Origin of the sequence: Catenuloplanes indicus (assembly GCF_030813715.1) — a bacterium.
In the GTDB taxonomy this organism is placed as follows: Bacteria; Actinomycetota; Actinomycetes; order Mycobacteriales; family Micromonosporaceae; genus Catenuloplanes; species Catenuloplanes indicus.
Window position 1 is genome coordinate 7,361,508 of record NZ_JAUSUZ010000001.1, and the last position, 365,993, is coordinate 7,727,500.

A 365,993-nucleotide genomic window follows, 5' to 3' on the forward strand; every position below is an offset into this window, starting at 1 on the left:
AACCAGCAGCTCAGGGCGGTCGTAGAAGTGGTTTCCGCCAGTCCGCGTACGCCAGGGAGACGCCGTGCCGAGCCCGAGTGCCTTTCTCCAGATCTGCGCGGACGGTCGGTTCATTCCGATTCCATCGGGCGTTTTCTTTCACGACGGCCCGATGTCGCAACCGGTTGAGCTCGGTCCGCTGACCCGGGCGATGAACGCGTCCCGGCTCACCGGCGGCACCGCGGTATTCCTCACCGACCGTGCGCTCACCGACGTGCACGCGGTGGAACGCGTCAAGCGGGCGCTGGACGAGATGCCGGACCCGGCCCGCGCCGGCCTGGTGATCGGCGCCTACGACGGCGAGACGGCCGACCTGACCACCTGGATGAAGCACGCGGACACGTTCCAGCTGCAGAAACACCTGTCGTACCGGCAGGGCGCCGCGCTGGACGAGCGCGTGGCACGGCGGCTGAGCGGCAGCCTGACGGACGCGCGCCTGGTGCCGGTGGACGCGCAGGGCCTGGAGACCACCGGCGTCCCGCAGGGCATCCGGGTGCTGCCGAGCGCGCAGGCCGCCGCGCGCGAGACGCTGAAGAGCGCCGCCGCGCTCGCGGTGGACACCACGCTGACGCCGTTCGAGCGGTTGCGGTCGCTGCTGACCGAGGCCCGGCGGCTGCGGGACACGAACGGCGTGCGCTGGTCGTCCCAGGCCGGTGAGGTGCCGACGACGGCGACTCCCGCCTATCAGATGGCGCTCGGTCTCGCGCTGCTCGGCGTGCCGACCGTCCCCGGCCCGCCCGGCCGGACCGGGCTGCCGACCGTCGGCGACGAGGATCTGCGTGCCGGCCGGCCGACCGCGGCCGACCCGGACCGGCTCCGCGGCGACTGGCAGGTCCTCGACCTGGACCCGCTCACCCGCTCCGTGCTGCCGGTCACCACCACGGAGGTGCTGGACGCGTTCACGCCGGTGGCCGGTGGCGAGCGAGTCGACCCGGACGCGCTCTACGACCGGATGAAGGCCGTGCCGGGCTCGGTCGCGATGGTCCGCACCGGCCGGCTCGGTCAGGGCGAGGACCGGGTCCGGTGGATGGTGTCGCTGGACAACGACGTGTTCTGGGTGGACGCCGAGGTGCACGTCGACCCGCTCACGCCGGTCAAGCCGGTGTTCGACATGGACAAGACGACCCCGGAGCAGCGCGCCGCCGGGCAACGCGCCGCGGACCTGCGGATGGCCGAGCTGCGGGCGGTCGGCACCACGGTCGTGGTGCGGGACGCGTCCGGCACGCCGGTGCCGCTGGCCGAGCTGGCGCCGGTCGCCGCGCCCGTGCCACCGGCCGAGCCCCGGCCGGTGCCGGACCCGGCGGTCACCGCGCTCGTCGACGGGCTCCGCCTGACCTCCGAGCCGGTCTTCGTCTTCGCCACCGGGATCGGTGATGGGCCGCTGGCCGGCCGGGAAGGGCCGGCGCTGGCCCCGGCCGTGCTGGAGAGCCTGGCGGACGGTCTGCGCCGGCAGTACCCGGACGGCCGGGTGCTTCTGGTCGGCCCGGAGCCCGCCGGTGACCTGCGCACCACGTCACCGGAGCTGTTCGCGCTGCAGGACGGCCTCACCGGCCCGGGGCAGCTGGACGCGGCGCTCACCGCGCTGAACACCGGCCGTACCGCCACGGTGATCGGCGTGTCCGGCGCGGTCGGCGAGGTCTCGGCCCGGCTGGGCATGCGATCGGTGCGGCTCGGCGCCGGCCCGGACTTCGAGGGCACCGGGCACACCGAACGCGCCCAGTTGCAGCGCCTGGACGTGCCGATCGACTGGCCGGAGCACCTGGACCGGGTCCGGGCCGCGGCCGGTGCGGGCGACCCCGCCGCGCTCACCGCGGCGATCGACGCCTGGGCCGCGTCGGTGGAGCGCTACCGGTCCGTCCTGGGCACCCGGGCCAGTACCCCGTCCGATGCGACGTCGCTGGCCGGCGCGACGATGTCCCCGGAGGTCTACGAGCCGAACGGCCACCGGCTGCAGAACGTGGACAGCCGGGTCGACCAGTTCCGGGCCAACTTCGCGGAGTGGCTGGCGGGCCGGCTGTCCTCCGGCCGCGGCCTGGACGCCGGCCGCGCCCGCGACTGGTGGGCCGGGGTCGCCGCCGAGCTGGACCTGGACGACATCCTCCGGGTCTTCACCACGGACGTGGACGAGCTGGTGCGGCGCGCGGTCGACCTGGACCGCGAGTACGGCGCGGCGCTCTGGTCGAAGAAGGTCAAGCCGGAGGAGCGGGACGTCTACGGCGTCACCGACGCGCTGCAGAACCGGCCGGCCTTCCCGGAGAAGGAGAAGGGCGAGGACCAGAAGCCGCCGAGCACGAACCCGATGCTCCAGCCGGCCGACCCGGAACTGCCGCGGAACGCGGTGGTGCTGGACAACGACCTGGTCCGGTTCGCGCTGCTGCGCAAGCCCGCGCTGTGGATGAGGCTGCGCGACTTCCAGCCGTACATGCTGGAGGACCACCCGGGCGGGGAGTGGCACTTCCTCACCACGGCCGACGGCGAGATGTGGATCGCCAGCGAGGTGCCGGTCAACAAGAACCTGCCGGCCGCGATGGAAGCGCTGGCCGACGCCGAGGCCGCGCTCGCGACGGCCACGCCGGAGCAGGCCGCCGCGCTGGCCGAGGCCGCGCGGAAGGCCGCCGCGGAGGTCAGTGCGCTGGAGGAGTCGTCGGTGATCGGCGCGACCCAGTTGCGGGCGCTGCACCAGGCGTGGCGGGCGCAGGGCCTGCACCCGGACGCCACCCTCGCCGACGTGGTGGAGGTGCTGAACACGGTCGGGCACCCGGCGATCGCGGGCCAGGACCACACGGACCCGACCTCACCAGCGACGATCACCGCACTGATCAAGGCGGCGCAGGCCCGGGTCAGCGGTGAGCTTCACCTGCTCTCGTCGCTCGGCGGTGTGGTCGACGCGAACACCAAGTCCGGGCGCTTCATGGCCATGCTGGTGCGCAACCAGACGCCCGAGCAGGAGGAGCACTGGGCGAGCAACGCCGCCCGCCGGGTCTCCGCCCAGCTCGGCATGCCGATCCGGCTCGGCGAGATGAAGTACGCCAAGCAGAAGCAGAAGGGCGCGGCCGACGACAACCCGATGCGGCAGCCGCCGCAGCCGATCGACGCCCTGGTGCCGGACGGGCTGGGCGGCTTCTGGGCCGGCAAGGACACCCACCTGCAGATCCGGCGGATCAGCGTCTCCGGCCGGGACGTGCTGCTGCTGGTCCCGGACGCGGAGTGGCAGCGGCTGCGCGGCCGCAACTGGCTGCCGAAGGCCCCGGACGGCGGCGAGAACCTGCCGGTCGTGGTGGTGCACAACCAGGACGGGTACGTGCGGGTGCCGGCGATCAAGGACGGCGTCGAGGGCGCGGTGCTGCTCACCCCGAACCAGCTGAAACAGGTCACCGAGGGCCTCGGCAAGCGCCAGGCGCTGATCTCCTGCGAGATCGCCGACCTGAACCCGGCGTTCGTCCGGGCATACACCACCGCGCTCGGTGGCGCGGTCCTGGCCTCGCGGACCAACGTGCTCGGCGGCACCGTCGACGCCCTCGGCCAGGGCCGACCGCTGCTCACCGACGGTGATGACGCCTGGCGGCTCTTCGAGGCCGGCCGGCGGGACGGTCAGCCGGTCGAACTCGACGGCTTCCGGTCCGTCGCGTTCCCGGAGGCCTTCACGGCCGATCTGCGATCACCGGACGGCGGCGTGGTGTTCAGCTCCGGCCGCACGCTGCCTCCCATCGCGGAGGAGACGACGGGCACCGAGCTACAGCCTCTCGGCGACCTGACGGTCCCCCCGCCGCCCGCCACGGTCGTCTCGGAGTCCAGCAGCACGGCGACGGTGCGGCCCGCGCCCACGACCACGACGCCGGCGCCCGCCGCGGCGGCCCAGCCCTCGCGGGCCGCCTCTGCTCTGCGGGCACGGCTGCCGCAGGCCGCACGGATCAAGTACACCGACGGTGACCTCAAGGAACTGGACCGGGTCCAGCGGGAGGCGTTCGGTGGTCGAGCCGGTACGGACGACGGCTACGCCGAGATGGTCCAGCGGCTGCTGTTGCGCAACGACGGTGTCACGGCGGCCAATCTCGACGCGCTGGCGGAGTTGGTGCGTGACGAGCGGGCGTTGAACCGGCGGATCCCGACGCGGGTGCGCAACACGGCCGCGAACGTCGGTGAGATGTTGCATCTGCGTGGTCTGGACAAGTCGTCGCGGCCGGGTCTGCTGGCGGCGGTGCGTGATCCCGGCCGGGCGACGGTGGACGGGCTGGTGCGGGCGGCGATGGCGAGGCACTGGCCGTCGGCGGACCGCCCGGCCGGTGGGCTGCCGCCGGGGGCGGCGGATGCGGCGTTCGAGCATGAGGTGCCGGGTCTGCAGTACGCGTACGACTTCACGAACGCGGAGGCGTTACGGGACTGGTTGTTGTCGTTGCTGCCGGTGCGGGGTGCGCAGATCGACCTCGAGTCGTTGAAGTTGCAGATGACGCGGTACTTCACGTCGTTGCCGGACGAGGGTGTGCCGTTGCGGGTGACGGCGGGCGGTGAGACGTACTCGATCCAGCTACTGGGCGACGTCACGGGTGCGCCGCGGAAGCTGGACGACAAGGCGATGTCGGCACGCCTGGAGACGCACGTCAACGTCACCGAGGAAATGCAGAACCTGATGTCGCGGACCTGGAACGCCGCGGCGGAGATCGGTTTCGCGAACCGTAACGGCCTGCGCCTCATCGCCGCGATGCTGGCCTACATCACCGCCGGTGTTACCGGCGGTGCCGGCCGCAGCGGTGCGCCCGCGGTTTCCACCACCGACTACACGACGTTCAAACCGAGCGAGGAGATCTACGCGGTCGGCGTCCCGCTCACGTTCTCGGCGATCGTCCGGCGGGAAGGGCAGGGCGACCAGCCGTATCGGCACGAGACCTGGCGCAATCCGGACGGCACGCCACGGCAGGAGGCGGCGCACCTGTACGTCGGCGAGACGCAGGTGCCGGACATCCCGAACCAGGCCTACGACGTGCCGCGCCACGACGCGGTGCCGCTGTGGCGGATGCACATCGGCATCGAACGGATCAAGGCCGCGCGCGCGTTGCGGAAGGCGGTCTACGACACGATCGGTGCGGCGGAGTACGCGTTCTGGCAGGTGCCGCTGGAACGGTTCCTCAGCCAGGACCCGCTCGCCGCCGTCGTGCTCAAGGCGTACCACCACGACGCGGGTTTCCAGGAACGGCCGCGGCTCATGCTGCGCGACGGCGACCGTCATCTGACGCTCACGCTCACCGCCACCGCGAACCGCGTCGTGGTGCCGGACAAGAAGACCGACAAGGTGGTCGTCGACCGGGACCGGGTCACCATCACCAAGCCGTCGCAGGCTCAGGACACCCGGAAGGGTGTGCGGGCCACGGCCGGTGGTGCGCTTCGATTCCTCGCGGGCCTGATCGCGCCGTCCGGGAAGTTCAGCCTGTCCCGGCTCAAGGGTTACCAGAAGGTGCTCGTCCAGCGCATCGAGTCGCGATCCGGGCGGCGCTCCGAGTCGCTGAAGCGACCGGACAAGGACTCGAACCGGGTGCACCGCGTGGAGAGCATGTTCCAGGCGCACATCGCCTGGGGCTCGGACCATCTCACGTACCGGGCGCAGACGGCACCGGTCAACGGGTACGTGCTCGGCCGGATCCGCGATGACGAGTGGAACGCGGTACACCAGCGGTTCACCGCCCCGGCGCCTGACCCCGCGCAGCCGCCGTCCCGGGTCGCGCCCTGGGCGAGCACGGACATCCCGAAGCTGAAGACCGGAGAGGTCCGGTCGGCGTGGTGGTCGCCGACCCAGGACGGACGGCACGGCATCGTCAACAGCGCGGCCGCGGCGGTGAACGGGATCGACGGCCTCTACGACTCGCTCGTGAGGTACCTCGTCTCCGCGAACTACCTGCCCGAGGCGGCGGCTCCGCAGAACGGCCGGACACCCTGGCAACACCTGCAGAGCCTCGCCTCGCCCGGCCACGACCTCAACCACCCGGGCGTGCGGTACGACAACTGGCGGCTGCTGATCGAACGGGTGTCCAGCGACTATCTGACGACCCGTAGCTACGACCTCACGTCCGGCAACCGGAACTCGCCCGGTATGGCGCTCACGTTCCGCGGCGAGGGCCTGCAGAAGAACCTGACCATCGGCCTGACCAGCCTGGTCGGCACGTCCAGCACGTACGTCGAGAGCGACAAGATCTGGAACCGCAACGGCCACATCGCCCAGGTCGGCGTCGGCGCCCGGCGGACGACGATCGCGACGCTGGAGCGGTCCCGGGACACCGTCGGCGTGATCGGCAACTCGGACTGGGTGCTGCCCGACCCCGGCCAGGCCGCCAACCCCGGCGCGGTGCACACCCGGTCGAAGACGCACCGGGAGACGCTGCGCGCCGGCGAGCTGGTGTACGCGAACGCGCAGACGCTGAACATCATCAAGGTCAACTCGTCGAAGTTCAACCTGGGCACGTCGTTCCGCTGGTGGGCCTATGAGGGCACGTCCAAGACGCCGAAGGCGGTCTCGACCTCGGCGCTGCCCGCGTCGATGGACGTGTGGCAGGCCGACAACTTCCTCCCGCCGTCGTGGCAGAAGGATGCCGCGGACGGCGACCCGGCCCGGCTGCTGCCGGAGCTGACGCCGCTGTCGGACCCGACCACACCGGCCGAGTCACCGCTGAACGGGTTCACCATGCTCGGCGCCGTTTCGGCCAGCGGCGTCGCCGACCTGCGGGACGCGGTGGCGAAGACGGTCGACGCGGGCTGGGGGCAGATCCTCGACTCGATGAACCTGACCTGGTACAAGTCGAGCCTCGCCCACTCGATGCAGGGCGGTGTGCCGGTGGCGCTCGGCACGGAGGAGGGCTTGCTGCGGGTGCAGCCGGTCGGCCGGCCGCAGATCGTGCACAAGTTCAAGATCTACAACGACTACACGCTGGAGGGCCAGACCGGCTCCACCCGCGACATCGACGTGACGAACACGCAGACGCACCGCATCGGTGCCGGCTGGCGGACCGGCATCGCGGGCGACTCCGGCGGCGCCACCTACGGCTGGGGTGACGCACAGGGTCAGCAGCGCCAGGCTGATTCGACCGCGGGCGCCTACCGGACCTACCACACCGCCAGCGAGCGGTACATGGTGCGGACGAGGGTGGAGAACGTCTACCGCACCGCCGACGGCCGCGAGGTGCGCACGTCCGGCGAGGCGATGGTGATGATCTCCCCGGAGGAGTTGCACTCCCGCCCCGACCTCTACGACCAGTTCGACAGGCCGGACGGTATCAAGCTGCCCGGCGCGTCGGACGCGGCCGGCGCGGACTGGGTGCTGCCGGTCAGCGTGCAGCACGGCCGCCCGTGGACCGGATCGTTCCTCGACCCGATCGGCATGGGCCAGCTCCGCACGGACATGGGCCGCGCCGCGAAGGAACTCGGTGGGAACGCGCTCGAGGTCCAGGTGATGACCCGGCTGGTCGGCCTGATGACGCACATGGGCGAGCTGACCGACGACGGCAAGTCGTGGGAGATCAAGATCGGCCGGCGTACGTTCACGATGACGGTCAGCCGGGTGCTTGGCGACGGCGCGTACGTGACCCGGGCCAAGGACGATCGGCTCAAGCAGTACACCCGGGTCAACGAGGCCGCGTCCGGTCAGCTCCGGAGAACCACGATCCGCACGTACGGCGTGACCGGCGGTGCCAGCACCTTCAACCGCGGCGTGGCCGACGAGGCCTCGATGCCGGTGAACGGGAACCTCTCCCGCGCGTCGAGCAAGGACGACGCGCAGGGCCGTACCGCGAACATGCTCAGCATGTCCGGCGCCCGGCCGAAGGACGTGGCGAAGTTCCGCCAGCAGATGACGACCGTCTGGGAGCTGCGCGAGGAGACGTCGCTCGTCTCGCCCCAGTCGTGGCGGGACAGGACCAGGAGCGGATCGGTCACGGAGACCCGGCCGTTCTGGGTCCCGTTCGAAGCGCTCCGGCACCGCGGTGAGACGCCGGTCGACCTCAGCGGTGTGCGGCTCGGCAACCTGCCGGACAGCGCGCGGATCCTCGGTGTCCAGGCAATGCGCGCCCTCGCGGACGCGGTCACCCTGGACCTGCCCGGCGACAAGCTGAGCTCACGGGACCGGGCCAAGCCGGTGCCGGTCGGCTCGCTGGACGCGCTGACGAACGCGAAGATCCTGAGCCAGTACCGGATGGACGGCGACTTCCGCGAGGCACAGCGGGCGACCGGCGGCATCGACGTGGCCGGCCTCAACACCGGCGCGCGACGACTGCGGCTGGCGGACGGCACCAAGGTCGCCGCGAGGTTCGGCACGGTCCGGGACGTGTTCCACATCAACAGCATCGAGCTGGAGATGTACGAGCACGGCATGCAGGGCATCAGCCAGAGCAGCATGGCGTCCGCGCGCTACGCCGGCGACGCCAGCGGCAACGCCCTCGTCCCGGTCAAGCCGATGGTGTACGTCGGCGGGCGGTTCGTGATCAGCGGCGACTACACCCGCGGCCGGGGCACAAACCGGGTCCAGGCGTCCGAGCACCGCTCCTGGGTACGGACGACCTATCCACAGAAGATCGAAGACGGTACGAAGGCCGGTGCCTACCAGGTCTTCGCGGACATCGACCTGACCGTCTCGCTGCCCAGCGGCAAGACCAGGACGGCCACGGGCTCGACCGAGTTCGTGGTCGGGCACCGGGAGGCGGTCACGCTCGGCCTCGATCCCACGCTGCTGGAGCGCATCCGCGCCGAGCGGATCGTCGTGCCGACCGGAGGCGACAGCAAGCGGTTCTTCCGCGTCGACGGCGGCAAACGGAACCTGTTCGAGGCCGTGCACCGCAGCCTCACGCAGCAGGGCGGGCCGGTGCCCAGCACCGTCACCGACGGCTCCGGCCTCCGGGAATGGGTCTCGGCGCAGATCGGTGCGGGCCCGCACGGCGCGGACCTGCCCGACCCGGCTCAGGTGCTGCTCACCGGCATGGACCCGGCGACGCTGCACGGCCTGGTGAACGCGCTCGACCGGCCGGCACCCGCGTTCAACGCCGACCTGGAGGCGCAGGTTCGTGCGCTGGCCGCCGAGGAGCAGATGGCCGCCGAGGCGCGAAACCGCGGCCTCGACGGCTGGCAGCCCGGCGACGCGCTCGACGGCTTCCACCTGGACGAGGCCCGCGTCGGGGAACGTCTGGACGAGGCCCGGCTGCTGCACCTGCTGGACCACGCGCAGACCGCGCTGCGGGAGAACCCGGCGGGCATGGCGCGGGGTGTGCAGTCGGTGCATCACGGCACGGGCGCCATGTCGGACCTGGCGCAGGTGTACATCGACGCCGGTCGGCTGCCGACGCCGGGCGAACTGCTGCACGCGTCGCTGGGCAACGAGCCGCTGTTCGGCACGCCCGCCGGCGACATCACCCTCGGACTGCTCGCCGAGCTGCTGCAGGTCCGCCTGCACCTGGTGGACGACGGGCGGGCCACCGTCTACGGCGACGCGGCCGCGCCGGAGGTCTACGTCCGCCGCGGCGCCGGGACGTTCCACGCGTTGGAGCCCGCCGGCGCGTTCCCCCTCGCCGCGCCGCCGGTGACGCCCCCGGTCGCCGTCCCGGCGGTCCCGCCGCTCGCCTCCGGCGCGCTTCCGCCGCCGGCGGCCGTGGACTCGGCGGCCGCGGGCACGCGGACGCCTGCCCCGGCCGGCACGCCGCGACCGCTCGGTGACGACGGTACGTACGTCGACGACAACAGCGAGTTCTGGCGGCGTGCCGGCGACGGGTGGCAGCCCGTCGCGCGGGTCGAGCAGCAGATCACGGTCGCGCCGGTATTCGGCGTGGAGTACGACCGGCCACTGTTCCCCGCGCTCGACCCGAAGAGCCTGGCGGTCGGCGAGTTCGACCTGACCAGCCTGCTGTGGGACGTCTGGCCGGTCCGGGAGGAACTGGAGAAACTGCGCGCGTTCACCCGGTCGGTGGTCCCGGTGGTCAGCGCGATCGCCACCAGTGGCCGGCCCGGTGCCCTGGACGCGGGCCGGTCGTGGAAGACGGCCGCCGACCAGATCGGCGCGCTGCACCGTGCGTACGCGAAGCTGCACAGTCCGATGCCGTGGCAGAAGCGGGCGTTCGCGCAGCGCGTGCTGGACGCCGCCGGTGCGATCGACGGCGCCGCCGCGCAGCTCACGAGGGTCAATCCGGCCGCGGCGGGTGCGTTCCGGGACGGCGGGGCCGTGCGGGACGTGACGGTCGCCGGTGACGGCACCGTTCTCGCGGACGGCTTCACCGTGCTGACCGAGGGGTGGGTCGAGCCGGACGGCCGTACCGTCGTCGGGTTCGTTCCGGAAGCGGACCTCATCCGGGCCACGCTGCCCGAGGGGACGCGCAACGTCGTGGCCGTGCGGACCGAGGGCGGCTTCGCGCACGTGCCGGTCCGGCGGGCCGACGGTACCGTGCACGACGTGCTGATGACCGGTCGGCAGATCGCGGCCGCTACCCGGCACCTGAGCGGGCCGCTCGACCTCGTGTTCATCGGCGCGGGTGGCCCGGACAGCGCGTTCACCCGCAGCTTCCGCCCGGCCGCCGGGACGGCTCCGGCACCGAGGCTGCTCGGTGCCTGGTCCGGCCCGCTCGCCACGCAGGCCGCCGATATTCGGAGGTTCGCCGAGGCCGCCGGCCGCCCGGTCGTCGCGGCCGACCTGAGCGGCCCGCCGCAGACGTCCGGGCCCGTCGTCGCGGAACTGCGGGAGGTGATGACCGGCTTCACCCGGATGGGCGTGTCCCCGATCGTGGTCACCACCGAGGCCACGAAGGCCTCCGGTGAGCTCTTCGAGAGCGTGCGCCGCGATTTCGGGCCGGTGCTCATCCAGCCCGCGATGGCCGGCTGGGACCGGGTCTGGCTGCTGCAGTCCGCCGACGGCGAGGGCCGGCAGATGGAGTCCCGGCTCGGCGCCGAGATCTTCGACGCGGCCGGGAAGCTGCCCGGCGACCCGCCGAAGCAGGACACCGGCACCGCGCTGCCCGAGGCGGTGGGCGAATGGACGATGATCCCGCTCTGGGCGGACGCGCTCACCTACCACCGGGCCCACCAGGCCGCGCTGCACACGCCCGCGTCCGCCGCCGCGCTGGCCGACGCGGTCGCGGCCGAGCCCGGCAACGCCCGGCTGGCCGCGTTCCGTACCGTGCTGGACGTCGCGCGCACCGCGGGCGGGCTGCCCGGCCCCGGCGACGCCCGGCTCACCCCGACCGCGACGTCCATCCTGGAGGTGGAGAAGACCCCGGTGGCCGGGCCTGGCGACCGGGCCACGGCCGGGTTCGTCTACGACTACCTCTCCACGATCGGGCCGCGCGCGGACCGGTTCGCCATGGACGGCCTGCTGTGGGCGATGATGATGTCCGGTGCGCTCACCGAGCAGCAGGGCCTGTCGCTGGTCCGGGCCACCGCGGTCACCCAGACCGACAAGGCCAACCTCCAGGTCTTCGAATCGATGCTGAAGCTGCGTAATCTGTCGCGGGCCGAACTTGACGGCGACCCGATGACACACCCGCCGCTCCGCGCGATCATGGACACGATCGGTGACGTCACCGCCGCCTACCAGCGAGGCCCCGGGGAGGTACGGAACCCGAAGTGCGTCGACCCGATCGACCGCACCGCGTGGATCGGCCGCCTGGACGCCCTGCGGGACGCGGCGCGGGTCACCAACCCGCCGCTCGCGGCCGCGGTGGAGGTCGCCACCCACATCCTGACGAACTGCTGAACGGGAGAACGCCGTGACCCTGCCGATCACCCCGGCCAACATGGACGCGATCTGCCTGGAGCACGTCCTGCCGACCAGCACCGGCAACCACGTCTTCAACGCGGCCTCGTCCAGCATGGCCCGGTCCGACCTGCTCGACGAGGCGCTGCACCTGCCGGGCGTGGACAAGTACACGTACGTCTCGTTCGGCCTCGGCATGCGGGACGCGCTCACCGACGCCAGCCCGGCCACCACGGTCTGGGAGGACGGCATCCCGCGGCCGACCGGCGCGCTCAGCCCGGACAAGGGCTCCGTGCGCACGCTCATGTACCAGTACTTCCGCGGCATCCCGGCCGAGGCGCTGGACCGGCTGGTCGAGCGCCCGCTGTTCGGCAAGGGTCAGGAGGACGTCCGGATGACGCTGGCCGACCTGGCCGCGCGCGCCGACATGATGGGCCTGCCGGTCGAGATCCCGCTGCACCGGTTCGCGCCCGGCGGGCAGACCGTCTCGCCCAGCCGGATCGTGTACTTCGACGCGGCCGGGCCGGTGACGCCGGGTGACGCGACGCTGATCCGGGTCGAGCCGTCGCGGGTCTGGGACGCGAACCCGTTCGCCACCGCCGGGCCGGACGTGCTTGCCGAGGCGCTCAAGGGCGGCTACCCGGGCGGCCGGGTGGTGCCGCTGCCGGGCGGCGGTTACCGGCTCGGGATGGCACCCGCGCTCGCCACCTTCGCGCACGCGGACCTGCTGACCGGCACGCGGGCGCTGACCACCGACGACCTCACCCGGGACGGTGTGCCGCCGCTGACCACCGTCGGCACCTACGGCGACCTGCTGGCCCACGTGGCCGCCGCGCCCGCCCGGTTCTCGCTGGTCGAGATCGACTCGTCACAGGTCTTCCTCGCCGTGCACGACCCGGCCGGTGACGCGTACCTGGACCTCGGCACCGGCACCACCGCGGTGTTCCCGGACACGCCGGAGCAGATCCGGGTGACCACGCTGCCCGCGGACGTCGCGCTCGCGGACCTGCTCACCGACCCGACGCCGGCCGGTGCGGTCCCGGCCCCGCTCGTCCCGCCGGCCGGCGTCACCCGGACGCACACGTTCGGCCCGGGCGGCAGCCGCTCCGTCGACCTGGTCACCGGCGGCCGGTCCGGCACCGGGAACGTGCCCCGGGAACTGGAGCCGCTGCTCGGCCAGCTCGCCACCGCGGCCGAGGCGATCGGCCAGTCCGTCGTGGTGATCGGCCCGCAGCCGCGGGACCCCTGGTCCCGGCGCGACCCGGCGCGGGCCGAGAAGCGTTTCCTGCTGCGCGCCGGTGCCATGGTGTTCCAGCACCTGCGCAACGGCGAGCCGGCGCCGATCATCTTCAACTACGGCGGCGCGAGCGCGGCGCTGGACGCGATGGCCGCGAAGCTCGGCACGCCGGTCATGCGGCAGTCGATGGGCGGCGGCCTGGACTTCGACCGCAAGTGGACCGCCACCGGACCGGACGGCGCCACCGTGGTGCCGCCGTTCAAGGACATCACGCGCGACACGCTGAAGTCCGTCGGCGACCTGCAGCGGGCGACCGCGGACACCCGGGTCGACCCGGCGCTCGGCACGTACCTGTCGATGGACCTGAGCGACCCGGTGGCGCTGCGCGAGAAGCTGCGGATCGACGGCAGCGCGCTGAAGGCGCTCCAGCCGACGATCGCCGCGCTGCCGTTCGACGCCGAGCAGTTCCGCGCGCACTCGAAGCTGCTGGACCTGCTGGACAAGGACACCGCCCGATTCGACACCGCGGTGCACTTCCTGGCCGCCACCAAGGGCGGCGACACGATGACGCTGCCCGACCTGCCGTCCGTGCTCCGGCAGGCACCGGAGACCCGGGCCGAGGCCCTCCAGGACCTCAAGGACGTCACCTACGGCCCGCACGACGCCGGCGCCGCGCGCGCCGTGCTCGACGCGGTCCAGAAGCGCCTCGCCGGTGCGAGCGACGACGAGGTCAAGAAGGCGATCTACGACAACTCGGTCTACCTGCCGGAAGGGCCCGGCGGCCGCGCCGACATCATCCGCGAGCTGCAGGTGTGGCGGGACAGGGCCACCGACCCGGCGGACCGGGCGCTGTTCGACGAGATGGCGGTCTGGGTCACCACCTGTCCGTGACACCGCACCGGTGCCGGCGCCCCACCCGGAGCGCCGGCACCGGCGACGTCACTGGCCCTCGACCTCTTCACCGCTGTCGTCGTGCACCCACTTGACCTTGACCTTGTCGTTCGGCTGGCCGGTCCAGGTCGCGCCGTCCTCCACCGTGATCTTCAGGTCGTACGGGCCGTCGCGCTCCTCGGTCCAGGTCCATTCGCCCTTGACGGTGTCGCCGTTCTCGAACCACAGGTCACCGTCCGTCGAGCTCTGGGACGACACCGGCGGTGAGTCCTGGTCGCGGTGACCGCCCTGCCTGTAGAAGTCCTCCTGCTCGTCCAGCGTCATGTCCTGGAAGTCCTCGCCCACCGTGGGCTTGTCCGGCAGGTCCCAGGTCGCACCCAGCGGCTTGTAGTTGTCCCACTCGCCCTGCGGCGGGCCCTGATCCAGCAACTGGTCGCCGAAGATCTCGAACGCCACCTTCAGGTTCGACTCGACCTGGGCGTACCCGTTCGCGGCCGCCTTCAGACCGCTCGCGAACTGGTTGACAACCCCGTTCTTGTCCGGTTCCGTCTCCTCGGTGTCCGGATCGTCCTCCGAGCCGAAGAACTCCCAGACCACAGCCGAGTACGCGTCCCCGAACTTCGTCTGCTCGTCCGCGGTCTTACCGGACCAGCCGAGCTTGAGTTCCTTCCAGGCGGCACCGATAGTCTCGAACGAGGCCATGATGTCCGCGCGCTGCTGCTGCACCTTCAACGCCACGTTGTAGAAGAGATCGACCGGGTCGATGCTCATCGTGACCGCCTTGGCGTCGTTGTACGTCGAGGCGGTGATGTTGTCGTAGTTGAACTCCTCGGCCACGGATGACCCCTTCTCCGGCGGACTGCACCACTTCTCCGGCGGACTACACCACGCCAGAGCGTGGCGCCGCACGGCGCGGTACGTCCACGTCCCCGAAACGGGGTCACACAATGCCGTTCCGGCGTCCGGTGCGGCGTCCCGGGGCCGTCACAACGAAGGTCTTGCCGCTGCCCCTGAAGTGCTCGCTAACCTCCACGCGCGTGTCATGTCGGTCGCGATGAATGGTGTGGACGATGAGCAGCTCCGACGAGTCAGATATCGGTTCCCGGGCCAGCTTCAGCGACGGCAGCACCGCGGAGTACGACGCGGGCGGCGAGCTCGTTCGCCGGACCACCCCGGACGGCGTCGTCTACGAGACGTTCGACGCACAGGCCCGGCCGACCGGCGGGCACACCGACGCGGCGCAGTTCACCATCAACTACCCGGAGGCGGGCAATGGTTCGGAATCGGGAACAGGTAGCGCAAGCGTTGAGTACACCGCCGCCGGCGACATTCTCCGCCAAAGAACCGCCGACGGTACCGTCCTTGAAGCTTTTGATGCCGACGGCCGACCGCACGAAGGAAGCACGAGCAGCGGCGTCCACTTCGACATCGAATACCGGGCGGACGGGCGCACCGTCCATTCCTTCGACGACGGCACTGTCGTCCAGTACGACCAGGGTGGACGTGTCACACGCCAGGAGACCCCCGACGGTACCGTCTACAGCCGGTTCGATTCTCAAGGCCGGCCCACAGCCGGGACCGCTCCCGACCGCGACGGCGGTGCGGATTCCACCGCTTTCACCATCGATTACCAGGCCGACGGCGATTCCGTCATCCGGTATACCGACGGTACGTCCGCCACGTTCGATTCCGCGGGGCGCGTCGTTGCTCAGGAGAGTGCCGACGGTACCGTCTATTCCGACTTTGACGACCGAGGACGACCGCTAGCCGGCACCACCGGCGACGGCCGCGACTTCAGCATCGACTACACGGCCGACGGCGGATCGGTCATGCGGTACGACGACGGCGCCTCGGTCGGCGTCGACAGCTCCGGCGACGTCACCCGCCAGCAGAGCCCCGACGGTACGGCCTACACCTCCTTCGACTCCGAAGGCCGGCCGACCGCCGGCGAGGCCGACGGCCGCGCGTTCACGATCAGCTACGACCAGAGCGGCAACAGCACCGCCCGCTACTCCGACGGCTCGTCCGTGCTCACCGACGCGGCCGGCACGACGCTGCGGCTGACCACGGCGGACGGCGGCGCGTACACATCGTTCGACGCGGACGGGCGGCCGCTGGCCGGCACGACCGCGGACGGCGAGCCAATCGAGATCTCGTACGAGGCGAACGGGAACTCGACGGCGCGTTACGGCGGTGCCGACGGCGGCACGACAGTTACCTCGAATGCCGATGGTGATCCGGTGCGGATGGTCACCGGCGACGCGTCGTATGACGCGTTTGATGGTGAGGGTCGTCCGACGCATGGTAAGACGGCGGATGGTCAGTCGATCGAGATTTCGTACGAGGCGAACGGGAATTCGACCGCGCGTTACGGCGGCGGTGCTGATGGCGGCACGACAGTTACCTCGAACGCTGACGGTGATCCGGTCCGGATGGTCACCGGCGACGCGTCGTATGACGCGTTCGATGGTGAGGGTCGTCCGACGCATGGTAAGACCGCGGATGGTCAGTCGATCGACATCTCGTACGAGGCGAACGGCAGTTCGACCGCGCGTTACGGTGGTGCCGATGGTGGTGTGACGGTCACGTCGAATGCTGACGGTGATCCGGTGCGGATGGTGTCGGCGGATGCGTCGTATGACGCGTTTGATGGTGAGGGTCGTCCGACGCATGGTAAGACCGCGGATGGTCAGTCGATCGACGTCGCCTATGAGGGCAACGGTAATTCGACGGCGCGTTATGGCGGTGCTGATGGTGGTGTGACGGTCACGTCGAATGCTGACGGTGATCCGGTGCGGATGGTGTCGGCGGACGCGACCTATGACGCGTTTGATGGTGAGGGCCGGCCGACGCACGGTAAGACCGCGGATGGTCAGTCGATCGACATCTCGTACGAGGCGAACGGTAACTCGACCGCGCGTTATGGTGGTGCTGATGGTGGTGTGACGGTCACGTCGAATGCTGACGGTGATCCGGTGCGGATGGTCACCGGCGACGCGACCTATGACGCGTTTGATGGTGAGGGTCGTCCGACGCACGGTAAGACCGCGGATGATCAGTCGATCGAGATTTCGTACGAGGCGAACGGGAATTCGACCGCGCGTTACGGCGGCGGTGCTGATGGCGGCACGACAGTTACCTCGAACGCTGACGGTGATCCGGTCCGGATGGTGTCGGCGGACGCGACCTATGACGCCTTTGATGGTGAGGGCCGGCCGACGCACGGTAAGACCGCGGACGGTCAGTCGATCGACATCTCGTATGAGAGTAACGGCAGTTCGACCGCGCGTTACAGCGGTGCTAGCGGCGGCACGACAGTTACCTCGAACGCTGACGGTGATCCGGTCCGGATGGTGTCGGCGGACGCGACCTATGACGCGTTCGATGGTGAGGGTCGTCCGACGCGCGGTAAGACCGCGGATGGTCAGTCGATCGACATCTCGTACGAGGCGAACGGTAACTCGACCGCGCGTTATGGTGGTGCTGATGGTGGTGTGACGGTCACGTCGAATGCTGACGGTGATCCGGTGCGGATGGTGTCGGCGGACGCGACCTATGACGCCTTTGATGGTGAGGGTCGTCCGACGCACGGTAAGACCGCGGACGGTCAGTCGATCGACATCGCCTATGAAGGCAACGGGAATTCGACCGCGCGTTACAGCGGTGCTAGCGGCGGCACGACAGTTACCTCGAACGCTGACGGTGATCCGGTCCGGATGGTGTCGGCGGACGCGACCTATGACGCCTTTGATGGTGAGGGCCGGCCGACGCACGGTAAGACCGCGGATGGCCAGTCGATCGATATCTCGTATGAGAGTAACGGTAATTCGACGGCGCGTTATGGCGGTGCTGATGGTGGTGTGACGGTCACGTCGAATGCTGACGGTGACCCGGTGCGGATGGTCACCGGCGACGCGACCTATGACGCGTTTGATGGTGAGGGTCGTCCGACGCACGGTAAGACCGCGGACGGCCAGTCGATCGACATCGCCTATGAAGGCAACGGGAATTCGACCGCGCGTTACGGCGGCGGTGCTGATGGCGGCACGACAGTTACCTCGAACGCTGACGGTGATCCGGTGCGGATGGTCACCGGCGACGCGTCGTATGACGCGTTTGATAGTGAGGGTCGTCCGACGCATGGTAAGACCGCGGATGGTCAGTCGATCGACATCGCCTATGAGAGTAACGGTAATTCGACGGCGCGTTATGGCGGTGCTGATGGTGGTGTGACGGTCACGTCGAATGCTGACGGTGACCCGGTGCGGATGGTGTCGGCGGACGCGACCTATGACGCGTTTGACGGTGAGGGTCGTCCGACGCACGGTAAGACCGCGGATGGTCAGTCGATCGACATCGCCTATGAGGGCAACGGTAATTCGACGGCGCGTTATGGCGGTGCTGATGGTGGTGTGACGGTCACGTCGAATGCTGACGGTGACCCGATTCGGATGGTGTCCGCGGACGCGACCTATGACGCCTTTGATGGTGAGGGCCGGCCGACGCACGGTAAGACCGCGGACGGCCAGTCGATCGACATCTCGTATGAGAGTAACGGCAGTTCGACCGCGCGTTACAGCGGTGCTAGCGGCGGCACGACAGTTACCTCGAACGCTGACGGTGATCCGGTCCGGATGGTGTCGGCGGACGCGTCGTATGACGCGTTTGATAGTGAGGGTCGTCCGACGCATGGTAAGACCGCGGATGGTCAGTCGATCGACATCGCCTATGAGAGCAACGGTAATTCGACGGCGCGTTATGGCGGTGCTGATGGTGGTGTGACGGTCACGTCGAATGCTGACGGTGACCCGGTGCGGATGGTGTCGGCGGACGCGACCTATGACGCCTTTGATGGTGAGGGTCGTCCGACGCACGGTAAGACCGCGGACGGTCAGTCGATCGACATCGCCTATGAGGGCAACGGTAATTCGACCGCGCGTTATGGTGGTGCTGATGGTGGTGTGACGGTCACGTCGAATGCTGACGGTGACCCGGTGCGGATGGTGTCGGCGGACGCGACCTATGACGCCTTTGATGGTGAGGGTCGTCCGACGCACGGTAAGACCGCGGACGGTCAGTCGATCGACATCGCCTATGAGGGCAACGGTAATTCGACGGCGCGTTATGGCGGTGCTGATGGTGGTGTGACGGTCACGTCGAATGCTGACGGTGACCCGATTCGGATGGTGTCCGCGGACGCGACCTATGACGCGTTTGACGGTGAGGGCCGTCCGACGCACGGTGTCACCAAGGACAACCAGTCGATCGACATCTCGTACGAGGGCAACGGTAACTCGACCGCCCGTTACGGTGGTGCTGATGGTGGTGTGACGGTCACGTCGAATGCTGACGGTGATCCGGTGCGGATGGTGTCCGCGGACGCGACCTATGACGCGTTTGACGGTGAGGGCCGTCCGACGCACGGTAAGACCGCGGACGGTCAGTCGATCGACATCTCGTACGAGGCGAACGGTAACTCGACCGCCCGTTACGGTGGTGCTGATGGTGGTGTGACGGTCACGTCGAATGCTGACGGTGACCCGATCCGGATGGTGTCCGCGGACGCGACCTATGACGCGTTTGACGGTGAGGGCCGTCCGACGCACGGTGTCACCAAGGACAACCAGTCGATCGACATCTCGTACGAGGCGAACGGTAACTCGACCGCCCGTTACGGTGGTGCTGATGGTGGTGTGACGGTCACGTCGAATGCTGACGGTGACCCGATCCGGATGGTGTCCGCGGACGCGACCTACGACCGTTTCGACGGCGAGGGCCGTCCGACGCACGGTGTCACCAAGGACAACCAGTCGATCGACATCTCGTACGAGGCGAACGGTAACTCGACCGCCCGTTACGGTGGTGCTGATGGTGGTGTGACGGTCACGTCGAATGCTGACGGTGACCCGATCCGGATGGTGTCCGCGGACGCGACCTATGACGCGTTTGACGGTGAGGGCCGTCCGACGCACGGTGTCACCAAGGACAACCAGTCGATCGACATCTCGTACGAGGCGAACGGTAACTCGACCGCCCGTTACGGTGGTGCTGATGGTGGTGTGACGGTCACGTCGAATGCTGACGGTGACCCGATCCGGATGGTGTCCGCGGACGCGACCTACGACCGTTTCGACGGCGAGGGCCGTCCGACGCACGGTAAGACCGCGGACGGCCAGTCGATCGACATCTCGTACCAGGGCGAGAACTCGGTCGCGCACTACGCGGGTCCGGACGGCGGCATCACCGTCACGTCGAACGCCGACGGCGACCCGATCCGCATGGTCTCCGGCGACACGACCTACGACCGTTTCGACGGTGAGGGCCGGCCGATTCACGGCACCACCCAGGACGGCCAGTCGGTCGACATCTCCTACCAGGGCGACAATTCGGTTGCCCGGTACGACGGCCCGGGCGGCGCCGTCACGGTGACCTCGAACGGCGACGGCGACCCGATCCGGATGCAGACGCCGGATGCCACCTACGACCGGTTCGACGGCGAGGGCCGCCCGACCCACGGCGTCACCAAGGACAACCAGACCGTCGACATCTCGTACCAGGGCGAGAACTCGGTCGCGCACTACTCGGACCCGGACGGCGACGTCACCATCACGTCGAACGCCGACGGCGACCCGATCCGCATGGTCACCGGCGACGCGACCTACGACCGTTTCGACGGTGAGGGCCGGCCGATCCACGGCAGTATGAAGGACGGCCAGTCGGTCGACATCTCGTACCAGGGTGAGAATTCGGTTGCCCGGTATTCCGGTCCGGACGGTACGACCACCGTGACGTCGAACGGTGCCGGTGACCCGGTCCGGATGGAGACCGCGGACGCGACCTACGACCGTTTCGACGGTGAGGGCCGGCCGATCCACGGCAGTATGAAGGACGGCCAGTCGGTCGACATCTCGTACCAGGGTGAGAATTCGGTTGCCCGGTATTCCGGTCCGGACGGTACGACCACCGTGACGTCGAACGGTGCCGGTGACCCGGTCCGGATGGAGACCGCGGACGCGACCTACGACCGTTTCGACGGTGAGGGCCGGCCGATCCACGGCACCACGAAGGACGGCCAGTCGGTCGACATCTCGTACCAGGGCGAGAATTCGGTTGCCCGGTATTCCGGTCCGGACGGCACGACCACCGTGACGTCGAACGGTGCCGGTGACCCGGTCCGGATGGAGACCGCGGACGCGACCTACGACCGTTTCGACGGTGAGGGCCGCCCGATCCACGGCACCACGAAGGACGGCCAGTCGGTCGACATCTCGTACCAGGGCGAGAATTCGGTTGCCCGGTATTCCGGTCCGGACGGCACGACCACCGTGACGTCGAACGGTGCCGGTGACCCGGTCCGGATGGAGACCGCGGACGCGACCTACGACCGTTTCGACGGTGAGGGCCGCCCGATCCACGGCACCACGAAGGACGGCCAGTCCGTCGACATCTCGTACCAGGGCGAGAACTCCACCGCGCACTACGCCGGTCCGGACGGCGGCGTGACGGTCACGTCGAACGGCAACGGCGATCCGATCCGCATGCAGACCGCGGACGCCACCTACGACCGTTTCGACGGTGAAGGCCGCCCGACCCACGGTGTGACCAAGGACGGCGACCCGGTCGACATCTCGTACCAGGGCGACAACTCGGTCGCGCGGTACGCGAGCCCGGACGGCGACGTGACGGTTACGTCGAACGGCGACGGCGATCCGGTGCGGATGGAGACGCCGGATGCGACGTATGACCGGTTCGACGGTGAGGGCCGGCCGATCCATGGTGTGACCAAGGACGGTCAGTCCATCGACATCGCGTATCAGGGCGAGAACTCGATCGCGAGTTACGCGGGTCCGGACGGTACGACCACGGTCACGTCGAACGGCGACGGCGATCCGGTGCGGATGGAGACGCCGGATGCGACGTACGACCGGTTCGACGGTGAGGGCCGGCCGATCCACGGCACCACCGAGGACGGTCAGTCCATCGACATCGCCTACCAGGGCGAGAACTCGATCGCGAGTTACGCGGGTCCGGACGGTACGACCACGGTCACGTCGAACGGCGACGGCGATCCGGTGCGGATGGAGACGCCGGATGCGACGTACGACCGGTTCGACGGTGAGGGCCGGCCGATCCACGGCACCACCGAGGACGGTCAGTCCATCGACATCGCCTACCAGGGCGAGAACTCGGTCGCCACGTACACCGGACCGGGCGGCACGACCACGGTCACGTCGAACGGCGACGGCGACCCGATCCGGATGACCACCGGCGACGGTGCCACGTTCACGCAGTTCGACGAGCGGGGCCGGCCGACCGGCGGCGCGACGTCGGCCAACGAGCCGATCACCATCTCGTACGACGACGTGGCGCACACGTCGACCGCGGTCTACGGCGGGGACACGACGGTTCTCTCGAACGCGGACGGCGATCCGATCGAGATGCGTACGCCGGATGCGACGTTCAACGGCTTCGATGCGCAGGGCCGGCCGGTCGCGGGTATGACGAAGCAGAACGAGTCGATCTCGATCTCCTACGACGACGTGGCGCACACGTCGACCGCGGTCTACGGCGGGGACACGACGGTTCTCTCGAACGCGGACGGCGATCCGATCGAGATGCGTACGCCGGATGCGACGTTCAACGGCTTCGATGCGCAGGGCCGGCCGGTCGCGGGTATGACGAAGCAGAACGAGTCGATCTCGATCACCTATGACGACGGCGCGAAGACCAGTACCGCGGTCTACGGCGGGGACACGACGGTTCTCTCGAACGCGGACGGCGATCCGATCGAGATGCGTACGCCGGATGCGACGTTCAACGGCTTCGATGCACAGGGCCGGCCGATCGCGGGTATGACGAAGCAGAACGAGTCGATCTCGATCACCTATGACGACGGCGCGAAGACCAGTACCGCGGTCTACGGCGGGGACACGACGGTTCTCTCGAACGCGGACGGCGATCCGATCGAGATGCGTACGCCGGATGCGACGTTCAACGGCTTCGATGCGCAGGGCCGGCCGGTCGCGGGTATGACGAAGCAGAACGAGTCGATCTCGATCTCCTACGACGACGTGGCGCACACGTCGACCGCGGTCTACGGCGGGGACACGACGGTTCTCTCGAACGCGGACGGCGATCCGATCGAGATGCGCACGCCGGACGCCACCTACAACGACTTCTACGAGGACGACCGGCCCCGCAGCGGCACCACCAAGGACGGGGACAGCATCGCCATCACGTACGACGATGCGGCCGGGACCTCGACCGCCACGTACGACGGCACAACCGAGGTGGTCTCCAGGGGCAACGTGACGCTGGAGATGCGTACGCCGGACGCGATCTACCGGGAGTTCTACCCGGACGGGCGGGTCAAGGCCGGCACGACGCGCAAGGACAACGAGAGCATCCTCGTCACGTACGACGACGCGGCCGGCACCACGAAGACGACGTACGGCGGCAAGACCGACGTCATCTCCAGGGGTGACGTCGTCCTGGAGATGCGCACGCCGGACGCGATCTACAGGACGTTCGACGGCCAGAACCGGCCGACCGGCGGGCACACCACCGATGACAACGACACCATCTCCATCACGTACGACGACGCTGCGAAGATCTCGACGACGACGTACGGCGACGGCACCCGGTACGTCGCGCAGTTCGACGGCACCCCGGTCAGCCTGCTCTCGGACGGGATCCTGTTCACCGAGTTCGACGAGAAGCGCCGCCCGGAGGCGGGCATCAACCAGGAGACCAGCGAGACCGTCTCGATCACCTATGACGACGAGGCGAAGACCTCCACGACCACGTTCGGCAACGGCGGCGAGCTGATCGCGGACCAGCTGGGCAACCCGATCAAGTTCACGGCCGCGGACGGGACGATCTTTTCGGAGTTCTACCTGGACAAGCGCCCGAAGGCCGGCACCGCGGACGGTGTGCCGTTCACGATCACCTATGACGACGTCGCGAAGACGTCCCGCATCGACTACCAGGGCGGCACGTACGTCCTGCTGAACGAGCACGACAAGCCGACGTACATGCAGACCGGCGACGGTTACAAGTTCGACCACTTCTATGACGACGGCCGGCCGAAGTCCGGGACCACCCCGAACGGCGACAAGATCACGTTCACCTACGACGACGCGAAGAAGACCACCACCGCGAGCATCAACGACGGCGAGCAGACGATCGTCTACGACGAGAACAACGATCCGCTGACGATGACGACCGACGAGGGCTGGATCTTCACGAACTACGACCCGGAGCTGGGCGAGTTCACCAAGGGCTGGGACCCGGACAAGAAGCAGTGGTTCGACATCACCTACGGCCCGCGCGGCGAGGTGACCTGGACGTACGGCAAGGACGAGTACATCAGGTTCGACGAGCAGGGCAACCCGATCTACCAGGTCACGCACGACAGCGACGGCAACGTGGTCGAAATCAACTACGAGGTGCAGATCGAGCTGCTGAAGACCACCGCGGAGCTGACCCAGACCGAGCGCGACAAGATCGAGGACCTGTTGGAGGATATGAAGAAGTCACTCAGCGACGGCGAGACGTACTGGGTCAGTCCGGCCGGTACCACCTACGCGACGTACCGCAAGGCGATCGAGATGGCCTCGAAGAACCTGCTCACGGTGCTCGACGCGTCGATCAAGAAGCTGAATCTGACATATCAGAACTACAAGGACGCGGAGCAGCAGAACGCGGAGAACTTCCGGCCGGACCGCTGACCGTTCGGCAAATTCCTCCTTCGTCTTGAACCGGACGCCGGGCGGCTCCGTAATCAGGGCGCCCGGGTCCCCGCCACCCGGGCGCACGCCCGGCACCGGCCGCCGGTGTGCGGGGACTGACCAGGAGGAACAGATGCTCACGATCGCGATCGTCGACGACCACCCGGTGAAACGGGCCGGTCTGGAGAAGTTCGTCGCCGAGACGTCCGGCCTCGAGGTCGCCACGTCCGTGCGCGCGGTCGAGGATCTCGCCGCCGACGTGTCGTTCGACGTGGCGATCCTGGACGTGCCGCTGCGGCCGGGCGGCCCGGCGCTGTCCGCGATCGAGAGTCTGGTCGGCCGCGCCCCCGTGGTGGTCAGCTCCACCTGGGAGCGGCCGCTGACGTTCGGCGCAGTGCTGCGGACCGGCGTGCGCGGCTTCACCGACAGCCGGGCGGACGGCCGGATCATCGTGTCCGCGCTGTTCACGGTGGGGGAGGGCGGCTTCTACGTGTGCCCGAGGCTCGCCGACCGGTTCCAGTCCGAGCTGGTCCGCAACGTCAACGAGGACCCGGCCGGCCTGGCGCCGCGCGAGGTGGAGACGCTGCGCTGGATCGCGCGCGGGCTCACCCACTCGCAGATCGCGGGCCGGATGGGGCTGACCGAGGCGACCGTGAACACGTACGCGAAGCGGATCCGGGCGAAGCTGAACGCCGGGAACAAGGCGGAGCTGACCCGGATGGCGATCGAGCTCGGTCACATGACCGACACCCGCCGTTTCCCGGCCGCGTAGGGCCCGGTCCGCACCCATGGAACAGCAGAAGGCGCCCGAGCCGATGCAGACGGCGACGCTGGCGAAGCAGGCCGGCGGGCGGCCACCGAAGCCGCCGTCGCCGCACGCGGAACGACTCGAGTTCGTGCGCGCGTTCATCGACCACGCGCGCGCCCAGCCCAGCCCGGACCGGCTCTACGCCCGGCCGCACACCGCCATGTTCGTCGCGTCCGGCTGCGCCATCTTCGCGCTGCTGTTCGGCCTGGTCTACAGCCTGTTCACGGACGGGCGCGGCGGCCGGGACGCGACCACGGCCAGCGCGACGCCGAGCCCTACCGGGCCGTCCACGTTCACGGCCGTGACCGGCTGGGACTGCCGGGGTGAGCCGGAACACGTCTTCGAGGCACGCGGCCGTACGCCGCAGTGGCAGATCCTGGCCGGCGGCGCCTGGTCCAAGGACGGCTGCCGCGGCAACTACGCCACCGTCCCGATCAGCGGCGACCAGGGATACGACGACCCGTCACAGGTCCTGGTCTGGGCGTTCACGCCCGGCCCGAGCGTGGACAAGTGCGACGTCGCGGTCTACACGCCCACAGTGGACAAGAACGCGGTGAAGCTCGCGCCGCGCGCCCGGTACTACATCACGGCCGGGCGGGATGGCGATGATCTGGGTACATTTGACCTGAATCAGGGTGCCAAGCCCGGCGAATGGCTGGAGGCCGGGTCGTTCCCGGTGGCGAACGGCAAGTTTACGATCCGCCTGGGGAACCGGGGAAAGTTGGAGGACGGCGGCGGCGATCGGCTGCTCGTCGCACAGCTGCGTGTCACGTGCGGAAAGGCCGACAGGTGACGCCCCGGTCAGGGACAACCAGGACGGAAGGGCCGCGCGCATGCGTACCGGGATAGCTGATGCCTCGTCATCGGCTCGCATCGAGCGGGTCGGCACCAAGGGCTGGGGCCGGCACCGGTCGATCGGTGAGGCGATCCGCGCCGCGCAGGAGGGCGGCATCGTCTCCGTCGCGGCCGGCCGCTACGGCGAATGCGTCGTGGTGGACCGGTCGGTGCGGATCGTCGCGGAGTCCGGCGGTGTGGAGATCGCACCGGCCGACGGTGCCGCGCTCGAGGTGCGGGCCGGCACCGCGCTGGTGCAGGGTGTGACGTTCGTCTCCGCGCAGCCGCACCGGCCCGCGGTCGTGGTCACCGGCGGGACGGCCACGCTGGACGGCTGCGAGGTGCGCGGTGGCCGCGCCGAGATCGCCGGTCAGGCGTCGGTCACGCTGGACGAGTGCACGCTCAGCGGCGCCGCCGGCGCCGGTGTCGACGTCGCCGACTCCGCGCGCGTGCGCCTGCACGGCGGCGCGGTACAGCAGGTGGACGGCAGCGGGCTGACGGTCCGCGGCGGCGCCCGGGTGACCGTCTCCGGCACCGCGATCCGGCACGTCACCGCGGCCGGGCTGCACCTGCGCGAGTCCGCGGTCGCGGAGGTGGAGCGCGCCGAGATCTCGCACGCCGCGGTCGCCGCGCTGCTGGTCGAGGACGAGGCCGGCGCGACCGTACGGGACAGCCAGTTCTTCGACAACGACGGTGACGTGCTGCGCGCCACCGGCAGCGCGCCGTTCACCGCGGACGGCTGGCCGGGTGCGCTGCCGGACCGCCCGCTGCTCGACCCGCCCGCGTTCGGCCCCGGCGAGCCGGGCGGCGTCCGGCTCGAACGCTGCACCATGGACCGCACCGGCGGCACCGCGATTCACCTCTCCGGCACCGCGCACGTGGGTGTGGCGGACACCCGGATCGACACCGTGACCGCGGCCGGCGTGGTGGCCACCGGCGACGCCAGACTGGTGATGACGGACAGCCACATCGTCCGGCCGCGCAGCACCGGCGTGGCGCTGCTCGGCCAGGCGCACGCGCGGATCGAGGGCTGCTCGGTCGCCGACTCCGGCGCGAACGGCCTGTTCCTCGCGGGTGACTCACGCGTGCTGTTGCGCCGGCTCGGCGTCAAGCAGACCAGGTACACGGCCGTGCATCTGGGCGGCACCGCGATCGTCACGCTGGCCGACTGCGAGATCAGCGACACCCCGGAGTGCGGCGTACGGGTCACCGGCCGGGCCATGGCCCGGATCGACGGCGGCCGGGTGGAACGCGCCCGGCAGTCCGGCGTGGCCGTGGAGGAGACCGGCGACGCACACCTGCGCGGCGTGACCGTCACCGAGGGCGAGGTCGGCGTGCGCGTCGACTCGCCGCACCGCGCGCTGGTGGAGAACTGCACGATCTCCGAGATCGCACAGACCGGCTTCGAGGCCGCCAAGGGCTCCGGCCCGATCCTGCGGAACACCACCATCGACGGGTGCGGCGGCGCCGGTGTGTTCGTGGACGCGGACGCCACACCGGTCGCGGACGGCCTGACCATCGACCGGATCGGCGGCACCGGCGTGGTCGTCTGGGGCGGCGCCGACCCGGTGATCCGCGCGTCGACCATCGCGAACTGCAAGAAGAACGGCCTCTACCTGGGCGCGGAGGCGCACGGCACGATCGAGGACCTGGACGTCACCGGCACCGGCTACCCGGCGCTGTACATCGGCGCGCAGGCGGACCCGGTGCTGCGCCGCGTGCACGTGCACGACGTGGACGAGGACCTCACGCTGGTGGACGGTGCGAACGCCACGTTCGAGCAGTGCACCGCGGACGCGGTCGGCACCTCCACGATGCCGGTCGAGGGTGCGAACCCGCTGGTCCGGCGTGCCGGTGCGGTGCCGGCCACGTCCGCGACGGCCGCCCGCAAGAACACCGCGACCGGTACGGCCGACCCGGACGCGGCCGAGACGCTGCCGGACCTGCTGGCCCAGCTGGACCGCCTGGTCGGCCTGGACAAGGTCAAGCACGACGTCGGCTCGCTGGTCAAACTCGTGCAGATGGTGCAGAAGCGCCGCGAGGCCGGGCTCAGCCCGCCGCCCATGTCCCGCCACCTGGTCTTCGCCGGCAACCCCGGCACCGGCAAGACCACGGTCGCCCGGCTGTACGGCCGCATCCTGCGCGCACTCGGCATGCTGGGCAGCGGCCACCTGGTCGAGGTGGACCGGTCCGCGCTGGTCGGCGAGTACGTCGGGCACACCGGGCCGAAGACGCAGGCCGCGTTCCGGCGGGCGCTGCACGGCGTGCTGTTCATCGACGAGGCGTACGCGCTGACGCCGGAGGGGCACGGCGCGGACTTCGGCCAGGAGGCGATCTCCACGCTGGTCAAGCTGATGGAGGACCACCGCGAGGAGGTGGTGGTCATCGTGGCCGGCTACCCGTACGAGATGGTCCGGTTCATCAGCACGAACCCGGGTCTGCAGTCCCGCTTCTCCCGCACGCTCACGTTCGACGACTACTCCACGGACGAGCTGGTCAGCATCGTCCAGTACCAGGCCGCCGACCACGAGTACCACCTCGGGCCGGCGACGATCGAGAAGCTGCGCCGCTACTTCGACTCGGTCGACCGCGGCGAGGGTTTCGGCAACGGCCGGTTCGCCCGGGGCGTGTTCCAGCACATGACGGAACAGCACGCCGCGCGCGTCGCGGAACTCGACTCACCCACCACCGAGCAGCTGACCGAGCTCGGGCCCGAAGACCTGCCCGACGTGCCCGAACCGCACTAGGAGAGCGCGTGTCCCGCATCTCGTTCCACCGCCCGGCACGGTTCCTGCCACCGCCGATCCCCCAGGACAAGGTGGTCCTGCCGTCGCCGCCGGAGCAGAAGCAGAGCAACGCGGGCTTCATCAGCCTGCTGCTGCCGCTGCTGTCCAGCCTCGGTATCGCGGCGTACATGGTGTCGTACGGCCGCCCGATGCTGATCGCCCTGGCGATCATCTTCGCGGTCGTGTCGTTCAGCGCCACCATCGCGTTCCGGGTGCAGAACAAGCACCTGGAACGTCGGACCGTGATGCGGCAGCGGGCGCGGTACCGCGCGCTGCTGATGGACGTGCGCACCAACGCCCGCCAGGTCGCGTCCACCCAGCGCATGCTGGGCGCGTGGGCGCACCCGGAGCCGGACCGGCTGCTGGCCATCGCGCACAGCGGCCGCCGGGTCTGGGAACGGCGGCAGGGTGACCCGGACTTCCTGCGGGTCCGGATCGGCATCGGCGACGCGGAACTCTCCACGCCGATCCAGATCGGCACCCGGCTGGACCCGCTGGCCGACTACGACTGGGAGTCGATGCGCGCGGCCCGCCGGCTGGTCGACTCGATGAGCAAGGTGGCGGCGCAGCCGATCGCGATCGACCTCGGCACCGCCGGCGTGATCAGCATCCTCGGCTCGCCGGACGCCACGGCCGCGATGACCCGGTCGATGCTGGCCCAGCTCGCGGTCATGCACGCGCCGGACGACGTGCTGATCGCGGTCGAGGCGCCGGACATCGAGGAGTGGGAGTGGGCGAAGTGGCTGCCGCACACGTTCGAGCCCGGTTCCCGGCGGCGGCCGCGCGCGGTGCCGCTGATCACCGGTGAGCACGGTGGCCTCGGCGACTTCCTGGAGCGGGAGGTGCGCCGGCGTAGCGAGTCGGCCAGCGCCCGGCGGCTGCAGGCGCAGTTCGACCGCGGCGCGGCCCCGCACCAGCAGCGGCTCGTGGTGCTGTTCACCGGCTTCGACCCGGTCTCCGAGTGGGGGCGCTCGGCGATGCTGCGCGCGCTGCTCGAGGCGGCCGGGCCGGCCATGGGCATCACGCTGATCTTCCTGGGCCGGCGGGAGACCGACGAGCCGGGCCGGGTGGACCTGCGCGTCACCGTGACGCCGTCCGGTGGGCTGTCACTGACCGGCCGGACCGGCACCGGCGCGGCCACCTCCGAGCTGTCCCAGGCCGACCAGGTCAGCCTGCCGATGGCGGAGCTGATCGCGCGGAAACTGACCCCGTTGACGCTCACCGACGAACACGAGCAGGTGCTCGCCCGTACCGTGTCGTTGATCGAGGCTCTGGTCGCCGGCCGCAGCCTGGACGTGGCGCTGGGTGGGCTGTGGGATCCGAACATGGGGCCGGACCGGCTGCTCAAGGTGCCGATCGGCACCGACGGTGACGGCCAGAGCGTGGTGCTGGACATCAAGGAGTCCGCTCAGGGCGGTTCCGGACCGCACGGCCTGATCGTCGGCGCGACCGGTTCCGGCAAGAGCGAGCTGCTGCGTACGCTGGTGGCCGGTCTCCTGGTCACCCACTCACCGGACCTGCTGAGCATGGTGGTGGTCGACTTCAAGGGTGGTGCCACGTTCGCGCCGGTGGCCGGCATGCCCCACGTGGCCGGCATGATCACCAACCTGGCCGACGACGCCGCGCTGGTCGAGCGGGTCCGGGTCGCGCTCTCCGGCGAGCAGCAGCGGCGTCAGCAACTGCTGCGCGCGGCCGGCAACGTCGACTCGATCAAGGAGTACCACCGCAAGCGGCAGGCCGGTGAGGCCGGCCTCGACGGGGCGCCGCTGGAGCCGATGCCGTACCTGCTGGTGATCATCGACGAGTTCGCCGAGCTGCTCACCGCGCACCCGGAGTTCACCGAGCTGTTCGTCCAGATCGGACGCGTCGGCCGAAGCCTCGGCATGCACCTGCTCTTCTCCACCCAGCGGCTGGAGGAGGGCCGGCTGCGCGGCCTGGACTCGCACCTGTCGTACCGGATCTGCCTGCGCACGTTCAGCGCGCAGGAGAGCCGCACCGTGATCGGCACGACCGACGCGTACCGGCTGCCGCCGATCCCCGGCTCCGCCTACCTCAAGGTCGACGAGACGATCTACCGCCGGTTCCGGGTCGCGCACGTCTCCGCGCCGTGGAGATCCCCGGAGGAGCGCGAGGCCGAGTCGATCTCGACCTCGATCCTGCCGTACGAGATGCGCGCGCTCACCACCGCCGACCTCTATGAGGAGGACGAGGAGGACGCGTTGCCGGTGGCGGCCGGGGACGGCCCGACCGAGCTGAGCGTCATCGTCGACCGGCTGTCCAGCCGCGGCACGCCGGTCCGGCAGGTGTGGCTGCCGCCGCTGCCGCGCGCGATCCCGCTGGACACGCTGCTCGGCCCGGTCGCGGTGCAGTCCGGCCGCGGCCTGTCCGCCACCATGTGGCCGATCGCCGGCGAGCTGCGCATCCCGCTCGGCGTCGTGGACCTCCCCGGCCAGCAGGCCCAGGAGCCGCTGCTGCTGGACTTCGGCGGCCCGCACGGCAACCTGGCGATCGTGGGCGCGCCCCGGTCCGGCCGGAGCACCATGCTGCGCACCCTGATGCTGGCCACGATCTTGACGCACACGCCGGCCGAGGCGCAGTTCTACTGCATCGACTACGGCGGTGAGACGCTGCACCCGTTCGCGACCGCACCGCACGTCGGCGACGTGGCCGGCCGGATGGACAAGGAGATGGTCGGCCGCATGCTGGCCGACACCCGCGCGCTGATCACCGGCCGGGAGAAGGTCTTCCGCGAGCTGGGCATCGACTCGGTGGCCGAGTTCCGCGCCCGGCGCGACTCCGGCCGGCTGCCGGAGGGCCTGCGCGCGGCGGACATCTTCCTGGTCGTCGACAACTGGGGTGCGCTGCGCACCGACATGGACCATCTGGAACCGGTCATGGTGGAGATCGCCTCGCGCGGTCTCGGCGTCGGCGTCCACCTGATCCTCACCACGAACCGGTGGATGGAGATCCGGCCGGCGCTGCGCGAGAGCATCGGTACCCGGGTGGAGCTGCGGCTCAACGACTACAACGAGTCGGACATCCACCGCCGGATGGCGCAGGCGATGCCGACGAACGTGCCCGGCCGGGCACTCTGCCCGCCCGGCGTCTACAGCCAGGTGGTGCTGCCCCGGGTCGACGGCCGGGACACCGACGAAGGGTTGCGCGACGCCCAGCAGGACATCCTCGCCAAGGTCGGCCCGTCCTGGTACGGCAAGCCCGCACCCGGCGTGCGCATGCTGCCGCGGCGGGTGGTGCGGGACGAGCTGGTGTCCGCGGACGCCACCCCGACGGCGGTCCCGATCGGCATCGGCGAGCCGGACATCTCCACGATCAGCCTGGACCTGGTCGCCGGCGACCCGCACTTCATCGTGTTCGGCGACACCGCGTCCGGCAAGAGCATGTTCCTGCGTACCTGGTTGCGCAACCTGATCGACCGGCAGACCGGCTGGGAGGCGCGCGTCGTCCTGATCGACTACCGGCGCTCGCTGCTCGGCATCGTCCCGGAGGGGCACCTCGGCGCCTACGCCGCGGACTCGCAGACCACCAAGACGTACGCGCAGCAGATCGCCGGGAAGCTGCGCGAGCGGATGCCCCCGTCCTCCATCACGCCGGAGGAGCTCAAGGCGCGCACCTGGTGGGAGGGGCCGGAGATCTACGTGGTGATCGACGACTACGACCTGGTCGGCGGCAGCATGCAGTCGCCGCTGGCGCCGCTGATGGAGTTCATCCCGCACGCCCGCGACATCGGCTTCCACATCGTGCTGACTCGCCGGGTGGCCGGTGCCGGCCGAGGCGCGGTCGGTGACGCGTTCTTCTCCCGCGTGCGCGAGCTGGGCGGCGGCGGCCTGCTCCTCTCCGGTGACCCACGGGAAGGGCAGCTGCTCGGCACCGAGAAGGCCGCGGTGCGGCCGGCGGGCCGGGGCGCGCTGATCTCTCGCGGCAAGCCGACCCGCCTGATCCAGATCGCGATGGACGAGGCGCCGGCCGACGACGAGCCGGACGCCGCGGCCGGTTCACCGTTCTCGGCGTCCTCCCGATGAGGGCCGGCGGGGGACACCCGAATCGGTCACTGTCGGCGTCCTGGGCCGGCCTGACATGCTGCCCCCACCGGTACGACCCGGGCGCCGTCCGGCTCTCGTCCACAGGTTTCCCGCCGGGTTCCCGACTCCCGGCATCGCACCGAGGAGGACAACGTGGCGTTTGAGGTAACCCCGGAATACGTGGCCGACGCGGCCGCGAACTGCACCACCAGCGCGACCGAGATCGAGGCACAGCTGCAGGTCACCAAGAACTACGTGATCAGCCTCCGAGACGAGTACCAGGGTGTCGCGGCGATGAACTTCGACGCGCTGATGGCCGACTTCGACGCGTTCGGCGTGATGCTGCACAACGCACTGATCAACATCGGTGACGGCCTGCGCGGCAACTTCAACAACTACACCAGCGTCGAGGAGTTCGCGACCACGAACCTGGTCGAGGTCAACGGCGAGATCCCCGGCGTCTACTTCTAGGTCTTTTCCCTCATCGGTACGTTACGAAGGAGCCATCCATGGCCGACGTGTACGGCACCCACCTCAAGGTCCCGGACAGCCTCGGGGACGCCGGTCCGTTCATCAACGGCATCTCCGAGGAGATCGTCAACAACCTCATGATGCTGGAGAGCAAGCTGCTGCCGCTGGCCGAGAGCTGGACCGGTGACACGTACGTCTACTTCGAGGACCAGCGCAAGGCGTGGAACGTGGCCGCGGACGGTCTGTTCGGTCCCGAGGGCATCATGGGCATGATCGCCCACGCGCTGAACGTCAACTACAACAACTACACCGAGGCCGAACTCACCAACACGGCCACCTGGAAGCACTAGATGGCCGATCAGCGCAGCCTCGTGACGGTCGTCGGCACGCGAAAGCGGGTCGACGTGGCGCTGCCCGCCGCCGCGCCGGTCGGCGAGTACGCGGGCCGGCTCGCCGACCTGTGCGGCCAGGACAGTCACGACGTCTTCCCGCCGGCCTGGTCGCTGATCCCGGCCGGCGGGGCGCCGCTGGCGCTGGAGGACACGCTCGCGGACGCGGGCGTCGCCGACGGCGCCGTGCTCTACCTGATCGACGTCGCCGGTGACCCGGGCGGCGAGCCCGCGATCGAGGACATCGAGGAACTCGTCGCGGACCAGACGGAGGACTACCGGTCCAAGGAGAGCCCGCGCGGCCTCGTGGTGATCGGGCTGTCGCTGGCCTGGCTGGCCGCGGCCGGCGTGGTCCTGCTGAGCCTGCACGGTGGGCTGGCGGCCGCGATCGGCATGACGCTCGCCGCGATGGTGCTGCTCGGCACGTCGTGGGGCCTGCAGCAGCGGCGCTCGGCCGTACCCCCGTCGCTCACGCTCGGCATGTCGCTGATCTCGGCCGTGTGCATGGCCACGGCCGGCGGGCTGCTCTTCGCGGAGTTGAGCGCCGACCTCTGGTGGGTCGGCGTGATCGCCGGTGCCAACCTCGGCATGATCATGGCCCTGGCCACCACGCCCGAGATCATCCTGTTCGCGGTCGAGCTGCAGATGCTGGTCGCGGGCCTGCTCGTGCCGCTGTTCCTGCCGCTTCGGGTCAACGCGGCGGAGGCGGCCGCGGCCGTGGTGGTCGCCGCGATCGCGCTGCTCGGCGGATCGAAGTGGATCTCGGCGAGCATCACCGCGTGGGCGTCGAAGCCGCCCAAGGCGAGTGCGCCGATGGCGCAGGCCGTAACCGTGATGCTGATCCGGGCGCGCGGCGTGCTGACGTTCGTGATCGCCGGCCCGGTGCTGGCACTGATCATCGCGCAGCCGGTGCTCGCGCTCTCCGGCAACTGGTGGGCGATCGCGCTGTCCGCGGTCGCCGGTGCCGCGCTGCTGGTCCGCACGAAGCAGGCCGGCTTCCGCAGCGAGGCGGTCGCGTTCGGCGTGGCCGGCCTGACCGGCGTCTTCTCCGCGGTCGGCGCGATCGCGGAGCGCTTCTTCGGCACCGGCGGGACCGCGGTGGCGCTGGTGATCGGCGGGTTCGTGGTACTCGGCATCGGCGTGCTGATCACGCTGGTCGAGTTGCCGATCACGGAGTCGACCACGGACGTGTCGCTGGCCGGTGCGGCCGCGGCCGGTCGACGGTCGGTGGCCGAGGTGGTCGGCCTGCTCTGCAACCTGGCGGTCGCGCCGCTGGCGATGGGCGTCTACGGCGTCTACGCGGAGCTGATGGAGATCGGTGCCGGCATCATCGGCTGATCGACGGCGAACGGCGGGGCGGGAGGCGAGTGCCTTCCGCCCCGCTCGTCTCAGGAGTCCGTGATGTTGCCGGTGGTGTTGTCCATGGTGACCTCGGTGATGGTCGGCGGGTCCGGGAACTGGCTGGTGAAGTCGATCTGGGCGTACGCCTGCGCGGCACCGTCCACGGCCAGCGTGAACTGGCTGACCAGCGTGATGATGTCGGCACAGGACGCGATCAGCCGGTTCTGGTACGTCGCCAGCTGCTCGACCATCTCCCGGCTCGCCCCGGCGTAGTTGTTGCTCTGCGTACCCGAGTTCCAGTACATGCCCGTACTGAAGTCGAAGGACTCGTTGTCCTCCATGTTGCTGAACGGGTCATTGTCCTCGCCGATGTAGTCCTTGGACTGGACCGAGAACACCCACAGGTTGTTCTTCACGTAGTCCTTGTGGGTGTTGTAGGCGGTGACCGCGGTGTTCAGGTCGGAGATGGCGAGCTTGACGTTGTCCACTACGTTGCCGGTGTTGATGGTGAACGGCTGCACGTAGGGGATCACGTCGGCCAGCGGTTCCTGGTCTTCCTTGGGGGCGCCCGGCTTCTCGACGGTGATCTCGGGCCCGGACTGCCAACGGAGTTCGGGGTCGTCCGTCCAGGTCGTGCTGACGGTGAGCGTGGGCGGCGCGACATTGGCTGCCGGCGCGTCCAGGCTGCCGACCTCGGGAAGATCCGGCACGGGTGGCTCCTTCACTTCTTCGTCGTCGTCACTGAGATCGATCGGCGACTGGGGGTGCGGGCCCGAACGGCGATCCGGTACGTCGGCCACGGCGGTGATCCCCGGCTCGGTGGCCGTCGGTTCGCGTCCCGGCAGTTGTCCGCAGCCTCACTGTGGAGCGGTTTCCCCGGGCCGGGCAACGTCCCTTTTCCGGGTACCCGGCCGTGGGTAAACGTGGGCCTGTCACGGGCCGACGCGCGCCCACTATCGTTGCGGTGCTCGGTCCGCTGCCATGGGGGCCGGCGCCGTGCGGCCCGGTCCTCCCGCGCGGAAGGCCCGGGAGGTAGGCACGTGGCAGACGACGAGGGCGCAGTTCGTCCGGATCCGGCCAATATCGAGCTGCTGGCCGACCAGTGGCGCCTGTTCGGCGACCAGATGGGGATGTTGACGAACACCGTCAACCGGTTGATCGGTGCGGACTTCCCCTCGCAGGAGGAGTTCAACCAGCACACCCCGGTCGGTGAAGAGCAGTACCAGTACGACTGGCGGAACGAGATCCCGGTCCACCCGTTCGTCGGCGTCACGTGGACCGGCGACGCGTTCAAGCAGGCCGACCGGACCGGCGAGATCATCATCGTACGGATCATGCGGATCCGGCAGGCCTGCATGGAGATGGCGGCCTCGCTCGACGAGGTGGCCGCGGAGATCCGTGCCGCGCTCAAGAAGCAGGAGGGCCAGGAGCTCCTCCAGCTGATCATGGACATCCTGATGGGTGTCGGCATGGCCCTGATGTTGATCATGCTGCCGCTGATGGCGGTCACGCTGCCGGCCCGGCTCGCCATGCTCTTCGCCGGTCTCGGCCGCGTGCTCAGCGTGGTCGGCGAGCTGATCGCCAACATCCTCAGCAAGATCCCGTTCATCTCGCAGAATGTGGCGCAGTACATCGGCGTCTTCGTCAACGGCGCGTTCTGGGCCGCCGCCGTCGACCTCTCGATCCAGGCCGCGGTCGGTCAGACGCACGGCATGCCGTTCCAGCCGGACCCGGTCGGCACGACGTTCAACATCCTGCTCGGCGGCGCGCTGGAGCTGGCCTTCTTCAAGATCTTCAAGCCGACCGGCGGGCTCGGCGGCGGTAGGATCACGTCCACCTTCGACAACGGGGCCCTCGGGCCGGACAAGATCGCCAACAACGCCACCGACATCAATAACATGATCTACAACGCCGGTAACCTGCCCGGCGGCGCCAACCTGAGCAGGGCCGGAACCTTCGAGGCACCCCCGGCCGGCAGCGGCGCGCCGACCGCGGTGCCGAACGGCGGTAACCCGATCACCGGGGTGAGCAGGGTCGACCTGAACGGGGTCAGCACCCGGCCGGGCGTGGACATCACGCAGCCGCCGCCCAGGATGAGCGGCGAGATCACCGCCTCGTCGACGGACGGCGCGATCATCCCGGCGGGTACGAGCAGTGCGCCGCCGCCCACCCGCCGGCCGTCGGTGGACACGGTCCGTACCGGCAACTCCACGTCGGCCGACGTCCCGCTGAGCCAGCGGCCGCCGACCGCACCGTCGCGGGTCGAGCTCGGCAACACCAACCTCACGCCGAGCAACCTGGACCCGCAGCCCACGATCACGGCGAAGGGGCCGGACCAGGCGGCACCGCCGAAGCTCGGCGGTCAGGGCTTCGATGCCGCGCCCACGCCCCGGCCGCCGACGGTCGAGGCCTCCAACGCGGCCAACAGCAACAACTCCACCGTGCCGAACAACATCGGCTCCGCCGGCGGGCCGCCGTCCCGGGTCGAGGCCGGCGACATCCCGCAGCGCCAGCCGCAGCTCGGGGACACCGTTGTCGGAGGCAACGGCCAGCTGCCGCCGAAGCGCACGCCGCTGCCGCCCGGTGACCAGTTCACCGGCGAGATGGCCGGGGCTGGGCCACTGCCGGGACGCCCGTCGGTCGAGACGCCCGGCGACCTGGTCTCCCGCCCGCCGAGCAGCGCGAGCAGCCCGGTCGACACGCCCGGCCTGCACCCGTCGGCGAACTCGCCGGGAAACACCGCAAAGGTGCCGGGCTCCGGCAGCCTGCCGGAGATGTCCGCCGTACCGCCGACCAAGCAGGTCGGGAACCCGGGCGGTGCGGTCAACAACCCGGCCGACGTGATCGGCTCGACGTCCCCCGCGCCGGAGGCGACCCGCGGGCGCCCGGCCGGGGTACCGGACTCCCTGGCCCCGTCCCGGTCCGCGTCTCCGGACGCCGTCCGCTCGCCGGAGTCGTTCCGCTCCCTCCCGGAGCCGCCGCGCCAGGCTGCGGCGGCCGGCAGCGAGTCGTTCCGCCAGCCGGACGCGTTCCGCAACCCGCCGCCGGAGTCGGCACGCACGGGCACGGCCGGCGGTGCCGAGTCGTTCCGGCAGCCGGACGCGTTCCGCAACCCGCCGGCGGAGTCCTCGCGTCCGGGCTCGATCGGTGGCGACTCGCTCAGCTCGCTTCCGCCGGGCCGTAAGGCCCCGGCCGCCGCCGACCCGAGCGTGGCCGAGGCCGGTTCGCTGCAGCGCAAGCCGTCGGTCGACGGGATCGAGGCGACGCGGGCGGGTGCGGACACGTCCGCCGTGTCCAGCCCGCCGATGGCGCCGGTCGAGCGGCTCCCCGCGTCGCCGGGCACCGGTGACGGCACGCCGATCCAGCGCGCGCCCGCACCGCCCGCCCGCCCGACCACGTCCTCGCCCACTCCGGACTCGATGCGCTCGATGCCGGGCCTCGACGGCTCGCCGACCCGCGACGTGAGCCCGCCGGTGAGCCGGCCCGGCGGCGGGCCCGACGACGTCACCCCGGCCTCGGGCCGTACCCCGGAGACGGAGCTCTCGGAGACCCCGTCGATCGCGCGGTCGGCCCGGTCCGGCCGGGACGACGCGATCGACCTGATGGAGGTCAACCGCCGCCTGGAGGCGTCCACCCTGGATTCCGCGGCCGGTGGCCGGGGCTCCGACGCGCTGCCACCGTCCCGGCCGGAGACGCCGGCTACGTCGGCGACCACGCGGCCGGACACGCCGACCGCCTCGCGGCCGGGGACGGCGAGCGGCGACACGTCCGCGACCACGCGGCCCCGCGTCACCGGCGGCACGGTGGAAGAGGTCGCGGCGAGCGCCCGCGCCGTCGCCGGCGGCGAGCCGGCACCGACGCCGAAGCCGGCCCGGAGCATCAGCGGGAACACGCCCGAGGAGATCGCGCAGAGCGCCCGGAGTTTCGTCCGCGACGAGCACGTCGCCACCGGCACGGAGAAGGGGTCCTGGCGGCTCAGCGAGGGCGGCCTGCGCCGCGTCGAGGCCGACGTGGTTCGCGACGCCCAGCTGGCCCCCGCCCGCCCCGCGGACGGCATCACCGACCCGATGCGCAACATCGAGGCGAACGTCGGCCGCCAGCTCCGCGCCGAGGCGAACTTCGAGCGCACCCACTTCCTCACCGGCCGGCACGCGGACCGGGCCGTCGACGCCTATCTGCGGGACAACCCCGGGCTGGAGAACTCCCGGTCCGCGATCCGGGCCACCGTCGTGGAGGACCTGCGCGTCTCCGTCCGCAACGCCGGGCCGGATGCCGACTCGAAGCACCTCGAGACGATCCGGCGGCAGTGGGAGAGCTCGCTGCCCACCCGGATCAGCGAACTCGGCGACCTGGCCAAGAGCAGCGGCAGATTCGACTCCCTCGCGGCCCGCGCGGGCGGTGACGGGCCGCCGAGCAACAGCGAGATCGTTCGCAGCTCCTACGAGGACGGCGTCCGCACCGACCTGGCCGACTGGCGCCGCTCGGCCGGCGGCGAGTCCCCGATGAGCCGTGGCGAGCTGTCCCAGCGGCTGGACGCGCGTGCCGCCGCCGCCGAGCGCGACCTGCGCGGCGCCGCGGCCACCGACCGGGCCGTGGCGACGGAGACCGCCTGGGCCCGGGAGCAGACGGTCACCGGCCCCAACGGGGAGCAGATCTCGCAGACCGCGATGTCGCGTGCCGTGGGCGACCACGCCGACGCGGTCCGGGCCGCCCACGTGGCGTCCCGCGGTGACGAGGGTGCGTTCAGCACCAGGGTGAACGAGCTGCAGGGCCGCTTCGAAGCCCGCGCCCGGCAGGAGCACGCCGTCGAGACGCGGTTCCGGCAGGACGTCGAGCCGCAGCTGCGGCAGGACCTGGACGCGCTGGCCGCGGACGGCGCCTCGCCGGGCCGGGTCGCGCGGATCCACGGCGAGGAGTTCAACGCCTTCCGGGCCGCGTCCGGCCGAACCGGCGACGACGGCACCCCGATCGCCTCGACGGCGAGCCGGGCCGACCGCGGCGAGGGCACCGGCAGCTACGGACGCGAGCTGGACGGCTACCTCCGGACCGAGGTCGACGGCCGGGTGCGCAGCGGCGCGGACGTGCCCGACTCGGTCCGCGGGGCCGAGCACGGCACGCTGCGCGACACCGCGGCCCGCCTGCACGAGGGAGCGTGGCTGGAGGCGGGACCGTATGCGCGCACCGCCGACGTGCACGCGACGACCACCCAGAGGCTCGCCGCCGCGGACGGCGGCCGGGCCGCGGCCGCGCTGGAGAAGGCCGGCGCCATCAACGGCGTCACCCGCCGGGCACAGGCCGCGGACCAGCACCACTTCGCGTCGAGCCCGAACGAGCTGAAGCTCACCAACCGTGAGACGACCGACATCCGTACCGGGACGGCGAACCGGCTGGACAAGGACTTCGCCGAGATCTGGGGCAAGGACCCCAGCCAGATCAACCGGCCGGCGGAGACGACCGGCGGCAAGCACCACCAGTGGCAGCAGAAGCTGGACGCGGCCGAGGCCGCGTTCGCGGAGGGCGCGTACCTCGCCCGCCACAACCGGCTCGGCGGCGACCTCGGTGACATCCGGGTGCGGACGGCCGACGCGGACGTCCCCCGGCCGCAGAAGGCGCCGCGCGACCCGCAGGAGGTCGCGGCCCGGCTGGAGGCCGCGAAGAACGACATCCGGGCGGACGCGCGCAACCGTGCCCGGTTCGAGCAGGAGCTGCGGCTGCGCGGCAACGACTCGGACACCGCGTTCGGGCGGGCCTACCGCGAGTGGGCGGACGCGAACCCGGAGCTGGCCGCGCGGCTGCGCCCGGAGGACATGGCGTCGATCCGCGGCGACTGGGACGCGCACGTCCAGACGCTGCGCGGGGACATGTGGGGCCGTCGCGGCCAGGGCGTGATGAACCCGGCCGAGGCCGGCACGGTGTTCAACCGGGCGGCCGGCGAGTTCAAGTCGCGGTTCACCCAGGCCGCCGCGAACCCGCGGCCGGCCGAGCCGGACACTCCGATGCCGAGGGACTGGCCCGGCGACGAGGCCTCCTGGCGCGCGCTGCAGCGGATCCCCGACCCGACCGCGCGCGACGCGGCCGCGAAGGTGTTCCGGGACGCCTCGGCGCACTACACCGGCGAGCGCGGGCCGGACAAGCGGGTGCTCGGCAAGGAATACTTCGACCAGGCCGGCGTGGAGTTCTTCCGTACCGTCCGGACGGTCAACGAGACGCCGCAGGTGTCCACCCCGGCGCCGGCCGCGGCCGGCAAGGGCAGCGGCAAGGGCGCCGACGCCGCGAAGCCGAAGACGGTCAAGGACCTGCTGGCCGAGGCACAGGGCCGGCTGCACGACGATCTGTCGCTCTCCCAGGTCGCCGACCACTCGTTCCACCGGGCGTTCGACGCGGCGATGTCGCCGCAGCAGAACAAGCTGGTCAAGCGCTCACTGGCGCACCAGGCAGAGATGCCGAAGCTCGACCCGGCCCAGCTCGCCCGGGTGGAGAAGGCGTGGCACGGCTCGCTCCGGCAGCTGCGGGCCGAGCTGTGGGACTCGGCCGGCGCCGGCACGTTCGCCCGGCGGCACATCGACCCGCAGCCGCAGGGACGGGCCTGGAGCAAACAGCTCGACGCGCTCGCCGACGGCATGCACCTCCGGATCAAGGCGGAGCCGCAGTTCAGCAAGCTGCCCGCGGCCGCGGCCGACGAGTTCGTCAAGATCATGGGTACCCGGACCGACCCGGTCCACTCGTCACTGTCGCCCGGTGCCTACGACGGACTCGCCGACCGGTTCCGCAGCGAGTGGGTCAGCGCCCACCGCGAGACGATCGGCAGCCGCGACTTCGAGAACCAGGCATGGCTGGCACAGGAGCGGGTACAGGGCGACGGCTTCGGCACGCGCCTCGACGCGCTCGGTGAGCAGGCGGCACCGGCCGTCCCGGCGAGCACCGCGATCAAGCCGGGTACGGCCGGTCACCTCGTGCCGGGCGACCCGACCCGGTTCGGCCGCCCGGACGTGGCCCCGGAGGACTTCCCCGGGCTGACGCACTCCGACCCGGGCGCGCTGCCCGGGCAGCGCACGGGCACGGCCCACCCGCTGCCGGACCCGAAGGCGATGACGCCGGCGGAGGTCAGCGCGCTCGACGCCAAAGTGCAGGCAATCGGCCAGAAGCTGCAGCCGCAGATCTCGACGGCCCGCAACGCCGAGGGCCTCCGCGGCGATCCGGGCCGCAACTTCGACGACGTGATCGAGTCCAGCCGGACCACGGCGCGGGCCGCGGACGCGCAGGGCGACTCACGGTTCAAGTTCGTGCACGACCTGCCCGAGTCCGAGCGCCCGGCCTGGCGCGGCCGGTACGAGCGGGAGCACAACCAGGCGTTCGAGGACACGTTCGGGCCGCTGGTACGGGACGGCGCGATGGTGGACACCCCGGCCTGGAACCGGGCGGTCGAGACCTGGCAACAGCTGTCGGCGGACCTGCAGGCGAAGCTGAAGCTCGACGTGTTCCAGCACCTCGAGATCGCCCGGCACCGGCCCATGGTGCAGCGGGCGGTGGACGAGGCCCGGGCAAACGGCGTCGCCGACGGTGACATCGCGCTCGGCGTGCGCGCGTTCACCCACGACGTGCAGATGTCCGCGGACACGCTGATCGGCCGGCACTCCGGCGACCAGGCGTTCGCCCCGGCGAACCGCGGCGCCTGGAACGACATGGACACGGCGCTCAGCACCCGGCTGCGCGACTACATGCAGCGGGCCCCCGAGCTGTCCGCTCGCGTGCGCACGCTGCTCGACTCGCGGGTCGACGGGCAGCTGAGCGCGTGGAACACCAAGCTCGGCACGGACGCACTGCCGTCCGGCCGGGTGGCCAAGCAGGCCGGTGACGTGCGCGCCTCGATCGCCGACGACGTGCGTACCCGCGTCGTCGAGTCGATGCTGTGGCAGCGCGAGGGGATCGGCTCGGCCAACGGCACGCGGTCGGTCGGCGACGACATGGACTCCATGGTCGGCCAGGCCGTGGCCGACCGGCTGCGGCCGTACGGCGACGCCTACAACGGCCCGGCCGCCCGCCGCCAGCTGGACTTCATGCAGCACCGAGCCGACCGGGTCAGCGCGCTCCTGGACGACCTGGCCGAGACCGTGCGCCAGCCCGGTGTCCGCCTCGACTCCGCGGGCGTCACCCGGCTGGCGACCGAGATCCACGGCCGGATGGCCGACGTCGACGCGGCGCTGCGGCCCGGCCTGGAGCAGAGCCGGTATTCGCCGGACGCGGTCCGGTCGGCCACCGAGCGGGTCGACGCCGAGGCGCGAGCGATTGTGGAGGAGATGCCGTCCCGGGTCCGGTACGAGGAGCGGCTGACGGAGCTGCAGCGGACCGCCGACTTCGCCTACGGCGAGCTGCTCGGCGCGGACGGCCCGCGGGCCAACCGCGCGCTCGCCCAGGTGCACGGCGGGGAGTTCTTCACCGGGGTCGACGACGTGCTCGGCATGCAGTCCGCCGGCCTGCGCGCCCCGCTGCCCGACCGCACCATCGCCGACCTCGCCGACACGGTCCGCGCGCCGGACCGCAGCAACCCGCACTTCCTCCAGGAGTCGGCCGGTGACCTGGTGCCGGTCGGCACGTCCCCGCTCGGCCGGGACGCCCCGCACCTGACGCCGGAGGACTTCCCCGGTCTGGCGCGTCCCGAGGCGGACCCGACGACCGGCCCCGGCACCGGCACGGCCCAGCCGCTGCCGGACCCGGACGTGTCCGCGCCGGACGTGGCCCGGACGGCGGAGTTCCAGGCGAAGGTGGTGCAGATCGGCGAGGCGTTCCAGGGGCGGATCGCCACCGCCAAGAACCTCGAGACGCTGCGGGCGAAGCCGGGCGAGGTCTTCGACGAGGTGCTGAGCACCGGCCGTACCCAGGCCGAATCGGCTTTCGGCAGGAACGACGCGCCGGCCGATACGGCCGCGCCGAAGTCGGCGCAGGACCGGCTCGACGAGCTGTTCAGCGAGCCGAAGGACCGGGCACCGGCCGCGGAGGGGCCGCGCTTCAAGTTCCTGCACGACCTGCCGCAGTCGGAGCAGGCCGCGTGGCGCAACCGGTTCACCGAGGAGTACAACACCGCGTTCGAGGACACGTTCGCGCACGTGCTGCGCGACGGCGCGGCCCCGGACTCGATGACGTTCAGGAGCGCGGTCGACGACTGGGCCCGGGTCTCCGCCGACCTGAAGACGCAGCTGAAGCTGGACGCGTTCCACCGCAACGAGATCGGCCGGCACCGGAACGCGGTCGACCAGGCGGTCCGGGACGCCCGTGGGAACGGCATCAGCGACGCCGACATCGCGCTCGGCGTGCGTGCGTTCACCCGCGATGTGCAGATGACCGCGGACTCCGTGGTCGCCGGCCGGTTCCCCGGCCGGGACGGGTTCGGCCGGGGCGATGCGTTCGACCCGGCGCACCGCGGCGCATGGGACGCCGCGGACACCGGGTTGCAGGGCCGGCTGCGGGAGTACCTGCAGAAGGCACCCGATCTGGCCGCCGAGATGCGCGGCCGGGTCGACCGCGGCATGAGCGATCAGCTCGGCCGGTGGAACGACAAGCTCGGCGACGCGGCGATGACCCCGGCCCAGGTCGCGCGCCAGCACGTGGAGATGCGGACGTCGATCGCGGACCGGGTGGACACCCGGATCGTCGAGTCGGTTCTGCAACGGCGCCAGTCGCTCGGCACCGGCGACGGCATGCGATCGGTCCGGCAGGACCTCGACGTGTCCGTCGACCGGATCGTGACCGAGCGGCTGCGGCAGTTCGGCGAGGCCTACAACGGCACGTCGCCGCGCCGTCAGCTCGACGTCGAGGAGCACCGGGACACGCTGATCGGTGCACTGCAGGACGACCTGCTCGCGACGGTCCGGCAGCCCGGCGTGCGGCTCGGCCCGGCGGACGTCTCCCAGCTCGGCGCCGAGATCCGCGGCCGGCTGTCCGACCTCAACGAGGCGTCCCGGCCCGGCCTGCAGCGTGACGGCTGGTCGGCGGAGTCGGTGCAGACGGTCAAGGACCGGCTCACCGCCGAGGCAGCGGCGATCAAGAACGAGATGCCCGCGCGGGTACGGTTCCAGGAGCGCCTGGCCGAGTCGGCTCGGACGGCCGACGACTGGTACGGCAGCATGCTCGGCCCGGACGGACCGCGTACGAACCGTACCCTCGCCCAGGTAGCCGGCAAGGACTGGTTCACCAACTTCGACGAGTTCTTCGGCGGTCAGCACGCCGGGCTGCGCGGGCCGTTGCCGGACCGCACGATCGCCGCACTCGCCGACGGCGTGCGCGCCCCCGACCTGGATGCCGTGTTCGTCCGGCAGAGCCTCGACGACCTGGTCCCGGTCGGCACGGCCCGGCTCGGCAAGGACGCGCCGCATCTGGTGCCGGACGACTTCCCCGGCTTGCCGAAGCCGGCCCGGCCCGAACCGGCCGCGACCACCGCGGCCGAGCCCGGCAAGCCGAAGGGCACCGCCTACCCGATGCCGCGGCAGCGGCTCGACACGCCCGAGCGGATCGTCGAGTTCGGTGATCGCACGGACGGGCTCGACGCGTCGTTCCGGTCCCGGATCGAGACGGCGAAGGTGATCGAGGCCCGCCGGGGCGACGCGGACAGCGAGTTCGACAGCGTGCTCAACGACGGCCGCGCCCAGTCGCCCGACTTCTCCGGCGCGCGCGGGACGAGCAACGGCCGGACCGGGTTCGACGCGCTCTTGGGCGGTGAGCAGTCGCGGTTCCGGTTCCTGCGCGACCTGCCGTCCGCGGAACAGACCGCGTGGCGCAGCCGGTTCTCCGAGCGGTACCACGAGAAGTTCGAGGAGTCGTTCGGCCCGGTGCTCCGCCAGGACGCCAAGGTCGGCTCGGTGGTCTGGCGGAACGCGGAGGCCAACTGGAACAGGTCACTGTCCGAGCTGCGCGCCGAGCTGCGCTACGACGCGTTCCACCGCAACGAGATCGGCCGGTACCGTCCTGCCGTCGTGCGTGAGGTGCACCTGGCCAAGCAGCGCGGCCTCAGCGACGCCGACATCGAGCTCGGCGTGCGCGCGTTCACCCGGGACGTGCAGATCACCGGCAACGAGGTGGTCGGCACCCACCGCGGTGACGCGTTCAGCCCGGCTAACCGGTCCAGCTGGGACGCCGCGGACGCCGGCCTGCGACAGCGGCTCAGCGAGTACCTGAAGGCCGCACCGGACCTCTCCCAGAACCTGAACACCACGGTTCGCCGGCAGACCAACGTCGAGACGAGCCGGTGGAGCCAGAAGGCCGGCGAGAGCGTGCTGCCCGGCGACCGGGCCATCGACATGGCCCGCGACCTGCGGGCATCGATGACCGGCGACCTCAACACCCGCCTGGTCGAGTCGATGCTGCACCACCGGGGCCGGCTGGGCACGGCGGACGGTCTGCGCGCGGCCCGCGCCGACCTGGGCGCCGACGCGAGCCGGCTGGTGTCCGAGCGGCTCAAGGTGGCCGGTGACGCGTACAACGGACCGGCCCCGCGCCGGCAGCTCGACCTGGAGCGGCACCGTGACAACCTGGTCGAGAGCCTGATCGACGATCTCGTGCTGACGTCCCGGCAGGCCGGCGTGAAGGTCGAGCCGGCGGGTATCTCGCGGATGGCCGCGGAGATCCACGACCGGATCTCCGGGCTGCACGACGACCTGCGGCCCGGCCTGAGCCGCGACGGTTACTCCCCGGAGTCGGTGCAGGCCGCGACGGATCGGCTGAACGCCGAGGTGCTCACGATCCGCCGGGAGATGCCGACCCGGGTCCGGATGGAGGAGCTGCTCGACGACTCGCTGTCGCAGGCCGGCCGCCACCTCAGCGACCTGCTCGGCCGGGGCGGGCCGATCGGCAACCGCACGCTCACCGAGGTGTACGGCGCGGAGTGGTTCAGGAACTGGGACGCGGTCTACGGCGGGAAGAACGCGCGGCTGAGCGCGCCGCTGCCGGATCGCACCGCCGACGACTTCGCCGGCCGGCTGCACGACAGCGTGGTCGACGCGCGCATGCGGTTCCGCGGTGCGCCGGAGACGATCTCCCGCGCCGACGTGCGCGCCGCGCTGGAGTCCCGGCTGACCGGGCTGAGCCCGTCGGACGGCCCCTCGGCCCAGGCGGTACGCAAGGCGGTGCTGGACGACTTCGACGCGCGCTTCCCGGAGGGCGCGGACATCCGTACCGCCGAACGCGCGGTCTGGGACCTCACCCACGGCGACGTCGAGCTGCGCGGCATGTTCGACGCGGCCACCCACCGCGAGACGTTCTCGGCCACGCTGCAGCGCCGGGTCGACGCGCAACTCGACGACCTGATGGCGGACCGGACCTGGACGGACGGCACCCGGGCCGCCGCGGACTCCTGGCGGTCCGACTTCCAGGCCATGGTGCGCCGGCAGTTCGACGCCGAGTTCCCGGCGGTCGGCCGCTTCGACGCCGGCACCGCGGACCGGTGGGTGGCCTCGCTGCGCGATATCGCCGACTCCTGGTACACGGTGAAGCTGACCGGCCGGCGGGCCGGTGAGGTGATCGACGGCACGGTCGCCGACCCCGCGGTCGCCGCGCACGTCAAGAGCCGGCTGAACGACGCGCTGTCCGCCCGGCTCTCTTTCGGCGAGGCGCGCGACCTGCCCAGGCTCGGCCGCCCGGACCAGGACGGCCGGGTGATGACCGAGCTGTTCGACGACCTCGACATCTCGGTGGGCGCGTGGCTGCGCAGCGCCCCGAACCGCGGCGCAGCCGCCCCGGACGCGGCCGCCACGCTGACCCGCGCCCTGCGCGAGGACGTGTCCGTCCCGACGCCACGCAAGCCCGCCGTCGACGCGGAGGTGGCCGCCTGGGAAGCGCGCTGGCAGCGCGAGGCCGCGCCGATCCTGGAGGGCCGGGGCACCTCCAAGCCGGTGCAGGAGACGTCCAAGCTGGTACACGACGCGGTGATGGCCGACCTGAGGGGCCGGCTGAACGGTGGCGGGCGATTCGACCGCGAGGCCTGGGAGGCGTCGTTCAAGCGCGGCCTCGACGTGCTGGACAGGCAGGTCAGGGCCGCGCAGAGCCGCCCACCGGAGCAGACCCGCCCGTCGGAGGCACCCGGCCAGACCGAGTTCGGCGCCGAGACCGGCCGGGCCCTGGACCGCGCCATGGAGCGGGTCCGGTTCGACGTGACCTGGGAGACCTCGGTCGCTCCGGTGCTGGACGGCTTCGGGACGACGGGAGCGGCCCGGACGGCGGCGAACAAGTTCGCCGAGGCGTTCCACGAACGGATGAAGGTCGACCTGGACAAGCGGCTGGCCGACCCGGACGGGTTCGACCGCGGCACCTGGGACAAGATGGTCGCCGGCGGCATCGACTCGTTCAACCGGCATGTCCACGACGTCGTGACCCGGCCGGATACCGCGACTGCGCCACGCCCGGACGTCCGTCTGGAGGCGATGCGGAGGCGGCTGGACGAGGTGCTCACCCGCCCGGTCGGCCGCGACACCACGGCGGACTTCGGCGCCGAGATGGGCCGGGCCTGGGAGCGGGCCCGGTTCGACGCGAGCTGGAACGCCTCGATCAACCCGGTACTCGAGAGCTTCGGGACGTCCGGAGCGGCGCGGACCGCGGCGAACGGCCTCGCCAAGAGGTTCCACGATCAGATGACAGCCGACCTGGAGAAGCGGCTCGCCGACCCGACCGGGTTCGACCGCGGCACCTGGGACCGGATGGTCCGTGGCGGCATCGACTCGTTCAGCAGGCGGGTCAGCGACGTTGTCACCCGGGAGACCGGACAGCCCGGCACGGTACCGCTACGGACGGACGCGACCCCCGCGGCCGGGACCACCCGCCCCGACACCGCACCCACGGTCACGGCGTCCCGCACGGACGCCCCCTCGACCGTACGGTTCCTCGACCCGGATACCGCCGTGACGGCCGTCCGGACGCGTCCGGATGCCGCCGTGACGGACGTCCGGACGCGCCCGGAGGCTGACCTCCAGCCCGGATCCCGCCCCGCGGCGCGGGACACCCGCGCCGGCGACCTGGGCATGGCACCGCAGACCCGCCGCGACGACGTGGGCACGCTCACGCTCGAGCCGCCGGCCCGGCCGTCCGGCAGCCGTACCCTGGAGCAGCTGGAGTTCGCGGCCGCCCGCGGCAACGCGCGGCGGGACCTGCAGGCGCGGCTGGAGCAGCACACGCCGGCCGACCTCCGGGACACCGACGCGGCGCGGGCCGTGCACCAGGAGGTGCTGGCCGAGTTCAACGACCGGTTCCCGCCGGGCGGCCGGTTCGACCTCACCGAGCGGATCTCGTACGAGCTGGGCGAGACACTGCACGGCGCGGACGCGCTGCGCGCGCGGTTCACCGCGGCCGCCGACCGGGCCCGGTTCGCGGAGACGCTGCCGGACCAGCTGGACCGGCACGTCGACGCGGTGCTCGGCGGTCGTGCCTGGACGGACGCGACCCGGGCGGCCGCACTGACGCTGCGCGCGGAGTTCCAGGCCACGGCGCGGGCCGAGTTCGACCGGGTCTTCCCGGCCGACGGCAGCGTGCTCGGGCAGTCCGACCGCCGGTTCGGCCAGCCGGCCGCGCGCCGCTGGGCGGACGGCCTGCGCGCGACGGCCGAGAACTTCTTCACGATCCGGGTCACGCAGCTGCGCGCGGAGCAGGTCGTCACCGACGCGATCCCGGACCCGGCACTCGCCGCACATGTGCGGGCGCAACTGGCCGAGCACCTGCCGCCGGAGGCCGCGTTCACCCGCGCCGGGCAGCTGCCGTCGCTCGGCGCGGGGGAGCAGGCCCGGTTGCTCGGCGGCTCCCGCGGCCTGCCGGCGCTGCTGACCGGCGCGCTGGCCGGCGGCACACCGGGCGGCACCGCCGACTCCGGCCAGGTCTGGACGCTGACCGAGCGGCTGCGGCAGGACACCGTGGTCCCGGTGCCGGCCGGCACCGGACAGGCCGCGGACCGCGACGCCTACGCCGGCCGCTGGGAGGAGGCGGTCAACCCGATCCTGGACCGGTACGAGGCCGGACCGCGGTTCGACGCGGCCCGGCAGGCCGCGGAGCAGCTCCGGCGACGGGTGATGGCGGACCTGGAGGACCGGCTGACCGGCCGGTCGGCCACGCCGCGGGACGTCTTCGAGGGCATGTTCACCGCCACGCTGGCCACGCTGGAGGAGCGCCTGGCCGAGGCCGCCGCGAACCCGGCACCGGTGGAACCGGTGCCGTCCACCTCGACGGAACCGCCGCCGGCCCCGCGTCCCACCGGCACCACACCGGCCGGCACCACACCGGCGGCGACGGCCGCCATGTCGCCGGCCGAGCAGGTGCAGGTGCGCACCGAGTACCTGCAGAAGTGGAACGAGGCGGTCCGCCCGGTCCTGGAGCGCTTCGCCCCCGGTGGCCCGGAGCGCACGTTCGCCGGGACGCGCCGGGCCACGGTCCTGTCCATCCTGAACACCCGGTTGAAGGCCGGCGAGTTCGACCGCGCCGCCTGGGACGTGCTGTTCGACGCGAACGTCGCCGCGATGCCGCGGCGACTCGATGAGGTCACCGCCCGGGAGGCGGACCGGGCCGCGCTCGTGACGCGGGTGCTGGACGCGGCCCCACCGGAGATCCGGGACGGCACCGCCGCGCTCGCGGTCCGCGACGCCGCGCTCGCCGAGTTCGATCTGATGCATCCGGTGGGCGGGCAGCACCCCGGCCGGATCGACCGGCTGATCTTCGACGCCCACCACACGGACGACCACCTCACCGCGATGCACCGCGCGGCGGCCGATCGCGAGCGGTTCGCGGCCACCTTGCCGGACCGGCTGGACGCGCACCTCGACGCGGTGCTGACCGGCCGTGCCGCCGCCGACGAGAGCGCGGCCGCGGCGGAGTCGCTGCGGACCACGTTCCGCACCATGGTGCTCGACGAGTTCGCCCGGGCGTTCCCGCCGCACGGCACCGCCCCGGACGGCCTGTTCACCACGGCCGCCGGCAGCCGGTGGGCGTACGACCTGCGGGCCGCGGCCGAGACCTGGCTCACCGTCGAGCTGACCCGGCGCCGCGCCGAGCGGATCATCGGCGAGACGGTCACCGACACCGCGCTCGCCGACCGGCTGCGGACCCGGCTCGACCTGTCGATGAGCCAGTGGCTGGACCTCGCCCGCGTACGCCGGATGGCGCCGCTGGGCACCGAGGAGCAGGCCACGCTGCTCGACACCGTGCTGGACGACCTGGACGGCCGGATCAAGGCCTGGATGCGCGGCCCGGACCGGGACGCGCCGGTCGATGCGGCCGTGCTGAGCACGCTCACGCAGCGGCTGCGCGAGGACATCGCGGTACCGGTGCCGGCGGGCGCGGGCCGTGCCGCGGAGCGCGACCGGTACGGCGCGCGGTGGGACGAGGAGGCCCGCCCGTTCCTGGCCGAGCACGCGGGCGACGAGGCGGTGCGCGTGGTCGCCGGTGTGCTCCGCACAGCGATGGACCGGGACCTCAACACGCGGCTGGAGGCCGGCGACTACGACCGGGCCACCTTCGACGAGGCGTTCACCACCCGGCTCAAGGTGCTGGGACGCATGGTGGCCGCGGCGGCCGCGGGCACGCTGGTGCCGGCCGTCCGCCCGGCGGACGAGCCGTCGGCCGCGCCGCAGACGGACGCGGCCGCGGAGAACCGCGTGATCACGGAGCTGGACCCGGACATGGGCTCGGCACCAGCATCGGAGCCGAGCACCACGCCCACGGACACGCCGCCCGGCACGCCCGAGAGCACGCCCGCGGGCACGCCGCCCCGCACGCCCACGGACACGCTGCCCGGCACGCCGGAGACCGATACCTATCCGGCCGCGGCGACCACCGGGGCCGGGACCCGGCCGGCCCGCCCGCAGGACCCGGCCACCCGCACCCGGCCGCGCCGCCCGGTCGCGCCCGTCCACCGCCTGCGTACCGTCGGTGATCAGTCGTTCCTGTCGCCGGCCGGGCAGCCGGAGCTGACCTCGGCCCACCTGCCCGCGCCCGCGCACCGCCGGCACCACATGACGCTGGCCCCGGGGGCGGCGACCGTCGCCGTGCTCACGGCCGGGATCGCGGAGCTGTCCGAGGACGGCCGGCAGAGCCTGACCGTGGACCTGCCCGCCGATCGCGTCTACACGCCCCGGGAGCTCCGCGCGCTGGCCGACAACGGCCTGACGCTGCCGGGCACGGACGGCCGCCCGGCGCCGATCAACGGTGACGTGGTGCTGCGCATCCCGGCCGGGCAGCTGTCCGGCCGGCCGGCCGCGAGTCCCTACGTCACGCCGCTGGACGCCGACGGCAACCCGGTCTTCGGCGCGTCCGCCGCGATGTACGAGTTCCGCGCCCGGTCCAACGCGAACCCGGCCACCCCGTACGGCCTGCCGGTCGCGCCGCGGAGCCGGCGCTTCGACGTCGGCGACGGCTGGGTGGCCGAGGAGGCGGAGGGCACGGTCCACATCGGCCGTGCCGACGACGGCTCCCCGGCCTCGCCGGACGCGGTGCTGGTGGACGCGCAGGGCCTCCCGGTCCGCGAGCGGGCCGCGGTGTCGCTGCCGCGCGACACCGAGGTTCCGGCCGCGGTCCAGAACCTGATCGACCGGATCACGGCCGACGGGGGCTCCGTCGTCCGTCGTCGCCCGGCCGGTGAGTTCCCGTCGCTGCCGGACCGCCGGCCCGGCCGGATGTACGCGTTCACGGAGCGCCCCGACACGCCGGTGAGCGAGTTCCTGACCGGCGCGCCGGCCGAACTCACCGCGGGTCTGCGGCCCGGCTGGGATCTGCGGTCGTCCGGCACCCGCCTCTACCTCACCCCGGCCCGGAGCACCCGTACGGACGCATTGCTGGCCCCGCCGGCCGGCGACCGGCGCAACGTGGTGGTCGCGGAGGACGGGTTCGACGTCGCGGTCGTGGCCGAGCTGGTCGACGGCCTGTCCGGCCAGATCGACGGCGGTCTCGTGGTGGATCTGCCGGCCGGCACCTACACGGCCGCGCGCGTCCAGGAGATCGCGAACCAGGTGCTGCGGCAGCGGCTCGTGCCGGACGCGACCATCCCGCTGGAGGGGGACGTGACCGTCCGGGTCGCGGCCGGCGACCTGGAGGAACGCCCGCCGGCCAGCCCGTTCGTGATCCCTCGGGACGAGAACGGCGAGCCGACGTTCGGCGCGACCGCGGCCACGTTCGAGTTCCGCAACAGCGAGTCGGGCTGGAGCCGGGACCGGAACAACCGGATCACGCCGCATCAGCTGGACCCGCAGCCGAGGTCCCGGCGGTTCCCGGTCGGGGACGGCTGGGTCGCCGAGGAGCACGACGGCACCGTCCACTTCGCACCGGACGGCCCCGCGCCGGTGGTCCAGGACGTGATTCTGGTGGACCGGGACGGCGCACCGCTCAGCCGCCGGGTCCGGGTGTCGCTGCCGTACGGCACGGAGAATCCACCGGCCGCGGTGCAGGCCATGTTCGACAAGCTCGGCGGTGGCGAGGTCGGCTACCGGCGTCAGGTGCGTGACCTGCCGCCGCTGCCGGACCGGCAGCCGCGCAGCGTGTACGCGTTCACCGACCGGCCCGGCCACGCTCGCAGCGAGGTGCTGCTGGGCGCGCCGGCTACGTACACGTCCGGTCTGCGCACTGGGTTCCAGCTGCGCGGCAGCGGCAACCAGTTCGTGCTCGCGCCGGTCGGGGCGGCGGTGCGCCGTCCGGCCACGCCGGCGCCCGCGGGTGCCGCGTTCCACCTCGTCGTGCAGTCGGAGATCACCGACTTCGGGGCGGTGGCCGAACTGATCGCCGGGCTGCCCGCGTCCGTTCGTACCGGCCTGGTGGTGGATCTGCCCTCCGGCCGCCGGTACACGCCGGCCGAGGCGCGCAGGCTCGCCGACTACGTGCTGGTGCAGCAGTCCGGCGACGACAACTGGGCGCCGATCGAGGGCGACGCCGAGGTGCGGGTGCCGGCGAGCGCGCTCACCGAATCGGTGCCGGCCAGCCGTTTCGTGGTGCCGCGCACGGCGGACGGCACCGTCACGTTCGGCGCGACCGCGACGACGATCGGGTTCCGGGCGCGCAAGTCGGCCTGGAGCCGCGACCCGGCCAACCAGGTCACGCCGCACGGCCTGCCGTTCCTGGAGGGCCGCCGGTTCGACGCGGGCGAGGGCTGGGCGGTCGAGGAGCGCGACGGGACGGTCAACTTCGGGCGCCCGGCGGACTGGCCGGAGCAGGAGGTGCTGGTCGACGCGGACCACAACCCGGTGCGCGAGCGGGTCCAGGTGTCGCTGCCGTTCGCGCGGACCGCGCCGGCCGCGGTGCAGACGCTCATCGACACGGTCCGTGGTGAGTCCGGCACGGTCGCCTACCGCCGGCCGGTGACCGACTTCCCGTCGCTGCCGGACCGGGCGGACGACAGCCTTTACGCGTTCACCGAGCAGCCGGCCAGTAAGTTCCTTGCCGGTGCGCCGGCCGGGTACACGGCCGGCCTGCGCGACGGCTTCCAGCTGCGCGGCTCCGGCAACCACTTCCTGCTGCGGCCGGCCACCGGCACGGTGCCGGACGGTGACCTGCTCCCGGACCCGCCGGAGGGGACGGTCCGGCTCACCGTGAGCCGCGAGGGCTTCGACGCCGATGCGGTCGCCGAGCTGATCGCCGCCCTGCCGGTGGACGTCCGCGGTCACCTCCAGGTGCACCTGCAGGGGGCGTGGAAGGTCGGCGAGCTGCGGTCGTACGCGGCGAAGTTCTTCCCGGACGACACCGGCGGCGCGAGCGTCGTCGTGGTCTCCACCGGCCAGCTCGCGGAGCGCCCGCCGGCCGGCCCGTACACCGTGCCGCGGGACGAGCAGGGCACGCCGACGTTCGGCGTTTTCGCCACCACCGTCGAGTTCCGGTCGCCGCGCACGGCATGGGCCCGCGACACCACCAACCACATCCGGCCGTACGGGCTGCCCGTGCAGCCCGGGACCCGGCTGTTCCAGTTCGGCGACTGGGTCGGCCAGGAGCACGGCGGCACGCTGTACCTCGGCCCGGCCGGCAGGTCACCGCTGCTCGCCGACGGCGAGGCGCTGGCCGACTCGGCGGGTACGACGCCCGCCCGCCGCCCGCTGGTGTCGGTGCCGCACCCGGACCAGGCCGAGATGCCGGAGAGCGTGCGCGAGGTCATCGAGCTGATCCAGTCGAGCCGGGGCGGTGTGTTCACCCGGTTCGAGGTCGGCCGCCGCGTGACCGGTCCGGTGCCGGCCGCGCCGGAGCTGGACCGCCTGACCAAGGGCCTGTCCCCGGGGTACGACCTGAACCGCCTGGGCCGGCAGCTGTTCCTGGCCCGCGCCGGGGCGCCGGTACCGGTGGACGACCTGCCGCCGCCGCCCGGCGACGCTTACCACCTCGCGGTCATGGCTGACGTGACCCAGCCCTGGGACATCACCCGACTGATCACGAAGCTGCCGGCCGAGATCCGGCGGGGCCTGGTCGTGGAGCTGATGTCGGCCCGGGACTGGACGGTCGCGCAGGCGCAGAGCCAGGCCGACCGCCTGCTGGTGTCGGACCTGACCGGCGGGAAGCCGACGCCGATCGACGGCCCGGCCGTGCTGCGCGTGCCGATCCAGGCTTTCCGCGAGCCGCCGGTGCTGAGCGGGACCGTCGTCCCGGTCGACGTGCACGGCGAGCCGGTGTTCGCCGCGGTCGCCTCGCACGTCCACGTCCGGGCGACCGCGAACCCGTGGGGGCGTGGCCGGCCGGTCCTGCCGTACGGGCTGCCCATGCGTCCCGGCACCCGGCAGCTGGACATCGGCGGCGGCTGGGTCGCCGAGGAGGGCGGCCGCACCGTCCACCTCGGGCCGGCGCCGGCCGGGTCACCGCTGCCCGGCGCGGAACACGAGATCGTCGGCCGCGACGGCGTGGTGCTCACCACGCCGCCGCTGGTCACGCTGCCGGACGGGCCGGACGACCTGGCCGAGATGACGGTGGTGGCGGACCTGCTCGACCGGATGAGCCTGAGCCTGGGCCTGGACGCGCTGCCGGAGGGCGCGATCGGCTACCGGCGGCTCAAGGGCGCGGTCCCGGCCGCGGCCGACGACTCCGGCCGGCCCGACGGCTCGGATCACTCCGACCACTCGGATCACTCGGACCACTCGGACACCGGTTCGGACTGGTCCACCTACACCGGCAGCAGCTCAGGGCGGTCCGGTCACCCGGACTTCACGCCGGACGCCTCGGACACCGGCTCGGGGCACTCCAGCGGCAGCGCCGCCGATACGCCGCCGCCGTCCGAACAGGACGGTGCGCCGGCCGAGACGCCCGCACCGCCGGTGCGGCCCACGGCGGCGGCCGGCCGGGCACCGCGTCTGCCGCGCGGCGTCCGGCCGGACAACGGCATCGTCGTCATCGGCGGCCGGGTCGACGAGCGGTTCCTGCACCGGCTCCGGGCCGAGCACGCCGCGCTCACCGGGGGCGGCCGCGAGGTCCCGCTGCTGGTGGTCGGGCCCGGCGAGCCGGTCGCGATCGAGCGCCGCCTCGGCGACGTCCTCGAGGCGTGGTTCGAGCTGGGTGTACGCCCGGTCGTGGTGCTCGACGACCGTACTGCCGCGGGGCCGTTCCAGGATCTGTTCGCCACCTACGGCGTGCCGGTGATGCAGCGCAGCGCGTCGTCCGGCGGTGGCCTGGACAACCTCAGCCGCAGCTGGGACGTGCGACTGCCGGGCAAGACCGTCAACGTGGCCGACGCGAAGGCCGCGCTGGCCCGTGCGGCCGATGAACCGGTGACCGGTGGTTACGGCGACGTGCTCTCCGACGAGCTGCACCGCTGGCTCGGCGCCGGCGGCTGGACGCTCAAGCGGGAGCTCTTCACCGCGCACCGCGACACGCTGGCCAGCCCGGTCAACCGTGCGGCGATCGAGCGGATCCTGGGCCGGCGGCCGGCCCGGGACATCGCGGCCGGCCACGGCCCGGTGAAGGAGCTGCCGTCGCCGGTGACCCGCGGTGACGAGGCCGGTGACCAGGCGATCTCCGCGCACCGGGCGATCCTGGAGATGGCCGCGGTGGACCAGGCGGACACCGCGTTCGACTACCTGACCGAGAAGGACCCGGTCCGTCGGGCCGAACTGCTGGTCAAGCCCGTGATCGACGGCACGGTGCCGCTCGCGACCCTGGCCGGGCTGGCCAACGGTGCGAACGACGACGTCACGCACGGTGCCAACGCGGCGGTGATGGAGGCGCTGCGGCTGACGCTGGACACACCGGCCGGGACCGGCGTGCCGGAGGCGGCGCAGATGTTGATCCGCAACAACCGGATGTACTTCGCCGCGCTGACCGACCGGGTCACCTGGGTGCGCGAGGTCGGACGGATCTCCACCGCGAAGCCGGACCGCGCGGCCGAACTGGCGGAGTTCGCCCAGCTCGTGCTGACCTGCGTGGATTGACCGGTGTGCCCGGGGCCGTCACCCCGGGCACACCGTGCCGCTCACATCTTGCGGAGCCGGTCCAGGCCCGCGTTGCCCAGGCCGGTCAGGTGGCTGATGGTGTCGGACACCGGGCGCATGTGCTCCTCGGCCAGCTGGTGCATCGACGAGCTGGCGTTGGTGAACGCCTCGGCCACCAGGTTCTCCAGCAGGTCCCGCTTCGACGGGTCCAGCAGGCTCGGGTCGATCGAGACGCTCTGCACCCGGCCCTGCGCGCCGAGCGAGACGGTGACCAGCCCTCCGCCGGCCTCCTCGGTCACCGACGCGGACTCCAGGCGCGACTGCATCTGCGCGACATGATCCTGCATCGCACGGGCCTGGGCGGCGAACTGCTCCAGGTTGAACGGCTGCATGCTGCGACTCCTGTCGTTGCTGTGCCGGCTCGTCACCGGCTCGGCCCTTCTACGAGCCCGCACCGTGGCTGGTTCAGAATCGGGAGCGGGGACACCCGAAGAAGGGCGGTGACGGCGTCCGGCCGGTCCTGCTTGACTGGGCCGATCACCGGCCCGCGCCGTACCCGCCGTCCGCGGCGACCCGGCACGGGCGGTAGTGCCCGAGACCCCCGCCCGGACCGTCCCTCGGTTCCGTGACACCACCCGGTGCGACGGCCCCGGAGCCGATCCCGCGTGCGGGACCGGCATGAACCGGCTCCGCCGCCGGGCTGTCGCGGACCGACACGGGACCGGGCGGGCCCCGGGCGGCCGGTGGCGGATTCCCGGGAGGTTCGACATGACGGCTCGGCTCGCGCTCGCGATCGCCGTGCTGATCGGTACGGTGTTCGCGCTGAGCGCGGCGCCCGCGCAGGCGGTACCGGCGGCCACCGGCAAGTACTACGTGGTCGGCGCCCCGGTGAACGGTCAGCGGGAATACCTGTACGCGATCGCGCTGAAGACGCTCGGCGACGGCAACCGCTTCCGGGAGATCGTCGCGCTGAACACCGGCCGTACCCAGCCGGACGGCGACGCGCTCGACAGCGACGGCGAGATCAAGCCGGGGTGGGTCCTCGTGCTGCCGGTGGACGCCGCCGGCGAGGGCGTCCAGGACGGCCCGCTGCCCGCGATCGCACCGGTCGCGGCCCCGTCCCTGGCCGCCTCCCCGCCACCGCAGGCCGCCGCGCCCGAGCCCGCCGGCACCACCAGCATCGCGATCCTCTGGCTGATCGGCTTCGTGCTGATGCTGATGCTGGTCGCCGCGATGATCAACATTCTGCACAGCGGTGCGCGGGCCGCCGCCACGGCCGGCGCCCGGGGCCGGTCCCCGGCACCGCCCGGCGCCGGCGATCCACCTCTGCCACCCGGTCCGCCCGGCACCACGGCGACGCCACCGCCCGCACCCGAGCCCTCGACGACGGAGGCCTCCGACGCCGGCCTGGACCTGGTCGCGTCCGCCGCCGGGACCCGCCCGGCCGACCCGCGGGAGGTCTGGGGCCCGCCCGGCGCGGACGGACCGGCCACCACCGGCCCCGCCCGCACGACCACCGACCCCGGCCAGCCGGTACGCCTGCCCCTCCCGCCCCGCGACGGCACCCCGGACGGCGACGACGAACTGCCGACCGTCGAGATGCCCGGCCGCGACCCGGGCCGGCCGGCCACCCGCGCCACGGACCCGGCCGCACCGGCCTCGTCCCGGGACCCGGCCTCGTCCCGGCCGCCGGCCGATGCTCGCCCCACCTCCACCCCGCCGTCGCGTCCCGCGGCGCCGGCGGCCTCGGGCCCGGCCGGTCCGGCGCCGTCACGTCCGGCGGATCCGGGGTCGCCGGCATCCGCCGTCGCGCCGCCGTCACGTTCCACGGAGCCCGCGCCGCCGTGGTCGGCCGCCCCCGGTCCGGCCGCGCCGGACCCGGTGCCGCGTCCCACCGAGCCGGTGTCGCCGTGGTCGGCCGCCTCCAGCTCATCCGGGCAGGCACCGCCGCGTCCGGCGGATCCGGCGCCGTCATGGCCGGCCGCCTCGGGCGCGGACACCTCCGCACCGGCGTCGTCGCGTCCCGCTGATCGGCCGCCGTCGTCGGCCGCCTCCGGCACCGCTTCGCCGGCACGACCGGCGGATCCGGCTCCGTCGTGGCCGCATCCGTCCGGTGTGGACAGCTCTACGCCGGCGTCGTCGCGTCCTGCGGATTCGTCGTCGCCGTGGTCGGCGGCTTCGCCGGCGCGTCCCGCGGATCCGGCGCCGTCGTGGCCGGCCGCAGCCGGTGTGGACAGCGGGGCGCCGTCGCCGTGGTCGGTGGCTTCCGGTGCGGCTTCGCCGGCGCGTCCCGCGGATCCGCCGCCGTCGTGGCCGGCTCTGCCGGCCCCCGCCGATCCCGTGCGACCGGCGGCGCCGGCCGCCGGATGGCCGGAGTCCCGGTCCCCGCGAGCGTCGGCGAGTGACGCGCAGACGCCGGCCATGGCGGGGGCGCGGGCGGGAGAGACCGCCGTGGTGCCGGAGCCCGCCACCCAGCCGTGGCGGAGTTCGGTGCTCACCGCCGCCTCCACCGCCGCGCCGGCCGTCGGGCCGGGCGGACGCTCGATGGTCGACGTACCGCTACCCGGCGATCCGGTCGGCTCGCCGCGCGTCGAGGAGCAGATCACCGCGGCCTCGACCCGGGCGGACGCCGGGCCGGCGCCCGCGCGCCCGTCCGGCGGGCGCCGGCCGACCGGTCCGCGCCCACCGCTGCCCGGCCCGGACGACCGGGACCCGGTGCTGCGCGAGACGGTGCTCGCGGACGAGGGCCCCGCCGGTGTCCATCTGGCCGGCGTGGCCACCGGCCGGGACACCCCGCCCTACGGCTGGCTGGCCGAGGACGACGTACCGCTCAGCGGTGCCGTACCACTGGTGCTCGGCCGCCGCAACGACTGGTGGCTGCACGTGGATCTCAGCCGTACCCCGGACTGCGTCGCGCTGGTGGGCGCGGCCGGCGCGGTCCGGCGGCAGGCCGAGGTGTTCGCCCGGCGGCTGCACACCAGCGGCGTCGGCGTCTACGCGGTCGGCCCGCTGCTGGGCGAGGAGTCCGTCCCCGGACTGGTGATCCTCGACCGGCTCCCGGATCCGCCGGCGCCCGGCGTGCCGCTGCCGGCCCCGCGCGTGGTCTTCTGCACCGGCGCGGACGTCACCGGCGCACCCGCCGCCCGCACGCTCGCGTCCGCGACCGCGGGACGGATCATCCCGATCCTGCTCGGCCCGGGGGAGTCCGCTGCCTGGACGATCCGCGTCCACTGATCGGCCGGTCAGTGCGGACGGCGGCGGAGCAGACGGAGCGGGATCTGGCAGGCGGCCACGAAGAGGATCAGGCCGGCGCCGGCCAACGCGATCTGGCCCAGCGCGGGAATGCCACCGGACGCCGCGGCGGGCGCCGGCACGGGCCGTGCGACGACGGCGGCGTGCACGGCCGCGGCCGGATCGATGAAACCGCGGCCGGTGGCCGGGTCCGGCGCGTCGGCACGGTCCGCGGTGTCCAGCACGATCTGGGTGGCCTCGGCGGCGGCCAGCTCCGGCGCGGCGGCCCGGACCAGCGCCAGCAGCCCGGCGGCGAACGACGCCGCGTAGTCCGGGCCGGAGCCCTGCAGCGCCGGCCGGCCGGCCGTACCGATGCTGGTCACGCCCACGCCGGGCGCGACCACGTCCACGGCGCCGTCCGGGTGCGGCCCGGCCGCTGTGCCGTCCGCGCCCACGCCGCCGACGCGCAGCAGGCCCGGCCGGGACGGCCGCCCCGGCCGGGTCGCGGCCGGCAGCACCACGGCCACGTCCCGCGCCACGGCCTCGTCGACGGCCGTGGCGACCTCATCGGCGGTGGTGTCGACCGGCACGGTCAACGCGACCACGCCGGCACCGGCGTCGACCGCGAGCCGGACCGCGTCCGCCGCGTCGCGCGGGTCCGCGCGGCCGTCCGCCGCGACCGGCACCCGTACCGGCAGGATCATCGCCTCCGGTGCCATCCCGCTGAACCCGTCCGCCCCGTCCGCGCGGGCGGCCACCACGCCGGCCATCGCGGTGCCGTGCCCGGTGCAGTCCACGGCCGGCGTGCCGGCGTTGCCGCTGCTCTCGCCGCCCAGGACGCGACCGGCCAGCGCCGGTGCGGTGACGTCCACGCCGGTGTCGACGACCGCCACCGTGGTTCCCGCGCCCCGGCCGCGCGCCCACGCGCCGGGCAGGTCGAAACGAAGCTGGGCCCACGGCAGCCCGGCCGGCGCGGCCCGGTCCGGCCCGCGTTCCGGACAGGACTCCGCGGCCGCCTCCGGTCTCGGCGCCGCCTCGGGCAGCAGGCCCCGTTCGACGCCGGGCCCGGCGGCGTCCCAGGGCAAGACGATGATCCATCCGGCGTGCAGCCGGTCCGGGTCGCTCAGCGTGGCACCGTCGGGCTGCGGACGGCCGCTGTTGAGCGCGACCAGCTCCCGGACCCGCGCCGGATCGCCGAGCAGCGCGGCGGCGATCTCGGTCAGCGTCTCGGGGTCGCCGTCGGCGGTCGTGGTCACCACGTGATACTTCCGGTACTCCGGCGCCGCCACCGCGGGCGTGGCCGCGAACAGCACCAGGACCAGCAGGAACACGGCCGGCCAGCGGCGGGCCGCTCGGTGAGCCACGACAACCTCCCGTTCGCACCCGGTCCGCCCGGCACCACACCGCCGGAGCGCTCCCGGCCACGGTAGGTCACCCGCGGCATCAGGGACGAGCCGTCCGCCCCGGGCGCGGTTCCCGGCCGGACATCATGGAGACTGTGCCCGCGGCCCCGGAGGCAGAATCCGCCGGCGGGGGCCGCGGCGCCGACATCGCAAAGTACTACATGAAGGGCGAACCGGTCGACGGCCAGGTGGATCGCCCGAGCCGGCCATGCCGCCCGGAGGCGAAATGAGCGACATCACATGGGTACGACTGAGCGCGCTGCTCCTTGCCGCAGTGCTGCTCATGCTCGCGCTGGAGATCGTCCGCGGCGGGCGGAGCCGCTCCCGGTCCCGCGCCGGCGGTCCTGACCGGCAGCGCCGGCGGCTCCGCGACCGCGCCGCGATCCCGCCCGGCGACGACGCCGACGACCCGACCGTGCCCGCGCCGATGCCGGTCCGTCCCGCGTCCGCGGATCCTTCACCGACGTTCGCGCCGACGGCACCGGCGGAGTTCTCGGCCGCGCCGCCGGAGGCCCGGATGACCTGGGCGGAACCGCCCGCCGACCGCGTTACGTCGCGCCCGGCGCCGGTCACCCGGGACGGCACACCGGCGATCCCACGGTCGCGATGGCAGGACGCGCCCGGCACGTGGGTCGACGCGCCATCCCCCGACGAGGACACCCACCCACAGACCTGGACCGAACCGCCGAACTGGTCCTCCACCGCCCTGTCGGCCCCGGCGTCACCCGAGCGCGTGGCACCGGCGTCACCCGCGCGTGTGGCCCCGGTGCGGCCCGAGCGCGCGGCCCCGGCCGGGCGTCCCGGCAACGCGGCCCGTGAGCAGGCCACGTCGGCCGGCGCCGCCACCGCTCCGGCCCCGGACCAGCGCACATCGGCCCGCCGGCCGGGCAACCCGGCCGGCCGGCGCACGACGCAGCCCGCCCGCCCCGGTCAGGCCACCCCTTACCCCACACCCGCCTGGCACCACGAGGCCCCGGTGCGGCCGCCGGCCGATCCGGGCCGGGATCGTGAGGCGCCCGTGAAGTCGCTGGATGATCCCGGCCGGGATCGTGAGGCGCCGGTGAAGTCGCTGGGCGATCCCGGCCGGGATCGTGAGGCGCCGGTGAAGTCGCTGGATGATCCCGGCCGGGATCGTGAGGCGCCGGTGAAGTCGCTGGATGATCCCGGCCGGGATCGTGAGGCGCCGGTGAAGTCGCTGGGCGATCCCGACCGGGATCGTGAGGCACCGGTCAAGGTGCTGTCCGATGCCGAGTCGCCGGAGCGGGGCCGGGGCGGCTCCGGTCCTGACGACCGAGCGACGGCCGCCTCTCCGGCGGCGGGGGAGCCGGACAGCCAGCCGGACCTGCCGCCTCCGGCCACGGGCATTCCGCACGTCGACCTTCCTGTTCCCGGTGATGCCCCGGTTCGTCTCGGCGGCAGCGGCCTGATCATCGGGATCAGTGCGGGAAGCCGCCCGCTGTCCCGGCCCGCCGAGGTCGCGGCCCCCGAGCGAACCGACCCGGCATCGGCGAGCCCGGCCTCGTCGGGAACCGCACCGATGGGAGGCGCATCCGCGGGTCCCGCGTCTGCCGGTCCCGCGTCTGCGGGTTCCGCATCCGCAGGCTGGGCATCCGCGGGCCCCGCGACGGGACGTGCGCCGACGGGACCCGTGCTGACGGGACCTGCGCCGACGGAACCCGTGTCGACGGAACCCGTGTCGACGGGATCCGTGCCGGCAGGACCTGCGCCAGCGGGATCCGCGTCTGTGGGATCCGCGTCTGCGGGTTTTGCGTCTGCGGGATTTGCGTCGCGGACCGCACCGGCGGAGAGGCCGGCTCCACAGCCGCCCGCGGCCGCGGCGCCCTCGGCCATCGGTGCGGCGGACCCCGCCGGGGAGCCGGATCCGGTGATCGAGATGGCGTCGCCGGCGGGTGCGGTGGCGCGGCCGGTGCTGCCCGGGCCCGGCGACGAGAGCCCCGAGGTGGCCGAGACGCTGGACACCCCGCTCGGTCCCGTCACGGTGCGGCTGTTCGGCGTCGCGTCCGGGGCCGTGCCGGCCTATGCCTGGCTGGCCGACGGTGAGGAGCCGCCGCCGGCCACGGTGCCGGTGGTGGTCGGGCGGCGAGGACGGTGGCGGCTGCACGTGGATCTCGCACGTACCCCCGATGTCCTGACGATCGTCGGTCCGGTGGACGCCGCCCGCCGCCAGGCGGCCGCGCTGATCGCCGGGCTGGACGAGGCCGGCGTGGGCGTGGCCGTGGTCCGGGACGCGATGGACGGCGTGCCGGTGCCCGGTGCCCGCCGGCTCAGCCGGTTCCCGGCACCACCGGCGCCGGGGCGGATGCTCGAGTCGACGTTCGTGGTGCTGGCCACGGACGCGCCGGCCGAGGCCCGGCACCTGGCCGCCGCGACCGACGGCCACGCCGTACCGGTGATCATGGGTGAGGTCCCGGGCGGTCGCTGGTCGATTCAGCTGCGCTGAGCGTGGGCGAGCACGTCGGCGAGCGGGCCCTGCGGTGCGTCGCGGCGGCGTCGCCACCGTGAACCGGCCGGTTCGAACACGCGCAACGCCGTGATCCGCTCGTAGTGGCGCGGCGGCACCACCAGGTCGATGCCGGCCCGATGCAGCCGCACCGCGCGGGAGTGGACGGACGGCAGCCGGCCGAGCAGTTCCGCGGCGGCCGGGAGGTCGATCGCCCGTCCCTCCGGCACCATCACCTCGATCAGCAGCCGCCCGGCGGTGACCGCCGGTGCCCGGCGCAGCAGCCGCATCCAGCCGGTCGGCAGCGTGCGGGCGTGCAGCGGGACCAGCGCGTACGCGGTGCGCGGTCCGGGCCAGCGGGGCGCGTCGTCCGGCAGGCCGGGCACGCCGTGCAGCGCGCCCGCGGAGGTGATCCGCAGCGGCGCGCCGCCGGGCATGCCGGTTCCGACCGCCGCGCCGCCGGCGGTGAGCGCGTAGCCGGTGATCAGCCGGGCGCGTCCGAGCCGGCCGGCCGGGAGGAGGAAGACCTGCTGGCTGAGCAGGTGCTGGAACCGGCTCGGCACCGGCGTGCCGATCGAGCTGGCGAGCACCGCGCCGCCCGCCTCCACCCGCACCCGCAGCAGCCAGCGGGCCCGCCGGTCCGGGTGGATCGCGTGCGGGTCGAGGTGGCCGAGCACGAACAGGTCGGGTGTGCGCAGCCCGCTCACGGCCACGATCTGAGGATCGTCCGGCGAGGTCACGAACGCCTCGAACGGCTCCGTGGTGACCTGTGCCCGGCCGCGCAGCCATGGGACACCCACCGAGGGCGTGCCGACCGGCTCCTCCTCGGTCTCCGGCGGCGCGGACGCGAACAGGACGGCCGGCGGAGCGGCGACCGGCACGACCGCCGCCGATGCGCTGACGACCGGAGTGCTGGCGACCGCGGTCACCGGGGGAGCGGGGGTGGCCGGTGGTGCCGAGGCGGCTCGCGGTGCGGCGGCGGCCGGCGGTGCGGGGGTGGCGGCCGTGGGGCGCACCGCGATCGTGACCGGCGCGGTGGCCGGTACCAGCCGCCCGTCCGGCCCGGAGCGGAACGCGGCCTCGCCGGTCGCCCGCTCCGGCCGGTGCGCCTGCCAGAGCCCGGGTTCGCCGGTGGATTCGATCGCCCGCAGGTCGTGTCGGTCGCCGGACAGCTCGACCGCGCCACCGGCCGGTGGCGTCCACACGGTCGCGCCGGTCGTCTCGGCCAGGTCGGCCACGTTGCGCAGCAGGTGCTCGCGGTCCGCGGCCCCGGCCGGCCAGGTCAGCCAGAGCCGCAGGTCGCAGCCGTAGAGCGGCAGGTCGCCGAGCACGGAGGCGAGCCGCCGGCCGGCGTGCACCCGCTGGCCGCCCCGGTAGTCACCGATCACGAAGCCGCCGGACCGTACGGTGACCGCGACCGTGGCCAGCCGGGGATGCCCGTCGCGCAGCCGGTGTGCGGCCGCCCGCCGGGTCACGAAGTCGGCGCGGGTGGCGAGCGCGACGCCGTCCGGCAGCGCCAGCGCGACCACGCCGGCCCGCTGCCGCACGATGCCGCCGTCGACGTCGAACCAGCCGGGCAGCGGGGTGGCGAGGTCCGGTGGCTGGATGACGGTCCAGCCGACCGGCTCGCCGGTGACCCGGTCGACCGCCACCGCGTCGGGCTCGTCGCCCTCGGACGGCCACCGGTCCACCCGCGCGCCGTCCGGTGTGGTCAGGACGTCGCGGCCGAGCAGCCCGGCGACCTCGCGGAACAGTGCGTCGTCGGCGGCGCCGTCGTCGGTGAGCATGCGTACGTCGTCGGTGGGCCCGCTGGCACGCCTGACCAGGTCGGCGAGGCGCCGCCCGGTCAGCGGCGTGTCCGGCGCGGTGGGGACGACCAGCCCGCCGGTGGCGTGCAGCCGGATCAGCGGGACGTCGTACAGGCCGGTGACCTGCCGGTACCGCTCCATTGCCGGTCGCGCCGCGTACATCCCTCTCACCGCCCGCAGGTCACGTCCGCGCTCCGACTCGGACAACAGCATGTCACCAGAGCGGATGATATGCGAGACCGGAACCTGAACCGGAGGGGGCGGATCGGCCCGACTTCGATGACAAGTCCGAATCGCATTGAACTGGCGCGACCGGCGATCCGTAATCGGGGCGGCGCTCAATCGGGCGCGCCGCGCGAGAGAGGGAGAGTGCCGGTGCCGATGACACGTCGACGACTGTATCGGCTGCTCGTCGGGCTGATTCTGGCCTGTGGAGTGGTTCAGCTGACCATGGTGGCCGGTGCCCCCGCAGCCCCGGTCACGCAGGGTTACGTGAAGTACTACACGGTGACCGGGAACTCCGAGAACCTGACCGAGATCGCGGTGAAGTTCCTCGGCCGCGGGTCCCGGTCGGCCGAGATCTACAACTTGAACGCGGGCCGGGTGCAGCCGGACGGCACCGGCCTGACCGACCCGGCGAAGCTGACCAAGGGCTGGTCGCTGGTGCTGCCGTGGGACGCGGTCGGCACCGGCGTGCAGTACGGCCTGCTGCCGTCCCGGGGCACGCCCGCCGCCGCGCGCGGCACGCAGACCACGCCCAGCTCGCCCTCGCCGCGGCCCGCCGCGACCCGGACCACCCCGGCGCCGCAGCGGACCTCGCCCTCGCCGCGCCCGCCGGCCCAGACGCAGGCCCCGGCACCGAACCCGCCGGCGCCGCAGAGCCAGCCGGCCCGGCCGTCCGCGACCGGCAGCCCGAAGCCCAGCGCGTCGCCCTCGCCCTCGCCCTCGCCCTCGCCGTCGGCGCCGAAGCCGGCTCCGGGCGCGTGCGGCACCGACGCCGCCTCCGCACCGACCTCGACCTGGGCGCAGCAGAAGCTGGGCCCGGACAAGGCCTGGGAGCGGACCCGCGGCAACGGCGTCGTGGTGGCCGTCATCGACTCCGGCGTCGACGCCAGCCTGCCGCAGCTCAGCGGCCGGGTCGCACCGGGCGTGGACATCGCCACCGGCAACGCCGAGGGCGACTCCGACTGCCTCGGCTCCGGCACCGCGATGGCCGCGATCATCGCCGGTAACTCGGACCAGGCGGACACGCCCAGCGGTATCGCCCCGGACGCCACGATCCTGCCGATCCGGGTGGTGGACGAGAAGGCCGAGTCCGACCCGGCGACCGAGGCGACCGCGATCGAGGTGGCGCTCTCCGCGGGCGCGAAGGTGATCGCGGTCGGCGCGCACGTGGACCTCGCCGACCCGGCGGTCTCCGCCGCGATCACCGAGGCGCTGCGCCAGGACGTGATCGTGGTCGTGGCCGCGGGCTCGGGCACACCGCCGGAGGCACCCGCCGGGGCCCGCGGCGCGCTGCTCTCGGTGGGCGCGGTGGACGCGGACGGCAAGTTCGCGGTCGACGTGCAGGGCGCGTCCGTGGACGTGGTGGCGCCCGGCGTGGACGTGGCCAGCCTCGGCATCAACGGCAGCGGCACGATCACGGCCAGCGGCCCGCAGTACGCGGTGGCGTTCGTCGCCGGGCAGGCGGCGCTGGTCCGGGCCGCGTACCCGCAGCTGACCGCCGCGCAGGTGAAGAACCGGATCCAGGAGACCTCGGACCAGGTCGGTACGGATCAGGGCGAGGCCAGCCGGTACGGCTACGGAATGATCAACCCGGCCGCCGCGGTCACCTCGGTCGTCGAGGGTGAGACGGTCGCGCTGCCGCCGGTGCCGGAGCCGGGCATCGGCGTCGGCGCGGTGATCGCCATCGTGATCGTCATCCTGATCATGCTGGCCGCGATCGGCCTGCTGCTGATGCGGGCCCGCCGCTGGGCCCAGGGCCCGGCCGACCCGGCCGAGCACGACCTGCGCTGATCCGCACACGGAAACGGCCCCCGCCCTCTCACGAGGACGGGGGCCGAATTTTCGTACCCGTGGATCAGCTCTTCGGGGTCCAGGACTGCTTGCCGTGGTTGACGCAGAACCAGATGACCACGCGGGAGCCGGGCGCCGGGTCGTCGCCGTCGATGTCCAGGCACATGTTGTCGGCCAGCGCGGTGTAGACCGTGCCGTTCTCGATCCGCCAGCGCTGCGCGTCCGTGCCGTTGCAGTTCCAGGTCCGTACCGGCGTGACGTTGTCGGTCTTGGCGTCGGTCACGTCCAGGCACTTGCCGTCGACCTTGGAGCGGATGGTCCCGTCGGTGCCGATCTGCCAGCGCTGCGCGGCCGTCGCGGTGTCGCACTTCTGGATCGTGGCCGGGTCGCCGGGCGCGAGGCAGTGACCGCCCTTGACCTGCACGAACGTCGTACCCTCCGGCTTCGGCTTGTCCGACGACGGGGCCGGCGACGGGCGGGTGGGCCGCGGCGAGGCGCTGCCGGTGGCGGTCGGCTTCGGCGACTTCGAGGCGGACGGGGTGGCCGACGGCTTCGGCGCGACCGCGATCCGGCTGTCCATCGCGTAGTAGTCGGTGTAGGCCCGCACGGCCTCGATGAACGCCTGGGTCTCGCCGTCCGGCGTGCCCGCGGCCTGCCGCACCGTCTCCGGCCCGATCCGGTACGCGGCCAGCGCCAGCATGAGCGGGTCGCCCTCCAGCCCGTTCAGCTCGGTGATCAGCCCGCACAGCGCCTCGCCGACCGCCGGGACGGACTTACCCGCGTCCCACGCGGACGCGTCCTCCGGGCCGTACCGCGCCCACACGTCGCCGCGGAACTGGGCGACGCCCTGCTCACCGGTGCGGCCGAGCTTGTTCGAGTTGAACTCGGAGGACGCCATCAGCACGGCCGCGACCGTGGCCGGCGGGATCTCCCCGCAGACGCTGCCGGCGGCCTTGACCGGCGCGACGAACTCCTCCGGCAGCGGCTTGGCCTCGGCCGCGGACGGGTTCGGGTTCGCCCGCGCGTCCGTGCCGCCGAACTGCGGCAGCGTGGCGTAGTAGGCCGCGTAGGCGGTGGACCGGTCCACGTACTCGTCCGCCTCGCCGGGCACGCCCTTGGCCTTGGTCACCTCCGGCAGCCCGGACCGGAACGCGGCCAGTGACAGACGCCACTCGTCGCCCTGCACGCCCGCGACCCGGACCTGGCCGGCCAGGTCGCACATCTGGTGCGCGAGCGCCAGCACGGCCGCGGCGGTGTCGTCGCGCTTCGCGTCCGGCCAGGGCGCCCAGTTCTTCCAGTCCTCGTCGTCCAGGCCGGCCAGGCCCTTGCCGCCGGACTCGGTATCGGTCGCGGACGCGTTCAGCCCGGACTCCGCCATCAGCTGGCCGGCCATCCGCGCCGGGGTCAGCATCGGGCAGGACCGGGCCGCGCTGGCGATCGCGGAGAACTGCTCGTCCGTCACGCTCCGGCCGGTGAGCTCGTCGTTCGCGGCGTTCGCGATGCCGAAGCCGATCGTGGCCGCGGACGCGACGATGATCGCGACGCCCGCCACGATCATGCCGGCGACGCCGCGGCGCAGCCCGCCTCTCGCCCGGATCCGGTCACCGAGCTCGCCGAGCCATCGACTCAGATTGGGGAACATGGTGGTTCGCACGGCGCCGTACCCTTCGTCAGCGTCACAACTCCGGCGTGAAGACGAAAGCGAACCCGGCTCGGTTCACCGAACGGCGCAAACTACCGTAGATTTGTTCGCGAGCCGGAGGGAGCGACCTGGTGACCACGATGGCCGGACGGTGCGCCGGTGCCCCGCTGTGAGAGATTCGTTGGAGGCCTCGATGCCGGCGATGCGCGACGACGCCGCTGTGTCGACCGCTGACGACGCCTCCGCGGCCTGGCCGCCCGAGGAGCGCATGCGGCGCATCCACGAGGCCCACGCCGCGCCGGTGCTCCGCTTCCTGATGCGGCTCACGCTCGGCGACCAGGACCTCGCGGAGGACCTGCTGCAGGAGACCATGCTGCGCGCCTGGCGCAACCTGGACGCGTTGCCCAAGGAGATCGAGCGGGTCGCGCCCTGGCTCTACACGGTCGCGCGGAACGTCGCGATCGACGCCGCCCGCGCCCGGCGGGCCCGCCCGCCGGAGGTCGCGGTGGCGGACATCACCCGGCTGCCGCAGCCGGGCGACGCGGTCGACGGGCTGGTCTCCGGGCACATCGTCCGGCAGGCGCTGGCCCGGCTCAGCCCGGAGCACCGGGCGGTGCTGATCGAGGTCTACTTCCGGGGCTCGTCCACCGCCGAAGCGGCGGCCAGGCTGGGCATCCCGGAAGGTACAGTCAAGTCACGGGCTTATTACGCAGTGCGATCGATGCGGGCCGCCGTGGGGTCGGTGGAACCGGAATGATGCGCCGTTTCGGTGGCCGGCGCCCCGCTCAGGGGCAGGGGGACGCTTCGAGGGGAGGGCTGGCGCAGATGGGTGACGACCGCGACGAGGCCATGGCCGAGCGGGCCAACCTGGCGCTCTACCTTCTCGGGGCGCTGCCCGAGGACGAGCGCGCCGACTTCGAGCGGCACCTGGCCGGCTGCGACCGCTGCCTCGCCGAGGCGCTCGACCTGGGCCCGTCCACCAGTGGTCTCGGCCAGTTCAGCGACGACGACATCCACGAGTTCCTGACCTCGGTCGGCAACGACGACACGTCCATCCCGGAGCCGGAGCCGCCCGCGCCCGTCGTCGCCACCGCGCCGCTGCCGCGCTCCCGGCCGGGCCGTCCGGTGGCGCCCGCCCGCCCGGCCGACAACCGGCCCGGCCGTGCTCCCGGCCGTCGCCGGCGCCTCGCGATCCTCGGTGTCGCCGCCGCGCTGATCCTGGCGATCTCCGGCGTCTCGTTCGCGCTGCTGCGGGACGACGGCGGTGCCGGCGACGCGAACCTGGTCGCGACCGCGGAGGCGAGCAGCGCGAGCGTCAGCTTCTCGGTCACCGTCACCGACACGCCGGTCGAGGGCCTGACCGCGCGCGCCACCGTCACCGGTCTCCAGGCCGGTGAGCGCTACCGGCTCTACGCGGTGACCCGCGACAACACCACGGTCGTGATCCGCGACTTCACCGGCGAGGCCGGCAGTCAGGACGTGAACGGCCGCCTCACCGTGCCGGTCGACCAGATCGCGTTCTTCTCGGTCCAGGTGACCGACGGCCGTACGGTGGTGGTGGCCCCGCTGCCCACCGGGACGTCGTCGCCACGCTGAGCGATCTGTCCACTTAGGACGGCATATCCGTTCTGCCATGCAGTTGGACGGAACATCCGCTATATCTGCATAAACCATCAAAAATATGTGACGAAGACAATTTTTATTAATTCTGGGTGAACCGTACCGGAATGTGTCTCGTCATCCCATGGTCTGCATCGCCAGCGGGACGATGCCGGATCGGAGGATGCCGTGGCCAGTGCCGGGTCTGTCTGTGTGAACGACCGTCTTGCCGGGATACCGAAGGAACTCCGCCGGCCCGCGGCGGGCGTCGACCGCGCGGTCCGCGAGGCGCTGTCGCTCGCCTTGGGCGGCGCCGCCGACCGCACGGTGGCCGAGCTGATCCACCGTCACGACTCGTTCCGCCGCCCCGGCGGCCCCGCGGCCTGGATTCGCCGGCTGCGCCAGCTGCGGCAGGAGATGCCGGACCGCGTCGATGACCTTGAGGCGCTCGCGGTGCACGCCATGAGTTGCCCGCTTGGACGGTCCGATTCGGACCGATGAATCCGTCGATGTGATGTAGGGGTACGGATTATCCGTCGCGGGCGCATATCTCATGAGAAAAGAGTGATGAACCTAATTTATGTAAATTAACGGTGAACCGTGGCGCTGGGCGCGACGTAAATCCCGCATCGGCGCTCCGGGGGTTTGATCGCGCCGGGTGAGGAGAGCGACGTGGCGAGCGCCGGCAACTTTCAGCTGATCTGTGCGGACGGCCGTTTCATCGCGGTACCGGGCGGCGTGTTCTACTTCGACGGCGCGATGACCGACCCGGTCGACCCGGTGATCCTCACCGGCGCGCTGCAGACCTCGCGAGTGCCGGGCGCCACCGCGGTCTTCATCGCCGAGTCCACCCGCGGCAAGCTCGACGCGGTCGACCGGGTCCGCCGCGCGCTCGACGAGATCCCCGGCCCGATCCGCGACCGCTACGTGCTCGGCACGCTGCCCGGCGAACGCGTCGACCTGGACGCGTGGCAGGGCCTCACGGACGCGTTCGGCCTGAGCAAGCACGCGGCCTACCGCCCCGGGCTGACCACGTCGGCCCGCGTGGTCACACTCGACCGGCTCGGTCTGCAGACCGATGAGGACCCGGTGGGGGTACGGGTGCTGTCGCGCGCCCAGGCCGCCGCCCGCGAGACGCTGCACTCCGCTCTGGACGGCACGCCACCGTCCTGGGACCGGCTCATAGACCTGGCCCTGAACGCGACCATCATCCGGGACACGCTCCGGGTGCCGGCGAAGCTGCGCGGCGATGAGCGGCGCGGTCCGTCCAGCGCCGCCTATGCGCTGGCGGCCGGCATCGCGCTCTACGGCATCCCGGACGGACTCACCGCGTCCGCGCTGCGCCGGAGCGTGCGGGCGATCGCCGTCGACGACGTGGTGCGTGCCTGGGGTGGTGCCGCCGTCCCGACCCGCCCGGAGCTGGTGGTCCAGTCGCTGCTCGGTACGCCCGGCTCCGGTGCTCTGATCAGGATCGAGGCCACCGGCTCGGGCCGTCCCGTTCTCGGCTGGCTGGTGTCCCGACCGGACGGCCTGGCCTGGATCGACCCGGAACTGGACGGCGGGGCCGCGGTCCGCCTGATGCCGCCGCAGGACGCTGTCGCGCTGCTCCGGGCGACACCCGGGGCGAACCCGGCCACGCTCTGGGTCGACGCCCAGGGTCGCCCCGCCGCGGTGACGACGGCATCACCCGCAGCCGGTAACGCCCGGGGCGTGGCCGAGCCCGACCCGGCCCCCGGCACGCCCGGCATCTCCCGGGCGACCTCCTTCGACTCGGTCTTCTCCGGGGACACGGTCTCGTCCACGGACACGGCGTCGACCGGGCCGGAGATCGCCGCCCAGGACCGGCCGGACCTGCCCGTGGAGGTCGCGCTCGGGCTCTCCGCGGCGGACATCCGGCAGTACATGCCGTGGCTTCCGCGCATCAACCCGAAGTACCGGACGGATCTGACGTACGAGCAGAACTGCGTGCTGGTCGCGCTCGCGCTGGACATGTCACTGGCGTCCGCGGGTGACCCGCGCCAGCTGCCGGTCGAGGCCGACGGCACGAACGGCCCGCTGCGCATCGATCTGCTGGAGACCGCTTTCCCGGGTCACCGGTTCGAACCCGCGGACGATCTGGCCCAGATCGCCGCGGCCATGACTCGCAACGCCGACGGGAAGATGCGCCGCGGCATCGTCGTGGTCCGCGGCGCGGGAGAGACCGTCTCGCACGCGTTCAACGTGGTCAGTCTGGGCAAGCAGTTCGCGTTCCTGGACGGGCAGAGCCAGGGCCGGCCGCGGGTACCGAAAAATATCGCCGAGATCCGCTTCCTGCCCACGACGGACGGCATCCCCAGCATCCGCCCAGCGGCCGAACTGCCGGCGGACATGGATCCGGACACCGTGCAGGGCGTCGTGGAGACCTCGCCGGTGCGTCCGGAGGACGACCGGGCCGGCATGCTCATCTGGCCGGACGCGGCGAACCCGACCGAACTCTACGACGCGGACGACGTGACCCCGGAGCACCCGCGCTTCGCCGGGCTCCACGATCGGCAGCTCGACCCGGACCGTGGGCCGTTCGGCACGGATCAGCCGGGCGCACCGCTCGCCGGCCTTCTCTCCGTGGATGCGCCGCACCGCGACGGCGTCGACCTCGACGGGCTGCGGGAGCATGTCCGTGCCGTGGAGCGGACGGTCGACGCGGTGCTGGATCTGTTCACGGATTCGCCCACCGCAGCGCTCTGGCGAACGGCCGTGCAGAACCTGCGCGACCCGTACACCTCCGACCAGGATCAGGCTCGGGACTCGATCGCACAGGCTGTGACAGCGGTCGGCCGGCTCCATCCGGTGGCCGGATCGGTGCTGTCCCCTCTGACCTCGGCGCTCGGGCTCCGGACCGCCGCCCTCGCGCGGCTGGGCGTGACGGCCGTCGCGTTCGAGTACGCCGATGTGCCGCTCACCGCCGGCCCGGTCAAGCGGCCGGATCTGACCGACGCGGCCGAGCGCACCGAGGCCGTGCAGCGGGTGACCCGGTGGACCGGGGCGGTGCAGCTCCCGCCCGGAATGGACGGACCTGGCGTTCTGCCGCCGGAAGACTGCGTGCAGCGCGCGTGGGGCGCGTTCATCACGGTGCACCGGCGGTCCGGGAACGTCCCGGCCGATGCCGGCATGGTGGAGTCGGCGACAGTGGAAGCGCTGGCCACCCGTCTCGGCGGAAAGCTGACCGCGCTGACCGACGCGGACGGGCTGCTGCAGGAGATGCGCCGGCGCCCGGGCACGATGGCGCTGGTGCACACGCCCCGTCGAGAGGGCGGCGTGTCGCATGTGTTCTGGGTGATGGCGACGGCAACGGATGAGCTGACCTGGCTGGACAGTCAGCGGCCGGGCATCTCCGAGCGGACCGCCGCTGCGTCTCCGGCCGAGCTCGAGGAACACGTCGCCGAGCTCCGGCAGGTCGGCACGCGGGTGCTTCTGCTGGACGAGAACGGCCGAGCCGAGGAGCGGAGCGAGTCCCCGCAGACGGTGGCGGCCCTGCTCGACCCTCCTCTGGGACTCCAGCGGGCCGGAGCACCACTGCCTCCGCCCCCGCCCCCGCCGTCCTCGATGCTGCAGCGCGCACAGGCACTCGACGCGTGGATGTCCCAGTCTCTCGCTCACCCGGCGTACCAGTCACCGGAGGCGGCACAACAGCTCTGGGCCGACTACAACGCCCGGAACCGGCAGATCAAGCTGGAGTTGCTGCGCCGGCTCGCTATGTCGGTGACGACGTCGTGGGGCCAGGTCTCGGTGGTGGCGAACAGCACCCACGGGAGCAACGCGGACAAGACCCTGCTTCTGACCCGGTACTTTCCCCAGGTCGGGCAGGTCAACGTCGACTCGGGTACCACGAACTGCGTCTCGTGTTCGATCGCGTTGGACAGCATGTTCGACGACAGCTATGGCGTGCACCTGTTGGCGCAGGACACGCCCGAACAGTCGCTGGCCGCGGCGTCGATCCGGCTCCGCCAGCCGTTCTACGCGTTCCGGGACAGCGATGCCCAGCGGGTGCTGAGTGGTTCGGCCGGCGTCGTCGCCGAGGTGAACGCCCAGGGCCACGGATTCCGGGGGGTCGTCGCACAGACCGCGAACATGAACACCGGCTCATCGCAGTTCAGTGGTCACATGTTCAACGTCATCAACGAGGAGGGTTACGTTCTCGTCCTCGACAGCCAGTCGAGATGGCTCGGCACGCTGCCGGATCTGTACAGCCGTAACGCCCAGGTCGCGCAGACCCTGATGCTGACCACGGCGGTCGGCCCCTACCCGGGGATCACCATTCCGAGCGGCGGTTCCGCCGCGGTCGAGTTCGACGCCTTCTCCCTGTCGTATCAATTCCCCGCGCCGCCCGCGACGACCTCCGCCGCGTATCCCTCGGGCTCCGTGGGATACGGCCACCCGAATTATTACTACGGCGGGACGACGCCCGGGCCGGTGCGTCCGGAGGACGACCGGGCCGGCCTGCTGACGCCGCAGGCGGGGGCGAGTGGTTCGGAGCTGCCACCGCCCACCCTGCCCGTGGGGCTGGAGCAGGTACGGGGGGGCACGGACCTGGCCGCCGCGGTCACCGCCGCGGTGCGGTCCACGCACCCGGGGCTGAACGTGTCCGGCCTGGACCCGGCCGCAGACCTCGACGCGCTGACCCAACGGCACGACCTCCGGGTGTACGTCTTCAACGCGGACGGCGTGGCCGACCGGTACGGACGCGACGGTGCACCGGAGGTCTACCTGGCCCGCCACACCGCACCGGACGGCGGCACGTCGACGTACGCGCCGCTCGCGCCGACCGCCGGCCGGACCAGCCGCACCGTGATCGACGGCGCCGAACTGGCCGGCGCCGCCTCCCGCGGCCTGACCGCCGCCCTGGTCGAGCCGGGACAGGACCCGGACACGACACTGGCCCGTGCCGTCTCGGCCGAGCTGCGAAAGCTCGGCGGACCCGTCGCCGACTGGGACCTCTGGCGCCCGTCCGGCACGGATCGGCCGGGCATACCGCTCGTCGGCCTCCTCTCCGTGGATGCGCTGCACCGCAGCCGGGCAGAACTGCTGACCGACGGCGTCGACCTGGTCCCGGCCCCGCGCGAGGGCACCACCGAGGTCCCGGATGAGCTGCGTGACGTCACGCTGGAAGTGCGGGCGAACCGCGCCGGGCCGTACCGTCCGTCCGGCATCTCCGGTGGCATCGTCGAGTTCAGTGGGCCACTGCAGATCGCGGCGAGGGTGACCGGGCTGCGTCCGGAACCGCGCGACTTCGACGGTGTGATCGGCCCGGTTCTGCACTGGGACACGGTCACGCCGGCCGAGCCGGCGATGCTGATCAATGACGTGGTGCCGGCGCGCAGGACGGACCGCGCGTTCGATCTGGACCAGGCCGCCTGGTCGGACGGTCGCGCGATGCTCGGCGGAGTCCGGACGGGCCAGTTGGCTCCGCCGCTGAACGACCACTTCATGCTCAGCGCCCGGGTGGCCGCCGAGGACAGTGCGTTCCCGCAGGTCACGCTGCGGAATCTGAGCCCGGCCGGGATGTTCCGGATCGGTGGCCAGTTCCGCTACGTCGCCCACGCCGACGTGCACGCCGAAACCGTCGATCCGACCGGGCAGCGGATTACGATCCATGCCCCGGACGCGGTGGAGGTGCTGCTGGACCTGCCGGCCGCGGCCGCCGCGCCGGACGGGGCCGGCACCGGGGCACGCGCGGCACCGCCCGGCTATCTCGCCCAGGAGACCGCACCCGGTGGCGTGGACGAGGCCCGGTGGCGGCGGGTGACCGCCGAACCGGCATACCGGCTCACCCGTATCGGGCTGGAGGCTCTGCGGTCGTTGCCCGGCTCGAGCGGGATCCCGGCCGACCGGTTGCTGCACTGGATCGAGACGCTCGGCCGGACGCCGTACGACATCGCGGAGACCGCCGCCCGGACCGGTCTGCTCGTTCCCGGCCCGATGCTCGACCTCGCGGTCGATCTCGGGGTGGACCCGCGGGCGCTGGTCGTCTTCGGCCGCCAGATCCGTGAGCTGTCCGGCACCGGCCCGGTCACCCGGGACAGGCTGCTGGACCGGCTGGTCCAGGACGGCATCCGCACGCTGCGCGAGGCGGTGCACCTCAGCGAGATCGGTGCGCGGCTGGACCTGGACGAGTCGGCCCTGCCGGCGCTGATCTCGATCCTCGGCGAGGGCGTGCCGCCGGAGCTGCTGCTGGCGCTGCCGGACAGCTCGCTGGCCGTGGCCGTGGACACCGCCCGCCTCCGGCACGACATCGCCACCGCCGCGGATCACGGCGCCGCCGCGCTCGGGCTGCGCGACCGGCTCGAGGTGACCACGATCGCCGAGGAGCTCGACGTCGCGCCCGCGCATCTAGCCGCTGTCGCCTCCTACATCCGCACCGCGCTGGACACGTTCGGCGACCCCTATGCCGGGGCCGACGGCGACCGGCTGCAGTCCCGGCCGGGACCGGGATTCCAGGAGTACCGGGAGCGCGACGACGCCGGTGTCTGGACCGAGTGGCGGGCCCTGCCGTTGGAGCCCGGGCCGGCCGCGCGACTGCGGGACGGGCTGGCGGCCCAGTCGACGGCGCGTGGTCGGCGGGTGGCCGGGGAGATTCGCCGGCTGCTGAGCACCGAGGGCCGCGCGAGCGACGGGACCCTGAGCCGGTACGTGACGCTCTCCGCCCGGCTCGGCGTGCCCGTCACCGATCTGCAGTTCCTGCTGCCGTCCCGGCATGTCGAGCTTCTGATGCACGAGTTCTTCGGCGACGTGCCGCTGGAGCTGTTGCGCGTGCAGTGGTCGTTGCTGCTGCCGGAGGCCCCGGCGCCGAGTGCCGAGCTGATGAGCGGACTGCCCCGGAGGGACTACTCGGCCGCGGAGATGGCCGAATGGCGGTACCGGCTCGGCGACGTGGGGGAGGAGGCGTTCACCGATTTCCTCGCCATGCCGTGGGGCGACCCGGAGAATCTGATGGCCGCGGCGACCCGGGCCGGCCTCGACCGTTCCCACCTGCCCTCGCTGCTCCGGTTGTCAGCCGAGATCGGCTGGATCCCCACCGAACTGGGCCGTATCGCGTTTTGGTCGGGTACCACCGGCGCGCAGTTCCTCCGGGTGGCGGAGGGTGGACGCGTCGCGCTCGACCCGGCAGACCTCACCGCGTTCGGTAACCTGATCAGGGATTCCGTCGCGGCGGACACCGAAGCCGGGCCGGTCCGCATCCGGGACAACGCGGTCACCCGGCAACTGATCGACACCGCGCAGGCGTACTCACCGGTTCGGGAAGGCCGTCTCCGGGAGGCCTGGCTGCTCCGTCAGACGGCCCGGTGGAGTTCGCCCGAGTCGGACCGGCGGATCGACGTGCACCGGCTCGGCCTTCGGCTCAGCCGGCTCACGGTGGCGCCGATCCGAGAACTCGCGCTGTTCGGCGCGGACCTGGAGGAGACGCTCGCACTGCTCAAGGCCGCCGCGGCCAACGGCGGGACGGTGCACGGCGACGGCCCGGTGCGGGACCTGATCTCCCGAGTGGAGGCGTGGGCCCAGAAGCTGCGGCAGACGATCGGCGACGATCTGGATTCGGTCCTGCAGGCCGAGTTCCCGATGCAGTGGAGCCTGACGGAGCCGCTCGACCGGCTGCGGTCCCTGGATGCACCGGCCACGGCGTTGCGTGAGTCCGCCGCACGGGCCACCGAAGCGGAGACCACGCTCGCCGGGCCACTGGTCGAGCAGCTCGACGAGGCCGCCTCGCGGCGCAGCACGGCGGTGAACGCGCTCAGCAGGGTCACCGGCCGGCGGGGCGGGCCGCCGTTGAGCGATGGCCCGGCGGTGTACTCGGCCGCGCTGAACCACAACCTCGCGCACGTGCGCGCACTGGCCGCGTACGCCGGGGCCGCCCTCCGCGCCGCCGATTCCGTCGCGTCCGGGCCACTGCACGCGCTGGCCGACCGGCTGGACGACATGACCGCGCTGTACGCGCGCGGCGTCCGGTTCTACCCGGTGCAGCGGGCCGCGGACACGCTGACCGATGCGGAGATCGGCCAGTATCTCGCCGACCTCGACGACGACCGTACGCTGCGGCTGACCGACGACCAGATCAACCGTGCCGGTGAACTGTGGGCGCCCGAGCGGTGGGCGACGAGTCTCGGGATCCCGGCATCCACGCTGCGCACCGACTACCTGAAACGCCCCTGGCTCGAAGCCCGGCGCCTGATGGACCTCTCCGAGCTGCTCAAGCGCGGGACGCAGAAGATCCCCGATCTGGCGGTGCCGATCCACGACCTGGCGGTGGCGATCCACCGGCTCCCCGACGGCATCAGCGAGGTGGCGCGGCGGGCCGGGCAGGACCCGGAGACGATCCTCGACGTGGCGCGGCTGCGGAAGACGGATCCGGCCGCGCTGCACGTGCTCGACATGGACGTGCAGGAGCTGCCGCTCGGTGAGCGCGTCCCGGCCGTCCTCAAGGCGATCAACCAGGCGGCGGCGGCCGACCGGACGACCGGCCCGCTCTACCTCTCCGCGCTGGCGACAGCCGGTTTCACCCACGAGACGAAGCCCGACGGGCCGCTCTGGAACCGCACCGTGGTGCTGTCCCGGCTGCTGGGCGTCGACCTCGATCTGATCCGGCCGGACGCCGCTAGGCTGACCAGCAGTCAGGTCGAGCGCTGGCACGCCATGGTGGACGATCTGGTCACCGAGCTCCGCCTCGACCGGCACGAGATCGCCACGGTGGCGGCCCGGCTCCTGGTCCCCGCGTCCTGGGTGCGAGCGTCCAGCGTCCGGCTCGGCCGCGTTCCGGTCGAGCTGCCCGATCTCGCCCAGCAGCTGGGAATCCATGACGGTGCCAAACTGCTCGCACTCGCCGAGCGGGCCGGGGTCCATCCGTCGGCGTTCGTCACCGAGGACGGACTCAGCGCACTCAACGACGTCCGGTCCACCGACCAGAGCCGCTTCGACGTGGTCGGCCGGGTCTACCGGGAGCACGTCGTCAACCGGCTCGACGAGATCCGCAGCCGTCCGGGTGCCCGGCCGGGGCGGACCTGGGACGGCTCGGGCATCGTGCTTCCAGCGGTCACCGACGCCCTCTGGACGATCTTCAAGTCCGCCGGCTTCCGGCCGAGCGCACTGCCGCGCAACTTGGCCGCGCTGTCCGGCCGGTCCGGACTGGACGTGCGGGATCTGGCCTTCATCGGATCCGAGCTGGGCCTGACGCTCGACCGGACGGCCTTCGCCGCCCAGTACCTCACCGCCGACAGCAAGGTGTCCACCGACCCGCGCGAGCGACTGCTCGAGGGCTACCGGCCGTGGCGCGACCGTCTGCGCGCCCACGCCCACGTCCGCGAGGAGGAACTGGCCTGGGCCAACGACCTGGTCAAGGTCGCGTTCCGGGCCGTGGGGCTGCAACGGCTGACCGAGATGCCCGCGCGTGCGGCCCGCGAGTTCGTGCTCGGCCGCCGCCTGCGGGACGGCCGGCTCACATCCGGCGCGATCGCCGACCTCGTCCGGGACCACCCCGGCGACGCGTTCGAGCTGGTCCGCACGGCGGCCGACGGCATCGACTTCCCGGCCCAGCGGGTACCGGTGCTGCTGGACCTGCCGCTACCCGCGAACGCCGACATCGTGCTGACCCGGCCGGGCGGCGCCACCGGGCTCCCGGACGGCGTCGACCAGGCGGCGGGGTCCGTCCGGCTGGACCGGGAGACCGGCAGCATGGTGCTGCCGGTCCAGGGCCTGAGAAATGGCTGGCGGTCGCTCGGTGCGCTCACCGAGCTCGTCTTCGGAGGGCCGCACGCGCAGGTGCCCGCGCCGGGCCTCGCCGCGCTCCGGATCACCACCGGGTTCGGCACGGACACCGCGGCGTACCTGCGGCTGGCCCGGCTTTTCCACGCCCACCTGCCGGTGCTGCACCGCCTCGGCGTGATCGCCCCGGGCGGCCCGGCCGTGCCGTCGAACGGCTGGGCGTCCTTCGCCGAGCTGCGCGCCGCGCACGACGCGACGGACGGGCCGATGCGCCTGGACCTGGCGTCACCGGCCACCGGGGCGGCCGTGTTCCGCCTGGGTGCGGTCGGCACCGGCCAGTTCCAGGCGGCGATCACGCTGTTCGGTGCGATGGTGGACGCGGCCCGCGAACCCGGACGGTTCCCCGGTCTGACGGACCTCCCGTTCCCCGGTGCCGGCGAACCGGCCGACGACGAGGCCGCACGACGGCTGTTGTCACTGGTGGACGACGTGTCGGCCCGGGTGCAGCTGGCGATCCTGTTCCAGCGCGACGGCGCTGCCCGGGCACAGCGGACCGGCGGCCCGGAGACGATCTCGGTCCCGGCGGGTGCCGGTCCGGCCGCGTTCACGCGGAACGACATCGTCGTGGAGGCGCCCGAGACCACGACGCCCGGCCGTGCCGCGGACGCGGTCCGTTCGCCTGCGACAACCGTGCGCGAAAGGGTCGTCGCCCTGCGTGATGAGGTGCGAGCCGTGGAATCGCGCGTGACGGAGATCCTCGAGCGCAACCCGGCGGCCACCGACGTGGCGATGGTCTGGCGGACCGCGGTAGGAAGCCTGACGAGCTTTGCCGAGCAGCGGATGAACACGATCGACGATGCGCTGATCGCGGCCGAACTGGGCGATATCCGGCTGTTGGTGGACCAGGCGGCCACCGGAATTCTGGAGCTCGACGAGTCCGCGCGGAGCATGCTCGCACCGTTGCTGACCGGAACCCCGGTACCGGAGACCACGGTCGAACTCTATCCCGTTCAAGTCGACTACGGCGCAAACCAAGCTGTTGCCTCGACCGTGGACAACCCACACACCACGTCGTTCCCGCCAAGGCTGTCCGACATGCCGTCGTGGATATATGACCGCATCACCCGCGGGCAGATGCCGATTCCGTACTACATCGACGACGCCATGGACGAGGCCGCATCGAAGGTCGGCTTCGGCTTGGAGATCGAGTTCGTAATACCGGCCGATGACCGGTTCGTCGACGAGGACGGCTTCGTCGAGTCGGACTCGGTCGCCGAGCGGCTGGAGACCATCGGGCGGAGGCTGTACGAGCTCGGGCTGACCTACTCCGAGGAGCAGCAGCCGCAGCATTCCGATCCAGTACCCGGGAAGTGGGCCTTCGAGCGGGACAACACCGTCGACGGAGAGATAATCTCGCCGATCCTGACCAGCTCGCCGGAGACGTGGCGGACCCTGCTGGAGATCGAGAGGATTCTCGCTGAGGCCGGCGCGACCGTGGAGGTCCGCGACCCGATCTACTACGAGCCTGACGACGCGGGGAACTGGGTGCCGACCGGGCAGCACCACGTTCTGAGGGCGTCCAGCCACGTTCACGTCAGCTCGGGATTCCTCAGCCGGTATGCCGGCGCGGACGGTTACGCACGTCTGGCCGGCCTGTTCCACCAGCACCGCGAGGTGCTGTACCGGCTCGGTGGCAACGCCAGAACCGGCGTCGATCACGGCTACGAGTACCGCGCCGTCGGCTGGGACGCGGATTACCCTTACCTTCCCGACGGGCAGACCGTCATCGATGCGCACCGGGAGAAGAAGCTCGGTCTCTCCTTCTTCAGGGTGCAACTCCTTCCGGACGATCATCCCGAGTGGCGCCTGTGGCAGGGCTCGGAGCTGGCCGCCATGATCCAGGCCCAGGTGAAGCTCAGCATCGGTACGCAGCTGGCCTCGCTGAATCCGGCGAATGAGGTGGCGCTGCCGGCCGGCCCGCCGGATCTGGGACGCTTCCACACGCCGGGCACGCCGTACGTATCCCACGGCGGCTGGCGGATCTTCACACCGCAGAGCCACGCGGAGTACGAGGCGCTCACCGCCCTGCTGTCGACCGTCTTCGCACGCCCTGCCGACATTGCGCAGGCGGCCGCGCTGTTCTACCTCAACGACTGGGCACCCGACCCGAACGGTGCCCGGATCCAGGCGCCGCCGGCGCAGGCCGGGCAACAACTGCAGGTCGACTGGCCGGTCGGAATGCTGGACACCACGGCGCTGATGCCGTTTCTCGGCGACCCGCTGCCCGTGCCGTCCATGGCCCTGCACGACATCGATCCCGGTGAGGAACTGGAAGACCCGTGGCGTGTCGGAGCGCTTCCGGTGGGAATGGCTCAGCTGGGCGACAGCGGCATCTGGGCGGTGGAGTACAACGTGACGCCCACCGGCCAGCTGGTGCAGAGCGACTCCCCGGTCCTGTTCGGGGTCACGGTCGAGGGAGGAACGATCCGCCTCGGGTCGTACGCCAGTGGGCAGGCGTACTCCTTCCCGCCGTCGCTTCCGCTTCTGAGCGGTCTCGTCCGGCAGTACATCGACGTCCGGTCGCCCCTCCAGCTCGTCCCGCAGGGCTCCGGCCGGTTGCCGCAGGCATACGTCAAGCGCCTGCTCGCGGAGCGTCCCGGCCACCAGCTCCGCGAGAGGGGAGTGCGGCCGGGCGACGTGCTCATCCCGGCGAACTTCCTCCTCGACCCGCCCCCGGGGGTAGATCCCCACTCGCAGTCCCTGGTGAGGTTCTCCGAGTTCCAGGGGCAGGTGCACGTATCGGTAGCGTCGTCCGCGGGCGACACGACGGTGTACATCCTGAACGACATCGCCGGGGAGCCGACGCCGCTGGTCCCGGAGACCGCCGACGGTGTACGCGCCGTCGCGGCCGCCGCCCGGTCGCGCTGGGATGCGTTCCGCAGCCGGGCCGACGCGGCCCTGGACGCGGCGCTGACCGGCACCGCGACGGACGTGCAGCGGACCGCGGCCCGGTCCGCACGCTCCTCGCTCGGCATGATCCGTAGCGGCCTGGACCGGCTGACCGGTTCCTTGCCCGCGGGTGCGGCGGAGGGCATCCTGCAGAGTCTGATCCTGACGTACGAGACCGCCGAGCGGCTGATGTCGGAGGTGCTGCGCGGTGCGACACCGATCCCGCCTGCGGCCACCATGTTCAGCCGGGACGGTGGCCTGCCGTCGGAGACGGTGGGCATAGCGCCGGACGGCTCGTACGTCGTGGCCACGCCGGAGGACGATTTCCGGGTGTACGGCCCGGACGGCCGTGCGCGCGGCACGATGGAGGTGTGGGCCGCCGAGGGCGCGGACTGGTCCGGCGCGGAGGAACTGAAGAACCACTCGGACGTACCCGCTGACGACGTTCTACATCACCGCGAGGAGCAGCCGGCCGTTCTTCCGGTCGGTCGACGTCACCAACCCGCGGGTCCAGCAGATTCGCCGGGCCGAGTACGGGATGACCGAGCTCTCCGCCCCGGGAGAGGAGTACCAGGCGTTCGTCCTTGACCGCACCCGGACGAACGCGATCGCTCGTGCCCGGCTGGAGAGCCGCGGCTGGACGCTGCCGGCCGACGGCGCCGCCGGCCGGGGCGTGAGCCATCCGGCGTGGACGAGCGAGGAGCCCGGCTGGGCGCCCGTCGCCGCCGACGGCACGCGGCTGACAGTGATCACGGAGACGCTGGACGGCGGGATGACGCGGCGGGTGGCCGGCCGCCACGCCGAGGGCGGCACGTTCGACGTCGTGCACCCGGCTACCGGTGCCGTGGTGCGCCGGCTGTACCCGTGGACCGGCGCGGGCGGTGACGCACGGTGGACCGTCGCGCCACTGTCCGACGCGGATGCCCGCTACTACCGGGCTTTCGGTGACCCGGACAGTGAGATGACCGCCGAGGAGATGGTGCAGATCATCGTCGACCGGGGCGAGCGCGTGCGCGCGGACCTGGTGCTGCCCGGGTTCGCCCTCTACCGCATGACGGTGGACGGGGACTCGCTGCAGGTGCGCGCGATGCTCGACGCCGACGGCCGGGTGGTCCGGGCCCAGCGCCCGCTGCCGATTGACGAGGACCAGCTGGCGAGCGGCAATGACCGGCTGATCACCGAGCTGTACGACGCCGGCTGGATGATCCGCGCCGGCTACGACCACCAGGTCGACGCCGCCACGAGGATCGTGACGGTCAACCCGTACAAGGAGTCCACCGCCTGGCGGCGGCTCACCGAGGCGCACCGGGTCCGTCGCCACCAGCCCGGTGGGCCGGCACAGTCCGGACCGGGCGACGTCACGGTTCTCATGCAGCACGGGACGATGCCGCCGGCCCCGGCCGCCGGGACAATGCCGCCGTACACCGTGGGTGTGGCGCCGGACGGCTCTTACGTCGTGGCCAAAGCGCCGCGGCATGGCGACACCCGGCCGTACGGCTTCTCGGGCTTCGACGTCTTCGGCCCTGATGGCTCGCCGCGCGGCACGCTAGAGGCGTCGACAAAGCTGGAGAGCAACTTTGCCGGGACCTACCAGCTGAACAACCGTTCGGACGTGCCGGGCGCGTTGGACCTGGTGACTTACTACGTGGCCTCGGTAGCCACCACCTCCCGGTTCCAATTCATGTCCGTGGTCAACGAGAAGTTGCAGCGAACCCTGCAAACCGTCTACGGCATGGAGATGCTGAGCAGCTCCAGCCCGGACAAGCACGACTACCGTCTGAGCCGGGAGAAAGCCCGCGACATCGCCCGGGAGCGCCTGAAGAGTCGTGGGTGGACGCTCGGCGGCGGCGATTTCGCCACCCCGCAGATGCTTCGGCCCGCCTGGACCAGCACGGATCCGAACTGGGTGCCGGCCCGGCAGCTCCGGGTGGTCACGGAGACGATGGACGGTGGCATGTCGCGCAGGGTTTCCGGCCGGCCCGCCGAGCCGAACCGATTTCAGATCATCGATCCGGGCAGCGGCGCCGAGATTTACGAGCTGTGGCGCTCGACCGGCCCGGGTGGCCGCGACCGCTGGACGGCTGCGCCGCTCTCACCCACCGACACCCGCTTCTACGCGGAGATCGCGGAGGAAATCGGCGCGGAGTCGGCAATGGCCGTTGTCCAGTCGGTTGTCACGGACGGCGAGCGCCTTCGCGACGATCTCACGTTGCCCGGGTTCGCCCTCTACCGCAAGTCGTTCGGTGACGACGGTGACCTGCTGATTCGCGTCATGGTCGACGCGAAGGGCCAGGTCGTCCGCGCGCGGAGGCCGCTGGAACTCGACATCGATCAGTTCCTCCTGGTGGATCGCGACCCGGACCTGCACGACGGGCGTGACCTGATGGCGGAGTTGCGGGGCGCCGGCTGGACGATCCGCCTCGGCCACGTCAGTCAGGTGAACCAGGAGGCCAAGACGCTGACGCTGGACCCGTACCATGGCCTCGCCTGGCCGAGGCTGACCGCGGCGTACCGGCGGCGGTTCGAGGCAACCGCCACCGGGTCCCGATTCTCGCTCGAGGAACCAGGCGGGCCCGGGTCCTCCTGGGACCACCACCAGGTCTGGCGTATGAAGGTCGAGCAGAGACCCCCGGACGAGCTGCGGATGCTGGACGGGGGCAGCACCCAGGAGCGGATCGACAGCCTGACCGAGCAAGTGTTCCAGGCTGAGCCACGGATCAGTGAGGTGCTGGAGAAGTTCCCCAGCTCGCCCGCGGCCAAGAGCTGGCGGGACGCCCTGCAAGGGCTGGACCGGCTGACCGGCACACCGGGGCCCGGGGATGTCACCGAGGTCGTGCGTGGATTCGTCCGGGCGGCGGCGGACGTGATCCGGCTCGACCGGACCGCGGCGGGCGCGCTGTCGAAGCTCTCGCTGGGCCTGCCCGCGCCGGCCCGTGAGGTGCCCCCGCCGCGCGGATTCGGCGACTGGACCGTGGGTGATCTGCCGGCGCTGGCCGCCGGCCTGAAACGGCCGGTGCTCACCTCCGATCTGAGCGGCACCACCTCGCACGCGCTCGACCAGCTGGAGTCGGCGCTGCGCGAGCACGAGTGGTGGGGCGAGGTGCCGATCGTCGTCACCTCGATGGGTACCCAGCCGAACGCCGAGCGCCTCGACGCGCTGCGCGAGCAGTACCGGCCGGTCATCATCCAGCAGTCGATGACCTCGGACTTACAGATCTCCTGGAAGCTGCTCGATCAGGACGGCAGCACCGTGGCCGAGACGAAGCTGACCAGGAAGCTGTTCGAGGCCGCGTCCGCGTTGCCCGCGACGCCGCACGGCACCGCGCTGCCACCGGTGCTGGCCGGGCTGCTCACCGCGGGCCCCGGCGCGGCCGAGTTCCATCGGGACAACGCGCAACAGCTGACGGACCCGGGGGTACGGGACGCGCTCGACCACCTGATCGCCACCGCGCCCGACGGCGAGCGGCTGGCCGGTTTCCGAGTCGCTCTCGGCCTGGACGCGGCCGGCACGGAGAAGCTGGTCCCGGCCGCGACGAGCCTGCTCGGCGTCGAGCCGCCGTACACCGGCGGGCCGGTGCCGGCGTCGTTCGCGTACGACTTCCTGGCGCAGACCGGGGGCCGGAACGAGCGGTTCCCCATGGACGGGCTGCTGTTCCAGATCGTGCTGGCCGGGCGGATGTCGCCGGACGCGGCGCTGGAGCTGCTGCGGGCCACCGCGCGGACCGCGGTCGACCGGGCCGTGATCGACGTGTTCCAGTCGGTGGCGGACGTGATGACGCTGACCGAGGAGCAAGCGGCCGCGAATCCGCACACCGACGCGCGGCTCGTCCAGATCCTGCGCCGGGTCAAGAAGGTGTCCAGCACCGCGCGGAAGCCGGGCACGCCGCCGCCGGACTGTGTCGACCCGGTCGACCGGACCGTGTTCGTCGGCCGGCTGGACGCGCTGCGATACATGCTGCGCGACTCCGGCCAGGCGGCGCGGGCCTCGCTGATCGAGACACTGACGTACATCCTCGCCAACTGCTGATCGCGATTCACCCCGCGTTCACGTGAACCGTGCGGGCGGGCGCGACGTCAAGTGGTGATCGGCGCCGTCGAAGATCCGGCGGCGCCGGGGGTGAGGAGCAGAGCATGGCGAATGCCGGGGATTTCCGTCTGATCTGCGCGGACGGCCGTTTCATCGCGGTGCCCGGCGGCGTCTTCTTCCACGACGGGCCGATGGCCGAGCCGGTCGATCCGGCCGCGCTGACCGGCGCGCTGCGGGCGCCCCGGGCCGGTGGCACGGTCACGGTCTTCGTGCCGGAGCGCGCCCGGACCAGGATCGGCGCGACCGACCGGGTCCGCCGCGCGCTGGCCGACCTGCCCGCGCCGGTCCGGGAGCGGCTGGTGCTCGGCACGCTGCCCGGCGACACCGCGGACCCGGCGGTCTGGCTCGGCCTGACCGACGATTTCGGCCTGGCCACGCACGCGGCGTACCGGCCGGGTCTGACGCCCTCGCCGCGCGTCGTCCCGCTGGACGCCGCCGGCCTGGAGAGCAAGGACAATCCCGCGGCGGTACGGGTGCTGGCCCGCGACCAGGCCGCCGCGCGGGAGACGCTGCGCGCGGTCCTGGACGGTGCGCCGCCGTCCTGGGAGAGCCTGGAGCGGCTGGCCGTCCGGTCCGCCGAGATCCGCCGCGAGCTGGACGTGACGCCGGAGCACCGGGGCTCGTCCGGCGCCGGGTACGCGTACGCCGCCGGTGTCGCGCTCTTCGGTGTGCCGGACGGCACCGACCCGGCCGTGCTGCGGCGCCGGGTGCGGCCGATCCGGGCGGACGAGGGGTTCCGCGCCTGGGGCACGCCCGCGGCCCCGGCCGACGCCGACGCTCTGGTGGCGTCGCTGGCCGCCACGCCGGGCTCGGCCCTGCTGGTCGCGGCGCCCGGCCGTCCCGGCCCGATCTGGCTGGTGTCCCGGCCGGCCGGGCTGTTCACCGTGGACCTGGCCGCGGACGGTGACGCGGCGATCACGGCCGTGACGCCGGAGGGCGCGACGTCGCTGCTCGGCACGGCCTCGCTCGCGACCCGGGTCGGCCCCGCCGCGGCCCACGCCCCCGGCCCGGCCCGGCCGTTCGACGCGGAAGCCCCGGCCCAGCCGGGGCCGGCGCGGCTGGGTGGCCCGGACACCCCGGTCGACTTCTCCGCCGCCGGCATGCGCGCGCTGACCGGCCGGATCGTGACCCGGCTCGGTTCCGGCAGCGGCGACGTGTACTGCGCCGCCGCCATCGGCGTGGCCCGCGACGAGCTGTTCGGCCGGCTCGGCGTCGCACTGACCCCGCCGGACGGTCGCGCCCACGACGACCTCGGCCTGCACGACGGCCTGTGGGCCGGCTGGGGCGTGCCCGGCACCTGGCCGCGCGCGTCCGGCTGGGCGGAGATCGGCCGGATCGTCGGCGCGGAGCCCGGCCGGGTCGCGTTCGTCCTGTCCGGACGGCCGGGCGCGATCGGCCACGCGTTCCTGGTGGTCAACACGGCCGACGGTGTGCTCTGGGTGGATCCGTCCGCGACCCGCGACGCGGACCGGGTCCGCACGCACGCGGAGATGACCGCACCCGGCCCCGGCGGGCTCCCGAAGGCCGCCGCCGCGACCGACCTGCGCACCCGGATCTTTCGCCGGGACGGCACCGCGGTCACCGTCCCGGCCGCGCCGCCGGAGTCCGCGGGACCGGACGCGACCGCGCTGGCCATGGTGGACCGCGCCGAGCGGCGCTACCGCGGCTCCGGCGTCGAGGACGAGGAGTCGGTGATGCTCTTCTTCCCACCGGGCGTCGAGCCGCAGCGTGTCCGGAGCCAGGTGCTGGCGTGGGGGCCCGATCACACGTACCGGATCGAGGTGGAGACCAAGGCGTTCTACCGGGGCGGGGACGGCCTGCTGTACGCCTCGCCGGTGGACGCGCGGGCGGCCGGTGGCGACGGCCGGGGGACGCTCGTGGGCATCATCGAGCGGGTCAGCGCGATCCTGCGGTCGCACCCGCACGAGGTGAACGGCTCGGACCCGGGACCGGTGTTCGAGGCGTTCGGGAAGATGGCGGCGAGGACCGCGACGCTGACCGGCCCGGACGGCGCCGGCCCGGTCATGCCGCTCACCGAGTTCCTGGCCGGACTCGATCTCGGCCTCGAGTTCACCGACCTGGGCCTGCGCACCGCCGTCGGGCGCCCACCGGTCCGCGACGAGCCCGGCTCGCACTACCACTACACGCACGGCGTCGTGCTCTCCGGCATGCGCGGCTTCCTCGAGCACGTCCGCGACAACACCTGGCGTGACCTGGACCGGGGTTACCTGACCCGGGAGCACCTGACCGACGGTCTGCGGTTCGGCGACGAGCTGGCCGAGCGGTTCCTGGCGAGCAACCCGGAGTCGACCGAGACCGCGAACCTGATCGCCGGGTACGCGGCGCTGTTCTACGACAGCTTCGCCGGGGCCGCCACCTGGCCGATCGACGCCGGCCTGAACAAGGTCGAGATCGCGGTGCTGTCCCGGGTCGACGCGTTCGCCGACCTGCTGGACCGGATGCCGCTGGACGCGGTCGAGTTCTTCGGCGAGAACTGGGAGGACATCTGGGACGAGCTGGAGTTCAGCATCGGCACCCGGATCCCGGACTACGCCACGCGCTATCGGGCCAAGAACAACGACGAGCCGTTCTTCTTCCGGGACGACTTCCGGCACGCGCTCACCCACGGGCGGCTGCACACGCTCCAGGAGTACGCGAAGAGCGCGTTCGTGGCGGACGCCGAGCGGGTCACGCAGTGGGAGGCGATCGGCTTCACCACCGCGGCCCCGCTGGACATGGCCGGCGGCGCGCTGCTGATCGACCACATTCCGGTCGAGGTGCGCTCGTACGTCGCCCGCCGGGTCACCGCCCGCCGGGCCGAGCAGCTGAACGCGGAACTCGCCCGGCGTGCCTCGGCCGCGTACGACGCGGCGCTGGACATCGGCCCGGCGAAGCGCGCCGCCGGTGCCCGGGCCTGGCTGAGCCCGGTCGCGGAGACCGACCTGCGCTGGGTCAGCCGCCAGGAGCACCCGTCCGACGGGGTCCGCCTCCTCGGGTCGGCCGCGGCCGCGCAGGGACGCCAGCTGGTGGTGCTGGACGGCACCGGTGAGGAGGCCGCGGGCGTGCTGGGCTTCGTGCTCGAGGACGCGCCGGAGCTGGCCGGCAGCGCGCTGTTCTGGGTACCGGTGCTCGACCGGCCGCTCAACGACGTCCGCCAGGCGCACCGGCTGAACATGATCTATCCGGTGCTCACCCGGGTGCCGGGGACGCTGGGCGCGGCGGCTCCGGTGGCCGCGCGCCACTGGCGGGTGGTGACGTTCGACAACCGGGTGATCGAGCTGGGCGAGGGCGACCTCACCCCGGACCGCCTCGAGGCCGCGCTCGGCCGGATGGACGCGGCCGCCCGCGCGGTGCCGCAGCCGGAGCGGGTGCCCCCGCCGGCGCTGACCGCCGCGGAGCTGACCACGCTGTTCCGGGACGTGGTCGCGTCCGGCCGGCGCCTGGCCCGGCACCGCGGCGACCGTACCGTGGCGGAATGTCTGGCCCTGGTCAAGGGCCTGGTCGGCCGGCTGCACCGGGGCGGCGTCCGGGTGCCGCGAACCCGGGAGGAACCGCTGCCGGGCACGTGGCTCGGCGACCGGCGGGACTGGGAGCGGTTCGGCGGCTGGGCGGCGCTGGACACCGACCCGCGGCTGGTCCCGGGCGCGACGGCCGTGGTGCTGACCGAGCGGACCGGCGCCGCGCACGGGCACGTCTACGCCGCCTACCGCACCGCGGACCAGGGCATCCGGTGGGTGAACCTGACCGAGCGCGACGCGAGGCCGCGGGCCGGCGGGCCGGGGGAGACCCCGGCCGCGTTCGACGCGGACACGTACACCCGGATGATCGTGATCGGCCCGGACGGGGTGGTGGTCCCGGCCCGGGAACGGCCGGAGCCGGAGTCGCGGTCGCGGACCGCGCCGCTGCTGGACCCGCCGGTGAGCCGGGGGTACCGCGGTTCCGTCGTCGAGGACGAAGAGACCGTGATGCTCTTCCTCGACGACGGGCAGGACGCGAGCGTGCTGCGCGGCGGTCTGCTGGCGTACGGCACGCACGGCGGCTTCCGGATCGAGGTGGACACCAAGGCGGTCTACCGGGGCGCGGACGGCCGGTACTTCATCGACCGGGACGCCGCGATCGCAGCCGGTGGCGACGGGAAAGAGGTCACCGTCGCGATGATCGAGCGGGTCAGCGGGATCATGCGCTCGCACCCGCACGAGTTCCAGCGCGACGACCCGGACGACGTCTTCGACGCGTTCGCGCGGATGGCGGCGCAGACGCGGAACCTGCCCGGCCCGGACGGCGCCGGCCCGGTCATGTCGCTGCCCGACTTCCTCGCCCGGTCCGGCGTGGACGTCACGCTCACCTCGATCGGCGCGCGCGTCTCGGTCGGCCGCCCGCCGGTCGGCGAGGCGCCCGGTTCGCACTACCACTTCACGCACGGCGTCGTGCTCTCCGGCATGCGGGACTTCCTCGAGCACGTCCGCGACCACACCTGGCGGGACCGGGACCGCGGCTACCTGACCCGGGACCACCTGACCGACGGCCTGGCGTTCGGCGACCGGCTCGCCGCGGACTTCCTCGCCACCGGCGACGGGCCGGACGCGGCCGCGACCGCGAAACTGATCGCCGGGTACGCGGCCCTGTTCTACGAAAACTTCGCCGGCGTCGCCACCTGGCCGGTCAGCCCGGAGCACCTGAACAAGGTGCACATCGCGGTGCTGTCCCGGGTGGACGCGTTCGCCGACCTGCTCGCCCGGCTGCCGGCCGACGCCGTCGACTTCCTCGGCGCGCGGTGGGCGACCATCTGGCAGCGGCTGGAGGAGAGCGTCCGGGCGCGCATCCCCGACTACGACGAGCGTCTGCGCGAGACAGGGCGCGCTCCGGAGTGGACGATCGGACGCTTCGACCTGGTACCGACGCACCGCGGTGCCACGCTCCGGCAGTACGCGGAGAGCGCGTTCGTGCTCGGCGCCGAGCGGGTCACCCAGTCCCAGGCGATCGACGTCACCACCGAGGCGCCGCTGGACCTGGCCGACGGCGCGCTGCTGGTCGCGCACGTGCCGGTCGAGGTGCTCTCGTACGGCGCGCGCCGGCTGACCGCACGCGAGGCCAGGGGCTGGAACCGGCGGCTGGCCCGCCGGGCGAACCGGGCGTACGAGGCGGAACTGGCGCTTGCCCCGGCCGTGCGCTCCGAACGCGGCCTGGGCTGGCTGGGCCGGCCACCGGAGCCCGGCGTCCGCTGGATCAGCGCGGTACCGGACACCCCGGACTGGGCCGGCGAACTCGGCCGGACCGCGGCCGCGATGGGCCACCCGCTGGTGGTGCTGGACGTCGAGGACGGCACCGGCGCGGCCGCCGAGCGCCTGTCCGCGCTGCTCACCGCGGAACCCGAGCTGATCCGCACCGCGCTGTTCGTGGCACCGTCCTGGGACGGCGGGCTCAACGACCTGCGCCGCGCGCACGGGCTCAACATCGCGTACCCGATCGAGGTGTCGCGGCCGGGGACCGGGACCACCGACGCGTACTGGCGGCTGGTGACGTTCGACAACCAGGTCACCTACCTGGGCACCGGTACGTTCACCTCCGGCACCGTGCTGAACGCGATGCTCGCGGTGAACAACGCGGCCTACGGTGCCCTGGCGACGTCCACCCAGCCCGAGGTGTGGCGGGCCGAGGTGGCCTACACGGCCCCGCCGGTGCCACCGCCGCTGCGGGAACCCGAGAACCCGGTCGCGGAGCTGCGCAAGCACGTCGACGCGGCCACCGAGCGGGTCACCGCGGTGCTGGACCGGTTCCCGCACTCGGTCGCGGCCGAACTGGTCCGCGCCGCGCTGGAGCGGCTGGCGGCCGCGGAGCTGCGGACGCCCGGCGACGACGACGTGACGGAGCTGCTACACCTGCTGGACCAGGCCGCGGCCGAGGTGCTCCGGCTCGACCCGGGCGCCGAACCGGTGCTGCGGCCGCTGTGGTCCGGACGGTCGATCCCGGCCCGCCCGCTGCCGGCGCCGCGCAGCATCGGCCCGTGGACGGCCGGTGACCTCGGCGCGCTGACCGCCGGCCTGCGGCGCCCGGTGCTGACCGTGGACCTGACCGGCCGCACACCGGACGCGCTCGGCGACCTGGAACGCGCGCTGCGCGACCACGAGTGGTGGGGCGAGGTGCCGATCGTCATGGTCACGCTCGGCACCCGGGCCACCGACGACGCGTTCGCCGCGCTTCGCGAACGCTTCCGGCCGATCGTGGTGCGGGCCGCGGTGATCAGCGACGTCACGGACGTCCGGATGGTCTGGCGACTGTCCGGACCGGACGGTACCCAGGTGGCGCAGCAGGCCCGGCTGACCGCGGAGCTGGTCGCGACCGCGGCCCGGTTGCCCGCCGGACCGCGCGCCGCCGCACTGCCACCGGTCCTCGCCGGCCTGCTCACGGCCGGGCCGGACGCGGCCGGACACCACCGGCGGCACGCGCGGGAACTCACCGACCCGGGCGTACGGGACGCGCTCGACCGGCTGATCACCACCGCGCCGGACGGGGAGCGCCTCGCCGGTTTCCGGGTCGCGCTCGGCCTGGACGCCACCGCCACGCACCGGCTCATCCCGGGCGTGCGCAGCCTGCTCGACGTCGAGCCGCCGTACACCGGCGGCCCGGTACCGGCGTCGTTCGCGTACGACGTGCTGGCGCTGGCCGGTGCCGGCCGCCGCGAGCGCTACGCCATGGACGGCCTGCTCTTCCAGATCGTGCTGGCCGGCCGGATGACGCCGGACGCGGCGCTGACGCTGCTGCGGGCCGCCGCGCGGACCGCGGTCGACCGGGCCGTGATCGACGTGTTCGAGGCGGTGACCGAGGCGATGGCGCTGACCGACGAGCGGGCGGCCGGGGACCCGGCCGGCGACCCGGCGCTACGGGCCATCCTCACCAAGGTCCGGAAGGTGTCCAGCACCGCCCGCGCGCCGGGCGCACCGCCGCCGGACTGCCTGGACCCGGTGGACCGCACCGCGTTCGTCGGCCGCCTGGACGCGCTGCGCGACCTGTTGCGCGGCACCGGCCGGCCGGCCCGCGCCGCCCTGATCGAGACCCTGACCCACACCCTCTCCAACTGCTGACCCGGGAGCCTGCCGTGACCCTTCCGCTGACCCAGCGCGTCATGGACGCGATCTGCCTCGACCACATCATCCCGACCGGCTCCGGCCTGCACCTGCGCCGGGACGGGATGGCCGCGCTGACCGACGACCCGCTGATGCTGGCCGCGTTCGACGTGATCGCGCCGGACGGCAACACGTACATCACGCTCGGCAAGGGCATGACGGAGGCGTTCGACGACCTCGCGCCGGACAGCGCCCGGGTCGGCGACGACGGCGTGCGCGCGCCCGGCGGCGCCGGCACGCACGCCCAGCGGGTCGCCCGCGGCCTGCTCTACCAGTTCCTGAACGGGCACCCGGACTACGCGCTGGACCGGATGGTAGAACGCCCGCTCGGCGACCACGACCTGAACCTGACGGCTGCGGCGGCCCGAGCGGACGTGGCCGGGCTGCCGGTGGACATCCTCGCGACCGCGGACCTGAGCGGCGTGGACCGGAACCGGCTGATCGGCTTCTCCCGGGACCTGCGGATCGTGCCGATCGACCAGGCCCAGATCATCCGGGTCGTGCCGCTGCGGCACTGGGCCCCGGACCCGTACGCGGGCCAGGGCAAGGAGCTGCTGGACAGCGTGCTCTCCACGCCGTACCCGTCGGCCCGGATCACCTTCGACGGCCAGGGCGGCGTGCGGCTCGGCCTGCCCCCGGCGCTCGTCGCGCACGCCTACGGCGAGGTGCTGCGCCGCACCGGCACGCCGCTGGACGCCCGCGACTTCCCGAAGACCTCCCAGCTGATCCAGGGGTACGGCGACCTGCTCGCCGCGATCGCGGACAGCCCGGTGGGCGCGCACACGATGATCCAGGTCGGCGACCAGGTCACGCTGGCACTGCACGACGCGCACGGCATGTCGTTCGTGGACCCGGCCACCGGGCAGGAAACGGTCTTCGCCGCCGACCCGGCCGACCCGATCCGGATCGCACCGCTCGGCGGCGAGATGGACCTGGAGACCCGGCTGCTCGACCTGGCGGCGGGCCGGCCCGGCGGGGACGGCCCACGGCTGCCGGTGCGGGTCTCCGGCGCCGCGGACGTGTACCGCGACTTCGGCGGCTCCCGGACGCTGGACGTGATCGGCGGCGTGCCGTCCCGGTTCATGGACCGGATCGCCGAGGCCGCTTCCCGGCTCGACCAGTCCGTCGTGGTGATCGGCTCGGAACGGCTCTCCGACGCGCCGACCCCGGCCGAGCTGGCCGCGCTCGACTGGCAGCTGTTCCAGCACACCAACAACCGTGGCGTACCCGTGGTGATCACCCGTGGCACGGTCAGCGACGGGCTGCGCCGGATCGTCGAGCACTACCGGGTGCCGCTGCTGCACCAGACCGCCGGCACCGGCACCGGGTTCAGCCTGGACAACCTGTGGGCCGGCGTCGGCGGCGCGACCACGGTGCCGCCGGCCAAGGAGATCACCGCCGACCTGCTGGCCGCCTACGCCGGTCGCCGTCGCGTGTCCACGCTGGACAAGGCGCCGGCCGCGCTGTCGTCGTTCCTGACCACACCGCTGGAGAACGCGGATGCCATCCGCGCGGCGCTGGCCGAGCACGGGTCCGCGCTGCGCGACCTGCGGCCCGAGATCACGAAGTTCGGAGCGACCGCGGGCGTGTTCGCCGCGCACGCCGCGTTCCTGAACGTGCTCGACCGAGACCCGGTCTTCGCCGACACGCTGCTCACCTACCGGGCCGGCGGCGACGACCGGGCCGACGGCCTGTTCGCCGCGGTCCCGGCCGTGGCAACCCAGGAGCCGGCGGTCCGGGACGCCGCGTTCGCCGAGATCGACGCGATCACGCTCGGCACGCTCGACGACGGCGCCAGCCGCGCCATCCTCAAGGCGCTGCACCTGCACCTGCAGGGCGCGCCCGAGGGCACGGTCCGGGACATGATCTACAGCCACAGCACGTACCTGCCGCGGGACGGTCGCACCCAGTGGATCCGCCGCCTCCAGGACCTGCAGAGGCAGATGCCCCAGCACGCCGACGGCCTCAACCAGGTCGCGCTGTTCGTCACCACGTGTCCATAGCGGACGACTGGCCCACCGCCCGGGTGATCCGCGAGCATGTCGCGGACAGGCGGGAGGGGGCCGGTGGAACCACTGCAGCCGGGCGACCCGGAGCGGATCGGGCGGTACGACGTGGAAGGGCCGGTTCCGTGCGGACCGCACCGACCAGGTCGACACACGGCGGCTCGCCGCGCACGCTCGAGGCCGCCATCTACATCTTGATCAACTGCTGACCGGAGAGCCACCGTGAACCTGCCGATATCGCCGCGCACCATGGACGCGATCTGCCTCGAGCACGTCCTGCCGACCACGGGCGGCACATACCTCTTCAACGCGCCGTCGTCGAGCCTGGCCGGCGACGAGAAGCTTAGGGACATGAAAGACATTCCGGTCATCCGCGGGTACGGGAGCCTGACCTTCGGGATCGGCCTGGGTGATCCGATCCTGAGCAGCCCGGTGACTGTGATGGGCGACGACGGTGTCCCGCGGCCGGCCCGGGAGCTGAGCCCGCAGGAGGCCCAGGCACTCGACCTGGCCCGTCAATATCTTCGAAGCCTCCCGCCCGAGGCGCTGGACATCCTGAGCAACCGGCCCGCCGACTCGCAAATGACCCTGGATCAACTCGCCGAGTACGCCGACAAGCTGCACTTCCAGGCGGAGACCGCGCTCCGGCGACTGATCGACGCGGCCCTCACGATCAATCCGAACCGGCTCCTGTATCTCGACGGCGACGGCCGGCCCGTCATTCGCGAGCGCGCGGCGGTCGTCAAGGTGGCACCGATCGAGCATCGTGCCCCGAACCCGTTCGCTGACGTCGACCCGTCGCTTCGGGAGCTGGCACTGTCGCGTGCGGGCGGATATCCCAGCGCCCGGATCGTCTTCGACGCCGGCGGCCGGGTGCAGCTCGGCATGCCACCGGCACTGGTCCGGCACCTGGAGAGCCGGACCAGCGAGCCGGCGCCGTCCCCCCGTGTCCCGGACGGCATCACCGGCCCGGAGCGGTTCGGCATGTACAACGACCTGATGGCCCGGATCGCGGAACACCACCAGGAGGTCAGGATCGAGGTGCGGGCGCGCGGCGGGCAGCACGTCGAGACGTTCAAGGCCGTGCACGACGAGCACGGGATCCGGTTCACCGATCCGCGCACCGGCGAACCCGCGCTGTTCCCGGCCGAGACGGAGATGATCCAGGCCACCGCGTGGGACCCGGCGGATCTCGCCGCCGTCGACACCGGCACCGCCGTGACCCCGCTGCCGATCGTGCGGCCCAAGGGCTTGACGGTGCACCGCACGTACGGTCCGGACGACCGCCTCTCGGTCGACGTGCTGGGCGCGCGGGACTCCGTACCGGCGAACTTCCTGGACCAGGTCGCCGGTCTCGGTGCCGACGCCGGCCGGTCGGTGGTGGTGGTCGGCCACCCGGCTGGAAAGGCGGAGGCCGCGCGCGATCTGGCCCGGGCGCAGTCGCTGCTGTTCCAGCGGGCCTGGAACCTTCAGCACGGCCGGGACACCGAGCCGATGCCGATGGTCATCGACTACGGCGGCGTCGGCCCGGAGCTGAGCGGCCCGGCCGCGGCGCTGGGCGCGCCGGTGCTGCGCCGCGAGCTGGGCACCGGTCTCGACATCGGGGTCTCGTGGCGGATCGTCGGCGCGGACGGCGTCGTGGCCGGAACGGCGCAGAAGGGCGTCCCGCAGGACACCTCCGTCTGGTCCGGCACACCGGTCCGGGCGAACCCGGCGCTCGACATCGACCGGACGATGGCGTCGTACCTGTCGATGAGCATGGACGACGTGCCGGCGCTGGTCGCCGCGCTCACCGTGGACGGCAGCACGCTCAAGAGTCTCCGCCCGGCCGTCGACGCCCTGCCGGTGGACCCGCGGGTGTTCGCCCCGCAGATGAAGCTGCTCGACCTGCTCGACACGGCGGACGGCCGATTCGAGGCCGGCATCGACTACCTGAGGCGGGTCGAGGGCGGCACGGTCCAGGCACTGCCGGACATCACGAAGGTCCTGCACCTCGGCACGGACGCGCTCGACGACCTCGCCGCCCTCACCCTGGGCACGATGGACGACGGCGCGTCCCGGAGCATCCTCGCGGCGATCCGCAAGGGCATCGAGGGCGTCGCGGGCATCACCGCCGTGTCCACCGGGGACCAGGCGGCGGACGGCGCGGCGCGCGAGCAGGTCTACCGGCAGATGCGTGACGAGATCTTCGCGCACAAGGACTACCTGCCGGGCAAGGGCAGCCGCACCGATTACGTCCGGGCGCTGCAGGGCTGGGCGCAACAGCTGGAGGAGCACCGCGACGTGCTCAGCCAAGCCGCGCTCTATGTCACCACCTGTCCCTGATTGTCGAGAGAAATGAACCAGGCGGACGGTCCCGACGTCAGGATTACACCGTCCGCCTAGGAGTCGTCTCTTGCCCAGCTCATCCCTGTTCGACATCGTCTGCCGCGACGGCGTTCTCATGCCGCTGCCCGGGGCACGGGTGTATTACCACCCCGGGAAGACGCCGGCCAGCCTCGACCTCGCCGCCTACCTGCGCGCGTGGGACGCGGTCGTGCTGGACGACCGGACCTCGGTCGTCGTGCCGGAGGCCGCGCTGGACCGCACGACCACGCGGCAGGCGCTGGGCCGCACGCTGGGCCTGCTGGACCGGCCGGACGAGCTGGCGTTCGTGCCGGTGCCCGGCGATCCGATCGATCCGGTGCTCTGGCACGACCTGGCCGGCCTGGCCGGCATCGAGGCCGTACTGCCGGAGTCGCCGGAGCCGGAGCACCCGTGGACCGTCCCGCGGAGCCGCGCGGCTACCATCAGCGAGCTGGACACCCTGTTCCGTGGGGTGCTGTCAGACGGCGTCCGCCGGGCGGAGAGCACCGGTGACCGCACGCTCGCCGAGTGCCTCGCCCTGGTTCGTGACCTGACCGGGCGACTCTTCCCGGACAGCAGGTTCCCCCACGGGGTGCGGGTGCCACGTACCCGCGAGGAAGGCGCTCTGGGGTCGGTCGCGGAGCGCTGGCTCGGCGACCGGGAGGACTTCACTCGGATCGGCGGCTGGCAGGACCTCAACGACCGGCTGTCCGCGGCCGGCCCGAGGTCGGCCGCGGTGGTGCTGGTCGACCGGCCGCACACCGCGTTCGGCCACGTCTATCTCGCCTATCACGCCTTCGGTGGGCAGATCGCGTGGACCAACCTGGTCGATCCGGACGGGATGATCCGGACCGGAGCCGCGCCGTTCGGACATGATTCGGCAACGTACGCGCGAGCTGTCGTGATCGACCCGAACGGCGTGGTGCTGCGCCCGGCAGGCGTGCCGCCGGAGTCCACATCGGACGTGGCCGCACTACTGGACAAGCCGGTCAGCCGCGGCTACCGCGGCGGCACCCAGCAGGCCGGCCGGGAGCGGCAGGTCTCGCCCGAGGTCCTGGTCGGCCTGCGGCCGGTCGGAGCTCCGCAGGACACCAGCGTCCGGGCCGCCGCCATCGCCGTCACCGGACTGCCCGGCGCCGACATGCGCCTGCACCTCGTGCACCAGGACGGCTCGGTGGAGCACTCCGGCCGGATCGGCGCCCCGGACGTCTTCGTCGGCGTCTCCACGGTGCAGACGGAGGCCGGCCCGCGGGCCGGCTATCAGCCGTTGACCCCGACCGGCCGGACGCCCACGACCGGCATCGCGGCCGACCGGCTGGAGGAGACCGGTGCCGAGACCGTCGCGACCCGCCCGATCGCGGCCGCGCCCGGTCACCACGGCCGCGGCGTGCTGGCCGATGCCGTGACCGAGAGGCTCGGGACCCTGCTCAGCCCGGACGAGGTGGCCTGGGAGGGCTGGCGGCCCGAGGGCGGCACGAACAGTGCTTCGCTCGCCACCTGGCTCGACACGGGTGAACTAGCCGGATACGTGCAGGACCTGCTCGACGACGACCTGCGGTTCGTGCCGGGCGGGGAGGACGTGCCGGAAGCCCTCGCCGACGTCTCGATCGTGGTGCAGGCCCGGCGTGTCGGCACCTACCGGCCCGAGCTGGTCACCGCCCGCAACGTCGGCTATGGCGGCCGGCTCGAGCTCGGCGTGCGGATCGAGGGCCTCGGCGAGCCGGTGTGGATCGGCCCGCTCGGTGTGTGGGAGCAGGTGATGCTCCAGAACCCGCCGGCGCTACTGCCCACGCTGGAGGGGGCGTCCGGCACGGACGGTGACACGGCCGTGCTCGATCCGGCGGTGTGGACGAGCGGACAGGCCGTCGTCGGCGCACTCTCGCAGACGGTCCTCACGCGGATGGGCGTCCGGCGGCAGCGGGAGGCCCAGCGATTCCTCACCGGACGATTGGCCGATGCCGAGTCCCGGCCGGCGTTCCGGCTGCGCGTCGGGTCTGCGTTCGTCATGGTCCGGATCGGTGGGCAGTATCGGGCGGTGGTCCGTGGTGACCTTGAGGTCACGCTGACCGACGGTACGGTGATGAAGACGGACGGCGCGGTCGAGGTGCTGCTCGACGTGGCCACGGCGGTGCGTGTGCTCGTCCCGCTCCGGTCCGTCCCGACCGCCCCGCCCGGCTACGACCACCGCGAGTCCGCGCCCGCACCGGACGGCGTCGACCCGGGTCGCTGGCAGCGGTTGCGGGACGATGCGGAGATCGCGCTTACCCCGGCCCGGCTGTCCGCGTTGCAGCATCAGCCCGGAGCCGAAGATTTGAGTGCGGCGGCTCTGGTCGACTGGATCCAGGTCATCGACCGGGTGCCGGACGACGTCGCGGTCGCCGCGGCCCGGATCGGGTTGGCCGTGTCCGGTCCGCTCCTGCGGATCGCCTTTGACCTGAAGCTCGATCCCGGCTTACTCGTGGTCTTCGGCCCGCACCTGCGGGCGCTCGCTGTCTCGGGCACGTTGCGGGCGGCCGATCTGCTGGAGCGTCTGCGACCGTCCGGCGTGCGGACCTACTCGGACATCGCCTGGCTGGCCGAGGTGGCCGGCCGGCTGCGCCTGACCGAGACGGATCTGGCGGCGCTGCTGACGTTCACCGCCGAGCAGGTGGCACCGGAGCTGCTGGCCACGCTGCGTGACGCCGACCTGAGGGCCGCGATGGACGCCGCGCGGCTGCGGGTGCGCATGTCGTCCAGCGCGGATCTCGGCGCGTCGGAGCTGGGGTTGCGGAGCGCGGCGGAGGTGACCGCGCTCGCCACCGGCCTGGGTGTGGCTCCGGCATACCTGGCCGGCGTCGCGGCATGGGTGCGGCTTGCCGTCGGGGAACTCGGCAGCCCGTACGAGGGCGCCGAGGCGGACGAGTACGAGGAACGGATCGGTCAGGAACATCGGTGGCGCCGGTACGTGGCCGGCGTTCCTGGACCGTGGCAGGCATGGCCCGAGCCCGCCGAAGGGGCCACGGAGACGGAGGCCGAGCAGATGCGCGCCGCGGCGCAGCTGCTCAGCGACGAGCTGGCCGCACAGTATCGGCGCTGGTCCACGAGGATCGTGGACCAGCTCGTCACGATAATGCGCAGGGCCGGTGTCCTCGCTCCGGCGTTGGCCGGCCCGGACGCTGCCGAGCAGTCGCGACGGGACGTGGGAGCCGCCCGCCGCATCGTGCGGCTGGCCGGGCGGCTCGGCGTCGAGCCGGGCGCGCTGGCCGGGCTGCTGCCGTCCCGGCACGCCGAACTGCTGCTGCACGAGTTCTTCGGCGACGTCGCGCTGATGATGACCGCCGACCACACGCGGAAGCTGGCCGGCTTTTCCCCGCCGGCGCCGTCGGACCGCGTGATCAGCGCCGCGGACCGCGCATGGTGGCTGGCCGAGCTGGGGGTCGACGAGGCGACGTTCGACCGGCTGCTGGACACGCCATGGGGTGACCCGTTCGCGATCCGGAGTACCGCGATCCGGGCCGGGCTGCACCGGTCCGACCTTCGGACGCTGACCGAGCTGTCGCTGCGGATCGGCTGCGTGCCGGTCCACCTGCCCTGGGCGGCCCTGTTGCGGGGACTCGACCCGGCGAAGATGCTCCGGGTGGCGACGCGGATCCAGGGCGGGGTGGACCCCGTTCACCTGTTGCCGTTCGCCGCCCTGCTCGGCGACGTGCAGGACGATCCGGACGCGCTGGCCGCGGCGCTGACCGAGACGGCGACGCGCATCTCGCTCGTGCTCGACGACCGGATGCGGCTGCCCTGGACGTTCCGGCAGGTGTTCCGGTGGATGCACGGCCATGGTGGCGCCTGGATCGACACCGCGCACATGACCGAGTGGCTGCCCCGGATAGCGATCCCGTCCGCGGACCGGTACTCGGAGCTTCTTGAGGGCCTGGATCAGCAGCGGAACAACCTGCGACTGGCCCTCAGGTCCGCAGCCGCGCAGTCGTCGTCCGGACCGGACCTGAGGATGCTCAAAGAGCTGTCGGACTGGTCGGCCGACGTATTCGATCTCGTCTTCGTGGGAGAATTCTACCCGCTGATCAGCCACCTGGGGAGCTGGAAGGGGGATGGCCCGGACAGGTTGTTGAAGCGCTCCGCCCGGATCCTGCGAGCGTTGGATGACGTCCATCCGCGGCCGGAGGCTCGCAAGAGGGTGGATGCCGCCAGGGAGTTGCACCTCAAGGCGGGCTCGGCACTTCAGTCGGCAAGGGCACGGCTTGCCTCCGTCGGTAAAGACGCCGCTGTTGCCCGGCAAGGCGTTCTGATACGCGTCACAGTCGACTACACGCTGGAGGTCGTCGGGTACGCCAACGAGTATCTCCGCTCGGACCAGGTTCCACCATCGGTACGCGGTTTGTACCGGTCAGCCGCGGATCGGCTCTCCGACTTCGCCGTCGAATTCCGGGCGGCGATGGCGGAACACCCGGCGCACCGCGTGGTGGATCGCCTTTCGGACAGCGACATCCTGGTCGCTCTCGGCAACGCGGCCACGGCCTCGGGCCGAGCCGCACTCAGCCCCGCCGGCATCGATGTGCTCGCTGACTCCTGGATCGCCGAGCAGTGGGCCGAGAGACTCTCCGTCCGGGCCGATGACCTGCGGGCGGACTTCCGTGAACGGCCCTGGTTCAGCCCTCGCCTGCTGGCCGGGTTGAAGGACGAGAACGGTCAGCCGATCCCGGGTCTACATGCCCTCGCGATCCGGATACACCGTGTCCCTACCGACCTGCCGGCCCTGAGCGAAGCATCCGGCATGCCGATCAACCTGATCGCCGGATTGGCGGGTCGGCGGAGCGTCGATCCGTCGGTCGTCTCGATCGTGTTCGGGTACGACTCGGACGAGAACGTGCCGACGATGGACCAGCTGACGCGGGAAATCGACGATGCGGCTGCGGCGGACGGCACCGACGCGACCACCTACCTGGAAGGTCTCGCCCTGGCCGGATTCCGCTGGCGGGACCGGAGCGTGGCACCGCCGTGGGATTCGGCCGAGGTCCTGCCGCTGTGGATGGGCATTGATCCGGCCTCTCTCCCCGCGCGGATGCCGAAGCGGTGGCCCGAATTCTGGCGGACGGCGCTGGAGGAGCTGGCGGACGTGTTCCAGCTGGACCGCCATCAGATCGCCGACCTTGCTGCCCGCCTGCGAGTGCCCGCCATCTGGGTGATGTCCTACGCGGTGCGCATCGGCGACGTCCCGTCCGGCCTGCTGAAGGACGCTGAGCGGCTGGGTGTGCATGCCGACCTGCTCTTCGCGTTCGCCGCGAGGCTGTCCGTCGATACCGCCGTCCTGACCCGGGACGATCACTTCCTTGCCGGGCTCGCCCCCCAGGACGGCGACGGGCTCTCCCGTTTCGGCTCGGTGCAGCGCGTCATCGCACATCTGCCGGCCGGTACCGCGGACACGCTGCGACAGCGACCGAGGCCGGGCCGGGCGGCAGCGGATCTGCTCGATCCTATGCCGCTGCCGGTGCCGACCGAGGCGCTGTGGACGGTCACCCTGGTTCGTGGCGCCGTTCCCGAGGCGCTGACGCAGCGCTTCGCGGAGACCAGCATTCCACCGCGACTGCTGCTCTCCACCGCGGCCGCTCACAGAACGTCGATGAGCAACGTCGTGCTGGCCCATCAGTACATGCCGTTCGAGGACAAGGGACACGACGTCATCGCCCGCGGGCGCTTCGACGGGTACCCGGGCTGGGTCCGCAGGCTGGCCGAGCACGCGCACCTGACCGAAGCGGAACTGGCCTGGGCGAACCAGGTGCTCCTGGAGCACCGCGACCGCGGCGACCTGAGAAAGCTGCTCGCGATGGAGCCGCGGGCGGCCAGGCAGCTGATGCTCGGGGTACGCCTGGCGCGCGGGAGGCTCACCACCGACGCGCTGACCGCGCTGGCGAAGAGCTACCCGGACGACGCGACGGACATGCTGCGCACCGCGCTCGACGGTACGTTCCTTACGCATGAGTACGTGCCGCTCCTCACCGACGTGCCGATACCGGCCGGGGACGTGCTGTTGTTGAAGGCGTCCGGTGACCCCGACAAGGTGCGAGCGCGGCTCGATGTCGAGGCACCGGCAGCCGGGCTGGACGGGACGGACGTCTCCATTCCGCTGACCGGGCTCACCGACGGCTGGGCGTCGCTCAACCGCATCGTGTGGGAATCCCACCAGGATGGCAAGGTTTCCCGGCCCCGTACCGCCCTCGTCGCGCTGAAAACCGGCTTTGGCCAGGATCGGCAGGCGTACTTCAGGCTCGCGCAGATCTTCTACGCCACCCTGCCGGTGCTGCGCCGGATGGGCCTGCTCGCTCCGTCCGGCCCGTCCCTGACCTGGCCCGGAACGGGCTGGACCACCCCTGGAGAGTTCTTCGATTTCCATAGCAACCCCCAGCGGGTCCTGCAGCTGATCGAGGGCACCGGTATGGCGGTCCTGTACCTGGACGCGGTGACTGTGCCCCAGATACAGGCGGCGGTCACGATTTTCGACGTCTTCGTGACGGCGGCGCGGACCCGCGCCGGGATCTCGGACCTCGACCGGTGGGCACTCCAAGCGGCGGATGCCGGCCGGGACGAGTCGGTCCCGCTGCGGCGACGGAACGAGAAGGACATCCAGTGGATCCTGCCGTTGATCGCCGATCCGGTGGCGCGCTGGCAGGTGGCAGCCCTCTTCCAGGTCGTCGACTGGCCGTGGGGAAGAACGACCGGCGGCCAGCCGGGCAACGTGGAGTTCATCGAGGTGCAGCCCCCGACCGGCATGGGGCCGATCCTCGATCAGACTGAGCCACCGTCCTATGCGTGGCAGGACCCCGAGCTCGGTGCGCCGGCCGGCTCGACGCCCCAGCAGCTCGTCGAGTGGCTGTCGGCACGTGTGCGGAGCGGCCTGCATCCGGTGCCGCACACCGGTGACCGGCAGACCCCGCTCGGCCGGCCGCTCATGCTGTCCATGAAGGTCGAGTTCCCGGTCCTGCGGACGGCGAACTCGTGGACCGCGGTCTCGGCGGCAGCACGGGCCAGGCAGATCAACGAGCGGCTCCGCGAGCTCGGTGCGACCGGCTCGCTCCACTCGCTGACCGGGACGTGGCGGCTGACGTCGGCCGATCTGGGCCGGTCGCGTCATCCCTGGCGGGAGCTCGCCGAACTGCTCCACCTGGTAAAGCGGTTCGGCGCGCAGCCGGTCGACGGCTCGATGACCGTCCAGATCGGAAACGTGACCGCGCAGACCGCGAGCGCCGTGCGGGCCCTGATGGAGATGCACCGAGACGTCATCGATCGCCTGCTGACCGACCCCGCCGATGGCTGGGTACGGTCGCGGGCCGGCCGCCTGGCGGCCCTGAGTCATCGCGGTCTCGGAATCTCCGGCCTCGACCCGGTTCTCGACCTGCCGGTGCTGCAGGTACAGATCAAGACGCTGCTGGGCCTGGTCGCAGCGGCTGAGCGTGACTTCACCGGAATTGCCGAGGCGACGGCCGTCCGGCACCCGTCCGAGGCCGGGCAGCCGCTCGACAACCGGTGGCGAGGGTATGCCTTTCCCGGCGACCGGGAGAACCGGCTCTTGAACATCTTGTTCAAGACCCCGGAGGATCGCTGGCAGGCGGGCGCGCTGTGGGTCCTCGCGCCGTGGCACCCCGGTGATGACCACGCGGGCCTGCCGTACGGCCTGTCCGTCGCCGAGGCGACGCTGCTGGGCCTGTCCCGATGGGGGCAGGAGCCCGCCGGCGTCCTGCGCTGGGAGCACCCGGCTTTCGCGATGACCGCGCTGCCCGCCGGAGTGTTCGGGTTGCCGGTCAGCGAGCTTCCGGCGCGCTTCCCGCGTGAGGTGGTGGAGCGGGCACGTGCCACCTACCTGCTGGCTTATCCGGGTGACGGCGAGCTGGCGGTGCGTCACCGGGCATCGGTGGCGCGGGCCGCGTGGGCCGACGTCACGGGAAGCAGGCGGCCGGCTGGCTGGTGGCAGGCGTGGTACTCGGAGCTGGGCATGTTCCCCGGGACCGGCGAGGAACGACATCTTCCGGTGGTACGGGCCCAGGACCGGGCCGTGGCCGGGTGGGTGTCTCGCCTGCTGGACGCGGATCCGGGTGCCGAGGTACTGCGTGACCTTGATCGGTGGCTGGCCGCGCACGGTGGTGACGAGGCTGCACGGCAGCAGCGGCGCGAGGTTCGCGAGCGGCTCAGACCGGCGGTGCAGCCCGCGGGCCCGCCTGCCGGTCTGCGGTCGATCCGGGTCGATACCAGGCGCGATCCGCTGCTGGTGTCCGTGTTCCGGTCCGGCCTCGCCCAGGGTGTTCTGCCCCCGGACGTGGGGCGTAGCGGCGCGAAGACGTTCGACGTGGTGAAGAGCTATGTGATCGAGGCTCTTCGAGGCAGTCCTGGCCGGTTCGAGCGGATGGCCGGTCGTACCCTCGGTGAGCTGCTCGCCGAGGCGCTGCCGGTGGGTGTGCTGACGGCCCTGGACCCGGGGTTCCGGCTGTCCGTCCCGGAACGGGCCGATGACGGTGGTGCGGCGCTGGAGCTCGCGCTGGCGAACGAGCGCCTGCGGCTGCGCAGTGAGGTCGCAGCCGCTTTCGACCGGGGTAATCCGGTGTTGATCGATCTGCTGCACCGGGTGCTCGGTGACGACGACGAGTTGCTCACCGACGGGCTGATCAGAGCGGTGAAGGAGCTGCTCGATGGTGAGCCCGCCGGGTTGCCCACCCGTACTGCGGTGCTGACCACATTGATCGACCACTACAGCCCGGACGGCAGCGTCGCCGTACCGGAGCTGCTGTGGACGGTGAGTCTGGCGCTGAACACTACCGTTGTGGTCGCCGAGGACGGCCTGCGGACGGCGTACGGGCCGGGCGGCGGATCGACGCTGCACGTCGAGCGTGACCCGGTGGACGGCTTCCGTATGCTGGCCGATCCGCGCCGGCTTCTGGCCGAGGCGGCCGCCGTCCCGGCGCTGTGGGACGGGACGGCCACGGACTGCGTCGATCGGGTCGAGCTGCTGCTCATCCTGTTGGACGTTCCGCTGTTGCACGTGGCCACGACGGACACGATCAGCCTCGACCTGCTGGGCGCGCGCCTGGGCGGACGGTTCCAGAAGCCGACCAGAGGGGCCGCGTTGATCGCTTTGCCGATCGGCACGGTCACTCCGGTGTGGATCGTCGAGCGCGCGCACATGGTGCTGGTCCACCGCTACGACGAGACGAATTACACACTGATCGAGACGCAGGCGAACGGCGCTGACCGGGTGCAGCCGTTCACGCTCAGCAGGCGCGGTGACGGACTGCCGGCCGCGCTGGCCGGCACCGTCCGGCTCCTCGGCAACGAGGACGCGGCCGTGCTGGGCGTGGACTTCGTCGACAAGCGGATCATCGCCGGGCCCTCCGGCTCGGCGGCCCCGCCCGCGGACCGCACGGTGGAGGCGCTGCTCGACGGTGGCGGCCGGCCGGGCATGATGCGGCGGCCGTCGCCCCCGTCGCCCCGGCAGCAGGCCGACGATGTGACGCTGCCGTCCGGCCGTACTCCCACCGGTGTGCTACCGGCCGCCGAGCTCACCGGCCCCGGTGTGCGGACCGTCGAGCTGCACCCGATCGCGATCGAACCCGGGCGGGACGGCCGCGATGCGGTCTCGGACGCGGTGACCGCGTGGCGCCGCATGCTGCCGGATGCCGACGCGGCCTCCTGGGACGGCTGGCGCATCGAGGGCCGGGCCGGCGCCGGTGTCCCGATCTCGGAGCTGCTCGGCACGGACACACTGCGCGAGAACGTGTCCGCGCTGCTCGATGGCGGCCTGCGGATCGTGCCGGCCGGGGACGCGTCCCGGCCGGTGCCGCCGATGCTCCGCGACGTCTCACTCACGGTGACCGCCAGCCGCGCCGGCGAGTACCGGCCGGAGTCGTTGGACGGTCGGCAGATCCGCTACGAGGGGCGGCTCGCGGTCGTCGTACGGGTCGACGGCCTCGCCACGCCCGCTCAGGTCGGACCGATCGGACTGTGGGAACGGGCGATCGTGCCGGCCCCGTCCGCGATGCTCCCCGGCATACCCGCTCTGCCCGGGCAATCGGGCCTGGCCCAGCCGGTCGACGCCGGGGCGTGGGCCGACGGCCGCGCGATGATCGGCCAGGTGACCGCCGCAGCGCGGCGGTGGCTGGCCGACCTCGGGGTACAGGGAAATGCCCGGGAATTCATCGCGCGCGGCCTCACCGACAGTGCACGTTTTAGGATCGGGCTCAGTGGCGTGGCACCGGTCGGCACGGTGCGCATCGGCAATCAGTCCCGGGTGGTGGTCCGCGGCGACCTTGTGATCCAGCCTCAGCCGAGGGGTCCGATCAGCACCTACCCGAATGCGGTGGAGGTGCTGCTCGATCCGGTCACCGCCGGACAGGTGCCGGGCTGGCTCCCGCCCGCCCCGCCGGCTTACGCGCCCGCCACCGCGGACGATGCCCGTCGACGCCGGCTGCAGGACGACGTCGCGATCGCCCTCACCCCGGCACGCCTGGAGTCGCTCATCCATCTGCTCGGGGCCGGCGTGCCGAGCCCGGAGAGGGTGGTCCGCTGGATCGAGGTGATCGGCCGGGTCCCGGACGACGCCGCCGCGGCCCGGATCGGGCTCGTCGTTCCCGGCCCGCTTCTCCGGCTGGCCGCCGAGCTCCTCGTCGATCCGGAGTGGCTGGTCGTCTTCGGTTCGCACCTTCGGGCACTCGCCTCGGCCGGCACGACGCGGCCGCTCGACCTGCTCGGTCGTCTGCGGTCCTCCGGCGTCCGTACCGTGGGGGACATCGTCTGGCTGGCCGAGGTGGCCGGTCGGCTGGAGCTCGGCGAGACCGACCTGCCGGCGCTGTTGACCTTCCCCGGTCAGCGCGTGGCGCCGGAGCTGCTGGCCACGTTGCGTGACGACGATCTCGTCACGGCGATGGACACCGCCCGGATGCGGGTGGTCATCATGTCCAGCCCCGATCTCGGTGCACACGGGCTGGGTCTGCGGCATCGGGACGAGGTGACGGCGCTCGCCACCGCGCTGGGCGTAAAACCGGTACACCTGGCCGGGATCGCACCTCGCATCCGGCAGGCGTTCGCGGCGCTCGGCAGCTCGTACTCGGGCGGGCAACCGGACCGGGCTACGCGGATTGCGGCCGAGATCACCGCGTCACTCCTGGCCGACGGACTGGTCGTCCCGGTGTACCCCGGGATCGCCGACCGGACCGACGCGGAGGCCGTGCGGGAGGTGATGGAGGTGACCGGGCGGCTCGGCGTGCATCCCGGTGCCCTGGCCGCGCTCCTGCCGTCCCGGCGCATGGAGCTGCTGCTGCACGAGTTTCTCGCGGACATCCCGCTGGCAGCGATCGCCGGCTACGTGCGGAAGCTGATCGACTCGGCCCCACCGGCGTACCGCCCCGCGACCACCGAGGCGGAACGCGCCCGGTGGAGCGACGAGCTGGGTGTAGCCGCCACGACGATCGAGGAGCTGCTGAGCGTTCCGTGGGGCGATCCGGAGCGAATACTGACGGCCGCGTCCCGGGCGGGGCTGGACCGGCTCGACCGCGCGACGCTGACCCGGCTGTCGCTGCAGATCGGCTGGATTCCCGTCGATCTCGGCCGTACGTCCGTCCGGCGGGGGGTCGAGCCGGCGACGGTGTTGCAGGTCGCGGCCCAGATCGAGGGCGGGGTGGAGCCGAACCACCTGATGCCGTTCCAGAATCTGATGAACCGCTTCGTGGCGCCGGCCGGGCGTGGGACACGGACGATGACGGCGGCCGTGCTGGCGAGGCAGCTGGCGCATACGGCACGGTTCCACGTACCACTCCTCGACGAACGGATGCAGCTGCCGTGGGTGTTCCGGCAGATGTTCCGGTGGATGCACGCCCAGGGTGGCGACTGGATCGACACCGGCATTCTGCCTCGGCAGCTGGCTGACCTTCCGGGGCTGACTGTCGAGCGGTACACCCAGCTCCGCTCCGGACTGGAGGAGCGGGAACGGCTTGTGCGCGAGGCTACCGAGCTCGCGCTGAGTTCATCGATCGAGCCCCCGGGGCTACGGCCCCTGATGGAGGAAACCACCGCCTGGCTCGCCCGCATCCGGACCGATTTCGAGGCCGATCTCGGATCCCGGGCCGGTGATGCGGGCCCGCGGGATTACGACCGGAGCGCCGAACTCGGCCGCCAGCGGAGCCGGGTGGACCTGGAGGAGAGGGTGACCCGGGCCGCCGGTGCGGCCGGAGCGCCGGTGCCACTGGCGGCGGTCGAACGACTGCACGCCGCAGAAGAGAAGCGGCAGCAGGCGATCGACACGTTCGCCTCGGCCTACGGAGGACCCGAGTCCTCGCACGGTCTCCACACCTGGGGGCTCCAGGCGTCGATGATCCAGCGGGACCTGGCGTTCGCCGAGGCGCTCGCCGCGTACACCGGCCAGGTTCTCCGGTCACTGTCGGCGTCGCCGGAAGTGGCGGCGGTCGCCGACGCCGTGATCGGCCTGGTCGCGGATTACCGGGCGGCGAAGGCGTTCCATCCGGCGAACCGGACCGTGGACAACCTGACCGACGGTGAGATCGGCGAGATGCTCGGCAGCGCCTCGCCGGCACCCGGCCGGGAGCTGCTCAGCGACCGCGAAGTCGGTCTGCTCGCCGATTCCTGGCGAGCCGGTGCATGGTCGGAGATGCTGAAGGACGTCACGCTCGAGGACATCATGAACGATGTCCGGGAGCGGCCGTGGCTGAGCCCGAGCTCCCTGATGTGGTTGACGACGACGACCGGCCTGCCGGCCGCCAGGATGCGCGCGTTCGCGATCCGGCACGACCGGATCCCGGAGGACCTGCCGCTCATCGCCCGCGATATCCGGATCGAGGGGAGCGCGGGCCCCGTGCCACCGGCCATGGTCGTCGGACTCGCGACGCGGCTGGGGATCGATCCGCAGCTAGTCAGAGTGCTCGATCTCGTTCCCGGAGCGGGGACGGTTGTGGACGTGGCGGCGGTCGAGCGTATGGTCGGCGAAGCGGCCGGCGCCGCCGGTACCGACGTGGCGACGTATCTGGAGAGCCTCGCGGTGTCCGGATATCGCTGGAGCACCCGAAACCTGGCACCACGCTGGAATTCGGCGGGTGTGCTGCTGTCCACCTGGACGGGGGTCGGGCCGGAGATTCTCGCGGCCGGGCATTCCCTGCGGCTGGAGCACTGGCGGAGGCTGCTCGACGACCTGGCGGAGCTGTTCCGGCTGGACCGGCACGCCATCTCCGTTCTCGCCGCCCGCCTCCGGGTGCCGACATCGTGGATGCTGTCGCTCAGTGTCCGGATCGGTCGTGTGCCCGTCGAGCTCCCGCAGATCGCCGATCGACTCAACGTGCGCGCCGACCTGCTGTTCGCGTTCGCGGCCGGCCTCCCCGTCGACCCGCTCGTCCTGACGCCGGCCGACGGGATCGCCGCGCTCAGGCGGCGGGTCCCCGGGCCCCGATTCGCCTCGGCGACCAGCGCGATCGAGGCCCTGTCCGAGGAGCACCGCGAGGCCCTTCGCCGGCGCCCGTCACCGGGCCGGCTGTCGGCCTGGGACAAGCTCGTTCCGGCCGGTGGAGCCGAGCCGGCCAGCCCGCGATCGCTGCCGCCGATCACCGAGTCGCTCTGGCGCATCGCCGTGGCCACCGAGGCGGTGCCGGCCGACCTGGACACCATCTTCACGTCCAGCAATGCCGATCCGAGGGATCTGATCCAGATCGCGGAGCAGCTGCGCATGCCGGTCGGGGTGGTGGCCCTGGCCGAGCAGTTCATGTCCACCGCGGACGCCGGATCACGCGGTGACGCCCGGGAACGGCTGATCGCCGGATACCAGCCCTGGGTCGATCGGATGCACGCGCACGCGCACATCACCGAGAAGGAGTTCGTCTGGGCTAACGATCAGCTGCGGGCACACAACCGGGGCAACCTGGGAACCCTCGGGAGACAGACGCCACGGGCGGCCCGGCAGCTCATGCTCCAGGTGCGCCTGGAGTCCGGCCGGCTCACCGGGAGCGCACTCTGGGCGCTGGCCCGTGACCATCCCGGCGAGGCGACGGAGATGCTTCGGACCGCGGTCGGCGACCGGACCTTCACCCACCGGCTCACGCCGTCGATGTCGGCCGGTCTACCGATCCCGGTCGGCGTCGAGGTGCTCCTGCCCGCGCGGCCAGACCTGACGACACTGATCGAGGCCGAGGCGCCGGGTGCCCGGTCCTGGGCAGAATTCACGGTGCTTCCGCTCCGCAAGAACTGGACGTCGTTCCGGCGCATCCTGCGGCAGATGATCGACAAGGAGACGCGATCCGTTCCCAGCGCCGCGATCCGAGTGCATACCAGCTTCGGCCGGGACACCGGTGCGTACCTGCGGCTCGCCCAGCTCTTCTATGCCAGCCTGCCGGTGCTGCACCGGATGGGCCTGCTGGCCCCGGCCGGCCCCGGCGAGGCGACCGTTACGCCCGGCTGGACGACCTTCGCCGACTTCGCCGCGGACCACGCGGACCGTGACCGGATGATGCAGGTGGAGAACGCCGGCCGGCGCAGCGGTGGCACGGTGATCTTCCATCTGGGCGCGGTGACCCCCGCTCAGCTGCAGGTCGGCGCCACCGTCTTCGCCGGGTTCGTCGAGGCGGCCCGGGAGCCCGGCACGGTCGAGGACCTTGACTCGTGGGAGTTCGCGGAGGCCGGATCCTACGCGGCCGGTTCAGTCGCGCTGCATCGTCGGTACGAGGACACCGGCCTGCGCGTGTTCGACCTGATCACCGATCCGGTGGCACGCCTGCAGGCTTTCACCCTCTTCCAGGTCGCCGACTGGGCACCCGGCACCAGTGCCACGGGCCTCGTGGAGGTCCGGCCGCCGGTCGGCATGGGACCGGTCGCCGGGCAGGACTCGGCGCAGGCCGGAGGATGGCAGACACCGCGGCGGAACCGGCCCTCCGCCGACACGGCCGGAGCCGTCGAGGAGTGGTTGCGCGAACGCGTCGAAAGCGGTCTGCACCCGGTGCCGCACACCGGTGACGAAACGGACCGCCTCAACAGGCCGCTGACGGTGTCGGCGGAGTTGACGTTCCCGATCCGCAGGACGGCCAATCCCTGGACGGCAGTGCCGGCCAGGGAGCGGGCCGCTCGCATCGTCGCGGACGTCGGCGCGCTGTTCCCCGGTGTGCTGCACGAATCCAGCGACGGCCGCTGGTGGCTGACGCTGCAGGACCTGAACGGTGCGGAAAAGCCCTGGCAGCAGCTCGCCGCCGTCCTGGACGCGCTGGCGTACGCCGGCGCGGAGCCGGTGCGCGGCTCGATGTCCGTCCGCGTCGGCGCGGTCGGTGAGCGGACCTTCGACGTCCTGCGGAGCTTGATGACCGGGTACGAGGACGTCCTGCACCGCCTCAGCACCGACCCCGCCGAGGACCGGGTGCGGTCGCGTGCCGCCCGCACCGTCGATCGACGGCCGGACGGCGAGCTGCGTTTCGAGGGCCTCGACCTGGCCCGGGACCTGCCGGTGCTGCAGACGCAGCTCAAGACCCTGCTCGGTCTGGTCCGGGCAGCCGGGCGGGACTTCACCGTGGAGCCGGCCGACGCTCACCAGCCCGGCTCGGGCAGGGAACTCGGCGGCCGGTGGCGGACCTTCGACCCGCCGGACGAGCGGACGAAGCGGTTCCTGGACCAGCTGTTCCAGGGAGCCGACGACCTATGGCAGGCGCGCGCGTTGTTCGTCACCACGCCCTGGCATGCGGGCGATGATCACGCGGGTCTGCCGTACGGGCTGTCCGCCGCCGAGGCGGAGACACTCGTCCGGTCCGCGCCCTGGCCGGATGACATCCGCAAGTTGATCATGGGTGAGCACCCGGCATTCGCGATGGCCGCGCTGCGCGACGGGCCGGCCGGGCCGGCCTCCGACGCCGCAACCCTGCTGCCGGCCCGCTTCCTGGACGGCCTCGTGGCGCGGGCGCGGCTCGTCCATCAGCTGGCCTACCCGGGTGGTGGTGGGCGGGAACTGGAATCTCGTGCGTGGATCGCGGAACACGCCTGGGCGGAACCGGCGCGGAGCCACCGGTCAGCCGCCTGGTGGGCCACGTGGTACGCCGAGCGCGGTGACACGCCGAGCACCGAGGGCATCTCGCGCACGATCCCGGTCAGCGGGGACGGCGATCCGGACATCACCGGGTGGGTCGCGGACCTGCTGTCCACCGATCCGGGACTCGACGTGCTGCGCGACCTGGAGAGGCAGCTCGCCGGCCAGGATCAGGACGAGCCGGTCCGGCGACAGCGGGCGGCGGTGCGGCATCGGATCGCCGAAGTCACCGGCAGCCTGACGCCGTCGGCCGTACCCCCGCCGGATCTGATGCCGGTCGACGCGCGGCCAGACGACGAAATGCTGGAGTCCGTCGTGCGGGCCGCTCGGACCCTGAACCTGTTGCCTGCGGCGATGACGGACGAGGACCGGGCGAGTACCCGTGCTGCCACCCAGTATGTGATTCGCATCATGCGGGAGGAGCCCCGGAGATTCCGGGACATGCCCGGTCGCACCGTCGGCGCGCTGCTCGCCCAGGCGTTGCCGGTCGGCGCGCTACTGGCACTGCAACCCGGATTCCGGCCGATGGAGCCGAACCCGGCCGAGTTCGCCCGATGGGCCGGCACGGCCGGGGATGCCGCGGCGAGCGAGCGATGGGCGGAGGAGGAGCGTGTCCGGCTGCGTCGCGACGTCGCGGCCCGTCTCGATCAGGGTGACCCGTTCCTGATCGATCTCCTGGGCCGTGCGGTCGCCGTACGTATCCGGGACGACACCGACGCGGTGCCCGACGACACCGACGCGGTGCTCGACGAGATCGACGCGGTGCTCGACGAGATCGACGCGGTGCTCGACGAGATCGACGCGGTGCTCGACGAGATCGACGCGGTGCTCGACGACACCGTCGCGGTGCTCGACGACACCGTCGCGGTGCCCGACGACACCGTCGCGGTGCCCGACGACACCGTCGCGGTGCCCGACGACACCGACGCGGTGCTCGCGGCCCTCACCGACCATCTGGAGGCCAATCCGGCCACCCTGCCCAGCCTGCCCGAGCTGATGGCCGACGTTCTGGAGACGTGGGTCCCGGACAACAGCGTCGCCGAGCCGGAGCTGCTCTGGGCGATCGCCGCCGCGCTGAACATCCGGATTGTGCTGTCCGAGGAGGGTCTCCGGACGGCATACGGGCCGGAGACCGGCCGGACGTTGCACCTGGAGCGCGGCCCAGCCGGCAACGTCCGCGTGATGCTGCCCGGCATGTCCGAGTCGGGCTCGGACCAGGACGTGACCGCGGACCCCGACGACCCGCCGGCTGACGAAACCGGCGACCTGTGGGTCTCTCCGGTGCTGGAGACGCCGCAGCCCGCGATGGATTCGATCCTGGCGCCCGGTCCGGCGTCGTTGAGCGATGTGCTGTTCGCGGCGAAGATGGCGGGTCCTGGTGTGGCCGAGCTGAGCCGGATCGACCCGGTCGCGGGCCGGATGTGGGCGGAGGCGATGGAGTCGCTGCGCCAACTGGCCGAGCTGCCCGAGCGGGAGGCCTCGGTGCTGTTGCTTGACCCGGGGTTCGGTGAGGCGATCCGGCGGGTGGCGCGGTTGGTGCCGGATGAGACGCATGCTGTGGTGCGGCCGTTGCTGGCGTTGGACGGCGCGTTACGGGCGGGTGTGTTTCCGGGTGGTTGGTGGCCGGCTCCGATGCCGGTCTTGGTGCTTGGTTCTTGGAGTTCGCAGCAGCAGCCGGGGGACGTTCTCGGCAAGGTTCGTGCGCGTGCGGTTCTTGCTGATCGGCCGGTGATTGTGGTTGATCTGGCTGGTGCGCAGGGGGTGGTCGATGCGGTGCTCGGGGAGTTGTCGGAGGCGTTGGTGTGGTATCGCCGGATTGGTCCGGTGCCGCTGGTGGTGGTGGGTCGAGCGACGGGTTATGGTCAGCGGCTTTTCGGTGAGCTGCGAGCGCGGCATGGTCTGGTGTCGCTGGCTGTTGAGGCGGCCGGATCTGGTGATGCGTGGCGGTTGCGGGACGTGAATGGCGGCACCGTTGGCGATCTTGAGGGTGAGCCGTCCGTTGGTGTGTTCGAGCGGGCTCGGATGCTTTCTCGTGGTGCGGCGGCGAGGTTGCCGGTGGCATTGGTGGAGTGGTTGCGGACGTGGGATCCGGATTCGGCTGAGGCGTATCACCGGCGGAATGTGGAGCGGTTGCGTGATCCGGCCGTGTTGACTGCGTTGCGTGAGTTGGCTGGTGCGAGTTCGGGTGATGCGCGGTTGGCGGTTTTCCGGACGGCGTTGGAGCTGGCGCGTGAGTTCGGTGGGGTGGGTCCGGAGGAGGGTCCGCGGCCGGTGGCGCTCACGATGTTGGATGTGGAGCCTGCGTGGTCTGAGGCGCGTGGGCGGGTGCCGGCGGTATTTGTGTATGACTTTGTGCGGGTGACGGGTGACCGGCAGGTGCGATTCCCGTGGGATGGTCTGTTGTTTCAGATGATGGTGGCTGGTGTGCTGTCTGGTGTGCAGGTCGTGTCGTTGTTGCGGGCTACGGCGGTGACCGGTAAGGATCGGGCGAGTGTCACGATGATGGAGGCGGTCGTGGAGTTGTTGTCGCTTCCGCGTGATCGGGGTGTGTTGGATGCGGATCCGCTGGTTGATCCACGGTTGAAGCCGATTTTTGATCGGATCGGTAAGATCACCAAGGGTGTGGATGGTTCCTATGAGGGCTGTCTGGATCCGTATGATCGGGTGGCTTGGACCGGTCGGCTCACCGCGTTGAAGGATGGTTTGGCGCGTGGTGACGAGGCCGCGCAGATGCACGCGAAGCTGATCGACACGGTGACGTACGCGGTGTCGAATTGTTGACGGGTTGTCGGGCTGGTGATCTGACGTGGTCACCGGCCCGAGGGTGGGCCGGGGACTGGTCGGGGACGACCTTGATTCGGCGTGCCGAGCAGATCCGCGGTCTCCTCCACGGAACGCCCCATCAGATAGACCTCGACCAGCGTGAGGCGCATCGGGGCGGGTAGCTGTTCGATCGCTTCCGCACCTGCGCCCGGGTGAGCACGGCCTCGAGGTCATCGCGCGGATCCGGCCGGTCCGACCCGGTCATCACCGCTATCGCTGCGCGCTGAGCGGAGCGGATGTGGCCGACCGCGAGGTTGCGCGCGACGGTGTAGAGCCACGGTAGCCGCCAGGCGCCATCCGGTCCTCAACCCGGCGAGCGGTCACCCAGAGTAGCTCGGCGTCGCCGGTCGGATCGACACTGGCGGCCGTCTGCAGCAGGGGGCCTGCGCGGGAGGCCGGTCGGCCGGGCCTGGGAGGCCTGCTCGATGCGGGACGGCACCGAATCTCGGGTCCGGCAGCCCGAAGCCGTCAGCGGGCGAAAGCTCGAGCAGCGCCAGGGGTTGCCGTGTGCCTCGGCGATCAACCGGTCCCGGACCTTCTCGTCGAACGGGCTGCGGCCCGTCAGCAGAATCCGGGCCTCCCCGTCGCTGAGCCCGCCGACGGCGAGGCCCGGCAGCGCGTCCAGCTCGTTCGGTGGGCAGGGGGTCCGCTCGCCGTTCGGCCGCAGCCGACCCTGACGCCGGCACCGTCACCATCGGCCCGTAACCCGACAAGGGGAGTGAACCGGGCGGGTGCCCGCTACGTCAGAGAATCAATAGATCTTTCGCTAGGAGCCTTTTGTGGCCAGCTCGTCCCTGCTCGACATCTTCTGCCGCCACGGCATGCTGTTTCCGCTGTCCGGCGGGGGCTCGTATTACCACCCCGGGCAGTCGCCGGCCACCGTCGACCTGAAGGCGATGATGCTGGCGGAGCTCACGCCCCGCCCGGCCGGTCGTGGCGTGATCATCGTTCCGGAGGCCGCGCTGGCCAGCGAGACCATGCGGGGGGCGCTGGGCCACACGCTGAGCCTGCTGGACCGGCATGAGCTGGTGCTCATGCCGGTCCTGGGCGAGGATATCGACCCGGCGGCCTGGTCGGGCCTGGTCACGCAGTCCGGCGTGGAGGCGCGGCTGCCGGTGCTGCCCGGCAACCGGATGCCCGCCTCCGCCGTCCCGCTCGGCCCGGACGGCGTGGAGACCGACGGCACCGCGGTGGCGATCGGCTTACTGCCGCCCGCCGGCATCGCCGCCCGCGAGCTGCTCCGGCAGGCCGCCCGGCTCGCCACGGACACCACCAAGACCCCGATCCAGCGGGTACGTGAACTGGCCTTTCAGCCCTCGGCGGCGTACCCGCTGGCGGTGGGCATGGTGCTGACCGGCGCCGCGGACGACCTGGACCCGGCGCGGCTGGCACCGCCGGCCATCGGCGAGGTCTGGGACCGGTTCGGCAGTGGTGCGCCGGCTCCGGACGACCTGGCCGGCGCGCTCTTGTCCGCGCCCGGCTCAGCCGCCCTGATCCGCACCTTCGGTCCGGCCGGTGACCGGCTGACCTGGCTGCTGTCCGACGGCGAGACCATTCGGACTCCGGGACCCGAGCTGAAGCCGGCACCCGCGCACCTGCTGACCCAGGCGGCGGCACCGGGCACGTCCGTCGCCTTCATGCCCGACCCGGTCGGCGACGGCCGGCTGCGCGACGCCGCGCAGCGCCTCGCCCCGTGGGACCGCACCGACCCGGACTGTGTCGACCGGGTCGAGACTCTGCTGCGCGAGCTGGGAATCCCGCTGGCCGGTACGGTGCACGACGGCCTTCGCTCCTGGGATCGGCTGGCCGGTGCGGTGCACGACGGCCTTCGCTCCTGGGATCGGCTGGCCGTGCGCTTCGGCGGCGACTTCTACCCGCCCTCCACCGCAACCCGGCTGACCGACCTGGCGATCGGCGCGGTCACCCCGGTGTGGGCCGTCGAGCGGGCGCACATGGTCCTGGTGTACCGGCACGACGCGACCCACTTCACGATGGTCGAGACGCAGGCGAACGGCGCGGAACGGCTGCAGCCGTTCACGCTCGGTGAGAGCGGCCTGCTCCCTGAGCCGCTGCGCGGCCTGCTCCCTGAGCCGCTGCGCGGCCTGCTCCCTGAGCCGCTGCGCGGCCTGCTCCCTGAGCCGCTGCGCGGCCTGGTCCGGCTGCTCGGTGACCGGAACGGCGGGCTGCTCCAGGCGGACCTGCGCACTCGGTCGATCGCGTCCGGCCCGGCCGCCCCGGAGCCGGACCGGACGGCTGATGCGCTCCTCGACCCCGGCGTGCGCCGCAGGGCACCGGGCATGATGCGGCAGCCGGCGCAGCCCGCGGCCGGCCGGAGCGACTCGGTTCCGCGCGAGGCACTGGTCGGCCTGCAACCGGTCGGTCCACCGCAGGCGTCGAAGGACCGCGCCGTCATCATCGCCGCGGCCGGCCGACCGGACCCGCCGGAGGACGAGGGCCTGCCGTCGGAAGTGGACGTGCACGTGCTGCACGCGGACGGCAGGGTGGAGCGCACGGGGGAGTTCGGCGATCCCGAGGTCTTCGTCCGGGCCGCCGTCGTGGCGGGCGAAGAGCGGTACGTGCCGCTGGCCCCGTCCGGCCGGGCGCCCGCGACCGGGATCCCGTCCGGCGAGCTCACCCGGAGAGGTGTCGAGACCATCGAATTGCGGCCGATCGCGGCCGAGCCCGGAACGGACGGCCGCGACGTGCTCACCGACGCCGTGACCGAGCAGCTCGCACGGACGCTGACCCCCGGCGACGTGGCCTGGGCGGGCTGGACGACGACGGACAGCATCGGCGGCGTCGAGCTCGCCGCGCTGCTTCACACGGACGTGCTGTTCGTGGACATGGCCGCGCTGCTCGGCGACGGCCTGCGGATCGTGCCGGACCAGGACGACGAGACCGGGGTACCGGAAACACTTAGTGACGTTTCGATAACGGTGCGCGCTCGGCGCTCCGGTACGTACCGGCCGGAGTCCGTGTCCACCCGGGACGTGGGCTACGGCGGCCGACTCGAGATCGGCGTGTTGATCGAGGGTCTCGGTGCGCCGCTGCGCGTCGGCCCGATCGGCGTGTGGGAGCGGGTCCTGATGAAGGACCCGCCCGCGTTGCTGACCGGTTCGGACGTGCGGCCGGACGCGGGGGGTGAGACGGTCCGGCTGGACGCCGAGATGTGGTCCGACGGCCGGGCGGTCCTCGGTGGGATCGACCCGGCAGTGCTACAGCGGATCGGCCCAGGCCGTGAGCAGGACGTCCGGCGGGTCGTCCGGGATCGGCTCGCCGAGAACGAGCCGCAGCCGTTGGTCGGGCTCCGGGTCGGTGTGCCGTTCGTTCTGCTCCGGATCGGTGGTCAGTACCGGGCGGTGTCCCGCGGCGACCTCGGTGTCGTGATCGACGGTCGGCGGCAGGTGTTCCGGGGCGCGATCGAGATATTGCTCGACGTGGTCACCGCCATGCGGGTGCTCGTCCCGCGCCCGTCCGTTCCGGCCGACCCGCCCGACTACTCCGAGGCCCGGCCCGCGCCCGTGCCACCGGGCGCCGACCCGGACCGTTGGGTGCGGTTGCAGAACGACGCGTCGATCGGGTTCACTCCGGCTCGGCTGGAGGCGCTGCGACGTGTGCCCGGCCACGAGGACCTCGGTGCGGACGCGCTGACCCGGTGGATCGAGGTGATCGATCAGGTCCCGGACGACATCGCCGGCATCGCGAGCCGGATCGGCTTGGCCGTTCCCGGCCCGTTCCTGATGCTGGCTGCCCGCCTCGGGGTCAAGCCGCGGCCGCTGGCGGTGTTCGGACCGCACCTGCGTGCGCTCGCGGTGACCGGCGGTACGCGTCCGCTCGACCTGCTCGACCGGCTGCGGCCTGCGGGTGTGCGGACCGTGTCGGACATCGTCGGGCTGACCGAGGTAGCCGACCGGCTGGATCTGGACGAGACCGACCTGCCGGCGCTGCTGTCCTTCGCCGCCGAGCAGGTGGCACCGGAGCTGCTGGTCGCGCTGCGCGACGCCGACCTCGCCACCGCGATGGACACGGCGCGGATGCGGATGCGGATGCGTTCCGGGACGGATCTCGGCGCGTCCGTACTCCGGCTGCGCGGCCGGGCGGAACTGACCGCGCTCGCCAGCCATCTGGGGGTGAAACCGGAGCATCTGGCCGGGATCGCGGCTCGGGTGTGGGCGGCCGTGTCCCGGCTCGGCAGCCCGTACGGAGGACCGGAACCGGACGTCTATGAGGAGCGGGTGGGCGAGCGGCGCGAATGGCGCGAGTGGCATGCCGGGCAGCCCGGCCCGTGGCAGGCCTGGCCGACGGCTGCTGCGGAGTCCGATGAGACGGCAATCGGCCGCGAGCGGGCGATTCGGGACGCGCTGGTGCGGCAGTATCAGCGCCGGGCCGAGCGGATCACGGACGAGATCGGCGCGTCGATGCGTACCGACGGGCTGCTCGATCCGATTCCGGCCGGCGCCGGGCGGCCGGGGACGGACCTGACGATGGTCCGCAACGTCGTGGGTGTTATCGGGCGGCTCGGTGCCCCGCCCAGCGCCCTGGCCGCGCTGCTGCCGTCGCGGCACGTGGAGTTCCTGCTGCCCGAGTTCTTCGGCGACGTGCCGCTGGCGCTGGTCGCCGACCACGTGCGGACGCTGGCCGGACCCGTGCCACCGCCGGATGGCTATGGAATCGGTGCCGCGGAACGATCCTCGTGGATCGACCGGCTGGGCGTGACCGAGGAGACGATCGACCGGCTGATGAGCGTGTCGTGGGCAGATCCGCTGAAGATCGTGCTGGCGGCGACCCGGGCCGGTCTGCCGCAGAGTGCCCTGCCCGCGCTGACCGAGCTGACACTGAAGGCCGGCGTCGTCCCTGAGCTGGGCCGAATCGGGCTCCAGCACGGGCTGGACACGATGAAGGTGCTCGAGACCGCGACGCGGACCGCGGGCGGCGTGGACCCCGCACACCTGATGCCGTTCGCAACCCTGATCGCCGACCCGGAGATCCGGCCCGATGAGCTGGCCGCGGCCCTGACGGGGACGGCGGACCGCATCTCGCCCGTGCTCGACGACAAGATGCGGCTGCCCTGGGTGTTCCGCCAGGCGTTCCGGTGGATGCACGGCACGGGCGGCGATTGGTTCGACACCGCGCACCTGATCGAGCTGCTGGTCGACGTCCCGCGCCTGACCCGCGAGCGGTACGTCGACCTGTTCGACGACATGTCGGAGCTGCACGATCTCCTTCAATCGGCGGTCAGAATCGCGCTGCAGTCCTCGCTCGGGTCCGGGCCGCTCCGGCCACTGCTGGAGAAGATCGGAGTCTGGGCATCCAGCCTGTTCAAGACCGGGTTCGTGGATGATCTCGAACCGCTGAGCCGGCCCCTCGAGGTCCCGCCGTCCGAGAGCCCGGCGCTCGGCTACGACCGGGACGGCGAACTGCGCCGCCAGCAGAACTGGCGGCGAGTGTTCGATCCACTTACCACGCTGATCGTCACGCGTCAGGCGTCGGTCCCCCGGGAAGTCACGGCCCGGCTGTACGACGCGGTAACACAGCGCCCCCAGGCGATCGCCGCGTTCGCGGCAGCATACGAGCCACCCGCTTCGGGCCGCAGCCACGCCACCTGGGCCCTGCAGAGCGCAATGATCCGCTGGGACGTGGAGTACGCGGAGGCGCTCGCCGCGAACGCCGCCACGGTACTCCGCGTGGCGCAGGTTCCGGCGGAGGTCGAGAACATGATCACGACCGTGGCGGACCGGCTGGTGGCGCTGGCCTCGGCGTACCGGCTCGCCAAGGCGGAACATCCCGTCAACCGCACCCCGGATCACCTCACCGACGTGGACATCGTCAGCATTCTCGGCAGCGCGCCCCCGGCCGTCGGCCGGGAGGCACTCGACAGTGACGGTGTGGGCCGGCTCGCCGTCGCCTGGTTCCGCTCCAGGTGGTCGGGCAAGCTGCCCCGGATCGCCCTGAAGGAACTCGAGGAAGACCTTCGGGTACGCCCGTGGTTGAACCCTCAGCAGCTCCATGCACTGATGGGGGAGACCGAGCAGTTACCCGACCGGCTGCGCGACCTCGCCATCAAGATCCATCGGCTCCCCGTCGAGCTGCCGCGGCTCGCCCGGTCCGCCGGCGTGTCGCCCAGCTCGTTCGCCGAGCTGGCGGTTGGCTGGGAGATCGACCCGGCGCTTCTGGCGGCCGTGTTCGGGGACGATCCAGCGCCGAAGGACGAGTCGGCCGTCATCGCCATCGTCGAGCGGATCACCGCGGTGGCTGCGCGGGTCGGCGCCAGCCCGGCCGTCCTGCTGGAGAGCCTTGCGCTGTCCGGATATCACTGGCACCAACGGCACGATGCCCCCGACTGGAACGCGCACCGGGTGCTGTCCATGTGGATGGGGGTGACGCTGGCACCGTCCGATCCCACCCCGTCGTCGGCGGTGCTGCAGGGCTGGCGGAGACTGCTCGAAGAGCTGGCAACCCTCTTCGGGCTGGACCGTCACTCGATAGCCGACCTCGCCGCGCAACTGCGGGTGCCTTCGGTCTGGGTGCTGTCGCACAGCGTCCGGATCGGCCGTGTTCCGACCGACCTGCCGGAGATCGCCGACCGTCTGGGCGTGGCTCCCGACGCGCTGTTCGCCTTCACCGCGATGCTGTCCATCGACCCCGCGGTCCTCACCGCCGACGACGAGGTGCTGGCCGCTCTCGCGCGCCGGAGTAATGACAGCCCGTCCCGCTTCAACCCGGTTCGGCGTGCGATCGCGGGAATGTCCGACGGGGCCATCGAGGCCATCCGCCGGCGCACCCGAACGGCCACCTCGAGGACTCCGGATCCGTCCGACCCGGGAACACTGCCGGTGGTGACCGAGTCGCTGTGGCGGATCCTCCGTGCGACCGGTGATGTCCCGGCCGGCCTCAGGAAAATTTTCGCGCACACCAGGGCATCCCCGCGCCTGCTGATCGCGGCGGCGGGACAGCTCGGCCGGTCGCTCGATCTGATCGCACTGGCCGAGCGGTTCATGCCGCTCGGCCAGGACAAGGGATCCGGCGACACCCTGAGCTGGCTGACCGGCGGGTTCGAGGCCTGGGTCACCCGGCTCGGCGAGCACGCGCACCTGACCGAGGCCGAGCTGCTGTGGGCGGACGAGGCGCTCGAGGACGGCCGGCGCGACAGTCTGCGCAGGCTGCAGGCGATGGAGCCGCAGAATGCCCGGATGCTCATGCTCCGGCTCCGTCTGCAACACGGGCGGTTGACCCAGGAGGCGCTGGCCGCACTGGTACGGGACCACCCGCACGACGCGGCGGACATGGTGCGCGATGCAGTCAGCGGCCGGAGCTTCTCGCACCAGGACGTACCGGTGCTGCCCGGACAGCCGGTGGAGCATGGCGTCGACGTGCTGCTGACCGCGCCGAACGGGTTCACGCAGGTGCAGTGGCACGAGTTCACCGAAACGCCGGATATCACGGTCGAAGGGCAGCGCGTCCGCGCGTCCCCTGCCGAGACCGCCGGTGGATGGGAGGCAATCGGCCGGTTACTGCGGATTCTGTATGGCGGGGACGGCCGGATCCGCACGCCCTCCGCCACGATCCGGCTGACGACCCGCTTCGGGGATGAACGGGCGTACGTCCGCCTGGCCCAGCTCTTCTACGGCAGCCTGCCGGTGCTCCGCCGGATGGGTCTGCTGGCCCCGGCGGTCGGCACCGGGGACGAGGAACGAGCCGGGTGGGTGACGGTCCAGGACTTCCTCAACGACCACCAGGTCCGGGGGCACGTCATGGAGGTCACGCCGGACTGGTGGGTCGACTTCCACCTCGACGCGGTGACCCCGGCCCAGCTCCAGGCCGCCGCTGCGATCTTCAGCGCGTTCGTCGCCGAGGCCCGCACTCCCCGCCTGATCACCGATCTCGACACCTGGGCGTTCCCGCAGGCCGATGCGTACATCAACGACTCCGGCCCGCTGCAGCAGCGGCACGAGGAGGATTTCCGGCGGCTGCTTCCGCTGATCTCCGAACCGGTGGCGCGCTTGCAGGCGGCGATCCTGTTCCAGGTCGTCGGCTGGGCGCCGGCACGACCGTACGACACGATGCCGCACGGCACGGCCATGGTGGACGTGCGGCCACCGCCCGGCATCGGACCGCTCCTCGACGGGACCCCCGAATCGGAGCCCTACGTGGTGCCGGAACCCCGACTCGGCGAACCCGTCGCGAGGAGGTCGGCGGACGACCTCACGCAGTGGCTGCGCCAGCGGGTCGCGGACGGGCTGCACCCGGTGCCGCACACCGCCGACCGGCCGGGCCCGACGAGGATGAGGCTGCTGCAGGAGCTGTCCCTCGAGTTCGAGTTGCCGCTCCGCCGGACCGGCAACTCGTGGACCTCGGCACCGCCCACGCGCCGCCTCGAAGCGATCGCGCAGCGGCTCGGGGGGTTCGGTGCGGTGTCCAAGAACGACAAGATCTGGACACTCTACCTGGGCGACCTGAACGAGCTGCCGAACCTCTGGCAGTACCTGGGCACCGTGCTGGACGCATTGGAGCGGTTCGGAGCGACGATTCTCCCCAAGTCGATGTCCGTCGGTGTCCGGGTCACCGGCCAGAGCACCGAGCAGGGCCTGCAGGCGGTCGGCGACGAGTACCGGGACGTGCTCGATCGCCTGACGACCGACCCGGCCGCCGACCGGGTGCGGTCACGGGCGCAGCGTGCGACGAGCCGCGCGGACGATGTGCTCACCTTCTCCGGCCTCGACCCGGTTCTGGACCTGCCGGTGCTCCAGGTACACCTCAAGACGCTGATCGGGCTGGTCGCGCTCGCCGAAGCCCGGTCCGTCCAGCCGAGCGGGGGGATGGACGTCGACCGGCCGTCGCGGGCCGGTGCTCCGCTCGGCGACCGGTGGCGTATGCACGATCTACCGGCCGCGCGGGAGAACCGCTTCCTGGCCGCGATGTTTCCTGACCGGGCTGACCGCTGGCAGGCGCTCGCGCTGTTCATGGTCACGCCGTGGCACCCGGGGGACGACCACGAGGGCCTGCCGTACGGTGTGTCCGTCAACGAGGCGGCGGCGCTGGGCCGGCCGGCGCCGTGGCCGGAGGATCTCACGGAGATCCTGCACCTCGAGCACCCGGCGTTCGCGATGGCCGCGATGAATGACGGACTGCCCGCCGCCGAGTTCACGGCGCTGCTGCCGGCGCGCTTCCTGGACGATTTCGTCGAGCGGGCCCGCGCCGCGCATCTGCTGTCCTACCCCGGGACGAGCCACGAGGAGCTGCGGGAACGCGCTTCGGTGACTCGGGTTGCATGGTCCGATCCGGACCAGAGCCTGTTGCCGTCCCGCTGGTGGACCGACTGGTACGCGGCACTCGGCATGTCCCCGGCACCCGGCGCCACACCGCGGCGCCCACCGGTCGTCGCGTCCGGAGACCGGAACCCGGTCACCTGGATCACCGCGCAGCTCGATGCGGACCTCAGCCTCGACGTGCTACGCGACCTGGAGAATCAGCTGGTCCTCCGTGGTCACGACGAGCCGGCACGGCAGCAGCGTATGGCGGTCCGGCAGCGGATAGCGGCAGCCACCGGTACCCTCGCTCCGCGTGCTGCTCCCGGGGCCGACCTGCGGGCGAGTGAGGTCGCGCAGAGCGAAACGACGGATCTGATGGTGGTGTCCGTGTTCCGCTCGGCCGTCACCCAGGACGCGCTGCCCACGGAGCTGAGGTCCGGCGAGAGTCAGTGGCCCGGCCCGATGATCCAATACGTGATCGACAAGGTCGGGCACGATCGTGCGCGGTTCGAGACCCTCCCCGGGCGTACCGTCGGCGAGCTGGTGGCCCAGGCGCTGCCGATCGGCGCGGTGCTGGCCCTGCACCCGAGCTTCCGGCTCGCCGTGCCTGACCCGGGCATGGACGGCCCGGCCCGGGAACGTCTCGTGCAGAGCGAACGGGTCCGCCTGCGTCGCGAGCTCGCCACCCGCCTGGACACTGCCGATCCGGTCCTGCTCGACCTCCTGCACCGGTCGCTGCAGGAGGAGGACGAGGGGGATGCGGACCCGGTGCTCGGGGCGTTGAAGGCTCACCTGGACGGCCATCCCACCACGCTGCCGACCCGCACCGTCATGTTGACCACGCTGCTGGACGACTACCTGTCGAACGGCAGTATCGCGATGCCCGAACTGCTCACGCTACTGGGCGTGGCGCTCGACACGGACATCGTGGTGTCCGAGGACGGATTCCGGACCGCGTACGGACCGCGCAACGGACGAGCCCTGCACATCGCGCGCGGTGGCGTGCACGACGGTTTCCGCGCACTGCTCCAGCCCGAGGGGGTGCTGTCCGCGGCTGCCAGCATCCCACCGGCCTGGGACGGGACCGCCACCGACTGTGTCGACCGGGCCGAGTCGATCCTCCTGTGGCTGGACGTCGAACTGGTCCAGGCGGTCACTGGAATGATGAACAGCCTGGACCGGCTGGGCGCACGGATGGGCGGGCGGTTCCAGCCGGCGTCCGACGCCAGGCGGCTGCGCCATCTCAAAATCGGCTCGATCACTCCGGTATGGTCGGTAGAACAGGCACATATGGTGCTGGTCTACCGGGTCGACGAGCACAACTTCCGGATGATCGAGACCCAGGCGGAGGGCACGAACCGGCTGCAGCCGTTCACCCTGTCAGCGCTGCCCGCCCAGTTGAGCCAGACGATCCGGCTGCTCGGTGATGACAACGAGGCACTGCTCCAAGCCGACCTGATCGACCACCGGATCAGGGCCAGCGAGCACGGCTCGGCCGCCCCGGCCACGGACCGTACCTTCGGTGCCCTCCTCGACCCCGGCTTCACCGGCGCCAATGCGGCCGGCCCGCGCGGCTCGGCGGCACCGGCTGGCGGCCGTACCCTCGAGGCCGCGATGCGTCTGCCGTCCCAGGGCGGGTGGTCCGCGGGCCTCAGGGCTGATCTCGGCTGGTTGGCGACGGATCTGGCCGAGGCCGGGTGGGTCGTGCGCAGGGGCGCGACGGCGGCCGTGGACGCGGGTGCCCGGACGATCACGGTGGTCGACGGCGCTCCGACGGACCGGCAGATGTTCCTGGACGCCCGGGAGTCGTTGTTCGGCCGGTCCCGGATCTTCGACGCCGGTGACTACCGGACGGCCGATCCGGAGCTGGTCCAGCGGGTACGGGAACACGTCACGAGGAACTACGCGGTGCTGGCCGCCCTGTCGGATCCGGCTGCCGAGAAGAGCCGGCGGAAGGCGGCCAAACAGGCCTGGCTGGCGGTGGTCGACCTGGTGCGGGCCGGAGCAGGACTGCCGGAGTACACCGGGATCGAATGGACCAGCCCGAACACCAGAGAGGAGGGCGGGTTCGACAGCAGAGCATGGCTGATGAAGCTGAACGGCGGCTCATCGGTCGACGAGCTGATGTCGACCATCCTCCACGAGACCGTGCACGCGGAGCAGCGTGCCGCCGCCCTCCAGGCCGTGCACCTCACCCCGGGCGGCACTGACCGGTCGGAATGGCTGCTGACCGAGCCCGGCACCGAGGCGGCTCTGCGCGCCACCGCGGTTCCCGGCGATCGCCGGCACGCGATGGCGTTGTGGGAGGAGGACGAGAACCAGGTCCGCACCCGCGATGGTCAGGGAGAGTATTGGGAGATCACCGGGCTCGATCCGCTCAGGACACCACCGGCCACCGACGCCGCCGCCGGATCCTGGCTGCGCGAGAGGCTGTCGGCCGGGCACCGGAACTGGGCGCGGACGAGCACCGAGCAGGGGGCCTACTACTCGGTGAACCCGATCGAGGCGGCGGCGTTCCTGGTCGAGCGGCGCGTGCAGGCCGCGGGATCGGTCAGGGACTGGCGGGACACCCCGGTCGGCCGGCTGACCGAACCTCCCGGGCATCGGGTGATGTCGCTGGGACCGGCCGGTGTGCTGATCTACCCGGCCGAGATGCAACCGCCGTCCCGGGCGGGACGGCGGGCGTCGGAGGACCAGCCGCTGGTCGTCGTGCACCTGCCGGCGGACGGGCTGTCCACCGATCGGCTCCGCGCGGCCCTGCCCGTCGGCCTGCCTGCCGACGCGCTGGTGGAACTGAGCACCGACCGGCCGATCCCCGCGGCGCTCGCGGTGGAGTTGGCCGGTGCGCTGGGCGACTCACAGGCGTTCGCCGTCGGCAGGCGGACGGTGGATCCCACCGGGGACAGCGCGAACCATTTCACCGGGTACGGCCGTAACCACCGTCGTGCGCTGGGCCGCTGGGTCGACTACTACCGGGTGTCGCGTAACCCGCGGGGTGAGTACCGGCAGGATGCGCATCTGCGGGACGGTGTCCCGAACCTGATCGAGATCGTCGCGGTCGGGGACCGGATCTGGTTCGGTGATCTCGGCACCACACCGGTGATCGCCCCGGGCGATCCGGCGGTCGTCATCGGCACGCCGCACGCCGGCACCCCGTGGTACCTGTGGCAGGCCGCGCAGACCATGGCCGGCCTGTACGCCGCTGCCGCCGGGGAGCAGCTCCCATCGAGCCAGATCCGGGTGCACCGCCCGGAGCCGATTCCCGCCGCACCGCCGGCCGCGCCGACGGAGGAGTCCTTCCACGCGGTCACCGACGAGGACCGGTCTCGGTACACGTGGATGTCCAACGACGCCCTCGACTACGTCGAGATCATCGAGGAGACGGCGCCGGGCAGGGGATTCACCGCGTACCACGTCATGGACGCGCTGATCGACGCCACGGGCGTGCCGCCGGCGGAGCGGGACAGGGTCGCGTCCGGGCTGCGCGACCTCACCCAACGCATCACCGGCGGCAGCGGTGCGGAGAATCGGGCCAGGGTGCTGGCGCTCGGTTGGGTCGCCGCGCTGGCGTACGGCATCACCGGCGTCACCGAGGCCCGGGTGCATACGCTGCATCGGTTGCTCGGAACGGCCCAGCCGGAGCATCTGCTCGTCCTCGGCGGCCGGGACTGGGTGGCAACCCAGGTCGGCGCCGACGATCCTGACGCAGCGGATCTCGGCTCCCAGCTCCTGAGGCACCTCGGTCTCGCCGAACCCGCCCTGGACGCTGTCGTCCGGGCCTTCCCGGTGCTGGCGGTACCCCGGCCGGCCCTCGACACGATTCTGCAGCCCGGCCCGGCCCTGCCGGATGATGTGCTGGTCGTAGCGCGGACGGCCCGGACACGGGTGGCCGGACTGGTGCGGGCCGATCCGGTCGTGGGCCGGGTGTGGGCGGAGGCGATGCGCGACCTCGACCGGCTGACCGACCTGTCCGAGCCGGGGGTACGGTCGCGGCTGGGTGAGGCGATCCGGCAGGTCGCGCGGCTGGTGCCGGACGAGACGCATGCGGCGGCCGAGCCTCTGCTGGCACTGGACGCGGTGTTGCGGACGCGGGTGTTCCCGGGCGCCTGGTGGCCGGCGCCGATGCCGTTCCTGTCGCTCGGTGAGTGGTCGCCCGCGCGGCAGGGGAACATTCTCGGCGCGGTCCGGGCACACGCGGCACGGGCCGGTAGACCGGTGATCGCGGTCGACCTGTCCGGGACGCCGGACGCGACCGTGGCGGTGATCGGGGAGTTGACGGAGGCGGTCCGCTGGTACGACCGGATCGGGCCGGCGCCGCTGGTGGTGGGGGCGCGGTCGACCCGCCAGGGCCGGGAGCTCTTCGACCAGGTGCGTGCGGTGACTCTGGCCGTCGAGCTGGCCGGGTCGCGGGACAGGTGGAGGTTGCGGGACGTGCACGGCGACACCGTCGGTGATCTCACGGATGACCTGACCGCTGCGGTGTTCGACAGGGCCGGATCGTTGTCGCGGGGTGAGCCCGGCTTGCCGGTGGCGCTGGCGGAGTGGCTGCGGACGCGTGATCCGGACCCGGCCGAGGCGTACCACCGGAAGAACTGGCAGCGGCTGCACGAGCCAAGGGTCTTCGCCGCGCTGGATACGCTGATCGCGGCGAGTCCGGATGATGCGCGTCTGGCCGCGTTCCGGGCCGCGCTGGAGATCGGCCGTGGCTATGGCGGTGCGTTGCCGGAGACCGGCCCACGCCCCGCGGCGGTGAGAACCCTGGACGTCGAACCCGTCTGGGCCAAGGATCGGCGGGTGCCGGCCACGTTCGTCTACGACTTCGCGCGGGTGACCGGTGACCGGCTGGCCCGATTCCCGTGGGACGGCCTGCTGTTCCAGATGCTGATAGCCGGAGCGCTGACCGATTCCCAGGTCATGTCGCTGCTGCGGGCCACGGCGGTCACCAGCAAGGACCGGGCGAACGTCGCCATGACGCAGGTGGTCATCGACGTGCTGGCACTTCCGAACGACGAGGACCTGCTGGACGCGGATCCGCTGACCCACCCGCGACTGAGGCCGATCTTCGATCGGATCGCCGAGATCACCCGGGGCGTCGACGGCTCCTACGAGGACTGTTTGGATCCGTCCGACCGGGTGGTCTGGACCGGCCGGCTGACCCCGATCAGGGACGGTCTGCGAACCGGCGACGAGTTCGAGCGGATGCGCGCCGAGCTGATCGACACGGTCACCTACGCGGTGTCGAATTGCTGAGCGAGCCGACGACGACCATGAGCTGTAGTGGCAGCTCATGGTCATCGTGCCCGACCTCCAGGGCACGGCCCGGGACATGATCTACAGCCACCGCACGTACCTGCCGCGGGACGGCCGCACCCAGTGGATCCGCCGCCTCCGGGACGTGCAGAAGCAGATGCCCCAGCACGCCGACGGCCTCAATGATTAGACCCGCGAGAAACGACACCAGAGGTTCGTGAGTTTTGACTCCCCTGACCGGCTCGGCCGGAGATCAATCTCCGCGAGTTTTGACCGCACTCTGGTCCTCTGCCGTGGGCTGTTCAGGGTCGTTGGCGGTTTGCAGGCGGAGCCGGGTGAGCGCGAGCATGTCGATCAGCCAGCCCGGGCCGCCGCTGATGTGGCGGGCGCGGAGGACGGTGTCGAGTTCGCGGTGAACGGCTGGGTCGGCGTGGGCGAAGAAGTCTTCGCAGATGCCGAGGATCGTCGGTAGCAGGTCGTCGTCGAGTTCGCCCGGATCCATCGGGTTCTCCGCAGCAGCGCAGGCGGCGGGTGGTTAGGCCGGGGTCCGGGTGGTCTTGTCGGTGCGGGCGCGAGTTTGGGCGAGACGGTAGGAGTCGGTGCCGGTCTCGATGATGTTGCCGCCGAAGGTGAGCCGGTCGACGATCGCGGCGCAGAGTCGCGGGTCGGTGAAGGTCTTCGTCCAACCCGAAAAGGCCTCGTTGGACGCGATCGCAACGGAGGCCTTTTCCTCGCGCTCGGTCAACACCTGGAAGAGCAGCTCGGCGCCGCGCCGGTCGAGTTCCATATATCCCAGCTCGTCGATGCAGAGCAGGTCGACTCGGCCGTAGCGGGCGATGGTTTTGGCGAGCGTCTTCTCGTCGGCGGCCTCGACGAGTTCGTTGACGAGTTTGGTGGCCAGGACGTAGCGGACGCGGTGGCTTCGGTCAGTCCTCGATGGCGGCTGGTCATGATCCGGTTCCTTCCGCGCGGAGTCGCAGGAGTTGGTCGTAGGCGGTGACTGACGGCAGTGGCCGGGTGTCGGCAGGCAGCTGGGTCAGCCGTCGCTCGGTCAGGGAGATCACGTTGGCCGGCAGGGTGCGCCGGCTGGTCGTCGTGGGCGGGCGGTCGTCGGTCTCGGCGAACTTGCGGGCCTCGAGCGCGACCGCGTCCGAGGTCAGTGCCCCGGCGCGGACGGCGGTGGCCAGCCCGGCGACGACGTGTTCGTGGGGCGTGGGGCGGTGAAGCAGGAGCACCTCGATCAGGGCGCGGGTGCCGGCCGCGTCGCCGTGGGCTTTGCGTGCGGCGGCCCACCAGGCGTCGTGGACCGGGGTGAACTTTCCGGCCGCGCGGGCCTGTTCCAGCGCGGTAGCGCCGGGCAGCGCCCCCGGTTTGCGGACCAGTGCCTCCAGGTAGTGGTCGAGGTCGAGACGCGAGCCGCCCTTGGCCATCAGCCGCTCGTGCCGGGCCACCTGGTCCCGGCCGTCATAGACGACCAGGTGTGAGGCGTGCAGCTCAACACGGACCTTCCGGCCGACCGGCCGGACCGGCACTGAATAGCGGTTCGTGCGGACGGTGACCTGGCTGAATCGGTCGACGCGGGGCGTCAGCCAGATACCAGTCTCGAAATCGTCGTCCGGCAACCGCACCAGCAACGGCTGCTCGACCGCGAAGTCCTCACCGATGGTGCGTTCGCGGGTGCCGATGCGCCGGCCGTCGTCCTGCGTGTCCCACTCGTCAACCATGGCGTTGAGCTGCTCAAACGAGTCGACGTGCGGCACTGGGACAAGGTGATTTCGGCGGAACCAGCCGATATCGCCCTCGACGCCGCCCTTCTCGTGCGCGCCCTCGATGCCGGGCCGGCAATAGAAGACGTCCAGGCCGTAGTGGGAACGGAACGCGGTCCAGCGTTGGGTCTCGATCCGCTGCCGGCTGAAACCGAGGACCTTGGCGACCGCCGCGCGCAGATTGTCGTAGCGGACCTTGCCCGTTGGCACCCGCCGAGGGTTTTCAGGGCGTGGACGTGGCCTTCGAAGAACGCTTCCTGCCCGCCGGAGGCGAAGATTCGGTGGACGGCTTTGCCGGAGAATGACATCCGGAACGAGAACAAGGTGCAGGTCACCTGCTCGCCGCGCAGGTTGATCGCGACTTCCCCGAAATCGACCTCTGCCTCGGCGCCCGGGCGGTGGGTCTGCGGGAAGAACACTTTGACCGGGACGCGGCCGACCTCCGCTCGAATCTTCGGTTTGCGGTCCGCGACGTAGGTGCGCAGGACCTGGTAAGAGACGTTGTCCATGCCGTGCTCGTCAAGGAGCCGGTGGAAGATCCGCCTCACCGTGTGCCGCTGCTTGCGGGGCGCGTCGAGATCGGCCCGCAGGCTCATCGATCACGGGTTTGAACGGATCCAGCTTCGAGCCCCGCGGCGGCATGTCCTTGCGCGGCGGAGGCAACGCCGAGGCCATGGCCGCGCTGACCGTGCGCCGGCCGACCCGGTACTTCTCCTCGATTGCCCGGCCCGACATTCCCGCAGCGAGATCACGGCGGATCGCCGCGAACTTCTCGATTTTCGACATCCGCGGCATCGGCCGGCCTCCGTCTCGGGTCAGCCGATGCTCCCACCACCATCCGTGGTGTTGAAACTCGCGGACATCGAATCCACCCGATCAAGCGTCCACCAACCGTGGTGTCAAAACCGACGGATAAACGCCATGCCAGAGCAGTTCCGACTCAGAAACGGTCAGCTCTGGCAGCGGTCCCGTTCGGTCGGGAGTTGGTCCCGGTGTCTGCTCGGGCCCTGGCCGCGGGTGGTTGCAGTGCATGGACTCGCGGCAGTCTGAGATGTGCCCGGCCGGCTTCTGGCGTCAGCCGGCCGGGCATGGCTCATCCGATCTTGATAACAACCTTGCCCACACTGTGGCCGTTCTCGACAGCAGCGAGGGCGGCCGGAGCGTCGGAAAGCGGATGGACCGCAGTGATCACGGGTGTGAGACCTCCGTCGAGGGCGAGCCGGGCGGCCCGCTCCAGATTCTCCCGGTCGAAACGACGCTCGACGAAACGCCCGCCGATTTCGGTCACCGACATATCATTCACGGCGACGATGTTGCGTGAATCCTTGACCAGAGGAGCGACCGTCCGCAGTGAGGCGCCTCCGACCAGGTCGACGATCCCATCGAAGCCGTCCGGCACCAGCTCGCGTGCCGCAGCGACAACGTCCCCGGCGGTGTAGTCGATGAACTGCACCCCGATGGCCTCGGCGGGCTCGCGCTTGGTGCTGCTCCCCGTGCCGATCACCCGCAGCTCGCGCTCGACGGCCAGCCGGGCAACGAGGAGTCCGACACCGCCCCCGACCCCGTTGACCAAGACCGTAGCGCCGGCCGAGAGGCCGATCTGGTCGAGCGCATCTACTGCGGACGTCCCGGCCACGGGCAGCGTTGCCGCCACGGTTGCGGACAGGCCCACCGGGATGCGAGCAGTGTGCGGGGCCGACAGCACCGTCGTCTCGGCGTAGGTGCCACCACCGGTGAGTGCCATGCCGAAGACCGCGTCGCCCACCTCGAGCCCGTCGACGCCCTCGCCCAGGGCCAGAACGGTTCCCGCTGCCTCCATCCCCAGGACAAGGGGAAACGGACGTCCGCCGTCGGCCCCGGGAAACGGACCCGAGCGCACGACGTAGTCGAGGGGGTTCACGCCGGCCACGTCGACCCGGATCAGCACCTCGCCGCGACCCGGGACAGGATCGGGACGATCGAAAAGCTCCTGCACCTCAGGCCCGCCATAACTGCCGAAACCCCACGCCTGTCCCATCTTCTGCCACCTCCGGTGCGACCGGCCCGGTCGTTCCGGGCGCCGCAGCCATCCTCACCGCTCACACTGATGTGAAGGGCAACCGGCTGAGGTGCGGGTCACAGCGTCAGGCCGACGCCGTCACCGGGACCGAGGCCGTCGGCGGCTCCACCCAATGCTCGCGGTTGATCTTGATCAGCACGTCGAGTGCGTCACGGGTTTCGACCAGGTGGGCGATATCCGCGTTGATCCGATCGCGCTCGCGCGTCATCGCCACAAACGCCGACTGGATGCCGGCAGGGTCACTCGGGGTGTCCACACACGGCAGCACAGACGCGATCACCCGGCTGGACATACCCGCGGCGAACAGTTGCTGGATCAGCAACACCCGCTGGACCTCGGCATCGGAATAGTGACGCTGCCCAGCATCGGAGCGTGCACTGGTCAGCAGGCCCTGCTCCTCGTAGTACCGCAACGAGCGTGGACTCACGCCCGTACGCTTGGACAGCTCGCCGATCCGCATTCCTTCAAGCCTACGCCCGCGTGCTCCAGCGCTCAGGCCACCGGCAGATCACAGATGCAGGGGTGGGACCCAACCCCACGCACATCAACCACGGCGAAACGCTCAATCCCGGGTCGAGAAACGCCCATCCGGGTACTATCGCCACGTTTCCACCCGGTGATCGTAACGGGACACGAGCTTGCCACGCGGCACCAAGACGAGTCGTACCGAGCTCACAAAGCTGTGGTGTCGAAACTCGTGAACATGAAATCCAGCATCGATCTTGCGGTGTCAAAAGTGGTGTTCATCCGGTGTCCGGATGCGCGGAGACAATCAGCCTCAACCAGGTCGCGCTGTACGTCACCACCTGTCCCTGATCGGAAGCCGGGCCCGTCTCCCCGCGGAGGCGGGCCATACTCCACCTCGAAGCCCGAGAAGGGGAGGTTTCTATTAATTGATGGTGAACCGATGAGACGGCCGCCGCGTCAGTTGGTCATCAGCGCCGCCACGTCCGGCGGCGCCGGGTGAGGAGAGCGGCGTGGCGAGTGCCGGGGACTTTCATCTGATCTGCGCGGACGGCCGTTTCATCGCGGTACCGGGCGGCGTCTTCTACCACGACGGGCCGATGACCGACCCGATCGACCCGATCGCCCTGACCGGCGCGTTCCGGGCCTCCCGCGCCTCCGGCGCCACCATGGTCTACATCCAGGAGCGGACCCGGCTCAAGCCGGGTGCGCTGGAACGGCTGCGCCGCGCGCTCGCCGACCTGCCCGCGCCGATCCGTGACCGCCTCGTCCTCGGCACCCTCCCCGGCGAGAGCATCGACCAGGCGAACTGGCGAGAGCTCGCGGAGGTGTTCGGCCTCGCCAAGCACGCGCCGTACCAGCCCGGCATGGAACGCTCCGCCCGTGTCGTACCGCTGGATGAATCGGGTCTGGAAAACCCGGCCGACCCCTCGGCGGTACGCGTGCTGTCCCGCGCTCAGGCCGCCGCCCGGGAGACGCTGCACGCCGCGTTGACCGGCGCGCCCCCGTCCTGGGACCGGCTCGTCGCGCTGGCCGGCCGCGCGTCCGCCATCCGCGACGACCTGCTGGTCCCCTCGAGGCTGAGCGGCGACGAGCAAGACAGCCCGCTGAGCGCCACGTACGCGCTCGCGGCCGGCATCACGCTGTTCGGACTCCCGGCCGACATCGACGGGGCCACGCTGAAGCGGTCCGTGCAGCCGGTCAGCGCCGACGAGGTGCTGCGCGCCTGGGGCGGATCCGCGATCCCCACCGACCCGGCCGACATCGTCGCCACGCTGCTCGCCACGCCGGGCTCCGGCGCCCTGATCCGGACGGACATCACCGGCAGGGGCCCGGTCCTCGGCTGGCTGGTCTCCCGGCCGGAGGGCCTGGCCTGGATCAACCCGGCACTGGACGGCGGCGCCGCCATCCGCCTGATGCCCGCGCAGGACGCGGTGTCCCTGCTGCGCACTCTGCCCGGCACCGACCTGAAATCGCTCCTGGTCGGCCCGGACCGACCGGTGGATCTGGCCCGGACGAATTCGTTCGACTCGGTGACGTCGACGGACTCGTCCGACTCGATGCGGTCCACGGGCACCGACCTCACCACACCGGACGACACGCGTCCGTCCGGTACCGCACCCGGCCGCGACGCGCGGCTGGGTGGTCTTGGCCTCGTCACCCTGGCGCTGGAGTACGCCGACATACCATTCACCGCGGAACCCGTGGCCCGGCCGAATCTGACCGATGCGGACCAGCGCGCCGCCGCGCTGGACCGGGTGAAGCGGTGGACGATGGGAGTGGAGATCCCGGCGTCCGTGGCCGATCCGGCCGTTCTCCCACCGGAGGACTGCGTGGAGCGTGCCTGGGGTGCGTTCGTGGCGCTGCATCGACGGACCGGCAATGTCGCGGCCGACGCCGAGCTGCTGGAGACGAAGTCGGCGGAGGCACTGGCGGCCCGGCTCGGTGGCAGGCTGTCCCTGGCATGGGATCCGGACGGGCTGGAGCAGCTCCTGCTCGACCGGCCGGGCACCATGGTGCTGGTACGCACGCCCCCGCGCCCGGGCGGGATGTCGCATGTGTTCTGGCTGGCGTCCACCGGCTCCGGCGGCCTGATCCCGCTCGACAGTCAGCGCGTGAGAAGCTCCGAGCAGATCGACGGCAGGACGCCACCGGCCGTCCTCGCCCGCTATCTCGCCGAGCTCCGGCACGTCGGCACCGACGTGCTGCTGCTGGACGAGCGGGGTCAGACGGAGGCTCTGCGCGGAACGCCGTCCTCGGCCGCGGCGCTGGTCGACGCACCCGTCGGCCGCCGGAGTGCGGGCATGGCGCCCGGCTACGCGCCGCCGCCTCCGCCTCCGCCTCTCTCCCTGGCCCAGCAGGCTCGCAACCTGGACGCGTCGTACGCCCAGTATGCGGCGATGCCGGGATATGCACAGAATCCTCAGGCGCTGCAAAACCTCTACGACACGTGGTATGTGCCGTCCAACAATGCCATCAAGTCGAATCTGCTTCGGCGGGTGGCAGTGTCGGTGCAGACACCATGGGGGCCGGCCTGGGTCGTGGCCAGGGGTCTCAGCGGTAGAACCGAGGACGAGAACCTGCTGCGAAGTCGCTACTACCCACAGACCAATGTGAACGAGGACGCCGGAACCGACAACTGCTTCTACTGCTCCATCGCAGTGGAAGCCCACCAGAGCGGTGAGGGCGGATTGAGGACGCTCACCCATGCGAGCGCGGTGCAGTCTCGCATCGGCCTCGAGTACCGGTTCCGGGAATCATTCAAGCGGTACCGGGACATGAGTGGCCGTCCCATCGCCGGGTCGCTGGGGGTAATCGCCGACGTCAACGCGCAGGGCGCCGGCTTCCGTGGTCTGATCGCGCAGTACCCGACGCCGTCACCCGATCCCGAGGTGGTGAATGTCGGACACGTATTCAACGTCATAAATGATTCGGGATACGTCGTCTTCCTCGATGGACAAGCGGAGCACTTCGGTCAGCTGGCCGATATGCTGCCCAACGGCAACATTGCGATGACGGCGCTGCTGACCACTGAACCTGGGGTTCGGGCGGGCATTACCGTCGGCGGAAGATCCGCCGCGGAGGACGCCCCGTACGGCGAGGAAAGTGCGCCTGCGGCGTCGCATGACCGGTTCGTCAACGTGCTGTCGTCCATTCCTCTGCCCGGCGTCGTCTCATCGTTGCCGTCGTCGGTGGGGGATGTTCGGGCTGCGGTTGGTGCCGCTCGGTCTCGATGGGATGAGATGTACGACCGGGTGGTGTCCGCGATCGACGTGCTGGAGCAATCACCGCATATCTCGACGGCACGGCGGGCGTCGGCTGCTGCGGTGCGTGAGGTGCTCGACCGGCTGCGCTCGGCGATCGGTGATCTAGCGGAGCGAGTCTTCGGTCTGCCGGACGATGAGGCGCGGGTGCAGGCCGGGATGCTCGCGGAGCGGTACGAGCTGGCGAACCAGACGCTGGTGCCGCTGCTGAGCGACCTCCCGGCCACCGCGCTGCTGGCGCCGGTGTCCGAGATGGTGCGGGACGGCCGGGTGCTGGCGCCCGCCTCCGAGATGTTCCGGGCGCCCGGCGGTGCGCTGGCGGACGGCCCGGTCGTCGCTCTCCCCGCGGACAACGACCTCACCGTTCTCATGCAGGACAGGGCCGGCCCCCCGTGGGCGGTGTCGACCGCATCGGCGCTTCCGCCGTACACGGTGGGGGTGGCGCCGGACGGTTCCTATGTCGTGGCCAGGGCGCCGGCGCCCGGAGAGAACAAGCCGTACGGATTCTCCGGTTTCGAGGTGTTCGGCCCGGACGGGCTCCCACGCGGGACGATCGAGGCATCGATCGACGCGACCGAGCCCGGCCCGACGACCGACGGCTTCGTCGCCACGGACTTCCTGGTCAACCTGTCCGACGTCGCGGATGCTCTGGACCTGACCACCTTCTATGCCACCGGGGTGAGCGCCGGCGAGTTCTTCTACTCACTGCGCGTCGGCAACGAGAAGGTCTGGGACATCCGTGAGAACGAATACCGAATGGAGGTTCTGTCCGGCCCGAACGCCAATCCGCGTGACTATCGGCAGGAACGGACGGTCAGCCACGAGAAGGCCCGCGAGCGGCTGGTGGAGCGCGGCTGGACGCTTCCCGCCGAGGGGTTCTCCGGAAGTCAGGTGCTGCGCCCGGCGTGGACCAGCGTCGATCCCGGTTGGGCGCCGGTGGTCGTCACGGCGGACGGCATCGAGTCGCTGTCCGTGATCATGGAGACGCTGGACGGCGGGTCGGTCCGGCTGGTCTCCGGCCGCTACCTCGACGACGGTGGATTCGCCGTGGTGAACCCGGACACCGGTGCCGTCGTCGGGCGGCTGCGGTCCTGGGCCGGGGAGGACCGGGTGCCCCGGTGGTCCGGCGAGGCGCTCTCGCCGTCGGCCGCCCGGTGGTTCGGCGAGGAGGACCTGACGGCGGACGAATTCGTCCGGGCCGTCGTGCTGGGCGGCACGCGCGTACGGGACGATCTGGCCATCCCCGGCTTCGGCCTGTACCGGCTGGAGATGGACGACGCGGTCTTCCTGGTCCGGGCGATGGTCGACGCGGATGGCGGCGTGGTGCGAGCGCGCCGGCCGCTGGCACTCGATGAGGCGATGTACGGCGGCCTCGGTGCGGACGGATCCGATCCGATCGCCGGGCTGCGCGGGGCCGGGTGGACGGTGTCGACCGGTCACCGAAATCGCGTCGACGCGCACACCCGGACGCTGACGATCGACCCCTACAGCGGGTTCGCCCGGGACGCGGTGACCACGGCGCAGGCGCATCAGGCGCGTGCGAACGACCTGCAGGTCTTCTCGATGCGAGGGCAGGACCTGGACGACTGGATGTCCGACGCGTCGACCATCGGCCCGGAGCCGGTGGCCGGGGGCGAGGAGTCGGAATCGTCGGCCTTCGATCAGGCGGAGGCGGCCGGCGACCTGCTGCGCAGCTGGGACGGAGCGGTGCTCGACCGGGCGCTCGCCGGACTCGGCGAGGCCATCGCCGACCCGGGGGTACGGCAGGAGGACGTGACCGCCGCCCGCACCGCGCTGAACGCGTTCCGTGCACTTCTGGTGCGGCAGTCCGAGGGGGACCTCAGCTTCGACACCGATCAGTACTCCGATCCGCTCCAAGAGCTGGTGCGCACATTCTACGAGGCGGAACGGCTGATGTCGCGCGCGGTGCGCGGCGCGCATGCGCTGCCCACCCTCGAGGAGTTGCATCGGCGTGCCCTGGACGATAGCTACCCCGGGCACACCGTGGGTGCCGCGCCGGACGGCTCGACCGTCGTGGCCCGCGCGGCCGCAAGGGGGGTGGACGAGCCGCACGGCTTCCGGGGCTTCGACGTGCTGGGTCCGGACGGACGGTTCCGCGGCACGATCGAGTCGGCGATCGAGGTGACGGACGACGCCATCACCATCCGTCTCGAGGACGTCTCCCAGATCCCCGGCGCCGTCGAGCTGATCATCTTCTACGCGGCGGAGCTGATGAGCGACCGCGAGTTCCTCGACGTGGTCGACGTGCACGACGAGGAGATGCGGCGGTTTCTCCGGGACGAGCTCGGCATGCGGGGGCGGCACTTCCTCTTCGACGACATCAGCATCTATCGCCTGGATCGCGCCGACGCCGTGGACGCCATGGCGGATCGGCTGCTGAGCTCCGGGTGGGCCCTGCCCGGCGGCGACTTCGCCGACCGGTACGAACTGCGGCCCGAATGGTCGGACGAGGCCCCCGACTGGGCGCCGGCCCTGCCCGGGGAGCAGCTGGCGATCGTGACGGAGACGGTGGCCGGCGGCTTCTCCCGCCGGGTGTCCGGTCGACACACGCCGGACGGCGTGTTCGAGGTGGTGGAACCGGACGCCGGCGTGGTCGTGCGCCGGCTGCACGCGTGGACCGCTCCGGGTGGCGGCGAGCGCTGGTCGGCCGAGCTGCTGCCGGCGGCCGACCGGAGCCACTGGGAGAGGGCGCGCGACCGGGCCGGCCTGCCGGACATGACGGCCGAGGAGTTCGTCCGGCACGTGGTGACGAACGGGGAGCTCCTGCGCCTGGACCGGCTGCTGCTCGGCTTCCGGCTCTACGGGATGGTCCTCGGCGACGAATTCGTGCTGGTCCGGGCCATGGTCGACGCCGAGGGCCGAGCCGTCATGGCCCAGCCTCCGCTGGCGTTCGACCGGTCGCAGTTCCCGGCGGACCTTCGCGATCCCGCGCCGGCGAACCGTCGTCTCGCGGACGTCTACGACGCCGGGTGGACGGTGGAGGCCGACCGCACGAACGGCAGTAACCAGTATTCGCGTTCCGTGTCGCTCAATCCGTACACGGCCGCCGCCTGGGAGACGCTGACCGAGGTGCACCAGAGGCGCCACGTGCCGGCGCCCGAACCTCAGCAGCCCTTACCGATGATCGTCCCGGGCCGGATGCCCACCGAGGACCTCCTCGATGCCCTCGCGGAGAGTGCCGAGGCCACCCGCCGTGCCGAGGCCGAGCGCACCTCCTCGTCGGCGCAGGCGCTCCGGGACGAGATCGCGTCGATGATGCCCACCACGATCGACGAGGTCCGGGCGGTGGTCGAGGCCGCAGGCGCTCGTCTGCGCGAGTTGCATACCTGGGCCGACGCGACGGAACGTGACGACAGCGAGAACGTACCCGCGTCGGCCGTCGTCGGGATCCAGGGGCTGCGCCTCGCCGGCCGGCAACTGGACGACCTGGCATCCGAGCTGAGCACGATGCCGCTCGACGAGGCGCTCGACGAGCTGTCGTACGTCATGCGGCAGTATCACGCGGCCGACGTGCGGCTGATGGACGCGCTCCACGGTGCCACGCCCCTGCCGGCGATGGGCGTGATGTTCCGGCCGGGCCCCGCCGTGCTGCCGCCCTACACCGTCGGCCGGGCCGCGGACGGTTCCTACGTGGTGGCCAGGGCGCCGGGCGAGGGGGACGCACAGCCGCACGGGTTCTTCGGATTCGACGTGTACGGTCCGGACGGGCGTCCGCGGGGCGTGATCGACGTCGAGATCGACGAGGACGCCGAGAGCGTCGTCATGAACTGGCTGGACAACGCCTCGGCCGTGCCGGGTGCGCTGGACCTGGCCGTCTTCTACGCCACCGCCCCCGGCGTCAGCGACCGCCGTCACCTCGACGTGGTGTACGTCGCGGACGAGGACGAACGGAGGCTCTGGACAGAGGCCTACCGCATGGCGGACCGGCCGGCCTCCGTCGAAGGTGCCCGCGAGTACCGCCAGGAGCGGGGGACCGCCCACACGACGGCCCGCAAGCGGCTGGGAGAGCTGGGCTGGACGTTGCCGGACGGCGACTTCGCGGTCCCGCGTACGCTGCGGCCGGCGTGGACCGGCACCGAGCCCGGCTGGGCGCCGGCCGTGGGCGATCAGCCGCTCGACGTGATCCCGGAGACGATGGGCGACGGCAGCACGCGCCCGGTCTCCGGGCGCCGGGAGGGCGAGGACGCCTTCCGGGTGGTGGATCCCGCCACCGGCGACGACCGTCACCTGCTGCGATCCTCGGCCGGCCCGGACGGCGGCCGCCGGTGGACGGCCGACCCGCTGTCGCCGGACGATCTCCAGCACTTCGCGAGGATCGCCCGCGACGGCGGCCGGCCCGGGGTGGACGACCCCCGCGCACACGTCGACCGGATGATCGGCGAGTGGATCGGGCTCGGTGTCGCGGACACCGATGTGCTCGGCCTGATCGCCGCGATCGTCACGGAAGGCTCCCGGCTGCGCGACGACCTCGTCCTTCCCGGCTTCGGCCTGTACCGGTCGACCGTGGGAACGCGCACGGTGATGGCGCGGGCGAAGGTCGGCCCCGACGGCCGGATCATCGAGGTGCACGCTCCGTTGGCCCTCGACGAGTTCATGCAGACTCATGACGGGCACCACCTGCTCACCGAGCTGCGTGACGCCGGCTGGTCGATCCGGGTCGGGCACCGGAACGTCGTGGACGAGGACAGCAGTGTCCTGGTGCTCGACCCCTTCCATGCCGGCGGGTGGGAGGCGCTCGTCCAGGCGCACCGGGCGTCGCGCAGCGCGTTCCGCCAGGCACTCCGCCTCCGGCAGACGGTCCTGCTCGTCCGCGAGGCCGTCGTCTCGGCCTTGGCGGCGGATCCGGGCGAGGGCGAGGTCGCCGCCCGGCTCTGGCACGACGCGATCAGCGGGCTGCGATCGTTGATCACCCGGGCCGAGAACTCGGGCGAGATCGCCGAGGCGCAGCTCACGGCCGAGCTGCAGAACGTCCGGCGGCTCCTGGACCAGGCCGCGAACCGCATCGTGAGCCTCGGCGGGGGAGCCGGCTCCGGAACCCATATGTTGCTGGCACCGCTGCTGATGACGCAGCCGGCCCCGGCGAACCCGCAGATCTTCCGCGCCGACGTCGCCTACACCGATCCGCCGGTGCTGCCCCGGATGCCGGCCGCGCGCACGGCCGGGGACCAGGTCGCCGAGCTGCGCCGCTACGTCGACGCGGCCGAGGCGCGGGTGCGTGCGGTGCTCGACCGGTTCCCGCACTCCGACGCCGCGGAGGTGGCCCGGACCGCGCTGCGGGAGCTGGACCGGGCCGAGAACAGCACGCCGAGTGAGGCCGACGTGCAGAACATCCGATTCCTCCTCGACCAGGTCGCGGCCGGCGTGATCCGGCTCGACCCGTCGGCCCGGACCGTGCTGCGGCCGCTGTGGTCCGGCCGGGAGGCGCCGGCCCGGCCGGTGCCGGCCGCGCGCAGCCTAGGGTCGTGGGCGGACGGAGATCTGGTGTCGCTGACCGCGGGCCTGTCCCGTCCGGTGCTGTCCGTGAACCTGTTCGACGGTTCACCCGGCGTGCTGGCCGACCTCGAGCTCGCGTTGCGCGCGCACCAGCGGTGGGGCGAGGTGCCGATCGTGATCACCACGCTCGGCACCAAGGCCACCGACGAGGTGTTCGCCGAGCTGCGGGAACGGTTCCGGCCGATCGTCGTCCGGCAGGCGGTGACCGCTGACCTGATCAAGGTGTGGCGGCTGATCGACCAGGACGGCGCCGTGGCAGGGGAGGCTTCGGCGCTGACCGCGAAGCTCCTCCGGGCCGCCGTCGGCCTTCCGGCCGTGCCGCACGGCACCGCGCTGCCGCCGGTGCTGGCCGGTCTGCTGACGGCCGAGGACCCGGCCGGCTACCAGCGGACACACGAACAGGAGCTGTCCGATCCAGGGGTACGGGACGCGCTCGACACGGCGATCGCGAACGACCCGGACGGGGCACGTCTCGCCGCCGTCGGGGTCGCGCTCAGTCTGCCGCCCGGCCCCACGGAGCGGCTGGTCCCGGCCGTGCACAGCGTCCTCGCGGTCGAGCCCCCGTACACCGGCGGGCCGGTCCCGGCGTCGTTCGCCTACGACTTCGCGGCGCAGACCGGGAGCCGGGGCGAGCGGTTCCCCATGGACGGTCTGCTGTTCCAGCTCGTCGTGGCCGGGCGGATCGCACCGGGGCAGGTGCTGGACCTGCTGCGGGCCGCCGAGCGAACCGCGGTCGACCGGGCCGTGACCCACGTCTTCGAGGCGGTGCTGGACGTGCTGGCGCTCTCCGAGCGGGCGGCGGCCGCTGACCCGCACACCGATCCGGCGCTGAAGGCGATCCTGGACAAGGTCCGGTCGGTCTCCGTCACCGCGCGGGAACCGGGCGCGCCGCCGCCGGACTGCGTCGACCCGATCGACCGGACCGCGTTCGTCGGGCGCCTGGACGCGCTGCGCGACATGCTGCGCGACTCGGGCCAGATCGCACGTGCCGCCGTGATCGAGGCGGTCAACTACACGCTCGCCAACTGCTGACCGGAAGGTGATCTGGGTCATGTCGTGAACGGGCGGTGAACCGCGGGTGTTCCGGCGGCGTCATCACGGCGTCGGAGCGCCGTCAGCACGGCGGCGCGGGTGGGAGAGCGACATGTCGACTGCCGGTACCGTCCTTCTCAGAACCGGAAGACCGCGCCGGCCGGTGGTGGCGCGCGAACCCGACCGCGTCGGCCACGCGGTCCGCGACGCCCTGCGGCTCCAGATCCGCGGCGCCGGCCGGCGCGAGGTGGCGGCCGCGATCCACGGACATCCCACGTACACCCGTGCCGGTGGCCGCGCCGCCTGGGCCCGCCGGCTCCAGGAGCTGCGGAGCGAGATGCCGCAGCACGCCGCCGCGCTCGACCGGATCGCCATCTACGTCATGACGTGCCCCTGATCCATCGGGGACGGTGCCGCCCGCTTCCGGCCGATCTGCGAGCATGTCGCGGACGGGCATGGAGGCGGGCGCGTGGAACCACAACAACCAGACAATCCCGAGCGGATCGGCGAGTACGACGTCGAGGGCCGGATCGGCACCGGCGGCTCCGGCACGGTGTTCCTCGGGCGTGCCGCGGACGGCTCACCGGTCGCGATCAAGCTGCTCGGGCAGGCCTGGCTGTCGCACCCGGAGGCGCCGGCCCGGTTCCGGCGCGAGGCCGAGGTGCTGCGGACCGTCCGGAGCCCGCGCACGATCCGGCTGGCCGGTGCGAACCTGGCCGAGGCGCCGTACTGGATCGCCACCGAATACGTACCCGGGCCCACGCTGGCGGCCGCGGTCGCCGCGGCCGGGCCGCTGCCGGTCACGGACGCGGTCGTGCTGCTGGCCGCGCTGGCCGAGGGCCTGGCCGACGTGCACCGGCACGGCATCTGCCACCGCGACCTGAAGCCGCAGAACGTGATCCTGTCCGGCACCGGCCCGCGCCTGATCGACTTCGGCGTGGCCCGGGATCCGGGCGAGGCCGGCCTGACCCACAGCGGCATGCAGGTCGGCTCGCTCGGGTACGCCGCGCCGGAGCTGCTGGACGGCGCCGCCCCGGCCCCGGCCGCGGACGTGTTCGCGCTCGGCGCGACGGTGGCGTACGCGGCGACCGGCCGCGAGCCGTTCGGCGGCGGGCCGGTGGAACGGCGGATCGCGCGGATCTCCCGGGGCGAGATCGATCTGAACGGCGCCGACCCGTGGCTGGCGGACGCCGTGCGCGCCTGCGTGATCCCCGGCCCGGACGCCCGGCCGGCGCCGGCCGAGATCCTCGCGCGCTGCCGGCACCGGCTCGCGCAGACCCGCACACCGGCCGGGACCCGGCCGGCACGGGCGTCGCGGTGGCGGTCCGCCGTCCCGCTCCCCGCGCCGCCGGCCGCCGCGCCCGCGTCCGCTCCGGGGGACGCGAGCGGCACCGCCCACGCGCCAACGGAGGCCCGGGAACGCGACGACACCCGGATCTGGACGCCGCGCCGGCAGCCGGGCCGGTGATCCGGATCGCACTACTTGCCCCTGACGTCAACGTCAGGTCCTAGCGTGGCGGTATGCAGATCAACGGCACGACAGCACTGGTCACCGGCGCCAACCGCGGTCTCGGCAAGGCCTTCGCGGAGGCTCTCCTGGCCCGCGGCGCCACCACCGTCTACGCCACCGCCCGCCGCCCCGAGCTCATCGACATCCCCGGCGTCGTCCCGCTCCGGCTGGACCTCACCGACCAGGCCTCCATCGACGCAGCGGCGGCCGAGGTCGGCAAGCTCGACATCCTCGTCAACAACGCCGGCATCTCCACGAACGCACCGCTGCTCGGTCCGTCGACGGAGAACATCCACCGCGAGTTCGACACGAACTTCTGGGGCACGCTGCACGTCACCCGCGCGTTCGCCCCCGCGCTCGCCGGCGGCGCCATCCTCAACGTCATCTCCGCGCTGAGCTGGTACGCCTTCGCCCCGTCCAGCAACGGCTACGCCGCCTCCAAGGCTGCGGAGTGGTCGCTCACCAACGGCGTCCGGCTGGAGCTGGCCGACCAGAAGACCCAGGTCACCGCGCTGGCCCTGGCCATCGCCGACACCGACATGATGGCCGCCGTCGACGTCCCCAAACTCCCGCCGCACGAGGTGGTCGCCAAGGCCCTGGACGGCCTGGAGGCCGGCGCACTCGAGGTGATCGCCGACATCCCCACCGCCAACGTCAAGGCCTCTCTCTCCCGCGACCCCGCCCTCTTCTACGCCGACATCCCCACCGCCCTCTTCAGCTGACCCGTCGCACCCGGCCGGTCACTCCCAGACGGTGGCGAGGCGGGCGAAGACGTCCGGGTCGCTGTGCAGCGGGATGACGCACAGCAGGTGGCCGCCCGGGGCGCGGAGGATGCGGCAGTCGAGCCAGCGGTCGATCTCCTCGGCGCCGAGGGCGATCAGCCGCGCGGTCTCGGCGTCCAGGTCGTCGGTCTCGATGTCCAGGTGGTAGCGCGGGTCCCCGTCGTCCAGGGCCTGCACCGCCAGCGTCAGGCCGGGCAACGCGCCGCGCAGCCCGGTGAACTGCGGCTCGTCCCCGCTGGGTGTGGCCGGCACGCCCAGCGCGCGGGACCAGAACGTGGCCGCCCGGTCCGCGTCGGCGCGCGGCACGTCGATGAGCCAGGTGGACAATCGACTACGATGCATGGCGTCGACCCTACGCGAGCAGGCCGGCCTGGGTGGCCAGCAGTGCGGCCTGGACCCGGTTCGCGCAGTCGGTCTTCATCAGGATTCGGCTGACGTGGGTCTTGACCGTGCTCTCCGAGATGACCAGCGTGCCGCTGATCGCGGTGTTGGACAGGCCACGGGCCAGCAGTTTCAGCACCTCGATCTCGCGCTCGCTGAGTTCGGCGCGGGCCAGCCGGGCGACCGCGTCGCCGGAGACGCCGGGGCCGAGGCCGCGCAGCCGGGTGACCGCGTGCCGGGTGACCGGCGGGGACAGGAACACCTCACCGGCCGCGGCCGCGCGCAGCGCCGGGCCCAGTTCCTCGGCGGCCGAGCTCTTCAGCACGAAACCGGCGGCACCGTGCGCGAGCGCCTCGTCGATGTACTGTTCCTCGCCGAACGTGGTCAGCATGATCACCCTGGTCGGTCCGGTGATCGCACGCAGCGCGGCCAGCCCGTCGACGACCGGCATGCGGATGTCCATCAGCACCACGTCCGGCTTCAGCCGGGTGACCGCGTCGCGGGCCTCCCGGCCGTTCGTGGCCTCGGCGACCACCTCCACGTCCGGCAGCGCGTTCACCACCAGCCGGATGCCGCCGCGCGTCAGCTCGTCGTCATCCGCGATCACCACCCGCAGGGGACTCACTCCATCACCACCGGCGGGACACTCACTCCAGCATCTCCTTCGAGACCAGCGCACCGTCGCGGAAACAGAAACGGTACCGGCCGTTGTACGTGTCCGCACGGAAGCCGATCTTCGCCTGGTAGGTCAGGCAGGAGAGGCCGGCGGGCGGGTCCGGGTCCTCGACCGCAGCGTCCGGGCGGGGCAGCCGCGCGCGGGCCTCCGCCTCCGGTGTGCCGACCGGGATCGCGTCGTACGTCTCCCGGTCGAGCATGTACTGCTCGACCGAGACCCAGAACGCGCCCATGCAGAGCGCCACGACCATGGTGACCGCGCCCGCGATCAGCGCCCAGGCGCGGCGCCGGGACCGGTCCACCCGGCGCAGCTCGACCCGCACGTCGTCGGCCGGGCCCGGCGCCGGCGCCTGCGGGGTGAGCGGCAGCGTGGCCGCCACCCGGAAGCCGCCGTCCGGTTCCGGCCCGGAGTAGAGCACGCCGCCGGTCAGCCGGACGCGTTCGGCGAGCCCGCGCAGCCCCTGCCCGCTGCCGCGCGCGCCGGTCGGCTGCCCCGGGTCGTTGACCACTTCGGCGACCAGCGCGTCCGGTTCGTACCGCAGCGCCAGCCGGATCTCGCCGCCGCGCGCGTGCCGGAGCGCGTTCGTGACGCCCTCCTGCAGCGTCCGGTACGCCGCGTGGTCGATCAGCGGGTGCAGCGGCACCGGCTCGCCCTCGCGGTGCAGCGTGATCCGGGCACCGGCGGACACCGCGCCCTCGACCAGCGCACCCGCGTCCGCGAGCCGGGCCGCGGCCGGTGCGGTCTCGTCGCCGTCCCGCCCGTCGCGCAGCACCGCGAGGATCTGCCGCAGCTCGTCCATCGCCTGGGTGGACGTGGTGTGCAGCAGCGACACGACCTCCTCGGTACGGTCCGGGGCGGACCGCAGCGCGCCGCTGTACAGCGAGATCAGGGTGAGCCGGTGCCCGAGCGAGTCGTGCATCTCCCGGGCGATCCGGGTCGCCTCGCGTACCCGTACCCGCTCGGCGATGGTCCGCTGTTGTTCCTCCAGGTATGCGGTGCGCTCCTGCATCAGCCGGAGCAGTTCCCGGCGCTGCGCGGTCATCCGGGCGACGATGCCGGGGAGGGCCTGGAAGACCACGAACGAGCCGGTGGTGAACAGCACCTGAGCCAGTCCGGCCGGCGCCTCCCGGAGGCCGCCGATCAGCGAGACGGCCAGCACCGCCAGGAACGCGCCGGTGACCCGCGCGGTGCTGCGCACCCGCAGCCCGGCCGACACGCTCAGCCCGAACAGCAGGAACAGGCCGTTCTGGCCGGTCACCGCACCGAGCACGGCGGCCAGGACCAGGACCGTCGCCGGGTACGTCCGGCGCAGCGGGACCAGCACGACGACCGCGATCCCGGCCGGCACGACCACCGCGGCCGAGCGCCCGGTCCCGGTGAAGCCGGACAGCCCGACGACGCTGGCGGCGAGCACGAGCGCGAGCCCGGCCTCGTAGGCGAGGCGTGCCGGCCCGGCGGACCGGACCGCGCGCCACCACGACGACATGTTCATTACTCCGGAAGAGTAATGCGGCTCTTCTCCGCGAGCGCGCCGCCGACGAAGCAGAGCCGCCACATCGGCTGCCGCCCGGCGTCCGTCAGCGGCTTGACGCCGTAGTAGATGCACGACGCGCCGGCCGGCATGCCCTGCCGGGCCGGGTCGTCGCCGTACAGATCCTGATCGGTGAGGTTCTCCAACGGCGCCGGCAGCGCGGCCCGGACCTCCGTCTCCGGCGTGCCCACCTGCTGCGCGTCGAACTGCTGCTGCGTGATGCTCGCGTCGACGAGCTGCTTCCCCAGGTCGTACGCCTGGTAGGCGAACCATCCGACGCCGCCGCAGAGCACGACGAGCACGATGCTGACGACGATCGCGACCTTTCGCATGACCACTCCTCGGTATCGCTGGGATGTCTCCAGCCTCCCGGGATCCGGCCCCCGAATCGTCGGTGCAAAGACCGATCCGCACGCATCCGCGATGGTACGAAAGTGCTACTCCGGGGAGTGGTCTGACGAGTACGGCGTGCTCACCCCGGCGTACGCGACGTGCATGATCATGCCGTTCGCGCCGTGCTCGAAGTTGTGGCAGTGGTCCATCCAGATGCCCGGGTTCGTCGCGGCGAACTCGACCTCGTACAGCTCGCCGGAGCCGACGTTGAGCGTGTCCGTCCACCATGGACTGCCGGTGACCGGTGCGCCGTTGCGGCTGAGCACCCGGACCCGGTGCCCGTGCAGGTGGAACGGGTGGTCGACGATGCTCCGGCTGGCGATCCGGACCTTCACCCGGTCGCCGCGGGCCACCTCCAGCGTCGGCACCGCCGGGTACAGGCGCCCGTTGATCGAGCTGCTCACCCAGCCGAACGTGCCCTGGCTGAACCCGAAGCCGTCGTCCAGCCGCAGGTCGAACGTGCGCTGGTGGGTGGTCGCGGCCGGTGCCGCACCGGAGCCGTAGGACAGCCGGTCGAACGTCTGCCCGCCGCCCGCGGCCACCGGCGCCGCGGTCCCGGCCGGGTCCAGCGTCAGCGAGGCCGCACCGGTGCCGGCCGTCACCGCGCCGTCCGGCATGGTGAACGCGACGTCGTACCGGCCGCCAGCGGCCAGCGGCAGCGCCGTGCCGGGCTCCAGCGGCGTGGCACCCTCGATCGGGTTGCCGTCGTGCGCCACCACCGTGAACGGCACGCCGGAGACCCGCACCGCCTGCGGCTCGCGCGAGCTGTTCATCAGGCGCAGCAGCACCTCCCGGCCGGCCGGCACCGCCTGGTGCGCGGGCCGGTCGTCGCGGTCCAGCGCGGCGGACTCGCCGTCGCCGGGCCACACGTGCGTGAAGACGGTCCGCTCGAACCGGTCCGCGGCCGGCGCGTCCGCCACGATCAGCGCGCCGAACAGTCCCTTCTGGACGTTCTCCGAGCCGTCCCGGTGCGTGTGGTACCAGTAGCTGCCCTCGCGCGTCGCGACGAACCGGTAGACGTGCCGCCCGCCCGGCATGACCGCGTCCTGGGTCACGCCCGGCACGCCGTCCTCCGCGTTCGGCACGTCGACGCCGTGCCAGTGCAGCGTGACGCCCTCGGCCACGTCCGTGTTGATCAGCGTCACCTCGACCAGCTGACCCTTGGCCACCCGCAGCTCCGGTCCCGGCGCGGTGCCGTTGAACGTCAACCCCTCCACGGTACGGCCGGAGGCCAGCGTGACCGGGCCGCGCGCCGCGGTCATCGTGAACCGGACGTCCGGCTCCCGGTCCCGCGGCCCGGTCAGCTGGTCCACGCTCACCTGCCCGCCGCCGTGCTGGTGGGCGCCGGCGGCCGCGCTGTTGGTCCGCTCCGTGACCACCAGCGTGACCGCCGGGATCATCAACGCGAACACGCCCAGCCACGGCATCGTGGCCAGGCGCGAGCCGGTCCCGCGCCAGCGGTCGATCATCGCGGACAGTCCCGCGACCGCGGCCAGCGCCAGCACCGAGCCGGTGACCACGAACGCGGCGTCGCCGGGCGCGAACGGCACCAGCAGCCACCAGACGGACAGCAGCGCACCGGCCGCGGCGACGTGCGTGGCGATCCGGCCCGGCCGCCACATCGCCCAGGCCAGCGGCAGCACCGCCAGCGGGATCTGCGAGACCAGGCGGGAGTCGGCGAGCAGCAGACCGCCGGTGGCCAGCAGCCCGGCGACGGCCACGCGGGCGGCGACCAGCGCGGCGAGGACGTAGAGCCAGCGGCTGGCCCGCCGGACGCCGGCGACCGGCGCGGCGACGAGGACCAGCGTGGCGAGGACCAGATCGGTCATGATGAGGATTCCGTACACCGCACCACGGTCCCGCCCGGCCGGTCCCGCCCGCCTCGGCAACGGCTGCCTAACCCCACGATGCTTAGGCCGACCGGCTCCGCCGCCGGAAACCGGCACGACCCACCGCGGCTACGCGACACCGTCGCCGCCAAGGGGAGGCCGAGAGCGCCCCAGGTGCCGGGCGCGCTCAGGCCGCGGTGTAGACCGCCACCCGCAGGTCGCCCGGGTTGAGCGTCAGCACGTCCAGGTCCAGGTAGAGGTCGCCGCGCGCCGGGTTCGGCACGCGCAACCGGTCCGCGTGGCCACCGGGGACCGGCGGCGCGTCCCAGAGCAGCGCGAAGTCCGGGCTCAGCGCGCGCAGGTCGGTGATCATCGAGGTCAGCTCGGCGTCGGCCGGGTAGCGATGCGCGGCGTCGCGCAGTTCGGCCACCACGGTGGCCCGGAACCCGTCCAGCCGCTCCGGCGCCTGGAACACCGACGGCCCGATCTCGGTGAACGCGCGCCACACCACGTTCCGCCCGCGCCCGGCCGGCGGGACCGTGCACACGTCCGTGTACCACAGCTCGTTCGCGGCCAGCACGGTCCAGGTCGCGTCGCAGACGCAGACCGCGACCTCGGTCAGCCGGTCCAGCATGCGGCGAGCCGTCTCGGTCACCTCGCGCGGGACCCGGCCGTCCGGCTCCGGCGTCGCGGCGAACCCGGCCAGCGTGCGCAGCCGGGCGTGCTCCTCGGTGCCCAGCCGCAGCGCCCGGGCCAGCGCGTCGACCACGCTCGGTGACGGGCGGCGCCGACCCTGCTCCAGCCGCTTCAGGTGCTCCTCGGAGACGCCCGCCAGACCGGCCAGCTCGTCCCGGCGCAGGCCGGGCACGCGCCGCACGGCGGGCAGCGACGCGGGTACGCCTGCCTCACCGGGAGTGATCCGCTGCCGGAGGGACCGCAGCACGGTTTTGAAGTCGTCGTCCTGCCGCACCCGCCCATTCTGACAGGCATGGCCGGGAACCCATCGGTGACGAAGCTCCCGGCCACTGCGTACGTCAGTCGCGGGCGAGGCGCGGACCGCCCGGAACCGCGGCGCCGGCCGCGTCGACCGGCTCCATGTAGAAGCGCGACCGGCGAATCTTCCCGTCACGTACCGTGATGATGATCACGCCGCGCAGGTCCTGGCCCGCGGCCTTGGTGTAGTGCCACTCGCCCCACGTCTCGTCACCGACCTCGACCGCGTTCGTCATCGCGATCGTGATGTCCGGCGACGTCTTGAAGATCATCTCCCAGTTCTGGCGGACCCGGGCCGGGCCGTGCACCTCCCGAGCCGGGTGCGCCGGCCATTCACCCACGAAATCCTCGCCGAAGCAGGCCTCCACCGCGTCGAGGTCGTGTCCGTTCAACGCGCCGATCAGGCGCTGCACCACAGTGTTGCTCATGCCGACCGACGCTATCCCCGCAACCGCGCCCCCGCCGGGGCCAGGATGTACCACCCGGAGGCTGATGTGCCGGGCCGGCCGCTGAGCCGCCGCCACCCGGCCGGTGCGCCGGTCGTGCTCGTCCCGCCGGCCGGCGCCTGCGCCGTGGCCGAGGCGGACGAGACCCGGTACGCCGGTGAGCGCTCGGGTCCGGTACCTCGCGGCTTGACATTGTTCCGGGAACACGGCGTTGCCTGGTCCCGTGACAAGCGTCGTGGGCACCGCGGCGGCATGACCGACTGGCTCGGGATCGTCGTCGCCGCGGCGCTGGTCTCCCTGATCCCCGGCGTGAACCAGCTCGCCGTCGCCGCTCGCCACCGTTCGACCCGGGCCATGGCCGGCCATGCCGGGCGGCTCGCCGCGGTGGTCGTCCTGATCGGCCTGCTCGTCGCCGGACTCGGTGCCGTACTGATCGCGTGCGAGACCGAGCCGGCCGCGCTCTGCTGATCCGGACGCGGCGTCACCGAGCGGAATACCCGCCTGGCTCGGTCGCGTTGCCGCCGCACGACGCCGGAAGAGGAAGAACTCGAGAGGCAAACCATGCGTGCACTCGTCGTCGATCACAGCCGTCCGTCCGGAGTACGCCTGGCCGAGGCGCCGGAACCGGTGCCGGCCGCCGATGAAGTGATGGTCCGGGTGGGTGCGTTCGCGCTGAACAACGGTGACCTCGCCACCGTGGACGGCTCGGCCGACGGCACCGTTCCCGGGTGGGAGGCGGCCGGTCACGTGGTCCGGGCGGCGGCCGACGGCTCCGGTCCCGCGGTCGGCACGCCGGTCACCACGTTCGGCGGTGACGGGGGCTGGGCCGAGTTCCGCGCGGTCGGCACCGGCCTGCTCGGCACCGCGCCGGACGGCGCGGATCTCGCGTCCATCAGCACCGTTCCGGTAGCGGCCAGCAGCGCGCTGCGCGCCCTGCGCCGGAGCGGCTCGACGCTCGGCCGCCGGATCATGGTCACCGGAGCGACCGGCGGCGTCGGCCGCTACGCGATCCAGCTCGCCCGCCTGGGCGGCGCCCTGCCGGTCGCGGTGACCAGATCTCCGGAACGGTACGGCGACGAGCTCCGCGACCTCGGCGCCGGTGCCGTGGTCGCCGACCCGGCCGACTACGGCGACACCGTGCACACCGTGATCGACACCGTCGGCGGCTCGCTGCTGGTGCGCGCCTTCGACCGGCTGGAGAACCGCGGCGTGCTGATCGCGCTCGGCCATCTCGCCACCGAGGACGAGGTGTTCCCGCGCGGCGCCCTGATGGCCGATCCGCGGCGCCACGACCGCACCGTCGTCAGCTTCCACCAGTTCGACGGCGCTCCGCTGCCGCCCGACTTCACCTGGCTGAGCGGGCAACTGGCGCACGGCGTGCTGCGGCCGTCCATCGCCTGGCGAGGCTCCTGGGAACAGGCGGACGACGCGATCGCCGCGATGCGCCACGGCACCCTGCACGGCAAGGCCGTCGTCGTCACCGGCTGATCAGCGCGCCGCGTCGTCCCCGGCCGCACGGGCCTGGCGCAGCTGCTCGTGGGCGAGCACGCTGGCGCGGGTGATCACGTCGATCTGGGCGGCGTTGTAGAGCGCGGTCACCGCGTCGACGAACGTCTGCCGGGTGGTGTGCGCGTTCCTGGTCGTGCGCCCGGCCTGGTCGGTCAGCCACGGGTAGTCGGCGAGGTTACGGGCGATCATCGGGGCCACCTGCTCGGCGAGCCGCCGGCGGGTGGCCTCGCCCGCGTCCGCGGGCAGGTTGTCCAGTTCCGCGGTGACCGGGCCGGCGTCCTCCTCCGCCATCCGTCGCAGGTCCTTCATGGCGTCGCTGTCGTACAGCCGGGTGTAGACGTGGATGAGCGAGGTGTCGGCCTCGGACAGGCGCGGCGCGACCGACTCGAAACCCGCCGGGGTGTCGGCCGGCACGCCGCCGCGCAGGACGACGGCGATGTCGTCCCGCGCCTTCTGCAGGCGCGCGATCTCGGCCGCGAGCTGCGCGTCCACCTGGCGCAGCACCTCCGGCGGGACGTCACCGTTCAACCGGGCCGCGCCGATCTCGGACAGCGGCACCCCCAGCTCCACCAGGCGCCGGATGCGCAACAGGCAGACCAGATGCGGTACGCCGTACTGCTTGTACCCGTTCGACCGGCGCTCCGGGAGGTCGAGCAGGCCGAGCCGGTGATAATGCCGGACGGTGTTGACCGTCGTACCGGCCAGCTCGGCGAGTTCCCGGGTGCTCCAGGCCACGTCCGGTCCCTTCCTGGATCGCACCGGGCAGGTCGCGGCCGGCGCCGGAAAGAAGCCAAGCGTAGCGACGGCCGAAGCCGGTGGGCGAGCACCCCGCGGCAGCTCGAAGGGAGGCAACACCGTGTTCCTGGGACAGGGTCAAGCCGTCGGCGGGTGTGAGGAAGCGGACCCGGTGCCGGCCGCGTTCCACTGCCTAAGCTGTCGGCCATGGAAGGCATCGTGGACACGGTCGTACTGATCGCGATCGCTGTGATCGGGGCCGCGCTGGCCCGTCGGCTCGGGTTCATCGCACCGCTGGTGCTGCTGGTGGCCGGTCTCGGACTGTCCTTCGTGCCGGGCGTGCCGGTGGTGCACGTCGAGCCGGAGCTGGTGCTGGTCGGCATCCTGCCGCCGCTGCTGTACGTGGCCGCGCTGCAGACGTCGGTCCCGGCCTTCCGCCGCGCGCTGCGCCCGATCATGCTGCTCGCGGTCGGGCTGGTCGTCTTCACCGCGCTGCTCACCGGGTTCCTGCTGCATCTGCTGCTGCCGGAGGTGCCGCTGGCCGCGTGCGTCGCGCTCGGTGCCGTGGTGGCGCCGCCGGACGCGGTGTCCGCGATCGCGATCGCCCGCCGGATCGGCCTGCCCCGCCGGATCATCACGCTGCTCGAGGGCGAGAGCCTGCTCAACGACGCGACGGCGCTGGTCCTGGTCCGGATCGCCGGTGGCGCGCTGACCGGGGCGGCGATCGGCTTCTGGGAGATCAGCCGGGACGTGGTGGTGATCGCCGGCGGCGGCCTGGCGCTCGGCTTCGTGGCCGCGATCCTGGCCGCCTGGCTGCACCGGCGGATCGAGGACCCGCTGCTGGACGACGCGTTGTCGCTGCTCACCCCGTTCGTCGTGGTGGTGGTCGCGGAGACGCTGCACACCTCCAGCGTGGTCGCGGTCGTGGTGGCCGGCCTCTACCTGGGCCACCGCATCCCGGACCTGCTGTCGCCGACCTCCCGGCTGCAGATGGACGCGGTCTGGCGGCTGATCGTCTTCCTGCTCGAGGGGGTGGTCTTCCTGCTGGTCGGCCTGCAACTGCGCGACCTGGTCGGCGACCTGGAGACCGGCCTGGCCACCACGGTGAGCGTGACCGCGCTGGTGTTCGGTGCGATCGTGGTGCTCCGGTTCGTCTGGATGTACCCGGCGACCTACCTGGCGCGGCTGATCCCGCGGGTGCGCAGCCGGGAGGAGCGGCCACCGGTGGGCGAGCCGACCGTGGTGGCCTGGGCCGGGATGCGGGGGGTGGTCACGCTGGCCGCGGTGCTGACGCTGCCGGCGTCCGACGACGTGCCCGGTGGTTACCCGCGGGACCTGTTCGTCTTCACGGCCTTCGCGATCATCGTGCTGACCCTGCTGATCCAGGGCACCACGCTGCCGGTGCTGGCCCACCGGCTGGGGGTACGCGAGGACACCGGCACCGCGGACGCGCTGGCCGAGGCGGCCGTGCAGACCCGGGCCACCCGCGCCGCGCTGGAGGCGCTGGACCGGCACGCCGGCGACGCGCCGGCCTCGGTGGTGGAACGGCTCCGCGCGATGGCGGAGCACCGCGACCACGGTGCGTGGGAGCGGCTGGGCCGCCAGGACCGGGAGACGCCGTCCGCGGCGTACCGACGGCTCCGGCACGAGATGATCCTGGCGGAACGGGAGGTCTTCCGGACCGCCCGGAACGACGGGCGGATCCCGGAGGAGGTGCTCAGCCGCGCCCAGCGCGACCTGGACCTGGAGGAGTCCCAGCTGAACCGGGGCGACGACTGAGCCGCCGGGACCCGGTTCAGCCGTGCGGTGCGTCCGCCGGGCCGTCGTGGCGGGTGTACCGCAACGCGCCGCTGGGGCAGCGGTCCACGACGGCGGCCACCGCGGCGGCGTCGGCGTTGTCCGGGGTGATCCAGGGCCGGGCCGTCACGTCGAACACCTCCGGCGCGCGTCCGGGTGCGACACGATCGATCTCCCGTACGCGGACGCGATGGATCTGCTGCAACCGATCCGGGTCTTCGCACGCCACCGGGCGCTGCTCGACGACGGCCCGCACGAGCGCCGTGCGATCCTCGCCCGATGGCGCGCGAGCCGCGTCGCCGCGACCACACGCTGACCGGGCACGCCGGCGTCACCGGTTGACCTTGTCGCGGGTACCTGGTTCTCACTGGAGCGATGGACACCGAGCGACAGCGCGGCGTGGGCCGAGTACCGGCCCGGAATGTTCGGTCCGGTGATGTGTCCTGATAAGTCAGGAGTTTCTAGCCGCTCGCACCGGAAAGGTGACCCGTTCATGGTTCAGCACGTCTCGATTCCGCGCGGCCCGATCGACCTCGCCGGACACCTGTACCTGCCGGACGGCTCCGACGCGCCGGCGGAGCCGCTGCGCGCCGTGGTGCTGTCGACGCCGGGGAGCAGTGTGAAGGAGCAGATCGGCGCCAACTACGCGTCGCGCCTCGCCGCCCGGGGCATCGCGGCGCTGGTCTTCGACCCCGCCCACCAGGGCGAGAGCGGTGGGGAGCCGCGCGACCTGGAGGATCCGTACCGGCGCGGTGAGGACATCTCGTACGCGATCGACGCGCTCGGCACGATCCCCGGCATCGACCCGCAGCGGATCGGCGTCCTCGGCATCTGCGCCGGTGGCGGCTACGCGATCCACACCGCACGCACCGATCACCGGATCAGGGCGGTCGGCGCGGTCGACCCCGGCGAGATCGGCGCCTCGTTCCGCGGTTTCCAGGCAGCCGGGCCGGTGGCCGCGCTGGACGCACTGGCCCAGGCCCGGATCGAGGAGACCCGTGCCGGCCGGCTGACCCGGGAGCAGTGGCTGCCCGACACCATGGCGGAGGCCGAGGCCGCCGGGGTGACCGATACCGACCTGCTGCAGGCGATCCGGTTCTACCGCACCGACCGTGGCCACCACCGGAACTCGACGAACCGCCGGCTCACCCGGAGCGACCCGCTGCTCATCGGCTTCGACGCCTTCCACCTGGTCGACCAGCTCATGACCCAGCCGCTGCAGCTCGTCCTGGCCGAGCACCTGGACGGCACCGGCTTCGACTCCGCCGGGAAACGGCTCTGGGAGATGGCGCCGAACCCGGTCGACCGCATGGTGATCAAAGGCGCCCGCCACTACGAGATGTACGACGTCCCGGCGTACGTCGACCCGGCCGTCGACCGGCTGGCCGCCTTCTACACCGCACACCTCTGACCCCACCACGAGGCGAGACATCCATGACATCGAGGATTCCCTGGTACGGCCCGTTCTGGGGCGGTAGATGAGTACCGAGGCAGGCGAGATGATGTCCACTCGCGACGGCCGGCGGCTGGACGTGGTGGTGACCGGCCCGGCCGGCGGCGTGCCACTGGTCTTCCACCATGGCACGCCGGGAGCGGCCCGGCCGTTCGGTTTCCTGGAGCGGGCCGTGCACGAGCGCGGCCTGCGGCTGGTGACGTTCTCCCGGGCCGGCTACGGCGGCTCCACCCGCGCGCCGGGCCGGGCCGTGGTGGACGTGGCCGCGGACGTACGGGACGTGCTCGACCGCCTCGGCGCCCCGCGCTGCCTGGTCGCGGGCTGGTCCGGTGGCGGCCCGCACGCTCTCGCGACGGCGGCGCGGCTGCCGGAGCGGGTCACGGGGGCGCTGGTGGTCGCCGGGGCCGCACCGTACCGGGCCGACGGCCTGGACTTCCTCGCCGGCATGGGTGCGGACAACGTCACGGAGTTCAGCGCGGCCGCGCGCGGCGAGCGGGAACTGCGCTCCTACCTGGAGAAGGAGGCCGAAGGGCTGCGCGACACCGACGCGGCCGGGCTGATCGCCGGGTTGTCGGCCCTGCTGCCGCCCGTGGACCCTGCCGTGCTGACCGGGGGGTTCGGCGTGGACCTGGCGGCCGGCCTGGCGGAGGCGCTGCGCCCGGGGGTCGACGGCTGGCTCGACGACGACCTCGCGCTCACCGGGGACTGGGGCTTCGACCTGGCCGAGATCGCGGTGCCGGTCCACCTGTGGCAGGGCCGCGAGGACCTGATGGTGCCGTACGCCCATGGCGAGTGGCTCGCCGCCCACGTGCCGGGGGTGACCGCCCACCTCGAGCCGGGGGAGGGCCACCTGTCGTTGCTGGCTGGCGCCTTCGGCCGCATGCTGGACGCGCTCGTCACCGCGCGTTGAGCCCGGCTGGCCGGCTCGGGCGGGGTGCCTGCCCGAGCCGGCCGTCGGGGTCATCCGTTCTGGATCCAGCCGGTCGTCTGCACCGGGGGCTTGGGCGGCTCGACCGCGGTCACGCCGCCGTCGACCGGGATGACGGTCGCGTTGACGTACGAGCCGCCGGGGCCGGCGAGGAACGCGATCACCTCGGCGACGTCCTCCGGCTGGCCGACACGGCGCAGCGGGATGAGGTCGATGTACCGGTCCAGCCACATCGCCGGAGCGCTGGTGTAGGTCGGGCCGGGCGAGACCGCGTTGACCCGCACGTTGGCCGGGCCGTACTCGGCGGCGAAGGCCCGGGTGATGGCGTTCACCGCCCCCTTGGTCGCGACGTAGATCGCGTTGTTGTCGTCGCCGAGGACGGCGGACCCGCTGCTGATGTTGATCACGCTGCCGCCGCCACGCTCGGCCATCTTCGGTGCCAGGGCGGCCGTCAGCAGGAAGATCGCGCGGACGTTGGTGTCGAACAGCGTGTTGTACTGCTCGGTGGTGAAGCTGGCGCTGGGACCGAAGGCGCCGGCCCCGGCGCTGTTCACCAGGATGTCCACCTCGCCGGCCTCCTGGGCGAGCCGGCGCACGTCGTCCTCGCTGGTCAGGTCCGCGGCGACGAAACGGGCCGCGCCGCCGTCCGCCGTGATCTTCTCGACCACCTCGGCCCCGCGCTCCGGGTTGCGCCCGGAGATCACCACGCGTGCGCCCCGCGCGGCCAGGATGACGGCTGTCGCCCGCCCGATGCCGCTGGTGCCGCCGGTGACCAGGGCCGTCTTGCCGGTCAACTCGCTCATGACTGACTTCCTCCACTCTCGATGATGCTGTCGTAACCGCTTTGAGCAGGCAATAATTCCGGACCGACTGATCGGTGCAGAATTACCGTAGCACTTGTGGATCGATCGGTACGCAATTGGTAAGCTCGATCACGTGAACATCCGGAAGAACGCACCCGTCGGCCGGCCCCGGGCCTTCGACGCCGACGAGGCTCTCGACCGGGCGATGCGGGTGTTCTGGCAGAACGGCTACGAGGGCGCGAGCCTGCCCGACCTGCTCGGGGCCATGGGCATCAGCCGCACGAGCATGTACGCGGCGTTCGGCAACAAGGAGGACCTGTTCCGCAAGGCGCTGGTCCGCTACGCCGACGGCCCGGCGTCGTACGGCGCCGAGGCGGTGGCCGAGCCGACCGCCCGCCAGGTGGCAACGGTCTTCCTGCACGGTGCGGTCCGCAGCGCCACCATGCCGGGTTACCCGACCGGGTGCCTCAGCCTGCGGGCCTCCCTGATCGGCGGCGAGGACGGTCAGGTCATCCGGGACCTGCTGGCCGCGTGGCGCGACGAGACCAGCGCCATGCTGCAGAAGCGTTTCCAGCGGGCCGTCGACGAGGGTGACCTGCCCGCGGGGACCGACCCGGCGCTGCTGACCCGGTACGTCATGACGATCGGCAACGGCGTCGCGGTGCAGGCCGCCGCCGGCGCCCCGCGTGACGAACTCCAGCTGATCACCGATGCCGTCCTGGAGAGCTGGCCACCCGTGCTCGCCCGGCCGCACGGGGAACGCTGACCGGCGGACGGCACCGGGCCGGCGACAACTCAGTCATCGGTTCCGCCTCTCGGTGGTGGGGGCGCGCTGCCGGCGGCCAGGGCGGCGGCCCGGCGCAGCACGTCGAGTTGCGCGGTGTTGTAGATCGACGACACGGCGTCGAGAAAGGTCTGCCGGGTGACGTGCTCGCTGGCGGACAGATGCCCGGCCGGATCACGGAGCCACGGGTGGTCGAGCAGACTGCGGGAGACGATCGGTGCGAGTCGGTCGGCGAGGTCCTGCCGGGTCGCCTCGTCCGCATCCGGCGGCAGGGCGGCGATCTCCGCGCTGACCGGGTCGGTGCCCGCCTCGGCCATGCCTCGCAGGTCCTTCAGCGCGTCCTCGTCGAAGAACTGGGTGTGGGCGGGGACGGGCGAGGTGCCGTCCCCGGGCACGTCGGCCGCCCCGGCCTGGAGGTCTTCCTGCCCGGCGGGGAGCACGGGCGCACCACCGCGGTCGGGATGAAGATCGCGGACGGCCGCCTGATCGTCGCGGGCGGCGCCACCGGCAAGGTCTTCGTCTACGCGGCCGGCACCGGTGCGCTGCTGCACGTCTTCGACTCGGGCGTGCGCACCGGACTGGTCAACGACGTCGCGATCGCGCCGAACGGGGACGCCTACGTCTCCGACTCGTTCCACCCGGTGCTCTACCGGATCACCGCGGCGCAGCTGGCCGCGCGGACCGTGCACCAGACGCTGCGGACGGCGGTCGACCTCCGGGGCACGCAGGTCGCGTACGAGGACGGCATCAACGGCAACGGGCTGGTCGTCACCGCGGACGGCCGCTACGTCCTGCTGGCCGACACCAACTCGTACGCGCTGTACCGGATCAGCACCCGGACCGGCGCCGTCACCACCGTCGACCTCGGCGGCGTCGACGACATCGGCCCGGACGGCATGCTGCTGCGCGGCGGCCAGCTGTACAGCATCACCAGCCTCGACCACCCCGAGGGCGAGATCAGCGTCCTGCGGCTGAGCGGCGACTACAGCCGGGCGAGGGTCGTCCGCCGGATCAACGGCGCGGGCATGCACATGCCCTCGACGGCCGCGTTCGACGGCCGGGACCTGCTGGTGGTCAACTTCCAGTGGATGGTGGAGAACCCGGAACTGCCGTTCACCGTGGTGCGGGTGGCCGTCTGACGGCGACGGCGAGAATTCCGAGGTGCCCGGTCCGCCCCGGGCACCTCGGCCCGTTCCCGCCGGGCGGGCGGTCGCCCCCGCGCCGAGGTCCCGGCTGGACACCGACTCAGCTGATGACGAACTGGTCGAGGTCGACCGAGGCCTCGGTGGCGTGGAACAGGCGGATCTCGGTGTCGCCGACCGGGAGGTCGATCGGGATGGTGACGGTGGCCGGGTCGAGCCAGCTGTCGTTGCCGGCCAGGTCCAGCGAGACCTTGTCGCCGTTGTTGACGATGATGTCCAGCGGCCGCGCGCCGCCGCCGCAGGTGTAGTAGATCGTCAGGTTCCGCCGCCCGCCCACGGTCACGCCGCGCACGTGCACGGTGAGCGCCTGGCCCTGCCCGAGATACTGGATCCGGCTGCCGGACGCGCAGGTCGGGCAGTCGATCGCCTCGACCCGGAAGCGCTCGTTCGCCGGGTCCGTCGCCGCGATCTTGATGGTCTTGAACGCGGGCGGCGGTGGGGCCGAGGACGGCGGCGGTGCGGGCGAGGAGGTGGACGGCGACGGCGTCGGTGACTGCCCGAAGCCGTGCTCGCCGGACGGCGAGGCGGACGGTGCCGGCGACGGGGGGGCGGTGGCCGGCACCGGGGCCGGGGACGGCGCCGCCACCGGCGTCTCCACATCACGATCAGGAGCCGAGACCAGCGAGGGTACGGCGAGCGTCGTGGCCAGCACGGCCGCGGCCAGCGCCCCGATCGCCCACCAGCTCCGCTCCGGCGCGCTCATCGCCAGCCCTGCCAGCGCGCCACGGCCTCGGTCCGGTTCGTCACGCCCAGCTTCGCGTACAGCTTGTTCAGGTGGTTCTTCACGGTCTTCTCGCTGACCGCCATCCGCTGCCCGATCGCCGCGTTCGACAGCCCACCGGCCAGCAGCGTCATCACCTCACGCTCGCGTACCGTCAGCTGGAAACTGTGCCGGGCCGCGCGCTGCCGTTCCGCGCGCGCCGCCGCCTCCTGCTCCCGGGCGAACGCCTCGCGCATCGCGTTGGCGGCCACGTTCGCCGCGGTCGGCGTCAGCCAGCCCTGCCCGGCCGCGACCGCGTGCACCGCGCGCAGCAGGTCCGGCGGGTCGAACTGGCCGTAGACGAGATAGCCGCGCGCGCCGCCGCGCAGCATCGGCGCGATCAGCTCCGGTTCCGCGGACCCGGTCAGCACCAGCACGTTCGAGTGCTGGGAGATCTCGGCGATGACGGAGAGACCGTCCGCGACCGGCATGCGGTAGTCCAGCAGCGTGACGCGCGGGCGGTGGCGGATCGCGGCGGCCAGCCCGGCCCGCCCGTTGCCGGCCTCGGCCACCACCGCGACCGTGCCGTCCGACTCCAGCAGCGGGCGCAGCGTCGCCCGTACCGTCGGATTGTCGTCGACGATGACCACGGTGATCATGTGGTGGATCCTGCCAGGGGGACCGAGACGTGCACGCTGGTGCCCCGGCCCGGCCGGGTGGCGACCTCGATGCTGCCGCCGATCGTGCGCGCCCGCTCGGCCATGCCGACGATCCCGTGATGGCCGAGATCCTGCAGCGTGAGCAGGTCGCCGGGCATGGTGAAGCCGTCGCCGTCGTCGCGCACGGTGAGCGTGACCGCGCGCCCGCGCCGGGTGAGCGCCAACGTGACCGTGACCCGGCGGGCGTTCGCGTGCCGCTCGATGTTGGTCAGCGCCTCGTGCGCGATCCGGGTCAGCTCGTAGCGGACCGGCACCGGCAGGTCGGCCACGTGCACCTGCGCGCTGGTGTCGATGCCGGTCCGCGCGGAGAACCGGCCGCAGAGCCGGTCCAGCGTCACGTCCAGCGCCTCGTCCGGCGAGTCCAGCCGCAGTCCTTCGAGCAGTTCCCGGGCCTGGAGGCTGGCCGCGGCCGCACCCTCGGAGATCGCACCGGCCAGCTGCTCGGCCAGCGCGGGCTGCCGGCGCACCGAGCCGGGCAGCGCGACCGCGGCGAGCGACATGCCACGCAGCGTCTTGGCCACCGAGTCGTGCAGCTCGCGGGCCAGCCGGGCGCGTTCCAGCGCGGCCGCGTCCCGTTGCGCGATCGCCACCCGCTGCAGGTTGAGCCGCATCTGCCGGGCCAGCGCGCGGGCCGCGATCGCGGCGGCCAGGCCGGCCAGCACGCCCGCGACCGGCGCGGCGATGAGATAGACCGCGACCGCGGCGTCCGGCCGGGTCTCGCGCAGGATGGTCACGCAGACCGCGAAGCCCTGCGCGGCCTGGGCCGCCCACAGCGGCCAGGCGGCCGCGCCGAGGAGCACCCCGGCCAGCGCGGCGGACCCGGCCGCGTGCACGAAGTAGGGGACACCGCCGCTGCTGAGCGCCAGCACCGCGACCAGTAGGACCGCCTCCGCGGCCAGGATCGCCACCGGGTGCGCGACCACGCGCGGCCACCGGGTCAGCACCGCGACCTGCACCGCGGACCCGACCACCAGCAGCGTGATCAACACCACCAGCCGGTACGGGTGGTCGTCCGTGACCGCGAGCCCGGCCGCGGCCGTGGCCACGGTGAGCAGGGCCCGGCCCAGCAGAACGGCGCGTCCGAGCGCCGCCGCGACGACGGGCTCGACGCGCCCGTCAGCGGTTTCGGTCACGGAGCGGCCTCGCCAGGTGGGAAGGGATCGCCCTCGCGGGCGGCCCACACAGTAACCGAAATCGGGGCGGGGCGGGAAGTTTCCCGTTTCTGGGTCTTAAGGCCTAACCCGGTACGGCGGGCGGGCGCTTACCGTACCGGCGGCCGCAAGGCCTCTATGCCTGCTTTCTTGGGGAGTGACCCGTGTCGTACACGTTTACGAAGTTCCGCGAGGCGGACGAGCGCCCGTCGCGGTTCGGCCGCCTGGGCCGGTGGGTCCGTGGCCACCGCACGATGGCCGCGACCGCCGCCGGCATCACGCTGGTCGCGGCCGGTGCCGCCGCGGTCGCGGGCGTGCCGCTGGCCGACGCCGCCACCAACAACGAGCCCGCGCCGCCCGGAGCGATCCGCGCCGCCGCGTTCACCGCGCAGTCCGGCGCGCAGACCGAGGGCACCAACGACGCCGGCGGCGGTCAGAACGTCGGCTGGCTCGCCGGCGGCGACTGGCTCCGGTTCAACGGCGTCGACCTGGGCGCCGCGGGCACGGTCACCACCTCGGTCCGGATCGCGGCCGCGTACGCGGACCGCCCCGGCAGCGTCGAGGTCCGCACCGGCTCGGCCACCGGACCGCTGCTGGCCACCGTGCCGGTGACCACGACCGGCGGCTGGCAGAGCTGGAACACCCGCACCGCGACCGGCACCTCGCCGGGCGGCAAGCAGGACGTGTTCCTGGTGCTCAAGGCCGACCACAAGCAGGACTTCGTGAACCTGAACTGGTTCGCGTTCGCCGGCGCCGGCGGCGCCGCGCCGTCCGCGTCCGCGTCGGCGTCCCCGTCGGCCTCCGCCGCACCGTCGACGGCGGTCCCGGCGCCGTCCACCTCCACGTCGGCACCGGCACAGCCCGCACCGGCAACCGGCTGGATCCCGGTCGACCAGGCGGCCTGGAAGGCCCAGCTGGACGCGTTCGACAAGACCGTGGCGCAGAAGCCGCCGGCCGGCCGGGGCCGCAACCCCGAGTTCAACGCGACCTGCACGTTCAGCCACATGGCGCCGAACGACCCGATCGTCTTCCCGAACCTGCCGGGCGCGTCGCACATGCACTCGTTCTTCGGCAACCGGTCCACGGACGCGAACACCACCACCGAGAGCCTGTTCCGGGCCAAGGACACCACGTGTGAGCCGGCCGAGGACTTCTCCGCGTACTGGATGCCGACGCTCTACGTCGACGGCAAGGCCGTGCAGTCGAACATGTTCATCGTCTACTACGGCTCGCTGATGTCGGACACCACCAAGGTCGTCCCGATGCCGAACGGCCTGCGGCTGCTGCACGGCGACGCGAAGAAGCAGGTGAACACGCCGGTCGGCGCGCAGAACCAGTTCTACTGCTCCGGCGGCCCGCTGGACGGCGTCGGCCGCAGCGCGGACGGCAACTTCCCGATCTGCGGCGACGGCGGCACCGTGCACTTCACCATGCGGTTCGCGGACTGCTGGGACGGCAAGCACCTGGACAGCCCGAACCACAAGGACCACCTGACCAACGGCTTCAACGACACCTGCCCGCCGAGCCACCCGGTCCGCATCCCGGCCGTCACGCTGTCGATCTACTTCCCGACCTCGGGCGGCAAGGACATGAAGCTCTCCTCCGGCCTCGCCTCCTCGATGCACGCGGACGCGTTCTTCGCCTGGGACACGCAGGCCATGAACCAGCGCGTCAAGAACTGCGTCCACCAGGCGGTCGCCTGCAAGAGCAACGGCGACTTCTAGAGCCTGTGTGACCGGCCGGCACGAGCGACGAGCTCGTGCCGGCCGGTGTTCGTCATGCCTGGGTGGCCAGGCGCTCGATCCGGTCCACGGCGTCGTGCGCGGCGTAGACCTCCGCGATCCGCCGGACGTTGGCGCGGACCTCCCCGTCGGTCAGCAGCGTGCGCACCGCCCCGGCGATCGCCTCCGGCGACGGGTTGGCGGTGCCCAGATCCGCGCCGAGGCGGTGGTGGGCGACCCGGGCCGCGTTGGCCGGCTTGTCCTCGGTCTCGCCGGCCACCACCACCGGCACGCCCGCCGCCAGCGCCTGGTGCACACCGCCGGCGCCGCCGTTCGTGACCAGCACGGCGGCCCGCGGCAGCAGCCGGTCGAACGGCACGAACCGCTCCACGTACGCGTTGCCCGGCACCGGGACGGACAGCTCCGCGGTGGAGTTGCCGAGCGCGGCGACGACCGTGACGTCCAGCCCGGCCAGACCGGTCAACGCCGGCTCGACCAGCTGGCCGAGGTCGGTGTTCGCCAGCGTGCCCTGGGTGACCACGACGACCGGCCGCTCCTCGGGGATCGTGTCCCACCACGCGGGCGGGACCCAGTCCCGGGTGGCCCGGGGCGGCAGCACGCCCACCAGGTGCACGGTCTTCGGGAGATCGTCACGGTGGAACTCGAAGCCGGGCACGGACAGCACCGCGGTCGCGTCCGGCACGGTGACGACGGTGTCCGTGAACGGGCCGGTCAGCTCGGCGGCGCCCGCCTCGCGCAGCAACTCGTTCAGCCGGTCCAGGGTCGGCTGGGTCGCGGCCGCGAACCCGGCGTTGGCGGCCCGGTTCGCACGGTGACCCGGTGCCCCCGCTCGGACAGCGCGGCCGCGAGCTGCAGCAGCGGCAGCGTCTCGCCGGGGATCGGCGGCGCCGCAACGATGATCTTCATGGTGTCCCCTCGTCCGCACGCGGCCTCGACGCACCGCGCATGCCACCGGAGCTCAGCCGGGATCGTTCGATGTCCGGTCGACGTTCGTTCGACGCGGGCCGGTACCGTGAGCGCCTCGGCGCGCTGTCCGCACCGGACGATCTCGCCCTGTTCACCGCGATCGCCGGCGCGGACCGGGTGGCCGCGGAGCCGGACGCGGTGCGCCGCGTCCTCGCCCTGTGCGGCGGTTATCCGCTCGGCATCCGGCTGTGCGCGCACCGGGTCCGCAGCCGTCCACGATGGTCGGTCGCCGCGATCGCGGATCAGCTGACCGCGGAGATGAGCGACCCGTACGGCGCCGCGCACCACGACTGCGTGGTCGCCACCGCGCGGATCGCCCGCGCCTACGCCGAGCTGGACCCGCTGCCCGCCCGGTTGCTGCGGCTCATCGGCGTGCTGCCGTCCCGGGAGGTCTCGGCGCCGGACGTCACCGGGCTGCTCGGCGTGCCCGCGCACCGGGCCGCCTTCGCCCTGGAGGCACTCGCCGACGTCTCGCTGCTGGTGGAGGCCGGTGGGGGAGACCGCTACCGCACGGCGAACCCGCTGGTGTGGTCGCTCGCCAAACGTGCGGCGTACGCGGTCGACGGCGCGGACGCGATCGCGGCGCTCTCCGGCTCGGCCGCCTGACGTTTCCGGTTCTTCGGTGAACCCGCGCGTTCTCCAGCCCGTTTATCTGGCGATCGTCCGGCGGAGCCGATCAACGCGTGACAGGGGAGCCGAACACATGGACAAGCCCGAACGGGAGCCGAACGCGAGCGGTGGCTACTCGCTGCCCGGCGGCCCCGGAAGCTCCGGCGGCCACCCCCGGCCACCGGCGCGGCGCGCGATCGTGCTGCGCGGGCTGCCACCGTACGACGGCGACGACGAACCGGCCGAGGGCCCCGACCTGGTGCCGGTCCGCGAGACGTACCAGGAGCTGGAGATGCCCCGGCGCGCGGACGCGGACCCGGAGGCGAGTCAGAGCCAGGAACTGCCGCACTGGCCCGCCGCGGCCGTGCCCCGCCCGGTCTCCCCGCCCGCTCCGGGGTCCTCGCCGCCAGCCGAGGCGCCGCCGGTACCGGTGCCGTTGCCGCCGCGCTGGGACGCGCGGGACGAGACGGTCGCGCTGCCCCGCCCGGTCTCCCCGGCCCAGCCGGCCGGGGCCGGTGAGGAGACCGAGGAGGTGCGGGTCGCGCCGCTCGTGCCCGCGCCGCGCTCGACGGAACGGCACCGTCCGTGGCTGCTGTCGCTGGCCGTGGCCGCCACGGTCGGCCTGATCGGTGCCGGGGTGGCGCTGGTGCCGCTGATCGGCCAGGGCCAGGCCGGCACGGGTGAGCCCACCTCCGCGCCCGAGCCACCACCCGGCTTCGCGCTGCCGCCGGCCGGCGTCCCACTGGTGCCCGCGTCCGCGTCCGCCTCGGTCAGCGCGTCCGCGTCCGCTTCGCCGTCCGCCAGCGCCTCGCCGTCCGCGACGCCGACGCCGTCCGCGGGCCCGTCCGCCCCGGCGGTGCCGCCGCCGGCCACCACCGGCGGGCCGTCCCGGTCGGCCGCCGCCACTGCCCCGGCCGGGCGGGTGAACAGCGGCAACGCCAACATCGCCCAGGGGAAGGCGGCCGGTGCGTCCAGCCAGGAGGGCGCGGCCTGGACCGCGTCCGCCGCGGTCGACGGCGACATGACCTCGCGCTGGAGCAGCCAGCCCGGCGACCCGCAGTGGATCACCGTGGACCTGGGCGAGCTGTGGCAGCTCAACACGGTCACGCTGTACTGGGAGAGCGCCTACGCCACCGCCTACCGCGTCGAGACCTCCCGCGACGGCGCCACCTGGACCAGCGTCTACAGCACCACCAGCGGCGGTGGTGGCACGGTGCTGATCCCGGCCGGCGGCGCCCCCGCCCGCTACGTCCGGCTGACCGGCACCGTCCGCGTCGGTCAGTACGGCTACAGCCTGTTCGAGATCCAGGTGCGCTGATGGCGTGACCCCGCCCTCCCCGCCCGCCGGAGAACGCGTGAACGAATCGGTCTCCCGTCTCGTTTGCAAGGCACGGCCGGGGAGGGCACCCGGCGCCGGCGGGAGGGGTGGCGTGAGCACGCACGGGCTGAAGGCCGACACACCGCGGCGGCGGGTGCTCCCGGGGCGCAACGCGCAGCTCGCCGCGCTCGACGCCGCGCGCCGTGTCACCATCGCCGAGGGCCGGTTCGTGCTGGTCGCCGGTCCGGCCGGCAGCGGGCGGACGGCGTTGCTGGACACCGCCGCGGAGCTCTGGCGCGCTGCCGGGCTCACCGTGCTGCGGGTGCGCGGGGACGGCTTCGCCGGGCTGCTCGACGTGCTGCGCGAGCAGTACGAGCGACTGGCCGACCCGCTGCTGGCCGGTCCGCTGTCCGCGCTCGGCGAGCTGTGCGCCGAGGACGGCGCGGCGGACCGGACCGGCCGGCCGGCGGCGCTGTCCCAGCTGACCGCGGCCGCGTTCGGCCTGGCCGGCCGGCGCACGCAGACCATCGTCGTGGCCGACGACGCCGACGACGCGCCCGGTCTGGCCGCCGCGCTGGCCGCCGTGGTCCGCGGCAACTGCCTGGTGGTCGCGTCCGCCCGGACCGCCCGCGGCCGGCTCGCGGCGCTCGCCGACACCGTCGTGGACCTGCCCCCGCTCAGCGCCGACGCGGTCCGCGACATGCTGACCCGCCGGTACGGCGCACCGCCGGACGACGCCGTGCTGCCCGCGCTGACCGCCGCGCTCGGCCCGCTGGCCGGCCACCCCGCCACCGTGCTGAGCACCGCGGACGCGCTCGCCGAGACCGGCCGTCTCACCATCGTCCACGGTGATCTGTGCCTGCGCGACGCGCGGGCGCCGATCGCGCTGCCCGCGGCGCACCCGCTGGTGGCCGCGCTGCACGAGCGCGGCCCGGTCGCGGTGCGGCTGGTCACCATGGCCACGGTCACCCGGTTCGGGCTGGACGACCTGCCGGTCTTCGCGGACGCCATGCTCGGCGACCTGGACGCGTACGGCGGGACCGTGGACGCGCTGGTCCGCGACGGCGTGCTGGCCGTGGACCCGCGCGGTGGCATCGCACCGCGCTGCACCGCGCTCGGCGCCAGGCTGACCGAGGACGCCGGGCCGGACACGGTGGCCCGGCTGCACCGCGCGTACGCGGCCGCGATGTTCCGCCGGGCCGGGGCCGGCGCCGGCGCCGACCGGGCCACGCTCGCCGACCACGTCACGTCCGCGGGCACCTCGATCCCGGCCGGCCGGACGACCGCGGAGCACCTCGCCACGACCGCGGACGAGGCGGTCAACCGGGAACCGGACCGGGCCGCGGACTGGCTGCTGGCCGCACTCCGGCACGCCGAGGGCGACCGGGAGACCGGCGAGATCCTGTCCCGGCTGCTGCGCCTGCTGGTCCGTACCGGCCGGTTCGCGCTGCTCGCCGACGTGGTGCGGGAGGCGGCGCCGCACGGCCGGCTCCCGGGCCTGGCCGTCGCGGCCGCGCTCGCCGCGATCCACACCGGACGCCCGGTGCCGTCCGAGGTCGCGGCGCTACCCGGCGGGGAACTGGTGTCGCAGCTGGTGCACGGCTGGTTCACCGGCACGGCGCCGGGCCTCGCCCCGGACCTCGCCCCGGAGATCGTCGGCGCGGACGAGTTGCAGCTGGTGCTGCGGGCGATGAGTGGCGGCCTGGACGCCACGGCGCTGCCCGCGGAACGCGCCGACGCGCTGCTGCGGGCCGGTGCGGTCGGGGATCTGGTCTCGGTGCTGCGGCTGGTGCTCGGCGAACACCGGTACGGCACGCCCGTCGACGGCCCGATCGCGGCGTACCACCGGCTGCACGCCCGCAACGCGGCCGGTGACCTGACCGCCGTGGTCCACGCCGCGCGCGAGGCCGGCCACTCCGGCGGCCTGCCGCCCGCGCTCGGCCATCTCTGCCGGCTCTGGGGCGCCGAGGCGCTCGCGCTGCAGGGCCGGGCCGGCGAGGCGGTGTCCTGGTGGCAGCCGGTGCCCGACGAGGCGCCGTTCGCGGCGTTGCGCTGGTGGGTGGCGAACGGGCCGGCCGGTGAGCCGCGCACGGCGGACGAGGCGGCGGAGCGGCTCCGCGACGCGCGCGTAGCCTACCGGCGGCAGCGCGGGTCCGGCAGCGTGCTCGGCATCGCGCACCTGATCACCCGCGCGTCCGCGACGGCCGCGTGGTTCGCGCTGGACGACGAGGCCGCCGCGTGGGTAGCGACCGCGGAGGCGGACGCGACCGGCGACCTCCGCTGGATCAGCACGACCGCGCTGATGGCGGCGCGCGCGTTCGCCGGTGACCGGGACGCCGCCGACGTCGTCGCCGCGCGGGTACGGGCCGGCGGCGACCGGGCCCGGCTCGCGTCGACCACGCTCGCCATCGGCCGGGTCGCCGCCGAGCCACGCCCGTGGCTGCTGGAGGCGCAGGCCGCGGCGGAGGCGGCCGGCTCGCCGTGGCTGCGCTCCGCGGTCGCCGCGGCCATGCGCCGGCGCGGCGTGCGACGGCCCCGGGTCCGGGCGCCGCAGGCCACGTTCAGCGCCGGTGAGCGGGAGATCATCGAGCTGATCCGGCAGGGCCGCACCAACCGGCAGATCGCGGCGCAGGTACGGATGAGCGAGAAGACGATCGAGAACTACCTGACCCGGTTGTTCGCGCGCACCGGCTGCCGCTCCCGGGTGGAACTGGCCGCGGTCCGCCTGACCGCGGAGAACACCCGATGACGCACCCGGCCGGATATCCGCTGACGCTGCTCACCGGCCCGCCGGGCATCGGCCGGTCGCGTGCGCTGCGCGGGTGGCGCGACGCCGCGGCCGCCGAGGGCCGGCCGGTGCTGGAGGTGCGGCTGTCCGCCGAGGACCGGCACGAGCCCTGGTACCTGGCCGGCCGGCTGCTCGCCGCGCTCACGCCGCCCCCGTCCCGGCCGGCCGCGGGCCGGCCCCGGCCCGGAGCGGCCGAACCGCCGGCCGTCGCGCTGACCCGGGCGCTGCGTGCGCACCCCGGCCTGACCGTGCTGGTCGACGACGTCCAGTGGGCCGATCCGGAGTCGGTGACCGAGCTGCTCGGCCTGCTCCCGGACGTGGCCCGCGCCCCGGTGCGCTGGGTCGCCACGCTGCGCACCGGCCCACGACCGGCGCCCGGCCCGGCGGCCGCGTTCGCGCGGCTGTGCACGGCCGGACTGGCCCGTGCCGAGCCGCTGCGGCCGCTGACTGCGGCGGAGTCGGACGCGCTGCTGTCCCGGCTGCTCGGCGCCACGCCGAACGACGCGCTGCGCACCGTGCTGCGCCGGTTCAGCCGGGGCCGGCCGGCCGCGCTGATCGCCGCGGTCGAGGGCTACCGGGACCTGGTCCGGGTGGTGGACCGGCGGGCCTACCTGACCGACCCGACCGCGGCGCCGCGCCTGCCGGACGGCCACGGCCTGCTCCGGCCGGTCCGCGACCTGCCGCCGGGTACCCGCGCGGTGGCCCGCGCACTGTCAGTGCTGGAAGCGCTGGAGGCGGACGTACCCGCGCTGATCGCTCTGGCTCTCGATCTTCCGGTGCCGGACGTGCACGCGCACCTGGCGGCGCTGCGCGACGAGGGACTGGCCCGCGAGCACCGGCACGGCTGGCGGATCGCGACCGCGCCGCTGGCCGCGGCGCTGACCGGCGCGCTCGGCCCGTTCGAGCGGCGGCGGCTGGCCCGGATCGCGGTGGAGGCGATCCTGGGCGGCGAGGCGGTCTGCGGCCACCCCGGCTTCCTGCCGGACCAGATCACGATCGCCGGTACGCTGCTCGACCCGGAACCGGCCCGGCTGCTGCTGCGCGCGCACGCCATCGCCGCGACCGGCCGGAGCCCGGAGGCCGCGGCCCGCTGGTGGGCCGGTGCAGCCCGGCTCAGCGACGACCCCGGTGACCGGGCCGAGGCGGACCAGGCCCGCGCGGTCGCCGACCTGCTCCTCGGCCGGTACGAGGCGACCCGCGCCGCGATGCGCCGGCAGCTGGCCGACCGCGCCGCACTGTCCCCGATGGTCCGCCAGGAGGCCGAGCAGCTCGCGCTGATCGGCGCGCGGGCCGCCCGGGACACGGACGAGGTCCGGCGCACCGCCCGCGGCGAGCCCGCCTGGCCCGGCGGCCCGGAACCGTCCCCGGTCACCCGCGCGGGCGCGCTGGCGCTGCTGAACCGCTGGACCGAGGCCGCACGGGTGCTGTCCGGCGCCCCGCCGTCGCTCGCCGCCGAGAACCTGGCCGCGCAGATCGCGGCGGTCACCGGCGACCCGGTCGAGGTGCGCGGCGGCCCGGCGCGGCGCGGGCCGGACGCACCGCGGGCGTGGACCCGGCGCCACCGGACCGGCACCGCGATGACACGCTTCCGGCTCGCCGCGATCGCCGGTGACCTGGCCGGTGCGGAACGCGTGCTGGCCGACGCCGACCTGACCGTGGACGTGCTGCCGGAACCGGACCGGGCGCTGCACCGGTGGCGGGCCGGTCGGTGGGACGAGGCTCTGGACGACGCCCGGTTCAGCGTCGCCACCGACCTCACCCTGGTCTTCCACCCGGCACAGTGCACGCTGCACCGGGTCGCCGCCGAGGTGCTGCTGGCCCGCGGCTGGCCGGCCCGCGCCCGCGCGCTGCTGGAGAACGCCCGCGCGGACGCCGCCCCGCTGCCGCACCTGCTGGCACCGGCCGCCGCGGAACTGGAGTGGATCCTCGGCGATCCGGGCGCGGCCGCGCGGACCGTCCGCGACGCGCTGGCCGAGGCCGCGGCGCAGGGCGTGCTGATCGGCGTCGACGAGCTGCGGCTGGCCGCCACCGAGCTGGCGATGGCCCGCGGCGACGCGCCCGCGGCCAAGGAGGCCGCGCTCGCCGCGCCCGCGCCGGGCAGCACCGCCGGTGAGCTGCGCGCCGCCACCGCCGCGATGATCGCGCACCGGGACGCGGGCCGCGCCGACACCGTGCTGACGCTGGCCCGCCGGATCGGTCAGCCGTACGAGCTGGCCCGCACGATCGAACGGGTGGTCCGCTGGACCGGCCGGCGGCCCGAGCTGCTGGCCGAGGCCTACGACCTGCTCGGTGCGCTCGGCGCGATCCTGCACCGGTCCCGGGTCCGGCAGGCCATGCGCGACCACGGCGTCACCGTCCCCGGCCGCGCCGAGACGCTGGCCGAGAGCGAGCGGCTGCTGGCCGCGCTGGTCGCCGAGGGACTGTCCAACCGAGAGCTGGCCGCCGCCACGCAGAGCAGCGAGAAGAGCGTCGAGGGCCGGCTGTCCCGGCTGTTCACCCGCACCGGCTACCGGTCCCGGGTGGAGCTGGCCGCGGCCGTGCTCAACGGCGAGCACCGGATCGGCTGACCGTCACGGCCCCGGCGTGAGCAGGCTGGCCAGCGGCAGGTCGATGCCCTTCGCCGAGTGCTTCCACCGCTCGTTCTCCACCTGCAGCACCTGGTCGACCCGGGTCCGCTCCCAGGACCGCTTCGGCAGCAGCAGCGACACGCCCGCGGCCACCAGCTCCGGCAGCCGCGACCGCACCGAGGTCAGCCCGACCAGGCTGTTCGCACTGGCGGTCACGTCGATCGCCCGGTTCGCCGCCACCTGGACGTGCACCAGCCGGTGCCCGGACCGGACCGCCGGGCGCTTCGGGTGCAGCGGCAGGAAATCGCCCTCCGGCTTCTCCGGCAGCAGCACCCACGCGCCGCCGCCGCGATCGGACCTCGGCCAGGTCACCACGTCGTTCGGCAGCCCTTCGGTGCCGTGCCGGGCACCGGTGCAGCGCAGCACCACCGGGTTCTCCGGCAGCTCCTCGTGGTCGCCCGGCCGCCCGTCCTCGTCCACCCGGTAACCGGCCGACAGCCGCGCCTGGTCCAGCCACCCGGCCGGCAGCAGGAACGTGCCGCTCTCCGCGGCCAGATGCTTCAGATCCGCCGGTACGTCCTCCACCCGGCCCAGATCGACCGCGGCCCCGGCCTCCACCCGCAGGCAGAGCAGGTGCCTCTGCGGGTTGTCCCGGGCCAGCCGCTCCCCGTCCAGAGCCCCGAGCAGGAACAGATTCGCCGACGGTACGCCCTCCACCGCGACCCGCTGCGGCGTCCACGCACTGGTCACCCACAGGCGGATCGGCTCCGCGTTCACCTCCGGCAGGTCCGGCAGCCACCGCACCCCGTGCCGGCGGCTGCCCCGCCCGGGCACGGTCAGCGACGGGCGCGGGCTCGGTGCGGGCAGCACCCGCTCCGGTGGCGGCGGGACCGCCAGCGGCTCGGCCACCGTCACCACCGGCGAGGCCAGCGAGGCCGCCGGGTGCCGCCGCCGCGGGATCAGCCAGCCGTCGTCGTTGCGCCAGCGGCCGGTCTCCTCCGCGGTGCCCGGCTTCCCGGCGCGCAGCCAGCGCGCCGGGCGCTGCTGGTCGTCCACGGCGCGGGCCAGCCCGTCGCGCACCACCACGGTCGCGCCCGGCGGTAGCGACCAGATCTCCACGCCCAGCTCCGGCTCCAGCAGCGCCAGATGGCCGCGCAGGCCGCTCGCCCGTTCCGGCAGCACCGGCGTGACCAGCAACAGGTCCTCGCCGGTCCAGCCGGAACCCGCCAGCAGCGCCCGCAGTTCCGCGACGCCGACCGCGAGGCTGCTGCCGTCCGAGTAGCGCAGCGCCAGCCGCCCGTCGTCCAGCACGGTCAGGTCGATCAGCACGGTGCCCGGCTCCGCGGTCAGGTCCGTGTACCGCTGGCGCAGCGCGTCCTCTGGCTGTCGCCCGGTGCTGATCAGCGCCACCCCGCCGACGGCCAGCACGGCCGGCCCGCCGCGCGGCACCAGCCGGCCGTCCCGGTCGGTGGTGAACCGGCCGGTCTCCGGCGCACCCGGCGGCCGGAACGCGGCCCACCGGGACACCGCGCCGGACCGGTCGCGCGCGGCCAGGTCCCGCGAGCCGCGCAGCAGCACCGCCTCGTCGCCGGGCGCGGGCGCCCACACGGTGGCGCCGGTCGCCTCCGCCAGCGCGGCCATCTCGGCCTCCAGCGCCGTCCGGTTCGCCTCGTCCTCCGGCCAGCGCATCCACAGCCGCAGGTCGCCGCCGTACAGGTAGATCGAGGAGAGCGCGGCCGCCACGTCCCGGCCGGTGTAGCGGCCGCGCGCCGGTGGACCCGGCCGGTACGTGGAGAGCCGGAAACCGCCGTCCCGGGTCGCCAGCGCCACCGTGACCAGGTCCGGGTGCCCGACGCCGAGCCGGGCGGCCGCGGCCCGGCGGACCACGAAGTCCTCCCGGTTCGCGAACTCCAGCCCGCCCGGCAACGGCAGCGTGGCCAGCCCGGCCCGTGGCAGCACCAGGCCACCGGCCAGGTCGAACCAGCCCGGCAACGTGGTCGCCAGGCGGGCCGGCTGCACCAGCTTCCAGTCGACCACCTCGCCGCTGACCCGGTCGACCGGCACCGCCTCCGCGTGCGCGCCGTCCGGGCCGGGCAGCCGCTCCACCGTCGCACCGGCCGGCGCCACCAGGATGTCGCAGTCCAGCGCGTCCGCGACCCGGCTCAGCAGCTTCGCGCTGCGCGCGCCGTCGTCGACCAGCACCCGGAGATCCTTCCCGGGTACGGCACACTCCTGCGCGTAGTCGGTCAGCTCCTCCGCGGTGAGCGCGGTCCCGGGCGCCTCCGGCCGGGCCAGCCCGCCGTCGCCGGTCCGCACCAGGACCAGGTCGCACAGGCCGTCCACCGGGGTCGGCGGGTCCACGGCCGGGTGCTCCGGCACGGGCTCGGGCATCGGCTGTCCGCTGGCTCGCAAACCGTCCTCGCTGTCCTGGTTCTGGGAGTGTCCACCGGCTCGGTCTCCGGTCCTCATTCTGCGGCCGGGACGGCGCCGAACCGCACCGACCAGCGCGCGGCCGGAGCCGGGCCGATGATCAGGGGTACGGTCCGCTGCCGGCCCTGCGGCATCGCGCGCAACGGCGACGCCAGCGCCGGTGCGTCCGCGCCCGCGCAGACCAGCACCCGGACCTTCGCGTCCGACCGGTCGGCGGGGAGCGCGGCCACCGACTCGATCCGCCGGCACCGGCCCGGGATCGTCTCGCCCAGCACGTCGCCGATGACCAGCACGTCCGTCTCCTCGCCGAGCTGCGTCACCAGCGCCAGCCCGTGCCGCCGGGCCGCCGCCGCGTCACCGCCCAGCGTGACCGCGTCCGGTGCGACCGCCAGGTCCACCCACAGCCGCCGGCCGTCGTGCTCACCGAGCACGACCGGCGCACCGGCCGACGGCGGCGCCTGCCCGCCGTCCAGCCATCCGTAGGCGGAACCCCACCGGGCCGGGCGCGCGCCGATCAGCCGCACGTCGGCCGGAACGTCGTCCCAGACCAGCGCGGTGACCAGCGTGGCGAACGGGTTCGCCGCGGACGCGGGCAGCAGCGCCGCGCCACTGATGTCCGGCATCGCGGCCGCGAACCCACCGGACTGGCCCGGCCGGCCGGGCGACGTGACACCCACCTTCCAGAGGCCGCTGTCCGCGGGCGACGCCGGAACCGGCGCCTCCCCGGCCCGTTGCTCCGGCACCCGCGGCGGCACCAGCGCCTCCACCACCGGCGTCCCGGCTGCCACCACCGGCGTTCCGGCTGCCACCACCTGCGTTCCGGCCGCTGCCGCCGGCCGCTCGGTCGCCGCTTGCGGGGCACGGGCGGCCTCCGCGGAGGTCTCCGGCGCGGGCGTCTCCGCTGCTTCCGGTGGCTTCGGCCGATCAGCCGCTTCCGGCGCCCGCGGCGCCGCGTCGGCGGTACGTTCACCGGAAGCCGCAGCGGCGGAACCCGCGGCCGGCGTCTCGCGTGCGTCCGCCGGGTTCGACGACGACGTGATGACCCACGCCGGGTGCGACGCCGGTGGCGTGCCTCCGGCAGCCGGCTCCGACGTTCCGGCGGCACGCTCCCGCGGCGTCTCGCCGCCGGACTCGGCGAAGGTGCCGGCCCGGTCCGTCTCACCCGGGCTGACGGGCGCGCTCGGCTCGGCGAAGGCCCCGGCCTGCCTCGGCATGCCGGTTCGCCCGCCGGGGCCGGCGAAGGTGCCGGTGGTGTCCGGTTGGCGAGTCGCGGCGCCGGGGTCGGCGAACGTGCCGGTGGTGTCCGGTTGGCGAGTTCCGGCGCCGGGGTCGGCGAACGTCCCGGACTCGGCCGGCGTTCCGGGCCGGGTGCCACGGCCGGCCGGCTCGCTGGACGGCGAGGCGGGCCGTCCCGGCTGCGCGGGCGGCGCGAACGTGTCCGTCGACGGCGCCCAGCTCTGCGACGACTCCGGCGGCTGGGGCCGCTCGCCGGCCGGACGCCGGCCCGGCGTGCTGCTGTCGGCGGAGGAAACCGGCGTCCAGATCGGAGCGCCGCCGCGTGTCGTGGGTCGCCGCCCCGGCGTGTCGCCGGCCGGCCGCGTGCGCGGAGCCTCCGGTGCGTCCGCTCCGCCGCCGTCCGGCCGTCCGTCGCCACCGCGAGCGGAGGCCGCACGCGCCGGCACGCCACCGGCCGGCGTGCGCCCCGGCGCGTCACCGGCGGGCGTGCGTCCCGGCGTGCCCGCCGAGCGGGTGCTGCCGGGCGCGTCCGCGTAAGGCGTGCCTCCCGGCGAGCCGCCGGCCGGAGTGCGGCCGGGAGGGCCGTCGGCCGGCGTGCGGCTGGAAGGGCCGCCGGCCGGCAATCGCGCACGCGTCCCGGCAGGCATATCGACTGGTGTGCCGTCGGCCGAACCGGGTCCCGGCGTGCCGCTGCCCGAGGCGTCCGGCCGGCGTCCTGCCGTACCACCCGGCCCGCGTCGTCCCGTCGTGCCGCTGCCCGGACCGCCCGGCCCGCGTGTCGGCCGCCCTCCGGTCGACGCCCGTCCCGGTTCCGTATCGGCCGGCGCCGGCCACGCCGGTCCCGCCGGCTCGCCACCCGGCCGGCCGCCGGGCCTGCCCGCCGAGGCCGGTCGTTCCCGGCCTGACGCCGGCCGTTCCCGGCCCGGTGCCGGTCCGCCCGGTCGCGTCGCCTTGGTGCCGCCGCTTCGCTCGGCGGCCGCCGAGCCACCGCCCGCGCGGGCCCGGGCCGGGCGCCGGCCCATCAGCGCGACCTGCGCCCAGACCAGCAGCAGCACCGCCAGCACGATCAGCGCGATCCGCAGCGCCATGGGGGAGTACAGCAGGTCGAGGCCGTGCGGCTCGGCCGAGCCGTTTCCGTCGGCCGCCGCGGCCGGCGGTGGTTCGCTGGTGACGGCCGGTGCGGCCGTGCCCGGTGCCGGGGCGGCGGGCGTGATCGCGGGCAGCGGGCCGGTCTTGACGCCGGATCCGCTAGCGTCCTCGGGAAGCACCAGGATCCAGCCCGGTTCGAGCGAGGTCGGATCCGTCAGGCTGCGCCCGTCCGGCTGTGGCCGGCCCTCGTTCAGCGCGACGATCTCCGGGTACCGGTTGCCGTCCCCGAGCGTCTTCGCCGCGATCTGGAACAGGAACTCGCGCTGCCCGTTGATCGGCGGGCCGACCACGTAGTATTTACCGGTCTCCTCCGGCGCCCGCACGGCGGCCAGCGCGAACGCGCCGTTCGTGACGGGTGCGGCGGACGTCGCGAGCGTGCCGGCCGGCAGCGCCAGCAGGGGCACGATGCCGAGCACCGCAAGTCGACGCGTCATGCACACATAGTCCTTCTCCGGGAGTCGGCGCCGCGCTCCGGGGTTCGCCACCCAGATCGCGGACGGAATTCGTGAACCCGGGCGTTCCGTCCACCGTTCTCAGGGTGTTCTTCCAAGCCTGGAGGCGTTATGAGCGGAATTACACCGTATTTGCAGGGCGGGGGCAATGCGGCCGACGCCTGCCGCGACGCCGCGGCCGACATCGCCGCCCGCCTCGGCACACTGCGTAGCCACCTGGCCGGTCTGGACGCGGACCGGCTCCGGATGCCGCCGTCCCGGCTCGCGGACCTGCTGGCCGGGTACGACATCTACGCCCGCATGCTCGACGACGCGCTGCACGACATCGCGGTCGGCCTGCAGCGGGCGGTCCCGGCGCCGCGCCGGTCCGATGTGGAGCTCGCCGGTGGGGAGTACCGGTGACGGCCGCCGACCCCGCCGACACCGGGGAGATCATCGGCGCGCTCGCCGCGGACATCGCGCAGCGGCTGGCCGCCCTGCGCCGTGAGCTGGAGCCGACCCGGGAGCTGTGGTCCGGTGACCGGCTGGCGCTCGGACCCGCGGCGGAGTGGACGCTCGCGGCCGACGGGCTGCTCGGCCGGGACGGCGTGGTCGCGCTGGTCAGCGATGCGATGAAGATCACTTGGCCCGGGTACGCGGGCGTGGGCTGGACCGATGCCGCGGGTGACCGGGCCGCGCCGGTGCGGGACCGGTGAGACTGCGGCAGGATGTCGCTGCCGTCATGCGGCGTTCCGGGAGGGAGTGACCAGCGTTGAGTGCGTCCACATGCGACGACGGGACCGCGCGGTCCCTCGTCGGGTTCCTGGTGCTCGGCCGTCTCACCGAGGCGGAGCACGGGAGGGTGACGGCGCACCTGGAGACCTGCGCGTCCTGCCGGCTGGAGCGCGACCAGCTGGAGAAGGTCGTCGCGGTGCTCCGCATGCTGGGCGACGACGAGGCCGGCGCGCTGGTCGACGAGTTCGGCCTGGACGGCCCCGGGACCGCCGCGGACGATCAGCTCTTCGGCGCGCCCGGCGCCCCGCGGCCGTTCCTGCCGACGTCGCTGCTGCCGGTCTCCGCGATCCCGATCTCCGGCATCCCGATCTCGGGCATCCCGATCTCCGGCATTCCGATCTCCGGCATTCCGGTCTCCCCGGCGGAGCCGCCGCTGCCCCCGGTCCGCGCCGTGGCCCGCCCGCCGGCCGGATCGCAGGCACACCGCGCGGTGGCCCGCCCGCCCGCGGAGTCCCAGGCGAATCCCGCCGTGTTCCGCGCTCCCGACGAGTCCCCGGACCCGCACGGCCCGGCCGGTTCCCAGGCCACCCGCCGCCCCACCGAGTCGCAGGCCATGCGCGCGCTCACCGGCGACGCCGCACCCGGCTTCCGGCCGGATCCGGCGGCCTCCCAGCCGAACCGGGTCGGCCCGGCGGCGTCCCAGCCGAACCGGGTCGGCCCTGCGGCATCCGGGGCGAACCGGACGAACCCGGCCGCGTCGCAGCCGAACCGGCTCGACCCGGCAGCGTCCCAGGGGGCCCGCCCGGACCCCGCGACATCCCAGGCGCACCGCCTCGATCCAGCGATATCCCCGGCGAACCGGGCCAATCGTACGGACGGCGCCAATCGCGCTGACGCGCCGAACCGGTCCAAAGGTGCCGATCGGGCCAACCCGGCCGACTCCCAGGCGAGCCGTCTGGAGGCGGCCGTTCGCCCGGCGACCGGCGAGCTGCGCCCGGTCGCCCGGATCGGCCCGGTCCCCGCCATCGACCGCGCTCAGCTGCGGCTCGGCGAGGGCTACCTGCCGCCGCGCCCGGCCACCGGCCCGCTGGCCCGCGGCCCGCACTCGCACCGCCGCCAGCGCTCCCGCCGCCGTACCCGGGTGCTCGTGGTGGCCGGTGTGCTGGTCGCCGCGGTCGGCACGTCGCTGCTGATCAGGCCGTTGCTGACGGAGGACGCGCCGCCGGTGGTCGCGGTCGCCTCGATCGACGACGACGTCAGCGGCGTGGCCGTCTCCGCCGTGCTCTACGAGGAGGACGGCCGGGTGAGCGTGCGGCTCACCGCGGACGGGCTGACCCCCGGCACCGCCTACGAGCTGTACGCGGTCCAGGACGACGGCACCGACCTGCTGCTCGGCGGTCTTACCGGCGACCCGGACGGCGGTACGTTCACCGGCGACCTCCCGCTTCCGGTCGACCAGCTCTGGTACTTCAGCGTGCGGGAGGTGGACGGTGCGCTCACCGTCTCTGCGAACGTCGTCGAGGGCTCGCCCGCGCCCGGCGAGCCGGATGCGGATGCGCCATGACCAGCGAGTCCCGGTCGTACCCACAGGTCATCGCAGTCAGTGAGGTCATGATTCCGATGGGGAGCACCGCCCACCGGCAAGATTCATCGGGAAAACCCCCACGAACGATGAACTCCGGTGACGACCCGTCCGTTATCAGTCCCATGGATCCGGCCACGGGCAGCGCGCCACCGAGCGAGGTGTCGTCACTGCCGACTCACGACGAGGCACTACGGCTCGCCTACGAGACCCACGGCCCCATCCTGTTGAACTACCTGTTGCGTCTGACCAGCGGAAACCGCGGCATGGCCGAGGACATCCTGCAGGAGACGCTGATGCGGGCGTGGAACCATCCGGAGGCGCGCACCGCCGACGGGCAGTGGAGCCGCGGCTGGCTGTTCACGGTGGCGCGGCGGATCGCGATCGACCACATCCGGGCCGCGCAGGGCCGGCCGGTGGAGCAGCTCGACGAGCGCCTCGAGGAGCGGCACGCCGGGGCCGACGAGATCGACCGGCTGATCAACACCCGGGAGATCCGGGACGCGGTGGCCCGGCTTCCAGTGCGGCTGCGCAGCGCGCTCATCGAGATCTACTTCCAGGAGCGCTCGGTGGCCGAGGCCGCGCAGAACCTCGCGGTGCCGGAGGGCACGGTCAAGTCGCGCACGTTCTATGCGTTACGCGCGCTGCACGAGGACCTGACCACACGCGGCTTCACACTCTGAGCACGACCAGCACGACCGAGTACGACGAGCCCGGCCGAGCGCCGAAAATCTTGAGCGGTCCGTGAACCGTGCCGTGGCCCGGCTCGTTCACAGGGCACCTTTGGCGGAGAGGGAACTTCTACCGTGGTATTGAAATCGGTGACGGAGCGGGTGGCCGCGCTGCCGTCGATCGGTGTACGGGCGTGGCGCTCCCTGCGCACCACGCGGCAGCGGGTCGAGGCGGGCGTCGCGTTCACCGCGGCCGTGGCCTGCGTGGTCGCGGCCGGCCTCCAGGTCGGCCCGGCGCTGGCCGAGCCGAAGATCGAGGGGGCGCAGGTCCCCGCCGAGGTGTTACCGGCGATCGTGGTCGGCGCGACGTCCTGCCCCGACCTGACCGGCCCCCGCCTCGCCGCGCAGCTGATGACCGCGTCCGAGTTCCAGACGGCGGCGACGTCCGGCGCCGGCCGGGGCCTGGCCGGCCTGGACGACGAGGAGTGGAAGAAGTGGGCGCCCTGGTCCGACGCCCAGCGGGCGGACATCCTGGCCAACGTGCTGGCGCTGGCGCACCGCACCTGTGAGAGCGTCGGCCAGGCCCGGACCGCCGGGGTGGGCGGGGACCTCTGGGAGGCCGCCGTCGCCGCCGAGGAGAGCGGCCTCGCGGCCGTGGTCGCCGCGAAGAAGGTGCCGGACGCCGCGCGTGAGCACGTGGACACCGTGATCGGCTACGCCAACTGGTACGCGGACCAGCCGCAGTTCACCGGCGAGGCGGCCGAGCCGGAGCCGTCCGGTGCCCCGGGGGTCACCGGCGAGACCATCCCGGACGAGTACGTCGACCTGGTGACGGCGGCCGGCCGGATCTGCCCGGCCGCGACCGCGCCGCGCATCGCCGCGCAGCTGATGGCGCTCTCCGCGTTCAACCCGAACCTGCGCGGCCACAACGGCGGCATGGGCATCGCCCAGTTCACCGAGCAGATGTGGCGGCTGTACCGCCCGTCGCCGAACGCCTCGGTCTGGGACCCGGAGGCCGCGATCCCGGCGATGGCCAGCGCGGTCTGCTCACTGCGCAACCAGCTCTCCGGCCTGCAGCTGGAGGATGACGGCAAGGCCGCCGACCCGGGCGTGCTGGCGCTCGCGGCGTACCAGTGGGGGATGACCGCGGTCCGCGCCGAGGGCGGCGTGCCGCGCAACGCGCGCGTCGCGCAGCTGCCGGACATGGTCGACTCCCTGGCCCCGGTGTACGAGAAGGACGACCGGCTGTCCCCGGCCACGCCGTCACCGTCGCCCAGCGTCGCGCCGACCACCGCGAGCCCGAGCCCGAGCCCGAGCGCGTCCGCCTCCGCGTCGCCGAACCCGGCCGGGCCGGCCTCGCCGTCGCCGGCGCCGTCCGCACCGGCGTCGTCCCCGGCCGCGCCGGCCTGGGACCCGAACGTGTCCTGGACCATCAAGAACGTGTTCAGCGGCAAGCTGATCGACGTGCCCGGCCACCAGGAGAGCACGGCCGGCGGCACCACCATGCACCTCTGGGACCTCAGCGCCAAGGGCGACGCGGACCAGTACTGGCACATCGTTGCCGCGCGGGAGCCGGGCTGGTACTTCATCAAGAACGCGTGGAACAACAAGGTGCTCGGCATCCGGGACGGCGGCACCGGGAACGGCGCCGAGCTGGTGCAGCAGGACGAGGCCGCCACGGACACCACGCAGCACTGGAAGCTGGCCGCGCTGGGCGACGGCCGATACAACATCATCAACCGGAAGAGCGGCAAGGCGCTCGACCTGAACGGTGACGACTGCTGCGGCGGCAACGGCACGCCCATCCAGCAGTGGGACCTGCAGGACTACGCGGTCGACCAGAGATGGACACTCTCCAAGTGACTACGCCCCGACCGATGGGCAGGATCGCGGCGGTGCTCGCCGCGATCCTGCTGGCCATCGCCATCCCCGCCGTTCCGGCCGCGGCCGCGGCCGACGAGTACGTGCTGTACTACACGGTCGCCGCGTCCAGCCAGGGCCAGCCGGAGAACCTGGCCGGCATCGCGTCCCGGTTCCTCGGTGACGCCGGTCGCGCGACCGAGGTCTTCAACCTCAACACCGGCCGGCGGCAGCCCGACGGCGGCGCGCTCAGCGACCCGAACAAGCTGACCACCGGCTGGTACCTGGTGCTGCCGTGGGACGCGGTCGGCCCCGGCGTGCAGTACGGCGTGCTGCCGACCACCGCGCCCGCGCCCGGCACGACCGCGCCCGCACCCGCACCCGCGCCGGGCGGCACCGGTGCCCCGGCGAACCCCGACCCGGCGAACCCGCCGGCGTCCCCGGGCGCGGTGGCCCCGTCCGGCACGTCCGCGTCGCCGAAGCCCGCGGGCAGCCCCCGGCCGCCGGAGTCCGGCAAGTGCGTCACGGCGACCGCGGCCAGCTCCCCGTCGAACTGGGCGATGATCCGGGTCGCGTCCGAGCCGGCGTGGCCGTACACCAAGGGCACCGGAGTCTCCGTGGCGGTCATCGACTCCGGTGTGGACGGTCAGGCGCCGCAGCTGCTCAGCCGGGTGCAGCCGGGCGTCAACGTGGTCACCGGCGAGAACCGCGGTGACGTGGACTGTCTCGGCACCGGCACCGCGATGGCCGGCCTGATCGCCGCACAGCCGGCCCAGAACGACCCGTTCACCGGCGTGGCGCCGGACTCGATCGTGCTCCCGATCCGGGTGGTGACGGACGGCGCGACCGCGGACCCGGCCGCACAGGCCGCGGCCATCGACGTCGCGCTCCAGCTGCAGCCCAGCGTGCTCGCTCTCGGCTCCTACGTGGACATCACCGCGGACCCGGTGGTGCAGAGCGTGCAGAAGGCGCTGGAACTGGGCATCCCGGTGGTGGCCGCGGCGCCGACCACGTCCGGTGGTGTCACGCCGCCGGAGGACGTGATCCTGGTCGGTGGCGTGGGCATGGACGGCAACCTCGCGGCGGAGTACGCGGCCGGGACCGTCGAGGTGGTCGCACCCGGTGTGAACGTCGCCAGCCTCGGCATCAACGGCACCACGTTCGTCGGCACCGGCACCCAGTACGCGGTGGCGATGACCGCGGGCACGGTCGCGCTGATCCGTGGCTACAACGCGAACCTGAACCCGAAGCAGGTCGCGCACCGGTTGCTGGCCACCGCCGAGCAGCTGGGCGACGGCAAGCCCGACTCCCGATACGGCCACGGCATGATCAACCCGGAGGCCGCGGTCACCCGTGAGCTGCCCGAGGAGGCCATGCTGGTCTCGTCGGACAACCGGGACGCGAACCCGGTCGCCGGCAGCGAGGAGATCCGGATCGCGTTCTTGCTCACCGTGCTGGCCGGTCTGGTGCTCACCGCGCTGCTGGTGCTGCGCTTCCGGCGCACCATGCGGGCGGCGGCCCAGGGCGACCCGGACGACGACTGGACCGCCGGTGACCTGGCGACGGACAAGGCCAAGCCCACCGAGCCCAGCTCGGCCGGATCGCACTGAACGGCGGTCGGCTACGTGACGGCAGACATGGGTCCGAACGTGCGCGAGCGCGTGCCTGACATGCTCATCAGCACGTGCGAGTGCGCAACTGCAGAGGACTTGATGCCCCGTGGCTGACGACGTCTGTGCCGAGCCCCGGCTCCGCGCCGCGCTCGGCCTCTATCTGACCGGTGCGCTCCCCGAGGAGGAGCTCAGCGCGGTCGAGTCGCACCTCGGCACCTGCGCGGTGTGCCTGGCGGACGCGGAACGGCTCGGAGAGGCGGCGGCGATGCTCGCGCTGCTCTCCGAGACGGACCGCCGTGAGCTGGTGGCCGAGTTCGGCACGCTCTCCGGCGAGCCCGCCGGGAACCACGACCACCACGCGCCGGTACGGGTGGTCAGCCCGGCCCCGGCCGCTCCGGTGCGCCCGGCGGCGGCCCGCCCGCCCGCGCGACCCGGTGGTGACACCGGCCCGGCGCGGTGGCGGTCGCGCCGGTCGCGGCTGCTGCTGGCCGGTGTCGGCCTGGCCGTGGTCGCGCTGCTCTCCGCCGGCGTCGCGCTCGGCACGTCGATGATCGGCAACCTGGGCCGGCCGGACCCGGTGACGCTGGTGACGAACGCGCAGGGCGGCGACGTCACGCTCTCCGTCACGGTGCTGGATTCCGGCGACGCCGTCACGCTGGAGGCACTGGTCAGCGGCCTCCCGCGCGGCGGGGTCCACCGGCTCTACGTCCGCGACGTGGACGGCGCTGCCCACCTGCTGACCGAGATGACCGGCACCGGCGGCCCGATCCAGGTCAACGCGCCCTGCCCGGTCCCGATCGACCGACTCGCCGAGTTCACCGTCACCGCCGCCGACGGCTCGCTGACCGTGCAGGCGGTCGTGGACCGTGGCACCACGGGCTCCGGTACGCCGGACTGACGTGGGCGGCGACCGCCGGGGCCGGGCTCGATGGTTTTCTCTGCCCCTGCCTTCGCCGCGCCCCGTGAAGCGCGTAAGGTCGTCGAGCGGACGGCGGGCGGGAGCCGTGCCTGCGGCCATGGCTGGTGCGAGAGGTCAGCCGAAGCGTACATTTCTCTCGGCCTTCAGGGACAAGTCGGAAACATGGCTTTCCTACGATTCCCTGGTTGGTTTGCATGTTGCCTCGGACCGACGAAGTGGTCCGGCCGGGTGCCGCGGGGCGCGCCCGTCCGGCGGACACGGTAGGGGATTGTGGACGTACGAGAGCAGGCGCAGGTCGACGCCGAGGCGGACGCGTGGCTGCGGGCGGTGCAGGCCGCGCACGGGCCGATCGTGTACCGGTATCTGTCCGGGGTGACCCTGGGTGACCGTGCCGCTGCGGAGGACATGCTCCAGGAGGTGCTGCTGCGCGCCTGGCGGCACTACCCGACGCTGTCGAAGACGCCGGACACCGTACGCGCCTGGATGTTCGCGGTCGCACGTAACCTGGTCATCGACGCGGGCCGGGCCCGGCGTGCCCGGCCGACCGAGGTCAGCCCGCCCGACCTGACCCAGCTTCCCCAGCCGGGCGACCCGATGGACCGGGTGCTCACCGCCGGTGTCGTCCGTGAGGCGTTGCGGCAGCTCAGCCCGGCGCACCGGGCCGTGCTCATCGAGATCTACTTCGGCGGCGCGCAGGCCTCCGATGTGGCTGATCGGATGGGCGTCCCGGAGGGTACCGTGAAGTCGCGTGCGCACTACGCGCTGCGAGCGCTCCGCGAGGTTCTGCAGCAGATGGAGACCTGAGCGGAGAACATTCCGGCAAACTGCGGATCACGTTTCGGGGCGACCGGCGAGTAATGTCGCCAGGCCGCCCGCGGTGCATTGACAATCCCCTGCGCCGCGCCGAATATGTGGTGGTTCGTGACCCGGATCGTCGGGTGGACAATAGGAGAAGGACGGATGTCGGACAGCCCGGAGGGCCCGCGCAAGCACCGTGCGCGCAGCGGCCTGAGCCCCGCGGGCGGGGTGTTCGGAAACCGGGCGGGGCACCGGCGGTGACGATCGGTCACGCTGGCCGTCCGGTGCTGCCGGCCGGTCCGCGGCGTGGGTCCGCGAGCGCGCTCCGCTGGGTGGCGGACAATCTGGCCGTCGTCGGGCCGGACCCGGGCGACGCCATCGTCTCCATCGCCGGTCTGCTGCCCACCGAGCCCGGCGTGGTCACCGTGGTCGGCCAGCTCGCCGGCCCGGACGACTGGGCCATGATCACCGAGGTGCTGCCCATCGCGGTGCCGCCCGGCGCGGCCGCCCGGCTCGCGGTCTCCGGCGCCGGGATGACCCCGCCGCACGGTCCGCCGCCCGCGGCCCAGCTCGCCCAGCAGCTCGACGCGGACATCTACGCGCCGAACGGGCAGCTTCTGCTGGTCCCCGGCGGCGGCATGTTCGCGCTGGACGGCTGGCGCTGGTTCAGCCCGGACGGCATGGTCCGGCAGGGCGGCCGCCGGTTCCCGCGCCCGCACTGGGAGTCCGAGGTGGACACGATCGCCCGGCACCCGGTCAGCGGCGTGCGGGCGTACGCCGTACCCGCGGGACTGTGGCTCTTCTCGGACGCGCCCGGCGTGCCCGACCCGAGCCTGGACGACCTGGTGCTGGCCATCCCGGCCGACCCGGACCGGGTGACGATCGTGCTCGGCCGCCCCGGCACCCCCGCGCCGGGCGTCGAGGCGGTCATGTCGATGCTGGAGGCGCTCGACCCATCCATGGTCATCGCGCCGTACGGTGACGCGGCCGCCGAGGCGATGCGGCTGGCCACGCTGATCGCGGAGCACTGGGACAGCCCGGTCGAGGTGGCCACCGGCCTGCCGACGCTGGACGGCGAGTTCGAGCTGGTGTCGGTCGCGGTCGACCCGTCCGGCGAGACCTGGTGGACGCCGCCGGTCTCCCGGCTGCGCGTCGCGCCCGGCGTGCCGCCCGCGCCGCTCGGCACCGTCAGCCTCCTCGCCGGCCTGCGGCCCACCGGCACCGGCAGCCACCGGCTGAACGAGCGGTGGGTGGTCGAGGCCACCCAGTTCGGCCTCTGGGTCCGGCCGCCGTACGCCGGGCAGCACGTCGCCGACGTCCGCCGCCGCCCGTGGGACCCGCAGCGCCTCACCGTCCTGGTCGGGCTGCCCGGGCTGCCGCTGCCGGACGACGTACTGCCGATGCTGCACATGCTGCTCAACCGTCTCCCCGCGGACGTGCGCGGCCGGGTCACCTTCGTCCCCGCCGAGCTCAACCACCTGCTCGACACGGACACGGACGATCGTCCCGACGTGGTCCTCGCCGACCAGCGTTCCACCACCCCGCGCTGGTGGCGCCGCGACGACCGGCTCTTCGCGGTGCTGCTCACCGTGGACGGGCCGACCGGCATGGTGCGCACCGACGCCGGTGACGTCGCGCCCGGCGACCTCGGCGAGATCATCGCCACCCACCGCGACCCGGATCCGCGCCCGGTGCTGCTCATCGCGTCCGCACCGATCGCGCCGGACGTGGAGCAGCTGCTCGCCGACCAGCTCCAGTCGTACGTGATCGCCCGCCGCAACGACGGCTGGTGGGCCAGCGCGCCGCACCGGGTCGGGCTGGAACCGCGCGCCGCGGCCCTGCTCCCGTCCGGCTTCCCGTTCACCGAGGCGGAACTGGCGGCCGCGCTGACCCCGGCCCGCCCCGCGGTCCGCCGGCAGCCCGCACGGGCCGCCGACCACGAGCCGCTGCTGTCGCTCGCCCCGGCCCAGGAGCCCGCCGTGGTGGCCCAGCGGCTGCGCGAGGGCCGGTCCGGCGTGCCCACGGTCGTGGTGGCCACCGAGCCGGACTGGCGCCACCCGTTCCGCCTGGACGGACGGCCCGCGACCGCGCTGGAACTGGCCCGCGCCATCGCCGACCACCGGCCCGGCTGGATCGCCGGCCGGGAGACCGTGTGGCTGGAGGCCGGCGAGCTGAGTGAGTCGTCGCTGCGGCTGCTGGCCAACTATCTGGGCACGCCGGTGGGCACGCGGGCCCGCGCGGTCCCGGACGCCCCACCGGCCGCGCACGCGACCGGCTGGTTCGCGGTCCCGCCCCGCGGCGCGGACGGACAGGACCTCACCGGGCCGTACCTCCGCGAGGGCCACCTGGATCAGGAGAGATACGACCATGGAGAGCCCTGACCGCGCGCCCGGTGCCGGCGACGAGACCGCCGCGCCATCCGGCGGCGCCGCGGGAACGCGGGCATCCGGCGGCGCCGGGGCGGCCGATTCGCCCGGCGGTCGCGAGGCCGCCGGGCCGTCCGGCGGTGCTGAGGCCGCCGCGTCACCCGGCAGCGCCGGAGCGGTCATATCGGCCGCCGGCACTGAGGCGCCGATCAGGACCGATGGGCCGGACCGCGGCCCCGGCCGGAACACGCGTCCGGCGGACAGTGGTGGTTTCTCCTCGCCGGTTGCCAGCGGCGGGCATTCCGTGGAGGCCGGTGACCGGCGGCGTCCGGCGGACAGTGGTGGTTTCTCCTCGCCGGTTGCCAGCGGCGGGCATCCCGTGCAGGCCGACGACCGGCGGCCGCCGGTGCAGCGCGCGGTGGCGCTCAGCGGCTTGCCGCCGTACGAGGCCGGTTCGCCCGGCAACCCGCCGCCCGCACCGGCGCCGCTGACCCGCGACCCAGCGCGCGGAGGCGCCCGGGAGAGCCGGCCCGCCGGTTCCGCACCGGATCCGCGACCGGCCTCGGAGATCCCGATGCCGGTCCCCACGTCGGCGCCGATCGCTCCGGACTCACCGGCCGCACCCGGCGGTGTCGCCGCCGGCTCCGGCACCTTCGCGTCCGCTGAGACGTCCGCGTACTCCGGCCCTGGCGGGTTCTCCGGCACCGCCGCGTTCTCCGATGCCGGTGAGGACGATGCGCGGCGCACCCACCCGCCGGTGGCGGAACCGGACGAGCCGCGCCGGTCCGCCGGTGAGCGCTTCCGTCCCTGGCTGGTGCCGCTCGTCCTGGTCGGCGTCATCGCGATCACCGCCGCCGCGATCGGCGGCAACAACCCGAACGGCAACGGCGCCGACGACACCCACATCACGGCGCCGGGCCCGCCGGGCACCGATGTAACGATCATCACGGTCGGCCCGCCGTCCGGCGCACCGAGCGCGGCCCCGTCCGCCGCCGCAGCGCCCGGTGCCACGCCGTCCTCGGCCGCCCCCGGCCCGGCCACCCCGGGCGCCTCCGCCGCGGCGCCCACCATCGCCGGCCCGGCACGTACGCCCGTGGGCGGGGGCGGCGTGACCGGCCGTCCCAACCCCACCGGCGCGAATCTGGCGCTGCGCCGGCCGATCACCGCGTCCAGCGTCGAGTCCGGCACCTGGCCGGCCACCGCCGCGGTCGACGGCGACGAGGCCACCCGGTGGGGCAGCGAGTTCCAGGCCGATCCACAGTGGATACGCGTCGACCTGGGCGAGGTCTGGTCGATCAGCGGCGTCGAGATCGTCTGGGAACGGGCCTTCGCACAGGCCTTCCACGTCGAGGTCTCGGTCGACGGCAGCACCTGGACCCGCGTGCACGACACCACCGCGGGCCACGAGGGCCTGGTGAGCTTCTCCGCCGGGCAGACCGCCGGCCGGTACGTCCGGATCACGGGCACCGCGCGCAGCACCGAATCGGACCACCAGCTGTACGGCTACTCGATCCTGGAGTGGCGCATCCGCTGAATCTCTTCGTACGTGACCGATTCCGCCGTCTGACCGTGCCCGGTCCGGTCCGTCTCCGCCCGCTTGGTAGCCGCCGTTGTCCGAGTGGGTGGAAAGGGGATTACCTTCGCCGGAACGTCGAACTATGCGCGCCTCGCTTCCGTTGTACCGGCGACACCTCCACGAGCGAAGGCGAGCGGGCGCGATGGGCATCATCCGGCATCCGGCAGCACGGTGGTCGCTGGTATGACCGCGGACCGCTGCACCGACGAGGCGGCCCGCACGCTTCTCGGGCTCTACGCGCTCGGCAGGCTCTCCGCCGCCGAGGAGGCGCGCACCGTGGCGCACCTCGAGGAGTGCGCGGCCTGCCGCGCGGAGGTCGCGGAACTCACCCACGTCACGTCCGCGCTCGGGCTGCTGACCGCGGACGACATCGCCGAGATACTGGCCGAGGAGGAGGATCGCCCACCGGCCGTACGCGCGCCCGTCTGCCGCGGCGCCCGCGGCACCCGCGACCGCCGCCCCGGCCGCGCCTCCGTCGGCACGCTCGCCCGCGGCGCCGCACCGGCACCGGACTTCCCGCCCGGCGTCTGATGTCGTCACGCGGCGGGCGGGCGAGCAGGGACCCGCCGGGCTGACGGGTCCGCGACCCCCGTTTTCTGCCGCGGAACCGTCCTGCCTCACACCGGGCGGCGCCGGTCGCCGCGGTGTCCCGCGGTCATCGGCGTCCGGGGCCTAGTTGATCAGGCGGGACGGCCCGCGGTCCGCGATTCCGCAGCAGATCGGAGTAAAAGCCGCATCACCGCAGGTCAGCCGCGGTCCGGAGGGTGGTGGTTCCGGAGGGTTTCCGGAGGGATCAGACGCCCAGATCGGTGAGCACCACGTCGCGTACCTCGATGCGCGTCTCCGAGTTGCCGCCCACCTGGTAGGTCAGCTCGCTGGTCGGGCTGGTCAGTTTCCCGGTGAAGTCGTACGAGTACTGGCGCGGCTGCCCGTCGAGCGTCAGCGACTCCTGGTACGGCTCCGCGTTCTGCTGCACGCGCACGTTCAGCGCCGTGGTGACCTCCGCGGAGGCGGTGAACGTGAGCCGGTAGCGGTGCCCGGACGTCACCATCAGGCAGCCGCGGATGACGATCACGTCCCACGGCTTCATCCCGGCGCTGTCCGGCACGGCCGCGACCCAGTTGTGCGTGTCGAAGCGCTCCAGCCGCACCTCGCTCTTGTTCGACCACCAGGCGTCCCGGTTCGGGCTGCCTGGTGTGTCCGGGAGCGGCTGCTCCAGCAGGTCACCGCCGGCCTCCGGCGCCCGGCCCGGACAGGTGCCCGTGCCCGGCGCCGCACCGGCCACGGCCTGCGGCGGCTCCGGCGCCCCGGTCCCGGTCGTCGCGCCGGCCTCCGGCCCGGATCCCGGGTCGCGCCCGAACGACGCCCACGCCACGGTGCCCGCCACCACGCCCAGCACCGCCACGATCGCGGCGACCAGCAGCAGGAGCCGGCGCGGGCGGCGCACCGGCCGCGGCTCGGCCGCGGTGAACCGGTGGTGGCCCGGCGGCACGTCGAACCCGGGCGGTGCGTCGAACCCGGGCGGCGCGTCGAAGCGGGGCGGCGTGTCGAAGGGGGGCGGCGTGCCGGAGCCGGGTTGCGCGGCGGACGGCGGCTCGTCCACCACCGGCGCCTCCGGAGCGGCGTCGTCCGGCGTGGCCGCTCCGGCCGTACCCTTGCGGCGCAGGGATTTCTGCAGTTCGTAGACGCGGACCATGGTGTCGTGGTGGGTCCGCCACTGTGCGACCGCGGCCGGGCCGCCGCCGCAGATCTCGATGATCGGCACCACCATCCGGTCGAACGACGGCGGCGTCTTCACCGTGCCGGCCAGCACCGCGTAGACCTGCGAGTCGCTCATCGGATGCCGGCCCACCACGTACGACCGGGTCTGCCCCGATGCCCGGACGAAAGCATCCAGCTGCGCGCAGAAGTGCCGTACCGGACTTTCCTGGCTCTCCGTCATGCCGCTCCCTGCGTACGAATATGGCCGACCGACATCGTAGAGCGACACACCTATCGATGTCCCTACCCGGTCACGGTGCGGCGACCTGCCAGAGTGCGCCGACCGGCATCGCCCGCAGGCGCGGTCCGAACGGCAGCGTGGACGTCCCGGTGTAGAGCACGATCCCGGCCACGAAGTCGTCACCGAGCCGCTCCTCGAGGCGCCGCAGACCGCGGAAGTCGTCCGCCCGGACCGTCGACGCGGCCTTCACCTCGATGCCGACCACCTGACCGCGCCGGTTCTCCAGCACCGCGTCGACCTCCACCCGGTCCTGGTCGCGGTAGTGGGACAGCTCCACCGGCTGCTCCGACCAGGTCAGCTGGCGGGCCAGCTCGGAGAGCACGAATCCCTCCAGCAGCCCGCCGAGCGGCGCGCCCGGCCGCAGCAGCGTGTGTGCGTCCATCGCCAGCTGCTGCGCCGCGATACCGGAGTCGACGAAGACCATCTTCGGCGACTGGGTGGCCCGCCGGCCGAGGTTCCTCGACCAGCCGGGGATCTGCTTGATCAGGAAGATCTCGTCGAGCAGCTGCAGGTACCGGTTGATCGTCGGGCGGCTCAGCTCCAGGTCGTTCTCCAGCCCGCGGACGATCGTCGCGGAGCGGGCTGCGAGCAGCCCGATCAGGCGCCGCATCTGCGGCACGCGGTCGATCTCGGCCAGCTGCTGCACGTCCCGGTCGATCAGCGCCCGCACGTAGCTGTCCAGGAACCGGCCGCGCCGCCGTGGATCGGCGCGGGCGACGGCCTCCGGCATTCCGCCGCGGACGATGCGGGCCGCGTAGTCGGCACGGCTGAGGTCCGACTCGTGCCGCAGCTCCGGGCCGAGCGCGAAGATGGCGTCGACGAACCGGTCCGGCGTGCCGTCGATCTCGCCCTGGGAGAACGGCCACAGCTCGACCGTCTCCATCCGGCCGGGCAGCGCGTCCGGCAGGCCGCGCATCCCGAGCAACCGGGACGAGCCGCTGAGCAGGAAGCGGCCGGGTGACGGCTCCGCGTCGACGGTGGCCTTGATCGCCAGCAGCAGCTCCGGCACGCGCTGGATCTCGTCGATCACCATCAGGCCGGGGAACTCCACGAAGCCGACCGGATCGACCGACGCCGCCTCCCGGTCCTGCGGCAGGTCGAGGTCGCGGCGCTGCGAGGCGCGGGCACCGGCGACCACCCTGACCAGCGTGCTCTTGCCCGACTGGCGAGCGCCGTTGACCAGCACCACGCGGGTGTCCGCGAGCGCGTCGTCGACGAGCGCCTGTGCGCGACGTGCGATCAGATCAGACCTGCCCATGTCCCTCTTCCCGCAGCGAACCTCAGGAGATCAGCGTACGCCGGAGCCATCTTGATTTTACAGTTGCGGCACCGTTTACCTTACAGTTGCGGGAAGTCGGGCTTTACGGTTGCGGCGTCTTTGACTTTACGCCTGCGGACTTGGTGGCTTTACAGTTGCAGAGTCAGCCGGGTGGCCGTCGCGGGGTGGCTCGTGACTGTGCGCCCGGCGCGGGCCGGGCCGCGCTCAGAAGAGGTCGTGCGGGTCGATCTGGATGCGCACCGGGTGCGGGGCCTTGCGGGCGCTGCGGACGCCGGCGGCCTCGTGCAGTGCCTTGGCCAGCGCGCCGGCCGCGCCGCGGCGGACCCGGACCAGCATGCGCTCCTGGTCGTCGTCGGCCGGCACCGGGCCGAGCAGTTCCGCGTCGTCCGGCAGGCGGGCGGTGTCGAGCAGGTCGGCGACCGCGTCCGGCTGGCCGGTCAGGCTGGCCATCCGGGACGCGGGCGGGAAGCCCAGTTCGCGGCGTTCGGCCAGTTCGCGGGCGGCGTACCAGGCCGGGTCCCAGCGCAGCAGCGCCTGCACGGCCGGGATGCCGCCGTCCGCGACGACCACCACGCGGCCACCGGCGCGCTGCGGGCGGGCCAGCGCGGCCGCGGTCAGCCAGCGGCGCAGCGCCTCCTCGGCCGCACGCAGGTCGGCGCGGGTGAGCAGCGCCCAGGTGTCCAGCAGCAGCACGGCGCCGTAGCCGCCGTCCGCGACCGGTTCGGCGCCGGGCGTGCAGACCACCACGGCGGGCTCGGCGGGCACCCGGAGCAGCACCTCGTCGCGGCCGGACGTGCGGACCGGCACGCCGGGGAACGCGCGGCCCAGCTCCTCGGCGGTCCGGCGGGCGCCGACGATCGAGGCGCGCAGCCGGTGGCCGCCGCACTCCGGGCAGGTCCAGCCGGCGGCGACCCGGCCGCACCAGCGGCAGCCCGGCACGCCCTGGGACGAGCGCAACTCCAGCGGACCCTGGCAGTGCGCGCAGCGGGCCGGTTCGCGGCAGGTCCCGCACGCCACCGACGGCAGGTAGCCGCGGCGCGGCACCTGCACCAGCACCGGCGCGCCCGCGCGCAGCGCCTCCCGGGCCGCCTGCCAGGCCAGGCTGGGCAGCCGGGCGGTGGCGGCGGCCGGGTCGCGAGCCAGCTGAGGGTCGTCGCCGATCGGGGCCACGTGCGGCGCGCGCGCCCGGATCGCGTCCCGGCTGCCGGTCAACTCGTGCGCCCAGCCGGTCTCGACCAGCTGCTGCGCCTCCGCGGTGCGGGTGAAGCCGCCGGCCAGTACGGCCGCGCCGGTCAGCTGCGCGCGGGTGAGCAGCACCTCGCGCGCGTGCGGGTAGGGTGCGCGCGGCTCCGCGTGCGAGTCGTCGCCGTCGTCCCAGATCACCACCAGGCCCAGGTGGTGCACGGGCGCGAACGCGGCCGCCCGGGTGCCGATCACCACCGGCACGTGGCCGCGCAGCCCGGACAGGAACGCCCGGTAACGCTTCGCCGGGCCGAGCGACGCGGCCAGCGTGGCGTGCCGGCCGGGGCCGAGCGTGCCGGTCAGCGCGGCGTCCAGCCGGTCCAGGTCGCGGGCGTCCGGCACCACCGCGACCACGCCCCGGCCGGCGGCGACGGTGACGGCCGCGGCCTCGGCGATCCGGCGCGGCCAGTCCTCGCCGGGAATCGCGGACCACACCGCCCGCGGCGCGCGCCCCTCACCGAGCGCCTGCAGAAAACCCGGGCCATGGGGGTACGGGGACCAGCCGTCCTGCGCCGCGCGGCCCGCCGCGGACAGTGTTTCAGCCGCCGGCCCGGGTATGGCCCGCTCGTCAGCCGCCGGTTCCGCGGCGGCGGACCCGCTGGCCGCCGGTGCCGCGTCGGGCGGGCCGCCGGGCACCGGCCTGGCCACCGCCGGTTCGCCGACGGCCGGGACCGGCTCCACCGGCGCGCTCGCCGGGTGCTCCGCCTCGGCGGTCGCGCTGTCCGCCCGTACCGTCGGCGGGGTGCCGGGGTTCTGCTCCACGCGGGCGTGGCGGGCCGGGACGGCGAGCCGCAGCACGTCGGCGAGACTGCCCGCGTATCGGTCGGCGACCGCCTTGACCAGCTGCGACACCTCGTCGCTGAGCACCCGTTCCGGGGAGACCAGCTTGTCCAGGAAGCCCAGTTTGCCCTCGTGGGTGGACTCCGCGACGCGTTCCAGCAGCCACCCGTCGACCAGCTGCCCGGCGAACCGGACCCGCACCCGCGTGCCCGGCAGCGCGGTCCCGGCCAGCTCGGCCGGGACCAGGTAGTCGAACGCGCGGTCCAGGTGGGGCAGCGGCACGTCCACACAGACCCGGGCGACAGGCAGCTCCGCGGCGGGCTCCCGGGGCGGTTTCGGCTTCGCGGCACGGGACCGCCCCTTCGTGAGCGGCGGCGCCGCGGCCCGGGACGCGACCGCGCGGGCCGCCGCCGCGCCGCCCCCGACCGCGTCCACGGTCAGGGTCAGCCCGTCCAGCGACAGCTCGGCCGACTCGTCTCCCACCCCCGAATCGTTGCACGAACGGCCCGGGAGTCACGAGCGCCCGGGCAGTCATGAGGGCCCGGGGAGTGAGGTCACGGCCGGGCGGGTATGCGAGGACGACAACGATCACGGCGGATGAGGCGGGTGCACCGGTGACGATCAACGGCCGCGAGGTTCCACGATGGGCACGGATCACGGTGATCGCCGTGCTGGTGGTGGCCGTGCTGGGCATCGGCTCGGTCGCGGTCGCCCGCAGCATGGTCAACCGCGCGGTACCGCAGACCGGCCTGTTGCAGGGCGAGGCCGCAGCCGCGAACGCGGAGACCGGCAACAGCATCGACGGCCCGGTGAACCTGCTGCTGGCCGGCCTGGACGCGCGCGAGGAGGGCTCTCCCGGGCAGACCGGCAGCGTGCTCGCCGACACGATCATCATCCTGCACGTGCCGGCCGGTCACGACCGCGCGTACCTGATCTCGATACCGCGGGACTGGCGGGTGGACATCCCCGCCTACGACCGGACCGGCTTCACCGGCTCGACCGAGAAGATCAATTCCGCGTTCGGGTACGGATACCAGGGCGACGGATCCGAGGTGGAGAAGCGGGCGCGCGGCATGGAGCTGCTGTCCACCACGCTGCACCGGGAGACCGGCATCCGGTTCAACGGCGCCGCGATCATCGACTTCGGCGGCTTCGGCAGCGTGGTGCACGCGCTCGGCGGCGTGGACATGTGCGTCGACGAGCGCGCCGAGTCGATCCACCTGGGCCGGGACGCGAACGGCAAGCTGGTCCAGGGCTGGTACTCCGAGGCGTACGGCATGCAGCTGCCGCCGGGCGCGACGCCGCTGGTCCACGAGGAGGGCTGCCGCCGGATGAACGCGACCGAGGCGCTCGACTACGTCCGGATCCGCAAGAGCCTCAGCGACGGCGACTACGGCCGGCAGCGCCACCAGCAGCAGCTGATCAAGGCGATCGTGGACGAGGCCACCACGACCGGCACGCTGACCGACCTCGGCAGGCTGAACGCGCTGGTCAAGGCGGCCGGGGACACGTTCCTGCTGGACACCGGCGGCATCCCGCTGGCCGATTACGTCTTCACGTTCAAGAACCTGCGCTCCGAGCAGCTCACGCTGATCCGGACGAACGCGGGCGAGCCGAAGACCGAGACCGTCGACGGCGTCGACTACGAGGCGCTGGACGAGACGTCGCTGTCCATGCTCGCCGCCGCGAAGAACGGCACGCTCGGCGAGTTCCTCACCGCCCACCCGGAGTTCCGCGCCACCGAGTGACCGGAAGTCCTCAGCTCGCGGCCGGGTGGGCCGATCGGGGCGTCGACAGAGCCGTCGCCGTACCCGGGAGGCCGTATGCCGCGCACGGCACGCCGCGTCACCGCTGTCGCGCTGACCCTGACGCTCGTGCCGCTGGCGGCACCGGCCACCGGCCCGGCCGGCCCGGCGGCCGCGGCCGTGCTGCCCCGGTGCGGTGACGGCGGTACCCCCGCGGTGGTGGCGCTGCACAACCCGCACTTCTACGTCGACTCGGCCAGCACCGCGCAACTGATGTCCGCCTACGCCGGATACCGGGTCGAGGCCGGTGCGACCGCGCGCTCCCGCCTGTGGCTGCAGCTGAGCGGCTTCACCGGCGGCGTGGTCGGCCTGGCGTCCGGCCAGCCGGCGCACGCGGCGCTTCCCGCGCTGCCCGGCGGCGGCAGCGCCGCGCGGTACCTGCTGCTGACCGCCACCGGCACCACCACGGTCCCGCAGAGTCACACGGTCACGCTGTACGACGGCGCGCCCGCCGCCGGCACGCCGCTGTGCACCCGGGCGTTCACCTACGCGGACGTGACCGACACGATCAAGGCGCTGGCGAACAAGGTGCAGAGCGTGACCGCGTCCACGCCGGCGGCCACCGCGTCGCTCGGCGACGTGGTCACGGTGACCGTGCAGGGCAACACCGGCACGCTCGGCGCCGGCCCGCCGAACGATCCCGGCGTGCTGGCCTACACGCCGAACGCGCTCGCCGGTTTCCCGGCCGGGGCGTGGCGGCTGGAACGCACCGAGCTGACGATCTCCCCGGACGGCACCGCACCTCCGGTCACCTACACCGACCGGCTCTACCTCACCGGCGCCAGCGGCCCCGCCCGCCCGTACACCGCCCGGTACGTGTTCCGGGCGACCGGGCCGAGCGGCACGGCGGCGCCGCTCAAACCGATCCAGTACATCGCCAGCGGCACCCAGGTCAAACACACCGACATCGGGGGTACGGCGCTCGGTGCGCTGCCCGCGGTCTCCGCGACCGCGCCGGTCACGCTCGGCAAGGAGGTCACCGCGCCGGCCGGTGCGATCCTGCCGGCCGGCGGTGGCGTGGCCTCCTACGAGCTCACGCTAAGTAATGCTGCGAACACCGCCGGGCTCGTCGACTGGGTGTCCGACACGCTGCCCGCCGACGCCACCTACCAGCCAGGGAGCCTGCGGATCGCCGGCCGGGCGGCCGCCGACCCGGACCTCGACGGGCGCACGCTCATCGTGCAGGGCCCGATCGGCGTACCGGCCGGTGGCAGCACCACGATGACGTACTCGGTGTTGCTCGGCTCCACCGCCGGGACGCGGACCAACGCGGCGGTCGCGCACTTCGGCACGGTCGTGCTGGACCGCAGCGCGGACGTGACCGCGTCCGCGCCGGCCGGGGCGGACGTGACCGTGCTCGGCGCCGCCGGCCTGAGCGTGCCCGACACGTCCGCCTCGACCACCGCCGGGAACCCGGTCACCGTCACCCCGCTGGACGGCGTCACGGCGCCGTCCGGCCTGCCGCTGCGGATCGTCTCGGCCGGCACCCCGTCGTCCGGTGCGGCCGTGCTCGGCACGGACGGGACGATCACCTACAACCCGGCGCCCGGCGCCTCCGGCACGACGACGTTCACCTACACGGCCACGGACGGGTACAGCACCGGCAGCGCGACCGTCACCGTGGCGGTCAGCCCGGTCGCGGCCGCGGACCTGTACAGCACCGGCAGGAACAGCACGCTCACCGCGAGCACCGGCGTGCTGGCCAACGATGCCTGCACCGGCTGCACGGTCAGCACGACGCCGGTCACCGGCCCACGCCTGAACGGCGCGGCCAGCGGGACGCTGACGCTGTCCGGCGACGGCACGTTCACGTACGTGCCGGCGTCGAATGCCACCGGCGCCGTCACGTTCACCTACCGGGCCACCGACGCGGCCGGGCGCGGCACCGACGGCCAGGTCACCATCAACGTCGCGGACCTCGCGCCGGACTACGCCACCACCGCCTACCAGACCGCGATCAACCCGCTGCCGCTGCAGGCCAACGACCCGGGGTGCAGCAACGCGTGCCGGCCGCAGGCGGGCAGTACACCGATGCTCGGCACGGTCGTCTACCCGACCGGCGGCGGCAGCGTGGTCACCTACACGCCGGGCGCCGGCACGTGGGGACTGGACACGTTCTCCTACGGCGTCACCGGCAACAGCGGCGGCGTCACCACGCCGGTCACCGTGCTGATCGCGCCGCCCGCGGTCACCGGGCAGACCGCGTACGGCACCGAGCTCACCACCGCGCTGCCAGCCGGGGGCTCGTGCGGCCGCTGCGTCTACGCGCCCGGGACCGCGCCCGCACACGGCACGGTCACGGTCGGCGCGGCCACCGGCGTCTCCACCTACCAGCCGGCCGCCGGGTACGCGGGGGCGGACTCCTACACGTACCAGGTGCGCGACCCGGACACCGGCCTGCGCGTCACCGGCACCGTCACGGTCACGGTCGGGCCCCGCGCCGTGGACGACCGCGCGAGCGTGCTGCTCGGCGAGACCGTCACCGGCGACGCGGCCGGCAACGACGCCTGCCCGGCCACCTGCACCCGTACGCTGCTGACCGGCCCGTCGTCGGGCACGCTGACGCTGCACGCGGACGGCACCTTCGACTACAGCCCGGGTGGCGACATCGGTACGTTCACCGCCACATACCGGATCGCCAGCTCGGTCTCCGGGCCGGTGACCGAGGACGGCACCATCGCGCTGACCGTCCGCGGCGCGGTCGACGACACCGCCGGCACCGCGCCCGGGCAGGCGGTCACCGTGGACGTGCGCGCCAACGACCCGTGCACCGCGTGCACGCTCACCGCGGTCACCAGCCCGCCGTCCGGCACGGCCGTGATCAGCGGCGGCGCGGTCGTCTTCACCCCGGTGGCCGGGTTCACCGGGCAGGCCCGGGTGCCGTACACGCTCACCCGTGGTGGCGCCACCACGACCGCGACCGTGGTCGTCACCGTGACGCCGCGCGCGGTCGACGACACGGTCACCACCGTCGACGGGACACCGGTGGAGGTCCTGCCGCTGGCGAACGACCTGTGCGCGGGCTGCACGCTCACGATCACCGGGGCGCCCGCGACCGGCTCCGCAACCGTGGACGGGGACGTGGTCACGTACGCCCCGGCCGGCACGGGCACGGTCACGGTCGGCTACCGCGTCACGGACCCGGCCGGTGCGACCGCGACCGGCACGGTCACCGTCACGGTGATGGCGGCGCCGGACGTGCGGCCGGACAGCGCGAGCACCACCGGTCCCGCGCCCGTGGTCACGGACGTGCTGGCCAACGACGACTGCACCGGGTGCACGATCACGATCACCACCGATCCGGGGTACGGCGCCGCGACCGTCGACGTGCGCGGCCGGGTGCACTACACGGCCGCGCCGCGGTTCAGCGGGGTGGACACCTACCGGTACACCGCGACGCGCCCGGGCACCGGGGCGTACGCGTCCGCCGTCGTGACCGTGACCGTGGCGCCACAGGCGCGGGACGACACCGCGGCGACCCGGATCGGCGTGCCGGTCGCCGTGGACGTGCTGGCCGGCGACGCCTGCACGGACTGCACGATCAGCACGTCGGTCACCGGCGGCGCGGTCACCGCCGGCGGCACCGGCGGGACGGTCACGGTCACGCCGGTCGCCGGGTGGGCCGGTGTCGCGACGGTCGTCTACACCGCGACCGACCCGGTGACCGGGCTGAGCGGCACGGCGACGCTCACGGTCGAGGTCGACGACGCGCGGCCCGACTCCGCGACCGCGGCGCCGGGCGCCGCCGTCACCGGGCTGGACGTGCTGGCCAACGACCACTGCCCGGGCTGCACGGTGACGGCGGTCGGTACCGCGTCGGCCGGAACCGCGTCGTTCCAGGGCGGGACGGTCGGCTGGACGCCACCGGCCGGCTTCGCCGGGATCGCGACGTTCGGGTACACCGCCGCGGGCGGGGCGCACACGGTGTCCAGCACGGTGCGGATCCTGGTCGCGCCCGCACCGGCGGCGATCGCGGTGCCGGCCGGGCGGACCGGCACGGTGACGCCGGTGCCGGCGCCGGACTGCGCGGCGTGCGTGCTCACCGCACTGACCAGCCCGGACCACGGGGACGTGGACGCCGCGAGCGACGGGTTCACCTATACGCCGGAGAGCGGGTACACCGGGGCGGACGCGTTCGAGTACCGGCTGACCGACCGGGTGTCGGGGCGGAGCGTCACGGCGACGGCGACGCTGGACGTGGCGGTGCGGGCGGCGGCGCCGGGCGTGACGGTGACGGCGGAGGCGGCGGGCGGGCCGGTGACCGGCGTGGCCGGGGCGAGCCGCACCTGGGCGTGGGACGTGACGAACAGCGGCGACCAGGTGCTGCGGGCGATCACCGCGGTGGCGGACGACGCGGGGGCGGTCAGCTGCCCGGCGGCGGTGCTGGCGGTGGGCGCCGGGATGCGCTGCACGGCGGTGCGGGCGTTCACCCAGGCGCAGGTCGACGCGGGGGAGGCGAAGGTCCGGCTGACGGTGACGGGGACGCCGGACGCGGGGAGCGTGGTCACCGACGACGACGAGGCCGTGGTGGTGCTGGTCCGCCGGACCCCGCCGTCGGCGAGTCCGTCCGTGAGCCCGCCGGCGGCCTCGCCGACTCCGTCACCGCCGGTGAGCCCCTCACCGGCTGTCTCACCCAGCCCTTCGCCGGCCGCATCACCCAGCGTGTCGCCGAGTGCGTCTCCGGCCACGTCGCCGAGTGCTCTGCCGACCGCGTCGCCGAGTGCTCCGCCGACCGCGTCCCCGACCATCTCGCCGACCGCGTCCCCGACCGCGTCCCCGACCGCGTCCCCGACCGCGTCGCCGTCGCCGGCCGACGGGCCGCCGCCGGTCGGTGACAGCGTGGTCAGCGGCGTGGTCTGGTTCGACCGCAACCAGGACGGCGACCGCGACGACGGCGAGTGGCCACTGCCCGGCGTCCCGGTCCAGCTCCGCGACGCGCCGTCGGTCGCGGCCGCGCTCGCCGCGGTCAGCACGACCGTCGCCGCCACCCCGGCCCGGACCGTCATCACCGGCCCGGACGGCGGCTACCGGTTCGGCGGCCTGCCCGCCGGCGCGTACCGGGTGACCGCGGTCGTCGACGTCGCCGGCTTCGCGTACACCTCGGACAGTGACGGCCGCGCCGACTGGGCCGTCACCGTCCGTACCGGCACGTCCGGCACCGCGATCGCCGAGTTCGCCGGCATCGGCCGCGGCTCGGTGAACGGCACGATCTACAACAGCCTCACCGGCGACCCGATCGGCGGCGCGGACGTGACCTGCCGGTGGGCCGGCCTGGACGACACGCTGCGCACCACGGACGACGTGCTGATGGTGGCGGGCGCCGCCGGATCCGGCCGCTTCGCGCTGAGCCGGCTGCCGTTCGGCACGTACGAGTGCGGAGGTCGCGACCCGCGTACCGGCGCGACCTCCGCCGTCACCCAGGTATCGGTGCTGAGCACCGCCCGCCGGTACGTCCCACTACCGGTGAGCGACGCCCGGCCGCTGCCGGTCACCGGCGACCGGATCGGCACGCTGGTCGCGGCCGGCCTGCTGTTCCTGCTCGCCGGCGCCGCCGTCACCCGCCTCGGCAGCCGCCGGGCGGGGTAGGCCGGGTCAGCCGCCGGTGCACTCGCCGGTGCCGGTGGCGCGCACCGCGTCCAGGCCGGACCGGGCCACCGGTGCGGCCTCGGCCGCGGTGAGCGCGAAGCCGGTCTCCGGGTCGCTGGCCGAGGCCGCGAAGATGACGCCGAGGACGTTACCGCGCGGGTCGATCAGCGGGCCGCCGGAGTTGCCGCTGCGGACCAGCGCGCGGATCGTGTAGATCTCCCGGGTGACCTGGCCGGACAGGTACAGGTCCGGTCCGCGCTGGTCCTGCATCTGCCGGACCCGGGCCGGCTGCGCGTCGTACGGGCCGTCCAGCGGGAAACCGAGCACGATCGCGCCCTCGCCCTGCGCGGCGGTGTCCGCCGACCACTTCATGGCCGGGGCACCCAGGCCGGGCACGTAGATGACGGCCAGGTCCCGGTCCGGGTCGTAGACCGTGACCCGGCCGGTCAGCGACGACGTGCCGGCCTCCACCGTGACCGTGTCCGTGCCGGCGACCACGTGCGCGTTCGTCATCACGCGCTCGGTGGCGTAGACGAAGCCGGAACCCTCCAGCCGCCGCTCGCACGCGCCCGCCACGCCCAGCACCTTGACCACCGACTGCCGGGCCCGTTCCACCGCCGGTGTCCGGGCGAGCGCCGGGTCCGGTGCCGACACCCGCGGCGCGCGGGTGTCGTCCAGGCCGCCGAACACCTCCGGGAAACCGCGCGTGTTCAGCGTCTGCCGCAGGCCCTGGGAGAGCACCTCGGCCTGGTCCGGCATCACCCGGTCGACCGCTCCGAGCACGTAGCTGCCCTGGATCGACCGGGCCAGCCACGGAACGGACGACGACGCCAGCGGCACCGCGACCAGCCAGGCGACCAGCAGCACCGCGAGCGCCGACATCACCGCGCCGCCGATCTCGTCGGCGCGCTGCCCGGCCGGGTGCACGATGCCGTACCGCAGCCGGGTCGCGAACCAGCCGGCCAGCGCCTGCGCCGCGACCGCGATCAGGAACACCGCCAGCAGCGACACGACCACGCGCAGGCCCGGGTCCGCGAGCATGGCCGCGATCACCGGGCCGACCTGCAGCCCGAGCAGCGCGCCGCTGAAGAAGCCGGCGAAGGACATCGTCCCCACCACGAAGCCCTGCCGGTAGCCGCTCGCCGCGAACAGCAGCACCAGCAGCAGGAGAACGACATCGGTCATGAACACGGGTCAAGGGTAGGGGTGCGGCCGGTCAGGCGAAGAAGCTCATCGCCTCCCCGGCCGGGATCGGCGCCACCGCGGTCTGGTCGCGGACGATGTGCCAGTCCCGATCGGACGTCCGCCGCCAGACCAGCGAGTTGTGGCAGCGCAGGTGGGTGGTCTCGCCGTCGGTGCCGGTCAGCACCGCGATGAAGATCATGCGGCTGGCCGCGAGGTCGCCGGAGACCAGCACCTCCGGCTCCGACTCGATCGCGTGCGCCGCGGAGCGCAGCGCCTGGAAGCCCGGCCAGAACGCGTCCGCGTAGTCCTGCACGGTGCGGAACGTCCGGCGCCGTGGATCGGCCTCGTCGAAGAGGATCACGTCGGCGTCCATGTCGTAGAAACGGCCGAACACGTCGTGGAAGTCGCGCGGCGGCACGCCTTCCACCCGGTCCCAGCCGAAGATCCACTCTCGTTGCAACGCCGCCACGGTCTGTTCCTGTGTCATGGCCACCACGCTAGGGAGCACGCCCGCCCGGAACCAGGGTGCGCCGCACCCAGCCACGTAGACTGCGGGGCCGGGAGGTCGAGCACATGGAGGACGTTCCGGGGCCGCCGCCGGCCACGCAGCTGCTGATCGGGCTGGCCCGGCTGGGCCAGGCGGTCCGGATGGACGCGTGGCGCCACGCGGGCCCGCTGAACCTGACGCCGTTGCAGGCGGACATCCTGACGTTGCTGCACGGCAGCCGTACCCCGTTGCGCCAGGGCGATCTGGTCGCGGCGCTGGCCTCGACCGCACCCACGGTGTCGGACGCGGTGAAGGCGTTGCGCCGCAAGGAACTGCTGGCGGCGGTCCGGGACCCGGGCGACGCCCGGGTGCTGCGGCTCAGCCTGACCGAGGCCGGCCGCACCGAGGCCACCCGGCTGACCGAGGTGTCCGAGACGCTCGGCGGCGCCGTGTCCGCGCTGCCCGAGGAGGATTTCGCGGCGCTGCTGCGCGGCACCGCCACGCTGATGCGCGAGTTGCAGGACCGGAAGGCGATCCCGGTCTCGCAGATGTGCCTGACCTGCCGGTTCTTCGTGCCGGACGCACACCCCGCGGAGACCGGCAGACCGCACCACTGCAACTTCGTGGACGCCCCGTTCGGCGACGCCGAACTGCGCGTCTCCTGCCCGGATCACGAACCCCGCTGACCCACGGGCTACGTGGCAGGGGCCCCGGCGTCGGAACCCCTGCCACCGGGCGCTACTGCAGGCGGCCGGTGAAGGCCAGGACCAGCGTCTCGATCGCGGAGCCCGGCTCGCGCAGCACCAGGTTCCGCCCACCGGCCGCGGACGCGACCTGCTCCAGCGACTCCGCGTCCGCGTCCGGGCCGACCGCGATCGTGACGACCTGGACCGGCTTCTCCTTGATCTGCTCCTTGCCCAGCTTCTCGGTCAGCTGTGCCAGCGTCAGGCCGGTCGCGACCTCGTTCGCGCCGTCCGTGATGATCACGACCGAGTTCGTGCTGCCCGCCTCCCACTGCTTCTGCATGGTCTTGAACGCGTCGTAGACCGTGTCGTACAGCGGCGTGTCACCCTCGGCCCGCAGCTGCCCGACCGACTGGGTCAGCGCCTGCGCGCGCGGCACCGCACCGGCCATCGCCGGGTACGGCCCGAACGGCACCAGTTCCCGGTGCGGCTCGCCGCCGCGCCCGGAGAACTCCCACAGCCCGATGCTCATCGTGTGCGGCAGCAGGTTGAAGCCGGTACCGGCGGTCTGCTGCAACAGCGCCAGCCGGTTCAGCTGCGTGCCCGGCACCGGCTTGGTCATCGACCCGGACGTGTCCAGCACGACCAGCAGGTTCACCTTGCGCTGCAGGTCCGCCCAGGCGGCCATCACCTGGCTCAGCCGCTCCGGTGTGATCGCGGCCCGGGCGGCCGGCGGCGTGGCCGGGTAGCCGCCCTCGGACGGCAGCACCGCCGCGTCCGCCACCGCGCCGTCCGGCGTCCGCAGGTAGTGCCGGGCCAGGATGGCGCGCGCCTCCGCGCCGGTCAGGTACTCCCGGATCTCCGCGACCGCGGCCCGGTCCCGCTCGGACACCCAGTCCGCGGTCAGCGGCACGAACGGGAAGTCCGCCACGAACGTCTGCTGCGGGTCGTAGACCGGCGCCATCTCGCCACCCGGGTTCGCCGCGTTGAACTCCGCGACCTCCTTCTCCAGCGCCGGGAACGCGGCCACCACCGAGTTCGGGTCGACCGCGGCCGCGGTGGTCTGCGCCGCGAAGAACACGCTCGCGTCCGGCGCGAACCCACCGACCACCCGGCTCACCTGAAGGCCTGCGATCAGCTGCTGCTCACCCAGCTCGCCGGTTCCGGTCGGGTCCAGGATGGACAGCACGGACGCGAGCCCGGCCGTCGACGTCGCCGGGTCGGTCAGCCCGACCCGCGCGTTCGCGTACTCCGGGTGCCCGGCCTTCGCCCACACGTCCGGCTGGGACAGCGCGCCGATCACGTCCTGCCGGCCCAGCTGCTTCTGCGGCCAGCCCAGCGCACCGGCCATCGGCTTGCGCAGCGCCAGCACGGCCGGCGACGACGCGATGCTGGTCCCCTCCGCGGTGAGCAGCGCGGCCGCCTCCGGGCGCGAACCGGCCACGCTCAGCCAGACGCTTGAGTCCGGCACCCACACGTCCGGCTTGCCGCCGTCCCGGGCCGGGTCCCAGCCGGGCCCGACCGCGGCCGCGGCCTGCCCGGACTCCTGCACGACGGTGCGCGCGGTCAGGCACGCGCCGTCGACGGTGGGCCGCGTCGCGTTCCACTTCGCGACCGCCTGGTTGAGCGCCGGCTCCACGGCCGGGGAGGCCACCACGGTGACCGTCGACGACGACATGCACCTGCCGGCCAGCGACAGCATGCCCTGCTGCCACAGCACGCCGATCGTGGCGGCCACCACGGCCAGGCAGAGCAGGATCACCAGAAATATCCGAAGCACGGTCAGGCCCGGCCGGCGGCGCCGGGCGACCACGCCGTTTGAATCCATGGATGTCTACCTTTCCCAGGATTTGACGTGCGTACGGTATGCGGCGTCGGGCCGTTCGGGCGTGCATTGTGAACAACACGGCAACATTCGCAATCCGTGAACTCGGACGGCCCCGCCTCCGTTGCCAGGGCGTTGCTCCGGCCCGGGCGGCCTCGCCCGGGCGCACCCTTGGCGCGGACGGTGGGATGACGGTGCAGAAGGTGCTGGCCGGCAGGTACGAGCTGCGATCGCCGGCCGGGGTCGGCCCGCACGGCACGCTGTGGCGGGCCGGCGTGGCCGAGACCGCGGAAACCCGCGCGGTGAAGATCCTGACCAGCGAGTACGCCCGGGACGAACGACTGGTCAACCGGCTGCTCCGGGACACGCCGGTGCTCGGCGATCGGGTGCACCCCGCCTGGGTACCGGTCGCCGAGGTGATCGCGGAGGACGACACGGTCGCGCTCGTCTCCGAGCTGATCGACGGCGTCGACCTGCGCCGCCGGCTGTCCCGCACCGGCCCGGTGCCGCTCGCGGAGGCGCTCACCGTCGCCGCGTCCTGCGCGGACGCACTGACCGCCGCACACGGACGCGGCATCGTGCACGGCGACCTCAAGCCGAGCAACCTGCTGCTGACCGCCCCCGGCCAGCTGAGGATCACCGACGCCCGCCTCGCCTGGCTCCTCCGCAGCATCCCCGGCCGCCGCGCCCCCGAACCGTCGGACGACATCCAGCAACTCGGCGCGCTGCTCCACGAAATGATCACCGGCGGCCCGCTGTCCGCCGACGCCGCGGCCTCGGGTTCCTCCCCGGCCCTGCCGGCCGGACTCGTCGTTCTCATCCAGGCCTGCCTGGCCGCACCACCCACGGACCGGCCGACCGCCCAGGAAATGGCCGCGCAACTCCGCATCATCGCGGGCGAACCGGCCCGGCCGCCGGCTGCCGACGCGGCTCGGACACCGATCACCGACGAAGTGGCCGGGCCGCCCGCCGCGACCGATGGGCGGCAATCGCCGCCGGCGGCGGGGGACATCGGGTACACCGGGCGACGGCGAGCGGAGCCGGATGCAACCGAACCGGAGCCGCGCGGCGGCCGATCGAATCCGAGTGGTCCGGTTCCGGCGAGCGCCTCGCCGTACAGCAGCGGCGGGGTGCCGGCCTGGAACTCGCCGACCAGCAGCGGCGGCCGGCGTCTGCAGACGGCGATGCTGCTGAAGGGCCTCCCGATGCCGCGGCCGGCCGACCGGGCGCCGTCGCCGGAGACACCGGCCGGGACACCCGGCGCTACGCCGGTGGCGGGCGACCCACCGACGTTCGCGGAGCCGGGCGCCACGCCGGGCCCGTCGGCGTCGGGTGGGCACCCTCGGACCGTCACCGGCCCGGGGGCGTCTCAGGGTTCCCCGGCCACCGCGAAACCGCGGGTGCCGGCCGAGCGGCCGGCCGCCGTCGACCCGCCGCGGGCCCCGGCCGATACGCCGATCCCGGCGGATCCGTCGGGTTCGGAGCGTCGCACATCAGCGAGTCCGCTCACCTCCGGCGAAGGGCACGATGCGGCACGGCCGGCGTCCGTCACGAGTCGCCGCATCCGCACGGATCCACAAAGCCCTCCGAAGCCGCCGGTTTCAGCGGCTTCACTGGCTGACGCCGCGCCGCGGGCTGCCGCGGATCCGCGAGCCGCCGCTGCTCCGCAGGCATCGGCGTCCCCGCAGGCATCCGGGTCCGCGCAGGTCTCCGCGGCTCCGCAGGCATCCGCGGTCCCGCTGGTGTCCGCGAATACGCGGGAGCCCATAGACCCGCAGGTTTCCGCGACGCCGGGTGCTTCCGCGACGCCGGGTGCTTCCGCGACGCCGGGTGCTTGCGCGACGCCGGGTGCTTCCGCGACGCCGGATGTTGCTCCCCCGACGCCGAGGGCTTTCACGAACCGCGAGGCCAGCGGAGACCCGGGTGCCGCTGAGCGGGATGCGGCCGCGCCGTCGGGAGTATCGGACGGCCCGCGATCCGAGGCGGATGCGGCCGGCCGGGAGAACTCACCCGAGCCGGCGCACCCGGAGGACTCCGGGCGGCCGCTGATTGCCCGGGAGCCGCAGGTCCGCGCCGGTGGTGCCGTCCCGGCCGAGCCAGCCGGCTCCGGCACGCCCGGCCGGGCGACTCCGTCGCAGTCCCAGGAATCGCCGGTCATGCGGCCCCGTAAGGACTCCGGGAACCGATGGGCCCCGGCGGCATCGGAGGATGCGCCGCCCGGCTCGGATCCCGCGGCCCCGGACCGGAACGCGGCGACCGGGAAGCCCGCGACCTCGATCGACCGCCCGCCGAGCGAGCACGCGCCGGCCCGTCCCGCCGACTCCGCGCCCACCCGGCCGGTGACGGGAAATCGGACCGTTCCGGACTCCGGACCGGCCCGGTCGCCCGCGCCCCGCCCGCGGTCGAGTGCGGGTCCCGGCACATCCGGAGCTTGGCGGGTTGTCGCGGCGCCCCCGCCTCAGCCGGGCGGCGCCACGTGGGCGCCCGACGGGTCAGGGCCCGGAGGCCCCGGCTCTGCCGCTTCGGACACGGGTGGCGCACGCCTCGCCGGTTCCGGCCCGGCTGGTTCCGGCCACGCCGGCCGCCGGGCCGGTTCGGAGCCGGCTGGTTCCGGTCGCCCCGATTCGGACTCGGCTGGTTCCGGCCGCGCCGGTTCGGGGCCCGCGGGTGCGGGTTCCGCCGGTGCGAGCTCCGCGGCTCCCGGTGCCGGATCGTCCGGGCCCGGATCGGCCGGATCCGCGGGTGGGAGGCCGGCGGACGCGCGCCCGGCTCCCGCGGATCGCCCACCGGCCCGGCCCCGGCGGCAGCAGACGGTTGCCGCCGCCGGTGTCCTCGCCACCGCGGTCGCGACCGGCGCAGTGCTGCTCGCGGTCAACTACACGACCGGCGGCGGTGCCGGACGCGATGCGGCGCCGCAGCCGCCGGCGGGCAGCGTGACCGCGTCGAACTCCGCGCCGCTGCCGAGCGGTGCCGTGTCGGAACTGAGCAGTGAGGGCGCGAAGCTGTTCGTACCGTACTTCTTCAGCACGCTGGATCACGCGCTGCGCACCGGGGACACGTCCGCGCTGGCGGCGGCGAGCGATCCGGCCTGCACCGCGTGCGCGGCGGCGATCGCGTCGATCGCCGGCGCGTACCGCGACGGGGGTGCGATCAAGGAAGCCGGGTACGTGGTCCGCAGCGTCAACCCGGACAGCTTCTTCACGCTGGACCGCCCGATCCTGCGCGTGGTCGTCGACCGCAGCCCCGGCACCGTGCTCGGCCCGGACGGGCGGCCGGCCCGGACGCTGCCCCGCCTCACGTTCCTGTCCTGCCAGGTGGCGCTGGTCCGGTCCGGGGACACCTGGGTCGTCAGCGACCTGCAGACCACTGCCCCACTCGCCTGAGAACAAGGAAAAAGCGACATGACGGAAACATCGGGCCCGCGCCTGGCTCCCTGGGTCGGTCCGGCGAACGCGGTGCTCGGCCTCGCCGACCCGCTGCTGCGCGCCTCGTCCCGGTTCCCGCGGCTGCAACGCGCCGCCGGGCTGCACACCGCGGACGAGGAGGACGCCGGCTTCCTGGACGGCATGCGGACGCTCCACGAGCACATCCAGGCCGCGGACCTGACGCCGATGGGCCGGATCGCGATGCGGATGGAGGTCCGGCGCCGCCTGGCGAACCGCCGCCGGGTACGCGACGTGCTACGGGCCCGCCCCGGGCTCGCGGACTCGCCGGTCGCCCGGCCGGTCTTCGTCACCGGACTGCCGCGCACCGGCACGTCGCTGCTGCACGGGCTGCTCGGTCACCGTACCGGTGCCAGGGCTCCGATGTTCTGGCAGTTGCTGCACCCGGCCGCGCGCGGCGCCGAGGCGGCCGGCCGCCGGGTCTCCACCCGGATGCTGGCCGGCCTGTACTACGCGATGATGCCCGCGATGCGCACCATCCACCCGCTCGCCGCGGCCGAGCCGGAGGAGTGCGTGTTCCTGCTGCCGCACAACGGCGTCCACCTGACCCGGGTGCCGATGCCCGGCTACCGCAGCTGGTACGACGCGCACGACTTCACGCCCGACTACGCCTACCTCAAGCGGCAGCTCCAGGTGCTGCAACGGGGCGACACGCCACAGTGGGTGCTGAAGTCCCCCTGCCATCTCGGTCACCTCGACGCGCTGCTGACCGCGTTCCCGGACGCGGTGATCGTCACGACCCGCCGGGACCCCGCGGTCGCGCTCGCCTCCTGGGCCAGCTTCTGCGAGGCGACGCTGCGCATGCACAACCACCGCGTCGACCTGGCCGACATCGGCCGCACCTGGCTCGACTACTGGACCCGGGCCGCGGAACGGGCCGACGCGGTCCGGAAGGACGCCACCGCGGACTTCGTCGACGTGGAGTACGACGACCTGGTGGCCGACCCGGCCGGCACCACGGCCGCGATCTGGACCCGGGCCGGCACGCCGTTGCCCCCGGCGGACCGGGCCGCACTCACCGCGTTCGCCGCCCGGGACCGCCGCCGCGCCCCCGGCACCCACCGCTACACGCTGGAGCGCTACGGCCTGGACGAGCACACCGTCCGCGCCGCGTTCGCCGGTACGACCGTGGCCGGTTAGCGGGTGGTCCCGCTCATCAGCGGTAGAGCGCGATCGCGTCCTGGCCCGGGATGGTGGCAGTGAAGCGGCCGGCTGCGTCGACCGTGTAGGTGGTGCCGATGCAGCCGCCGGCCGTGGTGCGTTCGCCGTGCTGGACGTCGCAGTACGTACCGGCCGGCAGTGCGATCTGGAACGTGCGGGTCAGGGCCGTGGACTCGTGGTTGATCGCCAGGTAGGCCCGGTCGCCGCGGCCGAACGCGATCTGGTCGGCGCCGGTGTCCCACCAGGCCGTGACCGGGGTATCGCCGGCGGCGTTACGGAACGCCGTCATGTTCTCGATCTGCGGCCACGCGTGCTGCCACTTCCAGCCGTCCGTCCAGCAGGAGGTCACGGTGCCGCCGTTCGGCGGGCCGGCGTCCTTGTTCGTCCACTCGTAGCCGGAGTTGACGTCCGGTGAGCCGTACGGCCAGGCCGGCATGAACACGTTCGCCAGCGTGTAGTCCGCGCCGTTCTTGTAGTTGAGCGTGTCGCCGACCCGCTCGGTGTCGTGGTTGTCGACGAACACCGCGGACCGGCCGGACGGCAGGTAGCCCCAGCCCTCGCCGAAGTTCTTCAGGTACGCCAGGTTCTCGTTCTGGAACACGCGCTTGAGGTCCCGCGCGTACCGGAACTCCTGCACGTCGCCGGTGCCGAGGTACTCGGTGGGGAGACCGCCTCGCCGGCACCGATGATCGCCTCCTGCTTCCAGTACGCGCCCGGGTTCTTCATCTTCGCCTTGATCGCGGCGAGGTCCGCCGCGGCGGCGGCGATCCTCGGCAGTTGAGCAATCGCTCAAAGGGTACTAGGGTCGTTTTAAGCAACTGCTCAACAGGGGGTTCGTCATGGAATGGAACGTGGCCACCGTGCGCCCCGGCCTGCTGGCCGGCCGGATCACCGCCGCGGCCCTGCTCGTCGGCGGCATCGGCGGCGCGACCGCGGTGCTGCTCATCCCGGTGTACGCCGCGCCCGTGACGCCGGCCGGTGGCGTGCTCGCGGTCGGGGTACCGGTGCTGCTGGTGGCACTGATCGTCTGGCGGATAGCGGCGGAGACCGGCCGCGCCTTAACCGCACCGCCGACCCACTGGATCGCCTGGGGCATACCGGCCGCCGTGCTGCTGATCATGCTGGCGCAGATGGCGCCGTGGCTCGCGGACGCGGACTGGCAGGGCGTCACGGAGATGCCCGCGGTCCTGTTCACGGGCGCCCTGATCGGCTGGGTGGCGGCCGCTGCCGCGCTGGTCGTGGTCGTGCCGCTGGTGCTGCTGCTGCGCGCGTTCCGGGCCCGGATCGGACTGCTGGCCACGCAGCTCACCATGACCGTGTTCGCCGCCGCGGCCACCGCGGCCGGCACGCTGGCGGTCACCGCGGACATCGACGGCGACGCGGCCGCCGGCGTGCTCGCCGCGATCACCGCAACCGTCGCCGCCTTCGCCGCCCGCCGCATCCTCACCGGCGAGAACTTCTGACCGGCCGAGACTCTGCCCACGGGGAATTCGTCATGGAATGGAACCTGTCCGGGGTCCGCCCGGCTTTGCTGACCGCCCGCGTCACCGCCGCGGCGCTGACCGTCGGCGCCACCACCGGCGCCGCGGCCATCATGCTGATCCCGGTGTACGCCGAGGCCGGCGCGACGCCGGCCGGGCTGGCCCTCGCGGTCGCGGTGCCGGTGGCGCTGCTGGCGCTCACGGTCTGGCGGATCGCGGCGGAGTCCGGCCGCGCCGCCGTCGTGCCGCGCCGCCGCTGGCTCGCCGGACTCGCGTCGGCCTCGATCCCGCTGGTCACGGCGGCGCAGCTGGTGCCGCGGGGCTCGGGGTCCGGGCCGGGTGCGTTCACGGAGACAGCCGGAATGGTGCTTCTCGGGGTCATCGTCGGCGTGGTCCCGGCGATGGCCGCGCTGATCGCGGTGGTGCCGCTCGTGCTGCTGCTACGTGCGGTCCGGCCCCGGACCGGGCTGCTGTTCGCACAGCTGTCGATGACGGTGGTGGCGACCGCCGGTACCGCGCTGTGCGTGGCCGCCGTCACCTCGGACATCCCCGGCACCGGCCCGGCCGTCGGCCTGGCCGCCGCGATCTCCGGCGCGGCGGCCGCCGTCATCGCCCGCCCGATCCTGTCCGGCGACGACACCCCGGTCACCGCGGCCGTCGCCCGGTCTTGAGCACACGGATCAACCGGATCGCCCGTGCCGCGGCCGGCCCGCTGGCCTGATCCCCGGACGGCGTGAACGTCCAGTGAGCCCGGGAATCCATGCCGTCAGGCGGTCTTGAGTATTGCGGCCGCCACCTCGTCCGGGTGGGTGAGCAGGGCCTCGTGGCCGCCCGGGACCAGCACCGGCTCGACCCCGAGCCGGGCCGCGAACTCCGCGCCCGGCTTCGCCAGCGCGATGTCGTCCTCCGCCAGCACATAGCGGGCGGGCACGCGCAGCGTCGCCTCGTCCAGCGTGTCCAGGAAGTACGCGCCCGGGTGCGGCACCAGCAGCTCCGCGACCAGCCGCTGGACCGGTTCCGGCTCGCCCGGCAGCAGCACCGTCTGCACCGAGCCGAGGTCGATCGGCACGGTCCCCCCGGACGACTCGATCGCGCCGCGGACGAACGCGCCCATCTCCGGCACCAGCTCGTCGGCCTGGGACACCCCGGCGCGCGGCACGACCGCGCTGACGTACACCACCTCCGCGATCCGCTCCGGCACGCGCACCGCAGCGCCGGTCGCCGGGTAACCGCCCCAGCTGTGCGCGATCAGCGTCACGTCGTGCAGGTCGAGCCGGACGATCGTGTCGACGACGTGGCCGACCGCGTCCGCGAGGGTCACGCCGGACGGGTCGCCGTCCACGCCCGGCATGGTCAGTGGCAGCGCGCGGTGCCCGGCCGCGCGCAGCCGGTGGGCGACCGGCTGCCACACCCACGCGCCGTGCCAGGCGCCGGGGATCAGGACATGGTTCTTCTGTGTCACAAAGCCGATCTTGTCGATCGGCGCCGCCGCTGGACAGTGCTATGAATCGCAGATGACGATCCGTTTGTCGCAGGTCGCCGTGCTGGTCGAGGAGCAGGCCAGCGCGTTCGAGGTCGGCGCGGTCACCGAGATGCTCGGCCCGCCGCACTACGACGTGACGATCTGCGCCGCCGACGACCGCACCGAGATGCGCGGCGGCCTGGTCGCCCGTGCCGCCGCCGGTCTGGACGCGCTGGCCGGTGCGGACACGGTGGTGATCCCGGACCGCCCGCTGTCGACCGTGCCCGGCGTGCCGGTGACGGCCGCGCTGCGCGACGCGCACGCCCGCGGGGCCCGGATGATCGCGTTCGGCGGCGGCGTCTTCACGCTGGCCACGGCCGGGGTGCTGGACGGCCGCCGCGCCACCACGCACCGGGGGCTCGCCGAAGACCTGAAAGCTCAGTTCCCGGCGGTACGGGTGGAAGCCGACCCGCTGTTCGTCGACGACGGCGACGTGCTCACCGCGGCCGGTAGCGCCGCCGCGCTCGACCTCGGCCTGCACGTGATCCGCACCGACCACGGCGCGGAGGCGGGCTGCGCGGTCGCGAAACGGCTCGCGTTCCCGGTGCACCGCGACGGTCTCCAGTCGCAGTCCGTCGACCGCCCACTGCCCCGGATCCGGGACGGGTCGGTGACGCCGCTGCTCACCTGGGCGCAGTCCCGGCTGCACGAGCCGATCGGGGTGGCCGAGCTGGCCGCCGCGGCCGGGATCAGCGTCGCCACGCTGCACCGCCGGTTCGCCGCGCAGGTCGGCGTGACGCCGCTGGCCTGGCTGACCCGTGGCCGGCTGCTGATCGCGTGCCGGCTGCTGGAGCGCGGCGAGACCCGGATCGAGGTGGTGGCCCGGCGCAGCGGCCTCGGCACCGCGTCGCACCTGCGCGTCGTCATGCGCCGTGAGCTGGGCCTGACACCGTCGGCGTACCAGCGGCGATACGCCGCCGCCGCGGCGCGTTCCGCGGATATATCGACGTGATGTCGGCAGAGCGCTTTCCCGAAACAACCGCGTTCTACCTTGTGCTGCGGACATGACACGGATCGAGGGTGGCGGGCTGAGGACGCATGCGGATTCTGCTGGTGGAGGACGACGTCCGGGTCGCCGCGGCGATGGTGTCGATGTTGCAGCGCGGCGGCTACCGGGTCGAGCACGCCGCGACCGTCGCCGCCGCGGTCTCCGCCGCGCCGTGTGACCTGGTCCTGCTCGACCTGAACCTGCCGGACGGGGACGGTGTCGACGTGTGCCGCGCGCTGCGGGCCCGCGACCCGGACCTGTGCATCATCGCGGTGACCGCGCGCGGCGAGGAGCGGGATCGGGTGGTCGGGCTGCGGATGGGTGCGGACGACTACGTGGTGAAGCCGTTCTCCATGGCCGAGCTGCAGGCCCGGATCGAGGCGCTGCTGCGCCGGACCACGCGGGTGCGCCGGTCCGCGGCCGAGACCGTGGAGGTCGGCCCGCTGCGCATCGACTACGCGGCCCGGACCGTGCAGGTCGACGGCCGCGCGGTCACGCTGACCCGCAAGGAGTTCGACATCCTGGCGTCGCTGGCCCGGCAGCCCGGCGTGGTGCTCAGCGGCGAGCGCCTGCTGCTCGACGTGTGGCAGACCACCTGGTCCGGCAAGCACACGCTGCAGGTGCACGTCGGCTCGCTGCGCGCCAAGCTCGGCCGCCCCGACCTGGTGCAGAACGTTCGCGGCGTGGGATACCGTCTCTGCACCGAATGATCCGGGCGGAGGTGCGGTGCGCAGGCGACTGGTGACCACCTACGTGCTGCTGCTCTGCCTGGTCCTGCTGGCGCTGGAGATCCCGCTGGCCGTGTCGCTGACCGGGCGGGAGACCGAGCGGGTGCTCTCCGACCGGATCGCCGACACCACCCGGCTGGCCTCGCTCGCGGTGCCCGCGGTGCGCAGCGGCGAGTTCGCCTCGCTCCTCGACGAGCTGGGCCGCTACCACGAGCTGTACGGCATCGGCGCCACCTTCGTCGACCTGGACCGGCGGCCCTGGATCGGGTTCGGCGGCGACCCGCTCACCGCGGACCACGCGGCCGCGGCGGTCCGGGGCGCCCTGGCCGGCCGGGTGGTCGGCACGCCCGGCACGCTCTGGCCGTGGGAGTCCCGCCCGCTGGTGGTGGCCGTGCCGGTGGACGACGGCGGCGCGGTGCTCGGCGCGATCGTCACGGTCTCGCCGACCGACGGCAACCGCGGCGCGATCCTGCTCGCCTGGGCGCAGCTCGGCCTGCTCGGCGCGGCCGCGGTCGCGGTCTGCGTGCTGGCCGCGCTCCGGCTGGCCGGCTGGGTGCTGCACCCGGTGACCCGGCTGGACGAGGTCACCCATCAGATCGCGGCCGGGCACGGCGGCGCCCGGGTGCACCCCGGCGTCGGCCCGCCGGAGCTGCGCCGGCTCTCCGCCAGCTTCAACGAGATGGCGGACGCGGTCGCGGACTCGCTGGAACGCCAGCGGTCGTTCGTCGCGCACGCCAGCCATCAGCTGCGCAACCCGCTGACCGTGCTCCGGCTGCGGGTGGAGAGCCTGGGCATGGCGCTGACCGACGACGACGCCCGGGAGGACCACCGGTTCGCGCTGGAGGAGACCGACCGGTTCGCCCAGATGCTGGACGGCCTGCTGGCGCTGGCCCGTGCCGAGCGGGGCGGCCACCGCACCGAGACGGTCGACGCGGTCGACGCGGTCCGCCGCCGCGAGCTGGCCTGGCAGCCGCTCACCGCGCACCGGGAGGTCACGCTCCGGGTCGCCGTGCCGGACGAGCCGCACTACGTCGAGCAGGTCGCGACCGCGCTGGACCAGTCGCTGGACGCGCTGATCGACAACGCGCTGAAGTTCACGCCGCCCGGCGGCACGGTAGAGGTGACCGTGGCCTCCCGGGACGGCGGCGTCGAGGTGACCGTGCGCGACACCGGACCGGGCATGACCGCCGAGCAGTGCCGCCAGGCCACCGAGCGGTTCTGGCGCGCACCGGACGCGCAGAACGTCGACGGTGCCGGCCTCGGTCTGCCGATCGTCGCGGTGCTGGTCGACGCGTCCGGCGGCCGCCTCACGCTCGCCCCGGCCGGCCCGCGCGGCCTGGAGGCCCGCCTCTGGTGGCGCCCCGGCACACCGGTCCCGGCGGCGCTGCCGTGACCGGCCCCGCACGGGCCGCGCTCAGGGCTTGACCGAGCGGTAGTAGCGGGCCGCCCCGGGGTGCAGCGGCAGCGGCATCGTCGCGATCGCCGAGCGCAGATCAAGAGCTTCGATCGCGGGGTACGTGGCGGCCAGCTCGTCGCGGTGCGCCAGCAGCAGGCGAGTCACCTCGTACGCCAGGTCGTCCGGCATCGCGGCGGACGCGACCAGCAGCGTCGGGTCGGCGATCGTGGCGGCCGGCGGCGTGCGGTAGGCGGAACCGGGCACGTTCCACACCGTGCTGCCCAGCGTGCCGGCCCAGCCGGACAGGTCCAGCAGCCGGATCCGCAGCGTGTCGCTGAGCCGCCGCAGCCCGGCGACCGGCAGGCCACCGGCGAAGAAGAACGCGTCCAGCTCGCCGCGGGACAGCGCGCCCGCGGCGTCGTCCAGGCCGAGTTCGCGCCGGACGAAGGCGTCGGCCGGCAATCGCGCCGCGGTCAGCAGCCGGCCGGCCGCGACCGCGGTGCCGGAGCCGGGCGCGCCGACCGACACCCGCCGGCCGCGCAGGTCCGCCACCGTCGTGATCGGACTGTCCGCGTGCACGACCAGGTGCAGCAGGTCCTCGTAGACGCGGGCCAGCGCGGTCACCGACGACTCCGGCGACAGCACACCGGTCTGCGCGAAACCGATCTCGGTCTCGCCGCGCTCGACCAGCGCGACCGCGGCGGCCGACGCGGTGGTGGTCACCACGGACACCTGGACGCCGGGCAGCTGCCGGTCGATCAGCGAGGCCAGCTCACGGCCGATGTCGTCGGCGCCGGTCGCGACCCGGATCCGGTGTGCCTCCGGTGCGCGGCTGGAGCAGGCGGCGGTGCCGCGGAGCAGGGCGAGCCCGCCCAGGCCGGCGAGCAGGGCGCGGCGGGGGAGCGCATTCACGGGAGCGTTCATGAGTTCGCACAAGTTTGGCACAAATCCCGGTCGTGAACGCGCTATGAACGGCCGACCTCCGACACGGTGTTACGAACGGAAGGAGGAGGACCACCATGAGTTTCCTCACCAGCACCTTCGTGACGGCTTTCGAGGCGGCCTGCCTGATCCGCGCCGCGCGCCCGGTCCGGCCGGCCGAGACGCGCCGGCCGCGGCTCGCCGACGTGCACCGGATGGCCGCGCCACAGGGCGACGCCGCGGCCGAGTTCGACAGCGAGGAGGCGGCCGAGCGGCTGACCATGCTGCTCGCGACGCTCGGCTACCAGGCGCGCAGCGCGGAGCGCGACGGCGGCGGCGTGCGCCGGTACGCGGTACAGCAGGTGACGATCGCGGAGCCGGACCGCGTCGCGGCGGACCGGATGATGGTCACCTCCTGGCAGCGCGGCCGGCAGCGGCTGCTGGCCACCGACCCGCTCGGCTCCACGTCGCCGCAGGCCGCGCACCGGGTCGTGCTGGCCCGCGCGGCCTGGAACGCCGGCGTGCTGGTCGGCCGGCTCCGCCCGCGGCACAGCCAGCTGCGCATCGGCATCGCGGAGCCGGACATGGTCGCGGTGCTGGTCCGCGCGGCCCGCCTGGCCGGCGTGCCGAGCAGCGTGAGCAAGCGGTCCGGCTGCTTCGTGATCGCGGTGCCCGAGCAGTCCACGTCCTCGCTGGTCAATTACGAACTCCCCGGCACCGGCCGCCCGGCCCGCCGGCATGCCCTGAACCCGCGGCACGGCCGCCCCACACCCCGGCTGGCGGCCGCCTGACCGCGTGCTCCTCCCGGCGTGCCGGCCCCCGTGCCACGGGGGCCCGGCACGCCTTTTGTGCGGAGCGGCGAGCACGGCAGGGTTTTTCGTGACCACCACGGGACGGACAGGGAGGCCGCCCGCGGCCGACCGGTGCCCGCGGGAGCGTGCGGAAGGTGACCACGCCGGATGCGGGCGGACAAAGGCCCTTCGGATCTTATTCCTACTTGCTGGATAGAGTTACACGTCACATCGAGCCACTTTTCACTGGCTATGCGTCACGATTCGGCGTTAGAGTCCCGCTGGCCCGATCGTCGGGCGAGTGGAACATCCGTGGGGAGGCGTCGTGCACCAGTCGCTGACGCGCCGTCGCCACGTCGACCACATGCGAGTCTCCAGCACTCTCTGTCCGGCTCGCTGAGCCCTTCCCCCCGGACGGACACCCCTTTTTCCCTGGAGCTTCCCCGTGTTCGCACGTATCCGAAAAATCCCTTTCTCTGTGCAGATACTGGCCGGTCTGGTGCTCGGCGTGGTCCTCGGACTCGTCGCCCGGCAGCTGGGCCCGGTCGCGGACGGCAGCCCGAACTGGCTGACCAGCACGCTGGACACCGTCGGCAGCTCGTTCGTCACGCTGCTGCGCGTGCTGGTGGTGCCGCTGGTGGTCACCGCGATCATCGCCAGCATCGCCAATTTGCGCGGCGTGACCGGCGCGGCCCGGCTGGCCGGTCAGACGCTGCTCTGGTTCGCGATCACCGCGCTGATCTCCGTCGTGATCGGCATCGGCCTCGGCGTGATCCTGCAGCCCGGCAACCACACCTCGGTCGGCGAGGAGCTGGCCAAGGAGCCGAGCCGGGTCGGTGACTGGTGGGCGTTCCTGACCGGCCTGATCCCGAGCAACATCCTCGGTCTGTCCGCGAGCACCACGGTCCGCGAGTCCGGCGCCACCACCAGCCTGTCGTTCAACGTGCTGCAGCTCGTGGTGATCGCGATCGCGATCGGCATCGCGGCACTGAAGACCGGCGAGAAGGCCGAGCCGTTCCTGGCGTTCAACCAGTCCGCGCTGTCCGTGGTGCAGACCGTGCTGTGGTGGGTCATCCGGCTCGCCCCGATCGGCACCATCGGTCTGCTCGGCAACGCGGTCGCCGGCTACGGCTGGGACGCGATCGGCTCGCTCGGCGTGTTCACCGGCGCGATCTACCTGGGCCTGGCGCTGGTGATCTTCGTCGTCTACCCGGTGCTGCTGAAGGCGCACGGGCTGTCGGTGCGACGCTGGTTCGCCACCACCTACCCGGCGCTCCAGCTGGCGTTCGTCTCGCGCAGTTCGCTCGGCACGCTGCCGGTCACCGAGCAGGTCACCGAGCGGCTGGGCGTGCCGCGCTCGTACGCCAGCTTCGCGGTCCCGCTCGGCGCCACCACCAAGATGGACGGGTGCGCCGCGATCTACCCGGCGCTGGCCGCGATCTTCGTGGCACAGTTCTTCGGCATCTCGCTCAGCATCCCGGACTACCTGCTGATCGTGCTGGTCTCGGTGCTCGGCTCGGCCGCCACCGCGGGTACCACCGGCGCGACCGTGATGCTCACGCTGACGCTGTCCACGCTCGGCCTGCCGCTGGCCGGCGTCGGCCTGCTGCTGGCGATCGACCCGATCCTGGACATGGGCCGCACCGCGGTGAACGTGGCCGGCCAGGCGCTGGTGCCGACGATCGTGGCCAAGCGCGAGGGCCTGCTCGACGAGGAGCAGTACGCGCACGCCACCGCGATACCGTCCGGCGACGTGACGCCGGCCCCGCGCGCGGCCGTCGTCGGCTGATCAGCGCGTGCTCCGCCCGGCCGTTCCCGTCACGGCCGGGCGGAGTACACCGCGTCCGGTACGAAGTCCGGCTGCCGCACCGGCTTGCCGAAGTGGTAGCCCTGCGCCAGCCGGTAGCCGAGCCGGTACAGCTCGTCCGCCTGCTCCGGCGTCTCCACGCCCTCGGCCACCGCCTGCAGCCCGAGGCCGTCGCTGACCTGGATCAGCGCGGTGGCGATCACGGCGTGCCGGCCGGCCATGGTGACCTTGTCGACGAACGACTTGTCCACCTTCAGCACGTCCACCGGTACGGTCTGCAGCAGCGTCAGCGACGAGTGGCCGGTGCCGAAGTCGTCCAGCGCGATCCGTACGCCGCGGCGGTGCAGCGCCTCGACCGTGCGCAGCGCCTGGCCGCCGTCGAAGACCGCGGTCTCGGTCAGCTCCACCACCAGCTGTTCCGGCCGCAACCCCGTCTCGGCCAGCACCGCGGCGACCAGTCCGGCGAACCCGGGTTCGGCCAGCTGGCGGGCGGAGACGTTCACGCTGATCCGCTGCGGCGCGGCGGCGCCGTACTCGGCGAACCAGGTCACCGCCTGTGCGCACGCCTGGCGCAGGATCCACTCGCCCAGCTCGACGATCAGGCCGGTGTCCTCCGCGATCGGCACGAACTCGGCCGGGCTGACGAACCCGCGCTCCGGGTGCGTCCACCGGACCAGCGCCTCCACCGACACGATCCGGCCCGCCGGCAGCTCCACGATCGGCTGGTAGACCAGGTGGAACTGGCCCGCCTCGAGCGCGGCCCGCAGCTCCGCACCGGCCCGGGCCCGCACCGTGGCCTGCGCGTCCAGGTCCGCGGTGTAGCGCAGGTGCCGGCCGCCGCCGGCGCGCTTGGCCGCGTACATGGCCGCGTCCGCGCGGCGCAGCATCTCATCCGTGTCGATCTCTTCGCCGGTCTCGTTGCCGGCCGTGCCCACGCTCGCGCTGACCAGCAGCTGCTGGCCGTTCGCGCCGGCCGGGCAGCGCAGCGACGCGCTGATCCGCTCCGCGATCGCGGACATCGCGGCCGGTGACACCTCACGGACCAGCACCGCGAACTCGTCGCCGCCCATCCGCGCCACCACGTCGTCGTCCCGGACCGCCTCGCGCAGCCGCTGCGCCACCACGGTCAGCAGCTGGTCGCCGGTGGCGTGCCCGAACGTGTCGTTGATCTCCTTGAACCCGTTCAGGTCGAGCACCGCGACCTGCACCAGGCCGTCGCGCAGCGCCACCGCGAGGTCCTGCTCGAACAGCCGCCGGTTCGCCAGCCCGGTCAGCTCGTCCGCCATGGCCAGCTGCTCCAGCTGGTCGGACTGCCGCTGCACGGTCGCGAAGAAACCGGACAGCCGGGCCAGCATCAGCGCGAACAGGATGACCGCGCCGACGCCGATCGCCTCGATGTCGACGTGTTCGGTGCCGCGCTGCGCCTCCGCGAACAGCACGGCCGGGACCAGCAGCGTGGACGCGGTCAGCATCGCGATCCGCTGCCAGCCGTCGTGCGGCGGCGGCCGGCGCACGACCGGGTCGTCACCGGACGGGTGCAGCGCCGCGCCCGCGAAACAGCAGTAGGAGAACAGGAACGCGCCGAAGACCGCGCGGTCCAGCAGCGGATCGACGCCCGGCAGCAGCGTGTAGCCGAGATTGCCGGCCAGCGCGGCCGTGCTGCCCAGCGTCAGCAGCCACACGCTCGGGCTGCGCCGCCCCGGCCGGATCAGCAGCGGGCCGACCACTGCGAACAACAGCACACCCGCGGTCGGGTACGCCGCGGTCACCGCCCGGACGAGCGCCGGCATCGTGTCGTCCCGGACGATCGGCCCGATCACGAACAGCCAGTAGACCAGCCCGAGCCCGGTCGCGATCATCGCCGTGTCGATCACGGCGGCCAGCTCGCGCAGCCGCCGCTCCCGCGTCAACCGGAAGATCGCCACCACGAACAGTGGGTACGCACCGAGGTACGCCGCGTCCGCCCACGACGGGTACGGGTGGGCACCGCCGACGATGGCCTGGTAGGCATAGATCTCGTCGCCGGCCACCCAGGCGACCAGCCCGGCCGCGAAGATCCACCACGGCCCCCGGTGCGCCGCCGCCTTCCGCCGCACGCCCGCGACCAGCAGCACCAGCGACGCGAACCCGACCACCGCGGACAACACGGCCGAGACCCGCCCGTCCGGCAGCCCGACGTAGACCAGACAGGCGAGCATCCCGCACACCGGCCACCACAGCCAGCCCCGCTCCGTCCCCACGCCCCCTTCATCGGCGTCCCAGCCCTCGTTCTGAGCGGCGCGCGCTCAGTGTTCGTGGGGGAGGAGGCGGCGCCAGGAGGCGGTGACGAGGCGGCCGGTGGGGAGGCGGTAGAGGTGCCAGTCGGCGGGGTCGGCGTGCGGGAGGGCGCGGATCGCGGCGCGGGCGGCGGGACCGCGCAGGTGGGTGACGGACTGCCATTGGTCCTTGCCGTCGAACGCCGGTGGGGTGACGTGCCGCGGCCACGGGCGGATCTCGCCCTCGGCGGTGTCCAGCGGGACCGCGACCAGCTTGATCGCGTGCGGGCGGTAGCGCTCGCCGTGCATCCGTACCCGGGTGGCGGCCTTCTCCAGCGCGTCGTAGAGCGCGTACGTCGCGGCCGGGTACGCGCCGTACTGACGGTAGGTCTCCAGCGCGTAGGCGCTGAGCCGGCGGCCGCCGGCCCGGAAGTAGGTGTCCGGGGCGTCCGCGATCTGCGGGTCGTCCGGGCCGAGCGTGGCCGTGCCGTTCGCCGGATCGCGGACGACCGCGACGGCCTGGCGGACCAGCCGGTCCGTGTCGCGCAGCCGCCATCGGTGAGCGGCGTCCGCGATCGCGGTGCCGTCCCGGTAGACGACCAGCGCCGGGGCCCGCAGCGCGTTCCAGCCGGCCGGTACGAAGCCGCCGTCGTACCCGTACTCCAGCACCGGCCGGGCCGGTGCGGCCGATGCCGGGCCGGGCAGCCCGATCACCAGGCCGGCCGCGGCCACCCCGGTCAGAAGACTCCTGCGATCCATGGTCGACCCCCGCTCGCGTGGACTGTGCCGGGCCAGACTGGCACCGTGACCAGCGGGACGAGGGGAGAACCCGGGAAGTCCACCCGGAGGGACGATCAGCCGCGGTCCCGGCGGGCCAGGGAGGCCCATTCACCGAACCGCGGGACCGGCTCCCAGTGCGCGGCGACGTCCGCCTCCCACCGGTCCTCGGTGACGTGCTCCGGCGCGTCGTCGTCCGTGACGATCCGGCGTACCTGGCCGTCCTCGCGGAAGCGCCGCTCGCAGACGCGGACGGCGCTGTCGTTGCCGCCGTAGTCCCACTCGGTCACGGAGTGCAGGAACAGCCGGTCGCCGATCCGCCGGAACTCGTACAGCAGCGTCTGCCGCCCCCGGTCGTCGAGGAACCAGACACCGGCGTGGTCCTGCCGCCAGGCGATCTCGAGGACCGCGGCCGGCCGGTCCGGGCCGGGCAGCGCTACCGCGTAGTGGTCGCCGCGCGCGTCCCGGGCGGCGGCCGCCGAGGCGGAGATCGGATAGACCGGCTCGTGCCGCCGGAAGTTCCACTTCCGCCCGTAGACCGTCACGCGCCGAATCATGCCGGAGTCCAGCGGGTGGGAAGACCGAGGCCCCGGCGGCACATCGGTGCCGCCGGGGCCTACCCCTCGGAGGTGAAGCGTCAGCGCTGCGCGAGGACGCGCTTGTCCGCGTCCAGCGCGCGCGGCAGGCGGACGGTGATGAACTCGTTGTTGTCGGCGACGCCCGCGGCGCGGCCGGCCGAGCCCGGGAAGTTGTTGTCGTTCAGCACGCCGATCGTCTGGTCGTCCAGGATGATCACGTCCTCGATCGTCTGGAACGGGAACGTGAACGTGGTGCCGAAACCGGCGATCCGCTTCGGGTTCGCCACGTTCATCAGGTCCACCAGCAGCGTCTTGTCCATCACGCCGTCGCGGTCGCGGTCCCGCTTGTCGGCCAGGTAGATCTTCTTGACCACCGCGGTGGCACCCTGGCCGCCGTCGCGCTCGATCACCAGGAAGCGGTTCGCGTCGACCGAGATCGCGTCGCCGATGGCCAGGTTCGCGGCGTCCAGCCGGTAGGTGAGACGCTTCCCGGTGTACGCGCCGGCGCGGACGTCGAACTCGTTGAAGCGCAGCGTGGCCGCCGGGTCACCGGTGACCGTGCCCTCCAGCAGCGAGTAGAGGTACCGCCCGTCGGGCGACTTGGCCAGCCCTTCGAAGCCCTTGCTGGAGCCGAGGTTCGCCGTGGCGCCGGTGCGTGCCGCGGTCTCCGGCGCGACCACGCCGGGCAGCGGGACCGGGGCGGAGAGCAGCTTGCCGGTACGGTCGACGTGCAGCAGATACGGCCCGAACTCCTCGCCGATCCAGTAGCCGCCGTCCGCGTCCCGCGTGATCGACTCCACGTCGAAGTCCGCGCCGGTCAGCACCCGGTCGTCCCGGGCCAGGTCCCAGGCGACGTGCCGGTCCGGGTCGGTCAGGTTGATGCCGCCCAGCACGTCCACCCGGTGCGTGCCGAAGACCGGCGCGATCCGCTGGATGCGCAGCAGGAAGTCGGCGCTGTTCGCCTGGGTGCCGAAGCCGTTGTCGGACAGCACGTCGAAGGTGCCGTCCGCGTTGCGCAGCACACCGGAGAAGCCCTGCACCGGCTGGTCCGCCCAGGGCGCCGCGATGCCGTTGACCGGCGCGGTGCCGAGCGCCGCACCGGACGGCTCGCTGCCCGGCACGAACGTCAGCGCCGGCAGCGACGCCCATCCGGTGAGCGTCGGCGCCTTCACCCGGTCACCGTGCGCCTGGGTCGGCGCCCCCGCGAGAGCCAGCGTCAGGGCGAGTACGCCGGCCCCGGCGACCGCGCGCACGGCGTACCCGTTGATCGTGATCTTTCCCATGGTGGCTCAACGTAGGCGCCGCCGGTGAATGACGGCCGACTTCCCGGTGACCGCCACCGGGCACCCACCGGTCGCCTCGCATTCCGGCCGGCCCGGGAGGCGCAGTGCGCGGTCACTCCTCGGGGGCGAGGCGGCGCCCGGTACCCCGCGCTACCGGACGCGCGGGTCCGCCTCCAGAGACTTCGGCAGGCGGATCGTGATGAACTCGCTGTAGTCGGCCACGCCGTGGTAGCGGCCGGCCGAGCCGGGGAAGTTGTTGTCGTTCAGCACCGCGATGGTCAGGTCGTCCAGGACGATCAGGCCCTCCGGCTGCAGGGGGAACGTGAACGTGGTGCGGAATCCGGCGATCTGCTCCGGGTTCGCGAGGTTCAGCAGGTTGGTGACCACGGTCTTGTCCATCGCGCCGTCGCGGTTGCGGTCGCGGCGGTCCGCGACGTAGACCCGCTTGGTCTCCGCGTGCTCGCCCAGGAAACCGTCGTGCTCGATCACCAGGAACCGGTCCGTGTCCAGCGTGACCACGTCGCTGACCACGGTGCCGGGGCGGTCCAGCCGGTACGTCCAGCGCTTGCCGGTGTACCCGCCGGTGCGCGTGTCGAACTCACTGAACCGCAGGTCGCGTGCGCCGTCACCGGCGACCGGGCCCTCCAGCAGCGGGTAGAGGAAGCGGCCGTCCGGCGACGTGGCCAGCCCTTCGATGCCCTTGCTGGGGTCCAGGTTGGCCTTCACGCCGGCGCGGTCCGCGGACTCCGGCGCGGTGACGCCGGGCATCGGGACCGGCGGCGCGAGCAGCCGGCCGGCCGCGTCGACGTGCAGCAGGTACGGACCGAACTCGTCACCGATCCAGTAGCCGCCGGCGGAGTCGCGCGCGATCGACTCCGGGTCGAAGTCGGCGCCGGTCAGCGCCCGGTCCGCGCGGGTCAGCTCCCACGGCACGTGCCCGTCCGGGTCGGTCAGGTAGAAGCCGCCGACCACGTCGATCGTGCCGGTGCCGGCGTCCGGTGCGATCCGGTGGACGCGCAGCAGGAAGTCGGCGCTGTTCGCGGTCGTGCCGTACCCGTTGTCGGACAGCACGTCGTAGGTACCGTCCTTGTTGTGCAGCCCGCCGGAGAAGCCCTGCACCGGTTGATGCGGGAACGGTACGGGTATCCCGTGCACCGGCGTGCCGCCGAGCGCGCGGCCGGACGCCCGGCTGCCGGCCACATAGGTCTCCGGCGGGAGTGCGGCCCAGCCGGTGAGTGTGGGCGTGGTCACATATGTCTCGTCCGCCTGGGCGGGCGTACCGGCGAACGCGAGAGCCATGGCGGCCGCACCGGCGCCGATGATCCCCTGAACTGCGTACCGGTAAATGTTGATCAAGTTCATGGTCGCTCAGAGTAAGGGTCGAAGGTATATGGCGCGCGTCATTGTGGTGGCCTTCACCAGGCATGATAGGTCGAGGTCGCTGGTCTAATGAGGAGGTTCGGGGGCTCATGGATTACCAGAGCGCATTGGCGTCACTGTTCCTGCCCGAGGGACGTAACGATCCGTACCCGGCTTACGACGTGCTGCGCGCGCACGCGCCCGTTTTCATGGCCGATGGGCGCTGGTGGGTGACCTCACACACGGTGACCAATCAGGTGCTGCGCCACCCGGCGATGCGGATCCTGGACGCGGCCGACTACGACCGGTTCTGGCCGGACTGGCGGCAGAACCGCGGCGTCGCGTCGTTCGTGCTGTCCATGTTGCAGACGAACCCACCGGACCACTCCCGGGTGCGCCGCGCGGCCGCCGCCACGTTCACCGCCCGGCGGGTCGCCGCGATGCGCGACGTCATCGCGGCGCTGTCCGAGGAGCTGATCACGGCGATGCCGGCCCGGACCGATTTCATCGGCGCGTTCGCGTACCCGCTGCCGATCTCGGTGATCTGCGCGCTGCTCGGCGTGCCGGCCGCGGACCGGCCCTGGTTCCGGCAGCGGGTCGCGGACCTCACCGTGGTGCTGGAGCCGATCAGCACGGAGCGCGAGATGCAGCTCGCGGACGTGGCCGGGCGCGAGGTGGAGGACTACTTCGTCGGCCTGATCGCGGAGCGCCGGCGCGCTCCGCAGGAGGACCTGACCAGCGCGCTCGTCGCGAACGGCGACCTCACCGCGGAGGAGCTGCTGGCCAACCTGATCCTGCTGCTGATCGCCGGCTTCGAGACCACCACCAACCTGCTCGGCACCGGTATCAAGATGCTGCTGGACCGCCCGGAGCACGCGGCCCGGCTGCGCGCCGACCCGGGCCTCGCGCCCGCCTACGTCGAGGAGATCCTGCGGTACGACTCACCGGTGCAGATGACGAGCCGGCTCGCGGCCGAGCCGGTCGAGTTCGGCGGCGTGCGGATCGCCGCCGGCGAGTCGCTCAACATGCTGCTCGGCGCCGCGAACCGCGACCCGGCACGGTACGGCGACCCACACCGTTTCGACCCGGACCGGGAGAACGTGCAGCCGGTCTCGTTCGGCGGCGGCGCGCACTACTGCCTCGGCGCACCGCTGGCCCGGCTGGAGGCGCAGGTCGCGCTGCCGATGCTGGTCACCATGCTGCCCGCGCTCGCGCAGGACGGGCCGGAGGTCCGCCGGGACCGGCTGGTGCTGCGGGGCTACTCCGCGCTGCCGGTCACGATCGGGTGACTCCGTAGACTGGACTGTCCAACCCGTGGTTTTGCAGTGAGCAAGGAGTGCGCAGCGTGACCGTCCAGCCCATCCGACTCTTCGGGGATCCGGTGCTGCGCTCACCGGCCGAGGCCGTCGTCGACTTCGACAAAGAGCTGCGCAAGCTCGTCGCGGACCTGACCGAGACGATGCAGGAGGCGGGCGGCGCCGGGCTGGCCGCGCCGCAGCTGGGCGTGGGCCTGCGGGTCTTCGCGTTCGACGTCGACGACGTGGTCGGCCACCTGGTCAACCCGGTGCTGGAGTTCCCGGATGAGGAGGAGCAGGACGGCCCCGAGGGCTGCCTGTCCATCCCGGGGCTCTACTACGACACCAAGCGGCGGCTCAACGTGGTGGCCAAGGGCTTCAACGAGTACGGCGACCCGCTGCAGATCGTCGGCACCGGCCTGATGGCGCGCTGCGTGCAGCACGAGACCGACCACCTGGACGGCGTGCTCTTCCTGGACAAGCTGGACGCGGAGGCGCGCAAGGCCGCGATGCGGGAGATCCGCCAGGCCGACTGGTACGACCGGGACAGGCCGCCGACCGTGAAGGTCAGCCCGCACGCGAACCCGTTCGGGCTGGGGCGGTAACCGGATGCGCATCGTCTTCGCGGGCACGCCCGCCGTCACGCTGCCGGCGCTCGAGGCCCTGCACCGCTCGGAGCACGAGATCCTGGCCGTGGTCACCCGGCCGGACGCGCCCTCCGGCCGGGGCCGCCGCCTGGTCCGCTCGCCCGCCGCGGCCTGGGCCGACGAGCACGGCATCGAGGTGCTGACCCCGGCCAGGCCGCGGGAGCCGGAGTTCCTGGAGCGGCTCAAGGCGCTGGCACCCGACTGCGTGCCGGTCGTGGCGTACGGCGCGCTGGTCCCGCCGGTCGCGCTGGAGATCCCGAAGCACGGCTGGATCAACCTGCACTTCTCGCTGCTGCCCGCGTGGCGCGGCGCTGCGCCGGTGCAGCACGCGGTGCTGCACGGCGACGAGGTGACCGGCGCCAGCGTGTTCCAGCTGGAGGCCGGCCTGGACACCGGGCCGGTCTTCGGCACGCTGACCGACGAGATCCGCCCGGCCGACACCTCCGGTGACCTGCTGGACCGGCTCGCCGAGTCCGGTGCCGGGCTGCTGGTCGCGGTGCTGGACGCGATCGAGGCCGGCACCGCGCGCGCCGAGCCGCAGCCGGCCGGCGGCGTGTCGCTCGCCCCCAAGATCACCGTGGAGGACGCACAGGTCCGGTGGACCGACCCGGCGTTCGCGGTGGACCGGCGGGTCCGGGCGTGCACGCCCGCGCCGGGCGCGTGGACCACGTTCCGCGAGGAGCGGGTGAAGCTCGGGCCGGTGACGCCGGTGCCGGACGGGCCGCCGCTGGAACCGGGCGATCTGCTGGTCGAGCGCAAGCGGGTGCTGGCCGGGACCGCGACCACGCCGGTCGCGCTGGGTGAGGTGCGCGCGGCCGGCAAGAAGCCGATGCCGGCCACCGACTGGGCGCGCGGCGTCCGGGTCGAGACGGGGGAGTCCTTCGCATGAGCAGCCCTGACCCCAGGTCCGGCAATTCCGGTTCGCAGCCGCGTACCGGCGGTTTCGGATCTTCATATGTGCGGCGGCGTGCCGACGCCGGCGCGACCGAGTCCGGCTCCGGGCACCAGGCGGACCGGCCGCACAACGCCGGCCGGCCGCGGCGCTCCGACGGCCCCGGTGACGGCCGGGGCCGGGACCGCGACTCGCACGGCGGCGGCCGGGCTCCACGCGGCGGCCGTCCGCCGTCCGACCCGGCCCGGCAGGCCGCCTACGAGGCGATCGCGGCCGTGCACCGCGACGACGCGTACGCGAACCTGGTGCTGCCGCAGATCCTGGCGGACATGCGGCTGTTCGGCCGGGACGCCGCGTTCGCGACCGAGCTGACCTACGGCACGCTGCGCCTGGTCGGCACGCTCGACCTGATCATCAAGGCGGCCGCGGGCCGCGACGTCGAGCGGATCGACCCGCCGGCCCGGGACGCGATGCGCCTCGGCGCCTACCAGCTGCTGCATACCCGGGTGCCGGCGCACGCCGCGGTCGCCACCACGGTCGACCTGGTCCGCTCGGTCGCGCCCGGCGCGGCCGGCTTCGCCAACGCGGTGCTGCGCCAGATCACCACGAAGAACTGGGACGAGTGGATCGCCGAGGTCGCGCCGTCCCGCGACGAGGACCCGATCGGGAACCTGTCGGTCACGCACGCACACCCGCCGTGGATCGTGCGTGCGTTCGCCGAGTCGCTCGGCGGCGACATGGCCGAGACCGCCCGCGCGCTCGCCGAGGACAACGAGCGCCCGCCGGTCCACCTGTGCGCCCGCCCCGGTCGCGCGGACGCGGTCACGCTCGCGGACGAACTCGGCGGTGCGCCCGGCGCGTTCTCGCCGTACGCGGTCTACCTGCCCGGCGGCGCCCCCGGCGACCTGTCCGCGCTGGCCCAGGGCCGCGTCCACGTCCAGGACGAGGGCTCCCAGCTCGTCGCCACCGCCCTTTCCCAGGCCCCGATCGAGGGTACGGACGCCAGCTGGCTGGACCTGTGCGCCGGACCGGGCGGCAAGGCCGGTCTGCTCGGCGCGCTCGCGGCCGAGCGGGGCGCCCGCGTCACCGCGGTCGAGGTCGCGGAGCACCGCGCCCGCCTGGTCGCGAACGCCACCCGCGGTCTGCCGGTCACCACGATCGTCGCGGACGGCCGCACCGCCGGCACCGGTGAGCTGCCGGCCGGCTCGTTCGACCGGGTGCTGGTCGACGCGCCGTGCACCGGCCTCGGCTCGCTGCGCCGCCGTCCCGAGTCCCGCTGGCGCCGCAAGCCCACCGACCTGCCGCCGCTCACCAGCCTCCAGCGCGAGCTGCTGGTCGCGGCGCTGAAGGCGGTCCGGCCGGGCGGCGTCGTCGCCTACGTGACCTGCTCCCCGCACGTGGTGGAGACGCAGGTGACGGTCACCGAGGCGGCCCGCCGGTCCAAACTCCCGGTCGACTTCGTCGACGCCCGCCCGCTGCTGCCCACCGGCATGCCCGGTCTCGGCAGCGGCCCCACCGTCCAGCTCTGGCCGCACCGCCACGGCACCGACGCGATGTTCCTCGCCATACTCCGCCGTACGGCGTAAAACCTGATCCTGGGTGGCCGAGGCTCCCCTGCCGTTGTACTTATGGACGTACAACGGCAGGGGGCTCATGAAAGCGATCGGCGAATCCGACCTGCGCGCCAATCTCGCTGACGTGCTCGACTCCATCGAGAGCGATGCCGAGGACCTGGTGGTGACGCGGAGCGGTGGTGAACCATGGGCGCGCGGAACCGGCGTTCGTCCGGCTCACGTCCAGCTGCGGGATCGGGTGGCCGTGGCCGGCCGTGGCGGCGCCGATCGCCAGCGCGTGTGCCAGCGGCGGTGCCAGCCGCTCCGCCGGTGTCTCGGACAGGTCGCGGACGCGGTGCCGGACCGCGATCCCGCCCAGCCCCAGCCGGCGTAGCTCGGCCGCCACCCGGGGCGGCGGGACCAGCGCGAAGAGCGCGTCCGCGGCGGCGCCGTCGCTGATCGCCACGGCCCGGTAGAGCAGGTCCTCGACCGCGATCGTGGCCGGGTGCCGGAACCTCGTCAGGCCCGGCGGGCCGGGCGCCTCGACCCGGTCCGGCGGCACCGTCACCGGCGTCGCCAGGTCCAGTTCGCCGCGCGCGGCCGCCTCCAGCACCGCGACCGCGAGCGGCACCTTGACCAGCGACGCGGCCGGGAACACCGCGTCCGGGTCGATGCCGAGCTCCTCGCCGGTGCGCAGGTCACGGACCAGGAAGCCGCCGCGCAGCCCGGCGTCGTCCAGCACCGCGCGCGCCTGGCGGAACACCCGGGCGGTGCTCACGGCGGGGTTCCGCGTCGCAGCGGGACGATTCGGCGCACGACGAGGCATCGTGCCACACCGCGGGTCGCGGCACCGCACCGCTGATCACGTCCCCAGGCAACGCCCCACCGGCACGTGCAGGAGCGTGCGGAGCAGCGTCAGCTCCGCGCGCGGGCCGGCCGTCACGTCGTAGCCGCGCGCCACGTCGAGGTCGGCCGCGGGCGCCCAGCACAGGCCCAGGTCCGTGGCCTGCGCGGCGGAGCAGAGCAGCAGGTCCGCGCCGGTCAGCACCTCCGCGGCCGCCTCCACCAGCGAACCGGCCGGCACGATCTGCGCCGGGCGCAGGCCGGTCGCGGCACCGGTCCGGATCACCCGGTCGCGTACGTGCGGGACGTCGTCCTCCGGCTGGATCCAGAGCCTCCGTCCCGTACCCGCGGGGTCGGCCTTGGTGGGTCTGAGGTTCTCCACGTGCGTGACCGGTGCGGCGACCGAGGCCAGGCCGAGGGGCACGACCCGTACCCCGGCATCCGGCGGTACGGCGATCAGCGCGGCGCCGTCCACCGGCCCGTTCGTGGACAGGTCCAGGTGCAGGTCGCGCGCGGGCCGCCGCGACCAGCCGGGCCAGCGCGGCCGGCGGGCAGATCGCGGGCACGGCCAGCCGGAACGGGCGGCTGCGGGCGCGCTCCGCGTCGTGCTCCAGCGTGTCGGCGAGCCGGACCAGGCGCTGCGCGGCCGGCAGCAGCCCGGCGCCGAACGGGGTGAGCGTGACCGTGCGCGACGACCGGTCCAGCAGCGCACCGCCGAGGTGCTCCTCCAGCGCGGAGACGCGCCGCGACGCGACCGACTGCGGGACGTGCAGCGCGGCCGCGCCGACCGTGAAGCTGCCGTGCCGGGCCACGGCCACGAACGCGCGACTGGCCGCGACAAGGTCCATGACCGGCAACTATGCCAGATCGGCATGAGACACCCTGGTTCCGTCTTGGACAGCATGAAGTCGTTCTGTCAGGGTCGAGCTGTCCGTTTCGTACCCACTCCAGGGGTGTGCTCGTGAAGCTTGTGAAGATCGTGACGGCGGCGGTGGCAGTGCTCGCGCTGACCCCGGCACCGGCGTCCGCGACCGGCGTATACCAGCGGCTGGAGCAGCGGTACGACGCGCGGCTCGGCGTCTACGCGGTGGACACCGGCACCGGGCGGACGGTCACGTTCCGGCCGGACGAGCGGTTCGCGTACGCGTCCACGTTCAAGGCGCTGGCCGCGGCCGCGGTGCTGGACCGGACCACGGACGCGGAGCTGCGGCGCGTAATCCGGTACACGGCCGCGGACCTGGTCGACTACTCGCCGGTCACGGAACTGCACGTGGACGAGGGCATGACGCTCGCCGCGATCGCCGAGGCCGCGATCACGGTCAGCGACAACACGGCGGGCAACCTGCTCTTCCGCGAGCTGGGCGGTCCGGACGGCCTGGAACGGGCGCTGCGTGCGATCGGCGACCGCGTCACCTCGGCCGACCGGATCGAGACCGAGCTGAACACCGCGATCCCGGGTGACCGGCGGGACACCAGCACGCCGCGCGCGCTCGCCACCGGCCTGCGCGCCTACGCGCTCGGCGGCGAACTGTGCCGCGGCGACCGCGAGCAACTCACCGCGTGGCTGCGCGCGAACACCACCGGCGCGGAGACGATCCGCGCGGGCGTCCCGGCCGGCTGGGTGGTCGGCGACAAGACCGGATCCGGCGGGTACGGCACGCGCAACGACATCGCGGTCCTCTGGCCGCCGTCCGGCGCACCGATCGTGCTCGCGGTGCTGTCCACGAGGGACACGGCGGACGCGGCGTACGACAACGCGCTGCTGGCGGACGCGGCCGCCGCGGTCGTGGACCGTTTCGGCTACTGATCCGGGTGGGGGAGTGTCCGGCCCGCACCGCGCGGGCCGGGCCGCTCAGTCCGCCAGCCGGTAGCGGATCGGCAGCGTGCGCAGGCCGCCGATGAACGTGGTGTCGGTCAGCGCGGGCTCGCCGTCCAGCGTGACCCACTCCAGCCGGGGCAGCAGGCGGCGGAAGAACGTGCGCATCTCCATCCGGGCCAGCGCCGCGCCCATGCAGTGGTGCGGGCCGAAGCCGAACGCCAGATGGTTCGCCGCGTTCGGGCGGGCGACGTCGAACGCGTCCGGGTCGGGGAACTTCTTCGGGTCGCGGTTCGCGCCGGTGAACGACAGCAGCAGCCAGTCGCCGGCCGCGATGTCCACGTCGCCGACCCGGGTGTCCGCCGCCGCGGTGCGCATCATGTGCCGTACCGGCGAGGAGTAGCGGACCATCTCGTCGACCGCGCCGTCGATCAGGTCCGGGTTGCGCCGCAGCCGGGCGAGCTGTTCCGGGTTGGTGGCCAGCGCCCACATGCCACCGGTGAGCGCCTTCGCGGTGGACTCGTAGCCGGACGTCGCCACCATCATGTGGTAGCTGACCGCCTCCACGTCACCGATCGGCGCACCGCCGATCGTGCCGTTCGAGACCGCGCTGGCCAGGTCACCGGACGGGTTCTCCCGCCGGGCCGCGGTCAGCGCGAGCATGTAGCCGAACAGGTTCGCCAGCACCGCGGCGTCGCCGTCCCGGGCGAAGAAGTCCTGGGTCAGCGCGACGACCCGCGGATACTCCTCCTCGGGCAGGCCCATCAGTTCCAGGATCACCTTCAGCGGGTACGGCTGCGCGACGTCGGACGCGAAGTCGCAGCGGCCGTCCAGCGCGGACATGCGGTCGATCGCCTGTCCGGCCAGTTCGTCCAGGCGCACCTGCAGCGCGGCGAGGCTGGCCGGCCGGAACCAGTCGTTGCCGAGCCGGCGGTAGGCGGCGTGCTCGTCGCCGTTCATGTGGATCAGCGTGCGCGGCGCCGGTCCGGCCGCCCGCTGCGCGTCCAGGTCGGCCCGGTTCATCACCCATGGCTGCGCCGCGTTCGGGAAGAGCTCCGGCCGGCGCTCGATCTCCAGCACCTCGGCGTGCCCGACGACCGCCCAGAACGGGTCGAACCCGTCCGCGGTCACCCGGTGGATCGGCGCCCGGGCGCGCAGCTCCGCGACCTCGCGGTGCCAGGCCGTCATGTCGGCGTATCGGTCCGGATCGGTGAAGACGTCGGTCATTGCGCCCCCAAGGCTGTGTCGCGGTCCGGGAAAGATCCTTCTCGACGCGCTGACCGAGATCAATCCTGTCCCTCCGAAGAGGACGGATCTAGAATCGCGCGCCCGCGGGCCGCGCCGGTCACTGTGTCGTGCCGGACGGCAGCGAGTGACGCCTCGATCCCGGTCGTCGACCCGGTTGACGGGCTCGCCGGAGTTCGTCGCGCATGCCCTGGTGCAGATGCACTACATCGGATGGTTGCCGAGCACGATGTCGCAGGCGTGCCGGCGCGGCAGGGTCGAGGGGTGTCCACAACACGTGTCGCTCCCGCCCGGATCGGGCGGCTGTCCATCGGGGCCCTGGGCGTGCTGGCGCTCGCTCTCGGCACCCTGCAATCGGTGGTGGAGCCCGCGCTCCCGCTGCTGCAACGGGAACTGGGCGTCAGCCCTTCCGCGGGCGCGCTGGTCGCCAATTCGCTGCTGATCACCGGCGCGATCGCCGCGCCGGTGGCCGGGCGGCTCGGCGACCGCTACGGCGGGCGGCGGGTGCTGGCCGGGCTGATGGCCATGGTCTCGGCCGGCGGGCTGCTCGCCGCCACCGCACCGAATCTGCCGATGCTCCTGCTCGGCCAGCTGCTGCAGGGCGTGATGATCGGAGCGTTGCCGCTCTCCTTCATCCTGGTCCGCAGGCACCTGCCGGCCGGGCGGTCGCAGGCGGTGATAGGTGTGGTCGTCGCGTTGTTCACCGGTGGCGGCATCGTGGGGACCGCGGTCGCCGGGCCGATCGCCGAAGGGCTGTCCTGGCAGTGGATGTTCGCGCTGCCGACGTTGGTGATCATGGGGGCCACGCTGGCCGTCCTCCGGCTGATGCCGGACGATCCACCGGTCCGGGCGGAGCGGGCCAGGAGGTCACGTACGGTGCTGCCGGCCGGTGCCTACCTGCTCACCTTCGTCGTCACCGCGAGCTTCGGCATGGTCACCTTCCTGGTCCCGCAGCTGTTCGCGGCGTCCGGTGACGGGTACGGCCTCGGCCTCGGCACCACCCAGATCGGCTTGCTCCTGCTGCCCGGCGCGATCGCCGGCGTGCTGGCCGACTCGGTCGGCGGGGTCGCGGCCCGGCGGTTCGGCCCGCGTGCCGTGGTCGTCACCGGCGCCGTGTTCACCGTGGCCGCGATGGCCGGCCTGGTGCTGATGCACGACGCCGCCTGGCAGCTGGCGCTGGCCAAGGCGGTTACCGCGGTCGCGGCCGGCGCCGGCACCACGGCGCTGCTGGCCGGCACCGTGTCCACCGTCGATGCCGACCACACCGGCGCCGCCACCAGCCTGCTGGTGGTCACCCGGGTGGCCGGCATCGCCGTCGGCGCCCAGGTCGCCGGCGTGATCCTCGGCTCCGGGACCGGGGAGCCCGCGTTCGTCACCGGTTTCGCGGTCGCCGGTGCGGTTGCCGCGCTGGCGCTCTTCTCCGTTCGCACCACCAACAGGGAGGTTCAGCAATGACAAGGGTACTGATCTCGGGAGCCAGCATCGCCGGGCCTGCGGTGGCGTACTGGCTCGCCCGGTCCGGGTTCGAGGTGACCGTGGTCGAGAAGGCGGGCGCGCTGCGCGGTGGCGGCTACCCGATCGACATCCGCGGCTCCGCGCTGGAGGTGGCCCGGCGGATGGGGATCCTGCCACGTCTGCGCGAGGCGCACGTGGACGTGCGCCGCCTGACGTTCTTCGGCGACGACGGCGGCCGGATCGCCTCGGTCCGGCCGGCGGCGCACGGCGAGGATGTCGAGGTGCGCCGCGGCGATCTCGCCGAGAGCCTGTACGCGCTGGTCCGGGACGACGTGGAATTCCTGTTCGGCGACTCGATCGACACGCTGGGCGAACCCGGGGACGTGACGTTCCGTAGCGGGCGGCAACGCTCGTTCGACCTGGTGATCGGCGCGGACGGGACACACTCCCGTACCCGGGAGGCGGTGTTCGGGCCCGAGGACCGGTTCCATCGTTACCTCGGCTACTGCTTCGCGATCTTCACCACGCCGAACACCTGGGGGCTGTCCCGGGAGATCCTGATGTGGAACGGCCCGGGCCGGGCCGCCGCGCTCTACGCCACGCGGGACGAGCTGCACGCCTTCTTCACCTTCCACCGGCCGCAGCCGCCGGTCGAGGTGCTGCGGGACCCGGCCGCGCAGCGGGAACTGGTCGCGGAGACGTTCGCGGACGCGGGGTGGGAGATCCCGCGCATGGTGGAGGCGATGCGGGGCGCGGACGACATGTTCTTCGACACGGTCGGGCAGATCCGCATGCCGGGGTGGTCGCGGGGGCGCGTCGCGCTCGTCGGGGACGCCGCGTACACGCCGTCGTTCCTCACCGGCCAGGGCTCCAGCCTCGCGCTGTCCGGGGCCTACCTGCTCGCACACTCGCTGGCCACTCACCCGGACCACGTCGAGGCCTTCGCCGCGTACGAGCGCGAGATGCGCGGATACGTGGCGGTCAACCAGGCGCTGGCCGACAACGGCGCCGCGCTCTTCCCGGTCACCCGGGACGCGCTGGAACAGCGCAACCGGACGCTGCGCGGGCTGGACGCCATGCCGGCCACGGCGGCGCAGCCGGCCTACTCGGCGCTGGTGCTGCCGCCGGAGGCCAGCCCGGTGCGGTAGGCGATGACGACGAGCTGCGCGCGGTCGCGGGCGTGCAGCTTCGTCATCGCGCGCTGCACGTGGGCCCGGACGGTGAACGGGCTGACCACCATCCGTTCCGCTATCTCCTGATTGGACAGACCGGTCGCGACCAGCGCGACCATCTCGCGCTCGCGCGGGGTGAGCGAGTCGTGGACGGCGGCCTGGCCCGGACCGGCCAGGAAACGGGAGATCAGGGAGCGGGTGGCGGCGGGGGAGAGCAAGCTGTCCCCGGCGGCGATCGTGCGGACCGCGTCCAGCAGCTCCTTCGCGCCGACGCCCTTGCCGAGGAACCCGCTCGCGCCCGCCCGCAGAGCCCGGGCCACGTGCTCGTCGGTCTCGTACGTGGTGAGGATCAGCACCCGGCTGGCGCGCAGCCGCGGATCCTCGCTGATGCGGGCGGTGGCGGTGAGCCCGTCCACGCCGGGCATCCGGATGTCCATGATCACCACGTCCGGGCGCAGCTCCCGGGTGAGCCGTACGGCCTGCTCGCCGTTGGCGGCCTCGCCGACGACGGTGATGTCGTCCGCGCTGTCGAGCAGCAGCCGGAACGCGTCCCGGAGCAGGGCCTGGTCGTCGGCGAGCAGCACCCGGACGGTCACGCCGGCCCCTGCAGCGGCAACTCGGCGGTGACCAGGAAGCCGCCCTCCGGACGGGGGCCGGCGGCGAAGCGCCCGCCGGCCGCGGTGGCGCGTTCCCGCATCCCGATCAGCCCGTACCCGGGTGCGGGGCCGGCACCGGTTCCGTCATCGGTGACGGTCACGGTCAGCAGGTCCGGCGTCCACGCCAGGCCGACCCGGGCGGCTCCGGTGGCGGCGTGTTTGGTCACGTTGGTCAGCGCCTCCTGCACGATCCGGTACGCGGCCAGGTCCACATCCGGTGCCAGCGCCTGGGCCGGCCCCGAGGAGTGCACCGACACCTCCAGCCCCGCGCTACGGAACGCGTCGAGCAGCTCCGGTAGCCGGCCCAGCCCCGGCGCCGGCTCCCCGGCCACCGCGTCGTCGCCGGACTGCCGCAGCAGGCCCACCGTGGCCCGCAGCGCGTCCAGCGCATGCCCGGTCGTCTCGACCAGCTGCCGCAGGCTGACGCGGGTCTGCTCCGGGCGCACGTCGAACAGATGCTCGGCGACCGTGGCCTGCGCGTTGGCCAGGGTGATCTGGTGGGCGACCAGGTCGTGCAGCTCCCGCGCGATGCGGATCCGCTCCTCGGCGACGGCCCGCAGCGCCCGCTCCTCCAGAGCCGCCAGATAGGCACGCCGGTGCCGCACCGAGCGGCCGAGCACGCCGGCCACCGGCGGTAGCACCGCCATCAGCACCATCCTCGTCGCATCCCGCCAGGACAGGCTCCCGGACACCGGCGCGGCCGTCACCAGCAGCACCGCCGAGGCGAGCGAGAGCACGGCCACGACTCGCCGCTCGGTGACCGTCACCAGCGCGTACACGTAGGTGGCGACCAGGGCCGGTGCCACGATCAGCGGGGTCGACAACATCCCGAGGGGCTGCGCCAGCGCGCCGGTGACGGTGGTGCCGGCCAGCGCCGCCAGCGGCGCCCGATGCCGCAGCGTCAGGGCGGTGCAGGACAACACGGCGACGAGGTACGCGCCGGGCCGTGGCGCGGCGACCGCGCCGTCCGCCTGGATGGAGCCGCCGAGCAGGCAGAGCGCGAACGCCACCGTAACGACCGCCGCCTTCGCCACCGGACCAGCCTATCGGGTGCGGTGGATGCCGGATCGACGCGCGAACCTCGCCGACCCGCGCACACCCACGCCGGTGGCCGCGAATCGACGCCGCGGCCTCCACCGGTCCACGCGGCCGGGATCGGGTGGCCGGCGCGGAGTCATGCGATGCCGGGCTGCCGCCGGTGCGGACCGCCGGACCGCGCCGAACGAGCCGTGGTTGAGGTGGAGCGTTCCGGCGGACAGCGGCCGATCGGCGTTCATCGGCTCCGCACTCAGTAGAATATTACTACTCCGATCATGCTTAGGCGGCGTACCCTCGTGGTGTCAAGGTCCTGAACACTGCGAACTTCTCCTGGTGGAATCTGTTCTGCTGAGCTGGGGCATGTGACATATTACTGGCGTGTCCCAGGGTGGGAAGGTGGTCATCGTCGGAGCCGGCATGGTCGGCGCCGCGACCGCGCGCGTGCTCGCTCGCTCCGGCGCCGACGTGGTCGTCGTCGACCGCGGCCCGAGCGCGGGTGGCACGTCCTCCGGCGGCGAGGGCAACATCCTGGTCTCCGACAAGGGCCCCGGTGCGGAGCTGCGTCTCACTCAGCGGTCGCTGGCCGCGTGGGCGCGCGTGCGTGCCGAACTACGCGACGAACTGCCCGCCGGTTTCCCCGACCTGGAGTTCGAGGCCAAGGGCGGCCTGGTCGCCGCGACCACCGAGGCCGGCGCGGCCGCGCTGCTGGCGTTCGCCGCGTCCCAGCGCGCCGCCGGAGTGATCGCCGAGGTGGTCGACGGCGACCGCGCGCACGAGCTGGAGCCGGACCTCACCCGCGCGCTGACCGCCGCGGTCTACTACCCGCAGGACGCGCAGGTGCAGCCGGTGATCGCGACCGAGGCGCTGCTCGCGGCCGCCCGCCGGCACGGTGCCCGGGTGCTGCAGGGCGTCGAGGTCCTCGGCCCGGTCCTCTCCGGACAAACCGTGACGGGGGTACGGACCGCGGCCGGCACGCTGCCCGCGGACGCCGTGGTGATCGCGGCGGGCCCGTGGTCCGGCGAGGTCGCCGCGCGCTTCGGCGTGCCGCTGCCGGTCCGCCCGCGCCGCGGCACCGTGCTGGTCACCGCGCGGATGCGGCAGCGCGTGTTCCACAAGGTCTACGACGCGGACTACGTCGGCGCGGTCGGCTCCGGCGCGTCCGGCCTGATGGTCTCCAGCGTGGTCGAGTCCACCGCGGCCGGCACCGTGCTGATCGGCTCGTCCCGCGAACGCCGCGGCTTCGACGACCGGATCGAGGCCCGCGTACTGGCCGCGCTCGCCGCCAAGGCGCTGCTGCTGTTCCCGTTCCTGGCGGACGTGCCGGTGATGCGCGCGTACGGCGGCTTCCGCCCGTTCGTCCCGGACCATCTGCCGGTGATCGGCGAGGACCCGCGCCGCCCCGGCCTGTGGCACGCCACCGGCCACGAGGGCGCCGGCATCGGTCTCAGCCTCGCCACCGCCGACCTGCTCCACGACGCGATGCTCGGCGGCGATCCCGGCGGCGGCGCCGGTTCCGGCGACCTCGCCGGTACCGGCGGTCCCGGCCGGCCGAGCGGGTCCGGAGACGATCTCGCCGCCGCGTTCCGTCCGGACCGGCCGAGCCTGCGGCCGCACCTGGAAGGAACCACCGCATGACGGGTCCCTATCGCATCGCGCCCGCGCGGGATCCGGTCGCGCCCGCGGACGGCGGCGCGATCGCGCTGACCGTGGACGGCGAGACCGTCACCGGCCGCGCCGGCCAGACGATCGCCGGTGTGCTGCTGGCCGCCGGCCGCGTCTCTTGGCGGACCAGCCCGCGCAGCGGCCGCCCGCGCGGCGTCTTCTGCGGCATCGGCGTCTGCTTCGACTGCCTCGTCGTCGTCAACGGCCTCCGTGACGTCCGCGCCTGCCAGCGCCGCGCCACCGACGGCGACGTGATCACCCGCCAGGACGACGCCGATGAGCCGGGCGGCCACGCCGCCGCGCCGCATGACGGTGGCGGCCCGGGGAGCTCCGCGGCTGGGCCGGCGAGCGGGGAGCAATTCGGTGCGGGAGGTGCGCGGTGACGGAGAGCGTGCCGGTGCTGGTCGTCGGCGGCGGGCCGGCCGGGATGGCGGCGGCGCTGGCCGCGCGGCGGCACGGTGCCCGCGTGGTGCTGGTCGAGGCCGGCGACGACCTCGGCGGGCAGTTCTGGCGGCACCTGCCGGCCGAGCGTGCCGGCGCGCGCGAGGAGCTGCTGCATCACGGCTGGCGGCGGTTCCGGCGGATGCGGGCGGCGCTGCTGGGCGACGACGGCTGCGAGGTCGTGCTGAACGGGCACGTCTGGTCGGCCGGCCGGCGGGACGGCACGCCGCCGCTGATCCACGTGGTGGCCGGCGAGCCGGACGGGAGCGGGCGCCCGCCGCGCACGTTCGACCCGGCCGCGCTGATCCTCGCGACCGGCGCGCAGGAGCGCACGCTGCCGTTCCCCGGCTGGGACCTGCCCGGTGTCTTCACCGCCGGTGCCGCGCAGGCACTGGCCAAGGGCGAGCGGGTCGCGGTCGGCCGCCGGGTGCTGGTCGCCGGCGCCGGGCCGTTCCTGCTGCCGGTGGCGCGGAGCCTGATCCGTACCGGTGCGCAGGTCGTGGGTGTGGTCGAGGCCGCCGGACGGCGGCAGCTGGCCACGGGCTGGGGTGCGAGGCCCTGGCGGCTGTTCGCCGCGAGCGCTAAGGCCGCAGAGCTCGGCGGATACGTGTGGGACCTGGCCGCGAAGCGGATTCCCTATCTGACCGGTGCGGCCGTGATCACCGCGCACGGCACCGGCCGGGTCGAGGCCGTCACCGTCGCCGGCCTCAGCCCGGACTGGGCGCCGCGGCCCGGCACCGAACGCCGGATCGAGGCCGACGCGGTCTGCGTCAGCCACGGCTTCGTGCCGCGCACCGAGCTGGCGGTGGCCGCGGGCTGCGCCACCGGCCCGGACGGCGCGGTGACCGTCGACGCCGGCCAGCGCACGTCCGTGGCCGGCGTGTTCACCGCGGGCGAGCTGACCGGCATCGGCGGCGTCGACCTGGCGCTGGCCGAGGGCGAGATCGCCGGTGCGGTCGCCGCTGGTGGCCGTCCGGCCGGGCGTGCGCTCCGGGCCCGCCGGGTGTTCCGCGAGTTCGCCGGACGGCTGGCCGCCGCGCACCGGATCGGTGCCGGCTGGCAGGCGTGGCTGGACGACACGACCACGGTCTGCCGCTGCGAGGACGTGACCGCCGGTGACCTGCGCCGCGCCGCGCGGCTGACCGAGGCGCGCGGCCTGCGTTCGCTCAAGCTCACCACCCGCGCCGGCCTCGGCATCTGCCAGGGCCGCACCTGCGGCCGCGCGGTCGAGGACATCCTCACCGCCGCCGGCCCGGGCTTGCTCGACACCGGGCGCACCGCACGGCGGCCGATCGCCGTCCCGATCCGCCTGGCCGAACTCGCCGCCACCATCGTGCCCGAGGCGTCCGGCGAGGCGGACGGCGGATCGCCGGCTGAAGCGGGCGCTCCGGCCCCGGAAACCGCCGCTTCGGTGCCGAGAGCCGCTTCGGTGCCGCGAACCGGGACGGCCGCGGCCGGCACCGGCCGGGACGGACACACCCCGAGCGATCCGCACGACAGCGTTGCCGGGAATGTCCGCAGGGGACCACAGGAGGGCCGTTCATGAGTTCCGCACCGATCGATCTGCGCGGGGTCATCGTCGCGACCGCGTTGCCGTTCAAGGAGAACGCGTCGGCGCCGGCGGGGCTGGAGGTGGATTATGACCGCTTCGCGGAGCACTGTGACTGGCTGATCGGCAACGGGTGCCGGGGCGTCGGGCCGAACGGGTCGCTGGGGGAGTACTCCGCGCTGACCGACGCGGAGCGGCGCAAGGTGGTGCAGGTCGCGGTGGAGGCCGTGGCGGGGCGCGGCGTGGTGGTGGCCGGGGTGCACGGGCCGGGCTGGCATCAGGCGAAGCACTGGGCGGAGCTGGCGGCAGAGGACGGCGCGGATGGCGTGCTGGCGCTGCCGCCGACCATGTACCGGGCCAGTGACGCGCAGGTCGTCGAGCACTTCAGTAAGATCGACGAGGTCGGCCTGCCGATCATGATCTACAACAACCCGGTCGACACCAAGGTGGACCTGGTACCGCGCCTGGTCGCGGAGATCGCCCAGCTGCCGCACGTCTCCGCGATCAAGGAGTTCAGCGGTGACGTGCGCCGGCTCTTCGAGATCCGGGAACTCTGCGACATCGACGTGGTCGCGGGCGCGGACGACGTGCTGTTCGAGCTGATGGTGGACGGTGCGGCCGGCTGGTTCGCCGGCTTCCCGAACGCGTTCCCGGCCGAGTCCGTGGAGATCTACGACCTGATGATCGCCGGTAAGGTCGCCGAGGCGCGCGAGCTCTACAAGCAGCTGGTCGCGGTGTTCCGCTGGGACTCGCGCACCGAGTTCGTCCAGGCGATCAAGCTGAGCATGGAGATGGTCGGCCGGTACGGCGGCCCGTGCCGCCCGCCGCGCGGTGCGCTCACCCCGCAGCACGACGCCCAGGTTCGCGCGGACATGCACCGCGCGATCAAGGGCCTCGAAGAATATCGAGGAAGGTAGATGAGAGCCGCGCGGATGTTCTCCGCGGTCGACTCGCACACCGAGGGCATGCCGACCCGGGTGATCACCGGCGGCATGGGCGTGATCCCGGGCGCGACCATGAACGAGCGCCGCCTGCACTTCATCGCGCACCTCGACCACATCCGCCGGCTGCTGGTGAACGAGCCACGCGGGCACGCGGCGATGAGCGGCGCGATCCTGCAGCCACCGACCCGGCCGGACGCGGACTTCGGCGTGCTCTACATCGAGGTCTCCGGCTGCCTGCCGATGTGTGGGCACGGCACGATCGGCGTCGCCACCGTGCTGGTCGAGACCGGCATGGTCGAGGTGGCCGAGCCGGTCACCACGATCCGGCTGGACACCCCGGCCGGGCTCGTGGTGGCGCAGGTCGCGGTGCAGGACGGCCGGGCGCGGCACGTCACGCTGGAGAACGTGCCGGCCTACTGCGAGCGGCTGGACGAGACGATCGCGGTGCCCGCGCTCGGCAAGGAGATCACGTACAGCCTCGCGTTCGGCGGCAACTTCTATGCCATGGTCGACCTGGAGCAGATCGGCCAGCCGTTCGACCGTGCGCACAAGCAGGAGATCCTGACCGCCGGCCTGGCGATCATGGACGCGATCAACACGCGGGTGCCGCCGAAGCACCCGACGATCGACGGCGTCGACCACTGCCACCACGTGGAGTTCATCGCGCCCGGCTCGGACGCCACGCTGTCCCGGCACGCGATGGCGATCCACCCGGGCTGGTTCGACCGGTCGCCGTGCGGCACCGGCACCTCGGCCCGGATGGCGGAGCTGCACGCGCGCGGCGAACTGCCGCTGCACCGCGACTTCGTCAACGAGTCGTTCATCGGCAGCCGGTTCACCGGCAGACTGATCGGGGAAACCGACGTCGGCGGCCGCAGAGCGGTGCTGCCGACGATCACCGGGCGGGCCTGGATCACCGGCTTCGGCCAGTACGTGCTGGACCCGGCGGACCCGTACCCCGAGGGATTCGAGTTCTGATGGGAGACGAATGGTGACTGACGTGGAGCCACTGCTCGCGGCGGCCGACGCGGCCCGGCCGGCGATGCGGAAGGCGAGCGCCGCCACCCGGGCGGACTGGCTGGACGCGGTCGCGGACGCGCTCGACGAGGCGCGGGACGAGCTGGTCCCGCTCGCGCGGGAGGAGACGCACCTGCCGGAGGCGCGGCTGACCGGCGAGCTGGGCCGGACCACGTTCCAGGCCCGGTTGTTCGCCGAGGGGCTCCGCACCGGTGAGCTGACGCCGGTCCGGGTCGATCCGGAGGATCCCGGCTGGGGCATGGGACCGCGCCCGGAGCTGCGCCGCACGGTGGTGCCGATCGGGCCGGTACTGGTGTTCGCGGCCGGCAACTTCCCGTTCGCCTTCAGCGTGTTCGGCGGCGACACCGTGTCCGCGCTGGCCGCGGGCTGCCCGGTGGTGCTCAAGGCGCATCCCGGGCATCCGCGCCTGTCCCGCCGTACCGCCGGGGTGGTGGTGGACGCACTTCGCGCCGCAGGCGCGCCGGACGGCGCGTTCGGGCTGATCGAGGGCGTCGAGGAGTCGATCACCGTGTTGCGCGATCCACGGATCCGGGCGGCCGGGTTCACCGGGTCGACGGCCGGGGGGCGCGCGCTGTTCGACATCGCGGCGTCCCGTCCGGACCCGATCCCGTTCTACGGCGAGCTGGGCAGCGTCAACCCGGTCGTGGTCACGCCGGCCGGCTGGGCCGAGCGCGGCACCGCGATCGCGGGGGAGTGGGTGGGCTCGCTGACGCTCGGCGCCGGCCAGTTCTGCACGAACCCGGGTGTGATCCTGGTGCCGGACGCGGACGCGTTCGTCGCCGCGGTCGAGCCGCCGGTGCCCGGGCGCATGCTCTCGGAGTCGATGGAGCGCAACCTCGCGGCGCGGGTCGACGAGGTCGCCGCGCTTCCCGCGGTGCACCGGGCCGCCCAGAGCGAACCCAACGACCAGGGGGTACGGACGACCGTGCTGGCCGTCTCGGCGCCCGAGGTGATGGCCGACCCGCGCGCGCTGGACGTCGAGATGTTCGGCCCGGCCGGCCTGGTGGTCGGCTACTCCTCGCAGGACGAGCTGGACGCGGTGCTGCGGCTGGTCCCCGGGCAGCTCACCGGCACGATCCAGGCGCACAGCACGGACGACGACCCGGTGGCGCGGCACGTGGCCGGCGCGCTGGAGGACCGGGCCGGGCGAATCGTCTACAACGCGTGGCCGACCGGCGTGACCGTCTCCGGCGCGCAGCACCACGGCGGTCCGTGGCCGTCCACCACGGCGCCGACCAGCACGTCGGTCGGGCTCGCCGCGATCAGCCGGTGGCAGCGCCCGGTCACCTACCAGGGCGCTCCGGCGTCGGTGCTGCCCCCGGAGCTGCGATAGAGCTCGGTCATCATCGTGTCGGCCGGGAGTACCCGGCCGGCACGATGTGACATTGTATTGTCCGGGTATGGAGCGTGGTCGGGTGAGTGCATCGGTCATCGGCCCGGTGGCCGTCGGGGCGAGCCTGCGCGGCACCGTGGAGGACGCGGTCGCGGCCGCGATCGTCTCCGGTGAGCTGGCCCCCGGCACGCTGGTCACCGCGCCCACGCTGGCCGCCCGGTTCGGCGTCTCCGCCACGCCGGTCCGCGAGGCCATGCTCAACCTGCAGAAACGCGGCTTCGTCGACGCGGTGCGGAACAAGGGCTTCCGGATCACCGACGTCAGCGAGCAGGACCTGTGGGAAATCGTCCGGATCCGGCAGGACCTGGAGGGCCCGCCGATGCGCGACGTCGCCCGCACGCTGCAGCCGGAGGCCGCGGCCGAGTTGCGGGTCAAGGCGCAGGCGATCGTGGACGCGGCCGCGGCGGCCGACCTGGCCGGCTATCTCGCCGCGGACATGGCATTCCACCTGCGGCTGCTGGAGCTGCACGGCAACCGCCGGCTGACCGAGATCGTCGAGGACCTGCGACAGCAGACGCGCATGGTCGGGCTGGCCGACATGGTCGGCACGGCCGAGCTGGCCCGGTCCGCGGCCGAGCACCACAGCCTGGTCGACCTGCTCGAGGCGCGTGACGGCCGGGGCGCGGAGACCTTGCTCAGGGCGCACATCGGTCACGTGCTCGGCTGGTGGAACGGCCGCGCCGAGGACTGATCGCCCGCACGTCACCGCCCGATGTGAGGCGGGTGTTCTTGTGTCTCCGGCCGACACATATGTGCTCGCCGTTCTCCACCGGCGCTGTGTCACATACTACTGTCTGACCTTATGCTGCCGCTGCCGGTTCATCGCGCACGACCCGCCGTCGTCCGGCGGATCGCGACCCGGGTGGCCTGATGACGAACGGCACGAGCGTCGAGAAGCGGCGACCGGGCCACCGTGTCCGGTGAACCTCGCCACGAGTACACGAAGCGCCTGCTGTGGCCGCACCCAGGATAAATCCTGGACGGGAGGCCGCGCGGCGAAGAAACGCGCGGCCCGCGCCGCTCCGGGAAGGGCCGCTTCATGAACGAGCTTGCGAGTGCATCACCGGTTCAGCACCGACCACGCCGGAACCGCGACGCTGAGGGGAGTCCGGCATGATCGAATATCCGATGCCCGGTGCGTGGGTGCGGGAGTTCACCGTCGACGTGCCGCTGGACTGGGACGCCCCGGACGCCGGCACGATCGAGCTGTTCGTGCGCGAGTTCGCCGACCCGGAGCGGCGGCACGGCGACCTGCCGCTGCTGACCTATCTGCAGGGCGGCCCCGGCGGCGCGAACCCGCGGTTCACCGGCGTCGACGGCTGGCTGGCCGAGGCGCTGCCGCACTACCGCGTGGTGCTGGTCGACCAGCGTGGCACCGGCCGCAGCTCGCCGATCGACGGTCACGTGATCGCCTCGGTCGCCGACCCCGGCGGCTACCTGCTCAAGTTCCGGGCCGACTCGATCGTCCGGGACCTTGAGCACGTGCGCCGCACCCGGTACGAGGGCCGGTGCTGGGCCACGATCGCGCAGAGCTTCGGCGGCTGGATCACGCTCACCTACCTGTCCACCGCGCCGGAGGCGCTGACCGCGTGCTACGTCTGCGGCGGCATCCCCGGCATCCCGGCCGACCCGGACGAGGTCTACCGCCACACGTTCGACCGGGCCGCCGCGAAGACCGCGGACTTCTACCGCCGATATCCGCAGGACGCCGGGACGGCCGGCGCGATCGCGGACCGGCTCGCGGCCGGCGACACCGTGCTGCCGGACGGCTCGCCGCTGTCCGTGCGGCGGTTCCAGACGCTCGGTGGCGACCTCGGCTTCGGCCGCGGCCACCTGCGCCTGCACTGGCTGGTCTCGGAGGCGTTCACCCGGGACGGCCGGCTCACCGACGGGTTCCTGGAGTCCGTGCTGGTCAGGACGTCCAACGCGACGAACCCGCTGTTCTGGACCCTGCAGGAGACGATCTACGGCGACGGTACGAACGGCCCGTTCCGCTGGTCCGCGCAGCGCGAACGGGACCGCCGTCCGGAGTTCGCCGAGGACCGCCGGCCGCTGCTGTTCACCTCCGAGATGGCGTTCCCCTGGCTGTTCCACGAGGTCCGCGCGCTGCGCCCGTTCGCGGCCGCGATGGAGCAGCTGGCCGCGGTGGAGACCTGGACGCCGCTCTACGACCCGGACCGGCTCGCGGCCAACCCGGTTCCGGTCGCGGCCGTGGTCTACCACGACGACCTGTTCGTGGACGAGGGGTTGCAGCGGCGGACGCTGGCCCGGCTCGGCAACGCGACCGCGTGGATCACCAACGAGTTTGAGCACGACGGGATCGGCAGCGGCCGTACGTTCACCCGCCTGCGGGAGATGGTCCGCGACCGAGGAGGGGAACTGAGATGACCCAGCCGCACGTCACCGGATTCCTGGCCGGGATCGGCACCGGCTGGACCGCCCGCGCGGTCGCGGTGGACACCATGCTTGCCTAGCGCAGCAACCAGGTCACCAGATCGGGCGGTGCGAGCTCGGCGACGCGGCGGTGGAAGTGGGCAAGGTCCGCCTCGCCGGCCAGCGCCACGCCCTCGCCCGACCGGCCGGACCGGAAGAACGCGGCGCGGCTGCGGAACGGGACCACGCGCGGCACCAGCTCCTCCGCCCGGGCCCGCATCCGGTCGAACGAGGCCGCCTCGACCAGCTCCGGCCAGGCGCCGTCCGGGATCGTCACGCCCAGCTGCGCGGCCAGCGCGCGCATCACGCCGGGCAGATCCGCGGAGAGGTCCGCGTAGTGCAGCAGCGCCACGTTCGGCTCGTCGCGCCGCCGCCACGCGTCGGACAGGTGCCACATCAGGTGCTGGAGCGAGTGCGGCTCGGTGCGCAGGTCCTCGACCTCCTCGTGGATCCAGCGGGAGATCCAGGCGGCCGGCTCGACCGGCTCCGGGTCGGGCATCTCCGCCGTGGTGATGCCCAGCGACGCCCGCACCACGTCCAGGTCGATGTTGCGCCACTGGTGGTAGGTGGAGAGCGCCACGTCCAGCGGATGCCGCGCCCCGACCAGGTACGTCACGTCGGCGCGCAGCGGGAGCCCGTCCAGCGGCGTGTGCGTCTTCAGGACCCGGCGGCCCGGCTGCCGGTCCAGCCCGGCGCGGATCGCCTCCACCGGCACCATCCTCATGTCCACCCACGGCGACAGGTCGTCCAGCGGCGTGCCGAGACCGGACCGGCGCAGGAGCAGCAGCGTGCAGATGGTCTGGATCCAGGTGGTGCCCGCCTTGATCGGCGTCGCCACCACGACGTCACCCGGCCGCAGCGGCACCTCGCTCCAGCGCGCGCTGTCCTCGCGGTCGTTCACGTAGTGCGTCAGCACGGTCTCTCCGTTCGCTCTCGGTGATGCCCGGCCAGTCTGGGGTGCGCGCACCCGGCCGGGCCAGGCCGGAAGGTGGTACCGGCTCTACCACGCCGCCCCGAGCCCGTCCCGGATCGCGTCCAGCTTGGCCGCGTCCGGCGAACCTGGCTCGGCCATGAACGTCAGGATCTTCAGGTCGACCCCGGGCACCATCAGCACCTCGCAGTCGACCAGGATCTCGCCGTGCACCGGGTGCTCGACCGTCTTCGTCTGCCCGAGGTGCGCGGTCACGGTCCCGGTCGTCCACAGCTCGCGGAACCGCGCGCTCGCGGCGCACATCTCGTCCACCATGGACGCGAGAAGGGCGTCCGCGGGATAGGTCGCCGCGACCGCCCGCAGGTCCGCGACCACCGCCACCTCGACCGCGGCCGAACCGCCCGGTGCGCGCAGCGGCCACGGGCCGATCTCCTCGGCCGGGTCCCCGGTCAGGAACGAGGCGGCGGCCAGGTTGTCGTACGGCCAGTGGTAGCCGGCCGGGTCACCGGCGGTCGCGGACCACATCCGGTTCCAGTGCACCAGCGTCCAGTCCGCGGCGAACACGGCCACCGGCAGGTCCCGCAACCGGTCGACCAGCCGCCGTGCGCCCGGTGGCAATGCCCGCGGCACGTCGCCGGCCGGGGGTGTCAGGCCGGCCGCGCGGTAGAGGTGGTCACGTTCCGACGGCGTCAGCCGCAACGCCCGCGACAGCGCGCCCACCACCTGCGCGGACGGCGTGCTGGCGCGGCCCTGCTCGAGCTGTTTCACGTACTCGGCGGAGAGCCCCGCCAGCCGGGCCAGTTCGGCACGCCGCAGCCCGGTCACCCGCCGTGCCGTACCGCCGTCGATGCCCACGTCGCCCGGCCTGGTCCGCTTGCGCCAGCCGTGCAGAGTCTCGCCGAATCCCATACCGCCCACCCGATCACACGCGCGCACCCGGGCCGGCTCGCGGGTGCTTTGTCCTTTGGGGATAGCGAGACGGATTCGCATGTGTCATGCTGCCCAACCGAAGATCCATTTCGGTTTGTGTTCAGAGGGGAGTCACATGCCGTTCACTCGGCTCATCGCGGCAGGCGCTGCCGCGATCGTCGGTGCCATGACCGGTGCGGTGATCAGCGCGGGTCCGGCGTCGGCGGCGGTCACGGAGGGTGCGGTGTTCAACAACCCGCACGTCGCGAGCGAGCAGTACAAGGTGCGGGACCACATACGCGGGCTGATAGACGGCGCCGCGGCCGGGTCCACGATCCACGTCGCGATCTACAACTTCAACGAGCAGACGGTCGCGAACAACCTGATCGCGGCGCACTCCCGCGGGGTCAACGTCAAGTTCGTGGTCAACTACGACGCGTCGCTGACCGCCGCGGTCGGCTCGCTGAAGACCGCGCTCGGCACGAACGTCGCGGCGGCGTCCTACGTCTCGGTCTGCACCCAGGACGCGGCCTGCATCGGCACCGCCGGCACGCCCATCATGCACAACAAGTTCTGGCTGTTCTCCAGCACGAACGGCTCCAGCAACGTGGTCGTCCAGTCCTCGGCGAACATCACGCCGTCGAACGCCACGAAGTACTGGAACAACGCGGTCACGCTGGTCGGCAACACCGGGCTGTACAACGCCTACGTCAAGTACCACGGTGACCTGGCGAACAAGCGGAAGAACAGCAACTACTACCACACCGAGCTCAACGGGAACGTGCGCAGCTACTTCTTCCCGCGGGCCGGCGACAGCACCAGCACCGACCTGATCTACAACATGCTCAACGAGAACGTGACCTGCGAGGGCAACACCACGGTCGGCACCTCGGTCGAGCACCGCACCATCATCCGGGTCGGCATGTTCTACTTCAGCCGCGTCGAGGTCGCCGAGAAGCTGCGCGACCTGGCCGACAAGAAGTGCTGGATCGACGTCATCTACACCGAGACCGGCGCCAGCGGCAACGTCCCCGCCGCGCTGCGCAACCACCCGCGGATCGCGCTCTACCAGGTCCCGGACAGCACCGCCCACCCGTACGTGCTGCACTCCAAGTACCTGCTGATCGAGGGCACCTACCTGGACCAGAAGGACAGCAAGTGGGTGCTGACCGGCAGCCACAACTACACGTACCCGGCGCTGCGCGAGAACGACGAGGCGATGCTCCGCATCGAGTCCAACGCCATCCACGACCAGTACCGCGCCAACTTCCGCACCATCCGCGACACCGCACTCGCCGACCCGGCCTCACCGCCGGCCGTCGACTTCAAGAACGGCAACTGATCCACCGGTACGGCGGCGGTCTCCTCCGCGGGGCCGCCGCCGGCCGGTCCTGCGAACAGGTCGTTCGATCGGCGCCGCGTCGGCTGATCCGGTTCGTCGTTGACACCGGTGTGAAGCGAGCATCCGGGCGGAGTCAGGAGTCCGTCGCGCTCGGCCGGCGCCGGGTCGCCGCCACCGCCAGGACGCCGATCAGGCCCCCGGCGACACCGGCGGCCAGGGCCGGCGCGAGGCGCGCGCGGAATGCGGCCGGTGCCGGGGCCGGTGTGTGTGGCGGTATCGGGAGCGCCGGCCCGCGGCTGATCGCGGCCTGATACTCCTCGTCCGCGATCCGGGCGAACTGGCGATGGTGCGGTAGCGACGCGGACAGCCAGAACGTCCGGGACTCCCGCCAGTGCTCACGGCCCACGGACCGCAGAAAAAGCCCGCGGGTGACCTCGTTCCGCAGCGAGTATTCGTTGGTGTGGCCGGTCTCGTAACCCGACAGCGCAAGCCGCAGCACCAGGGTGACAGAAACATAGCGTTCGTACTCGACGATGCCGAGCCGTTGTGCCTTGTCGCTGAGGACCGGCCCGAAGGTCTGCGGGTCGCTCAGCACCAGCGACGGCAGTCGCGCGTGGGCGTCTGATATGTCCTGGTCGCGTTGGACGACGATGCCGAGACTCTGGTGGGCCAGCGACACGGCGACGCCGACGACCGCGAGTATCGAGAAAATCGCCGAGGCAAGGCCGTACGCCTGGCCGATGTTGCTCAGCCTGGGCCAGTCCAGCTGGAACCAGCGGTCCATGGCCAGCATCGCGGCCGGTGAGCCCGCCGCGCACGCGATACCCGCAACGGCGGCGCAGGACAGGGCCACGGATCTGCGTGACGGGCGCTGGAGAGCCACGGTGAATCACTCCCGAATGCGTCGGCGTACTACTCACCGTATTGGAGGCGATAACGCATTGTCGTCCATGATTCGATCGAATGACTGGAAAGTGATTCTCCGGTTGTCCCGCCGTTCCCTCGGCGTTCTAGGCTACGCCGGAACGGCCCGGCGTGCCCGAAAAACGGACGAAAAGGGACCGATCGCTCGATCGTTTGATATTCAAGCCTGGGGAGGGTGTGCAAAAGGAATATGCGACAAGAGAAAGGTGAGCTGCGATGACCGTGTCTGATTCTCAGTGGATCAAATCTTCCCGCTGCCAGATGGAACAGTGCGTGGAAGTGCGCCCGGCGGGACCGTCGGGTGCCCGGGTCCGCGACTCCAAGCAGTCGCCGGACGGTCCCGTCCTGGCATTCGGCCGAGCCGGGTGGTTCGCCTACGTCGGAGGCCTGAAGAACGACGCTTTCGGCGGTGGCCGCGGGTAGCCGCGGTGGCGTGCCGGTGGCAGGAATTCCCCGGGGGTGGCTCGGAGCCCCCCGGGGTTCGCTGTGTCAGCGGGCCGCGATGGCCGCGCCGAGGACGATGAGGCGCAGGGCGCGTTCGGTGGCGTCGCACGAGACCCAGCGTGCCCGCCACCCGTGATCCGGACCTGAGAACCAGATGAGGATCCCTTCATCTCACCTGATCAGGTCTTCTCGTGTTCCGGGCGGCGTCAGCCGAGCAGTGGGAAGAGGCCGGCGGAGGTGCCCAGGGCGGTGCGGTCGGGGGTGCTGAGCGCGAGGCGGCCGGAGCCCTTCAGCAGGTAGTCCTCGATGCCCCAGTCGGGCGGGCGGACGCCGCCGTGCAGCGCCAGCAGCCCGTCCAGCGTGGCGACGGCGGGGTCGGGCGCGGCCGGGAGGCCGAGCAGCAGGTCCAGGTGGTGGATGACGGCCTCGGTGGCGAGCGTGGTGAGCAGGTCGGGGGTGGAGAGCACGTGGCCCTGGGTGGCGACGAACGCGTGCGGGGCGGCGAACGCGGCCTGCACGGCCGCGGCGGACGTCTCGGCCCACGACTCGACCAGCAGGCCCGGCTCCCGGGCGATCGAGGCGGCGCGGCGGCCGGCCCAGGCGGACGCGGCCGCGGCGCGCTCGGCGCTCGCCCAGTCCGGCGCCGGATCCGGCGTGGACCGCCAATAGGTCACGAACGTGCGGGTGGCCGGGCCGTCCGCCGGGGTGGCCAGCGCGACCAGCGCCCGTTGGGCGTCGGACGTGAGGTGGTGCACCACGTCCGCGACCGTCCAGCCGTGGCACCGGGTCGGTGCCAGCAACTCCATCGGGCTCAGCGGCGTCAGCGCCGCCGTCACCCCGTCGTACGCAGCCCGCAGCGCCTCCGCCTCCCGCATGGAGCCGATCGTGTCAGACTCCGGCCTTCGGCAGCAGCCCCCGGAGGTACGCGGCCTGGCCCGCGTGCTGCGCGTCGTCGTCGTACACGCTGACCAGCCGCACGCCGAGCGTCACCGGCGGGTCCCAGCGTTCGTCGACGACCCGGTCCAGCTCCGCGTCGGTCAGCGTGGCGATCCACGCCACGGTCCGCTCGTGCACGGCCGTGTAGTAGTCGATCAGCGCCTGCGCGTTCCGTGGCCGGACCGCGGCGACGTCGCGCGGGCCGTGCCCGTACCCCGTGTTGGCCGCGTCGGGTTTCAGGCCGAACGACTCGGCGAAGTCACCGCCGGCCCAGAGCTGCTCGGTGCCCATCACCTCGGCCACGTGGTCGTCCTGCACCCGGGTCAGGTGCCACACCAGCCACCCGATCGTGTTCGCGCCGTCGCCCGGCGCCCACCGCAGCTGCTCCGCCGTCAGCCCGTCCACCGCGCCACCGACCAGCTCCGGAAGACGCCCGAACGCGTCCAGCAGAATCTCATTCGCACGCATGACAGCCTTCCTACCCAGAAGAAACCCGGAAAAGCAAAGGGCTTGATATTCCCGCTTCCGGCATGGCCGGTTTCCGCATGCTCCCGCGGGCACCGGCCGGCCGCGGGCGGCCGGCCTGCACGTCGCGCGGTGGGTCCGGGAGATCCGGGGTGGCCGGAACGTTCAAGACAGTGCGCGGCGGCCCGGCTAGCGTCGGGGCATGACACGAGCGGACACGGAGACGATCACCCGCGCCGGGAGCTTCATCCGGCTCACCGGGCGGGTGCTGGAGCAGCGGCTGTTCGGCCACCGGTTCGAGCGCGCGGACCCGGCCGGAGTGCGGGCCGCACTGGAGGCGTACCGGGCGCCGGACGGCGGGTTCGCGTTCGGGCTGGAGCCGGACGTGCGCGGGCCGGCCGCTCAGCCGCTGGCCGTGCCGTCCGCGCTGCACCTCCTCGCGGAGATCGGGCAGCTCGACCAGGGGGCCGGTGGCGCGCTCTGCGACTGGCTGGCCCGCGTGTCCGGGCCGGGCGGTGGTGCGCCGTCGGTGCTGCCCAGCCTGGCCGCGTACCCGCATCCGCCGTTCCTGCCGGTCCCGGACCCGGGCGCGGACGTGCCCGGAGACCTGCTCGCCACCGGTCAGATCGCCGGGCCGCTGCTGGCGCACGGCATCGCGCACCCGTGGCTGGACGGCGCGGTCGCGTTCTGCTGGGCCGCGATCGACGAGATCGAGCGCACCCACCCGTACGAGGTGCGCGCGGCGCTGGACTTCCTCGACCACGCGCCGGACCGGGACCGGGCCGTCCGGGCCGCGGACCGGCTCGGACGGCTGGTCCGCGAGCAGCGGCTGGTGCCGTCCGACCCGGCGGACCCGGAGGCGGACGCCAGCATCGCGCCGGGGTACGCGCCCGGCGAGTGGACCTACGCCCACGACTACGCGCGCCGGCCGGACAGCCTGGCCGCGCGCTGGTTCACCGACAAGGAGATGACCCGCAGCCTGGAGTTCCTGGCCGGGCAGCAGGGCGCGGACGGCGGCTGGCCGATCACCTACGTCCAGTGGGCGCCGAACACCGCGACGGAGGCCCGCGCGGGGATCACGCTGCACGCGTTGCACACGCTCCGGGCCTGGGACTAACCATCGCGGCGGGCCACCCAGACCGTGCGGCCGGTGCGGACCACCGGTGCCAGGCCGGCCGCACCGCCGGCCACGATCTCGTCCAGCGTGTGCAGGTCCGCGGCGTCCAGGTGCTCGGTCAGGTGGTCGCGCATGCGGCGCAGGAACGCCAGGAAGTAGCGCCGGACCAGCTCCGCGGGCTCGCTCACCTCGATCGGGAAGTCCCGGCGGGTCGCCCGGAAGCCGAGCCGCGCAAGCGTCGCGGTCCAGTCCGGATGCGGGTCGAAACCCAGGTGCCGCTTGGCGATCGCGTCGTGCAGCCGCTGCTCCCAGGGGTCCTCGCCGAGGAACCGGAGCTGCCCGGGCATCTCGGAGACGACCAGCAGGCCGTCGCCGGGCAGCACGTCGTGGATCTGGCGCAGCAGCGCCTCCGGGTCGGGCACGTGGTGCAGCGAGAGCGCGGCCCAGACCAGATCGGGGCGGCCGGTGGCGGGCCAGCCGTGGGCCAGGTCCGCCTCCAGCGTGGTGATCCGGTCGCCGAGGCCCTGCCGTGCCGCGGCGGTGCGCAGCCGCTCCAGCATGCGCGGGGAGTTGTCGACCGCGACGATCCCGGCCGCCGGGAAGCGCGTGGCCAGCGCGAGGCTGCCGTTCCCGGTGCCGGCGCCGAGGTCGACGATCCGGGCCGGTGGGTCGGTCGCCAGCTCCGCGAGCCAGCCGGTCACCGTCCCCAGGTGGCCGGCCAGGACCGTGCCGTCGAGTTCCAGCAGCTCGGCCATGCCCGAGTCGTCGTGGTGCGCGTGTTCCGTCATGACCACGACGGTAGGCGAATCATGCGCGTAAGGCATATCGTCTTGCGTATGAAGCAAGAAGAGGGCGCGCTCGACGATCTGGTCCGGCAGCGGATCCGCAGCCTCCGGGTCGCCAAGGGGTGGTCGCTGGACGCGCTGGCCGCCCGCTGCCACCTCAGCCCGTCCACGCTCAGCCGGCTGGAGACCGGGCACCGCCGGATCGCGCTGGACCAGCTGGTGCTGCTCGCCCGCGCGCTCGGCACCACGCTCGACCAGCTGGTCGAGCCCGCGGACGACAGCGACGTGGTGATCCGCCCGACGCACGAACGCGGCTCGGGCGTCACCACCTGGCTGCTGTCCCGGGACGGCGCATCGCACGGCCGCACGGTGGCGAAGATGCGCATCGAGCCGGACCGGCCGTACGACACGCTCGGCGTGCACCCCGGCCGGGACTGGTTCACCGTGCTCTCCGGCACCGCGGTGCTGCGGCTCGGCGACCGGACCGTCTTCGTCGAGGCCGGCCAGGCCGCGGAGTTCTCCACGATGGTGCCGCACGCGATCGGTGCCCGCGGCGGCCCGTGCGAGATCCTCACCATCCTCGACCACGACGGCGAACTCGCCCACCTGGGCGACACGCAATGACCGCCCGCGACCCTGATCAGCGCAGCGCGGTCGGGGTGCGGCCGGACCAGCGGCGGAACTCGCGGGCCAGGTGCGGCTGATCGCTGTAGCCGGCGTGCACGGCCACGTCCGGCCAGGCCGCGCCGGTGCGGGCCCGGTCCAGCGCGCGGCGGAACCGGAGCACGCCGTGCAGCGTGCGTGGGCCGTAACCGACCGCGTCCGTCACTCGCCGGCGGAGCTGCCGCTCGGACAGGCCCAGGCCGGTGGCGAGCGCGGTGAGCGAGGGCGGGTGCGGGCCGTCCAGCGCCGCGACCACGCGCAGCACGGCCGGGTCCGGCAGGAAACCGCGCAGCCGCACGGCGAGCGCCCGCTCCAGCGCGCCGGCCACCGCCCAGCCACCGCCCTCGCCGGTCGCCGGGGGAACGGCCCGGGCCGCGGTCCCACCCGGCGTGCCGGCTCCCACCCGCGCGGCCGTCCCGGTTCGTGCGCCGGTGCCGGACCGCGCGCCGGACCTGCTTCGGGTCCCGTCCCCGGTACCGCTTCGCGCCCGCGCGACGGCCTCGGTCAGGGCGACGGCCTCGGTCAGGGCGACGGCCTCGGTCAGGGCGACGGCCTCGGTCAGGGCGACGGCCTCGGTCAGGGCGACGGCCTCGGCCGGGCTCCAGAGCCGGTCCAGGTCCGGCTGGGAGTCGCGGATCTCGGCCGGCGGGACGTCGCCGAGCAGCAACGCGGCCGCGCCGGCCCGCAGCCGCACCCCGGCGAACACGGTGCCGGGCGCGGCGGCGGCCAGCCGCGCGGACGTGTCCGGGCCGGCGACCGACAGGCGGCCGTCCGCGTGGTACAGATCCACGCAGCCGTCCGGTGTGATCAGCGCGGGGCCGGGCGCCGCGACCCGTACCCAGGTGCACGGCACCCACGGCGCCAGCGCCCGGACACCGGGCGGCCGCTCGCGGTAGACGCTCATCCCGCCACGGTATGCGGTCGCCGCGCGACGGGCCCGGAGGCGGGCCGGTCCGGTCCGCACGGCCGCCGGGCCCGGCCGCCGTGCGGGTCAGCAGTTGGCCAGCAGGTCGGTGGCGAGGCGGAGGAGGCCGGCACGCCGGGTCGCGGCCGGGTCGCCGGTGGCCAGCCATCGCGCGGCGTGGTCGTCGAAGCGGCCGATCCAGGCCGTGCGGTCGACCGGGTCGACGCAGTCCGCGTAGGAACCGTCCGTGCCGCGGGTGACCCGGCCGATCCGTTCCATGATCGCCATCAGCTCCGGGTGCGTCATCGGGTTCTCGCCGAGCAGCGGCTCGGGCAGGTCCCGCAGCGCCAGGAACACCTCGACGACCGCGATGCCGGCCCGGTCCGGCGCGGTGACCGCGGTCGCCCGCATCAGCGCCAGCATCTGGTCACCGGTCAGCTCACCGGCCAGCAGCAGCTGGAACAGCAGTCCGTCCCAGGCGTACCGCTCGCGCCGGCCGCCGGTCACGGCCAGGTAGTCGTAGACGGCCGTGACCGGCGCACCGGCGGCCGGCCGGTACGCGGGCTCGACCGTCAGGATCGAGGTCGCCGACGGCCGCAGCCGCGCCGCGCCCGGTTCCGGCAGCCCACCGGCCCGGCGGGCCAGGTCCAGCGCGACCAGGTACGCGGCCAGTTCCGCGTCCTCCGGGTCCGCCGCGGTCAGGCGCGCCAGCACGTCCGCCGTCTCCGGCGTGTGCAGCGCCGGCGCGTGCGCGCGATGGTGCGCCTCGGCCTCGGCCGGGCCGTCGGCCAGCAGCCACCCGGTGAGCGCGTCCGGCAGCGGGCCGGTCGCGCCGGGCAGCGCGGCGACCGGCCGGAAGGCGTCCGCGGTCAGCGCGGGGGTGCGGGCGAGCGGCGTGCCGTCCGGGCCGCGGAGCCGCCACACCGTCGGGTCGAAGCCGGACGTCTCCTGGGTCAGCGAGAGCATCGGCCGCCGTGCACGCGTCTCGTCGAGCCGTTTCCGGCCGGTCGCGGTCGTCTCCGGCGCCACCACCAGCGGGATCAGGCCGACCCGCGCGTACCGGCGGAGGAGCGTGTCCAGCCGGCCGATCACGGACTCCACCACCTCGGGCGTGCCCGCCAGACCCACCGCGACGATCGGGCGGCCGGCCAGGTGACCGTGCGCGCGGACACTGTCGGGCACACCGGTGGCGCCCTTGAAGTCGCCGAGCACCCGTACCGGCGGCGCGGCCACGGTCGACCCGGGGGCCGGCGTATCGGCGGCCGGTGCCGCCGATGGTGTCCCCGTGGGCGAGCGGACCGCCGGCGGCACGGTGGCCGGCCGGAGGGCCGGCGCCGGGAACGTCTCCGTGGTGAGCCGGTCGGTCGCCGTGAGCGTGGCCGACTCCGGCGCCGTCGCGCCCGCGCGCCGGGTCTCCACCATGACGTGCCGCAGCGCGCCGTCCGCGTCCGTGACCAGCCGCACCGGCCCGTGCAACGCCGCCGGCAGCCGTACCGGGTCGGCCTCGATCAGCGCGGACAGCGGCACCGGGGTGAACCGCGCGTCACCGTCCCCAGCCGGGTCGGCCAGCACGAACCGGGTGGGCGTGGCCCGCTGGACCAGCAGTATGCGGTCCCCGGCCCGGACCGGTGTCACGCTGCCCACCGGCAGCGCGGTCAGCCGCCCCGCGCCGCCCGGCGCACCGAACCAGCCGCCCAGCCGGGCCGCGACCGCGTCCGGGCCGCGCAGCCCGTCCGCGTCGGTGGTGCGCAGCGTCCGGCCGAGCAGCGGCAGCAGCCGTGCCACGTCCGGTGTGGACAGCACGTCCACGGCCGCGCGCACCCGCCGCTCGGCCGGGGTCGGCGCGGGCGGCGGCACCGCCGGCCAGGCGCCGTCCGGAAACCGGCGCGTGCCGAGCAGCGTGTCCAGCCGCAGCAGCAGGTCGGCGACCGGGTGGTCGCGGTCCGGGACCAGCTCGGCGATCAGCTCCATCGCCTTGTCGGCCGCCAGCGCGAGGTCGCGGAACCGCCCGCGCAGCTCGGGCTCGGCCAGCCCGGCGAAGTCCGCGCGCAGCCCGGCCAGCCCGTGGGCCGCGGCGGACCAGGCGGTCGCGGCGTCCGCGGAGCCGCGGACCAGCCGCCGTACCGGTGGATCGGCGCTCCTCATGGCGCGCAGCGCCGGGTGGAGCGTGGCGAGCAGCTCGTCCTTACCGGGTGCCAGCACCGCGGCCGGTGCCGGTGGCGCGGCGTCGTAGCGGATCCCGGCGACCCGGTAGACGTGCAGGTCGCGCATCCGGTCGGCGGAGTACAGCGCGGTGTACTCCGCGCTGACCCGGGCGACGAAACCGTCCGCGAAATCGCCGTCGACCGCATACAGCGCGAACCGGGTGCCGATGTTCTTCGCGTACAGCAGCGCGGCGAACTGCTCCGCGGTCAGCCACGCCTCGGCGGTCCGGCCGTCACGCTGCACCGGCACCCGGACCAGATGGCCGATCGGCCTGGCCACCACCAGGTACGACGAGGAGCGCTCCAGCTCCTCCTCGGCCCGCCACCGGGACCACCGCTTGCGGGACAGCAGCGCCAGCACCGGCCGGCGGGACCCGCGGCGGCGCCCGGACTCGTGCTGCATGATCGGCCGCGCGCCGTCCAGCCGCCCGGACGTGCCGACCTCCCGTACCACCTGCACCGGCTGGTCCCAGACGCCGTTCCGCTTCTCCCACAGCGTGCCGCCCGGATCGTAGAAGACCTTGCCGTGCCAGGGCGTCAGCGTGCCGTGCGCGGCGCTGAGCCGGGCCGCCACGTCGCGGGCCGCGCCGTTCGCCGCGGTCCACGCGCGGGCCTCGTCCGCGATCCGTTCCGCGACCCGGGAGACGTCCAGCGAGTGCCGGAGGTACTCGTCCGTGCCGTCCAGCGTGGCCAGACTCTCGGCCGGCTGGTACGCGTTCCGGTCCGGCAGGTGCAGGCGCAGCTCGAACGGGATCCGCTTGGGCTGCCCGGGCGCCGGACCGAGGACGTCGACCTTCGTCATCCCGCCGACGATGTCCTCGAGGGGGACCAGCCGGTCCGGGTCGCCGAGCAGCGCGCCGCGCAGCACGTGCTTGTACCGGGGTGCGCGGGACGTGCCGAAGGTCAGCGGCATGCGTTTCTCGGTCCACCGCTCACCGCGCCGGGCCAGGCCGGGCAGCCGGCGGGCCAGCGTCCGGTCCAGGTCGCGGACCAGGTCGTCGAAGTTCCGGGTGAGGAAGTCCTTGACGTCGTCGGGCAGGTACTCGCTGATGTCGTCCAGGTCGTACCGGCTCAGCGCGAGCGTGCCGTTCTTGTACAGTCCGACCTTCTCCAGCCGGCTGGCGTACGCCTTCGTCATCAGGTGCGTGAGCACCACGTGCAGCACGCCGCGCAGCTCGTGCGCCTCGCTGCCGTGCATCAGCTCGGCGACGTCGCGCGCGTCCAGCGGTCCGTCGACGAGCTGCCGGAGGAACAGCCGGGCGACGCTCGCGGCGTGCTCGGCGACCACCTCGTCGACCCGGACGATGTCGTCGTAGTACACGTCACGGCCGCGGACCCACTGCCGCCGCAACGAGTGCAGCGCCGGTATGCCGGCCAGCGACACGTCCACGGTCGAGTGGTAGAGGTTGCCGGGCGCGGTGTGCTCCGGGTGGAACAGCGCCTGATCGCGCGCGGCCGCCGGCAGGTCCTCCGGCTCGACCTCGACGAGTTCGTCGCGGATCAGCCGCGCGGCCGCACGTTCGTGCCGGGGCAGGCCGGCGGCCCACCGGTCGAGGTACTCCGCCATCGCGGGCGTCAGGCTGAGCGTGTCCCGCAGCGTGTATCCGTGCCGGCCCATGTTCTGCAGCCAGCGGATCATCACCTTGGCGCGGGTGTGCAACGCCTCCGCGCTGATGACGTCGGCCGGTTCGCCGGGCAGCGCCGTGCCGACGTACGTGACGACCTCGATGATCCGCCATTCCTCGACCCGCTTGATCCTGCCCTCCGCCGCCTCGGCCTGCTGCTCGGAGCTGTACCAGCGGCCGGACCGGCCCAGCGCGGCCACCTTCTTGTCGCCCTTGAGCATCAGCCCGATGGCCGGCAGGTCGACGAACGTCAGGTTCTCGAACGAGTGCGTGAACGCCGGTGCCGGCTTCTTGAGGCCCAGCTCCCGGGCCTGGCCGATCCGGACCATCGGCTCGAACTCCGCGCCGAGGCCCTCCGGGTCCGGCCGGCCGATGGCCGGGTCGATCAGCGCGGCCGTCCCGCGGTCCACCGGAGCCGGTGCCGGCGCGGAGACGGTACGCCGCCCGTCCACCTCGGTCTGCCGCAGGTGCCCCGCGCCGTCCTGCACCAGCCGCAGCGTGCCGGTCAGCGCACCGGGCAGCACCGGGTCGCGCAGCGTGAACGGCCGGAGCCCGGCCTCGCCGTCGAGCTGCGTCTCCAGCAGCGTGAACTGGCCGTCGCCGCGGTGGTGGACCAGCACCATGTGCGCGGCCCGGCCGGGATCGAGACGGCCGTCGGCGAGCGGGGCCGGCTGCACCCAGACCGGCGCGACCGTGCCCGGGCTCAGCCCGGCCAGCAGCGCGGGCCCGCTCTCCGGCCCGAAGAAGCCGCCCAGCCGTGCGGCCAGCACCTCGCGCGGGCGCAGCCCGTCCGTGCCGGACGCATAGGTCAGGCCGCCCAGGGCGCCGAGGACGCGCGCGACCCGGTCCACACAGTCGGGTTCGCCGTCCCACGGTCCCAGCGCGTGCAGCGCGGCGCGCAACGGTGGCAGGTCGTCCGGTGGCCCGAACCGGGTGACCGTGGTGCCCGGCGCCCGCAGCAGGCCCGGGGACGCCGGTGCGACCCCGTCCGCGGACACCGCGAACAGCGTGCCGTCGTCGCTCGTGAACACCCAGGTCAGCTTCTCACCGGTGACGCCGGACGCGTGCACCAGCGCCGGGGAGCCGGGCAGCGCGACCGTGCCGCCGCCGGCGAACGCGCGGTGCACCTCGGCGAGCGTCGGTGGCGTCACGCGACCGGGGTCCCAGGCGTGCGGGCGCCCGGTCAGGATCATGCCGGCCGCCATCAGGTACGCGGGCGAGCGGGACGGTGGCAGCGCGTGGATTCGGTCGGCCGGGTGGCGGGTGAGGTCGCGGGCCAGGTCCGCGGCCGTGCGCAGCAGCTCGCGTGCGTCCGCGTCGGCGCGCGGCAGCACCCGCACCGCGACCGGGGCGTCCGCGTTCTCCCGGCCGGCCGCGTCGACCGGCACCACGCGCGGCGAGAGGAGCATTCCCGGCCGGTACGGTGCGTACGCCTGCGCGCCGGTCGCGTCCGTCGCGGCCAGCCAGTCGTCCGTACCGATCAGGCTGCCGTCCGGTCCGGTGAGCACCACGCCGGCCGGCATCCCGTCCAGCGCGTTCCGCACCGCGTGCAGCGCGCCCGGCCGGTGCAGCGCGGTCTCCGGGACGACGATCGCGCCACCGTCCGCCGGGCGGGCCGCGTTCATCGCCCTGGCCAGCGCGAGCAGGTCGACCGGGTCGGCCATCGTGCCCGGGTGGAAGTACGCGCCACCGGGAATCGGCACGAACCTGCCGTCCCGGCAGATCTCGGACAGGGAAAACGTGGCCACGGTCACTCCTCGGTGCGTCGTGGCCCTGATAACGGGACACCGGTGCCTTCGGTTCAACCAGCATTGACGGCCACCGGATGAGATGATCGGCGGATGACGGAGGGCGGCCCGTGGTGGCGCGACGCGGTGATCTACCAGGTGTATCCGCGCAGCTTCACGGACTCCGACGGCGACGGCGTCGGTGACCTGCCCGGCGTGCTCTCCCGCCTGCCGTACCTGGCCGGGCTGGGCGTGGACGCGATCTGGCTGAACCCGTTCTACCCGTCCCCGCAGGCCGACGCCGGCTACGACGTCGCCGACTACCGCGACGTGGACCCGCTGTTCGGCACGCTGCAGGACGCGGACGCGCTGATCGCCGGCACGCACGCGGCCGGCCTCCGGATCATCGTGGACATCGTCCCGAACCACACCTCGTCGGCGCACGCCTGGTTCCGCGCCGCGCTCGCCGGTGACCGGGCCGCCCGCGCCCGCTACCTCTTCCGGCCCGGCCGCGGCGACGCGCCGCCGAACGGGTGGCGGTCCGTGTTCGGCGGCCCGGCCTGGACCCGGGTCGAGGACGGCAGCTGGTACCTGCACCTGTTCGACGCCGCGCAGCCGGACCTGGACTGGACGAACCCGGAGGTGGTCGCGGAGTTCGAGGACGTCCTGCGATTCTGGCTGGACCGGGGCGTGGACGGGTTCCGCATCGACGTCGCGCACGGCCTGCGCAAGGACCCGGCGCTCCCGGAACTGCCGGACACGCTGGACCCGGACGTGCCGGTGCACATCGCACAGCCGGGGCACCCGTTCTGGGACCGGGACGAGGTGCACGACATCTGGCGTGGCTGGCGGCGGATCGTGGACGCGTACCCGGGCGACCGGACCATGGTCGCGGAGGCGTGGGTGCTCGACTTCGCCCGCCTCGGCCGGTATCTCGCGCCGGACGAACTGCACACCGCGTTCAACTTCGCGTTCCTGGTCGCGCCGTGGGACGCGGCCGCGTTCCGGACCGCGATCGACGACACGCTGGCCGGTCTCGCACCGGCCGGCGCGCCCGCGACCTGGGTGCTCTCCAACCACGACGTGGTCCGGCACGCGACCCGCTACGGCGGCGGCGCGACCGGTCAGGCCCGCGCGCGGGCGGCCGCGCTGCTGATGCTGGCGCTGCCCGGCGGCGTCTACCTCTATCAGGGCGAGGAGCTGGGCCTGGAGGAGGTGCTCGACATCCCGGACGCGCTGCGCCAGGACCCGAACTTCATCCGGACGAACGGCGCCGAGCGCGGCCGGGACGGCTGCCGGGTGCCGATCCCGTGGTCCGGTGCGGAGCCGCCGTTCGGCTTCTCCCCGGATCGTTCCACCGGTACGCCGTGGCTGCCGCAGCCGCCGTCCTGGGCCGAGTGCACCGTGGAGGCGCAGCAGTCCGACCCGGACTCGATGCTCACGCTCTACCGGGCCGCGCTGGAGATCCGTCGCGAGCGGCTGGGCGAGGGCGGCCTGGAGTGGCTGTCCGAGCCGGGCGATCCGGTGCTCTGCTTCCGGCGTACCCCCGGTGATCTGATCTGCGTGGTGAACATGGGTGCCGAACCGGCGGAGGCCGACCCGCGCGCGACCCCGTTGCTCACCAGCGCGCCGATCGGCGCCGGCAGGATGCTGCCGGCCGGCGCCGCGGCGTGGTTCGCGGACTGACTCAGCTGCCGGCGAGCCGGGCCGGGAAGCCGCCGGTCGCGATCGGGCCCCAGGCGTCGATCGTGACCCGGATCAGCGACTTGCCCTGGGCGACCATGGCCGCGCGGTACTCGTCCCAGTCCGGGTGCTCACCGGAGATGCAGCGGAAGTAGTCGACCAGCGGCTCCAGCGCGTCCGGCAGGTCCAGCACCTCGGCCGTACCGTCGACCTGCACCCACGCGCCGTTGAACTCGTCCGACAGCACGCACACCGACACCAGCGGGTTCTTCCGGACATTGTTGGATTTCGCGCGCTCCGGATAGGTGGAGATCACGATCCGGCCCTCGGTGTCGACGCCCATGGTCACCGGCGACGCCTGCGGGCGGCCGTCGATGCGCGTGGTCATCAGGACGCCGTGGTGACGCGGCCGGACGAAGTCGAGCAACGCGTCCCGGCCGACCCGGGTGTTCGTGGCGATCGTGCGTGCCATGACAGATCATTTCCCCTCGGTACGTGGCTTCGCCGCAACCCTATGCGGCACTGGTGATCGAAAAGCCCGGCGATCGGTAGACTTGTCCCGTGGACGCGCCGTCGATCGTCATCGCCCCGAGCATCCTGGCCGCCGACTTCGCCCGCCTCGCCGATGCGGCGCGCGCGGTCGAGGGGGAGGCTGACTGGCTGCACGTCGACGTGATGGACAACCACTTCGTGCCGAACCTGACGATCGGGCTGCCGGTCGTGCAGAGCCTCCGCAAGGCCACGCCGATCCCGTTCGACGTGCACCTCATGATCGAGGACCCGGAGCGCTGGGCGCCCGGCTACGCCGAGGCCGGGGCGTACAACGTGACCTTCCACGCCGAGGCCACGGACGACCCGGTCGCGCTGGCGAAGACGTTGCGCGCGGCCGGGTCCAAGGCCGGTCTGGCGATCGACCGGGACACCGACGTCACGCCGTACCTCGATCTGCTCCCGCATTTCGACACGCTGCTGGTCATGACGATCAAGGCGGGCTTCGGCGGCCAGAAGTTCTTACCGGAGACCCTCGACAAGGTCCGCGCGGTCCGGCGCCGGATCGAGGCCGGCCACCTGGAGGTCCGCCTCGAGGTCGACGGCGGCATCGCCGCCGACACCATCGAGGCCGCGGCCGAGGCCGGTGCGGACGCGTTCGTGGCCGGCACCGCGATCTACGGCGCCGCCGACCCGGCCGAGGCCATCCGCAAGCTGCGGGCACTGGGCTCAGCATGAGCAGCAGCGAACGCGACGAGTTCGGGCCGGAGCCCGGCCGCGACCTGATACTCGTGGTCGACGACGACAAGGACATAGCGCACTTCGTGGCGCTCAACCTGAAACTCGACGGCTTCGACGTGGTCGTGGCGAACGACGGCAAGCAGGCGCTGGAGGAGATCGACAAACAGCGGCCGTCGCTGGCCGTCCTCGACCTGATGATGCCGGAGATCGACGGCCTGGAACTGACCCGCCGGCTGCGGGCGAACCCGATCACCTCGACGCTGCCGATCATCATGCTGACGGCGAAGAGCATGACCATCGACAAGGTGAACGGTCTCAAGGCCGGCGCCGACGACTACATGGTCAAGCCGTTCGACACGTCCGAGCTGGTGGCCCGGGTCCGCAACACGCTGAACCGGAACCAGGAGTCACGCGAGGTCTCGCCGCTGACCGGGTTGCCGGGTAATTCCCGCGTGAAACGGGAGATCAGCGACCGGATGCGTAGTGGCGTGGATTATGCGGTCGGCTATATTGATATTGACCGCTTCAAGGCGGTCAATGACGTGTATGGCTTCGACCGTGGTGATGCGTTCATTCAGGCGTTGGCGCGCAGTTTGCATCGTGCGGTGGTCCAGGTAGGGTTGCCGCCGGTTTTTCTCGGTCATATCGGTGGGGACGACTTCATTTTTATCTGCCATCCGGAACAGATTCGGCCGCTCACTCAGGCGATGGTTGTCGATTTCGAGCGGGCGGCGGATGAGCTTTATGATCCGGAGCATGCGCGGCGGGGGTATATCGAGGTCCCGGACCGGCGGGGCGGTAAGCAGCGTGCGGCGCTGGTGACGCTGTCGATCGGCGTCGCGACGACGGGGGAGGGGCGGCGCTTCGACGACCCTCGGATCGTGATGGCGATCGCGTCGGACATGAAGAAGACGGCGAAGAACCAGCCGGGGTCTTATGTGGCGATCGATAAACGGGGGAACGTCCAGGGCGCGTAGCGGCCGGCGTCTGGTGGGCGAGGTGTTGTAGCGGGCGTCCCGTTTTGCTGTGCACCTCCTGTTTCGCGGTGTGCTGCTTGTGCGGCTGCTGTCGCGCGGTGCGCTCCTGTTCCGCGGTGGGGCTCCTGTTCTTCGGTTCGCTGCTGTTCTGTGGTGGGCTCCCGCTCTGCGGTGCGCTGCTGTTCTGTGGTGGGCTCCTGTTCCGCGGTGGGCTCCCGCTCTGCGGTGCGCGGCTGCTCTGCGGGCGGCTTCCGTTCCGCGGTGCGCTGCTGCTGCGCGGTTCCTGTTCCGTGGTGGGGATCGCTGCTGGTGGCGGGTGTTAATCGGGCGCTGCGCGCCCGATATTTCGTCATATTGGTTGCGTCTGTGGGTGCGGTGGCGTGGGGGTTGCGTTGTAGGGCGGTGCCTCCGGCGGGTCTCGGGACTCCGGTGCATGGCGGGGCTTCCAGCCAGCGCGGGGTCCGTGGGGCCGGCTGTTTTTTCGTGGGTGGTGTGGGTTGCGTCTGTGGGCCGGGATGCTCCGTCTGCCGTCGCCCAGGCGAAGCCGAGCAGATCTTCGGCAGGGCCGCCAGCTTTGGTCTGGGTCGGCAGGGTCGTCGCTGCGCGCCGTCCGTGCCTTGGCTGCGGTGTCGTCGTGTGTGGCGGCCCTGCCGAAGATCTGCACCCCAAGGGTGGTCGACGGCAGACGGTGCATCCCGGCAGCGCCGGTTTTGTGCTGGCGCACGAAAGCGAAAAGCGACACGGTTGCCATTCCGGAGGTGGTCTTTAACCGAGGCGGGAAGGTCTCGTATTGCGGATGGTGCACGATCGCATGTAGGCCGGGAGTCGTATTCGGGGCGGCATTGATCGATGTTCTGTGAAAAGCTCTACCTATGCGTCAGATGCAGCTGTTCACATCGTCGGAATTGGCGGTGATGCGGGATCGGACCGCGTCGCGGAACTATTCTGCCGCGCGGGACGAGTTTCGCCGTAAACATGAGCGGCGTCGTTTCTGGGGAAAGCGCCGGGGTCATATAGCGCGGTTGCGCCGCGAGTGTGGCTACTCCTATGTCGATGCCGTGGCGGCCGTCGACGGCGTGCGCCGTGGGCCTAGCTCTGACCGTGACCGGCCTACTGCGCGCCCGGCGCCGCCGAGTGGCGGTTCGTCCGACGTGCGGCCGGTGCCGTCGCGCGACGGTTCGTCCGATGTCCGCTCGGCGCCGCCGAGTGGCGGTTCGTCAGCCACGCGGCCGGTGCCGCCAAGCAGCGGTTCGTCCGACCTGCGGCCGGTGTCGTCGTGTGATCGTTCGCCTGCTGCGCGCCCGGTGCCGCGGAGTGGCGGTTCGTCCGACGTGCGGCCGGTGCCGCTGGGTGGCGGTTCGTCGGCCACGCGGCCGGGGCCGTCGCGTGACGGTTCGGCCTCTGCGCCAGCGGCGCTTCCGCGCGACCATCCGCCCGCCGTGCGGCAGGTCCCCACGCGGAACCCCTCGCCCACCGTGCCGGAGACGCCGCCGTGTGACCCTGTGCCCGCCGTGCGGCGGATGACCGTGGGAAGCGGTGACAGCAGCAGCCGCTCCACGGCACGGACCGCACCGCAGCGGGGCAGGGGGGTGTCACCGCACCCGGGCCCAGGCCCAGGCGCCATGGGCGCCGAGCGGTGGCCGGATGCGCCGCTGGTGGTGATCGCGCGGTGGGCCGGAGCTGGCGGTCGGCGGTGTGTTCCGGCGGCAGGGAGGCGCGTGGCGGCTGTGACGTCGATCCCCCGGTGGCAGACGTTCGCGCGGGAACGTGTCAGACTCAGGGGTAGCCCACCACGCGCTGGCGGGACTCGGTGAAATTCCGAACCGGCGGTGATCCGCTCCACCCGGAGCGGTCAGCCCGCGACCCGGACGTGTGCACGATGCGCGGCCGGTGGACCTGGTGCGATTCCGGGGCCGACGGTTGACCACGCCCGCAACGGCGGCGGTCAGACAGTCCGGATGGGAGACAGCGCGCGGACGATCGATGCTGCCCTGACCAGGGGCCGCGTCGTGGGGTGCGGCTTGCCGTACCCTCCCGTCCCCGTGAATGTCCTCTTGCTGCGCGTGACATGACCGCGAGCGAGGGGAGAGGCCGCATGGCTAGCCGGGCCGAGGACGAGGCGATGCGGCATGCGATCGCGCTCGCCGCGTTCGGTCTCGGGACCACCAGCCCCAACCCGGTGATGGGCTGCGTCATCCTGGACGCGCAGGAGCGGGTGGTCGGCGAGGGCTTCCACGCGTACGCCGGTGGTCCGCACGCGGAGATCGTGGCGCTGGCGCACGCGGGTGAGCGGGCCAAGAACGGCACGGCCGTGGTGACGCTGGAGTCCTGCGACAGCGTGGGGCGGACCGGGCCGTGCACCCGCGCGCTCATCCAGGCCGGCATCCGCCGCGTGGTGATCGCGGTCTCCGATCCGAATCCGCTGGCCGGCCACGGTGCCGCCACGCTGCGCGACGCGGGGATCGAGGTCGAGCAGGGGGTACGGGAGGAGGAGGCCGCGGCTGGGAACGTGGCCTGGCTGACCGCGGTGCGCCGGGGCTGGCCGTACGTGACCTGGCGGGTCGCCTCCACGCTGGACGGCCGGACCGCCGCGGTGGACAACTCCTCCGAGTGGATCACGTCGGAGGCCGCGCGGATAGACGTGCACCAGCTCCGCGGCGAGGCCGACGCGATCATCATCGGCGTCGGCACCGTGCTGGCCGACAACCCGCGGCTGACCGTCCGCAACGTCCGCGACGGCAGCCTGGCGATCCGCCAGTCGCTGCGCGTGGTGGTGGACGGCGACGGCGAGACCCCGGACGACGCACGCGTCCGCGACGGGCTGGCCGACACCTGGATCGCGACCGCGGCCGAGGTCGGCACCGGGCCGGACGGGCTGGTCGACCTGCGCGCGCTGCTGCGCGGCCTGTACCGGCGCGGGGTGCGTGCGGCGCTGCTGGAGGGCGGCCCGACGCTGGCCGCCGGTTTCCTCTCCGCCGGGCTGGTCGACCGGGTGATCGGCTACATGGCGCCGAAGCTGCTCGGCGCGGGCCGCCCGTCGCTGTCCGGCAAGGAACTGAGCAACGGCGTCGGCGTCGGCATCCTGCGTGAGCCGATCGACCTGGAGTTCACCGAGATCACGCTGGTCGGGCCGGACATCCGGTACACGGCGGTGCCGCGGTACCCGGCCCGCCCGTCGGAGCCGAGCCTCACCGCCCGGCTGACGCCGCAGGTACCGAAGAAGGCCGACATCTCGGCGGAGGAGCGCGCCAGCTCGGACATCATGCGCGGCGTGCCGATCCGTGGCGGGTCCACCAAGGAGAAGGGGGAAGACTGACGATGTTCACCGGCATCGTGGAAGAACTCGGCGAGGTCGTCGACCTGGTCCCGACCGGCGAGGACTCCGCCCTGTTGACCGTACGCGGGCCGCTGGTCAGCGAGGACGCGAGGCACGGCGACTCCATCTCGGTCAACGGCGTCTGTCTCACCGTGGTCGAGTTCGGCGACGGCGTCTTCACCGCGGACGTGATGGGCGAGACGCTGCGCCGCTCCAGCCTGGGCAGCCTGGTCAAGGGCCACCCGGTCAACCTGGAACGCGCCGCGCAGCTCGGCAGCCGGCTCGGCGGTCACCTGGTGCAGGGGCACGTCGACGGCGTCGGCCGGATCGAGAACCGGGAACCGGCCGCGCAGTGGGAGACGGTCACGTTCAGCCTCCCGGCGGAACTCGGGCGGTACGTCGTGGAGAAGGGCTCGATCACCATCGACGGTGTCTCGCTCACCGTGACCGGCGTGACCGGGACGTCGTTCTCGGTCGGACTGATCCCCACCACGCTGAAGTTGACCACACTCGGGCACAAGCAGATCGGCGATCCCGTGAACCTGGAGGTCGACGTGATCGCAAAATATGTCGAGAAGATGCTGAGGGATCCGCGATGACCAGTGGCTTTGGCACGGTGGAGGCGGCGGTGGCGGCGATCGCCGAGGGCCGCCCGGTCATCGTGGTGGACGACGAGGACCGGGAGAACGAGGGCGACCTGATCTTCGCGGCGGAGAAGGCGACGCCGGAACTGGTCGCGTTCATGCGCCGCTGGACGTCCGGCTACATCTGCGCGCCGCTCACCGAGGCGGACGCGGACCGGCTGGAACTCCCCCCGATGTACCACACCAACCAGGACCGGCGGGGCACCGCGTACACCGTGACGGTGGACGCCCGCGAGGGCGTCACCACCGGCATCTCGGCCGCGGACCGCGCGCACACGCTGCGGTTGCTGGCCAGCCCGTCGACCAGCCCGACCGACCTGTCCCGGCCCGGTCACGTGGTGCCGCTGCGCGCGCGTCCCGGTGGCGTGCTGCGCCGGCCCGGCCACACCGAGGCCGCGATCGACCTGGCCGAGCTGGCCGGTCTGCGCCCGGCCGGGGTGCTCTGCGAGATGGTCAACGACGACGGCACCATGATGCGTCTGCCGGAGCTGGAGGCGTTCGCGACCGAGCACGGGCTGGTGCTGATCAGCATCGCCGAGCTGATCGCGTACCGGCGGCGGCACGAGAAGCAGGTCGAGCGGGTCGCGGAGGCACGGATCCCGACGCCGCACGGCGTGTTCCGGGCGTTCGGCTACCGGGTCGCGTTCGACAGCGCGGAACACGTGGCGATGGTCTACGGCGAGATCGGCGACGGGCAGGACGTGCTGGTCCGGGTGCACTCCGAGTGCCTGACCGGCGACGTGTTCGGCTCGCAGCGCTGCGACTGCGGCCCGCAGCTGGACGCGTCGTTCGCCCGGGTCGCGAAGGAGGGCCGCGGCGTGGTGCTCTACGTGCGCGGCCACGAGGGCCGGGGTATCGGGCTGCTGCACAAGCTCCAGGCGTACCAGCTGCAGGATCGGGGACTGGACACGGTCGACGCGAACCTGGAGCTCGGTCTGCCGGCGGACGCCCGGGACTACGGCACCGGCGCGCAGATCCTCTACGACCTGGGCGTGCGCACCATGACGCTGCTGACCAACAACCCGGCGAAGCGGGCCGGGCTGGAGGGGTACGGCCTGCAGATCATCGGGCGCGAGGGCCTGCCGGTCCGCCCGCACCCGGAGAACGTCCGCTACCTGCGCACCAAGCGCGACCGGATGGGCCACACCTACGACGAGGCGGACGAGCAGGTCCTCAACGGACTCGCCTGAGACTGAGGAGAACGTACACATGGCTGGATTCGGAGACCCGCAGCTGAGCACGGTCGAGGCGGGTGGCCTGAAGCTCGGCATCGTCGCCTCGCGCTGGCACCACGAGCTGGTCGACCACATGGTCACCCGGGCCGAGGCGGCGGCGCAGGCGTGCGGCGTGGCCGACGTCATCGTCTCCCGGGTCGCCGGCTCGGTCGAGATCCCGGTGGTCGCGCAGGCACTCGCCGAGGTCTGCGACGCGGTGGTCGCGCTCGGCGTCGTCATCCGCGGCGAGACCTCCCACTACGAGTACGTCTGCGACTCGGTCACCAGCGGCCTGACCCGGGTCGCGCTGGACGCCCGGACCCCGGTCGGGCAGGGCGTGCTCACCGTCGAGTCGCTCGGCCAGGCCCGCGACCGGGCCGGACTGGAGGACTCGATCGAGGACAAGGGCTGGGCCTCCACGGTCGCCGCGCTCGGCGCCGCGCTCGCGATCCGCGACATCCAGAAGGCGTGACGGCCGCGCCACCGTACCCCCGGATGGTTCGGTAACGGTTCTGTTCATCGGTTTTGCGAGCTTCGCCCGCGGGGACACACAGACCATGAGGACCTTGCGGGTACGCGTGGCGGTGGTCTCCGCGGTGGCACTGGCGTTGCCGCTGTCCGGGTGCGGTGCCGGTGGCGGAGAGGCCGCGGCGGCCGGATCGGAGCCGGCCGCGGCGGCGCCGGAGGTGTCGGCCGCCACCGCGGCACCGAATCCGTCCGAGCCGGGCCGGTGCCACACCCCGGACCTGACCGTGACGATCAACGAGACACCGGGCGGCGGCGCGGCCGGCCACCACGGCGAGACCCTGACGTTCACGAACGTGTCCGCGCAGGCGTGCACGCTCGAGGGCTATCCCGGCGTGTCGTTCGTGACCGGCGACGAGGGCGACCAGGTCGGCGCGGAGTTCGCGCGCGAGGGCGACCCGAAGAAGATCACACTGAAGCCGGGCGACTCGGCCCGCAGCGACCTGCTGCTGCCCGACCCGGGCGCGGCCAAGTGCAAGGCGACCGAGACGCGCGGCTTCCGGATCTACCCGCCGGACGAGACCGCGGCCATCTTCGTCAGCTCACCGCAGCAGGCCTGCGCGGAGAAGGACAAGGGCGTCGCCAAGGTTCACCCGCTCGCCACGTGACCCGCCGCGGGATGCCGGCACCGCCGCGCGGGCGCCGGCATCCCGTACCCGGTCAGCGGCCCCGGACCCGCAGCAGGTGGAACTGGGTGAAGCCGGTGAAGTTGTCGTCCGCGGCCAGCACCAGCGAACGGTCGCCGTTCGGCAGGCGCGGGCCCCAGGTGATGCCCTCGACGTTGTCGACCTGCGTGCCGGCCGCGGTCAGGTCCAGCAGCAGCCGCGTCGGCATCACCCGCTCCCGGCCGGTCAGCGCGTCCCGCACGGCCGCGTTCGTGGCGCCGCGGGTGGTGGTCCAGAACACCTGGATCGTAAAGCCGACGCCGCCGGCGAAGCTCCGCTCGACCGCCAGGAAATCGGTGTCGTTCAGCGCGAGCAGCTCGGTCAGGCCGCGGTCCGCGTACGGGTTCGCCGGGTCGGTGGGCGCGGCCGTGATCGGGTCGGTGCGGTAGACGTACTCCGCGCGGGTGCGGCCGGACGACCGGTCCAGCACCAGCACGCGCGCGCCGGTGCCCGCGTCCAGCGTGGCGATCGGGCCGTCCTGGGCCAGTGCGGCCTCGGTCGCGGCGACGATCGAGCGGCCGTCCGCGGACCGGGTCAGCGACTCGAACGCCAGGTTGTTCCGCACACCCCGGCCGTCGGCCGGCCGGTACGCGTCCGGCAGCCGGTAGTCGCGGCGGAACGCGCCGTCCGCGGACGCCTCCCGGATCGTCGGCGCGAGACCGGCCGACGCGGCGCCCTCACTGGTCCAGAGCACACGGTCGCGCCCTGCCAGCCGGATCGACTATGCCCGGCCGCTCCGTCGACCCGCACGGACCGGCCGCCCACACCCCCGGCAACGGCGACCCCTGGATCGACACCTGGCTCTACACCAACCCCATCTTCGTCGACGTCCGCTGACTCACCGGTCGCGGCGGGCCCGTCAGGCCGCGTAACCGGCGGCCTGGAGGGTGAAGAGGTCGGCGTAGCGGCCGTCGAGGCGCATCAGGTCGTCGTGTGTGCCGGACTCGACGAGCCGGCCGTTGTCCAGCACGAAGATGCGGTCGGCGTGCCGGACGTTGGCGAGCCGGTGCGTGATCAGGATGGTGGTGGCATGGCCCTGGCGGTCGCGGATCGCCTGGAACAGCGCGTCCTCGGCGCGCGGGTCGAGCGCGGACGACGGCTCGTCCATGATGAGCAGCTCCGCGTCGCGGAGGAAGCCCCGGGCGGCGGTGATCCGCTGCCACTGGCCGCCGGAGAGGTCCTGCCCGTTGGCGAACGTGCGGTCGAGCAGCGTCTCGTAGCCGTGCGGCAGGTCGGCGATCATCTCGTGGGCCGCGGCGCGGCGGGCGGCGGACTCGATGCGCGGCCGGGACGGCTCAGCCTCCGGGTCGCCGACCGCGATGTTCGTGGCCGCGGTGAACGGCCACTTGTGGTACTCCTGCGTGACCACCGCGATCCGGGCGCGCAGCGCGGTGGCGTCCCAGTCCGGGAGCGGCCGGCCGTTCCAGGAGATCGTGCCGGAGGTCGGCTCGCGCAGCGCCGCGATCATCGCAGCCAGCGTGGACTTGCCGGAGCCGTTCTCGCCGACGAACGCGACGGTCTGCCCGGCGTGCACGGTGAGCGTCACGTCGTCCACGGCCGGTGCGTCCCGCTCCGGATAACACAATGTCACACCGCGTACGTCGAGCGTGCGCAGCGGGCCCGGGGCCGCCCGGTCCGGCGCGTCCGGCAGGTGCGCGGCCGCCCGCGTCATGAAGCCGGTGTAGTCGCCGAAGTGCTGGCCCTCGGTGTAGACCCGGTCGATCTGGAACGTCATCGTGGTCAGCGCGCGCTGTGCGGCCTGCACCGCGATCACGCAGGTGGCGGCCGCGGAGAGCGGGATGTGCCCGCGCAGCAGCAGCGCGCCGAGCAGCACGTACACCGCGCCGGTCGCGACGCCGCCGATCGCCGCGCCCACGCTGGTCGACGTGGTCACCCGCCGGGCCAGCGCGAGCTGGATCTCGGTCTCCACGGACATCACCCGGTCGTACTGGTCGAGCAGGAACCGGCGCAGCCCGTAGGAGCGCAGCTCGTGCGCGGAGACCCGCTCGGCCATCAGGCGGTGCAGGATCCAGAGCCGCCTGCGGCGGACCGAGCCGGCGATGTACGTCCGGTAGCGCTGATGCCCGGCCCGCAGCGAACCCCACGCGTTCGGCACGGTCGCGACCAGCAGCGCCGCCAGCAACAGCGGGTGGATCAGCACCACGGCGACCGCGACCGACAGCATCGACACCACGCCGGACAGCAGGTTCATCACGCCCTGCACCAGCCCGATCGCGGACTCGGTGCCGCGGGACGCACGCTCCATGTCGTCCGCGAACGCGTCCTGGTCGAACGCGTCCAGCCGCACCGCCGTGGTCACCTCGAAGAGGCCACGCTCGATCTCCCGGCTGACCCGCGGCGTGAGGCCGTTCTGCGCGTACCCGGTCGCGATGCCGAGCCCGGCCCGGATCGCGGTGGCGAGCGCGAGCGCGCCGAGCGCGGGCAGCGCAGCCGTCACCCGGTCCGGCGTGGGCCCACCGGCGAACAACTCGACCAGCACGCGCTGCGTCGCCAGCAGCCCGAACGTGGCCATCACCCCGCCGCCGACCGTGGCCGACGCGACGATCGAGGTCCGCAGCCGGTCCGCCCGCCAGCTGATCGCCATCGCCTTCCGCACCAGCGTCGGCAGCTCCGCGAACACCCCGAACAGCCCCGCGTCCGCCCGGCGCCGCAGCCCGGTCTCCCACCACATCGTCCGCAGTTCGGGCAGCACCGACTCCGTGTTCGCCGTCACCGCCCCAGCATGCCTCACCCCAAGTGATCAATTCACTTCCGTACGTGAGTGAACGGCGAGTGCATCAGGACCCCAGGGTGATCCGATAATTGATCTTCCCCGCCGACTCCTCGAAGCCGAGACCGCGGTAGAACGCCTGCGCCACCGGATTGTCCCGGTCGGCCTGCCACTCCACCCGCCCACAGCCCGGCCGTGCCTCCGCGATGTCCCTGACCCGGCCCATCAGGCTCGCCCCCACCCCCCGCCGGCGCCGGGAGGGACGGACGTAGAGCTCCTTCAGGAACAGCGAATGGGTGGAGCCGGCCGCCGGCCAGAGGAACGAGTACGCCGCGAGACCGACCACCTCCTCGCCGTCGACCGCGAGCAGTAGCCAGGCGAGCGGCGGCACCCCGAACAGCGCACTCCGCACCTGCGCCACCCGCTCCTCGATCGGCTGCACGGACGCGGCCCCGTAATACCGCTCGATCTCCTCGATCAGCTCGGCGACCACCACGGCGTCGCCCGGCTCCGCGTCACGCACGACGATGTCCGCCACCGTGAGCCTCCTCCTCATGTCGGGTCCGGTTCGGATGCTACGTGCTCAGGCAGTGTCGCCTGGATGTGCCGGATCAGGTACGTCAGGTCGGCGCAGTAGACCGACGGGTTGCGGTACCCCCGCGCGGTGCTGTAGCGGTGCGGCAGATACCCACCCCCGCAGACCGCCAGCAGCGGGCAGCGGTGGCACTCGGCGGCCAGTTCCGCCGTGCCGGCCGCCCGCCGCCGGATGGCCGGGTGCCGCGCTGCGTCGTCGAAACCGTGGCGGAACACGTCGAGCCCGAGCCCGGTGACGCCGTCCGCGCTCGCTTTCAGCGTGTCGACGTCCTCGATGGAACCGTCCGACTCCACCACGACGACACCGGACGGGGCGAGCCCGAGCGTCTCGACGGACCCGCGTGCGCCGAGGCTGAGCGCGACCACGTCCTCGAACATCCGGATCTCATGGGCGTAGGTGTCGGCGCGGATCCACTCGTCGTACACGTCGGCGAGCCATCGGCCGTACTCCGGCTGGTCCGGCCGGGTACGCGCCGGTGGGTCGTCGTGCGTCGCGTGCGGCAGGTGGAAGTCGATGGTCGGCGGCCCGAACGACGCCAGGTATCCGTAAATCTCGGCCGGGTCGTTGCGCGGGTCGACCACCGCGAGCAGGCCGGCGAGCCGGCCGGGCCGGTCCCGCAGCCGCTGTACGCCGCGCACGGCGGCGGCGGCGGTCGATCGACCTCGATGGCTGACCCGGTGCCGGTCGTTCGCGGCCGGCGGCCCGTCCAGGCTCACGCCGACCCGGACGTCGAACCGGTCGAACAGGTCCAGCCAGGCGGAATCGACCAGCACGCCGTTGGTCTGCACCGCGAACCGTGCGACCGGGCCGATGCCGTCGCCCAGCGTCTGGAGCACGGCACCGAGGTGTCGTGGACCGGCCAGCAGCGGCTCGCCACCGTGGAGTACGACGTCGACCGCGTCCAGCCGATGCGCGGCCACGTGCTCCGCGATCCGGCGGGCGGCGGCGGCGGCCACGTCGACGCTCATCCGGGCCGGCAGCGTCCGCCAGGACTGGTCCGGGCCGTTGAACACGTAGCAGTAGTCACAGTCGATGTTGCACCGGTTGGCGACCTTCAGGACGAAGGTCCGGAACGGCATCGGCGGGCGGGTCAGCGCCGGATGGAGGCGGGATGGGTGGCCTCGACCGGCGCGGAGCCGGACCGCTCGGCGGCCGCCTTGGCCTGGGCGCGGGCGATGACCGTGGCGAGAACCGGGGTCGATGCGGAGTTCCTCGTGGGCGTCGGCATGGTGTGCTCCCCTCGTGAGGCGCCCATCATATCGATGGATGGCGAACCCGGTCGAGCCCGTTTCAGGACAGCGGTACGCCGAGCCGCTCGTAGATCGCTCGTGCGGCCTGCAGTGACCGGTTCGCCTGCTGTGGGCGGCCGAGCGCGTGCTGGCATCGCGCGAGCCCGTGCAGCGCGCGCGCCTCCTCCAGCGGCACGCCGAGCTCACGGGCCAGGGAGAGCGCCACCTCGTGCTGGTTCTCCGCCCGGTGCGGCTCACCGGACGCCAGGTGCCGGGCGCCGAGGTGGTTGAGCACCTCGAGCTGCCCGCAGCGGTCGCCCAGCTCGAGGTACAGCGCCGATGCCCGGTCCAGTGCGGCGAGGTCTCCGGTCAGCAGTCCCAGTTCGGTCGTGGCGGCGGCGAGACCACCCCGGCTGCCGAGTTCCCGGTAGAGGGCAATCGCTCTCTCCTGCGACTGGACGGCGGCGTCGGGCCGGCCGTGCAACCGATGGATCACGCCGAGATGCCGGAGCGCGTTGGCCTCACCGAACCGGTCGCCGGCCTCGGCGTACCGGCGCAGCGCGTCCTCGTGCGCGGCGGCGGCACCTCGGTGGTCACCGCGCAGCCGGCGCACCACGCCCAGCTCGTTGAGCGCGTAGGCCTGATGTACGGTGTCGCCGATGTCGGTGTATGCGGCCAGCGCCTCCCTCGCGTACTGCTCGGCCACCGGGTAGTCGCCGGTCAGCGAGCGTACGATGCCGAGGTCGCGCAGCGCGTTGGCCTCGCCGTAGCGGTCGCCGATCCGGCGGTACAGCGCAAGCGCCTCCTCCTGCGCCGCGGCTGACTCAGGCAGATCGCCGGTCATCCGCCGGACCATGCCCAGATCGGCCAGCGCGTTCGCCTGGCCCAGCAGGTCGCCGGTGCCCCGGCACAGCCGCAGTGCCCCGGTCTGGGCGTCCGCGGCGGCCGCGTAGTCGGCCGTGAGGTAGTGCACGATGCCGATCTGATTGAGCACGCCCGCCTGGCCGGCGTCGTCGCCGAGGTCCCGGTAGCGGTCGAGCGCGGCCCGGAGCGACTCGGTCGCCGCCCGGTAGTCGGCCATCAACCGCAGCGTCAGGCCGAGATCGGCGAGCGCCTCGGCCTCGGCGGACGCGGTGCCGGACCGGGCGGCTGAGCGCGCCGCCGTCCGGTGCAGTTCCGCGGCCTGGTCGAACGGGCCGGCGTGCCGTAGGTAGGGCGCCATCGCGGCGGCCAGCTTGACGACCAGGCCGTGCATCCCGCGCCGGACGCAGTCCTGGACGCAGGCGAGCACGTTCGCGCGTTCGGACTCCAGCCATGCGGTCGCCGCGCCGGAGTCGGCGAAGCGGGTGGTCACCGGTACGGCACCCCGGCGGATGTGGGTGTTCGCGGCTTCGACGGTGTGCAGATAGTGCTGCGCGAGGCGTTCGACCGACACGGTTCCGTCCTCTCCGAGGCTGTGTCCATACTCCTTGACCAGGTCATGGAAGCGGTACCGTCCCGGCGCGGTCTCGTCCAGCAGGTGGTCGGAGTACAGCGCGTCGAGCTCGAGCCGGGCCGACTGCGGTGTCACCCCGCACAGTGCGGCCGCGGCGTCCTCGTCGACGTCGAGTCCGGGGAAGAGGCTCAGCGTGCGGAAGAAGCGCTGCCGGTCCGGCGGAAGGTCCTGGTACGACAGGTCGAACGCGGCCGCCACCGCGCGCTCGCCGATCCGAAACTCCGTGAGCCGGTGCTGCGCGGCCGCCAGCCGGTCGCGAAGGTCCACCGTGGACCACGCGGGATGATGCCGCAGCCGTGCCGCCAGCAGGGAGATCGCCAGTGGCAGTCGGCCGGCGGCGGTCACCAGGTCCGTCACCGCGGCTGGCTCCATGTGCCCGCGGCCGGCCAGCCGGACGAACAGCGCCTCCGCGTCGTCGGCCGACAGCGCGTCCATCTGTAGCCCGGCTGCGTCCGGCGTGACCAGGCGCCGGCGGCTGGTGATCAGCACCAGACTGCCGCCGGTGCCGGGCAGCAGGTGCTCGATCTGCGCGAACGTGGCCGCGTTGTCCAGGATGAGAAGCAGCCGGCGGCCGGCGACACGGCTGCGCCACAGCGCCGCGCGCGCCTCGGTGGCGGCCCACGCGTCGTCGCTGTTCGGGATCTGCTGCGGTGTGACGCCGTCCGCCAGCAGCAGGGAGGTCAGCGCCTCCGCGGGGCGGACCGGTTCTCGGCCGGGCGTGTGGCCGTTGAGGTTCAGGAAGAGCTGACCGTCGGGGAACTTCGGCGCGAGCAGGTGGCCGGCGTGGATGGCGAACGCGGTCTTGCCGACCCCGGCCATGCCGTCGATGGTGCGGATCACCGTGTCGGCACCGCCGCGTTCCGCGTCCTCGACGACCTGCCGCAGTTGCTCGTGCCGGTTCGTGAACCCGGTGATGTCGTGCGGGAGCGTGCGCAGGACGGCGGCGCCCTCCACGAACCGTGGCGCCACGAGGCGGTCCGACCGGGTGGTGGCGGCGTGCGTCTCGTGACCGGCCTCGGTCAGCGCCTGGGACAGCGCCGCGAGCAGGACCGCGGCCACGGCCAGGAGCGTGAAGGACTGCCACGGATGCTGCTGCACCAGCGCCAGCGGGCCCGGCCAGCGCTGCTGGGCGGAGGCGGCGTTCGTGACCAGGCCAATCATCAAGGTCACCATGGCGACACCGGCGGCGATGAGTGCCACCACGGTTACTCGGCGCAACTTCACGCCCGGCAGCCTAGGGCATATCGACAACCGGCAACGTTTCTGGAGGTACTGTTCCCTGGCCCCTGTCGGCCGAATAGGAAAGGGGGAACGGGGCATACAGAAGTGCATGGTGCTCGGGGAGAACGCGACCGAAGAAGATCTGTCCGCTCGCCTGCGGGATGAGGTGGCCGTGATGGAACGGGCGGCTGCGGACGGGCGTTACCGGGATGCGCTGGCGGCGAGCGGGACCGCGAGCGCGACGATCAGGCGGCTGCGGGAGATCGCACCGGAGAATGCGACCCACATCCTGGCCGCGGCCGGGCTGTTGCACAACCGGTCGCATTTCCTGCAGCGTGTCGGAGAAAGCGACGCGGCGGTGGCCGCGGCGGCGGAGTCGGCGGCGCTGTTCCGTGAGCTGGTGCCGGCCGATCCGGCCTTTTACCGGCCGTATCTGGCGGATGCGCTGGTGCGCCTGGGTGCGGCCATTGAGGCGACCGGGCGGAAGGGCGAGGCGCGCGAGCCGATCGCGGAGGCGGTCCGTCAGTATCGGGAAACCGTCTTCGACGCGCCGCGGCATCGGGCGGGGCTGGCGCGCACACTCGTCCGGTTCGGGGAAATGCTGGCCGAGGCGGGTGACCGGGAGCGTGCCACCGAGGCGATGGCGGAGGCGGCGGACCTGTTCCGGGCCGCGGACGAAAGCGGCGCGGTGTTCTTCACGCCGTCGAATGCGGGGCCGATTCCCGCTGGCTGGGAGTTGCTGGTGGACGGCCCGGCCTTTGTCACGGCGTTGCGCAACCTGGCGGCCGGGAACAGCCGGGCCGGCCGGTCCGGCGCGGCCGTGACGGACTCGCGGGAGGCGGTCGGGATCGCCCGGCAGGTGGCCCGGGCGCGGCCGACCTCGGCGGGTGATCTAGCGGATCTGCTGGTCGAGCACGCGCAGATCCTGGCCGAGGCCGGTTATCTCATCGAAGCTCGTAACAATCTCGAAGAGGCGATCGCCTGGTACGAGTCGGCGCCGGACGGTGCGTATGAACCGCGATTGAGCTGGGCTTACGATGTTCGCGAAAGGATCGCGAGGCAATAGTCACGACCCGACAATTTCGGGGCAGGTTGCGGGATATTGTGCGCTTCAGGCAGACTGCATTTCGGTACCCCATCCGTTTGCATTGTTCTTCCTGACCGGGAGTTGAGCCGCCGTGGCTAAGCAAGTCATCACGCTGTTGACCGACGACCTCGACGGCAGCGAGGCTGACCGCACCGTCGAGTTCGCGCTGGACGACGTGACCTACACCATTGACCTTTCCGAGAAGAACGCCGGCAAGCTGCGCAAGCTTCTCGATCCGTACATCGCGGCCGGCACCCGGGTGGGCCGCAGCGGCGCGGTGACCGCGCAGCGCGGCGGCCGTCGCGTCGCCGGTGGCACCGTCCGCTCGAATCGCGACCAGAACAAGGCGATTCGCGAGTGGGCCGCGGAGAACGGTTACGACGTTTCCGAGCGCGGCCGCATCCCGGCCAACGTGGTCGAGGCCTTCAACAAGCGCTGACTAAGGGCGGAACCGATAGCCCATCCCCGGCTCGGTGATCAGATGCCGGGGGCGGGCGGGGTCGTCCTCCAGCTTGCGGCGCAGTTGCGCCAGATACTGGCGCAGGTAGTTGGTCTCCGTCTGGAATTGCGGCCCCCACACCTCCTGCAGCAGTTGCCGCTGGCTGATCAGCTTCCCCGGATTGCGCAGCATGATTTCCAGAATGTGCCACTGGGTGGGCGTCAGCCGCAGCTCCGCGCCGTCGTCCCCGCGTACCGTGCGGTCCGCGAGGTCGACGGTCCACCGCCCGATCCGGGCGGCCGGCGCGGCGTCACCGGTCGTGTTGATCCGCCGGGTCACGGCGCGGATCCGGGCGAGCAGCTCCTCCACGCCGAACGGCTTGGTGATGTAGTCGTCCGCGCCCGCGTCGAGCGCGGCGACCTTCTCCTCGCTGCTCGCGCGCCCGGACAGCACGATCACCGGGACCGCGGTCCAGCCGCGCACGCCGCGGATCACCTCGACGCCGTCCATGTCCGGCAGGCCCAGGTCGAGCACGATCAGGTCGGGGTGGTGCTGCGCGACCGCGCGCAGCGCCGAGCCGCCGTCCGGCGCGACCTCCACGGCGTACCCCCGTGCCTTGAGGTTGATCCGGAGCGCGCGGAGGATCTGGGGCTCGTCGTCGACGACGAGGATGCGGGTCATTCGTTCTCCAAGACAAGATCAAGACCATCCGAGGGTACGGCCGGGAGCGCGAGCACCATGGTCAGCCCGCCGCCGGGCGTCGCGGACGGGGTGAGCGTGCCGCCCATCGCCTCCGCCAGGCCGCGGGAGAGCGCGAGCCCGAGCCCGACGCCGGTGTGGTTGTCCCGGTCGCCGAGGCGCTGGAACGGCAGGAACACGGTGTCCCACTCGTCCTCCGGGATGCCCGGGCCGGTGTCGATCACGCGCAGCTCCACCTCGCCGCCGTGCGTGCTGGCCGACAGCACCGGCGGCGCGTCCGGCGGGCTGTAGCGCAGTGCGTTCGCCACCAGGTTGACCAGCACCCGCTCCAGCAGGCCGGGGTCCGCGGTGACCTCGGGCAGGTCCGGCGGGATGTTGACCCGGACCGCGTGCGCGGCCGGGCCGATCTCGTCGAGCGCGCGCGGCACCGCGTCCTCCAGCCCGATGTCGATCAGCGACAGCCCGAGCACGCCCGCCTGCAACCGGCTCATGTCCAGCAGGTTCGCCACCAGCCGGCCGAGCTGGTCCAGCGACTCGTCCGCGGTGGCCAGCAGCTCGTCCCGGTCCTCGTCGTCGAACGCGACCTCCGGGTGCTCGCCGGACGCGCTGCGCAGGCTGGTGATCGCGGCCTTGGCGGAGGCCAGCGGCGTGCGCAGGTCGTGGCTGACCGCGGCCAGCAGCGCGGTGCGCATCCGGTCCGCGGCCGCGAGCGGCTTGACCGTGGCCGCCTCGGCCTTAAGCCGTTCCTGGCGCAGCGCGACCGCGGCCTGCGCGGCGAACGCCTCCACGATCCGCCGGTCGTCCGCGGCCAGCGGCGCGCCGCGCAGCGCCAGGCTGAGCGTGTCGTCGATCGGTACGTCCACCTCGGCCTCGCCGGGCGCGGCGCACGGCGGCCCGCCGACGCCGGCCACCACCTTCCACGCGTGCGGGTCGCGTTGCACGTCCGGCCGGGTGCCCGCGTCCGGATCGCGTTCCAGCAGCGTGACCGTGGTGAACCCGAAGGTCTCGCGGAGCCGTTCGAGCAGCGCGGGCAGCGGCCGGGCGCCGCCGAGCACGCTGCCCGCGACGGCCGCGAGCGTGGTCGCCTCCGCCGCGGCCCGGGCCGCCTCCCGGGTGCGCCGCGCGGCCAGGTCGACCACCGCGCTCACCGACGCGGCGACCAGCACGAAGATCACCAGGGCGATCAGGTTGTCCGGCTCCGCGATCGTGAACCGGCCGGTCGGCGACGTGAAGAAGTAGTTGAGCAGCATCATGCCGCTGACGGCCGCGAGCAGTGCCGGCCAGAGTCCACCGACCAGCGCCACGCCGACCGACGCGGCCAGGAAGATGAGAATGTCGAGCGTCAGGCTCGGCGGCAGGAAGTGCACGCCCACGGTCAGCAGCGGCATGCCGATCAGCGCGAGCAGGAACCCGGCGATCTGCCGCCTGCGGGACAGCGCGGTGGTGCCGTCGAACGACCGCCGCCGCCCGGTCCCGGCCCGTTCGTGCGTGACCAGGTGCACGTCGATGCTGCCGGAGCGGGCCGTGGTGGTGACGCCGACGCCGGGGGAGAGCAGCTGTGCCAGCCGGCCGCGCCGGCTGGCGCCGAGCACCAGCTGCGTCGCGTTGACGCCGCGCGCGAACGTGAGCAGCGCGGCCGGCACGTCACCGCCGACGACCTGGTGGTACGTGCCGCCGACGCTCTCCACCAGCACCCGCTGCCGGGCCAGCAGCGCCGGGTCGACCCCGGCCAGCCCGTCGTTGCGGGACACGTGCACGGCCAGCAGCTCCGCGCCCTTGGTGCGGTCCGCGATCCGGGCGGCGCGGCGGATCAGCGTCTCGCCCTCCGGCCCGCCGGTCAGCGCGACCAGCACCCGCTCCCGCGTCTCCCAGGTGTCGGCGATCTCGTGCTCGGCCCGGTACCGGTCGAGCTGGTCGTCCACCTTGTCGGCGAGCCAGAGCAGCGCCAGCTCGCGGAGCGCGGTCAGGTTGCCGAGCCGGAAGTAGTTGCCGAGCGCCGCATCGATCTTGTCCGGCCGGTAGACGTTGCCGTGCGCCATCCGGCGGCGCAGCGCCTCCGGCGTCAGGTCGGCCAGCTCCACCTGCTCCGCCGCGCGGACGATCTCGTCCGGCACGGTCTCCCGCTGCGGTACGCCGGTGATCTCCTCGACCACGTCGTTGAGCGACTCGAGGTGCTGCACGTTCACGGTGGAGAGCACGTCGATGCCGACGTCCAGCAGCTCCTGGATGTCCTGCCAGCGCTTCTCGTTGCGGCCGCCGGGCACGTTCGTGTGCGCCAGCTCGTCAACCAGCGCCACCTCGGGCCGGCGGGCCAGCACCGCGTCCAGGTCCATCTCGGTGAACTCGGCGCCGCGGTACGTCACGGACCGGCGCGGCACCACCTCCAGCTCACCGATCATCGCCTCGGTCATCGGCCGGCCGTGCGTCTCGACGAAGCCGACCACCACGTCGGTGCCGCGCTCGGCCCGGCGTTTCGCCTCTTCGAGCATGGCGTAGGTCTTGCCCACGCCCGGGGCCGCGCCCAGGTAGATCCGCAGTTGTCCGCGTGCCACGGCACGATCCTTTCACTTGCGGGGCCCGCCACCCCGGTTCCCGGCGACGCGGGGTCCCCCGCACCGATTCCCAGCGGCGCGGGGGACGTCTGCGCCGCGGATCAGGCCCGCGCGTCCAGCGCGAGGTTGAGCGCCAGTACGTCGACCGCGGGCTCGCCGATGAAGCCCAGCGCCCGGCCGGTGGTGTGCGCGGCGATCAGCGCGGTCACGTCGGCCTCGGGGAGGCCGCGCTCACGGGCCACCCGCGGCGCCTGCAGCCGCGCGTACGCGACGCTGATGTGCGGGTCGAGCCCGCTGCCGGACGCGGTGACCGCGTCGGCCGGGACGGCGGGGGAGTCGGGTGCCGTGCCGCGGACCGGCGTGACCACGCCGCCGGAGTAGTCCTCGCGCGGGTTCGCGCACTCCACGGCCGTACCCTCGAAGGTGGTCAGGAAAGGTGTTGCCGGGCAGGCCTGGTTGACGCTGACCGCGCGGGTGACGGCGCCGGTGAGACCGTCCGCGCGGAAGACGCTCAGGACCGCGCCGACACCGTCCGGGGTGCAGTACGGCCGCCCGCCGTCCACGCCCTCCCGCGCACCGATCGCGAGACTACGCATGCAGACCTGGGTGAGCAGGCTCGGCGTGTCCGGGCCGTCCACCACGCTCTCCGGGCCGAGGTTCGACGCGCCGGTGGCCAGCGGGTCGTAGCCGTCACCGCCGGCCGAGGGACGGGACTGGAAGTACCGGGGCAGCGGGTTGCCGTCCGCGTCGGTGAAGTGCTGGCCGATCAGCGCGCTGCCGATCACGGTGCCGTCGCGGGTGATGAGCGAGCCCTCGGCCTTGCCGCCGAACCCGGGCATCATGCCGGCGCCCACCAGCACCAGCGGGTACGCGAGTCCGAGCGCGACGGTGAGGAACAGCAGCGCGCGGAGCGCCGCGAGGTGCTGGGAGATCCAGGAAGGAAGACGCATCGGAATCAAATCCCCGGGATGAGCGAGATGAGCAGGTCGATGAGCTTGATGCCGATGAACGGCGCGACGATGCCGCCCAGGCCGTAGATCCACAGGTTGCGGCTGAGCAGCGCGGCGGCACTGCTCGGCCGGTAACGGACGCCGCGCAGCGCCAGCGGGATCAGCGCGACGATGACCAGCGCGTTGAAGACGACCGCGGCCAGGATCGCGGTGGTCGGGCTGTCCAGGCGCATGATGTTGAGCGCGTCCAGGCCCGGGTAGACGCCCGCGAACATGGCCGGGATGATCGCGAAGTATTTGGCGATGTCGTTCGCGATGGAGAACGTGGTCAGCGCGCCGCGGGTGATCAGCAACTGCTTGCCGATCTCCACGATCTCGATCAGCTTGGTCGGGTCGGAGTCGAGGTCGACCATGTTGCCGGCCTCCTTCGCGGCCGACGTGCCGGTGTTCATCGCCACGCCGACGTCGGCCTGGGCGAGCGCGGGCGCGTCGTTGGTGCCGTCGCCGGTCATCGCGACCAGCCGGCCGCCCTCCTGCTCTTTTCTGATCAGCGCGAGCTTGTCCTCCGGCTTCGCCTCCGCCAGGAAGTCGTCGACGCCGGCCTCGGCCGCGATCGCCTTCGCGGTCACCGGGTTGTCGCCGGTGATCATGACGGTACGGATGCCCATCCGCCGCATCTCGTCGAAGCGCTCGCGCATGCCGGGCTTGACCACGTCCTTGAGGTGGATCACGCCGAGCGCGCGGGCCGGTTCGCCGCCGGTGTGCGTGGCGACCACCAGCGGCGTGCCGCCGGACGCGCTGACCCGCTCGACCAGGTCGGCGATCGCGGGCGCGGGCGTGCCGCCGTTCTCCCGCACCCAGGCCAGCACGGCACCGGCCGCACCCTTCCGGACGCGCCGCACCGCGCCGGTCGTCCCGGCCCCGCCGGTGGTGCCGGTGGCGTCGGCCGTGCCGGGGTCGCCGGCCGGGAGGTCGACGCCGCTCATCCGGGTCTGCGCGGTGAACTCGACGAACGTCGCCGTCTCCACCGCACGCTCGCGGAACCCGAAGTCCTTGGCCAGCACCACGACCGAGCGGCCCTCCGGCGTGCCGTCCGCGAGGCTGGACAGCTGCGCCGCGTCGGCCAGCTCGATCTCGGTGACGCCGGGCGCGGGCAGGAACTCGGACGCCTGCCGGTTGCCGAGCGTGATCGTGCCGGTCTTGTCCAGCAGCAGCGTGCTGACGTCACCGGCCGCCTCGACCGCGCGGCCGCTCATCGCCAGCACGTTGCGCTGCACCAGGCGGTCCATGCCGGCGATGCCGATCGCGGAGAGCAGCGCGCCGATCGTGGTCGGGATCAGGCAGACCAGCAGCGAGACCAGCACGATGCCGGTGACGCCGTCGCCGTTCAGCGCCAGCGTGTCCGGCGCCGCCGCCTGGTAACCCTTCGCGAAGATCGCCAGCGGTTGCAGCGTGACCACCGCGAGCAGGAAGATGACCGTGAGCGCCGCGAGCAGGATGTTGAGCGCCACCTCGTTCGGTGTCTTCTGCCGGTTCGAGCCCTCGACCAGCGAGATCATCCGGTCGATGAAGCTCTCACCCGGCCTCTGGGTGATCCGCACGATGATCCGGTCGGAGAGCACCCGGGTGCCGCCGGTTACCGCGCTCCGGTCACCGCCGGACTCGCGGATGACCGGCGCCGACTCGCCGGTGATCGCGGACTCGTCGACACTGGCGATGCCCTCGACCACGTCGCCGTCACCCGGGATGATCTGGCCGGCCGTCACCTCGACGATGTCGCCCTGCCGGAGTTCACCGGCGGCCACGCCCTCGTCGGTGTAGGAGCCGGCGGCCGCGCCGGGCTTCCAGCCCTTGAGCCGGTTCGCGACCGTGTCCTTCTTGGCCGCACGCAGCGTGGCGGCCTGCGCCTTGCCGCGGCCCTCCGCGACCGCCTCGGCCAGGTTCGCGAAGATCACGGTGAGCCAGAGCCAGACCGCGATCGCGATCGCGAACCCGGACGGTTCCGCGACCGCCAGCACCGTGGTGAACACGGCACCGATCTCGACGATCAGCATGACCGGATTGCGCCACATGGCACGCGGATCCAGCTTCCGCAGCGCATCCGGCAACGAGTGGGCCAGCTGCTTCGGATCGAGCAACCCGCCACCGGCCGCCCGCCGCGGCCGGTCCTGGTGCGACGCCGGGCTCTCCGGCGCATCGATGGTGTTGGTGGTCATGATCGTTCACGAGCCTTCTGCGAGAGACGAAGATCAAGAACCGCGTCGCGGTACGACTCCACCGCGACCGGCATCGCCGGGTGGGTCACCGCGGCGGGGCTCGCCGCGCGAGCGGGCGCCGTGTCCGGCGTTGCCGCGTGGGCGGCGCCCGCGGCGCAAGTCGCCGTGTGGGTGGCGATGGTGGCCGGTGTCGCGACGCGGGCGGCGGTCGTCGCCGGCGCCGCTGCGCGAGCCGCTACCGAAGCGTGCGCCGGCGTGAGACGAGCGGCCGGGGCCGGGCCGGTGGCCGGCGTGAGCGTGTGCATCACAGGCCCTCCGCCAGCGGGCCGAGTGCGAGCGCCGGGAGGAACGTGAGAGCGACCAGCACGACCGTCACACCGGCGACCATGCCGACGAAGAGCGGGCGGTGGGTGGGGAGCGTGCCCTCGGACTCGGGCACCGGCGTCTGCCGGGCCAGTGCGCCGGCCAGGCCGAGGACGAAGATGATCGGCAGGAAGCGGCCGAGCAGCATGGCCAGGCCGGTCGCGACGTCCCACCAGAGCGTGTTGACCGTGATGCCGGCGAACGCGGAGCCGTTGTTGTTGGCCGCGGACGTGAACGCGTAGAGCACCTCGGACAGCCCGTGCGGGCCCACGTTCAGCGCGGTGGACGCGTTGCCGGTGGCGAACGCGAGCGCGGTCCCGGTCAGCACCAGGATCGGCGTGATCAGGAAGTACAGCGACGCGAGCTTGATCTCCCGGGCGCCGATCTTCTTGCCCAGGTACTCCGGCGTGCGGCCGACCATCAGCCCGGCCACGAACACGGTGATCGTGGCGAGCACCAGCATGCCGTAGAGACCGGAACCGACGCCGCCGGGTGCGACCTCGCCGAGCATCATGTTGATCATCGGCATCATGCCGCCGAGCGCGGTGTACGAGTCGTGGAACGAGTTGACCGCACCGGTCGAGGTGAGCGTGGTGATCGCCGCGAAGACGGCCGAGTCGACGACGCCGAACCGGACCTCCTTGCCCTCCATGGCGGCGCCGGCCGCGGTCGGCACGGTGCCGCCGGCCCGCAGCTCGAACACCGTGATCAGCGCGATGGAGGCCAGCGCGAGCAGCGCCATCACGGAGACGATCGCGTAGCCCTGCCGGTTCTGGCCCACCATCCGGCCGAACACGCGCGGCATGCAGAACGGGATCAGCAGGATCAGGAAGAGCTGGACCCAGTTCGTCCAGGTCGCCGGGTTGGAGAACGGGTGCGCGCTGTTCGCGTTGTAGAAGCCGCCGCCGTTCGTGCCCAGGAGCTTGATGGCCTCCTGCGACGCCACCGGACCGCCGGTGATCGTCTGGCTGCCGCCGGCGACGGTCTCGGCGAGCGTGCCGGTGCTGAGGTTCTGCACGACGCCGCCGAGCATCAGCACGAGCGCGCCGAGCATCGCGACCGGCAGCAGGACGCGCAGCGTGATCCGGGTCAGGTCGATCCAGAAGTTGCCGAGCTGGTCGGTCCGGGACCGGGCGAAGCCGCGGACGAACGCGACCGCGACCGCGATACCGACGGCGGCGGAGACGAAGTTCTGCACGGCCAGGCCGGTCATCTGGACCAGGTGGCCCAGCGTCGACTCGCCGGAGTACGCCTGCCAGTTCGTGTTCGTCACGAAGCTGACCGCGGTGTTCCAGGCGATGTGGCCGGTCACCGGTGCCGTGCCCAGGCTCAGCGGCAGGTGGTGCTGCAGGCGCAGCAGGCCGTAGAGGAACAGGACCGAGACGGCGGAGAACGCCAGCACGCTGCGGCCGTAGACCGCCCAGCTCTGCTCCGCGTCCGGGTCGACGCCGATCACCCGGTAGATGCCACGCTCCACCCGGGAGTGCTCCCGCCGGGATACCACGCGGAACATGTAGTCGCCGAACGGCCGGTGGACCGCGGCGATCGCGACGACGAGCGAGATCAAGAAGATCACGCCCGCGACTGTGGTGTTCATGTCAGCGGCTCTCTCAGAACTTCTCGGGGAACAGCAGTGCGACGAGCAGGTAACCGGCCAGGCCGACGGCGAGGACCAGGCCGATCAGGTTGACGGCGGTCACAGCCGGGTCACCGCCCGCAGCAGCAGGGTGAGCGCCGCGAACAGCGCCACCGTTCCCAGCACGAATGCCACGTCAAGCATCGTGCGACTCCTTCACTCAGGTACGTCCGGCCGGCGGGTGCGCCGGTCGCCTGGGCAATGGAACGCCTGGTCGCGGCCGGATCGGGGAAACCTGACGCGTTGCATACGAGCCCCCGCGGTTTCTTGACGCGTTTTTCACGGCCGACCCTTTTTGCCGGATTCGGGCACGTGAGCGAGGTAGCGGCGTCACGCATCGTGATGTGACAATTCGTCGTGTGCTCGTTTGTTGCGTGACCCGGCCCTGACGTCGCAATGGCGCTGTGACGCGCGTGACGGAAGCAGCCGGTGGTGGATTCGTCACTCAGCCGAGAGGGGAAGAAGATGCCCCGGAACCAGAGCGCCGCCGTCAGCCGCCGTCGCCTCAGAACCGCGCTCCGCCGCCTCCGCGTGGCCCGCGACATGACCCAGCGCGAGGTCGCGGACGCGCTGCACTGGTCCAGCGCGAAACTGATGCGCATCGAGGCCGGGAAGGTCAGCGTCTCGTTCACCGACCTGCAGGCGCTGCTGAACCACTACGGCGTCACGGACCCGGCGCGGATCGGGGCGCTGAACGACCTCTCGGTCGCGGCTCGTGCCGGTTCGGCGATCGGTGTGCGTTACCGGGACGTGCTGTCCACCGGAATGGTGGAACTGCTCGAACACGAGGAGAGCGCCGGTACGATCCGGAACTTCGAGCCGCAACTCGTGCCGGGCCTTTTGCAGACGCCGGAGTACGCGTATTCGGCATTGCGTTTCCTGCCCGACGAGGAGCTTTCCGCCGAGGTGGTGGAGCGTCGGGTGGAAGCGCGCATGGAACGCGCGGAACTGCTCACCCGCGACGATTCCCCGGACATGTTCTTCGTCCTCGACGAATCGGTGCTGTACCGGAAGGTCGGTGCCGAGTCCGGGGCGGACGGCGTGATGGCCGCGCAGCTGGCGCACCTGCGGGAGCTGTCCGCGCTGCCGCACGTCTCGATCCGGATCCTGCCGTTCGGCGCCGGCCTCTACGGCGCGATCCGCTCGCCGTTCGTGATCCTGGAATTCGACGACGAGCTGGACGACGGCCTGGTCTACATCGAGTCGCCGCAGGACGAGGTGATCATCCGGGAGGACGTCGAGTCCATCGTGCGCTACGCGGACCGGTTCCGCGCACTGGAGAAGCGGGCCACGTCCCGGGAAATGCTCCCGGTGATAATCGAGACGGCGCTGAATCGATTGGAGTCGCCCTCCGTGCTTGCCTGATCACGCAATGAATTGTAGTGCGCCGTGGCCTGGATGAACGCCATGTTCCGGGCGTATGCTCCGGCCGTCGGGGGCGACGATTCCGGCGTTATGCGGGAGGGCTCATGTCCATTCGAGTGCGGACCGATGGCATATGGCGAAAAAGCACGCGGAGCGCACAGGGTAATTGTGTCGAGTGCGCGGCGAATGGCACCCGGATCCTGGTTCGCGACTCGACGAATCCGGGTGGCCCGGTGCTGTCCTTCGGCCGCGCGTGCTGGCGCGCGTTCCTCCGTCGCGTGGCGGAGCGCTGACCCGCGCGGGCCGGCTCGGGTCTTAATCCCCGCGGCGGGGCCGGCCCGGCGCCGGCCCCCGGCGCGCGGGCCGGTGCGAGACCACCCAGCGGCCGGCCGCGGTCAGTGCGCCGGAGCCCGCGCAGCACAGCAGCGTCAGCGTGCCGTCGACGCCCGCTACCACGCAGACGACCAGGCACATCGAGGTCGGCAGCAGCGCGGTCAGCATCGTGATGAACCGGCCGATCGGCCGGGTGGCCTGGTGTCCGGTGCCGGTGACCGACACCCGCACCGCGAGCAGGTCGCGGATCGAGACGTCCGTGCTGGCCTCGATGTTCGCCTGGTCCGGTCGATCGTTTGTGCGTGCCCTTTTCGCCATGGTGGAACCACCGCCCGACGAGGATCTTGTAAGGTGACTGATCGTCGAGTTGCATATCGTTAGCCGACGATTCGTCTTACCGCACAGAGTAACCCATCAGCAGAAATGTGCACGCCCCGCCTGCACTTGCATCAATGACGGGAATTGTTTATCGCGGGAGTCGCCACACCTAGCGGTGTGCTGGATCATTCCAGTGCCGAAACCGTCCGCCGACCCCGCAGGCGGTCCGCGAGACGCTGTCGTAGCGTCGGCCGAATCGCGCGGCCACGGTCCGCGTCATGGCCGAACGGTGCCACGGCGGTCGATGCCGCTACAGAGTTCGATCGGCCGTCTCACGGGTGGATGATCGCGGCACCGGCGAAGAACAGGACCACGCCGAGGCCGGTGCCCTGGGCCATGCCGATGCCCATCCGCCGGGAGCGGGTGAAGATTGTGGCCAGGCCGCCGGTGAAGGCGGTCAGCACGCCCGCGCCGATCGCGAGGAACGAGAAGAACGGCGCGATCTCCGGCGTGCCGAACTCGCCGCGCTGATTGAGCACCAGCAGCACCAGCAGCACCACCTGGGGGAGCAGGCCGCCGGCCAGGCCGCTCCACCGCGGCCCGCCCACCGCCAGGCCGTCCGCCGGCACACGCCTGGTCCGCACCGCTCGCCTGGTCCCCGCCATGCCGTCATCGTTCCAGCTCGGGGCGGGTCTCACGGCAGCTTTGGCCGAAGCAGCCGGGCCACGTCCAGCTCGCGGCCGTGATGGTCGCGGCCGTCCTCGACGGTCCACACCCAGGACAGCACGCACAGCACGAAGCCCCAGGCCAGCACGCGATCGTACGGCAGCGAGAGCCCGTCGGCGACCTGCTCGGCGCGGGCCGGGGCGAGCCGGGTGAGCGCGTCGTCGCGTACCCATGGATCGGGGTTGTAGAGCAGCGCGCCCACCTCGGCCGCCGGGTCGCCGGTGCGGCCGTGCGGATCGATCGCCAGCCATGGCTCGCGGGTAGCGGTGAGGATGTTGCCGTGGTGCAGGTCGCCGTGCAGCACCACCCGGGTGGTGGTGGACGCGCACAGCTCCCGCAGCACGCCGAGCGCCCGCTCCACCAGCGCGTCCCCCGGGTTCCGGGCCAGGTGCGCCGCGAGGTCGTCCGCGTGCCGCTCGACCGGCTCCAGCGCGGAGTCCGGCTCCGGGGCCGGGCGGTGCAGGCGGCGCACCACGTCGACGAAGACCGCGGTCGCGGCCTCGTCGTCGTGCGGGACCAGCGTGCGCAGCATGGTGCCGGGCACGGCCCGCTCCAGAAGCAGCGCGCCCTCCGCGTCGTCGTGTGCGAGCAGCCGCACCGCGCCGTGGCCGCGGTAATGGGCCAGCGCGGCCCGTTCCGCGCGCAGGTGCGGCGCGGACGGCACGCCGAGCTTGAGCACCGTGTCCGCCCCGGCCGGTGCGACCCAGTTGAGGCTCAGCGGGAACGGCGGCCCGGGGGTCACGCCCCACCGCGCCGCGACCGTGCCGGCGCGAACCGGCAGCGTGTCCAGCCAGCGTGCGCCCTCGGCACCCCAGGTCTCGATCACGGTGCGGCGGAACGTCTCGGTGACCATGCCCGGGAGCCTAGTGCGGGTGAGTAGGCACGCTCAGGTACCTGCCAGCGCGGCGCGGCAGGATTCCCGGCATGGCGAACATTCTGCAGTGGACGGTGGCGGCCGGCGTCGGAATCCCGGACGGAACGGGGACGGACGGTATTCCGGACGGGGCGCAATGACCCCGCAAGCACGCCACGGTACGGCGTGAGCGTGCGGAACGAAGGGTGACCGTGGAAGTGCGGGGCTGATCCCGCACCGTCGCACACCCGCCACGGGGTGGGTGTGCGACGGCATCGCGGTAGCCGGGATTCTCCGGGCCACCGCGAGACCGGCAGGGAGGCCGCCGACCGGTGCCCGCGGGAGCATGCGCGACGCCACCACGCCGGAAGCGGGAACGTCCGCTTCCGAGGTTCCCTGAGGTCAGGAAGCGTTGGCCGGCCGGTGGGTGAGCTGACCGCCCGGCTTCGGGCCGGCCGGTGGGTCCGCCGGCGGGCGGTGCAGCATGAACAGCAGCTCGGCGCCGAGCGTCAGTGTGCTGACGAACGTGAGGCCGGCGCTGGTCACCGCGGCCACCATCACCAGCCACAGCGCCTCGCCGGCCGCGGCCGGGACGGTGCTGCCGACCGCGGCGATCGGCCCGGCCGCGGCCATCACGGCCGGCCCGGTGAGGACGGTCAGCGCGAGACCGGCCGACCAGTACGCGGCGACGGCGTGCTCCGCGGGCGTGCGGCGGGTGAGCCGGTTGCCCGCGATCGCGATCGCCACCGGCGGGATGAGTGCGGCCAGCCAGAGCAGGAACACGGAGAGCCCGTCCATCGCCTCAGCGTAGGCGGCCCGCGCAAGCGCCGCTCAGCCGAGGCTCGACGGATCCGTGTTCGCGCCGCAGAGGATCACCGCGACCCGCTCGCCCTCGGCCGGTGTGTAGCCGCCGGCGGTGAGCGCGGCCATCGCGGCCGCGGCGCTGTGCTCGACCACGATCCGGTAGCGGTCCCACAGGTGCTGCCGCGCCGCGATCAGGTCCTCGTCCTCGACGATCAGCGACTGCACGCCGGTGCGCCGGGCCACCTCGAACGCGATCTCGCCGACCCGCCGGGCGCCGAGCGCGTCCGCGGCCACGCCGGAGACCGGCACGTCGACCGGCTGGCCCGCGGCCAGCGCGTCGTGCAGCGAGCGGGCGCCGGCCGGTTCCACCGCGACCACGCGCGCCCGGCCGTCCAGCGCCGCCGCGACACCGGCCAGCAGCCCGCCGCCGCCGACCGCGACCAGCACGGTGTCGAAGCCGCCGGTCTGCGCCCACGTCTCCAGTGCCAGCGTGCCGGCTCCGGCGGCCATGTCCGGGTGGTCGTACGGGTGGCAGAACGTGGCGCCGGTGTCGCTCACCCGCTTCTGCGCCGCGTCGTACGCCTCGGCGAACTCGTTGCCGGTCTGCACCACGACCGCGCCCAGCTCGTGCAGCCGGCGCACCTTCGCGGGGGAGGAGATCACCGGCACGTAGATCTCGGCCGGCACGCCGAGCTGGGCGGCCGCGTACGCCACCGCGATGCCCGCGTTCCCGCCGGACGCCGCGACCACGCCCGCGCCGGACAGCTCGCCGGACTCGGCCGCGGCCAGGATCCGGTTCAGCGCGCCGCGGGCCTTGAACGTGCCGGTGTGCTGCAGGTACTCCAGTTTGAACACGGTGGCGCCGGAGTCCGCCACCGGCAGCACCGGGGTGTGCCGGACCCGGTCGCCGATCCGCACCGCCGCCGCGTCCACGTCCGCCTTCGAGATCATGCGACCAGCGTAGGCCCGGCGGGGTGCGTCGATCCGTACCGGTGCGGGTTCTTGGCCGGATATCGACGGTCGTTGGCCGGTATGCCGTTCCGCCGGTCCGATGACCGACGGTAAGGCAGCCGTTCGCCTGAGTGCCGGCGCGACGTTCCCGGCGCCGGACCACGACTATCCGTTCTACCTGGAGCTGGAACTGACCGCCACCGACGCGACATGGGCGGGCACGTACCGGGTGACCGACCTCTACTACCTGCCGCGGCAGAACAAGGCGGACGGCCGGATCAAGAACTACGAGATCTACGTCTCCGCCGACGGCACGAACGGGGGCACCCCGGTCGCGACCGGCGTCTGGCCGGACACCACCGCGGAACAGATCGTCACGTTCGCCGCTAAGACCGGGCGGTACGTGCGGCTGCGCGCTCAGCGAGGTGAACGAACAGCGCTGGGCCGCGGCGGCGGAACTCAACATCAGCGGGGTCCCCGTGTAGGGTGGCGCTCCATGACGGAGCCTCTCCGCCCCGGGGACCCGCGCGAACTCGGCGGCTACCGGCTGCTCGGCCGGCTCGGCGAGGGCGGCATGGGCGCGGTCTACCTAGGACGGTCGCCGGACGGCCGGAGCGTCGCGGTCAAGGCGATCCGGCCGGAGCTGGCGAACGAACCGGAGTACCGCGGCCGATTCCGCTCCGAGGTCAGCCGCGCCCGCCAGGTGCCGCCGTTCTGCACCGCGGCCGTGCTCGACGCGGACCCGGAGCACACCACGCCGTACCTCGTCGTCGAGTACGTTGACGGACCCAGCCTGGCCGAGGTGGTCGCGGACCGGGGCCCGCTGTCCGGCGGCGACCTGCACAGCGTCGCGATCGGCGTGGCGACCGCGTTGACCGCGATCCACGGCGCCGGCGTCATCCACCGCGACCTGAAGCCACGCAACGTGCTCTTCGCGCTCGGCGCACCCAAGGTGATCGACTTCGGCATCGCGCAGCCGTTCGAGGCGACCAGCCACCACACGCGTACCGATCAGATGGTCGGCACCCTGGCCTACATGGCGCCGGAACGGTTCGACACCGCGCCGATCGGCCCGGCCTCGGACGTGTTCGCCTGGGGCGCCGTGGTCACCTACGCCGGCACCGGCCGCACGCCGTTCGCCGCCGACTCGGCCGCCGCCACCGCGGGCCGGATCCTCACTCAGCCACCGGACCTCGGCGGGCTCCAGTCACCGCTGCGCGAGATCGTGGAACGCACGCTGGCCAAGGACCCGGCGGACCGGCCGACCGCACCCGAACTGCTGGAACTGCTGCTGGACACCGGCTCGCACAGCCGGCCCGACCTGACCGCGCGCCCCGAGGTGCAGCGCGCGGCCCAGGCGGCCCGCGCGCTGCGGCGCCGCGGGCGCCACCGCCGGCTGGTGACCGCCGCGATCGCGGGCGTGCTGGCCGCGGCCGTGCTCGGCGCGGCCGGTGCGTGGGCGTACCACTCCCGGGCGGTCCCGCCGGTGGCCGTGCCGTCGTCCGCGGTCGTCGTCAGCGACCCGCCACTCATCGGCGGCGGGCCGGTGATCATCGACCCACTGTCCCGGCCCGGTCAGTGGCCGGCCGGTGCCGGCTGCGCGTACACCGGCGGGCGCCTGGTCATCAGCGGCGGGGAGCCGGTCTGGCAGGCCTGCGACGGCCCGCAGGACAGGTTCGCCGGCGATCAGTCGATCACGGTCAGCGTGGCGCTGCTGGAGCCGGGCAGCTGCGCGTTCGTCGCGTTCCGGAAGACCGACGACCTCACCGGGTACGCGTTGTCGCTCTGCGCCGACACGATCGGCTTCGAACGGCACGCCGACGACCGCGCGGACGAGCTGGTGCGCGTCCCGTCGACCGCGCTGGCCGACGGTGCCGAACACCGCGTCCGGCTGGTCGTCCGGGACGACGTCGCCACGGTCGCGGTCGACGGCACCGACGTCACCTCCGCCCCCGCCGACGACCGCCGCCTGGTCACCGGCTGGATCCGCCTCGGCGTCGAGGCCGGCGCCGACTACCGGAGCGGCAGCGCGGCCTTCAAGGACCTGGAGATCCGTACGCTGTGAAGAAGCTCTTGATCTCGATCCCCGCTCTGCTGCTCCTGGCGGCGTGCGGCTCGGCTCCCGACGACACCACCGCGTCGCCGTCCGCCGTGCCGTCCGCCACGCCGCCGGTGCCGGCGTTCACGGACGTGTCCCGGGGCGACACCGACTCGATCGTCAAGCTGTTGCAGTTCACGCCGGGGAAGGGCCAGGCCGTGGTGGTCGAGCCGGTCATCTTCCTGACCAACCCGGAGTTCTGCGAGACGTTCCACCTCCCCGCCGACGACAAGCGCTGCAACTCCGCCTGGAACACCGCCGACAGCGAGGCCAAGATAACGCTGCCCCGCGCGGACGACGCGGTCCTCGCCCTGGTCGACCAGTCCGACGTGAGCGCCTGCATGGACGAGATGGGCGCCGGCTCCTGCGAGACCTCCGCCACCGACTTCGCCGCCCGCCTCGGCGACGGCCCCCACCTGATCCGCCTCACCACGCGAGACGGCATCGCCGTCCGCCTCGCCGAGCTCTACGTGCCGTAGCCCTTCCGAGCCGCACTCGACGAGCCCACACGCACGTTTCGCGATCGTCCACATGCCACGCGGCGCGTGTCAATGGACGGTCAGAGCCGTCCCGCTTCGATGATGCGGCGGAGGAACTGGCGGGTGCGGGGGTGCTGGGGGGCGCCGAAGACCTGTTCCGGCGGGCCCTGTTCGAGGATCCGGCCGCCGTCGAGGAAGCAGACCCGGTCGGCGACCTGGCGGGCGAACGCCATTTCGTGCGTGGCCAGGATCATCGTCATGCCCTCGGTCTTCAGGTCCTTGATCATGGTGAGGACCTCGCCGACCAGTTCCGGGTCGAGCGCGGACGTGACCTCGTCGAGCAGCAGCAGGCGTGGGGAGTTGACCAGGGCGCGGACGATCGCGACGCGTTGCTGCTGGCCGCCGGAAAGGCGATCCGGGTACTCCCGTGCCTTGTCGCCCAGGCCGACCCGGTCCAGCCAGGTGCGCGCCTCCGCCTCCACCTCGGCCCGGCGGCGCCGGTGCACGCGTTCCGGTGCCAGCGTGATGTTCTGCAGCACGGTCATGTGCGGGAACAGGTTGTAGGACTGGAACACCATGCCGATCTTCCGGCGTACCGTGTCGGGGTTGGTCCTGGGGTCGGTGATGTGCTCGCCGTCCAGCAGGATCGTGCCGTCGTCGATCTCCTCGAGCAGGTTGATGCAGCGCAGCAGCGTCGACTTGCCGGAGCCGGACGCGCCGATCAGCACCACCACCTCGTGCTCGGCCACGTCCAGGTCGAGGTCCTGGAGCACCAGGCCGCCGCGGAACGACTTGCGCAGCCCGGAGCAGGACAGCGCCGGCTGGGTCGGCACCGGCACGTAGTCCGCCTCCTGGTCCGCGGTCCTGATCGCCTGGACCAGCCCGGCCGCGGTGTCGCTCAGCTCGTCCCGCTCGCGCCGGCTGCGCCGCGCCGGTGGCTCGTCGCCCGGCTCCGCCGGCAGCGCGTGCCGCGATCGCCGTGGCCGCTCGTCCACCAGCCGCGTGTCCGGTTCCGCCGGGGTCTCCGCCACCGGCATGCGACGGTACGGGTCGGCGCCGACCTCGGGCGGGGCTGCCTCGTCCCGGGTCGCGAACCGGGCGTAGCCGCCCGAGGCAGACTCGGTCTCGTCGCCCTGGCGTTCGCTGCGGCGGCGGCCGCGGCTGTTCGGCACGGGCGTGTCGTAGAGGCTCCCGTCCGTACCCTCCGACGTGGGCCGGCCCTCGGGGACCGCCGGGAACGCGCCGGTCGACCGGCGCAGCGCCCGCTCACGGGCCCGCTCGCGCCGCTGCTTCGCCGCGTCGAAGTCCGCCACCCGGGTCTCGTCGCCGCGCTCCGGGATCTTGTCCAGCCGGTCCCGCTCCAGTTGCTCGCCGAAGCTCAGCTCGTCGTCGTCGCGCGCCATCGTCACCGCCCGCCCGCGTTCTGCCGCCGCGCCGCGCGCAGCGTGACCAGATCCGTCACCGCGATCAGCGGGATCGCGAGCAGCACGAACAGCACGGCCGCGACCACGTACGGCGTGAAGTTGAACGCGTTCGCGGTCTCGATCTGCGCGGCCCGCACCGCGTCGACCAGCCCGGCCACCGACACCAGACCCACGTCCTTCTGCAGCGCCACCATGTCGTTGAGCAGCGGCGGCGCGACCCGCCGCACCGCCTGCGGCAGCACCACGTGCCGCATCGTCTGCCGGTACGTCAGCCCGAGCGACCGGGCCGCCGACCACTGACTCGGGTGGATGCTCTCGATCCCGGCCCGGAACACCTCGGCGAGGTAGCCGGCGTACGTGATGATCAGCGCGATCGCGCCCAGCACCAGCACGCTCGGCGTGCCCTGCAGGCGCAGTCCCGGCACGCCGAAGGTCAGCAGGTACAACCCGATGATCAAAGGCATGCCGCGCAGCGTGTACGTGTACGCGGTGGCCAGCGCGCGCAGCGGGAACAGCACCGCGCCCTTCGTGGTCCGCAGCACCGCGATCAGCAGGCCGAGCAGCAGCGCGCCGATCGCGCACGCGACCAGGAGCCGGACGTTCAGCCACAGCCCGCGCAGGATCGCCGGCAGCGAGTCCGTCGCCACCTGCGGGTCGAGGAACGACGCCTGCACGCGCGGCCAGCCCGGCGAGCCGGTCACCAGCACCACGACCAGCACGCCGACCACCGCGGTGGAGACCGCGCTGATGATCACCGACCGGATCGACTGCTTCCGGCGGTAGGCGACCCGCGCCCGCTGTATGTCACTCGGCGTGTGGGTCTCCGCCGTCATGACAGCTCGGGCGCGCCCGCCACCTGGGCGAGCCACTGCTTCTCCAGCGTGGTCAGCGTGCCGTCGGTGCGCAGCGCGTCGACCGCCTGGGACACGCAGCCGGTCAGCGGCGAACCCTGGTCGAGCACGATGCCGAACTGCTCCGGCACGCCGACCTGCGGCATCTGGCCGACGATCTTCGCGTCGGTGAGCTCGGCCGCGGTCATGTAGAACGCGGTCGGCAGGTCCACCACGAGCCCGTCGATCGTGCCGTTCTCCAGCGCCTGCTTCGCGTCGTCGTTGCTGTTGAACACCTGCGCCTGCTGGCTCGGCTTCACCAGGTCGGTGATCACCTGGTAGCTGGTCGTGCCGACCTGCGCCCCCAGCTTCGCGTCCTTCAGCCCGGCCAGGTCGGTCACGCCCGCGACCGGCGACGAGTTCTTCGCCACGATCGCCTGCCGGACCAGGTAGTACGGCGACGAGAAGTCGACCGCCTTGCGCCGCTCCTCGGTGATCGAGAACTGGTTGATGTCGATGTCGAACGTCTTCGGCCCGGGCGCGATCGCGCTGTCGAACCGCACCCGGGTCCACACCACGTTCTCCTTGGTGTAGCCGAGCTCGGTGGCGACCGCGTAGGCGACCGCGGACTCGAAACCCTCGCCGCTCTCCGGCTTGTCGTCGGAGAACCACGGCTCGTACGCCGGCTGGTCGGTGCCGATCGTCAGCTTCCCGGCCGTCAGCGTCTTCAGGCTCGCCGGGTCGCAGCCGGCCGCGCCGGCGGAGGCCGCGGGCACCGCATCGTCGCCGGACTCCTCCGGCGCGCACGCGGACACCCCGACCACCGTGGCGAGCAGCAGGGCGGCGGCGGGCACGGAGGTTCTACGCATGGTCCGAAGCATATTGGCTGCCCGGGTGCGGTGGGGCCGAAGGGGGCTGCGAGAATCGTCTCCCGTGAAGACCTTCGACGAGCTGTTCGCGGAACTGCAGGCAAAGGTGGCGGCCGGGACCCCGGGTTCGCACACCGTGGCGGCGGTCGAGCGCGGCGTCCATGCCATCGGCAAGAAGGTCGTCGAGGAGGCGGCCGAGGCGTGGATGGCCGCGGAGCACGAGGGTCCGGAGCGCGCCGCGGAGGAGATCTCCCAGCTGCTCTACCAGGCACAGGTGTTGATGCTGGCCAGCGGGCTGGAGCTGAAGGACGTCTACCGACATCTCTGAGTGTTCGGTCCGGCCGGTTTCCTTCCCCTTCCCTGGAGTCTTCCCCCTTCCCTGGAGTCCTGATGCTGCGCATCGCCGTGCCCAACAAGGGCGCCCTGTCCCGTCCCGCCATCGAGATGCTGCGCGAGGCGGGCTACCGCCAGCGCGGTGACGACCGCGACCTGGTCTGCCAGGACCCGGCCAACGACGTCGAGTTCTTCTACCTGCGCCCGCGCGACATCGCCGTCTACGTCGGCAGCGGCGACCTGGACCTCGGCATCACCGGCCGCGACCTGCTCCTCGACTCCGGCGCCCCCGCCACGGAGATCATGGACCTGTCGTTCGGCGGCGCCCAGTTCCGCTTCGCCGCCCGTCCCGAGACGCTGCAGTCGGTCGCCGAGATCGACGGACGCCGGGTGGCCACCGCCTTCCCCGGCGTGGTCGCCCACTACCTGGCCGCGAACTCTCTCTCCGCGACCGTGGTGCGCCTGGACGGCGCCGTGGAGAACGCCATCCGCCTCGGCGTCGCCGACGTCATCGCCGACGTCGTCGAGACCGGCGCCACGCTCCGCCAGGCCGGCCTGGTCACGGTCGGCGAGCCGCTGCTCCGCTCCTCCGCGATCCTGATCGGCCGCACGGCATCGGAGACCGCCGAGGATGCCGCCGCGGCCGACGGCAAGGCCGGCACCGCCCAGCTACTGCGCCGCCTCCAAGGCGTCCTGGTCGCCCGCCGCTACGTCATGCTCGCCTACGACGTCCGCGCCGACCTCCTCGACCAGGCCACCGCGCTCACCCCCGGCATAGAGTCCCCCACGGTCTCCCCGCTCCACCGCGAGGGCTGGGTCGCCGTCCAGGCCATGGTCCAGCGCGCCGAGATGCACCGCATCATGGACGAGCTCTACGAGATCGGCGCCCGCGCCATCCTCGTCACCGACATCGCCGCCACCCGCCTCTGAGACCCACGCCGCCGCGAGCCGTCCCGGCGAACCGGCTCGCGGCGCCGCCGCCCACTGGCACCGCGCGGCGGTCAGCGCCTCCGGGCCCGGGAGCGGGGCGGATCAGCGCGGTTCGGCGTAGGAGCCGTAGCAGAAGGTCGACGGGCCGGGGCCGTTGTTGCGTTCCTCCTCGGTGCCGTCGATGGTGATGCCGCAAGTGACGGACGGCAGCGTGGTGAAGGAGACTGGGGCGGGCGCGGAGGCGTTCAGGGTGATGGACGTCGGCCGGCCGAACGCGGGGAACTGGATCTTCTTGTTCCAGGGGAGCGTGACCGTCTCCTGGACCGCCTCGACGGTGATCGGGTCGGTGTAGCCGACGATCGCCTGCGCGGTGTCCTTGCCGGTGACGGTGAGCACCATCTCGTGCGGCTTGCCGGTCGCGACGCGGCCGACGTCGGGCAGACGCTCCAGGGCCTGGCCGGCGAGCGTGGCCGTTGCCGCGCGCGGGTCGAAGCCGGTGTCGTCGTGCGCGAAGCCGACGCTCAGGCTGAGGACCAGCGCGCCGCGGCGGACGAACAGCTGCGGGTCGGTGCCGCCGGTGGCGAACCAGCTCTGGTCCGCGCCGGGGACGTGGTTCTCGGCGGTGGGCGCGGTGTCCTGCTGGTGGAGCAGCCATTGGAAGTACAGGTCCGCCGAGACCGGGTCCGGCTGCAGCGTGAACCAGAGGAAGTGGCCGCCGAGCGCGTGGCAGCGGACCGCGTTCGGGCTGATGTCCGGTGCGACCGCACGCTCCTCCCAGCGCAGCGCGTCCACGCCCACGGCCAGGAAGTCGTCCGGGGTCAGCACGTCGCACATCGCCTCGGTGAGCTTGCCGTCGACCGGCTGCGGCCAGGCCGTCGGCGCCTGCCCCGGGCCGGCGTCACCGGAGCCACCGGAGTCGCCGGGGCCGCAGGCGGTCAGGCACAGCGCCGCGGCGAGTGCGGCGAGAATCCGCCGTGGTCGGTCGGGCATCGTCATCGGTCTCCTCACCGGTCGTGCAGTACGGGCACGATCAGGAAAGACCATCGTGGAGCCGCACCGGGTCGTTCCCGGACCGGATCGGACGAAGTGGCACGTCCGGGCTGCTCACCACGCATACCTCCGGAGTCCGGCACCGGAGCGGACCGGAACTCAGCGCGGCGCGATCCGGTCGACCAGCTCGGCCAGCCGCCGGTCGTGGCGGTCGCGGGGAGCCGGCCGGCGCGGGTCAGCGTCACCAGGCCGTGCGGCCCGGCCCAGAGCACCTCGGTCCGCACGGCCTCGCGCAGCTCGCCGAGCGCCTGCTGGAGCGCGGCCGGTGTCTCCGGTGCGCCGAACGTCAGCGTGACCGCCTGGGTAAAGATCGTCTCGGCGTCCGCGACATCACCCACGGCTTGATCGGCCTCGCGTCGCTGGCGTTCGCGGGTGGGCCGGCCGCGGCCTGGTACATGCTGGCCGTCGCGCTGGTCCCGGTCGGCGACACGGTGATCATGCTGTGTCACGGCGGCACCCGCGCCACCGCGTTCGGCGTCCACCTCGGCACCGCGGTCGTCGTCCTGATCAGCGCGGCGCTGCTGTTCGCGCTATGACCCCGCCGGATCGTCCTCGGGGTGCAGCCACAGACTCGGCTGGGCGGCGCGGTAACCCGCGTCGGTGCCCGGCTCCCAGGGGAAGCGGCCGGCGCGGTCCGGCCAGACGATCTGCATCATCGGCATCCGGGTCCGGCGGTAGAAGTCCAGCCCGGCGCCGAAGAAGCGCGGGTGCCAGCCGTCCCGGACCGCGCGTACCACCACGTCGTACCCGGTCAGTACGTCGTCCCGGCGCTCACCGTCGAGCAGCGTGTCGCCGTCGCCGATCAGGTTGCCGACCGCGGTGACGATCCGCCGGCCGAGCCGGGCCGGCACGCCGAGGACGCAGATCTCCGGGGCGCGGAACGTGTGCCAGAGACCGGTCGAATAGGCCAGGTTCGACGCCGGGTCGCCGGTGACGGTCCAGCCGAACCGGCGGATCCTGTCGGCCGTCGTGCGCTCCGGGGCATCCGGGGAACCCTCCGGAGAACCGGCCGGTGCGGTGCACAGCAGGCAGTGACAGGATTGATCATCCACGCGGTGAGAGTAGCGCCGCCGTACCCTGACAGGTGCGTGGCTCCGGGGTTTTGTCACACTCGGAGCATGAGCGAGACCGAGGTCGTGAAGCTGCGTCCGCAGCGCGTGCGTGTCGTCTGCTATGTGACCGCGGTGGCGGTGGTGGTCGTGTTCACGCTGGTCGGGCTGGGCCTGTCCGGGCGGCTCAACGACGAGACGGACGCGGTCTTCCAGCTCGGCGACCAGATCGCGATGATCGGGCTCGGCGTACTCGCGGCGGCGGGTGTGCTGCTGTTCACCCGGCCGCGGGTCGAGGCGGACGCGAAGGGCATCCGGGTGCGCAACCTGCTCGGCGGCTACGAGCTGCCGTGGGACGTGGTCCGGCGGATCCGGTTCGACCAGCACTCGCCGTGGGCGTTCCTGGAGCTGGCGGACGACGAGTCGGTGGCGGTGCTGGCGCTCCAGGCCGCCGACCGCGACTACGCGGTGCAGGGCGTCCGGGCGCTGCGCGCGCTGCACGCGAAGGCGACCACCACGGCTTGACCCTCGTGCGGTGGGTCCAAAGACTGTGTGGCGGCTTTTGCCGGCAGCGGCGCCTGCCGCGCGAGATGAGATATCGCGATATCTCGGGCGCGGAGCGCTCGATTGCCGCAGCAACCGGGTCGCCGCAGGTGGGCTGGGCTTCCGCGGCAGCGTCGGGTTGCCAGCGGGTTCGGGTTGCCGAGGCGGGGCCGGTTGCCGCAGCTGGACTGGCTTTCCGTACCCGGGTGGGTGACCGGCGGTGTGGGCCCGGTCCGGCCGGAAATGCCGGACCGGGCCCGTGCCGGGTCAGCGGATCTCGTACGCGCGGATCACGGTCTGGGTGACCGTGTTCCCCGCCCGGTCGGCCGCGACCGCGCGCAGCGACACGAATCCGGCCGTGCCGGGGTGCCGCAGCTGCACCGCGCCGTTGCGGACGGTCGCCCGCGTCCAGGTGACGCCGTCGTCGTAGGACACCTCCACGGTCAGCGACCGGTTCGGCGCCGCGGCCGAGTTGCCCTGCCCGGCCACCCGCACCGGCACGCCGAACGCCCGGCCCTTCGGTGCGACGCCGGACGCGTCGGTCTGCGGCGTGAAGATCACCGTGGAGAGCGGCAGCGGCCCGGTCCCGTGTGCGGACGTGAACGTCCAGCTCGCGGCGACCCGGGTGGAGAGCCGGTGCGGCACGCCGCGCTCGGCCGTGACGTCGAGCCGGTAGGACCCGGCCTCGGCCGGCACCTGCCACTCACCGTACGTGTCCGGGAACGCGCGGATCACCTGGCCGTCCCGGGACAGCGTGCTGGTCGCGGACGTGACGACCGAGGTGCCCTCACGCCCCTGCCCGTCACCGAACAGCGGCGTGTTCGCGTACAGGAGATCGTTCTCCCGGGCGATCGCGGTGAACCCGGTGTCCGGCAGCGCCGGCCCGAACACCGGCCGGTTCCACACCTCGGCGACGGTCCGGCCCGGCCGGTACGCGGTCTGCGGCGCCCACTGCTCGGAGAGGTACTCCTCCCAGCCCTCCTCGTGGATCCGCGTGTCCATGAAGAACGGCGCCCAGCGCACGCCGTGGTCCGCGTTGTAGTACTCGGTGCGGCGGAACCCGGACGGGTACAGCCAGTTCCACGACGAGGCACCGGACAGCGCGCCGTGCATCGGGAAGCTGCCCTTGGCGGCCAGCGGGACCGCGGCCTGCGTACCGTGCGTGGCCTCCACGGTGGCGAACTCGCCCTGCGTCGTCGTGTGCGTGAAGCCGGTCGTCATCTTCCCGGGCGTCAGGTAGAACGCCGAGTAGAAGTACGGCGTGCCGTTGTACGTGCCGTCCGCGCCCCGCTGCCCGAATCGGGCGATGACGTAGGAGTTGTAGTCCGGCGTGGTGACGTCCGCCCCGAGCCGTCCGATGTAGACCTTCTCGTCACCGGTCGCGCCGACGCCGGTGGAGTACCAGGTGGACCCGGCCCCGGCCCACAGCGACTCGAGCGTGGCACCCTTGCGGGGCGCGGTCACCGTGACCGGCCTGGCAATCCGGGCGTCCAGCGTCAGCGCGCCGGTGCCGGCGTCGACGGTCAGGCTGCCCTGCGCGAGGTGGGTGTCCTCGCCGATGCTCGCGCCGAGCGCGTAGTCGCCCTTCGGTAGCCGGATCGTCTCGCCGCTGCCCGGCCACGCGCCGTACCCGGTGCGCCGCGTCTTGTCGATCAGCTGCACCCGGTAGTCGCCGGCCGGAGCGCCGTCCCGGCCGAGCACGGTCAGGCCGACGTCGTAGCTCTCCACCTCGCGCTCCACGCCGAGCGGCGTGCGGACGACCCGATCGCCGGCGGTCGCGGTGACCGCGCCGCCGAGGAACCCGTCCGGCATCGCACCGCGGGTGTCGACGTCGACGCGGACCGAGGCCTCGCCGCCCGCGGGCACGGTCACGGCGGGTGCGGAGAGCGAGACCAGGCCGTCCGGGAGGCCGCTGACGCCGAGCGTGAGCGTGACCGCCGCGGTGCCGCCGTTGCGGTACGTGAGCGTGCTGGACCGTACCTCGTCGTCCGCGTGCGGCCACTGCTGGAAACCGGCGTTGATCACGGCCGGTGTCGCGGTCACGTCCTGGGTGATCGCGCGTGCCAGGTCGACCCGGCCCGCGCCCTGCGCGCTGACCGGTGTGGACGGGTGCGGCGCGGCGGAGCCGACCAGCACGGACTTCAGCCGGTCGCCGGTCCAGTCCGGGTGCTGCTGGGCCAGCAGCGCGGCCGCGCCGGCCACGTGCGGCGTCGCCATCGAGGTGCCGGACGCGGTGGTGTAGCCCGCGGCCGGGCCCGGGTCGGTCATCTCGACCGCGTCGGCGCTGCGTGCGGCCGAGATGTCCACGCCGGGCGCGGTGATCTCCGGCTTGATCGCGTAGTCGCCGGGGCGCGGTCCGCGGCTGGAGAAGCCGGCCAGGTTGCCGGACTTGTCGACCGCGCCGACGGTCAGCGCCGCGTCCGCGGTGCCGGGGCTCTCCACGCTGCCCTCACCGAATCCGCCGGAATTGCCGGCCGCGACCACGAACAGCGTGCCGTGCTCCTCGCTGAGCGTCCGTACGGCCGCCTCGATCGGGTCCTCCTCGGGCGTACCGAAACCGCCGAGGCTCATGTTGACCACGTCCGCGCCCTGCTCCGCGGCCCACTGCATGCCGGCCAGGATCGACGACTCGGGGCAGCCGGCGGTCAGCCCGCAGACCTTGCCGTCGAGCAGCTTCGCGCCCGGGGCCACGCCCTTGAACCGGTCGCCGGTCCCGGCGATCGTGGACGCGACGTGCGTGCCGTGGCCGACCAGGTCGCGGTCGTCCTCCGCGTCCTCGACGAAGTTCCGCGCGGCGCGTACCTGCCCGGCGAGGTCCGGGTGGGTCTCGTCGATGCCGGTGTCCAGCACCGCGACCGTGGTGCCGGTGCCGGTCAGGCCCGCCTGCCAGGCCGCGGGCGCGCCGATCTGCGGCACGCTCACGTCCAGCGACGGGCGCATGACGCCGTCCAGCCAGATCTTGGTGACGGCGCTGCGCGCCCTCGTGTCGGTCAGCGTCCGCCAGGTGTCGCCGTTCGGCGCGGCGTCCATGGTGCTCAGGCCGCCGGGCAGGGCAGCGGCCGCGCGGGCGCCGGGTGCGGCGCCCGCGACCAGCAGCGGCAGCGCCCGGTCGTGGTAGCCGAACTCGACCAGCCGCGTCACGTCGAACAGCCGCGGGTCGACCCGGCCCGCGTGCAGCGGCCCGCGCGCGTCGGACGGGATCACCGACACCCGCCCGTTCAGGCGCTCGATGCCGAACCGGACGTGCTCGCGGCCGTCGCCGCGCTGCAGCGCGACGTTCCCGCCGGGGAACAGCGTGACCCGGTCACCGGTGATCAGCGTGACGGTACGGGCCTCGCCACCCGGAACCGGTGGCGCCGGTGTGGACGGGGCGGCCGCCGCCGTGCCGGGGAGCACGGCGGCGACCGCGGTGGACACGGTCAGTGCGGCTATCAGGCGCCGCAGATGTGATGCACTGTAGACAGTCACACCCGTAAGACCCGGAAAGCGCGGAACAGGTTGTCGGTCATCCGGGATGAAACGCGCCACCGGGCCTGAAGACCCGGCCGGCGAAGCGCGATCCGATCAGCCGGTGCGTCTCCGCGTCCGGGTGCAGCGCGTCCGGCAGCGGCAGTGCCTCGGCGTCCGCCTCGCCGTACAGCTCCAGGCCGTTGAGGTAGTGCAGGTGCGGGTCGTTCCGGGAGGCCGTGATCCGGGCCAGTTCGTCGCGGATCACCCGGAGCGTGAGCTTGCCGGCCGCGACCTCGGCCGGGTCGCCGGTGGCCCGGAACGCGAGCCGGCCCTCGGCCAGCGCGTCCAGGTCGAACGCGCCCGGCCCCGGCGTGTCCTCGTGGATCGGGCAGAGGATCGGCGACACCGTCAGCAGCGGTACGTCCGGGTGCCCGTCCCGGATCGTGTCCAGGAAGCCGTGCACGGCCGGGCCGAACGCGCGCCGCCGCATCAGGTCCGCGTTCACCAGGTTGATGCCGATCTTCACGCTGATCAGGTCGGCCGGTGTGTCCCGGATCACGCGCGCGGTGAACGGGTCGAGCAGCGCGCTGCCGCCGAACCCGAGGTTGATCAGCTCGACGCCGCCGGTGTGCGCGGCCAGCGCCGGCCAGGTGGTGGACGGGCCGTCCGTGTTCGACCCGTGGCTGATCGAGCTGCCGTGGTGCACCCAGACCCGGCGGCCGCGGTCCGGCATCGGCCGCACCGGCGCGTCCGCCCGCAGGTCGCGCAGTTCGGTGCGCTCCCGGTACGGCAGCCAGATCTCCACGTCCTTCTCGCCCGCGGGCAGCCCGTCGAAGCGCAGCGTGGCGGCCGGCCCGGGGGTGACCGTGCGCGCACCGGTGGCCATGTCGATCGACACGGTATCGCCGCCGTCCGCGACCGCGCGGGCCCGGAGCTCGCCGTCGACGCGCAGGTCGTAGGCGCCGGCCGGCCGGGCCGGTGCACCGGCGTAGCCGACCCGGGTGGGCAGCGTGTCCAGCTCGATCCAGGTGGCCGCGGTGCGCAGCGCCAGCCGTACCCCGGACGGTTCCGCCTCGACCATGGCGACCTGCGGCTCGCCGGCCTGGTCGCGGGCCCAGCGCGGCAGCCGGTGGGGGAGGAGGCCGTGCGTGGTGCGCTCGATCTCGAGCGCACCACGCAGCAGGTTGGCGTCGATCATGCCGAAAGCATATCGCAGAAAAACTAAAACCTTTAGGAAAGTGGTATGACGCTCCAGGACACCGGCGGCAGCACGACGTCCAGCGAGCCGGGCGTGACGCCGGGGTGCGGGCGCGGCTTCACCCGGTCCGGCGCGTCCGCGGTGTTCGTGGCGTAGACGTCGTCGTCGGCCAGCACGGTCGCGTCGCCGATCCGCAGCTCCCGGTCGAACGCGCGGGTGTTCACGGTCAGCCGCACCGGGTCGTCGATCGACCGGTTCACCACGAACAGCGCGACCTCGCCGGTCTCGTCGTCGCGCGTGGCGACCGCGTCGACCAGCGGCGCCTCGCCGTACTTCGGGGTCTCGTAGACCGGCGCGGCGACCGCGGTCCGCAGCACCGTGCCGCGGGCCAGCGCGGACGCCTGCGCGAACGGGTGGAAGATCGTCTGCCGCCAGGCGTGCCCGCCCGGTTCGGTGAAGATCGGTCCGATCACGTTTACCAGCTGCGCCTGTGCCGCGGCCTCGACCCGGTCGCTGTGCCGGAGCAGTGAGATCAGCAGGCTGCCGACCACCACCGCGTCCGCCACGTGGTAGACGTCCTCCAGCTGGCGCGGCGCGCTCTCCCAGGTGGCCGGCGGCGGCGCGTTCTGGAAGCGGCTGAGGTACCAGACGTTCCACTCGTCGAACGAGATGCCGATCCTCTTCGCCGACTTGCGGCGCGCGCCGACGTGGTCCGCGGTCGCGGTGACCGCGCGGATCACGTGCTCCATGTCCAGGTTGGACGCCAGGAACGAGCCGAGGTCGCCGTCCACCTCCTCGTAGTACGCGTGCGCGGAGATCAGGTCGACCTCGTCGTACGTCTCGGCCAGCACCTCCGCCTCCCACGCGCCGAACTCGGGCATGCCGGAGCCGGAGCTGCCCACGGCGACGAACGTCAGGTCCGGGTCGAGCATGCGCATCGCCCGCGCGGTCTGCGCGGCGAGCCGGCCGTACTCCCGCGCGGTCTTGAACCCGACCTGCCATGGCCCGTCCAGCTCGTTGCCGAGGCACCAGAGCCGCACGTCGTACGGCTTGGGGTTGCCGTGGGCGGCGCGCAGGTCGGAGAAGTGCGTGCCGCCCGGGTGGTTGGTGTACTCGAGCAGGTCGACGGCCTCGGCCACGCCGCGGGTGCCGAGGTTGACCGCCATCATCGGCTCCACACCGGCCCGCCCGCACCAGCGCAGGAACTCGTCCGTACCGAACTCGTTCGTCTCGATGGTGTGCCAGGCCAGATCGGGGCGCCGGACCCGGTCCGGCCCGACCCCGTCCTCCCAGCGGTAACCGGAGACGAAGTTGCCGCCCGGGTAGCGGACCATGGACACGCCCAGCTCGCGGACCAGCGCGAGCACGTCCTGGCGGAATCCGTCCGGGTCCGCGGCCGGGTGGCCGGGCTCGTAGATGCCGGTGTAGACGCAGCGGCCGAGATGCTCGACGAACGAGCCGAACGTGCGCCGGCGCACCGGGGCGACGGTGAAGGCGGGGTCGAGCGTGACTGTCGCGTGCTGCACTGTTACCTCTATCCCTTGAGTCCGGCGTCGTCGACGCCGCGACCGGCGCGGTCATAAGTTCCGGTCGCTGACCACGATGAACGGCCAGAGGAAGTCGTTCCACGCCGTGACGAACGTGAACACGCCGACCGCCGCGAGCACCGGGCGGGACATCGGCAGCACCACGCTCCAGAACATCCGCAGCCGGCTCACCCCGTCCAGCGCCGCGGCCTGCTCGTACTCGCGCGGGAGACGGTCGAAGACCTTCTTCAGGATGAAGACCATCACCGGCGCGGCCAGCTGCGGCAGGATCATTCCCCGGTACGTGTCGACCAGCCCAGTGTTAGCGCTCACATGGGCAAAGTCAATGGTGTCTGTCGATATATTCCGGCGATGTGCGTTAATGCGACGGGGGCCGCCGCCCGATCGGCGACCCCCGCCCTGCCCTCGATCCCCGCCCCGCGGTCGAGGGCCCCCACCCCGTACCGGGGCGAGGTCTCACGCGCGTGGGCGACTGCCACGCGCCGCGACATCAGCGGGCGGCCTGATACGTCCGTTCCGACATGAACGCGCGGAACCGCGGGTTGCGCCGCAGCCGGTCCAGGCAGCGCGCGCGGTTCGGCCCGATGCCGCCGCACGGCACGCCGAGCCGGGCGCTGATCTCCTCGTACGGCGTGGGCGGGTCCCGGAGCAGCAGCTCCAGCAGCTCCCGGCAGTGCGGCGGCAGCTCGTCGAACGCGGCCCGCACCGCCGCACCGCGCTCCCGGCGCAGCAGCCCGTCGTCCACCGAGGCCGCGGTGGCGTCGGCCTGCCCCTCCAGCCGCGCCGTGGTCGCGCCGGGCAGCTCACGCTTCGCGGCCCGGTGCAGGTGGTGGCACTCCCGCCGAGTCGTGGTCAGCAGCCACGCGGGCAGCGCCCGCGGGTCGCGCAACCGGTCCAGCTGCTCGAACAGGCGCAGCCAGACGGTCTGGCTCACGTCCGCGGTGTCGGCGTCGCTCAGCCGCCACTGCCGGCACACCGACGACACCAGCCGGCCGTACCGCTCCACGATCGTGTCCCAGGCCCGCGTGTCCCCCCGGGACGCGGCCGTGACGAGGTCTGCGATGTCTCCGTTCTCCGTTACCGGACTGTCCAGCATGGTCACTGCACGTCTCTCCATCCCCCTGGGAGACGCACACGACCCGCCCGTCACCCGTGCGGGACGCGTGCGGTGTCTGGTGCCGTGCCGCCCCCCGGCGGCTTCCGGCCCGTCGATGCGGAAAGCCTCGCACATCCGGACGGCACCGGGTCACCTCTGCGGTGTCGGTTCCGTGACCGCCCGGCTGACGGGTTCCGGCCCGGCCCGCTGACGGTTGCTCGACCCGCCCGCTGACGGGCTGAGGGCTGTCCCGCTGACACGGGTTCCGGTCTGTCCGGGCACGGAAGAGCGCCGGTCCCTCGGCGGGACCGGCGCTCTCCTCCTGGCGTCAGGCGTCGGGTCAGGAGACCTTCTCGCGGGCCTCGGAGGCGCGGCCCTTGACGTCCTCGGCCGCGGAGCGGCCCTCGTCGCGAACGCTCGCGGCCGCGTCGGTCGCGGTGTCGCGCACCCGGCCGGCCGCCTCCTCGGCGGGGCCGCGCAGGTTCTCCTGCAGCTCGCCGGCCAGCTGCTTCGCCTCCTGGACCAGCGTCTCCTTGTTCTCCTGCACCGCGGTCTTCGCGCTGGCGGCCAGCTCGCGCTCCTTCTGCGTGGCCGGCAGCAGCGACGAGATCAGCCAGCCGGCGCCGAACGCGATCAGGCCGGCCGCGAGCGGGTTGCCCTCGGCCTTGGCCTTCACGACCGACGGCGCCTGCCGGACCGCGTCCGCCGCGTCCGAGGCCTTGCCGGAAACTGCGTGCGCGGCACTGGACGCCTTGTCGGAGACCGCGTGCGCGGCGCCGGACGCGGTGCCGGAGACCGCGTGTGCGGCGCCGGAGGTCTTGCCGGCCACGGTCGAGCCGGCGTCGGAGGCGGTTCCCATGATCTTCTCCCGGGTGTTACGGAGCGCGTCACGCACGCGCTGCTTCCGGTCCTCGACGATGCGCGTCGGGCTGGCCTTGTACGCGAGCGCGTCCACGTCGGAGCTGAGGCCCGCGCGGGTACGTTCGATCTCGGCGCGGATCTGGTCGGGATCGCTGCTGGTCATGACAGGCCTCCACGATTCGGCTTGAGGGCTTGGGGGATCTCCTTCGCGGTCTCCGCGGTGCGCGGCATCCCGCGCATCTCACGGGCCTTGCCACGGGCCAGAGTGAACAGCACGCCGCCGACGATCGCCCAGAGCACGGCCACGATCAGCGCGGCCCAGCTCTGGTCCATCACGTTGGCGAGGCCCCACCAGAGCGCGAACGACAGGAACAGCAGGACCAGGAAGCCGGCCACACCGGCACCGCCGAACAGCCCGGCGGCCTTGCCGGCCTTCGCCGCCTCCTGGCGCATCTCCGCCTTGGCCAGTTCGACCTCCTGGCGGACCAGTGTGGACAGGTCCTGGGTGACCTCGCCCAGCAGCTCGCCGAACGAGCGCTGGGACACGTCCGGGCCCTGCGTCATGGCCGTGCCTCACCCGGGTACGTGCGCGGCTCGGTGGCCGGCGGGGCCAGCGGGTCGGTCACCGGCGGCAGCAGCGGATCCGGGTCGGCCGGCAGCGCCGTGGTGGCCGGCGTGACGACCGCGGTGGTCGCCGGGGTGGCCGGGACCGGCACGGCGGTGACCGGCTCGGTGTACGTGGGCGGGACCGGCGTGGCCGGGACCGCGGCGGTGCCGGTGGCGGTCGGCCCGGACGGGGCGGTCGACGGCGTCGCGCCGGAGTCGTCGGAGATCTCCGCGGCGACGCTGCGGGTCACCCGGCCGGCGATCAGGCCGAGCACCGCGGCACCGGCCAGGAACGTGCCCGGGTGTCGGCGCGCGTACTCCTTGACCTCGGTGATCAGCGCGCCCGGTTCACGGGCCTCCAGCCAGTCCGCGACCTGGTCGATCTTCGCGGCGGCCTGCCGGGCGTAGTCGCCGACCGGCCCGGACTGCTCGCTCGACTCGGCCATCGAGCGCAGCTCGCCGCCGACCGAGCGGATGCCGCCGACCGCGCGCTGCTGCTGCGCGCCGGCCTGGCTGCGCAGCTCGTCACGGGTGGCGTGGTATAGGTGGCGGGCCTGCCGGCCGGTCTCCTCGGCGACCCGGCGGCCCTCGTCCTTCGCGGTGCCGGCGACGCTTCCGCCGGCCTCCACCGCCGTGTGCCCGAGCTCGCGGGCCTCCTGCTTCGCGGTCTCGGTGGCGGACGTCTGGCCGTCGGTCGCGGACGCTGAACGCGACGTGGCGATATCCGTCATCTCAGTGCCCTCCAATCGGGTTATCCAGGGGGTGAAGTCGGCCATCTCATCGGCCGTGCGAGGTCCCGGCTACCCGGGAATTCGGTGGTCATGCAGGAGGTGCACGCCATTTTTCGGATCTGTTTGATCGGTGTGAGGCGGGGTACCCGAGCGGCATGACTGATCAATCCACTACCGAAGCTGCCCTGGTCGGAGGCCCTTACGACGGGGAGACCCGCAATGCGGGCGACACGGGCCTCATCGAGATCGAGAATGACGGTCTGGTGCACCGCTACATTCACACGAGCAAATCTCATGATTCCGCCGTCGTGTACAACTACGACGGTGTGGTGAATCCGGCCGGAGCCGAGGACGGCGCGGAACATTCCGCCGATCGGGTCGCCACGAACGTGGACCCGGACGCGAACTCCTGATCTCCGCGGTGGTCACCGTACGAGCGTTTGCGGTGACCACCGCGGATCGGGCAAGGAGTGGCGCCGGCTTCGCCGGGAGCGGGAATATCAAGGTCATTTTGTGGTTGTCATGATCGGTCACAGCAGGACCGCCGTGGCCCGAGCGTCGGTGCAGGTCCGGGGCCGTTAGCGGCTGCCTTGCGGGCCTGTTAGACTTCTCGGGTCGACCTGACCATCACGCCTGTTCATGATCCAGCTGGATCCTGCACCTGCGTGGTGGTGATGAAGCGGAGCGCCTGCTCCCACCCGCGTCGCCTCGAGCGTCCGGGTCCGGTCAGACCGCCTCGGGTGCAGTGCATCCGCAGCGCGGTGGCTCAGCGTCACGCGTGACAGCGTGGCCGTGCGCGAGCGCACGAGCCGTGACCGGTCGAGCGGGCCCTGGCATGTACGTTGCCGGGGCCTTTCTGCTTGTGGCCGACAGCGCACGCCGTGCGCAGGCTCGATCCGCCGGGGCAGGCGGGCGAGTCGTCGCCAGACCCGCGCCGGCCGGCCGGCGGGTGCGGGAAGCAGTTATGAGGAGGCCCCATCAGCGCCGAACCACGCGTGAACGATCAGATCCGGGCGCGAGAGGTCCGACTGGTCGGCCCTGAGGGTGAGCAGGTGGGCATCGTCCCGCTGGAGCGTGCCCTGCAGCTGGCCGCGGATGTCGATCTGGACCTGGTCGAGGTGGCGCCGATGGCCCGTCCGCCGGTGTGCAAACTCATGGACTTCGGAAAGTTCAAGTACGAGTCGGCACTCAAGGCGCGCGAGGCCCGGCGCAACCAGCAGCAGACCGTCATCAAGGAGATGAAGCTGCGCCCGAAGATCGATCCGCACGACTACGAGACCAAGAAGGGTCACGTGGTGCGGTTCCTGAAGGCGGGCGACAAGGTCAAGGTCACGATCATGTTCCGTGGTCGCGAGCAGAGCCGTCCGGAGCTGGGCTACCGCCTGCTGCGCCGGCTCGAGTCGGAGATCACGGAGCTGGGTTACGTGGAGGCCGCGCCGAAGCAGGACGGCCGAAACATGACCATGGTGTTGGCCCCGCATCGGGCCACCAAGGCGGCAGCGGCGGAGCGCGTCGCGGCCAGCGCCAAGGCGCCTCGCCCGCCCCGGGACGAGGACGTCGTGGACGCACCCGAGAGCGAGGCTCCCGCCACGGAGTCCGCTGACGCGGGTGCGCCGGCCGGAACCCCCGGCCAGTAACGGCCGGCTTCCCGGCCACAACCGGCCGGGAACCCCCGGCCTGTATCAGGAAGAAGAGGCGTTCAATGCCGAAGATGAAGAGCCACACCGGCATGGGCAAGCGGGTGAAGGTCACCGGCAAGGGAAAGCTCGTCACCGAGCAGGCCGGTAAGCGTCACCTGCTGGAGGGCAAGTCCTCCCAGCGCACCCGCCGGCTGACCGGCACGGTCGAGGTGGCCAAGTCCGACGTGAAGCGTATTAAGAAGCTGCTGGGCCGCTGACGCGCCCGCCACTGACTTTTTTCAATTAGGAGTAGTTCAATGGCACGCGTCAAGCGGGCGGTCAACGCCCAGAAGAAGCGTCGTACCCTGCTCGAGACGGCGAGCGGCTACCGGGGCCAGCGGTCCCGGCTGTACCGCAAGGCCAAGGAGCAGGTGCTGCACTCGATGCAGTACTCGTACCGGGACCGTCGTGACCGCAAGGGCGACTTCCGCCAGCTGTGGATCACGCGCATCAACGCGGCCGCCCGGGCGAACGGCATGACCTACAACCGGCTGATCCAGGGCCTGCGCCTGGCCGGTGTCGAGGTCGACCGCAAGATCCTCGCGGACCTCGCGGTCAACGACGCCACGGCGTTCGCCGGGCTCGTCGAGGTCGCCAAGGCCGCGGTCGCGGCCGAGGGCACCGGCGGCGCGTCCGCCCAGGCCGCCTGAGTCCCACCGGTTTCACCCAGCTTCATCTCTGAGCGAGGCGTCCCGCGTTGTCCGCGGGACGCCTCCGCTTTTTCGCCGCCTGACCCGCGATCCGGCACGCCCCGATCACGGCAGAGAGATCAAGGACGAAACCCTGTTCACGCCGCGTACGCCCAGGATCGCCGCCGCCCGGAAGCTGCACCGCCGCCGGGACCGGGACGCGGCGCGCCGTTTCCTCGCGGAGGGGCCGCAGGCGGTGTCGGAGGCGCTGGCCACGCCGGGCACCGTGATCGAGCTGTTCGGCACGCCGGAGACCCTGCACCGGTACGCGACGCTCAGCCGCGCCGCGTCGGACACCGGTGCCGAGGTGTCCGAGGTGGACGAGGACGCGCTGGCGGCGCTGACCGAGACGGTGCAGCCGCAGGGGATCGTGGCGCTGTGCCACCAGGCGGACGTGCCGCTGGCCGAGGCGCTGTCGCGCGGCCCCCGGCTGGTCGCGGCGCTGGCCGAGATCCGGGACCCGGGGAACGCCGGAACCGTGCTGCGGACCGCGGACGCCGCGGGCGCCGGTGCGGTGGTGTTCGCCGGGGACGCGGTCGATCCGTACAACGGCAAGTGCGTGCGGTCGACGGCCGGCAGCCTGTTCCACGTGGACGTGGTGCGCGGGCCGGACCCGGTGACGGTGGTGACCGAGGCGCAGGCCGCGGGGCTGACCGTGCTGGCGGCGACCGGCTACGGCGACGCGGACCTCGACGGATTGGCGGACAGTGGGGCGCTCTCCACCCGTACCATGTGGATCTTTGGATCTGAGGCCCATGGCCTTTCCGACGCGGTGCTGGCGGCGGCTGACCACCGGGTGAAGGTGCCGATGTACGGCCGGGCCGAGAGCCTTAATCTGGCGGCGGCCGCGGCGGTGTGTCTGTATGCTTCGGCGAGAGCCTTACGCGATTTCGAGGAGTGACCGACAGTGATCCGCTCGTTTATGTGGCCCGCCGGTGCGCGCGGGCGACGAGCCTGATCCTGTCTCGCTCTCAGCCTTCGGAGATACCGGTGGGCGGCGGCGTCGCCGCGCGTCACTAGACTGTCCCGGTTCCCGCAGGCGTTGGAGACGCAGAGTCATGACCTATCGCAATGACCCGTATGACCCGAAGCAGGTTGCCCTGCTGGACCAGTCCGCGCTGGACGGCGCGATCGCGGAGGCCACGCAGGCCTTCGACGGCGCGGCCGACCTGGACGCGCTCGTCGCGCTGAAGCCGGCCCACCTCGGCGACAAGTCGCCGATCTCGCTGGCCCGGCGGGAGATCGGCGCGCTGCCCCCGGCCGCGAAGTCCGACGCCGGCAAGCGGGTCAACGTCGCCCGGCAGGCCGTGCAGGCCGCGTACGACGCCCGGCAGACCGCGCTGGAGGCCGAGCGCGCCGCGCGCGTGCTGGTCGAGGAGCGCGTCGACGTCACGCTGCCGTGGGACCGCCGCCCGCGCGGCGCCCGGCACCCGCTGACCACGCTGATGGAGCGGATCGGGGACCTGTTCGTCGGCATGGGCTACGAGATCGCCGAAGGTCCCGAGGTCGAGCTCGAGTGGACGAACTTCGACGCGCTCAACATCCACGCCGACCACCCGGCGCGCGGGCTGATGGACACGTTCCACCTGACCACGCCGGGGCACGTGCTGCGCACGCACACCTCGCCGGTGCAGGCCCGGACCATGCTCACCCGCAAGCCGCCGATCTACGTGGTGTGCCCAGGGCGGACGTACCGGACCGACGAGCTGGACGCCACTCACACGCCGGTCTTCCACCAGGTCGAGGGCCTGGTGGTGGACGAGGGCATCACGATGGCGCACCTGCGCGGGACGCTCGACCACTTCGCCAAGACCATGTTCGGCGAGGGCGCGAAGACCCGGTGGCGGCCGCACTACTTCCCGTTCACCGAGCCGTCCGGCGAGTTCGACGTGTGGTTCCCGGAGCACCGGGACGGGCCGCGCTGGGTCGAGTGGGGCGGCTGCGGCATGGTCAACCCGCGCGTGCTGATCGCCTGCGGGATCGACCCGGACCGCTACTCCGGGTTCGCGTTCGGCATGGGGATCGAGCGGACGCTGATGTTCCGGCACGGCATTTCCGACATGCGGGAGATGGTCGAGGGCGATGTGCGCTTCACGACCGCGTACGGCATGGCCGTCTGAGACTTTTTTCTTTTAAGCGGAGGAATTGTGCGCATCGGAGTTTCCTGGCTGCGCGAACACGTCGACCTGCCGGTGGGCATCACCGGCGTCGACGTCGAGCAGGCCTTGGTGTCCCTCGGGATCGAGGTGGACTCGGTCGTCGACCAGGCGGCGACCGTCAAAGGTGACCTGGTGGTGGGCCGCGTGCTCACCATCGAGGAGCTGACCGGTTTCAAGAAGCCGATCCGGTTCTGCACGGTGGACGTCGGCGGTTCCTCGCCCCAGGAGATCGTGTGCGGGGCGCGCAACTTCGCGGTCGGCGACGACGTCGTGGTCATCCTGCCCGGCGGTGAGCTGCCCGGCGGCTTCACGATCGGCGCGCGGAAGACCTACGGGCGGATGTCCGCGGGCATGATCTGCTCGGCGGCCGAGCTGGGCCTCAGCGACGACCACGACGGCATCATCGTGCTGGCGGACGCTCCGGCGCCCGGGACCGACGCCCGCCCGCTGGTCGGGCTGGACGACATCATCCTGGAGCTGGAGATCACCCCGGACCGGGGGTACGCGATGAGCGTGCGCGGTCTCGCCCGGGAACTGTCGCACGCGCTGAAGGTGCCGTTCCGGGACGCGGGCCTGGCCGCCGCTCCGGCCGGCACCCCGGCGGTTCCGTGGGCGGTCACCGTCGAGGACCAGGCCGGCTGCGACCGGTTCTCCGCGCGGCTGGTCAACGGCATCGACCCGGCCGCGCCGTCGCCGGACTACATCAAACGGCGGCTCGCGGTCGCCGGTGTCCGGTCGATCGGCCTGGCCGTGGACATCACCAACTACGTGATGCTGGAGCTGGGCCAGCCGATGCACGCGTTCGACGCGGACCGACTCGACGGTCCGCTGCTGGTCCGCCGCGCGCTGCCGGGCGAGAAGATCACCACGCTGGACGGGGTGGTCCGCTCGCTCGACGCCGAGGACATGGTGATCTGCTCCGGCGACGCGCCGGGCGTGCCGATCTCGCTGGCCGCGGTGATGGGCGGCGAGACCTCCGAGGTGCAGCCGACCACCACGAACGTGCTGTTCGAGGCCGCGCACTGGGACGCGGTCATGGTCGGCCGCACCGCCCGGCGGCACAAGCTGTTCAGCGAGGCCGCGAAGCGCTGGGAGCGGGGCGTCGACCCGGCGCTCACGCTGGTGGCGCTGGAGCGGGCCGTCGCACTGCTGCTGGAGCACGGCGGCGGCACCGCCTCGGAAGCGGTGCTCGACCTCGACTACCGCCGTCCGATCGTGCCCATCTCGCTGGACGCGACGCTGCCGGCCCGCCGGATCGGCGTGGACTACTCACGCGACCAGGTCGTCGATCTGCTCCGGCAGATCGGCTGCGCGGTCGACGGGACCGACGTGCTCACCGTGACGCCGCCGTCCTGGCGCCCCGACCTGACCGACCCGGCCGACCTCGTCGAGGAGGTCGTCCGCCTCGACGGGTACGACGTGGTCCCGAGCCTGCTGCCGGTCGCCCCGGCCGGCAACGGCCTCACCGCGTCGCAGACCCGCCGCCGGTCGGTCGCCCGCGCACTCGCCGAGAACGGGTACGTGGAGGTGCTCAACTACCCGTTCATGTCCCCGTCGGTGTTCGACGCGTTCGGAATGCCGGACTCGGACAACCGCCGGTCCACGGTGCGCCTGGCGAACCCGCTCTCCGAGGAGGAGCCGCTGCTGCGCAGCACGCTGCTGCCGCCGCTGCTCACCACGCTGCGCCGCAACATCGGCCGCGGCACTCGCGACCTTGCGCTCTACGAGATCGGCGCGGTCTTCCACCCGCGCCCCGGCGCCGGCAGCCCGCCGGTCATGGGCGTTGACGAGCGCCCCGGCGACGACGACCTGTTCGCCGCGGACGCCACGCTGCCCAAGCAGCCGTGGCACGTCGCCGTGGTGCTGGCCGGGGAGATCTCGCCGTCCGGCTGGTGGGGCGCAGGCCGCGCCGCCACCTGGGCGGACGCGGTCGAGGCGGCCCGCACCGTGCTCTCCGCCGCCGGCATCCCGGCCGCGTCCATCACGGTCGCGGCCGGCGACGAGGCACCGTGGCACCCGGGCCGCTGCGCCGCGATCTCGGTCGACGGGACCATCGTCGGCTTCGCCGGCGAGCTGCACCCGGCGGCCGTCGCCGCGCTCGAACTGCCGCGCCGCACGTGCGCGATGGAGCTGAACCTGACCGCACTGCCGGACGCCCCGGTGGTCCAGGCCCAGCCGCTGTCGACGTACCCGCCGGCGCTGATCGACGTGGCGCTGGTCGTCGACTCCGGCGTCCCGGCCGCCGCGGTCCAGGCCACGCTGACCGGCGCGGCCGGCCCGCTGTTGGAGACGGTGCGGCTGTTCGACGTGTACGAGTCGGACTCGCTGGGCGAGGGCCGGAAGTCGCTGGCGTTCAAGCTGACGTTCCGCGCCCCGGACCGCACGCTGACGGTCGAGGAGGCGGTCACGGCCCGCGACGCGGCGGTCGCGGCAGCGGCTGCGGAGTTCGGCGCCACGCTGCGCGGCGCGTAACCGCCCACCACCACGGAGCCCCGCCGATCCGCTGGACCGGCGGGGCTTCGTGCCGGGCAGGCGCTCCTCAGCATCTCGATCGCCGGGTATTCGTTCCAGTCGCTCAGGAAGGGGTAACCAGGGGGGGTCGTAAACTGCCGCGCGTGGAGATTCGTGCGTGCACGACCGGGGACGTCGGCGATGCGGTGAAGCTGCTGCATCTGACGAGTGCGTCGGACGCACGAATTCGATGGCGGCGGCTGTTGACGGCGGGCGGCGTGCACGCCGTCGTCGCGGCGGACGGTGGGCGGGTCGTGGGCGCGGCGCTGCTCGGCTCGGTCGCGGACTACCGCGGGCAGCGCGCGATCGGGCTCGGCGTCGCGCCGGACGCGCGCGGACGGGGGATCGGCACTGCGCTGGCGGCGGAGCTGGTGCGGGCGGACCGTTCCGCCGGGCCGGGAGCGGGGCCGGTCGCGATGACGATGCGCGACGACCTCCCGCGCGGGCTACGGTTCGCGGAGCGGCTGGACCTGCGGGTCTACAACCACTGCACCGGCTGGACGATCACCCTGGACGACCCGGCGGCGCTGCGGCCGGCGGCGCACGCGGCCGCGACGAGGTCGAACGTGCGGCTGGAGACGACGACCCTGGGGGAGTCACGGGCCCGGTTCGTGGCTGCGGCCGGTGACTCGCTGGCCGGGATGCCGACTGACACGCCGATCGACCTGGAGCGGTTCGCCGCGGACATGCCGGACCACGTGGTGGTGCTGTTCGCGACGGACGCGGACGGCACCGCGGGCGTCTGCCTGATCCGGCCGGACGGCGACACCGGCGGCTGGCACACCAGCTACACCGGCGTGGCCACGCGGGCCCGGCGGCGTGGTGTCGCACGGGCGCTGAAGCTGGGCTCGTTCGTCGCGGCCGCGGAACGCGGCGGCATCGCGATGCACGGCGAGAACGACGACCGGAACGCACCGATGCTCGCGCTCAGCGCCGCCGTCGGGATGCGGCGCGGCCTGGGCTACTGGTCACTGGTGACCGATCGGCTCGCTCAGGTCGTACCGGTAACGGCGGGCGCGCATCTCACGGCGGAACCGGGCGCGGGCGGCCAGCCGGCGCCGGGTCGCCGCCAGGTCGATGCCGAAGAAGAAGGCGTTCGGCAGCGCGTGCACGGCCAGCGCGATCACGACGAGTATCGCGGCCCAGACCGGTAGCCACCCGCCGGGCAGCACCGCGAGCAGCGCCAGCACCGCCGCGGGCAGCAGCACCGAGATCGCGGACCCGAAGAGGCCGGGCAGATCCGCCTCTACCCGCCACCGGGTACGCCAGGTGCGCCGCATCGCGCGGCCCCGGCCGGACCAGGCGATCAGCGCGAGGTAGAGGCCGAGCGTGGGCAGGGCGAACGCCGCGACCGGCACGGTGGCCACGGTCGCGGCGACGGTGACGGCGGCGGCCAGCACGGTGCCGGCGAGTGACCAGCGGCGGCGCAGGCACTGCAGGCCGACCTCGACGGAGACGGCGTAGTAGTCGTTGGACGGTTCGTCGCCGAGCAGCCGTAGGTAGTACCGGGTCGCGGTGGCCTCCCGCCAGGCCAGGTGGTACGTGTGCCCGATCGTGGCGACCGGGTCGATGTCGGCCGGTGCCTCCCGCAGCACCTGCCGGTAGACGGCCCGGGCGCGGCTCGTCTCGCCCGCGGTGATCAGCGCGTACCCGAGCATCAGCCGGCAGTCCGACGCACGGGCCGGTTCGAGGCGCATCGCCTCGGCGATGTCCGGGTACGCCTCCGCGACCCGGCCGGCCGCGATCAGCGTCTTCGCGCGGCACAGGTGGCCGCCGATGCCGTCGTCGAGGGCCAGCGCGCGCCCCGCGGCGGCGATCGCCTCGTCGTGCCGTTCGAGGTCGCTGAGCGCGAGCGCCCGGATCCGCCAGATCCGCTCGTCGTCCGGTGCCAGCAGCACGGCCGAACTCGACGCCTGCAGCGCCTCCTTCGGCCGGTCGTCGGTGTGCAGCAGGTCGGCGAGCCCGATGAGCAGGTCGGCGTCGTCCGGCTGCTCGGCGAGTGCGCCCCGGATCAGGGTCTCCGCCTCGGCGATCCGGTTGACGTCGATCAGATGCCGGGCCGAGTCCAGGACGGTCACAGCATCTTCCGCTTCTTGAGGTAGGCGGCCAGCTCGTCGTAGATGCCGCTCTCGTTCGCGTACAGCGCGGCGTTGCGCGCGGTCGCGAGCCACGGGCCGATCGACGGCTTCGTCTCGGCCATCGCGGCCTCCAGGTCCCGCTGCTCGATCATGCGGACGTCACCGCTGGTCAGCGAGTCGTGCAGCGCGTACTCCGCGGCGGTCTCGCACAGGTGCGCCAGGTCCGCGCCGGACAGGTCGGCGGTGCCGCGGACCAGCGGGTCCAGCCGGACCGCGGCGATGGGCCGGTCGCGCAGGTGGTAGCGGAGGATCGCCTCGCGGGCCGGCGCGTCCGGCGGTGCCACGAACACGGTCCGGTCCAGGCGGCCGGGGCGGCGCAGCGCCGCGTCCACGTCCCACGGCGCGTTGGTCGCGCCGAGCACGAACACGCCCTCGTTCACGCTGTCCACGCCGTCGAGCTCGGCCAGTAGCTGGTTGCCGACCGTGCGCATCGCGCTGGAGCCCATGCTGCTGCGCTTGTGGCCGAGTGCGTCGATCTCGTCGAGGAACAGCACGCAGGGCGCGTTGCGGCGGGCGGCCTCGAACAGCTCGTGCAGGTTGCGCTCGGAGGAGCCGATCCACATCTCCAGCACGTCGGAGACGGCGAGCGAGATGAACGACGCACCGAGCTCGCCGGCGAGCGCGCGGGCCAGGAACGTCTTGCCGCAGCCGGGCGGGCCGTAGAGCAGCATGCCGCCGCGCAGGCTCTTGCCGAAGAGCTTGCGCAGCTTCGTGTTGCGCATCGGCCCGAGGAACGCCATCTCCAGGCGCTTCTTCACGTCCTGCATGCCGCCGACGTCGGCGAGGCGGGCGGTGACGCGCTCGACGTCGAAGACACGGTCGGCCTCGGACCGCACCGGTTCGGGCTCCCCGTCGTCGGCGAACCTCGGCGGCGCGATGCCGGCGAGCTCCTCCTCGTACGCCGCCAGCGGGTCCTCCTGGGCCGGCGAAGCGTCCTGGGCCGGCGGATTGGCCGGCCCAGGGGCCGGAGCCGCGGCAGCGGCGGGAACCGACGGAGCCGGCGGGCCCGGGGTCAGGGCGCGGCGCATCAGCGCCTGGGCCGCCTCGCTGACCGGATCGCGCTGCAACGCCTGCGCGGCCTCGGCCACCGCGTCGCCCTGACGGCCCGCTGCCAGCAGCAGCTCCGCCAGGTGCAGTCGAAGGTGGACGTCGTCCGGCCGGGCGTCCACCGCCGCACGCATACTGTCGATCAGCGCCTCGGACATCCGCTCTCCTCGTACCGGCCCGTGTTGCGGAGCACAGGTTACCGGTAAGGATCTTGCGGTCTACGGCGCCTCGGGGAGCGTGACCGGGCTGCTGCCGGCGGCCGGATTCCCGGTCGCGGAGAGGTTGTCCGCGATCGCCCGGCCCGGCGGGATCTCCGTTGTGGCCGTCGGGTCCGGTGCGGCGGCGTACCGGGCGCTCAGGCGGCGGTACGGCCGGGTGTTCAGCGCGGCCACCGTGGCGATCACGCCGATCACGCCGGTGAGCACGAAGACCAGTGCGAGTCCGCGGTCCGCGCCGGTACCGAACCAGGAGCCGATCGTGCGGGCCCCGGCGCCGTCGGTCATGAACGGGATGAAGAAGAACTGGGCGATCGGTGAGATCAGGAACGCGGTGGCCGGGGATGCGGCCTGCTCGACGCTCTGTGCGAAGCCGAACACCCGGCCCTGCCGTTCCAGCGGCACCACGCGTTGCAGGATCGTCTGCTCGGCCGCCTCCGCGTACGGCACGAGCAGCATGTAGACGTACATGCCGACGGCCAGCGGGATGATCGACGCGGTCAGCGGGAACAGCGCCACCACGGCCCACAGCACCAGGTTGACCAGCAGCAGCAGGCGCACCGGGCGGCTGCCCAGGCCGGTGCGCGCGATGAGCAGGCCGCCGACGATGAAGCCGGTGCTCAGTACGCCCCACAGCACGCCCCAGGTCTGCACGGAGACGAGTGACAGCCCGTACGCGTCCATCAGCGCCATGAAGACGCCGCCGAGCAGATTGTTGAACGCGGAGAAGAACACCAGAGCCATCAGCCCGGGTACGCCGCGGACGACCCGCACCGTGCCGTGCAGATCGACGCGTCCGCCCTCGGCCGCGTGCTCGGCCGACGGCGCCGGCTCGCGGACCGTCACGGTGGCCAGGTGCACGATCGACAGCCCGAGCACGACCAGCGCCAGGATCAGCACCGACCGCATGCCGTCGAACGCGACGAGCAGTCCGCTGATCACGGACGTGGTCAGCATCGACACGCCGGACGTGGTGCCGACCAGCCCGTTGGCCCGGTCCCGGCTGCCCTCGTCGATCAGGATCGTGACCAGCGTCGGCATCGCGATCGTCCGGATGTTGCCGGCGATCACGCCGCACATCAGCAGCACGACGAACGCCCAGAGCCGTACGCCCGCGGGATTCCGGAACGCTTCCGGCGGTGTCACCAGCCAGACGCCGAGCGCGGCCAGGTAGAGCACGAACGACGCGCCCGCGGACACCTGCATCATCAGCGTGCGCCGGTGATGGTCGACCAGACTGCCGAACCAGATGCCGGTCACCGCGGTCAGCACCAGGAAGATGCCGGAGATCACCCCGGTCGCGAAGACCGATGTCGTCTCCAGGAAGACCCAGAACGTGACCGCGAACCACACCGTGAAGTTGATGACCGACACCAGCAGCGTGTTGACGAGGAGCTGGTAGAAGGTCCGCAGGTCACCGCTCATCGGAACACCGTAGAGCCTGGGTCCGACACTTTCCCGCGGATTTCGGTCGTTCACTGCCCGTCCAGGTCGGCCTGGTGTCGCAGGGACGGCAGGTCGACGATGGTGATCCGCCGGTAGCGGGATCGCACCACGCCCTCGCGCCGCAGCTGACGCATCGCCCGGTGCACGCTGACCTCGGACGCGCCGCAGAGCGCCGCCAGCTCGGGCTGGGTGAGCTGCACGCCGAGCGCGACACCGGCCGTGGTGCGGTATCCGTGCGCGGTCGCGAGATCCGCCAGGATCCGGGCCAGGCGGACCGGGACCGGGTACGCGGCGAAGTCGACCCGCCGCCGGATCGCGCGACGCAACTGGTCCGCGACGAGGCCGGCGAGTTGCAGCGCGGCGTGCGGATGCTCGGCCAGGAACGCCTGGAGTTCATGACGCTGGATGATGCGGACCTGCGCCGGCCCGCACGTGGTGACGGTGGCGCTGCGCGGTCCGCCGTTGAGCGCGGCCATCTCGCCGATCAGATCGCCGGACACCCGGATGTCGATCAGCGACTCACGGTCGTCTGCGGTCCGGGTCGTGACCTTGGTCAGTGCGCGGCACAGTAGGACCACGAACGTTCCGGCGTCCCCCTCGCGGAGCAGGACGTGGTCGTCGGTGACGTGCAGCGCGACGCCGAGCGCGAGCAGTCGTTCGCGCGCGGACGGACGCAGACGGTCCAGCAGGGTTCCGACCGGCCATTCGGTCACCACAGATATCTACCGTAGTGGAATTGTGTGACGTTGCGTCCTGTGCCGAACCCGTCCTTTGACCGGGATTCCGGTGGCCGTCCGCCACTTCACTGGCCTCGTGCCGCCCGGGGGCGGCGGCAGGGGGAGGCAACACCATGGAAGGCGAGGGCGTACCGGTCCGCCGCGTGCAGGTGGGGGCGGATCTGGAGGGGTACAGCAAGCTGCGGAACCGTGAGCAACGCAGGGCGCAGGCCCTGTTCCAGCACGTGCTGCAGGCGGCCGCGGCGGACGCGGGCCTGGACCGGGGCGAGTGGATCACGCAGTCGAGCGGGGACGGCGAGATCGCGATCCTCCCGGCGGAGGTGGACGAGACGCGGGTGGCCGGCCGTTTCGTGCCCGCTGTCGACGGACTTCTCCGGCGGCACGACGAGCGCAGGCCGGCGCGGGAGCGGCTGCGTCTGCGGATGGCCGTCCACCAGGGTCTCGTGCACCTGGACGGCGCGAGTGGTTTCCCGGGCGAGGCCGTGGTGCACCTCGCGCGCCTGCTGGACGCGCCGGTGCTGAAGCAGGCGCTGGCCGCGTACGCCGGCGCGTCGGTCGCGCTCGCGGTGTCCCCGGAGATCTACCGGGACCTGTGCAGCTATCCGGGCGGTCTGCGGCCGGAGTGGTTCCGGGAGGAGACGGTGTCCGTCCCGGCCAAGGGATTCACCGCGCAGGCCTGGATCTCCGTGCTGGGCGAGGACGTGAACGAGCGCGCCCGGCTCTCCGCGGAAGCGACCCCGGACGTGCTCGCGACCGGGGAGAAGGACGGCCGGTATGTGACCGGGGACGTGGACAACACCGGCCAGTGGGTCCAGGGCGACCACGGAATGGCGATCGGAACTATCCAGGGGTGGCCGAGATGACGCAGGCGACCGCGGAGGAGACGCCCCGACAGGAGACCGGGACCGCGCCGCCGGACGCGGCCGCCGACCAGCCCGCCCACCCGGCGCCGAAACCGAGCCCGGTCCCCTCGGACGGTGTGGGCACGCACGGCAGGCCGGGCCCGGCCGGGACCGCAACCGCGGCGGACGAGCCAGCCGGAACGGCGACTACGGCCGCGAAGGCGAGCGCCGAGGGCGAGGAGGAGCCGGAGCGAGCCGCGGACCGGCCCGATGCGGATTTCGCGGCCGGCGAGTGGATCCGGCTCGCCGGTGACCGGTTCCGCACCCGCGACTGGTTCAACCGCGGCCAGAGCGCCATGGGCGAGGGTTCGGTGGCGGCGGAGAACGTCATCATCAACGAGGCGCCCGACGGCCGCCGCCGGATCGTGGCTCGCCTGATCGCCGAGGAGGTCGTCAGGTACCGGCAGGTCTACGTGCCCGGTGAGACGGACGAGCGGCTGGAGCGCGAGCTGGCGCGGCGCAGCGTCGTGGTGCTGAGCGGTCCGGACGGCAGCGGCCGGCGAGCGACGGCCTGCGTGGCGCTGGCCCGTCGCCATGGTTCTCCGGCGCACGTCGCGTCGGTCGACCTGCTCCCCTCGGAGGAGCTGGCGGACCTGACCAGGGCGGGGAACGTCTTCCACGAGGGCGCCGGGCACATCGTGCAGCTGAGCGACGCCCGCGCGGCCGACCCCATGATGCTGGCCGCGTTGGCCTCGCACGTGCGGAGTCTTGGCGCGACGGCCGTCGTGGTCATCGATTCCGATCAGCAGAAGGTCAGCAGCGGTCCGCTGGTGGGCTACGTTACGCATGCGCGCCCGCCCGCCCGGGAGGTCTTCGAGGCGCATCTCGTGCATCAACTGCGGGACTACGCCTGTCTGGCCGACTGCACGCCGTGCCGCCGCGAATGCGTGGGTACCTATGTGCGGATCTGCCGGGAGACGCCGGGCCTGATCGATCCCGCCGGGCGGCTGTGGGCGCTCGTCGCCACCGCAGAGGATCTCGCGCGCCAGCGGCCGCGGGACGACGCGCTGCGCGCGTTCGGCCTCTCGCGGAGCAGCAGCGAGGAACGCGCGGTGATCGACCGCGTGCTGACCTGCGATGAGAAGCCCGACGTCAACGCCGTCCACGCGCGCGCGTTCCGGATCGCCTGTGTGCTGTTCGCGGGCGAGCCGCTGCACACCGTGGTGGACGCTGCCGAGCTGTTCGTGCGGGCGACCGAGAAACCGGAGGACGTGTCGCCGCTGCGCCCGCCCGCGGCCGGCTACCGGGCGCTTCTCGGCGCGGAGCTGTCGGCGTCCTGGATGCCGGCCGGAGACCGGCGCACGGCCGAGCGCCGCCGCGCGATCGAGAACGGCATGGCACGCCGGCTCGTCGACGCGCTGTGGGCCGGCGCGCTGCGGCCCAAGGACCTGCTGCGCTGGCTGCACCTGCTGGTCACGGAGATCCGGGATCCGCGGGTACGGCGGACCGCCGCGCTGCTGGCCGGCGGGTGCGCCGAGCACGACTTCGGTCAGGTCAGTGCCGCGCTGATCGAGCCGTGGGCGCGGGCGTCCGCCTGGTGGGTACGGGAGAGCGCGGCGCTTGCCCTGGTCGCGGCCGCGTTCTCGCCGCAGACCAGGCCGCTGGTCCGGGATCACGTGCAGGACTGGTCGAAGCGCGACTTCGCGCGGTTGCGTGACACGGTCGCGCGGGCGTACGCGGCGGGGCTGAGCGTGCTGTTGGCCGCCCAGGGCCCGTCCGACCTGGTGCGGGTCGCCTGCCAGCCGTTGCTGCGGCGCAGCCCCGTGGTGGCGGAGGCGGTGAGCCGGCTCGACCTGCCGACCGGATCGCTGCTCACGATGCTGTTGAACTGGGCGGATCTGCGGCTTCCGGGACCAAGCGCGGGTCTGCCGGCCGCCCACGCGGTGCGGGCCTTCGTCCTGCTCGCCAGCCGGATGGCCGACTCCGGATCCGCGCCGGACCTGCTGGACCGGATGTCCGGCGGTGAGATCGGCCGCGCCGACCTCACCCGCCTGTGGCAGCTGGCACTGCTGCATCCCGCGTCCGCCTTCGACGCCTGGGAGCGGCTCGGCGACTGGGTCCGGGTGGCGCCCGGGGATCCGGCGATCGGGAGCTCCTTCCGGGAGCTGATGAGGGGTGTCGCGGCTGACCCACAGGTGCGTACCCGACTGCACCACCAGATCACGTACGTGTGGCGGGGCCGGGTCACGGCCTCGCGGATTCTTGACGAGCTCGAGGAGCTGTGATGACCGCATCGACCACCACCGCGCCCGGCCGGAGCGCGTGGCAGACGTTCCGGGACTTCTTCGTACAGCCGCCACCGGAGGCGGGACCGGCTGCGCGGGCCCGGCACGACCTGATGTTGTCGCACACCGTCTACGTACCGGCGGAGGGCGAGGCGTTCACGTTCGGTGTGGAGATCTGCCAGTCCTGGAGCATGGAGGGCGGGACGCACGACCATCTGGCGCGGCGGGCGTCGGAGCTGGCCGTGGACGCGCGCCGAAGCATCCGCCGGATGGCGGTGGAGGTGTCCCGGCGGTACGCGCCGCACCGTGCGGTGACGTTCGAGGCGGAACTCAACGCCGAGGTCGCCGCGCGGCAGCCGTGGATCGTGGACGACGGCCCGTACGTGCTGATCTGTGAGGTCACCGTCCGCGTGCATCCGGACGAGCGGATCGCGGAGCAGACCCGCGCGTTCTGGGAGCGGCGGGTCGCGATGGAGTGCGAGCACGATCTGGAGGTGCGGCGTGCGGCGCTGGTGAACGAGCTCATCGGCACCTGGGCCGACGTGATCGAGAAGCTGGAGAAGAACCCGTTCGCGTCGCCGTCGGCGAAGCTGGCGGAGGAGCACTTCGCCGAGGTGTTCGCCGCGTTCAAGCAGCAGCGCGGCGACGCGGGCCGCCGGCTGGCGGACATCCTCAGCCAGGCCGTTCGCGGCACGGAGATGCGGATCGGGCCGTCCGAGTACACCAAGGCGTGGGATGCCGCGCTGACCGCACTGCTCAAGGAGTACGGGAAGGAGTAGCGACGGTAGGGCGGCCGCGGGCCGCCCTACCGCTATGCGCTGATGCTCTTCTTGCGGCGCAGGTGTTCGCGGATGCGAAGGCGGGCGAGGTTCTCGGCGTCCTCGCGTTCCTCGGCGTACTGGTAGGTCTGGTCGCTGGTGGCCTGGGTGCCGGCCAGGATGGGTAGGGCGCCCTGGCTGCCGTCCCGGCCGACCACGTGTTCCCAGGCGATCACCCGGTACGTGTGCGGGAAGATGAAGTCGACCAGGTCCTCGGTGACGACTTCGCCCTCGCTGGTCATCAGCGGCTGCTCGTCGGAGTGGGACGGGACCTCGGCGGCCCAGAGCGGGTACGCCTGGGGGGTGATGATCCGGATCGAGTCGCCCATGAGCGGCTTCCCTTCGTTCCGACGACACGGACTGGAAATATGAACAAGCCTCCCGAGCATAAGTGGCGTACGGCGCAAAGCAGGGCAAATTGAGAGAGGGAGACGATTATCCCTTTGCCCGCCCGTGGTGAATGTTGATACATTGGGCCGCATAGTGATGCGGAGGTCAGCATGGGTGTCAGGGTCGGTGTGGCGGGGGCCAGTGGATACGCGGGGGGCGAGCTGCTGCGCCTGCTCGCCGGGCACCCCGAGTTCGACCTGGTCACCGCGACCGCGCACAGCCAGGCGGGCAGCGCGGCCGGCGCGGTGCATCCGCACCTGAGCGGTCTCGATCTCACGCTGGGCGCGACGACGGCGGAGGCGTTCCAGGACGTTGACCTGGTCTTCCTCGCGCTGCCGCACGGACAGTCCGCGGCGCTGGCGGGCCAGCTGCCGGAGAGCGTGAAGATCGTGGACATCGGCGCCGACTTCCGGCTCAGCGACGGTGACGCGTGGCAGCGGTACTACGGCGGCGAGCACGCCGGCACGTGGACGTACGGGCTGCCGGAACTGCCGGGCCAGCGCGAGCGGATCGCGAACAGCACCCGGGTGGCGAACACCGGCTGCTATGCGGTCACCACGATCCTGGCGCTCGCGCCGCTGATCGCGGCCGGTGTCGCCGACCCGGAGGACGTGGTCGTGGTCGCGTCGTCCGGCACGTCCGGCGCGGGCAAGTCGGCGAAGACGCATCTGCTGGCCAGCGAGGTGATGGGCAGCCTGTCGACCTACAAGACCGGGCGCCACCAGCACGTGCCGGAGATCAAGCAGGCCACCGGCGCCACGAGCCTGTCGTTCACGCCGGTCCTGGCGCCGATGCCGCGTGGCATCCTGGCGACGGTGACCGCGCGAAGGGCCACGGACCAGGATCCCCGTGAGGTCCTGGCGGCGGCCTACGCAACGGACCCCTTCGTGCACGTGCTGGCGGAGGACCGGTGGCCGCAGACCGCCAGCGTCAGCGGCTCCAACTCGGTGCACCTGCAGGCCACGGTCGACGCCGACTCCGGCCGGATCATCGCGGTCAGCGCCTCCGACAACCTCGGCAAGGGCGCGGCCGGCCAGGCCGTCCAGAACGCCAACCTCATGTTCGGGCTGCCCGAGACCACCGGGCTGCAGATCTACGGAGTCGCACCATGAGCGTCACCCACCCGAAGGGCTTCCGGGCCGCCGGCGTCGCCGCCGGTCTCAAGGAGAACAAGCCGGACATCGCGCTGGTCGTCAACGACGGCCCGGACGCGACCGCGGCCGGTGTCTTCACCGGCAACCGGGTCAAGGCCGCGCCGGTGCTCTGGAGCCAGCAGGTGCTCAAGGGCGGCGTGGTGCGCGCGGTCATCCTCAACTCCGGCGGCGCGAACGCGTGCACCGGCCCGGCCGGGTTCCAGGACACGCACGCCACGGCCGAGCACACCGCGGCCGCGCTGCGCGGCGGTGCCAAGCCGCTGCTGCTCGGCGCCGGTGACGTGGCGGTCTGCTCGACCGGCCTGATCGGCGAGCGGCTGCCGATGGACAAGCTGCTGCCCGGCGTCGAGGCGGCCGTGCGCGGCCTGTCCCGCGACGGTGGCCCCGCGGCCGCGGAGGCCATCATGACCACGGACACCGTGTCCAAGACCGCGGTCGTCGAGGGTACGGGCTGGAGCGTCGGCGGCATGATCAAGGGTGCCGGCATGCTGGCGCCGGGGTTGGCCACCATGCTCTGCGTGCTGACCACGGACGCGGTCGCCGGCCCGGACGCGCTGGACACGGCGCTGCGCCACGCCACCCGCGTCACGCTGGACCGGGTCGACTCGGACGGCGCGATGTCGACCAACGACACCGTGCTGCTGCTGGCGTCCGGCGCGTCCGGCATCGAGCCGACCACGGAGGAACTGGCCGAGGCGGTCACCGAACTGCTGCGCCAGCTGTCCCGCAAGCTGATCGCGGACGCGGAGGGCGCCACCAAGGAGGTCGCGATCGCGGTCACCGGCGCGCTCACCGAGGACGACGCGGTCGAGGCCGGCCGCGCCGTGGCCCGCAACAACCTGGTCAAGACCGCGCTGTTCGGCAACGACCCGAACTGGGGGCGGATCCTGGCCGCGGTCGGCACCACGCAGGCCACGTTCGAGCCGGACCGGCTGGACGTCGCGGTCAACGGCGTCTGGGTGTGCAAGGGCGGCGCGGCCGCGGAGGACCGGTCCAAGGTGGACCTGACCGGCCGCGACGTGGAGATCCACATCAACCTGAACGCGGGCGGCGCGGAGGCCACCATCTGGACCAACGACCTTTCCCACGCGTACGTGCACGAGAACTCGGCGTACAGCTCATGACCGCGGCGCTGACCCGTGATCTGGCGGTGGCTCAGCAGAAGGCCGCCACGCTGATCGAGGCGCTGCCCTGGCTGCGCGAGTTCTCCGGCGAGACCGTGGTGATCAAGTACGGCGGCAACGCCATGATCGACCCGGAGCTGCAGCGCGCGTTCGCGGCCGACATGGTGTTCCTGCGCTACGCCGGGCTCAAGCCGGTCGTGGTGCACGGCGGCGGCCCGCAGATCTCCGCGATGCTGAAGAAGCTCGGCATGGTCAGCGAGTTCCGCGGCGGCCTGCGCGTCACCACGCCGGAGACCATGGACGTGGTCCGGATGGTGCTGGTCGGCCAGGTCGGCCGCGAGCTGGTCGGCCTGATCAACGAGCACGGGCCGTACGCGGTGGGCCTGTCCGGCGAGGACGCGAAGCTGTTCACCGCGGTCCGCCGGCCCGCGATCGTCGACGGCGAGCCGGTCGACGTGGGCCTGGTCGGCGACGTCGCCACGGTCAACCCGGGCGCGGTCGCGGACATCATCGCGGCCGGCCGGATACCGGTGATCGCCACGGTGGCGCCGGACGAGAGCGGCACGCTGCACAACGTGAACGCGGACACCGCCGCCGCCGCGCTCGCGGTCGCGCTCGGCGCCCGCAAGCTGGTGGTGCTCACGGACGTGACCGGCCTCTACCGGGACTGGCCGGACCCGGACAGCCTGATCACCCAGATCACCACGAACGAGCTGGCGGAGCTGCTGCCGAGCCTGGAGTCGGGCATGGTCCCCAAGATGGAGGCCTGCCTGCGCGCGGTCGAGGGCGGAGTCCCGGCCGCGCACGTCGTCGACGGCCGGGTCGCGCACTCGACCCTGCTGGAAGTCTTCACCTCAGAAGGATTCGGAACCATGGTGATGGGGTCATGAGCGAGCTTGCGAGCGAATCATCGGCTCAGGGCCGGCAGCGGGACCGCGGCGTGACCGGGAGCCCGGCATGAGCCTCATCGATCGGTGGCGGGGCTCCATGATGGAGAACTACGCCACGCCCGGTCTCGCGCTGGCCGGTGGTGCGGGCGCGGTGGTCACGGACGAGGGCGGGAAGGAATACCTCGACCTGCTCGGCGGCATCGCGGTCAACGCGCTCGGCCACGCCCACCCGGCCGTGGTCGCGGCCGTGACCAAGCAGATCTCCACGCTCGGCCACATCTCCAACTTCTACGTGGCCGAGCCGACCGTGCAGCTGGCCGAGCTGCTGCTGGCGCTGGCCGGGCGGCCCGGCCGGGTGTTCTTCGGCAACTCCGGCGCGGAGGCGAACGAGGCCGCGTTCAAGATGTCGCGCCTGACCGGCCGTACCCATGTGGTGGCTTCGGAAGGCGGTTTTCACGGCCGGACCATGGGCGCGCTCGCGTTGACCGGCCAGCCGTCGAAGGCCGCGCCGTTCCAGCCGCTGCCGGGCACCGTGACGCACGTGCCCTACGGTGACGTCGACGCCCTCCGCGACGCGGTCACGGACCGGACCGCGATGGTCATCCTGGAGCCGATCCAGGGTGAGGGCGGCGTGCTGGTCCCGCCGCCCGGCTACCTGACCGCGGCCCGGGAGATCACCCGGGCCAAGGGTGCGCTGCTCGCGCTGGACGAGGTGCAGACCGGCATCGGCCGCACCGGGCACTGGTTCGCGCACCAGGCGGAGGGCGTCGAGCCGGACATCGTGACGCTGGCCAAGGGCCTCGGCGGCGGCCTGCCGATCGGCGCGGTCCTGGCGTTCGGGACGGCCGCCACGCTGTTCCAGCCGGGCATGCACGCCAGCACGTTCGGCGGCAACCCGGTCAGCTGCGCGGCCGCGCTCGCCGTGATCCAGACGATCGCGAACGAGGGCCTGCTGGACCACGTCAAGCGCGTGGGGGAGCGGCTGCGGCACGGTGTCGAGGCGCTCGGCCACCCGCTGATCACCGAGGTGCGCGGCGCCGGCCTGCTGCTCGGCATCGTGCTGGACGCGCCCGCGTCCGGCGCGCTGACCGGCGTGCTGAAGGACGCCGGATTCCTCGTCAACGCGGTGGCGCCGCACGTCGTACGGCTGGCACCGCCCCTGATCCTCTCGGCCGAGCAGGCCGACTCGTTCCTCGCCGCGCTGCCCCACGCTCTGGACACGGTGACCTCATGACCCGGCACTTCCTCCGCGACGACGACCTCACCCCGGCGGAGCAGTCCGCCGTGCTCGACCTGGCCCAGCTGATGAAGGCGGACCGGTACGGGCACAAGCCGTTCGCCGGCCCGAAGTCGATCGCGGTGCTGTTCGACAAGCAGAGCCTGCGCACCCGGCTGTCGTTCGACGTCGGCATCGCGGAGCTCGGCGGCAACCCGATCATCGTGGACACCCAGGCCACCCACTTCGGCCGCGGCGAGACGCTGGCGGACGCGGCGCAGGTGCTGTCCCGGTACGTGTCCGCGATAGTCATGCGCACCTACGGCGACGACCGGATCGCCGAGGTCGCGTCCGCCGCCACCGTGCCCGTGGTGAACGCGCTCACCGACGGCTTCCACCCCTGCCAGCTGCTCGCCGACCTGCTCACGATCCGCGAGCGGTGCGGGACCACGCACGGCCGCGCGCTGGCCTACGTCGGCGACGCGGCGAACAACATGAGCCACTCCTACCTGCTGGCCGGCGCGACCGCGGGCATGCACGTGCGGGTCGCCGGGCCGTCCGGCTACGACCCGGACCCGGCGATCGTGGCCCGCGCGGCGGAGATCGCGGCGTGGACCGGCGGCTCGGTCAGCGTGCTCCGCGACCCGTACGAGGCGGCCGACGCGGCCGACGTGATCGCCACCGACACGTGGACGTCGATGGGCCAGGAGAACGACGGCCAGGACCGGCACACCCCGTTCCGGCCGTACCAGGTGAACAAGGACCTGGTCGCGGCCGCCAAGCCGGACGCGATCGTGCTGCACTGCCTGCCCGCGCACCGCGGCGACGAGATCACCGACGACGTGATGGACGGCCCGCAGTCCGCGGTGTTCGATGAGGCGGAGAACCGGGTGCACGCACAGAAGGCGCTGCTCGCCTGGCTGGCCGGGTACTCGGCATGACCGCACCCACCACCCGCACCGCGCGGCACGCCCGGATCGTGGAGCTGATCCGCGAGAAGGCGATCCGGTCGCAGACCGAGCTGGCCGAACTGCTGGCCGGCGACGGCGTGCAGGTCACCCAGGCCACGCTCTCCCGTGACCTGGAGGAACTGGGCGCGGTGAAGGTGCGTGGGACCGCGGGCGGCCCGGCCGTCTACCTGATCCCCGAGGACGGCACGCCGGTCATCCGGCAGGCCGAGCAGGCACCGGCGCGGCTGCTGCGGCTGCTGCGCGAGCTGCTCACCGGCGCCGACGCCAGCGGCAACATAGCCGTGCTGCGCACCCCGCCCGGGGCCGCGCAGTTCCTGGCCAGCGCGCTCGACCGGTCCGGGCTGCCGGACGTGGTCGGCACGATCGCGGGCGACGACACCATCCTGGTCGTCGCCCGGGAACCCTTCGGCGGGCCTGCGCTCGCCGACAAGCTCTCCGGCTGGGCCCGCTCCGGGCCGGCCGACTCCGATCATTGAGAATGGGCTCGTGACCTCGTCTACTTCCACCAACCGGACCAGCCTCTGGGGTGGCCGCTTCTCTGGCGGGCCCGCGGAGGCGCTCGCCCGCCTGTCCGTCAGCGTGCAGTTCGACTGGCGCCTCGCGCCGTACGACCTGGCCGGCTCGCGCGCCCACGCCCGGGTGCTCGCGCACGCGGGCCTGCTCGACGCGGAGGAGCTCGGCAAGATGCTCGCCGCGCTCGACGACCTGGAGGCCGCCTGCGCGTCCGGCGACTTCCGGCCCACGGTCGAGGACGAGGACGTGCACACCGCGCTCGAACGCGGCCTGCTCGAACGCCTCGGCACGCTCGGCGGCAAGCTCCGGGCCGGCCGGTCCCGCAACGACCAGGTCGCCACCGACCTGCGCCTCTACCTGCGCGATCACGCCCGCGGGGTGGCGCTGCGGCTGGTCGAGCTGGCGGACGCGCTGGTCGAGCAGGCCGAGCGGCACGTCGAGACGCCCGCGCCCGGCATGACCCACGTGCAGCACGCTCAGCCGGTCACGTTCGGGCACTGGCTGCTCGCGCACGTCCAGCCGCTGCTACGCGACCTGTCCCGTCTCCAGGACTGGGACGCCCGGGCCGCGGTCAGCCCGCTCGGCTCCGGCGCGCTGGCCGGCTCGTCGCTGCCGCTGGACCCGGTGCAGGTCGCCAAGGAGCTCGGCTTCGCCACCGCGGCGCCGAACTCGATGGACGCGGTCGCGGACCGCGACTTCGTGGCCGAGTTCCTGTTCGTCACCGCGATGATCGGCGTGCACCTCTCCCGCCTCGGCGAGGAGGTCGTCATGTGGACGTCGCAGGAGTTCGGCTGGGTCGAGCTGGACGACGCGTTCGCCACCGGCTCGTCGATCATGCCGCAGAAGAAGAACGCGGACATCGCGGAGCTGGCCCGCGGCAAGTCCGGCCGCCTGATCGGCGGCCTGGTCACGGTGCTGACCATGCTCAAGGGCCTGCCGCTGACCTACGACCGGGACATGCAGGAGGACAAGGAGCCGGCGTTCGACGCGGTCGACCAGCTCCAGCTCGTGCTCCCGGCGCTCGCCGGGATGATCTCCACCATGACGGTACGGGCGGACCGCCTCGCCGCGGCCGCGCCGGTCGGCTACACGCTGGCCACCGAGGTCGCGGACTGGCTGGTGCGCAAGAACGTGCCGTTCCGCGAGGCGCACGAGATCACCGGGAAGCTGGTCGCGCTCTGCGTGGCCCGCGACTGCGCGCTGGACGAGGTGCCGGACGAGGACCTGGTCGCGATCTCTTCGCATCTGGACCCGGATGTCCGGTCCGTCCTGACGGTCAAGTCGGCGCTGGCCGCGCGGAAGACGTACGGCTCCACCGGCCCCGGCCCGGTCGCCGACCAGCTCGCCGCGGCCGCGGACAAGCTCGTCACCTGGCGCACCTGGGCCGAGGAGACCGTCGTACCCCGCTGAGGCCCGCCGGGGTGATCGGGGTGCCGTGCGGGCATGGCACCCCGGTCATCGGGGAAGCAGGAGACCATGGGGTACGCGTGGCTGGCGGCGCCGGCATCGGAGATCGCGGAGACCGCGGCCGGGCTGCTCGGCTGGGAGATCACTGCCGGTGGTGTCCGGATCCGGTTGACCGAGGTGGAGGCGTACAGCGGATTGGGCGAGGACCCGGCCTCGCACGCGCACCGCGGCCTGACCAGGCGCAACGCGGTCATGTTCGGCCCGGCCGGGCACCTCTACGCGTACTTCGTCTACGGCGTGCACTGGTGCCTCAACGTCGTCTGCGGTGAGGAGGGCCGGGCCGCCGCGGTGCTACTGCGCGCCGGCGAGGTGATCGACGGCCTGGACGCCGCCCGCGCCCGCCGGCCCGCCGCCCGCAACGACGCCGACCTGGCCCGCGGCCCGGCGAAGCTGATGACCGTGCTCGGCCTGGACGGCACGGTCAACGGCACCTCCGCGGTCGACGGCACCGGCCCGGCACTGATCACGCCGCCGTCCCGGCCGGCCGGGACGGAGGAGATCACCGCCGGTCCGCGCGTCGGCGTGGCGTCCGCGCACGACGTACCGTGGCGATTCTGGCTCTCCGGTGACGCCACCGTCAGCACATACCGCCGCCACACCCGGCGAAGGCCGTAACCTGCTGATGGAGCGATGGGCGGAATGTGGTGGGATGGGCCGATGAGGCTGGAGCTGACCCCGTGGGCCGAGGAGGATCTCGGTCTGCTGCGGCGGATCAACGTGCCGGAGATGAAGGGCCACCTCGGCGGCCCGGAGTCCGAGGACAAGATCGTCGACCGGCACCGGCGGTACGTGCACATGAGCGTCACCGGCACCGGCGTGATGTTCCGCGTCGCGCTGCGTGACTCGCACGAGCCGGTCGGCAGCATCGGCTACTGGGACCGCGAGTGGCACGGCAGCACGGTCTGGGAGACCGGCTGGAGCATCCTCAACGAGTTCCAGGGCCGCGGCATCGCCTCCGAGGCGGCCCGGATGGTGATCGCGCTCGCCGCCGCCGACGGCCGCCGCCGCTGGCTGCACGCCTTCCCGAAGATCGAGAACGCGGCCTCGAACGCGGTCTGCCGCAACGCCGGTTTCACCATGGTCGGCGAGACCGACTTCGAGTTCCCGGTCGGCACCCCGATCCGCTGCAACGAGTGGAGACTCGACCTCCGGACCGCCGGCCGGCCCGCGACGGACTGAGCCGCCGCGGTACCGGGCGGCCCACCCACGTGCGGCACCGGCCGTGCCGCTGACACGGGCGGCACCGCGTCGGTCGGTCGCACGGGCGGCACCGACCGCGCCGTTCGTGCCGTTCGTGCCGTTCGTGCGGCCGGCGCCGGTCGCCGCTGATCACTGCGACCCGAGGACCTCCAGGACCGCCTCGCCGTAGCGGGCCAGCTTCGCCTCGCCGACGCCGCTCACCGTGGACAGCTCGGTCAGCGACGCGGGCTTGCGCGTCGCGATCGCCCGCAGCGTGGCGTCGTTGAACACGATGTAGGCCGGCATGCCCTGCTCCTTGGCCTCGGCACCACGCCAGGCCCGCAGCTTCTCGAACAGCGCCGCATCGCCCGGCGCGAGGTCGGCCGGCGCGGCCTTCGCCGACGAGCCGGACGAGCCGGACGAGCGCGACGACTTCGTCGCCTTGCGCTTCGGCTCGGTCCGCATCATCACCGTCCGCCGCCGGCCCAGCACCTCGCGGCTGCCGTCGGTCAGCGTGAGCACGTTGTAGTCGCCCTCGACCGCGAGCAGGCCCTGCGCCAGCAGCTGCCGGACCACGCTGCGCCACTGCGCCTCGGACAGGTCCGTGCCGATGCCCCAGGTGGACAGCTCGTGGTGCCGGCCGCGGCGGGTCTCGTCCGTCTCCCGGCCGAGCAGGATGTCGATCGACCGCCCGGCCCCGAACTTCCGGTTACGCTCCCGCTGCAGCCGCATGATCGTGGAGAGCAGCTTCTGCGCCGGGACGGTGCCGTCCCACTGCTCCGGCGGCGTCAGGCAGGTGTCGCAGTTGCCGCACGGCGCCGCTTCCTCGCCGAAGTAGTTCAGCAACTGCACGCGGCGGCACTCGACGGTCTCGCAGAGCGCGAGCATCGCGTCCAGGTGGGCGGAGAGCGACCGCTTGTGCGCCAGGTCGCCCTCGGACTGCTCGATCATCCGCCGCTGTTGGACCACGTCCTGCAACCCGTACGCCAGCCAGGCGGTGGACGGCAGCCCGTCCCGCCCGGCGCGGCCGGTCTCCTGGTAGTAGCCCTCCACCGACTTGGGCAGGTCGAGGTGCGCGACGAACCGCACATCCGGCTTGTCGATGCCCATGCCGAACGCGATCGTGGCCACCATGACCAGCCCTTCCTCGCGGAGGAACCGGGACTGGTTGCGCGCCCGGACGTCCGCCGGCAGGCCCGCGTGATAGGGCAGCGCCGCGATGCCCTTGCCGGACAGATATTCCGCGGTCTTCTCCACCGAGGCGCGGGACAGGCAGTAGACGATGCCGGAGTCGCCCGCGTGCTCGCTCTGCAGGAACGCGAGCAGCTGCGTCTGCGCCCCGTCCTTCGGCACGATCCGGTACTGGATGTTGGGCCGGTCGAAGCTGGCGACGAAGTGCTTCGCGTCGTCCAGCTTCAGCCGGGTGGCGATCTCCGTGTGCGTGGCCGTGGTCGCGGTCGCGGTGAGCGCGATGCGCGGCACGTCCGGCCAGCGTTCGTGCAGCATCGACAGCTGGAGGTAGTCCGGCCGGAAGTCGTGGCCCCACTGCGACACGCAGTGCGCCTCGTCGATCGCGAACAGCGAGATCTTGCCGCGGTCGAGCAGTTGCTGCACGCCGGCGGTGCCGAGCGCCTCGGGCGCCAGATAGAGCATGTCCAGCCGGCCGGCCACGAACTCCTGCTCGACCAGGCGCCGCTGGTCGAGCGTGAGCGTGGAGTTGAGGAAGTCGGCGCGGACGCCGAGCGCGCGCAACGCGTCCACCTGGTTCTGCATCAGCGCGATCAGCGGGGAGACGACCACGCCGGTGCCGGGCCGGACCAGCGCCGGGATCTGGTAGCACAGCGACTTGCCGCCGCCGGTCGGCATCAGCACCAGCGCGTCGCCGCCGCCGACCACGGTCTCGATGATCTCCTGCTGGCTGCCGCGGAACGAGTCGTAGCCGAAGATGCGGCGCAGCACCTCGGCCGGGCCGGCACCGGTCAGGTCGGGCGCGTCCACCGGCGTGGGCGCACCGCCGGCCGGGGTCGCCTCCTCCCAGCTGCCCAGATCCTCGTGCTCCGCCCAGTCGTCCACCGGCGGCTCGTCGTCCACCGGCCAGTCGCGCCACTCCTCGTCCACGGCGGCGACTCTACCCATCTCCACCGACAGGTTCCGACCCCGCGGACCCGGAAACCGCCCGATCGGTCACGGTGACGACTTGTGGCGGCGAAACCGGGATGCCACGGTGGATCACATGCCCTATCCGCCGGAACCGTGGCACCTCAGGGGCCGCATGCACGTGTCGCTGTGGCTCGTCCCGGTGGCGGACCTACCGCCGCATCCGCAGGGCCTGACCGCGCCGCCGATGACGATCGCCGGCCGGGTCCCGGTCGGCACCGCGTGGGTCAGCTACGAGCCGGGCGGCGTGCTGACCTACCGCGAGCTGCTGGCCGCGCGCCTGGTCCGCGACCACGGCCGGCCGCGCGTCACGATCACCGAGATCTGGGTGGACAGCGCGGCGTCCCGGGACGGCGGCCGCGAGCTGTGGGGCATCCCGAAGGACCTGGCCGAGATCACGATCACGCCGCCGGTGCTGTCCGCGGCCGGCATCGCCCGGGCACTGCTCAAGCCCGGGCCGCGACTACCCGGCCGCTGGCCGGTCGGTTTGCGTGTTCTCCAGATGCTGCACGGCCAACCCACGACCACGGGGGTACGCGGCCGCGCCGCGCTGCGCCCGGGAACGGTGACCTGGTCACCGGACGGCCCGCTCGGCTACCTGGCACGCCACCGACCGCTGCTGTCCGTCACACTGGACGACTTCGACATCACGTTCGGGGGACGCTGAGTGGTCACGCCGCGTAGTCCGCGGGATCGAGCCGTGCGGTCCGCCGGATGTACTCGCTTCCGGTGCCCGGCCAGTTCGTGACCACCCGCCCGCCCGGCCCCAGATACCAGCTGTCACAGCCGGTCCACACGCTGCCGGACAGCCGTCGCTGGATCTCCTCGTCGTGCCGGGCCGCGACCGTGGGGGACACGCACAGCGGACCGGACCCGGCCGCCAGCGCGCGCACCGCCTGCACGATGTAGCGCGCCTGCGCCTCGTGGAACACCACCACGGACGTGGTCCCGGTGTTCGTGTTCGGGCCGTACACCAGGAACATGTTCGGGAAGCCCGGCACCGCCATCCCCAGGTAGGCCCGCGCGCCGTCCCGCCACGTCTCGTGCAGCCCGATGCCGTCGCGGCCGGTCACCCGCATCGGCGCCACGAACTCGGCCGTGGTGAAGCCGGTCCCGTAGACCAGCAGGTCGGCCTCGTGCAGCACGCCGTCCGCGGTGCGCACACCGGCCGGTTCGATCGCGGTGATCTTCTCGGTGACCAGGTCCACGTCCGGGCGGGCGAGCGCGGGCAGCCACGCGTTCGTGAACAGCGTGCGCTTGCAGCCGAGCGGGATCGACGGCCGCACCTTCGCCCGCAACGCCGGGTCCTTGACCTGCCAGCGCCGCTGCGCGGCGGACAACCAGGTCACGAGGGTACGGGCGAGCGCGTCCCCGGTGATCGCCCGGGTCGCGAACCAGGTGAGCAGCAGCGTGGCCGCGCGGGCCGGCCACATCGCGCCCGGGACCCGGCGGTACAGGAGGCGCCGCACCGGTCCGTACCGTCGGTCGGGTTTGGGCACGATCCACGGGGCGGTGCGCTGGAAGACGGTGACGTGCGCGGCGTCCCCGGCGATCGCCGGGACCAGCTGGATCGCACTTGCGCCGGTGCCGATCACCGCGACCCGCCGGCCGGTGACCTGGACCGTGTCGTCCCAGCCGGTGGTGTGCAGCGCCCGGCCGGCGAACGTGGCCGCGCCCGGCAGCGCCGGCACCACCGGCCGGGAGAGCTGCCCGACCGCCGGGACCAGCACGTCCGCCTCAAGCTCGGCGCCGTCCGCGGTGCGCAGCCGCCACCGGCCGGAGTCCCAGCGCGCGTCGGTGACCTCGGTGTTCAGCCGGACGTGCGGCGTGACGCCGAGCGTGTCCGCGCAGTGCTGCACGTACGCGAGGATCTCGTGGTGCGGTGGGTAGCGCCGGGACCAGTGCGGATTCGGCAGGAACGAGTAGGAGTAGAGCGGCGCCGGCACGTCACAGGCGCACCCGGGGTAGCGGTTGTCCCGCCAGACGCCGCCGAGCCGGGCCGCGCGCTCCAGCAGCACGATGTCGGTGAACCCGGCCTTGCGCAGCAGCGCGGCGACCGCTGTTCCGCCGAGCCCGCCCCCTACGACGGCGACACTGACCATCCGGCGAAATTAACATCCGTCAACCTGCATATTCAAGGGTGTGGATGGCAAGATCGCCTGGTCGCGGGCCGGCCTCGGCGACCACGCGGCCGTCCGGCGCCCAGATCCGCGACCGGCCGCCCGCGTCCGCGTACCCGAACCCGGTCGGCGCCGCGAAGCTGGCGAACGCCACCCAGACGCCGTGCTCGGCCGCGATCCGCCGCGCGCGCTCGTCCTGGATGTGCAGCTCGTCCGCGTGGTCGAGGACGCCGGCCAGGTACGCGTCGACGCCGAGCGCGGCGGTCCGCGCGGCCTGCTCCGGCACGCCGGTGTCCTTGCAGACGGCCAGGCCGAGCCGCACGCCGTCCACCTCGACCAGGGCCGGCGCGGTGCCCGGCGTCATGTGCTCCGCCTCCGTGCCGCCGACGAACATCTTCCGGTAGGCCACCCGCGCGCCCGACCGGTCCACGGCCAGCACGCCGATGTGTTTCCCCGGTGCGGGGCCGACCGGCGCACCGGCCAGCGCGAGCGCACCCGTCCGCGCGCACGCCTCGATCAACGGCGCGAGCCGCGGGTCGCCCGGCGCCAGCGGGGGAGCGTCCAGTTCGTACCCGGTGAGCGACATCTCCGGGAAGACCACCACGCGTGCGTCCGCGGCCCGCCGCACCAGCGCGGCGTGGGCGCGCGCATTCGCGGCCACGTCGTGCGCCACACATTCCGGCTGTGCCACCGCGATCCGCAACGATCTCCTCACCGTCGCACCATGACCTTCCGATACGCCCGGAGCACGAACGTCGGCCGCTGCTCCGGTTCCTCCGACAACTCCGGTGGCTCGTCCAGCAGCGCGGCCAGGCCCGCTCGCAACTCCAGCCGGGCCAGCGGCGCACCCAGGCAGAAGTGCAGCCCGGCGCCGAAACCCACGTGCGGGTTCGGGTCACGGCCGATGTCGAACCGGTCCGGCGCGGCGAACACGGCCGGGTCCCGGTTCGCGGCCCCGAGCAGCGCCGCGATCCGCCCGCCGGCCGGCACGGTCACGCCGCCGATCTCCACGTCGGACGTGGCGGTGCGGACGAACAGGTGCAGCGGCGGGTCGTACCGGATCATCTCCTCGACCGCGGCCGGGATCAGGCGCCGGTCCGCGCGCAGCCGGGCCAGTTCGGCCGGGTGCCGCCGCAACGCGACCCAGCCGCCGCCGAGCGCGTTCACCGAGGCCTCGTGACCCGCGTTGAGCAGCAGGATCGCGGACGCACACAGTTCGTCCTCGCTCAGCCGGTCGCTCCCGTCCCGTACCGTCACGAGGTGGGTGATCAGATCTTCGCGCGGTCGCCGCCGCCGATCCGCCGCGAGTGCCCGCAGATATCCGGCGAACTCCGCCGAGGCCCGCACCGCGCGCTCCTCGGTCTCCGGTGACGGGGACGGCTCGTACATCCGCACGATCGCGGCCGACCACGGCCGCAGCAGGTGCCGGTCCGCGCCCGGCACGCCGAGCAGCTCCGCGATCACGTCCACCGCCAGCGGCTCCGCGAAATCGGCCAGCAGATCGAACTCGTCCGGCGCCCGATCGAGCAGCTCGCGGGCGCGCGCCGTGATCGCCGGGCCGAGCCGGGTCACGTGCCCGCGCGCGAACGCGGACGCGACCAGCGAGCGCAGCCGGGTGTGCACCGGCGGTTCGTTCTCCATCATCTGATTCCGGTGAAGCAGGTTGAACGGCGCGAAACGCGCGGCCGGCTCCCGATCCCGCCAGACCCGCCCGAACCGCCGGTCCCGCAGCACGGTCCGCACGGTCGCGTGGCTCGCGGCCAGCCACGTCCGGTCCGCGTCGTGCCACACCACCGGGCCGCGTTCGCGCAGCACGGCCAGTGCCGGATAGGGGTTTCTGATCAGCTCCGGATCCGCGAAGTCGATCGTCACGGCCCTACCCTATGGCCCATGGCCGAGATCACCACCCGTCCCGTCACCGTGGCGGACGCGCCCGCGCTCGCCGCGCTGCTCACCGCGAACCGCGCCCACCTGGCCCCGTGGGACCCGGTCCGCCCGGACGACTACTTCACCGTGGCCGGGCAGGCCGACCTGATCGACACCGGGCTGCGTACCACGTCGATCCTGCACGTCATCCTGGCCGACGGTGAGATCGCCGGCCGGATCAACCTGAACAACGTGGTCCGCGGCCCGTTCCAGTCCGGCAACCTCGGCTACTGGGTGGACCACGCCCGTACCGGCCGCGGCGTCGCCACCGCGGCGGTCCGCGCGTTCACCCGGGTGGTCTTCGGCGAGCAGGGCCTGCACCGGATGGAGGCCGGCACGCTGGTCCACAACCACGCCTCACAGCGCGTCCTCACCCGCAACGGGTTCACGCCGTTCGGCCTCGCCCCGCGCTACCTGCGGATCGCCGGTGACTGGCAGGACCACCGCATGTTCCAGCTCCTGGCGGAGGACCAGCACGAGCGGTGAACCCTCAGTGCGGGAACGCGCGCGGTGTGCGGAACGCGCCGAAGCCGTCGCGGAACGCCTCGATGCGGGACAGGACCTGGCGCATGCCGACCGTGTCCGTCAGCCGGTCCAGGTAGAGGTTGCGGGCGGCGAGCGCGTCCAGCCGCACCGTGAAGTAGATCGCCATCAGCGGGTTGACGAACAGCGTGCTGCCGCGCGTCCGGACGCTGTCGTGCACGTCGCCGCAGTCACCGCGCAGCGCGGCCGCGATCTGGGTCTGCACGATGCTCGGCCGCAGCGGCGTGGCCGCGACCGCGTCCGCGACCGCGTCCCGGTACAGCGCGGCCTCCGGACCGCCGGACGGGACGGACAGCGCGCCGAGGTAGTCGCCGGTCCGGTCCAGCGCGGCCAGGTTCTCCAGCACCTGCGTGTGCACCACGCCGTGGAACGCGTCGATGCCGAAGCCGAGCGACGTCACCAGCTTGACCGGCAGGTCCAGCCCGGCCGCCGCGCCGAGGCTGGTCATGTCCTCCGCGGGCGTGCCGAGGCCGGCCTCGTCGCCGCGCAGCAGGATGTCCGTGCCGCCGTCCACCAGCACGAGCGCGTCCGCGCCGGTCCGGTCGATCAGCGCGCGGTACGCGGCGCGCAGCGGCGCCACACCGACCCGCGGGAACGCGTAGACCTCGTCCGGCCAGCCGCGCGCGGACAGGAACCGGGCCAGCGTCCGTTCCGGGAAGTAGTCGTCCGGGCCCGCGGTCGACGGCGTGACCAGCGCCAGGTTCTCCGCCGCCCACGCGTCCAGCTCGATCAGCTCCAGCTGGGTGAACGCGAGGCTGGCCAGGTGCACGCGCTTGCCCTCCGCGCGCAGCGCCGCGGCCAGCGGCAGGCCCGCGTAGACGTCGAAGCCCCCGCCGGCGCCCGCCACGATCACCGACCGGCACTCCGCCAGCGCCGCGAACAGCGGCGGCACCATCAACGACACGCCCGGAACAATAGCAACGAATGAGAAGCCCGACGGTCACGGCCATTTCGCCGAATGGGTGTCTTGACCCGTGACACAGCGCCGGGAAAGGTGGATCGGCGTGAACGAGCTACCGGATCGGATCTCGGACGGTGACGACGCCGCGACGCCGAACGCGGCGCGAATGTACGATTACGCGCTGGGCGGATATCACAACTTTGCGATCGATCGCACCTCCTGGCGGCAGCTCGAGGAGGTCACGCCGAATGCGCGCCGAATTGTGCACTCACACCGCGCATTCCTCGGCCGTGCCGTGCGCCGCCTGGCCGGGCAGGGCGTGCGCCAGTTCCTGGACATCGGCGCCGGCCTGCCCACGCTCGGCAACACGCACGAGGCGGCGCGGGACGCGGACCCGGCCGCCCGGGTGATCTACGTGGACAACGATCCGCTCGTGGTCGTGCAGAGCCGCGCGCTGCTGCGGGACGAGCCGCGCGCCCGGGTGATCGAGGGTGATCTGCGGCGCCCGGAGGACGTGCTCTACCACCCCGAGGTGCTGGACCTGCTGGACTTCGCCGAGCCGGTCGCGATCCTCGTCGTGGACGTGCCGGGCCCGGTGCCGGACGAACCCGGGATCGTCGCGCGGCTCGGCGAGGCCTGCGTCTCCGGCAGCCACCTGATCGTCTCCGGCCGGACCGCGGACGAGCTCACCGCGATGCTGGCCGGGTTCGATCTCGTCGATCCCGGAGTGGTGCCGGCGACCGATTGGCATCCCGATCCGCTCGCCACCGATCCGCCACTCGCGGAGCCGCTCGCGGCCGTCGCCCAGAAAAGGTGAAAATGCGCATCCGGAAAATCCGGCGGTGGATTTCAGAAAGCGTAACCGGCGATAATCGCTGACGCGGGACCTCACCTCACGAGGTCCGCGCATCGAAAGGTCGGCTCATGTGGCAACCCGATGAGACGGCGGATCTCGTCCGTCTCGCGCACGCGTGGACGCGTGCGATAACGGCTGCCACCTTCGTGCCCGGCCCGCGCCGCCGCGCGCTCGACCTGCTGGAGTCGTTCACGGTCCGGCTGGCGGACGCGCTGGTCGACGAGCCGTTCGACGCGGACGCCGGCTACCGCGTGGGCCAGGAGCTGGTCGACGCGCGGATCGCCGGCCCGGCCGTGCTCGGCGAGACGATCGCGGTGCTCACGCCGGGCCTGCTGGCCCGGACCAGCACACCCACCCGGGTCGGCGCGCTGCTCGGCCGGCTCTCCACCGGGTTCACCGAGACGCTGCGCGAACGCGGCGCGCACGCGACCGAGAGCCTGCGCCGCGCGGTCGACGAGATGCGGCGCCGGGAGGAGGCCGGCATTCAGCGCCGGCTGACGAACACGCTGCTGTACGACCAGCTGACCGGCCTGCCGAACCGGGCGAAGCTGCTCGACGGCCTCGCCTCGGTGATCGGCAACGCGCTGCCCGGCGAGCGCGTCGGCCTCTGCCTGCTGGACGTGGACCGGTTCACCGCGGTCACCGACACGATGGGCCCGGAGCGCGGCGACGACCTGCTGCGCCTGGTCGCCCGGAAACTGCGCGCGGTCGCCCACCGGCACCGCTACTACCTGCACCACATCGGCAGCGACCGGTTCGCCGCGGTGATCACCGGGACGGCCGGGCCGAACGACCTGATCAAGGCGGCCGACCTGCTGCTCCGCGCGCTGACCGACCCGTACGTGACGGACGGCCACGCCGTGCCGATCACCGGCCGGGCCGGGATCGCGGAGACCACGGCAGCGGACGCCACCCCGGAGTCGCTGCTGCGCGCGGCCACGATCGCGCTCGGCTGGGCGGGGCAGCCCGGCTCCGGCCCGGTCGCGGTCTTCGACCCGGACCGCAACCGCGTCCACGTCCGCCGCCACGAGCTGACCGCGGCCATGCCGGGCGCGCTCGACGACGGCCAGTTCCTGCTGCACTTCCAGCCGGTCGTCGACCTGCTCGACCATCGGACCGCCGGAGTGGAGGCGCTGGCCCGCTGGCGGCTGCCGGCCACCGGCCTGCTCCCGCCCGCCGACTTCGTGCCCCTGGCCGAGCGGACCGGCCTGATCCGCCCGCTCGGCGCGCACCTGCTGGAGCTGGCCTGCGCCCGCGGCGCGGAGTGGCATCCCTCCGGCGTGTTCGTCAGCGTGAACCTGTCCCCGGTCCAGCTGGCCGATCCGGGCCTGGTCGCGGCGGTCGCGGCCGCGCTGGACCGCACCGGGCTGCTGCCGTCCCGGCTGCAACTGGAGCTGACCGGCGGTGCCGGGCCGGGCGGGCAGCGGGAGACCCTGCGCGGCCTTGCCGACCTGGGGGTGCGGCTGGCCGTCGACGACTTCGGCGCCGGTTTCGCCGGACTGGCCGATCTGGCGGAGCTGCCGATCAGCGCGGTCAAGCTCGCGCCCCGGTTCCTGCACGGGCTGGACCGGCCGGGCCCCGCGGACGAGCCGGCGCTGCTGGCCGGCGTGATCCGGCTCTGCCACGACCTGGGCGTGACGGTCACCGCGGTCGGTGTCGAGACGGAGGCGCAGGCTGCGGCGCTGCGCCGGCTCGGCTGCGACTTCGGGCAGGGATTCCGCTTCGCCCGGCCGGCACCGGCGTCGGACATCACACGCCTGCTCGGGTGACGCGCCGAAATCCGGGTACGACGATGATCCGGTGGCCTACCGGCCACATCGAATAACGTCGAATCGGGAGGCACGATGACGGTACGGCTGGGATCGTTCGGCATCTGGAGCCGGGAAGCGCTCTGGACCGGTGCGGACGCCGCGGACGCCGCGACCGAACTTGAGGAGATCGGCCTCGGCACGCTGTGGCTCGGCGGCGCGTCCGGCACGCTCCAGGTGCCGGAACGGCTGCTCGACGCGACCACCACGCTCACGGTCGCGACCGGCATCGTCTCCATCTGGGAGACGGCGGCGGACGACCTCGCGGCCGCGTACCGCCGGGTCACCGAGCGGCACCCGGACGAGCGTCTGCTGGTCGGCATCGGCAACAGTCACAGCCTGCTGGTCAACTCGCGCGGCGGCAGCTATGACCGGCCGGTCGCCCGGACGATCGCGTTCCTGGACCTGCTGGACGTCCCGAAGGAGCACCGTGCGCTGGCCGCGCTCGGACCGCGCATGCTGGGCATCGCGGCGGAGCGGACGCTCGGCACGCACCCGTACCTGACCACGCCCGAGCACACCGCGCAGGCCCGCGCGCTGCTCGGCAAGGACGTGCTGATCGCGCCGGAGCAGGGCGTGGTGCTGGAGGCGGACCCGGCGAAGGCGCGGGAGCTGGCCCGTGGCGCGCTGCGGATGTACCTGGCCCTGGAGAACTACACGAACAACTTCCGCCGGCTGGGCTTCACCGACGAGGACCTGGCGGACGGCGGCAGCGACCGGCTGATCGACGCGCTCTTCGCCTGGGGCACGGACGAGGCGGTGGCGGCCCGGCTGCGGGAACACCTGGACGCCGGCGCGGACCACGTCTGCGCTCAGATCATCACGGCCGACCCGGACACGCTGCCCCGCGCGGAATGGCGCCGCCTCGCGGCCGTGCTGTAGCCGGGGGAAGGCAGGCCGGGGTTTTCCGGACCACCGCGGAACCGGCAGGGAGGCCGCCCGCGGCCGACCGGTGCCCGCGGGAGCACTGGGGACCCCGCCCCGCCGGAAGCGGGAAGACCCGCCACGCCGGAAGCGGGAAGACCCGCCACGCCGGAAGCGGGAAGACCCGCCACGCCGGAAGCGGGAAGAAAGGTGTCCAAGGCCTTTCCTCGCTTCCGGCGAGGCCGTGCGAGAGCGGTCTACGCGCCCGGACGGGGCGTCAGGGGGAGATAGACGCGGAAGCGGGTGTCGCCCGGCTTCGACGTGACGCGGATGTCGCCGCCGTGCTTGTTGACCACGATCCGGTACGAGATGTCCAGGCCCAGCCCGGTGCCCTCGCCGACCGGCTTGGTGGTGAAGAACGGTTCGAAGATGCGGCTCATGTTCTCCGCCGGGATGCCGTGGCCGGTGTCGCCGATCTCGACGACCACGCAGTCGGCCTCACGCTCCGTCCTGATCGACAGCGTGCCGCTGTCGCCCATCGCGCCGATCGCGTTGTCCAGCAGGTTCGTCCAGACCTGGTTCAGCTCGGCCGCGTAGGCGGGGACCGGCGGCAGCGTCTTGTCCACGTCCTTGACCAGTGTGATGCCCGGCGGGATCTTGGACTTGATCATGGTGAGCGTGGCCCAGAGCAGTTCGTGCACGTCGACCGTCTGGTACGGCGCGCGGTCCAGCTGCGAGTACTGCTTGGTGGCCTTGACCAGGCCGGAGATGCGGCGGACGGCGTCGTCGATCTCCTTCATCAGCAGTTCCGTGTCGACCGTGTAGGTGATGTAGCGGACGGCCAGTTCGGCGTAGTCGTCGCCGACCGCGGCGGTGACCCGGGACAGCCACTCGGCGTCGATGTCGCCGGCGACCAGCGTGCCGGCCAGGTCCCAGCCGCCCTCGACGCCGTGGTCCTCCAGCCAGTCGCCGAGTTCGTCCTCCGCGTCGGAGGTGGCGAGCGGCGACATCTCCTCGGCGTGCGCGGCCCGCTTGACCGCGTCGTCCTGGAAGCGGACCAGTTCGTGCAGCCGGGAGCCGTCCAGGCGGCCGTCGGCGATCCTCGCGAGTTTGTCCCGCATGCCGGCGACCCGGCCGCGCAGCGCCTCGGTGGCGCGGACCGCGGCGGCGGCGGGATTGTTCAGCTCGTGGGTCAGGCCGGCGGAGAGCGCGCCGAGCGCGAGCAGGCGCTGGCGCTCGCCGACCACGGTGCTGACCGCGCGCTGGCCGACGAACAGGCCCTCCAGCAGGTGCACGGCCATCGGGAACCAGTCGCGCATGATCCCGGCGAACGTCTCCGCGGGCAGCACCCACAGCTTCAGGCCGGTGACCGCCTGCATGCTGTGCGGGTACGTGTGCTCGCTGGTCTCGCCCACGTACGCCCGGGTCGCGCCCGCGTACGAACCGCGCTGATCGCTCCGGGTGAACTCGACCTGATCGCCGTTGACCAGCGCGGTCAGCGACACCGTGCCCTCCAGGAGCACGTAGAAGCAGGTGGCCGGCTCGCCCTCGCGGAACACCGTCTCGCGCGCGGCCGCGGTCTCCACCGTGCCGTGCTCGGCCAGCCAGGCCAGCTTCTCGTTGTCCAGCTTCTCGAACAGGAAGAGCTCGCGCAGCTCCTCCACCGTCAGTTTCACTGCGCCTCCAGGTATCGGTGGATCACGGAGACCGCCATCGCGCCCTCGCCGACCGCGGACGCCACCCGCTTCACCGACTCCGCCCGTACGTCACCGGCCGCGAACACGCCCGGCATGCTCGACTCCAGGTGGTACGGGTCGCGGGGCAGCGTCCAGCCGTGCGGCCGGGCCCCGTCGGTGATCAGCGACGGGCCGGTCACGATGTAGCCGCGCTCGTCCCGGGAGACCGCGCCGTCCAGCCAGTCCGTCCGCGGCTCCGCGCCGATGAAGATGAACATCCAGGACGTCTCGACGGTACGGGTCGCGCCGGTCGGCATGTCGCGCAGCGTGAGGCGCTCCAGGTGCTCGTCGCCCTCCGCCGAGACGATCTCGGTGCACGGGTGCACCACGATCTTCTCGTTCTCCTCGATCTGCTCGATCAGGTAGCTGGACATCGACTTCGTCAGGTCCGGCGCCCGGATGACCATGTGCACGCGCGCGGCGTACCGGGAGAAGTAGAGCGCGGCCTGCCCGGCCGAGTTCGCGCCGCCCACGATGTAGACGTCGCTGCCGGTGCAGGACGGCGCCTCGGTCGCGGCGGAGCCGTAGAACACCCCGCGCCCGGTCAGCTCGGTGAGGCCCGGCGCATCCAGCAGCCGGTACGACACGCCGGTGGCCAGCACGACGGTGTGCGCCGCGATCTTCGTACCGTCGTGGAAGTGCAGCACCCGGGTCGGTCCGGCCGCCTCCAGCCCGGTCACCTCGCGCGTGCTGAGCAGCTCCGCGCCGAACTTCAGCGCCTGCCGCCGCGCCCGGTCGGTCAGCTGCGCGCCGGAGACACCGTCCGGGAAGCCCAGGTAGTTCTCGATCCGGCTGGACTGCCCGGCCTGCCCGCCGGTGGCCCGCTGCTCGATCAGCACCGTGCGCAGCCCCTCGGACGCGCCGTAGACGGCCGCGCCCAGCCCGGCCGGACCGGCGCCGACCACGACCAGGTCGTAGAAGTCCGACGCCGGGGTGGTGGACATGCCCACGCTGCCGGCCAGCTCCGCGGTGGACGGCTTGACCAGCGTCTTGCCCTCCGGCGTGATGACGATCGGCACGTCCTCCTCGGTCACGCCGGCGGCCGTCATCAGCCGCTTGCCCTCCGGGTCGTCGCACAGGTGCCACCGGTACGGCACCAGGTTGCGGGCCAGGAAGTCACGCACCTTGAACGACGCCTCGGACCAGCGGTGGCCGATCACCCGGGTCTCCGTCGACGCGGCCTCCGGCGTCGCCAGCCACGCCTCGAGCAGGCTGTCCAGCACCGGGTAGAGCTTCTCCTCCGGCGGGTCCCACGGCTTCAGCAGGTAGTGATCGAGGTCCACGATGTTGATCGCGTCGATCGCGGCGCTGGTGTCCGCGTACGCGGTGAGCAGCACCCGCCGGGCGCGCGGGAACAGGTCCATCGCCTGCTCCAGGAACTGGATGCCGTTCATGTGCGGCATCCGGTAGTCGGCCAGTAGCACGGCGACCTGATCGCCGCGCAGCTTCAGCTCGCGCAGCGCCGCAAGCGCCGACTCACCCGAGTCGGCGCGGACCACCCGGTAGCGGTCGCCGAACCGGCGGCGGATGTCCCGCGCGACCGCGCGGGACACCGCCGGATCGTCGTCCACGGTCAGGATCGCGGAGTTCACCATGGGCCCAATCCCAGCATGCCGAGGTTACGAGCGGTCACTTCTGCGCACCGACCTGGTCGACGAAGCACCAGCGCCACGTCTCGCCCGGCTCGATCGACTTCATGACCGGGTGCTGGGTGGCGTGGAAGTGCGCGGTGGCGTGCTTGCCCGGTGACGAGTCGCAGCAGCCCACGCGCCCGCAGCTGAGACATTCGCGCAGGTGCACCCAGTCGTGCCGGCCGTTGGCGAGGCAGTCCTGGCACCCCTCGTCGCTCTGCGGCGGCGGCGCGTCGGTCAGAGCGAGGTGTTCACACTTCAACGAGACTCCCGGAGTCGAACATTTTCCGCCAAGTCTGCCCGCCCACGCGCCCGGCCGCCATATGCGGCATCACGCATCGGTCCGCCCGTCCATATTGTCGGCGCCCCCTAAGCTGTCGGCGTGAGCGACCTCCTGCCCGAGCCGGTGGATCCCCGGCAGCTGCGCGCGTCCGACTCCGACCGTGAGCGCGTGGCGGAGGTGTTGCGCGCCGCCGCCTCCGACGGCCGGCTCGACCTGCACGAGCTGGACGAGCGGCTCGGCCTGGTCTACTCGGCCCGCACGTACGGTGAGCTGGAGCCGTTGACCCGGGACCTGCCGCTGGTCGTGGCCACCCCGGCGAACACGGTGCCGGACGGGAACGTGCCGTTGTCCCGCGGCGGTTTCGCGCTGATGAGCCGGTTCGTGCGCCGGGGCCGGTGGGCGGTCGGCCGCGTCTTCTCCTGCCTGGCGTTCTGGGGCGGTGGCACGATCGACCTGCGCGACGCCTACTTCGCCGAGGGCAGCACCCGCATCAACGCGTTCGCGGTCATGGGCGGCGTCGAGGTGATCGTCCCCGAGGACGCGAACGTGCACGTCACCGGCCTGGCCATCATGGGCGGCTTCGACCACGGGGCGAACGGCGCGGGCGCTCCCGGCGCACCGACCGTGGTGGTCAGCGGCTTCGCGTTCTGGGGCGGCGTGGAGATCAAACGCCGCGCGTCGGACGCCGAGATCAAGCGCCGCAAGCTGGAGAAGAAGCGGCTCAAGGGAGCCTAGAGGACGTCCTCGGCACCGCTGATGTCCTCCACGCCCACCGGCCGGTCCCGGTCGAAGGTCACGATGATGCCGTACGGATCGCAGATCGGGATGCTGCCCTCGGCGAACCGCATGTCCCACTCGTCACCGGCCCGGAACAGCAGCTCCGGGCCGGAGAGCGGCAGCTCGTGCGGCTCCAGCGCCTCGTACGCCGCCAGGTCGTCGTCGCTCAGCCCGAAGTACCCCGGATCGGTCAGCAGCGCCGCGTGCAGATAGGCGAGCGCCGCGTGCACGTAGCCGGCCAGGTTCCGCACCACCCCGCGGATCAGCTCCAGGTCGGTCCCGTCCGGGAAGTCCGGCTCGTCCCCCTGGCGCAGCACGTAGACCCGGACGTTCCGGTCACCCGACCACGCCACCGGCGGCGCGTCCGCCTCCCAGCACCGGACCCCCTCGACCGCCGCCGCCACCTCGAACGGAGGCAGCCCCGCCACCGTCACCGCGCTCATCCCGACTCCCTCGCATAGTGCGACCGCACCGAGGGCTGCCCGGTGTAGCCGGCCCCCGCGCGATCGTCCGCCCCGAGATACCGATAGGGCAGCGACGCCGTCCCGGGACCACGCCTGATGATGCGCCGGCGCCGCGCGTCGTACTCGAATCCCGCCGCCCGCAGATCCCGCCGCAGCGCCCCCGGGTCGCCGGTCACCACCTCGGCCAGATCGAGGTCCGCGACCAGCAACGGCCGGCCGGGCGGCGCGGGCGTGAAGAACTCCACCAGGTCCACGCCGACCAGCGTGACGTCACGGTCCCCGAACGCGGCCGCGGCCTCGGCCAGCGCCCGCCCACTGCCACAACAAAGATCCAGCCACGAGGGTACGGACGAACGCGCGCGCAACCGTTCCACCGGGTCGAAACCCAGCTCCTTGGCGTAGCTGTTCGCGCCACGCAGGCCGCGCAGCCGGTTCATCGCATTGTTCGCTACCACCGGCGACGCCTCCAGCGCCGCGTCGGCCAGCAGCTGATCGGCGTCCACGGCGGACAGTCAACCAGGCCCGCGGCCGGATGTCCGCTCAGGCCGCGCGCCGGTCGGCGGCCGGGCCGGTCATCGCGGTGGCGCCGCCGGGCAGCAGACGGAGGCGCTGCGGGCCGGCCGGGAGGTCCGGCTCCGCGTCGAGCGGGAGGCGCCACCGGGAACGGCCGTCGGTGCGGCCGGCCGGCGGTTCGCCCGGGTCCAGGCCGCGGCGGGTGAGCGCGACCACCACCAGGTACCCGGCCAGCACCAGGCCGTGGCTGACCAGGCGGATCGGCTCGACCCGGCCGGCGAACAGGTCGCTCGCGGACAGCAGCACCAGCACCGAGACGAAGACGGTCAGCGTGGGCAGGATGCCGCCCGGCCGGCCGCGGCGCAGCGCGATCCAGGCGAAGCCCGCGCCGAGCGCGAGGTTCCACGCGGCGGACTCGTTCAGCAGATGGTTCGGGCTGGCGCCGCCGACGCCGGTGTGCAGGTGCTGCACGGCCGCGATGCCGGAGATCTGCGCGACCCCCAGCACGAACTGGCCGGCGCCGAGCAGGCCGAGCAGCACGCGCAGCGCCGGGACCAGCGCCCGCCGGGTACCGGCCGGCATCGCAGGCGGCCGGAGGAACCGGCGGCGCGGCGCGGGCAGCGCGTCCAGCACCGAGTCGTCCACGCCCGCGAACGGGGTACCGCCACCGCCGAGCAGGCCGGCCATCCGGGTCACCAGCGCGGCGTCGTCCGCGTACGCCCGGCAGCCGGCGCAGCCGTCCAGGTGCCGGTCGAGCGCGTCGTCCGGCCCGGTCTCCTCGCCGTCGAGGCGCGCGGAGATCGCGTCCCGGAACGTCTCACAGCCGCTCATGCCCCACCGTCCCTCGATGCCGTCCGTTCACACCCATAGTCGCGCACGCCCCGGGAGAAGTTCCCGTCGCGGTGCGGACGCGCCCGGCCCGACCGGGTAGCCTGCCAGCCATGCATACCAGCGGGCCGGACGAGGCGGAGCTGACCACCTGGGCGTTGCGCGCCGGCAAGGGCGACCGGGCGGCCGCGTCCGACTTCGTCCGCGCCACCCAGCAGGGCGTGCACCGATTCCTGGCGCACCTGGTCAGCCCCGGCGAGGCGGAGGACCTGGCGCAGGAGACGTACCTACGGGCGATGCGCGCGCTGCCGTCGTTCGCGGCCCGCTCGTCCGCGCGCACCTGGCTGCTGGCGATCGCCCGCCGCGTCGCCGCCGACCACATCCGGTCCGTGGTGGCCCGCCCGCGTACCGCCGCGCTGGAGAACTGGGAGCTGGCCGCGGACGCGGCGGCGCCGGCGGCGGACGTGGCCGACGGCGTGGTCCTCGACCACCTGCTGCGCGGCCTCGACCCGGAGCGGCGCGAGGCGTTCGTGGCCACGCAGGTGCTCGGCCTCAGTTATCAGGAGGCGGCCGAGGTGTGCGGCTGCCCGATCGGCACGATCCGCTCCCGCGTCGCCCGCGCCCGCGAGGACCTGGTCACCGCGCTCGGCCACCGCCGCGCGGCGCACCGGGCCACGAGCTGAGTCAGCCCAGCGCACCGCGGATCGCCATCAGGCGCAGTTCCAGCTCGTCCGCCACGATCTCGGCCAGGTACTCCAGCGACCGAAGGTGCTTCTCGTCCGGCTCGCGCGGCTTCCGGTCGATCACGTTGACCGTGCCCAGACGGAAACCGTCGCGGGTACGGATCGGCGCGGCCGCGTAGAACCGCAGTCCCAGGTCGCCGGTGACCAGCGGGTGCGCCACGGTCCGCGGATCCTTCACCGCGTTCCGCACCACGTAGACGCCGTCCTGGCCGATCGCGGACGCACACAGGCCCGGCTCGGCCCCGATCTCCCGCACCGGCAGTCCGTAGCACGCGGCCAGCCAGACCCGGTTCTCCTCGACCATCGTCACCGACGCGATCGGCGTGTCCACGATGGTCGCCGCGATGTATGCGATCCGGTCGTAGGCGGGTTCGGTCGGCCGGTCGACCAGCTGATACCGGCGTACCGCGGCGAGTCTTGCCTGCTTCGCAGGGGTGCTGTCGAGGTACTCGTAGGTGTCGACCACGAAAACCACCCATTGCTCGACGTCTATTTACCGGCGGATCCCCGCTACCGCCGATGCTAGCGGCCGGGGTGAATGCGCGGAACTCGCCATGGCCCCGGAAGTGCAAATTGCATTTTCGGGCTGTCGCGACGTCGACCCGATCGGCGGACCGTGACCTCGGCGTGCTGGCCGCGTCCGTCGGCTACCGGCGCGGTACGGCGCGGCGTTGCTCAGCCCCGCAGCGTCTCGATGGCCTTGGCGACCCGGCGGGCCCGGGTCGCCGCGGTCTTCGCGTCCGCGATCGGCTCCGCCAGCGCGCGTTTCCGGCTGTAGGAGAGCGCCTCGAACGCGGCCTTCGCGTCCGGGGCGGCGGCCAGCGCGGCCGCGAGGTCGTCCGGCACCGCGACCTCGCGCGGCGCCGAGTCCAGTTCCAGGCCGACCG

General features: G+C 72.9%; 232 protein-coding genes, 5 pseudogenes and 1 riboswitch (1 of these 238 only partly in view). Of the genes and pseudogenes, 130 read left to right on the forward strand and 107 right to left on the reverse strand.

What is annotated here, in order from left to right:
• Nucleotides 1-151: 151 nt before the first annotated feature.
• Together J2S42_RS33270 and J2S42_RS33275 are read left to right on the forward strand one after the other, a co-directional pair.
• Nucleotides 152-11,749 carry a hypothetical protein gene (locus J2S42_RS33270; RefSeq protein WP_307245616.1) on the forward strand — a complete coding sequence of 3,866 codons (11,598 nt, stop codon included), beginning with the start codon at nucleotides 152-154 and terminating at the stop codon, nucleotides 11,747-11,749.
• Between the two features lie 13 nt (nucleotides 11,750-11,762).
• The gene (locus J2S42_RS33275; RefSeq protein ID WP_307245617.1) at nucleotides 11,763-13,877 is read left to right on the forward strand and encodes a hypothetical protein; all 2,115 of its coding nucleotides are present in this window, start codon (nucleotides 11,763-11,765) and stop codon (nucleotides 13,875-13,877) included.
• 48 nt (nucleotides 13,878-13,925) lie between these two features.
• On the opposite strand, the gene J2S42_RS33280 is transcribed toward J2S42_RS33275, so the two are convergent.
• Nucleotides 13,926-14,714, reverse strand: coding sequence for a hypothetical protein (locus tag J2S42_RS33280; RefSeq protein ID WP_307245619.1), 789 nt, complete (start codon nucleotides 14,712-14,714; stop codon nucleotides 13,926-13,928).
• Nucleotides 14,715-14,947: 233 nt separating this feature from the next.
• Here J2S42_RS33280 and J2S42_RS33285 point away from each other — a divergent pair, with 233 nt between their 5' ends.
• The 8 genes from J2S42_RS33285 to J2S42_RS33320 all read left to right on the forward strand — a co-directional run bounded on the left by J2S42_RS33285 (nucleotide 14,948) and on the right by J2S42_RS33320 (nucleotide 35,273).
• The gene (locus J2S42_RS33285; protein ID WP_307245621.1) at nucleotides 14,948-24,607 is read left to right on the forward strand and encodes a hypothetical protein; all 9,660 of its coding nucleotides are present in this window, start codon (nucleotides 14,948-14,950) and stop codon (nucleotides 24,605-24,607) included.
• A 133-nt stretch (nucleotides 24,608-24,740) separates the two neighbouring features.
• Nucleotides 24,741-25,379 carry a response regulator transcription factor gene (locus tag J2S42_RS33290; RefSeq protein WP_307245622.1) on the forward strand — a complete coding sequence of 213 codons (639 nt, stop codon included), beginning with the start codon at nucleotides 24,741-24,743 and terminating at the stop codon, nucleotides 25,377-25,379.
• 16 nt (nucleotides 25,380-25,395) lie between these two features.
• A complete protein-coding gene (locus J2S42_RS33295; protein ID WP_307245624.1) occupies nucleotides 25,396-26,208 on the forward strand; it encodes a hypothetical protein in 813 nt (270 codons plus the stop codon).
• 40 nt (nucleotides 26,209-26,248) lie between these two features.
• Nucleotides 26,249-28,996, forward strand: a complete 2,748-nt coding sequence (locus J2S42_RS33300; protein ID WP_307245626.1) for a right-handed parallel beta-helix repeat-containing protein — start codon at nucleotides 26,249-26,251, stop codon at nucleotides 28,994-28,996.
• 8 nt (nucleotides 28,997-29,004) lie between these two features.
• Nucleotides 29,005-33,075 (forward strand): type VII secretion protein EccCb, encoded by a 4,071-nt coding sequence (gene eccCb, locus J2S42_RS33305; protein ID WP_307245628.1) that lies wholly within the window; start codon nucleotides 29,005-29,007, stop codon nucleotides 33,073-33,075.
• A 153-nt stretch (nucleotides 33,076-33,228) separates the two neighbouring features.
• A complete protein-coding gene (locus tag J2S42_RS33310; protein ID WP_307245630.1) occupies nucleotides 33,229-33,546 on the forward strand; it encodes a WXG100 family type VII secretion target in 318 nt (105 codons plus the stop codon).
• 38 nt (nucleotides 33,547-33,584) lie between these two features.
• Nucleotides 33,585-33,896 (forward strand): WXG100 family type VII secretion target, encoded by a 312-nt coding sequence (locus J2S42_RS33315; RefSeq protein WP_307245632.1) that lies wholly within the window; start codon nucleotides 33,585-33,587, stop codon nucleotides 33,894-33,896.
• Entirely contained in the window at nucleotides 33,897-35,273 is a 1,377-nt protein-coding gene (locus J2S42_RS33320; protein WP_307245634.1) for an EsaB/YukD family protein, read from the forward strand.
• Between the two features lie 50 nt (nucleotides 35,274-35,323).
• Here the strand turns inward: J2S42_RS33320 and J2S42_RS33325 are convergent, their stop codons facing one another.
• Nucleotides 35,324-35,986, reverse strand: a complete 663-nt coding sequence (locus J2S42_RS33325; protein WP_307245636.1) for a hypothetical protein — start codon at nucleotides 35,984-35,986, stop codon at nucleotides 35,324-35,326.
• A 330-nt stretch (nucleotides 35,987-36,316) separates the two neighbouring features.
• Here J2S42_RS33325 and J2S42_RS33330 point away from each other — a divergent pair, with 330 nt between their 5' ends.
• Complete coding sequence (locus J2S42_RS33330; protein ID WP_307245637.1) at nucleotides 36,317-57,625, forward strand: YML083C domain-containing protein; 21,309 nt, start codon at nucleotides 36,317-36,319, stop codon at nucleotides 57,623-57,625.
• A gap of 41 nt (nucleotides 57,626-57,666) precedes the next feature.
• Here the strand turns inward: J2S42_RS33330 and J2S42_RS33335 are convergent, their stop codons facing one another.
• On the reverse strand, nucleotides 57,667-58,017 hold the full coding sequence (locus tag J2S42_RS33335) for a YbaB/EbfC family nucleoid-associated protein (RefSeq protein ID WP_307245639.1): 351 nt from the start codon (nucleotides 58,015-58,017) through the stop codon (nucleotides 57,667-57,669).
• A gap of 376 nt (nucleotides 58,018-58,393) precedes the next feature.
• Between J2S42_RS33335 and J2S42_RS33340 the strand changes: the two genes are divergently transcribed.
• Entirely contained in the window at nucleotides 58,394-60,859 is a 2,466-nt protein-coding gene (locus J2S42_RS33340) for a hypothetical protein (protein WP_307245641.1), read from the forward strand.
• An 8-nt stretch (nucleotides 60,860-60,867) separates the two neighbouring features.
• On the opposite strand, the gene J2S42_RS33345 is transcribed toward J2S42_RS33340, so the two are convergent.
• Entirely contained in the window at nucleotides 60,868-62,220 is a 1,353-nt protein-coding gene (locus J2S42_RS33345; protein WP_307245643.1) for a S8 family serine peptidase, read from the reverse strand.
• Nucleotides 62,221-64,144: 1,924 nt separating this feature from the next.
• Between J2S42_RS33345 and J2S42_RS33350 the strand changes: the two genes are divergently transcribed.
• A complete protein-coding gene (locus J2S42_RS33350) occupies nucleotides 64,145-64,720 on the forward strand; it encodes a hypothetical protein (RefSeq protein ID WP_307245645.1) in 576 nt (191 codons plus the stop codon).
• On the opposite strand, the gene J2S42_RS33355 is transcribed toward J2S42_RS33350, so the two are convergent.
• Complete coding sequence (locus J2S42_RS33355; RefSeq protein WP_307245648.1) at nucleotides 64,708-66,690, reverse strand: hypothetical protein; 1,983 nt, start codon at nucleotides 66,688-66,690, stop codon at nucleotides 64,708-64,710. The two genes, J2S42_RS33350 and J2S42_RS33355, sit on opposite strands and share 13 nt — an antisense overlap.
• Before the next feature lie 219 nt (nucleotides 66,691-66,909).
• Between J2S42_RS33355 and J2S42_RS33360 the strand changes: the two genes are divergently transcribed.
• A complete protein-coding gene (locus J2S42_RS33360) occupies nucleotides 66,910-68,544 on the forward strand; it encodes a S8 family serine peptidase (RefSeq protein WP_307245649.1) in 1,635 nt (544 codons plus the stop codon).
• A 64-nt stretch (nucleotides 68,545-68,608) separates the two neighbouring features.
• On the opposite strand, the gene J2S42_RS33365 is transcribed toward J2S42_RS33360, so the two are convergent.
• Nucleotides 68,609-70,198, reverse strand: a complete 1,590-nt coding sequence (locus J2S42_RS33365; RefSeq protein ID WP_307245650.1) for an RICIN domain-containing protein — start codon at nucleotides 70,196-70,198, stop codon at nucleotides 68,609-68,611.
• 157 nt (nucleotides 70,199-70,355) lie between these two features.
• Between J2S42_RS33365 and J2S42_RS33370 the strand changes: the two genes are divergently transcribed.
• From J2S42_RS33370 to J2S42_RS33420, 11 genes are all read left to right on the forward strand, one after another.
• Entirely contained in the window at nucleotides 70,356-70,943 is a 588-nt protein-coding gene (locus J2S42_RS33370) for a sigma-70 family RNA polymerase sigma factor (RefSeq protein WP_307245652.1), read from the forward strand.
• A gap of 68 nt (nucleotides 70,944-71,011) precedes the next feature.
• On the forward strand, nucleotides 71,012-71,782 hold the full coding sequence (locus tag J2S42_RS33375) for a zf-HC2 domain-containing protein (RefSeq protein ID WP_307245654.1): 771 nt from the start codon (nucleotides 71,012-71,014) through the stop codon (nucleotides 71,780-71,782).
• A 192-nt stretch (nucleotides 71,783-71,974) separates the two neighbouring features.
• Nucleotides 71,975-72,286, forward strand: coding sequence for a hypothetical protein (locus J2S42_RS33380; RefSeq protein WP_307245656.1), 312 nt, complete (start codon nucleotides 71,975-71,977; stop codon nucleotides 72,284-72,286).
• Between the two features lie 171 nt (nucleotides 72,287-72,457).
• Nucleotides 72,458-85,051 carry a toxin glutamine deamidase domain-containing protein gene (locus tag J2S42_RS33385; protein ID WP_307245658.1) on the forward strand — a complete coding sequence of 4,198 codons (12,594 nt, stop codon included), beginning with the start codon at nucleotides 72,458-72,460 and terminating at the stop codon, nucleotides 85,049-85,051.
• Nucleotides 85,002-88,490, forward strand: coding sequence for a hypothetical protein (locus tag J2S42_RS33390; RefSeq protein WP_307245660.1), 3,489 nt, complete (start codon nucleotides 85,002-85,004; stop codon nucleotides 88,488-88,490). The genes J2S42_RS33385 and J2S42_RS33390 overlap by 50 nt, the downstream gene beginning before the upstream one ends.
• A 104-nt stretch (nucleotides 88,491-88,594) precedes the next feature.
• Nucleotides 88,595-95,632 (forward strand): hypothetical protein, encoded by a 7,038-nt coding sequence (locus J2S42_RS33395; RefSeq protein ID WP_307245662.1) that lies wholly within the window; start codon nucleotides 88,595-88,597, stop codon nucleotides 95,630-95,632.
• 14 nt (nucleotides 95,633-95,646) lie between these two features.
• Complete coding sequence (locus J2S42_RS33400; RefSeq protein ID WP_307245664.1) at nucleotides 95,647-97,677, forward strand: hypothetical protein; 2,031 nt, start codon at nucleotides 95,647-95,649, stop codon at nucleotides 97,675-97,677.
• A 225-nt stretch (nucleotides 97,678-97,902) separates the two neighbouring features.
• Complete coding sequence (locus tag J2S42_RS33405) at nucleotides 97,903-100,005, forward strand: hypothetical protein (protein WP_307245666.1); 2,103 nt, start codon at nucleotides 97,903-97,905, stop codon at nucleotides 100,003-100,005.
• A gap of 70 nt (nucleotides 100,006-100,075) precedes the next feature.
• Complete coding sequence (locus tag J2S42_RS33410) at nucleotides 100,076-118,846, forward strand: hypothetical protein (protein ID WP_307245668.1); 18,771 nt, start codon at nucleotides 100,076-100,078, stop codon at nucleotides 118,844-118,846.
• Between the two features lie 821 nt (nucleotides 118,847-119,667).
• Entirely contained in the window at nucleotides 119,668-133,386 is a 13,719-nt protein-coding gene (locus tag J2S42_RS33415; protein WP_307245670.1) for a hypothetical protein, read from the forward strand.
• Nucleotides 133,387-133,423: 37 nt separating this feature from the next.
• Nucleotides 133,424-133,576: a hypothetical protein gene (locus tag J2S42_RS33420; protein ID WP_307245671.1), complete on the forward strand. Its 153-nt coding sequence runs from the start codon at nucleotides 133,424-133,426 to the stop codon at nucleotides 133,574-133,576.
• Nucleotides 133,577-133,639: 63 nt separating this feature from the next.
• Here J2S42_RS33420 and J2S42_RS33425 read toward each other — a convergent pair whose 3' ends face one another.
• The 5 genes and pseudogenes from J2S42_RS33425 to J2S42_RS33445 form a co-directional block, all read right to left on the reverse strand.
• Nucleotides 133,640-133,888: a hypothetical protein gene (locus tag J2S42_RS33425; protein WP_307245673.1), complete on the reverse strand. Its 249-nt coding sequence runs from the start codon at nucleotides 133,886-133,888 to the stop codon at nucleotides 133,640-133,642.
• A 33-nt stretch (nucleotides 133,889-133,921) separates the two neighbouring features.
• Nucleotides 133,922-134,413, reverse strand: coding sequence for an ATP-binding protein (locus J2S42_RS33430; protein WP_442320110.1), 492 nt, complete (start codon nucleotides 134,411-134,413; stop codon nucleotides 133,922-133,924).
• A pseudogene (gene istA / locus J2S42_RS33435) lies at nucleotides 134,334-135,947 on the reverse strand (IS21 family transposase). Before istA ends, J2S42_RS33430 begins: the two are co-directional and overlap by 80 nt.
• Before the next feature lie 298 nt (nucleotides 135,948-136,245).
• Nucleotides 136,246-137,169 (reverse strand): NADP-dependent oxidoreductase, encoded by a 924-nt coding sequence (locus J2S42_RS33440; protein ID WP_307245675.1) that lies wholly within the window; start codon nucleotides 137,167-137,169, stop codon nucleotides 136,246-136,248.
• A gap of 106 nt (nucleotides 137,170-137,275) precedes the next feature.
• The gene (locus tag J2S42_RS33445) at nucleotides 137,276-137,671 is read right to left on the reverse strand and encodes a MerR family transcriptional regulator (protein WP_307245677.1); all 396 of its coding nucleotides are present in this window, start codon (nucleotides 137,669-137,671) and stop codon (nucleotides 137,276-137,278) included.
• 517 nt (nucleotides 137,672-138,188) lie between these two features.
• Here J2S42_RS33445 and J2S42_RS33450 point away from each other — a divergent pair.
• From J2S42_RS33450 to J2S42_RS33465, 4 genes are all read left to right on the forward strand, one after another.
• Nucleotides 138,189-147,485, forward strand: a complete 9,297-nt coding sequence (locus J2S42_RS33450; RefSeq protein ID WP_307245679.1) for a hypothetical protein — start codon at nucleotides 138,189-138,191, stop codon at nucleotides 147,483-147,485.
• Between the two features lie 112 nt (nucleotides 147,486-147,597).
• On the forward strand, nucleotides 147,598-147,882 hold the full coding sequence (locus tag J2S42_RS33455; RefSeq protein ID WP_307245680.1) for a hypothetical protein: 285 nt from the start codon (nucleotides 147,598-147,600) through the stop codon (nucleotides 147,880-147,882).
• A 72-nt stretch (nucleotides 147,883-147,954) separates the two neighbouring features.
• A complete protein-coding gene (locus J2S42_RS33460) occupies nucleotides 147,955-148,953 on the forward strand; it encodes a serine/threonine-protein kinase (RefSeq protein ID WP_307245682.1) in 999 nt (332 codons plus the stop codon).
• A gap of 53 nt (nucleotides 148,954-149,006) precedes the next feature.
• Complete coding sequence (locus J2S42_RS33465) at nucleotides 149,007-149,717, forward strand: SDR family oxidoreductase (RefSeq protein WP_307245684.1); 711 nt, start codon at nucleotides 149,007-149,009, stop codon at nucleotides 149,715-149,717.
• Between the two features lie 18 nt (nucleotides 149,718-149,735).
• Here the strand turns inward: J2S42_RS33465 and J2S42_RS33470 are convergent, their stop codons facing one another.
• The 7 genes from J2S42_RS33470 to J2S42_RS33500 all read right to left on the reverse strand — a co-directional run bounded on the left by J2S42_RS33470 (nucleotide 149,736) and on the right by J2S42_RS33500 (nucleotide 156,008).
• Nucleotides 149,736-150,119, reverse strand: a complete 384-nt coding sequence (locus tag J2S42_RS33470) for a VOC family protein (protein ID WP_307245686.1) — start codon at nucleotides 150,117-150,119, stop codon at nucleotides 149,736-149,738.
• Nucleotides 150,120-150,129: 10 nt separating this feature from the next.
• Nucleotides 150,130-150,783 (reverse strand): response regulator, encoded by a 654-nt coding sequence (locus J2S42_RS33475; protein ID WP_307245688.1) that lies wholly within the window; start codon nucleotides 150,781-150,783, stop codon nucleotides 150,130-150,132.
• 22 nt (nucleotides 150,784-150,805) lie between these two features.
• Entirely contained in the window at nucleotides 150,806-152,326 is a 1,521-nt protein-coding gene (locus tag J2S42_RS33480; RefSeq protein WP_307245690.1) for a sensor histidine kinase, read from the reverse strand.
• Nucleotides 152,326-152,697 carry a hypothetical protein gene (locus J2S42_RS33485; protein WP_307245692.1) on the reverse strand — a complete coding sequence of 124 codons (372 nt, stop codon included), beginning with the start codon at nucleotides 152,695-152,697 and terminating at the stop codon, nucleotides 152,326-152,328. Before J2S42_RS33485 ends, J2S42_RS33480 begins: the two co-directional genes overlap by 1 nt.
• A gap of 105 nt (nucleotides 152,698-152,802) precedes the next feature.
• Nucleotides 152,803-154,587, reverse strand: a complete 1,785-nt coding sequence (locus J2S42_RS33490; RefSeq protein ID WP_307245694.1) for a multicopper oxidase family protein — start codon at nucleotides 154,585-154,587, stop codon at nucleotides 152,803-152,805.
• A gap of 187 nt (nucleotides 154,588-154,774) precedes the next feature.
• Complete coding sequence (locus tag J2S42_RS33495; RefSeq protein WP_307245696.1) at nucleotides 154,775-155,557, reverse strand: helix-turn-helix domain-containing protein; 783 nt, start codon at nucleotides 155,555-155,557, stop codon at nucleotides 154,775-154,777.
• 64 nt (nucleotides 155,558-155,621) lie between these two features.
• Entirely contained in the window at nucleotides 155,622-156,008 is a 387-nt protein-coding gene (locus J2S42_RS33500) for a nuclear transport factor 2 family protein (protein ID WP_307245698.1), read from the reverse strand.
• A 45-nt stretch (nucleotides 156,009-156,053) separates the two neighbouring features.
• On the opposite strand from J2S42_RS33500, the gene J2S42_RS33505 reads away from it, so the two are divergent.
• Both J2S42_RS33505 and J2S42_RS33510 read left to right on the forward strand, forming a co-directional pair.
• Entirely contained in the window at nucleotides 156,054-156,494 is a 441-nt protein-coding gene (locus J2S42_RS33505; protein ID WP_307245700.1) for a hypothetical protein, read from the forward strand.
• Nucleotides 156,495-156,587: 93 nt separating this feature from the next.
• Nucleotides 156,588-157,514: a zinc-binding dehydrogenase gene (locus J2S42_RS33510; protein ID WP_307245702.1), complete on the forward strand. Its 927-nt coding sequence runs from the start codon at nucleotides 156,588-156,590 to the stop codon at nucleotides 157,512-157,514.
• Here the strand turns inward: J2S42_RS33510 and J2S42_RS33515 are convergent, their stop codons facing one another.
• On the reverse strand, nucleotides 157,515-158,270 hold the full coding sequence (locus J2S42_RS33515; protein ID WP_307245703.1) for a MerR family transcriptional regulator: 756 nt from the start codon (nucleotides 158,268-158,270) through the stop codon (nucleotides 157,515-157,517).
• 207 nt (nucleotides 158,271-158,477) lie between these two features.
• Here J2S42_RS33515 and J2S42_RS33520 point away from each other — a divergent pair, with 207 nt between their 5' ends.
• Nucleotides 158,478-160,049 (forward strand): Na+/H+ antiporter, encoded by a 1,572-nt coding sequence (locus tag J2S42_RS33520; protein ID WP_307245705.1) that lies wholly within the window; start codon nucleotides 158,478-158,480, stop codon nucleotides 160,047-160,049.
• Nucleotides 160,050-160,065: 16 nt separating this feature from the next.
• Here the strand turns inward: J2S42_RS33520 and J2S42_RS33525 are convergent, their stop codons facing one another.
• Nucleotides 160,066-160,296 (reverse strand): (4Fe-4S)-binding protein, encoded by a 231-nt coding sequence (locus tag J2S42_RS33525; RefSeq protein WP_307249178.1) that lies wholly within the window; start codon nucleotides 160,294-160,296, stop codon nucleotides 160,066-160,068.
• On the opposite strand from J2S42_RS33525, the gene J2S42_RS33530 reads away from it, so the two are divergent.
• The 3 genes from J2S42_RS33530 (at nucleotide 160,258) to J2S42_RS33540 (ending at nucleotide 162,430) form a co-directional block, all read left to right on the forward strand.
• A complete protein-coding gene (locus J2S42_RS33530; protein ID WP_307249328.1) occupies nucleotides 160,258-160,383 on the forward strand; it encodes a hypothetical protein in 126 nt (41 codons plus the stop codon). The two genes, J2S42_RS33525 and J2S42_RS33530, sit on opposite strands and share 39 nt — an antisense overlap.
• Nucleotides 160,384-160,560: 177 nt before the next feature.
• Nucleotides 160,561-161,478 (forward strand): alpha/beta hydrolase, encoded by a 918-nt coding sequence (locus J2S42_RS33535; RefSeq protein ID WP_307245707.1) that lies wholly within the window; start codon nucleotides 160,561-160,563, stop codon nucleotides 161,476-161,478.
• 67 nt (nucleotides 161,479-161,545) lie between these two features.
• Nucleotides 161,546-162,430, forward strand: coding sequence for an alpha/beta fold hydrolase (locus tag J2S42_RS33540; protein ID WP_307245709.1), 885 nt, complete (start codon nucleotides 161,546-161,548; stop codon nucleotides 162,428-162,430).
• Between the two features lie 50 nt (nucleotides 162,431-162,480).
• Here J2S42_RS33540 and J2S42_RS33545 read toward each other — a convergent pair whose 3' ends face one another.
• Nucleotides 162,481-163,251 (reverse strand): SDR family NAD(P)-dependent oxidoreductase, encoded by a 771-nt coding sequence (locus J2S42_RS33545; RefSeq protein WP_307245711.1) that lies wholly within the window; start codon nucleotides 163,249-163,251, stop codon nucleotides 162,481-162,483.
• Nucleotides 163,252-163,384: 133 nt separating this feature from the next.
• On the opposite strand from J2S42_RS33545, the gene J2S42_RS33550 reads away from it, so the two are divergent.
• Nucleotides 163,385-164,017, forward strand: a complete 633-nt coding sequence (locus J2S42_RS33550; protein WP_307245713.1) for a TetR/AcrR family transcriptional regulator — start codon at nucleotides 163,385-163,387, stop codon at nucleotides 164,015-164,017.
• A 29-nt stretch (nucleotides 164,018-164,046) separates the two neighbouring features.
• On the opposite strand, the gene J2S42_RS33555 is transcribed toward J2S42_RS33550, so the two are convergent.
• Entirely contained in the window at nucleotides 164,047-164,475 is a 429-nt protein-coding gene (locus tag J2S42_RS33555; RefSeq protein WP_307245714.1) for a hypothetical protein, read from the reverse strand.
• Between the two features lie 21 nt (nucleotides 164,476-164,496).
• On the opposite strand from J2S42_RS33555, the gene J2S42_RS33560 reads away from it, so the two are divergent.
• A complete protein-coding gene (locus J2S42_RS33560) occupies nucleotides 164,497-165,174 on the forward strand; it encodes an SMP-30/gluconolactonase/LRE family protein (protein WP_307245716.1) in 678 nt (225 codons plus the stop codon).
• 106 nt (nucleotides 165,175-165,280) lie between these two features.
• On the opposite strand, the gene J2S42_RS33565 is transcribed toward J2S42_RS33560, so the two are convergent.
• From J2S42_RS33565 to J2S42_RS33575, 3 genes are read right to left on the reverse strand one after another with little or no spacing between them, the layout of a single operon-like run.
• A complete protein-coding gene (locus J2S42_RS33565; protein ID WP_307245718.1) occupies nucleotides 165,281-165,940 on the reverse strand; it encodes a carbohydrate-binding protein in 660 nt (219 codons plus the stop codon).
• Nucleotides 165,937-166,596, reverse strand: coding sequence for a LuxR C-terminal-related transcriptional regulator (locus tag J2S42_RS33570; protein WP_307245720.1), 660 nt, complete (start codon nucleotides 166,594-166,596; stop codon nucleotides 165,937-165,939). Before J2S42_RS33570 ends, J2S42_RS33565 begins: the two co-directional genes overlap by 4 nt.
• The gene (locus tag J2S42_RS33575) at nucleotides 166,593-167,789 is read right to left on the reverse strand and encodes a sensor histidine kinase (RefSeq protein WP_307245722.1); all 1,197 of its coding nucleotides are present in this window, start codon (nucleotides 167,787-167,789) and stop codon (nucleotides 166,593-166,595) included. Before J2S42_RS33575 ends, J2S42_RS33570 begins: the two co-directional genes overlap by 4 nt.
• A 182-nt stretch (nucleotides 167,790-167,971) precedes the next feature.
• Between J2S42_RS33575 and J2S42_RS33580 the strand changes: the two genes are divergently transcribed.
• On the forward strand, nucleotides 167,972-169,531 hold the full coding sequence (locus J2S42_RS33580) for a DUF1996 domain-containing protein (RefSeq protein WP_307245724.1): 1,560 nt from the start codon (nucleotides 167,972-167,974) through the stop codon (nucleotides 169,529-169,531).
• A 52-nt stretch (nucleotides 169,532-169,583) separates the two neighbouring features.
• On the opposite strand, the gene J2S42_RS33585 is transcribed toward J2S42_RS33580, so the two are convergent.
• Together J2S42_RS33585 and J2S42_RS33590 are read right to left on the reverse strand one after the other, a co-directional pair.
• Nucleotides 169,584-170,291 carry a glycosyltransferase gene (locus J2S42_RS33585; protein WP_307245726.1) on the reverse strand — a complete coding sequence of 236 codons (708 nt, stop codon included), beginning with the start codon at nucleotides 170,289-170,291 and terminating at the stop codon, nucleotides 169,584-169,586.
• A gap of 5 nt (nucleotides 170,292-170,296) precedes the next feature.
• A complete protein-coding gene (locus J2S42_RS33590; RefSeq protein ID WP_307245728.1) occupies nucleotides 170,297-170,455 on the reverse strand; it encodes a hypothetical protein in 159 nt (52 codons plus the stop codon).
• Nucleotides 170,456-170,524: 69 nt separating this feature from the next.
• Here J2S42_RS33590 and J2S42_RS33595 point away from each other — a divergent pair, with 69 nt between their 5' ends.
• The 4 genes from J2S42_RS33595 to J2S42_RS33610 all read left to right on the forward strand — a co-directional run bounded on the left by J2S42_RS33595 (nucleotide 170,525) and on the right by J2S42_RS33610 (nucleotide 177,797).
• A complete protein-coding gene (locus J2S42_RS33595; protein WP_307245730.1) occupies nucleotides 170,525-171,121 on the forward strand; it encodes a hypothetical protein in 597 nt (198 codons plus the stop codon).
• Between the two features lie 97 nt (nucleotides 171,122-171,218).
• Nucleotides 171,219-172,442 (forward strand): discoidin domain-containing protein, encoded by a 1,224-nt coding sequence (locus J2S42_RS33600; protein WP_307245732.1) that lies wholly within the window; start codon nucleotides 171,219-171,221, stop codon nucleotides 172,440-172,442.
• Nucleotides 172,443-172,554: 112 nt separating this feature from the next.
• On the forward strand, nucleotides 172,555-175,191 hold the full coding sequence (locus J2S42_RS33605) for a helix-turn-helix transcriptional regulator (protein ID WP_307245734.1): 2,637 nt from the start codon (nucleotides 172,555-172,557) through the stop codon (nucleotides 175,189-175,191).
• Nucleotides 175,188-177,797, forward strand: a complete 2,610-nt coding sequence (locus tag J2S42_RS33610; RefSeq protein ID WP_307245736.1) for a helix-turn-helix transcriptional regulator — start codon at nucleotides 175,188-175,190, stop codon at nucleotides 177,795-177,797. Before J2S42_RS33605 ends, J2S42_RS33610 begins: the two co-directional genes overlap by 4 nt.
• 3 nt (nucleotides 177,798-177,800) lie before the next feature.
• On the opposite strand, the gene J2S42_RS33615 is transcribed toward J2S42_RS33610, so the two are convergent.
• Entirely contained in the window at nucleotides 177,801-180,188 is a 2,388-nt protein-coding gene (locus J2S42_RS33615; protein ID WP_307245737.1) for a hypothetical protein, read from the reverse strand.
• 74 nt (nucleotides 180,189-180,262) lie between these two features.
• Nucleotides 180,263-183,046 (reverse strand): LysM peptidoglycan-binding domain-containing protein, encoded by a 2,784-nt coding sequence (locus J2S42_RS33620; protein ID WP_307245740.1) that lies wholly within the window; start codon nucleotides 183,044-183,046, stop codon nucleotides 180,263-180,265.
• Between the two features lie 129 nt (nucleotides 183,047-183,175).
• Between J2S42_RS33620 and J2S42_RS33625 the strand changes: the two genes are divergently transcribed.
• From J2S42_RS33625 to J2S42_RS33675, 11 genes are all read left to right on the forward strand, one after another.
• On the forward strand, nucleotides 183,176-183,466 hold the full coding sequence (locus J2S42_RS33625; RefSeq protein WP_307245742.1) for a hypothetical protein: 291 nt from the start codon (nucleotides 183,176-183,178) through the stop codon (nucleotides 183,464-183,466).
• Complete coding sequence (locus tag J2S42_RS33630) at nucleotides 183,463-183,759, forward strand: hypothetical protein (protein WP_307245744.1); 297 nt, start codon at nucleotides 183,463-183,465, stop codon at nucleotides 183,757-183,759. The genes J2S42_RS33625 and J2S42_RS33630 overlap by 4 nt, the downstream gene beginning before the upstream one ends.
• A 56-nt stretch (nucleotides 183,760-183,815) precedes the next feature.
• On the forward strand, nucleotides 183,816-185,342 hold the full coding sequence (locus J2S42_RS33635) for a zf-HC2 domain-containing protein (RefSeq protein ID WP_307245746.1): 1,527 nt from the start codon (nucleotides 183,816-183,818) through the stop codon (nucleotides 185,340-185,342).
• Between the two features lie 143 nt (nucleotides 185,343-185,485).
• Nucleotides 185,486-186,043 (forward strand): sigma-70 family RNA polymerase sigma factor, encoded by a 558-nt coding sequence (locus J2S42_RS33640; protein ID WP_307245749.1) that lies wholly within the window; start codon nucleotides 185,486-185,488, stop codon nucleotides 186,041-186,043.
• 138 nt (nucleotides 186,044-186,181) lie between these two features.
• Nucleotides 186,182-187,894, forward strand: a complete 1,713-nt coding sequence (locus tag J2S42_RS33645; RefSeq protein WP_307245751.1) for an RICIN domain-containing protein — start codon at nucleotides 186,182-186,184, stop codon at nucleotides 187,892-187,894.
• 14 nt (nucleotides 187,895-187,908) lie between these two features.
• A complete protein-coding gene (locus J2S42_RS33650) occupies nucleotides 187,909-189,501 on the forward strand; it encodes a S8 family serine peptidase (protein ID WP_307245753.1) in 1,593 nt (530 codons plus the stop codon).
• A gap of 109 nt (nucleotides 189,502-189,610) precedes the next feature.
• Nucleotides 189,611-190,402 (forward strand): zf-HC2 domain-containing protein, encoded by a 792-nt coding sequence (locus J2S42_RS33655; protein ID WP_307245755.1) that lies wholly within the window; start codon nucleotides 189,611-189,613, stop codon nucleotides 190,400-190,402.
• A gap of 291 nt (nucleotides 190,403-190,693) precedes the next feature.
• Nucleotides 190,694-191,227: a sigma-70 family RNA polymerase sigma factor gene (locus tag J2S42_RS33660; RefSeq protein ID WP_307245757.1), complete on the forward strand. Its 534-nt coding sequence runs from the start codon at nucleotides 190,694-190,696 to the stop codon at nucleotides 191,225-191,227.
• A 251-nt stretch (nucleotides 191,228-191,478) separates the two neighbouring features.
• On the forward strand, nucleotides 191,479-193,602 hold the full coding sequence (locus J2S42_RS33665; protein WP_307245759.1) for a hypothetical protein: 2,124 nt from the start codon (nucleotides 191,479-191,481) through the stop codon (nucleotides 193,600-193,602).
• Entirely contained in the window at nucleotides 193,589-195,121 is a 1,533-nt protein-coding gene (locus tag J2S42_RS33670; RefSeq protein WP_307245761.1) for a discoidin domain-containing protein, read from the forward strand. Before J2S42_RS33665 ends, J2S42_RS33670 begins: the two co-directional genes overlap by 14 nt.
• A 225-nt stretch (nucleotides 195,122-195,346) precedes the next feature.
• On the forward strand, nucleotides 195,347-195,694 hold the full coding sequence (locus tag J2S42_RS33675) for an anti-sigma factor family protein (RefSeq protein ID WP_307245763.1): 348 nt from the start codon (nucleotides 195,347-195,349) through the stop codon (nucleotides 195,692-195,694).
• Between the two features lie 262 nt (nucleotides 195,695-195,956).
• Here J2S42_RS33675 and J2S42_RS33680 read toward each other — a convergent pair whose 3' ends face one another.
• The 3 genes from J2S42_RS33680 to J2S42_RS33690 all read right to left on the reverse strand — a co-directional run bounded on the left by J2S42_RS33680 (nucleotide 195,957) and on the right by J2S42_RS33690 (nucleotide 200,754).
• The gene (locus J2S42_RS33680) at nucleotides 195,957-197,105 is read right to left on the reverse strand and encodes a carbohydrate binding domain-containing protein (RefSeq protein WP_307245765.1); all 1,149 of its coding nucleotides are present in this window, start codon (nucleotides 197,103-197,105) and stop codon (nucleotides 195,957-195,959) included.
• A gap of 70 nt (nucleotides 197,106-197,175) precedes the next feature.
• Nucleotides 197,176-198,423: an ATP-binding protein gene (locus J2S42_RS33685; RefSeq protein ID WP_307245768.1), complete on the reverse strand. Its 1,248-nt coding sequence runs from the start codon at nucleotides 198,421-198,423 to the stop codon at nucleotides 197,176-197,178.
• 225 nt (nucleotides 198,424-198,648) lie between these two features.
• Complete coding sequence (locus J2S42_RS33690; protein WP_307249180.1) at nucleotides 198,649-200,754, reverse strand: primosomal protein N'; 2,106 nt, start codon at nucleotides 200,752-200,754, stop codon at nucleotides 198,649-198,651.
• A gap of 326 nt (nucleotides 200,755-201,080) precedes the next feature.
• Between J2S42_RS33690 and J2S42_RS33695 the strand changes: the two genes are divergently transcribed.
• Together J2S42_RS33695 and J2S42_RS33700 are read left to right on the forward strand one after the other, a co-directional pair.
• Nucleotides 201,081-202,214 (forward strand): LCP family protein, encoded by a 1,134-nt coding sequence (locus J2S42_RS33695; protein WP_307245770.1) that lies wholly within the window; start codon nucleotides 201,081-201,083, stop codon nucleotides 202,212-202,214.
• Between the two features lie 75 nt (nucleotides 202,215-202,289).
• Nucleotides 202,290-207,857 (forward strand): beta strand repeat-containing protein, encoded by a 5,568-nt coding sequence (locus tag J2S42_RS33700; RefSeq protein WP_307245772.1) that lies wholly within the window; start codon nucleotides 202,290-202,292, stop codon nucleotides 207,855-207,857.
• Between the two features lie 6 nt (nucleotides 207,858-207,863).
• On the opposite strand, the gene J2S42_RS33705 is transcribed toward J2S42_RS33700, so the two are convergent.
• Complete coding sequence (locus J2S42_RS33705) at nucleotides 207,864-209,048, reverse strand: MarP family serine protease (protein WP_307245774.1); 1,185 nt, start codon at nucleotides 209,046-209,048, stop codon at nucleotides 207,864-207,866.
• Between the two features lie 25 nt (nucleotides 209,049-209,073).
• Nucleotides 209,074-209,529 carry a YybH family protein gene (locus J2S42_RS33710; protein ID WP_307245776.1) on the reverse strand — a complete coding sequence of 152 codons (456 nt, stop codon included), beginning with the start codon at nucleotides 209,527-209,529 and terminating at the stop codon, nucleotides 209,074-209,076.
• Nucleotides 209,530-209,615: 86 nt separating this feature from the next.
• Here J2S42_RS33710 and J2S42_RS33715 point away from each other — a divergent pair, with 86 nt between their 5' ends.
• Nucleotides 209,616-210,215, forward strand: a complete 600-nt coding sequence (locus J2S42_RS33715; RefSeq protein ID WP_307245778.1) for a MarR family winged helix-turn-helix transcriptional regulator — start codon at nucleotides 209,616-209,618, stop codon at nucleotides 210,213-210,215.
• A 52-nt stretch (nucleotides 210,216-210,267) separates the two neighbouring features.
• Here the strand turns inward: J2S42_RS33715 and J2S42_RS33720 are convergent, their stop codons facing one another.
• On the reverse strand, nucleotides 210,268-212,040 hold the full coding sequence (locus J2S42_RS33720; RefSeq protein ID WP_307245780.1) for a VWA domain-containing protein: 1,773 nt from the start codon (nucleotides 212,038-212,040) through the stop codon (nucleotides 210,268-210,270).
• Nucleotides 212,041-212,225: 185 nt separating this feature from the next.
• Here J2S42_RS33720 and J2S42_RS33725 point away from each other — a divergent pair, with 185 nt between their 5' ends.
• Both J2S42_RS33725 and J2S42_RS33730 read left to right on the forward strand, forming a co-directional pair.
• Nucleotides 212,226-215,420, forward strand: coding sequence for a DUF6318 family protein (locus J2S42_RS33725; RefSeq protein WP_307245782.1), 3,195 nt, complete (start codon nucleotides 212,226-212,228; stop codon nucleotides 215,418-215,420).
• A gap of 18 nt (nucleotides 215,421-215,438) precedes the next feature.
• Nucleotides 215,439-216,620 carry a sulfotransferase family protein gene (locus J2S42_RS33730; protein ID WP_307245784.1) on the forward strand — a complete coding sequence of 394 codons (1,182 nt, stop codon included), beginning with the start codon at nucleotides 215,439-215,441 and terminating at the stop codon, nucleotides 216,618-216,620.
• A gap of 16 nt (nucleotides 216,621-216,636) precedes the next feature.
• Here the strand turns inward: J2S42_RS33730 and J2S42_RS33735 are convergent, their stop codons facing one another.
• Nucleotides 216,637-217,278, reverse strand: a complete 642-nt coding sequence (locus J2S42_RS33735; RefSeq protein WP_307245785.1) for an alpha amylase C-terminal domain-containing protein — start codon at nucleotides 217,276-217,278, stop codon at nucleotides 216,637-216,639.
• Between the two features lie 202 nt (nucleotides 217,279-217,480).
• Between J2S42_RS33735 and J2S42_RS33740 the strand changes: the two genes are divergently transcribed.
• Nucleotides 217,481-218,104 (forward strand): hypothetical protein, encoded by a 624-nt coding sequence (locus J2S42_RS33740; protein ID WP_307245787.1) that lies wholly within the window; start codon nucleotides 217,481-217,483, stop codon nucleotides 218,102-218,104.
• 32 nt (nucleotides 218,105-218,136) lie between these two features.
• Nucleotides 218,137-218,793: a hypothetical protein gene (locus J2S42_RS33745; RefSeq protein WP_307245789.1), complete on the forward strand. Its 657-nt coding sequence runs from the start codon at nucleotides 218,137-218,139 to the stop codon at nucleotides 218,791-218,793.
• Nucleotides 218,794-218,888: 95 nt separating this feature from the next.
• On the opposite strand, the gene J2S42_RS33750 is transcribed toward J2S42_RS33745, so the two are convergent.
• Entirely contained in the window at nucleotides 218,889-219,584 is a 696-nt protein-coding gene (locus J2S42_RS33750) for an alpha/beta fold hydrolase (RefSeq protein ID WP_307245791.1), read from the reverse strand.
• 52 nt (nucleotides 219,585-219,636) lie between these two features.
• Between J2S42_RS33750 and J2S42_RS33755 the strand changes: the two genes are divergently transcribed.
• The 3 genes from J2S42_RS33755 to J2S42_RS33765 all read left to right on the forward strand — a co-directional run bounded on the left by J2S42_RS33755 (nucleotide 219,637) and on the right by J2S42_RS33765 (nucleotide 222,753).
• The gene (locus J2S42_RS33755; protein WP_307245792.1) at nucleotides 219,637-220,596 is read left to right on the forward strand and encodes a helix-turn-helix domain-containing protein; all 960 of its coding nucleotides are present in this window, start codon (nucleotides 219,637-219,639) and stop codon (nucleotides 220,594-220,596) included.
• An 86-nt stretch (nucleotides 220,597-220,682) separates the two neighbouring features.
• Complete coding sequence (locus J2S42_RS33760; protein ID WP_307245794.1) at nucleotides 220,683-221,342, forward strand: response regulator transcription factor; 660 nt, start codon at nucleotides 220,683-220,685, stop codon at nucleotides 221,340-221,342.
• A gap of 16 nt (nucleotides 221,343-221,358) precedes the next feature.
• Nucleotides 221,359-222,753: a sensor histidine kinase gene (locus tag J2S42_RS33765; protein ID WP_307245797.1), complete on the forward strand. Its 1,395-nt coding sequence runs from the start codon at nucleotides 221,359-221,361 to the stop codon at nucleotides 222,751-222,753.
• Between the two features lie 21 nt (nucleotides 222,754-222,774).
• On the opposite strand, the gene J2S42_RS33770 is transcribed toward J2S42_RS33765, so the two are convergent.
• On the reverse strand, nucleotides 222,775-223,668 hold the full coding sequence (locus J2S42_RS33770; protein ID WP_307245799.1) for a TAXI family TRAP transporter solute-binding subunit: 894 nt from the start codon (nucleotides 223,666-223,668) through the stop codon (nucleotides 222,775-222,777).
• A 107-nt stretch (nucleotides 223,669-223,775) separates the two neighbouring features.
• On the opposite strand from J2S42_RS33770, the gene J2S42_RS33775 reads away from it, so the two are divergent.
• Nucleotides 223,776-224,468: a hypothetical protein gene (locus J2S42_RS33775; protein WP_307245801.1), complete on the forward strand. Its 693-nt coding sequence runs from the start codon at nucleotides 223,776-223,778 to the stop codon at nucleotides 224,466-224,468.
• Between the two features lie 457 nt (nucleotides 224,469-224,925).
• A complete protein-coding gene (locus J2S42_RS33780) occupies nucleotides 224,926-226,257 on the forward strand; it encodes a dicarboxylate/amino acid:cation symporter (protein WP_307249182.1) in 1,332 nt (443 codons plus the stop codon).
• A gap of 29 nt (nucleotides 226,258-226,286) precedes the next feature.
• Here the strand turns inward: J2S42_RS33780 and J2S42_RS33785 are convergent, their stop codons facing one another.
• The 5 genes from J2S42_RS33785 to J2S42_RS33805 form a co-directional block, all read right to left on the reverse strand.
• Nucleotides 226,287-228,515, reverse strand: a complete 2,229-nt coding sequence (locus J2S42_RS33785) for a putative bifunctional diguanylate cyclase/phosphodiesterase (protein ID WP_307245803.1) — start codon at nucleotides 228,513-228,515, stop codon at nucleotides 226,287-226,289.
• A 45-nt stretch (nucleotides 228,516-228,560) separates the two neighbouring features.
• Entirely contained in the window at nucleotides 228,561-229,289 is a 729-nt protein-coding gene (locus J2S42_RS33790; protein ID WP_307245805.1) for a hypothetical protein, read from the reverse strand.
• 95 nt (nucleotides 229,290-229,384) lie between these two features.
• Nucleotides 229,385-229,852 carry a hypothetical protein gene (locus J2S42_RS33795; protein WP_307245807.1) on the reverse strand — a complete coding sequence of 156 codons (468 nt, stop codon included), beginning with the start codon at nucleotides 229,850-229,852 and terminating at the stop codon, nucleotides 229,385-229,387.
• Between the two features lie 92 nt (nucleotides 229,853-229,944).
• Nucleotides 229,945-231,168, reverse strand: coding sequence for an esterase-like activity of phytase family protein (locus tag J2S42_RS33800; RefSeq protein ID WP_307245809.1), 1,224 nt, complete (start codon nucleotides 231,166-231,168; stop codon nucleotides 229,945-229,947).
• 150 nt (nucleotides 231,169-231,318) lie between these two features.
• Entirely contained in the window at nucleotides 231,319-232,530 is a 1,212-nt protein-coding gene (locus J2S42_RS33805; RefSeq protein ID WP_307245811.1) for an esterase-like activity of phytase family protein, read from the reverse strand.
• A gap of 107 nt (nucleotides 232,531-232,637) precedes the next feature.
• Between J2S42_RS33805 and J2S42_RS33810 the strand changes: the two genes are divergently transcribed.
• The 4 genes from J2S42_RS33810 to J2S42_RS33825 are packed head-to-tail and all read left to right on the forward strand — an operon-like array spanning nucleotide 232,638 to nucleotide 236,947.
• Entirely contained in the window at nucleotides 232,638-233,816 is a 1,179-nt protein-coding gene (locus J2S42_RS33810; RefSeq protein WP_307245813.1) for a cytochrome P450, read from the forward strand.
• Nucleotides 233,817-233,872: 56 nt separating this feature from the next.
• Complete coding sequence (gene def, locus J2S42_RS33815) at nucleotides 233,873-234,427, forward strand: peptide deformylase (protein ID WP_307245815.1); 555 nt, start codon at nucleotides 233,873-233,875, stop codon at nucleotides 234,425-234,427.
• 4 nt (nucleotides 234,428-234,431) lie between these two features.
• Nucleotides 234,432-235,358 (forward strand): methionyl-tRNA formyltransferase, encoded by a 927-nt coding sequence (gene fmt / locus J2S42_RS33820; RefSeq protein WP_307245817.1) that lies wholly within the window; start codon nucleotides 234,432-234,434, stop codon nucleotides 235,356-235,358.
• Nucleotides 235,355-236,947, forward strand: a complete 1,593-nt coding sequence (locus J2S42_RS33825; RefSeq protein ID WP_307245819.1) for an RsmB/NOP family class I SAM-dependent RNA methyltransferase — start codon at nucleotides 235,355-235,357, stop codon at nucleotides 236,945-236,947. The genes fmt and J2S42_RS33825 overlap by 4 nt, the downstream gene beginning before the upstream one ends.
• Nucleotides 236,948-237,125: 178 nt before the next feature.
• Here the strand turns inward: J2S42_RS33825 and J2S42_RS33830 are convergent.
• From J2S42_RS33830 to J2S42_RS33840, 3 genes and pseudogenes are all read right to left on the reverse strand, one after another.
• Nucleotides 237,126-237,692, reverse strand: a pseudogene (locus J2S42_RS33830) (serine hydrolase); the annotation flags it as partial.
• An 84-nt stretch (nucleotides 237,693-237,776) separates the two neighbouring features.
• Entirely contained in the window at nucleotides 237,777-238,232 is a 456-nt protein-coding gene (locus J2S42_RS33835) for a hypothetical protein (protein ID WP_307249330.1), read from the reverse strand.
• 247 nt (nucleotides 238,233-238,479) lie between these two features.
• Nucleotides 238,480-238,605: pseudogene (locus tag J2S42_RS33840) on the reverse strand (helix-turn-helix domain-containing protein); the annotation flags it as partial.
• A gap of 113 nt (nucleotides 238,606-238,718) precedes the next feature.
• Here J2S42_RS33840 and bla point away from each other — a divergent pair.
• A complete protein-coding gene (bla, locus tag J2S42_RS33845) occupies nucleotides 238,719-239,564 on the forward strand; it encodes a class A beta-lactamase (protein ID WP_370879316.1) in 846 nt (281 codons plus the stop codon).
• 45 nt (nucleotides 239,565-239,609) lie between these two features.
• Here the strand turns inward: bla and J2S42_RS33850 are convergent, their stop codons facing one another.
• Complete coding sequence (locus J2S42_RS33850; RefSeq protein ID WP_307245821.1) at nucleotides 239,610-240,800, reverse strand: cytochrome P450; 1,191 nt, start codon at nucleotides 240,798-240,800, stop codon at nucleotides 239,610-239,612.
• Nucleotides 240,801-241,082: 282 nt separating this feature from the next.
• On the opposite strand from J2S42_RS33850, the gene J2S42_RS33855 reads away from it, so the two are divergent.
• Together J2S42_RS33855 and J2S42_RS33860 are read left to right on the forward strand one after the other, a co-directional pair.
• Nucleotides 241,083-242,273, forward strand: a complete 1,191-nt coding sequence (locus tag J2S42_RS33855) for an MFS transporter (protein WP_307245823.1) — start codon at nucleotides 241,083-241,085, stop codon at nucleotides 242,271-242,273.
• On the forward strand, nucleotides 242,270-243,421 hold the full coding sequence (locus tag J2S42_RS33860; RefSeq protein WP_307245825.1) for an FAD-dependent monooxygenase: 1,152 nt from the start codon (nucleotides 242,270-242,272) through the stop codon (nucleotides 243,419-243,421). The genes J2S42_RS33855 and J2S42_RS33860 overlap by 4 nt, the downstream gene beginning before the upstream one ends.
• Here J2S42_RS33860 and J2S42_RS33865 read toward each other — a convergent pair.
• The gene (locus tag J2S42_RS33865) at nucleotides 243,376-244,041 is read right to left on the reverse strand and encodes a response regulator transcription factor (protein ID WP_307245827.1); all 666 of its coding nucleotides are present in this window, start codon (nucleotides 244,039-244,041) and stop codon (nucleotides 243,376-243,378) included. The genes J2S42_RS33860 and J2S42_RS33865 overlap by 46 nt on opposite strands.
• On the reverse strand, nucleotides 244,038-245,135 hold the full coding sequence (locus J2S42_RS33870; RefSeq protein WP_307245828.1) for a sensor histidine kinase: 1,098 nt from the start codon (nucleotides 245,133-245,135) through the stop codon (nucleotides 244,038-244,040). The genes J2S42_RS33865 and J2S42_RS33870 overlap by 4 nt, the downstream gene beginning before the upstream one ends.
• Before the next feature lie 382 nt (nucleotides 245,136-245,517).
• On the opposite strand from J2S42_RS33870, the gene J2S42_RS33875 reads away from it, so the two are divergent.
• From J2S42_RS33875 to J2S42_RS33910, 8 genes are all read left to right on the forward strand, one after another.
• Nucleotides 245,518-246,774 carry an NAD(P)/FAD-dependent oxidoreductase gene (locus J2S42_RS33875; protein ID WP_307245830.1) on the forward strand — a complete coding sequence of 419 codons (1,257 nt, stop codon included), beginning with the start codon at nucleotides 245,518-245,520 and terminating at the stop codon, nucleotides 246,772-246,774.
• Complete coding sequence (locus J2S42_RS33880) at nucleotides 246,771-247,184, forward strand: (2Fe-2S)-binding protein (RefSeq protein WP_307245832.1); 414 nt, start codon at nucleotides 246,771-246,773, stop codon at nucleotides 247,182-247,184. The genes J2S42_RS33875 and J2S42_RS33880 overlap by 4 nt, the downstream gene beginning before the upstream one ends.
• On the forward strand, nucleotides 247,181-248,788 hold the full coding sequence (locus J2S42_RS33885; RefSeq protein ID WP_307245834.1) for an FAD/NAD(P)-dependent oxidoreductase: 1,608 nt from the start codon (nucleotides 247,181-247,183) through the stop codon (nucleotides 248,786-248,788). Before J2S42_RS33880 ends, J2S42_RS33885 begins: the two co-directional genes overlap by 4 nt.
• A complete protein-coding gene (locus J2S42_RS33890) occupies nucleotides 248,785-249,708 on the forward strand; it encodes a dihydrodipicolinate synthase family protein (protein WP_307245836.1) in 924 nt (307 codons plus the stop codon). The genes J2S42_RS33885 and J2S42_RS33890 overlap by 4 nt, the downstream gene beginning before the upstream one ends.
• Complete coding sequence (locus J2S42_RS33895; protein ID WP_307245838.1) at nucleotides 249,709-250,713, forward strand: proline racemase family protein; 1,005 nt, start codon at nucleotides 249,709-249,711, stop codon at nucleotides 250,711-250,713.
• Nucleotides 250,714-250,726: 13 nt separating this feature from the next.
• Nucleotides 250,727-252,106 (forward strand): aldehyde dehydrogenase (NADP(+)), encoded by a 1,380-nt coding sequence (locus J2S42_RS33900; RefSeq protein ID WP_307245839.1) that lies wholly within the window; start codon nucleotides 250,727-250,729, stop codon nucleotides 252,104-252,106.
• 82 nt (nucleotides 252,107-252,188) lie between these two features.
• A complete protein-coding gene (locus tag J2S42_RS33905) occupies nucleotides 252,189-252,857 on the forward strand; it encodes a GntR family transcriptional regulator (RefSeq protein WP_307245841.1) in 669 nt (222 codons plus the stop codon).
• 422 nt (nucleotides 252,858-253,279) lie between these two features.
• Complete coding sequence (locus J2S42_RS33910; protein ID WP_307245843.1) at nucleotides 253,280-254,554, forward strand: alpha/beta fold hydrolase; 1,275 nt, start codon at nucleotides 253,280-253,282, stop codon at nucleotides 254,552-254,554.
• 82 nt (nucleotides 254,555-254,636) lie between these two features.
• Here the strand turns inward: J2S42_RS33910 and J2S42_RS33915 are convergent, their stop codons facing one another.
• A complete protein-coding gene (locus J2S42_RS33915; protein ID WP_307245845.1) occupies nucleotides 254,637-255,515 on the reverse strand; it encodes a sulfotransferase domain-containing protein in 879 nt (292 codons plus the stop codon).
• A gap of 84 nt (nucleotides 255,516-255,599) precedes the next feature.
• Nucleotides 255,600-256,439, reverse strand: coding sequence for a helix-turn-helix transcriptional regulator (locus tag J2S42_RS33920; protein WP_307245846.1), 840 nt, complete (start codon nucleotides 256,437-256,439; stop codon nucleotides 255,600-255,602).
• 136 nt (nucleotides 256,440-256,575) lie between these two features.
• On the opposite strand from J2S42_RS33920, the gene J2S42_RS33925 reads away from it, so the two are divergent.
• A complete protein-coding gene (locus J2S42_RS33925) occupies nucleotides 256,576-257,781 on the forward strand; it encodes a phospholipase D-like domain-containing protein (protein WP_307245848.1) in 1,206 nt (401 codons plus the stop codon).
• Between the two features lie 133 nt (nucleotides 257,782-257,914).
• On the opposite strand, the gene J2S42_RS33930 is transcribed toward J2S42_RS33925, so the two are convergent.
• Entirely contained in the window at nucleotides 257,915-258,565 is a 651-nt protein-coding gene (locus tag J2S42_RS33930) for a DUF6082 family protein (protein ID WP_307245850.1), read from the reverse strand.
• Nucleotides 258,566-258,921: 356 nt separating this feature from the next.
• Here J2S42_RS33930 and J2S42_RS42050 point away from each other — a divergent pair, with 356 nt between their 5' ends.
• A complete protein-coding gene (locus J2S42_RS42050; protein WP_370879317.1) occupies nucleotides 258,922-259,128 on the forward strand; it encodes a DUF397 domain-containing protein in 207 nt (68 codons plus the stop codon).
• A 227-nt stretch (nucleotides 259,129-259,355) separates the two neighbouring features.
• Here the strand turns inward: J2S42_RS42050 and J2S42_RS33935 are convergent, their stop codons facing one another.
• On the reverse strand, nucleotides 259,356-260,024 hold the full coding sequence (locus tag J2S42_RS33935; protein ID WP_307245852.1) for a maleylpyruvate isomerase N-terminal domain-containing protein: 669 nt from the start codon (nucleotides 260,022-260,024) through the stop codon (nucleotides 259,356-259,358).
• 13 nt (nucleotides 260,025-260,037) lie between these two features.
• Nucleotides 260,038-260,553 carry a mycothiol transferase gene (locus J2S42_RS33940; protein ID WP_307245854.1) on the reverse strand — a complete coding sequence of 172 codons (516 nt, stop codon included), beginning with the start codon at nucleotides 260,551-260,553 and terminating at the stop codon, nucleotides 260,038-260,040.
• Nucleotides 260,554-260,752: 199 nt separating this feature from the next.
• Here J2S42_RS33940 and J2S42_RS33945 point away from each other — a divergent pair, with 199 nt between their 5' ends.
• Complete coding sequence (locus J2S42_RS33945) at nucleotides 260,753-261,667, forward strand: hypothetical protein (protein ID WP_307245856.1); 915 nt, start codon at nucleotides 260,753-260,755, stop codon at nucleotides 261,665-261,667.
• On the opposite strand, the gene J2S42_RS33950 is transcribed toward J2S42_RS33945, so the two are convergent.
• The gene (locus J2S42_RS33950; RefSeq protein ID WP_307245857.1) at nucleotides 261,664-262,455 is read right to left on the reverse strand and encodes a class I SAM-dependent methyltransferase; all 792 of its coding nucleotides are present in this window, start codon (nucleotides 262,453-262,455) and stop codon (nucleotides 261,664-261,666) included. The genes J2S42_RS33945 and J2S42_RS33950 overlap by 4 nt on opposite strands.
• A 48-nt stretch (nucleotides 262,456-262,503) precedes the next feature.
• Here J2S42_RS33950 and J2S42_RS33955 point away from each other — a divergent pair, with 48 nt between their 5' ends.
• Nucleotides 262,504-263,076 (forward strand): helix-turn-helix domain-containing protein, encoded by a 573-nt coding sequence (locus J2S42_RS33955; RefSeq protein ID WP_307245859.1) that lies wholly within the window; start codon nucleotides 262,504-262,506, stop codon nucleotides 263,074-263,076.
• 16 nt (nucleotides 263,077-263,092) lie between these two features.
• Here J2S42_RS33955 and J2S42_RS33960 read toward each other — a convergent pair whose 3' ends face one another.
• Nucleotides 263,093-264,019, reverse strand: coding sequence for a helix-turn-helix transcriptional regulator (locus J2S42_RS33960; protein WP_307245861.1), 927 nt, complete (start codon nucleotides 264,017-264,019; stop codon nucleotides 263,093-263,095).
• Nucleotides 264,020-264,106: 87 nt separating this feature from the next.
• Nucleotides 264,107-269,596, reverse strand: a complete 5,490-nt coding sequence (locus J2S42_RS33965) for a hypothetical protein (protein WP_307245863.1) — start codon at nucleotides 269,594-269,596, stop codon at nucleotides 264,107-264,109.
• A gap of 93 nt (nucleotides 269,597-269,689) precedes the next feature.
• Here J2S42_RS33965 and J2S42_RS33970 point away from each other — a divergent pair, with 93 nt between their 5' ends.
• Nucleotides 269,690-271,261 (forward strand): glycoside hydrolase family 13 protein, encoded by a 1,572-nt coding sequence (locus J2S42_RS33970; protein ID WP_307245865.1) that lies wholly within the window; start codon nucleotides 269,690-269,692, stop codon nucleotides 271,259-271,261.
• Between the two features lies 1 nt (nucleotide 271,262).
• On the opposite strand, the gene J2S42_RS33975 is transcribed toward J2S42_RS33970, so the two are convergent.
• Nucleotides 271,263-271,730, reverse strand: coding sequence for a PPOX class F420-dependent oxidoreductase (locus tag J2S42_RS33975; RefSeq protein WP_307245867.1), 468 nt, complete (start codon nucleotides 271,728-271,730; stop codon nucleotides 271,263-271,265).
• An 89-nt stretch (nucleotides 271,731-271,819) separates the two neighbouring features.
• On the opposite strand from J2S42_RS33975, the gene rpe reads away from it, so the two are divergent.
• From rpe to J2S42_RS34015, 8 genes and pseudogenes are all read left to right on the forward strand, one after another.
• Entirely contained in the window at nucleotides 271,820-272,485 is a 666-nt protein-coding gene (gene rpe / locus J2S42_RS33980) for a ribulose-phosphate 3-epimerase (protein ID WP_307245869.1), read from the forward strand.
• Nucleotides 272,482-273,465, forward strand: a complete 984-nt coding sequence (locus J2S42_RS33985) for a GGDEF domain-containing response regulator (RefSeq protein WP_307245871.1) — start codon at nucleotides 272,482-272,484, stop codon at nucleotides 273,463-273,465. Before rpe ends, J2S42_RS33985 begins: the two co-directional genes overlap by 4 nt.
• A gap of 116 nt (nucleotides 273,466-273,581) precedes the next feature.
• Nucleotides 273,582-273,788 (forward strand): hypothetical protein, encoded by a 207-nt coding sequence (locus J2S42_RS33990; RefSeq protein ID WP_307245873.1) that lies wholly within the window; start codon nucleotides 273,582-273,584, stop codon nucleotides 273,786-273,788.
• Nucleotides 273,789-275,257: 1,469 nt separating this feature from the next.
• Nucleotides 275,258-275,439: riboswitch (FMN riboswitch) on the forward strand.
• A gap of 121 nt (nucleotides 275,440-275,560) precedes the next feature.
• Nucleotides 275,561-276,616 (forward strand): annotated as a pseudogene (gene ribD / locus J2S42_RS33995) (bifunctional diaminohydroxyphosphoribosylaminopyrimidine deaminase/5-amino-6-(5-phosphoribosylamino)uracil reductase RibD); the annotation flags it as partial.
• A 167-nt stretch (nucleotides 276,617-276,783) separates the two neighbouring features.
• Complete coding sequence (locus J2S42_RS34000; protein WP_307245875.1) at nucleotides 276,784-277,380, forward strand: riboflavin synthase; 597 nt, start codon at nucleotides 276,784-276,786, stop codon at nucleotides 277,378-277,380.
• Entirely contained in the window at nucleotides 277,377-278,615 is a 1,239-nt protein-coding gene (locus J2S42_RS34005; protein ID WP_307245877.1) for a bifunctional 3,4-dihydroxy-2-butanone-4-phosphate synthase/GTP cyclohydrolase II, read from the forward strand. Before J2S42_RS34000 ends, J2S42_RS34005 begins: the two co-directional genes overlap by 4 nt.
• Nucleotides 278,616-278,634: 19 nt before the next feature.
• Nucleotides 278,635-279,111 carry a 6,7-dimethyl-8-ribityllumazine synthase gene (gene ribH / locus J2S42_RS34010; RefSeq protein ID WP_307245878.1) on the forward strand — a complete coding sequence of 159 codons (477 nt, stop codon included), beginning with the start codon at nucleotides 278,635-278,637 and terminating at the stop codon, nucleotides 279,109-279,111.
• Between the two features lie 94 nt (nucleotides 279,112-279,205).
• Entirely contained in the window at nucleotides 279,206-279,772 is a 567-nt protein-coding gene (locus J2S42_RS34015) for a DUF4232 domain-containing protein (RefSeq protein ID WP_307245880.1), read from the forward strand.
• Nucleotides 279,773-279,824: 52 nt separating this feature from the next.
• Here J2S42_RS34015 and J2S42_RS34020 read toward each other — a convergent pair whose 3' ends face one another.
• From J2S42_RS34020 to haaT, 6 genes are all read right to left on the reverse strand, one after another.
• A complete protein-coding gene (locus J2S42_RS34020) occupies nucleotides 279,825-280,547 on the reverse strand; it encodes an esterase-like activity of phytase family protein (protein ID WP_307249186.1) in 723 nt (240 codons plus the stop codon).
• A 141-nt stretch (nucleotides 280,548-280,688) separates the two neighbouring features.
• Nucleotides 280,689-282,521, reverse strand: coding sequence for an ABC transporter ATP-binding protein (locus tag J2S42_RS34025; protein ID WP_307249188.1), 1,833 nt, complete (start codon nucleotides 282,519-282,521; stop codon nucleotides 280,689-280,691).
• Nucleotides 282,522-282,627: 106 nt separating this feature from the next.
• The gene (locus J2S42_RS34030) at nucleotides 282,628-283,098 is read right to left on the reverse strand and encodes a GNAT family N-acetyltransferase (RefSeq protein ID WP_307245882.1); all 471 of its coding nucleotides are present in this window, start codon (nucleotides 283,096-283,098) and stop codon (nucleotides 282,628-282,630) included.
• Between the two features lie 14 nt (nucleotides 283,099-283,112).
• Nucleotides 283,113-284,234, reverse strand: a complete 1,122-nt coding sequence (locus tag J2S42_RS34035; RefSeq protein ID WP_307245884.1) for an FxsB family cyclophane-forming radical SAM/SPASM peptide maturase — start codon at nucleotides 284,232-284,234, stop codon at nucleotides 283,113-283,115.
• An 11-nt stretch (nucleotides 284,235-284,245) separates the two neighbouring features.
• A complete protein-coding gene (locus J2S42_RS34040) occupies nucleotides 284,246-284,383 on the reverse strand; it encodes a hypothetical protein (RefSeq protein ID WP_307245886.1) in 138 nt (45 codons plus the stop codon).
• Between the two features lie 62 nt (nucleotides 284,384-284,445).
• Nucleotides 284,446-287,103 carry a cyclophane-containing RiPP biosynthesis TPR protein HaaT gene (gene haaT / locus J2S42_RS34045; RefSeq protein WP_307245888.1) on the reverse strand — a complete coding sequence of 886 codons (2,658 nt, stop codon included), beginning with the start codon at nucleotides 287,101-287,103 and terminating at the stop codon, nucleotides 284,446-284,448.
• Between the two features lie 106 nt (nucleotides 287,104-287,209).
• Between haaT and J2S42_RS34050 the strand changes: the two genes are divergently transcribed.
• Together J2S42_RS34050 and J2S42_RS34055 are read left to right on the forward strand one after the other, a co-directional pair.
• Nucleotides 287,210-288,166, forward strand: a complete 957-nt coding sequence (locus J2S42_RS34050) for a hypothetical protein (RefSeq protein ID WP_307245889.1) — start codon at nucleotides 287,210-287,212, stop codon at nucleotides 288,164-288,166.
• Between the two features lie 112 nt (nucleotides 288,167-288,278).
• Nucleotides 288,279-288,626: a histone-like nucleoid-structuring protein Lsr2 gene (locus tag J2S42_RS34055; protein ID WP_306832235.1), complete on the forward strand. Its 348-nt coding sequence runs from the start codon at nucleotides 288,279-288,281 to the stop codon at nucleotides 288,624-288,626.
• On the opposite strand, the gene J2S42_RS34060 is transcribed toward J2S42_RS34055, so the two are convergent.
• The 6 genes from J2S42_RS34060 to kdpF form a co-directional block, all read right to left on the reverse strand.
• Nucleotides 288,627-289,307, reverse strand: coding sequence for a response regulator (locus tag J2S42_RS34060; protein ID WP_307245891.1), 681 nt, complete (start codon nucleotides 289,305-289,307; stop codon nucleotides 288,627-288,629).
• Nucleotides 289,304-291,877, reverse strand: coding sequence for a DUF4118 domain-containing protein (locus J2S42_RS34065; RefSeq protein ID WP_307245893.1), 2,574 nt, complete (start codon nucleotides 291,875-291,877; stop codon nucleotides 289,304-289,306). The genes J2S42_RS34060 and J2S42_RS34065 overlap by 4 nt, the downstream gene beginning before the upstream one ends.
• A 101-nt stretch (nucleotides 291,878-291,978) precedes the next feature.
• Nucleotides 291,979-292,827 (reverse strand): potassium-transporting ATPase subunit C, encoded by an 849-nt coding sequence (locus J2S42_RS34070; protein WP_307245895.1) that lies wholly within the window; start codon nucleotides 292,825-292,827, stop codon nucleotides 291,979-291,981.
• A gap of 5 nt (nucleotides 292,828-292,832) precedes the next feature.
• Nucleotides 292,833-295,043 carry a potassium-transporting ATPase subunit KdpB gene (gene kdpB, locus J2S42_RS34075; RefSeq protein ID WP_307245897.1) on the reverse strand — a complete coding sequence of 737 codons (2,211 nt, stop codon included), beginning with the start codon at nucleotides 295,041-295,043 and terminating at the stop codon, nucleotides 292,833-292,835.
• A gap of 304 nt (nucleotides 295,044-295,347) precedes the next feature.
• Nucleotides 295,348-297,003, reverse strand: a complete 1,656-nt coding sequence (gene kdpA, locus J2S42_RS34080; RefSeq protein WP_307245899.1) for a potassium-transporting ATPase subunit KdpA — start codon at nucleotides 297,001-297,003, stop codon at nucleotides 295,348-295,350.
• 13 nt (nucleotides 297,004-297,016) lie between these two features.
• Complete coding sequence (gene kdpF / locus J2S42_RS34085; RefSeq protein WP_307245901.1) at nucleotides 297,017-297,106, reverse strand: K(+)-transporting ATPase subunit F; 90 nt, start codon at nucleotides 297,104-297,106, stop codon at nucleotides 297,017-297,019.
• Nucleotides 297,107-297,507: 401 nt separating this feature from the next.
• Here kdpF and J2S42_RS34090 point away from each other — a divergent pair, with 401 nt between their 5' ends.
• Together J2S42_RS34090 and J2S42_RS34095 are read left to right on the forward strand one after the other, a co-directional pair.
• Nucleotides 297,508-298,407, forward strand: a complete 900-nt coding sequence (locus J2S42_RS34090; RefSeq protein WP_307245904.1) for a helix-turn-helix domain-containing protein — start codon at nucleotides 297,508-297,510, stop codon at nucleotides 298,405-298,407.
• A 104-nt stretch (nucleotides 298,408-298,511) separates the two neighbouring features.
• Nucleotides 298,512-298,700: a DUF397 domain-containing protein gene (locus J2S42_RS34095; RefSeq protein WP_307245906.1), complete on the forward strand. Its 189-nt coding sequence runs from the start codon at nucleotides 298,512-298,514 to the stop codon at nucleotides 298,698-298,700.
• 22 nt (nucleotides 298,701-298,722) lie between these two features.
• On the opposite strand, the gene J2S42_RS34100 is transcribed toward J2S42_RS34095, so the two are convergent.
• The 5 genes from J2S42_RS34100 to J2S42_RS34120 form a co-directional block, all read right to left on the reverse strand.
• Nucleotides 298,723-299,058 (reverse strand): hypothetical protein, encoded by a 336-nt coding sequence (locus J2S42_RS34100; protein ID WP_307245908.1) that lies wholly within the window; start codon nucleotides 299,056-299,058, stop codon nucleotides 298,723-298,725.
• Between the two features lie 332 nt (nucleotides 299,059-299,390).
• The gene (locus J2S42_RS34105; protein ID WP_307245910.1) at nucleotides 299,391-299,723 is read right to left on the reverse strand and encodes a hypothetical protein; all 333 of its coding nucleotides are present in this window, start codon (nucleotides 299,721-299,723) and stop codon (nucleotides 299,391-299,393) included.
• A gap of 29 nt (nucleotides 299,724-299,752) precedes the next feature.
• The gene (locus tag J2S42_RS34110) at nucleotides 299,753-300,637 is read right to left on the reverse strand and encodes an aminoglycoside phosphotransferase family protein (RefSeq protein WP_307245912.1); all 885 of its coding nucleotides are present in this window, start codon (nucleotides 300,635-300,637) and stop codon (nucleotides 299,753-299,755) included.
• Nucleotides 300,638-301,039: 402 nt separating this feature from the next.
• Nucleotides 301,040-301,435, reverse strand: coding sequence for a hypothetical protein (locus J2S42_RS34115; protein ID WP_307245914.1), 396 nt, complete (start codon nucleotides 301,433-301,435; stop codon nucleotides 301,040-301,042).
• Between the two features lie 33 nt (nucleotides 301,436-301,468).
• Entirely contained in the window at nucleotides 301,469-302,392 is a 924-nt protein-coding gene (locus J2S42_RS34120; RefSeq protein ID WP_307245916.1) for a threonine/serine dehydratase, read from the reverse strand.
• Nucleotides 302,393-302,492: 100 nt separating this feature from the next.
• On the opposite strand from J2S42_RS34120, the gene J2S42_RS34125 reads away from it, so the two are divergent.
• Both J2S42_RS34125 and J2S42_RS34130 read left to right on the forward strand, forming a co-directional pair.
• A complete protein-coding gene (locus J2S42_RS34125; protein ID WP_307245918.1) occupies nucleotides 302,493-304,457 on the forward strand; it encodes a protein kinase domain-containing protein in 1,965 nt (654 codons plus the stop codon).
• Nucleotides 304,454-304,969: a hypothetical protein gene (locus J2S42_RS34130; protein ID WP_307245920.1), complete on the forward strand. Its 516-nt coding sequence runs from the start codon at nucleotides 304,454-304,456 to the stop codon at nucleotides 304,967-304,969. The genes J2S42_RS34125 and J2S42_RS34130 overlap by 4 nt, the downstream gene beginning before the upstream one ends.
• A gap of 80 nt (nucleotides 304,970-305,049) precedes the next feature.
• On the opposite strand, the gene J2S42_RS34135 is transcribed toward J2S42_RS34130, so the two are convergent.
• The 3 genes from J2S42_RS34135 to J2S42_RS34145 form a co-directional block, all read right to left on the reverse strand.
• Nucleotides 305,050-305,784 carry an amino acid ABC transporter ATP-binding protein gene (locus tag J2S42_RS34135; protein WP_307249190.1) on the reverse strand — a complete coding sequence of 245 codons (735 nt, stop codon included), beginning with the start codon at nucleotides 305,782-305,784 and terminating at the stop codon, nucleotides 305,050-305,052.
• A 590-nt stretch (nucleotides 305,785-306,374) separates the two neighbouring features.
• The gene (locus tag J2S42_RS34140) at nucleotides 306,375-307,226 is read right to left on the reverse strand and encodes an amino acid ABC transporter permease (RefSeq protein ID WP_307245922.1); all 852 of its coding nucleotides are present in this window, start codon (nucleotides 307,224-307,226) and stop codon (nucleotides 306,375-306,377) included.
• Nucleotides 307,223-308,092 (reverse strand): ABC transporter substrate-binding protein, encoded by an 870-nt coding sequence (locus J2S42_RS34145; protein ID WP_307245924.1) that lies wholly within the window; start codon nucleotides 308,090-308,092, stop codon nucleotides 307,223-307,225. Before J2S42_RS34145 ends, J2S42_RS34140 begins: the two co-directional genes overlap by 4 nt.
• A 64-nt stretch (nucleotides 308,093-308,156) precedes the next feature.
• Here J2S42_RS34145 and J2S42_RS34150 point away from each other — a divergent pair, with 64 nt between their 5' ends.
• Complete coding sequence (locus J2S42_RS34150) at nucleotides 308,157-308,420, forward strand: phosphoribosyl-ATP diphosphatase (protein WP_306832193.1); 264 nt, start codon at nucleotides 308,157-308,159, stop codon at nucleotides 308,418-308,420.
• Between the two features lie 62 nt (nucleotides 308,421-308,482).
• Nucleotides 308,483-309,355 carry an ATP phosphoribosyltransferase gene (gene hisG, locus J2S42_RS34155; RefSeq protein ID WP_307245926.1) on the forward strand — a complete coding sequence of 291 codons (873 nt, stop codon included), beginning with the start codon at nucleotides 308,483-308,485 and terminating at the stop codon, nucleotides 309,353-309,355.
• 102 nt (nucleotides 309,356-309,457) lie between these two features.
• Here the strand turns inward: hisG and J2S42_RS34160 are convergent, their stop codons facing one another.
• Nucleotides 309,458-310,345 carry a hypothetical protein gene (locus J2S42_RS34160; RefSeq protein WP_307245928.1) on the reverse strand — a complete coding sequence of 296 codons (888 nt, stop codon included), beginning with the start codon at nucleotides 310,343-310,345 and terminating at the stop codon, nucleotides 309,458-309,460.
• A gap of 14 nt (nucleotides 310,346-310,359) precedes the next feature.
• On the reverse strand, nucleotides 310,360-310,743 hold the full coding sequence (locus J2S42_RS34165) for a hypothetical protein (RefSeq protein ID WP_307245930.1): 384 nt from the start codon (nucleotides 310,741-310,743) through the stop codon (nucleotides 310,360-310,362).
• 3 nt (nucleotides 310,744-310,746) lie between these two features.
• Between J2S42_RS34165 and J2S42_RS34170 the strand changes: the two genes are divergently transcribed.
• Complete coding sequence (locus tag J2S42_RS34170; protein ID WP_307245932.1) at nucleotides 310,747-310,941, forward strand: DUF4267 domain-containing protein; 195 nt, start codon at nucleotides 310,747-310,749, stop codon at nucleotides 310,939-310,941.
• Here J2S42_RS34170 and J2S42_RS34175 read toward each other — a convergent pair.
• On the reverse strand, nucleotides 310,936-311,457 hold the full coding sequence (locus J2S42_RS34175; RefSeq protein ID WP_307245933.1) for a DUF4262 domain-containing protein: 522 nt from the start codon (nucleotides 311,455-311,457) through the stop codon (nucleotides 310,936-310,938). The two genes, J2S42_RS34170 and J2S42_RS34175, sit on opposite strands and share 6 nt — an antisense overlap.
• Nucleotides 311,458-311,523: 66 nt before the next feature.
• Between J2S42_RS34175 and J2S42_RS34180 the strand changes: the two genes are divergently transcribed.
• Nucleotides 311,524-311,979, forward strand: coding sequence for a PH domain-containing protein (locus tag J2S42_RS34180; protein ID WP_307245935.1), 456 nt, complete (start codon nucleotides 311,524-311,526; stop codon nucleotides 311,977-311,979).
• 285 nt (nucleotides 311,980-312,264) lie between these two features.
• Here the strand turns inward: J2S42_RS34180 and J2S42_RS34185 are convergent, their stop codons facing one another.
• From J2S42_RS34185 to J2S42_RS34220, 8 genes are all read right to left on the reverse strand, one after another.
• Nucleotides 312,265-315,465 carry a S8 family serine peptidase gene (locus J2S42_RS34185; RefSeq protein ID WP_307245938.1) on the reverse strand — a complete coding sequence of 1,067 codons (3,201 nt, stop codon included), beginning with the start codon at nucleotides 315,463-315,465 and terminating at the stop codon, nucleotides 312,265-312,267.
• A 37-nt stretch (nucleotides 315,466-315,502) separates the two neighbouring features.
• A complete protein-coding gene (locus J2S42_RS34190) occupies nucleotides 315,503-316,645 on the reverse strand; it encodes a GDSL-type esterase/lipase family protein (protein ID WP_307245940.1) in 1,143 nt (380 codons plus the stop codon).
• Between the two features lie 32 nt (nucleotides 316,646-316,677).
• Nucleotides 316,678-318,171, reverse strand: a complete 1,494-nt coding sequence (gene arfA / locus J2S42_RS34195; protein ID WP_307245942.1) for an arabinosylfuranosidase ArfA — start codon at nucleotides 318,169-318,171, stop codon at nucleotides 316,678-316,680.
• A 51-nt stretch (nucleotides 318,172-318,222) separates the two neighbouring features.
• Nucleotides 318,223-318,504: an ABC transporter permease subunit gene (locus J2S42_RS34200; RefSeq protein WP_307245944.1), complete on the reverse strand. Its 282-nt coding sequence runs from the start codon at nucleotides 318,502-318,504 to the stop codon at nucleotides 318,223-318,225.
• A 178-nt stretch (nucleotides 318,505-318,682) separates the two neighbouring features.
• Entirely contained in the window at nucleotides 318,683-319,309 is a 627-nt protein-coding gene (locus J2S42_RS34205) for an RNA polymerase sigma factor (RefSeq protein WP_307245946.1), read from the reverse strand.
• 319 nt (nucleotides 319,310-319,628) lie between these two features.
• On the reverse strand, nucleotides 319,629-320,312 hold the full coding sequence (locus tag J2S42_RS34210; protein WP_307245948.1) for a DUF3618 domain-containing protein: 684 nt from the start codon (nucleotides 320,310-320,312) through the stop codon (nucleotides 319,629-319,631).
• Complete coding sequence (locus tag J2S42_RS34215) at nucleotides 320,309-320,713, reverse strand: phage holin family protein (RefSeq protein WP_307245950.1); 405 nt, start codon at nucleotides 320,711-320,713, stop codon at nucleotides 320,309-320,311. Before J2S42_RS34215 ends, J2S42_RS34210 begins: the two co-directional genes overlap by 4 nt.
• The gene (locus J2S42_RS34220) at nucleotides 320,710-321,486 is read right to left on the reverse strand and encodes a hypothetical protein (protein WP_307245952.1); all 777 of its coding nucleotides are present in this window, start codon (nucleotides 321,484-321,486) and stop codon (nucleotides 320,710-320,712) included. Before J2S42_RS34220 ends, J2S42_RS34215 begins: the two co-directional genes overlap by 4 nt.
• Before the next feature lie 155 nt (nucleotides 321,487-321,641).
• On the opposite strand from J2S42_RS34220, the gene J2S42_RS34225 reads away from it, so the two are divergent.
• The 8 genes from J2S42_RS34225 to J2S42_RS34260 all read left to right on the forward strand — a co-directional run bounded on the left by J2S42_RS34225 (nucleotide 321,642) and on the right by J2S42_RS34260 (nucleotide 329,678).
• On the forward strand, nucleotides 321,642-321,899 hold the full coding sequence (locus J2S42_RS34225) for a hypothetical protein (RefSeq protein ID WP_307245954.1): 258 nt from the start codon (nucleotides 321,642-321,644) through the stop codon (nucleotides 321,897-321,899).
• A 582-nt stretch (nucleotides 321,900-322,481) separates the two neighbouring features.
• Complete coding sequence (infC, locus tag J2S42_RS34230) at nucleotides 322,482-323,123, forward strand: translation initiation factor IF-3 (protein WP_307245956.1); 642 nt, start codon at nucleotides 322,482-322,484, stop codon at nucleotides 323,121-323,123.
• Between the two features lie 65 nt (nucleotides 323,124-323,188).
• A complete protein-coding gene (rpmI, locus tag J2S42_RS34235) occupies nucleotides 323,189-323,383 on the forward strand; it encodes a 50S ribosomal protein L35 (RefSeq protein WP_307245958.1) in 195 nt (64 codons plus the stop codon).
• Between the two features lie 39 nt (nucleotides 323,384-323,422).
• The gene (rplT, locus tag J2S42_RS34240) at nucleotides 323,423-323,815 is read left to right on the forward strand and encodes a 50S ribosomal protein L20 (protein ID WP_307245960.1); all 393 of its coding nucleotides are present in this window, start codon (nucleotides 323,423-323,425) and stop codon (nucleotides 323,813-323,815) included.
• A 79-nt stretch (nucleotides 323,816-323,894) separates the two neighbouring features.
• Nucleotides 323,895-324,755 carry a TrmH family RNA methyltransferase gene (locus J2S42_RS34245; protein ID WP_307249192.1) on the forward strand — a complete coding sequence of 287 codons (861 nt, stop codon included), beginning with the start codon at nucleotides 323,895-323,897 and terminating at the stop codon, nucleotides 324,753-324,755.
• 157 nt (nucleotides 324,756-324,912) lie between these two features.
• The gene (gene pheS, locus J2S42_RS34250; RefSeq protein WP_307245962.1) at nucleotides 324,913-325,974 is read left to right on the forward strand and encodes a phenylalanine--tRNA ligase subunit alpha; all 1,062 of its coding nucleotides are present in this window, start codon (nucleotides 324,913-324,915) and stop codon (nucleotides 325,972-325,974) included.
• Between the two features lie 27 nt (nucleotides 325,975-326,001).
• Nucleotides 326,002-328,485: a phenylalanine--tRNA ligase subunit beta gene (pheT, locus tag J2S42_RS34255; RefSeq protein WP_307245964.1), complete on the forward strand. Its 2,484-nt coding sequence runs from the start codon at nucleotides 326,002-326,004 to the stop codon at nucleotides 328,483-328,485.
• A gap of 143 nt (nucleotides 328,486-328,628) precedes the next feature.
• Nucleotides 328,629-329,678, forward strand: a complete 1,050-nt coding sequence (locus J2S42_RS34260) for a GNAT family N-acetyltransferase (RefSeq protein ID WP_307245965.1) — start codon at nucleotides 328,629-328,631, stop codon at nucleotides 329,676-329,678.
• Between the two features lie 423 nt (nucleotides 329,679-330,101).
• Here J2S42_RS34260 and J2S42_RS34265 read toward each other — a convergent pair.
• The 4 genes and pseudogenes from J2S42_RS34265 to J2S42_RS34280 form a co-directional block, all read right to left on the reverse strand.
• Nucleotides 330,102-330,695: pseudogene (locus tag J2S42_RS34265) on the reverse strand (tetratricopeptide repeat protein); the annotation flags it as partial.
• Nucleotides 330,599-331,867, reverse strand: coding sequence for an ATP-binding protein (locus J2S42_RS34270; protein WP_307245967.1), 1,269 nt, complete (start codon nucleotides 331,865-331,867; stop codon nucleotides 330,599-330,601). The gene J2S42_RS34270 and the pseudogene J2S42_RS34265, both read right to left, overlap by 97 nt.
• 60 nt (nucleotides 331,868-331,927) lie before the next feature.
• Entirely contained in the window at nucleotides 331,928-333,349 is a 1,422-nt protein-coding gene (locus J2S42_RS34275; RefSeq protein WP_307245969.1) for an MFS transporter, read from the reverse strand.
• A 50-nt stretch (nucleotides 333,350-333,399) separates the two neighbouring features.
• Complete coding sequence (locus tag J2S42_RS34280) at nucleotides 333,400-334,086, reverse strand: Crp/Fnr family transcriptional regulator (protein WP_307245971.1); 687 nt, start codon at nucleotides 334,084-334,086, stop codon at nucleotides 333,400-333,402.
• Between the two features lie 134 nt (nucleotides 334,087-334,220).
• On the opposite strand from J2S42_RS34280, the gene J2S42_RS34285 reads away from it, so the two are divergent.
• The 3 genes from J2S42_RS34285 to J2S42_RS34295 are packed head-to-tail and all read left to right on the forward strand — an operon-like array spanning nucleotide 334,221 to nucleotide 338,013.
• Nucleotides 334,221-334,970, forward strand: coding sequence for a hypothetical protein (locus J2S42_RS34285; protein WP_307245973.1), 750 nt, complete (start codon nucleotides 334,221-334,223; stop codon nucleotides 334,968-334,970).
• The gene (locus tag J2S42_RS34290; RefSeq protein WP_307245975.1) at nucleotides 334,967-337,234 is read left to right on the forward strand and encodes a hypothetical protein; all 2,268 of its coding nucleotides are present in this window, start codon (nucleotides 334,967-334,969) and stop codon (nucleotides 337,232-337,234) included. The genes J2S42_RS34285 and J2S42_RS34290 overlap by 4 nt, the downstream gene beginning before the upstream one ends.
• Entirely contained in the window at nucleotides 337,234-338,013 is a 780-nt protein-coding gene (locus tag J2S42_RS34295; protein WP_307245977.1) for a hypothetical protein, read from the forward strand. Before J2S42_RS34290 ends, J2S42_RS34295 begins: the two co-directional genes overlap by 1 nt.
• 32 nt (nucleotides 338,014-338,045) lie before the next feature.
• Here J2S42_RS34295 and J2S42_RS34300 read toward each other — a convergent pair whose 3' ends face one another.
• Nucleotides 338,046-338,381 carry a hypothetical protein gene (locus J2S42_RS34300; RefSeq protein WP_307245979.1) on the reverse strand — a complete coding sequence of 112 codons (336 nt, stop codon included), beginning with the start codon at nucleotides 338,379-338,381 and terminating at the stop codon, nucleotides 338,046-338,048.
• A gap of 171 nt (nucleotides 338,382-338,552) precedes the next feature.
• Here J2S42_RS34300 and argC point away from each other — a divergent pair, with 171 nt between their 5' ends.
• The 9 genes from argC (at nucleotide 338,553) to J2S42_RS34345 (ending at nucleotide 346,956) form a co-directional block, all read left to right on the forward strand.
• Entirely contained in the window at nucleotides 338,553-339,554 is a 1,002-nt protein-coding gene (gene argC, locus J2S42_RS34305; RefSeq protein WP_307245981.1) for an N-acetyl-gamma-glutamyl-phosphate reductase, read from the forward strand.
• Nucleotides 339,551-340,720: a bifunctional glutamate N-acetyltransferase/amino-acid acetyltransferase ArgJ gene (argJ, locus tag J2S42_RS34310; protein ID WP_307245983.1), complete on the forward strand. Its 1,170-nt coding sequence runs from the start codon at nucleotides 339,551-339,553 to the stop codon at nucleotides 340,718-340,720. Before argC ends, argJ begins: the two co-directional genes overlap by 4 nt.
• Nucleotides 340,717-341,610, forward strand: a complete 894-nt coding sequence (gene argB / locus J2S42_RS34315) for an acetylglutamate kinase (RefSeq protein ID WP_307245985.1) — start codon at nucleotides 340,717-340,719, stop codon at nucleotides 341,608-341,610. Before argJ ends, argB begins: the two co-directional genes overlap by 4 nt.
• Before the next feature lie 67 nt (nucleotides 341,611-341,677).
• Entirely contained in the window at nucleotides 341,678-342,844 is a 1,167-nt protein-coding gene (locus tag J2S42_RS34320; RefSeq protein WP_307245988.1) for an acetylornithine transaminase, read from the forward strand.
• Nucleotides 342,841-343,767 (forward strand): ornithine carbamoyltransferase, encoded by a 927-nt coding sequence (argF, locus tag J2S42_RS34325; RefSeq protein ID WP_307245990.1) that lies wholly within the window; start codon nucleotides 342,841-342,843, stop codon nucleotides 343,765-343,767. The genes J2S42_RS34320 and argF overlap by 4 nt, the downstream gene beginning before the upstream one ends.
• Complete coding sequence (locus J2S42_RS34330; protein ID WP_307245991.1) at nucleotides 343,764-344,273, forward strand: arginine repressor; 510 nt, start codon at nucleotides 343,764-343,766, stop codon at nucleotides 344,271-344,273. Before argF ends, J2S42_RS34330 begins: the two co-directional genes overlap by 4 nt.
• Before the next feature lie 10 nt (nucleotides 344,274-344,283).
• Complete coding sequence (gene argH, locus J2S42_RS34335; RefSeq protein WP_307245993.1) at nucleotides 344,284-345,720, forward strand: argininosuccinate lyase; 1,437 nt, start codon at nucleotides 344,284-344,286, stop codon at nucleotides 345,718-345,720.
• 66 nt (nucleotides 345,721-345,786) lie between these two features.
• Nucleotides 345,787-346,392, forward strand: coding sequence for a DNA-3-methyladenine glycosylase (locus tag J2S42_RS34340; RefSeq protein WP_307245995.1), 606 nt, complete (start codon nucleotides 345,787-345,789; stop codon nucleotides 346,390-346,392).
• A gap of 42 nt (nucleotides 346,393-346,434) precedes the next feature.
• Nucleotides 346,435-346,956, forward strand: a complete 522-nt coding sequence (locus tag J2S42_RS34345; protein WP_307245997.1) for a GNAT family N-acetyltransferase — start codon at nucleotides 346,435-346,437, stop codon at nucleotides 346,954-346,956.
• A 150-nt stretch (nucleotides 346,957-347,106) separates the two neighbouring features.
• On the opposite strand, the gene recQ is transcribed toward J2S42_RS34345, so the two are convergent.
• On the reverse strand, nucleotides 347,107-348,939 hold the full coding sequence (recQ, locus tag J2S42_RS34350) for a DNA helicase RecQ (RefSeq protein ID WP_307249194.1): 1,833 nt from the start codon (nucleotides 348,937-348,939) through the stop codon (nucleotides 347,107-347,109).
• A gap of 250 nt (nucleotides 348,940-349,189) precedes the next feature.
• Between recQ and J2S42_RS34355 the strand changes: the two genes are divergently transcribed.
• Nucleotides 349,190-349,780, forward strand: a complete 591-nt coding sequence (locus tag J2S42_RS34355; protein ID WP_307246000.1) for an acetoacetate decarboxylase family protein — start codon at nucleotides 349,190-349,192, stop codon at nucleotides 349,778-349,780.
• 4 nt (nucleotides 349,781-349,784) lie between these two features.
• Here J2S42_RS34355 and J2S42_RS34360 read toward each other — a convergent pair whose 3' ends face one another.
• From J2S42_RS34360 to J2S42_RS34370, 3 genes are read right to left on the reverse strand one after another with little or no spacing between them, the layout of a single operon-like run.
• The gene (locus J2S42_RS34360; protein WP_307246002.1) at nucleotides 349,785-351,215 is read right to left on the reverse strand and encodes a flavin-containing monooxygenase; all 1,431 of its coding nucleotides are present in this window, start codon (nucleotides 351,213-351,215) and stop codon (nucleotides 349,785-349,787) included.
• A 19-nt stretch (nucleotides 351,216-351,234) separates the two neighbouring features.
• Entirely contained in the window at nucleotides 351,235-351,948 is a 714-nt protein-coding gene (locus J2S42_RS34365; protein WP_307246004.1) for a carbon-nitrogen hydrolase family protein, read from the reverse strand.
• Nucleotides 351,945-353,105, reverse strand: coding sequence for a cytochrome P450 (locus J2S42_RS34370; RefSeq protein WP_307246006.1), 1,161 nt, complete (start codon nucleotides 353,103-353,105; stop codon nucleotides 351,945-351,947). The genes J2S42_RS34365 and J2S42_RS34370 overlap by 4 nt, the downstream gene beginning before the upstream one ends.
• A gap of 18 nt (nucleotides 353,106-353,123) precedes the next feature.
• On the opposite strand from J2S42_RS34370, the gene J2S42_RS34375 reads away from it, so the two are divergent.
• Nucleotides 353,124-353,645, forward strand: a complete 522-nt coding sequence (locus J2S42_RS34375) for a GNAT family N-acetyltransferase (protein WP_307246008.1) — start codon at nucleotides 353,124-353,126, stop codon at nucleotides 353,643-353,645.
• 4 nt (nucleotides 353,646-353,649) lie between these two features.
• On the opposite strand, the gene J2S42_RS34380 is transcribed toward J2S42_RS34375, so the two are convergent.
• The gene (locus J2S42_RS34380; protein WP_307249196.1) at nucleotides 353,650-354,597 is read right to left on the reverse strand and encodes a DUF1152 domain-containing protein; all 948 of its coding nucleotides are present in this window, start codon (nucleotides 354,595-354,597) and stop codon (nucleotides 353,650-353,652) included.
• A gap of 109 nt (nucleotides 354,598-354,706) precedes the next feature.
• On the opposite strand from J2S42_RS34380, the gene J2S42_RS34385 reads away from it, so the two are divergent.
• The 3 genes from J2S42_RS34385 to J2S42_RS34395 all read left to right on the forward strand — a co-directional run bounded on the left by J2S42_RS34385 (nucleotide 354,707) and on the right by J2S42_RS34395 (nucleotide 358,149).
• Nucleotides 354,707-355,420, forward strand: coding sequence for an SAM-dependent methyltransferase (locus tag J2S42_RS34385; RefSeq protein WP_307246010.1), 714 nt, complete (start codon nucleotides 354,707-354,709; stop codon nucleotides 355,418-355,420).
• A gap of 107 nt (nucleotides 355,421-355,527) precedes the next feature.
• Nucleotides 355,528-357,228 carry a putative bifunctional diguanylate cyclase/phosphodiesterase gene (locus J2S42_RS34390; protein ID WP_307246012.1) on the forward strand — a complete coding sequence of 567 codons (1,701 nt, stop codon included), beginning with the start codon at nucleotides 355,528-355,530 and terminating at the stop codon, nucleotides 357,226-357,228.
• 75 nt (nucleotides 357,229-357,303) lie between these two features.
• On the forward strand, nucleotides 357,304-358,149 hold the full coding sequence (locus J2S42_RS34395) for an LLM class F420-dependent oxidoreductase (RefSeq protein ID WP_307246014.1): 846 nt from the start codon (nucleotides 357,304-357,306) through the stop codon (nucleotides 358,147-358,149).
• Nucleotides 358,150-358,388: 239 nt separating this feature from the next.
• Here the strand turns inward: J2S42_RS34395 and J2S42_RS34400 are convergent, their stop codons facing one another.
• The 3 genes from J2S42_RS34400 to J2S42_RS34410 are packed head-to-tail and all read right to left on the reverse strand — an operon-like array spanning nucleotide 358,389 to nucleotide 361,760.
• A complete protein-coding gene (locus J2S42_RS34400; protein WP_307246017.1) occupies nucleotides 358,389-359,807 on the reverse strand; it encodes an ATP-binding protein in 1,419 nt (472 codons plus the stop codon).
• Nucleotides 359,804-361,462 (reverse strand): NAD(P)/FAD-dependent oxidoreductase, encoded by a 1,659-nt coding sequence (locus tag J2S42_RS34405; protein WP_307246019.1) that lies wholly within the window; start codon nucleotides 361,460-361,462, stop codon nucleotides 359,804-359,806. The genes J2S42_RS34400 and J2S42_RS34405 overlap by 4 nt, the downstream gene beginning before the upstream one ends.
• A 34-nt stretch (nucleotides 361,463-361,496) precedes the next feature.
• Nucleotides 361,497-361,760 (reverse strand): UBP-type zinc finger domain-containing protein, encoded by a 264-nt coding sequence (locus tag J2S42_RS34410; RefSeq protein WP_307246021.1) that lies wholly within the window; start codon nucleotides 361,758-361,760, stop codon nucleotides 361,497-361,499.
• 120 nt (nucleotides 361,761-361,880) lie between these two features.
• Here J2S42_RS34410 and J2S42_RS34415 point away from each other — a divergent pair, with 120 nt between their 5' ends.
• Nucleotides 361,881-362,516 carry a DUF1707 SHOCT-like domain-containing protein gene (locus J2S42_RS34415; RefSeq protein WP_307246023.1) on the forward strand — a complete coding sequence of 212 codons (636 nt, stop codon included), beginning with the start codon at nucleotides 361,881-361,883 and terminating at the stop codon, nucleotides 362,514-362,516.
• Here J2S42_RS34415 and J2S42_RS34420 read toward each other — a convergent pair.
• The 3 genes from J2S42_RS34420 to J2S42_RS34430 are packed head-to-tail and all read right to left on the reverse strand — an operon-like array spanning nucleotide 362,513 to nucleotide 364,366.
• Complete coding sequence (locus J2S42_RS34420; protein ID WP_307246025.1) at nucleotides 362,513-363,001, reverse strand: hypothetical protein; 489 nt, start codon at nucleotides 362,999-363,001, stop codon at nucleotides 362,513-362,515. The two genes, J2S42_RS34415 and J2S42_RS34420, sit on opposite strands and share 4 nt — an antisense overlap.
• Nucleotides 362,998-363,525 (reverse strand): SAM-dependent methyltransferase, encoded by a 528-nt coding sequence (locus tag J2S42_RS34425; RefSeq protein ID WP_307246026.1) that lies wholly within the window; start codon nucleotides 363,523-363,525, stop codon nucleotides 362,998-363,000. Before J2S42_RS34425 ends, J2S42_RS34420 begins: the two co-directional genes overlap by 4 nt.
• A 37-nt stretch (nucleotides 363,526-363,562) precedes the next feature.
• A complete protein-coding gene (locus J2S42_RS34430; RefSeq protein WP_307246028.1) occupies nucleotides 363,563-364,366 on the reverse strand; it encodes a zf-HC2 domain-containing protein in 804 nt (267 codons plus the stop codon).
• 110 nt (nucleotides 364,367-364,476) lie between these two features.
• Here J2S42_RS34430 and J2S42_RS34435 point away from each other — a divergent pair, with 110 nt between their 5' ends.
• Entirely contained in the window at nucleotides 364,477-365,046 is a 570-nt protein-coding gene (locus tag J2S42_RS34435; RefSeq protein ID WP_307246030.1) for a sigma-70 family RNA polymerase sigma factor, read from the forward strand.
• 1 nt (nucleotide 365,047) lies between these two features.
• Here J2S42_RS34435 and J2S42_RS34440 read toward each other — a convergent pair whose 3' ends face one another.
• Both J2S42_RS34440 and J2S42_RS34445 read right to left on the reverse strand, forming a co-directional pair.
• A complete protein-coding gene (locus J2S42_RS34440) occupies nucleotides 365,048-365,572 on the reverse strand; it encodes a GAF domain-containing protein (protein ID WP_307246032.1) in 525 nt (174 codons plus the stop codon).
• A gap of 209 nt (nucleotides 365,573-365,781) precedes the next feature.
• Nucleotides 365,782-365,993 carry the final stretch of a YdeI/OmpD-associated family protein gene (locus tag J2S42_RS34445; RefSeq protein ID WP_307246033.1) on the reverse strand. It continues 226 nt past the right edge of the window, so only the last 212 of its 438 coding nucleotides appear in the window; its start codon lies off the right edge, out of view — the gene reads right to left on this strand; the stop codon is at nucleotides 365,782-365,784.

Coding starts and splice junctions, on each gene's coding strand:
- J2S42_RS33270 (WP_307245616.1), top strand. CDS start 152: ATGTCGCAACCGGTTGAGCTCGGTCCGCTGACCCGGGCGATGAACGCG.
- J2S42_RS33285 (WP_307245621.1), top strand. CDS start 14,948: ATGAGCAGCTCCGACGAGTCAGATATCGGTTCCCGGGCCAGCTTCAGC.
- J2S42_RS33290 (WP_307245622.1), top strand. CDS start 24,741: ATGCTCACGATCGCGATCGTCGACGACCACCCGGTGAAACGGGCCGGT.
- J2S42_RS33295 (WP_307245624.1), top strand. CDS start 25,396: ATGGAACAGCAGAAGGCGCCCGAGCCGATGCAGACGGCGACGCTGGCG.
- J2S42_RS33300 (WP_307245626.1), top strand. CDS start 26,249: ATGCGTACCGGGATAGCTGATGCCTCGTCATCGGCTCGCATCGAGCGG.
- J2S42_RS33315 (WP_307245632.1), top strand. CDS start 33,585: ATGGCCGACGTGTACGGCACCCACCTCAAGGTCCCGGACAGCCTCGGG.
- J2S42_RS33320 (WP_307245634.1), top strand. CDS start 33,897: ATGGCCGATCAGCGCAGCCTCGTGACGGTCGTCGGCACGCGAAAGCGG.
- J2S42_RS33335 (WP_307245639.1), bottom strand. CDS start 58,017: ATGCAGCCGTTCAACCTGGAGCAGTTCGCCGCCCAGGCCCGTGCGATG.
- J2S42_RS33340 (WP_307245641.1), top strand. CDS start 58,394: ATGACGGCTCGGCTCGCGCTCGCGATCGCCGTGCTGATCGGTACGGTG.
- J2S42_RS33355 (WP_307245648.1), bottom strand. CDS start 66,690: ATGTACGCGGCGCGACCGGCAATGGAGCGGTACCGGCAGGTCACCGGC.
- J2S42_RS33360 (WP_307245649.1), top strand. CDS start 66,910: ATGACACGTCGACGACTGTATCGGCTGCTCGTCGGGCTGATTCTGGCC.
- J2S42_RS33375 (WP_307245654.1), top strand. CDS start 71,012: ATGGGTGACGACCGCGACGAGGCCATGGCCGAGCGGGCCAACCTGGCG.
- J2S42_RS33390 (WP_307245660.1), top strand. CDS start 85,002: ATGACCGAGCTCTCCGCCCCGGGAGAGGAGTACCAGGCGTTCGTCCTT.
- J2S42_RS33395 (WP_307245662.1), top strand. CDS start 88,595: ATGGCGAATGCCGGGGATTTCCGTCTGATCTGCGCGGACGGCCGTTTC.
- J2S42_RS33420 (WP_307245671.1), top strand. CDS start 133,424: ATGGTCATCGTGCCCGACCTCCAGGGCACGGCCCGGGACATGATCTAC.
- J2S42_RS33425 (WP_307245673.1), bottom strand. CDS start 133,888: ATGGATCCGGGCGAACTCGACGACGACCTGCTACCGACGATCCTCGGC.
- J2S42_RS33440 (WP_307245675.1), bottom strand. CDS start 137,169: ATGGGACAGGCGTGGGGTTTCGGCAGTTATGGCGGGCCTGAGGTGCAG.
- J2S42_RS33445 (WP_307245677.1), bottom strand. CDS start 137,671: ATGCGGATCGGCGAGCTGTCCAAGCGTACGGGCGTGAGTCCACGCTCG.
- J2S42_RS33455 (WP_307245680.1), top strand. CDS start 147,598: ATGTCGACTGCCGGTACCGTCCTTCTCAGAACCGGAAGACCGCGCCGG.
- J2S42_RS33465 (WP_307245684.1), top strand. CDS start 149,007: ATGCAGATCAACGGCACGACAGCACTGGTCACCGGCGCCAACCGCGGT.
- J2S42_RS33470 (WP_307245686.1), bottom strand. CDS start 150,119: ATGCATCGTAGTCGATTGTCCACCTGGCTCATCGACGTGCCGCGCGCC.
- J2S42_RS33480 (WP_307245690.1), bottom strand. CDS start 152,326: ATGAACATGTCGTCGTGGTGGCGCGCGGTCCGGTCCGCCGGGCCGGCA.
- J2S42_RS33485 (WP_307245692.1), bottom strand. CDS start 152,697: ATGCGAAAGGTCGCGATCGTCGTCAGCATCGTGCTCGTCGTGCTCTGC.
- J2S42_RS33490 (WP_307245694.1), bottom strand. CDS start 154,587: ATGACCGATCTGGTCCTCGCCACGCTGGTCCTCGTCGCCGCGCCGGTC.
- J2S42_RS33500 (WP_307245698.1), bottom strand. CDS start 156,008: ATGAGCAACACTGTGGTGCAGCGCCTGATCGGCGCGTTGAACGGACAC.
- J2S42_RS33505 (WP_307245700.1), top strand. CDS start 156,054: ATGTACCACCCGGAGGCTGATGTGCCGGGCCGGCCGCTGAGCCGCCGC.
- J2S42_RS33510 (WP_307245702.1), top strand. CDS start 156,588: ATGCGTGCACTCGTCGTCGATCACAGCCGTCCGTCCGGAGTACGCCTG.
- J2S42_RS33520 (WP_307245705.1), top strand. CDS start 158,478: ATGGAAGGCATCGTGGACACGGTCGTACTGATCGCGATCGCTGTGATC.
- J2S42_RS33530 (WP_307249328.1), top strand. CDS start 160,258: ATGGATCTGCTGCAACCGATCCGGGTCTTCGCACGCCACCGGGCGCTG.
- J2S42_RS33535 (WP_307245707.1), top strand. CDS start 160,561: ATGGTTCAGCACGTCTCGATTCCGCGCGGCCCGATCGACCTCGCCGGA.
- J2S42_RS33540 (WP_307245709.1), top strand. CDS start 161,546: ATGAGTACCGAGGCAGGCGAGATGATGTCCACTCGCGACGGCCGGCGG.
- J2S42_RS33545 (WP_307245711.1), bottom strand. CDS start 163,251: ATGAGCGAGTTGACCGGCAAGACGGCCCTGGTCACCGGCGGCACCAGC.
- J2S42_RS33560 (WP_307245716.1), top strand. CDS start 164,497: ATGAAGATCGCGGACGGCCGCCTGATCGTCGCGGGCGGCGCCACCGGC.
- J2S42_RS33565 (WP_307245718.1), bottom strand. CDS start 165,940: ATGAGCGCGCCGGAGCGGAGCTGGTGGGCGATCGGGGCGCTGGCCGCG.
- J2S42_RS33570 (WP_307245720.1), bottom strand. CDS start 166,596: ATGATCACCGTGGTCATCGTCGACGACAATCCGACGGTACGGGCGACG.
- J2S42_RS33590 (WP_307245728.1), bottom strand. CDS start 170,455: ATGAAGATCATCGTTGCGGCGCCGCCGATCCCCGGCGAGACGCTGCCG.
- J2S42_RS33595 (WP_307245730.1), top strand. CDS start 170,525: ATGTCCGGTCGACGTTCGTTCGACGCGGGCCGGTACCGTGAGCGCCTC.
- J2S42_RS33600 (WP_307245732.1), top strand. CDS start 171,219: ATGGACAAGCCCGAACGGGAGCCGAACGCGAGCGGTGGCTACTCGCTG.
- J2S42_RS33610 (WP_307245736.1), top strand. CDS start 175,188: ATGACGCACCCGGCCGGATATCCGCTGACGCTGCTCACCGGCCCGCCG.
- J2S42_RS33615 (WP_307245737.1), bottom strand. CDS start 180,188: ATGCCCGAGCCCGTGCCGGAGCACCCGGCCGTGGACCCGCCGACCCCG.
- J2S42_RS33620 (WP_307245740.1), bottom strand. CDS start 183,046: ATGACGCGTCGACTTGCGGTGCTCGGCATCGTGCCCCTGCTGGCGCTG.
- J2S42_RS33625 (WP_307245742.1), top strand. CDS start 183,176: ATGAGCGGAATTACACCGTATTTGCAGGGCGGGGGCAATGCGGCCGAC.
- J2S42_RS33640 (WP_307245749.1), top strand. CDS start 185,486: ATGGATCCGGCCACGGGCAGCGCGCCACCGAGCGAGGTGTCGTCACTG.
- J2S42_RS33650 (WP_307245753.1), top strand. CDS start 187,909: ATGGGCAGGATCGCGGCGGTGCTCGCCGCGATCCTGCTGGCCATCGCC.
- J2S42_RS33670 (WP_307245761.1), top strand. CDS start 193,589: ATGGAGAGCCCTGACCGCGCGCCCGGTGCCGGCGACGAGACCGCCGCG.
- J2S42_RS33675 (WP_307245763.1), top strand. CDS start 195,347: ATGACCGCGGACCGCTGCACCGACGAGGCGGCCCGCACGCTTCTCGGG.
- J2S42_RS33680 (WP_307245765.1), bottom strand. CDS start 197,105: ATGACGGAGAGCCAGGAAAGTCCGGTACGGCACTTCTGCGCGCAGCTG.
- J2S42_RS33685 (WP_307245768.1), bottom strand. CDS start 198,423: ATGGGCAGGTCTGATCTGATCGCACGTCGCGCACAGGCGCTCGTCGAC.
- J2S42_RS33700 (WP_307245772.1), top strand. CDS start 202,290: ATGCCGCGCACGGCACGCCGCGTCACCGCTGTCGCGCTGACCCTGACG.
- J2S42_RS33710 (WP_307245776.1), bottom strand. CDS start 209,529: ATGACACAGGAACAGACCGTGGCGGCGTTGCAACGAGAGTGGATCTTC.
- J2S42_RS33715 (WP_307245778.1), top strand. CDS start 209,616: ATGGAGGACGTTCCGGGGCCGCCGCCGGCCACGCAGCTGCTGATCGGG.
- J2S42_RS33720 (WP_307245780.1), bottom strand. CDS start 212,040: ATGGATTCAAACGGCGTGGTCGCCCGGCGCCGCCGGCCGGGCCTGACC.
- J2S42_RS33725 (WP_307245782.1), top strand. CDS start 212,226: ATGACGGTGCAGAAGGTGCTGGCCGGCAGGTACGAGCTGCGATCGCCG.
- J2S42_RS33730 (WP_307245784.1), top strand. CDS start 215,439: ATGACGGAAACATCGGGCCCGCGCCTGGCTCCCTGGGTCGGTCCGGCG.
- J2S42_RS33740 (WP_307245787.1), top strand. CDS start 217,481: ATGGAATGGAACGTGGCCACCGTGCGCCCCGGCCTGCTGGCCGGCCGG.
- J2S42_RS33745 (WP_307245789.1), top strand. CDS start 218,137: ATGGAATGGAACCTGTCCGGGGTCCGCCCGGCTTTGCTGACCGCCCGC.
- J2S42_RS33755 (WP_307245792.1), top strand. CDS start 219,637: ATGACGATCCGTTTGTCGCAGGTCGCCGTGCTGGTCGAGGAGCAGGCC.
- J2S42_RS33760 (WP_307245794.1), top strand. CDS start 220,683: ATGCGGATTCTGCTGGTGGAGGACGACGTCCGGGTCGCCGCGGCGATG.
- J2S42_RS33775 (WP_307245801.1), top strand. CDS start 223,776: ATGAGTTTCCTCACCAGCACCTTCGTGACGGCTTTCGAGGCGGCCTGC.
- J2S42_RS33790 (WP_307245805.1), bottom strand. CDS start 229,289: ATGGATCGCAGGAGTCTTCTGACCGGGGTGGCCGCGGCCGGCCTGGTG.
- J2S42_RS33800 (WP_307245809.1), bottom strand. CDS start 231,168: ATGGGAAAGATCACGATCAACGGGTACGCCGTGCGCGCGGTCGCCGGG.
- J2S42_RS33805 (WP_307245811.1), bottom strand. CDS start 232,530: ATGAACTTGATCAACATTTACCGGTACGCAGTTCAGGGGATCATCGGC.
- J2S42_RS33810 (WP_307245813.1), top strand. CDS start 232,638: ATGGATTACCAGAGCGCATTGGCGTCACTGTTCCTGCCCGAGGGACGT.
- fmt (WP_307245817.1), top strand. CDS start 234,432: ATGCGCATCGTCTTCGCGGGCACGCCCGCCGTCACGCTGCCGGCGCTC.
- J2S42_RS33825 (WP_307245819.1), top strand. CDS start 235,355: ATGAGCAGCCCTGACCCCAGGTCCGGCAATTCCGGTTCGCAGCCGCGT.
- J2S42_RS33850 (WP_307245821.1), bottom strand. CDS start 240,800: ATGACCGACGTCTTCACCGATCCGGACCGATACGCCGACATGACGGCC.
- J2S42_RS33860 (WP_307245825.1), top strand. CDS start 242,270: ATGACAAGGGTACTGATCTCGGGAGCCAGCATCGCCGGGCCTGCGGTG.
- J2S42_RS33880 (WP_307245832.1), top strand. CDS start 246,771: ATGACGGGTCCCTATCGCATCGCGCCCGCGCGGGATCCGGTCGCGCCC.
- J2S42_RS33890 (WP_307245836.1), top strand. CDS start 248,785: ATGAGTTCCGCACCGATCGATCTGCGCGGGGTCATCGTCGCGACCGCG.
- J2S42_RS33895 (WP_307245838.1), top strand. CDS start 249,709: ATGAGAGCCGCGCGGATGTTCTCCGCGGTCGACTCGCACACCGAGGGC.
- J2S42_RS33910 (WP_307245843.1), top strand. CDS start 253,280: ATGATCGAATATCCGATGCCCGGTGCGTGGGTGCGGGAGTTCACCGTC.
- J2S42_RS33920 (WP_307245846.1), bottom strand. CDS start 256,439: ATGGGATTCGGCGAGACTCTGCACGGCTGGCGCAAGCGGACCAGGCCG.
- J2S42_RS33925 (WP_307245848.1), top strand. CDS start 256,576: ATGCCGTTCACTCGGCTCATCGCGGCAGGCGCTGCCGCGATCGTCGGT.
- J2S42_RS33930 (WP_307245850.1), bottom strand. CDS start 258,565: ATGGACCGCTGGTTCCAGCTGGACTGGCCCAGGCTGAGCAACATCGGC.
- J2S42_RS42050 (WP_370879317.1), top strand. CDS start 258,922: ATGACCGTGTCTGATTCTCAGTGGATCAAATCTTCCCGCTGCCAGATG.
- J2S42_RS33935 (WP_307245852.1), bottom strand. CDS start 260,024: ATGCGGGAGGCGGAGGCGCTGCGGGCTGCGTACGACGGGGTGACGGCG.
- J2S42_RS33940 (WP_307245854.1), bottom strand. CDS start 260,553: ATGCGTGCGAATGAGATTCTGCTGGACGCGTTCGGGCGTCTTCCGGAG.
- J2S42_RS33945 (WP_307245856.1), top strand. CDS start 260,753: ATGACACGAGCGGACACGGAGACGATCACCCGCGCCGGGAGCTTCATC.
- J2S42_RS33950 (WP_307245857.1), bottom strand. CDS start 262,455: ATGACGGAACACGCGCACCACGACGACTCGGGCATGGCCGAGCTGCTG.
- J2S42_RS33955 (WP_307245859.1), top strand. CDS start 262,504: ATGAAGCAAGAAGAGGGCGCGCTCGACGATCTGGTCCGGCAGCGGATC.
- J2S42_RS33960 (WP_307245861.1), bottom strand. CDS start 264,019: ATGAGCGTCTACCGCGAGCGGCCGCCCGGTGTCCGGGCGCTGGCGCCG.
- J2S42_RS33970 (WP_307245865.1), top strand. CDS start 269,690: ATGACGGAGGGCGGCCCGTGGTGGCGCGACGCGGTGATCTACCAGGTG.
- J2S42_RS33975 (WP_307245867.1), bottom strand. CDS start 271,730: ATGGCACGCACGATCGCCACGAACACCCGGGTCGGCCGGGACGCGTTG.
- J2S42_RS33985 (WP_307245871.1), top strand. CDS start 272,482: ATGAGCAGCAGCGAACGCGACGAGTTCGGGCCGGAGCCCGGCCGCGAC.
- J2S42_RS34000 (WP_307245875.1), top strand. CDS start 276,784: ATGTTCACCGGCATCGTGGAAGAACTCGGCGAGGTCGTCGACCTGGTC.
- J2S42_RS34005 (WP_307245877.1), top strand. CDS start 277,377: ATGACCAGTGGCTTTGGCACGGTGGAGGCGGCGGTGGCGGCGATCGCC.
- ribH (WP_307245878.1), top strand. CDS start 278,635: ATGGCTGGATTCGGAGACCCGCAGCTGAGCACGGTCGAGGCGGGTGGC.
- J2S42_RS34025 (WP_307249188.1), bottom strand. CDS start 282,521: ATGTGGTGGGAGACCGGGCTGCGGCGCCGGGCGGACGCGGGGCTGTTC.
- J2S42_RS34035 (WP_307245884.1), bottom strand. CDS start 284,234: ATGCCGTTCCGGACCTTCGTCCTGAAGGTCGCCAACCGGTGCAACATC.
- J2S42_RS34040 (WP_307245886.1), bottom strand. CDS start 284,383: ATGCCGACGCCCACGAGGAACTCCGCATCGACCCCGGTTCTCGCCACG.
- J2S42_RS34050 (WP_307245889.1), top strand. CDS start 287,210: ATGGTGCTCGGGGAGAACGCGACCGAAGAAGATCTGTCCGCTCGCCTG.
- J2S42_RS34060 (WP_307245891.1), bottom strand. CDS start 289,307: ATGACCCGCATCCTCGTCGTCGACGACGAGCCCCAGATCCTCCGCGCG.
- J2S42_RS34070 (WP_307245895.1), bottom strand. CDS start 292,827: ATGCGTCTTCCTTCCTGGATCTCCCAGCACCTCGCGGCGCTCCGCGCG.
- kdpB (WP_307245897.1), bottom strand. CDS start 295,043: ATGACCACCAACACCATCGATGCGCCGGAGAGCCCGGCGTCGCACCAG.
- kdpA (WP_307245899.1), bottom strand. CDS start 297,003: ATGAACACCACAGTCGCGGGCGTGATCTTCTTGATCTCGCTCGTCGTC.
- J2S42_RS34090 (WP_307245904.1), top strand. CDS start 297,508: ATGCCCCGGAACCAGAGCGCCGCCGTCAGCCGCCGTCGCCTCAGAACC.
- J2S42_RS34095 (WP_307245906.1), top strand. CDS start 298,512: ATGTCCATTCGAGTGCGGACCGATGGCATATGGCGAAAAAGCACGCGG.
- J2S42_RS34100 (WP_307245908.1), bottom strand. CDS start 299,058: ATGGCGAAAAGGGCACGCACAAACGATCGACCGGACCAGGCGAACATC.
- J2S42_RS34105 (WP_307245910.1), bottom strand. CDS start 299,723: ATGGCGGGGACCAGGCGAGCGGTGCGGACCAGGCGTGTGCCGGCGGAC.
- J2S42_RS34110 (WP_307245912.1), bottom strand. CDS start 300,637: ATGGTCACCGAGACGTTCCGCCGCACCGTGATCGAGACCTGGGGTGCC.
- J2S42_RS34115 (WP_307245914.1), bottom strand. CDS start 301,435: ATGGACGGGCTCTCCGTGTTCCTGCTCTGGCTGGCCGCACTCATCCCG.
- J2S42_RS34120 (WP_307245916.1), bottom strand. CDS start 302,392: ATGATCTCGAAGGCGGACGTGGACGCGGCGGCGGTGCGGATCGGCGAC.
- J2S42_RS34125 (WP_307245918.1), top strand. CDS start 302,493: ATGACCGACGGTAAGGCAGCCGTTCGCCTGAGTGCCGGCGCGACGTTC.
- J2S42_RS34140 (WP_307245922.1), bottom strand. CDS start 307,226: ATGACGGCGGAGACCCACACGCCGAGTGACATACAGCGGGCGCGGGTC.
- J2S42_RS34145 (WP_307245924.1), bottom strand. CDS start 308,092: ATGCGTAGAACCTCCGTGCCCGCCGCCGCCCTGCTGCTCGCCACGGTG.
- hisG (WP_307245926.1), top strand. CDS start 308,483: ATGCTGCGCATCGCCGTGCCCAACAAGGGCGCCCTGTCCCGTCCCGCC.
- J2S42_RS34160 (WP_307245928.1), bottom strand. CDS start 310,345: ATGCCCGACCGACCACGGCGGATTCTCGCCGCACTCGCCGCGGCGCTG.
- J2S42_RS34180 (WP_307245935.1), top strand. CDS start 311,524: ATGAGCGAGACCGAGGTCGTGAAGCTGCGTCCGCAGCGCGTGCGTGTC.
- J2S42_RS34190 (WP_307245940.1), bottom strand. CDS start 316,645: ATGATCGACGCCAACCTGCTGCGTGGTGCGCTCGAGATCGAGCGCACC.
- J2S42_RS34205 (WP_307245946.1), bottom strand. CDS start 319,309: ATGGAGAGACGTGCAGTGACCATGCTGGACAGTCCGGTAACGGAGAAC.
- J2S42_RS34210 (WP_307245948.1), bottom strand. CDS start 320,312: ATGACCAGCAGCGATCCCGACCAGATCCGCGCCGAGATCGAACGTACC.
- J2S42_RS34215 (WP_307245950.1), bottom strand. CDS start 320,713: ATGACGCAGGGCCCGGACGTGTCCCAGCGCTCGTTCGGCGAGCTGCTG.
- J2S42_RS34220 (WP_307245952.1), bottom strand. CDS start 321,486: ATGACGGATATCGCCACGTCGCGTTCAGCGTCCGCGACCGACGGCCAG.
- J2S42_RS34225 (WP_307245954.1), top strand. CDS start 321,642: ATGACTGATCAATCCACTACCGAAGCTGCCCTGGTCGGAGGCCCTTAC.
- rpmI (WP_307245958.1), top strand. CDS start 323,189: ATGCCGAAGATGAAGAGCCACACCGGCATGGGCAAGCGGGTGAAGGTC.
- rplT (WP_307245960.1), top strand. CDS start 323,423: ATGGCACGCGTCAAGCGGGCGGTCAACGCCCAGAAGAAGCGTCGTACC.
- pheS (WP_307245962.1), top strand. CDS start 324,913: ATGACCTATCGCAATGACCCGTATGACCCGAAGCAGGTTGCCCTGCTG.
- J2S42_RS34270 (WP_307245967.1), bottom strand. CDS start 331,867: ATGTCCGAGGCGCTGATCGACAGTATGCGTGCGGCGGTGGACGCCCGG.
- J2S42_RS34275 (WP_307245969.1), bottom strand. CDS start 333,349: ATGAGCGGTGACCTGCGGACCTTCTACCAGCTCCTCGTCAACACGCTG.
- J2S42_RS34285 (WP_307245973.1), top strand. CDS start 334,221: ATGGAAGGCGAGGGCGTACCGGTCCGCCGCGTGCAGGTGGGGGCGGAT.
- J2S42_RS34290 (WP_307245975.1), top strand. CDS start 334,967: ATGACGCAGGCGACCGCGGAGGAGACGCCCCGACAGGAGACCGGGACC.
- J2S42_RS34295 (WP_307245977.1), top strand. CDS start 337,234: ATGACCGCATCGACCACCACCGCGCCCGGCCGGAGCGCGTGGCAGACG.
- J2S42_RS34300 (WP_307245979.1), bottom strand. CDS start 338,381: ATGGGCGACTCGATCCGGATCATCACCCCCCAGGCGTACCCGCTCTGG.
- argC (WP_307245981.1), top strand. CDS start 338,553: ATGGGTGTCAGGGTCGGTGTGGCGGGGGCCAGTGGATACGCGGGGGGC.
- argJ (WP_307245983.1), top strand. CDS start 339,551: ATGAGCGTCACCCACCCGAAGGGCTTCCGGGCCGCCGGCGTCGCCGCC.
- argB (WP_307245985.1), top strand. CDS start 340,717: ATGACCGCGGCGCTGACCCGTGATCTGGCGGTGGCTCAGCAGAAGGCC.
- J2S42_RS34320 (WP_307245988.1), top strand. CDS start 341,678: ATGAGCCTCATCGATCGGTGGCGGGGCTCCATGATGGAGAACTACGCC.
- argF (WP_307245990.1), top strand. CDS start 342,841: ATGACCCGGCACTTCCTCCGCGACGACGACCTCACCCCGGCGGAGCAG.
- J2S42_RS34330 (WP_307245991.1), top strand. CDS start 343,764: ATGACCGCACCCACCACCCGCACCGCGCGGCACGCCCGGATCGTGGAG.
- J2S42_RS34340 (WP_307245995.1), top strand. CDS start 345,787: ATGGGGTACGCGTGGCTGGCGGCGCCGGCATCGGAGATCGCGGAGACC.
- J2S42_RS34345 (WP_307245997.1), top strand. CDS start 346,435: ATGAGGCTGGAGCTGACCCCGTGGGCCGAGGAGGATCTCGGTCTGCTG.
- J2S42_RS34355 (WP_307246000.1), top strand. CDS start 349,190: ATGCCCTATCCGCCGGAACCGTGGCACCTCAGGGGCCGCATGCACGTG.
- J2S42_RS34360 (WP_307246002.1), bottom strand. CDS start 351,215: ATGGTCAGTGTCGCCGTCGTAGGGGGCGGGCTCGGCGGAACAGCGGTC.
- J2S42_RS34375 (WP_307246008.1), top strand. CDS start 353,124: ATGGCCGAGATCACCACCCGTCCCGTCACCGTGGCGGACGCGCCCGCG.
- J2S42_RS34380 (WP_307249196.1), bottom strand. CDS start 354,597: ATGGTGCCGCCGCTGTTCGCGGCGCTGGCGGAGTGCCGGTCGGTGATC.
- J2S42_RS34390 (WP_307246012.1), top strand. CDS start 355,528: ATGTGGCAACCCGATGAGACGGCGGATCTCGTCCGTCTCGCGCACGCG.
- J2S42_RS34395 (WP_307246014.1), top strand. CDS start 357,304: ATGACGGTACGGCTGGGATCGTTCGGCATCTGGAGCCGGGAAGCGCTC.
- J2S42_RS34405 (WP_307246019.1), bottom strand. CDS start 361,462: ATGGTGAACTCCGCGATCCTGACCGTGGACGACGATCCGGCGGTGTCC.
- J2S42_RS34420 (WP_307246025.1), bottom strand. CDS start 363,001: ATGAGCGCGGTGACGGTGGCGGGGCTGCCTCCGTTCGAGGTGGCGGCG.
- J2S42_RS34430 (WP_307246028.1), bottom strand. CDS start 364,366: ATGAGCGGCTGTGAGACGTTCCGGGACGCGATCTCCGCGCGCCTCGAC.
- J2S42_RS34435 (WP_307246030.1), top strand. CDS start 364,477: ATGCATACCAGCGGGCCGGACGAGGCGGAGCTGACCACCTGGGCGTTG.